Annotated in this window: 359 protein-coding genes, 6 pseudogenes and 3 riboswitches (1 of these 368 running past the window's edge); of the genes and pseudogenes, 155 read left to right on the forward strand and 210 right to left on the reverse strand. The window is 73.7% G+C overall.

Features of this window, described 5'->3' with window-relative positions; genetic code table 11:
- Together ACI1MP_RS34235 and hemA are read right to left on the reverse strand one after the other, a co-directional pair.
- A protein-coding gene (locus ACI1MP_RS34235) for a type I polyketide synthase (protein ID WP_404870391.1) crosses the window boundary here: on the reverse strand, positions 1-14,028 show its 5' portion. Its footprint begins 195 nt before the window's first position; only the first 14,028 of its 14,223 coding nucleotides appear in the window; its start codon is at positions 14,026-14,028; its stop codon lies beyond the left edge, outside the window.
- A gap of 251 nt (positions 14,029-14,279) precedes the next feature.
- The gene (gene hemA, locus ACI1MP_RS34240; protein ID WP_404870392.1) at positions 14,280-15,524 is read right to left on the reverse strand and encodes a 5-aminolevulinate synthase; all 1,245 of its coding nucleotides are present in this window, start codon (positions 15,522-15,524) and stop codon (positions 14,280-14,282) included.
- A gap of 211 nt (positions 15,525-15,735) precedes the next feature.
- Between hemA and ACI1MP_RS34245 the strand changes: the two genes are divergently transcribed.
- From ACI1MP_RS34245 to ACI1MP_RS34255, 3 genes are all read left to right on the forward strand, one after another.
- Entirely contained in the window at positions 15,736-17,280 is a 1,545-nt protein-coding gene (locus ACI1MP_RS34245) for a class I adenylate-forming enzyme family protein (RefSeq protein WP_380333411.1), read from the forward strand.
- 5 nt (positions 17,281-17,285) lie between these two features.
- Positions 17,286-18,845, forward strand: a complete 1,560-nt coding sequence (locus ACI1MP_RS34250; protein ID WP_404870393.1) for a long-chain-fatty-acid--CoA ligase — start codon at positions 17,286-17,288, stop codon at positions 18,843-18,845.
- A 631-nt stretch (positions 18,846-19,476) separates the two neighbouring features.
- The gene (locus ACI1MP_RS34255) at positions 19,477-20,550 is read left to right on the forward strand and encodes a helix-turn-helix transcriptional regulator (RefSeq protein WP_404870394.1); all 1,074 of its coding nucleotides are present in this window, start codon (positions 19,477-19,479) and stop codon (positions 20,548-20,550) included.
- Here ACI1MP_RS34255 and ACI1MP_RS34260 read toward each other — a convergent pair.
- A complete protein-coding gene (locus ACI1MP_RS34260; protein ID WP_404870395.1) occupies positions 20,541-21,506 on the reverse strand; it encodes an SDR family oxidoreductase in 966 nt (321 codons plus the stop codon). The genes ACI1MP_RS34255 and ACI1MP_RS34260 overlap by 10 nt on opposite strands.
- 199 nt (positions 21,507-21,705) lie before the next feature.
- Here ACI1MP_RS34260 and ACI1MP_RS34265 point away from each other — a divergent pair, with 199 nt between their 5' ends.
- On the forward strand, positions 21,706-21,978 hold the full coding sequence (locus ACI1MP_RS34265) for a hypothetical protein (RefSeq protein WP_380333407.1): 273 nt from the start codon (positions 21,706-21,708) through the stop codon (positions 21,976-21,978).
- A gap of 3 nt (positions 21,979-21,981) precedes the next feature.
- Here the strand turns inward: ACI1MP_RS34265 and ACI1MP_RS34270 are convergent, their stop codons facing one another.
- From ACI1MP_RS34270 to ACI1MP_RS34330, 13 genes are all read right to left on the reverse strand, one after another.
- On the reverse strand, positions 21,982-22,245 hold the full coding sequence (locus ACI1MP_RS34270) for a hypothetical protein (protein ID WP_380333406.1): 264 nt from the start codon (positions 22,243-22,245) through the stop codon (positions 21,982-21,984).
- A 139-nt stretch (positions 22,246-22,384) separates the two neighbouring features.
- Positions 22,385-22,894, reverse strand: a complete 510-nt coding sequence (locus ACI1MP_RS34275) for an MOSC domain-containing protein (RefSeq protein WP_404870396.1) — start codon at positions 22,892-22,894, stop codon at positions 22,385-22,387.
- Complete coding sequence (locus ACI1MP_RS34280) at positions 22,895-23,140, reverse strand: acyl carrier protein (protein WP_043907635.1); 246 nt, start codon at positions 23,138-23,140, stop codon at positions 22,895-22,897.
- Entirely contained in the window at positions 23,133-24,173 is a 1,041-nt protein-coding gene (locus ACI1MP_RS34285) for an NAD(P)H-dependent flavin oxidoreductase (protein WP_404870397.1), read from the reverse strand. The genes ACI1MP_RS34280 and ACI1MP_RS34285 overlap by 8 nt, the downstream gene beginning before the upstream one ends.
- The gene (locus ACI1MP_RS34290) at positions 24,170-25,024 is read right to left on the reverse strand and encodes a hypothetical protein (protein WP_380333401.1); all 855 of its coding nucleotides are present in this window, start codon (positions 25,022-25,024) and stop codon (positions 24,170-24,172) included. Before ACI1MP_RS34290 ends, ACI1MP_RS34285 begins: the two co-directional genes overlap by 4 nt.
- Positions 25,025-25,087: 63 nt before the next feature.
- On the reverse strand, positions 25,088-25,951 hold the full coding sequence (locus tag ACI1MP_RS34295; RefSeq protein WP_404870398.1) for a diiron oxygenase: 864 nt from the start codon (positions 25,949-25,951) through the stop codon (positions 25,088-25,090).
- Positions 25,948-26,886: an inositol monophosphatase family protein gene (locus ACI1MP_RS34300; RefSeq protein ID WP_232733991.1), complete on the reverse strand. Its 939-nt coding sequence runs from the start codon at positions 26,884-26,886 to the stop codon at positions 25,948-25,950. The genes ACI1MP_RS34295 and ACI1MP_RS34300 overlap by 4 nt, the downstream gene beginning before the upstream one ends.
- Positions 26,886-27,257 carry an aminotransferase class III-fold pyridoxal phosphate-dependent enzyme gene (locus ACI1MP_RS34305; protein WP_404870399.1) on the reverse strand — a complete coding sequence of 124 codons (372 nt, stop codon included), beginning with the start codon at positions 27,255-27,257 and terminating at the stop codon, positions 26,886-26,888. Before ACI1MP_RS34305 ends, ACI1MP_RS34300 begins: the two co-directional genes overlap by 1 nt.
- The gene (locus ACI1MP_RS34310) at positions 27,170-28,090 is read right to left on the reverse strand and encodes an aspartate aminotransferase family protein (protein ID WP_404870400.1); all 921 of its coding nucleotides are present in this window, start codon (positions 28,088-28,090) and stop codon (positions 27,170-27,172) included. The genes ACI1MP_RS34305 and ACI1MP_RS34310 overlap by 88 nt, the downstream gene beginning before the upstream one ends.
- 139 nt (positions 28,091-28,229) lie before the next feature.
- Positions 28,230-28,754, reverse strand: a complete 525-nt coding sequence (locus tag ACI1MP_RS34315) for an intradiol ring-cleavage dioxygenase (protein WP_043907638.1) — start codon at positions 28,752-28,754, stop codon at positions 28,230-28,232.
- A 146-nt stretch (positions 28,755-28,900) separates the two neighbouring features.
- A complete protein-coding gene (locus ACI1MP_RS34320; protein WP_404870401.1) occupies positions 28,901-29,911 on the reverse strand; it encodes a phosphotransferase family protein in 1,011 nt (336 codons plus the stop codon).
- A gap of 104 nt (positions 29,912-30,015) precedes the next feature.
- Positions 30,016-30,933: an ROK family protein gene (locus ACI1MP_RS34325; protein ID WP_404870402.1), complete on the reverse strand. Its 918-nt coding sequence runs from the start codon at positions 30,931-30,933 to the stop codon at positions 30,016-30,018.
- Entirely contained in the window at positions 30,930-32,033 is a 1,104-nt protein-coding gene (locus ACI1MP_RS34330; protein WP_404870403.1) for a zinc-binding dehydrogenase, read from the reverse strand. The genes ACI1MP_RS34325 and ACI1MP_RS34330 overlap by 4 nt, the downstream gene beginning before the upstream one ends.
- A gap of 975 nt (positions 32,034-33,008) precedes the next feature.
- Here ACI1MP_RS34330 and ACI1MP_RS34335 point away from each other — a divergent pair.
- Positions 33,009-34,046, forward strand: a complete 1,038-nt coding sequence (locus tag ACI1MP_RS34335) for a hypothetical protein (RefSeq protein ID WP_404870404.1) — start codon at positions 33,009-33,011, stop codon at positions 34,044-34,046.
- Between the two features lie 197 nt (positions 34,047-34,243).
- Here the strand turns inward: ACI1MP_RS34335 and ACI1MP_RS34340 are convergent, their stop codons facing one another.
- The 6 genes from ACI1MP_RS34340 to ACI1MP_RS34365 all read right to left on the reverse strand — a co-directional run bounded on the left by ACI1MP_RS34340 (position 34,244) and on the right by ACI1MP_RS34365 (position 40,434).
- Positions 34,244-34,606 (reverse strand): nuclear transport factor 2 family protein, encoded by a 363-nt coding sequence (locus tag ACI1MP_RS34340; RefSeq protein WP_100586614.1) that lies wholly within the window; start codon positions 34,604-34,606, stop codon positions 34,244-34,246.
- Positions 34,603-36,141, reverse strand: coding sequence for a class I adenylate-forming enzyme family protein (locus tag ACI1MP_RS34345; protein ID WP_404870405.1), 1,539 nt, complete (start codon positions 36,139-36,141; stop codon positions 34,603-34,605). The genes ACI1MP_RS34340 and ACI1MP_RS34345 overlap by 4 nt, the downstream gene beginning before the upstream one ends.
- 153 nt (positions 36,142-36,294) lie before the next feature.
- Positions 36,295-37,023: a PIG-L deacetylase family protein gene (locus ACI1MP_RS34350; RefSeq protein ID WP_189277650.1), complete on the reverse strand. Its 729-nt coding sequence runs from the start codon at positions 37,021-37,023 to the stop codon at positions 36,295-36,297.
- A gap of 27 nt (positions 37,024-37,050) precedes the next feature.
- Positions 37,051-38,478: an MFS transporter gene (locus ACI1MP_RS34355; protein WP_189277652.1), complete on the reverse strand. Its 1,428-nt coding sequence runs from the start codon at positions 38,476-38,478 to the stop codon at positions 37,051-37,053.
- A 240-nt stretch (positions 38,479-38,718) separates the two neighbouring features.
- Complete coding sequence (locus ACI1MP_RS34360) at positions 38,719-39,111, reverse strand: DUF3224 domain-containing protein (protein WP_363474000.1); 393 nt, start codon at positions 39,109-39,111, stop codon at positions 38,719-38,721.
- Between the two features lie 132 nt (positions 39,112-39,243).
- The gene (locus tag ACI1MP_RS34365; protein WP_380333392.1) at positions 39,244-40,434 is read right to left on the reverse strand and encodes a cytochrome P450; all 1,191 of its coding nucleotides are present in this window, start codon (positions 40,432-40,434) and stop codon (positions 39,244-39,246) included.
- Positions 40,435-40,578: 144 nt separating this feature from the next.
- Here ACI1MP_RS34365 and ACI1MP_RS34370 point away from each other — a divergent pair, with 144 nt between their 5' ends.
- Positions 40,579-40,989, forward strand: coding sequence for a DUF3224 domain-containing protein (locus tag ACI1MP_RS34370; RefSeq protein WP_404870406.1), 411 nt, complete (start codon positions 40,579-40,581; stop codon positions 40,987-40,989).
- A 71-nt stretch (positions 40,990-41,060) separates the two neighbouring features.
- On the opposite strand, the gene ACI1MP_RS34375 is transcribed toward ACI1MP_RS34370, so the two are convergent.
- The 11 genes from ACI1MP_RS34375 to ACI1MP_RS34425 all read right to left on the reverse strand — a co-directional run bounded on the left by ACI1MP_RS34375 (position 41,061) and on the right by ACI1MP_RS34425 (position 85,816).
- Complete coding sequence (locus ACI1MP_RS34375) at positions 41,061-41,861, reverse strand: 4'-phosphopantetheinyl transferase family protein (protein ID WP_404870407.1); 801 nt, start codon at positions 41,859-41,861, stop codon at positions 41,061-41,063.
- Positions 41,862-41,864: 3 nt separating this feature from the next.
- A complete protein-coding gene (locus ACI1MP_RS34380) occupies positions 41,865-42,620 on the reverse strand; it encodes a thioesterase II family protein (RefSeq protein WP_404870408.1) in 756 nt (251 codons plus the stop codon).
- Positions 42,621-42,667: 47 nt separating this feature from the next.
- Complete coding sequence (locus ACI1MP_RS34385) at positions 42,668-43,924, reverse strand: hydroxymethylglutaryl-CoA synthase family protein (protein WP_404870409.1); 1,257 nt, start codon at positions 43,922-43,924, stop codon at positions 42,668-42,670.
- Entirely contained in the window at positions 43,921-44,184 is a 264-nt protein-coding gene (locus ACI1MP_RS34390; RefSeq protein WP_100586606.1) for an acyl carrier protein, read from the reverse strand. The genes ACI1MP_RS34385 and ACI1MP_RS34390 overlap by 4 nt, the downstream gene beginning before the upstream one ends.
- Positions 44,181-45,167 carry an LnmK family bifunctional acyltransferase/decarboxylase gene (locus tag ACI1MP_RS34395; RefSeq protein WP_404870410.1) on the reverse strand — a complete coding sequence of 329 codons (987 nt, stop codon included), beginning with the start codon at positions 45,165-45,167 and terminating at the stop codon, positions 44,181-44,183. The genes ACI1MP_RS34390 and ACI1MP_RS34395 overlap by 4 nt, the downstream gene beginning before the upstream one ends.
- Positions 45,168-45,181: 14 nt before the next feature.
- Entirely contained in the window at positions 45,182-66,874 is a 21,693-nt protein-coding gene (locus tag ACI1MP_RS34400; RefSeq protein WP_404870411.1) for an SDR family NAD(P)-dependent oxidoreductase, read from the reverse strand.
- Positions 66,871-79,992, reverse strand: coding sequence for an amino acid adenylation domain-containing protein (locus ACI1MP_RS34405; RefSeq protein ID WP_404870412.1), 13,122 nt, complete (start codon positions 79,990-79,992; stop codon positions 66,871-66,873). Before ACI1MP_RS34405 ends, ACI1MP_RS34400 begins: the two co-directional genes overlap by 4 nt.
- 247 nt (positions 79,993-80,239) lie before the next feature.
- Positions 80,240-81,112, reverse strand: a complete 873-nt coding sequence (locus ACI1MP_RS34410; protein ID WP_380333385.1) for a DUF6039 family protein — start codon at positions 81,110-81,112, stop codon at positions 80,240-80,242.
- Positions 81,113-81,183: 71 nt separating this feature from the next.
- Entirely contained in the window at positions 81,184-83,472 is a 2,289-nt protein-coding gene (fabD, locus tag ACI1MP_RS34415; RefSeq protein ID WP_404870413.1) for an ACP S-malonyltransferase, read from the reverse strand.
- The gene (locus ACI1MP_RS34420; protein WP_387992162.1) at positions 83,469-84,302 is read right to left on the reverse strand and encodes an enoyl-CoA hydratase-related protein; all 834 of its coding nucleotides are present in this window, start codon (positions 84,300-84,302) and stop codon (positions 83,469-83,471) included. Before ACI1MP_RS34420 ends, fabD begins: the two co-directional genes overlap by 4 nt.
- A gap of 164 nt (positions 84,303-84,466) precedes the next feature.
- Positions 84,467-85,816, reverse strand: a complete 1,350-nt coding sequence (locus tag ACI1MP_RS34425) for an alpha/beta fold hydrolase (protein WP_380333382.1) — start codon at positions 85,814-85,816, stop codon at positions 84,467-84,469.
- A gap of 189 nt (positions 85,817-86,005) precedes the next feature.
- Here ACI1MP_RS34425 and ACI1MP_RS34430 point away from each other — a divergent pair, with 189 nt between their 5' ends.
- The 5 genes from ACI1MP_RS34430 to ACI1MP_RS34450 all read left to right on the forward strand — a co-directional run bounded on the left by ACI1MP_RS34430 (position 86,006) and on the right by ACI1MP_RS34450 (position 90,492).
- Positions 86,006-87,205 carry a cytochrome P450 gene (locus tag ACI1MP_RS34430; protein WP_380333381.1) on the forward strand — a complete coding sequence of 400 codons (1,200 nt, stop codon included), beginning with the start codon at positions 86,006-86,008 and terminating at the stop codon, positions 87,203-87,205.
- 7 nt (positions 87,206-87,212) lie between these two features.
- Positions 87,213-87,443, forward strand: coding sequence for a ferredoxin (locus ACI1MP_RS34435; protein WP_380333380.1), 231 nt, complete (start codon positions 87,213-87,215; stop codon positions 87,441-87,443).
- 414 nt (positions 87,444-87,857) lie between these two features.
- Positions 87,858-88,538 (forward strand): Crp/Fnr family transcriptional regulator, encoded by a 681-nt coding sequence (locus tag ACI1MP_RS34440; RefSeq protein WP_404870414.1) that lies wholly within the window; start codon positions 87,858-87,860, stop codon positions 88,536-88,538.
- 95 nt (positions 88,539-88,633) lie between these two features.
- Positions 88,634-88,909, forward strand: coding sequence for a phosphopantetheine-binding protein (locus ACI1MP_RS34445; RefSeq protein ID WP_380333378.1), 276 nt, complete (start codon positions 88,634-88,636; stop codon positions 88,907-88,909).
- Entirely contained in the window at positions 88,906-90,492 is a 1,587-nt protein-coding gene (locus tag ACI1MP_RS34450; protein ID WP_404870415.1) for an AMP-binding protein, read from the forward strand. Before ACI1MP_RS34445 ends, ACI1MP_RS34450 begins: the two co-directional genes overlap by 4 nt.
- Positions 90,493-90,595: 103 nt before the next feature.
- Here ACI1MP_RS34450 and ACI1MP_RS34455 read toward each other — a convergent pair whose 3' ends face one another.
- The 4 genes from ACI1MP_RS34455 to ACI1MP_RS34470 are packed head-to-tail and all read right to left on the reverse strand — an operon-like array spanning position 90,596 to position 95,530.
- Positions 90,596-92,227, reverse strand: coding sequence for an ABC transporter ATP-binding protein (locus ACI1MP_RS34455; protein ID WP_404870416.1), 1,632 nt, complete (start codon positions 92,225-92,227; stop codon positions 90,596-90,598).
- On the reverse strand, positions 92,224-93,084 hold the full coding sequence (locus ACI1MP_RS34460; protein WP_380333375.1) for an ABC transporter permease: 861 nt from the start codon (positions 93,082-93,084) through the stop codon (positions 92,224-92,226). The genes ACI1MP_RS34455 and ACI1MP_RS34460 overlap by 4 nt, the downstream gene beginning before the upstream one ends.
- Positions 93,081-94,016 (reverse strand): ABC transporter permease, encoded by a 936-nt coding sequence (locus ACI1MP_RS34465; RefSeq protein ID WP_404870417.1) that lies wholly within the window; start codon positions 94,014-94,016, stop codon positions 93,081-93,083. Before ACI1MP_RS34465 ends, ACI1MP_RS34460 begins: the two co-directional genes overlap by 4 nt.
- Before the next feature lie 35 nt (positions 94,017-94,051).
- A complete protein-coding gene (locus ACI1MP_RS34470; protein ID WP_404870418.1) occupies positions 94,052-95,530 on the reverse strand; it encodes an ABC transporter substrate-binding protein in 1,479 nt (492 codons plus the stop codon).
- 330 nt (positions 95,531-95,860) lie between these two features.
- Between ACI1MP_RS34470 and ACI1MP_RS34475 the strand changes: the two genes are divergently transcribed.
- A complete protein-coding gene (locus ACI1MP_RS34475; RefSeq protein WP_189271895.1) occupies positions 95,861-96,775 on the forward strand; it encodes a DUF6039 family protein in 915 nt (304 codons plus the stop codon).
- Positions 96,776-96,859: 84 nt separating this feature from the next.
- Here the strand turns inward: ACI1MP_RS34475 and ACI1MP_RS34480 are convergent, their stop codons facing one another.
- The 4 genes from ACI1MP_RS34480 to ACI1MP_RS34495 all read right to left on the reverse strand — a co-directional run bounded on the left by ACI1MP_RS34480 (position 96,860) and on the right by ACI1MP_RS34495 (position 101,574).
- Positions 96,860-97,522: a Type 1 glutamine amidotransferase-like domain-containing protein gene (locus ACI1MP_RS34480; protein ID WP_380333372.1), complete on the reverse strand. Its 663-nt coding sequence runs from the start codon at positions 97,520-97,522 to the stop codon at positions 96,860-96,862.
- Positions 97,523-97,711: 189 nt separating this feature from the next.
- Complete coding sequence (locus ACI1MP_RS34485) at positions 97,712-99,241, reverse strand: M1 family metallopeptidase (protein WP_380333371.1); 1,530 nt, start codon at positions 99,239-99,241, stop codon at positions 97,712-97,714.
- Positions 99,242-99,448: 207 nt separating this feature from the next.
- Entirely contained in the window at positions 99,449-100,108 is a 660-nt protein-coding gene (locus tag ACI1MP_RS34490; RefSeq protein ID WP_380333370.1) for an SDR family NAD(P)-dependent oxidoreductase, read from the reverse strand.
- Positions 100,109-100,422: 314 nt separating this feature from the next.
- Positions 100,423-101,574, reverse strand: a complete 1,152-nt coding sequence (locus ACI1MP_RS34495) for a hypothetical protein (RefSeq protein WP_380333369.1) — start codon at positions 101,572-101,574, stop codon at positions 100,423-100,425.
- A gap of 113 nt (positions 101,575-101,687) precedes the next feature.
- Here ACI1MP_RS34495 and ACI1MP_RS34500 point away from each other — a divergent pair, with 113 nt between their 5' ends.
- Positions 101,688-102,254, forward strand: a complete 567-nt coding sequence (locus ACI1MP_RS34500) for a hypothetical protein (RefSeq protein WP_380333368.1) — start codon at positions 101,688-101,690, stop codon at positions 102,252-102,254.
- A 3-nt stretch (positions 102,255-102,257) separates the two neighbouring features.
- Here ACI1MP_RS34500 and ACI1MP_RS34505 read toward each other — a convergent pair whose 3' ends face one another.
- From ACI1MP_RS34505 to ACI1MP_RS34550, 10 genes are all read right to left on the reverse strand, one after another.
- Complete coding sequence (locus ACI1MP_RS34505; protein ID WP_380333367.1) at positions 102,258-103,454, reverse strand: GyrI-like domain-containing protein; 1,197 nt, start codon at positions 103,452-103,454, stop codon at positions 102,258-102,260.
- An 85-nt stretch (positions 103,455-103,539) separates the two neighbouring features.
- Positions 103,540-104,571 (reverse strand): SDR family oxidoreductase, encoded by a 1,032-nt coding sequence (locus ACI1MP_RS34510; protein WP_404870419.1) that lies wholly within the window; start codon positions 104,569-104,571, stop codon positions 103,540-103,542.
- Between the two features lie 33 nt (positions 104,572-104,604).
- On the reverse strand, positions 104,605-105,852 hold the full coding sequence (locus tag ACI1MP_RS34515; RefSeq protein WP_380333365.1) for a beta-ketoacyl-[acyl-carrier-protein] synthase family protein: 1,248 nt from the start codon (positions 105,850-105,852) through the stop codon (positions 104,605-104,607).
- The gene (locus ACI1MP_RS34520; RefSeq protein WP_083462020.1) at positions 105,849-106,103 is read right to left on the reverse strand and encodes an acyl carrier protein; all 255 of its coding nucleotides are present in this window, start codon (positions 106,101-106,103) and stop codon (positions 105,849-105,851) included. The genes ACI1MP_RS34515 and ACI1MP_RS34520 overlap by 4 nt, the downstream gene beginning before the upstream one ends.
- A gap of 49 nt (positions 106,104-106,152) precedes the next feature.
- On the reverse strand, positions 106,153-107,403 hold the full coding sequence (locus tag ACI1MP_RS34525; protein ID WP_404870420.1) for an aspartate aminotransferase family protein: 1,251 nt from the start codon (positions 107,401-107,403) through the stop codon (positions 106,153-106,155).
- Complete coding sequence (locus ACI1MP_RS34530; protein ID WP_404870421.1) at positions 107,400-107,855, reverse strand: type II toxin-antitoxin system RatA family toxin; 456 nt, start codon at positions 107,853-107,855, stop codon at positions 107,400-107,402. The genes ACI1MP_RS34525 and ACI1MP_RS34530 overlap by 4 nt, the downstream gene beginning before the upstream one ends.
- Complete coding sequence (locus ACI1MP_RS34535; RefSeq protein ID WP_387992222.1) at positions 107,842-109,029, reverse strand: GNAT family N-acetyltransferase; 1,188 nt, start codon at positions 109,027-109,029, stop codon at positions 107,842-107,844. The genes ACI1MP_RS34530 and ACI1MP_RS34535 overlap by 14 nt, the downstream gene beginning before the upstream one ends.
- Positions 109,030-109,033: 4 nt before the next feature.
- A complete protein-coding gene (locus tag ACI1MP_RS34540; RefSeq protein WP_404870422.1) occupies positions 109,034-110,164 on the reverse strand; it encodes an acyl-CoA dehydrogenase in 1,131 nt (376 codons plus the stop codon).
- Positions 110,165-110,213: 49 nt separating this feature from the next.
- Positions 110,214-111,521 (reverse strand): cytochrome P450, encoded by a 1,308-nt coding sequence (locus ACI1MP_RS34545; RefSeq protein WP_404870423.1) that lies wholly within the window; start codon positions 111,519-111,521, stop codon positions 110,214-110,216.
- A 172-nt stretch (positions 111,522-111,693) separates the two neighbouring features.
- Complete coding sequence (locus ACI1MP_RS34550) at positions 111,694-114,069, reverse strand: glycoside hydrolase family 65 protein (RefSeq protein ID WP_380333426.1); 2,376 nt, start codon at positions 114,067-114,069, stop codon at positions 111,694-111,696.
- A 190-nt stretch (positions 114,070-114,259) separates the two neighbouring features.
- Here ACI1MP_RS34550 and ACI1MP_RS34555 point away from each other — a divergent pair, with 190 nt between their 5' ends.
- Positions 114,260-115,303: a zinc-dependent alcohol dehydrogenase family protein gene (locus tag ACI1MP_RS34555; protein WP_380333359.1), complete on the forward strand. Its 1,044-nt coding sequence runs from the start codon at positions 114,260-114,262 to the stop codon at positions 115,301-115,303.
- Between the two features lie 30 nt (positions 115,304-115,333).
- On the opposite strand, the gene ACI1MP_RS34560 is transcribed toward ACI1MP_RS34555, so the two are convergent.
- Positions 115,334-116,749 carry an MBL fold metallo-hydrolase RNA specificity domain-containing protein gene (locus ACI1MP_RS34560; RefSeq protein WP_380333358.1) on the reverse strand — a complete coding sequence of 472 codons (1,416 nt, stop codon included), beginning with the start codon at positions 116,747-116,749 and terminating at the stop codon, positions 115,334-115,336.
- A 169-nt stretch (positions 116,750-116,918) separates the two neighbouring features.
- Positions 116,919-117,473 carry a hypothetical protein gene (locus ACI1MP_RS34565; RefSeq protein WP_380333357.1) on the reverse strand — a complete coding sequence of 185 codons (555 nt, stop codon included), beginning with the start codon at positions 117,471-117,473 and terminating at the stop codon, positions 116,919-116,921.
- Between the two features lie 184 nt (positions 117,474-117,657).
- Here ACI1MP_RS34565 and ACI1MP_RS34570 point away from each other — a divergent pair, with 184 nt between their 5' ends.
- Positions 117,658-118,680, forward strand: coding sequence for a zinc-dependent alcohol dehydrogenase family protein (locus ACI1MP_RS34570; RefSeq protein ID WP_404870424.1), 1,023 nt, complete (start codon positions 117,658-117,660; stop codon positions 118,678-118,680).
- 24 nt (positions 118,681-118,704) lie between these two features.
- Here the strand turns inward: ACI1MP_RS34570 and ACI1MP_RS34575 are convergent, their stop codons facing one another.
- Positions 118,705-119,685, reverse strand: a complete 981-nt coding sequence (locus ACI1MP_RS34575) for a LuxR C-terminal-related transcriptional regulator (RefSeq protein ID WP_404870425.1) — start codon at positions 119,683-119,685, stop codon at positions 118,705-118,707.
- A gap of 344 nt (positions 119,686-120,029) precedes the next feature.
- Between ACI1MP_RS34575 and ACI1MP_RS34580 the strand changes: the two genes are divergently transcribed.
- From ACI1MP_RS34580 to ACI1MP_RS34610, 7 genes are all read left to right on the forward strand, one after another.
- Positions 120,030-120,326 (forward strand): hypothetical protein, encoded by a 297-nt coding sequence (locus ACI1MP_RS34580; RefSeq protein ID WP_404870426.1) that lies wholly within the window; start codon positions 120,030-120,032, stop codon positions 120,324-120,326.
- Positions 120,327-120,490: 164 nt separating this feature from the next.
- Entirely contained in the window at positions 120,491-122,050 is a 1,560-nt protein-coding gene (locus ACI1MP_RS34585; RefSeq protein WP_404870427.1) for a hypothetical protein, read from the forward strand.
- 176 nt (positions 122,051-122,226) lie between these two features.
- On the forward strand, positions 122,227-122,583 hold the full coding sequence (locus ACI1MP_RS34590; protein WP_404870428.1) for a YciI family protein: 357 nt from the start codon (positions 122,227-122,229) through the stop codon (positions 122,581-122,583).
- Positions 122,584-122,977: 394 nt separating this feature from the next.
- A complete protein-coding gene (locus ACI1MP_RS34595; RefSeq protein WP_380333351.1) occupies positions 122,978-123,160 on the forward strand; it encodes a hypothetical protein in 183 nt (60 codons plus the stop codon).
- A 48-nt stretch (positions 123,161-123,208) separates the two neighbouring features.
- Positions 123,209-123,895 carry a hypothetical protein gene (locus ACI1MP_RS34600; protein WP_404870429.1) on the forward strand — a complete coding sequence of 229 codons (687 nt, stop codon included), beginning with the start codon at positions 123,209-123,211 and terminating at the stop codon, positions 123,893-123,895.
- Positions 123,892-124,803: a DUF6895 family protein gene (locus tag ACI1MP_RS34605; RefSeq protein ID WP_404870430.1), complete on the forward strand. Its 912-nt coding sequence runs from the start codon at positions 123,892-123,894 to the stop codon at positions 124,801-124,803. Before ACI1MP_RS34600 ends, ACI1MP_RS34605 begins: the two co-directional genes overlap by 4 nt.
- A gap of 14 nt (positions 124,804-124,817) precedes the next feature.
- A complete protein-coding gene (locus ACI1MP_RS34610) occupies positions 124,818-125,801 on the forward strand; it encodes a serine hydrolase domain-containing protein (RefSeq protein WP_380333349.1) in 984 nt (327 codons plus the stop codon).
- A gap of 57 nt (positions 125,802-125,858) precedes the next feature.
- Here ACI1MP_RS34610 and ACI1MP_RS34615 read toward each other — a convergent pair whose 3' ends face one another.
- Positions 125,859-129,827: a hypothetical protein gene (locus ACI1MP_RS34615; RefSeq protein ID WP_404870431.1), complete on the reverse strand. Its 3,969-nt coding sequence runs from the start codon at positions 129,825-129,827 to the stop codon at positions 125,859-125,861.
- 443 nt (positions 129,828-130,270) lie between these two features.
- Between ACI1MP_RS34615 and ACI1MP_RS34620 the strand changes: the two genes are divergently transcribed.
- On the forward strand, positions 130,271-131,509 hold the full coding sequence (locus ACI1MP_RS34620) for a peptidase S8 (protein ID WP_380333345.1): 1,239 nt from the start codon (positions 130,271-130,273) through the stop codon (positions 131,507-131,509).
- Positions 131,510-131,622: 113 nt separating this feature from the next.
- Here ACI1MP_RS34620 and ACI1MP_RS34625 read toward each other — a convergent pair whose 3' ends face one another.
- On the reverse strand, positions 131,623-132,057 hold the full coding sequence (locus ACI1MP_RS34625) for a RidA family protein (protein ID WP_387992276.1): 435 nt from the start codon (positions 132,055-132,057) through the stop codon (positions 131,623-131,625).
- A 138-nt stretch (positions 132,058-132,195) separates the two neighbouring features.
- Here ACI1MP_RS34625 and ACI1MP_RS34630 point away from each other — a divergent pair, with 138 nt between their 5' ends.
- From ACI1MP_RS34630 to ACI1MP_RS34740, 23 genes are all read left to right on the forward strand, one after another.
- Positions 132,196-133,002 (forward strand): fumarylacetoacetate hydrolase family protein, encoded by an 807-nt coding sequence (locus tag ACI1MP_RS34630; RefSeq protein ID WP_404870432.1) that lies wholly within the window; start codon positions 132,196-132,198, stop codon positions 133,000-133,002.
- Between the two features lie 104 nt (positions 133,003-133,106).
- A complete protein-coding gene (locus ACI1MP_RS34635; protein ID WP_380333342.1) occupies positions 133,107-133,610 on the forward strand; it encodes a cupin domain-containing protein in 504 nt (167 codons plus the stop codon).
- On the forward strand, positions 133,610-134,536 hold the full coding sequence (locus ACI1MP_RS34640; RefSeq protein ID WP_387992284.1) for an acyl-CoA thioesterase: 927 nt from the start codon (positions 133,610-133,612) through the stop codon (positions 134,534-134,536). Before ACI1MP_RS34635 ends, ACI1MP_RS34640 begins: the two co-directional genes overlap by 1 nt.
- Positions 134,533-136,206, forward strand: coding sequence for an AMP-binding protein (locus ACI1MP_RS34645; RefSeq protein ID WP_404870433.1), 1,674 nt, complete (start codon positions 134,533-134,535; stop codon positions 136,204-136,206). Before ACI1MP_RS34640 ends, ACI1MP_RS34645 begins: the two co-directional genes overlap by 4 nt.
- A complete protein-coding gene (locus ACI1MP_RS34650; RefSeq protein WP_404870434.1) occupies positions 136,203-138,578 on the forward strand; it encodes a bifunctional salicylyl-CoA 5-hydroxylase/oxidoreductase in 2,376 nt (791 codons plus the stop codon). The genes ACI1MP_RS34645 and ACI1MP_RS34650 overlap by 4 nt, the downstream gene beginning before the upstream one ends.
- 46 nt (positions 138,579-138,624) lie before the next feature.
- Positions 138,625-139,476: a PaaX family transcriptional regulator C-terminal domain-containing protein gene (locus ACI1MP_RS34655; RefSeq protein ID WP_380333338.1), complete on the forward strand. Its 852-nt coding sequence runs from the start codon at positions 138,625-138,627 to the stop codon at positions 139,474-139,476.
- A 381-nt stretch (positions 139,477-139,857) separates the two neighbouring features.
- Positions 139,858-141,288 (forward strand): DUF2252 domain-containing protein, encoded by a 1,431-nt coding sequence (locus ACI1MP_RS34660; RefSeq protein ID WP_380333337.1) that lies wholly within the window; start codon positions 139,858-139,860, stop codon positions 141,286-141,288.
- A 203-nt stretch (positions 141,289-141,491) separates the two neighbouring features.
- Positions 141,492-142,295, forward strand: a complete 804-nt coding sequence (locus ACI1MP_RS34665; protein WP_380333336.1) for a hypothetical protein — start codon at positions 141,492-141,494, stop codon at positions 142,293-142,295.
- 148 nt (positions 142,296-142,443) lie between these two features.
- On the forward strand, positions 142,444-143,781 hold the full coding sequence (locus ACI1MP_RS34670; protein ID WP_380333335.1) for a hypothetical protein: 1,338 nt from the start codon (positions 142,444-142,446) through the stop codon (positions 143,779-143,781).
- A gap of 32 nt (positions 143,782-143,813) precedes the next feature.
- The gene (locus tag ACI1MP_RS34675) at positions 143,814-144,218 is read left to right on the forward strand and encodes a hypothetical protein (RefSeq protein ID WP_100586561.1); all 405 of its coding nucleotides are present in this window, start codon (positions 143,814-143,816) and stop codon (positions 144,216-144,218) included.
- Positions 144,219-144,249: 31 nt separating this feature from the next.
- Positions 144,250-144,498, forward strand: coding sequence for a hypothetical protein (locus ACI1MP_RS34680; RefSeq protein ID WP_404870435.1), 249 nt, complete (start codon positions 144,250-144,252; stop codon positions 144,496-144,498).
- A gap of 30 nt (positions 144,499-144,528) precedes the next feature.
- Positions 144,529-144,768, forward strand: a complete 240-nt coding sequence (locus ACI1MP_RS34685; RefSeq protein WP_380333333.1) for a hypothetical protein — start codon at positions 144,529-144,531, stop codon at positions 144,766-144,768.
- A complete protein-coding gene (locus ACI1MP_RS34690) occupies positions 144,765-148,241 on the forward strand; it encodes a hypothetical protein (protein ID WP_404870436.1) in 3,477 nt (1,158 codons plus the stop codon). The genes ACI1MP_RS34685 and ACI1MP_RS34690 overlap by 4 nt, the downstream gene beginning before the upstream one ends.
- A gap of 19 nt (positions 148,242-148,260) precedes the next feature.
- Positions 148,261-148,758 (forward strand): hypothetical protein, encoded by a 498-nt coding sequence (locus ACI1MP_RS34695; RefSeq protein WP_404870437.1) that lies wholly within the window; start codon positions 148,261-148,263, stop codon positions 148,756-148,758.
- Entirely contained in the window at positions 148,755-149,183 is a 429-nt protein-coding gene (locus ACI1MP_RS34700) for a hypothetical protein (RefSeq protein ID WP_380333330.1), read from the forward strand. The genes ACI1MP_RS34695 and ACI1MP_RS34700 overlap by 4 nt, the downstream gene beginning before the upstream one ends.
- Positions 149,174-151,057 carry a hypothetical protein gene (locus ACI1MP_RS34705; RefSeq protein ID WP_404870438.1) on the forward strand — a complete coding sequence of 628 codons (1,884 nt, stop codon included), beginning with the start codon at positions 149,174-149,176 and terminating at the stop codon, positions 151,055-151,057. The genes ACI1MP_RS34700 and ACI1MP_RS34705 overlap by 10 nt, the downstream gene beginning before the upstream one ends.
- Entirely contained in the window at positions 151,057-151,434 is a 378-nt protein-coding gene (locus ACI1MP_RS34710; RefSeq protein WP_380333328.1) for a hypothetical protein, read from the forward strand. The genes ACI1MP_RS34705 and ACI1MP_RS34710 overlap by 1 nt, the downstream gene beginning before the upstream one ends.
- 1 nt (position 151,435) lies before the next feature.
- A complete protein-coding gene (locus tag ACI1MP_RS34715; protein ID WP_404870439.1) occupies positions 151,436-152,044 on the forward strand; it encodes a hypothetical protein in 609 nt (202 codons plus the stop codon).
- Positions 152,037-153,404: a baseplate J/gp47 family protein gene (locus ACI1MP_RS34720; RefSeq protein WP_404870440.1), complete on the forward strand. Its 1,368-nt coding sequence runs from the start codon at positions 152,037-152,039 to the stop codon at positions 153,402-153,404. The genes ACI1MP_RS34715 and ACI1MP_RS34720 overlap by 8 nt, the downstream gene beginning before the upstream one ends.
- Positions 153,401-157,456 (forward strand): LamG-like jellyroll fold domain-containing protein, encoded by a 4,056-nt coding sequence (locus tag ACI1MP_RS34725; RefSeq protein WP_404870441.1) that lies wholly within the window; start codon positions 153,401-153,403, stop codon positions 157,454-157,456. The genes ACI1MP_RS34720 and ACI1MP_RS34725 overlap by 4 nt, the downstream gene beginning before the upstream one ends.
- The gene (locus ACI1MP_RS34730; RefSeq protein ID WP_380333324.1) at positions 157,453-158,043 is read left to right on the forward strand and encodes a hypothetical protein; all 591 of its coding nucleotides are present in this window, start codon (positions 157,453-157,455) and stop codon (positions 158,041-158,043) included. Before ACI1MP_RS34725 ends, ACI1MP_RS34730 begins: the two co-directional genes overlap by 4 nt.
- Before the next feature lie 101 nt (positions 158,044-158,144).
- Positions 158,145-160,055, forward strand: a complete 1,911-nt coding sequence (locus ACI1MP_RS34735) for a hypothetical protein (RefSeq protein ID WP_404870442.1) — start codon at positions 158,145-158,147, stop codon at positions 160,053-160,055.
- 72 nt (positions 160,056-160,127) lie between these two features.
- On the forward strand, positions 160,128-161,789 hold the full coding sequence (locus ACI1MP_RS34740; protein WP_404870443.1) for a hypothetical protein: 1,662 nt from the start codon (positions 160,128-160,130) through the stop codon (positions 161,787-161,789).
- A 16-nt stretch (positions 161,790-161,805) separates the two neighbouring features.
- On the opposite strand, the gene ACI1MP_RS34745 is transcribed toward ACI1MP_RS34740, so the two are convergent.
- The 8 genes from ACI1MP_RS34745 to ACI1MP_RS34780 form a co-directional block, all read right to left on the reverse strand.
- Positions 161,806-163,614 carry a hypothetical protein gene (locus ACI1MP_RS34745; protein ID WP_404870444.1) on the reverse strand — a complete coding sequence of 603 codons (1,809 nt, stop codon included), beginning with the start codon at positions 163,612-163,614 and terminating at the stop codon, positions 161,806-161,808.
- Positions 163,611-167,141 (reverse strand): DUF5682 family protein, encoded by a 3,531-nt coding sequence (locus ACI1MP_RS34750; protein ID WP_404870874.1) that lies wholly within the window; start codon positions 167,139-167,141, stop codon positions 163,611-163,613. The genes ACI1MP_RS34745 and ACI1MP_RS34750 overlap by 4 nt, the downstream gene beginning before the upstream one ends.
- A gap of 263 nt (positions 167,142-167,404) precedes the next feature.
- On the reverse strand, positions 167,405-168,562 hold the full coding sequence (locus ACI1MP_RS34755) for an AAA family ATPase (protein ID WP_380333320.1): 1,158 nt from the start codon (positions 168,560-168,562) through the stop codon (positions 167,405-167,407).
- Positions 168,559-173,595 carry a hypothetical protein gene (locus tag ACI1MP_RS34760; RefSeq protein WP_404870445.1) on the reverse strand — a complete coding sequence of 1,679 codons (5,037 nt, stop codon included), beginning with the start codon at positions 173,593-173,595 and terminating at the stop codon, positions 168,559-168,561. Before ACI1MP_RS34760 ends, ACI1MP_RS34755 begins: the two co-directional genes overlap by 4 nt.
- Positions 173,592-174,446, reverse strand: a complete 855-nt coding sequence (locus tag ACI1MP_RS34765; protein ID WP_404870446.1) for a DUF4132 domain-containing protein — start codon at positions 174,444-174,446, stop codon at positions 173,592-173,594. The genes ACI1MP_RS34760 and ACI1MP_RS34765 overlap by 4 nt, the downstream gene beginning before the upstream one ends.
- Positions 174,447-174,589: 143 nt before the next feature.
- Positions 174,590-175,228, reverse strand: coding sequence for a DUF4232 domain-containing protein (locus ACI1MP_RS34770; RefSeq protein ID WP_404870447.1), 639 nt, complete (start codon positions 175,226-175,228; stop codon positions 174,590-174,592).
- Between the two features lie 723 nt (positions 175,229-175,951).
- Positions 175,952-176,605: a response regulator gene (locus tag ACI1MP_RS34775; RefSeq protein ID WP_404870448.1), complete on the reverse strand. Its 654-nt coding sequence runs from the start codon at positions 176,603-176,605 to the stop codon at positions 175,952-175,954.
- Positions 176,602-177,819: a sensor histidine kinase gene (locus tag ACI1MP_RS34780; protein ID WP_404870449.1), complete on the reverse strand. Its 1,218-nt coding sequence runs from the start codon at positions 177,817-177,819 to the stop codon at positions 176,602-176,604. The genes ACI1MP_RS34775 and ACI1MP_RS34780 overlap by 4 nt, the downstream gene beginning before the upstream one ends.
- 134 nt (positions 177,820-177,953) lie before the next feature.
- Here ACI1MP_RS34780 and ACI1MP_RS34785 point away from each other — a divergent pair, with 134 nt between their 5' ends.
- From ACI1MP_RS34785 to ACI1MP_RS34810, 6 genes are all read left to right on the forward strand, one after another.
- A complete protein-coding gene (locus ACI1MP_RS34785) occupies positions 177,954-178,865 on the forward strand; it encodes an ABC transporter ATP-binding protein (protein WP_387992368.1) in 912 nt (303 codons plus the stop codon).
- Positions 178,862-179,698 (forward strand): ABC transporter permease, encoded by an 837-nt coding sequence (locus tag ACI1MP_RS34790; RefSeq protein ID WP_404870450.1) that lies wholly within the window; start codon positions 178,862-178,864, stop codon positions 179,696-179,698. The genes ACI1MP_RS34785 and ACI1MP_RS34790 overlap by 4 nt, the downstream gene beginning before the upstream one ends.
- A gap of 34 nt (positions 179,699-179,732) precedes the next feature.
- Positions 179,733-180,935 carry an alpha/beta hydrolase family protein gene (locus ACI1MP_RS34795; protein ID WP_404870451.1) on the forward strand — a complete coding sequence of 401 codons (1,203 nt, stop codon included), beginning with the start codon at positions 179,733-179,735 and terminating at the stop codon, positions 180,933-180,935.
- Positions 180,936-181,130: 195 nt separating this feature from the next.
- The gene (locus ACI1MP_RS34800; RefSeq protein WP_404870452.1) at positions 181,131-183,332 is read left to right on the forward strand and encodes an MMPL family transporter; all 2,202 of its coding nucleotides are present in this window, start codon (positions 181,131-181,133) and stop codon (positions 183,330-183,332) included.
- A gap of 141 nt (positions 183,333-183,473) precedes the next feature.
- Positions 183,474-184,700, forward strand: coding sequence for a sensor histidine kinase (locus ACI1MP_RS34805; protein ID WP_380333310.1), 1,227 nt, complete (start codon positions 183,474-183,476; stop codon positions 184,698-184,700).
- Positions 184,697-185,371, forward strand: a complete 675-nt coding sequence (locus ACI1MP_RS34810) for a response regulator (RefSeq protein WP_380333309.1) — start codon at positions 184,697-184,699, stop codon at positions 185,369-185,371. The genes ACI1MP_RS34805 and ACI1MP_RS34810 overlap by 4 nt, the downstream gene beginning before the upstream one ends.
- Positions 185,372-185,381: 10 nt before the next feature.
- On the opposite strand, the gene ACI1MP_RS34815 is transcribed toward ACI1MP_RS34810, so the two are convergent.
- The gene (locus ACI1MP_RS34815; RefSeq protein WP_404870453.1) at positions 185,382-187,175 is read right to left on the reverse strand and encodes a glycoside hydrolase family 3 protein; all 1,794 of its coding nucleotides are present in this window, start codon (positions 187,173-187,175) and stop codon (positions 185,382-185,384) included.
- Positions 187,175-187,924 carry a tyrosine-protein phosphatase gene (locus ACI1MP_RS34820; protein WP_404870454.1) on the reverse strand — a complete coding sequence of 250 codons (750 nt, stop codon included), beginning with the start codon at positions 187,922-187,924 and terminating at the stop codon, positions 187,175-187,177. Before ACI1MP_RS34820 ends, ACI1MP_RS34815 begins: the two co-directional genes overlap by 1 nt.
- A gap of 233 nt (positions 187,925-188,157) precedes the next feature.
- Between ACI1MP_RS34820 and ACI1MP_RS34825 the strand changes: the two genes are divergently transcribed.
- Positions 188,158-188,955, forward strand: coding sequence for a GntR family transcriptional regulator (locus ACI1MP_RS34825; protein ID WP_404870455.1), 798 nt, complete (start codon positions 188,158-188,160; stop codon positions 188,953-188,955).
- Here ACI1MP_RS34825 and ACI1MP_RS34830 read toward each other — a convergent pair.
- On the reverse strand, positions 188,928-189,545 hold the full coding sequence (locus ACI1MP_RS34830) for a TetR family transcriptional regulator (protein WP_404870456.1): 618 nt from the start codon (positions 189,543-189,545) through the stop codon (positions 188,928-188,930). The genes ACI1MP_RS34825 and ACI1MP_RS34830 overlap by 28 nt on opposite strands.
- 256 nt (positions 189,546-189,801) lie before the next feature.
- On the opposite strand from ACI1MP_RS34830, the gene ACI1MP_RS34835 reads away from it, so the two are divergent.
- From ACI1MP_RS34835 to ACI1MP_RS34855, 5 genes are read left to right on the forward strand one after another with little or no spacing between them, the layout of a single operon-like run.
- A complete protein-coding gene (locus tag ACI1MP_RS34835; RefSeq protein ID WP_380333304.1) occupies positions 189,802-191,349 on the forward strand; it encodes an ABC transporter substrate-binding protein in 1,548 nt (515 codons plus the stop codon).
- Positions 191,346-192,305, forward strand: coding sequence for an ABC transporter permease (locus ACI1MP_RS34840; RefSeq protein ID WP_100586529.1), 960 nt, complete (start codon positions 191,346-191,348; stop codon positions 192,303-192,305). The genes ACI1MP_RS34835 and ACI1MP_RS34840 overlap by 4 nt, the downstream gene beginning before the upstream one ends.
- The gene (locus tag ACI1MP_RS34845; protein ID WP_100586528.1) at positions 192,292-193,152 is read left to right on the forward strand and encodes an ABC transporter permease; all 861 of its coding nucleotides are present in this window, start codon (positions 192,292-192,294) and stop codon (positions 193,150-193,152) included. The genes ACI1MP_RS34840 and ACI1MP_RS34845 overlap by 14 nt, the downstream gene beginning before the upstream one ends.
- Positions 193,149-194,171, forward strand: coding sequence for an ABC transporter ATP-binding protein (locus ACI1MP_RS34850; RefSeq protein WP_404870457.1), 1,023 nt, complete (start codon positions 193,149-193,151; stop codon positions 194,169-194,171). Before ACI1MP_RS34845 ends, ACI1MP_RS34850 begins: the two co-directional genes overlap by 4 nt.
- Entirely contained in the window at positions 194,168-195,202 is a 1,035-nt protein-coding gene (locus ACI1MP_RS34855) for an ABC transporter ATP-binding protein (RefSeq protein ID WP_404870458.1), read from the forward strand. The genes ACI1MP_RS34850 and ACI1MP_RS34855 overlap by 4 nt, the downstream gene beginning before the upstream one ends.
- A 21-nt stretch (positions 195,203-195,223) precedes the next feature.
- Here ACI1MP_RS34855 and ACI1MP_RS34860 read toward each other — a convergent pair whose 3' ends face one another.
- The 6 genes from ACI1MP_RS34860 to ACI1MP_RS34885 form a co-directional block, all read right to left on the reverse strand.
- Positions 195,224-195,703: a DUF2231 domain-containing protein gene (locus ACI1MP_RS34860; protein WP_380333301.1), complete on the reverse strand. Its 480-nt coding sequence runs from the start codon at positions 195,701-195,703 to the stop codon at positions 195,224-195,226.
- 143 nt (positions 195,704-195,846) lie between these two features.
- The gene (locus ACI1MP_RS34865) at positions 195,847-196,626 is read right to left on the reverse strand and encodes an ABC transporter ATP-binding protein (protein WP_404870459.1); all 780 of its coding nucleotides are present in this window, start codon (positions 196,624-196,626) and stop codon (positions 195,847-195,849) included.
- On the reverse strand, positions 196,623-197,678 hold the full coding sequence (locus tag ACI1MP_RS34870) for a FecCD family ABC transporter permease (RefSeq protein WP_404870460.1): 1,056 nt from the start codon (positions 197,676-197,678) through the stop codon (positions 196,623-196,625). The genes ACI1MP_RS34865 and ACI1MP_RS34870 overlap by 4 nt, the downstream gene beginning before the upstream one ends.
- Entirely contained in the window at positions 197,679-198,746 is a 1,068-nt protein-coding gene (locus ACI1MP_RS34875) for an ABC transporter substrate-binding protein (RefSeq protein WP_404870461.1), read from the reverse strand. It abuts the gene before it with no gap.
- A gap of 1,074 nt (positions 198,747-199,820) precedes the next feature.
- Positions 199,821-200,039, reverse strand: a complete 219-nt coding sequence (locus ACI1MP_RS34880; RefSeq protein WP_100586523.1) for a heavy-metal-associated domain-containing protein — start codon at positions 200,037-200,039, stop codon at positions 199,821-199,823.
- Between the two features lie 221 nt (positions 200,040-200,260).
- Positions 200,261-200,875 (reverse strand): hypothetical protein, encoded by a 615-nt coding sequence (locus ACI1MP_RS34885; protein WP_380333297.1) that lies wholly within the window; start codon positions 200,873-200,875, stop codon positions 200,261-200,263.
- 312 nt (positions 200,876-201,187) lie between these two features.
- Here ACI1MP_RS34885 and ACI1MP_RS34890 point away from each other — a divergent pair, with 312 nt between their 5' ends.
- Positions 201,188-201,799 carry a DUF4937 domain-containing protein gene (locus ACI1MP_RS34890; protein WP_404870462.1) on the forward strand — a complete coding sequence of 204 codons (612 nt, stop codon included), beginning with the start codon at positions 201,188-201,190 and terminating at the stop codon, positions 201,797-201,799.
- Positions 201,800-202,198: 399 nt separating this feature from the next.
- Positions 202,199-204,022, forward strand: coding sequence for an alpha/beta fold hydrolase (locus ACI1MP_RS34895; protein ID WP_404870463.1), 1,824 nt, complete (start codon positions 202,199-202,201; stop codon positions 204,020-204,022).
- An 88-nt stretch (positions 204,023-204,110) separates the two neighbouring features.
- On the opposite strand, the gene ACI1MP_RS34900 is transcribed toward ACI1MP_RS34895, so the two are convergent.
- From ACI1MP_RS34900 to ACI1MP_RS34930, 7 genes and pseudogenes are all read right to left on the reverse strand, one after another.
- Positions 204,111-204,656, reverse strand: coding sequence for a hypothetical protein (locus ACI1MP_RS34900; RefSeq protein ID WP_404870464.1), 546 nt, complete (start codon positions 204,654-204,656; stop codon positions 204,111-204,113).
- A gap of 436 nt (positions 204,657-205,092) precedes the next feature.
- Positions 205,093-205,179: pseudogene (locus tag ACI1MP_RS34905) on the reverse strand (DUF5710 domain-containing protein); the annotation flags it as partial.
- Positions 205,180-205,283: 104 nt separating this feature from the next.
- Positions 205,284-205,934: a hypothetical protein gene (locus ACI1MP_RS34910; protein WP_404870465.1), complete on the reverse strand. Its 651-nt coding sequence runs from the start codon at positions 205,932-205,934 to the stop codon at positions 205,284-205,286.
- Between the two features lie 104 nt (positions 205,935-206,038).
- Complete coding sequence (locus ACI1MP_RS34915) at positions 206,039-206,662, reverse strand: sigma-70 family RNA polymerase sigma factor (protein ID WP_100586515.1); 624 nt, start codon at positions 206,660-206,662, stop codon at positions 206,039-206,041.
- Between the two features lie 143 nt (positions 206,663-206,805).
- Positions 206,806-207,552 carry a hypothetical protein gene (locus ACI1MP_RS34920; RefSeq protein ID WP_404870466.1) on the reverse strand — a complete coding sequence of 249 codons (747 nt, stop codon included), beginning with the start codon at positions 207,550-207,552 and terminating at the stop codon, positions 206,806-206,808.
- A gap of 135 nt (positions 207,553-207,687) precedes the next feature.
- Positions 207,688-209,136 carry an ATP-binding protein gene (locus tag ACI1MP_RS34925; RefSeq protein ID WP_404870467.1) on the reverse strand — a complete coding sequence of 483 codons (1,449 nt, stop codon included), beginning with the start codon at positions 209,134-209,136 and terminating at the stop codon, positions 207,688-207,690.
- Positions 209,129-209,806 carry a response regulator transcription factor gene (locus ACI1MP_RS34930; RefSeq protein WP_380333290.1) on the reverse strand — a complete coding sequence of 226 codons (678 nt, stop codon included), beginning with the start codon at positions 209,804-209,806 and terminating at the stop codon, positions 209,129-209,131. Before ACI1MP_RS34930 ends, ACI1MP_RS34925 begins: the two co-directional genes overlap by 8 nt.
- A gap of 202 nt (positions 209,807-210,008) precedes the next feature.
- Between ACI1MP_RS34930 and ACI1MP_RS34935 the strand changes: the two genes are divergently transcribed.
- Entirely contained in the window at positions 210,009-210,779 is a 771-nt protein-coding gene (locus tag ACI1MP_RS34935; protein WP_387992811.1) for a hypothetical protein, read from the forward strand.
- 62 nt (positions 210,780-210,841) lie between these two features.
- Here ACI1MP_RS34935 and ACI1MP_RS34940 read toward each other — a convergent pair whose 3' ends face one another.
- Positions 210,842-211,363, reverse strand: coding sequence for a cysteine/serine endopeptidase inhibitor (locus ACI1MP_RS34940; protein WP_404870468.1), 522 nt, complete (start codon positions 211,361-211,363; stop codon positions 210,842-210,844).
- A 183-nt stretch (positions 211,364-211,546) separates the two neighbouring features.
- Positions 211,547-212,053, reverse strand: coding sequence for a DUF4188 domain-containing protein (locus ACI1MP_RS34945; RefSeq protein WP_404870469.1), 507 nt, complete (start codon positions 212,051-212,053; stop codon positions 211,547-211,549).
- Positions 212,054-212,145: 92 nt separating this feature from the next.
- Between ACI1MP_RS34945 and ACI1MP_RS34950 the strand changes: the two genes are divergently transcribed.
- From ACI1MP_RS34950 to ACI1MP_RS34975, 6 genes are all read left to right on the forward strand, one after another.
- Complete coding sequence (locus tag ACI1MP_RS34950; protein WP_380333287.1) at positions 212,146-212,796, forward strand: MerR family transcriptional regulator; 651 nt, start codon at positions 212,146-212,148, stop codon at positions 212,794-212,796.
- 300 nt (positions 212,797-213,096) lie between these two features.
- A complete protein-coding gene (locus ACI1MP_RS34955) occupies positions 213,097-213,300 on the forward strand; it encodes a hypothetical protein (RefSeq protein WP_404870470.1) in 204 nt (67 codons plus the stop codon).
- 46 nt (positions 213,301-213,346) lie between these two features.
- Entirely contained in the window at positions 213,347-213,994 is a 648-nt protein-coding gene (locus ACI1MP_RS34960) for a restriction endonuclease (RefSeq protein ID WP_404870471.1), read from the forward strand.
- Positions 213,995-214,286: 292 nt separating this feature from the next.
- Positions 214,287-214,571, forward strand: coding sequence for a hypothetical protein (locus ACI1MP_RS34965; RefSeq protein ID WP_380333285.1), 285 nt, complete (start codon positions 214,287-214,289; stop codon positions 214,569-214,571).
- A 47-nt stretch (positions 214,572-214,618) separates the two neighbouring features.
- The gene (locus tag ACI1MP_RS34970) at positions 214,619-216,181 is read left to right on the forward strand and encodes a serine/threonine-protein kinase (RefSeq protein WP_404870472.1); all 1,563 of its coding nucleotides are present in this window, start codon (positions 214,619-214,621) and stop codon (positions 216,179-216,181) included.
- 182 nt (positions 216,182-216,363) lie between these two features.
- Positions 216,364-220,065: an RNA-binding domain-containing protein gene (locus tag ACI1MP_RS34975; protein WP_404870473.1), complete on the forward strand. Its 3,702-nt coding sequence runs from the start codon at positions 216,364-216,366 to the stop codon at positions 220,063-220,065.
- 107 nt (positions 220,066-220,172) lie between these two features.
- On the opposite strand, the gene ACI1MP_RS34980 is transcribed toward ACI1MP_RS34975, so the two are convergent.
- Complete coding sequence (locus ACI1MP_RS34980; RefSeq protein WP_404870474.1) at positions 220,173-221,414, reverse strand: benzoate/H(+) symporter BenE family transporter; 1,242 nt, start codon at positions 221,412-221,414, stop codon at positions 220,173-220,175.
- Between the two features lie 1,026 nt (positions 221,415-222,440).
- Here ACI1MP_RS34980 and ACI1MP_RS34985 point away from each other — a divergent pair.
- Positions 222,441-223,634, forward strand: coding sequence for a GDSL-type esterase/lipase family protein (locus ACI1MP_RS34985; protein ID WP_404870475.1), 1,194 nt, complete (start codon positions 222,441-222,443; stop codon positions 223,632-223,634).
- Positions 223,635-223,641: 7 nt separating this feature from the next.
- Here ACI1MP_RS34985 and ACI1MP_RS34990 read toward each other — a convergent pair whose 3' ends face one another.
- From ACI1MP_RS34990 to ACI1MP_RS35000, 3 genes are all read right to left on the reverse strand, one after another.
- Positions 223,642-224,259, reverse strand: coding sequence for a glyoxalase (locus ACI1MP_RS34990; protein ID WP_404870476.1), 618 nt, complete (start codon positions 224,257-224,259; stop codon positions 223,642-223,644).
- A 96-nt stretch (positions 224,260-224,355) separates the two neighbouring features.
- A complete protein-coding gene (locus ACI1MP_RS34995; RefSeq protein WP_380333279.1) occupies positions 224,356-225,039 on the reverse strand; it encodes a response regulator in 684 nt (227 codons plus the stop codon).
- Positions 225,036-226,268, reverse strand: coding sequence for a sensor histidine kinase (locus tag ACI1MP_RS35000; protein ID WP_380333278.1), 1,233 nt, complete (start codon positions 226,266-226,268; stop codon positions 225,036-225,038). The genes ACI1MP_RS34995 and ACI1MP_RS35000 overlap by 4 nt, the downstream gene beginning before the upstream one ends.
- 292 nt (positions 226,269-226,560) lie before the next feature.
- On the opposite strand from ACI1MP_RS35000, the gene ACI1MP_RS35005 reads away from it, so the two are divergent.
- Positions 226,561-228,762 (forward strand): MMPL family transporter, encoded by a 2,202-nt coding sequence (locus ACI1MP_RS35005; protein WP_380333277.1) that lies wholly within the window; start codon positions 226,561-226,563, stop codon positions 228,760-228,762.
- 12 nt (positions 228,763-228,774) lie between these two features.
- Positions 228,775-229,395, forward strand: coding sequence for a hypothetical protein (locus ACI1MP_RS35010; protein ID WP_380333276.1), 621 nt, complete (start codon positions 228,775-228,777; stop codon positions 229,393-229,395).
- 54 nt (positions 229,396-229,449) lie between these two features.
- Here the strand turns inward: ACI1MP_RS35010 and ACI1MP_RS35015 are convergent, their stop codons facing one another.
- The 4 genes from ACI1MP_RS35015 to ACI1MP_RS35030 all read right to left on the reverse strand — a co-directional run bounded on the left by ACI1MP_RS35015 (position 229,450) and on the right by ACI1MP_RS35030 (position 231,260).
- On the reverse strand, positions 229,450-229,833 hold the full coding sequence (locus tag ACI1MP_RS35015) for a VOC family protein (protein ID WP_363474220.1): 384 nt from the start codon (positions 229,831-229,833) through the stop codon (positions 229,450-229,452).
- Between the two features lie 90 nt (positions 229,834-229,923).
- Positions 229,924-230,448 (reverse strand): ricin-type beta-trefoil lectin domain protein, encoded by a 525-nt coding sequence (locus ACI1MP_RS35020; protein WP_404870477.1) that lies wholly within the window; start codon positions 230,446-230,448, stop codon positions 229,924-229,926.
- A gap of 174 nt (positions 230,449-230,622) precedes the next feature.
- A complete protein-coding gene (locus ACI1MP_RS35025) occupies positions 230,623-231,027 on the reverse strand; it encodes an SsgA family sporulation/cell division regulator (RefSeq protein WP_380333273.1) in 405 nt (134 codons plus the stop codon).
- A 95-nt stretch (positions 231,028-231,122) separates the two neighbouring features.
- Positions 231,123-231,260 (reverse strand): hypothetical protein, encoded by a 138-nt coding sequence (locus ACI1MP_RS35030; RefSeq protein WP_404870478.1) that lies wholly within the window; start codon positions 231,258-231,260, stop codon positions 231,123-231,125.
- Positions 231,261-231,357: 97 nt separating this feature from the next.
- Here ACI1MP_RS35030 and ACI1MP_RS35035 point away from each other — a divergent pair, with 97 nt between their 5' ends.
- A complete protein-coding gene (locus tag ACI1MP_RS35035; RefSeq protein ID WP_100586493.1) occupies positions 231,358-232,410 on the forward strand; it encodes an aldo/keto reductase in 1,053 nt (350 codons plus the stop codon).
- A 55-nt stretch (positions 232,411-232,465) separates the two neighbouring features.
- Here the strand turns inward: ACI1MP_RS35035 and ACI1MP_RS35040 are convergent, their stop codons facing one another.
- From ACI1MP_RS35040 to ACI1MP_RS35060, 5 genes are all read right to left on the reverse strand, one after another.
- Complete coding sequence (locus ACI1MP_RS35040; protein WP_404870479.1) at positions 232,466-233,197, reverse strand: TIGR03619 family F420-dependent LLM class oxidoreductase; 732 nt, start codon at positions 233,195-233,197, stop codon at positions 232,466-232,468.
- A 293-nt stretch (positions 233,198-233,490) separates the two neighbouring features.
- Positions 233,491-233,868: a hypothetical protein gene (locus tag ACI1MP_RS35045; protein ID WP_380333271.1), complete on the reverse strand. Its 378-nt coding sequence runs from the start codon at positions 233,866-233,868 to the stop codon at positions 233,491-233,493.
- Positions 233,865-235,571, reverse strand: a complete 1,707-nt coding sequence (gene ctaD / locus ACI1MP_RS35050; protein ID WP_404870875.1) for a cytochrome c oxidase subunit I — start codon at positions 235,569-235,571, stop codon at positions 233,865-233,867. Before ctaD ends, ACI1MP_RS35045 begins: the two co-directional genes overlap by 4 nt.
- Before the next feature lie 155 nt (positions 235,572-235,726).
- A complete protein-coding gene (locus ACI1MP_RS35055; protein WP_404870480.1) occupies positions 235,727-236,827 on the reverse strand; it encodes a hypothetical protein in 1,101 nt (366 codons plus the stop codon).
- Positions 236,828-237,591: 764 nt separating this feature from the next.
- Positions 237,592-238,713: a PucR family transcriptional regulator gene (locus ACI1MP_RS35060; RefSeq protein WP_380333269.1), complete on the reverse strand. Its 1,122-nt coding sequence runs from the start codon at positions 238,711-238,713 to the stop codon at positions 237,592-237,594.
- Between the two features lie 145 nt (positions 238,714-238,858).
- On the opposite strand from ACI1MP_RS35060, the gene ACI1MP_RS35065 reads away from it, so the two are divergent.
- The 6 genes from ACI1MP_RS35065 (at position 238,859) to ACI1MP_RS35090 (ending at position 243,165) form a co-directional block, all read left to right on the forward strand.
- Positions 238,859-239,536: a phosphatase PAP2 family protein gene (locus ACI1MP_RS35065; protein WP_380333268.1), complete on the forward strand. Its 678-nt coding sequence runs from the start codon at positions 238,859-238,861 to the stop codon at positions 239,534-239,536.
- 55 nt (positions 239,537-239,591) lie between these two features.
- Positions 239,592-240,677, forward strand: a complete 1,086-nt coding sequence (locus ACI1MP_RS35070) for an S-(hydroxymethyl)mycothiol dehydrogenase (RefSeq protein ID WP_404870481.1) — start codon at positions 239,592-239,594, stop codon at positions 240,675-240,677.
- Positions 240,677-241,306: an MBL fold metallo-hydrolase gene (locus tag ACI1MP_RS35075; RefSeq protein ID WP_100586485.1), complete on the forward strand. Its 630-nt coding sequence runs from the start codon at positions 240,677-240,679 to the stop codon at positions 241,304-241,306. Before ACI1MP_RS35070 ends, ACI1MP_RS35075 begins: the two co-directional genes overlap by 1 nt.
- Before the next feature lie 142 nt (positions 241,307-241,448).
- Positions 241,449-242,009, forward strand: a complete 561-nt coding sequence (locus ACI1MP_RS35080) for an RICIN domain-containing protein (protein ID WP_404870482.1) — start codon at positions 241,449-241,451, stop codon at positions 242,007-242,009.
- Positions 242,010-242,032: 23 nt separating this feature from the next.
- Positions 242,033-242,587 carry an RICIN domain-containing protein gene (locus ACI1MP_RS35085; protein WP_404870483.1) on the forward strand — a complete coding sequence of 185 codons (555 nt, stop codon included), beginning with the start codon at positions 242,033-242,035 and terminating at the stop codon, positions 242,585-242,587.
- 23 nt (positions 242,588-242,610) lie between these two features.
- Positions 242,611-243,165 carry an RICIN domain-containing protein gene (locus ACI1MP_RS35090; protein ID WP_387992517.1) on the forward strand — a complete coding sequence of 185 codons (555 nt, stop codon included), beginning with the start codon at positions 242,611-242,613 and terminating at the stop codon, positions 243,163-243,165.
- Between the two features lie 15 nt (positions 243,166-243,180).
- Here ACI1MP_RS35090 and ACI1MP_RS35095 read toward each other — a convergent pair whose 3' ends face one another.
- The 11 genes from ACI1MP_RS35095 to ACI1MP_RS35145 all read right to left on the reverse strand — a co-directional run bounded on the left by ACI1MP_RS35095 (position 243,181) and on the right by ACI1MP_RS35145 (position 251,602).
- Positions 243,181-243,816, reverse strand: coding sequence for an AAA family ATPase (locus tag ACI1MP_RS35095; protein ID WP_404870484.1), 636 nt, complete (start codon positions 243,814-243,816; stop codon positions 243,181-243,183).
- Between the two features lie 83 nt (positions 243,817-243,899).
- Complete coding sequence (locus tag ACI1MP_RS35100) at positions 243,900-244,097, reverse strand: ferredoxin (RefSeq protein ID WP_043909247.1); 198 nt, start codon at positions 244,095-244,097, stop codon at positions 243,900-243,902.
- Between the two features lie 47 nt (positions 244,098-244,144).
- The gene (locus ACI1MP_RS35105) at positions 244,145-245,344 is read right to left on the reverse strand and encodes a cytochrome P450 (protein WP_404870485.1); all 1,200 of its coding nucleotides are present in this window, start codon (positions 245,342-245,344) and stop codon (positions 244,145-244,147) included.
- 283 nt (positions 245,345-245,627) lie between these two features.
- Positions 245,628-246,002, reverse strand: a complete 375-nt coding sequence (gene crcB, locus ACI1MP_RS35110) for a fluoride efflux transporter CrcB (protein WP_380333263.1) — start codon at positions 246,000-246,002, stop codon at positions 245,628-245,630.
- Positions 245,999-246,349, reverse strand: coding sequence for a DUF190 domain-containing protein (locus tag ACI1MP_RS35115; RefSeq protein ID WP_043907753.1), 351 nt, complete (start codon positions 246,347-246,349; stop codon positions 245,999-246,001). The genes crcB (ACI1MP_RS35110) and ACI1MP_RS35115 overlap by 4 nt, the downstream gene beginning before the upstream one ends.
- On the reverse strand, positions 246,346-246,825 hold the full coding sequence (crcB, locus tag ACI1MP_RS35120; protein WP_404870486.1) for a fluoride efflux transporter CrcB: 480 nt from the start codon (positions 246,823-246,825) through the stop codon (positions 246,346-246,348). Before crcB (ACI1MP_RS35120) ends, ACI1MP_RS35115 begins: the two co-directional genes overlap by 4 nt.
- Before the next feature lie 186 nt (positions 246,826-247,011).
- On the reverse strand, positions 247,012-248,697 hold the full coding sequence (locus ACI1MP_RS35125; protein ID WP_404870487.1) for a SulP family inorganic anion transporter: 1,686 nt from the start codon (positions 248,695-248,697) through the stop codon (positions 247,012-247,014).
- A gap of 62 nt (positions 248,698-248,759) precedes the next feature.
- Positions 248,760-248,963: a hypothetical protein gene (locus ACI1MP_RS35130; RefSeq protein ID WP_380333261.1), complete on the reverse strand. Its 204-nt coding sequence runs from the start codon at positions 248,961-248,963 to the stop codon at positions 248,760-248,762.
- 162 nt (positions 248,964-249,125) lie between these two features.
- The gene (locus ACI1MP_RS35135) at positions 249,126-249,497 is read right to left on the reverse strand and encodes an ArsR/SmtB family transcription factor (protein WP_380333260.1); all 372 of its coding nucleotides are present in this window, start codon (positions 249,495-249,497) and stop codon (positions 249,126-249,128) included.
- 108 nt (positions 249,498-249,605) lie between these two features.
- A complete protein-coding gene (locus ACI1MP_RS35140) occupies positions 249,606-249,959 on the reverse strand; it encodes a zinc ribbon domain-containing protein YjdM (RefSeq protein WP_189272000.1) in 354 nt (117 codons plus the stop codon).
- Between the two features lie 47 nt (positions 249,960-250,006).
- A complete protein-coding gene (locus ACI1MP_RS35145) occupies positions 250,007-251,602 on the reverse strand; it encodes a M4 family metallopeptidase (protein ID WP_380333259.1) in 1,596 nt (531 codons plus the stop codon).
- Between the two features lie 200 nt (positions 251,603-251,802).
- Here ACI1MP_RS35145 and ACI1MP_RS35150 point away from each other — a divergent pair, with 200 nt between their 5' ends.
- Together ACI1MP_RS35150 and ACI1MP_RS35155 are read left to right on the forward strand one after the other, a co-directional pair.
- Entirely contained in the window at positions 251,803-252,324 is a 522-nt protein-coding gene (locus ACI1MP_RS35150; RefSeq protein WP_380333258.1) for a pyridoxamine 5'-phosphate oxidase family protein, read from the forward strand.
- Positions 252,321-252,929 (forward strand): CBS domain-containing protein, encoded by a 609-nt coding sequence (locus ACI1MP_RS35155; RefSeq protein WP_232733981.1) that lies wholly within the window; start codon positions 252,321-252,323, stop codon positions 252,927-252,929. The genes ACI1MP_RS35150 and ACI1MP_RS35155 overlap by 4 nt, the downstream gene beginning before the upstream one ends.
- A 7-nt stretch (positions 252,930-252,936) precedes the next feature.
- On the opposite strand, the pseudogene ACI1MP_RS35160 reads toward ACI1MP_RS35155, so the two are convergent.
- Both ACI1MP_RS35160 and ACI1MP_RS35165 read right to left on the reverse strand, forming a co-directional pair.
- Positions 252,937-253,857, reverse strand: a pseudogene (locus tag ACI1MP_RS35160) (vWA domain-containing protein); the annotation flags it as partial.
- A 744-nt stretch (positions 253,858-254,601) separates the two neighbouring features.
- Positions 254,602-255,132 (reverse strand): annotated as a pseudogene (locus tag ACI1MP_RS35165) (TerD family protein); the annotation flags it as partial.
- Positions 255,133-255,239: 107 nt separating this feature from the next.
- Here ACI1MP_RS35165 and ACI1MP_RS35170 point away from each other — a divergent pair.
- From ACI1MP_RS35170 to ACI1MP_RS35180, 3 genes are all read left to right on the forward strand, one after another.
- The gene (locus ACI1MP_RS35170) at positions 255,240-255,974 is read left to right on the forward strand and encodes a DedA family protein (protein WP_404870488.1); all 735 of its coding nucleotides are present in this window, start codon (positions 255,240-255,242) and stop codon (positions 255,972-255,974) included.
- A gap of 133 nt (positions 255,975-256,107) precedes the next feature.
- A complete protein-coding gene (locus tag ACI1MP_RS35175) occupies positions 256,108-256,878 on the forward strand; it encodes a sigma 54 modulation/S30EA ribosomal C-terminal domain-containing protein (protein WP_404870489.1) in 771 nt (256 codons plus the stop codon).
- Between the two features lie 474 nt (positions 256,879-257,352).
- A complete protein-coding gene (locus tag ACI1MP_RS35180) occupies positions 257,353-259,548 on the forward strand; it encodes a M4 family metallopeptidase (protein ID WP_404870876.1) in 2,196 nt (731 codons plus the stop codon).
- Between the two features lie 51 nt (positions 259,549-259,599).
- Here the strand turns inward: ACI1MP_RS35180 and ACI1MP_RS35185 are convergent, their stop codons facing one another.
- The 3 genes from ACI1MP_RS35185 to ACI1MP_RS35195 form a co-directional block, all read right to left on the reverse strand.
- Entirely contained in the window at positions 259,600-260,466 is an 867-nt protein-coding gene (locus ACI1MP_RS35185; RefSeq protein ID WP_404870490.1) for a DMT family transporter, read from the reverse strand.
- 84 nt (positions 260,467-260,550) lie between these two features.
- Positions 260,551-262,224: an AMP-binding protein gene (locus tag ACI1MP_RS35190; protein ID WP_404870491.1), complete on the reverse strand. Its 1,674-nt coding sequence runs from the start codon at positions 262,222-262,224 to the stop codon at positions 260,551-260,553.
- A gap of 67 nt (positions 262,225-262,291) precedes the next feature.
- Complete coding sequence (locus ACI1MP_RS35195) at positions 262,292-262,633, reverse strand: ferrous iron transport protein A (RefSeq protein WP_404870492.1); 342 nt, start codon at positions 262,631-262,633, stop codon at positions 262,292-262,294.
- Between the two features lie 140 nt (positions 262,634-262,773).
- Here ACI1MP_RS35195 and ACI1MP_RS35200 point away from each other — a divergent pair, with 140 nt between their 5' ends.
- On the forward strand, positions 262,774-266,298 hold the full coding sequence (locus ACI1MP_RS35200) for a right-handed parallel beta-helix repeat-containing protein (RefSeq protein WP_404870493.1): 3,525 nt from the start codon (positions 262,774-262,776) through the stop codon (positions 266,296-266,298).
- On the forward strand, positions 266,295-271,199 hold the full coding sequence (locus tag ACI1MP_RS35205; RefSeq protein WP_404870494.1) for a CHAT domain-containing protein: 4,905 nt from the start codon (positions 266,295-266,297) through the stop codon (positions 271,197-271,199). The genes ACI1MP_RS35200 and ACI1MP_RS35205 overlap by 4 nt, the downstream gene beginning before the upstream one ends.
- Before the next feature lie 10 nt (positions 271,200-271,209).
- Here ACI1MP_RS35205 and ACI1MP_RS35210 read toward each other — a convergent pair whose 3' ends face one another.
- The 7 genes from ACI1MP_RS35210 to ACI1MP_RS35240 all read right to left on the reverse strand — a co-directional run bounded on the left by ACI1MP_RS35210 (position 271,210) and on the right by ACI1MP_RS35240 (position 276,529).
- A complete protein-coding gene (locus tag ACI1MP_RS35210) occupies positions 271,210-271,413 on the reverse strand; it encodes a hypothetical protein (protein WP_380333252.1) in 204 nt (67 codons plus the stop codon).
- Complete coding sequence (locus ACI1MP_RS35215; protein WP_404870495.1) at positions 271,361-272,083, reverse strand: DUF6338 family protein; 723 nt, start codon at positions 272,081-272,083, stop codon at positions 271,361-271,363. Before ACI1MP_RS35215 ends, ACI1MP_RS35210 begins: the two co-directional genes overlap by 53 nt.
- Positions 272,084-272,173: 90 nt before the next feature.
- A complete protein-coding gene (locus ACI1MP_RS35220) occupies positions 272,174-272,560 on the reverse strand; it encodes a hypothetical protein (protein WP_380333250.1) in 387 nt (128 codons plus the stop codon).
- 15 nt (positions 272,561-272,575) lie between these two features.
- Positions 272,576-273,373: a hypothetical protein gene (locus ACI1MP_RS35225; RefSeq protein WP_404870496.1), complete on the reverse strand. Its 798-nt coding sequence runs from the start codon at positions 273,371-273,373 to the stop codon at positions 272,576-272,578.
- 217 nt (positions 273,374-273,590) lie between these two features.
- The gene (locus tag ACI1MP_RS35230) at positions 273,591-274,472 is read right to left on the reverse strand and encodes an alpha/beta fold hydrolase (RefSeq protein ID WP_380333248.1); all 882 of its coding nucleotides are present in this window, start codon (positions 274,470-274,472) and stop codon (positions 273,591-273,593) included.
- Positions 274,473-274,706: 234 nt separating this feature from the next.
- Positions 274,707-275,711: an NADP-dependent oxidoreductase gene (locus tag ACI1MP_RS35235; RefSeq protein WP_189278693.1), complete on the reverse strand. Its 1,005-nt coding sequence runs from the start codon at positions 275,709-275,711 to the stop codon at positions 274,707-274,709.
- Between the two features lie 131 nt (positions 275,712-275,842).
- A complete protein-coding gene (locus ACI1MP_RS35240; RefSeq protein ID WP_033824401.1) occupies positions 275,843-276,529 on the reverse strand; it encodes an SDR family oxidoreductase in 687 nt (228 codons plus the stop codon).
- A 111-nt stretch (positions 276,530-276,640) separates the two neighbouring features.
- Here ACI1MP_RS35240 and ACI1MP_RS35245 point away from each other — a divergent pair, with 111 nt between their 5' ends.
- Both ACI1MP_RS35245 and ACI1MP_RS35250 read left to right on the forward strand, forming a co-directional pair.
- Positions 276,641-277,201 carry a TetR/AcrR family transcriptional regulator gene (locus ACI1MP_RS35245; RefSeq protein ID WP_033824400.1) on the forward strand — a complete coding sequence of 187 codons (561 nt, stop codon included), beginning with the start codon at positions 276,641-276,643 and terminating at the stop codon, positions 277,199-277,201.
- A 41-nt stretch (positions 277,202-277,242) separates the two neighbouring features.
- A complete protein-coding gene (locus ACI1MP_RS35250) occupies positions 277,243-278,457 on the forward strand; it encodes an IS630 family transposase (RefSeq protein ID WP_404870497.1) in 1,215 nt (404 codons plus the stop codon).
- A 177-nt stretch (positions 278,458-278,634) separates the two neighbouring features.
- On the opposite strand, the gene ACI1MP_RS35255 is transcribed toward ACI1MP_RS35250, so the two are convergent.
- The gene (locus tag ACI1MP_RS35255; RefSeq protein ID WP_380333247.1) at positions 278,635-279,456 is read right to left on the reverse strand and encodes a hypothetical protein; all 822 of its coding nucleotides are present in this window, start codon (positions 279,454-279,456) and stop codon (positions 278,635-278,637) included.
- A 437-nt stretch (positions 279,457-279,893) separates the two neighbouring features.
- On the opposite strand from ACI1MP_RS35255, the gene ACI1MP_RS35260 reads away from it, so the two are divergent.
- On the forward strand, positions 279,894-280,481 hold the full coding sequence (locus tag ACI1MP_RS35260; RefSeq protein ID WP_380333246.1) for a histidine phosphatase family protein: 588 nt from the start codon (positions 279,894-279,896) through the stop codon (positions 280,479-280,481).
- Between the two features lie 43 nt (positions 280,482-280,524).
- The gene (locus ACI1MP_RS35265) at positions 280,525-281,049 is read left to right on the forward strand and encodes an AAA family ATPase (protein ID WP_404870498.1); all 525 of its coding nucleotides are present in this window, start codon (positions 280,525-280,527) and stop codon (positions 281,047-281,049) included.
- 12 nt (positions 281,050-281,061) lie between these two features.
- On the opposite strand, the gene ACI1MP_RS35270 is transcribed toward ACI1MP_RS35265, so the two are convergent.
- Positions 281,062-282,423, reverse strand: a complete 1,362-nt coding sequence (locus ACI1MP_RS35270) for an FAD-dependent oxidoreductase (RefSeq protein ID WP_404870499.1) — start codon at positions 282,421-282,423, stop codon at positions 281,062-281,064.
- A gap of 223 nt (positions 282,424-282,646) precedes the next feature.
- Between ACI1MP_RS35270 and ACI1MP_RS35275 the strand changes: the two genes are divergently transcribed.
- The gene (locus tag ACI1MP_RS35275) at positions 282,647-283,948 is read left to right on the forward strand and encodes a ricin-type beta-trefoil lectin domain protein (protein ID WP_404870500.1); all 1,302 of its coding nucleotides are present in this window, start codon (positions 282,647-282,649) and stop codon (positions 283,946-283,948) included.
- Between the two features lie 134 nt (positions 283,949-284,082).
- On the opposite strand, the pseudogene ACI1MP_RS35280 reads toward ACI1MP_RS35275, so the two are convergent.
- The 6 genes and pseudogenes from ACI1MP_RS35280 to ACI1MP_RS35305 form a co-directional block, all read right to left on the reverse strand.
- Positions 284,083-284,364, reverse strand: a pseudogene (locus ACI1MP_RS35280) (MFS transporter); the annotation flags it as partial.
- 101 nt (positions 284,365-284,465) lie between these two features.
- The gene (locus ACI1MP_RS35285; RefSeq protein WP_380333242.1) at positions 284,466-285,065 is read right to left on the reverse strand and encodes an endonuclease; all 600 of its coding nucleotides are present in this window, start codon (positions 285,063-285,065) and stop codon (positions 284,466-284,468) included.
- Positions 285,062-285,931 (reverse strand): Rieske 2Fe-2S domain-containing protein, encoded by an 870-nt coding sequence (locus ACI1MP_RS35290; RefSeq protein WP_380333241.1) that lies wholly within the window; start codon positions 285,929-285,931, stop codon positions 285,062-285,064. Before ACI1MP_RS35290 ends, ACI1MP_RS35285 begins: the two co-directional genes overlap by 4 nt.
- Before the next feature lie 49 nt (positions 285,932-285,980).
- On the reverse strand, positions 285,981-286,406 hold the full coding sequence (locus ACI1MP_RS35295; RefSeq protein ID WP_380333240.1) for an SRPBCC family protein: 426 nt from the start codon (positions 286,404-286,406) through the stop codon (positions 285,981-285,983).
- Positions 286,403-286,903 carry an ATP-binding protein gene (locus ACI1MP_RS35300; protein WP_404870501.1) on the reverse strand — a complete coding sequence of 167 codons (501 nt, stop codon included), beginning with the start codon at positions 286,901-286,903 and terminating at the stop codon, positions 286,403-286,405. The genes ACI1MP_RS35295 and ACI1MP_RS35300 overlap by 4 nt, the downstream gene beginning before the upstream one ends.
- 144 nt (positions 286,904-287,047) lie before the next feature.
- Positions 287,048-288,013: a SigB/SigF/SigG family RNA polymerase sigma factor gene (locus ACI1MP_RS35305; RefSeq protein WP_404870877.1), complete on the reverse strand. Its 966-nt coding sequence runs from the start codon at positions 288,011-288,013 to the stop codon at positions 287,048-287,050.
- Positions 288,014-288,378: 365 nt separating this feature from the next.
- Here ACI1MP_RS35305 and ACI1MP_RS35310 point away from each other — a divergent pair, with 365 nt between their 5' ends.
- A complete protein-coding gene (locus ACI1MP_RS35310; RefSeq protein ID WP_152644836.1) occupies positions 288,379-288,615 on the forward strand; it encodes a hypothetical protein in 237 nt (78 codons plus the stop codon).
- Between the two features lie 29 nt (positions 288,616-288,644).
- Here ACI1MP_RS35310 and ACI1MP_RS35315 read toward each other — a convergent pair whose 3' ends face one another.
- On the reverse strand, positions 288,645-289,550 hold the full coding sequence (locus ACI1MP_RS35315; protein WP_404870502.1) for an alpha/beta fold hydrolase: 906 nt from the start codon (positions 289,548-289,550) through the stop codon (positions 288,645-288,647).
- A 60-nt stretch (positions 289,551-289,610) separates the two neighbouring features.
- Between ACI1MP_RS35315 and ACI1MP_RS35320 the strand changes: the two genes are divergently transcribed.
- From ACI1MP_RS35320 to ACI1MP_RS35335, 4 genes are all read left to right on the forward strand, one after another.
- Entirely contained in the window at positions 289,611-290,207 is a 597-nt protein-coding gene (locus ACI1MP_RS35320; protein ID WP_404870503.1) for a TetR/AcrR family transcriptional regulator, read from the forward strand.
- Between the two features lie 124 nt (positions 290,208-290,331).
- On the forward strand, positions 290,332-290,667 hold the full coding sequence (locus ACI1MP_RS35325) for a hypothetical protein (protein ID WP_404870504.1): 336 nt from the start codon (positions 290,332-290,334) through the stop codon (positions 290,665-290,667).
- A gap of 185 nt (positions 290,668-290,852) precedes the next feature.
- Complete coding sequence (locus ACI1MP_RS35330; protein WP_404870505.1) at positions 290,853-291,245, forward strand: hypothetical protein; 393 nt, start codon at positions 290,853-290,855, stop codon at positions 291,243-291,245.
- 129 nt (positions 291,246-291,374) lie between these two features.
- Positions 291,375-291,584 (forward strand): CsbD family protein, encoded by a 210-nt coding sequence (locus ACI1MP_RS35335; RefSeq protein ID WP_043907793.1) that lies wholly within the window; start codon positions 291,375-291,377, stop codon positions 291,582-291,584.
- A gap of 64 nt (positions 291,585-291,648) precedes the next feature.
- On the opposite strand, the gene ACI1MP_RS35340 is transcribed toward ACI1MP_RS35335, so the two are convergent.
- Positions 291,649-292,401: an MBL fold metallo-hydrolase gene (locus tag ACI1MP_RS35340; RefSeq protein ID WP_404870506.1), complete on the reverse strand. Its 753-nt coding sequence runs from the start codon at positions 292,399-292,401 to the stop codon at positions 291,649-291,651.
- 117 nt (positions 292,402-292,518) lie between these two features.
- A complete protein-coding gene (locus tag ACI1MP_RS35345) occupies positions 292,519-293,493 on the reverse strand; it encodes a GlxA family transcriptional regulator (RefSeq protein WP_404870507.1) in 975 nt (324 codons plus the stop codon).
- Between the two features lie 366 nt (positions 293,494-293,859).
- On the opposite strand from ACI1MP_RS35345, the gene ACI1MP_RS35350 reads away from it, so the two are divergent.
- Positions 293,860-294,015, forward strand: coding sequence for a hypothetical protein (locus tag ACI1MP_RS35350; protein ID WP_380333230.1), 156 nt, complete (start codon positions 293,860-293,862; stop codon positions 294,013-294,015).
- 473 nt (positions 294,016-294,488) lie between these two features.
- Here ACI1MP_RS35350 and ACI1MP_RS35355 read toward each other — a convergent pair whose 3' ends face one another.
- Positions 294,489-295,646 carry an AI-2E family transporter gene (locus ACI1MP_RS35355; protein WP_404870508.1) on the reverse strand — a complete coding sequence of 386 codons (1,158 nt, stop codon included), beginning with the start codon at positions 295,644-295,646 and terminating at the stop codon, positions 294,489-294,491.
- Positions 295,647-296,111: 465 nt separating this feature from the next.
- On the opposite strand from ACI1MP_RS35355, the gene ACI1MP_RS35360 reads away from it, so the two are divergent.
- The gene (locus ACI1MP_RS35360) at positions 296,112-296,339 is read left to right on the forward strand and encodes a DUF6213 family protein (protein ID WP_152644837.1); all 228 of its coding nucleotides are present in this window, start codon (positions 296,112-296,114) and stop codon (positions 296,337-296,339) included.
- Positions 296,340-296,470: 131 nt separating this feature from the next.
- On the opposite strand, the gene ACI1MP_RS35365 is transcribed toward ACI1MP_RS35360, so the two are convergent.
- Positions 296,471-296,884, reverse strand: a complete 414-nt coding sequence (locus ACI1MP_RS35365; protein ID WP_404870509.1) for a DUF3788 family protein — start codon at positions 296,882-296,884, stop codon at positions 296,471-296,473.
- A 279-nt stretch (positions 296,885-297,163) separates the two neighbouring features.
- Here ACI1MP_RS35365 and ACI1MP_RS35370 point away from each other — a divergent pair, with 279 nt between their 5' ends.
- Together ACI1MP_RS35370 and ACI1MP_RS35375 are read left to right on the forward strand one after the other, a co-directional pair.
- On the forward strand, positions 297,164-297,739 hold the full coding sequence (locus ACI1MP_RS35370) for a hemerythrin domain-containing protein (RefSeq protein WP_380333226.1): 576 nt from the start codon (positions 297,164-297,166) through the stop codon (positions 297,737-297,739).
- A 53-nt stretch (positions 297,740-297,792) separates the two neighbouring features.
- Complete coding sequence (locus tag ACI1MP_RS35375; RefSeq protein ID WP_404870510.1) at positions 297,793-298,359, forward strand: type 1 glutamine amidotransferase domain-containing protein; 567 nt, start codon at positions 297,793-297,795, stop codon at positions 298,357-298,359.
- A gap of 45 nt (positions 298,360-298,404) precedes the next feature.
- Here the strand turns inward: ACI1MP_RS35375 and ACI1MP_RS35380 are convergent, their stop codons facing one another.
- Positions 298,405-299,076, reverse strand: coding sequence for a TetR/AcrR family transcriptional regulator (locus ACI1MP_RS35380; protein ID WP_404870511.1), 672 nt, complete (start codon positions 299,074-299,076; stop codon positions 298,405-298,407).
- A gap of 200 nt (positions 299,077-299,276) precedes the next feature.
- Between ACI1MP_RS35380 and ACI1MP_RS35385 the strand changes: the two are divergent.
- Positions 299,277-299,588, forward strand: a pseudogene (locus tag ACI1MP_RS35385) (alpha/beta fold hydrolase); the annotation flags it as partial.
- Positions 299,589-299,610: 22 nt separating this feature from the next.
- Complete coding sequence (locus ACI1MP_RS35390; RefSeq protein WP_404870512.1) at positions 299,611-300,078, forward strand: alpha/beta fold hydrolase; 468 nt, start codon at positions 299,611-299,613, stop codon at positions 300,076-300,078.
- Positions 300,079-300,165: 87 nt separating this feature from the next.
- Here ACI1MP_RS35390 and ACI1MP_RS35395 read toward each other — a convergent pair whose 3' ends face one another.
- The 3 genes from ACI1MP_RS35395 to ACI1MP_RS35405 form a co-directional block, all read right to left on the reverse strand.
- Positions 300,166-301,131, reverse strand: coding sequence for a TIGR03557 family F420-dependent LLM class oxidoreductase (locus ACI1MP_RS35395; protein WP_404870513.1), 966 nt, complete (start codon positions 301,129-301,131; stop codon positions 300,166-300,168).
- A gap of 153 nt (positions 301,132-301,284) precedes the next feature.
- Positions 301,285-302,310 carry a hypothetical protein gene (locus ACI1MP_RS35400; protein ID WP_404870514.1) on the reverse strand — a complete coding sequence of 342 codons (1,026 nt, stop codon included), beginning with the start codon at positions 302,308-302,310 and terminating at the stop codon, positions 301,285-301,287.
- 159 nt (positions 302,311-302,469) lie between these two features.
- On the reverse strand, positions 302,470-302,703 hold the full coding sequence (locus ACI1MP_RS35405) for a DUF6296 family protein (protein ID WP_043907810.1): 234 nt from the start codon (positions 302,701-302,703) through the stop codon (positions 302,470-302,472).
- Positions 302,704-303,397: 694 nt separating this feature from the next.
- On the opposite strand from ACI1MP_RS35405, the gene ACI1MP_RS35410 reads away from it, so the two are divergent.
- Positions 303,398-303,526 (forward strand): hypothetical protein, encoded by a 129-nt coding sequence (locus tag ACI1MP_RS35410; protein ID WP_404870515.1) that lies wholly within the window; start codon positions 303,398-303,400, stop codon positions 303,524-303,526.
- Between the two features lie 179 nt (positions 303,527-303,705).
- Here the strand turns inward: ACI1MP_RS35410 and ACI1MP_RS35415 are convergent, their stop codons facing one another.
- Both ACI1MP_RS35415 and ACI1MP_RS35420 read right to left on the reverse strand, forming a co-directional pair.
- Positions 303,706-305,190: a SulP family inorganic anion transporter gene (locus tag ACI1MP_RS35415; RefSeq protein WP_404870516.1), complete on the reverse strand. Its 1,485-nt coding sequence runs from the start codon at positions 305,188-305,190 to the stop codon at positions 303,706-303,708.
- 246 nt (positions 305,191-305,436) lie between these two features.
- The gene (locus ACI1MP_RS35420; RefSeq protein ID WP_380333217.1) at positions 305,437-305,889 is read right to left on the reverse strand and encodes a hypothetical protein; all 453 of its coding nucleotides are present in this window, start codon (positions 305,887-305,889) and stop codon (positions 305,437-305,439) included.
- Positions 305,890-306,301: 412 nt separating this feature from the next.
- Here ACI1MP_RS35420 and rox point away from each other — a divergent pair, with 412 nt between their 5' ends.
- Both rox and ACI1MP_RS35430 read left to right on the forward strand, forming a co-directional pair.
- Positions 306,302-307,738: a rifampin monooxygenase gene (rox, locus tag ACI1MP_RS35425; RefSeq protein WP_404870517.1), complete on the forward strand. Its 1,437-nt coding sequence runs from the start codon at positions 306,302-306,304 to the stop codon at positions 307,736-307,738.
- A gap of 489 nt (positions 307,739-308,227) precedes the next feature.
- Complete coding sequence (locus ACI1MP_RS35430; protein WP_404870518.1) at positions 308,228-309,793, forward strand: alpha/beta hydrolase; 1,566 nt, start codon at positions 308,228-308,230, stop codon at positions 309,791-309,793.
- Here ACI1MP_RS35430 and ACI1MP_RS35435 read toward each other — a convergent pair.
- The 8 genes from ACI1MP_RS35435 to ACI1MP_RS35470 all read right to left on the reverse strand — a co-directional run bounded on the left by ACI1MP_RS35435 (position 309,790) and on the right by ACI1MP_RS35470 (position 318,384).
- Complete coding sequence (locus tag ACI1MP_RS35435; RefSeq protein ID WP_404870519.1) at positions 309,790-310,971, reverse strand: alpha/beta hydrolase family protein; 1,182 nt, start codon at positions 310,969-310,971, stop codon at positions 309,790-309,792. The two genes, ACI1MP_RS35430 and ACI1MP_RS35435, sit on opposite strands and share 4 nt — an antisense overlap.
- Before the next feature lie 194 nt (positions 310,972-311,165).
- Positions 311,166-311,891 (reverse strand): WXG100 family type VII secretion target, encoded by a 726-nt coding sequence (locus ACI1MP_RS35440; protein WP_100586436.1) that lies wholly within the window; start codon positions 311,889-311,891, stop codon positions 311,166-311,168.
- A 119-nt stretch (positions 311,892-312,010) separates the two neighbouring features.
- Positions 312,011-313,180, reverse strand: a complete 1,170-nt coding sequence (alr, locus tag ACI1MP_RS35445) for an alanine racemase (protein WP_380343233.1) — start codon at positions 313,178-313,180, stop codon at positions 312,011-312,013.
- 60 nt (positions 313,181-313,240) lie between these two features.
- Positions 313,241-314,476 carry an MFS transporter gene (locus tag ACI1MP_RS35450; RefSeq protein ID WP_380343230.1) on the reverse strand — a complete coding sequence of 412 codons (1,236 nt, stop codon included), beginning with the start codon at positions 314,474-314,476 and terminating at the stop codon, positions 313,241-313,243.
- Positions 314,477-314,511: 35 nt separating this feature from the next.
- Entirely contained in the window at positions 314,512-315,282 is a 771-nt protein-coding gene (locus tag ACI1MP_RS35455) for a thioesterase II family protein (protein ID WP_380343227.1), read from the reverse strand.
- A gap of 10 nt (positions 315,283-315,292) precedes the next feature.
- The gene (locus ACI1MP_RS35460; protein ID WP_404870520.1) at positions 315,293-317,023 is read right to left on the reverse strand and encodes a non-ribosomal peptide synthetase; all 1,731 of its coding nucleotides are present in this window, start codon (positions 317,021-317,023) and stop codon (positions 315,293-315,295) included.
- A gap of 1 nt (position 317,024) precedes the next feature.
- A complete protein-coding gene (locus tag ACI1MP_RS35465) occupies positions 317,025-318,062 on the reverse strand; it encodes a TauD/TfdA family dioxygenase (RefSeq protein WP_380343221.1) in 1,038 nt (345 codons plus the stop codon).
- Between the two features lie 103 nt (positions 318,063-318,165).
- The gene (locus ACI1MP_RS35470) at positions 318,166-318,384 is read right to left on the reverse strand and encodes an MbtH family protein (protein ID WP_404870878.1); all 219 of its coding nucleotides are present in this window, start codon (positions 318,382-318,384) and stop codon (positions 318,166-318,168) included.
- Positions 318,385-318,734: 350 nt separating this feature from the next.
- On the opposite strand from ACI1MP_RS35470, the gene ACI1MP_RS35475 reads away from it, so the two are divergent.
- Complete coding sequence (locus ACI1MP_RS35475) at positions 318,735-331,124, forward strand: amino acid adenylation domain-containing protein (protein WP_404870521.1); 12,390 nt, start codon at positions 318,735-318,737, stop codon at positions 331,122-331,124.
- Positions 331,125-331,241: 117 nt separating this feature from the next.
- On the opposite strand, the gene ACI1MP_RS35480 is transcribed toward ACI1MP_RS35475, so the two are convergent.
- Complete coding sequence (locus tag ACI1MP_RS35480; RefSeq protein ID WP_404870522.1) at positions 331,242-332,897, reverse strand: FAD-binding oxidoreductase; 1,656 nt, start codon at positions 332,895-332,897, stop codon at positions 331,242-331,244.
- Positions 332,898-333,079: 182 nt separating this feature from the next.
- Here ACI1MP_RS35480 and ACI1MP_RS35485 point away from each other — a divergent pair, with 182 nt between their 5' ends.
- Entirely contained in the window at positions 333,080-333,757 is a 678-nt protein-coding gene (locus ACI1MP_RS35485; RefSeq protein WP_404870523.1) for a YoaK family protein, read from the forward strand.
- Here the strand turns inward: ACI1MP_RS35485 and ACI1MP_RS35490 are convergent.
- Positions 333,717-334,598, reverse strand: coding sequence for a class I SAM-dependent methyltransferase (locus ACI1MP_RS35490; protein WP_404870524.1), 882 nt, complete (start codon positions 334,596-334,598; stop codon positions 333,717-333,719). The two genes, ACI1MP_RS35485 and ACI1MP_RS35490, sit on opposite strands and share 41 nt — an antisense overlap.
- A gap of 260 nt (positions 334,599-334,858) precedes the next feature.
- On the opposite strand from ACI1MP_RS35490, the gene ACI1MP_RS35495 reads away from it, so the two are divergent.
- Positions 334,859-335,140: a hypothetical protein gene (locus tag ACI1MP_RS35495; protein ID WP_404870525.1), complete on the forward strand. Its 282-nt coding sequence runs from the start codon at positions 334,859-334,861 to the stop codon at positions 335,138-335,140.
- 239 nt (positions 335,141-335,379) lie between these two features.
- Positions 335,380-336,021: a carbonic anhydrase gene (locus ACI1MP_RS35500; protein WP_043907821.1), complete on the forward strand. Its 642-nt coding sequence runs from the start codon at positions 335,380-335,382 to the stop codon at positions 336,019-336,021.
- Positions 336,022-336,076: 55 nt separating this feature from the next.
- On the opposite strand, the gene ACI1MP_RS35505 is transcribed toward ACI1MP_RS35500, so the two are convergent.
- The 7 genes from ACI1MP_RS35505 to ACI1MP_RS35535 all read right to left on the reverse strand — a co-directional run bounded on the left by ACI1MP_RS35505 (position 336,077) and on the right by ACI1MP_RS35535 (position 343,272).
- Positions 336,077-336,535: a Pycsar system effector family protein gene (locus ACI1MP_RS35505; RefSeq protein WP_404870526.1), complete on the reverse strand. Its 459-nt coding sequence runs from the start codon at positions 336,533-336,535 to the stop codon at positions 336,077-336,079.
- A gap of 104 nt (positions 336,536-336,639) precedes the next feature.
- Entirely contained in the window at positions 336,640-337,641 is a 1,002-nt protein-coding gene (locus tag ACI1MP_RS35510; protein WP_404870527.1) for a hypothetical protein, read from the reverse strand.
- On the reverse strand, positions 337,631-339,844 hold the full coding sequence (locus ACI1MP_RS35515; protein WP_404870528.1) for a hypothetical protein: 2,214 nt from the start codon (positions 339,842-339,844) through the stop codon (positions 337,631-337,633). The genes ACI1MP_RS35510 and ACI1MP_RS35515 overlap by 11 nt, the downstream gene beginning before the upstream one ends.
- Complete coding sequence (locus tag ACI1MP_RS35520; protein ID WP_404870529.1) at positions 339,841-340,890, reverse strand: hypothetical protein; 1,050 nt, start codon at positions 340,888-340,890, stop codon at positions 339,841-339,843. The genes ACI1MP_RS35515 and ACI1MP_RS35520 overlap by 4 nt, the downstream gene beginning before the upstream one ends.
- A 101-nt stretch (positions 340,891-340,991) precedes the next feature.
- Complete coding sequence (locus tag ACI1MP_RS35525) at positions 340,992-341,678, reverse strand: Crp/Fnr family transcriptional regulator (protein ID WP_404870530.1); 687 nt, start codon at positions 341,676-341,678, stop codon at positions 340,992-340,994.
- A gap of 101 nt (positions 341,679-341,779) precedes the next feature.
- Positions 341,780-342,052 carry a hypothetical protein gene (locus ACI1MP_RS35530; protein ID WP_404870531.1) on the reverse strand — a complete coding sequence of 91 codons (273 nt, stop codon included), beginning with the start codon at positions 342,050-342,052 and terminating at the stop codon, positions 341,780-341,782.
- Positions 342,053-342,183: 131 nt separating this feature from the next.
- Complete coding sequence (locus ACI1MP_RS35535; RefSeq protein ID WP_404870532.1) at positions 342,184-343,272, reverse strand: DUF5937 family protein; 1,089 nt, start codon at positions 343,270-343,272, stop codon at positions 342,184-342,186.
- A gap of 101 nt (positions 343,273-343,373) precedes the next feature.
- On the opposite strand from ACI1MP_RS35535, the gene ACI1MP_RS35540 reads away from it, so the two are divergent.
- Entirely contained in the window at positions 343,374-343,619 is a 246-nt protein-coding gene (locus tag ACI1MP_RS35540) for a hypothetical protein (protein WP_404870533.1), read from the forward strand.
- 95 nt (positions 343,620-343,714) lie between these two features.
- Here the strand turns inward: ACI1MP_RS35540 and ACI1MP_RS35545 are convergent, their stop codons facing one another.
- Entirely contained in the window at positions 343,715-345,001 is a 1,287-nt protein-coding gene (locus ACI1MP_RS35545) for an amidohydrolase (protein WP_404870534.1), read from the reverse strand.
- A 194-nt stretch (positions 345,002-345,195) separates the two neighbouring features.
- Between ACI1MP_RS35545 and ACI1MP_RS35550 the strand changes: the two genes are divergently transcribed.
- Positions 345,196-345,369 carry a thiazolylpeptide-type bacteriocin gene (locus ACI1MP_RS35550; RefSeq protein WP_073810233.1) on the forward strand — a complete coding sequence of 58 codons (174 nt, stop codon included), beginning with the start codon at positions 345,196-345,198 and terminating at the stop codon, positions 345,367-345,369.
- Between the two features lie 87 nt (positions 345,370-345,456).
- On the opposite strand, the gene ACI1MP_RS35555 is transcribed toward ACI1MP_RS35550, so the two are convergent.
- The 10 genes from ACI1MP_RS35555 to ACI1MP_RS35600 form a co-directional block, all read right to left on the reverse strand.
- A complete protein-coding gene (locus ACI1MP_RS35555; protein WP_404870535.1) occupies positions 345,457-347,487 on the reverse strand; it encodes a TOMM precursor leader peptide-binding protein in 2,031 nt (676 codons plus the stop codon).
- A gap of 93 nt (positions 347,488-347,580) precedes the next feature.
- Positions 347,581-348,330, reverse strand: a complete 750-nt coding sequence (locus tag ACI1MP_RS35560) for an ABC transporter permease (RefSeq protein ID WP_380343189.1) — start codon at positions 348,328-348,330, stop codon at positions 347,581-347,583.
- A gap of 125 nt (positions 348,331-348,455) precedes the next feature.
- The gene (locus ACI1MP_RS35565) at positions 348,456-349,382 is read right to left on the reverse strand and encodes an ABC transporter ATP-binding protein (protein WP_404870536.1); all 927 of its coding nucleotides are present in this window, start codon (positions 349,380-349,382) and stop codon (positions 348,456-348,458) included.
- An 82-nt stretch (positions 349,383-349,464) separates the two neighbouring features.
- Positions 349,465-350,673, reverse strand: a complete 1,209-nt coding sequence (locus ACI1MP_RS35570; RefSeq protein ID WP_404870537.1) for a peptidase M50 — start codon at positions 350,671-350,673, stop codon at positions 349,465-349,467.
- Positions 350,670-351,725 carry a lantibiotic dehydratase C-terminal domain-containing protein gene (locus tag ACI1MP_RS35575; protein WP_404870538.1) on the reverse strand — a complete coding sequence of 352 codons (1,056 nt, stop codon included), beginning with the start codon at positions 351,723-351,725 and terminating at the stop codon, positions 350,670-350,672. The genes ACI1MP_RS35570 and ACI1MP_RS35575 overlap by 4 nt, the downstream gene beginning before the upstream one ends.
- Positions 351,722-354,448, reverse strand: coding sequence for a lantibiotic dehydratase (locus ACI1MP_RS35580; RefSeq protein WP_404870879.1), 2,727 nt, complete (start codon positions 354,446-354,448; stop codon positions 351,722-351,724). Before ACI1MP_RS35580 ends, ACI1MP_RS35575 begins: the two co-directional genes overlap by 4 nt.
- A gap of 83 nt (positions 354,449-354,531) precedes the next feature.
- Positions 354,532-356,142: a nitroreductase family protein gene (locus ACI1MP_RS35585; protein WP_404870539.1), complete on the reverse strand. Its 1,611-nt coding sequence runs from the start codon at positions 356,140-356,142 to the stop codon at positions 354,532-354,534.
- Positions 356,143-356,202: 60 nt separating this feature from the next.
- Entirely contained in the window at positions 356,203-358,161 is a 1,959-nt protein-coding gene (locus tag ACI1MP_RS35590; protein ID WP_380343174.1) for a TOMM precursor leader peptide-binding protein, read from the reverse strand.
- A complete protein-coding gene (locus ACI1MP_RS35595; protein WP_380343171.1) occupies positions 358,154-360,367 on the reverse strand; it encodes a TOMM precursor leader peptide-binding protein in 2,214 nt (737 codons plus the stop codon). The genes ACI1MP_RS35590 and ACI1MP_RS35595 overlap by 8 nt, the downstream gene beginning before the upstream one ends.
- A gap of 60 nt (positions 360,368-360,427) precedes the next feature.
- Positions 360,428-361,471 (reverse strand): BTAD domain-containing putative transcriptional regulator, encoded by a 1,044-nt coding sequence (locus ACI1MP_RS35600; RefSeq protein WP_404870540.1) that lies wholly within the window; start codon positions 361,469-361,471, stop codon positions 360,428-360,430.
- 1,252 nt (positions 361,472-362,723) lie between these two features.
- Here ACI1MP_RS35600 and ACI1MP_RS35605 point away from each other — a divergent pair.
- From ACI1MP_RS35605 to ACI1MP_RS35625, 5 genes are all read left to right on the forward strand, one after another.
- Positions 362,724-363,773, forward strand: a complete 1,050-nt coding sequence (locus tag ACI1MP_RS35605) for a PxKF domain-containing protein (protein ID WP_380343165.1) — start codon at positions 362,724-362,726, stop codon at positions 363,771-363,773.
- Between the two features lie 168 nt (positions 363,774-363,941).
- Positions 363,942-365,114, forward strand: coding sequence for an alpha/beta hydrolase family protein (locus ACI1MP_RS35610; protein ID WP_380343163.1), 1,173 nt, complete (start codon positions 363,942-363,944; stop codon positions 365,112-365,114).
- Between the two features lie 228 nt (positions 365,115-365,342).
- The gene (locus ACI1MP_RS35615) at positions 365,343-366,839 is read left to right on the forward strand and encodes a Dyp-type peroxidase (RefSeq protein WP_404870541.1); all 1,497 of its coding nucleotides are present in this window, start codon (positions 365,343-365,345) and stop codon (positions 366,837-366,839) included.
- A 26-nt stretch (positions 366,840-366,865) separates the two neighbouring features.
- Positions 366,866-368,959: a flavin monoamine oxidase family protein gene (locus tag ACI1MP_RS35620; protein WP_404870542.1), complete on the forward strand. Its 2,094-nt coding sequence runs from the start codon at positions 366,866-366,868 to the stop codon at positions 368,957-368,959.
- Positions 368,956-370,806 (forward strand): alpha-keto acid decarboxylase family protein, encoded by a 1,851-nt coding sequence (locus tag ACI1MP_RS35625; RefSeq protein ID WP_380343156.1) that lies wholly within the window; start codon positions 368,956-368,958, stop codon positions 370,804-370,806. Before ACI1MP_RS35620 ends, ACI1MP_RS35625 begins: the two co-directional genes overlap by 4 nt.
- Before the next feature lie 57 nt (positions 370,807-370,863).
- On the opposite strand, the gene ACI1MP_RS35630 is transcribed toward ACI1MP_RS35625, so the two are convergent.
- A complete protein-coding gene (locus ACI1MP_RS35630) occupies positions 370,864-372,096 on the reverse strand; it encodes a C40 family peptidase (protein WP_404870543.1) in 1,233 nt (410 codons plus the stop codon).
- A 448-nt stretch (positions 372,097-372,544) separates the two neighbouring features.
- Entirely contained in the window at positions 372,545-373,309 is a 765-nt protein-coding gene (locus ACI1MP_RS35635) for a hypothetical protein (RefSeq protein ID WP_404870544.1), read from the reverse strand.
- Positions 373,310-373,325: 16 nt separating this feature from the next.
- Here ACI1MP_RS35635 and ACI1MP_RS35640 point away from each other — a divergent pair, with 16 nt between their 5' ends.
- Genes ACI1MP_RS35640 through ACI1MP_RS35650 form a run of 3 tightly spaced genes read left to right on the forward strand, consistent with a single transcriptional unit; the run spans position 373,326 to position 374,349 of the window.
- Complete coding sequence (locus ACI1MP_RS35640) at positions 373,326-373,829, forward strand: phosphohydrolase (protein WP_404870545.1); 504 nt, start codon at positions 373,326-373,328, stop codon at positions 373,827-373,829.
- A 59-nt stretch (positions 373,830-373,888) separates the two neighbouring features.
- Entirely contained in the window at positions 373,889-374,062 is a 174-nt protein-coding gene (locus ACI1MP_RS35645; protein ID WP_232734355.1) for a hypothetical protein, read from the forward strand.
- Entirely contained in the window at positions 374,059-374,349 is a 291-nt protein-coding gene (locus ACI1MP_RS35650; RefSeq protein WP_229847972.1) for a dsRBD fold-containing protein, read from the forward strand. The genes ACI1MP_RS35645 and ACI1MP_RS35650 overlap by 4 nt, the downstream gene beginning before the upstream one ends.
- A gap of 238 nt (positions 374,350-374,587) precedes the next feature.
- Here the strand turns inward: ACI1MP_RS35650 and ACI1MP_RS35655 are convergent, their stop codons facing one another.
- Entirely contained in the window at positions 374,588-374,866 is a 279-nt protein-coding gene (locus tag ACI1MP_RS35655; protein WP_100589889.1) for a hypothetical protein, read from the reverse strand.
- A gap of 591 nt (positions 374,867-375,457) precedes the next feature.
- Between ACI1MP_RS35655 and ACI1MP_RS35660 the strand changes: the two genes are divergently transcribed.
- On the forward strand, positions 375,458-377,338 hold the full coding sequence (locus ACI1MP_RS35660) for a M1 family aminopeptidase (protein WP_404870546.1): 1,881 nt from the start codon (positions 375,458-375,460) through the stop codon (positions 377,336-377,338).
- A 104-nt stretch (positions 377,339-377,442) separates the two neighbouring features.
- Here ACI1MP_RS35660 and ACI1MP_RS35665 read toward each other — a convergent pair whose 3' ends face one another.
- Positions 377,443-378,003 carry a dihydrofolate reductase family protein gene (locus tag ACI1MP_RS35665; protein ID WP_404870547.1) on the reverse strand — a complete coding sequence of 187 codons (561 nt, stop codon included), beginning with the start codon at positions 378,001-378,003 and terminating at the stop codon, positions 377,443-377,445.
- Positions 378,004-378,270: 267 nt separating this feature from the next.
- Here ACI1MP_RS35665 and ACI1MP_RS35670 point away from each other — a divergent pair, with 267 nt between their 5' ends.
- Positions 378,271-379,398, forward strand: a complete 1,128-nt coding sequence (locus ACI1MP_RS35670; protein WP_404870548.1) for a serine hydrolase domain-containing protein — start codon at positions 378,271-378,273, stop codon at positions 379,396-379,398.
- Here ACI1MP_RS35670 and ACI1MP_RS35675 read toward each other — a convergent pair.
- The 3 genes from ACI1MP_RS35675 to ACI1MP_RS35685 all read right to left on the reverse strand — a co-directional run bounded on the left by ACI1MP_RS35675 (position 379,380) and on the right by ACI1MP_RS35685 (position 382,604).
- Complete coding sequence (locus ACI1MP_RS35675; protein WP_404870549.1) at positions 379,380-379,685, reverse strand: DUF2087 domain-containing protein; 306 nt, start codon at positions 379,683-379,685, stop codon at positions 379,380-379,382. The two genes, ACI1MP_RS35670 and ACI1MP_RS35675, sit on opposite strands and share 19 nt — an antisense overlap.
- A 166-nt stretch (positions 379,686-379,851) precedes the next feature.
- A complete protein-coding gene (locus ACI1MP_RS35680) occupies positions 379,852-381,240 on the reverse strand; it encodes an NRAMP family divalent metal transporter (protein WP_404870550.1) in 1,389 nt (462 codons plus the stop codon).
- On the reverse strand, positions 381,237-382,604 hold the full coding sequence (locus ACI1MP_RS35685; RefSeq protein WP_380338349.1) for a magnesium transporter MgtE N-terminal domain-containing protein: 1,368 nt from the start codon (positions 382,602-382,604) through the stop codon (positions 381,237-381,239). Before ACI1MP_RS35685 ends, ACI1MP_RS35680 begins: the two co-directional genes overlap by 4 nt.
- A 596-nt stretch (positions 382,605-383,200) precedes the next feature.
- Positions 383,201-383,372, reverse strand: a riboswitch (M-box (ykoK) riboswitch).
- Positions 383,373-383,627: 255 nt separating this feature from the next.
- Between ACI1MP_RS35685 and ACI1MP_RS35690 the strand changes: the two genes are divergently transcribed.
- Positions 383,628-384,971, forward strand: coding sequence for an acyltransferase (locus ACI1MP_RS35690; protein ID WP_404870551.1), 1,344 nt, complete (start codon positions 383,628-383,630; stop codon positions 384,969-384,971).
- Between the two features lie 7 nt (positions 384,972-384,978).
- On the opposite strand, the gene ACI1MP_RS35695 is transcribed toward ACI1MP_RS35690, so the two are convergent.
- The gene (locus tag ACI1MP_RS35695) at positions 384,979-385,863 is read right to left on the reverse strand and encodes a GNAT family N-acetyltransferase (protein ID WP_380338355.1); all 885 of its coding nucleotides are present in this window, start codon (positions 385,861-385,863) and stop codon (positions 384,979-384,981) included.
- Between the two features lie 379 nt (positions 385,864-386,242).
- Between ACI1MP_RS35695 and ACI1MP_RS35700 the strand changes: the two genes are divergently transcribed.
- The 3 genes from ACI1MP_RS35700 (at position 386,243) to ACI1MP_RS35710 (ending at position 389,905) form a co-directional block, all read left to right on the forward strand.
- Positions 386,243-387,625, forward strand: a complete 1,383-nt coding sequence (locus tag ACI1MP_RS35700) for a glutamine synthetase family protein (protein ID WP_404870552.1) — start codon at positions 386,243-386,245, stop codon at positions 387,623-387,625.
- Positions 387,626-387,755: 130 nt separating this feature from the next.
- Positions 387,756-389,132, forward strand: coding sequence for an aldehyde dehydrogenase family protein (locus tag ACI1MP_RS35705; protein WP_404870553.1), 1,377 nt, complete (start codon positions 387,756-387,758; stop codon positions 389,130-389,132).
- Positions 389,129-389,905, forward strand: a complete 777-nt coding sequence (locus tag ACI1MP_RS35710) for a 3-oxoacyl-ACP reductase (protein ID WP_404870554.1) — start codon at positions 389,129-389,131, stop codon at positions 389,903-389,905. The genes ACI1MP_RS35705 and ACI1MP_RS35710 overlap by 4 nt, the downstream gene beginning before the upstream one ends.
- Before the next feature lie 101 nt (positions 389,906-390,006).
- On the opposite strand, the gene ACI1MP_RS35715 is transcribed toward ACI1MP_RS35710, so the two are convergent.
- Together ACI1MP_RS35715 and ACI1MP_RS35720 are read right to left on the reverse strand one after the other, a co-directional pair.
- Positions 390,007-390,375, reverse strand: a complete 369-nt coding sequence (locus tag ACI1MP_RS35715; RefSeq protein ID WP_404870555.1) for a hypothetical protein — start codon at positions 390,373-390,375, stop codon at positions 390,007-390,009.
- A 218-nt stretch (positions 390,376-390,593) separates the two neighbouring features.
- Positions 390,594-393,713, reverse strand: a complete 3,120-nt coding sequence (locus tag ACI1MP_RS35720; protein ID WP_404870556.1) for a SpoIIE family protein phosphatase — start codon at positions 393,711-393,713, stop codon at positions 390,594-390,596.
- A gap of 135 nt (positions 393,714-393,848) precedes the next feature.
- On the opposite strand from ACI1MP_RS35720, the gene ACI1MP_RS35725 reads away from it, so the two are divergent.
- Together ACI1MP_RS35725 and ACI1MP_RS35730 are read left to right on the forward strand one after the other, a co-directional pair.
- The gene (locus ACI1MP_RS35725) at positions 393,849-394,796 is read left to right on the forward strand and encodes a pseudouridine synthase (RefSeq protein ID WP_404870557.1); all 948 of its coding nucleotides are present in this window, start codon (positions 393,849-393,851) and stop codon (positions 394,794-394,796) included.
- Positions 394,797-394,923: 127 nt separating this feature from the next.
- Positions 394,924-395,850: a diiron oxygenase gene (locus tag ACI1MP_RS35730; RefSeq protein WP_404870558.1), complete on the forward strand. Its 927-nt coding sequence runs from the start codon at positions 394,924-394,926 to the stop codon at positions 395,848-395,850.
- A gap of 128 nt (positions 395,851-395,978) precedes the next feature.
- On the opposite strand, the gene ACI1MP_RS35735 is transcribed toward ACI1MP_RS35730, so the two are convergent.
- Positions 395,979-397,205, reverse strand: a complete 1,227-nt coding sequence (locus ACI1MP_RS35735; protein ID WP_404870559.1) for a transglycosylase family protein — start codon at positions 397,203-397,205, stop codon at positions 395,979-395,981.
- A gap of 3 nt (positions 397,206-397,208) precedes the next feature.
- A riboswitch (cyclic di-AMP (ydaO/yuaA leader) is annotated at positions 397,209-397,377 on the reverse strand.
- Between the two features lie 525 nt (positions 397,378-397,902).
- Here ACI1MP_RS35735 and ACI1MP_RS35740 point away from each other — a divergent pair.
- Together ACI1MP_RS35740 and ACI1MP_RS35745 are read left to right on the forward strand one after the other, a co-directional pair.
- Positions 397,903-399,156 (forward strand): MFS transporter, encoded by a 1,254-nt coding sequence (locus ACI1MP_RS35740; protein WP_404870560.1) that lies wholly within the window; start codon positions 397,903-397,905, stop codon positions 399,154-399,156.
- A gap of 97 nt (positions 399,157-399,253) precedes the next feature.
- Positions 399,254-400,618 carry an MFS transporter gene (locus ACI1MP_RS35745; protein WP_404870561.1) on the forward strand — a complete coding sequence of 455 codons (1,365 nt, stop codon included), beginning with the start codon at positions 399,254-399,256 and terminating at the stop codon, positions 400,616-400,618.
- A 70-nt stretch (positions 400,619-400,688) separates the two neighbouring features.
- Here ACI1MP_RS35745 and ACI1MP_RS35750 read toward each other — a convergent pair whose 3' ends face one another.
- From ACI1MP_RS35750 to ACI1MP_RS35760, 3 genes are all read right to left on the reverse strand, one after another.
- Positions 400,689-401,411 carry a hypothetical protein gene (locus tag ACI1MP_RS35750; RefSeq protein WP_404870562.1) on the reverse strand — a complete coding sequence of 241 codons (723 nt, stop codon included), beginning with the start codon at positions 401,409-401,411 and terminating at the stop codon, positions 400,689-400,691.
- Positions 401,412-401,440: 29 nt separating this feature from the next.
- The gene (locus ACI1MP_RS35755; protein ID WP_404870563.1) at positions 401,441-402,139 is read right to left on the reverse strand and encodes a tyrosine-protein phosphatase; all 699 of its coding nucleotides are present in this window, start codon (positions 402,137-402,139) and stop codon (positions 401,441-401,443) included.
- 133 nt (positions 402,140-402,272) lie between these two features.
- The gene (locus ACI1MP_RS35760) at positions 402,273-403,721 is read right to left on the reverse strand and encodes a glycine hydroxymethyltransferase (RefSeq protein WP_404870564.1); all 1,449 of its coding nucleotides are present in this window, start codon (positions 403,719-403,721) and stop codon (positions 402,273-402,275) included.
- 30 nt (positions 403,722-403,751) lie between these two features.
- Positions 403,752-403,859: riboswitch (ZMP/ZTP riboswitch) on the reverse strand.
- A 79-nt stretch (positions 403,860-403,938) separates the two neighbouring features.
- On the opposite strand from ACI1MP_RS35760, the gene ACI1MP_RS35765 reads away from it, so the two are divergent.
- The 4 genes from ACI1MP_RS35765 (at position 403,939) to ACI1MP_RS35780 (ending at position 405,470) form a co-directional block, all read left to right on the forward strand.
- Positions 403,939-404,109 (forward strand): DUF664 domain-containing protein, encoded by a 171-nt coding sequence (locus ACI1MP_RS35765; RefSeq protein ID WP_404870565.1) that lies wholly within the window; start codon positions 403,939-403,941, stop codon positions 404,107-404,109.
- Positions 404,110-404,194: 85 nt separating this feature from the next.
- Positions 404,195-404,686: a F0F1 ATP synthase subunit B gene (gene atpF, locus ACI1MP_RS35770; RefSeq protein WP_404870566.1), complete on the forward strand. Its 492-nt coding sequence runs from the start codon at positions 404,195-404,197 to the stop codon at positions 404,684-404,686.
- A 276-nt stretch (positions 404,687-404,962) separates the two neighbouring features.
- The gene (locus tag ACI1MP_RS35775; RefSeq protein WP_404870567.1) at positions 404,963-405,190 is read left to right on the forward strand and encodes a hypothetical protein; all 228 of its coding nucleotides are present in this window, start codon (positions 404,963-404,965) and stop codon (positions 405,188-405,190) included.
- A gap of 133 nt (positions 405,191-405,323) precedes the next feature.
- The gene (locus ACI1MP_RS35780) at positions 405,324-405,470 is read left to right on the forward strand and encodes a hypothetical protein (protein WP_404870568.1); all 147 of its coding nucleotides are present in this window, start codon (positions 405,324-405,326) and stop codon (positions 405,468-405,470) included.
- 57 nt (positions 405,471-405,527) lie between these two features.
- Here ACI1MP_RS35780 and ACI1MP_RS35785 read toward each other — a convergent pair whose 3' ends face one another.
- The 6 genes from ACI1MP_RS35785 to ACI1MP_RS35810 form a co-directional block, all read right to left on the reverse strand.
- A complete protein-coding gene (locus ACI1MP_RS35785) occupies positions 405,528-405,746 on the reverse strand; it encodes a hypothetical protein (RefSeq protein WP_404870569.1) in 219 nt (72 codons plus the stop codon).
- Positions 405,747-405,918: 172 nt separating this feature from the next.
- Complete coding sequence (locus tag ACI1MP_RS35790; RefSeq protein WP_404870570.1) at positions 405,919-407,004, reverse strand: FUSC family protein; 1,086 nt, start codon at positions 407,002-407,004, stop codon at positions 405,919-405,921.
- Positions 407,005-407,239: 235 nt separating this feature from the next.
- Positions 407,240-407,425: a hypothetical protein gene (locus ACI1MP_RS35795; RefSeq protein ID WP_380338401.1), complete on the reverse strand. Its 186-nt coding sequence runs from the start codon at positions 407,423-407,425 to the stop codon at positions 407,240-407,242.
- Positions 407,426-407,691: 266 nt separating this feature from the next.
- Entirely contained in the window at positions 407,692-407,979 is a 288-nt protein-coding gene (locus tag ACI1MP_RS35800) for a hypothetical protein (protein WP_404870571.1), read from the reverse strand.
- A gap of 197 nt (positions 407,980-408,176) precedes the next feature.
- Positions 408,177-408,839, reverse strand: coding sequence for a hypothetical protein (locus ACI1MP_RS35805; RefSeq protein WP_404870572.1), 663 nt, complete (start codon positions 408,837-408,839; stop codon positions 408,177-408,179).
- Between the two features lie 50 nt (positions 408,840-408,889).
- The gene (locus tag ACI1MP_RS35810) at positions 408,890-409,069 is read right to left on the reverse strand and encodes a hypothetical protein (protein ID WP_380338403.1); all 180 of its coding nucleotides are present in this window, start codon (positions 409,067-409,069) and stop codon (positions 408,890-408,892) included.
- A 300-nt stretch (positions 409,070-409,369) separates the two neighbouring features.
- On the opposite strand from ACI1MP_RS35810, the gene ACI1MP_RS35815 reads away from it, so the two are divergent.
- From ACI1MP_RS35815 to ACI1MP_RS35835, 5 genes are all read left to right on the forward strand, one after another.
- Complete coding sequence (locus tag ACI1MP_RS35815) at positions 409,370-409,609, forward strand: HNH endonuclease (RefSeq protein WP_380338584.1); 240 nt, start codon at positions 409,370-409,372, stop codon at positions 409,607-409,609.
- Entirely contained in the window at positions 409,606-409,956 is a 351-nt protein-coding gene (locus ACI1MP_RS35820) for a hypothetical protein (RefSeq protein ID WP_404870573.1), read from the forward strand. Before ACI1MP_RS35815 ends, ACI1MP_RS35820 begins: the two co-directional genes overlap by 4 nt.
- 22 nt (positions 409,957-409,978) lie before the next feature.
- Complete coding sequence (locus ACI1MP_RS35825) at positions 409,979-410,218, forward strand: hypothetical protein (RefSeq protein ID WP_404870574.1); 240 nt, start codon at positions 409,979-409,981, stop codon at positions 410,216-410,218.
- Between the two features lie 516 nt (positions 410,219-410,734).
- Entirely contained in the window at positions 410,735-411,091 is a 357-nt protein-coding gene (locus tag ACI1MP_RS35830) for a hypothetical protein (protein WP_100589915.1), read from the forward strand.
- Positions 411,092-411,209: 118 nt separating this feature from the next.
- Positions 411,210-412,583 (forward strand): hypothetical protein, encoded by a 1,374-nt coding sequence (locus ACI1MP_RS35835; RefSeq protein WP_404870575.1) that lies wholly within the window; start codon positions 411,210-411,212, stop codon positions 412,581-412,583.
- Positions 412,584-412,730: 147 nt separating this feature from the next.
- Here ACI1MP_RS35835 and ACI1MP_RS35840 read toward each other — a convergent pair whose 3' ends face one another.
- Positions 412,731-413,540 carry a TetR/AcrR family transcriptional regulator C-terminal domain-containing protein gene (locus ACI1MP_RS35840; protein ID WP_404870576.1) on the reverse strand — a complete coding sequence of 270 codons (810 nt, stop codon included), beginning with the start codon at positions 413,538-413,540 and terminating at the stop codon, positions 412,731-412,733.
- 282 nt (positions 413,541-413,822) lie between these two features.
- On the opposite strand from ACI1MP_RS35840, the gene ACI1MP_RS35845 reads away from it, so the two are divergent.
- Positions 413,823-415,349, forward strand: coding sequence for an MFS transporter (locus ACI1MP_RS35845; protein ID WP_380338419.1), 1,527 nt, complete (start codon positions 413,823-413,825; stop codon positions 415,347-415,349).
- A gap of 149 nt (positions 415,350-415,498) precedes the next feature.
- Here ACI1MP_RS35845 and ACI1MP_RS35850 read toward each other — a convergent pair whose 3' ends face one another.
- The 3 genes from ACI1MP_RS35850 to ACI1MP_RS35860 all read right to left on the reverse strand — a co-directional run bounded on the left by ACI1MP_RS35850 (position 415,499) and on the right by ACI1MP_RS35860 (position 419,525).
- Positions 415,499-417,127 (reverse strand): cellulose binding domain-containing protein, encoded by a 1,629-nt coding sequence (locus tag ACI1MP_RS35850; RefSeq protein WP_404870577.1) that lies wholly within the window; start codon positions 417,125-417,127, stop codon positions 415,499-415,501.
- Between the two features lie 450 nt (positions 417,128-417,577).
- Positions 417,578-418,510, reverse strand: coding sequence for a lytic polysaccharide monooxygenase (locus ACI1MP_RS35855; protein WP_363483116.1), 933 nt, complete (start codon positions 418,508-418,510; stop codon positions 417,578-417,580).
- 496 nt (positions 418,511-419,006) lie between these two features.
- On the reverse strand, positions 419,007-419,525 hold the full coding sequence (locus ACI1MP_RS35860) for a protein phosphatase (protein WP_404870578.1): 519 nt from the start codon (positions 419,523-419,525) through the stop codon (positions 419,007-419,009).
- 229 nt (positions 419,526-419,754) lie between these two features.
- Here ACI1MP_RS35860 and ACI1MP_RS35865 point away from each other — a divergent pair, with 229 nt between their 5' ends.
- Complete coding sequence (locus ACI1MP_RS35865; RefSeq protein WP_404870579.1) at positions 419,755-421,185, forward strand: lamin tail domain-containing protein; 1,431 nt, start codon at positions 419,755-419,757, stop codon at positions 421,183-421,185.
- Between the two features lie 94 nt (positions 421,186-421,279).
- Here the strand turns inward: ACI1MP_RS35865 and ACI1MP_RS35870 are convergent, their stop codons facing one another.
- Positions 421,280-422,059, reverse strand: coding sequence for a hypothetical protein (locus ACI1MP_RS35870; RefSeq protein ID WP_404870580.1), 780 nt, complete (start codon positions 422,057-422,059; stop codon positions 421,280-421,282).
- Between the two features lie 94 nt (positions 422,060-422,153).
- The gene (locus ACI1MP_RS35875) at positions 422,154-423,119 is read right to left on the reverse strand and encodes a hypothetical protein (RefSeq protein ID WP_404870581.1); all 966 of its coding nucleotides are present in this window, start codon (positions 423,117-423,119) and stop codon (positions 422,154-422,156) included.
- Positions 423,120-423,363: 244 nt separating this feature from the next.
- On the opposite strand from ACI1MP_RS35875, the gene ACI1MP_RS35880 reads away from it, so the two are divergent.
- Genes ACI1MP_RS35880 through ACI1MP_RS35890 form a run of 3 tightly spaced genes read left to right on the forward strand, consistent with a single transcriptional unit; the run spans position 423,364 to position 425,938 of the window.
- Positions 423,364-424,248, forward strand: a complete 885-nt coding sequence (locus ACI1MP_RS35880) for a hypothetical protein (RefSeq protein ID WP_404870582.1) — start codon at positions 423,364-423,366, stop codon at positions 424,246-424,248.
- 45 nt (positions 424,249-424,293) lie between these two features.
- A complete protein-coding gene (locus ACI1MP_RS35885; RefSeq protein ID WP_404870583.1) occupies positions 424,294-424,698 on the forward strand; it encodes a carboxymuconolactone decarboxylase family protein in 405 nt (134 codons plus the stop codon).
- Positions 424,676-425,938, forward strand: a complete 1,263-nt coding sequence (locus tag ACI1MP_RS35890) for an MFS transporter (RefSeq protein WP_404870584.1) — start codon at positions 424,676-424,678, stop codon at positions 425,936-425,938. Before ACI1MP_RS35885 ends, ACI1MP_RS35890 begins: the two co-directional genes overlap by 23 nt.
- Positions 425,939-426,007: 69 nt before the next feature.
- On the opposite strand, the gene ACI1MP_RS35895 is transcribed toward ACI1MP_RS35890, so the two are convergent.
- The 3 genes from ACI1MP_RS35895 to ACI1MP_RS35905 form a co-directional block, all read right to left on the reverse strand.
- Complete coding sequence (locus tag ACI1MP_RS35895) at positions 426,008-426,622, reverse strand: hypothetical protein (protein WP_404870585.1); 615 nt, start codon at positions 426,620-426,622, stop codon at positions 426,008-426,010.
- 131 nt (positions 426,623-426,753) lie between these two features.
- Positions 426,754-428,133, reverse strand: a complete 1,380-nt coding sequence (gdhA, locus tag ACI1MP_RS35900; protein WP_404870586.1) for an NADP-specific glutamate dehydrogenase — start codon at positions 428,131-428,133, stop codon at positions 426,754-426,756.
- Between the two features lie 506 nt (positions 428,134-428,639).
- Complete coding sequence (locus ACI1MP_RS35905; RefSeq protein ID WP_404870587.1) at positions 428,640-430,346, reverse strand: glycoside hydrolase family 13 protein; 1,707 nt, start codon at positions 430,344-430,346, stop codon at positions 428,640-428,642.
- Between the two features lie 306 nt (positions 430,347-430,652).
- On the opposite strand from ACI1MP_RS35905, the gene ACI1MP_RS35910 reads away from it, so the two are divergent.
- Positions 430,653-431,156 (forward strand): PadR family transcriptional regulator, encoded by a 504-nt coding sequence (locus tag ACI1MP_RS35910; RefSeq protein ID WP_100588354.1) that lies wholly within the window; start codon positions 430,653-430,655, stop codon positions 431,154-431,156.
- Here the strand turns inward: ACI1MP_RS35910 and ACI1MP_RS35915 are convergent.
- A complete protein-coding gene (locus ACI1MP_RS35915) occupies positions 431,149-431,913 on the reverse strand; it encodes a TetR/AcrR family transcriptional regulator (RefSeq protein ID WP_404870588.1) in 765 nt (254 codons plus the stop codon). The two genes, ACI1MP_RS35910 and ACI1MP_RS35915, sit on opposite strands and share 8 nt — an antisense overlap.
- A 97-nt stretch (positions 431,914-432,010) precedes the next feature.
- Entirely contained in the window at positions 432,011-433,546 is a 1,536-nt protein-coding gene (locus ACI1MP_RS35920) for an MFS transporter (RefSeq protein WP_404870589.1), read from the reverse strand.
- A gap of 178 nt (positions 433,547-433,724) precedes the next feature.
- On the opposite strand from ACI1MP_RS35920, the gene ACI1MP_RS35925 reads away from it, so the two are divergent.
- Positions 433,725-434,087, forward strand: a complete 363-nt coding sequence (locus ACI1MP_RS35925) for a hypothetical protein (protein ID WP_404870590.1) — start codon at positions 433,725-433,727, stop codon at positions 434,085-434,087.
- On the opposite strand, the gene ACI1MP_RS35930 is transcribed toward ACI1MP_RS35925, so the two are convergent.
- Positions 434,035-434,562, reverse strand: a complete 528-nt coding sequence (locus ACI1MP_RS35930; protein WP_380338467.1) for an RICIN domain-containing protein — start codon at positions 434,560-434,562, stop codon at positions 434,035-434,037. The two genes, ACI1MP_RS35925 and ACI1MP_RS35930, sit on opposite strands and share 53 nt — an antisense overlap.
- A gap of 195 nt (positions 434,563-434,757) precedes the next feature.
- Between ACI1MP_RS35930 and ACI1MP_RS35935 the strand changes: the two genes are divergently transcribed.
- Complete coding sequence (locus ACI1MP_RS35935) at positions 434,758-436,233, forward strand: helix-turn-helix domain-containing protein (protein WP_404870591.1); 1,476 nt, start codon at positions 434,758-434,760, stop codon at positions 436,231-436,233.
- A gap of 6 nt (positions 436,234-436,239) precedes the next feature.
- Here ACI1MP_RS35935 and ACI1MP_RS35940 read toward each other — a convergent pair whose 3' ends face one another.
- Entirely contained in the window at positions 436,240-439,743 is a 3,504-nt protein-coding gene (locus tag ACI1MP_RS35940) for a hypothetical protein (protein WP_404870592.1), read from the reverse strand.
- A 126-nt stretch (positions 439,744-439,869) separates the two neighbouring features.
- Here ACI1MP_RS35940 and ACI1MP_RS35945 point away from each other — a divergent pair, with 126 nt between their 5' ends.
- From ACI1MP_RS35945 to ACI1MP_RS35955, 3 genes are all read left to right on the forward strand, one after another.
- On the forward strand, positions 439,870-440,121 hold the full coding sequence (locus ACI1MP_RS35945; RefSeq protein ID WP_380338476.1) for a hypothetical protein: 252 nt from the start codon (positions 439,870-439,872) through the stop codon (positions 440,119-440,121).
- Positions 440,122-440,359: 238 nt separating this feature from the next.
- Positions 440,360-441,478, forward strand: coding sequence for a hypothetical protein (locus ACI1MP_RS35950; RefSeq protein WP_404870593.1), 1,119 nt, complete (start codon positions 440,360-440,362; stop codon positions 441,476-441,478).
- Between the two features lie 115 nt (positions 441,479-441,593).
- Positions 441,594-441,914: a DUF6191 domain-containing protein gene (locus ACI1MP_RS35955; RefSeq protein ID WP_404870594.1), complete on the forward strand. Its 321-nt coding sequence runs from the start codon at positions 441,594-441,596 to the stop codon at positions 441,912-441,914.
- Positions 441,915-442,095: 181 nt separating this feature from the next.
- Here the strand turns inward: ACI1MP_RS35955 and ACI1MP_RS35960 are convergent, their stop codons facing one another.
- From ACI1MP_RS35960 to ACI1MP_RS35970, 3 genes and pseudogenes are all read right to left on the reverse strand, one after another.
- Positions 442,096-442,221 (reverse strand): hypothetical protein, encoded by a 126-nt coding sequence (locus ACI1MP_RS35960; protein WP_404870889.1) that lies wholly within the window; start codon positions 442,219-442,221, stop codon positions 442,096-442,098.
- A gap of 130 nt (positions 442,222-442,351) precedes the next feature.
- Positions 442,352-443,521 (reverse strand): annotated as a pseudogene (locus ACI1MP_RS35965) (cytochrome P450); the annotation flags it as partial.
- Between the two features lie 2 nt (positions 443,522-443,523).
- Positions 443,524-444,036, reverse strand: coding sequence for a DUF1453 domain-containing protein (locus ACI1MP_RS35970; protein WP_404870595.1), 513 nt, complete (start codon positions 444,034-444,036; stop codon positions 443,524-443,526).
- An 88-nt stretch (positions 444,037-444,124) separates the two neighbouring features.
- Here ACI1MP_RS35970 and ACI1MP_RS35975 point away from each other — a divergent pair, with 88 nt between their 5' ends.
- On the forward strand, positions 444,125-444,745 hold the full coding sequence (locus tag ACI1MP_RS35975; protein ID WP_100588365.1) for a TetR/AcrR family transcriptional regulator: 621 nt from the start codon (positions 444,125-444,127) through the stop codon (positions 444,743-444,745).
- Between the two features lie 449 nt (positions 444,746-445,194).
- Here ACI1MP_RS35975 and ACI1MP_RS35980 read toward each other — a convergent pair whose 3' ends face one another.
- Complete coding sequence (locus ACI1MP_RS35980; protein ID WP_404870596.1) at positions 445,195-445,959, reverse strand: transglutaminase domain-containing protein; 765 nt, start codon at positions 445,957-445,959, stop codon at positions 445,195-445,197.
- Positions 445,960-446,143: 184 nt separating this feature from the next.
- Between ACI1MP_RS35980 and ACI1MP_RS35985 the strand changes: the two genes are divergently transcribed.
- Positions 446,144-447,001 (forward strand): CHAD domain-containing protein, encoded by an 858-nt coding sequence (locus ACI1MP_RS35985; protein ID WP_380338494.1) that lies wholly within the window; start codon positions 446,144-446,146, stop codon positions 446,999-447,001.
- A 7-nt stretch (positions 447,002-447,008) separates the two neighbouring features.
- Here ACI1MP_RS35985 and ACI1MP_RS35990 read toward each other — a convergent pair whose 3' ends face one another.
- The gene (locus ACI1MP_RS35990) at positions 447,009-447,815 is read right to left on the reverse strand and encodes an NAD-dependent epimerase/dehydratase family protein (protein WP_404870597.1); all 807 of its coding nucleotides are present in this window, start codon (positions 447,813-447,815) and stop codon (positions 447,009-447,011) included.
- A gap of 167 nt (positions 447,816-447,982) precedes the next feature.
- Here ACI1MP_RS35990 and ACI1MP_RS35995 point away from each other — a divergent pair, with 167 nt between their 5' ends.
- Positions 447,983-448,915: a hypothetical protein gene (locus ACI1MP_RS35995; protein ID WP_404870598.1), complete on the forward strand. Its 933-nt coding sequence runs from the start codon at positions 447,983-447,985 to the stop codon at positions 448,913-448,915.
- A gap of 5 nt (positions 448,916-448,920) precedes the next feature.
- Here ACI1MP_RS35995 and ACI1MP_RS36000 read toward each other — a convergent pair whose 3' ends face one another.
- Positions 448,921-449,685: a uracil-DNA glycosylase gene (locus ACI1MP_RS36000; RefSeq protein ID WP_380338503.1), complete on the reverse strand. Its 765-nt coding sequence runs from the start codon at positions 449,683-449,685 to the stop codon at positions 448,921-448,923.
- 145 nt (positions 449,686-449,830) lie between these two features.
- Between ACI1MP_RS36000 and ACI1MP_RS36005 the strand changes: the two genes are divergently transcribed.
- Together ACI1MP_RS36005 and ACI1MP_RS36010 are read left to right on the forward strand one after the other, a co-directional pair.
- The gene (locus ACI1MP_RS36005; RefSeq protein ID WP_380338506.1) at positions 449,831-450,835 is read left to right on the forward strand and encodes a slipin family protein; all 1,005 of its coding nucleotides are present in this window, start codon (positions 449,831-449,833) and stop codon (positions 450,833-450,835) included.
- Between the two features lie 121 nt (positions 450,836-450,956).
- A complete protein-coding gene (locus tag ACI1MP_RS36010; protein WP_100588371.1) occupies positions 450,957-451,376 on the forward strand; it encodes a CBS domain-containing protein in 420 nt (139 codons plus the stop codon).
- An 88-nt stretch (positions 451,377-451,464) separates the two neighbouring features.
- Here ACI1MP_RS36010 and ACI1MP_RS36015 read toward each other — a convergent pair whose 3' ends face one another.
- Together ACI1MP_RS36015 and ACI1MP_RS36020 are read right to left on the reverse strand one after the other, a co-directional pair.
- Positions 451,465-452,358: an SGNH/GDSL hydrolase family protein gene (locus ACI1MP_RS36015; RefSeq protein ID WP_404870599.1), complete on the reverse strand. Its 894-nt coding sequence runs from the start codon at positions 452,356-452,358 to the stop codon at positions 451,465-451,467.
- A gap of 126 nt (positions 452,359-452,484) precedes the next feature.
- The gene (locus tag ACI1MP_RS36020; RefSeq protein WP_380338513.1) at positions 452,485-452,946 is read right to left on the reverse strand and encodes a PaaI family thioesterase; all 462 of its coding nucleotides are present in this window, start codon (positions 452,944-452,946) and stop codon (positions 452,485-452,487) included.
- A gap of 116 nt (positions 452,947-453,062) precedes the next feature.
- Between ACI1MP_RS36020 and ACI1MP_RS36025 the strand changes: the two genes are divergently transcribed.
- Both ACI1MP_RS36025 and ACI1MP_RS36030 read left to right on the forward strand, forming a co-directional pair.
- A complete protein-coding gene (locus tag ACI1MP_RS36025) occupies positions 453,063-454,157 on the forward strand; it encodes a PP2C family protein-serine/threonine phosphatase (RefSeq protein ID WP_380338516.1) in 1,095 nt (364 codons plus the stop codon).
- Between the two features lie 170 nt (positions 454,158-454,327).
- The gene (locus tag ACI1MP_RS36030; protein ID WP_404870600.1) at positions 454,328-457,201 is read left to right on the forward strand and encodes an FAD-binding and (Fe-S)-binding domain-containing protein; all 2,874 of its coding nucleotides are present in this window, start codon (positions 454,328-454,330) and stop codon (positions 457,199-457,201) included.
- A gap of 10 nt (positions 457,202-457,211) precedes the next feature.
- On the opposite strand, the gene ACI1MP_RS36035 is transcribed toward ACI1MP_RS36030, so the two are convergent.
- Entirely contained in the window at positions 457,212-457,655 is a 444-nt protein-coding gene (locus ACI1MP_RS36035) for a hypothetical protein (protein ID WP_404870601.1), read from the reverse strand.
- 70 nt (positions 457,656-457,725) lie between these two features.
- Positions 457,726-458,724: a Gfo/Idh/MocA family protein gene (locus ACI1MP_RS36040; RefSeq protein WP_404870602.1), complete on the reverse strand. Its 999-nt coding sequence runs from the start codon at positions 458,722-458,724 to the stop codon at positions 457,726-457,728.
- 103 nt (positions 458,725-458,827) lie between these two features.
- Here ACI1MP_RS36040 and ACI1MP_RS36045 point away from each other — a divergent pair, with 103 nt between their 5' ends.
- Positions 458,828-459,196 carry a hypothetical protein gene (locus tag ACI1MP_RS36045; protein ID WP_404870603.1) on the forward strand — a complete coding sequence of 123 codons (369 nt, stop codon included), beginning with the start codon at positions 458,828-458,830 and terminating at the stop codon, positions 459,194-459,196.
- A gap of 25 nt (positions 459,197-459,221) precedes the next feature.
- Here ACI1MP_RS36045 and ACI1MP_RS36050 read toward each other — a convergent pair whose 3' ends face one another.
- A complete protein-coding gene (locus tag ACI1MP_RS36050) occupies positions 459,222-460,049 on the reverse strand; it encodes a hypothetical protein (protein ID WP_404870604.1) in 828 nt (275 codons plus the stop codon).
- A 233-nt stretch (positions 460,050-460,282) separates the two neighbouring features.
- Positions 460,283-461,281, reverse strand: a complete 999-nt coding sequence (locus ACI1MP_RS36055; RefSeq protein WP_380338534.1) for a glycosyltransferase family 2 protein — start codon at positions 461,279-461,281, stop codon at positions 460,283-460,285.
- Positions 461,282-461,373 lie beyond the last annotated feature (92 nt).

Consider the following 461,373-nt stretch of genomic DNA (forward strand, 5'->3'; position numbering starts at 1 on the left):
GAGCGCGGCCAGCCGGTCCAGCTCGGCCAGCAGCGGCGAGGGCGGTTCGGGCGCGGCGGACAGCTCCGCGTCCAGGTACGCGGCGAGCGCCTCGGGTGTCGGGTGGTCGAAGACGGCCGTCGGCGGGACGGCCAGCCCGGTCGCCTCGCACAGCGCGTTCCTGAACCGCACCGCGAGCATCGAGTCGAAGCCGACCTCGGCGAAGGCGCGTTCCGGGCGCACCGGGCCGGTCCCGGGATGACCGAGGACCGCGGCCGCGTGCCGGACGACCAGGTCGAGCACCGCCTGACGGCGGGCCCGCCGGTCCAGCGGGGCCAGCCGGGCGGCCAGCCGTACGGCGGGGGTCTCGTCGTCGTCGACCGCGGCCGCCGGGACCTCCTCGGCCGGCCCCGCCGTGGTGGCGGCGGCCGTCCGGCCCGGGGTGGCCAGCCAGTACCGGTCGCGCTGGAAGGAGTACGTCGGCAGCAGGACGGGCGCCGGGCCGCCCGGCCCGGGGGTCCCCGTCCAGGGCGACCAGTCCGTCGGACCGGCGCCGGCCGCCCACGCCTCGGTCAGCGAGGCCAGCAGCCGGTCCCGGCCGCCGTCGCCGCGCCGCAGCGTGCCGACCGCCGACACCTCCCGCCCGGCCTCCGCGGCCACCGCCTCGATCCCGGCGAGCAGCACCGGGTGCGGGCTGACCTCGACGAGCAGGGTGTGGCCCGCGTCCAGCAGGGTGCGGGTCGCTCCGGCGAAGTCGACCGGTTCGCGCAGGTTGCGGTACCAGTAGGCGGCGTCGAGCGACTCTCCGGCGACGGGTTCACCGGTCACCGTCGAGTAGAGCGGGACGGCCGAGGCACGGGGGCGGATCCCGACGAGGGCTTCGCGCAGTTCGTCCTCGATCTCGGCGACCTGGGCCGAGTGGGCCGCGTAGTCCACCGGGATCGCCCTGGCCCGGACGCCTTCCCGCTCGCAGGCCGTGAGCAGGGCGGCCAGCTCCTGGGGCTCGCCGGCGACGACCACGGCCTCGGGGCCGTTCACGGCGGCCACGCAGGCGCGTCCGCCGGCGGGCAGCAGGCCCGCGGTCCGCTCGGCGGAGGCGGCGACCGACACCATGCCGCCGCGGCCCGCCAGCCTCAGCAGCGCCCGGCTGCGCAGCGCCACCACGCGGGCCGCGTCGTCGAGCGACAGCGCTCCGGCGACGCAGGCGGCGGCGATCTCGCCCTGGCTGTGCCCGACGACCGCGTCCGGGGTGACCCCGGTGTCGCGCCAGTGCGCGGCCAGCGCGACCATCACGGCGAAGAGCACCGGCTGGACGACGTCCACGCGGTCGAGCGTCGGTGCGCCGGGCGCGCCGCGCAGCACCTCGGTCAGGGACCAGTCGGTGTGCGGGGCGAGCGCCCGTTCACAGTCGGCGACGGCGGCGGCGAACGGCGCGGAGGCGTCGAGCGCCGCCGCGGCCATGCCGGCCCACTGCGAGCCCTGGCCGGGGAAGACGAAGACCGTGCGGCCGCCGCGCGCCCGGTCCTGCACGGCGTCGGGGGCGGGCTCCCCCGCCGCGAGGGCGTCCAGCCAGCCGAGCAGCGCGGCGCGGTCGCGGCCGGTGGCGGCCGCCCGGAAGGGCAGGGCGGGGCGGGTGGTGGCGAGCGCCCGGGCGGCCGCGGCGGCGCCCGCGCCGGGGTCGGCCCGCAGGTGCTCGCCCAGTCGGCGCGCCTGGCGGCGCAGGGCGGCGGGGGTCATGGCGGAGAGCAGCCAGGGAACGGTGGTCCCGGGCTCCTCGGCCGGCGGGCGGTGGTCGGCGGCGGGCGCCTCCTCCAGGATGGCGTGGGCGTTGGTGCCGCTCATGCCGAACGCGGAGACGCCGGCCCGCCGCGGCCGGCCCCCGTCAGAGGCCTCCCAGGGGCGGGCGTCCGCGAGCAGCCGGACCGCGCCGGCCGACCAGTCCACCCGGCTGGAGGCCTGCTGGGCGTGCAGGGTGCCGGGGAGCACGCCGTTCCGCAGGGCGAGCACCGTCTTGATGACCCCGGCGACGCCGGCGGCGGCCTGGGTGTGCCCGATGTTGGACTTCAGCGACCCGAGCCACAGCGGGCGGTCGGCGGGCCGGTCCTGGCCGTAGGTGGCCAGCAGGGCCTGCGCCTCGATGGGGTCGCCGAGCACGGTTCCGGTGCCGTGCGCCTCGACCAGGTCGACCTCGGCGCCGGAGAGTCCCGCCGTGGCCAGCGCGGCCCGGATCACCCGCTGCTGCGCGGGGCCGCTCGGGGCGGTGAGGCCGTTGCTGGCGCCGTCCTGGTTCACCGCGGTGCTCCGTACCAGGGCGAGGACCGGGTGCCCGAGGCGGCGCGCGTCGGAGAGGCGTTCCACGAGCAGGACGCCCACCCCTTCGCCCCACCCCGTGCCGTTCGCCCCTTCGGCGAAGGAGCGGCAGCGGCCGTCGGGCGACAGGCCCTGCTGGCGGCTGAACTCGACGAAGACGTCCGGGCTCGCCATCACCGCGGCACCGCCGACCAGGGCGAACGAGCAGTCGCCGGCGCGCAGTGCCTGGCCGGCCAGGTGCAGGGCCACCAGCGAGGACGAGCAGGCCGTCTCCACGGTCACGGCGGGGCCGCCGAGGCCGAGGGTGTAGGCGACCCGGCCGGAGGCGACGCTGGTGACCGTGCCGCTGAGCAGGTGCCCCTCCACCTCGTCGGACGGGTTCTGCGGACCGGTGCCGTAGCCCTGGGCGGCGACGCCGACGTAGACGCCGCCCTCGCTGCCGCGTACCGACGCGGGGTCGAGTCCGGCCCGCTCCAGGGCCTCCCAGCTGGTTTCGAGCAGCAGCCGCTGCTGCGGGTCCATGGCCAGGGCCTCGCGCGGGGAGATGCCGAAGAACTCCGCGTCGAACTCGGCCGCCCCGTCCAGGAATCCGCCGCCGGTGGTGTAGAAGGTGCCCGGGTGCAGCGGGTCCGGGTCGTAGAGGTCCGCCAGCGGCCAGCCGCGGTCGGCGGGCAGCGCGGCGACCGCGTCCACTCCGTCGGCCACCAGCCGCCACAGGTCCTCGGGCGAGCGGACGCCGCCCGGGAACCGGCAGGCCATCGAGACGATCGCCAGGGGTTCGTCGGCCGCCGCGGGCCCGGCCGTGCCGGTGGTGCCGGTCGTGTCGTCGGCGTCCGGTTCCGTGCCGCCCAGCCCGGCGAACAGGTGCGCGGCGAGGGCGGCCGCCGTCGGGTGGTCGAAGACGGAGGTGAGCGCGAGCGGCAGGGCGGTGGCCGCGACCAGCCGGTTGCGGAGTTCGACGGCGGTGAGCGAGTCGAAGCCCGCCTCGCGGAACGGGCGGTCGGCGGCGAGGCCGACGGCCGACTCATGGCCCAGTACGGCGGCCGCCTCGCTCCGGACCAGCTCCGTCAGCAGTCTGCGGCCCTCGGGCTCGGACAGCCGGCGCAGCCGGTGCGACCACGACGGGTCGCCGCCGGTGCCGGGCCCGGATTCGGCGGGGGTGTCCGTGGCCGCGGGGCCGCCGTCCACCGCCCGGAGCTCGGCGGCGGCGGGCAGGTCGCGCAGCAGCGCGCTCTCCCGGACCGAGCCGAAGGTGGGCGCGAAGCGGCTCCAGTCCAGCTCGGCGACGACCGGTTCGCCCTCGTCCAGGGTCAGTGCCAGGCCGAGCGCGGAGAGCGCCGCGGCGGGGTCCATCGGCACCAGCCCGTGGCGGCGCAGGCCGTCGCCGACGGCGCCCTCGGCCATGCCAGCGCCGGCCCAGGGGCCCCAGGCCACCGAGGTCGCCGGCAGGCCCCGGCCGCGCCGCGCCGCGGCGAGGCCGTCCAGGTAGGCGTTGGCCGCCGCGTACGCGCCCTGGCCGCCGCTGCCCCAGGTGCCCGAGATCGAGGAGAACAGCACGAAGGCGTCCAGCGGGTGGCCTTCGAACAGGGCGTCGAGGTGGGCCGCGCCGCGCGTCTTGGCGGCCGTCCGCAGGGCCAGTTCCTCCGGCGTGCAGTCCATCAGCGCGGTGTCCGAGGTGAGTCCCGCGGTGTGCACCACGGCCCGCACGGTGTCGCCCTCGGCGTGCAGCCGTTCCAGGACCCGTTCCAGCGCGGTGCGGTCGGCGACGTCGCAGGCCAGCAGGGTGCTCCGGGCGCCGAGCGCCGCCAGGGCGTCGGTCAGCGCTTCGGCCCCCGGGGCCTCGGGGCCCCGCCGGCCGAGCAGGACCAGGTGGTCCGCGCCGCGCTCCGCGAGCCAGCGCGCCACCTGGGCGCCGAGGCCGCCGGTGCCGCCGGTGACCAGGACGGTGCCGCGCGGCGTCCACGGGGCGGGCGCGGGTGCCGCGGGCTCCGGCGCGGGGACGAGCCGGCGGCCCAGCGGCACCGGCGTGCGCACCGCCACCTGGTCCTCGCCGTCCGGTCCGGCCAGCACCGCGCACAGCCCGTCCAGCGCGGGCCCGTCCAGCAGCTCCGGCAGGTCGACCAGGCCGCCCCAGCGCAGCGGGTGCTCCAGGGCCGCCACCCGGCCCAGGCCCCACACCTGGGCCTGCTCGGGGCGGACCTCCTCGGTGCCGTGGGCCGCCACCGCGCCGCGGGTGGCGCACCACAGGGGTGCGTCGATGCCGCTCTCGCCCAGGGCCTGGAGCAGCAGCAGGGTCCCGGTCAGGCCGGCGTCCAGCGTCCGCAGGCCCGGGTGGGGCCCCTCGGCCAGGGCGAGCAGCGACAGGACGCCCTCCAGGTCGCCGAACTCCGGCAGCAGCAGGGCCAGTTCGGCGCGTTCGACGGCGGCTCCGACCCGGGTAACCACCACGTCGGCGCCGTGTCCGGCGAGGGCCTGCTCGCAAGCGAGCGCGGTGTCCTCGGCGCCGGGTCCGTCCGGGACGACCAGCAGCCAGCGGCCGGAGAGGCGGGGCTCCGCGGGCGCGGCGAGCGGCTCCCACGCGATGCGGTAGCGGTGCGGGCCGGCGGGGGCCGCGGTCCCCCGGCGGGCGCGCCAGGAGACGGGGGCCGGGTCCGACGCGGCGTCCGGCCAGAAGCGCCGGTGCTGGAAGGCGTAGGTGGGCAGGTCGACCCGCCGCACGTCGGCGCCGCTCCAGCCCGCCGACCAGTCCACCGCCACGCCGCGCAGGTGCAGCGAGGCGAGTGCGGTGCGGACCGCGTCCGACTCGCCGCGGTCACCGCGCAGCAGCGGCACCGCGCCGGGGCCGCCGGAGGCGGGTGCGGGGCCGTCGGGAGCGGAGTCGGAGTCGGAGTCGGGTTCGGGGAGGCAGGCGTGGAGCATGCCGGACAGCACGCCGCCCGGTCCGAGTTCGAGGTAGGTCGTCGCGCCCTCTGCCCGCAGTCGGCGGGCCCCTTCCAGGAAGCGCACGGTGCCCCGGGCGTGCCGCACCCAGTGGTCGGGGGAGCGGAGTTCCGCGGCCGTGGCCGTGCGCCCGGTCAGGTTGGAGACGATCTCGATGCCGGGCGCGTGGTAGGTCAGCGACTCGGCCACGTCCCGGAAGGCATCGAGCATCCCGTCCATCCGGGCGGAGTGGAAGGCGTGGCTCACGCTCAGGCGCCGGGTGCGCCGGCCGCGCGAACGGAACGTCTCGGCCAGGCGCCGCACCGCGTCCTCGTCGCCGGACAGGACCACGGAGTCGGGCCCGTTGACGGCGGCGATGTCCACCGCGTCCCGGTCCTCGTCCACCAGGGCCCGGCGCACTTCCTCCTCGCCGGCCTCCACCGCCACCATCGCCCCGCCCTCGGGCAGTTCGTCCATCAGCCGGCCCCGGGCCGTCACCAGCGCGCAGGCGTCGGGCAGGTCCAGCACGCCCGCCGCGTGGGCGGCGGCGAGTTCGCCGACGGAGTGCCCCAGCAGCAGGTCGGGCCGCACGCCCCAGTGCCGTACGAGCCGGAACAGCGCCGTCTCCAGGGCGAACAGCGCGGGCTGGGTGTACCGGGTGCGGTCGAGCAGCTCCGCGTCGGGGGTTCCGGGCTCGGCGAACAGGAGGTCCCGCAGGCTCAGGTCGAGGTGCGGGTCCAGGCCGGTCAGCACCTCGTCGAGGGCGTCGGCGAACACCGGGTCCTCGCGGTAGAGCTCGGCACCGGCGCCGGCCCGCTGGCTGCCCTGTCCCGGGAAGAGGAAGGCGGTCCGGCCGGCGCGCACCGCGCCGCCGGTGAGCAGTCGGCCCGCCGTCGTGCCGCGCGCGAGGGCGTTGAGCGAGCGCCGGACGGACGCCCGGTCCCGTCCCAGGACGGCGGCCCGGTGTTCGAGCGGGGCCCGTCCGGTGGCGAGCGAGTAGGCGACGTCCACCAGTTCGACGTCCGGGTCGGCGTCGAGCCGGCCCACCAGTCGGCCGGCCTGGGCCCGCAGGGCTTCCGGCGTCCTGGCCGAGAGCAGCAGCGGCACAGGCGGGCCGGTGCGGCGGGCGGTGGGGGTGGCGGTGTCCGCGGCGAGGGCCATCGTGGCGGTGGCGGGGACGGCGGCGGTTCCCGCGGTGGGCACGGCCGGGGTGTCGGTCCGGTCGAGGGCGGGCACGACCGCGATGGCGGGCGCCTGCTCGACGATCACGTGCGCGTTGGTGCCGCTGATGCCGAACGACGACACACCCGCCCGACGCGGGCTCCCGGTCTCCGGCCACGGGGTGTGCGCGGTGAGCAGGCGGATGCCGCCGTCGGACCAGTCGACGTGCGGGTTCGGCGTCCCGGCGTGCAGGGTTCCGGGCAGTTCGCCGTGGCGGATGGCCAGCACCATCTTCATCACTCCGGCCACCCCGGCCGCCGCCTGGGTGTGCCCGATGTTCGACTTCACCGAGCCGAGCCACAGCGGACGGTCCGCCGGGCGCTCCGGTCCGTGGACGGCCTGGAGCGCCTGCGCCTCGATCGGGTCGCCGAGCCTCGTGCCGGTGCCGTGGGCCTCGATCGCGTCGATCTGGTCGGCGCGCAGCGCGGCGTCGGCCAGGGCGGCGCGGATGACCTGCTGCTGGGACGGGCCGTTGGGGGCGGCGAGCCCGTTGCTGGCACCGTCCTGGTTCACGGCGGTGCCGCTGATCAGCGCGAGCACCGGGTGGCCGTGGCGCAGGGCGTCGCTGTGGCGCTCCAGCAGCAGCACTCCGGCGCCCTCGCCCCAGCCCGTGCCGTCCGCCTCCGCCGAGAACGCCTTGCACCGTCCGTCGGCGGCGAGCCCGCGCTGACGGCTGAACTGCACGAACAGCCGCGGGGTGCTCATCACCGTCACCCCGCCCGCGAGGGCCTGCTCGCAGTCGCCGCGCCGCAGTGCCTGCACGGCCAGGTGCAGCGCCACCAGCGACGAGGAGCACGCGGTGTCGACGGTGAGCGAGGGCCCCTGGAGGCCGAGGACGTAGGACAGCCGCCCCGACAGCACGCTGGCCGTGTTCCCGGTCAGCAGATGACCCTCGGACACTCCCTCGGCGCCCTCCAGCAGCGCGGAGTAGTCCTGGCCGTTGGTGCCGATGTAGACGCCGACCGGCCGGTCCTTCAGCGCGGTCGGATCCTGCCCGGCGCCCTCGACCGCCTCCCAGGCGGTCTCCAGCAGCAGCCGCTGCTGCGGGTCCATGGCGAGGGCCTCGCGCGGCGAGATGCCGAAGAACTCGGCGTCGAAGTCGGCCGCGTCGTGCAGGAAGCCGCCCTGCCGGGTGTACGTGGTGCCGGGCCGCTCGGGGTCCGGGTCGTACAGTCCCTCGGTGTCCCAGCCCCGGTTCGACGGCCAGTCCCCGACGGCGTCGGTGCCCTCGGCGAGCAGCTGCCAGAAGTCCTCGGGCCGGGCGACCCCGCCGGGGAAGCGGCAGCCCATGCCGACGATCGCGATCGGCTCGTTGCCGACGGGGTCGGCGGACTCCACGGCGCCGCTCGCCGCGTCCGGCAGGTCCGGATCCAGGTCCAGCTCCGCGAGCAGCCGGCCGGCCAGTGCCGACGGGGTGGGGTGGTCGAAGAGGACGGTGGCGGGCAGGGCCAGCCCGGTGACGGCGGCGAGCCGGTTGCGCAGCTCCACCGCCATCAGGGAGTCGAAGCCGAGTGCGGAGAACGCCTTTCCGGGCTGGACCGTGTCGACGTCGGGGTGGCGCAGGACCGTCGCCGCGTGGGTGCGCACCAGGTCGGTGAGGGTCCCGACCCGGTCCTCGTGGCGCGGCAGTACGGCGATCCGCTGCCGCAGGGTGTCGGCGGCGCCGTCGCCCTCCCGGGCCGCCGAGGGTGCGGCGGTGTCCGGGGCGGGCCGCGCGGCGGCCGGGTCCGGCATCCCGTCGAGCAGGGCGGCGGAGCGCAGGCCGATGCCCGCGGTGAAGCGCTTCCAGTCGACGTCGGCGACCACGACCAGCGCGTCGTCCGCCTCCAGTGCCCGGCCGATCGCGGTGACGGCCGTCTCGGGCTCCATCACCGGCAGGCCGAAGTCCCGCAGTCGGCCGGCGACCTCGTCCGCCAGCATGCCCGGCCCGGCCCAGGCGCCCCAGGCCACGGACGTGCCGGGCAGCCCGGCGGCCCGGCGAGCGGCGACGAGCGCGTCGACGGCCGCATTGGCGGCCGCGTAGTTCCCCTGCCCGGCGTTGCCCACGACGCCCATCACGGACGAGAACACCACGAAGGCCGACAGGTCGAGGCCCGCGGTGGCCTCGTGCAGGTTCCGGGCGGCGGTCAGCTTGGCGCGCAGCACCACGGCGAGCCGCGCGGGGTCCAGCGCGTCGAGCACACCGTCGTCGAGGACGCCCGCCGCGTGGATGACGGCGGACAGCGGGTACCGCGCCGGGATGTCGGCGACCAGCGCCGCCAGGGCGGCCGGGTCGGCGACGTCGCACGCCGCAAAGGCGACTTCGGTGCCCAGCGCCGTCAGTTCCGCCCGCAGCTCGTCCGTACCGGGGGCGTCGGCGCCGCGCCGGCTGACCAGCAACAGCCGCTCCGCGCCCTGGCCCGCGAGCCAGCGCGCCGTGTGCGAGCCGACGCCGCCGGTGCCACCGGTGACGAGGACCGTGCCCCGCCACCGGACGGCCGGGCCGCCTGCGCGGTCCTTCGGCGACCCGGCCGGCGCGGGCCGGAGCCGGCGTCCGTGGACCCCGGTGGAGCGCACCGCCACCTGTTCCTCGTCGGCCGAGGCTCCCGCGAGCACCGCGCACAGGCGGCGGGCGGCCCGTGCGTCCAGCACCTCGGGCAGGTCGACCAGACCGCCCCGGCGGTGCGGGTGCTCCAGGGCCAGCGTCCGGCCCAGGGCGGCGGAGGCGGCCTGACCGACGTGTCCGGGCCGCTCCGCCCCGCCCAGGACCGCCGTTCCCTTCGTCAGCATCCAGAGCCGGGCCTGGATGCCCGCGTCCTCCAGTGCCTGGGCCAGCGCGAGGGTCAGCGCCGGACCACCGGGCAGGTCGGGGTGTTCGGGGTGGGGACGCTCCTCCCAGGACAGCAGGGACAGCACGCCGGCGATCGGCTGCTCCCCGGCGGTCTCCGTGAGCAGGGCGGCCAGCTGTTCGCGGGTCGCGCCCGGATCGGCGACGACGCACGGGAGGAGGTCGGCCCCGGCCTCGCCGAGGGCGTCCAGGACGGCCGCCGCGTCGCCGCCCTCGGGACGCAGGGCGAGCCAGCGGCCGGGGAGGCCGTCCGCCGGCGTGACCGACAGGGGCGCCCAGGCGACGTGGTAGCGCCAGGATTCCGCCTTCCGTTCACGGGTCCTGACGGAGCGCCAGGTCGCCAGCGCGGGCAGGACTTCGTCCAGGGCGGCACGGCCGACCCCGAGGATCTCGGCGAGCCGGGCGGGGTCCTGCAGTTCCAGGTCGTCCCAGCGGTCCTCGGCGGGGGCGGCCGGGACGGCGGCGGGGGCCGTCAGCCAGTAGCGGGTGCGCTGGAAGGCGTACGTCGGCAGCTCGACCCGCCGAGCGCCCGGGAACGCCCCCGACCAGTCCACCCTCAGCCCGCGCTCCCAGCCACGGCCGACCGCACGCAGCACCTGCGCCGGGCCGCCCTCACCGCGGCGCAACGTCCCCAGCACCGCCGCGTCCACGCCCGCGGCCTCCACCGACTCCCCCACCGCCACCGACAGCACCGGGTGCGGGCTGGACTCGATGAAGATGCGGTGCCCGGCCGCGAGGAGCGCGCGGGTGGCCTGCTCGAACTCGACGGTCTCCCGCAGGTTCCGGTACCAGTACTCGGCGTCCAGGGCCTTCGTGTCCAGCAGGCCACCCGTGACGCTCGAATAGAACGGCACAGAACCGGACAGCGGCACGATGCCGTCCAGGTCGGCGAGCAGGCGCTCGCGGACTTCTTCCACGTGCGCGGAGTGCGACGCGTAGTCGACCTCGATCAGACGCGCCCGCACCCCCTCCCCGACCAACGCGTCAACGAACTCCGCCACCGCGTCCGCGTCACCCGACACCACCGTCGACGACGGACCGTTCACCGCCGCCACCGACAACCGGCCCGCGATGCGATCCCGCACCACGTCCACCGGCAACGGCACCGACGCCATACCGCCACGACCCGCCAGCGCCCCCACCGCTCGGGAACGCAGCGCCACCACCCGCGCCCCGTCCTCCAGACTCAGACCACCCGCCACACACGCCGCGGCAACCTCGCCCTGCGAGTGGCCCACCACAGCGTCGACCGCCACACCGAACGAGCGCCACACCTCGGCCAGCGACACCATCACGGCCCACAGCACCGGCTGCACCACGTCGACCCGCGCCAGCAGCGCCTCCGAACCCAGCGCCTCCACCAACGACCAGTCGGTGTACGGCGCGAGCGCCCGCTCGCACTCCGCCATCCGCGCCGCGAACACCTCCGACCCGGACAGCAACTCCGTGGCCATCCCGACCCACTGCGAACCCTGGCCCGGGAACACCAGCGCCACCCGACCGGAAACCAGCCCACCACCGGACACCGCGGCACCCTGCGCCAGCGCCTGCACGCCGTCGAGCAGTTCGCTCCGGTCTCCGCCCACGACCACCGCACGGTGCTCGAAGGACGCACGACCCACCGCCAGCGAATGACCCACGTCCGCCACGTCGAGCCCGGGCTCCGCCGCCACCCGCGCCGCCAGCGCCTCCGCCTGCCCGCGCAGTGCCTCGGCGCTGCGCGCCGACACCGGCCACACCACCGTCCCGGGACGCGGAGTGCTCTCCACCGCCTCGGGCGGCACGGACTCCAGGATCATGTGGGCGTTGGTCCCGCTGATGCCGAAGGCGGACACGCCCACCCGACGCGGACGACCCGCGTCGTCCCACTCCCGGGCCTCCGTCAGCAACCGGCCCGCGCCCGCCGACCAGTCCACCTCGGGCGTCGGGCCGTCCACGTGCAGCGTCCTGGGCATCACTCCGTGCCGCATCGCCAGCACCGACTTGATGACGCCCGCCACACCCGCCGCGGCTTGCGCGTGGCCGATGTTCGACTTCAGCGAGCCGATCCACACCGGACGGTCCGCAGGCCGGTCCTGCCCGTACGTCGCCAGCAGCGCCTGCGCCTCGATCGGGTCGCCCAACCGCGTCCCCGTACCGTGCGCCTCCACCACGTCCACCTCGGACGCCGTCAGACCCGCGTCCGCCAACGCCGCCCGGATCACCCGCTGCTGCGACGGACCGTTCGGCGCCGTCAGACCGTTGCTCGCACCGTCCTGGTTCACCGCCGAACCGCGCACCACCGCCAGCACCGGGTGCCCGTTGCGCCGCGCGTCCGACAACCGCTCCAGCAGCAGCATGCCCACGCCCTCGGCCAGGCCGAAGCCGTCGGCGGCCGCCGCGAACGCCTTGCAGCGGCCGTCCGGGGCCAGCCCGCCCTGCCGGCTGAACTCCACGAGCATGCCGACCGTGGACATCACGGTCGCGCCGCCGGCCAGGGCCAGCGAGCACTCGCCGGACCGCAGCGCCCGGACCGCGAGGTGCAGGGCCACCAGCGAGGACGAGCAGGCCGTGTCCACGGTCACCGCCGCCCCCTCCAGACCGAGGGTGTAGGCCAGGCGGCCCGACGCGACGCTCCCGGTGTTGCCGGTCAGCAGGTGGCCGCCTTCGTCGGCGCCCTGTTCCAGGGAGGGGCCGTAGTCCATGGTCATCGCGCCCACGTAGACGCCCGTCGGGGTCCGCCGCAGGGTGGACGGGTCGATCCCGGCCCGTTCCAACGCCTCCCAGGTGGTCTCCAGCAGCAGCCGCTGCTGCGGGTCCATCGCGGCCGCCTCGCGCGGCGATATCCCGAAGAACTCGGCGTCGAACTCGGCCGCGCCGGCGAGCGAGCCCGCCTCCCGCTGGTAGTACCGGCCCGGCGTGCCGGGTGCGGGGTCGTAGCGTCCGGCGGTGTCCCAGCCGCGGTCGTCGGGCAGCGCGGAGACGGCGTCGACGCCCGCCGACACCAGCTCCCAGAGTTCGTCGGGACTGCCGACCCCGCCGGGGTAGCGGCAGCCCATGCCGACGATCACCACGGGGTCGTCGTCCGCGGCCCGCCGCACCGGCCGGTCCGCGCCCGGGCTCCCGTCGGGCCGGTCGCCGCCGATCCGGGCGGAGAGGTACGCGGCGAGGGTCGCCGGGGTCGGGCAGTCGAAGACGGCCGTCGCCGGGATGCGCAGCGCCGTCGCCGCGCTCAGCCGGTTGCGCAGCTCCACGGCGGTGACGGAGTCGAATCCCAGGTCGAGGAAGGCCAGGTCGGCGGGGACCGGTTCGGACCGCCCGGTCACCGCGGCGATCTCCTCGTCCACCAGCCGGGCCAGCGCGGCGAGCCGTTCCGAGGCACCCAGGGCGGCCAGCTCCGCGCGGAGCGCGCTGCCCGCGGCCGGGATGCCGCCCGCCCCGTCCGCGTCCGCCGGGCCGGGCTCCGCGAGCGCCGCCAGGACGGCCGCCGGCAGTTCCGGCATCCGGGCGTGCTGCCCGGCGGACGGCTCCCGCTCCGGGGCGGCGCCGCACACGTACAGGTCGCCGAGCGAGGCCAGGAACCGGCCCCGGCCGCCCTGGTCCCGGCGCAGCGTTCCGAGGACGGCGGCCTGCGCGCCGTGTTCCTCCGCGCAGTCCGTGAGGGCGGAAGTCAGCACGGTGTGCGGGCTGACCTCCAGCAGGACGCCGTACCCGTCCCGCAGCAGGGCGTCGGCCGCCTGGTGGAACCTGACCGTGTTGCGCAGGTTGCGGCACCAGTAGTCGGCGTCCAGGACCGGGGCGTCCAGTCGTCCGCCGGTCAGTCCGGAGTAGTAGGGCAGCCGCGGGGTGCGGGGCCGGATCGGTGCGAGATCGGCGCGCATCCGGGGGACGATCGCGTCGATGTGGGGCGAGTGGGCGGCCAGGCCCACCGCGATCCGCCGGGCGTGCACCGCGTCCGCGGCCAGCTCGGCGAGGAGTTCGGCCGCGGCGTCGCGGTCGCCGGAGACGATCACGGACCGCGGGCCGTTGTGCGCCGCGACGACGAGGCGGCCGTCCCAGCGGCGCAGCCGCGGCTCGATCTCGTCGGCCGGGGCCATGACGGAGACCATGTCGCCCTGCCCGGCCAGGGTCGCCTGGGCCTGGCTCCACAGGGCGACCACCCGCGCGGAGTCGTCCAGGGACAGCGCGCCGCTGACCGCGGCGGCGGTGACCTCGCCGACGCTGTGCCCGAGCACGGCGGCCGGTTCCACGCCGTGGGAGCGCCACAGCTCGGCGAGCGACACCGTGACGGCGAACAGCAGGGGCTGCACCACGTCGGCCCGGTCCCCGGCGGGCGCGCCCGGCGCGTCCGGGTCGCGGAGCACGTCGATCGGCGACCAGTCGACGAACGGTTCCAGGGCCTGCGCGCACGCGTCCATCCGGTCGCGGAACACCGCGGAGGTGTCCAGCAGGTCCACCGCCATCCGGGGCCACTGGGCGCCCTGTCCGGGAAACACGAAGGCGACCCGGCGGTCCGCGCCGGCGGTGCCCTCCACCAGGCCGGGCATGCTCCGGCCGTCGGCGAGCGCGTCCAGCCGCCGCAGGAACCCGTCCCGGTCGTCGGCCACCAGTGCCGCCCGCCGGCTCCCCTCGGAGGCGGTGCGCGCGAGGGTGAGCGCGATGTCCTGGGGGCTCCAGTCGTCACGACCGGCCAGGTACCCGTGCAGGCCGCGTGCGCCGGCCGCCAGCGACTCCCTGCCGCTGCCGGCCAGTGTCCACAGCAGCGGTGCTTCCGTACCGTCGGGGTGCGCCATCGTGTCTTCGGACTCCTTCACGGCGAGCGGGACCACCGGTCGCCGAACCGTGGCGGGCGCCCGCACTCGCGGGTCGCGCGCCGACCGGGACGCCTTCGTCAGGCCCGGTGTGAACCGCCACCGGACCCGCGACGTCGATCTTTCCTACGCCGCATAGCGGCCCGATAGCGCAGGCCGCGACACGACGCGGGCAGGGGGGAGCGGGTGGGGCGCGGAACGGCGGGAGAGCCGCACGCACCCCGTGGAGCGGGTCAGCCGTCCGTGCGGCCGGACTGCTGCGGGTCCCGGGTGCGCGGCACCCCCAGCTCCCGCCAGATCCCGTCCAGTGCCGCGACGAACGCCTCGACCTGCGCGGGCTGGTGGACGGCGCCGGGCGCGCTCCGGAGGATCTCCTGTCCCGCGCGCACGCTCGGCGCGTTGATCGCCTGCACGTAGATGCCGTGGCGTTCCAGCAGCAGGGCGGAGATCCGCCGGGCGAGCGCGTCGTCCCCGACGAAGATCGAGACGATGTGGGAGCCGTCGGAGACGAACGGGATGCCGTGCTCCGTGAGCAGCCGGTGCGCCAGCCGCGCGTTCGCGTGGAGCCGGTCGCGCTCCTCGTCCGAACCGCGCAGGTGCCGGACCGCGGCGAGCGCGCCCGCCACCACCGCCGGCGGCAGGGCGGTGGTGAAGATGAAGGAGCGGGACAGGCCGCGCACCGCGTCGACCAGTTCGGCGGGACCGGCGATGTACCCGCCGGTGGTGCCGAATCCCTTGGCGAGCGTTCCCATGATGACGGTGAACTGGTCCGCGATGCCCAGGCTCGCGGCGATGCCGGCGCCCTCCGGCCCGTACATCCCGACCGCGTGGACCTCGTCGAGGAAGGTCATCGCACCGTACTTCCGGGCGATCCGGGCGATCTCGGCGAGCGGGGCGACGTCACCCGCCATCGAGTAGACCGACTCCATGACGATCATCTTCGGCCGGTCGGGATCGGCGGCGGATATCAGCTCTTCCAGGTGCGCCGTGTCGTTGTGCCGGAAAATGTGCTTCTCGGCGCCGCTGTGGCGGAGTCCGTCGATGATCGAGGCGTGGTTCATCTCGTCGGAGAAGACGACGCAGTCCCCCGGTCGGCCGGCGAGGACCGTGAGGGCTCCGTCATTGGCGGTGTACCCGGAGGTGAAGAGAAGGGCGTCCTCCTTGCCGTGCAGATCCGCCAGTTCGTTCTCCAGCAGCACGTGGTAGTGGTTGGTCCCCCCGATGTTCCTGGAGCCGCCCGAGCCCGCGCCGTACTCGTCGAGGGCTTCGCGGGTCGCCGCCAGGACCAGCGGGTGCTGACCCATTCCCAGGTAGTCGTTGCTGCACCACACGCTGATCTCGGAGGTGACCCCGTCCCGCAGGCTCCGGGCCGCCGGAAATTTCCCGGCGAGCCGGCCGATCTCCAGGAACTCCCGTTTCGCCTTCGGCGATCCGCCTTCCGCCATGCGCAGCGAGAAGAGCTCCAGGTATTGGTTCATGACGACCCTTTTCTCCGAAGGCTGCACCGATGCGGGGCCCGGACCGGCGGAGGAAATTGTCTCAGAGCGAAATATCACTTCGATGGCGCGGACTGCGACAATTGAGAACCGGCCGCGCATCCGCTTTCCCGATTCACGCCCCATGGCGGACCCGCATTGCGTGTTGTAGGGTGTGCGGAAATTCCTCGGACCGGCACCACTGGAGTTTCCCATGCCGTCGGACGAAACGTACGTCAGCCAAATCCTTGAGGTAATCTCCGCGGAACCGGAGAAAGTGGTCCTGTCCTGGCGCGACCGGACGCTCACCGCGGCGGAGCTGACCGCCCTGGTCCGGTCGGCCGCACAGGCCCTGCACCAGCAGGCCGGCGGGAGCGGCGTCGACGCCGTGGTCGCCGTCCTGACCGTCACCAACACCGCCCCGACGCTGGTCCTGCGGTACGCCGCGAACCTGGTCGGGGCCACGGTGGTCCACCTGCACACCACCAACGCGGTCGACCCGGCGGACCACCTGGCCGCCGGCGCCAAGCTCAAGATCCTCCGGGACACCGGTGCGACGCACCTGGCCGTCGACGCGGAGAACCTCGCGACCGCCCGCGAACTGCGCGAGCGGCTGGGCGCCCCGCTCACCCTCGTCGCCCTCGGCGACCTCGGCCCCGACGTCCTGGACCTGACGGCCGGGGACCCGGACGCGCTGGACCTGTCCGGCCTCGGGATCGCACCCGACCGGCCCGCGGTGGTGACCTACACGAGCGGGACGACCGGCGAACCGAAGGGCATCGCCTTCGACTTCCGGGCCCGCAACGGCTTCATCTCCGCCGGGCTCCAGATGCGCTGGCGGTCCGTCTACCTGGCCTGCCTCCCGCTCAGCCACTCCAGCGGCGCCACGGCCGACGACTCGCTCGCGTCCGGCGGCTCGGTGGTCCTGCGGGACGGCTTCGACCCGGGCGACGTGCTGCATTCCATCGCGCGGCACGGAGTCACCCGGATGCTGCTCTCCCCTCCCCAGCTGTACCTGCTGATGGACCACCCGAAGGTGGGCTCGACCGACCTGTCCAGCCTCCAAATGGTCACCTACCTGGGCTCCCCCGCGTCCCCCGAGCGACTGGCCGAGGCGGTCAAGGTCTTCGGCGACGTGCTGCTCCAGGTGTACGCGACCAGCGAGGCGGGCTTCGTCAGCATGCTCTCGCCCGCCGAGCACCTCGACGCCCGGCTGCGGGCCACGGTCGGCCGCCCGATGCCCGACTGGGTCCGGATCACCGATCCGGACGACCACCGCGACCTGCCGCCCGGCGAGACCGGCGAGGTCGTCGTCCGGTCGCCCTTCACGATGAGCGCGTACGTGGCCGAGCCCGAACTCACCGCCCGGACCGTACGGGACGGCTGGGTGCACACCGGCGACCTCGGCTTCGTCGACGGCGACGGCTACCTCCACCTGCGCGGCCGGATCGGCGAGGTGATCAAGACCAACGGCATCAAGATCCATCCGGTGACGGTGGAGAACGCCCTGCTGGCCCATCCGGACGTGCTGCAGGCCGCGGCGTTCTGCGTCCGGGACCGGGACCGGATCGAGTACCTGCACGCCGCCGTGGTGCTGCGCGACGCAGGCACGGCCGACCCCGACGAACTGGCGGAACACGTCCGGGCCACCGTCTCGCCCAAGCACGTCCCCGCGCGGATCCGCGTCCGCTCCGCGCTGCCCCTCACCGGGGTCGGCAAACCGGACAAGGCGCGGCTGGCCGCGGAAGCGAGCGGGTGAGCCCCGTGACCCTCTCCGTGGCGGCCGTCCTCGCCGAGTCCGCGCTGCGCCGGCCGGAGCACCCGGCGATCGTGTCCGGCACCCGAAGGATCACCTACCGCGAGCTGTGGGACGGGGCGCGGAGGTACGCGGCGGTGCTGCGCGCGCGGGGCATCGGCCCCGACGACAAGGTGGCGCTGCTGCTGCCCAACACCCCGCACTTCCCGCTGGCCTACTTCGGCGTGCTCGCGCTCGGCGCGGTCGCGGTCCCGGTCCACGCCCTGCTCCGGGCGGAGGAGATCGCGTACGTCCTGCGGGACTCCGGGGCGGCGGCGCTGATCTGCGCCGCCCCGCTGCTGGCCGAGGGCGGCAAGGCGGCGGAGACGGTCGGCACACCCCTGCTCACCGTCATGGAGGAAGCGGACGGGGGCGCCCCCGCCCGGCGGCTGGACGTGCTCGCGGCGCGGAGCACCCCGATCGACCGCCAGGTGCCGCGCGACCCCGGGGACATCGCGCTGGTCCTCTACACCTCCGGCACCACCGGCCGACCCAAGGGCGCCCAGCTCACGCACCTCAACGTGGTGATGAACGTCGACACGACCATGCTGTCGCCGTTCGACTTCACCGCGGACGACGTCCTGCTCGGCTGCCTGCCCCTGTTCCACACCTTCGGCCAGATCTGCGGCATGAACACCTGCTTCCGGGCGGGGGCGACCCTGGTGCTGATGCCGCGGTTCGACGGACCGGGCGCGCTGGAGCTCATGGTGCGGGAGGGCTGCACCCTGTTCATGGGGGTCCCGACGATGTACACGGCGCTCCTCGACGCGGCCCGCGCCGACCCGCGCAGGCCCGCGCTCGACCGCGCGTTCTCCGGCGGCGCCGCGCTGCCGGTGGCGGTCCTGGACGCGTTCCAGGAGGCGTTCGGCTGCCCCGTCCTCGAAGGGTACGGGCTGACCGAGGCGTCCCCGGTGGTGACCTACAACCAGAAGGCGTGGCCGCTCAAGCCCGGCACGGTGGGCCGGCCGATCTGGGGCGTCGAAGTGGAGATCGCCCGGGCCGAGGTGGCGGACCGGATCGAGCTGCTGCCCGCCGGCGAGACGGGGGAGGTCGTCTTCCGGGGGCACAACGTGATGGCCGGCTACCTGAACCGGCCGGAGGCGACCGCCGAGGCCGTCGTGGACGGCTGGTTCCGCTCGGGCGACCTCGGCGTCAAGGACGACGAGGGCTACCTCTCCATCGTCGACCGCAAGAAGGACGTGGTGCTGCGAGGCGGCTACAACGTCTACCCGCGCGAGGTGGAGGACGTCCTGGCCCACCACCCGGCGATCGCCCAGGCGGCCGTCATCGGGCTCCCCCACCCCGTCCACGGCGAGGAGGTCTGCGCGGTGGTGCGGGCCCACCCCGGCACCACGCCGGGACCGGCCCTCGGCGCCGAGATCGTCGCCTGGTGCAGGGAGCGGATGGCGCCGTACAAGTACCCGCGCCAGGTGGAGTTCGTCGACGCCTTCCCCCTGGGCGCCAGTGGCAAGGTGCTCAAACGGGAGCTGGTCGCCCTGCTGAGCGCCGCGGACCGGCCTGATCGCTGACCACCGGGGCGATCTGTCGACCGTCCGGGACGGCAGATGGGCGGGCGGGACGGGTGGACGCCCCGGCCGAGGCGGCCGCGCCACTTCCCGTGCGCGGAAGCAGTCACCGTGCGGAACCCGTCCCGGAAGCCGGGGTCCCGGTCGACCCACCGGGACGGGTTTCCGCAGGTGACGGTGGCATCGAGCCGGACGGCCGCACACCGGGTCGCGTCGGCCTGCCGGCCCGGTGACCCCGACGCAGCCGCGCCGCACGAGACCGCACTCCGCCCGCCTCCGGGGGCCGGCACCGACCGGCCACCCGAAGAGAACGGCAGGTCGCAGCAGCCTCGACCTCGACCGACTCGGCTGCGGTCAAGGACAAGTCGGCGCAGGCTTCCGCCCTCCGGCGACTCCCGGCTGTACGCGGTCGCGCCGTTCCCGGGTGCGGTGGCCTGTGCCCGGCGATGCCCCGGGACCTCGTCACGTACCCGGCCGCCGCACCCGAAGTCCGGGCTCGCGCTCCGCCGCCCCGACCTCGACCTCGGCGGGCACCTGGCCGACCCCGCTGCTGCCCGGCGAACAGGGACGGGCACCGCCGTGCGGTCCTGCCCCGCGCGACTGCCGAGCCCGCGGATCGGGGATGCTGGTGTGCATGCGTGCCGCCCGCCTGATCCGCATGGCCCTCCTGCTGCAGTCCACCCCCGGTCTGACCGCCGCCGAGCTGGCCCGGGAGCTGGAGGTGTCCGAACGGACCGTCATCCGCGACGTCCAGGCGCTCCAGGAGGCCGGGGTCCCGGTCCGGTCGGAACGCGGCCGGACCGGCGGCTACCGGCTCGCTCCCGGCCACCGCACCCGCCTGACCACGCTGCACCCCACCGAGGCCGAGACCCTCTACCTGTCCGGCCTGCCCTCCGCGTTGCGCGACCTCGGGCTCTCCGACGCGGCCGGCACCGCCCGGCTGAAGCTCTCCGCCACCCTGCTGCCCTCGCTGCGGGCGGCCGCCGAGTCCTCGGCCCGGCGCTTCCACCTGGACGCGCCGGCCTGGTTCCGCGAGCCGTCCACCCCCGAGCTGCTGCCGGAGCTGGCCCGCGCCCTCTGGGCCGACCGCGCGGTCGAGTTCGCCTACGCCCGCCCCGGCCGCGAGCCCGGGGCGGCCCGCCGGGTGGAACCGTACGGGCTGGTCCTGAAGGCGGGCGTCTGGTACCTGGTGGGCCGGATCCCCGATGCCGCGACCGCCGCCTTCCGCACCTGGCGCGCCGACCGGATCACCGCACTGCACACGCCCGTTGACGACGCGTTCACCCGCGAGACGTCCTTCGACCTGGCGGCGTACTGGCAGGAGCACAGCGCCCGGTTCGCCCTCTCGCTGCTGCGTGCCACCGTCACGGTCCGGCTCACCCCGGCGGGCGCGCACCGCCTGCCCGAGGTCACCGACCGGGCGGCGGCCGGACGGGCGCTGGCCGCCGCACCGCCCCCGGACCCCGCCGGCCGCGTCACCCTCGAACTGGCCGTGGAGTCCGAGGAGATCGCGTTCGCCGAACTGGCCTCGCTCGGCGCGGAGGCCGAGGTGCTGGCCCCACCCGCGCTCCGCGCCCGCCTCGCCCGGCACGCCCGGGCCTTCGCCGCGCTCTACTGCGACGAAGACGCGGGCGCCGGGACCGCCGGGGACGTCGCCGCCGTCCCGGACCGGGTCCCGGACGGCGGCTCCGCCGAGTGTCAGCGGTAGTCGTCCGCCGAGACCGAATCGCCCCGCTCGCCCACTGCCTCGAAGTACGCCCAGGCGTCCGGCCTGCTGCCGTCCACGTCCGTGACGCCGTAGACCCGGGCGAGTTCGGCGCTGGACGTCGACTTCCGGTTCCACCGCTCGGCCCGCCGCGGGTCCGCGGCCAGCGCGGCCACCCCGCGGGCGAGGTACTGCGGCGATTCCGCGATGGCGAAGGCCGGCTCGACCGTGATGACGTCCCGCCAGTTCTCCTCCGCCACGCCGAAGTGCGTCAGCATCTGCTCGGAGCGCAGGAAGCCCGGTGTCACGCACACCGCCGCACCGCCGTACTCCGCCAGCTCCTCACCCAGCCCGAAGGCCATCCGGATCGGCGCGTTCTTCGCCAGGTCGTAGTAGAGGTTCTCCCGGTACCGGCGATTGGTCACCGCCGTGCCGTCGGTGACCTCCACCAGCAGCGGTGCGGCCGAGCGCACCAGCAGCGGCAGGCCGAGCGCCGCCGTGATCACGTGCGAGCGCACGCCCAGTTCCAGCATCCGCAGCCCGTCGGCGAGCGGCGTCTCCCAGCTCTTCTTCCCGAAGATCGACTCGGCCGTCAGGCGCTCGCCGCCCCACAGGTCGTTGACCAGGACGTCGAGCTGCCCCTGCTCCTCCTCGATCCGCCCGAACAGCGCCCGCACCTGTCCCTCGTCCAGATGGTCGGTGGGAACCGCGATCCCCACCCCGCCGGCCGCCGTCACCAACTCCCCCGTCTCCTCGATCGTCTCGCTCGCCCGGCCCACCTCGCTCATCCGCTTGCGAGTCGTCCGTCCGGTCACGTAGACCGTCGCCCCCGCCCTGCCCAACTCCACCGCCAGCGCCCGTCCCGCACCCCGGGTCGCCCCCGCCACCAGGACGATCCGGCCCGCCAGCGGGCGGACGGGGAGGCTGTCGCGGGACGGGACATCGTTCGTGTTCTCCATGCCTTCAACGATCGCCGCCAAAGGTGACAGATGCCGTCACCTTTTAATCCTGCACAACTTGCCCGCGACATCGACACCACCAAAGTGGGGCCGGGCTGGATGCCGCGACGGCCGCCGGTGCTGTGACCGCCCGGGTTCCGCCTCTGCTCCGTGCCGGTGAACGCCTGCGCTGTCGGTCGGCGGTGCCAGGGTGGGCGGCATGGACGAGCATGACGAGCAGCTGCTGCGCGGCCGGGTGTACGGCGCCGAGCACGACGATCCGGGCCCGCGCCCGGGCCGCGACTACCGGGAGCTGGTCGGCGGCCCGCTCGACGGCCTGCTGCTGGACGTCACCGGCTGGACGGGCGACGAACTCGGCTGCGGGGCCGCGCTGGTCACCGAGCTCGGCCACTACGGCGGCGGGGGTCGCACGCACTACGAGCCCCGCCCCGCCGACCCGCTCCGGTGGGACTGGGCGGGCGACACGCCCTGACCGTCACAGCTCGCGCAGTGCCCACGCGCACTCCGGGCACCGCTGCGCGGCGAACTCGGGCGGACACCAGGGCTGTCCGGGGGCGGTGCGCCGGTAGTGGGCGTGCTCCATCGGCACGGTGTCCCGGCCGCACAACGTCATCGGCAGCGGGTCCTCGGGCACGTCCGGGTCGGATCCCGCGGCGTGCACCGCCACCACGGCGGGCTCCGCGACGCCCGGGCCGGCCTCCCCGCCGGGCCGGACCTCGAACAGCACGATGATCGCCATGGTGTCGAGCGTTGCCCTGTTCGCAGTAGGCGGCCACCGGGGAGACCCGTCCGGTCAAGAGGAATGACACCCGGTCACATCGGGTCTGCGGCCCGGTCGCCTGCGCACGCCCCACCGACCGGCCCTTCCTGACGAGGCGTCAGCTCCCGGTGCCGATGCCCGGCGCTGCCGGGCGGATCGGGTCGCCGGTGCGGAGGAGGCCGCCTTCGAGGATCCGGGCGCGCAGGCCGCCGCGGTGGACGAGGCCGCGCAGGACGCCGGGGCTGGTGAGCTGTTCGAGCCGGGCGCAGGGCTCGCTGAGTGCGATGCCGAGCAGGCGCACCCGGTCTCCGACGGTGAACTCCAGGCCCACGAGTTCGGTCAGCGGAACGCCTCGGCAGACCACGTTCCGGCGCGCCTCGGAGTGGGTGAGGTGGATCCGGTGCTCGCGTTCCAGCGCCGTAAGGGCGTCGATGTCGAGGAGGGAGATCTCGCAGCCGCGGGAGGCCCGGCCGGGGGCCCGGCCGCGTGGTGCGTCGCCCGCGCGGTCCTGGAAGTAGCGGTCGCCCTCCAGGCCGCGGCCGGTGACGGCGACGGCCTCCCGCACCTCGACGAGGGGCGCGCCGTGGGCCGGCGCGAGGTGGAGCGAGACCGCCGTGCCCTGCCACATTCAGCGACTCCCCTCTCCCGCGAGGAAGTTCTCCTCGATGGCGTGCAGCGTGCGGAACTGGTCGGCGCTCAGTTCGGTGACGCTCAGTTCACGGCCGACGAGGTCCTCCAGGAACAGGATGAACTCCATGAAGGCGAGCGAGTCGACGATCCGGTTCTCGATCAGGTCGAGGTCGGCGGGGATCTCGCCGAGCGCCGGGTTGCGGGCGCGCAGCCAGTCGACCACCGGCTTGAGGGAGTCATTCACCGTGGCACTCTCCTTCGTGACGGTCCGGCTCGGGGCGGGTGCGGCGCTGCGCGCGGCGGTACTCGGTGCGGATGCGCTCCACCAGGACCTCGGCGGGTTCGACGGCGGTGATCCGTTCGCAGGTGTCGCCGCAGTACATCGCCATGTCCTCGATCCGGCCCTCGGTGCGGACGGACGGCACGGCGGCGCTGTACCGCGGGACGGGCAGCCGCCGGCCGTCCGGGCCGGCGGCGGTGGCGATGAACCGGGCGGACAGCCGGGGGCCGGGCCCGGTCAGGGCGTTGCGCAGGACCCGGTGGGGCCGGTTCGGCCAGCCGATGTCGAAGACCGTCGTCACCACGGTGTCCGCGGCCCCGGCCGCGACGATCCGGCGTTTGAACACCGGGTGCGCCTCGGATTCCCGGGCCGCGGCGAAGACGCTGCCGGCCATCGCCCCGTCGGCGCCCTCGGCGACGGCCCGGGCGAGGTCGGCGCCGGTGGCGATGCCGCCCGCGACGGCGAGGACGGCACCCGGGTGGTCCCGGCGGACGGCCCGCAGCAGTGGCAGGGCGGGCAGGGTGCCGAGGAGGTGCCCGCCCGCCTCGACGCCCTGGAGCACGACGACGTCGGCCCCCTGTTCGAGGGCCCGGCCGGCGGCGTACGCGGTGCCGACCTGGACCACCACCGGCAGCCCGGCCCGGCCGGCCGCCGCCGGCAGGTCCGGTGCGGGCAGCCCGTAGAACGTCACGAACGCCCGCTCCGGCAGGACGCCGACAGCCGCGTCGAGTTGGGCCCGGCACCGGTCCGGGGACAGCACCTCGGGCACCAGGTTGATCCCGAACGGCCGGTCCGTCCGCGCGGCGGTGTCGGCGATCAGTCGGCGGATCCGTTCGGGGGGTTCCTTGTACAGGCCGAGGACGCCGCCGGCGCCCGCCCGGGAGACGGCGGCGCACAGCTCGGGCCCGGCGACGCCGCCCATGCCGGCCTGGAGCAGCGGGACGGTCACCCCGAGGCGCCGCTCCAGCCGGGTCGGGCGCGGCGCCGGCCCGGTCACCGAGGCGCTCCGGCCGCGACCACCGCGTCCCGGGCGGCGCCGAGGTCCCCGTCGAAGCAGAGGTCCAGGACGTGCAGCCAGCGTTCCAGGCCGAAGGCGACGCATCCGGTGAAGGCGGGCCTGCCGTCGTACCGGATCAGGCAGCGTTCCCCGAAGAAGTTGCGGTGGTTGTTGAGCGAGGCCACCGCGGTGCCGTCCGGGGCGAGGAACTCCTCCTTGACCGGCGCGAGGACCTGGAGCACGGCGCGCGGGCTGTCGCGCCGGAAGAAGGGGTCACTGGCCGGGGCGCGGTGCAGTTCGACGCCGAGGCGGTCGGCGAAGGCTGCCACCGCCGTCCGGTAGTGGTCCAGGTGCGCGCGGACGGCGTCCTGGCTGCCGAGGCAGACGATCTCGCGCATGGTGAACCCCCAGAGCCGGCGCAGGCCGTCGTGGTGGTCCTCGTTGCGGTAGCAGTGGGCGACGGTGGTCACCAGGGCCGGGTCCCGGCCGAGCGAGCGGTCGGCGAGGTGCAGGAACGCCCCGTAGCAGGCGGCCGACGGCAGCAGGTGGGTGGCGTCGGAGAGGTCGTGGGCGGGGACCGGGTCGGCTTCGGCCTTGGCGCTGTCCTGGTCGAGCCGGTCGGGCCGGATCCGGCTGACCGTGCTGCCGAGGTGCGGGAAGTTCTGGAAGTAGTCCAGTTTCCGGAGTTCGGCGGCGGGCAGCAGGGGCGGCAGCGTCATCGGCTCGGCGCCGCGGGCGGTCGCCCAGCCCGTGAGGACGTCGTCGAGCGCGTGCAGCAGGCCGGTGGCGGGCCCGCCGAGCGTGGCAAGGCCGTCCTGGACGGACCAGGCGGCACGGTCGGTGTGGGACATAGTCCTCCTCCGGACGGCGGTCGAAGGTGTGCGGGTGGAGCGAGGGGCCGGCGCGGAGCCGGTTCATGCCTCCGGGACGCCGATCCGCCGGAGGAAGTCCCTGGACTTGCGGAGCACTCGCTGGTGCTCGGCCCGGCGCGCCGGGTGGTCCAGCAGGCGCTTGCGGAAGGCGAGTCCGTCCGGGATCCCGGCGTCCCGGTAGACGGCCGGGTTGTAGAGGGAGCCGATGCTCGCGGACAGGTAGCCCGCCAGGTACTGGCCGATGGCCCGGCGGTCGTCCTCGTCCGGTCCGGTCTCCAGCAGCCGCTGCCAGAGCAGTTGGACCAGCCGGGCCCCGAAGGCGATGTGCCGGCTCTCGTCCTGGTGGTGGATCCGGTTCAGCTGCCGGATGGTCGGGGGCAGCCGTTCGTCCGCGGCCAGCCGCACGTTGTAGTGGTCGACGATCTGCTCGAACAGCAGGATGCGGGCGAAGACCAGGAAGTTCTCCCGCACCGGGTCGTCGGCGGGGACGGACAGCTTCAGCCGCTTCTCCGGGTGGATCCGGCCGCCGTACTTGAGGCAGAACGTCGCGAAGAACCACATGTGCTCGCTCTCCTCACCGATGAAGTGGTGGAAGAACTCGGACGGGATCTCGAAGCCGGGGGTGTGGATCCGCCGCATCACCTCGATGAGCAGTTCCCTGATGCCGTGGACGTTGAGGCTGTAGAAGTTGATGCTCTCCCCGCGGCCCAGTGCCAGCAGTTGGTCCGGGGTGAGCCGTTCGGCGTACTCCGTGCCGTGGACGGACAGCAGCTCGGGCGAGAACCAGGGCTCGTCCTCGGGGAGTTCGGCCGGCCAGTCGAAGGTGGTGTACGGGTTGTAGTAGTCGCTGCTGGCCCGGGCCGAGAGCCGCTCCAGGAGCTGCCGGAATTCGGTGTCGTCCGTCATGCCCGCTGCCCGGGGGTCCGCCAGGCGATGCCGTCCAGCAGCTTCCGGTGGAGCTCGGGTGTGGACGCCGCCACGCAGGACCGCTGGTTGGCGACGTCCAGTTCGGTGAGCGCGGTGTCGCCGAGCGGCTGCCCGTACGCGTCGGTGATGACGAGGCCGGCCTGCTCGGCCAGCAGCACCGCGGCAGCGATGTCGTACGGGAACAGGTGCAGCACCCGCCCGTTGCCGACCCGTCGGAACTCGCCGAGCAGCGCGGGGTCGTCGCGCAGCAGCCGGTTGCCGATGTCGACGTACGCGTCGAGCTGACCGGTGATCAGGCGCGAGATGGACCAGGTGGCGCTGTTGAAGACGAACACGCCGCCGGTGTTGGCCGAGAGGTCGATGAGGTGCCCGTAGGCCTCGGTCATCAGCCGGGCGGGGTGGCCGTTGAACTCCAGCGACCAGAACATCCGGGAGAGGTCGGTGGTCCGGGTCGGCGCGGGCACGGGGTGGTCGTACCCGTGCGCCACCACCCCGGGGACGCCGCGTTCGGCGTACAGGTGGGCGCCGGTCTTCCACTCCATCAGCAGGGCGTGCTCGACGTCCGCGATCCGGGGGCGGTCGCCGAGCCGGGCGACCGCGACGGACACGGTGGCGGACTCCAGGCCGGCCACGGCGGGCCGGGTGCCGTCGATGGGGTCGACCACCAGGAGGTGTTCGGGGTCGCGGCCGTGGGTGCGCAGTCCGCGGTCCTCGGAGAACACGGCGACCGGCAGGTCGTGCTCGACGACGTACTTCCAGACGGCCCGTTCGGCGACGTCGTCGATGCCGAACTGGGCGTCGCCGCCCGGCGAGTGGCCGCGGACGCCGCGGTTCTCGGACCGGGCCCGGCCGGCGGTGATCTCGTCGCGGACCAGCCGGGCGAGACCGAGCAGGTAGTCCAGCATGTCGGTCATCAGGTCGCCTCCGCGGCGAAGAGGGTCTCCAGCCGGTCGCAGAGGAGGTCGGCCTCCTCGGTGGTGATGATCAGCGGCGGCCGGATCTTCAGGACGTTCCCGCGCCCGTAGCGGGAGGTGCGCAGGATCAGGCCGTGGTCCATGCCGCGGTGGGCGAGGTGCAGGGTCAGCGGGGTGTCCGGCCGGCCGTCCCGGTCGACCAGCTCCAGGCCGATCATCAGCCCGAGTCCGCGGACGTCGCCGATCCGGGGGTACCGCGTCGCCAGGTCGCGCAGCCGCTCCATCAGGTGGGCGCCGACGGTCCGGACGTGCGCCAGGAACTCCGGGCGGGAGACGATCTCCAGGGTCTTGTCCGCGGCGGCGGCCAGCACGTTGCCGCCGTAGGTGAGTGGTACTCGCCGTCCAGGCCCGCGAGTTCCTCGCTGGTGAGGATCGCGGCGACCTGCGCGCCGGAGCCGCCCAGGCCCTTGGCGGTGGTGATGATGTCCGGCCGCACGCCGAAGTGGTCGGCGGCGAACATGTGGCCGGTGCGGCCGATGCCGGTCTGCACCTCGTCGAAGACCAGGACGATGCCGCGTTCGTCGCAGATCCGGCGGAGCGCCGCGAGGTAGCCGTCCGGCGGCACGATGTTGCCGCCCGAGCCGGACACCGGCTCCACGACGATGCAGGCCACACTGCCCGACGAGGCGTGGTCGATGAAGTCGTTGATCCGCTCCGCGCACAGCAGGCCGCAGCTGTCGGGGCTCTGCCGGTAGAAGCAGCGCAGGCAGTACGGGTCCGGGACGTGCGTGATGCCGGCGACCAGCGTCGGGAACGGCGCCCGGCCGAAGGCCTCGCCGGACATCGCGGTGGTCAGCACGGTCTGGCCGTGGTGACTGCGGAAGAGCGTGATCACCTCCCGCCGTCCGGTGCGCACCTGGGCCATCTTCACGGTGCCCTCGTTGGCGGTCGCGCCGCCCGAGACCTTCAGGCGGACCCGGGTGAGGTTCGGCGGCGACACCGCGACCAGCCGGCGCACCAGCCGGTCCACCGGCTCGGTCCGGAACGTCGAGGTGGCGTGGACCAGCAGGTCGGCCTGTTCGCGCATGGCCTTGACGATCTCGGGGTGCCCGTAGCCGAGGCTGAGGTTGAACGTCCCCGAGGCGCAGTCGATGTACGCCCTGCCGTCGGCGTCGTAGAGGTGGATGCCCTCGCCGTGCCGCATCTTGTACTCGCTGACCTGCTAGTAGATCAGGTCCTCGATCTTCCGTGCGTCTTCCACAATTCCTCCCGAGGCCGGGCCGGCGCTTCCCGAAAAGAATTCGCCGACCCTTTTTCGACGACCGACAGCGCCCCGGAACCGATCAGGAGGGCAGAATGAAGGTGAAACTCGCCAGCCACCCCTCCGGGGTTTCCTGTACGTCCATCAGGCATTCGGGGCGGAAATACTTGTCCAGCCGGTTCCGGCGCTCGCCGGGGAAGTACAGCATGGTGGTCAGGACGCCCCCGCCGGGCGGCTGCACCTTCACGTGCAGGTGCCGCGTCCGGCCCGGGTACTCGGCCGGCAGGACGGTCTCCAGCCGCCAGTTCCCCTCCTCGTCGGCGAACTGGTGCCCGCGGAGGGTGAACCCCTCCTCGTCGTACACGCCCTCGTCGCCGACCTGCCAGAAGTCCAGCAGGGCACCCCCGATCGGCTTGCCGTCCGGGTCCACGACCCGGCCCGACAGCACCATGGGGGTCCCGGTCGGGACGTCGGAGCGGAAGCTCGTCTTGAACGGTGTGGCCGGCTTGTAGTACGGGCCCTCGGTCTGCGCCGGGGTCGGCGGGATGCCGTTGCACTTGACGTCGGGAGTGATGATCAGGACATCGTTCTCGGGATTTTCCCCCACCGTTCCCTGCCTTCCATCGGGTCGTTTCGCAGCGACCGCCGAAGAAGCCGAAAGAAAATTCTGCCGAAATTCGGCGCACCGAATTCCTGTCCGCTCAGAATGTCTCTCGCGGGACGGCCGTGTCAATAATGCGAACGGGCCGGGAATCAGCGCGGAACAGAGCGGCCGAGGACGTTCTCCGCGGCCGCGCGGCGCAGCACGACGGCGCGGACCCGGTCGAACACCCGGCGGTCCGGCGGGTCGGTCAGGATGTCGGCCAGGGCGAACAGGTCCAGGGCCCGGCTGGTGCGCCGCCAGTCGTCGGGCAGCAGCCCGCCGCCGTCCCGGAAGCCGTCCAGGAACGCCCGGGAGTAGTCCGGCGGGTACTCGCCCTCGAAGCGCAGCATGTTGCCGACGTCCATCAGCGGCGGGCCGCTGAAGGCGAGTTCCCAGTCGAGGACGGCGGCGACCTCCCAGCGCCCGTCGCGGCCCGGTCCGACCAGCAGGTTCTGGGGATTGAAGTCGTTGTGGACGAGCCGGTGGTCGGCGGCGGCGCGGGCGCAGAGCGGCGCGGCCCGTTCGGCCAGCCGGCTGAGCGTCCGGGCGTCCGACGCGCTGAGCCGGCCCTCCGACGGGGGGCGTCGCTCCGCGACCGCCAGGCAGTGGTCCACGAAGGCCCGCAGGTCGCTCCGACCGTCCGGCGGCTGCGGAACCAGCGACGCCTCCTCGAAGCGGCCGGGCCCGGGCAGTTCCCATTCGGAGACCCGGGCCAGGGCCGCGCCGACCGCCCGGCCCAGGTCCGCGGCGGCCGGTCCGGAGGCGTCCGCCAGCGCCTCGGCCAGCGGAACACCCCGGATGTAGCGGTAGAGCAGGGACGGACACCCCGTGGCCACGCCGTCCGGGTCGGCGGCCACCAGCTCGGGCAGGGGAAGCCGGCCGGACAGGCGCCGCAGCAGCGCGGCCTCGACCTCGCACGTGTTGCGCCGGACCCCGCTCTCCCCGCCGGGCCGGAAGCGGCGCAGCACGTAGCGCCCGTCCGCCTCCGTCACCAGCAGGATCAGCTCGTTGTTGCACCCGCCGAGAAGCCGCCTGGCGCATTGGACGCGCTCCCCGGGCAGGGCCTCGCCGTGCAGCCAGGCGCGCGTGCCGACGTCGAGCTCGATGGGGTCGGGCGTCACCACTCCGTCATCCTTCCTGCCGTCCGCGTGCTTTCGGGCGCGCCACACCGGGGGCCTGCTGCGCCCGGGTCCCGGCCGAACGCGGACCGCCTCCCGCCGTGCGGTCAGCGGGTGTCGTGCTGCGCCTCGGCCCGGAACGCCAGGACGAGGCCGCCGGCCGGACCGGCCATCGCACCGAGCTCCGCCGGCACGACGAAGTCGTCGGCGGCCTGTTCGGGCAGCCCCGGGTATCCGCCGAGCTGCTTGAGCAGTTCCGCCCGCACCGCGGGAAGCAGCCCGGGGAGCACCGACATGCCGCCGCCGATCACGATCCGCTCGGGGGCGGTGCAGTAGACGATGCTGCGCAGCCCCTCGGCCAGGTAGCCGGCTTCGAGCTCGACCGCCCGGTGCAGCTCGTCCCCGGTCAGCTGCTCCGCGGGCCTCCCCCACCGGTCCGCGACGGCGGTGCCGCCGGCCATGCCCTCCAGGCAGCCGCCGTGGAAGGGGCAGTTGCCCGGGAAGTCGTCGCCCGGCCGCCGGCTCACCGCCACGTGCCCCATCTCGGTGTGGACCAGTCCCCTGACGGGCCGTCCGCCGACGATCGCACCGCCGCCGATGCCGGTCCCGACGGTGAGGTACACGTAGGTGTCGAGCCCCCGCGCGGCACCCCACCGTCCCTCGCCGAGGGCTGCGCCGTTGACGTCCGTGTCGATGCCGATCGGTACCTTCAACTCCCTTGCCAGCGAGCCGAGTACATCGACGTCGACCCAGCCCGGTTTGGGCGTGTCGGTGGTGAACCCGTACGTCGGGAGGTTCGGGCGCAGCTCCAGCGGGCCGAACGAGGCGACGCCGATCGCGGCCAGCGGTCCGTGCCGCTGCGTCGCCCGGCCGAAGAAGTCGACGACGCGGGCCAGGGTCTCGCCGGGCGCCCCGGTGGGGAACCGGGCCTGCGCCACCACCGCGGAGGGCGAGGTCCCCACCAGGCAGACGACTTTGGTGCCGCCCGACTCGACCGAGCCGTACAGTGCCCGACCCGGGCTCATGCGGCCGCCTCCGGCCAGCCGTCCGGGCCCGCCGGGGCGGAGTCGGACCGGATGACGACCTTCATCGCGCCGTACCCGGCGCCGTGGCCCGCGCCGTCGGCGCCCGCGGAGAGCAGCGCGAACGCGTCCTGGTAGCGGTCGAGCGGGAACTCGTGGGTGACCAGCGGCTCCAGCGGCAGGTCGCCGATCAGGTCGACCGCGATCGGGAAGGTGTCCGCCCGGTAGTCGCCGGCCCCGATCAGGCTGACGCCGTGGCTGGTCAGGTACAGCGGGCTGATCCGGGGCCGGTAGCCGTCGTCGAAGCCCATGGCGACGACCCGGCCGCCGTCGGCCACCAGTTGCAGTGCGGGCTCGACGGCGACCCCGGTGGTGTCGAACACGACGTCGGGGCGGCGTCCGTCCCCGGCCTTGACCACCGCTTCGAGCGGGTTCGGCCCGCCGGCGTCCACGGTCCGGTCGACCAGCGATCCGGCGACGGCCAGCCGGTACGGGTCCGACTCCGCGATCACCACCCGGCGGGCGCGGCGCGCGGCGACCAGGGCGGTGAGGAGGCCGATCGGCCCGGAGCCCAGCACGGCCACGGTGTCGCCGTAGCCCACGTCCGCGGCGAGCACGTTGTTCAGGACGCAGGCCAGCGGCTCCACCAGCACGGCCCGCCGGAACGCGAGGGCGCCCGGCAGCCGCTCGGTGAACCGTTCCGGCAGCACCACGTGGTCGGCGTACGTGCCGTCGCGGTCGACACCGACCTCGGTGCCCCGCTTGTTCCGGCAGTGGTTGGTCGCACCCCGCCGGCAGGGCGGGCAACTGCCGCAGTACAGCGTCAGATTGACCACGACCCGGTCGCCGGGGCGGACGGACGCCACGTCCGCTCCGACCGCCTCCACCACGCCGACCGACTCGTGCCCGAGGACCACGCCGGGCCTGGCCGGGAAGCGGCCCAGCAGGATCTTGCGGTCCGTGCCGCAGATCCCCGTCCCCACGACCCTCACCACGACGTCGTCGCGTCCGGACACCTCCGGACGCGGATGGTCCCGCAACTCGACGGGATGTGAACCGGGACCGGAATGGAAGCCGGAACCGAGATATACCAGAGCTCGCACGGCGTCTCCTTGGGGGCCGATGGGCCTACCGCTACCAGGTGCCTGTCACCGATCTGGCTTGCAAGGCGTTCACTGTAGCCTGCACCGTCCTCCCCCGAACCGTCCGTATTTCGGTCATCGTCGGACACCCCCGACCCTTCCAGGGGCGTACGCCCGGCGTGATTCCCGGATCGCGCGCCGGGCGGCAATCGGCCCGATCGACCCGGTCGAAAGGGACGGCGCAGCACAGCTCCCCGTTCCAGGACCGCCCGGCGTCGGCCGCGCTCACCCGCTGGTCCGGGGCCTGCCCCGCCCCGCGGCCGACGCCGGGCGGGAGCGGCGGCCACGGGTGGGGCCACTGGGATTTCGGCGGGGCACCGGGGTGGCGAGAAATCCGCTCCGGCGCCGTCCGGTCGGAATCCGGAATCATTTCCCCGGCGACTGCTGCTGTCGGCGGTGGAATTGTGCATCGCGGTGTCCGCGAGTCCACTGAAGGGGAAGGGGAACAACGACGGTGACTGCGTGAATCCACCTCATTCCGAAGGGAATGTTGCCGCCGTCATACGACGTCTCCCGGAATGCGGACCGGAGGCACGCGGGGCGGCCCGGACGGCGGGACGTCCGTCGCCGGAAGCCCGTGCCGTCCACCACGCCCGTCCGCCGCACTGTGCGCCTCGTGGCCGGTCGCGGCCGCCGTCGCGGGGGCGCTCTCCGTCGACGCGGCGTTCGGCCCGGCCGGCACCGCTCGCCGGCCCGCGACGGACGGCCGCCGGCCCGCGAGCTGCAACCCTGCACCCGGTAACCCGGTCGGCGGGCTTCGAGGGGGCCGACACGCCAGATGATGACTAACGGTAGTTCATCGCACACCGAACGTGAACATATCGTGCGCGCATGAGACAACTACACCCCACCGTGCGTGCTGCGTGCGCCGTTGCCCTGAGTTCCGGCCTGGTCCTCGCCGCCCCCGCAGCCTGTACCGCTCGGGCCCTCCCGTCCGTGGTGCGAGCCCCCGACGGGACGCTGTTCCTCACCTTCACCGGCACCCCCCAGTCCGTCACGGTGCCCGACGACGTGTGCCAGGTGGAGGTGACCGCCTTCGGCGGCGCCGGCGGCGACGCGGTCTACGGGTCGCCCGGCGGCCTGGGCGGCGAGGTCCTCGCAACGCTGGACGTCCACAGCGGGCAGGTACTGACCGTGAACGTCGCCGGCGCCGGAAGCGGCGGCAGCCTCACCGACGGCAGCCCGCCGCACGGCGGATACGGCGGCGGCGGGCAGGGCGGCGCCTACAACGACACCCCGGCGCCCGGCAACGGCGCCACCGCGGCCGGCGGCGGCGGGGCGACGACCGTGGCCCTCGACGGCGGCACGGTCGTCGTCGCGGGCGGCGGAGGCGGCGGAGCCGGCAGCTTCACCGACAGCGGCACCGGCCGCGGCGGCGACGGCGGTCAGAACGGCGAGCCCGGCGAGACACCCCCCACCCCGGGGGCCGGCCACGGCGGCGCATCGGGCGGCGACGGCGGCAGCGGCGGGGCCGGCGGCACCCCGGCGTTCGCCGGGGACCAACCGGGCGTGGCCGGCGGCCCCGCGAACGGCATGGTCGGCGGAGACGGCGCGCTCAACGTCGGCGACCCCCACATGGGCACTGGCGGTGGCGGCGGAGGCGGCGCCCACGGCGGCGGCGCGGGCGGCTCCTCCACCGCCGGCACACTCGACGGCGGCGGCGGAGGCGGCGGCTCCAGCCTCGGCCCCGCCGGGGCCCAGTTCACCACCGGCGTTCGCAGCGGGGACGGCGAGGTCCAGCTCCAATGGATGCCTTGCGGCCCCAGCCCCAGCCCGACGCCGAGCCCCACCACTCCCCAGCCCAGCCCCACCGGCGAAGTCCCCACCACCCCCGAACCGACCGGCCACCCGACAGCCCCCGCCCTCCCCGACACCGGAGCCCCCGCCACCGGTGCCCTGGCCGCGATCGCCGCCCTGACCGCCGCCACCGGCGCCGCACTGCTCCGCCTCGGCCGAGCCCGCCGCAGACACTGAGCCCGGCTTCCCCTCCGGACACCCTGCACCTGCAGTCGGACCCGGAGCTGGAGAGGCTGATCCGGGAGAAGAAGATCGACTACCGGAACTGATCCGTGCCCGCCCGTCCGTGCCCGGACGGTCCGGCACCGGGGTCGGCGCCCGCTTCGAGAACGGGGCCGGAGCGGCGAGCCGCTCCGGCCCCGGGTGGGTGCGGGTCAGGCCCACCAGTCGCGGGCGCCGCCCTCGTCGGCGCCGCACTGGCGCCAGATCTTGCCGTCGCGCAGCACGTAGACGCCGAAGGTCACGACCGTCTCGCCGCGGACGATCATGGTTCCGCGCATCATGGTGGTGTCGTCGGTCTGGATGTACTCGTTCATGTCCACGTACTTGAGGTCGAGTTCCCAGTACTTGGCGAGCAGCGCGCGGATCTCGGTGCGGCCGGTGACGGTGCCGGTGAAGCGGATCCACTGGGCTTCGGGGTGGTAGAGCTCGACCAGGCCGTCGAGGTCGCGCTCGGCGGTGCACCGGACCATTTCCGCGAAGACGGGGTGCAGGGTGATTTCGGACTCGGTGCTCATGACAGTGCTCCTCCGGTGTTGTCGGTGACGTCCGCAGCGGACGGTGCGGCGGTGGCCGCGAACCAGGTCTGGATCTCGCGTTTGACGACCTTTCCGAGCGCGTTGCGCGGCAGCGCGTCGGCCAGCAGCACCGTCCCGGGGATCTCGTGGGCGGCGAGCCGGGCGGCCGCGTGGGCGGCGAGGGCGGCGAGCAGGCGGGCCGGGTCGTCGGCGGCGTCGGCCATGGGCACCACTGCGGCGGCCACTCCGGTCGGCGTGCCGACGACGGCCACGTCGGCGACCGCCTCGTGCTCGAAGACGGCCGACTCGACCTGCAGGGTCGACACCAGTCCGTCGGGGGTGTCGACGGCGTCGGACTCGCGGTCGAACAGGTACAGCTCGCCGTCCTCGTCGACGTGCCCGAGGTCGCCGGTGTCGCACCAGCCGCCGGCCGGGACGCCGTCGCTCTCGGGGCCTTCGTCGACCCGGACCCGGGGCGGTGCGCCCTCGGAGCGCAACCAGATCCGGCCCACCTCGCCGGTGGGCAGTTCGGCGCCGCGCGCGTCGGTGATCAGTACGTGGGTGCCGGGGGCAGGCCGGCCGACCGACATCGGGCGCTTCGGGTCGAAGGTCCCGATGGTGACGGCGGGTTTGGCCTGGCTCGCCGAGTAGGCGCCGACGACCTTGGCCCGCGGCATCACGTCGAGCAGGGCGGCGGCCAGCGCCGGGTGCAGGAACGCGGAGGCGGTGGCGACGGTGGTCACCGAGGTCAGGTCGTGGCGGCGGTGCACGCCGTCGCGGACCATCAGCACGGCGAGGTGCGGGGTCATCATGATGGTGCTCGCCGCGTGGCGTTCGATCAGCGCCGCCATGCGTTCGGCGTCGCCGGGCGGGGCGAGGGCGAGCGTCGTCGGCGTCGCGTTGAGCACCATGGAGACGGTGGTCGCGCTGGCGGTGATGCCGAGGCCGACGGAGGCCACCATGGGCGCGGGCTCGTCGTGGGCCATCACGGACGGGGGTCCGCCGGCCGTCGCCAGGTTCTGGTGCGACACGACGACTGCGCGGGCCAGGCCGGTGGTGCCCGAGGAGTACACGATCTCGGCGTCGTCGTCCGGCCGGTGGGCCAGGTCCACGGGCTCGTCGCCGGCCACGGTCAGCTCGTCGAGCGGGCGGATCCAGTCGACGGCCCCGGTCGCGGGCGGGGGGATCCGGCCGTGCACGATGCCGGCCATCCCGCACTGGCGGGCGCGCCGTTCCAGTTCGGCGACCGGGATGTCGGCGGGCAGGTGGACGACGGTGCCGCCGGCCTTGAGGACGCCGAGGTAGGCGACCGCGTAGTCGGACCAGTCCAGGTCGCCGAAGAAGATGCCGATGCGGGTGCCCCGCGGGGTGCCGGCGGCGAGCAGGCCGCGGGCCAGGGCCTCGGACTGCCGGTCCCAGTCCCCGTAGAGCAGGTCCGGGCGGCCGTCGATGATGAGCGCGGTGCGCCGGGGGTGGAGCGCGGCGTGCGAGCGCAGTTGGGTGGTCAGGTAGGAGAACGTCCGTTCATTGGCCATCGGGGGTTCCTCACGGTGGGTGTCGCAGCAGCCGGAGACGGTTTCCGTTCGGGGCACGCGTGACCGTCCGCCCGACCCGGACCGGCGCGGCCACGACGTGGCGTGGCGTGCACGGGTCCGGGACGGCGGCGGGGCACCTCGTGCCGGTCGCCCTCAGACGATCTGGAAGGCGACGCAGCTGCGACCCCCGAAGCAGGGAGCCGCGGAGGCGAGGAGGTGGTTGAGGATGAACCGCGCGCGCTCGGCCGGCGGGTCCTCGCTCAGTGCCTCCAGGTACCGGTGGTGGGCCGCGAGCGAACGGACGGCGCGCTCGCGGGCCTCGTCGTCGACGGCCACCGCGTGGGTGGGCCGCGGGGATCCCGCGATCGCCACGCGCTTCGGCCGCCAGGGCTCCAACCCCTCGTCGGACAGCTCCGGGTGGATCCAGCGGTTGCCCGCGTCGGCGATCGCGTCCAGGGCCGCCCGGCCGACCGCACCGTGGTCGGGGCTGTTCCACGCACCCGACGCCCAGGTGTCGTGGTGGTTGAAGGTGATCACCAGGTCGGGTCGGTGGCGGCGGATGCCACGGGCGAGATCACGGCGCAGGTCCGGGCCGTAGACGATCGTCCCGTCGCGGTGGCCGTCGAGGAACTCGACCTCGTGGACGCCGAGTTCCACGGCCGCCTTGCGTTGTTCCGCCTCGCGCAGCGGCCCGCACTCGGCCGGCGCGAGGTCGGCTATGCCGGCCTCGCCGCGGGTGACGAGCAGGTAGGACACCTCGCGCCCCTGGGCGGTCCACTGGGCCACCGCGGGTCCGGCTCCGAACTCGATGTCGTCCGGGTGGGCGACGATCGCGAGCGCACGGGTCCAGTCGTCGGGGAATTCCTGCAATGAGTCGGCCATGAGCCCTTCCAGGTGAGACGGGGGCGGTCAGGCCGTGTCGGCCTGCCGGGGAATGCGGATGATCAGGGTGGCGATCAGCAGTGCGACGGCCATGACGCCGGCGCAGGAGAGGAACGCGACGGTGTAGCCGTGCGTGGCCTCCAGGCCGCCGGCCGCCTGCGTCACCGTGGTCAGCACGGCGAGCCCGACGGAGCCGCCGACCAGGATCGAGGTCTGGAACAGCCCGGACACGGCGCCCGCGTCGGCGGGCGGGATCCCGGTGGTGGCCGCCGTGGTCGCCGGCATCATGGTCAGGCCCAGGCCGATGCCGGACAGGATCGTCGGGCCCAGCACCGTGCTGACGAAGGTGCCCGAGTCGGCGGCGAGGCCGAGCCACCCCATGCCGAGGCCGAGGCTGAGCAGGCCGAGCGTGAGCATCTGCTTCATCCCGACCTTGCCGATCGTCTTCATGCAGATCTGGGCGAAGACGAGCAGCGTGCCGATCAGCGGCAGGTAGGCGAGGCCGGTCTGCAGGGCGTTGAACCCGAGGATCTTCTGCAGGTACAGGGTGACGAAGAAGAAGTAGCTCATCTGCGTCACGCCGAACAGCATCATGATGAGCAGCGCGGCGTTGGTGTTGCGCAGCTTGAAGATGCGCAGCGGGACGACGGGGTGGACCTGCTTGCGCTCGACGACGCCGAAGACGACCAGCAGGGCGGCGGCGATGACGAGGAAGCCGCCGCGCATCGGCGAGGTCCAGGAGTCCTCGGTGTCGAGGAACGCGAAGACGGTCAGCAGCATCGCCGCGGTGACCGTCACCGCGCCGGCCACGTCGAGGCTGGGCCGTTCCTCGGCGCGGCTCTCCTTGATGGTCCGGCCGCCGAGCACGACGACCAGGAGGCCGATCGGGACGGCGATGAAGAAGCTGATCTCCCAGCCCGGGCCGGAGGTCAGCAGACCGCCGATGAGCAGGCCGAACAGTGCGCCGGCGGCGCTGGCGCTGCCCCACAGGGCGAGTGCCCGCTGCCGCGAGGGGCCCTCCGCGAAGGAGGTGATGATCAGTGCGAGCACGACGGGGGCGGTCAGTGCGCCGCCCGCGCCCTGCACGGCCCGCGCGATCACCATCACCGTCGGGTCGGGGCTCAACCCGCAGACGACGGACGCCAGCGAGAACAGCGTGACGCCGACGACGAGGATCCGGCGCCGGCCGAACACGTCGCCGATCCGGCCGCCGAGCAGCAGCAGACCGCCGTAGAGCAGGCCGTAGGCGTTGACCACCCATGGCAGGCCGGAGTCGGTGAAGCCGAGGTCGCGCTGGATGTACGGCAGCGCGACGTTGGCGATGGTCTGGTCGACCTGGATGAGCAGCTCGGCCGTCAGCAGGGTGACGAGGATCAGCTTCGCCACGAGTGAGTCGGAGCCCGACGCGGGGTTTTCCTCGGAGGCCGACTGCTTGTCGGCAGACCCGATGGACATGGATCTCCTGATCGTTGTGCGCACCGCCGCTCCGGCGAACCCGGACGAGCCAAGGCTAGGGAGGGCGGGCGGGACGGGATGCTCACTTCAGCGCATCCCAGGGCAACTGATCGGAGACTTCCAACGGAAGGGGGCGCGGGACCACGGCGCTTCGTGCCATGGCCCCGCGCCCCCTTTGGACGCGCCTGGGCACGTCGGGGTACCGCAAAGCCCTCGGTGCCGCGTCGGCACCGAAGAGGACTAGAGGGTGTAGTCGACCGTGTACTCGGCCGTGGTGGCGTCCACCGACTTCACCGAGCCGGTGCCGGAGAGGCCGGCCAGCCCGTCCGTCGCGGAGCCCTCGACGATCGTCCAGGTCTCGGCGGCGGCGCTGGTGAAGGTGCCCTCGATCCGGGCGACGAAAGTCCCCTTGCGGTCTCCGATGGTGCCCTCGAAGCGCTGCAGGCCGACGTAGGTCGCGGATCCGTCGGCGCCGTAGACCATGAGGTACTCGAGGATGCCCTGGCCGTCGAAGTCCCCGGTGAAGACGTTCTCGACCGACGCGCGGGTCAGCGTGGCCGAGCCCTCCTCCTTGTGGTACGGGTTCTCGTTCCACGACTTGGTCGTGTACGTCCCAGTTGCTCGGGTGGCCATGGTGCGGTGTTCCTCTCGATCCAGACGATCGGCCGCAAAACCGTGCCAACGGCCGAATATGACGCCGAGTCAGGATAGCGTCCGCCCGGCCCTGGCATGCTCACTATTGAGCAACGAATCAAGGACGCTGGGTCACCACTCGACGGGCAGCGACCGCGGGGCGCGGATGATCATGTCCGACTTCCACTGCACCTCGCCGCCGATCCGCAGCTCCGGCATCCCCGCCAGCAGGGCCTTCATCGCCTCCTGCAGCTCCACCCGGGCCAGGTACGCGCCGAGGCAGTGGTGGGCGCCCTGGCCGAACACCATGTGGCGGTTGTCCTCGCGGTCGAGGACCAGCTCGCCCGGGTTCTCGAACGCGAGCCGGTCGCGGTTGACGGCGCTGGTGTCTACGATCACCGGCTCGCCCGCGCGCACCAGCAGGTCGCCCACCTGGATGTCCTCGGTGGCGTAGCGCGGGGAGATCCCGTTCGCGGCGAACGGGACGAAGCGCAGCAGCTCCTCCACCGCCGACGGGACCAGCTCGGGGTCCTCGCACAGCCGCGTCCACAGCTCGCGCCGGCTCTGCAGCAGGTAGACGAAGTTGGAGATCTCGCTCGCCGTGGTCTCGAACCCGCCGATCAGGGTCGCTATGCAGAGCTGGATGAGCTCGGGCTCGCTGAGGCGGTCGTGGGCGTCGCGGGCCTCGATCAGGGCGCCCATCAGGTCGTCCTGCGGGGCCTGCCGGCGCTCCCGGACGAGGTCCGTGAAGTACTGGTGCAGGTCCATGAAGCTCTTCATGCACTCTTCGTCGGTCATCTCGTTGGTCGACAGCGCCGCGTCGCACCAGGTCCGCAGCTGCGCGCGGTCGGCCTCCGGCACGCCGAGCAGCTGGCAGATCACCGTGATCGGGATGGGCAGCGCGTAGGAGTTCACCAGCTCGGCGCGCGGGCCGGCCGCCTTCATCTCCGCGACGAGCTTCGCGGCCACCTCGCCGATCCAGGCCCGGATCGACTCGACGCGGCGCGGCGTGAACGCCTTGCCCACCAGCGTCCGCACCCGCGTGTGGTCCGGCGCGTCCATGGTGAGGATGCTCTCCGGCACCGGCCGCGGCGTCATCCGGGGCTCGTCTCGCTGGAGCGCCATCGCCCGGGAGAACCGGCGATCGGTCAGCACGATCCGCGCGTCGGAGTAGCGCGTGACCAGCCAGGCGGGCTCGCCGAACGGCAGTTGGACGCGGATCGGCTCCCCGTCGTCCAGCAGCTTGTCGTACGCGGCGGAGAGCTCGATGCCCACACCGCCGGCGAAGGGGTAGGAAACCGGTTCCTGCTGTTCGGTGCTCATGTCGATGCCCACTTTCACCCTTGTCCGGGAAGCAGCCTTGCCCGCGCCGACCGGCGTGACGAGCTGTCAGGGTATGGGCCCGGGTGGCGGGTTCATGCTCAATCCGGAGCATCGGGGCCGGAAATCCGTCTGGATACTGCCCCCATGACACAGGCAGAGGTTCGCATTCAGGCTGTTTTCACCGTCGACCGCTGGGACGCGGTCGACGACGAACCCGTCGACGGCGGTCCGGTCACCGGCCGGGCCGAGCTGGCCAAGACCTACACCGAGGGTGACGTGAAGGGCACCGCCGACGGCCACATGGTGACCACCCAGGGCCCCGGCGGGGCCGCCTACGCGGCGCAGGAGCGCGTGGTGGGAACCATGGCCGGACGCACCGGGACGTTCGTGCTGGAGCACCGGGCGACCCAGGTTCCCGGGAGCGAGCCGGTGACCTGGGCGGGCATCGTCCCCGGCTCCGGCACCGGCGAGCTGGCGGGCGTCGGCGGGGAGGGGACGCTCGGCCACGGCACGCTCGACCTGATGGTGCGGTTCCCGGCCGACCGGGCCGGCTGAGCCCGGCGGGCCCCGGACGGGCCCCGGACCCCCGGAAGTCGGGGGCCCGGGGCCCGTTCCGCAGCGGCCGTTCAGTCGCAGCGGAGCCTGCGCGCGGGGCCCCGGCGCCAGGGGAAACCGTGGTGCAGCAGGACCGCCTGCTCCCCCGCCGGGCCGTCCGGTTGCACCGCCACCGCCACCAGGACGTCCGGCCCCGCCTCGAAGCCCAGGAACCGCCAGCGGTCGGCCAGGTCGTCCTCGGGCGGGCGGAAGTCGACCACCCGGCCCGCGTCGTCCAGGGTGAAGGCGAACGAGTCCAGCGGTTGGGCGAGGCCGATCCCCCGCGCCTTGAGGTACGCCTCCTTCAGCGTCCACAGCCGCAGCGCCATCCTCGCGCGCCGCGGGCCCTCCTCCAGCGTCCGCAGCCGGTGCCGCTCCTCCGGGGCGAACGCCGCCGCGAGCACCTCGGTGTCCCGGGGGCGTCCGGTGGCCCGGGTGAGCCGCTCCACGTCGACGCCCACCCGGCCGCGGCGGGTCACCGCGAGCACGCAGAACCCGTCCGTGTGCGAGAGGTTGAAGTCCAGGTGCGGCCCGCCGCGGGGCAGGCCGCCCCGGGGCGGGAGCAGGTGCGGGCGGCCCAGCGGGGAGCGGGCGAGCGCCAGTTCCGCCTCGGGGATCCCGGTCTCCAGGGCCAGGCCCCGCCGGACCAGGGCGCGGGCGACCCGGTGCCGGCGGCGGTCCTCGGCGAACAGCAGCCGCTCCTCCGCCGCCCGCTCGCCGCGGTCGGACCAGTGGAGCGCGAGCGCGTCGGCGAGCGGCGGCGGCAGCGCCTCGTCCGGGCAGAGCCAGACCGTGACGGGGAGCCGCTCCGGCCCGGGCCGCGAGGCGTCCACCGGTCAGCGTCCGGCGTGGGCCGGGGCCAGGCAGCCCCGCAGGGCGGCGAGGAACTCCTCGGAGTCCTTCAGGTAGAAGTGGTCCCCCGGGAAGACCCGCAGCCGGAAGTGACCGCTCGTCACCTCCCGCCACTCGCCGACCTCCTGGGGCGTCGCGAGCGGATCGCGGTCGCCGGTGAAGGCGTAGACGGGGCAGGTCAGCGCCGGGCCGCCGGCCTTCGGCAGGTACGTCTCGTTCAGCTCGAAGTCGGCCCGGAGGAACGGCAGGAAGAACCTGACCATCTCCCGCTGCCGGACGATCTCCGGCGGCGTGCCGCCCAGCCTGACCATCTCCGCGAGGAAGGCGTCGTCGCCCAGCTGCGACACCGGCGGGCGCCGGTCGGGCGCGTGCGGGGCCCGGCGGCCGGAGACCACCAGCGCCTCCGGTCCCGGCTCCCCCCGAAGGCGCAGGGCCCGGGCCGCTTCGTAGGCGATCACGGAGCCCAGGCTGTGCCCGAAGAACGCGTACGGCGCGTCCAGGTGGGGGCGCAGGCCCTCGACCAGGTCCGCGATCAGGGGTTCCATCCGGGTGTGGGCGGTCTCGCGGATGCGGGACTCCCGACCCGGGAGGACCACCGACACCACTTCCACGTCCTGCGCCACCTGCTCGCGCCACGGCCGGAAGAAGGCGCTGCCTCCGCCGGCGTGGGCGAAGCAGAACAGTCGCAGCCGTGGGTCCGGCCCACTCCGCTGTGCAGGGCTGATCCAGGGGCCGGACATCGTCTCCCTCTCTCCGTTCTCGTCCTGTCGTTCGGCGCCGGTCGCGTTCAGCGCCACTCGTACTGCCGGTGGTAGTCCTTCACCCCGGTGAAGGCGAGCATCTCCTTGCGGCCGCCCGCGCGGCGGGCGACGGCCTCCCAGCGCCCGCTGTCGATCGTCCGGTTCTGCACCGGCACCAGGCACTTCAGGTTCTCCTCCAGCAGCTCCGTGTACTCGGAGAACGCCAGGTCGGCGCGGTTCTCCAGGTGGGCGGCGATGCCCATGGCGGAGACCGTCGCGGCCGACTGCTCGTCCACCGTCCCGCTGAAGAACTCGGACGAGCAGCCCGACCCGTACGAGAAGATCCCGACCCGGCCGGCCCCGGTGACCGCCCCGGAGTCCAGCAGGCTGGCGAGCGCCAGGTAGACGGAGCCGGAGCAGAGGTTGCCGACCGTCGAGGGGTAGCGCAGCGAGGGGGTGACCCGGCGGGCGAAGTCCGCCTGGAGGTCCGCGGCCGGGCGGCCGGACTCCCGCATCAGCTTGCGGTGGGCGGCCTTCACCAGCCCGGCGAACGGGGTGTGCATCACCAGGTGGTCGAAGGTGGTGGAGACGTCGGCCCCTTCGACCCGGCTGGCGTAGTCCGCGAAGCTGTTGCTCAGGCAGTCGAGGTAGGCGAACAGCGAGCGGTCGACGTCGGCGATGTCGAACCGCGGCGAGGGCCGGGCCGAGTCGAGCGTCTCGTAGCTGTAGTTGCCGAAGGCGCCGAGGTCCATGGCCATGACCCGGGGGTCGTCGCTCAGCAGGACGGCGGCGGCCCCGTGCCCGGCGGCCGGCTCCGAGTACTCGGCCGCCTCGTCGACAACGGCCACGTCCGTCGCGATGACCAGGGCCTTGGCGCCCGGGGAGACGCCGGAGGCCAGGTAGCCGACGGCGGTCTGCACGGCGGCCGTCGCGCCGAAGCAGGCCTGCTTGACCTCGATCATCCGGCAGTTGCGGCTCAGGCCGAGGTACTTGTGCACGTAGGAGGAGACGGACTTGCTGTAGTCCACCCCGGACTCGGTGGAGGTCACCAGGATCTCGATCCGGGCGCGCTCCTGCGGGCTGAGGGCGTCGACGACGGGCCGGGCCGCGTTCACCGCGTTGGTGACCGGGTCCTCGAAGGGCAGCCCGATCGAACGCCGGGTCATCATCAGGTTCTCGATCCGGGAGGGGTCGAGGCCCCGCCCCCGGAACAGCTCGGGCACCGTGATGGCGGCGAGCCCGCACCACACGTTCAGAGCCTCGATCCCGTAGCCGGTCCGCCGGCTCCGCTCGGGCCCGGTCACCGCTGCTGCTCGCGACAGAGCAGGTCGACCATGGCCTCGATGTCGGGGACGTCGCTGAACTCGGACATCGGCGTGCTGATGCCGGTCCGTTCGATCAGCAGCCCGATGATCTCCACCCGGTCCACCGAGTCGGCCCCCAGATCCTTCAAGTGGCGCTTGCCGCCGATGAGTTCCTCACTGACGCCGGGGAGGATGCTGCGCACGACCTCCCGGACGAGCCGTTCTGTCGCGGCCCGCTGCGGATGTGGGGCGAGAGTCACTGCGATTCCTTCCGAGAGGGTCCGGTGGTGGTGCCGGCGGTCAGGGTGCGGGTGGTGCTGACGGCGATGACCCGGCCGGTGTCCCGGTCTCGGATCACCACGTCGGTGAGCTCGTCGCCCGGGTCGCCGCTCCGGCGCCGCGACGACGCGGTCAGGGTCAGCACGGTGTCCACGTCCGCGTTGCCCAGGTAGCAGATCTGCTGGTCCACGGCCGCGCGGCCGAGGAACCCGGCGTCCGTTCCGCCCCGCTCGCGCCACAGCGCCAGCAGCGCCTCGTCGACCATCGCGAAGTAGGACGCGAAGTACAGCAGTCCCACCCCGTTGACGTCGCGGACGACGTCGACCGGGTGCTCCACGGTCACCGTCCCGGGCACCGCCCGGTAGGCCGGATCGGCCGGATCGTGGAACGTCAGGTCGCGGCGGGCGCCCTGGTAGACCGCCCGCGGGGAGAACTGCTCGGGCAGCGACGGCAGTGCCTCGTGCCGGAAACCCGGCGGGGAGGACTTCACCAGGCCCTGGTTGCTGCCCGGGGTGCCGCGGGCCACCCAGCGGTTGAAGTTCTCCACGTACAGGCAGTCCTCGCGCGGGGCGAGGTGGAACTCCGCCGGGTCCAGCGGGCGTTCGGCGTCCCGGCCGCCGCTCCGGCTCACCCGGTGCAGGGTGAGCACGGATTCACTGCCCTGGTCGTAGCAGCCGGAAACCACGTCGAGCCGGTCCCCGAAGCCGAGCAGGCGCGGGTGGAAGGAACGGCTGCCGCGCACCCGGAAGTAGTAGAACGCCAGATAGGTGGGGTTGCCGGCGCCGTCGCTGGCGGTGAACACGTCCGTGCCGCCCAGCTCGCTGACCGTCTCCCAGGTGAAGTCGCCGAGCAGGCCCGGGAACAGGGAGCTCGGCCCGCACATCCCCGGCCGCACGGTGACGGTCCGGCGGACCTCCGGCAGCGCCTCGGCCGGCCGCCGGGGGCGGGTGATCGGTGTCGTCATCGGTGCAGTGCTCCTCATCGGGACGGGCCGGTCGCGGCGGCGGGGGTGTGCTGCGCGACGAAGGTCGTCAGGAGTTCGTTGACCTCCTTCGCACTGGTCAGGCTCGGGAAGTGACCCGCGTCGGCGAGCTCGTGGTAGTGCGAGTCGGGGATCAGGCCGTGCAGCAGGTGCGCCGTCTTCAGCGGGATGACGGTGTCGTGACGGCCCTGGAGGATCTGCGTCGGCACCGCGAGGTCCCCGAGGCGGCCCAGCAGGTCGGGCTCGGCGGCGAACACGTCCAGGTACCGCAGCCCGGTGAGCGGATCCATGCTCTCGCAGCGCAGCAGCACCTCCTCGTGCCGGGCGCGCTCGGCCGCGAACCGGGCCGAGCCGCTGCGCCGCTCGACGTTGTCGAAGTCCTCCTGGACGACGACGGCGAGCCGGTTGACCTCCTCCGAGCGGTTGCCCAGCTTGTACGAACTGCCGATCAGCGTCAGCGAGGCGGTCGTGCCGGGGTGCCGCAGGGCGAAGGTCTGGGCGACCAGTCCGCCGAACGAGGCGCCGGCGACGTGGACCTGCTCCCGGACGCCCAGTTCGTCGAGCACCCTCCGGGCCAGGTCGGCGAGGCCCGCGTAGCTGAGGTCGTCCGCCAGCGTGGTGGCGCCGACCCCGGGGTGGTGCACGACGATCACCCGGTGACGATCGGTCAGTTCGGCGAACTGCGGGCCGAACAGGCCCGCCCCGATGTTGAACGGCAGCATCATCAGCAGGACGGGGCCCTCGCCGGCGCTCCACACCTCGACCTCCCCGCCGGGCAGGCGCAGCAGGCTGTGCTCGATGTCCGGGGCGAATCCCCGCAGCACCGCCAGGGTCTCGTTGCGCGCCTCGTGGCCCTCGACCAGGGCCTCCCGGATGTCCCCGGGCACGTGCTCCGCGGGGTGGTAGTGGGCCAGCGCCGCATTGCCCGGGGCCTCGGCGTCCGGCGCCGCGAGCAGCAGGTCGCGGACGGCGCCCGGCCGGGCGAACAGCCCGGTCAGGCGGTCCGCGATGTCGTCGGCGGCCGCGTCGTCGAGACCGACCGGGACGGCGAGCCGGATCAGGCCCGCGTCCTGCGGGTCGGCGCTCAGGTGCGCGGCGGCCCGGATGCCGGTGTGCTGGTAGATCCAGGCCAGCGCGGCCGGGACGGGGTGCTCGACGCCCCGCAGCTGCGGCATCCGCGCCGTGTCGAGGAGGACGCAGTGGGTGGCGGTGCCCGGCACGACGGGCACGCCCGCGTCGGTGAGCCGCCGGTGCAGCGCGGCCACCCGGTGGACCCGCTCGCGGACGGACCGGACGGCCCACTCGCGGTCGCCCAGCGCCGCGGCGGCCAGCGCCCGGCCGGACCGGCCGACGCCCGGGCCGCGCAGGTTGACCCGCTCCCGCAGGTGGTGGGCGACCTCCGGGTCGTCGGTGGCGACGATCCCTCCGGTGTCGGTCCCGAAGTCCTTGCTCAGGCTCACGGTCGCGGCGTCGGCGAGCGCGAGGATCTCCTGCACCACGTCGAACGGGTCCCGGCCCAGGTGCTCCGGCTCCGCCTCGGCGATCACCACGGCGTTGTCCAGCGCACGGGTGGCGTCGAGGACCAGCCGTACGCCGTGACGGTCGGCCAGTTCCCGGACGGCGGTGAGGTTGGCGAGCGAGATCGCGGCCCCGCCCTGCGCGTTGGTGGAGACCTCGACGCAGCAGAACGCGATCCGGCCAGCGTGCTCGGCGAACCGGGCCGCCAGGTGCGCCAGGTCGAGGTCGCCCCGGAACGCCCCGCTCGGCGCGGTGCGCACCGCGACTGGCTCGAAGCCGTTGTCCAGCAGGCTGAAGTACCAGGTCGGGAAGACCGAGTTGTGCAGCACCACCGGTCCGCGGGTGGGCCACGACCGGCACAGGGCCGCCTCGGCGTCCCGCCCGGAAGGCGTCGGCAGCACACAGGAGAACGGCAGCAGGTCGATGCCCGCCAGGGTCTGACCGGGCGCCAGGAGGGCCGCGCGGGAGCGCAGTTGCCCGGTGCGCACGGTGGTCAGCGCCGGGGACTGCTCGGCCCAGGAGTCGGTGATCAGGTCGTACTCCACCTCGTCCGCCGGGATGTGCAGCGGGTTCCAGCCGTGCGCGGCGAGCAACCGCTCGCGCCGCGCGGCGGCCTCGTCGGCGGGGGCCGGGCGCTCCGGGACGACCGGCGCGGGTGCGGCGACGACAGGGACGGGCACGGACGCGGCCGGCGTGGGCGCGGGCGGGACGGGCGCGGGCGCGGACGCCGCCGGCGTGGGCGCGGGCGGGACGGGGGCCCCGTCCGGCCGGGGCGCGTCGACGGTCGGGTCCGCGATCATCAGGATCAGCCGGGAGACGTCGGTGCGGGCGGAGTCCGCCGGCTGGCACAGGTAGAGCGGGAGGTTGGTGGTGCGGAACTTGTTCTTGAAGCGGAAGTTGCCGTCGCCGGTGAAGATGCCCCGGGACCGCAGTTCCGCCAGGGCGGCCTCCACCTCGGGAGCGGCGTTCGGCGACTCGCAGATCTTGGCGCCGAAGCTGCCGCCGAAGCTGAAGACGGTGCTGCCCTCCGCCGCGGTCCGCTCGATGATCGCGACCACGGCGTAGTCCAGCCCGCCCAGCGGGGCGTCCTGCGGGTAGAACTCCAGGTCGAGCAGGTAGCCGGGCTCCGAGGGGATCTTCGTCACGATCACCGCGTTGACCATGCGGTCGTCGACGTAGGTGAGGAACATCCGGTGGCGCGGCTGAAGCAGGCCCCGCCCGATCTCGTCGCGGACCGTGAAGACGTAGGGGTTGACCATCTCCTTGCCCTGGCCCCACTGGTCGATCATCTCGGTGATCGCCCGGTCGGTGTCCGGGTCGGAACCCACCCGGTACTCCACCGTGCGGCAGGCCCCGGCCTTCTCGAACTTGCCGATGATGTAGCGCAGCCGCGCCATCCGGCCGCCGGCCAACGAGAACTCCGTGATGTCGTCGAGCCGTTGCAGCGCCCCGAACGGCGTCGCGGTGAACCGGACGCCGGCCTCCTGCTCCAGTCGGATCAGCGAGACGATGTTCGGGTCGATGCCGTGCGCGCGGCCGTACTCCACGTACTCCGCCGCCAGCGCGGGCATCTGCTCGGTCGGCCCGACGTAGCTCCAGGTCAGCATCGCGTCGCCGCGCCGGGAGAAGTTGAAGTACGCGGTGCGGGCGGCGCCGAGGAAGATCAGCGGGGCGATGTCCCGACCGGGCAGGCCGCCCTCGCGGCCGTACCGGTGCTCCAGGTCCGCGACGACCGCGGCGATCTCCGGCCGGTCGGCCAGCCCGGTCTTCTCGACCACCAGCGCACCGCCCCGGTACGCGCTCCGCGCCGCACCGTCCGCGGCCGCCGGCGACGGATCGGCCGTCCGGCCCGCACCGTCGCGCAGCAGCCGGGCCGCGTCCGAACCGTGCGAGCCGCCGAGCGCGACGGCCAGCTCGGCGACCGTCGGGTGGTCGAAGAGCAGCGTCTTGCGCAGCGCCCCGAACTGCTTCTCCAGCGCCGCCACGGACTTGAGCATGTCGAAGGACGTGAAGCCGTTGTCGGTGAAGGTGAGCTGCCGGTCCACCGGTCGGCCCAGCGCCTCGACCAGCGCGCCGAGCAGCAGCTCCTCCAGGTCGCCCGCGGCCGGGGCCGCCGCCCCCGGGCCCACGCTCGGAACGGCGGGCGCGGCGGGAGCGACGGGCGCAGCCGGAGCTGCGGCCACGGGCGGAGCGACGGGCGCGACGGGCGCGGTCGGGGTGGGGCCGCAGAGCGGGGCCACGAAGCCGGACAGCTTGGCGACCGTGTCGAAGTCGTACAGCTCCGCGGCCTTCAGATCGAGCGAGTAGGTGGTGTTGAGCAGCCGCGCGAGGTCCATCCGGTAGATGGAGTCGAGCCCCAGCTCGGCGAACGGGACGTCATCGCCGATGTCGGCGGCCGCGGTGCCGAGGATCGTCGCCAACTGGTCGCGCAGCAGCGTGGCGATGGCGTCGGCCCCCGGGGCGACGGCCGGGGCCGGCGACTCGGCGACGGCCCCGGCAGCGACGGGGGCAGGCGCGGGCGGCCTGGGCGCGGACACCGCCGGGGCGCTCTGCGCGGTCCGCGCGGTCGGCAGGATGAGCTTCACCTTCGGCCCCCGCCCGGCCGGCTCGGGGCCGGTCGGGCCGGTCGGGCGCTCGGCGGGGATCGACAGCACGGGGGTCTCCTTGTGGGTGTTCCGGGGCGGCTCTTCGCCGCGGGTCGCCCGGCCGGTGTCGCCGGGCCGGTGGTGCGCGGTCCGCCGCGGTTCGGCGGTGGCGCGGCCGAGGGAGTCGACCCAGTGCCGGGTGCGGGCGAACGGCGCGGACGGAAGGGACAGTCGGCCGGGGACGGGGCCGTCGGACGGCCACGACACGGCGGCGCCCTCGCACCACAGCTCCATGAGCCGGGTCGTCCCCTCGTCGCCCCGCGCCGCGGGGACGCCGCGCCGCGCGGTTCCGGCGACCACCCCGGCCGGCTGCCCGCCCGCGGCGAAGTCGGCCAGTGCGCGGGCGAGTTCGTCCCGGTCGTGCACGGACACGGCGCACCGGTGCGGGCGTTCGGCGCGACCGGTCTGCAGGGTGTGGGCCACCCGCGCGAGGTCCGCCTCCGGGTGGGCCAGCAGGTGGCGGGAGAGTCGACCCGCGTAGTCGGCCAGGTCCTCCGGGCTGCCCGCGGACAGCGGCACGACCACCGCCCGGCGGTCGTCGGCCGGGTGCTCGCCGGGTTCGTACGCCTCCAGCACGACATGGGCGTTGGAGCCGCCGAACCCGAACGAGCTGACGCCAGCGCGCCACACCGGCCGGCCGTCGGCGGTCCGGGCCGGCTCCCACGGCCGCAGCCGGTCGTTGATCCGGAACGGGGTGTCCGCCAGCCGCAGGTACGGGTTCGGCTCGGTGAAGTGCAGGTTCGCCGGGAGCATCCGGTGCCGCATGCACAGCAGGACCTTCAGCAGGCCAGCGACTCCGGCCGCGGTCTCCGTGTGGCCGATCGCGGACTTCACCGCGCCGAGCGCGATCCGCCCGTCGCCCGGCAGCAACTCGCCCCGCTCCGCGTGGAGTTGGGTGAACGCCTTCTTCAGTCCCTCGATCTCGACCGGATCCCCGAGCCGGGTGCCGGTGCCGTGCGTCTCGATGTAGCCGATGGTGTCCGGGGCCACGCCGGCCGACCGGACGGCCTCCGCGACCACGCGGGCCTGCGCCTCGGGGTTGGGCGCCGTCAGCGAGGTGGAGCGCCCGCCGTGGTTCACCGCGCTCCCGCGGATCACCGCATGGATCTGGTCCCCGTCGGCGAGGGCGCGGTCGAGGGGCTTGAGCACGACCGCGCCCACGCCCTCGCCCCGCACGTACCCGTCGGCCGCCGCGTCGAAGGTCTTGCACCGGCCGTCCTCGCTCAACATCCCCGACCCGGCGAACGACCGCAGCAGCCCCGGGGAGAGGATCGCGTTGACGCCGCCGGCGACGGCCAGTTCGCACTCGCCCTCGCGCAGGGACCGCACGGCCCGGTGCAGCGCCACCAGCGAGCTGGAGCAGGCCGTGTCGACTGCCTCGCTCGGCCCGTGCAGGTCCAGCAGGTGGGACACCCGGTTGGGGAGCACGGAGTGCGCGATCCCGGTGGCGGCGTGCGCCTCGGACGCCACGCCGCGCTCCTTTAGCAGGTCGTCGTAGTCGTGCGTGGCGACCCCGGCGAAGATGCCGGTCCGGGAGCCGGCCAGGCCGCTCGGCCGGTACCCGGCATCCTCGATCGACCGCCAGACGGCCTGGAGGAACAGGCGCTGCTGCGGGTCCATCAGCGCCGCCTCGTTCGGCGAGATGCCGAACAGGCGCGCGTCGAACGCGCTCACCGCGTCCAGGAAGCCGCCGCGCATGCCCCGGGCCACTGGGTCGGCGAGCAGCGCCGCCCGGTCCTGGTCGTCCGGCACCGGCCGGACCAGGTCGTCGCCGGCCACCAGGTGCGCCCAGAAGGCGTCCACGTCCGCCGACCCGGGGAACACCCCGGCCATGCCGATGACGGCGACGGGACCGTCGGCAGCCGCGGGCTCCGACTCCGACTCCGGCTCCGGCTCCGGCTCGACCGTCGTTGCGGCCACCGGAACCACGACCGGCTCGGGCTCCGGCTCGGGCTCGGGCTCGGGCTCCGGCTCCGACTCGGGCTCGGGCTGCGGCTGCGGAGCGGGCTCCGGCGACGCCTGCCCGGCCGACAGTTCGGCGCGGTGGTGCTCGACCAGGTAGTCGGTGAACGAGGCGATGTCCGGGCACTCGAACAGCACCGTGGGCAGCAGGTCGAGCCCGAACTGCTCGTTGACCTTGTTCACCAGCTCGGTGAGCGTGATCGAGTCGAAGCCCAGTTCCAGCAGCTCCGCGCGGGGGTCCACGTCCGACTCGTCCACCAGCAGGAACTCGGCCGCCATCAGCCGCACCCGGCGCTCGGTCGACTCCCGGACCTCCGGGTCGCCCGCGACCGGCGCCGGCGCCGCGGCGACGGCCACCGGGGCGGGCGCGGCGGTGGCGGCCTCGGGCTGTCCGGTCGACAGGCCCTCGACCACCGCGCAGCACGGCTCGCCGGCGGCGAGTGCGCGGACGAAGGCGGCGAGTGCGGCCTCCGTGCTCAGCGGCACCATGTCCCACTTGCGGGCGAACAGTTCGCGGGTGGCGTCGTCGACCGTCATCCCGCCGTCCTCCCAGAGCGGCCAGCAGACGGCCAGCGTGGTGCCGGACCGGTCCCCCGCCGTGACGAGACGGGCCCGCCGGGCGGCGAAGGCGTCGAGGAAGGCGTTGGCGTAGGCGTAGTCGGCCTGTCCGGGGTTGCCCGCCTCGGCGGACATCGAGGAGAACAGCACGAAGAAGTCCAGCGGCTGGTCGACCGTCGCCCGGTCGAGGTGCACGGTGCCGGCGACCTTCGGCCCCAGCACGGCCGCCACCTCCTCCGGGGTCTTGCGCACCGCGCGGGCGTCGCGGCTGACGCCCGCGGAGTGGATGACGCCGTGCAGCGGGCCGAACTCGGCCGTGAGGCCGGCCACCAGCGCCGAGGTCTCCTCGGGGTCGCGCAGGTCGGCGCGCCGGTACACCACTCGGGTCCTGGTCCCGGACAGCTCCTCGACGAGCCGGTCGTCGACGGCCGATCGGCCCGCGAGGACGACGGTGGCGGCCCGGTCGAGGCCAGCGAAGAAGCGCGCGAAGTGGAGGCCGATGGCTCCCGCCCCGCCGGTGATCAGGTAGGTGCCGCCGTCACGCAGGGCGAACCCGCCGGTCCCGGCGGCCTGCGGTTCGAACGGCCGCAGCTCCTTGACCCGCCGCACCCCGTCGCGGTGGTCGACGTCCTGGGCGCCCGCCCGGGCGTTCAGCAGTTCCTCGACGATCCGGTCGGCGTGCTCGGGGCCGGGCCGGCCGCCGGGCAGAGCGAGCCGCACCCCGCGGAACCGGCTGTGCTCCAGGGCGAGGGTGCGCAGCGTCCCGCCGACGGCGCAGTCGAGCGGGTCGACGTCCTCGGGCGTGCCGGTGTGGGCGTACAGCACCGTCAGGCGCGGCTGTTCGGGCCGCCGCAGCACCGCGACGCTCGACCAGAGCACCGCGGGCAGGGCGGTATCGGCGGCGTCCGGGCCCGGCAGCGGCCGGGGGGCGGCCAGGTGCACGATCGCGTCGGGCACCGGGCCGCGCGCCGCGAGGTCCGCGACGAGCTGCTCGTACGAGCTCGGGTCGGCGGTGCGCAGCAGGTATCCGCCGTCCTCGGTGCGGGCGAAGCCCTCGCCCTCGGCGACCGTCACGGCGGTGGCGCCCAGTGCGGCGAGTCGCTCGACCAGCGCCTGCCGGGCGGCGCCGTCCTCGGCGTGCACCAGGACGGTGCGCGGCATGGACGGGTCGGCGGCGAGCGGGGCCGGCTCCCAGACCGGGCGCAGGTACCTGGTCCGGGTCGGGGCGGTCGCGCGGACGGCGGGCGCCGCCGACCCGCCGGTCACGGCGGCGGCCGTCGGGGCCTCGTCGACGGGCCGGTCCGCCGACCGGGGGGCGATCTCCAGGCCGTCGAGGGCCGCGAGGACCCGGCCGTCGCCGTCCGTCAGCCGGATGTCGAAGCGCCGGTGGCCGTTGCGGCGGCCCTCCGGCGTCACCTCGCTCACCCGGGCCCAGCAGTCCATGGGCAGGGCGCCGTGGGCGCGCAGCTCCGCGATGCCGACCGGCAGGTAGCCGGACTCCTCCTCGCAGAGCACCGAGACGACCTGCAGCGCGCCGTCGAGCAGCGTGGGCGGCAGCACGAACCGGAGCGTGCTCTGGCGGGTCTGCTGGGCACTCGCGAGCCGGGCCAGGGCCTCGCCGTCGCCGATCCACAGTTCGGCCACCACTCGCAGCGGGCGGCCGTAGCTCAGGCCGCCGCGGGAGAACGCCTCGTAGAAGTCCTTGGCGGACCGCCGCTCCCCGCACCGGCGGCGCACGGCCGCCAGGTCCAGGGCCGGGTCGGCCGTGGCCTGCGGGTCGTTCGCCAGCACGCCCCGGGCGGCCGTGCGGAAGCCGTCCGCCGCGGGCACGGAGAGCTGGAACGCGGTCGCCCCGGTCTCCTGCTGCGGGGTGAGCGCCACCCGGACCCGGTCCACGCCCGCGTCGAGATCGACCGGGGAGAGCCACCGGATCCCGGTCATCCGCAGCGGGAAGTCGTCCACGCCGGGCATCGCCCCGCGCGCCACCTCCAGCAGGCCGACACCGGGGACGCAGCGGGCTCCGTCGATCCGGTGGTGCCGCGCGATGTCGATCGCCGGGTGGGTGACCGGCCGCTCGACCACGGTCGGCTGGTCACTGTCCACCGTTGCCTCCTGTCGTGGGTGCTCCGCCTGCTGGGTGTGCTCGGGCCGCGGCGCGGGCCCGGTGGGCTCGGCCTTGTCGACGGGCCCGGTGGGCTCCGCCTCGTCGACGGCCCCGGTGGGCTCGGCCTCGCCGCCGGGCCCGGCCTCCGTCTGCGGTTCCGGTGGGCCCGCCGGCCGGGCCGCCTCGGTGATCCAGTGCCGCCGACGCTCGAACGGGTAGGTGGGGAACGCCGCCTTGCGCGCCCCGTCGGCGGCGCCGAACGCGTGCCAGTCGACGGGCACGCCGCGCACCCAGTCCCGCGCGGGGTCCTCCGAGGGGCCGTCGGACGTCGCGCCCTTGGCCGCCGTCCCGCTGACGAACCCGCCGTCGGCGAGGTCGCCGGTCGCGAACCGCCGCAGCCCTGCGGCGATCGCGGCGTGGTCGGCGCCCGTCACGGCGAGCCGTTCGGGCAGCTCGCGGCGGCCCGTCCGGCTGGTCGAGGCCAGGTCGCGCAGCGGGGCGGCCAGGCCGGCCGGGCTCTCCAGGAAGTCCGCGACCTGCTCGGCGTGGGTGCGCAGCGCGTCCCGGCTCAGCGCCGACAGCAGGAACACCTGCTGCTCCGCCGCACCAACCGCAGTCGCACCGTCGGCGCCGTCCGGGCCGGACGGGACGTACTCCTCCAGGATCATGTGGACGTTCGCTCCTCCTGCTCCGAACGAGCTGATTCCCGCGCGGAGCGGCCAGGTCCGCTCGCCCGTGCCGAGGTCGGCGACCGGCCGCTCCCAGGGCGTCGCGGTGCGCTGCGGCCGGAACGGCGAACCCTCGAAGCGGATCTTCGGGTTGACCGTGTCCAGATTGATCGTCGGCGCGAGGGTGCGGTGCTTGAACTGGAGCAGCACCTTGGCGAGTGCGGCGATGCCGGCCGCACCCTCCAGGTGGCCGATGTTGGACTTGACCGATCCGACGGCGCAGAAGTCCGGGTCCGTCACGCCGAGCGAGCGGAACGCGCGGGTGAGGCCCGCCACCTCGATCGGGTCGCCCAGCGCCGTCCCCGTCCCGTGCGCCTCGACGTAGGACACCGTCCGCGGGTGGACGCCGGACCGGCGCAGCGTCTCCTCGATGAGCTGCGCCTGGGCGTTGGGGTTGGGCACGGTGTAGCCGCTGACCTTGCCCCCGGCGTTGCTCAGGCTGCCCTTGACGACGGCCCAGATGGTGTCGCCGTCGGCCTCGGCCTGCTCGACCGGCTTCAGCAGCACCGCCCCGACGCCTTCGCCCGGCACGAAGCCGTCCGCGTCGGCGTCGAAGACCCGGCAGCCGTCGCCGGTCGCCAGCATGTTCCGGGCGGCGAGCGCGGCGAAGTGCGCGGGGTGGAGGATCAGGTTGACCCCGCCGGCGATCGCCTGCCGGCACTCGCCGCGGCGCAGGCTCTCGCACGCCAGGTGGACCGCAGTGAGCGCGGACGAGCAGGCGCTGTCCACCGCGAAGCTCGGCCCCTGGAGGTCGAAGGTGTACGACACCCGGTTGGCCATCGACCAGAACGCGGAGTGCCCGGTCGCGTAGCGGCCCTCCGGCCAGTCCGCGGCGGCGGCGAGGAGTCCGTACTCGCCGTACATCACGCCCGCGAAGACACCGGTACTCGGCTGCCTGGTCCGCTCGCCGAGGTGGCCGGTGGTCTCCAGCAGCTCCCAGCAGGTCTCCAGGAACAGCCGCTCCTGGGGGTCGATGTCGTTGGCCTCCCGCGGCAGGATGCCGAAGAGCGGCGCGTCGAAGGCGTCGACGTCGTCGAGGAAGCCGCCCCAGCGGTTGTACGTCCGGTGCTTGACGCCCTTGCGCTCGTCGAAGTGGGGTCGCCAGTCCCAGCGCTTCTCCGGGATCTCGGTGATGCAGCTGCGGCCCTGCGACAGGTTGGCCCAGAAGGTGTCCAGGTCGGGCGAGGCCGGGAACCGGCCGGCGACCCCGATGATCGCGATGTCGCCGGAGCGGGCCGGCGCGACCGGCACGGCGGGGGGCTCCACGGCGGCGGGTTCGGGGGCGGCGGGCTCGGAGACCTGGAGCGGCTCCGGCTCCGGCTCGGGCTCTCGCTCAAGCACAGGCTCCGGCTCGGGCTCTTGCTCAAGCACAGGCTCCGGCTCGAACGCAGGCTCCGGGGCAGCTCCCACCGGGATGCGGTCGCCGTACTCCGCCAGGAGGTGCGCGGCGAGCTGATCGATTGTCATGTGCTCGAACAGCAACGTCGCGGGCAGATCGCCCAGGTCCTGCTCGAACCGGTCGATGATGTTCAGACTCACCAACGAGTCGACCCCGAAGTTCTCGAACGTCGCCGACGGCTCCAGACCCGCCACCGGCGTCTTCAACACCTCCGAGAACACCCCCGCCACATACCCCCGCACCGCCGCCGCCACGTCGCCCCCCGCAGCAGCAGGAGCCGCCTCGGGCTTCGCGACCACGATCAGGGACTGGGCCGACTCGCCCGCCGCCGCTCCCGGGACACCGTGCGTGCGCACCGTTGCGAGGTCCGCGGATTCGGCGGTCCGCGCCCACTGCTCCGGGCTCAGCAGCGGCGAGTGCGGCAGTCGGCGCTCGCCGTCCTCGTACATCCACCAGCCGGTGGTGAGGCCGAAGGTGAGGGTGAGGAAGTCGGAGAACCGGGTGATCTCGTTGACCAGGGCGATCCCGCCGGGACGCAGCAGCGTGCCGATGTTCGCCATCGTCCGCTCGATGTCGGGGGTGGCGTGCAGGACGTGCGTGCCGAACACGACGTCGAAGTCGGCGGCCTCGAAGCCCTGGGCGAGCGGGTCCTTGGAGATGTCCAGGGTCCGGAACGACATGAAGGGGTGTGCGCGCTCGAACTCCCGCTCGCCGTGCCGCAGGAACGCCGGGGAGATGTCCGTGTAGACGTAGTGGACGCCGTCGCCGCCGAGTTCGCCGCAGGCGGGGAGCACGGTCGCGGAACTCGATCCCGTGCCCGCGCCGATCTCCAGCACCCGTGCCGGGCGGCCGGTCCGTTCGTACGCCCGGCGGGCGGCGGCGGCGACCTCCTCGGCCAGCGTCCGGTTGAAGTGGTCGGCGATGGGCTGGCCCTTGTAGATCGGTTCGACGAGCGCGACCGAGCCCTTGGGGAACAGCACGTCCATGGGGTTGCGCCGCCCCGCGAGGACCTCGGGGAGGGCCTCGCAGCAGCGCCCGACCAGGTGGACGTGCCCGGCCATCTCCGGGTGGCGCAGGGCCAGTTCGGCACCTGCGCCGTCCGGGCCGGGTCGGCCGGCCTCGGCCGTGAACTCGACGGTCGCGCCGTGCATCCGGACGGCGCCGTCGGCGCGGGCGATGTCGAGCACGGCGTCCAGCAGCCTCCGGTGCCGTTCCACCACGCCGATCCGCGCCGCCAGTTCGGCGACCGGTACCCGGGTGCCGGCGGCGGGTCGGCCCGCCATCCGGTGCAGCACGGTGCGCAGCAGGTCGCGGCTGTACGCCTCGACCTCGGCGAACGCCTCCCGCGCGCGGTTCAGGACGGCGGGATCGGCGCCGGCCGGCCGGGGGGCCGGGGCCTCTACGGGCAGTGGCCGGACCGCGGGGGCCGTCGGGGCCGCGGCGCCGGCGGGCGCGAGCAGCCCGGTCAGCCGTTCGCCGTGCTCCGCCACGAGGTGGGCGGCGAGCTGATCGATCGTCATGTGCTCGAACAGCAACGTCGCGGGCAGATCGCCCAGGTCCTGCTCGAACCGGTCGATGATGTTCAGACTCACCAACGAGTCGACCCCGAAGTTCTCGAACGTCGCCGACGGCTCCAGACCCGCCACCGGCGTCTTCAACACCTCCGAGAACACCCCCGCCACATACCCCCGCACCGCCGCCACCGCGACGCCCCCCGCAGCAGCAGGAGCGGCCGACGGGGCCTCGGACGCGGCGGGCTGCACGGCCTCGGTCCGGGTCCGGCTCGCGTCGCCGGTCACGTGGATGCCCATGGCGGGCAGTGCGACGCGGTCGGCCTTCATCGCCAGGGTCTGCGGCAGCCGCGCGCCGATGACCCGGCGCAGCACCGCCATGCCTTCGGCGGGCTCGATCGAACCGATGCCCAGCTTCGCGAACGCCTCGCGCATCCGCTGGTTGGCGACGGCGCCGACGCTCCCCCAGAAGCCCCAGTTGACGACCGAGACGGGGTACGGGCGCTGCCGGTCCAGCCACTGGACGTAGGCGTCCTCGAAGGTGCTCGCGGCGGCGTAGTTGGCCTGCCCGCCCGCCTCGACGAAGGAGACGGCCGAGGAGAAGACCAGCATGAAGTCCAGCGGCCGGTCGCCGAGGACCCGGGCGAAGGCGGTGATCCCGGCGACCTTGGGGGCGAGGCCCGCGGTGAACGCGGCCTCGTCCATGTTGGCGATCGTGCGGTCCTGGAGGTCCAGGGCGGCGTGGATCGCGCCATGGACGGCGCCGAACTCCGCCACGGCCCGGGCCGTGGCGCGCCGCAGGGCGGCCTCGTCGGCGACGTCCGCCTGCAGGTACAGGGCCCGGCCGCCGAGCGCGGCGATCTCCGCGGCCTTGGCCTCGTGGTCCGGCCCCTGCGGGCTGCGGCCGAGCCAGACCAGCCGGGCCTGCGCGATCCGGGCCAGCAGGCGGCTGAGCGCGAAGCCGATGCCGCCCGCGCCGCCCGCGATCACGTACACGCCCTGCTGCCGGAACGGCGCGGCGCCCTCGGGCGCGGGCAGTCGCACCGGGTCGAAGGTGCGTTCCAGCCGCCGGTCGCCGCGCAGCAGCACCAGCGGTTCCGTGCCGGGCTCCGCCGCGATCCGGTCGGCGGTCCGGGCCGGGTCGCGGCGGCCGGCGCCGACGTCGACGCAGGAGACCCGCCAGCGCGGGCACTCGGACGCGACCGCCCGGGCGATGCCGAGCAGTCCGGCGGCGTGCGGCACGATCGGGTCGTCCGCGTCGGCCGGGACGGCGCCCGCGGTGACGATCCGCAGTTCCAGCCGGTCCCGGGTGCGTCCGGCCGCGATGAGGCGCTTGACCAGCCGGAACAGGGCGAGCGCGGTGCCGTCCCGCTCGGGGTCGACGCCGGGCGTCCCGGTCCGGGCGACGAAGTGGATCGCGTCCAGCGGGGCGTCGAGCGGGGCGAGGTCGGCCTCGCCCGCGTCGGGGAGCGCCACGGTGACGGCGGCGCCGGTGCGGGCCGCAAGGGCGTCGGCGAGGTCCGCCGCGTCGGCGGTGTGCACCACGGCGGCGCGCCGCCCCGGGGCCTCGACGGCGGCCCGGCCGGCCGGGGCCGCCTCGCGCCAGACCGGGCGGTACGTCATCTCGTCGGCCGGGTTGTTCCGGGCCCGCAGCGAGAGTCCTTCGTAGCGCACGCACACCCGCCCCGAGGCGTCGGCGAGCCGCACCCGGTAGCGCTGCCGGCCGGCCCGTTCGACGTGGGCCCAGACGGGCACGGCGCCGGGCGTCAGGACGGTGACGGTGTCGACGGCGAACGGCACGAGGATCGCGTCGTTGCCGGCCTCCAGCGCGGCGACCAGCTGCTGGGCGCCGTCGAGCAGGGACGGGTCGAGCAGGAAGCCGGGCCGCGCCGGGGCCTCGGTGAAGCGGCCCAGCGCCTCGTTCCCGTTGAAGGAGATCCTCGCCAGGACGCGGAAGGAGGTGCCGTACTCGATCCCGGCGGAGCGGAAGTCCTGGTAGAAGCGTTCGGCGGGCACCTCGCCCGGGCAGCGCCCGGCGATCGCGGCCAGGTCGAGGACCTCGTCCCGGTCCGCCCCGGCCGGAACGGACAGGCCGCCGCGGACGTACGGCTCCGGCGAGTCGCCGGCGCCGATCTGGAACCCGTGTCCGTCCTCGGTCGCGGTGATCCGGACCTTGAGGTCCGCGGCCGCCGCCGGGTCGACCAGTCGCAGCCAGCGCACACCGGTCAGTTCGAGCGGCCCCGAAAGTCCGCAGGCCCGCGCCGACGCGGCCGCCAGATCGAGGCTCGCGGCGCCCGGGAGGACCGGCCCGCCGCCCACCCGGTGGTGGTCCAGCAGCCAGTGGTCCGCCGGGACGCCGACCTCGAACAGCGCGCCCGCGCCGGTTCCGGGGCTGCCGACGGGCGCGCCGACGAACGGGTGCCGGTCGTCGGCCGGGGCCTGCGGCAGCTCGACCCAGTGCCGGTCGTCGGCGAACGGGTAGGCGGGCAGCGGCACCCGGCGGGCGCCGCTGCCTTCGAACAGCCCGGACCAGTCGGGGTCCTGCCCGGAGACGTAGGCCCGGGCCAGGCGTTCCAGCTCCGACCGGCGCCCGGACCCGCCCGGGGCCTGCTCCGCACCGGCCGCGCCGCCCCGGAAGCAGCCGGCGGGCAGGCCGCCGCCCGCGGCCTCGGCCAGCCGCTGCCCCAGTGCGGCGAGGTCGTCGGCGACGAAGGCGATCCGGACCGGCCAGTGGCTGCGGCCGACCGCGAGGGTGAACGCGACATCCCGCAGCGACAGGTCGCCGGTGAGCGCCGCGGACAGCCGGGCCAGGGCCCGGCCCAGCGCCGCCTCGTCGCGGGCCGACACCACGACCAGGTGGTCGCCGTCCGGCTGCTGCGGCGGCGCCGGAAGGCGGGGCGCCTCGGCGATCACCGCGTGCGCGTTGGTGCCGCTGAAGCCGAAGCTGCTGACGGTCGCCATCCGCACGCCCTGCGCGCCCGGCTGCCAGGGCCGACGCTCGGGCACCACGAAGAAGGGGCTGCTCTCCAGCCCCGTCTTGGGGTTGGGGGCGTCGAAGGCCGGCGCGGGCGGGAGCTCGCCGTGGCGCAGCGCGAGCAGGACCTTGAGCAGCCCGGCGACGCCCGCGGCCATGGTGGTGTGGCCGATGTTGGCCTTGACCGTGCCGAGGGCGCAGTAGCCGACCCGGTCGGTGGTGCGCCGGAAGACCTCGGTCAGCGCCTTGACCTCGATGGGGTCGCCGAGCGGGGTGCCGGTGCCGTGGGCCTCGACGTAGCCGATGTCCTCGGCGGTCACTCCGGCGCGTTCGTGCACCTCGGCGATCAGCGCGGCCTGCGACCGGGCGCTGGGCGCGGTGATGCCGTTGGTCCGGCCGTCGCCGTTGATGCCGGTCGCCCGGATGACGCCGTGGATGTGGTCGCCGTCGGCGATCGCCCGGTCGAGGCGCTTGAGGACGACGCAGCCGACGCCCTCGCCCAGCACCGTTCCGTCGGCCGCCGCGTCGAAGGGCAGGCACTGCCCGAGCGGCGAGAGCATGCCGACCTTGCTGGCGCGGATGTGCAGTTGCGGGGTCACCATCAGGGCCACGCCGCCGGCCACCGCCATCGAGCACTCGCCGCGCCGGATGCTCTCGGCGGCGAGGTGGACGGCCACCAGCGAGGAGGAGCAGGCGGTGTCGACGGCCATGGTGGGCCCGACGAGGTTCAGCAGGTAGCCGATCCGCGCGGGCATGATCGAGCTGGTCGTCCCGAGGAACGCGTGTCCGCTGTCCGCCTGCCCGGCCTCGGCGAGCAGCAGGCTGTAGTCGCCGGGCGCACAGCCGACGAACACGCCGCAGCGGGTGCGTTCCGCGGAGTGGACGGCGTGGCCGGCGTCGTCCAGCGCCGCCCAGGCCTGCTGGAGGAACAGCCGCTGCTGCGGGTCCATCACCTCGGCCTCGAGCGGCGAGATGTTGAACAGCGCGGCGTCGAAGCGGTCGACGTCGGGCAGCATCGCCGCGGCCTTGGTGTAGGTCCGGCCGGGAACCCGCCGGTCGGGGTCGTAGACCGGGTCGACGGCCCAGCGCCCGCGCGGGACTTCGGCGAAGCTGTGGCGGCCGGCCACGATGTTCGCCCAGAACTCGTCGAGGTTCTCGGCGCCGGGGAAGCGGCCCGACATGCCGATGACGGCGATGTCGTCGCGCGACGGCGACGGCGCCGGTTCCTCGGCGGGGGCGGGCGCCGGAGCGGTCCGGTCCGCGGTGAGGAGGTGCTCGGCCAGGCGCGGCACCGTCGGGTGGTCGAAGAGCGCGACCGGGTCGACGGTCAGCCCGAAGCGTTCGCCCAGCCGCTGGGTCATCCGGACCGCGCCGACCGACTCCAGGCCCATCTCGTGGAAGCTCTGCCGGGCGTCGATCTCGTGGCGCTCCAGGTAGAGCTCGGCGCAGAGGGCGTCCTCGACGGCCCGCACCACCTCGTCGCGGTCGAGTCCGGGGAGCGGAGCCGGCCGCGGCTCGACGACGGGCGCGGCGGCAGGCACGACGGCGTCCGCCGGGCGGGCGGGCGCCGGAACGGTCGTTCGCTGCTGCTCCTGCTGCCACTCGCCCAGCCAGTACCGCTGCTCGTTGAACGGCTGCACGGGCAGCGGGACCCGCCGGGGCCGGCGGGCCGCCGCGGTGTCGTGGCAGGCCTCCCACGGCAGGTCGGCGCCGGCGGCCCAGTTCCGGGCCACCTCGTGCAGGTCGCCCGCGCGGTGGAGCTCGACCAGCCGGTCGGGCGCGGGGGCCGGGTGGTCGGTGCGCCGTTCCCCGTCGCCGGTGAAGCGGTTCCGGCCGGCGTCGTGGCCGTCGAGGTGGTCGGCCAGCTCGCGCCGCAGCCCGTCCAGGCCGGTGGCCACGACGGCGAGCCGCACCGGCAGCGCCACCCGGCCGGTCTGGAGGGTGAAGGCGACGTCCGCGGCCGGGGGCAGTCCCCGCGTACCGCCGGCACGCGGGGCGAGGTTCGCGGCGAGGTCGACGATCGTGGCGTCGCCCGTGAAGGGGGTTGCCGCGGCGGGCAGCCGGTCCCCGAGGCTCCGGGTCAGCCCGGCCAGGCCGACGCGGTCCACGCCGAGGTCGACCAGGGTCTCCCGCGGGTCGATCGCGCTGTCCGGGACTCCGAGGATCCGGGCCACCTCCGCGGTGACCAGGGCGGTCGCCCCGCTGTCGGCGCCGCTGTCCGGCGCGCCCTCCAGGTGGCTCAGGTGCCGGCGCAGGGTGGCCCGCAGGGTCTCCTCGTCCCGCGCGGAGAACACGAAGACCTGCGGCCGCTCGCCGCCCGGCCCGGGGGCGTCAGCGGGCGGTGCGCTCTCCAGCAGCAGGTGGGCGTTGGCGCCGCCCGCGCCGAACGCGGAGACGCCGGCCCGCAGCACGTCGCAGCCCGGGGCGGGCGTCCACGGCGCGGCCGTCCGCTGGACGTGGAAGGGGGTGTCGGAGAAGTCGATGTGCGGGTTGAGCCGCTCGGCGTGGAGCGAGGGCGCCAGCCGGCGGTGCTTCATCTGCAGCAGCACCTTGGTGACGGCGGCGATGCCGGCGGCGCTCTCCAGGTGGCCGATGGCGGACTTCACCGAGCCGACCGCGCAGCTGCCGGGGGCAAGTCCGGCGTCGGCGAAGGCGCTGCGCAGCCCCTCGATCTCGATCGGGTCGCCCAGGCTGGTGCCGGTGCCGTGCGCCTCGATGCAGCCGATGGTCGCCGGGTCGAGGCCCGAGCCGTCCACGGCGTCCCGGATCAGCGCGGCCTGCGCGGCGGGGCTGGGGACGGTGAAGCCGCTGGTGCGGCCGGAGTGGTTGAGCGAGGACCCGCGGATGACGGCGTACACGAAGTCGCCGTCGGCGAGGGCCCGGGACAGCGGCTTGAGGACCACGGCGCCGACGCCCTCGCCGGGCACGTATCCGGTGCCGTCCGCGCCGAAGCTGCGGCAGCGGCCGTCCTCGGAGAGGAACCGGCCCTCGGCGAGCTGGAGGTACTTCTGCGGATGCACGGCGACGTTGACGCCGCCCGCCACGGCGGCGGCGCACTCGCCGCGGCGCAGGCTCTCGACGGCCAGGTGGATCGCCGTCAGCGAGGAGGAGCAGGCCGTGTCGACGGCCATGCTCGGGCCCTTGAAGTCGAGGCAGTACGAGACCCGGTTGGCCACCGAGCAGTGCAGCGCGGTCGGGTTCACGCCGCTGCGCGGGTCGGTGAGCAGCTGGTAGTGGCTCCACATGACGCCGGCGAAGACGCCGACCCTGCCGCCGGCCAGCGTGTCCGGCCGGTAGCCGGCGTCCTCGACGGCCCGCCAGCTGGTGGTGAGGAACAGCCGCTCCTGGGGGTCCATCCGCTCGGCCTCCCGGCGGGAGATCCCGAAGAAGGCCGCGTCGAAGCGGTCGACGCCGTCCAGGAAGCCGCCCCAGCGGCTGTAGGTGCGGCCCGCCTCGCCCTTCTCCTCGGCGAAGAACGCCTCGTGGTCCCAGCGGTCGGCGGGTACCTCGGTGACGCAGTCGCGGCCCTCGGCGAGGTTGCGCCAGAACGCGTCGAGGTCCTCGGCGCCGGGGTAGCGCCCGGCCACGCCGATGATCGCCACGGGTTCGTCGGCGGGCTGCGGGCGGCCGGCCTCGCGGGTCGGTGCGGACGCGGGGGCCGGCGCCCGGAACAGTGCGGCGACCCGGCCGGGTTCGCCGTACGGCAGCACCAGCCTGGCGTCCCCGCCGGCGAGCGCGCCCAGCAGGGCGTCCAGGCCGAGTTCGGTGGGGAGCGGGTGGAGGCCGGTGTCGGCGGCGGCGCGGCGCAGCGCGTCGTCCGCGACCTGCATCCCGCCGTCGGCCCAGTACGGCCAGCCCAGTGCGACGGTGACGCCCGGGCGGTCGCGGCGCGCGGAGCGCCGTTCGGCGAAGTGCTCCAGGTGGGCGTTGGCGTAGGCGTAGTCGCTCTGCCCGGGGTTGGGCAGAGTCGCCGACACCGAGGAGAACAGGGCGAAGAAGTCCAGTTCGTCCTGTGCGGTGGCGGCGTCGAGGTTGCGCGTTCCGCGGACCTTCGCGGCGAGCACCTCGGCGACGTCCGTCCCGTCCTTGCGGAAGAACATGCCGTCCCGGACGGTGCCGGCGCAGTGGAACACCCCGTCGATCCGGCCGAACCGGGCCCGGGCGGCGGCGGTCACCGCGGCGGCGTCCGCCGGGCGGGCGATGTCGCCGGGCAGGTACTCGACCTCGGCGCCCAGGGCGCGCCAGTCGCGGATCCGTTCGGCGAGGGCGGCGCTCGGCGCGCTGCGGCCGGTGAGCACCAGGCGCGCGCGGAGGTCCCGGGCCAGGCGGCCGGCGAGCAGGACGCCGAGGCCGCCGGCCCCGCCGGTGATCAGGTAGACGCCGCGCTCGCGCAGCGGGGCGGGCGCCGGGCCGGCGGCGGGCAACAGGCGCTGCTCGTGGCGGACGGCCTCCCGGACGGCCCCGCGGTGGCGGACCTCGGACTCGTCGGAGCGCGTCCGGGCCTCGGCCAGCACGATCTCCGCGAGCCGGTCCGCGCCGAGGTGGCGGTCGTACCCCACGGCCCGGCAGCGCAGCGCGGCCGCCTCGGCGGTGACGGTCCGGGCGAAGGCCGCGATCGCGGCCTCCTCCGGGCGGGCCGTCCCGTCCGGGGCGGCCTCGTGCAGGAGGAGCAGGGCGACGGGTTCGGTGGGGCGGGTGCCGATGACGGCGGTGGCCAGCGCCGAGCATTCGCGGTGGGCGGTCGGGACGGCGTCCCGGTCGTCGTCGGCGGCCGGCCCGGCGAACCGGACGTACCCGGCCGGCGCTTCACCGGTGGCCGTCAACTCGGCGCACAGCAGGTCGAGTTGGCCCCGCTCGGCCGGGTCGAGGCGGTAGTGCCCGGCGGACACCCGGGCGAAGCGGTCGGCCCGCTCGACGCGCACCGTGCGGCGGCCGCCGGCGAGCCGTCCGACCTCGGCGGCGAGCGCGGCGTCCGCGCCGATCAGGACCAGGGCGCCCCGGCCGCCGTCCGCGGCCGCGGCGGGCGCGGCGGACCAGACGGGGCGGTAACAGTGCAGCGCGGGGGCCTCGGCCGGGAGGGTCTGCTGCGCCGGCCCGGCGGCGGCCGGGGTCGGGCGGCCGGCCGGGGGGTGGCTCCGGTCCAGGTGCGCGGCGAGGGAGTCGATGTCGGAGAACTCGAAGAGCAGCGTCGGGTAGAGCGGCGAGCCGACCAGGTCCTCCAGCTCCCGGCTCATCTCCAGCATGTGCCCGGAGTCCAGGCCCAGGTCGTAGAACCCGGACCCGGTGGCGACGTCCTCGGGCCGCCGGCCGAGCCGGGCCGCGACCATGGCGCGCAGGTGGTCGGCGGTGGCCCGGCCGTCCGTCGGCTCCTCGACGGCGGCCGGCGCCGGGGCGGCGGCCTCGGGCTCGGCGGTGCCGGCGGTGTCGGCCAGCAGTCGGCCGATCAGTTCGGGGTGCCGGATGCGCTTGCAGGTGAGCTTGGTGAACTCGGCCAGCAGCCGGCCGTCGGCGTCGCGGATCGTGTAGCTGTTGTGCATCACGTCGCCGCTGGCCGCCAGGGTCTCCGGCTGCGGGACGTGGGCGTGGACGGCGCCGCGGATCGGCCGCGGGGCGCGGAAGCGCTCGATGAAGACCGGGATGAACGGGTCGTCGTCGCCGATCGGGACCTGGGTGAAGGCGGCGATGGTCGAGCAGTCCATCTTCGCGGGGTGCAGCAGGAAGGCCTCGTCCAGCGCGGCGGACTCCGCGTCCAGGGCCAGCTCGGCGAGGAGTTCCCCGGCGCCGTGGTGGAGCTGCCCGAAGCAGCGCATGGCGTCCCCGTGGACGATCCGCTCGGCGCGGGCCCGGGCGTACATGTCGTCCATGTCGGTGGTCCGGGCGGCGGAGCGCCGCAGCGCGTCGAGGTCGACGGCGGGCGGCTCGGGCACGTCCCGGAAGGCCAGTTCGGCCTGGAAGTTGCGCCGGTACGGGGAGATCGGGTCGCCGTCCCGCCGCCACCGGCTCTCGGCGGTGACCAGGCGCAGGCCGTCGGCCGGCGGCGAGACCACCACCCGGATCTCGCGGTCGTGGCCCTCGGTGGTCGCGACGGCCTCGTGGAAGAGCACGTTGCGCAGTTCGGCGCGCGCGACGTCGAATCCCTGGGACTGCAGGATGCGCAGCACGATGTCGAGGAAGGTGACCCCGGGCATCACGGACACGCCGTGCACCCGGTGGTTCTGCATGACGAAGTCGGAGTGCTGGAGGACGAGGCGACACTCCACCTCGGGGTCCTGGCCGGGCGTGGGGCTCAACGCTGCTTTCCTTCCAGGGAGTTCGCCGGTGCGAACGAGCGGTCGGCGGACGCCGGACGGGCGAAGTCGACCGCCAGCAGGGACGTGGTGAGGGAGGGCCGCGGCGCGGGCGCCCCGGCGGACGCGGCGGGTTCCGGGTCCAGCCAGAGGCGGCGGCGGCGGAAGACCGGCGCGGGCAGCGCGGGCCGGACGGCTCCGGCGGGACGCTCGTCCGGGGCGAGGGACCCGGCGATCACGTGGGCGTTGGTGCCGCCCAGGCCGAAAGCGCTGACCGCCGCGTACCGGGGCCGGCCGGGCTCGCCGGTCCAGGTCCGGACCGTCCGGTTCGGGAAGAACGGCGAGGCGGCGAAGTCGAACCGCGGGTTGGGGCGTTCGCAGAACAGCGTGGGCGGGATCACGCCCTCGCGCAGGGCCAGGACGGTCTTCAGGAACCCGGCCATGCCCGCGGCGCTCAGCAGGTGGCCGACGTTGGACTTGACCGAGCCGACGGCGCAGTAGCCGGTCCGGTCGCCGTCCGGCCGGAAGGCGTCGGTCAGGGCCCGCAGCTCGATCGGGTCGCCGATCATCGTGCCGGTGCCGTGGGCCTCGATCATTCCGACGGACTCCGCGCTCAGGCCGCTGTCGGCCAGCGCCCGCCGGATGACCTTGGCCTGCGCCACCGGGTTCGGCGTGGTGAGGCCCATCGTGCGCCCGTCGTTGTTGACGGCGACCGCCTCGATCACCGCGTGGACCCGGTCGCCGTCGCGCAGGGCCTGCTCCAGCGGCTTGAGCAGCACCGTCCCGCAGCCCTCGCCCGGGACGAACCCGTCGGCCCGCTCGTCGAAGGTCGCGCAGCGGCCGGTGCGGGACAGCGCGCGGGCAGCGCTGAAGTCGAGGTACGGCTCCTCGTCGAGCAGGACGTCCACCCCGCCCACCACGGCCAGTTCGGACTCGCCCGCGAGCAGGCTGCGGCAGGCCGCCTGCAGGGCGACCAGGGACGAGGAGCACGCGGTGTCGACGACCAGGTTGGGTCCGTGGAAGTCGAAGCGGTGCGCGACCCGGGCCGCGATGAAGTTCTGGTCGCTGCCCATGCCCACGCCGCCGGGGCGGGAGCGGGCCCGGCGCCCGTACCCGGTCAGCCGGGCGCCGGCGAAGACGCCCACGTCCCGTCCGGCCAGTTCCTCCTCGCGGTAGCCGGCGTCGGCCAGGCAGGTGGCGGCGGACTCCAGGAAGAGCCGGATGGTCGGGTCGAGGCAGGTGGCCTCGTCCTCCGTCATCCCGAACCACTCCGGGTCGAAGTCCTCGATCCCGTCGACGAACCCGCCCCACTTGCTGATGCTGCGGCCGGGGGCGTACTCGGGGCGGTACAGCCGCCGGACGTCCCAGCGGGAGGCCGGGACCTCCGTGACGGAGCACTCCCCGGCGACCAGGTTGCGCCAGAACGCCTCGGCGTCGGGGGCGCCCGGGAACCGGCAGGCCAGGCCGATCACGGCGACCCGTCCGCTCCCCGGCCGGCCGGACGGCGGCGCCGGCTGCGCGGCGACGGCGCTCTGCGGCGCCGCGGCTTCCGGCTCCTCGCGCGGTCCGATCCCCAGGGCGTCGAGGTGCGCGGCGAGCCGCTCCAGCGTCGGGTGTTCGAGCAGGGCCGTGGGCTCCACGGGGCTGCCGGCGCGTTCCTCGATGCGGAAGACGAGCTCGCCGAGCATCACCGATTCGACGCCGAGGTCGCCGAAGAAGGCGGTCGGGTCGAGGTCGACGGCCGGGATGGCCAGCGCGTCGGAGAACAGGGGGGCCAGCCATTCCAGCGCGCGGACGGTCGGCTCGGGCACGGTCGGCTCCACAGGTGGTAGGGGGGAGGCGCCCGCGGGGGGTTCCTCGGCGGGGTGCGGGGCGGGGTGCGAAGCGGGGTGCGAAGCGGGGTGCGGGGCGGGGTGCGGGGCGGTGGGCCGGGGCTTGCCCAGCAGCGTGTCGGGGGCGACGGGGACGCCGTCCAGCGGCGGGCAGACCACGACGCGCGCCACCTCGGACGGCAGGGCCACGATCCGCTCCAGCAGCCGCAGGCCCTCCGCCTCCCCCAGCGATCCGACGCCGGCCACCGCGCAGCCCTCGGGCTGGGCCGCGCCCATTCCGGTCTCGTGCCAGGTCGGCCAGTCGACCGAGCGGAAGCGGCGCTCGCCGGCCGCCGCCCGGTGGTCGGCGAACTGGTCGAGGAAGGCGTTCGCGGCGGCGTAGTCCGACACCCCGCGGGCGAGCGCCGGAACCATCGCGGACAGCGAGGAGAACAGCACGAAGAAGTCGAGGTCGTCGGCCGAGCAGAGCCGGGCCAGCGTCTCCAGGCCGGTGGCCTTGGGCTCCAGCACCGCTTCGATGTCGGCGACGGACTTGCCCGCGAAGGACGGCCGGCCCAGCGGGCCGCGGCCCGCGCAGTGCACGACGCCGCCGAGCGGGCCGAGCCCGCAACGGACCTCCGCCAGGAAGGCCGCGGTCCGGTCCTCCCGGCCGAGCTCGCCCGTGTGCACCAGCACCCGCGCGCCCACGGACTCCAGTTCGGCGACGAGCGCGGCCGTCTCCGCCTCCGGGGAGCCCGGGTCGAGGGCCGGCCACTCGGTGCGCGGCGGGAGGGGGCGCCGGCCGGTCAGGGCGAGCAGGCGGGCGCCGCGGCGGACCAGCAGCCGGGCGACGGCGGCGCCGATGCCCCGGGTGCCGCCGGTGACCAGGTAGGCCCGGCCGGGGTCGAGCCGCAGCGGGCGGTCCGGGCCGCCGGGCAGCGCGGTGAGCTCGCGCCGGTGCCGCCTCGCGCCGCGCAGGCAGACCTCGGTGAGGCCGTCCGCGGCGAGCAGCTCGGCGTGAATCCGCCGGGCGGCGGCCACCGGGTCGCCGCCCGCGCCCTGGATGTCGGCGACGGTGGCCGCGACCCGGGGGTGCTCGGCCGCCAGCATCCGCACGAACCCGGCGAGGCGGGCGCCGGACCACGCCGGCACCGCCCCGGGCAGCCCGTACAGGCCCTCCGTGACCTGCAGGACCCTCAAATCCCGGGCGCGGAGCAGGCGGACCAGGCGCTGGAGCAGCCGCAGCCGGTCGGTCCACCGCCCGGTCCCCTCGCCGGCCGCCACGTCGCAGAGGTCGACCAGGCCGACGATGTCCTCGTGACGGGCCACCAGGTCGGCCGCGATGCGGTCCGCCGCGGCCTCGTCGACGAGCGCCTCGGCCCCGGCTGCCGCGTCCGCTCCCTGGCGCACCAGCAGCAGCCGGTCGGCGCCGAGCCGTGCGGCGAGCGCGTCCGCCAGCGCCGCGGTCCGGTCGGTGAAGACGCAGACGACGCGGCCGGTCACCGGGCCGGGCTCGGGGGCCGCGGCGGTCGGCGTCCACACCGGGGTGTAGAGCGCCACGCCGTCCGCCGGGGAGATCGCGGACGGTTCGGGCACCGGCTGCCGCGTCGCGGACGGTTCGGACGCCGGTACGAGGTCCGGCCGCCACGTCGCGGACGGTTCGGACGCCGGCACGGGCTCCGGCTGCCGCGTCGCGGTGGGCGCGGCGGCCTCCGGCAGCCAGTGGCGTTCCCCGGCGAACGGGTAGGAGGGCAGCGACACCAGGCGTCCCGCGCCCGGCCCGTCCCGGTGGACGACGGCGTCGCCGGCCACCCAGCGGGCGGCCAGGCGGCGCAGCGCCTCGGCGCGCGGCAGGTCCGGGTCGGGGGCGACGGGCGTCCCGGTGCGGAGGGCGTCCCCCGGGGTGCGGCCGTGCAGCACCTCCGGGTCGCGGTGGCCGGCCGCGAACCGGTCCAGCGCGGCGAGCAGTTCACCGGTGTCGGCGACGACGACCGCGAGCCGCTCGCGCAGGGCCTCCCGGCCGACCAGGAGCGTGTGGGCGACGTCCGCGAGGGCGGGCGGCGGCGCTCCGCCGCCGTGGCGGAGCCGGTCGGCCAGACGTCCGGCCACCGCCCGCAGCCGCTCCTCGTTGAAGGCCGACAGCACGATCAGCTCCGGGCCCGGTCCGGGCTTCTCCGACGGATGCGCCGCGGCCCCGGCCGGAACGTACTCCTCCACCACCACGTGGGCGTTCGAGCCGCCGGCGCCGAAGGAGCTGACGCCCGCGCGCCGGGGCAGCACCGTCCCGTCGGCCGCGACCGGGGCGGCCCACGGCTCCAGCTCCTGCACCACCCGGAACGGCGACTGCGCCCAGTCCACGGCGGGGTTGAGCTCCCGGGAGTGCAGCGAGGGGACCAGTCGGCGGTGGCGCAGCTGGAGCACCACCTTGGTCAGTCCGGCGAGGCCGGCCGCGGCCTCCGGGTGCCCGATGTTCGACTTCACCGATCCCACGGCGCAGGACCCGGGCGCCAGGTCGGCCCCGGCGAACGCCCGGGCCAGGCCGTTGATCTCGATGGGATCGCCGAGCGAGGTCCCGGTGCCGTGCGCCTCCAGGTAGCCCACCCCGGCCGGGTCCACGCCCGCCTCGTCCAGCGCGGCGCGCACCAACGCGCCCTGCGCCACCGGGTTGGGCACCATGTAGCCGTTGGTGCGGCCGCCGTGGTTGACGGCGGTGCCGCGGATCACGGCGTGGATCCGGTCCCCGTCGGCGACGGCGGCGCTCAGCGGCTTGATCAGCAGCGCGCCGACGCCCTCCGCGGGGGCGAAGCCGTCACCGCCCGCCCCGAAGCTGCGGCAGCGGTGGTCGCTGGAGGTCATCCTCAGCCGCGCCTGCTGGCGGAACTTGTGCGGGTGCAGCGACAGGTTCACCCCGCCCACCAGGGCCGCCGCGCACTCGCCGCGGCGCAGGCTCTGCACGGCCAGGTGCAGCGCGGTGAGCGAGGACGAGCACATGGTGTCCACCGCCATGCTCGGCCCGTGCACGTCGAGGAAGTAGGAGACCCGGTTGGCGATGCCCGCGACGGCCGATCCGCTGTCGGCCGGTTCGCCGGACAACGAGCTCTCGACGCCGAAGAACGGGTACTCGTTGTACATCGTCCCGACGAAGACCCCGACGCCCGCGCCGTGCCGCTCCCGCAGCCGGGCCCGGGTGTAGCCGGCGTCCTCCAGCGTCTCCCAGGCGGTCTCCAGGAACAGCCGCTCCTGCGGGTCCATCAGCCGCGCGTCGCGGGGGGTGATGCCGAACAGCAGCGGGTCGAAGCGGTCGACGCCCGCCAGGAAGCCGCCCCGCATGAGGTCGGCCCCGCCGGACACGGCGGGCCGGTCGGCGGGCAGCGCGGTCACGCTGTCGCGGCCCTGTTCGAGGTTGCGCCAGAACTGGTCCAGGTCCGCGGCCTGCGGGTAGCGGCCGGCGATGCCCACGACGGCGATCGGCTCGGCGGCGAGTTGCTCAGCAGCGGGCTTCTCGGCAACGGGCTTCTCAGTAACGGACACCGGCCCGGCGGCGCCGCCGTGCCACGGTCCGTCGTGCAGGCGCAGCAGGTGCGCGGCGACGCCCGCGAGGTCGGGGTACTCGTAGAACACGGTCTGCGACACCGGGCCGACGGCGGCCCGGAGTTCGGTGTTGAGCCGGGAGACCAGCATCGAGGTCAGCCCGTAGTTCTCCAGCGGGACCTTCGGGTGCAGCCGTTCCACCGGGATCCCGCTGACCTCGGCGTACAGCCCGGCCAGGTACCGCTCTGCGCTCTCCTGCGCCGCCGGGGACACCGCGTCGGCGACGGCCGTGCCGAGCACCGGGGCGGCGTCGTCGAGCAGGCGCCGGTCGTCGAGCACGTGCCGGTCGCCGGCGAAGGCGTGCACGGGCAGCGTGACGCGTCGGCCCGGCGCGGGCCACAGCCGCGCCCAGTCCACCGGGTGGCCCCGCAGCCACAGGTCCACGGCGTGCGACGCGGGCCGGTCGGTCGGGGCGGGTCCGGCGGCCGGGTCCGCGACGGCCGTGGACAGGCCGGGGTGCGACCGGCCGGCCAGGAAGGCGTTCAGACCGGCGACCATCCCGGCCACCGTGCCCGCGGTCAGCGCCAGCCGGTGCGACAGGTGCACCCTCCCGGTCTGCAGGGTCCAGGCGACCCGGTCGGGCTCCACGGTGTCGGCGTGGGCGGCGAGGTGGGCGCCCAGCCGCTGTGCGGCAGTCCCGAGCTGCTCGGCGCCGTCGGCGGAGAGCAGCAGCACCCGCCCGGGGTCGAACCCGCCGTCCGCGCGGCCCGCCGTCGCCGTCGCGGGTGCCGGGGCCGGCCGGTCGCCGGGCGCGGAACGCAGCACCACGTGTCCGTAGGAGCCGGTCGCGCCGAGGGCGTTGACCAGGGCCGTGACCCGCCCGTCCGCCGCCGGGGTCCAGGGCCGGGAGCGCTCGACGACCTCGACCGGCAGGGTCTGCCAGTCCACCAGGCCGTTGCGCTGCCGGGCGGTGCGGGCCGGGGCGATCCGGCCGTGCCGCATCTGCAGCAGCACCTTGATCACCTGGGACAGGCCGGAGGCCGCCTCCAGGTGCCCGATGTTCGGTTTCACGGTGCCCACCGGGAGCCGCGGGGCGTCGCCGGGTCGGGCGAACACCTCGCCCAGGGCTTCGAGTTCGGCGGCGTCCGCGATTCCGGCGCCGGCCGCCGCGCACTCCACGTAGTCGATGTCGTCGGGAGTGACGCCCGCCCCGGCCAGCGCCCGGGCCAGCGAGTCGACCAGGCTCTCGGCCCGCGGCGCGCCGTACCTGGGCGCGCGCCCGGCGTGGGCGATGCGGGTCTCCTCGACGGTTCCGTGGACGAGGTCGCCCGCCTCGGCGGCGGCCCCCGCCGGGCGCAGCAGCAGCGCGCCGACGCCCTCGCCCGGGTACCAGCCCGAGCCGGCCGCGGAGAAGGCCTCCGGCGTGCCGTCCAGCGCCACCAGCTCCAGGCCTTCGAGCAGGCCCCAGTGGTAGGGGTGGGCGAGGAGGTTGACGGCGCCGACGACGGCCGCGCCGCACTCGCCCCGGCGCAGGCTCTGCACCGCGAGGTGCAGGGCCGTCAGCGAGGACGAGCAGGAGGTGTCGACGGCCAGGCTCGGGCCGCCGAAGTCGAAGAAGTGCGAGACCCGGTTGGCGATGTCGGACGCGGTGGCCGGGGTGCGGGCCGGGCCGCCGGCCGCCCAGTGGTCGGCGCCCTGCTGGCGGTGGTCCTGCCACATGGTGCCGATGAAGACGCCGACCCGTCCGGCGGACAGCCGCAGCGACTCCGCGGTGTGCCCGGCGTCCTCCAGGCACTGCCACACGGTCTGCAGCATCAGCCGCGCCTGCGGGTCGACCGTCCGCGCCTCCTCGGGGGAGATCCGGAACAGCAGGCTCTCGAAACGGTCCACGTCCCGGAGGAAGCCGCCCACGGGGGCGGAGTCCGCGGGCGCGATGTCGCGGCGGGCGGAGGGGGGCGGCCCGACCGAGGTCGCGCCCGCCTCCAGGTTGTCCCAGAAGGCGTCCAGGTCGTCCGCACCGGGGAAGCGGCCCGCCATGCCGATCACGGCCGTCGGCTCCGCCGTTCCCGCCGCGTCGGCGGCGGGCGGGACGGGGCGGGTCGCCGGGGCGGGCCGGGCGCCGAACACCGGGCCGACGCCGTCCGCGGTGGCCGCGGGGTGCGCGGCGGCGCCGCCGAGGAACGCCTGGAGGAAGACGTGGCCCTCGTCGAGGCCGAACCGGGCGGCGAGGTCGTCGAAGGCGAGTGCGCCGATCGGGCAGAGCCCGACGCCGGCCGCCGCCTGTCCCATCATCAGCAGCTGGCCGATGCTGCCGGCCTCCAGGGTGAGGTAGCGCAGGCTCTGCTCGCCGTACATCGGCTCGATGCCGGGGCGGCGGCCCACCAGGTAGATGCCGAACCGCGAACGGTCGAACACCTCCCGGTTGTAGACGAAGTGGGCGCTGCGCCCGGCCCGCTGGACCGGGTCGATCCGGCGCAGGGCGTGCTCGACGGGGTCGTGGTAGTAGAGCCCCTCGGCGATCCCGTCGACCGCGTCGGCGGCCAGGTGGAGGTAGGTCTGGACGGCGTAGGTGTCGCCCGCCGACGGGTGCAGCCGGCGGACGCCCGCGGCGGTGGGGATCTCCCGGAGCAGGCTGAGCAGGCGGCAGAAGGACTCGTACGGGACCGGCGCGTCGAGGAAGTCGCGCCGGGTGGCGCGCCAGGCGAGGAGTTCCTCGTCGAAGCCGACCGGGGTGAGCGGCAGGGCCGGCTCGTCCGGCCGGGCCGGGCGCAGGTTCCAGTGGCCGGCCTTGAACCGGGCCCGGTCCTCGGGGGAGAAGAAGTCCACCGCGCCCGGGCCCCGGCCCTCCGCCCCGGCCGGCTCGACGGTCTCCGGTGCGGTCGGTGCAGCGGTCTCCGGTGCGGTCGGTGCGGTCGGCTCGGTCGGTGCGGTCGGCATCCGCTCGACGACCGGCGTCGTCCCGGCCGCGGCCGGGTCGCCGGTGAGCTCACGGTGCGCCCAGCGGGTGATCGCCTCGATCTTGGGCTCGTCGAGCAGCACCGACACCGGTATGCGCCGGCGGTACCGGCGCTGCAACGCGCCGGACACCTGCACCATGGTGAACGAGGTCGCGCCCTGGTCCCACAGGTCGGCCGCGGCGTCCACCTGCGGCAGGCCCAGGGTGGACGCGAAGAGGCCGGCGATCTCCTCCCGCAGTTCCTCGTACGACGGCCCGTCGGCGGCCGCGGCCGGCTCCTCGGCCGTCCGCCCGTGCGGCTCGGACTGCTGTGGCTGCTCGGGCTGCTCGGGCTGCTCGGGCTGTTCCGGTCGCGCGGGCACCGGCCAGGGCAGCGCATTGCGGTCCAGCTTGCCGTTCGCGGTGGACGGGAAGGTCCCGAGGAAGCCGAAGAAGTTGGGCACCATGTACTCGGGCAGGGCGGCCGCCGCGTGCGCCCGCAGCTCGCGCGCGGTGGGCGCGGCGCCGCCGGCCGGGACGAGGTAGGCCACCAGGACGCGCTCGCCGGCGTCCCCGCGGGCGAGGACCACGACGTCCTTGACGCCCGGGTGGAGCCGCAGCCGGTGCTCGATCTCGCCCAGTTCGACGCGGAATCCGCGGATCTTCACCTGGCCGTCCGACCGCCCGTGGAAGCAGAGGTTGCCGTCGGGGAAGTACGACGCCCGGTCGCCGGTGTGGTACAGCCGCTCCGCGGGGTCGTCGTGCAGCGGGTCGGGGATGAACCGCTGGCTGGTGAGTTCCGGCTGGTTGACGTATCCGAGGGCGAGGCACTCGCCGCCGATGTAGAGGTCGCCCTCGACGCCGACCGGGCACGGCCGCCGGTTCTCGTCGAGCACGTGGTAGCGGCAGTTGTCGATGGGCTTGCCGTAGGGGATGCTGCGCCACTCCGGGTCGATCTCGCCGATCCGGAACCAGTTCGACCACACGGTCGCCTCGGTCGCCCCGCCGAGGCTGATCAGGTCCGCCGCCGGGAAGACGGCGCGCACCTCGTCGGGCAGCGACAGCGGGGTGTAGTCGCCGCTGAGGAAGACCAGCCGCAGGTCGCGGGTGCCCGGTGCGCCCCGGTGCTCGGCGAGCAGCGGGCCGATCTGGGCGAGCGTGGTCGGCGCGGAGTTCCAGAACGTGACGGGTTCGGTGAGCAGGACGTCCAGCAGCAGGGCCGGGTCGCGCTGCTGTTCCGCGTCGGCGATGTAGAGCCCGGCGCCGTACCCGAGCAGTCCAAAGACGTCGAACACGGACAGGTCGAAGCCGAGCGAGGTGACGCACAGCCCGAGGTCGGAGGCGTCGAAGGCGAAGGTGCGCCGGCACCAGTTCAGCAGGTTGAGCACCGGCCGGTGCGCGACCGCCACGCCCTTGGGACGCCCGGTGCTGCCCGAGGTGAAGATGATGTACGCGGTGTTGTACGGCTCGGCGGTGGGCTCGGGGTCGGCGTCCGGGTCGAGGTCGGACGGCGGCAGCCGGTCCGCGCGGATCTCCGCGACCCCGTCCGGCACGGCCCACCCGACGCGGTCCGAGGTGGTGACGACGGTGGCGCAGTCCGCCTCCTCCAGGATCACGGCCGCCCGGTCGCCGGGCAGGTGCGGCTCGATCGGGAGGTACACGCCGCCGGCCTTGAGCACCCCGAGCACCGCCGCGATCATCAGCGGTCCGCGGGGGACGCTGACCGCCACCACGGTCTCCGGCCCGGTGCCGGCGGCGAGGAGCTCCCGCGCGAGGCGGTTGGCCCGCCGGTTGAGCTCGCGGTACGTCATGGTGCCGCCGCGCCACCGCAGGGCGACGGCGTCCGGGGCCAGCCGGACCTGCTCCTCGAACGCGGTGTGGACGAGCCGGTCGCCGTCGAAGGGGTGGGCGGTGTCGTTCCACTCGTGCAGGATCCGGTGCAGTTCGGCGGCGCTCGGGCCCTGCGCGGCCGGGGCCGGCTCCGGGGCGCCCGCGTCCCACGGGTCGTCGCTGTCGACCAGGCGGGTCACCGCCCGGCCGTAGGCCGCGAAGAGCTCCGCGAGGGTGTCCCCGTCGAAGTCCGCCGCCACCGCGTCCCAGCAGTACCGCAGGGTCCCGTCGTCGTCCGCGGTCGTGATGCAGTCCAGGGACACGTCCGGGGTGCAGCTGCGCCACTCGCCCTGCCGTACGGTGGCGGGCAGCGGACGGTCGGTCAGGTCGAGGACCGAGGTGTAGACGACCCGGTGGCCGGTCGCCCCGGTCGCGGCCGTCCGGCGGCGCAGTTCGGCGAGCCCGCTGGTCGGCACCGGCGCGTCCTGTTCGAGGGCCCGGTGGTAGGTGCGGGCGCGCTCGGTGAAGGACAGTCCGCGCGGTGCCCGAGACACCCAGCTGAGCGCGGTGAACTCGCCGGGCCGGTACCTGCCGTCCGGGCCGTCCCAGCGCACCACCGGGACGGCGAAGTCCTCCTCGTGACGGAGCGACAGGGTGTCCAGGAAGGCGGTGAGCAGCACGGCGTCCGGGGTCAGTCCGTGCCGGGCGGCGCGGGCGGCGAGGGTGTCCCGGCCGGGCAGGCTCCCCGCCAGCCGGATCCGGCGGGCGGGGCCGGCGCCGGGGGTGCGGCCCCCGATCGGCGGCCCGGGCGGGAGCTCGGCCAGCGCGTCGCGCCAGTGCGCCCGCCAGGCGTCCCGTTCCGGCGCCGCGGCGCGGTCCCGGACCTCCCGGGCGTGCTCGGCGTGCGGCGCGCCGGTCCGCGGGGTCTCCCGGGGCCGGGCGTAGAGCCGCATGAGTTCGCGGCCGACGGCGTGGATGCTGTGCGCGTCGGCGAGGGTGAGGTCGACGCAGAGGTGGACGGTGTCGCGCTCCTCCCCCTCGGTGACGCGGAGGTCGAACTGCGGCCAGCGGCCGAGCGGGAAGGGGTTCGCCGTCATCGCCTCGCGGACCCGCTCGGCGGAGTCGTGCCCGGTGACCGGGATCGCCCACTCCTCGGGGACCTCCGGCCGGACGGCGATCCGGCCGTCCACGGTGACCGCGGAGCGCAGCACCTCGTACGCGTTCATCAGCCGCACCAGCGCCGTTTCGAGGCGCACCAGGTCGACGGGGCCGGCCGTCTCGAAGGACAGGTACACCTGGCCGGAGCTCCACTCCCGGGGCTCGGCGGCGGCGCGGGAGACGAAGTAGGCCTGCTGGAGTTCGTTGAGCGGGCGGTGCTCGGGCTCCGCCCGGGAGCCGGCGAGCACCCGCAGGCCGTTGTGGAGCGAGGCGAACGCCGCGTCGGGGACGCCGGGTTCGAACATCGCGTCGGCGACGTCCCAGCGCAGTTCCAGGCCGCCGTCCCGCTCCCACATCTGGTGGTCGAGCCAGACCCCGCTGGTCTGGCTGGTGGCGTGCACCAGGTCGTCCGCGAAGCCCCGGCCGCGGGCGGCGGCCGCGGCGTCGAGCATGCTGGTGAACACCACGGGCGAGGCCTCGGCCGCGCCGCCGCGGGCCCGCGACGCGCGCAGCGCGGTGACCCCGCACACCGCGGAGTGCTCCAGCGCCTTCCACAGCTCCTGGTGGGTGAGCCGCGCCGCCTCCTCGAAGGTCCGGTCGTGCGGCAGCACGGCCTCGACCGCGACGGTTCCGGTGAACGGTCCGACGACCTGGTCGGCCGCCGCCGGCAGCAGGGCCCGCCGGCTGGTGGTGACGGTCAGCGAGAACGGCCGGTGGGCGCCGTGGCGGGCCAGGACCTCGGTGAACAGGGTCAGGACCAGTGCGGTGGCCGTGACGCCGAGGGCGGCGGCGCGCTCCCGGACGGCCCGCCACTCCTCGGCGGCCAGCCGGGCGCTGCGGGTGGTGCGGCGCAGGCACGGCAGTTCCTCGGGGCGGGTCGCGACGGTGTCCCGGACCGGGCCGGGAGCCCCGGGGAGCTCGGCCAGCCGGTGCACCCAGTGGTCGAGGCTGCGCCGGTGGCCGGGGGTGTCGGTGCGCGCCGCGAGCGCGACCAGGCAGTCCCGGGCGGTGAGCTCGGGCGTGGCCGGGGTGCGGGCCGGGTCGTCGTACAGGGCCTTCCACTGCGCGGTGAGCAGGTCGAGGCCGGCGCCGTCGGTCACCAGGGCGTCGATCCCGAGGTGCACCCGGGCGCGGCCGTCGGCCCGGCGGGTCACCTCGACCGCGAACAGCGGCCATTCGCCGGCCTCGAAGCGGCGGTGGGACATCCGGGCCCGGGTGCGGGCGGCGCGCGCCTCGAAGTCCCGGTCCGGATGGCCGGCGACGGGCTCGGACACCGGCATGCTCCACTGCGGCGGCTGCGCCTGGATGCGCTGCCGGCCGTCGGGGGTGACGACGGCCCGCAGCATGTCGTGGTGGGCGACCAGCCGCTCCCAGGCGTTCCGCAGCCGCTCGGCGTCGAGGCCGCCCACCTCGAACTCGCGGTAGAGGTGGCAGCCGACGGCGTCCTCGGTGAGGGCCGGCTCCTTCGCGGTGAGGTACGCCTCCTGGAGCGGGGTGAGCGGAAACGACTCGAACGCGCGCTCCGGGTCCGCCACCACGGCGCCGACGGCCGCGCCGTCGACCGGGGCCCGGTCCGCCGCCAGTTCGGCGGCCTGCCGCCCGAAGTCGGCGAGGCTGTGCGCGTCCGCCAGCAGGGTGAGCGGCACGTCGATGCCGAACTCGCTCTGCGTGGCGATCCACAGCCGCGCCGCGGTCATCGAGTCGAGACCGACCGTGCGCAGCTCCGTGTCCGGGGCCACCGGGGCCTCGCCGGGCCGCAGTTCGGTGAGCAGGCGCGCGAGGGCCCTGCTGATGTCCGCTGCCAGCGTGTCGATTCCCGTGCGCTGCCGGGGATCGGGACCGGATGCGACCGCCATGTGCCGTGCTCCCCAGTTCGATGCCAGATGGTGTCCGACGTTCTCCGACATGCGGAAGCCTAGAAAGACAAAACCCGCACTTCAGCTCAGAAGTGAGCAAAGTGCGGGCTGCCCGGGAGTCGACTCCCTCGGACCGGACCGATCTTGATGCCCTGTCAGCGGCGGCCGGGCCGATCTTGATGCCCCGTCAGCGACGGGCCGGGCCGGGCCTGATGCTCCGTCGGCGGAGGACTGGCCGACGCGGGTCTCAGATCGAGGCGGCGAGCGGGGCGAAGGAGACGTCGCCCATGCTGCCCTCGACGAAGATCCGGTTCCAGGTGCCGCCGCCCTTCTCGGGCGCGATGATCTCGTCGAGGTAGATGGCCCGCACGTCGTCGTGCATGCGCATGTGCATGTCGATGAGGTCGTAGTACGCGGTCTCCGACTTCAGGTGGATCAGCCAGTGCGTACGGTCGGCGGGGCCGAACGCCTCCTCGTAGAGGAAGGAGGAGGCGATGCCCGGCAGCCGGGTGTTGATCGACTCGGTGATCCGGCGGGCGAACATCCGGGCCTCGGCGCGGAAGGCGTACTTGGGCTGGGCCACCCGGTGGATGATCAGTCCGGCGTTCGAGGAGTTCACGGTCTGCTCGGCGGTGATGCCGGTCTGGTGCTGCGCGGGCGCCACCAGCAGGTCCGGGGTGGCCTCGGCGATCGGTGTGCCGTCCGGCAGCACCGCGTCCGTGCCGTACATCCCCCAGCCCTGCGGAATGAGCGCCGTCTCGTCGAACGACGCGTCGAGGAACATCTCCTGCCAGCCCGTCCCCGCGGCGGGACCCTCGTCCCCGTCGAGCAGGGCCGTGACGGCGCGGTACCCGCCCAGCGACCGCAGGTGGATCATCCAGTGCAGGCGGTCGCGCCGGCCGAACTTCTCGTCGAAGACGAACACCGTCGCGTCGCCGGCGTACTTGGTGTTCACGTACTCCGCCTGCAGCAGCGCGATCCGGCGGCCCTCGTCGCGGTGCGCCAGCTTGAGCTGGGCGGAGCGCTTCACCACCGCACCGGAGTTGGTCGAGTGCAGGAGCAGGTCCGCACCCACCGCGGTCTGCTGCCGGGCGAGGAACGGGTTCGGGTCGAGCGTCATCTGTACTCCTCGGGGTGGTTCTCGGACGGTTCTTCGGTGGTTGCCCAGCCGGGCGCGGTGCCCGCCAGGGCCTAGCGGGCCGCGGGAGCGGGGAGGCGCCGGCCCAGGACGTCGGCGGCGCCGGTCATCAAGGTGTCGGCGATCAGGTCGACGTGCCGGGCGCGCCAGTCCTCCAGTGCCGTCCCCCGGACGACGTGGTTGAACGCGCCGATCGCCGGGCCGCACTGGATCTGGAAGTTCACCCGCTGGGCCGGATCGCCGTCCAGCGCCCAGCTGACGGTGCGGGCGAAGTACCAGCGGAAGACCAGCGCCATCAGGTGCTTGGGCGACCGCTCGGCCTTCTCGACCTCCGCCGTCCGGCCCTTCGCGAGGTGGTGGGCGCGGGTCTCCTGCCACGCCTCGGCGAACGGGCGCTTGAAGTAGGTCTCCTCCACCAGCCGCCGGGTCGCCTCGTCGACGGACTCCCAGCCGTCGTACTGCCGGTACAGCTGGTACAGCTTGTTGCCGCGGGCCGCGAACATGGTGGACTTCCGCACCACCTGGACCCTGGCGCCCAGCTCGAACATGTCGCCGGCGGGCGCGTACGCGGTGTCCTGCACGTCGAGCCCGGCGAGGATGTCCTTGACCGTGTCGGACGTCCCGGCCTCCGGGGAGCACTGGTTGACGCTGCCGGTGAGCACGAAGTCCGCGCCGAGGACGAACGCGGCGGCCACTGCCTCGGGTGCGCCGATGCCGCCCGCCGCACCGATCCTGATGCGGCGTCGGAAGCCGTGGCGGGCCATCGCCGCGTCGCGGTGGCGCATCATCGCGGGCAGCAGCGTCAGCGCCACGCCCGCGTCGGTGTGGCCGCCCGAGTCGGCCTCCACGCAGATGTCCTCGCTCACGGGGGCCTCGGCGGCGATGCGCCCCTCCTCGGCCGTGAGCAGCCCCTCCCCGACCAGGCGGTCGACGATCGCCGCGGGCGCCGGACCCATGAAGGCGGCCGCGACCTCGGGCCGGGAGACCTTGGCGAGCACCCGGTGCGGGACCACCGCCCCGCCCCGGGCGTCGCGGTGCGCGCCGGCGAAGCGGAAGCGGACGACGGCGGGGGTCAGCTGGGTGAAGCCCGCGGCCTCGACGGTGCGGACCCCGTGGCGCAGGTACAGGGCGACCACGCTGTTCTCGTACGAGGGGTCGTCGACGGAGTGCAGCAGGTTCATCCCGTAGGACCCGTCCACCCCCAGGGCCTCCTGGATGCGGAGCAGTTCCTTCTCCACCCGGTCGAGGCCGAGGCCGCCTGCGCCGAAGAATCCCATCAGGCCCCGCTGTCCGAGCCGGATCACCAGGTCGGACGAGGCGATGCCGCGGAACATCGCCCCGGCGAGGTACGCCAGGCGCAGGCCGTACTCGCGCCGGAACTCCGGGCAACCCAGGTCCTCGGCCCGGAGCGCGGCTCCGGTCTGCGCCGGGGCCGTCGCGGCGGGCGCGGTCGCGGCGGGCGCGGTCGCGGCGGCCCCGGCCGTCCGGTCCTCCCCTGCCGCCGCGGCCCGCCGGGCCGACTGCCAGAGCCCGCTGAGGACCCGGCCCGGGCCGATCTCCTCGACCGTCCCGACACCGTGGTCGAGCAGGTGGCGGGTGATCTCGTGCCAGCGGACCGGGTGGTCGATCTGACGCCCGAGCAACTCGGCGACCTGGCCCGGCCCGTAGGGCGCGGCGGTGACGTTGGACAGCACGGGCACCCGGGGGTCCGCGAAGGTGAACCCGCGCAGGAACCCGGCGAACTCCGCCGCCGCCTCCGCCATGTACCGCGAGTGGAAGGCGGCGCTGACCTTCAGCGGGACGCTGCGCACGCCGTCGTGGCGCGACAGTTCGCGCGACACCTCGCGCAGCACCTCGGTCGGTCCCGACAGCACGAGCTGCGAGGCGGAGTTGACGTTCGCCAGGTCGACCAGCCCGCGGTCCGCACCGGCCATCAGCTCCGGCAGCCGCTCGGCGGGCACGCCCAGCACGGCCAGCATGCCGCCCCCGTCGGCCCGGCCCATCAGGGCGCCGCGGCGGTGCACCAGCCGGACCCCGGTGGCGAAGTCGAAGCAGCCCGCGGCGAACAGCGCGTCGTACTCGCCGAGGCTGTGCCCGGCCAGGAATCTCGGCGCGGGGAGTTCCGGGGCCCGGGCCAGCCAGGACAGCGCGTTCACCACGAACAGGGCGGGCTGCGCGAACTCGGTCCGGGTGAGCTCCGCGCCGCCCGTGCGGCACAGCTCCTCGATCGAGTAGCCGAGGACGGCGTCCGCCTGCGCCGTCAGCTCGGGGAAGCGCGCGAAGAGGTCCGCGCCCATCCCCGCGCGCTGCGACCCCTGTCCCGGGAAGACCAGTGCCGTCATCGGTGCTGACTCCTGCCTGCTTGGGCGGAGGTCTCCCACGGGAGCCCCCGGTTGGTGGTGAGGCTCTCGATCCGCTGCCGGGCCACCGGCGAGGCCATCACCCGGGTGAACTCGCGCAGCGCGAACTCCTCGGTCTGTTCGGTGGTGAACCACATGGACCGGACGTACCGCTTGAGCTCGGCCACGGTGACCGGGTCGATCCGGGTCAGCCGGACCAGCAGGCGCCGCAGCGCCTCGTCCGGACGGTCGGTCAACTCGTCTACGAGTCCCCACCGTTCGGCCTCGGCGGCGGTCATCGGCAGGGTGCCGAGCGCCATCGTGTACGCCTTCTGCAGGCCGGTGCGCCGGATCACGAAGGGCAGCACGCAGCACGGCAGCAGACCCCACAGCGCCTCCGGCAGGGCGAAGCTGCCGCGCTCGGTGGCGAGGACGAAGTCGCTCGCGGCGGCCAGGCCGACGCCGCCGCCGGCCACCCGGCCGTCCACGCAGGAGATCACGACCACCGGGGCGGTGGTGAACCTGCGCATCAGCGCGATGAACGCCTCCCCGCCGGCCGCCTCGCCCGTCGGCCCGCCCGCCGCCGCCTCGCCGAAGTCGAGGCCGGTGCAGAAGACCCCGCCCGATCCCTCCAGCACCATCGCCACGCAGGTCGGGTCCGCCTCCGCCTCGTCGAGCGCGTGCCCGAGCTCGGCCAGGACGGTGCCGTCGATGCTGTTCTGCCGGTCGGGGCGGGCCAGGGTGACGCGCAGCACGGCGGACTCGCGGGTCACCCGCAGGGCCAGGTACGGGCGGCCCGGCGGGGGGCCGGCGGGCGGGGTGGCGGTGTCCACGGGTCCTCCTGTCGTGGGGACGGGTGCGAACGCTGCCGCCGACGGCACCGGAGCCGTTCCCGGTCACACCTTGGCGGCGCGGGCCCGGCGTCGCCGCTCACAATTGAGCAGGTGGCGGGCGGTTCGGGCGCTCGGCCGGCGGCCGTACGGCCGGTGCCGGACGGTCAGTCCGCGCGGGGTCCGGCCCGGTCGAGGAACTCGGTGAGCAGCGCGGCGAGTTCGTGCGGCCGGTCGTGGAGCGCGTGGTGCGTCGCCCCCGCCAGGCGCACGTGCCGCCCGGCGGGGAACCGGCCGATGTCCCGGGCGAGCCGGTCCGGCGCGGCGATCCGGTCGAGCTCCCCGGTGACGGCCAGCACGGGGACGGTCACCCGCTCGGCGTGCGCGAGCGGGTCCCGGGACCAGAAGTCGAGCAGCTGCCGGGCGTACGCGAGGAGGGTGGGTCCGTCGGCGAAGGGGCGGCGCAGGTCCTCGGCGAGGTCCTCGGCCGGCAGGGCCAGGACCTGTTCCGCCCAGCGGCCCGGGTCGGGTTCGGCGGTGAAGTCCGGCCGCTCGCCGAGTTCGCCGCCCAGCATCCGCCGCATCACGTCGGCCAGGACCGGCCGGGCGGTGACGGCGCGGCACATCGCCTCCAGGTTCCGCTCGTAGGCCGTGTCGGGGTCGTCCGGCCGGTCCAGCAGTCGGAACGAGCCGTTGAGCAGGACCATCGAGCGCACCGCGCCGGGGTCGCGCCGGTGGAACTCCAGGGCCACCTTCGGCCCGGTGCACCAGGCGAGCAGGTGGCAGTCGGACACGCCCTCGGCGCTGAGCACCGCCCTCAGGTCGGCCACCTGGTCGGCCAGGCGCAGCGGGCGCTCGCGCGGCCCGCACCCGCGCGGCGACCAGGAGATCACCCGGTGGCGGCGGGCCAGCAGGGCGGTCAGCCGGTGCCACGGCCCGAGCCCCATGCCCAGGGCGTTGAGGACGACGACCGGCGGCCGGTGCGGGTCCGGCTCCCCCGCGACCCGGTAGGCGAGGACGCCGCCCAGCACGCCGACCCGCCGCGGCGGCGCCTGCGCGCACCGCTCGGCCTCCTCGCGGAGCCTGCGGTCGGCCTCGTCCCGGCTCCGGCGCACGGCGTCGACCAGGGCGGCGCCGTCGTGGCGGGCGTCCGCCCCGAGCTCGTCCGCGCGGGTGCGCCCGGCGCCGGCGGCGCGGTGCTCCGCCAGCCGGTCGACGGCGGTGAGTTCGGCCTCGTCGTCGACCGTGCGCACGGTCAGCCGGTAGCCGGCGCCGATGCGGACGGCCAGTGCGTCCGGGTCCGGTGCGCACCGCGCGAGGGTCGTCCGGCGCAGGCGCAGCGGCTGGTGGTCGAAGTACTCGGCGCAGCGGGCCCGCACCTCGGCGGCCGTGTCGTGCACCGCGTCGAGCAGCGCGAGGAGTCGTTCGGTGGCGTCCAACGCGGTCCGTTCCCGGGGGTTGTCGGTGGGCGAGCAGTTCGCGGCCGCCTCAGCCTCCGGTACATCCCGGTACGTCACCGCTCAGAATTGAGCGGCGGTCCGGGCCGTCCGCGCGGTGTGCTGGTCCGCAGCCCGAGGGGCTCGACCCGGAACGTGCCCTTCCCCAAGCGGAATGTTCACGCGCTACCTTTGGGCATGCTCATGGCAACCAGCCTCACGGGGCAGCGGCACCCGTGTCGCAGGCAGGAGTGAAGGAGTACCCACGGCATGACGAATTCCGACCGGGTCCACACCTACCCCTTCGAGGGCCGGGTAAGCGGATTGGACATCCACCCGAAGTTCACCGAGCTCCGCGAGACGGAGCCGCTCGCCAGGGTGAAGCTTCCGTACGGCGGCGAAGGCTGGCTGGTCACCCGTCACGAGGACGTGAAGACCGCCAACTCCGACCCGCGCTTCAGCCGGGCCTCGATCGGCGAGGACACTCCCCGCACCACGCCGTTGGCCCGCCGCGGCGACGCCATCCTGAGCCTCGACCCCCCGGAGCACACCCGCCTGCGCCGCCTGGTGTCCAAGGCGTTCACCGCGCGGCGGATCGGTCGGATGCAGTCCTGGCTGGAGGAGGTCGTCGCCGGCCTGCTGGACGACATGGCGCGCAAGGGCCCGCCGTGCGACCTCACCAAGGACCTGGCCGAGCCGTTCACCATCACGGTGATCTGCCGCCTGCTGGGCGTGCCGTACGAGGACCGCGAGAAGTTCCAGCACTGGTCCGCGGTGATCATGTCCACCACGGCGTACACCCGGGAGGAGGCCGTCGAGGCCGACGCCTCGATCCGCGGCTACCTCGCGCAGCTCGTGGCGGCGCGCCGCACCGAACCGCACGACGACCTGCTCGGCGTCCTGGTGGCTGCCCGCGACGAGGACGACCGGCTCTCCGAGGACGAGCTGATCACCTTCGGGGTCACCCTGCTGGTGGCCGGCCACGAGACCTCCGCCCACCAGCTGGGCAACATGGTCTACGCCCTGCTCACCCACCCGGACCAGCTGGCGCTGCTCCGCGAGCGGCCGGAGCTGCTCCCCCGCGCGGTGGAGGAGCTCCTGCGCTACGTCCCCCTGGGCAACGGCATCGGCAACGCCCGGGTCGCCACCGAGGACGTCGAGCTGAGCGGCGGCACGGTGCGGGCCGGCGAGGGCGTGCTGGCCGCCGCGGTCAACGCCAACCGCGACCCCCGGGTGTTCGCCGACCCGGACCGGCTGGACATCACCCGGGAGAAGAACCCCCACCTGGCCTTCGGCCACGGAGCCCACTTCTGCCTCGGGGCCCAACTCGCACGCATGGAGCTGCAAGTGGCGATCGGATCACTGCTCGAACGGTTCCCGGACGTGCGCCTCGCCGTCCCGGCCGAGGACGTCGTGTGGAAGTCGGGCGGGCTGTTCCGCGGCCCCCAGCAGCTGCCGATCGCGTGGTGAGCCGGCGATGACCGACACCACCCGCTGGCGGCTGGAGGCCGACCACCACAGCTGCGCCGGCACCGGCATCTGCGCCGGCATCGCCCCCGACCACTTCCAGGTGGTCGACGGCCGGACCGTCCTGTCGGCCGAGGAGACCCGCCCGGACGAGACGCTGCGCGACGCGGTCGAGTCCTGCCCGATGGAAGCCCTGCGCATCCTCGACGCCGACAGCGGCGAGGTCGTCGCCCCCAGCTGACCGCCGCCCGAGACCTCCCCAGCATTTCCGGGCCCCGGAATCGCCGAAATGGCAAGTCCGGGGCCCGAAAATGCTGCCCTCGCGCGCCTTCTGCCGCCCCGGAGAACTTTCCACAGCGGCAACAGAGTTATGCGGCTGACGTTCTGCTGACACAAAGACCCATTGCTCACTACACAGCAGGTCGCGCCTGGCGTAGGCTCGCCCCACGATCAGCCGCAAGGGGGGGTACGGCGGCATGTGCCCTGCGCCGGCGCATGCTTTCTGCCGTTGTCGAAAACCAGACGGGAGCACAGGGGAAGCACGGCCGGAAGATTCGGCGGCACACTCCCCGCGCAACCTCCTTCGCTCGGCGTCCGCCCCTTCCCCCTGCCACCCCCACGCGCCGAAATCACGCCAGGAGGATGAACAGTGAGCATGACGTATGCCGTCCCGACGTCCGGCGGCTTCACCGGCAGACTGCGAAATATCCTCACGACCGGTTCACTGATCGGCACGCGCATCGTGCTGGAGAAGAACGACTACGCATACAGCTGCGGCGACACCGACCAGAACATCTACTTCCTGGAGAGCGGGCGCCTCAAAACCGTCATGTTCTCGCGCAGCGGGAAAGAGTGTCTGCTGCGCATATGTTGTCCGGGCGAAATGTTCGGCGAGCAGAGCGGCTGCGGCATAGCCCGCGAGGAGTCGACCATCGCGATGCAGGACAGCGTCATCCTTCGCGTGCCGTACTCGAGATTCCTCAGCACCATTACCGAGGAGGGTTTGGTCGGCGATCTCGTCGCCTATCTCTCGCACCGGCTGTTCGAACAGCAGCAGGCCATCACCAATCTGGTGACGGTCGACAGCGAACAACGCCTCGGCACGATCCTCCTCGACCTCGCCGACAAATTCGGAAAGGGCGATCCGCACCACCCGCGCATCGAACAGCGCATCACGCACGAGGAGTTGGCGAGAATGGTCGGCACGACCCGGTCCCGGGTCGGGCTCTTCCTCAAGACCTTTCGATGTAACGGCCTCATCGACATCTCGCAGACATCCCGCCTGATCATCAACCGGCAGCGCCTCACCGAGTACCTCAACGCCCGGCACGCCTGACCGCCGACCGCGCCCCGTCCGGGCGGCCGGACCGCCCCGACGGCACGCACCTCGGCTCTGTCAACCCAATTTCACGTCAACAGGAGCCCAACGCCATGTGGGACGCACGTTTCGAGTCGGTCATCCGAGGCCATCTTCCGCACCTGCGACCAGAGCTTTCGCTGGAGCCCGATCTGCTGCTCGCGGCCCACGGCCTCGACTCCATGGGAACGATCGGGCTGATCACCGCACTGGAATCCGAGTACGCCCTCACCCTGCCCGACGAGGCCGTCACACCGGCCAACTTCGTCACCGCCCGGACGGTCTGGGACACGCTCCGGCCCCTCCTCCCCGCGACCGGCCCGGAAGCGGCCGCCGGCGGGACCGCGTGAGTGCCCCGCGGCAGGAGGGCGTCAAGCCCCTGCACGCGTGGTTCCTGGACGGCCTGGCCGTCAACCCGGACGGCCCCGCCCTGCGCCTGAACGGCCGGTCCTGGACGTACACGGAACTCCACCGCGCGGCGTGCGACTGGGCCGGAGCGCTGATCGCGGGCTGCGGCGGACGCCCGCGGCGGGTCGGCGTACTGGCTTCCAAGACCGAGGAGGCCTATCTGGGCTTCCTGGCCGCCCTCTACGCGGGGGCCACCGCGGTGCCGCTCGGCCCGGAGTACCCGGTCGAACGGAACCGGGCCGTCGTCGCGGCGGCCGGCCTGGACGCGATCGTGGTCGACCCCGCCGGTGCGGCCCAGGTCGCCGAACTCGCCTCCGCCGCCCCCGTCCGGGTCTGCCTCACCGGCTCCGCCGAGGTCGCCGCCGCCCTGCGGGGGTCCGCCGCGCTCGACGGCGCCGCCGTCGTCACCCCGGACGGGAGCACACCCGCCGAACCGGTGAACGACGGCGTGGACCGGCTCGCGTACATCCTGTTCACGTCCGGCTCCACCGGCCTGCCCAAGGGCGTGCCGATCCGGCACGGCAACATCGGCGCCTTCCTCACGGCCGTGCTGCCCCGCTACGAGATCGGGCCGCGGGACGTGTTCAGCCAGGTGTACGAGCTGACCTTCGACCTGTCGATGTTCGAGGTCTGGGCGGCCTGGGCGTCCGGGGCCTGCCTGACCGTCCTCAACCGCGTCCAGGCCCTGGCGCCGGAACGGGTCGCCGTCCGCCAGGGCATCACCTTCTGGACGTCCACCCCCAGCCTGGCGGCCGCCGTGCAGAGCCGCGGCGTGCTGCCCGCCGGGGCGCTGCCCGGCCTGCGGTACACCATGTTCTGCGGCGAGCCGCTGCCCGTGGAGACCGCCCGCCACTGGTCGTCGCTCGCACCGAACGCGGTGATCGACAACCTGTACGGCCCGACCGAGCTGGCCGTCGCCTGCACCGGCCACCGCCTGGACCCGGCCGACGCCGCCGGACCGGACCGGGCGGTGCCCATCGGGCGGCCGTTCCCCGGGGTCCGCCACCTGCTGCTGGAGGACGGCGAGGTGTCCGGAACGATCGGCGAGCTCTGCGTCGCCGGCCCCCAGCGCTTCGACGGCTACCTCGACCCGGCCAACGACGCCGGACGGTTCGTCGACCTCGACGGCGAACGCTGGTACCGCACCGGGGACCGGGTGCGGCAGGACGGCGACGGCCTGGTGCACCTGGGCCGGACGGACGGCCAGGTCAAGGTGCGCGGCTACCGGATCGAGGTCGGCGAGGTCGAGCGGGCCGTCCGCCGGGCGGTGCCCGGGCTGGACGCGGCGGTCTTCGCCGTCCCCGGCCCCGGCGGCGAGGTGCTGGCGGGGTTCGTGATCGGCCGGGCCGAGCTCGACGCCGCCGCCGTCCTGAAGCAGCTGGCCGAGCTCCTGCCGCCCTACATGCTGCCCGGGCAGCTGTGGCCGCTCGCCGCCGCTCCGCTCAACCCGAACGGCAAGATCGACCGGATGGCGCTGCGGGAGGAGGCGGTCCGCCAGCTGGCCGACCCGCACCGGCCGGCCTGACCGGACGGCTCCGGCAAGCACGACGAGGAAGGCCCGCCGGATTCGGCGGGCCTTCCTCGTCGTGCTTCGGGCGGGCGTTCCGGGCCCGGCGCCGGCGTTCCGCTCAGTCGGCCGCGGCGACCTCGGCCTGCGCGGGCCCCTCCGTCAGGTCGCGCAGCGAGGTCATCGCCCCCACCACCGACCGGGTCCAGGCGTGCCGGGGCGCGCCCAGCACCTGGGCGACCGCGCCCTCCTCGCAGACGCCGCCGCCGTCCAGCACCAGCACCCGGTCGGCGCTCCTGGCGACCACGCCCAGGTCGTGGGTGATCAGCACGACCCCGAGCCCGAGCTGTCGCCGCAGGCTCTCCAGCAGCTCCAGGATCTCGGCCTGGATGCCGACGTCGAGGCTCGCGGTGACCTCGTCGCAGAGCAGCACCTCGGGCGCCGCCGCGAGCGCCCGGGCGATCGCGACCCGCTGCCGCTGGCCGCCGGACATCTCCCCGGGCAGCCGCCCCGCCCACTCCGCGGGCAGCCCGACCAGTCCGAGCAGCCGCACCGTCTCGGCCGCGGCGGCCGCCCGGTCCAGGCCGCGCAGCACCCGGGCCGACCTCGCGATGGCCTCCCCCACCCGGCGGCGCGGGTTCAGCGAGCCCACCGCGTCCTGCGGCACCAGCTGCACGCTGCGGCGCTGGGCCGGCGTGCGGCGGCGCAGGTCGGGCGGCATCGGATCGCCGTGCAGCAGGATCTCGCCGCCGTCCGGCCGGTGGTGGCCGCTGACGCAGCGGACCAGCGTCGTCTTGCCGATGCCGGAGGCGCCGAGCAGCGCGACGCACTCGCCGCGGCCGACCCGGAACGACACTCCGGACATCGTCGGGACGTCCCGTCCCGTGCCGCGGCCGTGCCCGGCCCGCAGGCCGCGCACCTCCAGCAGGGCCCGGTCGTCGCCGGGGTCCGCGGGGGCCTCCGGTCCGGGCGGCGGCTCCGGTGCGGGCGTCCGTCGGCCGGCCTCGGCGATGTCGGGGACGGCCAGGACCAGCGCCCGGGTGTAGGGGTCGGCCGGGCGCGACAGCGTCCGCAGGGTGGGGCCCTGTTCGACGAGGCGGCCGGCCCGCAGGACGACCAGCCGGTCGCAGAGCCGGGCCGCGGCCGGGAGGTCGTGGGTGATGAAGACCAGGGTGAGGCCGCGTTCGCGGGCCGGCCGGTCGATCTCGTCGAGCACCAGGCGCCGGGTGAGCACGTCGAGGCCGGTGGTGGGCTCGTCGAGCACGGCCACCGCCGGCTCTCCGGCGAGCGCCCGGGCGAGGGCGAGCCGCTGCTGCTGGCCGCCCGACAGCTGGTGGGGGAAGCGGCGCCGGAACTCGGCGTCACCGGGCAGCCCCACGGCCTCCAGCCGCCGTCGGACGCCGTCCGCGGAGCGGTCCGGGGCGAGTTCGGCGATCTGCCCGCCGACCCTGAGGGTGGGCGTCAGCGCCGAGGCCGGGTCCTGGGCGAGGTAGGTCAGGGTCCGCCGGCGGACCGCCCGCAGCCGGGAGCCCTTCAGCGCCAGCATGTCGTGGCCGTCGACGCGCACCGATCCGGAGCGCACCGCCAGCCCGGGGCGCAGCGCTCCGAGCAGGGCGAGCGCCAGGGTCGTCTTGCCGGAGCCGGACTCCCCCACGATGCCGAGCGACTCGCCGCGTTCCACGGTCAGCGTGAGGTCCTCGACGACGGCCCGGCCCGAGCGGTCCACGACGGTGAGTTCTGCGATGTCGATCACGACGCGCCCTTCGCGGCAAGCCGGTCGAGCAGCAGGTTCGCCGCGACCGTGAGGACGGAGATGCCCAGCGCCGGAACGGCGACCCCCCAGGGCACCAGGGTGACCCCCTCCATGTTCTCGCTCACCATCGCCGCCCAGCTGGGGGTGCCGGGGCCGAAGCCGAGGAAGTCCGCCGACGCCGTGAGCGCGATGGCGACCGCGAGCCGGGTGCCGGCGTCGGCGAGGACGGGCTGGAGGATGTTCGGCACGATCTCCCGGACGACCACGGACAGCGGCCCGTCGCCGAGCGCCACGGCCTGGTCGACGTATCCGGTGCGCACCACCCTGGTCGTCGCGGCCCGGGAGATGCGGGAGACGAACGGCACCCCGGTCGCCGCGACGGCCAGCAGCAGCGTCCCGGCGCTGTAGCCCAGGCCGTGCAGCAGCGCCAGCAGGACGACGATCGGCGGGAGCGCGAGCAGCAGCGAGTCCAGCCAGGTCATCACGGCCGCGACCCGTCCCCCCAGGTAGCCGGCCAGCACGCCGAGCAGCGTGCCGACCACGGTGGTCAGGACCGTCGCCACCAGCGGGACGACCACCAGCGGGCGCCCGCCGGCCAGGAACCGGTCCCAGACGTCCCGGCCGATGGCGTCCGTGCCGAGCGGCAGGCCGGGCCCCGGCGGCGAGTAGGGGCCGCCGACGATCCGGCCGGCGTCGCCCGGCACCAGCCAGGGTCCCGCCACGGCCAGCAGCAGCACGGCCAGGGCCGGCAGCCAGAGCAGGCCGGTCAGGACGCGGCGGAGCGGGCCCGGGCCCGGCGGCCTCGGAACGGACGGCCGTACCGCGGCGGCGGGGGCCTCGGTCGCGGTGTCGGTCATCGCGCCACGCTCCCGTGCGGATCGGCCACCAGGTCCAGCAGGTCGGCCAGCAGCAGGCTGACCACCACCGCGCCGGAGAGCAGCAGTCCGATGCCCTCCAGCACCGCCGTGTCGTGGTTGACCACGGCGCTCACCAGCGGGGCGGACAGCCCCGGGTAGTTGAAGACCCGCTCCACCACGGCCGTGCCGCCGACCAGCGCACCGGTCAGCCAGGCGAAGGCCTGCAGGCACGGGCCGATCGTGGTCGGCAGCAGGTGCCGGAACACCACCCGGCGCTCCGGGAGTCCCGCCAGCCGGGCGCTCTCCACGTGCGGCGACCGACCGGCTTCGACGACGGACGCCCGCACCATCCGGCTCGCCCAGGCCGCGGAGAACAGCGACAGCGCCGCGACCGGCAGGACCAGCGCGGCCGGGTCGTCCAGCGGCGATCCGCCGAGCGGCACCAGCGACACCGCGGGCAGCACGCCCAGCGCCGAGGCGAACACCAGGACCAGCACGCTCGCGGTCACGAACTGCGGGATCGAGACCAGGGCCACCGCGCCCGCCGACAGCAGCCGGTCCAGCGCGCTGCCGGGCCGCAGGCCGGCCAGGACGCCCACCGAGGTGGCGACCACCACCGTCACCAGCACCGACAGCACCACCAGCAGCAGCGTGTCGAGCAGCGGGTCGGTGACCAGCTCGCCGACGGGCCGGTGGCTGACGGTGCTGGTGCCGAGGTCGCCGTCCAGGGCGGAGCCCACCCAGTCCAGGTACCGGAGCACCAGCGGCCGGTCCAGGCCCAGTTCGGCGCGCATCCGCGCGATCTGCCCGGCGTCCGCCCCGCCGCCCAGCGAGGCGGCGGCGGCGTCGCCGGGCAGCACCTCCGCGGCCAGGAACAGCAGGGCGGAGGCCGTGAACAGGGTGCCGACCGCGCCCGCCAGCCTGCGTGCCATCAGCCTCGGAAGCCGGAGCGGGGCGCGGCCGCCGCTCACGAGGACGCCTTGGCCCAGGTGAAGACAGGGATGGACTGGCTGAACACCACGTCCTGCACGCCGGCCACCGACGCGTCCACCACTTCCTGGAAGCCCCACAGCAGGTCGCCGCCGTGCTCGTACAGGTCGCGCTGGATCTCGACGAAGCGCTGCTCGCGCGCCTTGTCGTCGACGGTCGCCTGAGCTTCGTCCAGCCGCTTCCAGTGCTCGTCCGCGAGACCGGTGACGTTGAAGAAGGCGTCGCGGTTGGTGAGCGCCGACAGGTGCACCGCGGCCGGCCGGTTGGTGTAGTAGAAGGTCTGGAAGGGGATCGACGACAGGCCCTTCAGATCGGCGTAGTAGGTGTCGGCGGGCACCACGTCGACCGTCAACTTGACTCCGGCCTCGTCGAGTTGCTGCCCCAGCAGGCGGGCCGCGCCGGTGAAGCCGGCCACCGTGTCCGCCGCGTGGAGGGTCAGCTTCGAGACGCCCGCCTCGGCGAACAGCCGCTTCGCCTCCGCGACGTCGCGCCGCCGCTCCGCCAGGCCCGCGTAGCCCGGCAGGCCCTTGCCGACCACGTCGTCGCCGGTGACGCCCATCCCGTCGAGCATGTTTGCCGCCAGCGCCCCGCGGTCGGCGGCGAGCCGGACGGCCCGGCGGACCCGCGGGTCGTCGAACGGCGCGATCCGCTCGTTCATCGCGAAGGACAGCGCGTTTGAGTTGGCGACGCCGCCGCGGTGCAGTTCGATCGCCCGGTTGTCGCGCTCCGCCTTGGCCGCGGTGGCGGTGATGCCCATCGCGTAGTCGATCTGCCCGCTCTTGAGCGCGCTCATCCGGGTGGCCGCGTCGGCGATGGAGACGAGCTCCAGCGTCCCGAACGCGGGCCGGCCGCCCCAGTAGCCCTCGTAGGCGGTCATCCGGACGTTCTTGCCGTCCTGCGCGGCGAGCCGGTACGGACCCGAGCCGATGCCCTTGGAGAAGTCGGTCGTCCCCTCGGGGAACACCGGCGAGAAGACCACCAGCACCGACTCCCGGAAGTCGCCGCGGGGGCGGCGCATCGGGACGGTGAGCGTGGTGGCGTCGAGCACCTTGATGCGGTCCACGTCCACGTCGGCGTAGACGGTCGCCCGCTTCGAGGGCGGGACGGCGAGGGTGCGCAGGCTGTACGCGACGTCCTGGGCGGTCACCGGGCGGCCGTCGTGGAAGGTCGCCCGCTTGCGGATCCGGATCGTCCACTCGGTGGCGTCCCGGTTGGCCTCGACGGACTCCGCCAGGCCCAGCTCGTACGCCCCGCCCTTCAGGTACATCAGCGAGTCGTACAGGTGGTAGAGGATCACGTAGCTGGCGCCGAACCCGGCGGTCCGCGGGTCGATGCTCACGGAACCCGAGGCGTCCGCGGCGCCCACCCGCAGCCGGTCGGTCGAAATGCCCTTGCCCGCAGCGGACTTGGCGCTGTCCTCGGCGCCGCAGCCGGTCAGCGCCGCAAGGCCGCTCAACGCGACTCCGGTCACGGCTCCCAGCTGAAGGACACCGCGTCGGCCGAGACTGTTACTCGTGGGCATCGCGTTCTTCTCCACATGGTCGATCGGCGTGGGGCAGGCAGAACCCACTTGGCGATGACCGAGATTGCTCGAAACTCCTCGACCGGTCTGCTCAAATCTGATCACCGCGCGCGGGCGGCCGGGCGGAACATGTGCACATCGAGCGCCCCCTTCCGTGGGGCACACCTGCACCTGAGCGAACGCGAGGGACCCGGTGCGACAGCGACCCGGCCGCGGCCGGAGGCCGACCGTCCCCGGAGGGCTCTCGCCGAAGGAGACTCCGCCATGCCCCAGACCTCGGCCTCGGACCGGCCCGGGACCAGCCGCCTCTTCACCCCCGCCATGGCCGCCCTCCCGGACACCGGCCACGAGCTGCTGCACTCCGGCAACGCCGGGCTGATCATCCACCGCGTCGGCCAGCTCCGGCACGAGTTCCGCAACGAGGGCCGCGCGTTCGCCAGCGACCTGGTGTCCGCCCTCAACAAGCCCGTGGCGGACGTCGCCAGCGTGCTCGTCTACGAGGAGATCCTCGGCCGGGTGGACCGCCTGCACTGGATGATCCACATGCGGATGCCCAACGACTACAGCCGCTTCCTGCACGTCGCCGACCACGACAAGTCCTTCAAGGAGGTCACCGAGACCGACCGCCTCGCGGACCGCGACGGCGGCAACTGGGAGCGCATGTACGTCGAGGGCTCGTTCCAGGAGCGCGTCTACGTCCCCCAGCACGGCCTGTCCCACGACGGCCAGGACGACCACGCCCCGGCCACCTTCGTCCCGCCGGCCATGCACCAGACCGGCCTGCCCGCCGACCGCCTGCGGCACTCCGCCGACACCGGACTGACCATCATCCGCACCGCCCAGACCAAGTTCGAATTCCGCAACGAGGCCCGCGAGTTCGCCTTCGAGTGGGCCCGCCACGTCAACCGCGCCCTCGCCGGCGACGTCACCGCGTACCTCTTCGAGGAGACCTTCGGCCAGCAGGACCGCATCCACTGGATGCTCCACCTCGACAGCCTGGACAGCTACCAGCGCCTGCTCGAACTGAAGCACAAGGACGCCGCTTTCCAGAAGATGCTCACCACCGAGTTCGTCCCGGCGCGCAAGGGCGGCGGCACCTGGGAGCGCACCTTCGTCGACGCCGGCATCCACGACACCGTCCTCACCCCCCTCCACAGCGGCACGCCCATCGGCTTCTGACCCCGCATCCGCCACCCGTGCGCCGCAGCCCACCCGGGGTGCGGCGCACGGCAGGATCGGGGGCGGAGGGTTCTCCGCGGCCGTTCAGAAGTGTCGCCAGTGGCCCTCGGAGACGATCTCGACGACTCCGTCGGCGACCTTGACGGCGGTCTCGTCGTCGATGGCGTAGGCCGGGTTCGGCAGGGCGGCGGCCCAGCGTTCGGCGTCGGCCATCGAGTTCTCCGGCAGGGCCGGGTGGTCCAGGTGCGGGAAGAGGGAGAAGTCGACGAGGCCCAGGGTCTCGTCGGTGCCGGTGGGCGGCGTCCATTCGACGAAGTCCGGCCCGATGCGGGGCGTCATCACCATGCTGCCGGCGCTCAGCCCGACCCAGACCTTGTCGTGCAGGGAGGGGAGCAGCTCCGCCAGGCCGGACCGGCGCATCCAGTGGCACAGGTACAGCGCGTCACCGCCGTTCGCGAGCAGGACGTCGGCCTGCTGGACCCAGGGCAGCCAGCGCTCCGCGCCGATGCTGGGCAGGGCGGTGAGCTCCAGGACGCCCATGGACCTCCAGCCGAGCTCGCACATCGGGGTGGTGGACCGCCCGGTGATGAAGCGCCAGGCCCCGGCCGGGCTCCCCATCGGGTGTCCGTAGCCGGCGGTGGGGATGCACAGGGCGTCGGCCTCCTCGACGGGCTTGCCCAGGAGGTCGACCAGGGCCTGCCGGATGCTGGGGTTCTTCACTCCGGCGGAGGTGAGGAGCAGTTTCACGATGCCTCCGGCGCAGGGGCGGCAGCCCCTGCGGACGAGGTGCTGGAGCCCGCCGCGGCGGCGGGCGACCGGGGATCGGTCCGGGTCACCAGCAGTGTGGCACGCGGGAGTTGACGGTTCGTGCGGCGTGCCGGGCGGTCGGCGGCCCCCGCCGTGCGCGGGGGCCGCCGGTGCTTCACCGCGGGCCGGTCACTTCCGGTTCGCGTGGACGGAGGCGGCGTCCTGGATCTTCTTCCAGGACTTCGGTTCCGCCGGCGGCTGCCCGGCGCCGCGGTCCGCGGCCGCAGCGGCGGCCGCCGTCGCCGTGCCGCCGTTCGGGACCGGGCCGACGGGCGGCTTGGCGGGGGTGAACAGCCAGGTGTTCAGCAGGTCGCCGAGGCTCCGGCCGGAGATCCGCTCCGCGTACGCCTGGAACTCCGGGATGGTGGCGTTGCCGTAGCGGCGCTCGGTGGGCCAGCCCTTCAGGATCCGGAAGAACGTGTCGTCCCCGACGGTGTTGCGGAGCGCCTGGATGGCGACCGCGCCGCGGTGGTAGACCGCGATGTCGAACTGGTTCTCGTCGCCCGGGTCGCCGGGCTTGACGGTCCAGAACGGGTCGTCGGCCGGGTGCGAGGCGTAGATGTAGTCGGCCAGTTCCTGCGCGGTGCCCTCGTTCTCGTGCTCGGACCAGAGGAACTGCGCGTACTGGGCGAAGCCCTCGTTCAGCCAGATGTCGCTCCAGCGGGAGAGCGAGACGCTGTCGCCGTACCACTGGTGGGCCAACTCGTGGACGACGACCGCGGTGTTGGACCCCCGGGCGAACATTCCCTGTCCGTAGAAGACCCGGGTCTGGGTCTCCAGGGCGCCGCCGGCCTGGAGGTTGGGGACGAAGCCGCCGACCGAGCTGAACGGGTACTCGCCGAAGTAGCCGCTCAGCCAGTCCACCAGCTCGCCGGTGCGCTCCACGCTCGCCCGGGCCGCGGCCGCGTTGTCCCCGAGGTCCTTGCTGTAGGCGTTGTAGACCGGCACCCCCTTGGCGGTGACGTCCCGGGTGACGTCGAACTTCCCGATCGCGAGAGCGGCCAGGTAGGTGGCCTGCGGCTTGTTCTCGCGCCAGCTGAAGCGGGTCCAGCCCGCCTGCGAGCTGGTGCCGGTCAGCACCCCGTTGCTGACCACCTGGGTGCCGTTCGGCACCAGCACCGAGACGTCGAAGGTCGCCTTGTCGCTCGGGTGGTCGTTGCTCGGGAACCACCAGCCGGCCGACACGGGCTCGCCGGCCACCACCGCGCCGTCCGGGGTGCGGCGCCAGGCGCTGTAGCCGCCGTACTTCTCGACGGTCGACGGCACGTCCTTGTAGCGGACCACCACGGTGGCCTGGGATCCCTTGGTCAGCGGCCGGGCCGGGGTGATCTCCAACTCCTGGTCGCCGCTGGTGGCGAAGGTCGCGGGCCGCCCGTTGACCAGGACCTCGGAGACCTTCAGCGCGAAGTCGAGGTTGAACCGGGAGAGGTCCTGGGTGGTCGTGGCCAGGATGGTGGCGGTGCCCTCCAGTTCGTCGGTGGCGGGCTGGTACTTCAGCCGGATGTCGTAGTGCGAGACGTCGTACCCGCCGTTGCCGAGCGTGGGGTAGTACGGGTCCCCCACGCCGTCCGCCCCCGGCTGGAAGCCGGAAGCCGAGGCGGGGACGGCCAGGAGCAGGCTCAGGGCACTGACAGCAGAAACGATCAACCTCTTGCGCACGTGGTCCTCCAGGGATCACCGGAACGATCGGGTCGGATCGATCCCTGTCCCGGCAACCCCTCGCCCACTCCCCGGTCCTGGGAACTTCATGAGAAAAATACGCCCGCACGACGATCGCACGGACCCGCCGGATCGATTATCGGACTATTCGTCAGATATGGCCTCTGCAAAGGGAGTTGACCTCTCGACCCAACCGCGCGAATGGCGTCAGCCGCTGTGCACGACCTCGTGCTCCCACGCGTCGCGCGGCTGCGTGTGCAGCCGCCAGTAGTGCTCGGCGATGACGTCGGGGTCGAAGGCCGTGCCCGGCGCGACGGGGCCGGCCACGGTGACGCTCGCCGCGTGGACGCCCGAGGCGCCGTACGTCCGGTCCAGCAGGGTCACGAGGGTGCGGACGCCGGCCTTGCCGAGGGACAGGCTGACGTACTCCGGCTTCGGCTCGGGCATTCCGCCGGTCACCAGGACGGTGCCCCGCCCGCGCGCCGCCATCCCGGGGGCGACGTGGGCGGCGGCGGTCAGCGCGCCCACCACGTTGACCGCCCAGGCATCCAGGTGCTCCCGGACGGACAGCTCCCCGATGGCGTCCGGTCGGACGAGCGCCGCGTTGTGGACCAGGACGTCCGGCGGCCCCAACTCCTGCGCCACGCCGTCCAGGGCGGCCCGCAGGGAAGTCTCGTCGGTGCTGTCCGCCGTGCGGCCCACGACGGCCGCGCCGCCCGTGGCAGCCTTCCGGACGGCTTCGACGGCGGCCTTCACCGTGCCGTCGCTGCGGGCGACGAGCCCGACCGGCAGCCCTTCCCGTGCGAACCGGCGGGCCACCGCCTGCCCGATTCCCGGTCCGGCTCCGATGATCACTGCTCCCGGCATGCTGCCCCTCCTCGATCCCCTGCCCGTGCCGCACCGGCCGCACCGCCCGTGAACACCGGTACGGCACACGGAGGTCGGCGCACCCGGGCGACAACGCCCTGCCACCCCATGCCCGTTCCGGCCACCGTCGTCGACGCGGCCCAGCGGCGTCAACGACGGTGGCCACACGGGTATTCCTCCGTCGCACCGGGCATCACCGGCGCCGATCGACGCGACGGCCTCGCCGGCTCCGGTCCGGGGTGCCGGGTGCGGTCCGGGGACCCTGGCTCGGTGGATCGTCGAGGGCGGGCCCGCCGGATCGCGGTGGCGTCCGGTCAGGAGTGCAGGGCGATGTCCGTGTTCTTCGTCCACTGCTCGGGCGGCAGCGGCTGGGCGTTCGACTTCAGCACGGCCTCGGCGCGGGCCGCGTGGAACGCCTCGACCGGGCTTCCCTGCTTCGCCCACACCTGGGCGCCGCACCAGCGGCCGATGAGCCGGAACTGCTCCAGCGCCTCCGCGTGCATCCCGGCCCTGCCCAGGTAGTGGGCCAGCAGGTGCCGGAGGCCCGCGACGTGGTCGTCGTCGGGCCGGACCGAGGCGAGCGCCCGGGCGACGGCTGCCAGTCGCGCGGTCGCGGCGCCGCCGACCGGGAGTCCGGCGCCGCGTCCTTCCAGCTCGGACAGCGCGTGCAGGTAGATGCCCGCGAGCGGGCTGTGCGGCGGGGCGCCGTCCATCGCCTTCTCGGCGAACCGCATCATCTGCCCGTTGGTGCCGTACCACTTGGCGCACCAGTACTGCATGCCCTGCCAGTGGCCCTCGTAGTGGTGCGGGGCACGGGCGACCAGGCCCTCCCACAGCGGCCGGAACCGGTCGGGCTTGTACTGGGCGCCGCGCGCCGCCGTCACCATGACCACCCACGGCGCCGGGTTCTCCGGGTCCAGCAGCGCGGCCCGCTGGGCGGCCTCGATCGCCGCGGGCAGCAGGGCGCGGAAGCGGGCCATGTTCTCGGCCGGCACCTCGTTGGCGAACCCGCCGCCCCGGATCGCCCAGGCCTGGTGCACCATCAGGTCGGCCTCCAGGGCCGCCGCGTCGCAGTTGTCCGGGTCGGCCTCCCGCCAGGCCTTCAGCCACCCGCCGTCCCGGCGGGCGATCTCGCGCAGCAGCTCGAAGCGCGACCAGCGCTCGTCCCAGTCGGTGCCGGGCGCCGCGACGTGCGTCGCGGCGGCCCGCCAGTCGCCCTCCCACGCGGCGTCCGCGACGGCCTGCGACTGCCGGCAGTCCCGTTCCGAGGACGGCGGGCCCAACCGGCTCGGGTCGAGCGACGCGAGCGGGACGAGCCCGTACGCCGCGGCGTCGAACGACTCCGGCACCCGGAAGGCGGGCGTGGACTTGCGCTTGGCCGAGGAGACGGCGGTGCGGTTGCTCTGGAAGTTGCGGATCAGAACGATGATCAGAATGGGGATCGTCAGGACCAGGAGATGTGTCACGGGTCGTGATCATCTCGGCTGGCCGGGCGGATGGCAACGCCGATTCCGACGACGCCGGACCGACCCGCGCAGCGTCCCGGCCCGTTGTCGGTCCGGGTTCCTACGATCGCCGCATGCCCGATGCCTTCACCGTTCTCCGGACCCACGACACCTGCCGCGCGCTGCGCAAGGAAGGCCGGGTCGGCGAGCGGCCGCCGGTCGCCTTCGGCGGCGTGCACACCTCGCTGCCGGCCTGGTCGGGGGCCCGCCCCGGCGACGAGGTGTACGCGGTGCACGTGAACCGGTGCGAGGTCTTCGTGGTGAGCCGGCTGCGGGTGCTCGACACCGAGCGGAACGACTGCTGCGGCACCGCCCCCGCGACGTGGCGGGACCCCGCCTTCCCCGGCCACCGGGACTGGTGGATGCTCGGCACGGGCGGCTGCGGCGCGACGCCGGTCCACGTCGACGCCACACCCGTCACCTTCGACACCCGCATACCCGGCGAGGTGCTCCACCGACTCGCCTGGCGCAACCGCCGGGGTCGGACCCGCGGCCTGAAGTACCTGGTGGACGGCCGCCTCGAACACTCCGTCAGCCTCCAGGGCTTCTACCGCCCGACCCCCGGGTCCGCCGACGAACTGGCCGCCGTCGTGGACGCCGCCGCCCCTCACGACGTCCGGCCCGCCGGCCGGTTGGGCTGACCGTCAGCCCGCCGGTTCGGGCTCGACCGGCTGGCGGACGACGGTCCTGAGCTTCTCGGGGGCGGTCCGGCGGGGGTCGCCGAGGTAGATCTCGTGGTGCTTGGCGGCGGGCCGCAGGCCGTTGGCGGGGAGGTACTCGTGGTGGAGCCGGTGCAGGGCGGGCGCTTCGTCGTCGTAGGAGCCGATGTGCAGCAGTTGGGCGCTGGGGCCCTCGTGCAGGGCGAGGCGGCGGACCTGGGCGATGGTGGGGTGCTTCTTCTTGGCCAGGGCGGTCCGCCGGGCCTGCTCGATCATCTCCTCGGTGATCCACGGGGGGAGGCTGATCAGCATGGTCCAGTTCCAGGTGTCCTTGGCGCGGCTGCTGAAGGCCTCGGGGTCGTCGGCCCACCACAGGCCTTCCAGGGGGCCGACCACGAAGTCCCCGTCCTCGGTGTGCTTGGTCGCGAACTTGAGGGTGTACGCGACCGAGTAGAGCGCTTCGACCGCGGCCTTGTGGGCGGGCGCGGTGTTCGGGTTGCCGGTGCCGTCGACGGCGAGGAACTGCTGCGGGGGGACGTCCACGACGGCCCAGGCGGTGTTCCTGGGCGCGTAGAACTCCTTCAGGGCCTTCTTGATGTCGTACGGCGCCACGGTCGGTTCTCCTCCGGGTCGGCGGGCGCCGCTCAGCGATGCCCGGTAGCGGTCCAACCACGCCTGTTCGGCGCGCAGTTGACCGAGTGAGTAGTCGAAGATCGCGTGCACGAAGCCGGGCGCGGGCGGCCCGGCGGCCTCGGCCCGGGCCACCTGTTCGATCCGTTCGGCGAGTGCCCGGGCGCGCCGCTCCAGGGCGTCGAGCAGCCGGTCGTGGTCGACGGCGGGCTGGTTGGCGAGGCCGACCAGGACGCGCGGGTAGAGCGGGTGGAGTTCGGCGATGGCCTGCTCGGCGCCGGTCGCGCAGGCCAGTCGCCCTTCGGCGGTCGCGCCGAACACCTTGCGGCGCTTGTCGCCCGCGGCGGCCGATCCGGCGAGCTGTTCGATCAGGCCGCGTTCCCGGAGCTTCGTCAGCAGGTAGTAGATGGAGCTGAATCCGACCTCCGTCCACTCGCGCATTCCGCGGTCGGCGATCACCGCTTCCAGCTCGTAGCCGTGCCGGGGCTGCTCGACCAGGAGGCCGAGCAGGGTCAGTTCGGCGGCGGTCAGGCCTGGGTCTGTGCCTCTCATGCCGCATATCCTAGCGCTAGAATATCGGCGCGACAGCACGCGGAGATCACGACCGCCCGTGCCCGGCAACGGGCATGACGAGGCGTCAGCGCTTGAGCAGTGTCCAGGGTTCGGGTCGGGCGAGGGCCAGCCGGGGGCGGCGTTCGGCCCAGTGGTGGACGGAGGCGGCCATGGCCGCGGCGGGGTCGGTGACCTTCCAGGTGGGGTCGAAGGGGCGGCGCATGCTGGTGTAGCTCTGGAACATCGCGAGGAGTTTCACCGCCTGGCTCTGGATCGGCGAGAGCCACTGGTCGGCCAGCGGCAGGAAGAAGCGGTTCCAGCTGTCCACGGACACCAGCGGGGGCCGTTCGATCGGGGCGACGCGGTGCGCGGTGCGGAAGCGGTTGAGCGTTCCGCAGACGACGTCGAGGAGTTCGTCGAGGGAGAGGCTGTCGGGGCCGGCGGCGATCACCTCGGTGCGGGGCCGGTCGGGCGGGGCGGCGAGGACGGCGGCGACCATCGCGGCGGCGACTTCGTCGACGGGGCTGATCTCGGCGTGGCCGGCGGGGTCGCCGACCACCACGGCGGCGGTGCCGGAGACCAGCGCCTGGAGGAGGGTGTAGGGGCCGGAGAAACGGGCGATCTCGCCGGTACCGCGGCGGCCGACCACCAGCGGCGGGCGGATCAGGGTCAGCGGGCCGGGGTGGGCCTGACGGGCGATCGCCTCGCAGGTGGCCTTGGACCACTCGTAGCCGTTGCGGTAGCCCTCGAACTCGGTGCCGCGCAGGTCCTCGGGGTTGCGGACGCCGCCGACGTACGCGGTGGAGACCTGGACGAGGTGGGTGTCGCGGTCGGCGAGGGCGAGGACGGCCCGCAGCGGTTCGAGGTTGGCGGTGACGGCCTCGTCGCGTCCGAGGGTCCAGCGGGTGCTGGCCGCGGCGTGCACGATGACGTCCCAGTGGCCGGCCAGTTCGGCGGGCGGCGGTTCGCCGCCCATCCGCCACCGCACCACCGCCTCGTCGCGCCGTGCCACCGGGACCAGGTCGAGGGGCCGGCCGTGCGCGGTGGCGGCGGCGCGCAGCCGGTGCGCGAACTCGGTGCCGACCACTCCGGTCGCCCCGGTGAGAAGGACTCGCATGTTTGGCTCCGCTGATCGGGCTGTCGATGGGGGTCAGGGCGGGGGCGCGAGCACCAGGCAGGCGTTCTGGCCGCCGAATCCGAAGGAGTTGGAGAGCACGGGGGCGGGCGCGACCTTGCGCGGCGCGCCGTGCACCAGGTCCACCCAGTGGGCCTCGGGGCTGCTGCCCAGGTTGGCGATCGGCGGGACGGTGCCGCGGGCCGCGCAGACCAGGGCGAGTGCGGCCTCCAGCGCGCCGGCGGCGCCGATCAGGTGGCCGGTGACGCCCTTGACGGCGGTGACGGGGGGCGACTGGCCGTCGAAGCAGCGGTCGACGGCCCGGGCCTCGGCGCGGTCGCCGGGCACCGTGGAGGTGCCGTGGGCGCTGATGTGGCCGATGTCGGCGACGGACAGTCCGGCGTCGGCGACGGCCCGCCGCATGCATCGGCCGGCCACTTCGCCGGCCTCGTGCGGCGCGGCGATGTGGAAGGCGTCGCAGGTCTCGGCCCAGCCGGCGATCTCGCCGTGGACGACGGCGCCGCGGGCGCGGGCCTCGTCCAGGCGTTCGAGCACCAGGACGGCGGCCCCCTCCCCCATCACGAAGCCGTCCCGGTCGGCGTCGAAGGGGCGGCTGGCCAGCGCCGGGGCGTCGTTGCGGGTGGACAGCGCCCGCATCCGGGCGAACGCGCCCATCACCACGGTGCTGACCGCGGAGTCGACGCCGCCGGCCACCGCGACGTCCAGTTCGCCGTGCCGGATCCGGCGGGCGGCCTCGGCGAGCGCGGTGCTGCCGCTGGCGCAGGCGCTGGAGTAGGTGGTGCAGACGCCCTGGAAGCCGTGGCGCAGCGCGATCCGGCAGGCGGGCGAGTTGCTCATGGTGCGGGGGACGGTGTGCACGGGCAGGTCGCGGGGCCGGGTGGCGTAGCCGGTGGTGGCGTCCTCCATGCTGGTGAGGCCGCCGATGCCGGTGCCGATCTGCACGCCGATCCGGTCGGGCGACCGGTCGGCGGGCAGCCGGGCGTCGGCGAGCGCGTCGGCGGCGGCGCAGAGCAGCAGTTGGGCGGGGCGGTCGATCTGGCGGGCCTCGCGGGGGCTGAGGTAGGCCGTGACGTCGAACGGCGGCACCAGGCAGGCGAAGTGGACGGGCAGGTCGGCCTCGACCAGGCGGTCGAGCCGGGTGGCGGCGGAGCGGCCGGCCAGCAGTGCGGTGTACACCTCTTCGAGGGTGTTGCCGGCCGGGGACTTGACGCCGATCCCGGTGACGGCGACCCGGTGTCCGCCCGAGGGGTGACGGGCGCTCATACGGGGCTGTCCATCCGGGTGCGCAGCAGGTCGATGGCGTGGCCGACGTCGCGGGCGGCGATCAGGTCGTCGGGGTCGATGCGCAGTTGCAGGGCCCGTTCCAGCCGGGCGCCGATCTCCATGAGTTCCAGGCTGTCGATGCCGTACTCCTCCAACAGGCTGGTGCGGTCCTGCAGTTCGGCCGGGTCGGTGCCGAGGACGTCGGAGATGACCGTCCTGACCGTGACGGCCAGTTCTTCGCGTGTGGGCAACTGCTCCCGTTCCTTCCGCCGCGGTGTGCGGCCTCGGCGCCGGCCGTGGTCAGCCGGCGGTGGTCCCCCGCAGGGTTCGTCCGGTCGTCGTGAGTGCGGCGTCGAGCAGGGCGGCGGCCTCGGCGAGGTCGGCGGCCGTGCTGATCAGCGGCGGCAGCAGCCGGACGGTGGTGGGGCGGCTCAGGCACGGGGACACCAGCAGTCCGGTGCCGGCCAGTTCGATCAGGGTGGCGCCGGCGGCGTACGGCGAGACGCAGTCGATGCCGCGCAGCAGTCCGCGGCCGCGGACGGCCTGCACCACGTCGGGGTGCCGGGCCCGCAGCCCGTCCAGCACGGCGTCCAGCTGCGCGGACAACTCGCGGCCGTGGTCGGCGAGTTGTTCGACGGCGGCGAGTGCGGCGGGGACGGCGGCGCAGCTCAGCGGGTGGCCGCCGAAGGTCGCCGAGTGCAGGAACGGGTCGGCGGCCAGCGGGTGGTACATCCGCTCGGTGCACAGCAGCGCGGAGAGCGGGACGACGCCGCCGCCGAGCGGTTTGCCGAGCAGGACGCCGTCGACGGGCAGGCGGTCGGCGAGGGCGACGGAGCGTTCGCCGCAGCGGCGCAGTCCGCACTGGATCTCGTCGGCGATCACCAGGGTTCCGTGCCGGGCGGCGTCCTCGCACCACTGGCGCAGGGTCTCGGTGGGCAGCGGCAGCGCGCCGTTCTCGCCCTGCACGGGTTCGAGGACGAGGGCGGCGACCTCGCCGCCGGCCACCTCGCGTCCGACGGCGTGCGGGTCGTCGGGGTCGACGTGCAGGACGTCCACGGCGCAGCCGAGCAGGCCGGTGCGGTAGAGCGGGCTGTGGGTGAGGGCGAGGGCGCCGAGCGACTTGCCGTGGAAGCCGCCGCGCACCGCCAGGACCCGGCCGCGGCCGGTGGCGAGCCGGGCGAGTTTGACGGCGACCTCGACCACGTCCGCGCCGTTCAGGCCGAAGTAGACCTTCGGGAGCGCGTCGCCGAGGTAGCCGCTCAGGGCGGCGGCGGCTTCGGCGGCGACGGGGTTGGCGAGGCTGCGGGTGGCGGTCGGCATGGCGTCGAGCTGTGCGCGGACGGCGGCGGTCACGGCGGGGTGGCGGTGGCCGAGCAGGGTGACGGCGTAGGAGCCGAAGTCGAGCGCGGTGCGGCCGTCGGAGAGCGTCACCCGGCAGCCCTCGGCGGCCACTTCGACGGCGCCGCGCCCGGCGAAGCCGCCGGACAGCGCGAGTTTCGGGGAGAAGTGGCGGCGCAGCAGGTCGAAGACCGGGGTGGTGACGGTGGTCATCGGGCGGCTCCTCGGAGCACCAGCCGCTGTTCGAGCGCGGCGAGCATCTGGGCGGCGCTCTCCCGCAGGGCGTCCGCGGCGACGGGGTTGAGCATGTCGGCGAGCAGCGGGATGCCGATGTCGAAGTCGACGTGCAGGGCGACGGTGCTGCCGCCGCCGGGTGCGGCGGTGACCGCCCAGTGGCCGACGAACGCGCCGAGGTCGCCGTCGAGTTGCTCGAAGTCGAAGCGGCGGGCGGCGTGGTCGACGATCTCGGTCTCGGTCCAGCGCAGGACGGAGCCCTTGAGCCGGACGGACCAGGCGGTGGTGCGGTGCCGCTCGTCGGGCTGGTCGAGGATCTCGACGGAGTCGACGCTCTCCATGCAGTCGGGGTAGCCGAGCACGTCCACCACCACCGGCCAGGCGTCCTCGGGCGCCACGGCGATGGGCAACTCCACGTCAACGCGCGGCATGTGACGACCTCTTTTCGCGGTGGTTCGGTGCGCGGTGGTGCGGGCCGAGCGCGTCGGCGCGGGCGGCGGCCAGGGCGGCCGGGAGGAGGCGGCGGAGCACGGCGCGGGGCAGGGTGCGCAGGTGGGTCATGGCGTGCCACTGCTCGACGAGTGCGCAGCCCAGCTCCACCTTGGGTTCGTAGGCGGTCTGGGCGAAGCGGATGTGCCGGCAGCCGGCGGCCATCGCCAGCCGGACGGCCGCGTAGTGCAGGTTGTGGTAGATCGCGGCGTCGTGGTTGAGGCGGTAGTCGAGGCCGATCCGGGCGCCGGTGGCGCCGGTGCCGGCGAACAGGCAGAGCAGGAAGCCGACGGCGCGTTCGCCTTCGAGGCAGACCACCAGGCGGCTGCTCGGGTCGTCGGCGCCGGCGAGGGCGGTGAGGAAGGCGTGGTCGAGCACGTCGAGGGTCTGGTCGGCGCGGTCCATCACCTGCCGGTAGAGGCCGAGCAGTTGGGGCAGCAGGTGGGTGTAGTCGGCGAGGACTTCGATGCGCAGGTCGGGGTGGGCGCGGAAGCGGCGGATCTTGGCCCGGGCGTTGCGCCGCGGCTTGGCGGGGAGGGCGGTCAGGTAGTCGTCGAAGGTGCGGGCGGTCAGGGCGAGTTCGGTGTCGGGCAGGCCGGGGGCGAGGAAGAAGCCGGCGGCGGTGAGCGGTGCGCGCAGCGGGCCGAGGTCGGGGGCGGCGAAGTCCTTGAACACCACGGTGCCCAGGCGTTCGCGGCGTGCGAAGTCGAGCACCGCGTCGACCAGCACCCGGCCGGCCGGGGCGTCGAGCGGTCGGTCGGTCAGCAGGTGGCCCTGGCCGAGCAGGTGGCCGCAGAACAGCATCGGCACCCGCAGCAGTCGGGGCGCGAGGCGGCGCAGCGGGGCGAGCAGGCGGCGTTCGTGGGGGCCGACGATCCGGTCGAGCATCAGGTCGCGGAACAGGCAGAGTGGCAGGACGGCCACCACGTCGTCCTCCTGGCGGAGGGTCAGGTAGGCGTAGCCCGCAGGCCCGACCCGGCCGCGTTCGAGTGCGGTGAACACGCCGCGGGACCACATCGGGTCGTCCGCGGGGGTGAGTCGCTCCCAGGCTCCGGGCGGCAACTCGTCGATGCTGCGCAGTACTTCGGCCCGGTAGCCGTCGTCCGCCGGTGCCATCGGCTCAGCCGATCCGCAGCGCGCGGCCGTCCAGGAACTCCCGCAGCGGGCGGGCCATCCTGGTGCGGGCCGGTGGGTGGAAGGTCAGGCCGACGGCGGCGGAGGCGAGGTAGGAGCCGTCGGGCGAGCCGATGAAGGCCATGCCGCCGAGCGCCGCGAGGCAGGCCCGGGTGGTGCGGGCGATGGCGTCCTGCGCGGCGTACCGGGCGGTCAGCGCCTGGACCAGCAGGGCCTCGTCCCAGTCCTCGTCGGCCATGGCCCGGGCGACGGCCTCGACGGCGAGCATCGCGGCCTCGACGGGCACGAGGTAGGGCGTCGGGTCGTCCTCGCCGCCGCCCTGGCGGTGCAGGACGCGTTCGACCAGGGCGCTCGCCATGCCGAGGTAGCCGGCGGTCAGCAGCACTTCGAACCAGAGGAAGCCCGCCACGTTGAGCGCGTCGGGCACGGCGTCGGCGGTGACCTCGGTCGCCACCACCATGCTCGGGTCCAACTCGACGTCGGTGAGCCGGACTTCGTCGCTCTCGGCGCCGGCCAGGATGGGCGTGCCCCAGAACGGGCGGACGGTGACGCCGGGGCTGGCGGCGGGGATCAGCGCGACGGCCAGCCGTTCGACGCCGTCCGGGCCGGTGAGGGCGACGGAGGCGGTCAGCAGGTCCATCGAGCGGGACAGGCTGCACGGCATCTTGCTGCCGTTCAGCACGATCCGGTCGCCGCGCCGCTCGGCGGTGATGTGCGGGGTGAGGATGTTCTGGCCGGGCCGGCCCTCGGCGAAGCCGGACGCCACCAGCATCCGCTCCTTGGCGATGGCCTCCAGCAGCAGCCCTTCCAGGCCGTTGCCGTACTTGGCGGCCTCGACCAGGCCCGCGATGGAGAAGTGGTGCATGGTGGTGGCCACCGCGAGGGAGGGGCAGCGGGCGCCGACGGCGCGCTGCACCCGGACGGCCTGCAGGGCGCTCGCGCCCGCGCCGCAGTGGGCGGCGGGCACCAGCAGCCCGGGGCCGCCGGCGATCTTGAACTCCTCGATCGCCGGGCTGGGCGTCTGTTCCAGCGCCGCCAGCGGGTGGCGGGCGAGTGCCTGGTCCAACCCGGGCATGAGCGCCTCGAGTTCGGCGCGTTCGCGGTGCAGGAAGTTCACGGGCACGTCCTTCGGGGAGGGGCGGTACGGCGCGTTCGGCGGGCGGCCGTCAGCCGGTCGCCGCCAGCGGCAGCGCGTCGAACGAGCGCAGGCAGGCCGAGGCGCGCCGCACCGGCGGCCCGGCCTGGGCGAGCCGGGGGAAACGGGTGAGCAGCCGGCCCAGCAGCGCCGCGCCTTCGAGCCTGGCCAGTGCCGCGCCGAAGCAGTAGTGCGGGCCGGCGCCGAAGCTCAGCACGTGGCGCTCGGGTCGGCGGACCAGGAACGCGTCCGGGTCCGGGTAGCGCCGCGGGTCGCGGTTGGCGGCGCCGAGCACGGTGGTGACGCTGCCTCCGGCGGGGACGGTGACGCCACCGACCTCGGTCGGCCGGGTGGCGAGCCGTTCGGTCATCAGCACCGGCCCGTCCCAGCGCAGCGACTCCTCGACCGCGCCGGGCAGCAGGCCGGGGTCGGCGCGGAGCTGCGCCGCCTGCTCGGGGTGGGTGAGCAGGGCGTGCACCGAGAGACCGAGCAGTCCGGCGGTGGTCTCGAACCCGGCGACGAAGACCAGTACCAGGGTGTCCGCCAACTCCTGCTCGGTGAGCGGGTGTTCGGCGTTCACGGCGGCTTCGGCGGTTCCGGCGGTTCCGGCTCTTTCGGCGGCGGCCTGGGCGAGCAGCGCGGTGGCGAGGTCCTCGGCCGGTCGGGCGCGCCGCTCGTCCAGCAGGCGGGCGAAGTACTCGCGCAGCGCCGTCACCGCCCGGTCGGCGAGCCGCCAGTCCTCGTCGGAGCGCACCGGTTCCAGCAGGCGCGCGGCGTCGCGTCCGAGCCGGTGGAAGTGCTCCTGATCGGCGGGCGGCACTCCGATCAGTCCGCCCACCACGGCGACCGGCAGCGGATAGCCGACCAGGTCCTGGAAGTCCGCGGCGCCGCCGTCGGAGGTCGCGTCGGCGAAGCGGTCCAGCAGTTCGTCGACGGTCTTCTCCACCGCCGTCGCCAGCGCGCCCATCCGCCGGGGGCCGAACGCCCGCACCAGCGGGCCGCGCAGCCGTTCGTGGGCGGGGCCGTTGGTGCCGAGCAGCGAGGTGTAGAAGTAGTCCGCCGCCGGGTGGGCCAGCCACTCGGGGCGCTCCCGCTCCAGCCACTGCCGGTCGGGCACCGCGAAGGCCGGGCTCGACAGGGCGGCCTGGCAGTCGGCGAACCCCGTCAGGAAGCGGGTGTCCAACTCCTCGTGGTGGAGCACCGGCGCGAGGCGGCGCAGTTCGGCGAGCGGGGCGTACGGGTTCTCGCGGGCCTCGGGCGCGAAGACCGACAGCAGGATTCCGCCCGCATTCGTCGTCCGGTCGCCCGTCTGCGTCTGCTCAGCCGCGGAAGCGTTCATGCGCTCGCCCACCTTCGCCCGCCCGGACGCGGGCAGGCCTGTCGAATCGACTCGTGAATTCCATGCCGTTCGGACAGAGAGTACCGGAAAGGGAATCCCGGAAATAGCCGCGCGGAATTGAAGTGGCCATCCTGCGATAGGAATTACTACCCGTCAGATCATTCGCGGAAAGTCACAGGGCGAATTTGTGGCTCTCCCCCGGCCGCAGCGCGACGGCGGTGCTGCGCACCCCGACCCGCACCGGCCGCTCGGCGTCGGCGCCCAGGGCGACGGTGACGCTGTGCCGGTCGACGCGGATCCGCACGTCCCGGTGGCCGCGGTAGCGCACGTCCAGGTCGAGGCTGCCGAGCGCCCACGGCAGCTGCGGGTCCAGCCACAGCGCGTCCTCGCGCAACTCCAGCCCGGTGTAGCAGCGTTGCAGCAGGTCGGCGGCGCCGGCCATCGCCCCGAGGTGGACGCCCTCCCGGGTGGTGCCGCCCTGGGCGTCCACCAGGTCGGCGGTGAGCGCGTCGCGGAAGTGCCGCCAGGAGGCCCGGCGGTCGCAGCGGGTCAGCACCCAGGCGTGCACCACGGAGCTGAGCGTCGAGCCGTGCACGGTGCGGTCGAGGTAGTAGGAGACGGTGCGGCGCATCAGCTCGTACCCCGCGGGGTGGCCGAGGCGGCGCAGCAGGTCGCGCACCTCACCGGCGGAGAACAGGTACCAGAGCATCAGCACGTCGGCCTGCTTGGACGCCCGGTACCGGTTGACGGTGTCGCCCTCGGCCTCCAGGATCCGGTCGAGGCGGCGCAGGTCCGGGTAGCGCCGGCGGTAGGTCTCCCAGTCGAGTTCGGCGAGCCGCCGGTAGCCGTCGAACTGGCTGATCACCCCGTCGTGGAACGGCACGTGCAGACGACGGCCGATCTCCTGCCAGCGCTCCGGCTCCGCGGCGTCCAGCGCGAGGCGCTCGGTCAGTTCGCCGCGCCGGCGCTCGGGCAGGACGCGCAGCGCGTCCCGGGCGCGGGCCAGCACCCAGGAGGCGAGCACGTTGGTGTAGGCGTTGTCGTCCAGCCCGGGCTCCTTCGCCCACGGGTAGGCGTCGTGGTACTCGTCCGGTCCGAGGACGCCGCGGATCGACCAGCGGTCGCGGCCCGGGTCGTGGGTGGCGGCCGAGGCCCAGTAGCGGGCGATCTCCAGCAGGGGTTCGGCTCCGGTCTCGGCGAGGAAGTCGAGGTCGCCGGTGGCCCGGTAGTACTCCCAGATGTTGTAGGCGACCGCCGAGCCGATGTGCCGCTGCAGATGGGTGTGGTCGGGCAGCCAGCGACCGGACAGCGGGTTGAGGTGGACCTGCGGCGACTGCTCCTGCCCGTCGCTCCCGCTCTGCCACGGATAGCTCGCGCCGCGCCGGCCCTCGGCCCGGGCGGCCCGCCGGGCGGCGTCGAGCCGACGCCGGCGGTAGCGCAGCACCGCGCGGGCGAGTTCGGGGAGGCGCAGGTTCAGCACCCGCAGCACGAACAGCTCGTCCCAGAAGACGTGGCCGCGGTACGCCTCGCCGTGCAGGCCGCGGGCGGGGATGCCGACGTCGAGGTCGGCGGAGTGCTCGGAGCAGGTCTGCAGCAGGTGGAACAGGTCGAGGTGCAGCGGGCCGAGGCCGGGGAGGTCGGTGTCGATCCTCAGGCGCTCCCACAACTGCTCCCAGCGCAGCGCGTGTTCGGCCAGCAGTCGGTCGAAGTCCGCCGCCTCGGCGGCGAGTTGCCGGGCGGCCTCCAGCGGGTCGCCGGTGGCCGGGTCGTGCGAGGTGTGGACGGCGACCACCTTGTCGACGGTGACGGGCCGGCCCGGGGTGACGTCCAGCGCCAGGGTCTGCGTCACCAGGCCCGGGCGGGCCCGCGCCCGGACCTCGGCCTCGACGGGCCGGCCGCCGGCCCGCACCCGGTGCCGGGCGGCGAACGCGATGCGCCGGCCGGGACCGGTCGCCACCTCCAGCCACAACTCGCCGTCCGGGCACGCCTCCTGGCGCAGCGGGGTGAGGTGGCGGTCGGCCAGGCCGGCGTACCGGGGCACGCCCGCGTTGGTGACGGTGCCGTCGAGGGCGGATCGGACTTCGAGCCGGCCGGACCAGTTCTCGGCGGTGAGCACGGTCTCCAGCGCGGCGAGGTGCGGGCTCGCCTGGCTGGCGATCCGGCGCTGGACCAGCCGGGTGCGCCGACCGACGCCGTCCACGCACACCGCCCGGCGGGTCAACACGCCTTGCCGCAGGTCGAGTTCGAGTTCCTGCTCGACGGGCGGCCCGGTGAACCACTCGGCGCCCTCGCAGCGGAAGGTGACGGGCAGCCAGTTCGGGCAGTTCACCAGGTCCTCGTGGGTGAACACCCGCCCGCCGACCTCGGAGTCGGCGCGGTCGTAGCAGCCCGCCAGGTAGGTGCCGGGGTAGTGCTCGCCGCCCGCCGCCGCCTCGGGGGCCGCGCCCCGGGTGACCAGGTAGCCGTTGCCGACGGCGCACAGCGCCTCCCGCAGCCCTTCCTCGGCGGGCGCGTACCCGGTGTAGCGCAGCCGCCACGGATCGGGCATCGGACAGCCGTGGGCGGCGTCGGACGGCCGGTGGGGAGGGTCGGGTTCCACGGCTCACCTCCGTTCGCGCGCCGGGGCCCGTCCTCCAGTGTGCCCACCGACCGGCCGCCGCTGCCGCGCCGGGCGGCGGGGCGGGCGGACACCGGGGAGGCTGGTGGACGGAGCCGATACCGCGCAGGGAGTGAGAGCGATGAAGGCGCTGACCTACCACGGGCCCGGCCGCCGCACCTGGGACGAGGTCCCCGATCCGGTGGTCCGCGACCCCGAGGACGCGGTGGTCCGGGTGGACGCCGTCACCATCTGCGGCACCGACCTGCACATCCTGGGGGGCGACGTGCCCGAGGTCGCCGAGGGCCGGGTGCTCGGACACGAGGCGGTCGGCACGGTCGTCGAGACCGGCAGCGCGGTGCGCACGATCGCCGTGGGCGACCGGGTGCTGGTCTCGTGCATCTCCGCCTGCGGCCGCTGCGGGTACTGCCGGCGCGGCGTGTACGGCCAGTGCACGGGCGGCGGCGGGTGGATCCTCGGGCACTTGGTCGACGGCGCCCAGGCCGAGTACGTGCGCACCCCGTTCGCCGACAACTCGCTGCACAGGCTGCCGGACGGCGTCGACGACGAGACGGCGCTGATGTTCGCCGACATCCTGCCGACCGCGTACGAGGTCGGCGTGCTGAACGGCCGGGTGGGCCCCGGCGACACCGTCGCGATCGTCGGCGCCGGCCCGATCGGGCTGGCCGCGATCGCCACCGCCCGGCTGTACAGCCCGCGCCGGATCGTCGCCGTCGACCTGGCGGCGAGCCGACTGGCCGCGGCCGAACGGGCCGGCGCGGACGAGGTGCTGCACGCCGGCGACGGCGCGGAGCAGGCGGTGCGCGCACTCTCCCCCGACAGGCTCGGCGTGGACGTGGCGATCGAGGCGGTCGGCATCCCCGGCACCTTCGAGCTGTGCACCCGGCTGGTGCGTCCGGGCGGCCGGGTGGCCAACGTCGGGGTGCACGGCAGGCCCGCCGCGCTGCACCTGGAGGAGCTGTGGATCAGGAACGTCACCGTCACCACGGGCCTGGTCGACACCCGCACCACCCCGCTGCTGCTGGACCTGCTCGCGGCCGGCCGACTGGCGGCGGGCGGACTGGTCACGCACCGCTTCACCCTGGACCAGATGCCGGAGGCGTACGACGTCTTCGCCGACGCGGCGGGCACCGGCGCGCTCAAGGTCGCCCTGTTCCGGACCTGACCCGCGGCCCGCCCCGCCGAGGACCGGGTTTCAGCGCACCAGCACCCGTTCGCCCGAGCGCGGCACCACGGCCGTCCAACCGAGTTCGAAGTCGATCCGGTCGCGCAGCGCCTGCGCGCCCTCGGGTTCGCCGTGCACCAGGTAGGTCGCGGACGGCGCGGGGGCCGGGCGCAGCCAGTCGACGATCTCGGCGGCGTCCGCGTGCGCCGAGAACGCGGGGACGTTGACGACCTCCGCCCGGACGGGCACGTAGCCGCCGTACATCTTCAGCACCCGGGCCCCGTCGACCAGGTCGCGGGCGCGGGTGCCCGCGGCGGCGTAGCCGACCACGACCACGGTGTTGCGGGGGTCGGGCAGCAGCCGGTGCAGGTGGTGCACGACGCGCCCGCCGGTGGCCATGCCGGACGCGGACACCAGGATCGACGGCAGGTGCGACTGCTCCAGCTGCCGCGACTCCGCCGGCGAGCGGACCGGCCGGAACGGCTCCGGGCTGATCGCGGCCTCACCGCGGGCGAGCACCTCGGGCCGCAGCTCGGGGGCCCGGTCGGCGAACGCCTCCAGGTAGATCCGCAGCGTGGCGAGCGCCATCGGGCTGTCCACGTGCACGGGGGCGCTGCTCGGCAGCCGCCCGGTGCGGCGGAGTTCGGCCAGCTGGTGCAGCACCACTTCGGTGCGGTCGACGGCGAAGGACGGGATGACGACGGTGCCGCCGCGGGCCAGCGTCCGGTCGAGGGCGTTGGCGAAGTGCGCGCGGGCGGTGGTCTCCTCGTGCCGCCGGTTGCCGTAGGTGGACTCCATCAGCAGCACGTCGGCGCCGGTGAACGGGTCGGGCGGGTTCAGCAGCGGGTGGACGGGGCGGCCGAGGTCGCCGCTGGCCGCGAGGGTGTGGCCGTCCTCCAGGGTGAGGTGCACCCAGGACGAGCCGAGGATGTGCCCGGCGGGGTGCAGGCGCAGCACCGTCCGGTCGGCGATCTCGATCTCCGCGTGGTGCGCGACGGGGTCGAACAGCGCCAGCGTCCGCTCCACGTCCTCCTCGGTGTACAGCGGCAGCGCGGGCCGGTGCTTGGACCAGCCGTGCCGGTTGGCGTGGTCGGCGTCCTCCTGCAGCAGGTGGGCGCTGTCCCGCAGGATCAGCTCGGCGATCCGGGCCGTGTACGGGGTGGTGAAGACCGGCCCCCGGAACCCGTCCGCGACCAGCCTGGGCAGGTAGCCGCAGTGGTCCAGGTGCGCATGCGTGAGCACCACGCAGTGCACGTCCGCCGGATCGAGCGGCAGCGACCGCCGGTTGCGCCGCCGCAGCTCGGCCAGCCCCTGGAACAGCCCGCAGTCGATCATGACCCGGGCATGGTCGGTCTCCACCAGGAACTTGCTCCCGGTGACGGTACCGACCCCGCCCAGAAACGTGAGCAACCCCGGCCTCGGCATCGGGGCGGGCTGATTCTCCATGACGGCCTCCCAGAGCTCCGCCTCCCAGCATCCGCCCACCCCACCCCACGAGCACGGCCGACCGAAGACACTGCCACCCGCCCCGGACCACCCCGACAGTCGACGCCACCACCACGCATGCCCGAGCGGATCGGCTCGGCTCGGCCGACACCACCGCCCCACCGGGAGGTCAGCTCGGCTGGCGCCGCGTCCACTGCGGCTCGATCTGCTGCCACTCCGCGTCCCAGCCCGCGTAGCGGCGGCGGTTCAGGAGGTGCAGGGTGCCCTTCCAGGTGAGCATGCTGAGCAGCGGGACGGCGGTGACGGTGAGCAGGGCGGCGGTCGCCGCGACCGCGATCGCCTCGCCGGTGCCGGCCGGTTGCGGGACGACCCGGCTGCGGTCGTCCACCCAGATCTGCACCGGGGTGCCGGCCCGCTGCCCGGAGGGGACGACCGCGCTCGCCAGGTGGTCGGCGCCGTCGGACTTCCAGGCGACGGCGGCGCGGGTCGTGGTGATGCCGACCGCGGTCGGGACGTCCGCGACGAGTTGTGCCGTCACCGGGTGCCGGTCGGTGCTCTCCTCCCGGACGACCCGGGCCTGGTCCTGGTGGACCGCGAGGCCGACGGCGATCGCCGCGGGGACTCCGCCGATCGCCACCACCAGCAGCGTTCGCGCCGCCCACCATTGCAGGCGGTCACTGCTCCGCCTCAGTGGGTTCTTCCGTTGCTGCGGATGCGCATGCATGCCGCCCGCCTCCTCGCCACACGTCCCGGCCCTGTTCTCCCCCAGCTTTTCGGGGACGGCGGTGCCGCCGCATGGTCCGGTCGGCCCTATTCGGCCCGACAACCGGCCCGGGTCGCCGGGCCGACTCGTCCCCTCCGCGAGGTCGGAGCACGCTGAAGGGAGGATCCGACAGTCGGGAGGACGCATGCGTACCGTGCGGGACGGCGCCTGGGTGGTGGCCCGCCCGGGGCCGGTGGACGCCGGGCCCGGGCCGCTGGTGTGGGAGCGGCGGCCGCCGCCCGTCCCCGGCGAGACGGAGATCCTGGTCGAGGTGGAGGCGTGCGGGGTGTGCCGGACGGACCTCCATCTCGCCGAGGGGGACCTGCCGCCGCGGGTGCCGCGCTGCACGCCCGGCCACGAGGTGGTGGGCCGGGTGACGTCGGCGGGTGCGGGGGTGCGGGAGTTCGCGGTCGGCGACCGGGCGGGGGTGGCCTGGCTGGCCGGGGTGTGCGGGCGCTGCCGGTACTGCCGCAGCGGACGGGAGAACCTGTGCCCGGGGTCGACGTACACCGGCTGGGACCGGCACGGCGGCTACGCGGGGTTCGTCACGGCCGACGCCCGTTTCGCCTACCGCCTGCCGGAGGGCCCGCCCGCCGAGGAGCTCGCGCCGCTGCTGTGCGCGGGGATCATCGGCCACCGCGCCCTGGCCCGGGCCGAATTGCCGCCGGGCGGCCTCCTCGGCATCTACGGTTTCGGCGCGTCCGCCCACCTGACGGCCCAGCTGGCGCTGGCCCGGGGCGCCCGGCTGGCGGTGTTCACGCGCGGCGCGGCGGCGCGCGAGCTGGCCCGGGAGCTGGGCGCGGGCTTCGCCGGCGACTCCTACGACCCGCCGCCCGAGCCGCTGGACGCCGCGATCCTGTTCGCCCCGGTCGGCGAGCTGGTGCCCGTCGCCCTGGCGGCGCTGGACCGCGGCGGCACGCTCTCGGTCGCCGGCATCCACCTCACCGACATCCCCGTCCTGAACTACCAGCAGCACCTGTTCCAGGAGCGCACCTTGCGCAGCGTCACCGCCAACACCCGCACCGACGGCCACGCGTTCCTCGCCGAGGCGGCGCACGTCCGTCCGACGGTCCGGGTCAACCGCTACCCGATGCACCGCGCCGACGCCGCCCTCGCGGACCTCGCCGCGGACCGGGTCACCGGCGTCGCCGTCCTGCTGGCGGAGTGAACCGCCACTGCACGCTTCCGCCGCTCAGAGCCAGCCGCGGTGGGCGGCCCGCACCCCGGCCTGGAAGCGGCTGTCGGCGTCCAACCGGGCCATCAGGTCGGCCATCTGGCGTTTGACGGTGCGGCCGGAGACGCCCAGCTTGCGGCCTGCCGCCTCGTCGGTGTGGCCGGCGGCGGCCAGCTCCAGCAGGGTGCGCTCGGCCGAGGTGAGGCCCTGCCCGTCCACCGCGACGGATGAGCCGAACGGGGTTGCCGTGGACCAGAGTTGGTCGAACAGTGCGCAGGCGACGGACAGCATGCCGGGGCTGTCCAGCTCCAGCGCGCCCTGCCGCGGGTCGGCCGGGTCGAGCGGGACGATGACGACCCGGCGGTCGACGATCACCAGCGGCGTCGGCACGATCGGGACGGTGCGCATCTCGCCGCCGAGGTCCGTCAGCCAGCGCGCGTGGGCCAGCGTGTCGGGGTCGTTGCGGAAGCTCTCCCGGCAGATCGCCTTGATGCCGACGCCCCGGCGCAGCGCCTGTTCGTTGAGCTGCGCGGAGGCCGCCCGCGCGTCGGGCCGGTCCGCGCCGCCCGGGTTGAGCGACAGGCACTCCGTCACGGCGTTCGCGGCGAGCTCCTCCAGGCGGCCCCGGACGGCGTCGATCCCGTCGAGTCGGACCGCCGGCTCCGCGCGGTGCTGGCGCTGCACCTCGTGCTCGGCCGCGAGTGCGGCGATCGCCGCCCGGGTCGCCTCGATCTGCCGCTGCCGGGCGGCGGCCTCGTCCTCGGCGGCGGCCAGCAGCGCCGACAGGCCGACCGCCGGGCTGACCGGCCACAGCGTCCCGTCCGCGGCGGCGGAGGGTCTGATCAGTGCCAGGTCCGCCAACTCGTCGAGCGCGGAGCGTATCTGCCGGTCCGTCATCCCGGTGTCGTGGGCCAGCATGGCCACGCTGCGCGCCGGATCGGTGAGGACCGCCTGGTAGGGACGCTCGGCCAGGCCGGAGAGACCGAGTAACTCAAGCATTCTGCCGCCCCCCGCGGTAGGTGCTCAAACAATTGTCGGACCAGTGTGCCCAGCGGGTAAAGCCCCGGGCAAGACTGCTCCATGCCTGTCCCGTTGGGGTCAGGCCCGTTGGGGCCAGGCGCGGACCGCTGACAGCGCGGCGCCGGTTCGGCAGGCTGATGCATGTCGGAAGCGCCGCCCCGGGGATCCGGGGCCGGGAGCCGCGATCGTCCGACCTCCGTCCACCGCACCCACGAATGGAGTCCGTCCATGTCCAGCGTCGCCCAGCTGTCCCTCGCCACCGTCGGTCCGCTCGCGCTCCGCGCCGGTTCCGGCGACTCCGACAACGGGTTCGGTTGGGGCTGATGACCGACAAGCCGATCCTGCGCGACAAGCCGATCCTGCACCTGACGCTGGCTCGACTCGTCGGCCCGTCGGCCGTGGTGGTCGCTCCCCAGTGGCTGACCGGCCACCTGTGGCGCCAGGCCCTGGCGGACGACCGCCTGGAGCACGTGCGGGTGCGGGTCGCACCCGGTCGGATCGGCGTGGCTCTGTTCCTCCTCGCCGCCGAGGAGACCGCCGCCCGCAGGAGCGCACGATCCATCTGCGCGCGGGCACTCGACACCTCGGACGAGCTGCGCGACTGGCGCCTCGCCGAGTAGCGACGGGCCTGCGCGCCCGCCTGCCGCGCCCGCCCCTTCCTTTCTTACGGCCCGCGTTCCGCGAGGCCGCTGTTCCGCGCATGCCCCGCCCGGGTCCCGGCCCGGCGGTGTGGCCGCGCTGCCCCCACGAGTCCTTCGAAGAAACGGAAGAGAGCTCTCTCGTCATGATCAGGTTGCTCCGACGCCTCCTCAGCCTGCTCGCCGTCACCGCCGTGACCGCCGGCCTGCTGATCACCGTCTCCGGGCCCGCCCAGGCCGCGTTCGTCTCCGACCTCGGCGGCCCGATCAGCCGCTCCGAGGTGATCGAACGGGCCCAGTACTGGGTCGACAACCAGCCCGGCCCGTACAACCAAGGGGGCTACTCGCCCGGCCCCGGCGGTGACCGGAACTACCGCCGCGACTGCTCCGGCTACGTCGACATGGCGTGGCACCTCAACAGCGACGACTCGACCAGGACCCTGTCGCAGCTGTCCACCTCGATCAACCGCCAGGACCTGTTGCCGGGCGACATCCTCCTCGACACCACGAACCACGTCATCATCTTCAACGCCTGGGCGAGCGACCACATCCACTTCAGCTACTACTCCTTCGGCACCGACCCGGTGAAGAAGGTGACGAACGCCTCCATCAACGACGGGACGATCGACGGCTGGCCCAACGACAACTACCGGGCCCGCCGCTACAACAAGATCGTCGACAGCCCGGTGACCAACTACGAGCGTCAGCTGATCGGCCGGCCCCACCTCGGCATGAACGCCAACCAGACGCTGGAGTTCATCGACAACGACGGCAACGGCGGGGTGCGGACCAAGTACCAGGTGAACCCGAACAGCACCTGGTCGAACTGGACCGCCATCCCGAACGCGGCGAACGTGACGGGCACCCCGGTGCTGGGCCGCGGCACCAACGGCGCCCAGGAGATCTTCGCCCGCACCACGGACGGCAGCGTCGTGTCCAGGTGGCAGGTGAAGCCGAACAGCACCTGGTCCGGCTGGTTCAACCACGGCGGCAACGTCGCCTCCGAACTCGCGGTCGCCGCCAACGAGGACGGCCGCCAGCAGATCTTCGGCCGCACCCCCGACGGCCGGATCACCACCAGCTGGCAGGACACGCCGAACGGCACCTGGCACGACTGGCTGACCTTCGACGGCGCCGACTTCGTCGGCAACCCCGCCGTGGCCTACGGCGCCAACGGCAGCCTCGAGGTGTACGCCCGCACCACGAACGGGCACATCATGTCCCGGTGGCAGGTGAAGCCGAACAGCACCTTCACCACGAGCTGGTTCGACCACGGCGGCAACGTCGCCTCCGACCCGGTGATCGGGATCGGCCAGAACGGCTCCCAGGAGATCTTCGCCCGCACCGCCGACGGCCGGATCACCACCAGCTGGCAGGTCGCACCGAACAGCACCTGGTCGAACTGGGCGACCTTCGCCGGCGACGGCTTCGTCGGCGACCCCACCGTCGTGCTCTGCCGCAACGGCAACCTGGAGATGTTCGCCCGCAAGGCCGACGGCACCGTGTGGAACCTCCACCAGGTGGCGCCGAACAGCACCTGGACCACCTCCTGGAGCTCGCTCGGCGGCGCACTGGCGACGAACCCGGTGGCGGGCGAGAGCCAGGACGGCAGGCTGGAGGTCTTCGGCAAGACCGCCTCCGGCACCGTCACCCACGCCTTCCAGAGCCGTATCGCCTCTGCCTTCGGCACCTTCCGGGACCTGTAGCCGCGCAGCGCCGCCCACCCGGTGCCGCCACATCGGATTGACGCATCGTCAGGACAAGCACGGCCAGAACGGCGAAGATCCCGGCGGCCGCGAACCCGGTGACGTGCAGCGCGCCGGTGAAGGCACCAACGGGTCGGGGGCCCCGGCCGGGGCCCGCGAGCGACGAGGAGTGCGAGATGAAGTTCCTGATCGGCCTGCACATCGACCCGGCGGTGCTGGACGCGCTGACGGACGAGGAGAAGGCCGGGCTCGGCACCGGCCACGGCCGGTTCACCCAGGCGCTGAAGGACTCCGGCGAGCTGATCCTCACGCAGGCGCTGGTGGACCCGTCGCAGTCTGTGGTGGTGTCGGTGCGGGACGGGCAGCCGGTGGTGACGGACGGTCCGTTCCTGGCGGCGAAGGAGTTCCTGGGCGGCTTCTACCTGGTGGACTGCGAGAACAAGGAGCGGGCGGTCGAGCTGGCGGCGCAGATCCCGGACGCCGCGATTCCCGGCCTGGGCGTGGAGGTGCGTCAGGTGCTGTTCTCCGAGTGACACTTGGCGACCGGACAGCACCTGACTTCGAGGGCCTGCTGCGCGCACTCGCGCCGCAGGCCCTCGGCACGCCGGCCCGCCGGCCGTGACGGGCCTGTCGGCGCCGATGCTGCTGACCCACGCCCGCCGGGACGCGCGGGCGACGGCGAGCCGCGCCGAGCGCGAGCAGCGTCACCTGGAATCCCGGGCGGCAGAGGGGCGACCGCTCCCCCGACCACCCGCCCGGCGACCACCCTCCCGATTGCCGCGACCATGACACGCCATCATGCCCCGGACATGCCACTTCCGGGCAGCCGGAACTCCACATGCGTCGTTCCAGGAGCCCGCCTAGCGTGGGGAGAGGACATCGTCGATCCGACGATGACGTCCGTCCTTCCCCAAGGAGGCGTATCCGATGCTTGCCCAGATCGTGCTTGCTCCGCATCGCACCACGGCGCCCGAACTCGGCACCGTCAAGGCGCTGATGACCGAGGACGAGTCGCCGGTCAGCGACGCGCCGCTGTACCGCCCCGAGGCCATCGGCCTGCTGCTGCTCGCCCTGTTGCTCTCCCCGAAGGGTCCCAAGGAGAAGAAGTAGCACCGACCCGGCATCAGATCGGAATCATCGGAAGAAAGTGGTCCACCTATGCCGTTCGCCGAATCGCCCCAGCGGGAGTTCGCTGCCGCGACCGAGTGGGCGGCAGGCCGCACCCTCGACGCCCTCACCGGCGCCGAGGGCGCGGCTCCTCCCACCCCCGCTCCCGCTCCCGCCGCGCCGGAGCCGCAGGCCCTGCTGGCCGGCGTCCGCGTGCTGGGCCCGGACGTCTTCGCTCCGGCCCTGCTCACCGGTGCCCCGACCCCGCCGGAGACCACCGAGATCGTCGCCGAGGCGTTCCGGGTCTTCCCCTCCGACGAGTCCGGGATCCACACCTGGCGCGACCGGGCCACCGCCGAGCTCCTCACCCGGGCCGGCTACCCCGTGTCGGCCCCCACCCCGCCCCCGCCGCCCGACCCCGGCGAGGACGGCTGGCAGCGCTGGTCGGTGCGGATGGCGCAGCTCTCCTGCCTGGCCCTGCCGACCCTGGACGGCCCGGTGCACCAACGCGCCCGGGAACACCCGCTCGCGCTCGCCCGCGGCGCCGCCCGCGCCGTGCTGCGGCGCGACCACCGCACCTCCGCCCGACTGGTCCGCTGGCTGGCCTGGCTGCACCGCACCGGCACCCCGTCCGCGCTGGAACTCCCGCCGCTGCTGCGCCAGTTGGCGCTGACCGGCGACGGCACCGCGCGCAGCGCCCTCGACCTCACCGTCGCCGCACACCTGGCCGCCGGATGAACCCGGCCGCGCTCGGGGACGCCCACCGGTTGGCCACCCGCGCGCTGGAGTGGCTGCACACCGCGCACGAGCAGGGCCACGGCGCCCTGCCGCCCGACGGGGGCGCCGACCTCTCGGACCCCGACAACGCGTACAAGCCGATCGGCGAATGCGCCCTGGCCGCCTCCCTGGTGCTGCGCGAGACCGTCTCCGGCCCCACCGAACGCGAACGCGCCCGGGTGCTGCTGGACTTCGGCTGGCAGCAGCTGCGCCAGGGCGAGCTGCTGTACGAACGGCAGTTCCGGCACATGCTGCTCAGCGACCCGCTGGAGACGTACCTGCACTTCCACCGCTCCGGCTACCGGCACCCGGCGCTGGACGAACTGCTGTCCGGCCTCGACGGGCTGCGCGCCACGCACGCCGTGGAGACGATGCCGAACCGGCGCCTGGCCATCGCCAACGCCCGGCACGTGATCGGGCTGGGGAGCCGCCCCGACTGGGACGCGCTCGCCGCGGCGACCTGGCTGGGCGCCCGCCCCGAACCCTGGGCGATCGACTGGACGACCGGCTACAGCGTCACCCACACCGTCTTCCACCTCACCGACTGGGGTGCGCTGCCCGAACGGCTGCCCGCGCCGCTGCGCGAGTACCTGGCCGCCTGGCTGCCGGTGTGGGCCGACATCTGGCGGGAGACCGGGCAGTGGGACCTGCTCGGCGAACTGCTGATCGTGGACGCCTGCCTGCCCGAGCCGGTCTGCGATCCGCAGAACTGGGAGCAACTGGTCGCCGCCCAGCGCGCGGACGGTCTGCTGCCGCGCGACCTGGACCCGGTCGACGAGGACCCCGAGCGGGCGTTCAAGGACAACGAGCACACCGCCGTGGTCGGCGTCCTGGCCGGCACCCTCACTCTCGCCCGCGCGCTCCGGTGAGCCCGGTGAACCCGGTGAGTCAGGTGCGCCCGGTGGATCCGCAGCTCGCCACCCTGACCCGCACCGTGCCGCGCGGCGCGGCCGTCGCCCTCGCCGTCGTCTCCCCCGACGGCGAGCGGCTGCTCTGCCACGGCCGCACCGACGGCAGCTCCGGCGAGCCCGTGACGCCGGACACCGGCTTCGAACTCGGCTCGGTGAGCAAGACGTTCACCGCCCTGCTGCTCGCCGAACTGGCCGCCCGCGGCGAGGTCCGCCACCGGGACACCGTCACCGTCGCGGACGTGCCGCTCACCTTTCTCCACCTGGCCACCCACACCTCCGGACTCCCCCGCCTGCCGCCCGGCCTGCGGCGCTCGGCGCTGCCCGCCTGGTTCACCAACCCGTACGCGGCGTACTCCGTCGCCGAGTTGGACCGCGCGATGGGCCGGACCCGGCTGCGCAATCCGCCCGGTGACCGGGTGCACTACTCCAACTACGGCGTGGGCCTGCTCGGCCGGACGCTCGCCGAACGGGCCGGCACCTCGTACCCGGCGCTGCTCACCTCCCGGATCAGCGGCCCGCTCGGACTCACCGGCACCGACTGCGAACCCGGCGCCGCCGTCGGGCACTTCCGGCAACGCCCCCTGCCGCCCTGGCAGATCCCCGCCCTGCCGGGCGCCGGCGCCGTCCGCTCCACCGCCCGCGACCTGCTGCGCTACCTCACCGTCCACCTCGACCCGGCCGCCGCCCCCACCGCCGCCCTGACCGCCGCGCTGCGCGACGTCCAGCGGCCCCGCCTGGTCAAACCCCGTTCCACGGACCGGATCTGCCTGGTCTGGAACCTGCGCCCGACCCCCGACGGCGACGTCCTCTTCCACTCCGGCGGCACCCGCGGCTGCACCTCCTTCATCGCCTTCTGTCCCCAACGCGGCACCGCCCTGGCCGCGTTGACCAACGCGGGCCCCCGGCTGGACGGCCGCTTCATCCAGACCGGCTACCGGATCTTCCGGGGCCTGTGACGCCCACGGGCCGCCGACGCTGGGTGCGTCGGCGGCCCGTGGGGTGCTGTCGGTCGGTCAGGCGGTGAACCAGCCGGTCAGGTCGGCGGTGACGTTCACCGTCCCGGTGGAGTTGTAGAACACCACCCAACCGTCGACCACCGGGACCAGGACCTGGTGCGAAACCGTCTGGCCCGGCGTCCAGTTGAGGCTGGAGGTGCCGGGGCGGTCGGCGCCGTGCGGATAGGCGGTCAGGTAGCCGGTGTCGGTCGGGTCGGTGACCGTGACGTTCAGCAGCACGGCGGTCGCCCCGTACGGGACGCCGCCGACGCCGCCGACCTGGACGCCGACGATGCCGCCCGCGCCGACGGTGCCCTGCCGGGCGCCGGTCCCGTCGCGGGTGTCGAGCAGCCGCTGCGGGGTGGCCGGGGAGAACGTGCTGGTGCCGGTCGCCGAGTAGTAGCCGGCGACGTCGGCGATCAGGTCGACGGTGCCGGCGCTGTTGCGCAGGTCGACCTTGCCGTTCACCACGGGGACGGTCACCAGGTTGGCGACGGTCCGACCGGCGGTGAAGTTGAGGTTCGACGTGGCGGGCAGCGGCTGCCCGTCGGCGTGGGCGGTGATCCAGCCGGTCGCCGTCGGCGACGCGGCCGTCAGGTTCATCACCACGGCGGTGACGCCGTCCGCCGGGACGCCCTTGACGCCCGCCACCTGCAGGCTGACGCTCTGGCCCGCGCCGACCCGGGCCTTGGGGGCGCCGGTGCCGTCACGGGTGTCCAGGAAGCGGGCCGGGGTGATCGGCGTGAGGGCCGAGCCCTGGTCGGCGGCGTCCGTGTAGTAGCCGGCGAGGTCGGCGACCAGGTCGACCGTGCCGGTGTCGTTGCGCAGGTCGACCTTGCCGTCGACGACCGGCACCGTCAGCTGGTTGGCCGTGGTGCGGTGGGCGGCGAAGCTCAGGCTCGGCAGGCCGGGCGCGGGCCGACCCGCGGTGAGGTGTCCGTCCTCGCTCGGGTCGACCGCGGTCACGTTCAGCACCACGGAGGTGACGCCGGCGGCCGGGACGCCGTGGGCGCCCGTCACCTGCACACTCACCGTCGAGCCTGCGCCGACCTTGGCCTTGGGAGCGCCGGTGCCGTCGCGGGTGTCCAGCAGACGGACCGCGTCGAGCGGCACGAAGCGGGACTTGGCGGGGTCGTCGGCCGCGGTGACCTCGAACGCGTTCGGGACGTAGCCCGGCGAGGGCTGGCCCTGGGTATAGCCCATGCCGTCGCGCACCAGGTCGTACTTGCCCGGTGCCAGGCCGTTGGTGCTGACCAGGACGTGCAACTCGGTGCCGTCGGCGTTCGCCGACTGCGGCAAGACCGGATTCCGGCTGCTCGTGGAGCTGTTCTCCAGGTTGATCCGGCTGCCCACCGTCAGGCCGGTGCCCCGGATCACGGCCGGCACCAGGGTGCCGGCTCGGCCGGTCGCCGGGGCGACCGACTCCGGCGTGCCGTAGTCGGGCCTCGAGTTCCCGGCCAGGCCCTGGAGGGTGTACTCGACCGGGGTGGGCGACTTGTCCGGGGTGACCATCAGCAGCGCCCGGCCGTCGGTGGAGCTCCAGTTCGTGCAGGCGCCGCCGAACTGCCCGTAGCTCTGGAAGCACTGGTAGCTGTTGTAGGAGTCGGTCCACTCGTTCGGGCCGGAGATCGCCAGCCACGGCGGCGAGAAGGGCCCAGCGGTGCTGGTGGTGCCCGCGACGGTGACGCCCTGGCCGGCCTTCAGGTCGACCACGCCGCAGTACGCGGTGTCGGTCTCGGTGAGGACGCCGCTGTGCTGCGGGAAGCCGTTCGCCGACAGTACGTTGCCGTTGCACTCGGCGGCCCAGCCGTCCGCCCCGCCGACCTTCCAGGCGTCGACGTTCGCGTGGATCGCCTTGCCCTGGTAGCCGGACGCGACCACGAGAGCGACGTACGAGGTCGAACCGGTCATCTTGCAGGAGACGCCCCACTGCCGGCACTGGACGTTGCCGTCGGCGTCCACGGCCATCAGCAGCGTGCCCGCCTCGTAGCGGTTGCCGGTGGTGCGGCTGCTCAGCCAGAACTTGTCGCTCGCCGCGCCGTTGACCCGAACGCAGCGGGCGTCCAGCGCCGAGGTGAAGTCGAACTGGGTGGACGGGCCGCCGACCGCGGTGGAGGAGCGGGTGGTGCACGGCGCGCTCGGCGAGATGTCGCGTCGCACCAGCTTGTAGGTGTCCGTCCGACCGCCGACCAGCACCGCGGTGTAGGCCGCGCCCGTCGTGAACTTGCAGGTGGTGGTGGAGCTGCCGAGGGTCGAGCAGACGGCGGCGCCGGTGCCGTCGACGATGTAGACGGCCGCGTTCACCTGGTTCAGGTTGTTCGCGTAGTCCAGCATCTCGGCGGGCGAGTGCTGGGCGGCCGGGATGCTCAGGCAGCGCTGCGGGTCGGTCGGGCTCAGCGAGACCTCGGCGCCCCAGGAGCCGCCGTAACCGGACTGCGGCCAGGCGGTGCAGCCCGCGTCGCTGTCGGTGCGGTGGATCACCACCCCGTAGGGCCGGCCGGGGTTGGCGGTGAGCACGGCCCGGAACGGGGCGGTGCCGGTGAGCTTGCAGACCGCGTACGAGTAGCTCTCGTTGTTGCACTGCTTGACGCCATTGGCGTCGTCGACCTCGACGGTGGCCGTGGCCCCGTCGGTGGGCGGCCGGTTGAGCAGGTACAGGCCCTTGCCGGAAGCGGTCGGCAGGGTCAGGCAGCGGGCCTGCCCGGCCGAGTCGAGCGTGCCGGTGACGGCGCCGGAGGCGAAGCCGTCGTCGGCACCGTCGGTGCAGCCGCGGGTCTCGGTCGCCGAGTGCAGCGCCATCCCGAAGGCGCCCACGTCACCGGCGTCGCCGTCGAGCACCCAGGTGTGGTCGCCGGCGGTCAGCGTGCAGTCGCCGCTCTGGCAGCTGTCCTGGGTGCCGTCGGTCCGGAACAGCCGGCTGCGGAGGTACGTCCCGGAGCTGTTCGCCCAGCTGTACAGGTAGCGGCCGTCGGCGGGCACCCGCAGGGTTCGGCAGCGCGTGGTGGAGGTCAGGTCGGGGGCCTCACCGTAGGCCTGCGGCTGGACGATCGCGCAGCCCTCGGGCCGGGACAGCCGGGCGGCGGCGAAGGTGTAGTCGAGCGCATGGCCGAAGACCTCCTGGACCGTCACCCGGTAGGGCGCGGCCCCGGTCAGCGCGCAGTCCAGGCCGCTGCTCGAACTGCCGGTGGTGTAGGAGTCGCAGATCCGCTTGCCGGCGCCGTCGTAGACGGTCCAGGTGGCCTGGTAGTTCGGCCCGTAGGTGCGCAGGACGTCGCCCGGGGCGAGGTCGGTGGTGAAGCAGTCGCCGACCGCGCCGGTGCCCAGCGAGCCGCTGAACGACTTGGCCGTGCCCAGCTTGCTGTCGTCGCCGGCCACCGTCCGGCACGCGCCGGTGGACAGCAGCGGCAGGTAGGCGATGGAGAGCGAGTTGGCCGAGTAGGAGTTGGTCAGCTTCAGGCTGTACGTGCCGGCCTGCCCGGTCGCGCAACGGAACGCGCCGGGGCCGTAGGAGATCACGCGCTCGCAGGCGACGGTCGAGCCGTCGGGCGCGGTGAGCGTCGTGGTCAGGTTGTACTGCTGGGTCGCGAGCACCTGGAACAGGACCAGGTCGTGATCCTGCGTCAGGTTCAGCGTCGGGCTCACGCTGCCGGACCCGCTCATCGTGCAGGTGACGGGCGCCTGCGGGTCGAGCACCGCCGGGCAGGCCCCGGCCGGGTCGGACTCCTGCAGCGCCTTCGCGGCGGCCTGGTGCTCGGCCTGCGGGTCCACCTTCGGCGCGGCCTGCGGCGCGGCCTTCGCCGCCTGCGGGGCGGCCGCGGCGGGCGTCTGCGGCGCTTCGGCCGCGGGCTTGGTCGCGGCGCCGGACGGGTCGGCGGCCGCCGCGAAGGCTGCGCCGGACTGTGCGATCAGCGAGGTGGCCAGCAGCGCACCGGCCGCGAACACCCCCACCGAACGCACGTTTCTGCCGAAGAACGGCAGCACTCTCATCAAACCCCCCATGGTTCGACTGCCCAACACCGGTGCTGATCACCGGAGTTCGAGCAGGCGGATTCTAGCGGGGCGTACACACATCATCGCCACAACTTTTCGGACACTGTTTCGGACAGCCGGGTCGGGGCCTCGACGTGCGGTGCGGGACCTGTGTCCCGGATGAGAAACACAGGCGTCCTTTACCTCCGCGGTTCTGTGTATGGAGGAACCGTCACCCGGGACCCCCGAGCGGTAAAGGGAAGGTCCAATCTCCTTGCCGCTCATTGCAGTTGACGGGACACCATCACTAGCGTCGGTGACGGCTCAACCGTGCGATCACCCCCGGTGCAGGAGCCCCGGCGCCCCCAGTCATGCCGCCGCTCCTGCCTGCCCCGCCGCGTGTTCGGCCCGTCCGCCGCCGGCGGCCCCTCCGTTGTGCTCCGACCCCTGGAGGCAGTTCCTTGCGTACCCCCACCGCGCCCACCCTCATCAGTGCCGCCGCGCTCGCCCTCACCGCGTTCACCGGCCTGGCCGCGGCCTCGCCGGCCGACGCCCGGTCCGCACCCACCACGTACAGCAAGGGCGGGGTGTCCTGGGTGCGGGCGTGCGACACGCTCGCCGAGGGCGACACCATGGGCTGCCACGCGCTGAAGGTCACCAACGCGACCCAGCACGTCCACGCCCTCGGCGTCACGCCGAACGCGACCCCGTCGGGCTACGGCCCGTCGGACCTGACGAGTGCGTACAACCTGCCGGCGAACGGTGGCGCGGGCGCCACCATCGCGATCGTCGACGCGTACGACGACCCGAACGCCGAGGCCGACATGGCGGTCTACCGCGCACAGTACGGCCTGCCGGCCTGCACCACCGCGAACGGCTGCTTCAAGAAGGTCAACCAGACCGGCGGCTCCTCGCTGCCGAGCCCCAACTCCGGCTGGGCGGGCGAGATCTCGCTCGACCTGGACATGGTCTCGGCGGTCGCGCCGAACGCGCACGTCATCCTGGTCGAGGCGACCAGCGCGACCATGGCCAACCTCGGCAAGTCGGTGAACGAGGCGGTCGCGCTGGGCGCCAAGTACGTGTCCAACAGCTACGGCGGCGGCGAGTCCTCGTCCGACACCTCGTACGACAGCTCGTACTTCAACCACCCGGGCGTGGCCATCACGGTCTCCTCCGGCGACAGCGCGTACGGCGCGCAGTACCCGGCCGCCTCGAAGTACGTCACCGCGGTCGGCGGCACCTCGCTGAGCCGCAACTCCAGCACCCGCGGCTGGGGCGAGTCGGTCTGGTACACCAACTCCACCGAGGGCACCGGCTCCGGCTGCTCGGCCTACGACGCCAAGCCGACCTGGCAGAAGGACACCGGCTGCGCCAAGCGGACCGTGGCCGACGTCTCGGCGGTCGCCGACCCGGCCACCGGCGTCGCCGTCTACCAGACGTACGGCGGCAGCGGCTGGGCGGTGTACGGCGGCACCAGCGCCTCCTCGCCGATCATCGCGAGCGTGTACGCGCTGGCGGGGACGCCGTCCACCGGCTCCTACCCGTCCTCGTTCCCGTACGCGCACACCGGCTCCCTGTACGACGTCACCACCGGCTCCAACGGCAGCTGCTCGCCGAGCTACCTGTGCACCGCCACCACCGGCTACGACGGCCCGACCGGGCTGGGCACCCCGCACGGCACGGCGGCCTTCGCCGGCTGACGACGCTCCACCCGCGACCCGCCGAAGGGCGGTGGCGCGCAGGGACTCCCCTCCTCTGCGCGCCGCCGCCCTTCGGCGTTGCCGTGTCCCGAAGATCGATCGACCGTGACGGATCAGGACGACGCCGGGCGGACCAGCCGCTCGTCCGGGATCACCGCGACGCCGAGGATCTCGATCATCGCCTCGGGCTGCCACAGCGCGGTGGTGCCGATGCCGGCCATCGCCGGGTAGACCGGGCCGGCGAGCTCGCGCCAGACCTCGCCGATCTGCTTGCCGTGCGCCTGGTAGTCGGGGATGTCGGTGAGGTAGAGGGTGATGCTGACCAGGTCCTGCGGACGGCCTCCCGCCTCGGCGAGGGTGGCGAGGACGTTGCCGAAGGCCTGCCGGAACTGTTCGACGATGCCGCCGGGGACGATCCGCATGTTCCGGTCGAGGGCGGTCTGGCCACCGAGGTGCAGGGTGTTGCCGCAGAGCGTGCCGTGCGAGTAGCCGCGCGGTTCGGGCAGCGACGCGGGGTTGACCGGAACGGGGGCCGAGTAGCTCGCCATGGAGGACTCCTGCGGGTCGGGTGCCGTCGGTGCGTCACCGTAGCAGCTATTGACAGTTCTGTGACGATCGCAGAACCATTGAAACAACGCGCCCGGCACCGGGTGGCGGACAGCGGTGCCGAAGTGGAGGTATCTCCCATGCGTCTCGCAACGGTCGGCCGCCCGGACGGCGGCACCACCGCCGCCGTCCGGCACGGGGACGCCTGGCACGCGCTGCCGGCCCCCGACCTGTCGGCGTTCCTCCGCGCCGGCGCCCCGGTGCGGGCCGGGGCGGAGGTCCCCGGCGCCGTCCCGATGCTGCCGCTGCCCACGCCCGCCAAGGTGCTCTGCTGCGGGCTGAACTACACCGAGCACATCCGCGAGATGGGGCGTGAACTCCCGGCCCACCCCACGCTGTTCGCGAAGTTCGCCGACACCCTGACCGGCCCGGCGGACGACCTGGTGCTGCCGCGCGGCCTGCAGCTCGACTGGGAGGCGGAGCTCGCGGTGGTGGTCGGCGCGCCGCTGCACCGCGCCGACCGGGCGACGGCGCTGGCCGGGATCGCCGGCTACACGGTGGCGAACGACGTCTCGGTGCGGGACTGGCAGAACCGGACGACGCAGTGGTTGCAGGGCAAGGCCTGGGACGGGTCCTGCCCGGTCGGCCCGGAAGTGGTCACCCCGGACGAGGTGGACCCGGCGGCCGGGCTGGAGGTGGTCTGCCGGGTCAACGGCGAGGAGGTGCAGCGCGCCGGCACCGGGACGCTGGTCTTCGACGCCGCCGACCTGCTGGCCTACGTCTCCTCGTTCACCCTGCTGCGCCCGGGCGACCTGGTGCTGACCGGGACGCCCGGCGGCGTCGGCGCGGCCCGCGACCCGCAGCGCTTCCTGGCCGACGGCGACGTGCTGGAGACGTCGATCGAAGGCATCGGCACGCTGCGCAACACGGTGCGCCTCACCGGTTGACCGCCGCGCCCGGCGAGCCGCACCGCCGCCGGGCACGGCAGAGCCGACGATCCGTCAGAGCGAACCCTCTCGAACCGACCCCCAGCCACGACGAGGAGCTTCCCATGGACCCCACCCCCGGCAACTCCCCCGACTACAGCTCGTACCTGCTCGACGGCGACAACTCGATGTACGCCACCGGGAGCGGCCTGGTGGTCCCGGTGGTGACCAGGGCGGGCGACGAGCCCGGGGACACCGGGCAGTCGGCCGGCGCCACCCGGATCTCCGGCATCAGCATCCAGCACACCCCGGCCACCCGGCTGTGGTTCGGCAAGGTCGGCAACGAGCCGGGCTACCGGTCGGTGCCGCACCACCACGGCGAGGCGGAGACCGGCGGCTACGTGCTGTCCGGCCGGGGCCGGATCTACTTCGGCGCGAAGTTCGCCGACTACGTCGACCTGGCGGAGGGCGACTGGGTGTTCGTCCCGCCGTTCATGCCGCACGTGGAGTGCAACGTCGACCGCAACCGCCCGCTGACCTGGATGACCACCCGCACCCCGGAGAACATCGTGGTCAACCTGCCCGAGGTGCCGGACGCGGAGCTGCCCGACTGGCTGGACCGGCCCTGATGGCCGACACCACCTCGGAGTTCTTCGGCGCGGCCGTCGCCCTGGAGCCCGTCGCGCCCGAGCACTTCGACCTCGCGTTCACCGCCGTCACCCAGCCCTGCCCGTGGCCCAAGGCGTACGGCGGCGACCTGGTCGCGCAGGCGGCGGCCGCGGCCATGCGGTCGGTCGAGGACGGCAAGGTGCTGCACTCGATGCACTCCTACTTCATGCGGCCCGCCGAGATCGGCGAACCGGTGCGCCACGAGGTGGAGCTGCTGCGCGACGGCCGCGGCTACGCGACCCGGCAGGTGCGCGCCTACCAGCGCGGCAAGGCGCTGTACGTGTGCCTGGCCAACTTCGCGGCGGGCGAGCCCGGCGGCAGCTTCGCCGCCGCGCTGCCCGACTGGGCCGCCGACGGCCTGCCCGGTCCCGAGGAACTGCCGGGCTCCGCAGCGTACTTGGCGGAGCGCTCGGGCGGGACGATGACCGGGGCGTCCAAGGAGTACTGGTCGGCGGGCCGCAGCTTCGACCTGCGGCACGTGCCCGGCCCGGTGTACCTGTCGGTGGACGGCGGGCGGGCGCCGCACCAGGCGGTCTGGGTGCGGCCGTTCGACGCGCTGCGGCCGGTGGAGGGGTTGAGCGAGGCGCAGCGGGACGCGGCGGCGCTGGCGTACGTCTGCGACTACACGGTGCTGGAGCCGGTGCTGCGGGTGCTGGGCCTGGCGTGGGCCCGGCCGGGGCTGGTGACGGCGAGTCTGGACCATGCGATGTGGTTCCACCGTCCGCCGCGCCCGGGGGTGTTGGACGGGTGGCTGCTGTACGCGCAGCAGGCGGTGGCGGCGGAGTCGGGCCGGGGCCTCGGCGAGGGGCGGTTCTTCACGCCCGACGGGGTCCATCTGGCGACGGTGGTCCAGGAGGGCATGATCCGGGCGGGGGACGGCAGATGACGGAGTCCGGCTTCCGTGACACCTTCGCGCGCGACCACCTGCCGCCGGTCGGGCAGTGGCCGGTGCTGGAGTTCACCACCGAGCTGCTGCAGTATCCCGAACGCCTGAACGCCGCAGTGGAGTTGCTGGACCGCCAGGTGGCGGAGTTCGGCCCGGACCGACCCGCGCTGCGCACGCCGGGCGGGGAGGTGTGGACGTACGGCGAGTTGCAGGCGCGGTCGGCGCAGGTCGCGCAGGTGCTGACCGAGGACCTGGGGCTGGTGCCGGGCAACCGGGTGCTGCTGCGTTCGCCGAACAATCCGTGGGCGGTGGCGGCCTGGCTGGGCGTGCTGCGGGCCGGCGGGATCGCGGTGGCGACCATGGCGGCGTTGCGGGCGCGGGAGTTGGGGCCGATCGTGGCGAAGACCCGGCCGGCGGTGGCGCTGGTCGACCACCGCTTCTTGGACGAGGTGCGGGGCCTGGCCGGGCTGCGCGGTCTGCCCGGCCTCGCGGTGGTGGCGGTCGGCGGCGACGCGGCGGACGACCTGGTGCGGCGGGCGGCCGGGAAGGCCGGCCGGTTCGCGGCGGTGGACACGGCGGCGGACGACGTCGCGCTGTTCGGGCCGACCTCGGGGACCACCGGCGTCCCGAAGGTCACCGTGCACTTCCACCGCGATCTGCTGTCGATCGACAACACCTTCGGCCGGTGCACGCTGCGGCTGCGGCCGGACGACCTGGTGGCGTGCACGGCGCCGCTGGCGTTCACCTTCGGGCTGGGGATGCTGGTGGTGTTCCCGCTGCGGGCGGGGGCGTGCGCGTTCCTGACCGAGTCGGCGACGCCGGCGGAGCTGGCCGCGCTGGTCGCGGAGCACGGGGTGACGGTGCTGGCGACGGCGCCGACCGCGTACCGGCAGATCGTCAAGTCCGGTCTGGCGCAGCGGCTTTCGGGATTGCGGGTCGCGGTGAGCGCGGGTGAGCACATTCCCCAGGAGGTGTGGGAGCGGCTTCGCGCGGAGACCGGTCTGCGGGTGGTGGACGGCATCGGGGCGACGGAGCTGCTGCACATCTTCGTCTCGGCGGCCGGGGACGGGATCCGCCCCGGTGCGACGGGCCGGCCGGTGCCGGGGTTCCGGGCCGCGGTGCTGGGCCCGGACGGCGAGGAGCTCGGCCCGGGCGTGGAGGGCCGGCTGGCGGTGATCGGCCCGGTCGGCTGCCGCTATCTGGACGACGAGCGGCAGGCGGACTACGTCGTCAACGGCTGGAACGTCACCGGGGACACCTTCGTCCGCGACGAGGACGGCTACTTCTGGTACCGGGCGCGCAGCGACAACATGATCGTCTCGTCCGGCTACAACATCGCGGGCCCGGAGGTGGAGGCCGCCGTGGACACCCACCCGGACGTGCTGGAGTCGGCGGTGGTGGCCGCGCCCGATGCCGAACGCGGCTCGGTGGTCTGCGCGTTCGTGGTGCTGCGGGCGGGCGTGGCGGCGGACGCGGCGACCGCCCGGAGCATCCAGGACCACGTGAAGCAGCAGCTCGCGCCGTACAAGTACCCGCGCGAGGTGCGGTTCGTCGAGGCACTGCCGCGCAATCCGAGCGGCAAGCTCCAGCATTTCCGGCTCCGTCGGCTCGTCGAGGACTCGGCGGCGGGCACGGCGGGCGACAGTACGGCAGTGGAGGGCACGGCATGAGGATCGCGGTGGTCGGCGGCGGGCCCGGTGGGCTGTACTTCGCCTCGCTGATGAAGCAGTTGGACCCGGCGCACCGGGTGACGGTGTGGGAGCGCAACGCCCCCGAGGACACCTTCGGCTTCGGCGTGGTGTTCTCCGACGAGACGCTGACGGGCATCGCGGGCGCGGACGAGGCGGTGCACGCCGCGATGGAGCGCGGTTTCGCCCGCTGGACCGACATCGACGTCGACTTCCGCGGCCACCGGTTCACCGTCGGCGGGCAGGGTTTCGCCGCGATGGGCCGGCAGGAGCTGCTGGGGATCCTCCAGCAGCGGGCGGCGGAGCTCGGCGTGCGGGTCCACTACCGCACTCCGGCGCCGGGCGTCGAGGAGCTGCGGGCCGGGCACGACCTGGTGCTGGCCGCGGACGGGGTGCACTCCGCGGTGCGGGCCGAGCGCGCCGAGGTGTTCCGCCCGTCGCTGGACCGCCGGCGCAACAAGTACATCTGGCTGGGCACCGACCTGGTCTTCGAGGCGTTCCAGTTCTTCGTCAAGCAGACGCAGTGGGGCACCATGCAGATCCACGGCTACCCGTACTCGGAGGCGGGTTCGACGTTCATCGTGGAGATGCACGAGGAGGTGTGGCGGCGGGCCGGTTTCGACCGCACCGACGGGCGGGAGTTCGGGCCGGGCGAGTCGGACACGTACGCGGTCTCCCGGATCGCCGAGATCTTCGCCGAGGAGCTGAAGGGCCATCAGGTCCTGTCCAACCGCTCGCGCTGGCTGAACTTCACCACCGTCCGCAACGAGCGCTGGTACGACGGCGAGGTGGTGCTGCTGGGCGACGCCGCGCACACCGCGCACTTCTCGATCGGCTCCGGCACCAAGCTCGCCATGGAGGACGCCCTGGCGCTGGCGGCCTGCCTGCACGAGCAGCCGTCCGTGCCCGAGGCGCTGGCCGCGTACCAGGCGGAGCGCAAGCCGGTGGTGGAGTCGACGCAGCGGGCCGCGCAGGCCTCGCTGGAGTGGTTCGAGAACATCGGCATGTACGCCGACCAGGAGCCGGCCCAGTTCGTCTTCAACCTGCTGACCCGCTCGCGCCGGATCACCTTCGAGAACCTGAAGGAGCGGGACGCGGAGTTCGCGGCCCTGGTGGAGGGCGAGTTCGCCGCGCGGCAGGGGACGGCGGCGGCGGCCCCGGCGATGTTCCAGCCGGTGCGGATCGGCGCACTGGAACTGAACAATCGGATCATCGTCTCGCCGATGGACATGTACTCCGCGACGGACGGCGTGCCCGGCGACTTCCACCTGGTGCACCTGGGCTCCAAGGCGCTCGGCGGCGCGGGCCTGGTGATGACCGAGATGGTCTGCGTCTCCCCCGAGGGCCGGATCACCCCGGGCTGCGCGGGCCTGTGGGACGACGGGCAGCGCGCGGCCTGGCGGCGTGTCACCTCCTTCGTCCACGAGCGCAGTTCGGCGAAGATCGGCCTGCAGCTCGGCCACTCCGGCCGCAAGGGCTCGACCAGGCTGATGTGGGAGGGCATCGACGAGCCGCTGCCGGACGGCAACTGGGAGGTGATCGGCCCGTCCGCGCTGCCGTACGGGCCGGGCTGCCACGTGCCGCGCGAGGCGACCCGGGCCGACCTGGACCGGGTGGTCGCCGACTTCGAGGCCGCCGCCCGGCGCGGGGTGGACGCGGGCTTCGACCTGATCGAGGTGCACGCCGCGCACGGCTACCTGCTCTCCTCCTTCCTCTCCCCCGTCGCCAACCGCCGCACCGACGAGTACGGCGGGAGCCTGCAGCGGCGGCTGCGCTTCCCGCTGGAGGTGTTCGACGCGGTCCGGCGGGCCGTGCCGGAGCGGATCCCGGTGACGGTGCGCATCTCGGCGACCGACTGGCTGCCGGACGGCACCACCGCGGAGGACGCGGTGGAGATCGCCCAGGCCTTCGTCGAGCACGGCGCGGCGGCGATCGACGTCTCCTCCGGGCAGGTCGCCAAGGACGAGCGGCCGGCCTACGGGCGCTCCTACCAGACGCCGTTCGCCGACCGGATCCGCCACCGGGTGGCCGCCCCGGCCGGGGTGCAGGTGATCGCGGTGGGCGCGATCTCCTCCTGGGACGACGTCAACTCGATCCTGCTGGCCGGGCGCGCCGACCTGTGCGCGCTGGGCCGCACCCAGCTGTACGACCCGCAGTGGACGCTGCACGCGGCCGCCGAACAGGACTACCGGGGCGCGGGCGCCGAGTGGCCGGTGCAGTGGCGGGCCGGTCGCCGCCGGCCGCCCACCTCGCGCACCGACCGGATCCCGCCGCGGCTGTCGCTGCTGCGCGACGGCGCTCCCGGGACGGTGCACCTGCGGTGGACGCCGGGCCGGATCGAGGTGTCCGCATGACCACCGCGGTCCGATCATCGGTTCGGCGTCCGCCATACTCGGTGGGATGAGCGAGACGATGGAGGCCCGGCCCGCCGCGGCGCGCCGTTCCCGGACCGTGCTGGTGACCTTCCTCGGCGCCGTCGTCCGCAAGCTGGGCAACTGGATGCCGATCGCCGGCACCGTCGAGCTGCTCACCCAGGCCGGCCTGGACGCCTCCAGCGTCCGCACCGCGGTGTTCCGCCTCAAGCAGCGCGGCTGGCTGGAGGCGCAGACCCGCTCCGGGGTGCGCGGCTACGCGCTGACGCCCGCCGCGCTGGAGGCGCTGGCCGCCGGCGACGAGGTGATCTGGCACGCCCGGCAGCCCGCCGACCTCGCCGACGGCTGGTGCCTCGTCAACTTCTCGGTGCCGGAGTCCGCCCGGGCCAAGCGCCACCAGCTGACCGCGCACCTGGCCGCGCTCGGCTTCGGCAACATCGGCGCGGCGGTGTGGATCGCCCCCGCGCGGATGCTCCCCGCCGCCGTCCGGGCCATCGCCGAACTCGACCTGACCGACCAGTGCGCCGTCTTCACCGGCGACCACGTCGGCGGGCAGGACCTCGCCGGAATGGTCCGCAAGGGCTGGGACCTGGCCGAGATCGACCGCCGCTACCGGGAGTTCCTCACCGACCGCACGGCCGAGGCCGACCTGCTGGCCACCGCCGCGTTCGTGGACGGCCGGGACGCCTTCGTCGGCTACCTGTCGGTGGTCGACGACTGGCGCAAGCTCCCGTTCCGCGACCCCGGCCTGCCCCCGCAGGTCCTGCCGCCGGACTGGTCCGGCCCTGCCGCCCTCCACCTCTTCGAACGCCTGGTCGCCGCCCTGGAGGGCCGCGCCCTGGCGCACGCCGCGCCCTACTGGTCCGTCAGGGGGCGCTGAGCCGCCGCGGTGGGCGCGGGCAGCGGCCGGACGGGCGGGTGGCCCGGGTGGCACGCAATGTCCGAACCGCCCGCCGGCGGCGCTCGGCACGGTGAGTCACCGCCCGGCCGCCCGCCGAACGGTTGCGGAACCGCGCGAGCGCCGGCCGGCTCGCCCCGTCCGGGCCCGACTCGCGCGGACCGGGCGGCCCGTCGCCCTCGGTGCCCTCGGCGGCGCGCTGTCGGTCGCGTCCCCTTCGTCGCGGGCCGCCGAGCACCGGGCGCGACCGACACAGCCGCACCGCTCCGACAGGCCGGATCCGGCCGGTGCCGAGATGATCGGGGGTGGGCGCCCGCCGGGCGCCGAGAACCGGCGGCCGCAAGAACCGCGAGGAGGCCTCTGATGGCACAGGAGTCGACCACGGCGATCCGGGCCGTGCCGGGCGCGACGCCCGAGGAGCGGGCGGCGCTCGGACGGGCGGCCCGGCGCCGTGCCCCGCGTTCGAGCCACGCGGAGTTCCGGCCCGGGAAGAACCGTCCGGACCCGCTGAAGATCCTTCAGGCGCAGTCGGCGACCCGAGTGCCCGAGCTGGTGCCGATCCGGTACGGCCGGATGACGGAGTCGCCGTTCCGGTTCTACCGGGGCGCCGCCGCGATCATGGCCTCGGACCTGGCCGGCTCGCCCGACTCCGGCATCCGGGCCCAGCTGTGCGGTGACGCCCACCTGCTGAACTTCCGGCTGCTGGCCTCGCCGGAGCGTCAACTGCTGTTCGACATCAACGACTTCGACGAGACGCTGCCCGGCCCCTGGGAGTGGGACGTCAAGCGGCTGGCGGCCAGCCTGGTGATCGCCGGACGCGCCAACGACTTCGACGACGGAGTGCGGGCCGGCATCGTACGGGCGACCGTCCGCGCCTACCGCGAGTCGATGATCCGCTTCGCCGGCATGCGCAACCTCGACGTCTGGTACAGCCGGATGGACGCCGACCAGCTCCGGACGCTGGCCACCGAACACCTCCGGAAGCGCGGCCGGAAGGCGCTGGACCGCAGCATGGCGAAGGCGCGTACCCGCGACAGCCTCCAGGTCTTCGACAAGCTCACCCGGGTGATCGACGGCGAGGTGCGGATCGCCCCCGACCCGCCGCTGCTGGTGCCCATCGACGAACTGCTGCCGGAGATCGAACGCGCCGCGCTGGAGCGGGAGTTCCACGGCATGATCGAACGCTACGGCCGCACCCTCGCGTCCGACCGGCGCACCCTGCTGGCCGACTACCGGCTGGTCGACGTGGCCCGCAAGGTGGTCGGCGTCGGCAGTGTCGGCACCCGCTGCTGGATCTTCCTGCTGCTCGGCCGCGACGGCCGCGACCCGCTGTTCCTCCAGGCCAAGGAGGCCGACCAGTCCGTCCTGGCCGCCCACCTCGGCTCCGGCGAGTACGACAACCAGGGCGAACGGGTGGTCTCCGGCCAGCGGCTGATGCAGGCCGCCAGCGACATCTTCCTGGGCTGGGAACGGGCGCTGGGCATCGACGGCAAGCGCCGCGACTTCTACGTCCGCCAACTGCGCGACTGGAAGGGCATCGTGGTCGCCGAGGACCTGCTGCCGGCCGGCATGAAGGCGTTCGGCGAGATCTGCGGCTTCACCCTGGCCCGCGCCCACGCCCGCTCCGGCGACCGGATCGCCATCGCCGCCTACCTGGGCAACGGCGACGCGTTCGACCGCGCCCTGGTGCCGTTCGCCGAGGCGTACGCCGACCGGAACGAACGCGACCACCGGGCACTGGTCGACGCCGTCCGGGCCGGTCGGCTGCCCGCCCAGGAGCTGCCGGAGCATTAGCGCCCGGACCGGACGCCGGGCCCGGAGCCACTGACCGTCAGGGCTGTTCGGTCGAAAAGGGGCGGCGTAGGGTGGCCGTGAACCGAGCGTCCGGTCCGAAGCGACACCCCTCGTGCGCTTCGTGACGGACGGTCCGCGCGATTCACCATGCACAGTGCGCGACGCACGCGGGATTTGGCATGAACACATTCTGCGATCAGCTGATGATCCGATATCTGGATCCGGCCCGGATCCAGGACCTGCTGGTACCCGCCGACGACCCCGACAAGAACCGGCTGCGCTCGCTGCTGGCGTCCGTGTACGAGCCCAGCACCCTGGAAGTGCGGGTCCTGGAGGCCCCCCGCGTCCTGACGACGCAGTTCCAGGTTCCGCTCGACGACCCGCTGACGGTACGGGCGAACTGGGAGAAGCTGCTGCCCGACACCGCCCAGGCGCGGGCCGTCCTGGAGGTCCCTCGCACCGGCCCGCCGCTCTGGATCGACGTCGCGCTGGACACCCGGGTCACCGCCCAGGTCGCGCTGACCAGTGGCGCGCTGGACGCCCTCGCCTCCGAGGACCTCACCGGGCTCTCCCAGCAGGAGTTCGCCGCCCGGTTCGCCTTCCTCGACCTCGCCGACCTGATGCGCCGTGCCCACGTGGCCGACTACCAGGAACTCCAGGCGGAGTTCCCCCGGCTGTACCGGCTGCACTACGCGCAGCCCCCGCCGTTCGACCCCGCCGCGCCCGGCCGTGGCTTCCGACTGCGCATCTCGGCGCTGGTCTTCCCCGACCTGACCGACCTCGCCGGTGCGCTGCGCCGCCTGGTGCAGAGCCGGCAGGCGCTGGACGAGTCCCGCCCGCACCCCGACGAGTACGACGGCGGGGCGGTGCTGGCCGCCGGCGCATGGCTGGCGATCTTCCCCCGGGCGGCGACGTTTCCGAACCCCGAACCCGCCGGCCTGGAGCAGCAGGTGACCGACCTGCTGGCCACGGACGGCTTCGTAGCCGCATTCGAGACCACGACCTGAGCGAGAGGGCGCCCCTGACACCTGAAGAGCCGAAAGCTGCAGACCACCTTCGAAGCCCGTCAGCCGGGACCGCCCCGGGCGAGTCGTCGTCCGGCACCGGATCGGCCCGGACCGACGTGCCGTCACCGCATCACGTAGGGAGCGGTCGATGCCGGTCAAATACATCACGGTCAACCCCCGCAGCGAACTGTTCGCACCGGCGGTGCGGGCGTTCGGCAACATCGCCATCGTCGGCCGGGCCGGATTCGGTACGCCGACCACGGACCCGGTGCGGTTCACCTCGCCGGTCTCGGCCGCGGAGAAGCTCAAGTCCCTCGGCGGGACCACCTTGACGGCGCAGGCGACCAAGGGAGACAAAAAGGCCACCGTGGCAGCGAAGGTTCCGGCACCGGTGCTGGTGCGGTTCACCGACGCCACGCAGGCCGGCCACGTCCAGTCGGAGGTCCACACGGTGACCGCCGTGAGCACGCCGTCCACGGGGGCCGCTGCCACTTTCGATCTCACCCTGGACAGCGAGCTGAGCGCCGCTTACAGCGTCGGAACGAAAGTCACCCAGGAGAGCGACAGCGACCTGGCGACGGCGATCCGCACGGCGTTCGCGCAGACCCCGCCCCCGACCGTGGTCTGGGGCGTCCCGCTGGCGCCGGACTCCCCCAAGTGGGAGGACGGCCTGACCGAGGTCGACAAGCTCGACGTCCAGATCGTGCTGCTCGCCCGCACCCCGCTCGCCTCGAACAGCTCGGACAACACGGACGCCCTCACGAAGCTGAAGAACCACGTGACGGCCGATCTCGGCGACGGCAAGGAGCGGATCGGCGTGGCCATGCTCGATCAGGGCGTGACCACCGACGAGCTGGCCACCCTCGTCGTCCCGCCGCTCATCGACGAGCGGATGGTGCTGATCGCCCACAAGTCTCCGGACGACGTCGCCGCGGCACTGGCCGGCGTCATCGCCGGCTGCGAGCCGCACATCTCGCTGCTGCTCAAGCCGATCAGCGTCGCGATGCCCGACGTGTTCTCGGACAACGAGATCGACGCCTTCAACCAGGTCGGGGTCAACTGGATCACCAAGCCGGTGCTGCTGCCGGGCCAGGCCCTGTACCTCGGCGAGGGCTACACCTCGGACTGGAGCCACGACAAGAAGTACGTCGACATCGTCCGCGTCCTCGACGACATCAACTTCCGGATCAAGGCCGCCCTGATCCCGGCGCTCGGCAACGTGCGCCTGTCCCGGGTCGGGCTCCGCACCGTCGAGACGGTCGTGCAGGCGGTGCTGTCGCCGCTGGTGGCGCGGCAGGTCATCGACGGATTCGGCGTGGTCATCCCGCTGCTGACACTGCTGGACAAGGACACGGCGGACCTCATCCCCGTCGAGGCGGAGGAGATCAGCACCGCCCGGGCGAACCGGTCCGTCGACATGAGCGTCGAGGTGGTCTACGCGGGAGCGATCCACCGGCTGACGATCGACCTCGTGCTCAAGGGCTGAGCGAGCAGGAACACCAGAAGGAGTGAGACACCATGCCCGACGCCCTGAAATGGGACACCCGGCTGACGGTGATGCTGAACGGCGTCGCGGTGACGCCGATCGACTCGTTCAACCCGACCTTCAACGTGCCCGTCCAGCCGCTGCATTCGCTGGAGGCGGACAACGTCGCGCACATCGTCCAGCCGCAGGCGTTCACCTTCACCATGGCGGTCAAGGCGATCGGCACGGCGGTGGCGACCCTCACCACGATGGCGCTGAACAGCACCGCGTTCACCATCGCCGTGCAGGAGGCCAAGGGGAACGACTGGACCTTCAACAGCATCGCCTTCAACGACTGCTACATCACCTCGGTCGCCACCACCATCGTGATCGACGGCGTGCCCACCACCACGTTCAACTGCGTCTGCCTGCAAGCCGTTCCGGCCCTGCCGGGCTGACCGGCCGTCAGTCGCACGGAAGGAGGATCCCATGTCGGACGGGTACCAGAACGCCGTGCCCGAACCGGACGGCGGGCAGGCCGCCGCGCCGCCCGGAGCGATCGAGGCGGCCGGAGCGGCCGGAGCGGCCGGAGCAGCCGGACCGGACGAGGCGACCGGGGGCGCCGACATCCACTACGTCTTCCCGATCCACGTGGTACTGGCCGGCGGCACCGGCCGGACGACCGGAGCAGTCGCGGCCGACACCGTCTACGACGCCCTCTACCGGGCGCTGAGTTGAGCCCTCCGGGGACGAAGGAGAGCCGAGCGCATGCCCCGGATCGAGTGGGAGTTCCCGATCACCGTGACGGTCGTCGGCACGCCGTCGCCGGACCGGCTGGCCGAGCTCGGCCGGGCGGTCGAGGAGGCGCTCGCCGCCCGGCTCCGCCAGGCCGGGGAGCTGCTGGCGGCGAACCGGGTGAACCGCCCGCCGTGCGAGCCGGCGCAGCCGGAGCCCGAGGAGCAGCCCGAACTGGCGGGCCGGCTGCCGCAGTGGGAGCAGGAGTCATGAGCGGCGCCGAGCTGCGGCGGGTCCGGGTCCACCCCCCGGAGGCGGTGGTCTTCGACGCCGGTCCGGCGCAGCTGCCCCCGGACGTGGCGCGGGAGGTGGAGCAGGTCCTGCTGGAGGCGGTCGGCCGGGCACTGGCCGGCGCGGACCTGCCGGCCGCCGCAGCCCCCGCACCGCCCGCGCCGCCCGCGCCGATGGCCGGCCCGCCGGCCGGCGGCGGCCCGCTGCTGGCGTTCTCGCTGTCGGAGTCGGCGGCGGACCAGGGCACGGAGACCGCCGCTCCCCCGCCGCCGCCCGACCGGCTGCCGCGGCGGGAGCGGACCGCCGACCGGGCCGGGTCCGGTGCGAAGCGCCGGACGTCGGCGGGTGCGGTGCGCGGGCCCACCCGGCTGCGGTTCCGGGTGCGGGTGGACCACGAGATGGACCAGGACGACCTGCTGCGCGAGTTCGTCCGCCAGTACTACCGGATCACGGACCCGCAGGAGGTGGAACGGCGGCTGGCCTGGTGGCACTGGACGGACAAGCGCGGGCGGTCCGTCACCAAGCAGGACGCCGACCGCCGCTACCTCGACCTGACCGTCACCGACGCCACCGAGACCGAGACGGCGCTGCTGCCCGAGGCCGAGCGGGAGCGGATCGAGGCGGAGACGGAGGAGCGGCTCCGGCAGGCGATGGGCCTGCCGCCGGGCACGAAGGCCGGCACCGGCCCGGAGGCGGCGGCCCGTCGGCGCGGGGTGCAGGCGGATGTCGTCGAGGAGCATCTGCGCCGGGAAGTCGCGGACCTGCCCGAGGACGTCCGGCGGGCCCTCCTGGTGGACGCCCGGCCGCTGTCCGTGCCGGACCTCACCGCGGCCGTGCGGCTGGGGCGCAGGCTCGCCGCGATGACGCCGGAGCAGCGCGCCGCCTACCTGGACGCCGTCACCGCCGAGCCGGGGAGCTGGGCGGAGCTGGACGCCTCGGTCGACCGGTTCCTGGCGGACGAGCACGCCCGCGCGGCCGAGACCGCCCGGACCGAGGCGGCGGCGGCCTCGCTGTTCGGCCGGGAGGAGCTCTACCTGCTGTGGCGGACCTCGAAGAACCTCGACGAACAGCAGGCCCTCGGCATGGCCGAGCACCCCTCGCCGCCCTCCGACGAGCAGATGGAGGCCCACCGGCGCCTCGCCGAGGCGCTCACCCGGTCCGGCCTCTCCGAGGAGGCGTTCGAGGCCTCGGTGAACGCCTATCTGAGGCAGTTCCGCGCCGAGGCGGTGCGGATCGCGCTCGACGTCCTCGCCCACATCGACCACCAGCTCCAGGAGGAGCGGCGCAGGCTGCGCACCCCCGGGTACGTCGAGGCGATGGTCGCCGCGATCGCGCGGACGTCCGCCCCCGGCGAGTACGCCCGGGCCGTCCATCTGGAGGGCGAGGTCGAATACAACCCTGCCCTCGGCGATTACGTCTCGAAGGAGGGCCTGAACCGGATCGAGGCCGCCGAGTTGCGCGCCCGGGCCGACCGGGAGACCGCGATCGCCGCCGAACACGACCTGCTGGTCGACCCCGAGCGGCTGGGCCGGGGCACCGACCGCGCGAAGCTCTCCCACCTCGACGCGGACGCCGCCCGGGCCTACCTGCTGGAGGTCGCGGACCGGCGGCAGGCCGACGGGGAGACCGTCCGGCAGGAGCTGGCGCAGGATCCCGAACGCGTCTTCAGCCAGCCGGGCCTCGTGGAAGCGACGAAGCGCAGCCTGGGCGTCAAGGACGGGACGGTCTACGCCTGGATCGTCGACGACCACATCGAGGCCATCGCCAGATTCCACGTGTTCACCGAGGCCGCCGTCGTCGCCATCACGCTGCTGCTCGCGGCACTGGTGCCGGTCGGCGGCTGGGTCGCCGCCGCCGCCGTGCTGGCGAACCTCGCGATCACCACCGCCCAGGCGGTACGGGCGATCGAGGAGTACCAGGAGGCGTCCGCCGAGTACGACCTGAGGTTCATCGCGAACGAGCCCTCGCTGCTCTGGGTCGCCCTCGCCGTGGCCTCGGTGGCCCTGGAGCTCCACGTGTCCGCGGTCGCCCTGCTGAAGCGGGGGGCGAACGCCAAGGGCCTGTTCTCGCTCCGGAACGAGTTGCACGAGTTCGGCGAGGCGACGGACGCCGCGACGGCGACGGCCCGCTACCGGGACCTGCTCACGAAGATCGACGAGGTCGAGGGCCTGGAGCCGAGGCTCGCGGAGGTGCTGACGGCGCGGGCCGCGGCGGAGCAGGGCCTCAAGCGCGTCCTGGGCGAGTTCGCCGGCCGGCTCCACGGCGGTTTCCTGGTCGACCCGACCGGGCCGATGGAGGCGATGTACTACTTCGCCAAGGGGCGCAGGGCCTCCGTCGAAGCCCTGCGCGGCGAGGCGCGGATCGCCGAACTCCTCGGTGACATCACGCGGTTGAGCCCGACGGAGCAGGAGGCGATCACCACCGCGTACGCCCGGGTGAAGGAGATCGTCCGGATCGCCGAGGAGCGCGGCATCGACGACGCCGTGGCGATGCGGTACGTCGACCGGCTCGCCGCGGAGCGGTCGGCGGCGGTGTTCGAGGAGATCGTGGCCGAGCTGCGCGCCTGGCGCCCGCCGACCCCGGAGCAGCTCCGGGCCGGGAAGGCGCTGGCCGAGGCGAGCGAGCGCCTGCGGGCGCTGTACGCGGAACGGGACGCGTTGCTGCGGGAGCTGCGGGCCGGACCGAAGACCCCGGCGGGGGCTCGGGACGACGCCCGGATCGAGCAGATCAGGGCGGAACTCGACAAACTCTCCGGCGAGTTCGTGACGCGCCCGGGCGGCGTGCGGGAGCGGGACGCCGGGACGGGCGAGATCGCCGGGGCGCACCGCGCGATGGCGGAGGCCGAGGAGGTCGTGATCGCCCTCCGGGTGGATCCGCTGGTCCGGATGCGGCAGGTCTTCAACGCGTCCCTGGAGCGGGCCGAGGTCGTCGCCTCGGGCGAGGTCGATCAGGTCGGCACGCTGGGCGTCTCCTCCGGCCGGCTGGAGGTGGACCACGTCGTCTCGCTGAGCCGGATCACCCGGATGGAGGGCTTCGAGCTGCTGACCGCCGCCGAGCAGAACAGCCTCGCCGTCCGACGGAAGAACCTCCGCCTGATGGACGCGTCCGCCAACGCGTCCAAGGGCGAGCACACCTTCGCGACCTGGCCGAACGCCCGGTACTACTACCCCGATGCCGCGGACCTCGCGAGGTCGCAGGCCCTGGAGGCGGAGCTGATCGAGGAGATGCAGACCTGGATCCGGACCAGGGTCAAGAACCGCCGGCCGGTCGCCGGGCCCCAGCTGCGAGCCCCGACAGACGTGGACGCGCCGCCGGCCGGGCGGACCCGGATCCATCCGGAGCCCGCGCAGACCCGGATCCATCCGGAGGCGGAGCCGCTGCCGGACGAGCCCGTCGAGGCCCCGGCCCAGCAGCCGCCGCTGCGCCGCCGCGCCGTACCGAAACCGGAGAGGTAGGCCCGTCATGCTGTCCGGCTTGAACGTCCCCGTGCTGATCGGCCCGGTGCCGCTGCTGACGGTCACCAGCCTGACCGTCGACGAGGGCTACCAGGTGGCCCGGATCGCCGGCAGCCGGCTGGCGCAGCTGGTCTCCCCGACCACCAGGACCATCACGGTCGAGGCGGTGCTGGTCGGCCGGACCAGGCTGCTGCTGAAGAAGGGCCTGGAGGCGCTGGCGCTCACCTCGCGGGCCCTGGCACCGGCCACCGCGCCGCGGATGAACCTGGCCGGGCTCCCGGTGGTGTGCGGGATGACGATCAGCCTCGACATGCAGATCACCGGCCTGCGGTTCACCCAGTCCAACCAGAAGCGCGACGCGATCGACGCCAACATCACCCTGGAGCAGGTCCCGCGGTCCAGCCTGTCCGCGCTGATCGGCGAGGCCGCCGACCTGCTGCTCGCGGCCGGCATCGCGGCCGTGCCCACCGTCAGCGACATGGTTCCCGTCCGCCGCCAGCTGGGAGGCAAGCTGTGACCACGTCCGCCGTTCCGACCGTCCCGGCCCTGGAGTTCGACCGGCTGCCGGTGGAGCCCGACGAGGGCCTTCCGCAGGCGTTCAGCTGCCCGGTCGGCGCCACCGTCTACGACTTCGGCCTGTACGCCGAGCTGGCCGCGCCCGATTCCGACCCGCCGGAGACGCTGTACGACCTGGCGGCCCCCGCCCCGGCGCCCACGGCGGTGGCGCCGCCGGGCCACCTGGTGCTCCGGGTGGTCCGCCAGGGGGCGGCCGGGCCGCGCACGGTGTTCCTGCGCAAGCTCGTCGTCGAACCCGAACTCGTCCACACCGCAGGACAGTTGGCGATCCGCCTGTTGACCGCGAAGGTGGCCCGGGGCAACCTCAACGGGCCCGGCCACTACGGCACCGAGATCGTGATCGGGGTGGCGCAGCGATGGGCGTGATCCTCTGGTACCGGGTGGCGTTCCCGACGCTGGGCCTCACGGTGTCCAACGACGCCACGTCGGCGGGCATCCTCAGCGACGCGGCGATCACCGTGGACCACGCGCTCAGCCAGGCCGGCGGCTTCACCGTCGAGCTGGCCACCCTGCCGTTGGCCGCCCACCGGGCGCTGTCGGGCGCGCTGGACGAAAAGCGCGGCGAGGCGGGCGGCGGCGTCCCGACAGTGATCACGCTCGGGTACCTGGACGCGCCGGGCTCCCGGCAGGCCGTGCTGCGGGGCCGGGTGACCGGGATCGGCGTCTCGCCCCGGTTCCCGCCGCTGGGCGTCTGCCTGACCGGCGACGAGGAGGCCGCGCACCGGCTGCTCACGGCCACCGGCACGGCCGACGGGGACGGGCTCGTGCACTACCACTCCGTGCAGACCACGCCGGCCGCCGCCGCCAAGGCCATCGTCGAACGCGGCGGCGGCACCCTCGCGACCGGCGCCTCCCCGGCCGGGGATCCGCAGGACTTCAACCTGGACGGCCCCAACGACTTCGAGCTGCTGTCGGACCTGGCCCGGGACTGCGGGGCGGAGTTCCTGGTGCAGGACGGCACCGTGCAGTTCGGCACGGCCGTCACCCACCCGCCGAGCGGGCCGGGCCCGTCCGTCCCGGCCGACCCGTCGGCCGCGCTGTCGGCGCTGGCCGGCGAGGACGCGCTGATCGCGCCCGCGACCGGAACGGTCGCCCGGCTGGCGTCGTTCCGGCCGGTCCGGGCCGCCACCGCCGCCACGCTGCGGGTCGCGGGCGACCTGCCCGACGACGTCTCGGTGGCGGCGTTCGACTTCACCGTGCTGGGCACGCCGGAGCTGCGGACCGGCCAGCTGGTCGCGGCGGGCGTGGCCGGGTTCGAGAACCCGCTGCGGGGCTACCGGATCATCGAGCTGACCCACTCCTCCTCCCGCGAGGGCTACGTCTGCACCGGCCGGGCGGCCTCCTTCACCGCCGCACCGGGCGGCATCGGCCTCGGCACCGGCGGCGGGGGCGACGGCGCGAACCGGCGGAACACCGAGGCGGCCCGCCGGGGCAGCCCGACCGCGGTCGTCGAGGCGATCTCGCAGCGCATCCGCGACGCCCGCGCCGTCTCGCCGTCGGTCGACGTCGGCGAGGTCTCCGCCGCCGAGCCCGACCGGCGGGTCGCCGATCTCCGGTACGGGCAGGGCGCGGGCCCGCCGGCGGCCGCGCCGAGCGTGGATCTCGCCGTGGCCTCCGGCGGTCCGGTGCTGCACGGCAAGCCGCTGGCGGCACCGTTCGCCTGGTACAACACCGGCCTGAGCGTCCCCGTGTACCCGGGCATGCGCGCGCTGCTGCACGGCGTCCGCGGTTCCCGGGCCGACACGGTGGTCGGCGGGTTCCTGTGGAGCAACGAGCCGTCGATGGCCCGCCCGGCCGCGAAGGCCGGCGACTGGTGGCTGTGCCTGCCCACCGAGGTCTCGCCCGGCCCGGACCCGCGCCCGATCGGCAAGGGCGCCAACGACCTCACCGCGGCGGACGGCCGCCGGGTGATCGAGGCGGCCGGGCTGAAGGTGGTGGTCGGCGCCGCCGCCTGCTCCGCCGTCGGGGACCGGCCCGCCGAGGGCGACGCCGAGGAGTTCCAGCTCTCGCACGCCTCCGGAACGGCGCTGCGGATCGGCCCGGGCGGCGACGTCGACCTCACCGCCGCGGCCGGCGCGGAGGTGACGGTGACGGCCGGCCAGACCTCCGTCACAGTCTCCGCCGACCAGGTGCAGGTTGCCGTCGGGCAGTCCCGACTCAGCGTGACCGCGGAACAGGCGAGCGTCAGCGCCGGCGGAGTCGGCCTGACGCTGAAGCAAGGGAAGGTGGCGATCGGCTGATGTCATTCGTCCTGGTCGAAGGAGCAGTCATCACCTGTGCGCACGGCGGTTCGTGCCGACTGCCCGGGCCGGGCAGCACCGCGCTCACCGTGAGCAAGGCGGGCGTCCTGCTGGCCGGCGCGGAGGCGGGGTTCGCCTTCGGGAGCGCCGCCGCCCCCGTCCCGGGCATGGTCACACCCTGCCCCGCCGCCCTCCCGAACGGGCAGCCGCAGCCCTGCGTCACCACGCCCACCCGGCCGGCGGGCCTCACCACGAAGCTCACCGTCGCCGGGCAGCCGGCGCTGCTCGACGCCGCGACCGGCGACACCGTGAGCGGCACCGGAAAGGGCGCCTGGACGATCACGGACCCGGGCCAGCAGATCCTGGAGGCGAGCTGACATGACGTTCCCCGGCGACCCGACCGCCCCGGTCGACCCGGGCATCCTCGCCGACCCGGCCGTCCTCGCCGACCCGGGCGTGCTGACCGACCCCGCCGTGCTCGCCGCCCGCTACCCCGGCCTGCCGGGTGCGACGCCGACGGACGGCTCCGGCGCGCCCAGCCTCGGCCACGGCCTCGCCCTCGACGACGGCGATCTGGTCACCGACCCGGCGACCGGCGGCCCCGCCGAGAACGCGGGCCCCGACGCCCTCGTCCAGGCGCTGCTGCTGGCCGTCGACACCCAGCTCGGCAGCGACCGGCTCAACACCGGCTTCGGCTTCGACCGGCTTGCCCTCGGCCGCTACGCGCTCGACCTCCCGGCCCGCAAGGAGTACCTGCGGATGGAACTCGTCCGCTGCCTGGGCGCCGACCGCCGGGTCGCCGACGTCCGGGAGGTGTTCTTCGAGGACGACCCGCGCTTCCTCGAACTGCGGCCCGACCTCGACCCGGCGGCCTTCCAGCAGATCGTCGAGACGGCCCGGGCGAGCCGCCGGTACACCGTCCACGCGATCCTCGACACCATCGCCGGCTCCACGCTGACCCTCACCTCAGGGGGACGCCTTGACTGACCAGACCCCTCCCACCCGACCGGTCGGCCCCGACCCGCCCGCCGACGACGGCTACGGCGTGACCGCGGACGGCTTCGTCCTCAAGGGCATCGACCGGATCGTCGCCGACCAGCAGGCCCGCGCCCGCGCCATGTTCGGCAGCGACGTCGACCTGAGCTCCGGCTCGGCACTGCGCAAGGTGCTCGACGCCGCCGCCGTCCACGTCCACGAACTCTGGCGGGCGCTGGAGAACCAGTACTACGCCAACTTCGTCACCACCGCGCAGGGCGAGGCGCTCACCCTGCTCGGCCTCGACCTCGGCCGGCCCCGGCGGCAGCTGTGGGCCACCGGCGAAGTCGTCCTGGCCGTGCAGGACCAGGGCCCGGACCGCGCCGTCGTCGTCCCCCAGGGTGCCGCCGTCCGCACCGTCCCCGTCGCCGGGAAGCCCCTCGTCGAGCTGCGCACCACCGCCTCCGCCACCCTCGACGCCGCCTCCCCCACCGCGACGGTCGGCGTCCGCGCGGTGGAGCGCGGGCCCGGCGGCAACCCGCCCGACGGGGCGGACCTCGAACTGGAGCCGCACTGGGCCGAGGTCCACCTCGCTCTCGGCCCCGCCACCGTCACCGTCACCGCGCAGGGGCCGATCACCGGCGGCGAACTGGACGAGCCCGACGACGCCCACCGCGCCCGGCTGCTCGGCGTGCCCCGGACGGTGTGGACCCAGGACGCGGTGCTCAGCGAGCTCCTCGACATCCCCGGGGTGCGCGACGCCGCCCTGTTCGACCCGCTCGGCGGCATCGACACGTCGAACGCCGCCTTCAACACCTACGCGTTCGGGCAGCACCAGTTCACCGCCGGACGGCAGACCGGCTCCCCGTACTTCTTCGACATCGTCGTCGCCGTCGAACCGGGCTGGCCCTGGCTCCCCGAGGACGGCGACGTCCCGGCCGTCCGCCCCGCCGTGGTCGACGTGGTCCGCCAGTGGCGGCCGGTCTCGATCTTCCCCGACCTCAGGCCCGCCAACCAGGTCGACGTCGGCCTGCGCGCCACCCTGGTGGTCGAGCCCGGCCACGACGCCGACGCCATCCGCGGCGAGATCCTGGACGCCGTCCACACCGCCGTCGGGCGGCTGCGCCTGGGCCGCGGCCTGCTCCACTCCGACCTGGTGCTCACCGCCCGGGCGGTCGCCGGGGTCGCCGACGTGCAGAACCTGCGCCTGCGCCGCGGCGCCCCCGTCTTCGGCGAGGTCGGCCACGGCGGCGCGGTCTACGGCGACGCCCGGGAGCTGTCCGTGGGCGAGAACCTCGCCCTGGCCGCCGACGAGATCGCCGCCTTCGACCTCGACAGCCCGCTGATCGACCTCCAGGTGGTGAACTCATGACCGCCGACTTCCTGGACGTGATGGCCGGCGGCCTCACGCCCGCCTACGCCCGGGGCCTGGAGCGCCTCGCCCTGCCCCTCATTGCCGGCGCCGACGGCGTCCTGACACCGCAGTACGACGGCCTCTCCGCCTACCGGGCCCGCTGGGGCCGCGACCCGGACGCCCCGCGCCACCTGCTCGCCCCCGCGCACACCTCCGCCGAACCGCTGACCGTCCGCGTCACCTTCACCCGCACCACCGGCCCCGGCGCGACGGCGGAGAGCGCCGACGTCACCTTCCCCGCCGGCTGGCCCGCCGGCGACCAGCTGGCCGTCGAACTCCCCGGCGCCGCAGCCGAGTTCGGCCCCGGCCTGCGGATCACCGGTCTCGCCCCGCAGCCGCCGGCGCCGACCGGCCCGGACGACTGGCAGCTGACCGCGCTGCTCGGCACCCTCGCCCGGCTGCTGTGGACGATCGGCCGCGACTACCAGGACCTCGACCGCCGCAGCGCCGACGTCGCCCGCCAGCGCTTCGCCCAGCACGCCCGCGGCGCCGGACTCGACCTGCTCGGCCAGGACCTCGGCGCGCCCCGCTTCCCACCGCAGCGGCACGAGCCGGACGAGCACACCCTCGCGCTCCTCCACCTCGACGAACCCGCCCCCGTCGACGCGAGCGGGCACCTGGACCCGGCCCACAGCACCGTCACCGGCAGCGCCCGGCCCGACCGGGCCGGGCGGTTCGGGCCCGCCTTCGGCTTCGAACCGCCCGGCGGCGCCATCACCGTCGCCGACCTGCCCGACCTCACCGCCGACTTCACCGCCGAAGCCGTCGTCCGCCCCGACCGGACCGCCGCCGACCCCGGCACCGTGCTGGCCCGCCGCGATCCGCCCAACGCGTCCGCCCCGCCCACCGGTTGGACGCTCACCCTCGGCAAGTGGCGCGGCATCGACCACAACCTGCGCTTCACCGTCTCCGACGGCGCCGCCGAAACCGATCTCTTCGCCGACCTCGACCTGGCCGACGGCCGCTTCCACCACCTCGCCGCCACCCTGCGCCGCACCGGCCCTGGAGCCGACGCCAGGCTGTACCTCGACGGCGCCGAGGTGGACCGGGCCCTGATCAAGAAGCTCGGACCGCTCACCTCCGGGCAGCCCCTGGTGATCGGCGCCGCCCACCAGCCCTCCGGGGGCGTCCCGGCCGACGTGCCCTACCTCGGGCTGGTCGAGGAAGTCCGGATCTCCGACCTCGCCCGCACCTCGTTCGCCCCCGTCACCGGCGAGAGCGACGAGCAGTACCGCGACCGGCTCGCCATCTTCCAGAGCTGGCTGCTCCCCACCCCCGACAACCTCCAGAACGCCCTCAACCGGCTCGCGGGCGACGGCTCCGACCTGCTGGTGGTCGACGAGACCACCGCCCGGATCGCCTCCGGCTCCGCCGTGCTGCGGGTGCTGCCGCCCCGGCTCACCCCCGGCCGGCGGATCGCCGCCGACGGCGACCCGCTGCCCACCGAGGAGCAGGCCGTCGGCACCGCCGCGGACGAACCCGACTTCGACCAGCTGTGGATCTCGCCCCACGGGGACGCGCCCGGTCTCGGCTTCGACGGGAACGACGACAACCGGCTGATGCAGCTCACCACTCGGCAGGCACTGGACGCCCTGCTCGCCCGGCTGCCCGAGGCGCCTGGCGACGAGCTGACCGTGCTGCACGCCTACGAACCGGCCGGCCCCGGCCTGCACGCCGTCGGCCGGGCCCTGAGCCTGCACCACAGCACCGTTCCGACCGCCGAACTCGGTGTGCACGCGCACGCCGCCGGCTTCGGCTGGGTCTCCTGCGGGCCGGACGACCGGATCCACGCCTCCCAGCCGCCCGGCGACGCCTTCGCGATCTCCGTCACCGCCGGATTGCCCCTGGTCCAGGAAGGGAAGGCCGCGCTCGCCCTCGACCCGCCGGTGTCGGCGGTGACCGGCGCGGTCGTCCGCTGGTCCGTCACCCGGGACGGCCCCGGCGACGCCGAGGTCTCGCCCGGCAGTCCGGCCGACACCGCCACCCTGAAAGCGCACACGGCGGGCGACGTCACCGTGGGCGTCGAGGTCACCCGGGCCGGGCACACCCGCAGCGGCCGCCTGCCGCTGCGGATCGGCCTGCCCGAGGGCCTGCTGACCGCCGGGACCATCGGGCGGGACGGCCGGATCGGCGCGACCGAGGCCGAGGCGGCCGGCACCGTCACGGAGGACTTCGACCCCGCGTACCTGCAGGTGCGCACCGACGACCTCGGCGCCGCGCCCGCCCCCGTCGACTACGGCTCCGACCCGGACAACCGGCGGATGCAGCCCGCCGCCGGAGCCGCCCTGGACCGGCTGCTGGCCGGCCTCGGCCGAACCGAACCGCTCACCGTCGTCAGCGCCTACCTTCCGACCGATCCCGGACTGGCCGGCCAGGGCCGGGTCCTGGTGCTGCGCGACGACAGGCCGTTCACGGGCGGCCTGCCGCTCCCGCTTTCCCCGGCCGCGCTGGCCGCACGCGCGTTCGCCGCCGGCTTCGACCACATCACCGTGCAGGCCCCCGCCACCAACAGTGAGCGCGGCTCCGTCCGGCTCGCGGTGGCGGCGGGCGAGCAGCTCACGGTGACGCCGAGCCCACCCACGGCCGAACTGACCACGGAGACCGGGATCACCGTTTCCGTCGGCCCCCGCGCCGCACCGGTCGCCGCCTGCTTCCGGCCCGACGGCGGCCGGGTCTTCCTGGCCGACCGGGGCAGTCACCGGGTCGTCGCGTACGACCTGTCCGCGCCGCCCGGGGCACCACCCGGCGCACCGCCCCGACCCGCCGCAGCCGCCTTCGCCGCAGCCGTCTTCACCGGACCGCTGCCCGTCTCGTTGGCCTTCGTCGGCGGCCGACTGTTCGTCGCCCACGAGCGCGGCCGGGTGGTCGCCCTCGACCCCGGCACCCTCGCAGCCACGCCACTGGCGACCCCGGACGCGGTGGCCCTCGGCACCGACGGCACCCGGCTCTACCTGACCGCGACCGACGGCACCCTGCGCGCCTACGACCCGCAGTCCGGCACCCAGCTCCTCGACCTGCCGCTGCCCGGTCCGCCCAGCGCCGTCGTCCCCGTCGGCCCGCTGCTGGCCGTGCTCCTGGACGGCCCCCGGTTCTGCCTGGTCGACCGCCAGGCCGGAACGCTGCACGGCGATCCCGTCACCGCCCCCGGCGCCGCCCGGGTGCTGTGCGCGGCGTCCGGCCCCACCGACGGCAGGCTGTACGTCGGCGTGGACACCGGCGCCACCGGGGCGGGCCGCGGCGCGCTCCAGGTCTACCCGCCGGGTGCGGCCGTGCCCGACACGATCCTGACCGCCTTCCCGCCGGGGACGGCCCCGGTGGCGATCTGCCCGGCCACCGACCAGCGCCACCTGTACGTGGCGACGGCCGGCCTCCGCGGGACGGGCGGACGGGTGCACATCCTCGACACCGCCGACGACACGTGGCTGCCACTGCCGTTCGCGGCCGGCGACGACTGCCGCGCCCTGGCCGCCTCCCCCGCCGCCGCCCCCTTCCCGCCGTGCCTGCTCGCCGCACCCGGGGCCAGCGGTACCTTGCTCCTCGCCGACCAGCGGCCGCTCGGCCAAGACCCGGCGCAGCCGCCGCAGTTGACCTCCCGGCAGACCCTCGGCCCGGACGCCGACGTACGGGTGGCCTGGTCCGCGCTGCCGTTCGGCCCGGGCCGGGCCGAACCCGTCGCCTTCGACGCCCCGGTCACGGCGGTCACCGGCCTCGCCCCCGGTCTGGTCCGGGTCCGCGCCGACTGCCTGCGGGGCCCCGTCCTGCCCTACCAGTGCGAGGTCCGGCCCAAGGACCCGCAGGCGGTGATCGGCAAGGGCCAGTACGACCTGGTGCTGAACGTCCTCAACTGGTTCCAGCCGATCGGCGTGGAGTTCCTGACCGGCGACCTGCGCGCGCACGTCCACGAACTCGCCGGGGCCGACGCGCACCTGCTGCCCGCGTTCACCTTCCCGACCTACCACACCTACGACCAACTGCCGTTCCACCGGCCGGAGAGGGACGATCCGCCATGATCAACGAGTACCATCCCCTGTTCACGCACCAGGACTGGATCGACAACGAGGACCGGGTCCAGGCCGGCGGCGAGAAGGGCCTCAACATCCGCTTCCACAACCTGGAGGCCGAGTTCCGCACGATCGCCGACGACCACCTCAACCCGGTGATCGACAAAATCGCCGGGAAGCAGACCGTCCTCAGCCTCGTCCCGGTGCTGGCGCCCAACACTTCCCCGCCCGCCGCCTGGGTCCTCAACAACGACTTCGCGCAGAAACCGGACACGGCCGCGGAGGCGCACGGCATCATGAGCGTCGTGCTCCCCGACGGGGCCGCCATCGTGTCGATGACGGTCTTCGGCTCCGTCCGGCCCGCCGACCCCACCAAACCGGTGCCGCTGCCGGGCGTCCACCTGCGGAGCAACGACATGGCCTCGACGGGCGCGGTACCGATCATCGACTTCAAGGCCTTCGGGGAACCCGCCCAACCGGTGACACAGACGACCGTCAAGAACTCCGCGAACAAGTACTTCGTCGAGGCCGATGCCACCAGTGGCGGCAACACGGGCGCCGTCACGCTGAACTGCATCCAGATCGTCTGCCAGTGAACGGACCCGGCCGAGCCGAGGAGGTGTGATCGATGCCCGTCAAGCCACCTGCGTCACAGTCCGGAGCGAGCACGTTCGATCCGGGTCAGGAATCTCCGGCGTTGAAGTACGGCGTGTGGGGCGACTCCGACGTCGGCGCGGGCGTGATCGGCGCCAGCGACACACCGATGACCGACACCACACACGTGCACCCGGCGGGAGTCGTCGGCATCAACAAAGCCACCCAGGGCGTCGGCGTGGAAGGCTTCTGCGCCCAGGGCACCGGCGTCCTCGGCGTCGGCGGCGCCGACCAACCCGGCGTCGCCGGGAGGGCGGACACCGGCCCGGGCGTCACCGGCGTCAGCGCGCAGGGAGTCGGCGTCACCGGGTTGAGCGGCGGAGCGGCCCCCGGTGTCACCGGGCAGAGCGGCGGAGCGGCCCCCGGCGTTTCGGGACGGTCGGACAGCGGTCCGGGTGCGGCCGGCGAGAGCGGCAGCGGGCCCGGACTGCAGGGGACGAGCACCTCGGGGACCGGGGTGCTGGGCCGCGCCACCGACGGCGCCGGCGTCTCGGGAACGGCCTCCGGCGGGCCGGGCGTGCAGGGCACGAGCGCCCGGGGTGTCGGGGTGCTCGGCCAGGGCGCGGGCAGCTCGGCCGGGGTGGCGGGTCAGGGAGTGAGCGGTCCGGGCGTCTCGGGCACCAGTACGCAGAGCGTGGGGGTGTTCGGCCAGGGCGCGGGCAGCTCGGCCGGGGTGGCGGGCCTGGCGTCGGCCGGCCCCGGCGTGCAGGGGACGAGCACGACCGGCCCGGGCGTGTCCGGCCAGGCGACGGGCACAGCCACCGGCGTGGCGGGCCAGGCGACGGACGGTCCGGGCACCGCGGGCACCAGCACGACCGGCCCGGGCGCACAGGGCGCGAGCGAGCAGGGCCCGGGGGTGCTGGGGAGCAGCGCGCACGGGGCCGGAGTCGAGGGTTCCGGCACGGACGGTCCGGGCGTGTCCGGACGCAGCGCTGGTAGCGCCGGGCTGGTCGGAGTCAGCTCACAGGGAGTCGGCGTGCTCGGCCAGGCGTCGGGGACGTCGGCCGGGGTGTCCGGCCAGGCGGACGCCGGCCCGGGCGTGTCCGGGGCGAGCGGCCAGGGTCCGGGTCTGTCGGGGACGAGCGCGCACGGCGCTGGCGTGAGCGGCCAGAGCGGCGGCACGGCGCCCGGTGTCTCCGGGACGAGCGCAGGCGGTGTCGGTGTGAGCGGTACGGGCGGGCCGGGCGCGGTCGGGGTCACCGGGACGGGCGGTGCCGGCGAACCGGGTGTCTTCGGCCGTAGCGGCGACCGCGCAGGGGTGTTTGGTATGAGCTCCAACGGTCCGGGAGTGAGCGGAGCCAGCGACACCGGCGCGGGTGTACACGGCTCCGCGTCCGACGGCACCGGGGTGAACGGCGACAGCGAATTTCAGGTCGGGATCGTCGCCGCCGGAGGCACGACCGGACTGACGGCCACCGGAGGCCATCTCGGCGCGGACATCACCGGCGGCCTCCGGGTGAACGGGGTGATGGTCGCGGCCGGCAGCGCCCAGTTCGTGATCGACCATCCGCTCCTCCCCGCCGAGAACACCCTCGCCCACGCCTTCGTCGCCTCGCCGGAGCGGAAGAACGTCTACGACGGGGTGGTGGCCCTCGACGGCTCGGGAGCCGCGACCGTCACCCTCCCCGACTGGTTCGACGCCTTGAACCAGCACTTCCGCTACCAACTCACCCCCATCGGAGCACCCGCCCCCGGCCTGCACGTCAGCGCCGAGATCTCCGGCAACAGCTTCTCCCTTGCCGGCGGTCCACCTGCCGGACGGGTCAGCTGGCAGGTCACCGGCGTCCGCCTCGACAGCTGGGCACAGGCCAACCCCCTCACCCCGGTGGCCGCCAAACCTCCGGACCAGCAGGACTTCTTCCTCCACCCCACCGTCTTCGACCAGCCCACCGAACGCGGGATCGGCGTCCCGCCCGTCCCCGCCCGGCAGGACGACCTCCCCGAGGAGGCGTGAACGATGCCCATCAAGCCACCTGAGTCACAGTCCGGAGCGAGCACCTTCGACCCCGGTCAGGAATTTCCGGCGTTGAAGTACGGCGTGTGGGGCGACTCCGACGTCGGCGCGGGCGTGATCGGCGCCAGCGACACACCGATGACCGACACCACACACGTACGCCCGGCGGGAGTCGTCGGCATCAACAAAGCCGCCCAGGGCGTCGGCGTGGAGGGCTTCTGCGACCAGGGCACCGGCGTCCTCGGAATCGGCGGCGCCGACCAACCCGGCGTCTCCGGGAGAGCGGCCACCGGCCCGGGTGTCACCGGCGTCAGCGCCCAAGGGGCCGGCGTCACCGGGGAAGCCGACTCCGGCCCGGGCGTCCTCGGTCGCAGCGCCCACGGCGTCGGCGTCACCGGACGGGCCACCGGAACCTCCGCCGGCGTCACCGGGGAGTCCGATGCGGGCCCGGGCATGTCCGGCACCAGCACGCAGGGGGTCGGCGTGTCCGGACAGGGTGGCGGGACCTCCGCCGGCGTCACCGGACAGGCCGACTCCGGCCCCGGCGTCATCGGTACCAGCGCCCACGGCGCCGGCGTGGCGGGTGCGGGGACGGCCGGACCGGGGGTGTCGGGCACGAGCACGAGCAGTCCCGGCGTGACGGGTTCGAGCACCAGCGGTCCGGGCGTGGTGGGAGCGAGTGCGCCGGGGCCGGGCGTCACGGGCAGCAGTACCGGCGGAATCGGGGTCTCCGGCACCAGCACACCCGGCCCCGGAGTGTCCGGCAGCAGCACCGGCGGGCCGGGCGTCCTCGGCAACAGCACCGGCGGACCCGGCGTCTCCGGCACCAGCACCGCAGCGCCGGGCGTCTCCGGCACCAGCACGCCCGGGCCGGGAGTTTCCGGCAGCAGCACCACCGGAATCGGTGTCTCCGGCACCTCGGAGTCCGGGACTGCGGTGAACGCAACCAGCACCAGCGGTGAAGCACTCAGCGCGACGACCGACACGAGCACCGCAGTGGCGATCTACAGCCACGAAGGCGTCGCCGTCGCGGCCTTCTGCGGGCACCCGGAACCCGAGCAGGGCGGCGTCGGCTTCGGCGACGCGCCCAACAGGGGCCCGGCCGTTCGAGGCCACAGCTGGTTCGGGGCGGGCGTCCAAGGTCTCAGTGAGTTCGGTGCGGGAGTGAACGCCTGGGGCTCGACCGGTCTGACCGCCAGCGGCAAGACCCTCGGCGCGGACATCAGCAACGGCCTGCGCGTCAACGGCGTGATCGTCTCGGCCGGCAGCGCCCGCTTCGTCATCGACCACCCGCTCGACCCCGCCGAAAACACCCTCACCCACGCCTTCGTCGCCTCACCCGAACAGAAGAACGTCTACGACGGCGTCGTCACCCTCGACGACACCGGAATGGCGACCGTCACCCTCCCCGACTGGTTCGACGCCCTGAACCAGCACTTCCGCTACCAACTCACCCCGATCGGCGCCCCCGCCCCCGGCCTGTACGTCAGCGCCCGGATCTCCGGCAACACCTTCTCCGTCGCGGGAGGCCCACCCGGCGGAGAGGTCAGTTGGCAGGTCACCGGCGTCCGCCTCGACAAGTGGGCACGGGCCAACCCCCTCACCCCGGTCGCCGCCAAATCCGCAGAACACCGGGGCCGTTTCCTCCACCCCACCGTCTTCGACCAGCCCGCCGAACGCGGGATCGGCGTCCCGCCCGCCCCCGTCCGGCACGACGCGCCGAAGGAGAGGTGAACGAGGCCCGCCCCCGTCACGCGGCCCCTGTCGGCCAAGCGGCCGCGCAGAGCGCGGTGGCCACCTCCTCCTGGTAGCGGGCCGCGGCGAGCCAGGCCGTGGCGAAGGCGAGGTGGTCGGTGGTGTGCAGGCGGCCGAAGACGTCGCGTTCCTGGTCCGCCGCGGCCATGTGGACGGCGGTGAGCAGCTGGGCGGCAGTGGCGAGGCCCGCCGACCGCAGTCGGCGCGCTTCGACGGCGGCCCGGTCGGCGCGTCCGGTCAGGGCCCGGCGGCCGCCGGTGACGGCCTGTTCGAGGGGGCGGGTCAGGAGGTGGAAGGGCGGCTGCGGGGCGAACGCGGCGGCCGACGGCAGCGTTTCGGGCCGGTCCGGCGGCAGGTCGGCGTGCTGGAGGCGTTCCAGGCCCAGGTTGATCCGGTCGCGGTACTCGGGCGGCAGGTTGAGGACCGGGCCGGGCCCCGGGGCCGGGGCGGCGGCCAGCAGGCGCAGGCGCGGGTGGGTGGCGCGCTCCAGTCGGCCGACCACGCGCAGCGGCAGGCCGGGCACGGAGGCGAGGGCCGCCAGGTTGGCGGCGAACGCGAGCCGCGGGTGGTCCTGGGCGGGCAGCAGCGCCACCGTAGACCCCACGCACTCGGCGAGCAGCTGCGGGGCGGTCGACCCGGGAACGGTCCCGGGCCCGAGCACGGTGACGTCGAGGAACAGCAGGTCCGATCCGGCGGGACGCTGTTCGTGGGGGATCCGCCCGGCCGCCAGCGCCCGTTCGACCTGGGCGGGCACCGGCTCCGCCCAGAGCCGGGCGACGGGTTCCTCGTCCCAGCCCGCCCCGGCGGCGCGCACGGCCCGGACCTTCGCGCCCGCGCCGAGTCGCCCGGAGTCGGTCCGGGTGGCGCCCTGGACGGCGAGTCCGGCCCGGGCGAGGTCGCGGTGCGACAGCGTCGCATCACCGAGCCGGACCGGTCGTCCGGCCGCGGCCCCGGCGAGTTGCGCGGCCTCCGTCGGATCGGCGTGCGGGGTGACGTCGGAGACGGTGGCGAGCTTCCCGTCGCCGTCCACCACCCAGACCGTGACGCCCGCGTGGGTCGCCGACACCACCGGTTCGGCGAACAGCCCGTACAGCCGGAGCGAGCCGACCTCCCGGTACGTCTGCCGCGCTGCCGCGCGGACCTGGCGAGGCGTCAACATCGTGGTGGTGTCGAGCAGTTCGCGATGGGCGGCGGCCAGGTCGGCGAGCCGGTGGTCGGGTTCGGCGGCCCGGGCGGCGCGCAGCCGGGTGACCACCGTGGCGGCCAGCGCGGCCGGCCGGTGCAGGCCGAGCAGCCGGGCCTGGTGGGCGGTCCGCAGCAGTTCGGCCTGCTGGACGCTGCCCGCGCCGCTGATGCCGGCGGCCAGCGCGTCGGCCGCGACCCGGCGCAGGCGGTCGACGGCCTCGGCCTCGGCGGGGGTGAGTGGCTCCTCGACCGAGGCCTCGTCAACTGCGGTGCCGGGTACGGGTTCTGCGGGCGTCTGCCGGTCGGCCGGCGTCCGCTCGTCGGCGGGCGCGGCCAGCGGGGCGGCCGTGACGGCGGCGGCGCGGTGCAGACAGCCGGGGGCGAGCAGGCAGCCGCAGCGGACGTCGTCGGCCGTCCGGACGGTGCCGCCGGGGGCGTGCAGGACCAGCACCGTCTCGTCGTCGATCCGCACGCTCCAGTCGTCGCCCGTCCGGACGACCGGGCGGTCGGCGAGCTTGGCCGCCGCGCCGTCGAGCCGTTTCTGGAGGCGCGCCGACAGGGCCGACACCACCTCCGCGACGACCTCGGCGGCGACGGTGGGCCATCGGGTGTCTGTCATCGGATCTTCTCCCCCACCCAGCGGGCCAGTTCCAGCGGGCTGAGCGCCGCCACCGGCATGCCCGCGGCGACGAGTTGTTCGGCGACGGCCTTGGAGTACCGGGGTTTCCCGGTGTCGTCGAGCGCGGCGCAGCCCAGCAGGTGGCAGCCGGCGCCGACCAGCGCCCGGGTCTCGGTCAGCAGCCCGCCGAGCGGGTAGCCCTCCTCGAAGTCGCTGACCACCGCGATCAGCGTGCGGGACGGCACGGTGACCAGGTCGCGGGCGTACCGCAGGCCGGCCGCGATGTGCGTCCCGCCGCCGACCCGGACCTCCAGGAGCAGCCCCAGCGGGTCGTCCACCCGTCCGCTCAGGTCGACGACGTGGGTCGAGAAGGCCACGAAGTGCGCGGTCAGGGACGGGACTCCGGCCAGGATCGACGCGGTCAGCGCCGCCCAGACGGTGGAGGCCTCCATCGATCCGGACACGTCCACGACCAGGATCAGCCGCCAGTCGTTGGCCTGGCCGGCCCTGGTCCGGAAGACCGGCCGTTCGGGCACGATCACGGTGCCGCCGTCCGCGCCGGGCCGGGCGGTGGCGAGGTTGGCCCGGATCGTGCGGTCGAGGTCGAGCGGGCCGGCCCGGCGGCGGCTCGGCCGGGGCAGGGTGAGGCCGGTCAGGGCCGGGCGCAGGGTGGTCGCGAGCTCGCGCGACAGTTCGTCCACCAGTCGCCGGACCAGCGGGCGCAGCGCGGCGAGGCGCGCCTCGGGCAGGCCGCCCGCGTGCTGGAGCACCGTGCGCAGCAGGTCGACCGAGGGGCGGACGGCCTCCGGGGCGAGTGCCTCCAGGACGTCGGTGCGGCCGTGCGCCGCCGCGGCGGCGAGGACCTCCTCGCGGATGCCCGGCCCGAACAGCGCCACCAGTTCCTCGGACCACTCCCGGACGCCCGGGAACGGGGCCTCCCGGCCGCCGCGCGGGTCGCCGGTCGGACCGGGGGCGGAGCCCTCGCCCCGGCCCGTGCCGTAGAGCTCGTCGAGCGCGGCGGCGAGTCGCGCGGACCGCCCGGTGGGGCCGGGGCCGCTGCCCCGGCGGCCGAGCACCAGCCGCCAGCGGTCGGCGGGCGGGAGAGCGGCCCCGGGGGCCGGTGCTGCCGGCTCGTCCGGTGCCTGCGCGGCGTCGGGCGCGAGCGCCGCTTCGTCGGCGACGGGCAACAGCCCGCCCGCCTCCAGGATGTGACGTGCCGTCAGATCAGCCCTGGCCCAGGTGGCGAGGGTGGCCGGGTCGAGCTCGGTCGGCAGGGTGTCGACGTGCGTGCCGAGACGTTCCTCGACGACGGCGAGCAGCCGGTCCCGGGCGGCCGGGCTGAGTGTGTCGAAACCGCCGCGGAGTGCGGGCAGCCGGTCCAGGAAGGCCTCGTCGGGGAGCTCGGTGACGCGTGCCAGCAGGGGTTCGAGCGCGGCCGGGGCGGCGGTGAGCAGCCCCTCGGCCGCGGTGAGCAGGCCGCGCAGGGACCGGCCGAGCGCGACCCGGCTGTCCGGGGCGGTGGCGGCGTCCACCCAGGAGGCGACCCGGCCGCCGAACTCGGCGGGCTCCTGGTGGCCGAGCAGCGCCCGGGTCGCGCCGGCCGCGCCGCGGATCAGCGGCGAGCCGTCGTCGGCCAGCCGGCGCAGCGCGTGGCCGAGCCTGATGCCGCCGTCGGCGTCGGCCCGGCGGGCGAACTCCACCAGTGCGCGGGCGTCCGCGGCGTCGTCGGAGCCCGCCAGGCCGTCGAGGCCCCGGACGGCGGCGACGGTGAGCAGCTCGGCGGCCGCGGCGGCCGGACCGAGCAGCGGCGCGGCCGCGTCGGGCCCGGCCAGGTGGCCGGCGGCGAGCCGGTCCAACAGCGCAAGGCCGTCGAGGAGTTCGGGGAGGGACGCCACCGCCGTTACCTCGTCGGCGAGTTGGTCCAGCCGGGCGGCGCTCAGTCCCGGCAGGGCGCACCCGGCGGCGGCGGCGAGACCGTCGATGATCTGCCGGGCGGTCGAACCGCCCGCCTCCCGTTCCCGACGCAGCCGTTCCCGCAGCGTCCCGTCCGCGGCCTGGGCGGGCGTCACCCCGCGCATCCCCGCGACGGTCAGCATCGCGGCGACGGCCGGCGTCCACTGCACCCGCCAACGCGAGCCGACGGCGTCGGTGCCGCCCGCGCCCGTCACGGCGACCGGTTCGCCGTACGGCACGCCGCACACCTCCAGGCGACGCAGCAGCAGATCACGACGTGCGTCCAGGCCCGAACGGTGCGGGTCCAGCCGGAGCTCGCGCGGCGACGGTTCGGCCGCGTGGGGCAGACCGAGCTCCGCGAGCAGGGCCTCCACGGCGGGACCGAGACCGGTACGGGGCGCGGCCGGGGTCGGCCGACCGGTACGCGTCCCGACCAGCACCTCCTCCAGCGCCCGCGCCACAGCCCGCCCCCGCCCGAGCGGCTCCCCCTGCGCCAACACCGTCTGCACCGCCTCGATCAACTCCCCCCGCCCCGCCGCCGGCAGCCCCCGCAACCGCCCCAGATCCCCGGCCACCCGCACCACCTCCCGCCCATCGGCAGGCCCGGCCGGATGCCCCTGCCCACGCAACGCCGCACAGATCCGCACAGCGGTCCGGGTCAACTCCGCAGCCAGCCGCCCCGGATCCCCACCGGCGGCCAACACGGTGTGCTGCCACTCCGGGTCACGAATCCCGGCGGGGTAGCCGGAACGGGCGTCGAGCAGCGGGTACGTGTAGGGAACGAGGGAGATGACGTACGGATCAGGGCCGGCGGGTGACGCGATTGCCGTTGCCGGGACGGGTGTTGACGGCAGGTCGGTCGCAGCGTGCTGCGGCAGGTCGGCGACCGTCGTCGGCGGGGCGCCTGGCGTCCGGTCGTCGGTGAGCAGGGCCGGTGCGTGGAAGGCGCCGATGACTGCGGTGACCCGGCGGCCGTTCACCGATTCCGCGTGGATGCGGGCGCGCATCCACGACTCGCGGTGGAGGTCGAGCGGGTCGACGGTGTGGGCGTCCTGGCGGAGGGCCCAGCCGACCAGGAGGGCGGCGCGGCGGACTTCTTCCGGGGTGGAGCCGGGGGCGGGGGCTTCGACCAGGCGGTCCCACAGGTCCTCGTCGGGGCGGCCGGTGAGGCGGCGGCGGAGGGCGTCGGCGAGGCCTTGCGGGGCGGAGCCGGTGTCGCGGGTCCCGGTGGCGCGGTGGGCCAGTGGCAGGTCGCAGGCCACGACCGGCACGCCGTGGCGGGCCGCCCAGCGCAGGGCGGTCAGTTCCGGCGAGAAGTCCGCGAACGGGTAGAACGCCGGGCCGGAGCCCTCCTCGGCGGTGGCGGCGGCAAGCGCCACCGGCGCCTCGGTGCGCTCGTCGGCGAGGAGGCCGAGCCACGGCTGGAACTCCTCGGGCAGCTCGACGAGCAGCACGTCCGGCCGCGCCGCGTCGAGCAGGGCGGGCAGCACGGCCGCGATCGACGGCGCATGGTGGCGAACGCCGATCAGGTACGGCCCGGGGCCGTCCACGCCGGAACCGGCGAGCCGGGCCAGGGCCCCGGCCGGGGAAGCCCCCGACTCGGCGCCGGCGGACCGACGGTCACCGTCGGCCGCACCCGTCGATTCGAGGCGATCCACGCCGGAGCGGACGAGCTCCGTCCGGGCGTGGGCCGGGGTCGCCCCGGTCTCGGCGCCAACAGCCGTGGCCGACGTGGCATCGCCGCGGACGTCGGTGAAGTCCAGCCCGAGGCTGTCCGGCGCCCAGTGGGCGGGCTCGGCCGGGGGCGTCCCGGTCTCGGTGTCGGTGGTCACTGTGGTCAGTCCCCCAGGGCCGGGCGGAGGTCCCAGAGGGTGCGCCAGGTGGTGGAGCCCTGTTCGGCGCGGCGGCGGACCGGGCCGTCCCAGTAGCCGAGGAGGCGGGCGGTGTCGGCGGGGTCGTCCTTGCGGACGACGCCGACGAGTTGGCCGGGGAGGCGGGTGAGGGTGTCGCCGCCGTCGAGGTAGGCGGCGGTGACGCCGAGGGCGGTGGCGACGGAGACGGCTTCGGCGGTGCTCATGACGGTGGAGGGGCGTTCGACGTCCCAGCCTTCGACGGAGCGGCCGGTGCGCAGGTCGCGGAAGGCGGTGACCAGGGCTTCCAGCACGGCGTCATCGACCGCGTAGGGTGCGCCCGCGCGGGCGACGGCGGCGGTGGACTGGCGTCGGACGAGGTCGATCTCGGCGTCGAGGTCGCCGATCGGGCCGACGGTCTCGAAGTTGAAGCGGCGCTTCAGCGCGGCGGACATCTCGGAGACGCCCTTGTCCCGCAGGTTGGCGGTGGCGATCAGGGTGAACCCGGGTGCGGCGTGGAGTTGGGCGTCGGGGCTGCCGGCGAGTTCGGGGACGGCGATCCGGCGCTCGGAGAGCAGCGAGACCAGGGCGTCCTGGACCTCGGGGAGGCAGCGGGTGACTTCCTCGACGCGGGCGACGGCGCCGGCGGTCATCGCGGTGAGGACGGGCGAGGGCACCAGGGCTTCCCGACTGGGGCCCTTGGCGAGCAGGAGGGCGTAGTTCCAGCCGTACTTGAGCTGGTCCTCGGTGGTGCCGGCGGTGCCCTGCACGGTGAGTGCGCTGGTGCCGCAGACGGCGGCGGCGAGGAGTTCGGAGAGCATCGACTTGGCGGTGCCGGGCTCGCCGACCAGCAGCAGGCCGCGTTCGCCGGCCAGCGTGACGACGCAGCGTTCGACCAGGGCGCGGTCGCCGACGAACTTCGGTTCGACGGCCAGGCCCTTGCGGCCGTGCTTGAGCTTCTCGCCGCCGCTGCCGAGGACGAAGGTGACCACGGCGCGCGGGGTGAGCCGCCAGCCGGGCGGGCGCGGGCCGGTGTCGTACGCGGCGAGGAACTCCAGTTCGGCGGCGTACTTGTCCTCGGGAAGGACGATCTGCCGGTCGGGCGCGGTGCTCATGGTGTGGTCCTCGATCGGATGCGTGCTCATCGGCGGCCTCGCCGGCGGGTGTTGGTGGTGAGCTGTTCGTAGCCGGGGCGGTCGCCGTCGGCGATCCGCTGCCAGGCGCGGGCGAACAGCTCGGGCGCCGGGAGGTGCGGCAGGATCGCCCGCGCGGACGGGATGGCGTACAGGCCGGCCTTCCAGACCTCGACCGGCAGGCCGGGCGACTTGGCCTCCTGCCAGCCGCCGGGCAGGAACAGGCTGCGTCCGGCCCGGGACCGCTTGGCCTCCAGCACCAGTTCGCCAGCCGCCAGTTCGGCGCGGGCGCGCTTGAGGCGGGCGGGCTTCCAGCCGGTCCAGCGGGCGGTGTTGCGGTCGGTCGGGTCGGGCAGGGCGAGCAGTTGCAGGTAGAGGGCGGCGGCGTCCTCGCCGAGGCCGAGGGCCCGGGCGGCCTCGGCGACCAGGGCGGGGGCGCTGCGCTGCGGGTCCTGCGGCCAGCCGGCCGGTTCGTCGGCGGCGGAGCCGTGCGCGGTCAGCCGGGTCAGGTCGTCGCCGAGGAGCGCCCGCAGCGCGGTCAGTCCGTTCTGCGCGTCGGGGGACGCGGCCAGGCCGGTGAGCAGGTCGAACAGCGGGTCGTCGGGGCCGCCGAGCACGGCCGGCCGCAGGTACGCGCTCTCGCCGTAGCGGCCGGGGGCCAGCACGATCGCCTCGCCGCAGGCCACCGACTCCGTGCTGCCCGCGTCGTTCTGCTCCGGCAGCCCGAAGTGGCTGCGCAGCACCGCCGGGAGCGACTGGTCGCGGACGGCGGAGTACCGCCCGAGGTCGAGCAGCAGGCCCGGGTCGGCGATGCGCGCGCGGAGCGCGGTGAGCGCCTCGGGCAGTGCCGGGCGCAGCTCGGACCCGTACGGCAGGCGGTGGGCCAGCCAGCGGAGCGCGTCGATCGCCCCGGCGAGCTTCCGGGCGTCGGCGAGTGCGGCCGGGTCGTCGGGGAGCAGGTCGACGCCGTAGTCGGTCTGTCGTACCCGCTGGGTGGTGGTTCCGGTGAGCCAGCCGGTGGTCGCCGGGTTGAGGACCTGCTCGATCGCCAGGACGGTCGTCCCGTTGACGGCGGTCTGGTCGTCCTCGGGGAGGGTGCGCAGGCGTCCGCGGCGTTCGATCCAGCGGGCCGCGGCGGCGTCCGACGCCAGGCCGGTGTGCCAGAGCTGCGCCGGGTCGGCGGGGAGCAGGGCGGCCGTGAGCGCGTCCCGGTCGGTGCGGTCGACGGCGCGCAGCCACTCCGTGGCGACCTTGACCTGGGCGGCCTTCAGCTCGTACCGGGCGAGTTGCTCGGCCGTGGGGAAGTCGCTCGACCAGGAGAACACCCCGGGCGGCGTGGCGAGCAGCAGGATGGCGCGGGCCCGGCCGATTCCGGTGGTCGCGTCGAACTCGGCCGCCTGCTCGGGCTGCCAGGCGATCGGGCCGTGCTGGGCGAGTTGGGCGGTGAAGCGGGCGATCCAGTCGGCCGTCAGGTCGTCGTGCACCCGCCGTTCTTCGCTGATGGTGAAGTCGGCGACGGGTCCGAACCGGCCGGACGGGTCGTGGTCGATCGCCTCCCAGTGGAGGCGGAGGCCGTAGCTCCTGCAGGCCAGCACCACGACGGTGCGGTCGCCGTCGCGCAGCACCTGGCCGACCCGGGCCGCGCGGGCCTCGGACGGGTTCTGCGAGCTGTCGTGGTTCTCGACGAGGGTGACCTGACGGAGCGTCGGGCCGCGGTCGGCGAGCCAGCCGCTGGTCAGTTCGGTGAGCATCAGGGCCAGCGCGGACCGGGCCGGTTCCGCGGTGGCGGGGGCGGCGGCGGCCAGCGCGATCGGGGCGGTGCGGCCGAGCAGGTGGAGCCAGCCGTAGTAGCTGCCGCCGGAGTGGCCGCCGCCCGGCAGTTCGAGCTTGGCCGGGTCGACCGTCCAGCCGGCGGGCCGGTCCTGCGGCGGTGCGGCGAGCAGGCCGGTGACGGCGCGCAGGTGGGTGAGCACGTGCCGCTGCTCGCCGCTGCGGTTCCAGCTCTGGCCGAAGCCGTCCAGGTAGCCGAAGACGTCCTGGAGTGCCTCGTGCAGGACGCCGTCCCGGCCGTGCTCGGGCCAGGGGGAGACGACGGGTGCGGCCGGGGCGGCCGGGGTCTCGGCCTCGGGCTGCGGGATCGGCGCGAACCGGGCGGCGCGGGCCGCGGTGTCGGTGGCGACCCGGGCGAGTCCGGCGACGCCGGCGACCAGCAGCGGGTCGGTGAGGCCGGGCAGCACCTCGGCGACGGCCGCGACCGGGACGATCTGGCGGCGCGCGACCTGCCGGACGGTGCCCTGGATCAGCAGCAGTTCGGGGCGGGTCGGCGGCTCCAGGTCCGCGGGGTCCACCGGCCAGGCGGCGTCGAGGAGTTCGGCGGCCTGCCGGTCCGTCGTCCCGCGCAGCAGTTTCGAGCCGGCCTCGTCACGGGGGCGCAGCGCGTGCCAGTGGTCGAGCGGCGGCACCAGGGCCGTGCCGGCGGCGTACAGCTGGCCGGGGTGCGAGGTGGTGACGTCGGCGAGCTGGTCGGCGGTGCGGCCGGAGCCGTCGACCGGGACGAGCACGATGCTGCGTTCGGCGGCGGTCAGGGCGAGGGCGGCGCCGCCGGGCAGGTCGAGCCGGCCGACCGGCCAGTGCCCGGACGTCGGCAGGGCGACGCGGCGGCCGTCGACGCCGTGGAAGGTCGCCCGGTCGGGGCCGGTGCGCAGCCAGCCGCCGAGCAGGGCGCCGTCGGTGCCGAGCGGGGTGCGTTCCAGGCCGGGCTGGAGCGGGAGCAGCCGGGACTGCAGCGGCCGGAGGGTGCCGGTCGCGTCGCCGTCGCTGCTGAACAGCGGCGGCACGGAGGCCCGGCCGTGGCTGCCGGTCAGGGGGTCGTACTCGACCAGGGCGCCGCGGCGGTACGCCCAGTGGCCGACGCCGTCACCGATGACGGGGCGTTCGGCGGGCAGCACCGTGTCGCCGGCGTGCAGGACCCGGCCGCCGGTGGCGCGGCCGCCGCCGGGCAGCGGCAGCGACGTCCAGCTGATGTTGTGGGGGCCGTAGTAGCCGACGTCCACGGGTTCGCCGGTCGGCGTGAACACCTGGTCGGGGCAGCCGGACCAGTAGGCGCGGATGCCGCTGTCCTCCCGCCAGGCGACCAGCAGTTCGCCGTCGACGTAGCGCAGGCGGGGGCTGTGCCAGCGGGACAGGTCGGCGGGGCAGCGCAGGTCGTGTTCCAGCAGGATGCCGTCCGGGCCGACCACGACGGCCCTGTTCTTGCGGGCCAGGATCAGGGCCGGCCAGGCGTCCTCGATCTGCAGGTCGCTGCGGTTGACCCGGCCGGGGACGTTGCCGGTCCCCTCGTCCTCGTAGCCGAGGCGGCGCAGTCCCTCCTCCAGGGCCGGCCAGCCGAGTTCGTCGAGGATGCCGGCCCGGAGGGTGCGGCCGAGCAGGGCGGCGACGTCGAGTCCGGCGATCCGGGCGGCGGCGGCCGGGTTGACGTCGATGACGGCGGAGCGCACGGGGCCGAGCGCGGACAGCAGGTTCAGCGCGCCGGCCAGGCCGGTCGCGGACCGCAGTTCGTCGGCCTGCGCGTCGGCCCATTCGACGAACAGGGCCTGCAGCACCGGGTACTGGAGGGTGAGCGGGCCGATCCTGCTGCTGCCGCGCGGCCCCCAGGCAGCGGGGACGGCGCTGCGCAGTGCGTCGCGGAAGCGCGGGTCGGCCGCCACGGCCGCCAGGTCGCGGCGGCCGGGGCCGCCGTGCTCCAGCCAGGGGACGAGGCTGACGGACACGGTGTCCGGCGGGTCGGCGACCGGGACGTGTTCGGCGAGCAGCAGGTCGAGCAGGTTGAGCGCCGTCGGATGGTTCGGGACGAGCTCGACGGGGACGCCCTCGGTGCGCAGCCGCTCGGCCATCCGGCCGGCCAGTTCGAGGGTGGCCGCGCAGGCGGGGCGGGAGCGCCAGCCCCGGTCGAGGTGGTCGGTCCAGCGCCGGAGCCAGCGGGCGGCGGGCTCCGTGCCGGTGGCCCGCGGGTCCGTCAGGAGCTGTTCGGCGCCGGACTCCTGGAGCAGCGTCAGCCAGTCGGCGTCGGTGCCGGCGTCGTCCTTCGCGCCGGTCGGGGTCGGCAGGATCTCCAGTAGCCGGGCCCGGACCGCGGCGTCCCGGCGGGCCAGGTCGATCAGCGCGCCGCGCCAGGACTTCCACACCGCGGCGGGGGTCCGGCCGACGGCGGGCGAGGACAGCAGTTCGCCGATCAGCAGCTGCTCCTGTTCCCGCTGGTCGAGCCCGGCGGCCCGGATCAGCTGCCGGGCGTCCTCCGCGATGCCCGCGTACGGGGCCATGCCCGCCGCGGAGCGCTCCGCGCACAGCTGGCGGAAGCGCTGCCAGGCGGTGCGGGCGTCGAGCCGCCCGGCGAGGTCCTTCACGTACTGGCGCAGCGCCTTGACGGTCAGTGCGCCGCCGAGCGCGAACTCCAGGAAGACGGCGCGCAGCCGTTCCTCGTCGATGGTCAGGCTGTGGGTGCGCTCGGCCTCCCGGGCCTTGCCGAAGTACGTCGCGGCGTACGTCTGGTTGCCCTGCTCCAGGAAGAGCCGGCCGACCTGTTCGCAGTAGGTGGGCAGGAAGTGCGGGACGGCGCGGCCGAGGCGGACGGCCAGTTCGTCGAAGCCGTCCTTGGCGTTGCCGGGCTTGGACTTGATCTGCCGGGCGAGGCGTTCCATCTCCTTGACCACGGCCAGCGCGTGGTGCCCGTTGGCCGGGTCGTGGACCAGCGCCCAGGCGGGGAAGCCGAGCGCCTCCTGCCGGACCTGGCCGACCTCGACGGGTTCGGCGGCGGGCGCCAGGCCCAGGAACTCCACGGCGAGGTCCTCGGCCGGGCCGAGGGCGGCGGGCACCAGGCGGACGACGGTGCGGCCGTCCAGCCCGGGGTGCCGGTAGCTGCGGGCGGTCAGCGTGTCGACGGTGCTGTCGCGGTCGTCGGCGGTGCCGACCCGGCCGACCGTCAGGACGGCGCCCGCGTCGAGCAGGTCTTCGTGGTACTGCGCGTCGGTGCGGGTGCTGTCCGTCATGCCGACTCCTCCCCTTCGATGGTGCGGCCGGCGTACAGCGCGGCGGCCATCCGCATGCCTTCGGACCAGGCCACCGGCCCCACTTCGGAAAGCGGCACCGGCCGGCCGTCGGCGCCGGTCCAGTGCAGCGAGCCGGTCTCGCACTCGTCGTACTCGTAGTAGTCGCCCACCCACAGGCGGGCCTCCGTCGGGCGGCCGTCGTCGACCAGCGGCACCACCGCGTACCCGCCGCGCACGCGGTGGCCGAGCCGCGCGCAGCGGCCGACCAGTTCGCGCAGCTCCTTGTACCGGCCGCCGGCGTAGGTGTCGACCTGAGTGGCCGTCGGGTCCAGGTCGGCGGGCCGCTGCCAGACCTCGCGGTGCAGCTGCTGGAGCTGCTGGGCGACGTCCAGCTCGACGGCGAACTCCCGCAGCTCGTCCAGGTCTTCGAGCAGCACGGGGTGCGGTATCCGGATCTCGGCGTCGGTCAGGCGGACGGTGTCGCCGTCCAGGTCGACCACGCCGATGCCGCGCTCCGGGTCGGCGTCCCGCAGGAACCCCGCGACGGAGCCGTCGGCGCCCGTCACCACCAGGTCGCGCAGCACCGACCGCCAGGTCTCGTCGGCCCACACCGCGCCGATCACCGCCGCGGGCACCGGGAGCGAGCGGACCATCCACCGCTCCACCGTCGCCACGCACTGCCGCTCGTGCGCGTCCAGCCACTCCGCGAGCCGACGCAACTGCACGACGGCCGGGTCGTCCTTGAGCTTCGCCGGCACCGTCTTCAACCGCCGGCCGGCCGCGTTCCGACACGCGACCTTCCCGTCCGGTTCCAGGGCGACCTCATAGTCGCCCGCTGTCAGCCATGCCACGTCAGAGCCCTCCCGGCCGCCGTTCCTGAGCTGGGAAGAAACGTAACCGGCAGCACCGACAGCTGATCGTCCGCCCCCGCCCGGAGACGGCACCAGGCCCTGACCTCCCGCCGCACGCGGGGAGCTCGGGGCCTGGCGTCACATCAGCGCTTGGCGCTCACCGGGCGGACGTACGTACCGGGGTGGGTGGCACCACTCTGGTCCTGCGGGTTGGCGCCGCTCCACTGCACGGTCAACTGCGAGGTGTCGTCCGGCGGCGTCAGCACGATCTTCTGCACCTTGAACTCGACCGCGCCGCCACCTGCGAACGGCAAGTAGTCGATGGCGACGTACGCCTTGCCCCCGGGCTGCAGCGTGACCTGCTCGGCCTGCGCGCCCTGAAAACGCGGCAGGTTCCACGTCCCCCTGTCACCCACCAGATCCACCCCCGGATACCCCTTCATCGTGCAGACCGCCCCCGACTTGTTGGTCAGCTCGATCTCCTCCGCGCCCGGCGCATCCGGCGACTGCGCACCGCTCCCGCCCGCGACCGCGGCCTTCAGATCGGCAGCCGTGCACTTGCGACCCCCCGGGACGGCACCCGCCTGAGTGGATGTCGCCTTGCCACTCGCCGGCGCGCTTGCCTGGCCGGCGGCCGGAGAGTTCGCCGGAACGGCCTGCGGACTGCTCGCAGCGGGCGTCTTGGCCCCACCGGCCTCGGCGGCATCCGAGCCGCAAGCGGTCACACCGAGGCCCAGCACGGCCACCAGACCGGCAGCAACGGACAGTTGACGGTTACGCATGATGGTTCTCGCTCATGGTTCTGCGGCCCCGCGAACGGGACCGGTGCGGTTCGTCGTACGGCCGAGTGCCCGGCCGGGCCGCATCCTCGCCGAACCCGATCAACATTCGATGAACGCCCCGGGGGGCCCGGCCCGACACGCAGCCCACGCCGAAGGCATCACCTCTCCCCCGGCCGAAGCGCAGCACTTCAACACGGGCCGACCAAAGCCAACTCGCGAGCGGTGACGACCAGTTGAACCCAACCACTCGCGCAAGACATCACCCCCGCCGAAGCGCAACGCTTGACCCCCAGCGCAGACCCACCAACCCCAACTAGCAAGCCGCAACGACCAGCTGAACCCGACCCCTCGGGCAAAACATCACCCCCGCCGAAGCGCAGCGCTTGACCCTCAACGCAGACCCACCAACCCCAACTCGCACACCGCAACGACCAGCTGAACCCAGCCCTCTCCTCAAGCCCGGCAAGACGTCACCGCCCGGCCGAAACGCGCCGCCCGGCCCCCAGCGCTGGCCCACCAGCCCCGACTCGTATGCCGCGATGACCAGTTGAACCCGACCCCCTCGCACCAAACCCGGCAAACATCACCCCCGCCGAAGCGCAGCGCTTGAGCCTCAGCGCGAGCCCACCAACCCCAACTCGTACGTGGCAATGACCAGTTGCACCCCACCCCTCGCATCAAGCCCAGCAAAACGCCACCGCCCGGCCGAAGCGCAGCGCTTGTTCAGCGCAGACCCACCAACCCCGACTCGTACGCCGTAATGACCAGTTGCACCCGGTCCCTCGCGTCGAGCTTCGTGAGCAGTCGGGAGATGTAGGTCTTGGCGGTGGCGGTGGTGAGGTGGAGTTCGGTGGCGATCTCGGTGTTGGAGCGGCCCAGGCCGACCAGGGTGAGGATTTCGCGTTCGCGGGTGGTGAGGGTGTCGAGGGTGGCCGGGGTCGCCGCGATTGGGGCCGGTTGGCGGGCGAAGTGGGCGATCAGACGGCGGGTGACGGTGGGGGCGATCAGGGCGTTGCCGGCGGCCACGACGCGGATCGCGGCGAGGATGTCGTCGAGTTCCATGTCCTTGACGAGGAATCCGGATGCGCCGGCCTGGAGTGCGCCGTAGACGTGTTCGTCCTGGTCGAAGGTGGTGAGGACGAGTACCTGTGGGGCGTCGGGGGCGGCGGTGATGAGCCGGGTGGCTTCGATGCCGTCCATGCCGGGCATGCGGATGTCCATCACGACGATGTCGGGCCGCAGTTCGGCGGCGAGTCGGACGGCGTCGGTGCCGGTGCCGGCCTCGCCGACGACGGTGAGGTCGGGGGCGTCGGTGATGATCATGTCGAGGGAGGCGCGGACCAGCGGCTGGTCGTCGACGAGCAGGACGCGGATCATCGGGCGGGCTCCAGGGGTGCGGGGAGAGCAGGAAGGGCGGGAAGGGCGGGGACGGGGAGTCTCGCGGCCACCCGGTAGCCGCCGCCCGGTTGCGGGCCCGCGGCGAACTCGCCGTGCAGCAGCGCGGTCCGTTCGCGCATGCCGACCAGACCGTAGCCGAGCCCGGACGAACTTCCGCCCCCAGGGCCGGAGTTGACCACGCTGACGGCGAGTTCGTCCGGGTGGAAGTCGATCGAGACCCGGCAGGCGCGGGTCTTGGCGTGCCGCACCACGTTGGTCACCGCCTCCTGGACGATCCGGTACGCGGACAGTTCGATCTCGGGCGGCAGCGGGCGGCGCGGGCCGGACCATTCCAGGTCGACCCGGACGCCGGCCGCGGTGGTGGTCGCGGCCAACCGGGCCAGGTCGTCCAACCCGGGTGCGGGGGAAACCTGTTCGGCGGCGTCGTCGGGTTCGGCGTCGCGCAGGGCGCCGAGCAGGCGGCGCAGTCCGGCCAGGGTTTCGCGGCCGGCGGTCTCGACCTCCCCGAGTGCGGCGCGGGCCCGCTCCGGCTGGGTGTCGAAGACCCGGCGGGCGGCGCCGGCCTGCATCGCCACGATGCCGATGTTGTGCGCGACCATGTCGTGCAACTCGCGGGCGATGCGCAGGCGTTCGGAGGTGATGGCCTGTTCGGTGGCCTGCGCGCGCAGCGTCTCGGCGTGGGTGTGGCTCTGGTGGACGGCGTGCCCGATCAGCCAGGCGATGGCGGTGGCGAGCGCGCCGGTGAGGGTGGTGCTGCCGTGGTCGTCCATGTGGAGCAGCACGCGCAGGCCGGAGTAGCCGAGCAGGGTGCCGAGGGCGAGCGCACCGGCGATGACCGAGGTGCGGGTGGGCTGGGTGGCCGCGAGGTAGCAGATCGCCACGTCGACGACGAGGTACTGGAGCAGCGGGATGTCGGTGACGGCCATCGCCATCACCGACGCGATGGTGCCGAACAGCAGCAGGCAGAGCGCGGTCAGCGGGCGGCGCTTGCGGCGGCCGGCGGCGAGCACGGCCAGCACGGCGAGCACTTCGTCGACCTGGTTGCCGAAGCTCAGGGTGAGGACGGAGATGCCGTCCCGGGTGTGCATCTGCTCGAAGACGGTGTACGCGGTGACGGCGAACCAGAGCAGCACCATCCAGGTGCCGGGCGCCACGCGGGAGAGGACCTTGGGCGGCACCCGGGTGAGATTCATGCCCCGAGCGTAGCGATCATGCTCGGGGCGGCACAGTCGTCCCGGGATGACATCCCGGAGTTGATCGTCCGTCACCCGGATTGTCCGCCGTCGCCGAATGTGCGCGGGTGGCGGCGCCCGGCAGCGTTGTCCCCGTGATCGAAGTCAACCGTCTCACCAAGCGCTACGGCCGCGTCACTGCCGTCAACGACCTGTCCTTCACGGTCCGTTCGGGCCATGTCACCGGCTTTCTCGGCCCGAACGGTGCGGGCAAGAGCACCACCCTGCGGATGATCCTCGGGCTGCACGCCCCGACCTCCGGTTCGGCGACCGTGGCCGGCCGCGACTGTCGCGGCCTGCGGCGGGCGCTGCGGCAGGTGGGGGCGCTGCTCGACGCCGGGGACGTGCACGGCGGCCGGACGGCCCGTGACCAGTTGCGCTTCCTGGCCCGCAGCAATGCGATCCCGGCCGGCCGGGTGGACGAAGTGCTGGGCGAGGTCGGCCTGTTGACGGCCGCGGACCGCCGGATCGGCGGGTTCTCGCTGGGCATGCGGCAGCGGCTGGGCATCGCGGGGGCGCTGCTGGGCGACCCGCCGGTGCTGATCTTCGACGAGCCGTTGAACGGCCTCGACCCGGAGGGCGTGCTGTTCGTCCGGAACCTGTTCCGGCGACTGGCCGCCGAGGGCCGGACGGTGTTCGTCAGCAGCCACCTGATGACGGAGATGGAGCACACCGCGGACCGGCTGATCGTGGTCGGACGCGGCGAGTTGCTCGCGGACGAGACGGTGGCGGAGTTCGCGGCCCGCGGCTCGCAGCAGACCGTCCAGGTCCGCACGACCGACCCGGCGGAGCTGGTGACCGCGCTGACCGCCGGGGGCGCGCGGGTCGCGCAGGCGCCGGACGGCCTGTTGACGGTGACCGGCCTGGACGCGACGGCGATCGCCCGGACCGCCCTCGACCACCGCCTGCTGATCCACGAACTGGTGCCCCGCACGGGCTCGTTGGAGCAGGCCTTCATGGAACTGACCGGCAGCAGCGTCGAGTACGCGGCAGGAGCACGAGCATGAGCACCCTTCAACCCGCCGTCCAACCGGCCGCGCCGCCGGCCCGGTTCACCGACCTGCTGGCCGCGGAGTGGATCAAGCTGCGCTCGCTGCGGTCGATCCGCTGGTTCCTGCTGGTCGCCACACTGACCATCGTCGGCCTGAACGCCAACGGCGCGCGCGTCTCGCGTGCCGAGTTCGGCTCCTGGACGGCCCAACAGCAGTCCTATTACGCCCAGTTCGGCGCGCTGCACGACGCGTTCACCCGGCCGTGCGCATCGCTGGTGGTGCTGATGACGGCTGCGCTGGGCGCGATCGCGATCCTGAGCGAACAGACCACCGGCCTGCTGCGGACCAGCTTCGCCGCGGTGCCGGCCCGCCGGGAGCTGCTGGCGGCCAAGTTGGCGGTGGTGACCGCGGTGGCCACCGGGTTCGGCGTGCTGGTGGCGTCCGTCTCGTTCTGGCTGGACGAGGCGATGCTGGCCGGCAAGTACGGCGGCGTGTCGATCGCCGATCCGGGCGCGCTGCGGCTGCTGGTCGCCTCCGCGCTGCTCGCGCCGGTGGGTGCGCTGGTCGGTCTGGCGCTGGGCGCGGTGATCCGGCACAGCGTCACGACGATGGTCGCGCTGTTCGCGCTGCTCTTCATGATCCCGATGTTCGTCCGCGAGAACACGCACTTCGGCGCGGTGGTCGCGCACGCCCAACCGTTCAACGCCTGGGCCCGGCTGGGGCTGGTCGGGGAGATCACCGGCCAGCCCTACCCGTCCTCGATCGGCGGGGCCTGGGCGGTCTACCTGGTGTGGGCGGCGCTCGCGGCGCTGCTGATGATGGTCGCCGTGCCGAGCCGCGACCAGTGAACCTCCCCTGTCCGTCCGTACTCCCGGAGATCCGATGACCGAGTTGACCCGCCGCCGCCTGCTGGGCACCGCCCTGGCCCTCGGCGCCGTCGCACCGTTCGCCGCTGCACCGTTCGCCGCCGCGCTGCCCGCCCGGGCCGACACCGGCGTGCCGGGGCGGCTCACCCTGCCCGCCCCCACCGGCCCGTTCCCGGTCGGCACGGTGGCCCTGCACCTGATCGACACGTCCCGCCCGAACCCGATGCCCGGCATGAACCCGCACCGCGAGCTGATGGCGAGCGTCTGGTACCCGGCCCGGGCCGCCGAGGAGCTGCCGCTCGCCCCGTGGCTGCCCGACGGCCCCATGCGGGAGCTCCTGGCCGCCACCGGCTTCCCGCTCGATTCGGCGCTGGTCCCGCTCACCGCCGCCCGTGTCGACGCGCCCGTGCACCGCACCGGTCACCGGCTGCCCGTCGTGGTGTACTCGCACGGCTCGGGCAGCCACCGGGGCGACCACACCGTGATGGTCCAGGAGCTCGCCAGTCACGGCTACGTGGTGGTCACGGTCGACCATCTCGGCAACTGTTTCAGCGAACTGCCGGACGGCCGGGTACTCACCCCGGCGGACGCCCGGGGCCCGATGTACGCCCTGGACTACACGGTGGACCTGCGCTTCGTCCTGGACTGCGTCGAGCAGCTCGCCGCCGGCCGCAACCCGGACGCCGAGGGCCGTCCGCTCCCGGACGGGCTGGGCACGGCCCTCGACACCTCGCGGATCGGCATGTCCGGCTGGTCGAAGGGCGGCACGGCCACCGCCTGCACCATGCTGGCCGACCGCCGGGTGCGGGCCGGCCTGGCGCTGGACGGGCCGATGCAGCCCGGCTTCGGTCACCCCAGCGTCACCGCCGACCTGGACCGGCCGTTCATGATGATGACCGCCGACTTCCCGCGCGCGACGGACCCGTACGTCGCCGAGTTCTGGTCCCACCTGCGCGGCTGGCGCCTGGAGGTCCGCGCGGCGGGCGCCGTCCACCCGTCGTACGGCGACAACGTCACGCTGATCCCGCAGGCGGGCCGCCTGCTCGGCCTCACCGAGGAGCAGATCGCCCGCATGGTCGGCACCATCGACCCGGCCCGTGCCCTGCTGATCCAGCAGGCCTACCCGCTCGCCTTCTTCGACCTCCACCTGCGCCACCGCCGGGGCTCCCTGCTCGACGGCCCCTCGCCCCGCTTCCCCGAGGTGGTGTACCTGCCCTGACCTCCAGGATGAGCGGACCCGCCCGGAACTACTGCGGATGCAGTACACGACTGCCTGCACAGCGACGACGACGCAGGTGGGGGCGGTGACGAAGGATGGGTCATGCTGCGGGCGGCCCGCGCCGGAACCGGTGCGCGGGGCCGCCCTCGGCGTGTTCCGCGACCGTGCACCGAACCCGAAGGAGGCCGCTCCCCCGTGGCCACGTTCCTGTACCGCCTGGGCCGATGGGCCTTCGACCGGCGCAAGCTGGTGACCCTGCTCTGGGTCGCCGTGCTGGCCGTCGGCGGAGTGCTCGCGGCCAAGGCGCCCGCCGCGCCCGCCGACGGCTTCGCGATACCCGGCACGGAGGCGCAGAAGGCCTTCGACCTGATGAACGAGCGCTTCCCCGGCGGCCACGCGGACGGCGCCCAGGCCCGCATCGTGTTCGTCGCCCCGGACGGTCAGAAGATCACCGCGGAGCCGAGCCGGCAGGCCGTGCAGAAGACGGTCGGCGAGCTGGCGCACGCCGCCGAGGTCACCGGCGCGGTCGACCCGTTCCAGGCGCACACCGTCTCCCAGGACGGCACCACCGCGTACGCCACCGTCACCTACTCGGCCAAGGCCGGCGAGCTGTCCGAGGAGGCCACCGCCGCCCTGGAGCAGGCCGCGCAGCACGGCCGGGACGCCGGGCTGAAGGTCGAGATGGGCGGCACCGCGCTGGCCAGCCACGGCGAGGCGGGCGGCAGCAGCGAGGCGATCGGCATGGCGCTGTCCGCCGTCGTGCTGGTGATCACCTTCGGTTCGCTGGTCGCGGCGGGGCTGCCGCTGCTGACGGCCGTGGTCGGCGTCGGCCTCGGCATGGCGCTGATCACGGCGCTGGGCAGCACGCTGGGCCTGTCCGCCACCACCGGCACGCTGGCGATGATGCTGGGCCTGGCGGTCGGCATCGACTACGCACTGTTCATCATCTCCCGCTACCGCGCCGAGCTCGCCGAGGGCCGCGCCCCGCGCGAGGCGGCCGGGCGGGCCGTCGGCACGGCGGGTTCGGCCGTGGTGTTCGCCGGTCTGACCGTGGTGATCGCACTGGCCGGCCTGTCCGTGGTCGGCATCCCGATCCTGTCCAAGATGGGCCTGGCCGCCGCCGGTACGGTCGTGATCGCCGTGCTGGTGGCGCTGACCCTGGTGCCCGCGCTGCTCGGCTTCATCGGCCGCAAGGTGCTGCCCCGCAAGGAGCGCAAGGCCGCTGCGGGCAGCACCCGCCGGGCGAGCGGCGACAACGGCGGCGCCCGCTGGGCCCGGTTCGTGCTGCGCCGTCCGCTGCTGGTGCTGATCGGCGGCGTGATCGGCCTCGGCGTGATCGCCGCCCCGGCGCTTGACCTGCGGCTCGGCCTGCCCGGCGACGAGGCGAAGTCGACCTCGACCACCGAGCGCCGCGCCTACGACCTGCTGTCCCAGGGCTTCGGCCCGGGTTTCAACGGCCCGCTGACCCTCGTGGTGGACGCCAAGGGCGCACCCGACCCGAAGGCCGCCGCCGAGCAGGTCGCCAAGAACGTCTCCGGCCTGCCCGGGGTGGTCGCGGTCACCCCGCCGGTCTTCAACCCGGCCGGGGACACCGCCCTGGTCAACGCGATTCCGGCGACCGGTCCGGCCGAGTCGGAGACCAAGGACCTGGTGCAGGCGATCCGCGACGACGCGGCCGGGCTGAAGTCCGCCACCGGCGCGAGTGTGCTGGTCACCGGTACCACGGCGATGAACATCGACGTGTCGCAGAAGCTCTCCGACGCGCTGGTGCCGTACCTCGCGGTGGTGGTCGGCCTCGCGATCGTCCTGCTGCTGCTGGTGTTCCGCTCGGTGCTGGTGCCGGTGAAGGCCGCGGTCGGCTTCCTGTTCTCGGTCGCCGCCGCGCTGGGCGCCGTCGTCGCGGTGTTCCAGTGGGGCTGGCTGGCCGACCTGATCGGCGTCGACCAGACCGGTCCGGTGATGAGCATGATGCCGATCTTCATGGTCGGCGTGGTGTTCGGCCTGGCCATGGACTACGAGGTGTTCCTGGTCACCCGGATCCGCGAGGGCTTCGTGCACGGCGAGAGCGCCTCCGAGGCGATCGTCACCGGGTTCCGGCACAACGCCCGGGTGGTCACCGCTGCCGCCCTGATCATGGTCTCGGTGTTCGCCGGCTTCATCGGCATGAGCGAGCCGATGATCAAGATGATGGGCCTGGGCCTCGCGGCGGCCGTCGCGCTCGACGCCTTCGTGGTCCGGATGGCACTGGTCCCGGCCGTGCTCGCGCTGCTCGGCCGCCGCGCCTGGTGGCTGCCGCGCGGCCTCGACCGGATCCTCCCGGACGTCGACGTCGAGGGCGCCAAGTTGCAGTCCGCGGCCGACGAGTCCGTCGAGGACCGGAAGCCCGTCACCGTCTGACCGGCACCGGAGCGCTCCGGACTCGGACCGTTGTTCGAGTCCGGAGCGTTACCGTTGCACAGCGGGGCCGCCCCACCCAGGCGGTCCCGCCGCCACATCCCCGCTTCGAGAACCAAGGCCCCCGGCCGGAGAACACCCGTGATGACCGATCTGTGGCACCGCGTGCGCCGCGACCACCCCCGGCTGCTGGACGCGGCGGGCGTCGTCGCCCTGCTGGCGATCGTCACCCAGGGCGTCTTCCCGGACCAGCACGGCGTCGTTCCCGGCCTGCTCACCCTGCTGCTCGCCGCGGCCTCCACGGCCGCCGTCTTCTTCCATCGCCACCATCCGCGGGCGGTGGTCGCCGTCACGCTGGTGTGCACGGTGGCGCTCACCGCGACGGGTCTACGGCTCACCGCCGCGCTGGCCTGGCCGCTGCTGACGGCGCTCTACTGCCTGGCCGTCCGCACCGACCGCACCACCTCGTTCCGCGCCTCGATCGCCTCGGCCGTGCTGCTCACCGCGATGACGCTGGTCTTCGGCCCGGACGGCTCGATCGGCGAGCGGATGAGCGTCCTCGCCTGGGCCCTGCTGCCGGGCGCGCTCGGCGACTCGGTCCGCAACCGCCGCGCCCAGCTCGCTGCGATCGAGCGGCGCGCCGAGCGCGCCGAGCGCACCCGCGAGGAGGAGGCCCGCCGCCGGGTCGCCGACGAACGGATCCGGATCGCCCGCGACCTGCACGACGTGGTCGCCCACCACATCGCCCTCGCCAACGCCCAGGCCGGCATCGCCGTCCACCTGATGGACCGGCACCCCGACCGGGCCCGCGAGGTGCTCAGCCATCTCACCGACGCGACCGGCGCGGCCCTCCAGGAGCTGCGCGCCACCGTCGGCCTGCTGCGCCGGGCCGAGGAGCCCGCCCCGCTGGAGCCCGCGCCCGGCCTCGACCGGCTGCCGGACCTGATCAACGCCTTCGAGCAGGCCGGGCTGCCGGTGCGGCTCACCGTCGCGGGCGAGCAGCGCCCGCTCTCCCCCGGCGTCGACCTGACGGCCTTCCGGATCGTCCAGGAGTCGCTGACCAACGTCGCCAAGCACGCCCGCGGCGCCGACGCCGAGGTCACTCTCGCCTACACCGGCAGCCGGCTCGCGCTGTCCGTCGCCAACGGTCGGGCGGCCGGACGGCCGGCGCCGGCCGCGCTCCGGCAGGACGGCCCGGGCGGCTTCGGCCTGATCGGCATGCGCGAGCGGGCCGTCGCGGTGGGCGGCCGGCTCAGCGCGGACCGCCGGCCGGACGGCGGCTTCCAGGTCACCGCCGACCTGCCGCTGCGCACCGGCAGCCGCGACACCCCCGCCTTCGCCGGCCAGGAAGAAAAGGACCTCCACCGATGACCATCCGTGTGCTGCTCGCCGACGACCAGGCCCTGCTGCGCGGCGCCTTCCGCATGCTGATCGACGCCGAGGACGACATGGAGGTGGTCGGCGAGGCCTCCAACGGCCGGCAGGCGGTCGAGTTCGCCCGCTCCACCCGGCCCGACCTGGTCCTGATGGACATCCGGATGCCCGGCGGCGACGGTCTCGCCGCGACCACCGCGATCTGCGGCGACGAGGAACTGTCCGGCACCCGGGTGCTGATCCTGACCACCTTCGAGATCGACGAGTACATCGCCCAGGCCCTGCGCGCGGGCGCCGACGGCTTCCTCGGCAAGGGCGCGGCGCCCGCCGAGCTCCTCGCCGCGATCCGCACGGTGGCGGCGGGCGACGCCCTGCTCTCGCCCGCCGCCGCCCGCGCGATGATCGACCGCTTCCGTGCCCAGCCGGGCCCGGCCGCCGAGCCCGCGGCCGACCGGCTGGCCGTGCTCACCGCCCGCGAGCGCGAGGTGATGGCGCTGGCCGCGACCGGCCTGAGCAACGAGGAGATCGCCGAACGGATCTTCGTCAGCCCGCTGACCGTCCGCACCCACGTGCACCGGGCGATGTCCAAGCTGGACGTCCGCGACCGCGCCCAGCTCGTCGCGCTCGCCTACCAGTGCGGCCTGGTCCCGCCGGGCCGGCCCGCCTGACTGATCCCGTTCACGGCCGGGTCGCGTGCGGGTGGCCGCAGCGGAACAGCGGGTCGGCGGTGTCGAACGGCACGTCCTCGCGGGCGGCTTCGACGGCCGCCATCGACGAGGGCAGGTCGAACGGCAGGACGCCCGGCATCCCGGCCCGGCCGAGGGCAGCGTCCAGCAGCACGTCGTCCTCCGCGCCGAAGTCGCCGATCAGCAGCGCGGCCCGCTCGGCGAGCGGGGTGAGCACCGCGGGCCGGTCCAGGTGCACGGCGAACGCGGTGGGCACGGTGTCCGCCAGGACGCGCAACCGCTGCGCCTCGTCCGCGGGGAAGTCCAGCGAGCCGCTGTGGAAGTAGCGTTCGAGCATGCCTTCGCGCTGCTCGTACGGCGCCTGGAGCCGGACCACGGCGGCGTCGGCGTCCTCGGGCCGTGCCACGACGGCGCCGTAGCGGGCGGCCACGGCCGGGTCGATGCCCTCGACGTACAGCCGCCGTCCGGCCACCGGCTGCCCGGCGATCTGCACCAGCGCGCGCCGCTGGACGGCGCGGCCCAGCTCGCGGCCCTCGCCTCCGACCAGGGCCGCGGCGGCGTCGGGGTCGACGTACGGGTCGTCGAACAGGCCGAGGCGGAACTTGTCGCGCAGGATGCGGCGCGCGGAGGCGTCGATGCGCTCCTCGGCCACCGCGCCGGAGCGGACGGCGGCAAGGACCAGCTCGGGGTCGGTCTCGCCGCCGAGCTGGTCGGCGCCGGCGTCGATGGTCAGCACCACCTGTTCGGCGACGGTCAGGTCCTCCACGCCCCAGTGGCGCGGCGGGAAGGTCGTGACGCCGGGGATCTCGGTGCCGGTGATCGCGTTGAAGTCGGTGCAGATCACGCCGTCGAAGCCGTACTTCTCGCGCAGCAGGCCGGTGATGACGTCCCGGTTGAAGTTGGCGCCGACCTCGGCGAGGCCGCTGCCGGAGGGGATCGCGTAGGCGGGCATGATCTGCGCGGTGCCGGCCTCGAAGGCCGCCTCGAACGGGATCAGGTGCTGCTCGAACGCGCCGCCGGGGTAGACCAGTCGGCGACCGGCGGCGAAGTGCGAGTCCTCGCCGCGGTACTGCGGGCCGCCGCCCGGGAAGTGCTTGGTCATGCAGGCGACGCTGCCCCGGCCGAGGGCGTCGCCCTGCAGGCCGCGGATGTAGGCGGCGATCATCCGGGCGGCGCGCTGCGGGTCCTCGCCGAAGGTGCCGCTGATCCGGGCCCAGCGCGGCTCGGTGGCGAGGTCGGCCATCGGGTGGATGGCGACCCGGATGCCGACGGCGCACAGCTCGCGGCCGATCAGCCGGGCGTACTCCTCGACCAGTGCCTCGTCGTCGGTGGCGGCCAGGCCGATCGGCTCAGGTCCGGCGCTGAAGCCGCCGCCGGCGTGCGCGGTGGCGGGGTTGGAGGCGAAGCCGTGCCGGGGGTCGGAGGACAGCGTGACGGGGATGCCGAGCCGGCCGGCCGCGGCGAGGTCCTGGACGTGGTTGTTCCACTCGGCCATCGCGCGGGGGTCGGGCACGGCCATCATCGCGAAGTGGGTGACGCCGCGGGCGGCGATCAGCTCGGCCCCGGTGGGCAGCGGGACCGGCATCCGCGGGTCGGAGCGGGTCACCATCCGGCCGTGGCACATCAGGGCGGCCTTCTCGGGGAGCGTCATCCGGCCGAGCAGGTCCTCGACGCGGTCCTCGACGGGCAGCCGCGGGTCCTCGTAGGGCTCCATGGTGCCGTTGTGGTTGAGGTCGCGGAACGGCGTGCCGTCGGTGTGGCGCAGGTACGCGGTCGTGGTCGGCATCAGCGCACCGCCCCGGCGGTGGCGGGCGCGGCCTTGGCGAGGAACGCGTCGAGGGTCTCGGGGGCGACGCCGAGCTCCAGCAGGAAGCCGCGGGCGCCGCCGTGCCGGGCGTGGACGGTGTCGAGGAAGGCGGCCATCGCCCCGGCGGGGGCCTCCAGCAGCGGGGCGGGCACCTTGAGCGCGCCGCGTTCGACGTCGTTGAGGGCCTCGCGGTGGCGTTCGGCGAGTCCGGCCCAGATCTGCTCCAGCGCGTCTCCGGTGCGGGCGTAGTCCTCGACGATGCGGTCGGCGGGCACGCCGAGCAGGTCCAGCAGCAGGGCGGTGACGAAGCCGGTGCGGTCCTTGCCGGCGGCGCAGTGCAGCAGCACGCCGCCGGGGCGGGTGGCGGCCAGCACGGCGGCGGCGACGCCGGCGGGCGCGCCCTCGGCCATCAGCACGTAGAACGCGCCGAGGTCGGCGGCGGTGGTCACGGTGGCCATCCGCGCCTCGAGTTCGGGCGAGGCGGGATCGATCGAGGCCTCGACGACGTCGATGCCGGCGGCGGTGACGGCGGCCCAGTCCTCGGGGGTGCGCTCGGCGTCGCCGCGCAGGTCGACGACGGTGCGGATGCCGGCGGTGCGCAGCTGCTCGACGGTGGCGGCGTCGGCGGCGGGGAACGGCTGGGCGGAGCGGTGCAGCACGCCGGCGCGCAGCAGGGCGGCCTCGGGGTCGGTCTGGGCCGCCGGGTCGCGGAAGTTGACCAGGGACATGCGGGGTCCTCTCGGAGGTGCAGCAGCGGTATGCGCACTGCGAAGGGGGGTGTGCGGCCGGACACCGGGACGGTCCGGGCGGGGATGCCGGGGGTGCGGGGAAGGTCGCACGCTCGATCACGACATCTAGACGTCTAGATGTCTACCTCGTGCAGCGGCTCCGTGGCAAGCGACGGCCGGGTGAACGTCCGGCGACGACCGCCGCCGGGTCCGCGCTCCGTAGGATCTTCGGCATGGCAGCAGACCGAAGCGGCACGCCGCTGTACCGCACGCTCGCGCGCCGGCTCCAGGAGCGGATCGACTCCGGGACGTACCCGGCGGGCGCCCGGCTGCCCAGCGAGCCGGAGTTGAGCGCCGAGTTCGGGGTGAACCGGCTGACGGTCCGCCAGGCCGTGGCGGAGCTGGAGCGGGCGGCGGCGGTGGAGATCCGCCGCGGTGTGGGCACGTTCGTGCGCGGGCCGGCCCTGCGGGTGTCGATCGACGTGGATCCGCGCAGCCAGCGCGTCGACCTCGGCAGCACGAACCTCGCACTGCCGGGGGACGGCGAACAGCCGGGCGCCGCCGGGGAGTTCGTGGTGGCGGCACCGCCGGTGACGGGTTCGGCGGAGGACCTGGAGGCGGCGCGGCAGCTGGGCCGGCCGCTCGCGGAGCTGTCCCGGGTGGACACCGTGACCAGGCTGGGCGGCCGGGCGGGCGCGGTGAGCAGCTACTGGGTGCCGTTCGGTCCGCTGCCGGCCGAGCTGGTGCGCCCGGGCCGGTCCGGCAACCTGGTGCCGGAGCTGGCCCGCGCCGGCGGCGTCCAACTGGAGTACGACTGGCGGGCGTTCGGCGCGATCGGCGCCGACCTGGCGGACGCCGAGCTGCTCGGCGTCCCGGTCGGCACGCCGCTGCTGGTGCGCGAGGGCGTCAGCTGCACGCCGGACGGCGCGGCGGCGCTGTACGTGCGGCGGCGGATCGACGGCGGCAGCGCCCGTTTCGTGCTGCACTACCGCGAGCGCCGGACTCACCGGCCCGGCGGCGGCATCACCTGACGGAAGGCGTCCCACCACGGGTCCATCGGGCCTTCCTCCTCCACCCCGTCGACGACGTGCCGGCGGGTCATCGCGCCGAGCACCGCGCCGAGGGCGTGCGGCCGCAGGTCCCGGGCGGGGTCGGCGCCGAGCCGGGCGGCGGCGATCCCGATGGTGCGTTGGACGAGCCGGTCGATCAGCTGCACGGCGTGGTCGTGCACGGTGCGGATGCCCATGAACCGTCGGCGCAGGGCGCGTCGGCGCGCGGTGTGCTCGGTGGGTTCCTCCAGCGTGCCGTCGGTGCGCGCGACCGCGTGCAGGAACGCGTCCCAGAGGTCGAGTCCGGCGGGCGCGGCGGCGAACTCGTCGAGGATGGCCTCGCCGAAGTCCGTGCCGAACAGCAGGGCCTCCTTGCTGGCGTAGTACCGGAAGAACGTGCGGTGGGCGACGTCCGCGCGGCGGCAGATCTGGTCGACGGTGGTCCGCTCGAAGCCCTGTTCCTCGTACAGGTCGAGCCCGGCGGCGCGGATCGCCTGGCGGGTGCGCGCCTTCTTGCGGTCGCGCAGTCCGGTCTCCGCCGTGGCGCCGACTGCATCCCCCTGCGGCTGCATGCGTCTCCTGCTCCTGGTCGCCGCCCGGTGTTCGCCGCCGGGCGTCCTGGTTGTCGTCGGGTGTACAGAACCACGCGTGGCAGGGGCCGCTCAAGGCAGGTTCCGAACCGTCGTCAACTGGCCATGCGGAATTTGCACTTCTGCCTTTTGGCAGTACTGCCACTTCTGAAGGGTGGTTGTCGCGGCGCTGCGGCACCGCCCCGCCGGCCCCACGACCGGCGACCCCCTTCCCCTTTCGAGGAACCCGAGGAACCCCATGAAGCGGCACAGGCAGGCTCTTTCGGCGGCGGCCCTCGCCACCGTCGTCGCGCTCGGCGCGAGCGCGTGCTCGGCGTCCGACGACGCCGTGGCGGGCGGCGCGGCCCAGGGCGGCGACGGGCCGGCGGTGGACGGCGGCACCCTCAAGGTCGGCCTGGACCGACCGTTCACCCGGCTCGACCCGGCGGACGGCACGCTGACCCAGATGCCCGTGATGATCCTGGCGAACGCGCTGTACGACCCGCTGATGGTCAACGACGACAACGGCGCCGTGAAGCCGTACCTGGCCAAGTCGTTCGCCCCCAACGGCGACGCCACCGTCTGGACCCTGCAGCTGCGCGAGGGCGTGACGTTCAGCGACGGCAAGCCGCTGGACGGCCAGGCCGTGGTCGACCACGTGAAGCGGCTGGCGAAGCCGGAGACCAAGTGCGCCTGCGCGGTGGACGCCGGGACCATCGGCGCGATGGCGGTGAACGGCCCCACCGAGGTCGCCTTCACCCTCAAGTCGCCGAACGCGGCCTTCCCTTCGCTGTTCACCCGCTCACTCGGCTACGTCTCCGAGGCCCCGGTCGGCGACGCCCCGGCGATCGGCTCCGGCCCGTACACGGTGGAGAGCGTGCAGCCCGGCGTCTCGGTGACCGTCACCCGCAACCCCGCCTACTGGGGCGCCCGGGCGCACGCCGACAAGGTGGTCTACCGGGTGCTGCCGGACTCCGACAGCCGCTACCAGTCGCTGCGTTCCGGCGACGCGGACGTGGCCTGGGTCGAGACGCCCGCGCAGCTCAGGCAGGCCGCCGGGGACGGACTGCGCACCGCCACCGGCCCCAGCTCCACCTCGACCATCCTGTTCAACACCAAGGCCGCGCCGTTCGACGACCCGCGGGTGCGGCAGGCCGTCCAGTACGCGATCGACCGCGACAGCGTGGAGAAGATCGCCTACCTGGGGCAGGGCAGGGTCTCCGACGGCCCGATCGGCTCCGCCTCCGCGTACCGCGCCGCGAGCACCCACCCGGCCCGGGACGTCGCCAAGGCCCGCGCCCTGCTCGCCGAGGCCGGCCACCCCGACCTGTCGTTCGAGTTCCTGGCCGACAGCCGCCCCGAGGGCCAGCAGCGCGCCACCGTGATCCAGCAGCTGCTCGGCGAGGCCGGCATCAGGATGACCATCAAGCCGCTGGACCCGGCCGGCACCGCGACCGCCCTGACCCAGCGCCAGTTCCAGGTGATGGACTTCATCACCAGCATGTTCGGCGACACCGACACCGCGCTGAACAGCCTGTTCCAGTCCGACGCGCCGTACAACTTCACCGGATACCGCAACCCGGCGGTCGACCGGGCGATCGCCGACGGCCGGGCCGCCCTGGACCCGGCGAAGCGCGCCGCCGCCTACAACGAGGCGTCGAAGGCGATCGTCGCGGACGCCCCGATGCTGTTCCTGACCGAGAACCAGGCCGGTTTCGCCGCCTCCGCGAAGGTCGGCGGCCTGCCCGACCTGTCGAAGCGCACCGTCGTGAACCTCTCCCCGGCCACCCTGTGGGTGAAGCGGTGACGTCCCCCCTCCTCGGCTTCGCCGCGCGGGCCGGACGGGCCGCAGCCGTCCTGCTGCTGGTCGCCGTCACCGCGCTCGCGCTGCCCCACCTGATGCCGGGCTCGCCCGCCGTCGCCGCGCTCGGCGTCACCGCGACGCCGGAGCAGATCACCGCCTTCGAGGCCGGGCTCGGCCTGGACCGCAACGTGCTGGCCGCCACCGCCGACTGGATCGGCGCGGCGCTGCACGGCGACCTCGGGCATTCGCTCGCCAACGGCGCGGCCGTCACCACCGAGCTCGCGAACCGCATCCCCGTCACGCTCGAACTGTTCGTCGCCGCCCAGCTGGTGGCGCTCGCCATCGCGGTGCCGGTCGCGCTGGTGTCGGCCTGGCGGCCGGGCGGCGCGGTCGACCGGATCGCCACCGCCGGGGCGTTCGGCTGGCTGGCGGTGCCCGGCTTCGTGCTCGGCCTGCTGCTGATCTGGCTCACCGCCGTGCAGCTGCGGATCCTGCCCGCCACCGGCTGGACGCCGTTCACCGAGGACCCGGTGGAGAACCTGCGCCACCTGGTGCTGCCCGCGCTCACCCTGGGCCTGCCGGAGGCCGCCGTGTTCACCCGCACCCTGCGCGGGCAGCTGCTGGACACCCTCGACCGGACCCACATCGCCGCCGCCCGCAGCCGCGGCATGGGCACCGTGCGACTGCTGCTGCGCCGCGCCCTGCGGCCCTCCTCGCTGCCGCTGGTCACCCTGATCGGGATCGGGATCGGCACCTCGCTGGGCGGCTCGGTCCTGGTGGAGTCGCTGTTCGCGGTGCCGGGGGTCGGCACGCTCGCCGCCGGCGCCATCAACGGCCGCGACTTCCCCGTCATCCAGGCGGTGATGGTGGTCTGCGCCGTCGGCGTGGTGCTCGCCACGCTCACCGTGGACCTGCTGTACCGCACGCTCGACCCGAGGATCGCCCATGGCCACCGTTGAGATCGCCGCCGCCCGCCCGGCCCGCACCGCCCGCCGCCGCCCGCCGGCCGCGGTGCTGGCCGCGGCCGGCTGGCTGGCCGTCGTGCTGCTCGCGGCGCTGCTGCTGCCGCTGCTGCCCGGCTTCGACCCGCTGCACGGCGACTTCTCCGCACCGTCCGCGCCGCCCGGGCCCGGGCACTGGCTGGGCACCGACGCCGGCGGGCGGGACGTGCTGCAGCGCACCGTCGCCGGGGCCCGTGCCTCGTTCGCCGTCGCCGGGCTGACCGTCGCGGTCGGCCTGCTCGGCGGCGGCGTGCTGGGCCTGGCCGCGGGCTGGTTCCGGGGCCCGGTCGACAAGGCCATCGGGTTCGCCACCGACCTGCTGATGTCCGTGCCGACGCTGATCCTGGTGATGATCGCGGTCTCGCTGCGCGGGCCGAGCCTGGCCGTGATCGGCTCCCTGATCGGCCTGTTCACCGTCCCCGCGTTCACCCGGGTGGTGCGCGCCGTGGTGCTCTCGCTCGCCGAGCGCGGCTTCGTGCAGGCCGCCCGGATGATCGGCACCGCGCCGCTGCGGATCCTGCGCCGCGAGGTGGTGCCGCACGTCGCGCCCGCCGCGCTGACGTTCGCGTTCACCGCGACCACCGTCGCCATCGTCGCCGAGGGCTCGCTCAGCTTCCTCGGCTTCGGCCTGCGCCCGCCGCAGCCGTCCTGGGGCGGGATCATCGCCGAGGGCCGCACCACGCTGGGCAGCGCGCCGTGGATCTCGCTGGCCCCGGCCGCCGTTCTGTGCCTGACCGTCCTCGCCCTCAACTACCTCGGCGAGCACCTGCGTTCGCCCTCCCGGAAGGCAACGGTGAACCGATGACCACCCCGGTCCTGGACGTCCGCTCGCTCGACACGGTGATCCACGCGCCCGACGGCCGGCGGCTGCACATCCTGCACGACGTCAGCCTGCACATCGACGCCGGGGAGTGCCTCGGCGTGGTCGGCGAGTCCGGCTCCGGCAAGTCCGTGCTCGCCCGGACGGTGCTCGGCGTGCACGCCCGCACCACCCGCGCCGAGTCCACCGGACAGGTGCTGCTGAACGGCGAGGACCTGCTCGCCGCCGCCCCCGCCCGCCGCGCCGGCCTGCTCGGCACCGGAATCGCCATGGTCCACCAGGACCCGATGACCTCGCTCAACCCGGTGGTGCGGATCGCCGACCAGGTCACCGAGTCCCTCACCAACCGCCGCCGGCTGCCGCGCCGGGAACGCCTGCGCACCGCCGCCGAGTTGCTCGCCGCCGTCGACGTCCCCGACCCCGTGCGCCGGGCCCGCGCCTACCCGCACGAACTCTCCGGCGGCCTGCGCCAGCGGGTCGGCATCGCCGCCGCGCTGGCCGGCGACCCCGTGCTGCTGCTCGCCGACGAACCCACCACCGCCCTGGACGTCACCGTCCAGCGCACCGTGCTCGACCTGCTGGACCGCCACCGCGCCACCCGCGGCCTGGCCACCCTGCTGATCACCCACGACATCGGCCTGCTGTACGGGCGGGCCCGCCGGATCGCCGTCATGTACGGCGGCCGGGTGGTCGAGAGCGGCCCCACCGAGCAGGTCACCGAACGCCCCGCCCACCCCTACACGGCCGCGCTGCTGCGCTCGGTGCCCCGCGTCACCGGCCCGCTGCGCCGGGTGCTGCCGGCCATTCCCGGCTCCCCGCCCGACCTGTCCCGTCCCCTCACGGGCTGCCCGTTCGCGCCGCGCTGCGACCGCGCCGAATCCGTCTGCGCCACCGTCGCCCCGCCCGTCCACCGGGCCGGGCCCGCGCACACGGCGTCCTGCCACTTCCCCCTCACCGCCGAGGCGCCCCGGCCCTCGCAGACCTCCCTGGAGCGCACCCCGTGAGCGCCACGCCCGCCGACCCCGCCCCCGCCCCCGCCGTCCTGCGGGCGACCGGCCTGGAGGTCGTCCACCGCACCCGCTCCGGCCCGCTGCACGCCGTCAGCGGCGTCGACCTGACCCTGCACGAGCGACGCACCCTGGCCCTGGTCGGCGAGTCCGGCTCCGGGAAGAGCAGCATCGCCAAGGCCCTGCTGCGGCTGCCCGCACCCACGGCCGGCACCGTCACCCTCGACGACACCGACCTGTCCGGCCTGACCTCACGTCAACTGCGCGCACTCCGACCCCGGTTGCAGATGGTGTTCCAGGACCCGCTGTCCTCGCTCAACCCGCGCCGCACCGTCCGCGACCTGGTCGCCGAACCGCTCGACGCCCACCCCGGCCTGCTCCGCGGGCGCGACCGACTCGCCGTCGTCGACGAGCAGTTGACGGCCGTCGGGCTCCCCCCGGAACTGTTCGGCGACCGCCGGCCCGAGCAACTCTCCGGCGGGCAGGCCCAGCGGGTGGCCGTCGCCCGTGCGCTGGCCGCCGAGCCGCGGGTGCTGATCGCCGACGAGGCGGTGTCCGCACTCGACGTCTCCGCCCAGGCCACCGTGCTCAACCTGCTGCGCCGGCTCACCGAGGAGCGCGGCCTGGCGAGCCTGTTCATCACCCACGACCTGGGCGTGGTCCGGGCCGTCAGCGACGACATCGCGGTGCTCCAGCTCGGCCGGCTGTGCGAACGCGGGCCCACCGAGGCGGTGTTGGCCGCCCCCGCGCACCCCTACACGGCCGCACTGCTGGCCGCGGTGCCCGAACCGGGCCGCCCGCTGGGCGACACCGGCCTGCTGCCCGCCGACCCGCCGTCGCCGCTCGACCCGCCGTCGGGCTGCCGGTTCCGCACCCGCTGCCCGCTGGCCGACGACCGCTGCGCGGCCGAGACGCCCGCCGCCCGCCCCGTCGGCCCGGGCCGCACCGTCGCCTGCCACCGGCCGCTGCTGCCCGTCCTCGACCGAGCCCGCTTCGGCTCAGCACCCGCGCCGGCTCGGCGCCCGTGACAGCTCAGTGCCCGTGACAGCTCAGTGCCCGTCGCCGCTGCTGTGGGTGAGGGCGTCCTGCCAGGCGGCCTTCGCGCCGGAGTCGCCGATCCGGTAGACGTCGACGACCGCGCCGACGGCCACCACGGCGCACAGCACGGTGGCGCCGATCCGCACCGCGCCGGAGATCCGGCGGGTGCTCGCCCTGCGGGTGAACCACCAGACGAGGACGGCCAGCAGGAACAGCCCCGCCGCCCACGGCAGCAGCCCGTCGCCGAGCTCGGTGTGCTCGCGCACCAGCGCGGTGCGCTCCACCTTCTGCTCCAGCCACTCGCCCGCGTCGGTGGTCAGCGGCACGGACACCAGCGTGACGAACGCCAGCAGCGGCAGCAGCAGTCCGGCCCGGCGGGCGACCGTCGGGCTGAGCGCGCACACGATCAGCGCCAGGGCCGTCAGCGGGACGAACACCACCACGAGGTGGACCAGGAGTATGTGCGCGGGCAGACCGTCGATCGTGCTCACCGAGAAAAGCTCCTTCCGACCGGCAGGCCCGGCAGCCTCCCGGAGCGGGAGGCTGCCGGGCGCGCACCATGGTGGCAGCCGAACTTCTCAATTGCCCATGAACTGCCAAACATTCGGGCGGCGGCTGCGGGCCGGTCGCGCGGTCAGGCGGCCGGCGGCGTCCGGTGGTCGAAGGCGATCAGCGGGTCCCCGGTGAGCGGGTGCGCGGTGACGGCGGCCCGGACGCCGAACACCTCGGCGAGCAGGTCCGCGGTGAGCACCTCCCGGGGCGGACCGGAGGCGACCAGCGTGCCGCCCGCCAGCACGTGCAGCCGGTCGCAGACCGACGCGGCGGCGTTCAGGTCGTGCAGCGCGACCAGCGTGGTGGCGCGCTGCGCCCGCAGCAGGGCCAGCAGCTCCACCTGGTGGCGGATGTCGAGGTGGTTCGTGGGCTCGTCCAGCACCAGCACCTCGGGTTGCTGGGCGAGCGCCCGGGCCAGCAGGACGCGTTGGCGTTCGCCGCCGGACAGTTCGGCGAAGCGGCGCTCGGCGTGCCCGCCCATGCCCACCCGGTCGAGCGCGCGGGCGGTCTGCGCCCGGTCCTCGGCGCTGTCGGCGGCGAACGCCCGCTGGTGCGGGAGCCGCCCCAGACCGACCATCTGACGGACCGTCAACTCAAAGGCCTCGCCCCGCTCCTGGGGCAGAGCGGCCAGCTGACGGGCAGCCTCGGCCCGGGACAGGGCCGTCAGGTCGCGGCCGTCGAGCAGCACCCGTCCGGCCCGCGGCGCGAGATGGCGGTAGACGGCGCGCAGCAGCGTGGACTTGCCGCTGCCGTTCGGCCCGATCAGCCCCGCGATCTCGCCGGACTCGGCGACCAGGTGAACACCCGCCACCACGTCCCGGCCGGCCAGTGCGACGTGCAGATCGTCCAGGGCGAGTCTCACCGGTTGCCCTCCAGTCGTCGGTCGAGCAGGAACAGCAGGACGGGCGCGCCGAGCAGCGCGGTGACCACGCCGATCGGCAACTCCTGGGCGTCGAGCGCGGTACGGGCGACGGTGTCGACGGCGGTCAGCAGCACGGCCCCGGTGAGCGCCGACAGCGGCAGCAGTCGGCGGTGGTCGCCGCCCACCAGCAGCCGGCACAGGTGCGGCACCAGCAGGCCGACGAAGCCGACGGCACCGGAGACGGCGACCAGCACACCCGTCAACAGGCTGGTGACCACGAAGAGTTCGCGCCGCAACCGGTCAGGGTCGACGCCGAGACCGGCGGCGGTCTCGTCCCCCAGCACCAGCGCGTTCAGGGCCCGGGCGCGGGCCTGGAGCGCGACCCCGGCCAGCGCCACCGCGACCGCCGGGACGGCGAGTTGACCCCAGGTGGCCCCGCCGAGACTGCCCATCAGCCAGAACAGCACACCGCGGGTCCGCTGCTCGTCCCCGCCCTGGAGCACCAGGTAGCTGCACAGCCCGCCGAGGAACTGCCCGACGGCGATCCCCGACAGCACCAGCCGCAGCGGCGAGAAGCCACCACCGCGCCGCGCGACCAGCCACACCAGCGCGAACGAACCGAGCGCACCGCCGAACGCCGCGGCGGAGACCCCGAGTCCGAGCGCGCCGCCGGCACCGACCCCCAGCACGATCGCGCCGAGCGCACCGAGCGAGGCCCCGGAGGAGATCCCCAACAGATACGGATCGGCCAGCGGGTTGCGCACCAGAGCCTGCACCGCCGTCCCGACCAACCCGAGACCGGCCCCCACCAGGGCGGCCAGCAGAGCCCGCGGGACGCGCAGCTGCCAGACGATCAGGTCGTGCGTGCTCGGCGCGTCCTGAGTGTTCGTCACATGTCGGACGACGACGGTCCACACCTCGCGGGCGGGCACGTCCACACTGCCGAGCGAGACGGCGACGGTGAGGGCCACCACCAGCGCGACCAGCAGCCCGAACGTCAGAACGCCCGCCCCGACGGTGCGGGTTCGGCGGACCGGAGCAAGGGCGGCCATCTACTGACCGTCCTTGACCAGATCGGGGTGGAGCGCGCGGGCGATCTGCTGCACGGTGTCGGCGTTGCGGACACCGGCGACGGTCGTCACCTCGGACCCGATCCGCAGCAGGTGCCCCTGCCGGACGGCGGTCAGCTCCCTGGTGACCGGGTTGGTGCGCAGGAACTGCTCGGCCTCGTCGAAGGCCCGGCGGTCGGCGTCCTCGCTGCCGCGATGGCGGACCCCCAACTGGATCCAGTCGGGATTCCTGGCCACCACGTCCTCCCAGCCGACGGCCTCGAAGTCGGCGTCGCAGTCCGCGAAGACGTTGCGCGCCCCCGCCAGCGTGATGACCGCGTGCGCGATCTGCCGGTTGCAGACGGCCGTCGGCTGCTTGGTCCCCGCGTCGTAGTCGAAGAAGAAATAACCGGGCCGCCGCTCGCCCTGGAGCCGGCCGAGCGCGGTGGCGACCTTGTTGAGCGTGCCGTCCATGGCCGCGACCAGCCGGTCCGCCTCGGGCAGGGTGCCGGTGACGGCGCCGAGCCGCTTGATGTCCTGCTCCACCTCGGCGAGATCCGTCTTGGCGCTCTTCGGGCACGCCGTCGACAGCAGGTAGATGTGCTTGATCCCGGCAGCCGCGAACTCCTGCTCACTGGGCGGCCCGCCCGTCCCGCCCACGGCCCCCGTCGAGGCGAAACTGTCGATGTACAGATCGGCGCCGGACCCGAGCAGCTTCTCCTTCGCCGGCACCGCGCTCCCGAGGACCGGTATTCTCGCCCCCTGCTCGGCAACCCCCGCAGGCAGATACCCGGCCCCGGGCGGAAACCCGGTCCCGATCACCCGGTCGCCGACCCCCAGCTCCAAGAGCATCTCCAGCGCAGCGGCATTGCTCGTGACGATCCTGCCGGGCGCCGCACCGAAGGTCGTCGACCGCCCCTGGCAGTCCACCACCTTGACCGGAAACGCGGCCGCCCGGGAGGCCGTGACACCGGCCGACTTCTCGCCGCCGGTACCGGCCGTACTGCCGGCGCAGCCCGAGGCCAGCAGGGCCGCGGTGGCGGCCAATCCGCAGAGGACGCGGGTTCGCATGGGGTTCACTCCTGACGTGGTGGTGGGGTGTGGGGTCTCACCTGCCGCCCTTTCGCGCGGGCGGGCCGGTGAGTGCGAGCGGGAGCCGTCGACGACGGCCGGGGGTGGCGAGCGCGACCGCCTCCCGGGCACCGCCCGCCCCCGGCCCGGGAGTTCCGCGGCAACCACCCCGGCGGGGCCGGGTCGGTCGCCGGCCGACGGCACCACGTCCGCGCCCGGGCGCGGCAGGCTGACGGCCCGTCGGCCAGCGGGACGGATGCCACTGCGGACAGCGGCCGAACGGCCGTCACCCTCCACGGGCACAGCCGCCCGACCCTCCGCACCGACCTTCGCCTCGTACAGCGCGACGTTCCCAGCCGGAGCGACGACCCGATCCGCCCGAACCTCGCGGCCTTCGGGGGTGACCCGACCCTCGGAAGCCACGCAGGCGCCGAAGCCCGTCGCCGGTGAGCGGCACCACGTCCACGCCGAGGCCACGCGGCCATCCGACGGCCCACCGGCGACCGAAGTCGCGTGAACGACAGCCGGACAGTCCTCGGCCTCCGCCGGCACCGCCGTCCGGCTTCCCGGCACGTCGCACAGCGCGGCACCCTCGACCGGGGCGACAACGGCAAGCGCGGCCGTGCAGTGGGCCCCGCCCGCGCGGGCGGGGCCGGTCCGGCCGCTGCTGAGCGGCACCACGCCCGCACCCAGGTGCCGCAGCCACCTGACGGAGCCGGCCGTGTCATCGCCGGCAAGGGCGGCAGGGGCGGCAGCCAGACCGTCGGGCAGCGCGGTGGTCCGGCCCACCTGACCCGCCCGGCTTTCGGCGGCGACCCATTCCCCGGAGCCCAGGGTCGCGGCCAAGTACCTCTCACCCGCCCGGCCGGTCCGCGCGAGTACCTGCCGCAGGCTCTCCTGCTCCTCGAACTCGCCGGCCCACACGCCGAGTTCGACACCATCGCCGGTCGCGGCGAAGCCAGCCGAGATCGGTGGTGGCCCCGGGGCCGGTCGGGTTGCGGTCACGAATCAGCTGTCGTGTCCGACCGGGCCCGGGTTCCCGCCGTCCGTCGTCGGCGTCGCGGATGGTGGCGGTCAGATCCGTCCGGCGAAGGTGAATCCGGCTCGGTCCACGGCTGCGCGGACTTCGTTCTCGTCGGCCGCGCCGGTGATGGTGACCCGTCCGGCCCTGGCGTCCGCCAGGACGTCGGTGACCCCGGGGAGGGCGGCGAGTCCGGCGCTGACGGTCCGTTCGCAGTGGCCGCAGCTCATTCCCTCGACGGCGAAAACGGTGGTGACGGTGGTGCTGGACATGCGTACTCCCATCGGTGTGATCGGCAATGCGGATCCACGACAGCGCACTCCGACCGCCCGAGGCACCGGGACACGCGGCCCGATGCCCCCTTCGGGTGGACCCGGGAACCGTTCACGCCGCGCGGTCGACGAGTCCGCGCGACGCGGAGCGTCCGTCGGGGGCTGCGGGAGGGTTTGTGATTGGGCGTCAGATCGAACCGACCATTGACCACGTTCGCGGTTCACCACCGAAGCCGCTTCGACCAGTCACCCCGAGGACGGTAATCGCGGCTGTCACCGGCCTGCTTCGATCCACGGGGGACAACCTCCCGATGGTGCGGATACTGTCCCGTCACCGTCGCCAGCAGGAACTCCAGGAAGCCGCCCTCGAATACGTCCCACTCCTGCATCGAGTCGAGCCTGGCGGCCACCGGCCACCGGTCCGGGTCCGGGCCTCGCATCAGCCAGAAGAACTGGGCGGCGCTGTAGTTGTTGCCCCACTTCAGCAGCCCGCCCTCGGCCGGGAACATCGGATACGGGCACTCGTCGTAGTCCCCGTCCAGATAGGCCTGGGCCAGGGAGGCGCAGTACCCGTAGGGGTCCGTCGTGTAGTAGAGGAATCCCTCGAAGCCGAGCGGCTGCCCGATCGCGGGAGTGGGCGCTGTCGATGGTGCGTAGATGTGCAGCTCGCCTCTGATGCTGACCATCCCGTACCGGTCGATGAACGCCCGATAGTCCACAGGCAGTTGAAATCCGAGCACCCCGGGCCCGAGCTCCCACGGGACCGGGACCACTCCGCCCGCAGGCGGCGGCCCGATCACCGTGCCGAGCCGGTCCAACAACTCCTCGATGCCCACGCCCACTCCCGTCAGTCACCCCTCTCGCCGCAAGCTATCCGGTTCCGGTGACACCGGATGCGGTGCGCCGTGCGGGGGACCCACTTTCACGCCCGGCCGGCCCGACGACCGCACCACCACGCCAGAAACCTCCACCCGCGGACCACCATGCTCGATCGGCGACGGCCGGTCGGGCGCGGCTCCACCTCGGGCCGTACGTCGATGGTCCCAATTGGCTTTGTCTGTAGGCCGATTGACGTCGGTCCGGGTCTGCGGTCGATCATGTGTTGCGTCGGTTCGTCAGGCGCGGGACGGCTGGAAGGCAGGCTGCACATGTGGGGCAAGTGGATTGGCTGCGAGGTTCCGGTGGCCGCGCGAGGGCGATTCTCCGCGACTCAGGAGGCCTGGTCGACGATCAGTGACCAGCCGGGCCTGGTCGGACAGTTGGGCGGCTGGGATCCGGCCACCGGCCGTGCACATCTGCTCGGGTTGTGGACCGACGAAGCCGCCTACCGTCGCTTCATGCGCGAGCGGCACGACACCGTGGCCGCCGGCAACCAGCAGCGCGCCGGCTACACCTCGATCGACATCGCCACCGGTGGGACCGTCCTCGCAATGGCGGGGGACGTCGCCGACCTGCCGCACGCGCTCGAACGCGCCGCGCTCCTGCGGGTCGCCGACTGCCGCACGCTGCCCGGCCGCGATGAGCACTTCCTCGAAGTCCAGCGCGAGGTGTGGGCGCCGGGCATGGCAGCGGCCGGGGGCATGTTGGCCGGGGTCGTCGTCCAACTCGAAGCGCACCGCTACCTGGTCACGACATGGACCGCGGGACCATCGGCGTCGCGAGGGGTCACCGGGGATGCGTACGACGCGTCCGGCCAGCCGGCCGGCCGAAGGCACAGTGGCGCCCGGCGGTGTTCCCGTCGAAGTCGCCCAGCTCCGTGAGGGTGAACGACGCCGCGCCCCAGTGCGCGGTCGGGTCGAACTCGACATCGTCGTCCTCGACATCCCAGCAGTCCGGGAGCGTGGTCGACTCGACTGCGTGGACGGACCGGGCCGGATAGCTCCTCGCCGGTTCGGGTGCGGCTGTCTCGACCGCTCGTACAGGGTCCGCGGGAATCACGCGGCACACCCGGGGGCTGGACGTGTCCAGCTTCCGGTACTCCTCGTATTGCACGTCCGGATCGAGGTAGAAGAAGCGAGGCGATCGCCGCGGAGAGCGATCAACCCACTCGATCGGGTACGACTGGCCTCGGTTCCGTTTCGACGCGTTCGCCCTGGTCCATGATCCGCCTGCACGGTGCCCGCTCGGGCGCATCGGCCTTCCTGGAAAGGGCAGTTCGTATGACTATCGAAAATGGAGACCCGATTCCGGCGGTCACCGGGGCGACGCTCGCCGACATCGCCGAGAACGGCATCTGGCGCGGTGCCAGTCTCGACATCAATCCGGCGGTGCTCGCCGTCGCCCAGGCCCTCCTCGCTGCTCTCCAAGGCACCGCGCCCACCGCGGAACTCCCCGAGGAACTGCGCGAGACGGTGGTCGCCGTCCGCCGGCAGGCCGCGGCCGCGATCCAACGCGTCCCCGTGGCCGACGACGTCAGCCTCTCCGTGTTCACGATCAAGCAGAACACCGCGGAGCCGCGCCCGGTGGTGATCGTTCCGGCCGGCTGGAACCCCTTCGGCTGGCTGCCGTTCATGGTCGGGTACCTCTCGCTGGCGGCGCGCGGCTACCACGTGCTGGCGTACACGCCGCGGGGCATGGGCCAGCCGGGGATCTACTACTCCTCCGACGGGTTCATCGAGGTCGCGGGCCCGGACGACCGGTTGGACGGGTCGAAGATGATCGACCACGCGCAGAAGCTGTTCGCGCCGAACAAGGTCGGCCTCATGGGGTTGTCCTACGGCTCCGGGATCAGCCAGCTGGTCGCCGCCCACGACGACCGGGTCGCCGCCGTGGCCGCCCTCAGCACCTGGGGCAACCTCGCCACCAGCCTCTACGACAACGGCACTCGGCACCTGGAGGCCGTCAAGCTGCTGATCGGCTTCACCGGGGCCGGGAAGGACGAGGAGGCGCAGAAGGCGAAGTTCACCGAGGACACCTGGCGCATCCTCCAGAACTTCCTGAACGGGCGGGAGATGGAGGAGGTGGTCGCCTGGGGCACCCGGCGCTCCCCCGAGACCTACGTCCACCTCACCAACGCCCGGAACGTCCCGACGTTCTACTCCAACACCTGGCACGAGAGCCTGTTCCCCGCCGCCGAGGCGATCGCCACCTTCGAGCAGCTCACCGTCCCCAAGCACCTGAACCTTTGGATCGGCGATCACGGCGCCCCGGAGGGCTTCGGCATCACCGGCTTCCCGAGCGTCGGCATGCCCCTCGACGAACAGCTGCGCCCGATGGCCGAGGCCTACGCCTGGCTGGACCACCACCTGCTCGGCAAGCCCACCGAGGTACCGACCTGGCCGGTGGTCAACAGCCAGGTCATGTTCACCTACGAGACCAAGGGGACCATCGGCGGCGGCCGGAAGATCACCAAGCCGGCGCGCCGCGAACCGCTCCGCTCCTGGTCCGAGGCCACCACCAGCACCGAGGCCTGGTACCTGAGCGGCACCAACGGCAACGGTGACGGCGCCCTGTCCGACAAGCCCTCCACCGACTGGACCAGGCCCTTCACCGCCGGTCACCTCACCACCGCCATCGCCATGGACGAGATCATGGGTACCGGTCAGAAGGAGTGGTCCGGCAGCCCGAAGCCCTACGACCCGGCCGGCTTCGACCGCGGCCGACTCCTGGTGTGGTCCACCGAAGAACTGGCCGACGGCCGCCGTATCCGCGGCGCCGCCACCGTCCGCCTGGGCCTTCGTGTCGAGGAGGGCGACGCCGCGACCCTGGTCGCCTACCTCTTCGACGTGGCCCCGGACGGCAGCGCCCGGATCATCACCCACGAGCCCTTCACCGCCACCGGCCTGACCCCCGGCGCCGACCGGACCGTCCACTGGGCGCTCCAGCCCACCGCCTACGACCTCGCCGACCGCCACCGCCTCGCCCTGGTCGTCAACAGCCGCGACCCGCTCTACTCCTTCGCCAACGAGGAGGACGGCGCCGACGTCATCACCGTCACCTCCCTGGCCAAGGAAGAGGCCCTCCTCGAACTCCCCCTCGGCTGACCGGACCACCGGGCACGAAACGGGCGGGGCGGACAGCCGTCCACCCGCCCGTTCGCACACCGGGCCCCGGCTCGCCGTCCACGGGTTCTCAGTGTCCGCCCGACCCCTGCGGCAGCGGAGTCGCGGGGCCCGTCAGGGACTCGGCGAAGGCGGTCAGCGCAGCGAAGTCCTCCTCGCGCAGCCCCTTGAGCGGGCTCACGTAGTGCAGCAGCGCCGGCCCCGGGTGGTGCGCGGCCACGAACGCCTCGTCCTCGGGGCCCAACTCGTCGTCCACCCAGGCGAACGGGCGCCCGGCGGCGTGGTCGATCAAGGTCTGCGTCTTCCAGTGCACGCCGTCCGGCCTCTCCTGGAACAGCACCTCCGTGAAGTCGACGTAGGGCAGTTCCGGCAGGCCCACCACCGGTGCGATCCACTCGTTGGCGCCGGCCATCCACGTGGTGGCCCACCAGAGTTCGTAGTCCAGCGCCGACAGCCCCGCGCCGTGCCTCGGGTCGAGCCGGACGCGCCACGGCTCCGGCTCGTGCGGCACCTCGACCACCGTGAACCCGTCCAGCGGCTGGTCGAACAGCGGAGCGGCGTACGGGTTCAGCGGGCCGTCGACGTCCAGGTACAGCAGCGGCAGCAGCGGCTTCACGGTGACTCCCCCGGTCGTTCCCTCGGTCGTTCCCTCGGTCCGGACAGTATCGCCCGACGATCAGGTGATCGGAGCGGAACCGGCTACTCGCCCCGACGCGCCCCGGTCCGGCCTTCGCATGCGAACTGGCGGGGTACTCCGCCGGCCTCCGCCCGCAGGGTGTCCCGGGCGAGGTCGGCGCGGGTGGCGGCGTCCGGCGGCGGGGCGAGGGTGATTCCGGCGTCGGTGATGCGTGGATCATCCGGCGGAGCCGGTCCCAGTCCTGCGGGGCGACGCACGAGCGGACGTTGGTGAACCAGCAGCTGCTGGGCACCAGGTCCACGAACAGGCCGCTGCCGAGGGAGCGGTCCTCGCCCGGGAGCAGCCGGGGGACGTCCGCCCGGGCGGCCCAGCGCTCCAGACCCGCGATGCCGGGCCGCGCCGAGTACCACCGTCGGGCCGCCGGGTCCCATCGCGCTCCGGCGGCCTTGGCCTCGTCCTTCTCGGCGAACGGAACGTCCCGCCAGATCCGCTCAACTGCCATCCCTGGGCTCCTCGTTGTCGACACCGCAAGCGGGCGCGACCACCCTGGGACGTGGCCCGTCGACGGGCCGGGCAGTTGATCGAAGGTGTCCGTCCGATCGCCGGTCAGGATCGGAGCACGCGCGACAACTCGCCGACCGGCGCCAGCACGTGTCCGCCGCCGCCTGCGCACCACCACACGGCCGCGCCCGCCCGCTCCGAGCCGTGGACGCCGAGGTCGTGTCGGGGGCACACCGGCCAGACCTGCCACGTCCGTTCGAGCAGGCTCTCCTGGATCAGGATCGCCAGGCCGGTCAGCGCCGTGACCGGGTCCTCGCACCCGCTCGGCAGGATCCGGCCGCCCCGATCGAGCCGCTCGCCGTCGGCGAGACGGACACCGGCCCCCGCCGGGAAGCCGATCTCCAGAAGCTCGATCTCCGGCTCGCCCTCGATCCCCCGCGTGGGCAGGTCGCGGGCCACGATCCGCAGCGCGGCCCGCAACGTCTCCAGCCGCTCGGGCACGAGGTCGAATCCGGGCTCGAACCCCACCTCGTCCAGCATCCGCCGCGCCAGCGCCGCCATCTCCGGCGGCGACACCTCGGCCGGATTCCGCTCGACGACCTCCAGAACGGCATCGGCACGCGGAAACCAGTCCAGCAGCGCGCAGGCGAGCGCGACGACCTGCCGCGGGTCGAGGTCGTCCGCGCGCAAGCCGAGATGGACCCCTCGCTTCAACTGCTCGACATCCGCCCCGTACTCGCCCACCGCGTCACTCACCGGCCCAGTATCCCGACGCGACGCGGCTCGTGCGTCACGATTTCCAGCAGGACGTCGGGGGGCACCGGGCGGATCGGTCCGGCGCCCCCGTTCCGGATCTCCGGTCAGGCCGCGCAGCCGAGCGGTGGGCGGTCGGCGTGTTCGGCGTCGGCGAGTTTGCGGATGAGGACGGCGCGGGCGCGGTTGACCCGGGAGCGGATGGTGCCGATCGGGCAGCCGGTGAGTTCGGCGACCTCCTCGTAGGGGAGGCCGAGCAGGGCGGTCAGGACGAAGGCGTCGCGGCGTTCGGCGGGCAGGGCGTCGAGGAGTTCGCCGAGGGCGATGCCCTCGTCGAAGCCGGGCAGGTGGTGGGGCTGGACCTGTTCGGCGGCGCTCTGCCAGTCGTCGGTGTCGAAGAGTCGGGGTCGGCGGGCCGCGAAGCGGTAGCGGTCGACGACGGTCCGGCGGGCGATGGACAGCAGCCAGGTGCGGGCCGAGGAGCGGCCTTCGAAGCTGGGCAGGCTGCGCAGCGCCCGCAGGTAGGTGTCCTGGGTGAGGTCGTCGGCGGCCTGGGGTTCGCCGCTGAGGTGGGTGACGAAGCGTCGGACGTCGGGGCGGGTGGCGCGGACGAACCGTTCCACGGCGGCCGGGTCGCCGCCGCGGGCGGCCAGCGCCCAGGCGGTGACGGTGGGGTCGTCGGCACGTGTCCGTCCGGTGACGGAACGTGACGCGGTCAGGGCGGGAGTCATCTCCGGGTGTCCTTGCTCGGAAGACGGATGCGGCCGGGTCGGTCCGCGAGGCCGGCCGGGGGCGCACGCCGACGGGCACCGTCCGCCCGGCGGGCGTGCGGTGGTGACGGTGGGCGGGGCAGCTCCCCGGGTGTGACGGGCCGTCAGGCGACGGCGGTCAGCACCGGCGGTCCTCGAGTGGCGAGCGAGTGGACGAGCAGCCGCGACCGGGGCCGGCGGGCCTCGGCGCGGGGCCGGCGCCGCCGCAGCGGCGGGCGGACGGGTCGGACGAGGCCGAGCAGCAGCAGGACGGGGGCGAACAGGCGGGCCGCGACGGTCCGGGCCAGCCCGTGGACGGCGCGTTCGCCGGCCGCCAGCCAGAGGCCGAGCAGCAGCGCGGCCAGCAGGTGGGCGACGAGCATGCCGACACCGTTGTGCTGCCCGTCGGTCATCGCCATGGCGTGGTGCGCCATGCCGGGCATCGCGGCCGGGTCGGCGAGCCCGGCGGCCGTTCCGTCGGGGATCGTCCCGGGGTCGAGGCCGGCGGCCTCGATCAGTCGGGCGGCCTGTTCGTCGGTGAGCGGCCCGGCGTTGCACAGCAGTAGGTGCGCCCAGCGGGCGGCGAGGCCGTCGGGGACGGCCGCGGCGGCTTCCGGCGCGGCCCGGCCGAGCGAGAACAGGGTGTGCAGGGCGGCCTGGACGCCGACGGTCAGCGCGGTGACCAGCAGCGGGCCGCGTTCCCGGCGCGCCGTCAACCATCCGAGCACGGCCGTGCCGCCGAGCGCGGCGGCCAACACCGGAGCGGCCACCGGCCGGCCGGACATCAGCACGTGCGCCACGGCGGCGAGCAGCACGCAGCCGACCGCGAACACCGCGGCCCGACCTGCCCGTACCACTCGTCCTGCGTCCATGACAGGCCCATCGTCGCACCCCTCACACCCGCCGAACGCCGGCCTCCCCCACCCTCGCGAACATGACGAGCGTCACACCGCCCGGCCGGGAACCGGACCCCCTCGCCCGACGACAACCGGTACGGGCGTGTTGCGTCAGCGGCCGTCCGGCGACGGGGCGGTGCCGGGCAGTCGGGTGCGGAAGGTGGCGCCGGCGGCGGTGGCCTCGATGCGCAGGGTGCCGCCGTGCAGGGTGGCGATGTCGCGGGCGATCGCCAGGCCGAGGCCGGCGCCGCCGTCGTCGCGGCTGCGGGCGTCGTCGAGGCGGGTGAAGCGTTCGAAGACGCGGTCGCGGTCGGCCGGCGGGATGCCGGGGCCGTCGTCGGTGACGTCCACGACGGCTTCGCCGGTGGCGGGGTCGGTCCGCAGGCGGACGGAGACGCCGGTCCGGGCGTGCCGTTGCGCGTTGTCGAGGAGGTTGGTGAGCAGGCGGCCGAGCCACAGCGGGTTGCCGTCCACCGCGCCGGCGCCGTCGGGGGCGTCGAGGTCGACCGGGTGCGGTTGCGGGCCGCGGCCGGCGACGGTGTCGCGGAGGAGTTCGGCGAGGTCGACGGGCTGGACGGGGCCGGGTCCGCCGGTGGTGTCGAGGCGGGCCAGCAGCAGCAGGTCGGCGGCGAGGGACTGGAGCCGGTCGGTGTCCTGGAGTGCACCGGCCACCATCGCGGCGCGGACGTCGGGGTCGGGGTGGGTGTGGGCCACCTCCAGCTGGGTACGCAGGACGGCCAGCGGGCTGCGCAGTTCGTGCGAGGCGTCGGCGATGAAGCGGCGCTGCCGGGTGCCGGCCGCTTCCAGGCGGTCGAGCATGGCGTTCATGGTGTGGGCGAGGTCGGCGATCTCGTCGTCGCTGCCGGGCTCGGGGACGCGGCGTTCCAGGCCGCCCTCGCCGATCGCGGCGACTTCGGCGCGGATCGCTTCGACGGGCCGCAGGGCCCGGCCGGTGCCCCGCCAGGTGAGCAGGCCGACGGTGGCGACCAGGACGACGCTGAGCACGGCGAGTGCGGCGGTGGTGAGGTCCTCGGCGGTGTCGGCGGTGTGCAGGGAGGCTCCGACCCGGACGGTGACGGGGCCGGTGGGCGGGTCGGCGGTGACGGTGGTGACGCGCTGGCGGTGTTCCAGTCCGAGGGCGCGGAGGTCGAAGCTGCCGGGCCCGTCGCCGGCGACGGTGCCGGGCAGCGCGGGGCGGCCGGCCAGGTTGGGGCTGGCGGCGAGGACCCGGCCGCCGGCATCGGTGACCTGGACGAAGTCGGTGCCCTGGCCGAGCGTCACCTGCTCGGGCAGCCGGCCGTCCTCGGCGAGCCGGGCGACGGCCCGGGCCTGTTCGCGGGCCTCGGCCTCGACGGTGTGCTCCAGGTTGACCCGCAGCACCAGCAGCACCGCGGCGGAGGCGACGGCCATGACGACGGCAACGCCGACGCAGGCCGCGAGCGTGGTGCGGGTGCGGACGGTGCGCGGCGCCAGCCGGGCCGCCGCGGTGGCCGCCCGGCGCGGGAGCGCGGCCCGGCGCGGGAGGGCCGCCCGGCGCGGGAGCGCGTTCCGGTCAGCCACCGTCGGCCGCCAGCCGGTAGCCTGCGCCGCGCACGGTCTGCACGGCGGCACGGCCGAACGGGGCGTCGATCTTCCGGCGCAGCGCGCTGATGTGCACCTCGACGGTGTTGGGGTCGCTGTCCGGCCCGCTGTCCCAGACCTGTTCGAGGATCTCCCGTTTGGAGACGGCTTCGCCGGGCCGCCGGGCGAGGTGGTCGAGCACGGCGAACTCGCGGGGCGTCAGGGCGACGGCGGTGCCGGCCCGGGTGCAGGTGCGGGCGGCGGAGTCGACGACCAGGTCGCCGAGGACGGTGCGCTGCGGGGCGCGGCTGCCGATCCGGCGGGCGAGGGCGCGCAGCCGGGCGACCAGGACCACGAAGGAGAACGGTTTGGACAGGTAGTCGTCGGCGCCGGTGTCGAGGGCCTCGGCCTCGTCCCACTCGCCGTCCTTGGCGGTGAGCATCAGGATCCCGGCGTCGCTGCCGGCGGCCCGCAGCCGCGAGCAGACCCGGTAGCCGTTGAGGCCGGGCAGCATGATGTCGAGGATGATCACGTCGTAGCAGTGCTCGGTCGCCCGGGCCAGGCCGGTCAGGCCGTCGTGGACGACGTCGACGTCGAACCCCTCGGCCTCCAGGCCGAGTTCGACCGCCCGGGCGAGCCGCTGTTCGTCCTCCACCACCAGTACGCGCATGCCCCCAGCCTCGCAGGTCCGCCGATCCGGAAGCTGAAGGGGTCTTCAGGTCTTCAGCATCCCTTCAGCTCGGCCCGGCCATGCTGCTGAGCGGCCATGCTGCCGGGGCCGTGCTGCGGACCGGCCCGGCCACCGACGCGACCGCGCGCGGCCCGACCGCGCCACCGAGAGGAGTGCCGCCGCTGTGGGCGCCACGACGACGATGACCGGGACCGACGCGCCGGGCGGGCTGCGCTCTGCGCCGCTGTGGAGCAAGGTGCCGCAGGTGACGGCCGGTTTCTGGGTGGTGAAGGTGCTGACCACCGGGATGGGCGAGACCACCTCCGACTACCTGGCGCGCACGCTCGGGCCGATCCCGGCGGTGGCGGGCGCGACGGTGCTGCTCGCGGCGGCGCTGTTCGCGCAGGCGCGGGCGGGCCGCTACCGGCCGGCCGTGTACTGGGCGGCGGTGGTGATGGTCAGCGTGTTCGGCACCATGGCCGCCGATGTGGCGCACGTGGCGCTGGGCGTCCCGTACGCGGTCTCGGCCGGGGCGTTCACGGTGGCGCTGGCCGCGGTGTTCTGGCTCTGGCGCCGCACCGAGGGGACGCTCGCGGTGGAGTCGGTGCGCGGCGGGCGGCGGGAGGTCTTCTACTGGGCGGCGGTGCTGGCGACGTTCGCCCTGGGCACGGCCGTCGGCGACCTGACGGCGGCCACCCTCGGCTGGGGCTACCTGCCGTCCGGTCTGCTGTTCGCCGCGCTGATCGCGGTCCCCGCGCTCGGCCACCGGCTGCTGCGGCTGCCGTCGGTCCTGGCGTTCTGGTGGGCGTACGTGCTGACCCGGCCGCTCGGCGCGTGCTTCGCCGACTGGGCCGGGGTGAGCCGGGAGCGCGGCGGCCTGGATCTGGGCACCGGCCCGGTGAGCCTGGTGCTGGCCGTGGTGATCGTGCTGGCGGTCCTCGCCCTGGCGGCCGGCGAGCGCAGGCGCCGCTGACGGCTCGTCACACCGTGCCGCCCGGTGCCCGCACGCTGCCGTGCGGGCACCGGGCGGTCGATCTAGAAGCCGCTGAGCGGGGCGTCCAGCGGGGTGGCCGCGCCGCCGACGGAGCCGGTGACCGGGGCGCTCAGGGCGACGGTCTGCCCGTTGAGCGCGGTCTTCACGAACTGCCAGCTGATGCCGTTGATGACGCCCTGGCTGAGCGGGGCGAGCTGGGCGAAGGCGGGCTGGCTGAGGTCGAGGTGGGTGGAGGCGCAGGACGGGCACTGGTCCTTGACCGGCAGGGTGAGGGTCTTGCCCTTGTAGGTCACCTTCACCGAAATGCCCTTGCAGAGCGGGTCGTTGTTCGGGTTGGCGGTGGTCCACCAGCTGGCGGGGACGGCCACCAGCAGCTGGGTGCCGGCGTTGATCTGGGTGCCGCAGGCGCCGTAGCCGGTGTCGTTGAAGTAGGTGGCCATACCGGTCATCGGCTGGTTGATCGGTATCGCGGCACTGGCGGAGCCGGCGCTCAGCGCGAGCAGGGCGGCCGCGGCGAGCGGGACGCCCGCCAACATCCTCAGGTTCCTACGGGTGGCACGCATGGTTCCTCCGCTTCTCGGCGCTCGGCGTGGCAGCGACAACTCGCCGAACTCCGACGGGAGTTCGGCGATCGCCCGGCCACCGGGAGGCACCGAACCTACGGAAGCAACCGTTCGTGGTCCACACTTCCGACATGTTGTCATGGACACGAGTCGGTAAACTTTGCGACCCGCCGACGAGAGTGCCTAACCTTCGGCCGACTCCTCCGCCCCGTGCGCGAGACGCTGCCGGGCGGTCGCGCCGCGGCGCTCGATCGGCAGGGTGCCGGTGGCGGCGCCGAGGCCGTACGGGGGCATGTCGCCGTAGATCGACTCGTACGAGCCGGGCGGGACGATGTACGTCTCGTGCCAAATGCCCACGTGCTGACGGGACTTGCGCTCGAAGCGGTTGATCACCGCCCAGGCCTTGCGGTGCAGCTTCTGCGGCGCGGAGGCGTAGGCGAGCAGCTTCTCCTCGGACTCCCAGTACTGGACCACGTAGTAGGTGCGCGGCGAGCCGCTGAGCAGTTGGTAGCCGAGCAGGCCGCTCTCCGGGTCGCGGGAGAGTTCGCGCAGCATCCGCGGCATCGCGAGGAAGACCGGGAACCAGTGGTGCGGCGCCCAGAAGTGGTTGATCCGCATGCCGATCAGGAAGAGGACGACCTTCCCTTCGGCGGCTGCGGTGGTGCGGCCCGGTATCGGCTTGGCGAACACGACGACCCCCTTTCGTCGGGCCGTCCATGATTGGATAGCCCCACTCATCAATGGCTTGGATAGTGGCACTCACCGATGGAGGGCACAAGGGGATGCGCCTGGCGGATCTCAGCGAACACAGCGGCGTCTCCCTCGCCACGATCAAGTACTACCTGCGCGAGGGGCTGCTCCCGCCGGGCCGTCGGATCAACGCCACCCAGGCCGAGTACGACGAGTCGCACCTGCGCCGGCTGCGGCTGGTGCGGGCGATGATCCAGATCGGCCGGATCCCGGTGGCCACCGTCCGGGAGGTGCTCGCCCACGTCGACGACGACTCCCTCGGCCTCACCTTCCGCCTGGGCGCGGCCCTCTGGGCCCTGCCCCACCCCACCGAGCCGTCCGCCGACGCCGAGGACGACCCGTCGACCACCGCCGCCCACACCCTCGTCGCCGACCTCCTCGCCCGCCTCGGCTGGCGCACCACCTGCGAGGTCGGCGACCTCAACCCCGCCCACCGCGCCCTGGTGGCCGCCCTCGCCACCCTCGACCGCCTCGGCTACCCCCTGGACACCGACGACCTGCTCCCCTACGCCCGCACCATGGAACAGGCCGCCGCCTACGACCTCGACCGGATGGAAGTCCTCCCCACCCCCCGCGAACAGGCCGAATACGCCGTAGCCGGCGCCGTCCTCTTCGAACCCGTCCTCCTCAACCTCCGCCGCCTCGCCCAGGCCGAGGAATCCGGCCGCCGCTACGGGCTGTAGCCGCGACAGCCGGGCCGGATTCCGCCAATCTGCCGCGAGGCCTTCGACGTTGGACCCGCGCGGGCATCGTCCCAGCTCGTGGGCGATGGCCGTGATCCGGCGCCGCCCGCCCGACCGTCGCGCACCGGGCCGGGGCCGAGGATCCGCCCGGGAAGGGGCGGCGTACGCCCCCGGCGCGCGTGTCCTGTTCATGACCTTCGGGCACTTCGAGTGCGGACAACCGCCCACCCGAGGCCCTCCGCCGCTGCTACACCAGCGGTCAGGCCGGCGCAGCGGGCGCCCACGAACGGAAGGACCACCGTGACGAGCAGCGGCGACCGGATCTGGGTACGCGGGCACTTCCGGCGCAGGGCCGGTTCCGGTTCCGGCGGCGCGAAGCGGTGGGGGGCGGGAGCGGTGCTGGGGATCGGGGCGGTCCTGCTCTTCCTGAACAACACCGTCGACGACACCAAGTCGCCGCAGCCCGCGCCGACCGCGCCCACCGCCGCCCCGGCCGGCCGTTGACGGCCGGGCCCGACCGTCCGTCCGCTGCGGCGAACCGGGGTCGGCGATGAGTGACGACGCCGTCAAGGTCGTGCTGTGGATCCTCGCCCTGGGCGCTGCCGTGGTGGTGCTGAAGGCGGCCTGGGCGTGGGCCGCCGCACACCTGCTGTTCCTGGGCATTGGCCTCGGCGGGATCGCCCTGCTGGTCGCGGTCGCCGTCGCCGTCGCCGTCACCACGGGCCTCGTCGGCCGGGTGGGTCCGTACGCCGGCCCGGGCCACGCGGTGGTGGCCGCGGAGTGGTCGGCCGGCTACACCCTCGACGACTTCGCGGGGTCCTCGCCGACCGGCTTCGAGGAGATGTGCCGGGCCCTGCTCGATCGGGACGGCTTCTCCGGCGCGCTGCGGGTCGGCGGCGCCGGCGACCTCGGGGCCGATGTGATCGCGCACGACGAGGACGGCCGGAAGGTGGTCGCCCAGTGCAAGCGCTACAGCCGGCCGGTCGGCAGCCGCGAGGTGCAGACCTTCAATGGCACCGCCTGGCCGGTCCACCGGGCGGAGGTGGCCGTCATGGTGGGCCTGTCCGGATTCACCGGCCCGGCCCGCGCGTTCGCGCGGCAGCAGGGCATCCACCTGGTCGACGAGGCCGCGCTGGAGCGTTGGGGCGCCGGGGAGCACCTGTACGAGGTGCTCGGCATCGCGGCCGCCGCCGCGTGAATGCCGGCGGATGCCCGCGCCGTCCAGGACGATGCGCTCTCCGCCGGGCAGAGGCGGGTCCGGCGTCCCGAGGGCGAGGGCGTCCGCGAGCAGCGGGAAGGCGTCCGGGGTGGAGCCGTCTAGGCCGTCGGCGACGAGGGCCCCGAGCAGGCGTTCGACCGGGCCGGCGGCTGCGGTGGCGGTGGCCGATCACCAGCGGCGGCACGCCCGGGTGAGCACGGATGATTGGGCACCGCCGGGTCGGGCAGGCGCGGAGGTGGATCGGGCCGACGGCGGGAAGGGAGTCGGGACCATGGACGAGGCACCGCAGGGCGGTGCGGGCGGCGTGCCCGTGCCGGAGCGGGACCGTGGGGAGCAGCGCGCGGCGGGTGGTGGCGAGGAGCGGGTGGAGCAGCGTGAGGAGTACCGCGTCGACGGGCGGCCGCCGACCGTGACGCACGCCGGTGGGGCCGTGCCCATCGACACGCTGCGCAGGCAGCCCCGCGAGGCCCATCGCGCGGAGGGCCGTCCGCCGACCGTGACGCACGACTGGTCGGACGAGGAGGAGGCGCCCGCGCACCGCCGGCGGCGGAAGTAGCAGGTCCGGTGCGGGGGCTGTCCGCGCCTGCCCCTACGATGACCGCCATGATGACAGGGGGCCCGGGTGCCCAACTCGTGGACGGCCGTTTCGAGTTGCTGGGGCGGCTGGGCGGCGGCGGCATGGGCCTGGTGTGGCGGGCCCGGGACACCGTGCTGGAGCGCGAGGTCGCGCTGAAGGAGGTCCGGCCGCCGGACCCGGCGATGCTCGCCGCCGACCCGGCGGCGGCGTTCGAGCTGCGCGAGCGGGTGCTGCGCGAGGCCCGGGCGCTGGCCCGGCTCCAGCATCCGCACGTGGTGACCATCCACCACATCGTCGACACGCCCGAACTCCCGCACCCTTGGCTGGTGATGGAGCTGGTGGCAGGCGGGTCGCTGCAGGACCGGCTGGCCCGCGGCCCGCTCTCCCCGCCGGAGGCGGCCCGGATCGGCCGCGGCGTCCTCTCCGCCCTGCGGGCCGCGCACGCCGCCGGCATCCAGCACCGGGACGTCAAGCCCGCCAACGTCCTGCTGCGTGCCGACGGCACTCCGGTGCTCACCGACTTCGGCATCGCCGCGCTCAGCGAGTCCACCAGCCTGACGGCGACCGGCGCGCTGATCGGCTCGCCCGAGTTCATCGCCCCCGAGCGGATCCGCGGCCACGAGGGCGACCCGTCCTCCGACCTGTGGTCGCTCGGCATGACGCTGTACGTCGCTGTCGAGGGCCACCACCCGCTGCGCCGCGCCACCAGCATCGCCACCCTGGCCGCCGTCCTCGACGAGCCGCTCCCGCCGCCGCGGCACTCCGGCCCGCTCGGCGCCACCCTCGTCGCGCTGCTCTCCCGCGACCCGGCCGACCGCCCCGGCCCCGACCAGCTGGACCGCCTGTTCGCGGCCGCCGAGCAGAACGTCGACGGCACCCTCGGCGGCGGGACGTTCGCGCCGACCCGACTGAACTCCCCCGTGCCCTGGACCGCCACCGAACTGAACGCCACCACCGCGCAGTTGACCGCCCGTCGGCGACGCCGGGGCCCGCTGCTGGCCTCGGCGGTGGCCGTCGTCGCGGCAGTCGGCCTGCTCGGCTGGTCGCTCAACGGCGGCGGACTGCACCTCCCCGGCCCCGACCGCGCCGCCGACTCCGCCCCGCAGACCCTCCCCGACGCCGGGGCCGGGGCCGACGGCGTCACCGCCACCGACCTGCTCACCCCCGACGGGGCCCGCGGCCTGGTCGAGGCGATCGGCTCCGCCACCGGCGGCGCGACCGTCACCCAGCTGGTGATCCGCTCGGAGTTCGCCACCGCCCGGGTGGTGACCAAGGACAACCCCAAGCACTACGACGACCTCACCTACCGCGCCGGCCGGATCACCAGCAAGCCCGGCGGCACCCTCGCCGCCAAGGAGAAGCCGGTGGACCTCGGCCGGGTCGACTGGACCCTGATCCCGGCCGGCCTGGCCAAGGCCCGGACCGAGCTGGGGGTCTCCGCCCCCAAGTCCCCCTACCTGATCGTGGACTACGGCTGGTTCGCCGACGAGATCACCCTGCGCTACTACCTCTCCGACGACTACGGTGGCGGCGGCTACCTCAGCACCGGCGCCACCGGCAAGGTCCTCAAGATCGCCAAGTCCGGCTGACGCCGCCGCACAACACCGCTGTGCTTGCACGGCTCGCCTGCCCTGGCTCTCCGGGTACCGGACGAGGCGTCAGAAGTGCGAAGCTGAACGCGAGTTGTCCGGGTAGAATCCCGCAACCCCGTTTGCGGGGTTCTGGGACACATGCGCGTTCCTAATCAGGCACCACAAGGGGCGGGGATTCGATGACTCCGGACGAACTTCAAGTGCTCTTCCGGCGGGCCGAGGGCGAGAGCCACGACTACAAGACCACGCTGCACGATACGTCCACTCACAAGGGCAAGGCCGATCTCGTCACCGATGTGATCAGTATGGCCAACACGCCCAGGGACGAGGACGCGCACATCGTCTTCGGCGTCAAGGACCGGGGCAACGGGCAAATCGACCTTCTCGGTGTGGGCAGCGTCCCCGACGACGCCGACTGGCAGCAGCTGCTGGCTTCCGCCATCGAGCCGACGCCCCGTTTCAGCCTGGAGCCCGTTCAGCTCGAGGGGACGTTGTACGCGGTTCTGACCATTCCACCTGACCGTCGCGGCCCTTTCCATGTCCGTCGCGAGTGGCGCAGCAGGCTCAACGAGCACATGGGCCCGGCAACGCTCGTGCATGGTGTCACGTACTACCGCAGGGGCAGTAGCAACGCCGTGGCAAGTGGCGAAGCGCTTCGGTGGATCGTCCAGTGGATGAACGGCGGCAGCCCTGAGCCTCTTCGCGGTGGCGACGCGCCCTTTGAAGATGCGTGGGAACGACTCATCGAACGTGTCCAGCACTTCAGCGATGCCCGCCGCTTCGTTCTCATCGCTCCCCGCATCGACGCATCCGGACTTGCGACGCTGCGAGGTCTGGCCGCACCTCCGTGGTCCGCGGTCATCGACCTCGATCCGCGCAGTGAGCAGGGCGGCCTGATGGGGGAACTCGAGAAGGAGGTATCCCTCGTCAGGAGCCTCTACCGGGTTCTGCCCTCGGACGAGACGATGGCCCTGGGCGGGCGAAACGCACTGCAGTGGATCTTTGCCAAAGACCTGGCCAAAGGCAGCGAGCCTCCGGCGCTCGTCTCCTTCCGTCACTGGTCGAGCCGGTACGGCCGAGACCTGAGCCGCCACCTCGCACAGCTGGCCGCGTCGCTGCACCCCGCACCCGTGACCTGTCTGATCCTCGGGTACGACACCTCTGAGATCCAGACCCTGCACTCGCTGCTCAACAACATGCTGGAGAACAGCGGCGATGCCCTGGACGTCGTGATCGCTACGGACGAGGCCTTCGCGTACGAGCAGGTGGCCGGCACGTTCGAGGCCGAAGTCATTCCCATCTCCCTGCAGCAGCTCTGTGCCGGTCTCGCCCGTCTGGAGCCGGAAACGAGCTCCTCCGGCGGGCCGCAACGCACCCTTCCCAGCCTTTCAGGGGCTCCCGTGGTGCTCGACCCTGCCGACGCCCCCTGGATCGAGGAAGAGATGGAGGTCCTCTATCTGGACCCTCCGAGCGAAGGGTCCGACGACGACAGGCGTGACTTCCTTCAGGGCAGCGAGATCAGCTGGTACGCGCTCAGCCGTCGGGCGGACGTCGACCGGAACAAGACCGCCAGCCTCCACACCAAGGTCGTGAGGGAGCTGGACCGCGGTGGCCGCGCAGTGCGGGTGAACCTCTATCACACATCCGGCGCGGGCGGGACGACAGTGGCTCGCCGCGTGCTGTGGGACCTCCACCACCTCTACCCCTGCGTCGTCCTGCTCGGCAATCCATCCGCACAGCATGTCGGCAACAAGTGGGCGGAGGATAATGCCGAACGCATCATGCGACTGGGAAACGTGACCCAGCGACGCGTCCTCGTGCTCGCCGAGAGCGGCCGGGTCCCTGAGCGCCTGTTGAACGACCTCTACGACTCGCTCCGGAACCGTCAGGCCAGTGCGGTCGTTCTTCAGGTGCTGCGGCGCGCCACATCCGTGATTGACGACCAGCGTGTCGTGCAGTTGCCCAGCTTTCTGCTCGACCAGGAAGCCGATCGGTTCCTGGAGGAGTACACCCGGGCCCGCCCCGACCGATCCTCCGAACTGGGCGTGGTTCGGCACAGCGGAAACCAGCGTGAGCGGGTCCCCTTTCACTTCGGCCTCGCCGCGTACGGCCGGGACTTCCTCGGGCTGGACCGGTACGTGACGGCCCGGCTCGATGGACTGGAGCCTGCTCAGCGCGAGGTTCTGCAGCACATTGCGCTGGCTCATCACTACGGGCAGAAGGGTATGCCTGCCCAACTCTTCGCAGAAACGCTCCAAGTCCCGGCCAACAGGTCGGTCTCCCTGAAGTCGCTACTGCCCGACCAGGCACTGGACCTGCTGGTGCAGGAGGAGCCGGGCGTGTGGCGGATGGCGCACGCGCTGTTCGCGGAAGAGGTGCTCGGCCAGTTGCTGGGCGCCGGGTTGCAGACCAAGAGCCAGTGGAAGGCGGGGCTCACCGATGCGGCGATCGGTTTCGCCCAGCTGTGCCGCGGCAGCGCCGGGGTGGTGGGAGACACTGAACTCGACCTCATCGAGCGGATCTTCATCTACCGGGAAAGCAGCGAGCTACTGGGCACGGAGCAGGCCGCCTCCCGGTCCTTCTCGCAGCTGATCGAGGACATCAGCCTGCCCAATTCGGCGGTTCGGCTGCTGGAACAACTGACACTGCTCTTCCCGTCGGAGTCCCATCTTCACGCCCATCTGGCCCGCTACCAGGCAGTCCGGATGCACGATCTCCCACGGGCGAAGAGCAGCATCGACCGCGCTCTGGAGCTCTCCGCCAGCGACTCCGTCGTCCACCACATGAAGGGCATGATCCACCGCCAGGAGGTCTATGACCTGATGGATCGAAAGACTCCCCTGGAACCGGTGGTTCGATCTGCCGAGGTCGCGAGCGAAGCATTCAGCACCTCCCGCGATCTGCGCAAGGACAACGAGCACGGCTACATAAGCGAGGTGCAGATGTTGCTGCGCCTCGCCGAATACGCACGCCAGCGGTTCGACGGCCAAAATCGACCGGCGTTCACCTACACCGGCGAGCCTCTTGTCGACACCGCTCTCGAGCGGTCCGAGGACCTGCTCGCGCAGGTGGCGCAGTTGCGGACGACTGAGCAGCCGAGCAAGTTCGCGGTCAGGTGCCGGGCACAGCTGGATGAGCTGTACGGCAAACACGAGGAGGCCGTGCAGCACTATCGGAGCCTCCTGGGACGGGCCGATGTCGATGTCCCTTCCGTGCGCCGTAGTCTGGTCTGGCTCTATCTGAAGAAGGCGGCAGGCCAGTGGCATGGCCTGAAGCCCAAGGACATGCGGACCGTTGAGACGCTGCTGCGCGAGAATCTCCGGGAGCGGGCGGGCGACGACCGGACCATGCGGCTTTGGATCAGAGCCGCCCGCCATGTGCCCGTCCCGCCGTCGGTCGACGAACTCGTCGGACAGTTCTCGACATGGCACCTGGACAATCCTTCGCTCGAGTCGAGCTACTACCTCTACGTGCTCCACGTCCTCAAGTACTTCGAGTCCTCGTCACCTGTGGCCCGCAGTGAGGCGGAACACTATATGGAGGAGTGCAGGAGGCGCGCCCAGTACCGCACCGATCGCACCAGGAGCTTCGAATGGCTCGGATCGGGCACGGGCATCAGCGGACTTGTCCATCAGTCACGCCTGGGCGAATGGGACAGCAGCCGTGACTTCTTCAAGAATGCGGCTCTGCTCTCCCGCGTCGAAGGCCGTGTGGGCCAGTACGTGGGCCCGACGAAGGGCTGGATCGATGTCGACGGCCTGCCGGTCTTCTACGTACCCGGTCGTCCCGGCCACCAGCGCCGTTCAGCGCATCAGCGCGTCAGCTGTGTCGTGGGCTTCTCCTACGAGGGGCTGAGGGCCTGGGAGGTTCGCGACCTCTGATGAGGCCGAAGGGCAGGGCAGTTGCCCGATCCTGCGGCTTCGCACCCAACCGGTAGATCTGCCGAGAGCCCCGCTGCCGCCCGCAGCGGGGCTCTTCGCGCCCTGTCTCAACGAGGCCGACTCGGGTGCGTCCGGCGGCGGGTGAGGATCGCATGGGTGGCGAGGCCGAACAGCAGGCCCCAGAAGGCGGAGCCGATGCCGAACAGGGTGGTGCCGGAGGCGGCGGCGAGCAGGGTCACCACGGCGGCGTCGCGGCCGGGTTCGGGGGCGAGGGCGGCGGCGAGACTGTTCTGCAGGGAGGCGAGCAGGGCGACGCCGGCGATCACCGCGACCAACTCCTTGGGCAGGCCGGTGAACAGGCCGACCAGCACGCCGCCGAAGCTGCCGACGAGGACGTACAGCGCGCCCGAGGACATGCCCGCGATGTAGCGGCGGCGCGGATCGGGATGGGCCTCCGGGCCGGAGCAGATCGCGGCGGTGATGGCGGCCAGGTTGACGCCGGGCGAGCCGAACGGGGCGAGCAGGACGGAGGCCGCGCCGGTGGCGCCGATCAGCAGCCGGTCGTCGGGCCGGTAGCCGAAGGCCCGCATCACGCCGAGCCCCGGCGCGTTCTGCGAGGCGAGAGTGACGATGGTGAGCGGCAGCGCCAGACCGACCAGCGCCGACCAGGAGAACGCGGGAACAGTGAGCACCGGCACGGTCGGACCGCCGACGCCGGGGTGCAGCCGCAGCCCGACCGTCGTCGCGGCGAGCACCCCGCCCACGACCAGGGCGATCACCACGGCGTAGCGCGGCGCGAGGCGCTTGGCGAGCAGGAACACCGCGAAGCTCCCGACCACCAGCACGGGTGCACCGTGCACGGCGCCGAAGATGCCGGTGCCGAACGAGAACAGGATGCCGGCCAGCATGGCATGGACGATCCCTTCGGGAACGGCGGCGATCAGTCGGCCGAACCACCCGGTGACACCGAACAGCGTGACGGCGACGGCGCTGACCAGGTACGCCCCGACGGCCTCCCGGTACGGGTAGTGGCCGAGGCTGGTGACCAGCAGCGCCGCACCGGGCGTGGACCAGGCGGTGACCACGGGCGTACGGGTCCACCAGCTCAACCCGAACCCCGTCACCCCACTGCCGATCGCCACCGCCCAGATCCAGGACGCGGTGTGCCCGGCATCCAACCGCCCGGCAGCGGCCGCCGCGAGCACCACCACCAGCGGCCCGGAGAACGACACCGCAACACACACCAGCCCGGCCAGCAACGCAGGCCCGGACACATCCCGCCACAGCCTCCGGCGCGACGGGTCCTCCGCCCCAGGGATAGCCGGTCGGACCGTCAGATCGTCTGTCATCCGGGCAGTATCCCGAGGCTCCGGACGCGAGATGACGCCGGGTCAGCCAACCGGCCCCACCGGCGACCACCACTGCTCACCCCCGCGGCAACGCAGGCTTCGGCACTTGACCGCCGACACCACCGGTCGGACTGTCAGCCCGCCTGCCACCCAGCAGGTGTCCCCGAACTCCCGAGCCGGGATGACGCCAACCCAGCCCCACCTGCCCGCACCTAGCCCACCAACCCCGGGCCCGCGCCACCAAGGCACCAGGTCGACCCGAGCCACCTCACCCTGCCACCATCCACCCTTCGCAGCAGCACCACCGCCCGGCTGCTCGCCCCGACAGGCCCGCCCGGCCCGCCACCACCGAGGCCAGAGCCACGCCCCGAAACCTTCGCCGTTCGCGCTCACCCACTGCGCAGGCCGGTGCCGACGCCGCCTCACCCAACCATCCGCCCAGCAGCACCCGGCTCCTCCCCCTTCCACTCGGCCCACCAGCCCGCCCGGCCCCCGCCATCGCCGCGCCCGACCCAAGCCGCGAAAGCGCCACCGGCCGCTCCACGCCGCAAGCCGACCCCACCTCGCCATCGGCCGCTCCACGCCGCGCAAGCCGACCCCGAACCGACCCGGGCCCAGGCCGCGAAGGCACCACCGGCCGCTTCCCGCCGCAGGCCGACCGCGCCCAGCCATCGCCCCGTCCTCACAGCGGCGCCACCACCTGGCCCCCGCCCTCCGCCGGGCCCGCCCGAGCCCAGGCCCGAAGGCGCGGCAGGCCGCTCCACGCCGCGCAAGCCAACCCGCCCCTTTCCGCCACCGCCGGGCACACCCAAGCCACCAACCCCTGAACCCCGAACACAGGCCGCTTCACGCCGCAACGACCGCTCCCGCAGCAGCGCCACCGCCCAACTGCCCGCCTCGCGTCCCGACCCCGGGCTCCCAGCCCACTCCCACCCCCGCCATCAAGCAAATATCCATCACTACACACCAGCTTGCCTAAGTTACTTAGGGAACTGCATGATGAGCATAGGCAAACGAGGAGAGGCCATGGCAGCCGAAACTGAACCGACGAGCTCCGCGCAGGACTTGATCACCACCCCCGTCACCGCGCAGCTGCTGCGCGGTCACCTCGAACTGGAGGGGACGGCGCACGGGCTGTTGCCGCACCGGCTGCCGGCTGCGGCTCGGCGGCAGGTGCCGGATCGGCAGCTGGCCGTCGCGGAGGCGCAGCCGTCGGGGGTGCGGGTGGTGTTCCGGACGGCGGCGACGCGGATCGAGTTGGACGCGTTGCCGACCAGGCGGGCCTACCGCGGGTTTCCGCCGCCTGCCGACGGGGTGTACGACCTGCTGGTGGACGGGCGGTTGACGGCGCAGGCGACGGTGGCGGGCGGCAACCTGCGGACCGTGACGGATCTGGTGACGCAGGAGGCCGAGTTGACCGAGGGGCCGGTCGGCACCGCCCGGTTCGACGGGCTGCCGGGGCGGGCCAAGGACGTGGAGATCTGGCTGCCGCACACCGAGGTGACCGAGTTGGTCGCGCTGCGCACCGACGCGCCGGTGGAGCCGCTGCCGGAGCGCGGGCGCCCGGTCTGGCTGCATCACGGCAGTTCGATCAGCCACGGCTCCAACGCCGCCCACCCGACCGGGACTTGGCCGGCCGTCGCGGCGGCGCGCGGCGGCGCGGAGCTGGTCAATCTGGGTTTCGGCGGCGGCGCGCTGCTCGACCCGTTCACCGCCCGCACGATCCGTGACGCCCGGGCGGACCTGATCAGTGTGAAGATCGGCATCAACCTGGTGAACAGCGACGCGATGCGGCTGCGCGCGTTCGGGCCGGCGGTGCACGGTTTCCTGGACACCGTGCGCGAGGGCCATCCGCACACGCCGCTGCTGGTGGTCTCCCCCGTCCTGTGCCCGCTGCACGAGGACACCCCGGGCCCGCTGATGCCGGACTTCTCGAACGGCGAGCTGCGGTTCAGGGCCACCGGCGACCCGGCCGAGCGCGCCGCCGGCCGGCTGACGCTGACCGTGATCCGGGACGAGCTGGCCCGGATCGTCGGGCTGCGGGCCATGGCCGACCCGTACCTGCACTACCTGGACGGCCGCGAGCTGTACGGCGAGCGCGAGTACGCCGAACTCCCGCTGCCGGACGGGCTCCACCCGGACGCGGCCGCCCACCGCCGGATCGGCGAGCACTTCGCCCGGCTCGCCTTCGGCCCGAACGCACCGTTCGGCAAGGGCTGACGGCGCGTCAGGCCGCTGCGGCCCATTCGAAGCCGTCGAGGTCGGTGAACGCCGCCGTGCCGACGGCGTTCACGGTGAGCCGGTGCGAGCCGCTGCCGTCGGGGGCGACGCCGAGGTCCTTGGCGAGGGCGCGGCGGCGGTAGAGGGCGAGCTTGACGGGGCCGTCCCCGGCGTCGAACTCGGCGTAGGTGCGACCGAAGCTCTTGGCGACGGTGAGGCCGTGTTCGACGTAGAAGCGCTTGGTGGCGGCGAAGTCGGCGACGCCGAGCAGCAGCACGAAGTCGTCGATGCGGCGGGTGGCGGGGCCGGTGTCCTTCTTGGCGGAGGTGGCGAGCTTCCAGATCGCGCCGTCGGGGGCCTGGACGACGCCGCCGTAGCCCCACAGCGACTTGGCGGCGGGCTTGATCACGGTCGCGCCGGCGGCCGTGGCGGAGGCGACGAAGCTGTCGACGTCGGCGGGCCGGGGCACGGTGAGGGCGAGGGTGAAGCCGCGGAAGCCGCTGGTCGGCTCCGTCGCGGGGCGCAGGCGCAGCCGGGTGTCGTCGAGGTCGAACGCGTCCGCGTAGAAGCAGGCGGCGGCCTCGGGGTCGGCCACGTCGAGGGTCAGGGTGTCGATGATTGCCATGCCTCGACGGTAGGCGCGGCGGCCCGCCGGGGGCTTCTCGATTCCTGACCGTTCGAACGCCGCGCCCGCGCGGGTCTCAGGTCCGGCTGGGCGTGATCAGGTCCGGCTGGGCGTGATCAGGCCCGATTCGTAGGCGGCGATGACGGCCTGCGCGCGGTCGCGGACGTCGAGCTTGGCGAACAGGCCGGTGATGTGGTTCTTCACCGTGGACGGGCTGATCTGCATGGCGTCGGCGATGGCGGTGTTGTCGAGGCCGGTGGCCATCAGCCGCCAGACTTCGCGTTCGCGCGGGGTGAGGTCGGTGGCGGCGGGGACGTCGGCGGTCGTCGGGGCGGGGCGCGGGGCCCGGACGTGGGTGGCGATCAGGCGGGTGAGCAGGCGGGGCGCGACCACGGCGTCGCCGGCGTGCACGGTGCGGATGCCGGCGGCGAGTTCCTCCGGGGAGACGTCCTTGGGCAGGAAGCCGTGGGCGCCGGCCCGCAGCGCGGAGACCACGTACTCGTCCAGGTCGAAGGTGGAGAGGGCGAGCACCCGGCAGTCGGGGAGGGTGCGGGCGAGTTGTTCGGTGGCGGCGACGCCGTCGAGGACGGGCATCCGCAGGTCCATCACCACCACGTCGGGGCGCAGGCGGTGGGCGAGGTCGACGGCCTGTTCGCCGTTCTCGGCCTCGCCGATCACCTCGAAGGACGGGTTCGGGGCGAGGATCAGCGTCAGTCCGCGGCGGACCAGGGGCTGGTCGTCGACGACCAGGACGCGGATCGCGGGGGCGGCGGCGTTCATGCGGACACCTCTCCGTGCTGGAGCTCGGCCTCGGCCGTCTCGTCGGCGGTCAGGGGGAGTTCGGCGAGCACGGCGAAACCGCCGTCGGGGTGCGGGCCGCAGCTCAGGGCGCCGCCGTGCAGGGAGACGCGTTCGCGCATGCCGATCAGGCCGTGGCCGCCGCTCTCCCCCGCGCTGCCGCCGCCCGTACCGCTGCCGCCGCCCGTACCGCCGCCGGCGCCGTCGTCGCGGACCGACACCAGGACGGCGTCCTGGCGGTACGTCAGGCGGACGGTGGCGCGGGCGGCGGGGCCGGCGTACTTGCGGGCGTTGGTCAGCGCCTCCTGGACGATCCGGTAGACCGTCAGGCCGAGGGTGGGCGGCAGCGGGCGCGGGGCGCCGTGGACGGCCAGTTCGGTGGGCAGGCCGGCCAACCGGGAGTCGTCGACCAGCCGGGCCAGGTCGTCGGCGCCGGGCTGCGGGGCCGGCGGGACGGCGTCCGGTTCGTCGCCGGCCCGCAGCACGTCCAGCAGTTGGCGCATCTCGCGCAGCGCGAGCCGGCCGGAGGACTCCAGGGTGACCAGGGCGTCCCGGACCACCTCGGGGTCGGCGAGGTTGGCGCGGGCGCCGCCGGCCATCAGCTGCATGGTGGTGATGTGGTGGGCCACGATGTCGTGCAACTCCCGGGCGATGCGCCGCCGTTCGTCGGCGACCGCGCGGTCCGCCAGCAGTCGGCGGTTGGCGGCCACCTCGCGCTGCCAGCGGGCGACCACCAGGGCCGCGCCCGCCACCAGCAGCGCGGAGGCCGGCGCGGCGACCACGGCGTCCCAGGCGGGGACCCGGAAGTGGCTCTGGGTCACCACCGTCAGCGCCGAGGTGACGGCGACGGCCGCGGCGGTCACCCGGATCCGGCTCTGCCGGGCGAGGCTGAACAGCGCCACCATCAGGACCGCGCCGAAGTGGATGGCGACCGGCCCGGCCAGGTTGACGCCCACCTGGAGCACCAGGACGGCGGCGTACGTCGGCAGCGGGTGGGTGCGTCGGAACAGCAGCGGCAGCCCGGAGAGCAGGGCGAGCAGGAAGCCGGGCACGTTGGAGCCGCCGGTGACCGCCGTGGACAGCAGGTAGCCGATCAGGTCCAGCAGGCCGGCGCCGACGGCCACCAGTGCGTCGTTCCGGCTCCACGGCAGGCCGTCCGGCCGGCGGCGCAGCTGCCCGCCCGTGTCCCTGTCTCCCCGGTGCCCGCGCATGTCCCGTCTCCCCGTCGCCGGGTCGCCCCCGGGTCGCTGATCAGCAGTGATGCGGCCATTCTCGCACCGCGCCGACGGGCTGGTCGTGGCCCCCCGGGGCCATCGGGCACTGGGAGCAGGGTCCTGGGTCCGGGCGGGCGGCGGGAGCCGGGCCCCCGGTGCGGATCGTCCGCCGCCCCGACGCCCCGGGCCCCTGCCGCCTGATGAGCTGTGAACAGGCCGGGAAGTCCCGGCATCGGCACCGACGTTCATGTCCACCGGGGACGTGCGCGTCCATCAGCGGGAGGGTTTCGTGATCCGCGCACTGACCGGATTCGCCACCAGGAACGCCTGGAAGGTCATCGCCCTGTGGGCGGTCGTCGGGATCGGGCTGACGTTCCTCAGTCCGATGCTGTTCTCCCGGGTCGTCCAGTCGCAGACCGGGGACTTCCTGCCCCGCAGCTACGACTCGGCGGCCGCGCTGCGGATCGCCGAGGACCACTTCGGCCTCGACCCGGACGCCACCGTCGTCACCGTGCTGGTCGCCCGCACCGACGGCCGGGCGCTCACCGACGGCGACCAGCAGCGGATCGAGGCCGGGGCGGCCCGGCTCGGCGAGCGGCGCGTCGCCATGCCGAGGCTGCCCGACGAGCCGTCCTTCCTGCTGCCCGACCACTCGCAGACCCCGCGGGTCGCCCCGGCGATGCTCGCCCCCGACCGCAGCTTCGAGCTGCTCGCCGTCGCCATGACCGGCGACACCGGCGACCAGGGCGTGCAGAAGGTCTACAAGGCCTTCCGGGACAGCGCCCGCGCCGAGTTCGCCGGGGCCGGGATGCGCACCGGGTTCACCGGCGGCCTCGCCGACGCCAGTGACAGCGCGGACGCGAACCGGACGGCCGCGGCCGTCGGCGGTGCGCTGCTCATGGGCCTGATCGTGCTGCTCAACGTGCTGGTGTTCCGCAGCGTGCTGGCGGCGGTGCTGCCGCTGCTCGCCGTCGCGATCATCGGCGGCGCGGCCGCCGGGGCGGTGGCCGGGATGGCGGCGCTGACCGGGCTGAAGCTGGCCCCGTCGACCCAGAGCCTGATCTCGGTGGTGCTGCTCGGCATCGGCGTCGACTACCTGCTGTTCCTGCTGTTCCGGTTCCGCGAGCAGCTGCGGGCCCGGCCCGACCAGCCCGCCCGGGAGGCCGCCGCCGAGGTCTCGGGCCGGGTCGGCACCGCGATCACCTCCGCCGCGCTGACCATCGTCGCGGCGTTCGCCACCCTGGGCGTGGCGAGCTTCGGCCAGTTCCGCTCGCTCGGCCCGGCCGTCGCGGTCGCCGTACTGGTCATGCTGCTCGGCAGCCTCACCCTGATGCCCGCGCTGCTCGCGGCCTGCGGCCGGGGAATGTTCTGGCCGTCCCGCGCCCTGCGCCGGCAGCCGCGGGAGGGCGTCGCGGGCCGGTACGGCGAGCTGGTCGCCCGGCGGCCGGTGGCCCTGCTGATGACGGCCGTCGTGCTGCTCGGGGTGCTGACCGCCGGCGTCGCGGGCATCCGGATGAACTACGGCCAGGGCGGCGGCACTTCCGACACCCCGGCGGCCGCCACCGCGGCGGAGATCGCCCGGGCGCTGCCGGCGGGCGTCTCCGACCCGACCACGGTGTACCTCACGGCGAAGGACGGCGGGGCCGTCAAGGTCGAGCAGTTCGACGCGCTCGCCCGCGAGTTGGGACGGGTGGACGGCATCGGCCAGGTCGGCCGGCCCGCGCTGAGCCCCGACGGCCGGGCCGCCCGGATCGACCTGTACCCGACCGCCGACGCGCAGAGCAAGCAGGCCCGTGACCTGGTCGCCGGCCCCGTCCGGGCCGCCGTCGCCGCGCACACCCCCGCCGGGACGAGCGCCCATGTCGGCGGCACGGCGGCGATCTTCGCGGACATCTCCACCGCCGTCGACCACGACCTGGCGCTGGTCTTCCCGGTCGCGGCCGGACTGATCGCCCTGATCCTGCTGCTGCTCCTGCGCAGCCTGCTGGCCCCGCTGGTGCTGATGCTCGCGGTCGGCGCGGGCTTCGCGGCCACCCTGGGCGCGGCGACGCTGGTCTTCCAGCACCTGCGGAACGGACCCGGCGTCGACTTCACCCTGCCGCTGGTGCTGTTCCTGTTCGTGGTGGCGCTCGGCACCGACTACAACATCCTGATCACCGACCGGATCCGCGAGGAGATGCACCGCCCCGGCCCGGCCCGCGCCGCCGTGGCCCGCGCCGTCCGCCACACCACCCCGACCATCGCCACTGCCGGCCTGGTGCTGGCCGGTTCCTTCGCCACCCTGGCCGCGACGCCCGGCACCGAACAGACCGCCTTCGCCCTCACGCTCGGCATCCTGCTCTCCGCCGGCGTCCTCTCGCTGGCCCTGGTCCCGGCCGTCGCCGCCCTCCTCGGCCGCGCGCTCTGGTGGCCGCTGCGCACCACGGACGCGCCGCGGGGGAACCGGTCGGATGCACCGCACGTCCCATCGGCGGTCCGTCAACACCTCTGAGAGGACAACGAGTTGAACCGCCGTACCGCCGTCGCCCTGCCCCTCGCCGCGGGAGCGTTCGCCCTGCTCACCGCCTGCGGCTCCGCCACCACCGGCACGCCCGCCGTCGCGGTCGCGGCCCCGCCCTCCGCGTCCGCGCCCTCGGCCGACACCACGCCGTCGATCGCCGTCGCGGTGACCGACACGGCCTCGGCCCTCGGCGAGCAGGGGCGCGGCGAGTTCGGCGACACCTACGGGAGCCTGTCGGTCGACGCCCACCACGTGGTGCTGTACGCCACCGACCCGGCCCGCGCCAGGAGCATGGTCGAGGCCGCGCACCGGGCCCACCCGGACACCGCCGGGGTGGACGTCGAGATCCGGGCCTGCCAGTACACCGCGAGGGACCAGTCCCGGGCCTCCGCCCAGGTGTTCGCCGCCCAGCAGCGGAAGCCGTTCTCCTTCCCGGTCTTCGCGTCCGGGTCCTCCCCGGACGGCACCGGCATCGTGGTCACCACCTCCGAGGAGGGCGCGAAGTCGCAGGCCTTCGTGCGGGAGGTCCAGCAGGCGGCCGGTTCCGTGCCCGTCCGGGTGAACGCCGGCAGCCAGGCCTCCGCCGCCGATCCGACCGCGCTGGCGCCGGTGGCGTCCGGCTGACCGTGCGGAAGCCCCTCGGAGCGGGTCGCTCCGAGGGGCTTCCGCACGCCCGGGTCAGGCGCTCGGCGCGGCCCGTTCGGCGGTGCTGCGCAGCACGCAGAACTCGTTGCCCTCGGGGTCGGCGAGAACGGCCCAGCCGGTGCCGTCGGGGTTGCGCCGGTCGGCGACGAAGGCGGCGCCGAGGGCCAGCAGCCGCTCGACCTCCCCGTCGCGCGGGGTCTCGGGGCGCAGGCACAGGTGGACCCGGTTCTTGACCGTCTTCGGCTCGGGCACCTGGTTGAAGTACAGCACCAGCCCGCCGCCCAGCTCGACCTGCGTCTCCCCGTCCCCCGGCTTCGCCGCCGGGTCGACCGGGCGCCCGGTCACCTCGCCCCAGAACCGGGCCAGTTCGTACGCGTCGGCGCAGTCGATCGCCACGTTCTGCACTACCGAGACCATGCGGGCGAGTCTCCCCGAATCCCCGGCCGGACGCCAACCCGGCGAGGCGGGCGGACCGCCCGGCCGGGCCGGTGTCACCGGGACGGGCCGTCAGACGGTGTCCTTGACCTTGATCTGGCCGCTGTCGATGACGAAGTCCTGGTTCCCGAATCCCGGGCTGAGGCACTGCCAGATCTTCGCCCGGTCGCCGTTGTTGCGGGCACCGCCCACGTCCAGGCACATCTCCCGGCCGGACCCGATGGTGTCCTTCACCTTGATCTGCCCCCGGTCGACCACGAAGTCCTGGTTCCCGAAACCGGGGCTGAGGCACTGCCAGATCTTCAGCCGGTCGCCGTTGTTGCGGGCACCGCCCACGTCCAGGCACATCTCCCGGCCGGACCCGATGGTGTCCTTCACCTTGATCTGCCCCCGGTCGACCACGAAGTCCTGGTTCCCGAATCCCGGGCTCAGACACTGCCAGATCTTCGCCCAGTCCCCGTTGTTGCGGGAACCGCCCACATCCAGACACATGGTGCTGCCGCCCGCGCGCGGCGAGCCGACGGCGGTCGCGGGCGCGGCCAGGGCGAGCAGGCCGGCGACGGCCAGGGCCGTGAACGCGGTGGTGGAACGGGACATGACGTACCTCCGTGGGTGCACCGACGAATGCGGGGAGGCGCGGTCGCCGCGCCTGCCCGGTGTCGGCAAGGCTGGCAGCGGACGGCCGTGACACGCCCGGGTACGAACCAGCAGCCATCCGATGGAGTGTCATCCGGTTTGAAATCCGTTCGGCGTCACATCGTTGACACTCCGTCAGTTGCACAGCCGGGCGAGTTCGGCGTCGAGATCCGCGCCCGCCGGCTCCGCGCCGGACGGGACCAGGGCGAAGGAGTCGCGCAGGAACCCGGCGACGGCCTCGTCGGGGATCCGGACGACGGCCCGGCCGGTGCGCCCGCACAGGGTGACGTGCACGGTGGCGCCGGGGCCGGGGGCGACGGCGACGTCACCCCCACCGGTGGGGGTGCGGCGTCCTTCGTCGAGCAGCGCCCGGGCGAACCACCACTCGACGGGATCGTCGTCGGGGTGCAGGGGCGGGAAGAACAGGCTGACGGCGTACGGGTCGGTGGAGTCGTACCGCAGCCGGGCTTCGATGGCGGTCTCCGGGTAGGGGCTGAGCGGCAGGGTGACGCGGGTGGTCCGGGCAGCGGTCACGGCCATGCGGGGCGGGCTCCTTCAACGCTCGGCGACGCTTCGTCGGTGGTCGCCGACGGCTACCCCGCCCCGCCCGCCCCACCGCTTCGCACCCCGAATCTTCACAACCCCGGGCCCGCCGGCTGCTGCTCCAGGTAGTCCTCGTACACCGCGACCTTGTACCGGACGATGTCCAACGAACGCTGCAGTTCGGCGAGTCGGCCCAGCACCCGGGCCTCGTGGGCGGGCGGGGTTTCCATCGGATCAGCACAGGAGAGTTGATCTAGAGCCCACTCCAGCTCCTACAGTGGCCGTCGGCGCGCCGCACAACCGACAGCGGGACAAAGGGGATTGACCATGCGTTACCGGACTCTGGGCGGCACCGGCATCGAGGTGAGCGCACACTGCCTCGGCACCATGATGCTGGGGTCGGTCGGCAACCCGGACCACCAGGAGGGCATCCGGCTGGTGCACGCGGCGCTCGACCACGGGATCAACTTCGTCGACACCGCCGACATGTACTCGGCGGGCGAGTCGGAGGAGATCGTCGGCAAGGCGCTGCAGGGGCGGCGCGAGGACGTGGTGCTGGCCACCAAGGTGCACTTCCCGATGGGCCCGGGGCCGAACCGGGGCGGCAACTCGCGGCGGTGGATCGTGCAGGCGGTGGAGGACAGCCTGCGGCGGCTGCGCACCGACTGGATCGACCTGTACCAGGTGCACCGGCCGGACGGGCGGACGGACGTCGAGGAGACGCTGTCGGCGCTGGGCGACCTGGTCCGGCAGGGCAAGATCCGGGCGTTCGGGTGCTCGACCTTCCCCGCGGAGGAGATCGTCGAGTCGCACTGGGTGGCGGAGCGCCGGGCGCTGCCGCGGTTCCGCACCGAGCAGCCGCCGTACTCGATCCTGGCCCGCGGCATCGAGTCCTCGGTGCTGCCGGTGGCGCGGCGCTACGGCATGGGGGTGCTGACCTGGAGTCCGTTGGCGTCGGGGTTCCTGACCGGCCGTTACCGCAAGGGCGGGACGATCGACCTGTCCTCGGGGCGGGCGGCGCTGCACCCGCACCGCTTCGACCCGACCCTGCCGGTGAACGTCCGCAAGCTCGAAGCGGTGGAGCAACTGATCGAACTGGCCGACGAGTTGGGCTGCACGCTGCCGGAACTCGCGGTGGCGTTCCCGCTGGCGCACCCGGCGGTCACCTCGGTGATCATCGGCCCGCGCACCGTGGAGCAGCTGACCGGCCTGCTGAAGGGCGCCTCACTGGTGCTCGACGACGCGGCGCTGGACCGGATCGACGCGATCGTCCCGCCGGGCACCAACGTGTACCACCCGGACGGCGTCTGGACCTCCCCCGGGCTCGCCCCGTCCGCGCTGCGCCGTCCGGCCGCCGAGCGCGCGGCGTCCGACGGCTGAGGAGCACCCGTTCGTGCGACGGGGCGTCGGGTCCGCCCCGTCGCACGGTCGGCGCTCAGCGCGGCAGGTCGGCGTGCCGCTGCAGGAAGGCCTCGACGTCGGCCGGGTCCTCCAGCGGCAGGGGGTAGACCAGCAGTCGGTCCACGCCCAGGTCGGCGTAGCGCCGCGCGTCGTCGGGGCTGGTCTCCACCGGGTCGATCTGCATGAAGTTGATCTCCAACCGGCCCAGGTGCGCGGGCCGGGGCACCTCGGCCTCGGCCTTGCGCAGCCCGTCGAGGTGGCGGGCCAGGTCCTGCGGGCCGCGGCCGTTGCCGATCCAGCCGTGCCCCTTGGCCACGGCCCGGCGGTAGGCGGCCGGGCTGTGGCCGCCGATCATGATGCGCGGGCCGTCGGGCCGCACGGGGCGCGGGTGCGCGTCGACCCGGGCGAAGTCCGCGTACCGGCCGTGGAACTCCGGTTCGGGCGCGCTCCACAACTGGCGCATCGCGTCCAGGTATTCGTCGGTGCGCCCGCCGCGCTCGGCGACCCGCACGCCGACCGCGGCCATCTCCGGCTCCAGGTAGCCGGGCGCGACGCCGAGCAGCAGTCGGCCGCCCGAGAGCACGTCGAGGCTGGCGGCCTGCTTGGCCAGCACCACCGGGTTGCGCTGCGGCAGGATCAGGATCCCGGTGCCCAGTTCCATCCGCTCGGTCAGCGCCGCGACGAAGGACAGGTGCACCAGCGGGTCGAGGATCGGGTCGGTGGGCGCCATCGGCGAGTCCGGCACCCGCGGGCTGGGCAGCACCACGTGGTCGCCGACCTACCAGGACCGGTAGCCCCACTCCTCGGCCCGGCGGGCCAGCCGCGCCGTGTCGGCCGGCCCCAGCGTCGCCTTGGCGCTCAGCCCGTACACACCCAGTTCCATGATCCCCGCCTCCGTCGTTCCCCGGCCGGGCGCGTCCGGCCGGGCGTCCGGGCGACGGTCCGACCGGAGCCCGGGCCGGCCCCTGCCCACCCGGGTCCGATCCGGTGAGCACGATCGATCCTGCCCCACGACGTCCCGGCCTGTCCCGGGATCACCGGTGGACGCGCCGGGTGTCGTCAGTACCGGACGACCGCCAGGAGCACCGTCGTGCACACCGCGGTGGCCAGCAGCACGGCGAGCAGGCAGCGGGCGCGCAGGCGGTGGTAGCGGGCGCCGTACTGCTCGCGGAGTCGCTCGCGGTGCTCCCGGAACTGTTCGAGCCCGCGGCGGGTGGCCTGGAGCTGGGTGTGCGCGAGGTGGTTCTCCAGGTCCAGCCGCTGAGCGGCCGTCAGCCAGGGCAGCAGGTCGGCGAACTCCTGGGCCGCCCGCCGGGCCTGCCGGTTCTGGTCCTGCCAGTACAGGTAGCCCTCCAACTGCCGCAGTCCCGCGTCGGCCTCGCCGGCGGCGGTGACCGGCCGGCCGCCGCCCCGGCCGGTGGGCGTCCGCTCGGTCACCGCTGCTCGTCGCCCGTGATCACCCGGCCGCCCTGGTGCCCGGCGTCCTGGATCTCGTCGGGGACCTCGGGGTGGTGCAGGTTGAACGCCGGGGACTCGGAGCGCACCCGCGGCAGGGTGGTGAAGTTGTGCCGCGGCGGCGGGCAGGAGGTCGCCCACTCCAGCGAACGGCCCCAGCCCCAGGGGTCCTCCTCGTGGACCTTCGGCGCGTACTTGGCGGTCTTCCACACGTTGTAGAGGAACGGCAGCATCGACAGGCCGAGCAGGAACGAGCCGATGGTGGAGATCATGTTGAGGGTGGTGAAGCCGTCCGAGGCCAGGTAGTCCGCGTAGCGGCGCGGCATGCCCTCCGCGCCCAGCCAGTGCTGCACCAGGAACGTGGTGTGGAAGCCGACGAACAGCGTCCAGAAGCAGATCCTGCCGAGCCGTTCGTCCAGCATCCGGCCGGTGAACTTCGGCCACCAGAAGTGGAAGCCGGCGAACATCGCGAAGACGACGGTGCCGAACACCACGTAGTGGAAGTGCGCGATGACGAAGTAGCTGTCGGAGACGTGGAAGTCGATCGGCGGGGACGCGAGCAGCACGCCCGTCAGGCCGCCGAACAGGAAGGTGACCAGGAAGCCGAACGCCCACAGCATCGGTGTCTCGAAGCTCAGCGAGCCCTTCCACATGGTGCCGATCCAGTTGAAGAACTTCACGCCCGTCGGGATGGCGATCAGCAGCGTCATGAACGAGAAGAACGGCAGCAGCACCCGCCCGGTGACGAACATGTGGTGCGCCCACACCGTCAGGGACAGGCCGGAGATGGCGATGGTGGCGGCGATCAGGCCGGAGTAGCCGAACATCGGCTTGCGGGCGAAGACCGGGATGATCTCGGAGATGATGCCGAAGAACGGCAGCGCGATGATGTACACCTCGGGGTGGCCGAAGAACCAGAACAGGTGCTGCCACAGGATCGGGCCGCCGCTCAGCGGGTCGAAGACGTGGGCGCCGAACTTGCGGTCCACCTCCAGGGCGAGCAGCGCGGCCGCCAGCAGGGGGAACACCATGATGACCAGCACGGCGGTCAGCAGGGTGTTCCACACGAAGATCGACATCCGGAACATGGTCATGCCCGGGGCGCGCATGCAGATGATCGTGGTGATGAAGTTGACCGAGCCGAGGATGGTTCCGAAGCCGGAGAACACCAGGCCCATGATCCACAGGTCGCCGCCGATGCCCGGTGAGTGAATGGCGTCCGACAGCGGCGAGTAGGCGAACCAGCCGAAGTCCGCCGCGCCGTTGGGCGTCAGGAAGCCGGCCACCGCGATCAGCGAGCCGAACAGGTACAGCCAGTAGGCGAACATGTTCAGCCGGGGGAACGCCACGTCCGGCGCGCCGATCTGCAAGGGCATGATCCAGTTCGCGAAACCCGAGAACAGCGGTGTCGCGAACACCAGCAGCATGATCGTCCCGTGCATGGTGAACAGCTGGTTGAACTGCTCGTTCGAGACGATCTGCGTGCCCGGCCGGGCCAGCTCGGCGCGCATGATCAGCGCCATCACCCCACCGATCAGGAAGAACGCGAACGACGTGCCCAGGTACAGGCTGCCGATCGTCTTGTGATCAGTCGTGGTGATCCAGCGGACGAGCACACTCCCGGGCCGGCGCGCTGCCCCCCGCGAGTCGGGCTCCGCCGCGGGCGGCGGGGTGCGGTCGGTCATGACGGTCATGGCGGCTCCCTTGCAAAAGCTGACCCGCCATCTCTATCAGTAATCCCCTGACTCCGTACGGTTACGAAACGGCTCGCGGTCACATCCGACCCCGCCTCCGAGGACCCGGAGGCGGGGCGCGCGGGGGTGCGCGGGATGACGGAGCGTCAGAACGCGGAGGTGTACGCCGTCAGGAACGACGCGGTCACGGGCGACCCGCCGGGGCTGAAGCAGATCGGGTACAGCTCGACGGCACCGGCGCTGCGGGCCCACGGCAGGGTGAGCTGGCACCAGCCGGCGCCGCCGCCGAACGCCGTGACCTGGGCGTGGTCGGCCGGAACGGCGACGCCGGGCAGGGTGACGGTGGAGGGGACGCCGACGGCCAGCGTGTTGCTCCCGGCCACCGAGTTGAAGTTGGTGCCGGACGGCACCGAGCCGTTGTACCAGAGGTAGCCGAAGGACTGCGGCGGGACCGCAGGGCCGTGCACGGCCCGCTCGGCGGAGTAGCTGAGCGTCCATTCGGTGTCGTAGGGCACGTTGGACGCGTCGAAGCAGAGGACCACGACGTTCTGCCCGCCGCCGGACGGCACCCATTCGGCCACCTTGCAGCGGGCGCCCTGCGTCGGGTCGACGGCGGTGACCTCGACGTTGCCGACGTTGGGGGCGGAGCCGACGCCGGGCAGCCGGACCGTCCAGAGGCCGGTGGACCCGTGGCTGGAGACGTTGCCGCCCCCGGCGGAGTTGTACTGGTCGATCGGCGCGCCGCTCGCGGCGGAGTCCAGGTAGGCGTAGTCACCCGGCACGGGGCCCCCGCTGCTGCTGGTGTACAGCACGGTGAACGGCGAGTTGTCGGGTGCGCCACCGCGCCGGTAGCAGGCCACCCTCACGTCGATGCCACTGCCGACGGCCCCCCAACCGGCCAGCTGGCACCAGGTGCCGCTGCGGTTGACGGCCGTGACGTGCGCGACGCCGCCGGGGCCCGCGATCAGCGGGAAGTGCACCACGTAGCTGCCGGGACCGGTCCGGTCGACGGTGACGGGGTTGCTCGCCGGGGAGGCCCAACTGCCCCACTGGCGCGACGGATCAGGAACGTAGCCGGTCGGCGGCGTCGGGTTGTCGACGAACGCGAAACCCCAGCGGTCGGGAACCGCGGCCCGCGCGGGGCCGGCGGTCGGCACGGCAGCCACGAGCAGCGCGGCCAGCAGGGCCAGCACCAGCAGCGCGGCCCGGACGGGACGGGCGGACGGTCGGTCGGATCCGGTGTGCATGGGCGGTCAACCCCCAGGGCAGTGAGGACAGGCACGGCGGCGCACCCCTTCCGGGGCGCCCGGGACAGGGCACGGCGGCCCCTGACACGACAGACCGTGCGCGGAGAACACGCGACGCGGGCACGGCAGTCCGGTGGCCACACATGCTAGGCGGGACCCCGATCGACACCCACCCTCCTGGCACGAACCCGTACCTCCGGCCACCCCCGGCGGGCGTTCGGACGACAGCCGGTCCGTCGACCGACGGAGCGTCGGCTACCGGTCCTGGCGTAGGCGCGGCCGACACCCGGGGCGGCTGAGCCGTCCCCGTTCCCATGGGGCCGGAGCCACCGGACGTCCCACCGGCCCCGGCCGGCCGGGTGTTCGCCGGGAGGGATCCGCCGCCTTCTCCGAAGGGGGCCGTCGGGGCCGTGACCCCCGTCTGCCCCGCTCGCCCCGTCCGAAAAAGGCGGCGCCCTTCCCCCCGTCTCCCCCCTCGGGCGCCGACCACCCCCACCCCCCGGATCCGGGGCGCCGACACCCAGGGCCTGCGGAACGAATCCCCCGATTCCCGCCGACCCGGCTGCGCCGGTCTCCCGGCGACAGGAAGATCGTGACAGCTCGGGGCCGGTCCGCACATTGCCAGGATCCGGCAATCTTGTCGGCCCCTTGACGCGCGATCCATGCACCGCCCTGACGGGGCCGCGGGCGGGCGAGCAACCACTCAGGGGCGCGTGCCCCGCCAGGCCGGGAGGCGCCCCCACGCACCCCTGTTCTCCGACCCCTCACAGCGCCTGTCGCGGCCAGCCCAGCAGGCGGGCGCCCATCGCGGCCGTTTCCAGGGTGTAGCGGTGGAGCGCGTCCGCCGGGTCGTAGCCGGTGAGGGCTTTGATGCGTTCTGCGCGGTAGCCGAGGGTGCGGACGCTGACGCCGAGGCGGCGGGCGGCTTCGGCGTTGACGTAGCCGGCTTCGGCCTGGACCGCGATGGTGTCGAGGAGGGGGCCGGCCCCGCCGCGGGCGGCGGCGAGGGGGCCCAGGACGGTGCGGACCAGGTCCGCCATCGCGGCGCGGTCGCGCATCAGGACCGGGAAGACCAGGAGTTCCTCGGCCTTCAGCAGTTCGGCGGGCAGGTCGAGGCGCTCCGCGAAGTCGAGCGCGTCGAGGGCTTCTTCGTAGCTGCGCACGACGCCGCCGGCCCCCGAGTGGCGGCGGCCGGTGGCGACCCGCCGGGCGGGCGGGTAGCCGGGGCCGGGGCGGAGTGCGAGTCGGGCGAAGGCGTCGAGGACGGCCTGTTCGCTCTCGGGGGCGACGCACACGAGTCGGCCGTCCTTGGTGGCGAGCAGCACGTCGCGTTCGCCGAAACGCCCGGTCAGTTCCCGTTCCACGCGACGCACCACGGGGTCGACGTGGCCGTAGGGCCGTTCGGTGACGGCGACGGCGACGGCGTGGGTGCGGGCGAGACGCAGGCCGAAGCGTTCGGCGCGTTCGGCGAGGGTGCCGAGGTCGCTGCGGCCGTACAGCAGGTCGTCGATGAATTCGCGGCGGGCGGCTTCCTCCTGACGGACGGCCAGCCGTTGGGCCCGTTCATGGCCTTCGCCGAGGGCGGCGAGCGCGGTCTCGGCGGCGATCAGCAGTGCTTCGCCGACCTGGCGCAGTTCGTTGACGGTGCCGGCGCCGGCGATCCCGGGGAGGGTGGTCCAGGCACGGCGGCCGGCGCCCATGCACCGGGCGACGACGTCGCGCAGGCCCTGCCCGTTCTCGGCGCAGCGTTCGCCGAGGGCGCGCAGGGATTCGACCTCGGCCCGGCTCAGGCGTCGCCCGGAGCGGGAGACTTCGGCGAGCAGCCCGACGTACCGGTCGCCGAGTTCCCCGACCACGGTCTGCTCGGGCACCGTCTGCTCGGCCATCTTGACGCCCTTTCACCTGCCGTTCGAAATCGCCGCATCCTAGCGGCCGGCGGGCCGGTGTCGGCGTCCGGTGTTGTTCGGGCCCGTACGATGGCGGGTGCGGCGCATGACGGTGCGTCGCCGTGATCTCGGGAGGTTCTCCGCCATGACGGCTGGCTCGACGGGCCCCAGGTGGGCGCTGATCGGCTGTTGGGCGGCGTTCGGGGTGGTGGCGCTGGCGCTGGCCGCGCGGGGGTGGGCGGCGTTCGGGTTCGAACAGGCCGTGCTGGACTGGTGCGTGGCGCATCGGCCGGACGTCGCGGTGACGGCGGCGACGGTGGTGACGGCCTGCGGGTCGGCGCCGTTGCCGTACCTGATGGCGTTGGCGGCCGGGGCGCTCGCGGTGCGGCGGGTGCGGGGGCCGGTGGCGGTGGTGCTGTTCGCGCCGACGGTGTGGCTGTTGCTGGGTCAGGGGCTGCGTCAGCTGCTGATGCACGGCTTCGGCCGGCCCCGGCCGCCGCTGGCGGCGCGGGCGGTGCACGCCTCGGGGTTCTCCTTCCCGTCGGGGCACGCGTTCACGGCGGCGGCCGGGGCGGGGCTGCTGGCGTTGGCGGTGGCGCTGGCCCGTCCGGGTGCGGCGCGCCTCGCCGCGGTGTGCGCGGTGGTGTTCGCGGCGGCGGTCGGTGCGAGCCGGGTGTACTTGGGGGTGCATTGGGCACTGGATGTGCTGGGCGGCTGGCTGCTGGCCGCAGGGTGGCTGGCGCTGGGTACGCTGCTGGTGTGTCAGGGCCGGGACAGTGGCGCTGTACTGCTGGAACGTCGACCCGGCGGGCGCCGGGATTGACCGGCAGGGGCGCGTCCGCGCCACGAATTGCCGTATATCAAGAAGGGTTTTCGGGATGGCTCAGGTTGTGCGGGGTGTGATCGCTCGGGCGAAGGGCGCGCCGGTGGAGGTGGTGCCGATCGTGGTGCCCGATCCGGGTCCGGGCGAGGCGGTGGTGAAGGTGCAGGCGTGCGGCGTGTGCCACACCGACCTGCACTACCGGGAAGGCGGGATCAACGACGAGTTCCCGTTCCTGCTGGGCCACGAGGCCGCGGGTGTGGTGGAGGCCGTCGGCGAGGGCGTCGACAATGTCGTCCCCGGTGACTTCGTGATCCTCAACTGGCGTGCGGTGTGCGGCCGTTGCCGCTCGTGTCGGCGGGGCCGGCCGCAGTACTGCTTCGCCACCCACAACGCGAAGCAGCAGATGACCCTGGAGGACGGCACCGAGCTGTCGCCGGCCCTGGGCATCGGCGCGTTCGCCGAGAAGACCCTGGTCGCGGCGGGCCAGTGCACCAAGGTGGACCCGGCGGCCGCACCGGCCGCGGCGGGCCTGCTGGGCTGCGGTGTGATGGCGGGCCTGGGTGCGGCGATCAACACCGGCCAGGTGGGCCGCGGCGACAGCGTCGCGGTGATCGGCTGCGGCGGCGTCGGCAACGCCGCGGTGATGGGCGCCCGGCTGGCGGGCGCGTCGCGGATCATCGCGGTGGACGTGGACGAGCGCAAGCTGGTCACCGCCCGCGGCCTGGGCGCCACCCACACCGTGAACTCGCGGGAGACCGACGCCGTCGAGGCGATCCGGGAGCTGACCGGCGGCAACGGCGCGGACGTGGTGATCGACGCGGTCGGCCGCCCGGAGACGTACAAGCAGGCGTTCTACGCCCGCGACCTGGCGGGCACCGTGGTGCTGGTCGGCGTGCCGACGCCGGAGATGACCCTCGAACTGCCGCTGCTGGACGTGTTCGGCCGCGGTGGCGCGCTCAAGTCGTCCTGGTACGGCGACTGCCTGCCGGAGCGGGACTTCCCGATGCTGATCGACCTGTACCTGCAGGGCCGGCTCGACCTGGACGCGTTCGTCAGCGAGACCATCGCGCTGGACGGCGTCGAGGAGGCGTTCGCCCGGATGCACCGCGGCGAGGTGCTGCGCTCGGTGGTGGTCCTCTGATGGCGGCCCGGATCGAACACCTGGTCACCGCGGGCGAGTTCAGCCTGGACGGCGGCACCTGGCAGGTCGACAACAACGTGTGGCTGGTCGGCGACGACCACGAGGTGGTGGTGATCGACGCCGCGCACGACGCGGACGCGATCGCCGCGGCGGTGGCCGGGCGCACGCTGGTGGCGATCGTCTCCACCCACGCGCACAACGACCACATCGACGCCGCGCCGGAGCTGGCCGCCCGCACGGGCGCGCCGATCCTGCTGCACCCCGACGACCAGGTGCTGTGGCAGCAGACCCACCCGGACCGGAAGCCCGATGGCGCGCTCGCCGACGGTCAGCAACTGACCGTCGCCGGCACCACGCTGACGGTGCTGCACACGCCGGGCCACAGCCCGGGCGCGGTCAGCCTGTACGCGCCGGAGCTCGGCACCGTGTTCACCGGCGACACCCTGTTCGCCGGCGGGCCGGGTGCCACCGGGCGGTCGTTCTCCGACTTCCCGACCATCGTCGACTCGATCCGCGAGCGCCTGCTGACGCTCCCGGCCGAGACGGTGGTGCGCACCGGCCACGGCGACTCGACGACCGTCGGCGCGGAGGCCCCGCACCTGGCCGAGTGGATCGCCCGCGGCCACTGACCGGCTGTCAACCCTCCGCCGCCCCCGACCTCCGGTCCGGGGCGGCGGACCCGTTTCGGGTGTTCATCATCTGTCCAACGGCTCTTCGTACCGTCCCCTCACCTGGCCGGCGACGCGAGGGCGTCGCCCGCAGGACAGGAGCATGGGGGGAAAGACAGTGAAGAAGAGACTCGTCGGCGCCTTGGTGGCCGGCGCCGCACTGGCCGCCACCGTCACCGCGGCCGCGCCCGCCGGCGCCGTGGTGGAGCAGGGCTGGGCGCACATCCGGAACGTGGGCACCGGCCAGTACCTGGACGACTACGCCCACAACACCAGCCAGGGCGCGCCGGTGTACGCCTACGCGCAGACCGGCCAGTCCAACCAGTGGTGGTGGGTGGCCAACAACACCAACAGCACGGTCACCTTCTCCTCCTACGAGACGCAGCAGTACAGCAGCGTCGGCAAGTGGTGGTACCGCAACCTCGTCCGCGACGGCGGCAACCGCGGTGTCCTCGGCCCGCAGCAGCTCTGGACGGGCGGCGTCGGCTTCGGCGGTCTGCCGGGCGAGGAGCTCTGGTACTACGCGGCCGGCGACGCCGGGACGTACATCCACTCCGCCGCCTGGAACGGCGACTGCCTGACCGCCCACGCCTGGGGCCAGGTGACGGTCGAGGGCTGCCGCACCGGCGACCACGACCAGCAGTGGAACGTCCAGTACAGCTGACCCGCCGGAAGGGAAGTCCCACCGTGAAGAACATCCGAAGGATCCTCACCGCCGCCGGCGTGTCCCTGTCCGTCCTGACGGGCGTGTTCGCCGTGGAGGCACCCGCCCGGGCCGCCGTGCCCCAGGGCTGGGCACACCTCCGGAACGTCGGCACCGGCCAGTACCTGGACGACTACGCCCACAACACCAACCAGGGCGCGCCGGTGTACACGTACGCGCAGACCGGCCAGTCCAACCAGTGGTGGTGGGTGGACAACAACGACAACAACACGGTCTCGTTCTCCTCCTACGAGACCCAGCAGGGCAACGGCCTCACCGGCTGGTGGTACCGCAACCTCACCCGCGACAGCGGCAACCGCGGCGTCCTCGGCCCGCAGCAGCGCTGGCAGCACGACACCCGCTTCGGTGAACTGCCCGGCGAGCAGCTCTGGTACTACGCGGGCGGCGACGCCGGGACGTACATCCACTCCGCCGCCTGGAACGGCGACTGCCTGACCGCCCACGCCTGGGGCCAGGTGACGGTCGAGGGCTGCCGCACCGGCGACCACGACCAGCAGTGGCTGATCTCCTACAACTGACCCGCCGGAAGGAACGTCCCACCGTGAAGAACATCCGAAGGATCCTCACCGCCGCCGGCGTGTCCCTGTCCGTCCTGACGGGCGTGTTCGCCGTGGAGGCACCCGCCCGGGCCGCCGTGCCCCGGGGCTGGGTGCACGTCCTGAACATGGGCACCGGCCAGTACCTGGACGACTACGCCCACAACATCGACCAGGGCGCGCCGGTGTACACCTACGCGCAGACCGGGCAGTCCAACCAGTGGTGGTACGTCACCATGACCTCCGCCAACCAGGTCGTCCTCTCCTCCTGGGAGACGGAGAAGTGCACCGACGGCTGGTGCACCACCAAGAGCTACCGGAACCTGCGCCGCAGCTTCAACAACACCGGCGAGCTGTCCGAGTACAACCCCTGGTACGACCCGTACGACAACACCGCGTCCAGGTCGCGCTGGTGGTACGCGGCCGGCGACGTCGGGACGTACATCCACTCCGCCGACGGCGACCAGGGCTGCCTGACCTCCCACGCCGGGAGCCAGGTGACGATCGAGGGCTGCCGCACCGGCGACCGCAACCAGCAGTGGACCGTCATCTACGCCTGACGGCCCCGCGATCCGTCAGCCCTTCGCCGCCCCCGGCGTCCCGTCCGGGGCGGCGAAGCGGACGGCCGCCAGCCGTTCCCGCGAGGTCGTGTCGGCGAGCAGCACGGACGTCGCGCCGGGGAACGCCGCCAGGCCCTGGTGGTCGACGGCCGTCACCAGGGCGGCCAGGCCGCGCACGTGGCGGCGGAAGGTGCCCGGGGCGGCGGTGCGGGCGCGGGCGTGCTGACCGGCCAGCGCCTGGTCGGGGTGGACGGCGAGCAGCACCACGTGCAGTTCCCGCCCGTACCGGCGGGCCCAGTGCGCGAGGGTGCGGCGCAGCCAGCGGCGGCTGCCGCAGTCGTGCACCAGCAGCGGCCCGGGGCCGCGCAGCGCGGCGCGGATGCGCAGCAGGTGCAGGGTCCGCACCACGGGCCGGTAGACGGGGTACGGGAGCCGGGCGGGCATCGCGGCCTGCGCGGCCAGGCGGCTGGTGCGCGGGTCGAGGACGGGGGCGTGGGCGTCCCAGCGGTGCAGCAGGGTGCTCTTGCCGCTGCCGGGCAGCCCGGCCACCACCACGGCGGCGTAGGGCCCGTAACGGACGGTCAGCGGCGGGCCGGGCCGGCCGCGCAGGTCGGTGACGCCGTGCGGGGCGAGTTCGCCGGCGGCTTCCACGGTGTGCTCCCCTTCGCTGTGACGACGGCCGTCCCGCCGTGGGCCACGGCGGGACGGTTCGGCAGCATAGCGGGGTGTCCGGGTCAGCTGTCGGTGACCCTGATGGCGCCGGCGGGGCAGGACGCGACGGCGTCCTCGACGGCGGAGCGCAGCTCGGCGGGCGGGCGGGCGTCGAGCAGCAGCACGACGCCGTCCTCCTCGCGCTGGTCGAACACCTCGGGGGCGTTGCGGACGCACTGCCCGGCGCCGCAGCAGCGGTCCTGGTCGACGGTGACGGTCACGGTTCCTTCTTTCGCGAGGTCGCCCGGGCGGGTCGGCGGGGCGGCGGTCACCAGGCGACCTGGAGCTCGTGGACACCGTAGATCAGCATGTCGTTCCGGAACGGGACGTCCTCGAACGGCACGGCGAGCCGCAGTTCGGGGAGTCGGCGCAGCAGGGTCTCCAGGGCGATCTCCAGCTCCAGCCGGGCGAGCGGCTGGCCGAGGCACTGGTGGACGCCGAAGCCGAAGGCGAGGTGGTGGCGGGTGTCGCGGGTGAGGTCGAGGGTGTCGGCGCCGGGGTAGCGGTCGTCGTCCCAGTTGGCGGTGTTGACCTGGAGGATGACGCCCTCACCGGCCCGGATCGTGGTGCCGCCGATCTCGGCGTCCTCGACGGCGACCCGGACCAGGCCGTTCTGCACGATGCTGAGGTAGCGCAGGAGTTCCTCGACCGCGGCGGGCGTGGCCTCGGGGTGGGCCCGCAGGTGGGCGAGCTGCTCGGGGTTGCGCAGCAGGGCGAGGATCGACAGCGCCGTCATGTTGGCGGTGGTCTCGTGCCCGGCTATCAGCAGCAGCCGGCCCATCGCGCCGATGTCCTCGATCTCCAGTTCGCCGCGGGCGACCAGGCGGCTGAGGATGCCGTCGTCGGGGTTGTCGCGCTTGGACGCGGTCAGCGCGTCGATGTACTCGGTGAGCCGGGTGTTGGCGTCGACGACCTCCTCGGTGGTGGAGCCGCGGTGCAGCAGGGTGCGGCTGCACTCCTGGAAGAAGTCGTGGTCCTGGTAGGGGACGCCAAGCAGCAGGCAGATCACCAGGGACGGCAGCGGCAGCGCGAACTCGTTGACCAGGTCGGCCTGGTGGCGTCCGTCGATCATCCGGTCGATCAGTTCGTCGGTGATCCGCTGGATCTCGGGGCGCAGCGAGGCGGTGCGGCGCATGGTGAAGTCGCCGGTGAGCATGCGGCGCAGCCGGCCGTGCTCGGGGTCGTCCAGCCGGATGAAGGTGGGCTTGACGGTGAGGAGCTGGCGGGAGGCCTCGGTGAGGAAGGGGAAGCCCGGGTTGTCGGGGTCGGAGCTGAACCGGTTGTCGGCGAGGACGGCGCGGACGTCCTCGTGCCGGGTGATCAGCCAGCACGAGGCGCCGTCGTACAGGCCGACCCGGCTGATCGGCTCGTCGTGCCGGGCCTGCTCGTAGGCGGGCGGCGGCGCGAACGGGCAGGTCCCGCGCGGGGCGGGGTGGCTGGTGGGAGAGGTTTGCGCGGCGGTGGCCATCTGGTGGTCCCTTCCCGGAGCTCGGCCGGCGGAGGCGTCGGCGGGCGAACCTTGCGACTGCGCGGCCCGGGCTGTTGAGTGCCTCGGGCAACTAACTCACGGTCACGCTAACTCGCGGTCCGTGGCCACGGGAAGGTGATCCTGGCCGGATCGTGAATTCTGTCCGGATTCCGGCGACGCGCATGCGTTCGCCCCCGAACCGGGAACCCCGCCCACCAGCCGCGTCCAGGTCCGTCACGGCCGACGGCTCATCCTTGCGGCCGATCGAGAACGGGCCACGGCCTCACACCCACAGCGCCTGGGCGATCGCCCACCCGGTGAACGCCGAGCCCAGCCCGGCCACCACGCTGCCCGCCGCGTTCACCCCCGCGTAGAACCGGGCCCCGCTCTCGGCCAGCCGCAGCGTCTCCCAGGAGAACGTCGAGTACGTGGTCAGCGCCCCGCAGAAGCCGGTGCCGAGCAGCAGTTGGAGCTGCGAGGAGGCCGCGCCGGCGGCGACCGCGCCGGTCAGCAGGCCGAGCACCAGGGAGCCGGACACGTTGACGGCGAACGTTCCCCACGGGAAGACCGTGTCGTGCCGGGCCTGCACCACCCGGTCGGTCAGGTAGCGCAGCGGCGCGCCGACCGCCGCGCCGACGATCACCAGCAACCAGTTCACTCCGCCTCCCCGGGGGCGTCGGCGGGACGGAGCACCTCGCACGCGTCGAGCGTCACCAGGCACCGGTCGAGCAGGTCGTCCAGTTGCGGCAGGAACGCCCGGATCCGCTCCTCGCGGTCCACCACCACGACCGCCACCGGCAGGTCGTCGCCGACCGACAGCAGCCGGGAGGTGTGCACCAGCGCGGACGCGCCGAAGCCCTCGATGCCGCGGAACACGCTGGCGCCGGCCAGCCGGGCGGCGTGCGCGCGGTGCACGATCTCCGCGTACAGCGGGCGGTGGTGCCAGTGCTGGTCCTCGCCGGCCAGCACCGTCATCCGCAGCGCCCGTTCGGTCCGTGCGGTCATCGCGTCCTCCGTCCGATCACCAGGCGGGCGGCGGCCGCGCCGGCCCAGACCGCGACCAGCGCGGCGAGCAGGGTGGCGGCCAGGTAGCCCAGGGCCGCCGGGGCGCGGCCGGCCAGCATCAGGCGCTGGACGTCGACCGCGTAGGTGGAGAAGGTGGTGAACCCGCCGAGCACGCCGGTGCCGAAGAACGGCCGCACCAGCCGGTGCGCACGCCAGGCCTCGGTGAGCACCGTCAGGAACGCCCCGATCACCGCGCAGCCCGCCACGTTGATCACCAGCGTCGCCCAGGGGAAGCCGTCCGCCGCCGTCGGCCATCCGAGCGCGATCGCGTACCGGGCGCAGGCGCCGAGCACTCCGCCGACGGCCACCACGCCGATCACGGACGCCAGTTCACGGTCCGGCCCGCGACGGCGCGCCGGGCGCGCCCCGGTCTCGGATTCGACGGCGCCGGCCGTCGTCGACTGGGAACTCTCCACGGGCACCACGTCTCCCACTCGCACGGCGCCCGAAGGATCCGGGCGCGTCCTGTACAAGTAGGGACCGTTGGCGGCGACTCGCCGCGGTTCAGGTCCGGCGGGCCCCACCGCCGTCGCGCCCCCTCGGAAGGTGGCACTTGCGCCACTCTACCGGCCGGGCGGGCCGCCCCCGGCAGCAGGGACGGCTCAGCGTGTCCCGACGGCGGGCGCCGGGACGGTCGGCAGGGTGTCGCGGGCGTACGCCAGGGCTTCCGGTGTGGTGGCGAACAGTCGCCCCTGAGCCTGGAGTTCGTCGAGTATGCCGAGTGCGTCCAGGGGCCGGCGGTGTTCGGGGTGCAGCCCGGAGAGCAGGACCCGGATACCGCGGCGGTGCAGGTCGGCGAGGGCCTCGCCGAGGACGGTCGCGCCGCTGGCGTCGATCGCGGTGACGCGCGACATCCGCAGGATCACCACCTCGGCGTGGTCGGCGGCGGTCAGTTCGAGCCGCAGGCGGTGCGCGGCGGCGAACAGCAGCGGGCCGTGCAGCCGGTAGGCGGCGATCCGGCCGCCCGCGTGGTCCTGCTCGGACACCGGCAGGCGCTCCAGCCGGGCGGCCCGGGCGACGGCGCGGAGCGCGAGCGCGCCGGCCAGCAGCAGGCCGACCGCGACGGCGGTGACCAGGTCGAAGGCGAGGGTGGCGGCGGCGGTCGCCGCCAGCACGGCGGCCTCGCCGCGCCCGGTGCGGGCCAGCGCGCGCAGCGCCCCGGCCTGCACCATGCGCACGGCGGTGGCGATCAGCACGCCGGCCAGCGCGGCCAGCGGGATGTCGGCGACCAGCGGCGCGGCGGCGAACACCACCACGGCCAGCACGGCGGCGTGCACCAGCGCGGCCAGTCGGGAGACCGCGCCGCTGCGCACGTTGACGGCGGTGCGGGCGATCGCGCCGGTCGCGGCGACGCCGCCGAACAGCGGGGCGACCAGGTTGGCCAGGCCCTGGCCGAACAACTCCCGGTCGCTGTCATGCCGTTCGCCGCCCCGGCGGGGGTCGTTCGCGGTCATCGCGTCGGCGGCGGTCGCCGACATCAGCGACTCCAGCGCGCCGAGCGCGGCGACCGCCAGCGCGGACGGCAGCAGCGCGGGCACCGCGGACAGGTCGAGGAAGCCCAGCGAGGGGCTGGGCAGTCCGGACGGCAGGTGGCCGATGACGGCGACCGGCAGGTCGACCGCCTTGGCGAGCACGGTGGCGGCGACCACGGCGATCAGCGAGAACGGCACTCCGGGCCGCAGCCGTCCGCCGATCAGCATCAGCGCGGCGACGCCCGCCGCGAGCAGCACCGCCGCCCAGTGCGGGGAGGACGCGAACGCGGAGACGGCGCGGGCGGCTACCACCGCCGGGTTCTCGCCGTCCGGTTTGGCCACGCCGAGCGCGCCGGGCACCTGCTGGAGGCCGATCACGCCGGCGATGCCGACCGTGAAGCCCTCGATCACCGGCACCGGCACGTACGCCATCCACCGGCCGGCCCCGGCGAGCGCCAGCAGCAGGCCGGCGAGCAGGCCGACGGTCAGCACCCCGCCGGTGCCGTAGCGGGCGACGATCGGCACCAGCACCACGGTCATCGCACCGGTCGGGCCGGTGACCTGGAGGCCGGAGCCGCCGAACACGGCGGCGATCGCGCCCGCGACCACGGCGGTGGCCAGGCCCGCCGCCGCGCCCGCCCCGGAGGAGACGCCGAAGCCCAGGGCGAGCGGCAGCGCCACGATGGCCACCGTCAGTCCGGCGAGCAGGTCCCGCCGCGGGTCCCGCCGCATGGTGGCCAGGGTCCGGCGGTCGGGCAGCACCGCCCGCAGCCGCCGGCCGATCGCACCCGCGCCGTTCACGCCGCCCCGCCGCATCGGATCGTGGCGAGCGGATCATGGACCTCCGCCTGGGCGTGGCACTGCGACGCGGGCACGGTTCAGCTCTCTTTCTGGGGTTCCGGCTCTGTTCCGGACCGGGACGGGACGGCGATGCCGTGCTGCTCCGCGATCCGCAGCAGCCCGGCGATCCGGCCCGCGTGGGCCTGCGCGCCCTGGTCGTCCTCGGCGTCCCGCGCCTCGCGCAACGCCCGTCGGGCGAGGGCGAGTTGCTCGCGGAGCTCCTGCTCGAACACCTCGGTCACGTCGGCCCCTCTCCAGTGTCGGCGCGCAGGTGGCCGGGCAGGACGGACCGGCCGGGCACCCGATCAGAATGTATCGACTTGAAGAATTTCGCAAGTCGCAATGTCTGCATGTCCTGGGCGCAGCGAGGCCCTCGCGGGCGGGGCAGGGGAAGTGACGGAGCGTCAGGCGTTGTTGTCGGCGGCCCGCAGGTCGGCGAGCAGGCCGGCCTGGTCGGTGATCAGCGAGCCGAGGATGGAGCGGGCGACCCGCAGCAGGTCGGCGACCTCGCCGCTGGCCAGCGTGTACACCACGGTGGAGCCCTCGCGGCGGGCGTGCACCAGCTTGGCCCGGCGCAGCACGGCCAGCTGTTGGGACAGGTTGGCCGGCTCCACGCCGACCTCGGGCAGCATCTCGGCGACGGCGTGGTCGCGGGTGCTGAGCAGCTCCAGCACCCGGATCCGCACCGGGTGCCCGAGCGTTTTGAAGAACTCCGCCTTCAGCTGGTACAGCGGGACGCTGGCCACCGGTGGCGACTGCGGGTTCTCGGCGTTCACGTGGTCGTCACCGTCTCGTTCAAGGCCCGAAAGGGCACGGGGGCGTCGCGCCGACCCTAACAACCGCTCGTGCCCCCCGGCACGAGCCGGGGGGCACGAAGGGCGGTGTCAGGCCTTCTTGACCACGCTGGACTTGAGCTGCATGGCGCCGAAGCCGTCGATCCGGCAGTCGATGTCGTGGCCGTCGACGCCGTCGACCAGCCGGATGTTGCGCACCTTGGTGCCGGCCTTGATGCCGGAGGCGTTGCCCTTGACCTTCAGGGCCTTGATCACGGTGACGGTGTCGCCGTCGGCCAGCACGTTGCCGACGGCGTCCCGGATCTCCCGCTCCCCCGCCGGCTGCGCCGCGTTCTCCTCCGCGGGCGCCCACTCGTGGCCGCACTCGGGGCAGACCATCAGGGCGTCCATCTCGTAGGTGTACTGGCCGGCGCAGCTGGGGCAGGGGGGAAGGTTGTCGCTCATCGGGCCAGGATAGCGGCCGATCGGCCGCTATCCGGACGCCTGTCCGATCAGTTGACGCTGACCGCGCTCCACGCGGCGGCGACCGTCGCGTACTCGGCCGAGCCGGCGCCGTACAGGTCGCGGGCGGCGTTCAGGGTGGCGGTGCGGGCGCCGGCGTAGTTGGTGGTGGAGGTCATGTAGACGGTCAGCGCCCGGTACCAGATGGCGGCGACCTTCTGGTTGCCGACGCCGGTGACGGTGGAGTTGTTGCAGGTCGGGCTGTTGTAGGTGTAGCCGTTGACGGTCTTGCTGCCGCTGCCCTCGCTGGCCAGGTAGAACCAGTGGTTGGCGACGCCGGAGGAGTAGTGCACGTCCAGCTTGGCGACCGACTTGCTCCAGCAGTCGGCGGAGCGGCCGTCCAGCGAGGGCTTGTCGAAGCGGCGCAGCCACGGCGGGGTGGACTGGTCGCTGAACAGGTAGTCGGGGGTGTCGACGGCGTTGTTGGCGTACCACTCGACCATGGTGCCGAAGATGTCGCTGGTGGCCTCGTTGAGGCCGCCGGACTCGCCGCTGTAGCGCAGGTTGGCGGTGGCGCTGGTGACACCGTGGGTCATCTCGTGGCCCATGGTGTCGAGGTCGACCTGCTCGGGGTCGGTGGTGCCGTCGCCGTCGCCGGTCATCATGCAGAAGCAGCTGTCGACCCACTGGGCGTTGTCCCAGTTGGTGCCGACGTGGACGAACACGGTGGCGCCGCGGCCGTCGTTCTTGATGCCCTTGCGGCCGAAGGTGTTGAGGTAGTAGTCGTACGTCCAGGCGGTGTTGGCGTGGGCGTCGACGGCGGCGGTGGTCCGGTCGGTGGAGAACTTCCGGCCGTCGCCCCACACGTTGTCGGCGTCGGTGACCAGGTTGCCGGAGGTGGCCTTGACGCTGCTGGAGCCGAGGTTCCTGGCGTCCCGGGTGGAGTGGCCGCGCACCGGGTCGATCAGCGCGTAGCTGCCGTCGGCCTGCTGGGTGGTGTCGATCCGGACGTCGCCGGTGTACTCGGAGTGGCCGGTGCCGGCGACGGACTGCTCGGAGTCCCAACTCTCGATCGCCTCACCGGTGGTGGCGTCGGTGACGACGACCCGGCCGGTCGGCTGGCCCTGCTTGCCCTCGCCGCTGACGGTGGTCTGCCAGGCGAGGCGGGCACCGCCGTCGGCGGCCCAGACGACCAGTTCGGGGGTGGCGGTGGCGCCGGATATGCCCTGGGCCTGGCCCAGCGCGGCGGCGGCGCCGTGCTGCGGGGAGACGGACGGCACCACGGACTTCACCGCCGGGTTGTGGCCCTTGGCGCGGGAGGAGTCGGCGAGCTTGCCACGGGCGTCCTGGTGCACCACCAGGTCGCCGCCGACCACCGGCAGGCCCTGGTAGGTGCGGTCGAAGCGGACGTGCTGCGCGCCGTTCGCGTCGATGATCACGTCCTTGACCTTCAGGCCCTGGCCGGCGCCGAAGCCGAACAGCTCGGCGTGGTGCGCGACGTTCGCCTCCGCGCGGGCGATCGCCGCGTCGCGGCCCGGGGCGGCGGAGGCGGTGTCGACCTGGACGGCGGCGACGAGCAGGGCGGCGCTCGCGGCGAGGGCGCCGGCGGTGAGGGTGCGGCGGCGTGCGGAGGAGGAGGGGCTCACTCGTGACTCCAGTCGGGTAGCTGGGGGCTGGCCGACTGACAGCCTGTCGGTGAACACGCAAACAGTTCTATGAACAGTAAATGAAAGTAATCGGTTCGTATCCCAGCACCCTCACCCCCGCCGTTCGGGGGGCCGCTCGACCGGTACGGGAACGACCAACGGCCCTCCCGCCGCGCGGGCGCGACGCGCAGGATCGGAGCATGACCCTCGACCCCTCCCCCTCCCCCGACGGCATCTCCCTCGACCCCGGCCAGTGCCTGCGCCTGATGGCCCGTCACTCGGTGGGCCGGCTCGTCTACACCCGGCACGCCCTGCCCGCCGTGCTGCCCGTCCGCTACCGCCTGGTGGACGGCGGAAGCGTGCAGGTCGACCAGCCCGACGAGGAACTGCTGCGCGCCGTGACCGGCACCGTGGTCGCCTTCCAGGCCGACCAGGTCGACCCGACCGACGGCAGCGGCTGGACGGTCACCGTGCTCGGCCACGCCGACGCCGTGCACCCGGCCGCGGCGACGGGGCCGCCCTCGGTGTCCGTGCGGATCCGCCCGGAATGGGTGTCCGGGCTGAGACTCCTGCCGCCCCGGCCCGCCGACCGGCCCCGCCGACCGGGACCTCCGGCCCTCGCGCCCGACACTGCCCGCCCCGCAGAGTGGGAACGTCGGCACCCGACCGGCACCGACCGAGGAGGCGAAGGGCGATGCGGCACTGCACCGTCGGAGCGATGATGACCCGTCACGTGGTCACCGTCAGCCCCGGTACGGGCTTCCGCGAGATCGTCGCCCTGCTCGCCGAGTACGACATCACCGCCGTGCCGGTGGTCGACACCGACCACCGGCCGCTCGGCGTGGTCTCCGAGGCGGACCTGCTGCGCACCCAACTCGCCCAGTACGACCCGGCGTCCATGCTGCCCGCGCCCGTGCACCTGCGCGGCACCGGCACCACCGCCGCCGACCTGATGACCTCCCCCGCGGTGTGCACCACCCCCGACTCGACGGTGGTCGCCGCCGCCCGCCTGATGACCCGTCGGCGGGTCAAACGCCTGCCCGTGGTCTCGCCCGCCGACGGCCGCCTGATCGGCACCGTCAGCCGCGGCGACCTGCTGCGGGTCTTCCTCCGCGAGGACCGGGCGATCCGACGCGAGATCGTCGAGGAGGTCCTCACCACCGTCGAAGGCGCCAGCCCCGCGCTGATCGCCGTCGACGTCGTCCAGGGCGAGGTCACCCTCAGCGGCACCACCGCCCCGCACTGCCCCGCCCGCACCCTGCGCGAACTCTGCGCCGCCGTCGACGGCGTGGTGTCGGTCACCGACCGCACCACGCACGCCGCCTGACGTTCCGTCAGCTCAGGATCCCGACGCGGCGGGCGGCCGCGATCCACTGCGGGAACTCCGACAGCAGCCGGTCGTACAGCTCCGGGTCCGGCAGCGTGCTGATGTCGTCCACCGCGAAGAAGCCGACGTTGTCGACCCGGCGGCCCGGCAGCTGGTCGAAGTACTCCAGCACGCCGTAGTTGGAGTGCCCCAGGCCGACGAACTGCCAGAAGATCGGCTCCTCGACGGCCGCCCGCAACTGCGCCTCGATCTCCGAGTTGCGGTAGACGCCGCCGTCGGAGAAGAACAGCACCAGGGTGGGCAGCGGCGACGGGTGCGCGTGCACGAACGCGCGCACCTCGGCGATCACCTTCTGCTCCTCGTTCTGGATGCCGACCGCCTTCATGTCCACCCGCCCGTCCGGCAGCGGCGGCCGCACCCGGCGACGCCCGAAGAGGCTCATGTTCGCCTCGCCCGGCCGCACGTGCAGCCGCAGCCACTCCGGCAGCCCCGGCAGGCTCAGGTCCGGCAGCCGGGCGGGCTTGGTGGCGAACGTCCACGCCTGCATCGTGCCGTCGTCGTCCAACTGCGCGGCCACGGCGGCCATCCGCTCCACCACGTCCGCGACCACGCCCCGGCCGTACAGCCCCGCCATCGACCCCGACGCGTCCAGCACCAGCAGGATCCGCGCCACCACCCCCTGCGCGCCGTGCTTGCGCAGGCTGACGGCGACCTGCTGCTTGCGCAACGAGAGGCGCTTGCGCATGTCGACGGGGAGGTGTTCCTCGGCAGCGGCGGCGAAGTCCGGCGCGTGCGCGGGCCGCGGCGGGACGGCCGGGGACGCCGACGGGTGCGGGGACGACAGCTGCTGGGTGACCGTCGGCGGCGGCACTTCGACCGGCCCCGGCACCGGCGCGGGCACGACGGACCGGGACTCGGGCCGCGGGTCCGCCGGGCGCAGCCTGAGCTCACGGGTGGCGTCCGGCCCGAGCCCCGCCACCGGCAACGGCCCGGGCTCGTGCCCGGGCTCCGGCACCGGCTCGGGAACGGGCTGCGCCGCCGGGCGCAGCCCGCGGGCGGGCTGCGGGACGGTCGCAGGCTCGGGCCGGGGCTCCGGCAGCGACGCCGGGCGCAGCCTCAACTCGCGAGTGGCGTCCGGCCCGGGCCCGAACTCGGGCGCCGACTCCAACTCGGTGACGGGCAACGCCTCTTCCGCCGCACGCCGCGCGGGCTCCGGCACGGCGGCGTGCCCGCTGGTCGGCCCAGCCTCTCCCGCCGGGTGCCGCACCCCGAACCCGCCGGTGACGTCCGCTGTCGGCTCCGCCGCCGCACGCCGCGCGGGCTCCGGCACGGCGGCGTGCCCGCTCTCCGATGCCGGGCCGGCCTCTTCCGCCGGCACCCCGGACCCGCCGGCGACATCCGCCGTCGGCGCCGGCGCGGGCTCCGGCACCGAACCGTGCCCGCTCTCCGACTCGGACTCGGCCGCTTCCACCGGGTGCCGCACCGCGAGCCCGCCCGTGGCGTCCGCCGCCGGCTCGGGTGCCGACTCCGCGGTGGGCACGGGCACTGCCGCCGCACGCGGCTCGGGCACGGGCTCCGACGCCGGCTCCGCATCCAGCGCAGGCACCTGCCCGTCGGCCACGTCCGCGTCCGCATCCCCCTCCGCCGGCAGCTCGAAGCCGTACGCGGCGGCCACGCCGTTCAGGCCGTTGGCCCAGCCCTGGGCGACAGCGCGGAACTTCCACTGGCCGCCCCGGCGGTAGAGCTCGCCGCCGATGAGCGCGGTCTCCCGGCCGGCCTCGATGACGAAGCGGGCGAGCGGCAGGCCGGTGCGGGCGTCGGAGATCAGCAGGGTCAGATCGGGGACCCGACCGAAGGTGCCGTCGTCGCCGATGGCGGCGAGCAGCAGGACGCGCTGGACGGCGGCGTCGCGGACGTCGAGCGCCGCGAGGTCGGCCTCGATCCGTTCGACGGGGGCGTCGGCGCCGCCGGTGCGGCCGCGGTGCAGGACCGCGCCGGAGCGGTGGGTGGGTCGGTGACGCCGGATCAGGTCGCTCGCGTCGCGGGCCTGTCCGTCGGCGGTGAGCAGCAGGGCGGCCGCGCTGAGGTCGGGGACGCCGGGTGCGGGTGTCCAGGTGAGGTCGGCGTGCACGGCGGGCACGTCGATCGGGAGGTTGCTGCCTTTGGCCAGGGATCTCGCGGTCACCGCCACAGTCTCGCCCATCGGGGGCGTGCGACGCGCCCCCCGGGAGGCAGGTTCTGCGGGCGGCGGCGGGCCCGGCGCTACGGTGGGGGCCGGACCGTGGGCGAGCCGGGAGCGAGGTGGTCCTGGTGCACGCGGTCACCGACTGGCTGCGCGGGCTCTCCGGGCCGGTGGTGTACGCGGTGGTGGGGGCCCTGGTGTTCGCCGAGGACGCGTTGTTCTTCGGGTTCGTGCTGCCGGGCGAGACGGCCGCGGTGCTGGGCGGGCTGCTGGCGCACCAGGGCAAGGTGTCGCTGGGCTGGATGGTGCTGGTGGTGGTGTCCGCGGCGGTCCTCGGCGATTCGACGGGGTACGAGGTGGGGCGCCGGTTGGGTCCGGCGGTGCTGCGCACGAAGACGCTGCGCAAGCACGCGGACCGGGTCGAGGGGGCGCAGGACCTGATCCGCCGTCGGGGTCCGGTCGCGGTGCTGCTGGGACGGTTCGTGGCGTTCTTCCGGGCGTTGATGCCGGCGCTGGCGGGGGTGTCGCGGATGCCGTACCCCCGGTTCCTGCTGTTCAACGCGATCGGCGGGGTGCTCTGGGGGGTGGGGTTCACGCTGCTCGGCTATTTCGCGGGTTCGGCGTACTCCCGGGTGGAGGGCACGGTGGGGCGTTCGCTGGCGGTCGCGGTGGCGGCGGTGGTGGTCGTGGCCCTGGTGGTGTGGCGGGTGCGCGCGCACCGCCGCGAGGCCCGCCGTGAGAGCCGTGAAAGCCGTGCCGACACCCGCGCCGACCGCCCTGACGACCGCCCTGACGGCCCCGGCGAGAGCAGTGACGAGGACAGTGACGAGGGCCGCGACGGCCGGGGGCCGAAGCAGGACTGACGGTCCGTCGGGCGCACGGTGGCCGACCGTCCCGCTCCCGGCAGGGCCCGTCGGCTCCCGGAGGTGGACCGTTCGGCCCTCTGCGCGGCCGGGGCGAGGGAGCAGGCTGGAGTCATCGGGAAAGGAGTTTCTGATGAACCGTCTGCAGACCCGTAGTGTCGCCGAGGTGCTGGTGGAGACCCGCGGCGAGGTTTCGGCCGGCGCCCCCGACTATGCGCGGGTGAAGATCGCGGCCGTGCTGGACCGGTTGGACGAGCCGGTGCTCGGAGTCCGGGTGCGGCTGGTGCAGGAGCCCAACCACGCGATGGCCCGGCCCTCGCGCGCCCAGGCCACCGTGGACGTCAACGGGCGTCCGGTGCGGGCGCACGTCGCGGCGGCCACCATGCGCGAGGCGGTCGACCTGCTCCAGGACCGGCTGGTGTCGCGGATCGCCCGGCTGCGCCACCACCGCCGCCCGACCCGTACGCCGCTCGGCTGGGCGGACGGCCTGGACCCGGAGCACCGCCCGCAGCGCCACCACCGTGCGCCGGAGGAGCGTCGGCTGGTGCGGCACCGCAGCTACAGTGCGGCGCGGCTGGGCCCGCTGGACGCGGTGTTCGAACTGGAGGCGATGGACTACGACTTCCAGTTGTTCACGGACGCCGGGAGCGGTTGCGACAGCCTGGTCTACCGGGGCGCGGCGGGCGGCTACCGGCTGGCCTCGACCGGCCCGCTGCCGACGCCGGTGCCGGGCCTGGTGACCAGCCGGCTGACGGTGCCGTGCCTGACGGGCGACCAGGCGCGGGCCCGACTGGACCTGAGCGGCCTGCCGTTCGTGTTCTACACCGATGCCGCGACCGGCCGCGGCAACGTCATGTACCACCGTTACGACGGGCACTACGGGCTGATCACGCCCGCCGCGTAGCGGTCGAGCCTTCGGCAGGCGTGGGGGTCTGTCCGGAGGCGGGAAGAGCTCCCGGCGGGTGTGGGGCCCGTCCGGGAGCGCGGGAAGAGGAGTCGGGGACGGTGTGGGGCCGTCCCCGGCTCCCGCTTTTTTGGCTCATTACCTGCTCACTGACGGCCGATTGCCTCGACATTACGTCGACAACGAAGTATTTCGGCCAACTTCTTGCCGCATGGGTGACGCGTCCCCAACAAAGCTGGCACTGTACCGTCCCATCGCCGCACAGGCCCTTGCAGACGCACGTGCACCACGACGATGCGGCGACCCGTCGGACACCGTCCGACCCGTTCGAACCACCAGCTCTACCGGGCGGCTCCATCCCTGCCCTCCCGGCTGACTCCGGCCGTACCCACGCGGCCGTCGCAGAAGGAGTTCCGTGTGACTCGATCCTCCCGAAAGACCGTCACCGCGACCGCGCTGATCGCCGGCGCCGCGATGATCGCGGCCGCCCTGACGTCCGGTGTCGCCGCCGCCGACACCACCGAGCAGGCCCCGGCCGAGGTCCAGGCCGTCGCGGGCGCGCTGCCGGTGCAGCTGTCGGCGGACCAGCGCGGCGAGCTGCTGGCCGTGGCGGACGCGGCCAAGGCGGAGACCGCGAGGTCGCTGGGCCTGGGATCGGAGGAGGCGCTGATCGCCAAGTCCGTGACGAAGGACGCGGACGGCAGCGTGCACACCCGCTACGAGCGCACCTACGCCGGGCTGCCGGTCCTCGGCGGCGACCTGGTGGTCCACACCGCCCCGGACGGCTCCACCTCGGGCGTCACCAAGGCCACCGAGGCGGACATCGCGGTCGACACCACCGCCAAGGAGAGCGCCGACTCCGCGCGGACCTTCGCACTGGGCAGCGCCGAGGGCGCGCAGGTCGAGGAGCCGGCGGCCGACAACGCCCGCAAGGTGGTCTGGGCGGCGTCCGGCACCCCCACGCTGGCCTGGGAGACGGTCGTCACCGGCACGCAGGAGGACGGCACGCCGTCCGAGCTTCACGTCATCACCGACGCGAACACCGGCAAGAAGCTCTTCGAGTACCAGGGCATCGAGACCGGCATCGGCAACAGCCAGTACTCCGGCCAGGTCACCATCGGCACCACGGCGGCGGGCAGCGGCTTCGCGATGACCGACAACACCCGCGGCGGCCACAGCACCTACGACCTGAACGGCACCAGCGGCACCCGCACGCTGGTCACCAACCCGACGGACACCTGGGGCGACGGCACCGTCGCCAACCGGCAGACCGCCGCCGTGGACGCCGCCTACGGCGCCCAACTCACCTGGGACTACTACAAGAACGTCCACGGCCGCAACGGCATCAAGGACGACGGCGTCGGCGCCTACACCCGGGTCCACTACGGCAAGAACTACGTCAACGCGTTCTGGTCCGACAGCTGCTTCTGCATGACCTACGGCGACGGCGCGGGCAACACCCACCCGCTGACCTCGATCGACGTCGGCGCCCACGAGATGACCCACGGCGTCACCTCCGCCACCGCGAACCTGATCTACAGCGGCGAGTCCGGCGGCCTGAACGAGGCCACCTCGGACATCATGGCGTCCGCCATCGAGTTCTGGGCCGGCAACCCCCAGGACAAGGGCGACTACCTGGTCGGCGAGAAGATCGACATCTACGGCACCGGCGCCCCGCTGCGCTACATGGACAAGCCCTCCAAGGACGGCCGCTCCCGGGACGCCTGGTCCGCCGACCTCGGATCGATCGACGTCCACTACTCCTCCGGCCCGGCCAACCACTGGTTCTACCTGGCCTCCGAGGGCAGCGGCGCCAAGACCGTCAACGGCGTGAACTACGACTCCCCGACCTCCGACGGCCTGTCGGTGACCGGGATCGGCCGGGACGCCGCCGCCAAGATCTGGTACCGGGCGCTCACCACGTACATGACGTCCTCCACCAACTACGCCGCGGCCCGCGTCGCCACCCTCAAGGCCGCCGCCGACCTGTACGGGCAGACCAGCACGACCTACATGAACGCCGCCAACGCCTGGGCCGCCATCAACGTCGGTCCGCGCGTCGTCGACGGCATCATGCTGGACTCCGTCGCCTCCCAGGTCACCGCGGTCGACGTGCCCGCCGAACTCCAGCTCCACGCCATCAACTTCAACCCCGGTCAGCTCACCTTCCACGCGACCGGTCTCCCCGACGGCCTGAAGCTCCACCCGGTCACCGGCCGCATCACCGGCACCCCGACCACGCCGGGCACCTACACGGTCACCGTCGACGCCAAGGCCTCCCACCACAGCAACAGCGTCACGACGTTCACCTGGAAGGTCGCCAGGGCCGTCGTCGAGAACACCACCCGGACGCCGATCCCGGACGCCGGCGCCGCGGTCTTCTCGGACATCGTCGTCGACCGGCTCGCCGGCCAGGCGCCGAGCGACCTCAAGGTGGCCGTGGACATCAAGCACACCTGGCGCGGTGACCTGGTCATCGACCTGGTCGGCCCGAACGGCACGGTGTACTCGCTGAAGAAGAGCAACGTCGGCGACTCGGCCGACAACGTCTTCGAGACCTACACGGTGGACGCCTCCGCCCAGCCCGCCAACGGCACCTGGCGGCTGAAGGTCCAGGACATGTACCGGGGCGACAGCGGCTACGTCGACGGCTGGAAGCTCGTCTTCTGATCCGTCCCTGCTCCGACCGTCCCTGCGCCGAGGTCGTCCGCTCCCGGAAGCTCACTTCCGGGAGCGGACGACCTCCTGGATGTGCGGGACGGCCCGCACCAGGGTCAGCACGCCGCCGATCACCGCGGCCAGCCCGAGCAGTTCGGGCAGCAGCCACCAGCCGGTGCGCACCGTCTCGTCGAACAGCGCCACGCCGAGCAGCAGGCTGACCCCGGCGTCGCCGATGGTGAGGGCGGGCTGCGAGACGGCCAGCGACCCGGCCTGCAGCGCGTTCTCCAGCAGCAGGACGGCGGCGATCCCGGTGAGCGCGAAGCCGTAGGTCTGCCAGACCGAGAAGAACGCGCCGGGGCCGTGGTCGGCGAAGGTGCCGGTGGCGGACTTCAGCAGCGCGGCGGTCAGCGCGTTGCCGACGGCCGCCGCGCTGCCCAGCGCGCCGGCCCGGACCACCGGGGTGCGCCAGTGCCGGGCGGCGAGCACGGCGGCCGCCATCATGCCGAGGCAGCCCGCCAGCACGGGCACCCAGCGGCTCATCGGGGCCTGGTCGGTGCCCCCGGTGGGCGCGGCACCGGCGAGGAACACGACGAGGCCGCCGACCACGGCGCCCACCCCGGCCCAGCCGGCCCGGGGCAGTCGGCGGTGCAGCAGCGGGGCGGCGATCAGCAGCGCGAACGGCAGTTCCAGCACGAACACCGGCTGCACCAGGGCGAGCGCCCCGAAGCTCAGCGCCAGCGCCTGGAACAGGGCCGCCCCGGTCACCCCGGCGATGCCGATCAGCCAGGCCGGGTCGTGCGCCAGGGTGAGCACGAACCGCAGGCCGCCGCCGCGGCCGAGCTTGGCGGCCGCCTTGCGCTGGAACGCGGTGCCGGCGGCGTTGGAGGCGGCGCTGAGCACGGCGAACAGGACGGCGAGTGCGGGCACGCCCCCATGCTCTCCCGTCCCGGTGGCGCAGCCGTGCTTCCCCCGCCCCGATTGCGCCGGACGGGCAGGTCTTCCGACGGCCCGTCAGTCGCCCAGCAGCCGGGCGGCCTGTTCGCGCATCTCGACCTTGCGGATCTTGCCGGTGACGGTCATCGGGAACTCGTCGACCACGTGCACGTAGCGCGGGATCTTGAAGTGGGCGAGCCGGCCGGTGCAGTACTCGCGGACCGCTTCGGCGGTGAGCGGGCGGGCGCCCTCGCGCATCCGCACCCAGGCCATCAGCTCCTCGCCGTACCGGGCGTCGGGGACGCCGATCACCTGGACGTCGAGCACGTCGGGGTGGGTGTACAGGAACTCCTCGATCTCCCGGGGGTAGAGGTTCTCGCCGCCGCGGATCACCATGTCCTTGCTGCGGCCGGTGATGCTCAGGTAGCCGTCCTCGTCCATCACGGCGAGGTCGCCGGTGTGCATCCAGCCGTCGGGGTCGATCACCTCCGCGGTCCGCTCCGGCTCGCCCCAGTAGCCGAGCATCACCGAGTAGCCGCGGGTGCACAGTTCGCCGGTGTCGCCGCGCGGCACGGTGCCGCCGGTGGCCGGGTCCACCACCTTGACCTCCAGGTGCGGTCCGACCCGGCCGACGGTGGAGACCCGGCGCTCGATCGAGTCGTCGGCGCGGGTCTGGGTGGAGACCGGGGAGGTCTCGGTCATGCCGTAGCAGATGGACACCTCGGTCATGCCCATCCGGCCGATGACGTCCTTCATCACCTCGATCGGGCAGGGCGCGCCGGCCATGATGCCGGTGCGCAGGCTGCTCAGGTCGTAGCCGTCGAAGTCCGGGTCGGCGAGCTCGGCGATGAACATGGTGGGCACGCCGTACAGCGAGGTGCAGGACTCGGCGGCGACCGCGGCCAGCGTCGCGGGGGCGTCGAACGCGGGCGCGGGGATCACCATGCAGGCGCCGTGCGAGGTGGCGGCGAGGTTGCCCATCACCATGCCGAAGCAGTGGTAGAACGGCACCGGGAGGCAGATCCGGTCCTGCTCGGTGTAGCCGCACAACTCCCCTACGAAGTAACCGTTGTTGAGGATGTTGCGGTGCGAGAGGGTGGCGCCCTTGGGGAAGCCGGTGGTGCCGGAGGTGTACTGGACGTTGATCGGGTCGTCGGCGGACAGCTCCTCCCCGATCCCGGCCAGCACCGCCGGATCGCCCTGCCGGCCGGTCAGCAGCAGCTCGTCCCAGTCCGGGCCGTCCAGCAGCACCACGTCCGTCAGCGCGGCGCAGCGCGGCCGGACTTCGTCGACCATGGCCGCGTAGTCGGAGCTCTTGAACTGCCGGGCGGCGACCAGCAGGCGTACGCCCGCCTGGTTGAGGACGTACTCCAACTCGTGCGAGCGGTATGCGGGGTTGACGGTGACCAGGATCGCGCCGAGCTTGGCGGTGGCGTACTGGGTGAGCGTCCACTCGGCGCGGTTGGGCGCCCAGATGCCGACCCGGTCGCCGCGGCCGACGCCCTTGGCGCGCAGCCCGAGCGCCACCGCGTCGACGTCGGCGGCGAACCGGGCGTACGTCCAACGGCGGCCGGTGGCGCACTCGACCAGCGCCTCGCGCTCCGGGAAGGCCCGGACGGCCCGGACCAGGTTCGCTCCGACGGTGTCGCCGAGCAGCGGGGTGCCGGTCGGTCCTGAGGAGTGGCTCGGCTGGCTCGGGGCGTGCGACACGGGGCCTCCTGGGCGCGGTGGTGCAGATCGACGAGTACCCATGCTGGCCACCGGAGGGCCCGTTGACCAGTCTCCAAGTGGGGGTGGTGCGCGCCCGCTCGACGGCGAATCAGTCCTCCGGGCGCAGGTACCGCTCCCAGATCAGCGCCTTGCGGTACGGGCCGTCCCCGTCGGCGTCGTACTGCGGCGCGTCGAAGCGCACCCAGTACACCGACTCGCAGTCCCGGGCCCGGGGGTGATCGACGGGCTCGGGCGCGGCCAGGTCGTCGACCGTGCCCTGGAACTCGACCTGCCAGGGCCCGTCCCACTCCGTGGAGCGGACGACGGTGACCCGGGCGCCGGGGAGGAGTACGCGGGCGGGCCGGCGCCGGCCGAGCGGGCGGTCCGTGAGCTGTTCGAAGGCTGTCCGGTCCCGGGGCTGCTCCGGGTCGAGGGGTGGGTCGTTGGCCATGGCGATCATCCTGCTGGCCGGGCACTCGCCGGGCCACCGGTTTTCGCCCGCTCGGGCGGAATCACCAAATCGGCGTCCCGCGGCGGGAGTTCGCTGATTTGATGGCACGAAGGGACAGTCGGGGGTTCACGGGGGGTTCGATGACTCGGGAGAGTGCGCAGGTGCGGCTGCGGCCGTCGCCGCAGTACCGGCGGCGGCGGGCGGCCGTCGCGCTGTTCGCGGCCGGCGCGTTCGTCGGCTGCGGGCTGCCGGTGCTCACGGGCGTGGCGACGCAGCCGCTGCCGATACTGGTCGACGGCGTGACGGCCGTGGTGTGGGCGGTGGTGCTGGTCCGGCAGGCACTTCACGCCCTGGCGCCCACCACGGTGGTGGTCGACCCCGAGTTCCTCGAACTCCGCGGCGGCCTGCGGAAGGTCCGGCTGCCCTGGGACGCGGTCGACGGCGTGTGCGTGCTCCCGATGCGCGGCTTCGTGGCCGCCTACGAGGCCCCGTACTTCCGGGGCTCGCTGCTGGTGCGGACCTCGCTGGTCGAACCGGCCGGGCTGGAGGCGAGCGGCTCGCCGCGCTGGTCGGCGCCGTGGCACGGGATCCTGCTCGACCTGGCGCCGCTGGCGGTGCCGGCGGAGCGCCTCGACGAAGTGTTCGTCCCGCGGCTGTCGGACCGGTGGGGCGGGACGACCCGGCTGCCGGACGGCCCCGGCGCGGCCTCGGTGTTCGCGGCGGGCGCGCTGCTGACCTGGTCGGGCCGGGTCATGCTGCGGCTGGCCCAGCTGGTGCTGCTGCTGGTGGTCGCGGGCTCCGTCCTCATCATGACCGCGCTCGACGACTACTCCCCCTTCCAACCGTTCCTGGTGGTCCTCACCCTGGCGGTGTTCGGCGCGATCGGCACCCGGCGGCTGATCCTGCGGCTGTCCCGGCCCTGCGAGTTGCGGGTGGAGAACCGGGGCGTCGTGGTGACCGTCGGCGGCTACGAGCGGGCCGTGCCGTGGTCCGAGATCGCCTCGCTGGAGATCGGGCAGCACACCGTCCCCCGCGCCGGGCAGCGGATCCCGGTGCGGGCGGTGCTCGCCCGGCTCAACCCGGGGGCGAGCCCGCCGGCGAAGCTGCCGCACTGGTCCTTCCGCGCCGACGGGCAGGCCGTGCAGCTCCTGCCGCTGACCTCGCCGGTGCTCGCCCAGATGAACGGACTCGCGGTCTTCCCCGCCCAGTTGGCGAACGCGCTCGCGCCGTACCACGCGAACCTCCTCCCCGGGCACACCGTCCGGGCCGAGTCCGTCGCGGGCGCGGCCGTCACCGTCCGGATCGGCCAGGGCCGCGGCTCGGCGCACCGGAGCATCGGCGCCGCACTGCACGCCACGTCGGACGACCGGCCGCGGCGGCTGCTGATCGAACCCGGCCGGTACCGGGAGGCGGGGCCGCTGGTGCTGTCCGGCACCGTCGAACTGGCCAAGGCCCACGGCGCGGGCGAGGTGGTGATCGAGACCCCCGAGGATTCCGCCCTGGAGTGCGCGGGCCAGGTCACGCTCGACTCCCTGACGCTGGAGGGCCGCGGGCCCACCGCCGTCGCCGTCACCGGCCACCTGGAACTGCGCCACTGCCGGATCGACGGCCCGGCGGAGTACGCGCTGCTCGCCTCGCAGGGTGCCGAACTCGTCCTGCGGGACAGCGAGATCATCGCCGGCCGGACCGAACTCGTCGGCGCCACCGGCACCTTGGAGCGCACCGCGTTCCGCTCCGCCCGGGGCCACGCACTGGTGCTGAAGGACCGCGCGAAAGCCACCGTCACCGAGTGCACGGTGACGGACAGCCGGGGCCGCGGCATCGACGTCACCGCCGCGTCGACCGCGGAGATCCGCAGCTGCGAGTTCCGGGGCACCGGCGACACCGCCGTCGCCGCGGGCGACCACACCGCGGTGCAGATCCTCGCCTCCCGGATCGACGAGGTGCACGCCACCGGCATCTCCTACGACCACCAGGCGCAGGGCACCGTCCAGGCCACCAACGTCAACGGCGCCACCACCGGGCTGTACGTGGCCCGCGGCGCCGACCCCAAGGTCCGCGACTGCCAGTTCGCGGGCTGCCGGGACACCGGGGTGCTCGTCGAGGACCAGGGACGCGGGCGACTGGAGAAGTGCCGGATCGACCGGGCCGGCCGTCTGGGCATCGGCGTCGCCTCCGGCGGCGTCCCCACGGTCGACGACTGCTTCATCACCTTCGGCGCCACCGGCGTCCAGGTGCACAAGGCGCGCGGCACCTTCGCCCGGTTGGAGATCCGCGACCACTCCAACAGCGGCGTCCAGATCCAGGAGGGCTCGGCGGTGGAACTCACCGGGCTGCGCCTGGAGCGCTGCAAGAACGGCGTGTTCGGACACGGCACCGGCGTGACCGTCCAGCTGAAAGGCGCCGTCATCAGCAAGGCGACCGCCTCCGGGCTGGTGCTGCAGGACAGCGCACGCGTCACCGCCGAACAGATCACCATCGAACAGCCCGGCCTGTTCGGCCTGAACTGCCGCGACGACACCCGGCTGACCGCCCAGGGCTGCACCATCGCGAAACCGGGCGAGGCCGGGCTGCTGACCCTCGGCAACACCACCGTGGACATCAACACCCTGGAGATCACCGGCGCCCGGGGCAAGGGCGTCCAGGCGAGCGAGAACAGCCAGTTGCTCCTCACCAGGGTCCGGGTGCACGGCGCCGGGAGCGACGGCATCAGCCTGGGCGAGCATGTCTACGGCCGCCTGGAGGACTGTGAGATCACCGGCTGCACCGGCGAGGCCGTGGTCCCCAACGAACGGGTGGTGCTGGAGAACGTCCGCACCGGCGACACCCCGGAGGACATCCTGCAGCCCGAGGCCGGCCCGATCGCCGAACTCCAGCGCATGATCGGCCTCGCCGAGGCCAAGCGGCAGGTCGACGTCCAGATCGACCTGCTCCGGCTGTCCCGCTGGCGCACCGACGCCGACCTCCCCCCGCCGCCGCGGGCCCACCACCTGGTCTTCTCCGGCCCGCCCGGCACCGGAAAGACCACCGTGGCCCGGCTGTACGGCCAGATCCTGGCCGGACTCGGCGCGTTGAAGAAGGGCCACCTGGTGGAGGTCGCCCGCGGCGACCTGGTCGGCGAGTACCTCGGACACACCGCGCAGAAGACCCGCCAGGCCTTCGACCGCGCCTCCGGGGGCGTGCTGTTCATCGACGAGGCGTACAGCCTGGCGCGACGCTTCGGCTCGAACAGCGACTTCGGCCAGGAAGCCATCGACGTCCTCACCAAACTGATGGAGGACCACCGGGACGACGTCGTGGTCATCGCCGCCGGCTACACCGAGGAGATGCGGGCCTTCCTCGACTCCAACCCCGGCCTGCGCTCCCGCTTCTCCCGCATCCTCGAGTTCGAGCCGTACGACCCCGACGAACTCGCCGAGATCGTCGCCCGCGAAGCCGACCGCCACGCCTACCGCCTCGCCCCCGAGGTGACGGACCTCCTCGTCGAACGCTTCACCCGTCGCGAACTGCGCGGCGACCCCGCCAACGCCCGCGACGCCCGCACCCTGCTGGAGGAGATGGTCGAACACCAGGCCTCCCGACTGGCCGGCGGCGACACCCCCAGCCGGGAGGACCTGGTGGTGCTGCTGGCGGACGACCTTCCCGAGGAGAGCACCTGGCTGTGAACGCCGACGAAGCCTTCGACCTGCTCGCCGCCCGCCTCGACCAGGTGGCGACCGACCCCGACCTCATGTCGTGGTTCGGCACCGCCGAGGCCCACGCGGCCACCGCCGTCCTCCGGGCCGCCGGGGTGCCGCCCGGCTCGGACGTCCCGCCGGAGCACGCCCTCGCCCTCGGCTTCAGCGACCTGCTCGGCTTCTGGGCCGACGACCAGCGCGACCCGTCCCTCCTCGGCGAGACACTGCTCTGCCTGCAACTGGCCCGCCGCCACTTCCCGGAACGGGTCGCGCCGGAGTTCGCGGAGGTGCTCGCGGTGATCGACGGGGAGAGCCCGCCGACCGGGCCGGGCGTCGAGCGGGCGCACGCCGCCGGGATCGCGCTGGTCCTGGCGTACCAGCGCTGGCGGCACCCCGGCGCGCCCGCCGCGGCCGTCCCCCTGCTGCGCCACGCGGCGGTCGAATGCCCGCCGGACACGCCGCTGCGGGGCGCCGTCCTCTCCGCACTCGGCGTGGCCCTGCTGAACGACCACTTCGACCGCACCGACCTGTCCTCGCTCGCCGAAGCCGTCCAGGCCTGCCGCGCCGCCGTCGCCGCCGTGCCGGGCGCACCCGGCGAACAGGCCCGCCGCCACGCCAACCTGGGCACCGCCCTGCGCTTCTGGTCCGACGCCGGCCTCGCCGACGGCGCCATCCGCGAGGCCGTCTCCGAGATCCGCACCGCACTGCGCCTCTGCCCGCCGGACGATCCCCAACTCGCCGCCTGCCGCGTCGAACTGGGAGTGGCCCTCACCCAGTCCGCCGTCTTCTTCGGCGACCGCACCGCCCTGCCGGAAGCCGCCGCCGTGCTCCGCGAGGCGCTCCGCACCGCCGACCCCACCGCCGCCGACCTCACGGACCGCGCCGGCCACCCGGAACGGCTCTGCTATCTGGGCCTGGTGCTGATCACCCAGGCCGGGCAGGCGGCCGGGGCCACGGCGGAGACCGGATCGCCGGCCGCGGCGGAGTCGGAGCGTGCGGCCGCGCTGCGGGCCGAAGGCGTGGCGCTGTGCCGGCAGGCCGCCGAGACCGCGCCCACCGACGCCACCCGGCGGCAGTACCTGTGCAACCTGGGTCTCATCCTGCTCAGGTCCGCGGCCGTGGACGACGCCGGGGCCACGTCGCTCGCGCTGACCGCGGCGTACGAGGCGGCCGAGCTCTCGCCGGTCGGAAGTGCACTGTTCGCCGACACCCGGGGGCTGCTCGCCCTCGCCCTGACCAGGCGCTACCTGACGGACGGGCAGCCGGCGGACCTCGCGGCGGCCGTCGCCCGGGCCACCGAGGCCTTCGAGGCCACCCCGGCGTCGATGCCGTCGCGCCGGGTCGAGCAGGGGAACACCCTGGCGAACCTGCTGGGTCTGCGGGCCGAGGCGGCCGGCAGCGACGATCCGTCGACCGAACCGCTCGCGCTGCTGCGGGGGCTCGTCGGGGAGTTGCCCGGGCCCTCGGTCGAACGGGCGCAGGCGCTGCGGTACTTGGCCGACTGCCTGCTCGAATCCGCGGTGCGGGACGATCGGGAGGAGCGGGCGGCCGAAGCGGTGGCACGCTACCGGGAGTGTCTCGAACTGCCGTCCCCCGGGCCGGGGTTCGAGGCGGAGGTGCGGTTCTCCCTGGGCACGGCCCGGGCCCGGCGGGTCGCGCCGGGCGACCGGGACGCCTGGCAGCGGTCCGTCGCGTCGATGACCGGGGCGATCGCCCTGCTGCCGGTCGGCGACCCGCGGCGGATCGAGCTGGAGTTCCGGCTCGGCACCCGCTGGGTGCAGCACGCGGAGGACACCCGCGACCCGGCCGCCCGCCTGGAGGGCGCCCGGGTGCTGGGCGCGGTCGTGGCGGCCGACCAGGAGTGCACCGCCGCCGACCGGGTGCTCCACCGGACGACGTTGGGTGCGGCCGTGCTGGGCCTCGCCGAGCACGGCGGCATGGAGGAACTGGTGGCCGGGGCGGCGGGCCCGCTCGAACAGGCCCTGGAGCTGGTCCCGACCGGCGACCCGCGGCGGCCACACCTGGCCGTCCTGTCCGCCGGGGTGTTCTCCTCGGTCGCCTGGATGCGCTCGGACATCGCCGCCCTCGACCGGGCCTCCGACCTGCTCGCCGAGGCCCTGGCCGTGCCGGACGGCGACGATGCGGACCTGGACTCCACCGACCGGGCGGAATTCCTGGCGGCGCTCGGCCGCAACCTCCGGCTGCGTTACCACCTCACCGGCGACCCGACACACCTGGAGCACGCCGTCGAGCACCTCCGCGAGGCCGTCGCCCTGACCGCGCCGGAACCCGACCCGGCCGCCCTCAGCGGGCTCGCCACCTGCCTCGCCAACCTGCACGGCTACCGGCCGGACCCGCGGCTGCGCGCCGAGGCGATGGCGTACTGCCGCACCGCGCTGGACCGGCTGCCCGCGGACGACCCGGAGCGCGCCTCGATCCAGGCCGACCTCGGCTACCTCGAATGGTCGGTGGCCGTCGAGTCCGGCGAGGCCGAGCGCCTCGACGGCGCCCTCGGCACGCTGAGGGCCGCCGTCGACGTCGCGCCGGACGGCCACGACAACCGCGGCCTGGCCCTCACCAACCTCGGCGTCGCCCTGCTCGACCGGGCGGGCCGGACCGGCGACCGCGCCTGGGAGCTCCAGGCCGTGGCCGTGTTCCGGGCCGCGCTGGAGCACACCGGGCCGTCCTCGGCGCAGCGCCCGGTGGTGCTGAACAACCTCGCCATGGCGCTGTTCGACCTGTCGGTGACGACCGGGGAGTCCGCGCTGCGCGAGCAGGCGTTCGCGCTGCTGAAGGAGGCCGCGGAGCGGCGTCCGGGGATGTCCCTGGCCCGGGAGCGGGCCGCGCTCAACCTGGCCGTGCTGCGGTTCGCGCAGGCCCGCTCGACGAAGGACCTGCCTGCCACCGCCGAGGCGTTCCGACGGTTCGACGTGCTGCTCGAGGAGCTGGGCTCCTCGCATCCGCTGCGCCCGCTCGCGCTGGCCCGGCTCGCCGACGCCGCTCTCGGCCTCGCGGACCTGCTCCCCGAGCGCGCCGCCCGGACGGCCCTGCGGCGGGCGGCCGCCGCTGCCCGCGAGGCCCTCGCCGACGACGCGGCGAACACCGCGCCGATCTCCGCGCTGGCCCGGCGGGCGCTGGCGCAGGCGCAGGTGCGGCGGGCCAAGAGCGGCGAACGGGTCGACCTGGCCGAGGCGATCCGGCTGATCCGGCGCACGGCCGAGGACCGGGCGTTCCCGCCGCACACCCGTCTCCAGGCGGCGCGGACGTGGGGCAGCATCGCCGCGGACGCCGGCCTGCCCGCCGAGGCCCTGAACGGTTTCAAGCACGCGGTCGCCCTGCTTCCCGGCGTGGCGCCCCGCCATCTGGCCCGGCTCGACCAGGAGGACCGGCTGGCGTCCTCCTGGGGGGTGGCCGGCGCGGCGGCGACGCTGGCGATCCTGGCCGGCGACCCCGCCGGGGCGCTGACGCTGCTCGAACAGGGGCGGTGCGTGCTGCTGGCGCAGGGCCTGGAGTACCAGGGCGACCTGTCCCGGCTGCGCGAGCTCGACCCGGCCCGCGCCGCGGAGTTCGAGGCGATCCGGGACCGGCTGAGCCGCGAGCACCCCCTCGCGTCGGCGGAGGCGTCCGACACGTTCTTCGCCCAGGGCGCGGCGGGAGCGGATGCGGCCGCCCTGCGGGACGCCGAGGAACGCCACGCCATGTCCCGCCGCTGGGACCGACTCCTGGAAGAGATCCGCACGTTGCCCGACCTGGAGGACTTCCTGCGCCCGCCGACCGTCCATCAGCTGCTCTCGGTGGCGGAGCACGGCCCCGTGGTGGTGGTCAACGTCAGCGACTACGGCGCGCACGCCCTGCTCCTGGTCGCTCCCGACGGCGGCCCGCCGCGCATCGAGGTGGTGGAGTTGCCGGACCTCACGCCCCTGCACATCACGCTGGCCATTCAGGCCTTCACCGAGGAGTCGATCGACGCCGCGTACGGGGACCGGGGTGTGAACCGGGCCACGCACATGATGAAGACGCAACGCACCGCCCTGGGGTGGCTGTGGGAGGCCGTGGCCGCGCCCGTCCTGGACCGGCTCGGCCTGCGCGGGACCCCGCTGGACGGGGAGCCGTGGCCGCGGCTGTGGTGGTGCCCGACCGGCCGGCTGGCGTTCCTGCCGCTGCACGCCGCGGGCAAGGGCCAGGGCATTCCCGGCACCTGGGCGATGGACCGGGTGGTGTCCTCGTACACGCCGACGCTGCGGTCGCTGCTGCGGGCCCGCCGCAGGCCTGCCGACGCCGGTCCGCCCCGTCGTCGCCCCGCTCCGCTGGTGGTCTCGCTCGCGCAGACGCCGGGCGGCCCGCCGCTGCCGGGCGCCGGACCCGAGGCCGCGCTGGTGGCCGAGCTCTTCCCCGACGGTCTGCGGCTGGACGGCGAGCAGGCCACCGTGGAACGGGTGCGCCGGGCGCTGAACCGGCACTCCTGGGTGCATTTCAGCTGTCACGGCGTCAGCGACCCGGCCAGCCCGTCGAACAGCGGACTGGTCCTCCACGACGGCCGGCTCAGCGCCCTCGACCTGTCCGCACGCCGCCCGGTCGACGCCGAACTCGCCTTCCTCTCCGCGTGCTCGACCTCCCAGGGCGGTCTCGACCTGCCGGACGAGGCGGTGCACCTGGCGCCGTCCTTCCAGCTGGCCGGCTTCGCCCACGTCGTCGGCACGCTCTGGAGCGTCTCCGACAAGATCGCCCGCCACGTCACCGGCGAGTTCTACACCGCGCTGTCGGAGGACGCCGCCGAGGGCCTGCCGTTCGACCCGTCACTCGCCCTGCACCACGCCGTCCGATCACTGCGTGAACGCCTGCTGCCCGCACCGCACTTGTGGGCCGCGCACGTCCACATCGGGCCGTGAGCCCCGGTCCTCAGGACTCCGGTCCGCCGTTCTCCGGCTTCTCGCTCTGCGCCGTGCCCGAGGCGCCCTCGGGGCCCTGGTCGGGTTCGGCCGCTCCGTCGCCGATCCGGAAGATCCGCCGGTCGCGGAACTCGTCGATCAGGCTCTCCGGTGACGCGCCGTCACCGCTCCCGCGCTTCTTCGGGTCGTTCCGACCGCTCCGTGCCGCTGCCATCCTGCTGCTCCCTCCGTGTCACCGGCACCGGTGCCGGCGTCCGTCCTGTCTCCGGCGGCGCCAGCAGTTCCAGCACCTCGATCTCGCTGCCCTTGACGTACACCCCGGTGGTGCCGGGCACCCGGCCGAGGAACGTCCCGTCGCGATCCAGCCGCCACTGCGACTCCAGGTAGATGTCCTGCGGCTGCGGGAACGCGGACACCGCCGACCTCGATCCGAGCCAACCGCCCACCCACAGCCCGCCCTTGAGCCGGATCCGGACGAAACAGGGGTCGCGGTCGGCGAACAGGAAGTCCCAGGCCGTCGGCGTCGGCTCGTAGTGCGCCCGCTCGCGCCGCCGCCGCACGGACGCCGCCGCCCACGCCGCACCGGCCGGCACCACCACGACCAGCAGCAGCACCGCCAGCCCGGCCTGCCGCGGGTGCCGAAGCACCGCAGCGAGCGGCCCGCCGTCGCCCTCGCCCAGCAGCCGCACCACCCAGGGGCCCGCGACCACCGCGTACACCGCGTCCAACAGCCCGCTGATCGCGAGCGCCCGCAGCGCACGGTTCTGCGGCTCCTGCTCGGAGGCCTGCGGCCCGCGCAGCCGGTCCGAGACGGCCTGGTAGAAGATCCCGGGCAGCATCAGCGCCACCAGGATGGCCAACTGCTCGACCGTACTCGGAAGCACCGCGCCACCCCTCCCGACCTCTGCCGCAGCACCTCACCCTAGCCGAGTCCGCCGACAGCCCGCCCGCGGTTCAACCGAGTTGACGGTCCGTCATGATCGCTTCCGGCGGAGCGGCATGCCGCCGAGCGGGCTGTTGACCACCAGCGCCACCGACCCCTCGGCCAGCCACGCGTGCCCGGGGTGGTAATCGATGTGCCAGTGCCCGCCGTCGTCGGCGGACGCCATGTCCCGCAGCCCCTCCGCCAGCAGCTCCCGGCCGTCCGCATCACCGAGGACCACCGGCAGCCGTCGCCCGGCATCGACGCGGATCACCACCCCGGGACCGCCCGTCCCGATCACCTCGACCCCCGTCAACTCGCCTTCCTCGACGGTGAGATGCCCCTCCCCTGCGTCCAAGGCCACCGCCAGGGCGGTCAGTTCCTCGGCCGTCCCCTTGACGTCGACCTCGCCGTACCCGGAGTACCAGGACAGTTTCACGTCCCCGCTCCCCCGTCAGGCCAGGATCCCACGCGTGACGGCGCTGGTCAGCGGTGTGAGCCGGGCCGACAGCTTGTCGAAGTCGACGGTGCGGCCGTCGGACCACTGCGCCATGCCGACCAGCATGCCGTGGTCGGCGACCGCGAACCCCTGCACCCGCGGGCTGTCGGCCGGGAGTCGACGCAGTCCGGAGCCGTCGGGCGGGAGCTGGACGGCGACCTGGTACGACTCGACGTGCTCGGCCAGCACGTTCACCAGGCGGACACCGTCCATCGGGTCCTTCATGGTGAACAGCGCCAGGTTGTACTGGTTGCCGTCGGCGTCCTTGTACAGCGCCACGTCGACCCCGAGACAGCCGTGCCCCTGGATGATCAACCCGGCCAGGGACGGCCCCACGAGGTCGGAGCCCGTGCAGTCGGGATTCGCCGCCTTCGCCACCAGCGTGTACCCCTGCACCTTCTCCGGAAAGACCGTCAGCGGGATCGCGCCACTCGGCGCCCCGGCCGCCGCCTCTGCCGGTGCCGCCGACGCCGCCGACGCCGTCACGGACGGAGCGGGCGCGGCCGTGACGGCCGGCTCCCGGTCCGAGGGCCGCGTCAGGTACGCCACCCCGCCCACCGCCGCCAGCAGCACGGCGGCCGCCGGCAGTACCAGCCAACGCCCCGGCCGCCGCCGCGCCGCCGGCGGCTGTTGCTGCCGCCCGGCACGTTCGGCGGCACGTTCGGCGGCACTGGGTTCGTGCACGGCGTTGCTCTTCTCGAATTCCCTGACGAACTCTTCCCACAGGTCGTCACCGGGCTCTTTCGTGGTCACAGCCCCCCAGACCTTAGTGGTCTGCGTCGTAAGTCCTTCGAGGGTTGACTTCGAGACTGGGCATCGGCGTTCTCGTGGTGGGTGGCCGACATGTGGTACCGAGGGAGTTCTCGGGGGTGGTGGCACTGCAGGTGGGCGGGAGGGTGTCTGATCGGAGGCTGGCTCGCCTCGTCGCGGGTGCGCTCAGCGTGGGACTGCGGGGGTGTGGCATCGGCGGTCAGGCGTCGGGGCGTGCCTCGAGGAATGCGAGGGCGCGCACCACGAACGCGTCGTGGAACTGGAAGATCCCGCCGTGTCCGGCGTCCGGGTAGAGGGGGACGAGTTCGCCCCGGGGCAGTCGTGCGGCGAGGTCGAGGGTGTTCTCGCTCGGCACCATCCGGTCGCTCTCGCCGTTGGCCACCAGGACCGGCTGGTGGATGCGGGACATGTCGGCCGGCGCCTGCAGGCCCCATCGGTGGATGGCCTTGAGCTGGGAGAGATAGGAGATGGGGGAGATCGCCTTGTCCCGGTGTTGCGTTCGCTCCTTCAGCCGGGCCAGGAACTCCTTGCCGGCCCGGCGTCCGTTCGCGGTACGGGTGAAGAAGAGGTACTGCTTCGGATCTTGGAGGGTGAGCAGTGCTCGGAGAGTGTCGAGGTGGGAGATCCGGGTCACGTTCTTAATACCCTTGCCACCGGCGGGTCCTGTGCCCGCGAGGATCAGCCTGCGAACGAGTTGCGGTTCGTTCTGTGCGATCACCTGGGCGACCATCCCGCCCATCGAGAAGCCGAGGATGTCCACCTGGTCGAGCTCGAGTGCCCGGATGAAGGTGACGGCGTCGTCGGCCATTTTCTCGATGGTCTTGGGTGTCGAACCGGTGGACGCGCCGACGCCCCTGCTGTCGAACGTGATCACCCGGTGCCTGGCGGCGATGCCGTCGACGACACGGGGATCCCAGTTGTCGAGTACCGCGGCAAGATGGGTGAGGAAGATCACCGGGATGCCGGACCGGGGGCCGAGGTCGCGGTAGGCGAAGGTCACTTGGTCGGCGGTGACGGTGCGGGTCGGTGCGTCCCGGTAGGACATCACCGTGCCGCCGCTACCTTCATGTGTGTCGTTCATGGGTGTGCCCTTCGGTCTCGGATCTACCGCGGCCTCGCTCCGGCCGCTTCGTCCTCGCGGGTGTGCGCAGGACGGCTTCCCGGTCTTCCGACTGCGGGCGCGGGGCCGGCGGCCGGATGAGTGGGAGGGGCGCGCGGTGCACCTCTGGTCGATTCCTGTGGTGGCGGAGAGGGGGGATCCACTCGTCTGCCGAGGCCGGCCGGTCAGGTGGAGGCGGGGACCGGCCGGCAGACCTCACTCCATCGCGATGACGACTTTGCCGGCCTTCGCGCGGCCCTTCTCGGCGTACTCCATGGCGTCGCGGGTCCGGTCGAAGGGGAAGACCCGGTCGACGACGGGGTGGATCTGCCCGGCGTCGACGAGCCGGGTGAGTTCGCGCAGCTGGCCGCCGTCGGCCTTCATGAACAGGAACGAGTAGGTGACGCCGTGGCGCTTGGCACGGCGCCGGGTCCTGAAGCTCAGCGCGTTCATCGCCTGCCGCAGGAGCGGGTTTGCGCCGAGCTCGCGGGCGAAGTCCGCGTCGGGCGGCCCGGCGATGCTGATGACCTTCCCGCCAGGCTTAAGGACCCGCAGCGACTTCTCCAGGGTCTCGCCGCCGAGGGTGTCCAGGACGACGTCGTAGCCGTCCAGGAGCTGCTCGAAGTCCTGGGCGCGGTAGTCGATGACCACGTCCGCGCCGAGTTCCTTGACCAGGTCGGCGTTGGCCGCGCTCGCGGTGGTGGCCACATGTGCGCCCAGGTGCCTGGCCAGCTGGAGGGCGATGGTGCCCACTCCGCCGGAGCCCGCGTGGATCAGGACTTTCTGGCCCGGCCGGACGTGCGCCTTCTCTACCAGCGCCTGCCAGGAGGTGAGGGCGACCAGCGGGAGGGAGGCGGCCTGCACCATGGTGAGGACGGCGGGTTTGGGGGCCAGGTCGTCCTGGTGGACGGCGATGAGTTCGGCGAAGGTGCCGATGCGATCCTTGTCGGGCCGGGCGTAGACCTCGTCGCCCACCGCGAAGCGGGTGACCGACGAGCCGACCCGGACCACCACTCCGGCGAGGTCGTTGCCCAGGACGAGCGGAAGGCGGTACGGCAGGATCCTCTTGAAGGCGCCGTCGCGGATCTTGAAGTCCAGCGGGTTGACGCTCGCCGCGTGGATCTCGACCAGGACATCCTCGGGACCCGGCTGCGGATCGGGCAGCTCGGCGGCGTGCACCGCCGACTGGTCGCCGTACTTCTCGATCAGGTAGGTCTTCATCTCTCCGTCTCCGTGTCCCGTCCGTACCCGAACGCGATCTCCGCTCGCTTCCGGGCCTGCCCCGGTACAAGCCACTTTCTGCTAGTCACTGCTGGTTCACGGCGCCCCACGCCGATGCGGCGGAGTGCTTCTCACGCCGCGTTCGGCGACGTGGCCAGGCTCTGCTTGACGTACCGGGTGGTCTCGTCGGCGAGGACCTCGGGCAGGCCCGCCTCCACGGCGGACAGGGCCTGGGTGGCGACCTCGGCGGGGTTTGCCTTCTGGTCGGCGGGAACGCCGGCGGCCATGTCGGTGTCCATGTACCCGACGTGCAGCGCCGTCACCGTGATGCCGCGGGGCGCCAGTTCCTCTCGGACCGCGCCGGTCAGCGCCCATGCCGCCGCCTTCGCCGCAGCGTATGCGCCGAGGCCGGCCGGGTGCAGCCAGGACAGGACCGACAGCACGTTGAGCACGCCGCCGCCGCCGTTGGACTCGATGACCGGGGCGAAAGCCCGCGTCACGGCGAGAGGGCCGAAGAAGTTCACCTCCATTTCCAAGCGCACCGCGTCCGGGCTGCCCGCGATCAGCGGCGTTCCGGTGGAGATGCCCGCGTTGTTGACCAGCAGCGTCGCGTCGGCGGCGATGCGGGCCGCCGCCCGGATCGACTCCGCGTCGGTAACGTCCAGCCGCAGCGGGACGACGCCCGGAAGGTCCACCGTCTCGGGGCGGCGGGCCGCCGCGTACACCTTGGCCCCGCGCTCCACGAGCTGGGCGGCAAGATGCCGCCCGAGCCCCCGGTTGGCGCCAGTGACCACCGCGACCGCGTTCTTCAGTTCCATGAGCACTCCCGACGTAGTGGGCGGCAGCTGATCGCCACGATAGATTTCATCCAACATCTAAACTGGAGTCTAGAATAGATTCGACTCGACATCCAACTGAGAGGGTGACCGATGGGCCGCGTATCGCAGGCACAGGCACGGGACAACCGCCGACGGGTCGTGGAGACCGCCTCCCGGCTCTTTCGGGAACAGGGCACCCACGTCAGCGTCGCCGACCTCATGAAGGCCTCCGGCCTGACCCACGGCGGCTTCTACAAGCAGTTCACCTCCAAGGAGGCACTCGTCGACGAAGCCACCGCCCACGCCTTCGCCGAACTCGCCCGCCACCACAAGGACGGCCTCGACCAGTACGCCGGACAGCGCGACGCCGCCCAGCGGGCGCTGATCGACGCCTACCTCTCCACCGAGCACCGCGACAGCGCCGCGGACGGCTGCCCCGCCGCCGCACTCGCCGGCGACATGGCCCGCGACGGCGCAGACGGCGAGGCCCGCCGCGTCTACACCCAGGGAGTCGGCGACTTCGCCGACTGGCTCGCCACCGAGGACCAGGACGGCATCACCCGGCTCTGCACCATGCTCGGCGCACTCATCCTGTCCCGCGCCACCAAGGGCTCCCCACTCTCCGAGAAGATCCTCACCACCGCACGCGAGGCACTGACGGCCACCAACTGACCAAAGACGCGGTACAGGGCGGCACCGCGCAGGAAGGGCGCGTGCCGTCGACCTACCGTCATCCACTTCTCGCGATCGGCCTGCCTGCCTTGCCCGTTCCCTCGGCCTGCCCGATAACCCTGACCGCCTCCGAGCGGGAGCGGTTGAAGAAAATGGCCTACGGCCACAGGACCGAGCACCGGATCCGGCAGCGCGCCCACGTCGTGCTGCACGCGGCCCGGGGCCGGTCCAACGCCCGCATCGCCCGTGAGACCGGGCTGCACCTGGACACCGTCCGTACGTGGCGCGGCCGCTTCGCCGCATCTCGACTGCCCGCCCTCGGCGACCTCAAGCGGTCCGGCCGTCCCGCCTCCTTCACGCCGCTGCAGGCTGCCCAGGTCAAGGCCCTCGCCTGCCAGTTGCCCGCCGAGAGCGGCACACCGCTCGCACGCTGGTCGGCCCCGGAACTGGCGCGCAAGGCGGTCGCCCGGGCCATCGTCGGCACAATCTCCGCCTCCACCGTTCGGCGCTTTCTCAAGCAGGACGCGCTCAAGCCCTGGCAGTACCAGTCCTGGATCTTCATCACCGACCCCGCCTTCCGCCCCAAGGCCGAGCGCCTCCTTGACCTGTACGCCCGCACCTGGCAGGGCGAGGCGCTCAGTGCGGACGAGTACGTGATCAGTGCCGACGAGAAAACCTCAGTCCAGGCCCGCTGCCGCTGTCACCCCACCCTGGCCCCCGGGCAGGCCAGGACGATGCGGGTGAACCACACCTACGGCCGCGGCGGGGCCCTGGCCTATCTCGCCGCCTACGACGTCCACCACGCGAAGATCTTCGGCCGCTGCGAGCCAACCACTGGCATCTCCCCCTTCATGGCCCTGGTCAACCAGGTCATGAGCCAGGAGCCGTACGCTAGCGCGAAGCGCGTGTTCTGGGTCGTGGACAACGGCTCCTCCCACCGCGGCCGAAAAGCCGCCGACCGGCTGGCATCGGCCCACCCGACCGCCGTGCTCGTCCACACCCCCGTCCACGCCTCCTGGTTGAACCAGGTAGAGATCTTCTTCTCCGTCGTCCAACGCAAGGTCGTCTCACCCAGCGACTTCACCGACCTGAAGCAGGTCTCGGACCGGCTCCGAGCATTCGAAGACCGCTACAACGCCACGGCACAGCCGTTCCAGTGGAAGTTCACCACCTCCGACCTGAACGATTTACTGGCCAGGCTCGACCGACATGCCGCCGATCACCCAGAAGAATCCTCCACAGCCCTCACAACCTGACCAACCCCGAAGGAATTGCGACGCCGACCACTTAGTGATCACCACCGTCATTGGGAAGTCGGTTCCCCCACCGCCGGACCGCTCCTCCATTGACGCGTATCCGCCAGGCCCGGAACGGGACTTGAGCACCGGATCCGGCATTCGGGAATCCGCGCCGGCCCGAATCGCGGAACACCGTCACGCGGCCGTCCGGCACAGCTGCGCGAACGAACTCATCGGCGCCCGCCAGTCCGCCACGTCCACCGGCTCGATCCGCCATCGCAGTACCGTCCCGCCCGTCCCGTCGGGTTCGAGGGTCACCGGGTGGACCCGGCCGAGTTCCCGTTCGCCGTGATGGGTCATCGAGTGGTCGGCCGGGTCCCAGTCGATGCCGAGCATCCGGCAGCCGGCGACCTCGATCGCGCCGGCCAGCAGGGGGTGGTTCGCCGCGGCGCGCTGGAAGAGGTGGCAGTCGGTGTGCTTGTCGACCGTGACCGCGACGCCCTTTCGGCGCAGGCCGCCCCGCCATGTCCCGATCTCGGCCGCGAGCGCCTCGGCCTCGGCCGCCGGAAGGTCGGGCCGGCCCCAGGGGGCGCCCTCGTACGGCGCCGTCCGCTGTCCGCCGAACTGTGCGTGGGCGTCGTCCGCGTGGATCCCCCAGTAGCTGACATCGGCGAGACCGTCGGCCGGTTCGCCCGCCGGTCCGATCCAGGCGTCGAGCGCGACGCCGTCGCCGACGACCGTGCCGCACCGGTCGACCGGGAGTTCGCCGAGCGGGACCGGGGCGTCGCCCTCCCCCGTCCACGGCACGCCGAGGTCGACCTCCAGCAGCGAGATCACCGGTTCCTCGGTGTACCAGGACAGCGCCGTCCGGGCCCGAACCCGCAACTCCCCACCCCCCGCGGCCCGGACGGCCGCCGCCTCGCACTCGCCGTCCCACAGGTGCCCGCCCCCGGCGGCCGCCGCCGCCCCGGCGCGTTCGGACAGTGGCGCGCCGAGCTCCGGCCACCGGTCGATCACGACGCCATGCCGAGCACGAGCACCCCGGACGGCACCGTGACGAACCCCAGGTCAACGCATTCCTCACTCACGCGCCCCATTGTCCCGGCAGCCGCCCTGACACCCTCCCCCAGAGCCGGCCCGCACGGCGGGGACCGCACGGACCGACCGGGTGCGGCGGGTCAGCAGCTCGGCCACTGGGCCCGCCGCTGCCGACCAGCGGCGACCCGATCCATGCCCTCTCGTTCGCCCTTGATGACACCGCCCTGTACGCGAGCGGCCAGCACATCCCGTTCCAGCGCTTCGACATCGGCCCCGCCACGGCAGCCGTCCAGGTCTGCGCCCGTGCCGGCGGCGGTCTCACCGCCGAGCAGTGGCGCCGCTTCCTGCCCGGCATCCCCTATCGGAAGACCTGCCCCTGACCTTGCCGCGCATCTCATCGGCTAGTCTGCACGGCCATGGGTGAGCTGATAGTGATCAGGCACGGCCAGACCGAGTGGAGCCTGTCGGGGCGTCATGCCGGCCGCACCGACGTCCCGTTGACGGCGGTCGGCGAGGCGTCGGCGCGGGCGCTCGCGCCACGACTCGCCGCCCGCGGGTTGGTCGCCGTCGTCAGCAGCCCGCTGAGTCGCGCCGTTCGGACGGCCGAGCTGGCGGGTCTGACGGGCGTCGTCCTCGACCCCGACCTCCTCGAATGGGACTACGGCGGCTACGAGGGCCTGACGGCGGATCAGATCGAGCGGACCCGGCCGGGCTGGGACCTGTGGCGGGACGGTGTCGTCCCCGGCGACGCGCCGTACCCGGGCGAGCAGCTCCAGCAGGTGGCCGACCGCACGGACGCGGCGCTGGAGCGGATCCGTCCGCTGCTGGCCGAGGGCGACGTCGCCGTCGTCGCACACGGCCACCTGGCCCGCATTCTCACCGTCCGCTGGCTCGGCCTCGACCCGTCCGCCGCCGGCCTCCTCGGCCACCCCGACCCCGGCACTCTCGCCGTCCTGGCGGTCGAACACGGCCGCCCGGTCCTCTCCGCCTGGAACGTCCCGTAGAAATCGATGGCCGCGCGGGCGGGTCGGCGGCACCATCGTGGACGTGCCCACACTGTTCCTGATGGTCGGCCTCCCGGGGGCCGGCAAGACCACCATGGCCCGTCAACTCGCCGAGCAGCAGCGCGCGTTGCGGCTGACACCGGACGAATGGCTGCTCCCGCTGTTCGACCGGGCCGAGCCGGGCGACAGGCGCGACGTCCTGGAGGGGCGGATGCTCCGGCTCGCGCTGGACGCGGTCCGGGTCGGCGCCGATGTGGTGGTGGACTTCGGCTGCTGGTCGCGGAACGAGCGGTCCGCGATCCGCTGGCTGGTGGCGGCCGAAGGCGCGCAGTGCCGTCTCGTGCACCTGCCGGTGGACGCCGCCACCCAGCGCGCCCGGATCGCCCACCGCTGGGCGACCCGCCCCGACCGGACCTACCCGATGACCGAGGCCCAAGTCCGCGACGGCCGCGACCGGTTCGAGGAACCGGACCTCGCCGAACTCTCCGACGGGCCCGTCCCCGCGGTGCCCCCGGGCCACTCCGACTGGCGCGCCTGGGCCGCCGACCGCTGGCCGTCGTTCACCTGACAGTGCCGCCGGTCAGGTGCCGGTCGGCGTCCGGGGCCAGTTGCGCAGCATCGCTGCGATGATCCGGGGCCGGGCCAGTCCGGCCGGGGAGCCGGTGAGGCTGACGGCGTTCCAGACGGCGGTCGCGACCTCGGCGTCGGTGGCTGCGGCCCGCATCGTGGCCCGGAAGGATTTGGCCAGCAGGGCGGCGAGGGCTGGGCGGGTGCCCGGGACCTGGGGCATGGACCTGTCGGCCAGGGCGGCGAACAGCCAGGAGAGTTGCAGGGACTTCGCGGCGGACCGGTAGAAGCGCCGGGGGAGATCACGGGTGCCGCCGGCGAGGCATCCGCGCAGCGCGGCGGCTTCGAGCGCGGCGACGGTCATGCCGGCGCCGTAGATCGGGTTGAGGCTGCAGATCGCGTCGCCGATGGAGATCAGGCCGTCGGGCAGGCGGCGGAGCCGGTGGAAGTCCCGGCGCAGCGAGTGGGGGTAGGCGAACGAGGCGACGTCGGTGACCGGCTCGGCGTGCCGGAGGGCCTCCCACGCGGCTTCGGTCGCCAACTCCTGGGCGAAGCGCAGGAATTCGTCCGGCGCGGTCGGCGGGTGGTCCTGGCTGCCGAATCCGTACAGGGAGAGCACCCAGATGTCGTTCTCCTGCGCGGTGAGGACCAGGCCGCGCGGACGGGCGGGGGTCGCGCCGACGAGCAGCGCCTTGCCCTGGCCGATCGCGCCCGGAGGGAGGCGGTAGCGGCGGCTCGCGTACGCCACGTCGACGCGCATCCGCTGTTCAACGGGCTTGTCGTAGCCCAGGGTTCTCAGCCAGGTCGCGCCCCGGCCGGCCCGGCCCATGGCGTCCACGACGAGGTCGGCGTCGAGGTCCTCGGCGGTGTCGGGCGCGCCCGGCCGCGCCACCCGGGCGCCCGTCACCCGGGTGCGGTCGGGCGTGGTGAGCGGGGCGATCGCCTCCCGGCCGTCCAGCAGGGTGACGTTGGATGCCGCGCAGACCTTGGCCCGCAGGCGGTCCTCCAGGAAGGGCCGGCTGGTCTGGAGCACCGTGCCCACCGGCACGTTGCACAGCAGGGAGCCGAAGAACACGATGTCGACCTCGCTCAGTGCGGTGGCGAGGGTGGCGCCGTCGGCGGCGAGTTCGTCGGCGAAGCCCGGGAAGAACTCCTCCAGGACGGTCGCGCCGCGGACCGTCAGCGAGTGCACGTGCGCCCCCTGCGGAGCGCCGCGCCGGGTGGTGCCGTCGCCCGTGAGGGTGTCGCGTTCGACGAGGGTGACCCGGTCGAAGGCCTCGGCGAGGGCGCGGGCGGCGCACAGGCCGCTGATGCCGGCGCCCAGCACCAGGGCGTGGCCGGTGCCGGTCTCCGTACCGCGACGTGCCAGGTTCACCGTGGGATCCGATCCGTGAGGAGGTCGCAGGGGCCCCGTGCCCGCCACACGGCCCCCTCACACCTGGCGACCGATGATGTGCGCCCGGTGATCGAATTCCGCCCCACTCGGCGCATCTCTGAACCACTTCCTTGACATTGCCATGCCGAGGACGTGTTCGTACCATCAGGCCTACCGGCGTCGATCCGCCGTCAACGAGCGCTAGCAGGAAGCGGGTTCGTCCATGACTGCTGCACCGCCCACCCTCCGTCGGCCCTTCGTCGGCCTCGCACTCCTCGCGGCCGCCGCGCTGTTCGGCGCCGCCCCGAGCGCCACCCCGGCCGCCGCACAGCAGGCCGCCACCCGACAGGCCGCCGCGCAGCAGGCCCCCGTCCGGCCCGCGGCGGCCGCGCAGAGCTGGGGCGACGACTTCGACGGCCCGGCGGGGGCGGCCGTCGATCCCGCCAAGTGGACGGTGGAGACCGGCGGTTCGGGCAACGGCAACCACGAGCTCCAGTACTACACGGCGGGCGCGGCGAACGCCGCGCTGGACGGGCAGGGGCACCTGGTGATCACCGCCCGGCGGAACACCGATGCGGGGCTGGGCTGTTGGTACGGGACCTGCCAGTACACCTCGGCGCGGCTGAACACCGCCCGCACCTTCGCGCAGGCGTACGGGCACTTCGAGTCGCGGATCAAGATCCCGCGCGGGCAGGGGATCTGGCCGGCGTTCTGGATGCTCGGCAACGACATCGGCACGGTGAACTGGCCGAACAGCGGCGAGATCGACGTGATGGAGAACATCGGGCGGGAGCCGGGCACGGTGCACGGCACCATTCACGGGCCGGGATACTCGGGCGCGGGCGGCATCGGCGCGCCGTACTCGCTGCCGGCCGGGCAGGCGTTCGCGGACGACTTCCACGTCTTCGCCGTCGACTGGAGCCCGTCCGCCCTCACCTGGTCGGTGGACGGCCGCGCCTACCAGACCCGCACCCCGGCCGACCTGGGCGGCAACCGCTGGGTGTTCGACCACCCGTTCTTCGTGATCCTCAACCTGGCCGTCGGCGGCGACTGGCCCGGCAGCCCCGACGGGTCGTCGACGTTCCCGCAGACCATGGTGGTCGACTACGTCCACGCCACCACGTCGGGCACCGGCCCGCTGCCGTACACCGGCCGGATCACCGGCCCGGGCGGCATGTGCGTGGACGTGGCGGGGGCCTCCAACGCCGACCGCACCCCGATCCAGTTGCACAACTGCACCGGCAACGCCGCCCAGCAGTGGACGGTCGGCCTCGACGGCACCGTCCGCGCGCTCGGCAAGTGCCTGGACGTGGACGCGGCCTCGCACAGCGACGGCGCGGTGATCCAGCTGTACACCTGCAACGGCACCGGCGCCCAGCAGTGGTCGTACGGCGCCGGCCACGACCTGGTGAACACCGGCTCCGGCAAGTGCCTGGACTCCCCGAACGGCTCCTCCGCCGACGGCACCCGGCTCCAGCTGTGGACCTGCAACGGCACGCCCGCCCAGCGGTGGACCCTGGGCTGACGCGCCGTCAGTCGGTGACCGGCCCGAGCAGGGTGACCGTGACGGTGAGCCGGCCGGTGGTGTTGATCTTCGCGTTGTCGAAGGTCTGATCGGTGACGGAGAGCTGCACCAGCTGTCGGCTGTCCCAGGCTGCGGCGCTCCGCCCCCAACCGGTCGGTGAGCCGGCCGAAGAACAGCGCCCCGCAGCAGGCGCCGGCCACGTACAGCGCGGCGGTGCTGATCGCGATGCCGCTGCCGGGCTCGGCGAGCCGGGCGGCCAGGTTGCCGACGACGGTGACTTCCAGGCCGTCCAGGATCCAGACGGTGCCGAGGCCGATCAGGATCCGCCAGTGCCAGGGCGACCACGGCAGCCGGTCGAGTCTGCCGGGGACGGCGGTCTCCACGGCCACGGCCGACTGGCGTTGCAGTGCGGACATCTCGGCCTCCGTCGAACGCTCCCCCGCGCCCGGCCGTTCCGGACGCACCGTCAGCGCGGGTGCCCGGTACGGGAAGTGCCGCACGCCTGGCCGTCGGCCGATCAGCTCAACGCGGAGCGGACGAGCGCGGCGGAAAGGCGGGCCAGGTCGTCACCGGGGACGAGGGCGGCGAGCGCGTCGGGGCTGTGGGGCAGGCCGAGTCCGGCGGCGGCGGTCAGCGCGCGGCGGTCGAAGAACGGGCGCAGTTCGGGCCATACCAGCTGCGCCTCGCGGCGGAAGACGTCCGCGCCGACCGGGCCGATCCGGGGCACTTCGCGGAGCAGCCGACCGATCGCGGCCGGGTCGCGGCCGGCCTCCTCGCGCAGCCGCCGCAGGTCGCCGCGCCAGCGCCGCCGGACGAGTTCGGCGCCCTCGCCGAGCGCGGTGGCGGTGCTCTCGTCGTAGCGGACGTAGTGGGCGCGGCCGAGCAGGTCCACCCGGTGCTGCCAGGTGGAGTCGGCCATCGCGCGCGGGGTGCGCAGCTCGGCGGCGAACAGTTCGCGGGCGGCGGCGACGGCGGTGTCGGCACGGATCCGGATCGCGCACAGCTGGGTGAGGACCAGCAGTCGGTACAGCGGCGCGGGGGTGTCGCGCAGCCGGATGCCGGCCTGTTCGGCGTAGGTGGTGCCGTGGCGGTCGAGCAGGTCGGCGACGGCGGTCACGGGTCGAGGGGCGGCCGGGCCTCCAGGTGGTCGCCGAGGATGCGGGTGTCGAAGCGGGGCTGCGGGGCGGTGGCGGGGCCCTGCACGGGGTGGCCGTCGCTGAGCCGGAACCGGGACCGGTGCACGGGGCACTGCACGCAGCCGTCGATCAGTTCGCCCGCGGCGAGCGAGCCGGCCATGTGGGTGCAGCGGTCGGCGAGGACGGTCCAGCTGTCGTCGGAGCCGTGCACCACGACCACGGCGACCTCGCCGAGCCGGCGGCGCACCGGGACCCCGGCGGGGAAGTCGTCGGTCTCGCCGAGCGGGTGCCAGTCGGGCGGCGCGAGCCGGAACTCGGCCTCGGCGTGGGCGGCGCCGGCGGCCTGCCGGAAGGCCAGGTGTCCGCCGAGCGCGGCGGTGAGGCCGATGGCGGTGGTGCCGCTCAGTCCGAGCAGCCGACCGCGCAGCGGGTGGCCGTGGCGGCGGGCGCGCAGCGAGCACAGGTGCAGCAGGGCGCCGGTGACGGCGCTCGCGGCGTGCACCAGTCCGGTGCGGCGCTGGGCGGGCGGCAGCCGGGACCAGTCGACCCAGCCGGACCACAGCACGGGCGGCAGGCTGATCAGCCCGGCGGCGGTCAGTCGGCGGGCGGCCCGGTCGTCACCGCCGGTGACGTCGAGCAGTCCGGCGGCCAGCCAGCAGCCGATCGGGGTCTGGACGAGCGCCGGGTGCAGCGGGTGGCCGAGCGGGACGCCGTGCAGGACGTCGCGGGCACGGCCGAGCGGCAGGGCCTGGATGAAGTCGGCGAGGCGCTCGGCGACCGGGTCGAGGAACGTCCAGTGCCCGGGGACGTCCAGCCAGTCGGCGGGGCCTGAGTGCAGTTGTTCCATGTGGGGGCGGCTGTCCGTTGCGGCCTGCCTCAAACCCGGGGGCGGGGCCTCAGTCGACGCCGCGCTCCTCGACGAAGGACTTGAACCGTTCCAGGTCGCCGCGCACCCGCCGGTCGATCACGCCCATGGTGTCGGCGGCGTGGTGGGCCACTCCCTGCGGGTCGTAGTCCATCGCGAGGCGCACCTCGCAGCGATCGTCGTCGAGCCGGGCGAAACTGACCACGCCCTTCTGCCGGACGTCGCCGCCGACGGCCTGCCAGGCGATCCGCTGCTCGGGCTGCCGGTCGACGATCTCGGCGTCGAACTCGCGCGGGACGCCGGAGAAGCTGGTGCGCCAGTGGCTGTGCCGCTCGTCGATCCTGGTCACCTGTTCGACGCCGTCCATGAAGCGGGGGAAGTCCTCTACCTGCGTCCACTGGTCGTACGCGGTGCTCAGCGGGACGTCCACCTCGACGGTCTCCTGGATCATGCTCATGGGCTCTCTCCTCCGTCTCTCGTCGCATCGCCCCCGGCCGGGCGTCTGACCGGTTCGGGGTGGGTCAAACCCGTACGGTCCGCCGGCGGGCGGAGCGTCTCCAGCCACACCCGTTTGCCGCCGCCGGGAACGGGCTCGCTGCCCCAGACCGCGGCGAGCCGGTCGACCACCCGCAGCCCGTGGCCGCCGGGCCGGGCGGGGGCGCACCGTGCGCGCAGCACCGGCATCCGGTCGTCGCCGTCACACACCGCGACCCGCAACAGCGGTCCGCACCTGGTCAGTTCCAGCGCGTACGGGCCGACCGCGTGCTGGCAGGCGTTGGTGACGAGTTCGCCGGTCATCAGCAGGACGTCCTCGGCGGCGGCCTTCCCGTCGGCGTCCCGCGCGGGCAGCCAGCCCCACGCCAGCAGGGCCCGGCGGGTGAACTCGCGGCTGCGGGCGACTGCCCCGGACGCCGCGTCCAGCGGCAGGCGGCGGCGCTCGGTGCGGCCCGCCACGGGCCGGTCCCGCCCTCGCTGCCCGCCCGGCCCTTTCGCACCGACGGCAGGTCGCGGGTCCACGGTACGAACACCTCCTGCCGACCGATGCGGCTCTCCGCCCGAGGGCGGCTCGGTCCGCGCGGCTACCCGGTCCGGCGAGGCTCAATCACTCGCGGTGTCCGTCAGGACCCCCGTCCCGCCCTCGATCTGTTCGCGCAGCCCGGTCAGGGTGGCGGCGAGGATCCGCGAGACGTGCATCTGCGAGACGCCGATCTCGTGGGCGATCTCGCTCTGGGTGAGTCCGCCCCAGAACCGCAGCAGCAGCACGGTGCGCTCCCGCTCGGGCAGCCTGCTGAGGAACGGCCGTGCGGCGACGCGCAGTTCGGCGAGTTCGAGTTCCGGGTCGCAGCAGCCGAGCCGGTTGATCAGGGCGCTGCCGGTGTCGTCGGAGTCGTCGTCGCGCAGCGAGTCCAGCGAGTCGCAGCGGCACAGCCGTCCGGCGTCCAGCCCCTCGGCCGCCTCGGCCTCGGTGACGTGCAGCTCCTCGGCGAGTTCGGCGGTGTCGGGCAGCCGACCGAGATCCTGTTCGAGCCGGTCGGAGGCGCGGGCGGCGGCCAGGTAGCGCTCCTGCACGCTGCGCGGGACCCGCAGCGGCCACGAGGTGTCCCGGAAGAACCGCTTGATCTCGCCGGAGATGGTCGGGATCGCGTAGGTGACGAACTCGACGCCGCGGTCCGGGTCGAACCCGTCGACGGCCTTGATCAGGCCGATCGTGCCGACCTGCAGGATGTCGTCGAGCTCCTCGGGGCGGTGCCGGAACCGGGCGGCGACGAACCGCACCAGCGGCATGTTGAGTTCGATCACGGTGCCGCGCACATAGCTGTACTTCGGTTCCTCGCGCGGCAGTTCGGCCAGCCGCCGGAACAGCGCGTCGCTGAGCCCCCGGGCCTCGAACTTGCCCATGGCGCGCATCTCGCGCCGGGTCGGCCGGTGCATCGGGTCGATGTCGCGCACCGGGTCGGCGCCCGGGCCGGTGGCGGCGCGGCCGCTCGTGGCGCGGCGCTGGTGACGGTCGTCGTGCGGCCGGGCGGCGGCGCGGCGGTGCGCCGACGGCTGGCGGCTGATCATGGTGGTCACGGGGAGTCATCTCCCGGGGACGGCGAGGGACCCGCTGCGCCGCCCCGGCGGGCGGCCCGCCGCGCGTCGAACGGCCGGCGAGCATGCGGGTCGGGCACACCGGGCGGTGCGCTCGGTGCGACGCCCCACTCGTACCCGATCGACTGCCGTTGAACCGGATTGAGCCCGATTCGTCCGGATCGATCCGGGTATGCGCGACGTGACCCGCCCGGCGACGGAAGGAGAGCGATCATGCCCGCCGGATCGAGCCCCCAGCGGGAGCGCCAGCCCGAGCACGAGGCTCGGCGGCGCGACGTCGAGGGCCGTTCGAAGATGAACAAGCACCAGCTCGAGAACGCCCTGGGGCGGTGAGCACGATGACCATGCCGATCCCCGTCGACCCCGACGTCCGGCCGCCCGAACCGCCGGATAGCCCCCCGCGCCCCACCGACCCGCCCGGCCCGTTCGGCCCCTCGCCGCTGCCGCCGGACCCGGACCCGCCGCTCTCCCCGCCCGTCCCGACCGAGCCGCAGCCGCCGAGCCCGACCCCGCCCGGCCCGGAGCCCACACCCGAGCCCGAGCCCCAGCCGGCCGCTCCCCCGCCGGGCGGGTAGCCGCCGGCCCGCCCTGACGTCACGTCACTTCACTTCACCGCGCGTTCCCCCTTCGTGGCGGCGAAGAACTCCAGCAACCGGGCGTTGACCAGCTCCGGACGCTCCAGGGTGAGGCCGTGCCCCGCGCCCGGAACGATCTCGGCCCGCACCGACGGGATCAGGGCCTCGACCCGGGCCAGCACCCGGCCCGGGCGCAGCAGGGCGCTGCGGGAGCCGATCAGGACCAGCACGGGGAGGGCGATGCGGCGCAGTTCCTCGTCGGTGAACGGGGGCGCGGCGGGGCGGCTCGCCGGCTTCCAGGTGCGCATGGCGAGCATCATCGGCTTGAGCATCTCGGGCGGGGCGACGAGGGCGGGGTTGGCGAGCAGCCGGGCAACGGCGGGGCGCAGCCGGCGGGGGGCGAGCATGCCGAACAGGCCCGCGACCATGTGGAAGTAGAACCGGGCGGGGACCTTCTCGATGCCGCCCGGGTCCAACGGCGTGACGGTGGCGAGCCGTTGAGGCTGCCGGATCGCCTGGTTGAGCGCCAGCCAGCCGCCGTACGAGACGCCGACCAGGTGCACGCGCTCCAGGTCGAGTCCGGCCAGTACCTGGCCGAGCCATTCGGCGTTCTCGGCCGGCCCGGCGGCGACGGCGCGCTGCACGCTGCGGCCGGGGTCGTCGAGGGTGGAGATCGCGTACACGGGGTGGTGGGCGCCGAGCGCGGCGATCTGCGGGTACCAGTTGGCGGGGTGGCCGGCGTGTCCGTGCAGCAGCACGACGGGGTCGCCCGCGCCGGTCCCCCCGTAGTGGTGGACGTGGACGGTGCCGTAGGAGGTCTCGACGTCGAGGGCGCGGTGCGGGGCGGGCCACAGCTCCATGGCCCGGTCGTAGGCGTCGAGGAACGCGGTGCGGGCTTCCTCGCCGGCGAAGTGTCCGACGCTGGTCCTGGTCATGATCCCCTCCTGAACGCTTGGTGGTATGTTTGTACCACAAAAACGTTCGAAGGGATCGGGATGCCGAAGCTGGTCGACCACGAGGAACGGCGGGCCCTGATCATCGACGCCCTGCTGCGCGACGCCGCGCGGACGGGCCTGCACGCCGTCACCATGCGCTCCGTCGCCCAGGAGGCGGGCGTCTCCGTCCGCCTGGTGCAGTACTACTTCGACACCAAGGAGCAGCTCCTCCTCGCCGCCCTCACCCGTCTCGGCGTCCGGATGGGCGAGCGCGTCCGCGACCGCGTCCGGGCCGCCACCGCCGGGTCGGCCGCGCCGCCGTCCCCCCGCGAGATCGTCGAGGCGGTGCTCGTGGAGGCCGTCCCCACCGACGAGGAGAGCCGCACCTTCCACCTCGTCTACACCGCGTACGCCGTCCTCTCGGTCACCGACCCGGCGCTCGCCGGCCAGTCCTTCCTGGCCGCCCCCGACGAGATGGAGGCCTTCCTGGTCGACCGGCTCACGGCCGCCACCGTCACCGAACCCCACCTCGAAGCGGTCGCCCTGCTCGCCCTCTCCGCCGGCCTCGGCCTGAGCGTCCTGCTCGGCCAGCGCACCCCCGAGGCCGCCACCGCCGTCCTCCACCACCACCTGGGCCGCCTGTTCCGCGCCCCCTGATCCCACTCCCTCCGGATGGCCCCCACCGGGGTGCTGCCCCACGCGCCGCCTGGTTCTGTCGAACCAGGTCGGGGGCCCCTACATCCAGGAGCACGCAGTGATATCGACGTGGAGATTTCTGGCCGTGGCCGGCGCGACGGTGGCGGCCTGCACCGCCCCGCTCACCACCACGACCGCGGCGGCCGCCCCCTCGGCGACCCGCATCGTGACGAACATGTACTTCGGGAACACCGCCGTGACCGAGAACGGCGGCTACATGCTCTCCCAGGTGCACTGCCCCCGCGGAACGGTCGTCACCGGCGGTGGATTCCGGATCGAGGGCTTCGGCTTCCTGGTCGAGAACTCGACGCCCTTCAACGCCGTCGACGGCGGCCCCGCGGTCGGCTGGTCGGCCGACGGCTTCGAGCCCCCCGGAAACGGCCGGACCACGCTGACCGCCGTCGTGATGTGCGCGAGCTGACCCGCCCGGCCAGGCCGCCGTCCGCGTCGCAACCGTCGCCGAGACGGCCGGGGTGCCGCTGTCCACGCACTGCGCGCCGCACCTCCACGCGCCCGCCGCTGCGGACCGATCGCTGATTGGGCGGCCCGCCGCTGGGCAGACGCAGCACGACACGGAGCAACGGAGCAAGCGAAAGGACGTGGACCATGCTGCTGCTCGGACTCCTCCTGTTCGCCGCGTCCGGCGCGTTCGCCGGACTGCTGATCGCCGACAACCTCGGCGGCGGACCCGAGACGGGCGTCACGGTGCTCGGCCACCACATCGGCGACATCAGCACCCTCGGCGCGTTCCTCGCCGGAATCGCCCTGACGCTGCTGGCCGCCGCCGGCATCGCCCTGGTGACCGCCGGCCTGCGCCGACACCGCCGCCGTCGCGCCGCCCACCGGGTCGCGGCGAACGAGCCCGAGGTCGTCGACCGCGCCGCCGACCCGACGGTCGGCCCGAGCGGCACCGGCACCGTCGACCCCACCGGCACCGTCGACCCCACCGCCACCGCGCAGCGGCCGCCCGGCGGTCCGCGCCACCGCTTCACACACTGAATCCACGAACCCGCGAACCCGCGAACCCTCGGACTCCCGGACTCCCGGACTCCCGAACTCCCGAACTCCCGGACACGAATCCACGAACCCACGAACCCGCCGCCTGACAGCGCGAGAAGGGACACCCCAATGAGTGACGCCTCCGACCGGATCAAGCACCGCACCGAGGAAGCCGTCGGCGCCGCGAAGGAGAAGGCCGGCGCAGCCACCGGCAACGAGCGGCTGGAGCAGGAGGGCCGCGGCGACCAGGCCGAGGCCCAGGCCAAACAGACCGCCGACAAGGCGAAGGACGCGATCAAGGAGGGTGTCGACAGGGTCAAGGGCGCCTTCAAGCGCTGACCCGCGGACCGTCGCCCGCCCGCCCCCGACCACCGGTCGGGGGCGGGCGGGCGTGAGCGGCTTCTCACTCCTCGGAGCGACCGGCCTCGGCCCCGGCCCCGGCCCCGCGTCGCGCGAGGCGGCGGTGCTCCCGCTCGGCCCAGCGCCGCACCCGGGCGGGATCCAGCGGGGTGCCGTGGCCGACGTGCAGGCGGGCCGGGTCGAGGTCGAGCATCGAGCGGAGGCTGACGAGGTTCTGCCGGGGATCGTCGTGGAAGGGCGGGTTGGCGGGCCGGCCGGGGATCAGCCCCATGAAGGAGCCGGCGATCAGGTCACCGGCGACGAGGTCGCCGCTGTCGGTGAGGACGGAGACCGATCCGGCGGTGTGGCCGGGCGTCGGCATGATCCGCGCCTCGACCCCGAACTCCGCCAGGCTCGTCACGCCGCGGACGAGCACCTCGGGTTCGAACGGCTCGGCCCGAACGTGGAGCTTCCGGTTGCGGGCCATCAGGCGTCCCATCGGACCGGTGGGCCGGTACGGCTCGCGGACGCGGCCGGAGCGGTACGGCCCGAGGTCGGCGACGTGGCCGGCCACGGGCGCGCCGGTGAGCCGGTGCAGTTCGGCGGCGGAGCCGAAGTGGTCGATGTGGCCGTGGGTGATGACGATCAGCGCGAGGTCGGCGGGGTCCACGCCGCGGGCGGCGAGCCCGTCGTGGATCTTCCGGCCGCTGCCGGGGGTTCCGGCGTCGACCAGGACGGGCCTGCGGCCGAGCAGCAGGTAGGCATTGATGTTGTGCCGGCCCATGACCGGGATCGGGACGACCTTCGTGCGGGACATGCGTCTCCTCCGAGGGAGTTCGGGGTACGGGTCGATGCCGCGTGCGGGCACGGCCGGGCACGGCCACCGGGTGCGCGCGAGCACGGACTGCCGGTGGACGGCGGGGCTGACAGAACGTCAGAAGCGGCGGCGGTATTCGGCCGGGGTGGTTCCGAGCCTGCGCCGGAACACGCGGTGCAGGGTCTCCACGGAGCCGAGGCCACTGGCGGCGGCGACCTCGGGCAGGCTGAAGTCGCTGTCCTCCAGCAGCCGCCGGGCGGCCTCCAGCCGGGCCGCCTCCACATAGGCGCCGGGCGTCATGGCGGTGCGCCGGTGGAACAGCCGGGTGAAGTGACGCGTGCTCACGTGGAGGCGGGCCGCCAGGGCTTCGAGGGACAGGTCCTCGGTGAGGTGCTCGGCGATCCACCGGCGCAGCTCGTCGACCCGGTCGTCCGAAGCGGTCCGGACCGAGAGCGGCACGCTGAACTGGCTCTGTCCGCCGGAGCGTTTGACGTACATCACCATCGTCCGGGCGGTCATCAGCGCGAGGTCCTGGCCGTGGTCCTCGGCGACCATGGCCAGCGCCATGTCCATCCCCGAGGTGATGCCGGCGCAGGTCCACAGCCGTCCGTCCCGGATGAAGATCGGGTCGGGGTCGACCCGGACACCGGGGTACTCGGCGGCCAGCCGGTCCGCGGTCAGCCAGTGCGTCGTGGCGGGCCGGCCCTCCAACAGCCCGGCGGCAGCCAGCAGGTGCGCCCCGGCACAGATCGACCCGGTCCGCCCGGCCCGTGGCGCGGCACCACGCAGCCACTCGGTGACGTCGTGGTCGATCACGGGCCGCACCTCGCCGTCGACGAGCTCGATCGCGCCCGACACCAGCAGGGTGTCGACCGGATCGGCCACCTCGTCGAACGCCAGGTCCGCCATCAGCCGGACCCCGCTGGAGGTGGTCACCGGCCCGCCGTCCACCGTCGCGACCCGCACCAGGTACCCCGGCCGGTCGCCGCCCCCGACCCGCGAGGCGACCGAGAACACCTCGGCCGGCCCGGTGACGTCGAGCACTTCGATGCCGGGGAACGCGACGATCACGACACGGTGCGGTGCAGGCATGCCTCGATCCTTCCGCCCGGGCAGGCATGGCCGCAATGACCAGGCTCTGTCAGATCGGGCCATGCCCGCGCCTCGCGGGTGAGCGGCGTGACGGCGGCCCCACCGAGGATCAGCCCGGGCCGCCGTGGCGCCGATGGCGACGTTCAGCAACCGGAGCCGGACCGGGCCGGCGGTCGGTGCGGGCAGCCCCGGCCGTTCTCGGGCATCGTCCTGCGACCCCCTTCCGCGCTCGGGTCCGTTCGCGGTGCCGGGCCCGGAAACGGCTTCGGCGCAACAGTGAGTGTGCGGGCGGGCGTTGGGGGTAGACGGGCCGAAACGCCGGGGCAGCTCCGGCGGGACCCGGGACCGTCCTGAGGAGGAAACGCCATGGCAGCGGACGCCGCGGCCGCGCTGTTCGACGTGGACGGCGCCCTGGTGAACACCCCGTACCCGCACACCCTCGCCCGGTGGAAGGCACTGCGGCAGTTCGGCCACCAGGTGCTGGACCCCGTGCCCGCCCGCACCGGGGCCGGTGTCCGGTGAGCGCCGCGAGGGGCCCGGCTGCCTCGGCGCGGCGGGCCGCGTACCGACTCCGTGCGATGGCCTGGACGGCGCTGTGCGCTCTCTGCGGGAACCCGGAGACGGGCGCGCCGCTGCGCCGACCCGCACCCGGCACCGCGGGCACCGCGGGCGGCGCGGGCGCCACCGGGACGGGCGGAGGCGGGTCCGGGGCGGCATGACGCGTGGCGGTGAGCACGGCGGACGGCACGGCTCACACGCCCGGGGAGCCCCAACTGCCGTCCGAACTACGGGTCGACGTCGAACGCGCGACCGCGCGGGCCGCCCCGATGGTTCACTCGCCGGGCGCATGCGTGGGCCGGTGGTTCACTAGCCGGGCGCAGGTGTGGGCCGGTGGTTCACTAGCCGGACGCAAGTGTGGGCCGACTTCGCGCGCCTGGCTCTCGTCCGACCCGTTTCTGCGCGCCCGGCGCGCGCGACCGCATGTCGCGCGCCCCTCAGCCGCCGCCCGACCCGCCCCCCGGTGCGTGCAGCTCGCGGAACACCGCCCACCCGACCGACAGCACCGGCACCGCGACCGCCGCGCCGACGATCCCGCCGAGGGTGCCGCCGATGGCGACCGCCAGGGCGATCGCGACGGGGTGCAGGCGCACTGCCCAGCCCATCACCAGCGGGTGCAGGACGTGGCCCTCCAACTGTCCGACCACCACGATCAGGACGAGCACCACCAGCGCGGTCACCGGCCCCCGGGTGGCGAGCGCGACCAGCGAGGCCACGGCCAGGGCGATCGGTGAGCCGATCAGCGGGATCAGCGCCGCCACGAACTCCAGGAAGGCCAGCGGCACGGCGAGCGGCACACCGAGCACGGCCAGCGCGACGCCGACCACGACGGCGTTGGTGCCCGCGACCAGGAACAGGCCGCGGGTGTAGCCGGCGAAGGTGCGCCACGCGGCCTGGCCGGCCCGCTGCCACACGGAGCCGGCGCGGGTGGGCAGCAGGGACGTCCCCCAGCTCCACATCCGCTCCCCCGAGTGCGCGAAGAACACCGCGCAGAACAGCGCCAGCGCACCGGCGGCCGCCGCCTCCACCACCCAGCCCGCGCCGGTCACGGCCGTGGACAGTACGGTCTGCCGGTGGGTGCTGATCAGCTGGCCGAGCCGCTGCCGCAGGTCGCCGAGGGTGCCGGCCCGGGCGTGGAACGGCGGGCCCTCCAGCCAGCGCTCCAGCTGGTCCAACCCGCCGCGCACCTGCCCGCCGAGCTGCCCGGACTGCGACCTGACCACCGCCGCGAGCAGTGCCGCCAGCCCGGCGAGCACCACCAGCGCACCCAGCACGGTGAGCAGCACCGCGAGCGCACGCGGCATCCGACGGGCCAGCAGGTCGACGGCCGGGCGCAGCACCGCGGTGACGACCAGCGCGACGAACACCGCCACCACCGGCAGCAGCAGTCGGCTGACGATCAGGTACCCGGCGTACCCGGCGACCGCGACGGCGAGCAGCCGCCACGCCCGTCCGGCCACCCGTTCCAGCCCGGTCCGCCGGACGGGCACGCCGGTGCCGCGCGCGAGCGCCGCCCGCCGCCGCGGCCCGGCCGGCCGACTGCCGAGCGGCGCGCGAACCCGGTCGTCCCGCCGTCCGTCCGTGCGTTCGGACATCAGCGCCTCACCTCCCGCTGCCGCGCCTGCCCGACCCGCCCCGCGCCTTGCCGGGCCCGCCCGCGCACGGCAGGACTCCCCGGGCCTCCCGCCCGCCCCGTCACCCACCGCCCGGGGCCGTACCGGCTCGGACGGCACAGGCCGACCCCGTCCCCCGAGCCCGCCCGGGCCGCACCCCGCCGTCCTCCGTGCCTGTCGGCGCCCATCCCGGTTCCACCTCCTCCCGGCCCACTCTCCTGTGTCGTTCTCCCGACGGCACTCGCAACTCGGGCGTGGCCCATGAACGCACAACCGCCTGCTTCCGGCCGCGACGCCACTCGCTGCGTCCCCGGATCGGCCCACAACCGCCTCTCCGCCCGCCGCCCCCGGGCGGTCCGGACCGGAGGTCGTTTCCGCCGTCCGCTCCCGGGCAGACGTCCGAATGAGCAGAGAAGCAGAAACGCCAGGCAGAAGGAGGTGGACACCATGGGAAGACTCAGCGTTCCGGTGATCTGCGGGCTCTCCGGTGATCTGGCCATTCCCGCCCAGCAGGTGGTCGAGCTGCTGCGGGCGCTGCCCAAGGAGTGGCAGGAGTGGGCGGACCGCGACGACAACAGGCTCGACCCGGTGACCACCGCGGTGCTCGCCGACCTGGTTCGCCAGCTCGCCGACCAGATCGACCTGGCCTGCATCGAGATCGCCAGCACGGCCTGAACCGCCGAACCGCCGAACCGCCGCACCACCGCACCGGCGGTCGACCGGGCTCCGCACATCGCCCCGTCCCGGCCGGTGCGGCATGCCGACGTGGCACACCCGTGCTACAGGCACAACGGGTGTCGGTCGGACTACCGGAGGTTGATGCGCGCTTTCAGGACCGGTCTCAGGCGGTCGACGTCCGCCCGGGTCCTGACGGTGAACGCGACGGGGAGGAGCTTGCCGCGAAGGGGCTCGTCCCGGATCTTCCGCGCCAGGTCCGGGGTGAGGCCCGGCAGCGTGGCGACGGCGCCACGGAGGCGCTCGGCGAACAGGAAGTTGCAGGTCGTGGCGTTGCCGTCGACCGCGATCCAGGCGACGGTCCGTGCCCGATCGGCAGCCTTGACCAGCCATCCGCCGTCGCGGAACCACCGCCATGGCGCCTCGACCCCGGCCTCCGCCAGCTCCCGCATCAACGCGTCCCAGCCCTCGACCGCCGGGCCCAGCGCATCGGCGACCAGGTCGGGGGGCGGCTCGACCTCGGGGTCCACGAACGGATTCGCCACGCTGCGAGGCCAGCCCTGGTCGGGACGGTCCGAGGGCGGGGCACGCGGACGCCGGGCGCCCGGTGACGCGAGAAGGGCCGACACCGGCGTCGCACCAGAAGCGGAAAGCGCTTACCGACCTTGCCCCGGGCCACCGCGGGGACGGCTGTGCCGCTCGTCGGCGGCGGGGAATCGGAAACCGCTTTCCGCAGGCCGCCGGAGCAGCCCGGTTTCCGGTTCACGGAGTCGGGCAAGCGCGCCGGGGAGGGGGTGGGACCGCGGACGAAGAGGTGCGTGACGATGGCGACCGAACAGGGGCTGGACCTGTTGGAACAGCTGACGACCGACCATGAGGTGCTGCGAGTGCGCTTCAGCGAACTGGCGGGTCTGCCACTGGGCGATCCGCGTCGGGACCGGCTGGCGTCCCTCACCGCCGACACGCTGGTGCGGCACCTGGCGGCGGAGGACGAGTACCTGTACCCGCTCGCCCGTGACGGTCGCCCGCCCCACGACGACGCGGTGGCCCACGGCCTGCAGACGCACACGGCGCTGTACGGGTTGGTGCGCGAGCTGGAGACGACGGCGGCCGGCTCGACCGAGTTCGACCGGCTGCTGGCCCGGCTGATCGAGGAGGCGACGGGACACTTCGGGCTGGAGGAGGCCCAACTGTTCCCGACCGTCCGCGCGAGCGCCGCCCCGCCCCGGCTGACGGTGCTGGGCGAGCAGGCCCGCGAGACCGAACGCACCGCCTCGCCCCACCCCGGCCCCGCCGGACCGCACGAGACCCTGCCTCCGGACGACCTCGTCGCACCCGAACTGACCTGGCACGAACGCATGCACCGCCGCTTCCGCTTCGGCGACACCCGCGAGAGCTGACGCCGGAGCCTCCGGGGTGGGGGGACCCTGAGGGCCGGGAGCGGAGGGTCGGGATGAACGAGCTGAACGGCGTCACCGTCGCTTTCCTGGCGGCGCCCAAGGGGACGGAGCAGGTCGAGCTGACCTCGCCCTGGCAGACGGTCGTGGACCACGGCGGGACACCGCGGCTGGTGTCGACGAAGCCGGGGCGGATCCGGGCGTTCCACCATCTGGAGCGGGCGGACGCGTTCACGGTGGACGCGGTCGCCGCGGACACCTCGGCCGCCGACTTCGACGCGCTGGTGCTGCCGGGAGGCGTGGCGAATCCGGACTTCCTGCGCATCGACCGGCACGCCGTGGACTTCGTCGGCGGGTTCTTCGCGCGCGGCAAGCCCGTCGCGGTGATCTGCCACGGGCCGTGGACGCTGATCGAGGCCGGTGCGGTGGTCGGTCGCACCCTGACGTCCTGGCCGAGCCTGCGCACCGATCTGCTGAACGCCGGCGCGAACTGGGTGGACCGGGAAGTGGTGATCTGCGTGGACGGCCCCAACACGCTGGTGTCCAGCCGCAGGCCGGCCGACCTGCCGGCGTTCGAGCGCGCCCTGGTGGACGCCTTCGCGGGCCGCCCGGCCGAGGCCTGAGCCGCCACCCGGGGGCGCTCAGGCCTCGGACGGGCGGCCCGCTGCTCAGCCGAGCACGCCCGCCAGTGCCCGCACGAGCACGTCCTCGAACGGGTCGCCCGGCGCAGCGGCCGGACCCCCGGGGGTGAAGAGTGCGGCGATCCGCGGGTGCCCGCCGTCCTCGGCGAGGCGGCGCAGGTAGGCAGTGCGGTGCGCGGCATCCTCGTCGGCGGCGGACGCCTCGTTCTGCGCGAACAGTGCGGTGAGGCCGCCGAGCAGGGCGAACGCCTCGACCTTGCGGGCGGGCGCGGCGGGGTGGTCGGCGAGCACGGTGAGGACGTGTTCGAGCAGGTCGGCGCCGTGCGGGCCGAGCGTGGGGCGGCCGATGACCCGGGCGGGCAGCCAGGGGTGGCGTCGCATGATCTGTCGGGCCTGGCGGGCGACGGTGAGCAGGTCGGCCGGCCAGTCGCCGCTGGGCGCGGGGAGGTCGTACTCGGCGGCGACGCTGTCGGTCATCAGGTCGAGCAGCTCGTCGCGGGTGGCGACGTACCGGTAGAGCGAGGCGGCGCCGGTGCCCAGTGCGGTGGCGACGCGGCGCATCGAGACCGCGTCGAGGCCTTCGCGGTCGGCGAGTTCGACGGCGGCCGCAGTGATCTCGGCCCGGCTGCGTTCGGCCGGGCGCCCGGCCCTGGCCTGTTCGGGCCGGAGCCAGATCGGGCCGTCCTGCCGCTGCGTCACATGCGCCTCCGGAGTGGGTGTGGCGACCAGCCTATCCATCGCGTACGGTGTTCGCGAACGCCGTACGCATTCTCTGCGCGCGGTGCGGCCCGAGCTCGCGGAGGACCCGGATGACGACCACGCGCTTCACGCACAACGGCGAGGTGCCGCTCGCCTACGAAGACCTCGGCGGGGCGGGCGGCGAGCCGCTGCTGCTGGTGATGGGACTCGGCACCTCCCGGTTCTGGTGGCCGGACGGGCTGGTGCGCGAACTGGTCGCGCGCGGCTTCCACGTGGCCGCCTACGACCAGCGCGACGCCGGCGAGTCGGGCCGGGTCACCGCCCCGCCGGCCGGACACCCCGTCTCCGCACTGCTGCGCCGCACCGCACCCGCGTACCGGGCCGAGGACCTGGCGGACGACGCCGTCGCCGTGCTGGACGCACTGGGCTGGCCGTGCGCCCACCTGTTCGGCCACTCGCTGGGCGGACTGGTCGCCCAGCGAGTGGCGATCCGCCACCCGGAACGGGTGAGCACCCTCACCTCGTCCCTCGGCGATGCCCAGCGACGCCGGTCCGCTCGACGCCCTGCGCCACGTCCGCCCGGGGCCGGTGCTGCGGATGGGTCGCCTGCACTTCCCGGACACCCCCGAGGGCAACCTCGCACTCGCGGTGGCGATCGCCCGCATCCTCGCCGCCCCCGAACGCGCCGTCGGGCCCGAGGACGTCTGGGAGTTCGTCGACCGGGAGGCCGCGCACGACGTCGCGAGCTTCCGCGACGCCCAGGCGCAGAGCCGACAGATCGGCGCCAAGTGGTCCGGCGGCCCCCTGGCCCGGATCGCCGCACCCACCCTCGCCCTGCACGCCGAACGCGACCCGCTGATCCGCCCGTCCGCCGCCCGGGCCCTGGCCGCCGCCGCCCCGAACGCCCGCCTGCGCGTCATGCCGGGCGCGGGCCACCTGCTCACCCGCGAGCACTGGGCACCGTACGCGGACCAGCTTCACGCTCACGCCATGGGAAGCTGACGCATCGTCAATCACCGTTCGCATCAGACTCGTTGTGGAACCCGCAGAAGCCCTGGTGCGACGCGAGTCCGCCGCTCCGAGACTCCGTCAGATCTCGCGGAGCGCGGGCAGCAGCTCGCGCTCCGCCCAGTCCAGGTAGGCGGGTTGGCTCTCGCCGCCGATCTGGATCAACGCCACCTCGTCGAACCCGGCCGCCGCGAACGGGCGGACGGCGGCGACGAAGTCCTCGGTCCGGCCGCCGCAGGGGATGACCGCGGCGACGTCCTCGGGGCGGACGAACCGGCCGGCGGCGGCGAACGCGGCGGTGCCGGGGAGCTCGGCGTTGACCTTCCAGCCGCCGCCGAACCAGCGGAACTGCTGGTGGGCGCGGGCGACGGCGGCGTCGCGGTCACGGTCGAAGCAGATCGGGACCTGGCCGACGGCGGGCTTTCCGGCACCGCCGTGCTCGGCGAAACCGGTCAGCAGGGACCGCTGCGGTTCGACGGCGATCACCAGGTCGGCGAGGCGGCCGGCGAGCGCGCAGGAGGCCGGGCCGGAGACGGCGACGCCGATCGGCGGGGGCGGGTCGGGCAGGTCCCAGATCTTCGCGCGGTCCACCCGGAAGTGCTGCCCGTGGTGGGTGACGTATCCGCCGCCGAACAGCGCCCGGATGATCTCCATCGCCTCCGCCAGCATCTCCTGCCGCACCGCAGGAGCGGGCCAACCCCGGCCCACCACATGCTCGTTGAGGTTCTCGCCGCTGCCCAGGCCGAGCCGGAACCGGCCGCCGGAGAGCTGCTGCAGGGTCGCGGCCTGCTGCGCCACCACCACCGGGTGGTAGCGGAAGGTCGGGCAGGTGACGTACGTCATCAGCGGCAGCGCGTCGGTGGCCCTGGCGGCCGCGCCGAGCACCACCCAGGCGTTCGGGGCGTGGCCCTGTTCGTCCAGCCACGGGAAGTAGTGGTCGGAGGTCACCGAGAAGTCGAACCCGGCCCGCTCCGCGCGCACCACGTCCTCGACCAGATCGGTCGGCCGGCGCTGCTCCGTCATCATCGTGTATCCGATTCGCACCATGCTTGCGCGTGTGCCCGCACCGCGGTGGTTCGCACCCGGATCCGCCCGTTTTCCCGCCGTTCGCAGCTTGCGCGTGTGCCCGCACCGCGGTGGTTCGCACCCGGATCCGCCCGTTTTCCCGCCGTTCGCAGCAGCCCTCGGGCGGCACGGGCGTCAGCGCCGGTGGTTCCAGTCCGGTTCGAACAGGCGGACGCCGCTGATCGTCCGGTCGCCGGCCCGGACGGGCAGCACGTACAGGTGGGCGTCCTGCGGGCCGAACTCGTCCTCGCTGTCGTACAGCAGGCCGAGGTCGCGTTCGCCGGCGTGGCGGGTCAGGTCGGCCTCGACCTCGGTGAGCGGGCGGCCGACCAGCGGGATGCCGGCGAAGTGCAGCTGCGGGCCGGTGCGCCCCGCCACCGTCACCGCCCCCAGGACGGGGAATCCGGCCCTGCGGCACCGGTATTCGGCGGTCACCCCGAGGTCCGCGTAGTGCTCCTCCGCGAGCGACCACCGAACAGGCCCGGGCGGCTCCGTCTGGTGCGGCCAGGCCCGGTAGGGCCGGTTCGTCCAGTGCGGGTGCCCGCGGCGCAGCGTCGGCGTGGCGGCGCCGAGGGCCCGCGACACCTGCTCGGGGCTCATCCCGAAGCGCAACAGCCCGACGCTCGCGCCGGGCGTCCAGTTCCACCGCGGCCGCTGCAGCTCGGCGGCGACCGGCCAGGCACCCGGGTTCGCGGGCCGGTCCACCAGGTCGCGCCAGCGCCGAACGGGTTCGGCCGCGTACGGATCCGCAGCGAGTTCGGGTGCGACCAGCAGCACCTCGGAGAGTTGGGCCTCGCCGCGCTGCGGATATCCGTGCGGTCCCGGCCCCCAGGCCTGGGCGGCACCCATCGACAGGCCCCAGGCCGCGACCTCCGGGTCGCCGACCGGGTTGGTCCGCACCGCGACGCCCTCGCGCGCGGCGAGCCGACGGACCTCCGCGCCGACCTGCGAGGGCACCCGGCCGACCAGGTCGACCTCGCCGAGCCGCACCAACGGGCCGGAGATCGCGTCCACGGCGACGCCGACCAGCCGAAAACCCAGGTCGTAGATGACGCTCACGCCGGCCGCGTCATGGAACTTCCACCACGGCGCGCGCATCTCGTCCACCGCGCCGACCGGACCGGGCGCGCCGATCGCCTCCTGGACCTCGTCACCGGTCATCCCGAACCGCAACGGCCCGACCCCGACCAACGGATCCACCGCCCACCGGCCCCGCTCCGCGTCCGGCCTCCACCACCGCCCGTACACCCCGCCACCCCCGTCGCCACCCGAACCACCGGCTGTCACCGTACTCACCGGCGGCCGGTTCCTGAGGGGCCGTCAACCGCCGAGCGGGTACGCGTAGCCGCAGGGATGGCACAGCCCGTCCGGGTACGGCTCCAGGAAGCGGGCCACCGAGCCGTGCACGACGACCCGCAGGCCACCCTCGCCCAGATACACGGCCAACCCCTCGGGCGTGATCTCGTCCGTGCGGTACACCACCACGGTGATCTGCGGGGCATGCGAACCGGGACGGCCGGGAACCGCGACACGGTAACCGTGCGGGCTGTCCATCGCTCCACCTCGGCGCCTGCTGATCCGGGGGCCGCGACCACATCCCCGTCTGGCCCCGTACTCGGCGCATACCCCTGCGGTGTTCCGCCCAACCACCCGCCGCCGAAGCCCGACGACACGCCGGGGTCCGGTCCGGGCCAACCGTCACCGGCCTTCGCGCGAACTCCCTTGTCCTCGATCGCTGTTCAGCACTTCGACGGCGCGGAGATCCGCGATCGCGGGTTGCCGGTCGGGCGGAGGCGATATCGAGGTCGATCACGACTTCCTCGCCCTCCCGGCGGCCGCGATCGAGATCGCGAGGCCGACAAAGGCCAACTCGGCTGCCCGGTCCCGCTGTACTGCTCGTTGGTCTCGGTGGCACGCCCGCCCACCTCGTCACGCTCCCACGCCTTCACCGCGGCCTCGGCCTCGGCCCTGGGCAGCCGCGCCGCCACCCGGCCGATCTGGGCGGCGTTATGTTCTCCGATCGCCGCCGACACCGTGGAGTCGTCCCGATACCGCGCGTACCGCTCGTGCCCCGTCACGGATGCGAGGCGGCCCGGACCGTCGACCCGGCTCAGCTCCACCAGCAGGATCCACCCATCGGACCCGGCCGAGCAGAAGCCTGCGGCCAACCGGAACGGCACCGGGGTCTGCACGCAGTTCGTCGGATATGCGTCCCACGACTTCACCGTGCACCACGCAGGCCGCCCACATGGGCGCCGAGCTCGCCGAGACCGGCGCAGGCGACACGGTGCGGATCGCCGTCGGCGGTGCCTCGATCCTGGTGCTCGGCGCCGAAATCCTGATGGCCCTGCGCCGCCGCCGAGGCGCGCACAGCTGATTCGCGCGAACCCGACCGACGCCCGCGCCCGGGGCGGTGGTCATCGCACTGATGAAGGAGGCACGCTCCCCTCTCGACAGGCCGGCAGAAAAAGTCCCGAGCGCCGAGCCGGGAACCGGCACCGCCGCCGGCCGGGTTCCCGGCCAACGGCGGTGCCGGACAACTGAATCGATGCCCCGTCAGGTCGACTTGACCAGCTCGTGCTCCGGCGTCACGGTGACGGCGACACCTCGTCGGCGGTGCTGGTCGGCCCAGGCGGTGAGGGCCTGGCGGCAGGCGGTGTCGAGGTGGGTGAGGGCGGACAGGTCGAGCTCCACGGGGCCGGTCGGGGTGACGTCCTCCAAGCGGTCGACCAGGGTGGGGAGTTTGACGAAGGTGGCGTTCCCGTGCACCCGGACGACCGTGCCGGCGGCGGACTGTTCGACGTGCAGGCGGATGTGGGTGACGTCCCAGGCGGTCTTGGCGAGCGCGGCGACCAGTCCGATGGCCACGCCCTCCAGCAGGTTGGTGGTGACGATGCCGATCGCGGTGGCGAGCAGCACGAGCGCTTCGGAGCGGTCGGAGCGCCACAGCCGCCACCGGGCCCGCGGCGCGACGAGCTTGCCGCCCGCGTGCACCAGCAGACCGGCGAGCGCGGCCAGCGGCACCAGGTCCAGCAGCCCGGGCAGCACCAGTGCGAACAGCAGCAGCCAGACGCCGTGCAGGATCCGCGCGGCCTTGGTGCGGGCGCCCGCCTGGACGTTGGCGGCGCTGCGGACGATCACCGCGGTCATCGGCAGCGCGCCGAGCGCTCCGGCCACCGCGTTGCCGACGCCCTGGGCGAGCAGTTCCCGGTTGTAGGCGGTGCGCGGCCCGGCGTGCATGTGGTCGACGGCGGACGCGCTGAACAGGCTCTCGGCGGACGCGATCAGCGCGAACGCCAGTACGGTGCCCCACACTTCGGGCCGCAGCAGCAGTGCGAGTTGCTCGACGCCGGGCGGCTGCAGGGTGTCCAGCAGGCCGTCGACCCGGACGGTTGCCACCGGCAGGTCCAGCAGTCGGACGGCGGCCGCGGCGAGCACCACGGCGACCAGCGGGCCGGGCAGCAGCGCGAGTCGTCGCGGCACGTACTTCCACAGGACCAGCACCGCGACCACCCCCGCACCGACGGCGAGCGATGCGCCACCGGCCGCCGTGTCGACCGCGCGGACGGCGGCGGCGGGGATTCCGACCAGGTTGGAAAGCGCTTCCCCGCCGGCCTTCCGGTCCAGCAGCACGTAGGACTGCGAGGCGATCAGCACGATGCCGATACCGGTGAGCATCCCCTCCACCACGGCGGCGGAGACGGCCCGGAACCAGCGCCCCAGGCGCAGCACCGCGAGCAGCACCTGCACCAGGCCGGCGGTCAGCACCACCATGCCGAGCGCGGGCAGCCCGTAGGCGGTGACGGCGGAGTGGACCAGCACGGTCAGTCCGGCGGCGGGCCCGCTGACCTGCAGGCTGCTGCCGGGCAGCGCGCCGGCCACCAGGCCGCCCACGATGCCGGTGACCAGGCCGAGTTCGGCGGGCGCACCGGAGGCGACGGAGACGCCGACGCAGAGCGGGACGGCGACGAGGAAGACGGTGATGGAGGCGGGCAGGTCGGTGCGCAGCGCGGCGCGCACCCGGGCGGAGTTCCAGGGCATGGCGGGTCCTCGGGTGTAGCAGTGACGGGGACTTCCGGTGGCGCGGGGGCACGTCCCGCCCGGCGGGCACGCCGACGGACGGCCGGGCGAGGGCGGGCGCGGGCCTGGGCAGGCGCGGGCGTGAGGGCAGGGCAGACGCGGGCGTGGGGGCAGGGCGGCGGGCGGCGCGACGCGGGGTGGCGCGGTGCGGCCCGGCGGGATGCGGGTCGGTGACGGAGTGTCAGGTCCGGGCGCGGCGGCTCCGGCTCAGCAGCGGAACACCTGGAGTTCGGCGGGCCCGGCCGGGCGGGCGGCCGGTGCGGGTCGGCCGGCGGTATCGGGCGGGGTGCGCGGGGCCGTCGGGCCGTCCGCGCGCACTGCCGAGCGAGCCGCTGACCGGGTCGCCGTCCCGGCCGTCCGGACGTCGCGGCGAAGGGGTGCGGTGGGAGCGGTGGAGCCGCGTCCGCGGTCGGCGCCCTCCGGCTCCTCCTCCGCCGCGCCGCCCGTACTGCCGATCGTCGGGGCGACCGCCGGGGCGACCGCTAGGGCGACGCTCTCGACGGCCCCGCCGGCGACGGGGCCGACGGCGAGGGCGGGCCGGGGGGTCGCCCCGGGGCCGTCCGCGAACCGGTCGGCCGTCAGGCCGGGGATCAGTGCCGCGATCAGGGTCGCGACGAGGGTGGCGAGCAGCAGCCACTTCGGCAGCACGGCTCTGCGCATCCCCGCCCTCCCCGGCTCGCGTCCGAACCCGGCTCCCCACCGTCGGACTTGATGTGCCGTCATCGTATCCGCACAGTCACCGTGAGTGTGCGGCTGCGGGCGGTCCGCCGGGATCTCGGCCACGGTTTTGTCCGGTTCCCGGCCGCGCACACGCCGCGCACACGCCGCATTCGGGGCGGCGCGCCGTCGCGCTGCCGTGCCGTCGCCCCGAGGTGCCGGAACACCGGGCCGGAACAGCAACGGCAGGGCGGTCGGGCCGCTCCTGCCACTCTCAAGCTATAGCGCGACGGGGGGCTTGTGGCAAGGCCCCCCGGGTGTCGCAGAATGTCCGACCGAGGGCGGGGAAGCGCAGGAAGCGAAGTACGCGCCGGATCTGACGGAAAATCACTTGCTGGGCGATTTCGGAGGATTGATGATCGACGTGCTGGTGGTCGGCGGCGGGCCGACCGGGCTGATGCTGGCGTGCGAGCTGCGGCTGCACGGGGTGGAGGTGGTGGTCCTTGAGCGGTTGACGGCGCCGACCGGGGAGTCCCGTGGGCAGGGTCTGCACGCGCGCAGTGTGGAGGTGATGGATCAGCGTGGTCTGTTGGAGCGTTTCCGGGCGGTGAGTTCGGAGTACCGGGTCGGCGGATTGTTCGGCGGCGTGCTGGCGGACTGGCCGGAGGGCATGGACACCGCCCATCCGTACGGCCTGGCGACGCCGCAGCCGGTGACGGAGCGGTTGCTGGAGGAGCGCGCCGAGGAGTTGGGCGTGAATCTGCAGCGCGGCCGCGAAGTGGTGGGTCTGACGCAGGACGAGGAGGGCGTCGAGGTCGAACTGGCGGACGGCTCGCGCTTGCGGGCGCGCTGGCTGGTGGGCTGCGACGGCGGGCGCAGCACGGTGCGCCGGCTGGCGGGTGTGGCGTTCCCGGGCGAGCCGGCGACGGTGGAGACCCTGCTGGGGCAGATGTCGGCAGCGGAGGATCCGGAGCGGATCGCCGAGGTGGTGGCGCGGGTGCGGCGCACCCAGGTGCGGTTCGGCCTGCAGCCGGAGGGCGACGGGCAGTACCGGGTGGTGGTGCCGGCCGACGGCGTGTCGGAGGATCGGGCGGCGCCGACGCTGGAGGAGTTCCGGCGGCAGCTGCGCGCGGTGGCGGGCACCGACTTCGGCGTGCACTCGCCGCGTTGGCTGTCCCGGTTCGGCGATGCGACGCGGCAGGCGGAGCGGTACCGGGTGGGCCGGGTGCTGCTCGCGGGCGACGCTGCGCACATCCATCCGCCGACCGGCGGCCAGGGCCTCAACCTGGGCGTGCAGGACGCGTTCAACCTGGGGTGGAAGCTCGCCGCGGAGGTCAACGGCTGGGCCCCGACCGATCTGCTGGACAGCTACCACGCGGAGCGCCACCCGGTGGGCGCGTCGGTGCTGGACAACACCCGGGCCCAAATCACCCTGATCGGCACCGAACCGGGCCCGACGGCGCTGCGCGCGCTGCTCACCCGCCTGATGGACGTCCCCGAGGTGAACCGGCACATCACCGGCATCATCACGGCGCTGGACATCCGCTACGACTTCGGCGAGGGCCCGGAGCAACTCGGCCGCCACCAGCGGGACGTGGCCCTCGCCGACGGCCGCCTCTACGACCGGATGCACACCGGCCGGGGCCTCCTGCTGGACCGGACGGGCCGGCTCTCGGCCGACGGCTGGTCCGACCGCGTCGACCTCCTGGTGGACCCCTGCCCCGAGTTGCCCGCCCCGGCGGTCCTGCTGCGTCCGGACGGCCACGTGGCCTGGCTCGGCGAGAGTCAGGCGGAGTTGGCCACCGCCCTGACCCGCTGGTTCGGCGCCCCGCAGCCGCCCGGCCTGCTCTGACGTGTCGTCACCACCCGGCCCTCCCAGGAGGGACCCGGACCCGCGAGACTCCCGGATGGCCTGCTCGAAGGACGCCAACGCCCCACTGGCCCGGCGCCTCCGGGCCCAGGAGAAGCAGCTCGGCGGCAACGCCGGGGCCCGATACGAGCAGGCCTCGCTGCCGGCGCCTGGCCAGTGCTCTGACCGACAACGCTCGCCGGGTTGGCGGTGACGGAGCCTGAACCGGTTGGGTGTCGGCCGACATCCGATCAGCAGCGAGCACCTGGCGGTCACCGGAGCGCGGCCGACGACGATCGGTAGGCCGTTCGTCCGGAAACCACCTCCACCTGGCGGTACGCCGCGTGTCGGTCCCGGCCGGGGTGGTCCTGAAGTAGCAGACGCGTAGGGGCAATTCGGCGGGGGAGCCCGGTACCGGTGGTGGACGCGCCCGGCCGCCACGGCGCCTACGGTCGCCCCGACGGCCCGCCCAGGCACTCGAGGGGAAACACCGTGATCCGCGCCGCCAAGCCGGCCGCCGCTCTTGCGGCGCTGGCCCTGACCGTCCTCACCGCGTCCGCCGTACCGGCGGCCGGTGTCACCGCGCCCCCGCCCGCGGCGGCGGCCACCGCCGATCCGCTCGCCGCGCTGCGTGGCCAACAGCCGCGCTGGCACCCCTGCACGACCAGCCCGGAGGACACCGCCGGCGCCGAGCTCGACGCCGCCGGCGCCGGCTGCACCGAGCTCACCGTCCCCCTCGACTACCGTCGCCCCGACGGGCCGACCACCGGGGTCGCCCTCGCCCGGCTGCCCGCCACCGACCAGGCCCGCCGCCTGGGCACCCTGTTCTACAACCCCGGCGGCCCCGGCGTCCCCGCCCGCGACCTCGCCCTCACCCTGCGCCGGGCCGCGCCCGGCCTGGCCGCCCGCTACGACATCGTCGGCATGGACCCGCGCTTCGTCGGCGCCAGCACCCCCCTCGACTGCGGCTGGCCCACGGCCGGCCCCGGCTCGGCCGGCCCCGACCGGCTGACCTTCGACCGGTCCGCCGAGGTCGCCAAGGGCCTCGCGGCCCGCTGCGCGCCGTTCCGCGAGCTGCTGCCGCACATCTCCACCCGCAACACCGCCCGGGACATGGACCTGGTGCGCGCCGTCCTCGGCGAGAAGACGATCGCTTACCTCGGCTCCTCCTACGGCAGTTACCTCGGCGAGGTCTACCTCCAGCTGTTCCCCGGGCGCGTGGGGCGGGCGGTCTTCGACGCGGCCATGGACCCGGACCGCTTCGGCCCCGACCTGACCGCCACCCAGGGTCCCGCGATGGCGGCCGCGCTCACCGCGTGGGCCGCCTGGGCGGCCCGCCACGACGACCGCCACCACCTGGGCTCGACCACCGCCGAGGTGCTGGCCGCGGTCGAGCGGGTGCGCCTGGCCGCCGGGCGCGCGCCGCTGGCGGTCGGCACCCACCGGGTCGACGCCCGGGCCCTGCCGCAGGTGCTGTGGACGGTGGCGGCCGGGGACGACGACGCCGCCCACGAGGAGTTCTCCGCGCTGGTGCGCGTCCTGGCCGACGCCGCCGAGGGCCGTCCGGCGGAGCCGACCGCACTGCTGGAAGCGGTGCTGAGCGGCCTGACGGCCCCCGACGCGGGCGGCTACGCCGCCGTGCAGACCGCGATCATGTGCGCCGACCGCGCCGCCTCACGCGATCCGCTCGCCTACTACCGCGACATCCAGGCCCACCGCGCCGACGAGCCGCTGTTCGGCCCGCTCACCCGCAACCTCACGCCGTGCACCTTCTGGCCGGCGGAGCCCGCCGAACCGCCCACCCTGGTGCGCAACGCCGTGCCGGTCCTGCTGGTCGGCGCCGACGGCGACCCGGCCGCCACCTACCCCGGCCAGCTCTCCGCCCACCGCGCGCTGACCGGCTCCCGCCTGGTGACCCTGCGCGGCGCCTTCCGGCACACCGTCTACGCGGGCCTGTTCGCGCCGCGCGACGCCTGCGTGGACACCGCCGTCGACCGCTACCTCCTGGACGGTGTTCTCCCCGTTCAGGACACCGACTGCCCGGCCGCCCGGCCCTAGTGCTGGAAGAGCACTTCCGGATTGTTCGGCGAGGGGCCGTCCAGCAGCGGACTGGGGATCCCCTTCAGCGTCCGGTCGAAGAACGCCGTCACGTACTCGCGGGTGATCTCCACCCCGCGTTCCGGGGAGAGGGGCGGCGTCGGGAACCCGGCCTGCTCGTGAAGCAGGTCCAGGTCGCTGAAGCTGAAGTGGTCGGCGCCGGCGACCGTCAGCCACTTCTTGTAGCCGCCGAGGGCGGCCCAGGGGTGCTCCCAATCGGTGTTGGCGGTCGTACCCAGCATGAGGAACGGCCGGTTGATCCGGCCGGGCGTCGGGTCCGGGTGGAAGGAGCCGTCCATGTTCACTCCGGCCCGTACTCGTGGGTCGGCGATCATCGTGGCGGCGGCCGCCGCTCCGCCGAGGGAGTGTCCGGCCGTGCCGATCTCGTGCTTGTCGATGAGGTGTGCCAGGGGCCACGCGGTATTGCCGTGCGTCAACTGGTCGATCACGAAGGACTCGTCCAGCGCACGGCCGGCGGCGACGGAGTCGAAGTCGAGCGTCGCCGGGGCGTCGCAGATCGCGCACGGCGGCGTCTGGCCGTTCGCCAGCGTCTCGCCGCTGTCCTCGTAGGTGTGGCCGACGAGCGCGACGACGTAGCCGTGACTGGCCAGGTCGGTCGCGAGCGAGGTGAGCACCATGCGCGGGTCCTCGTACGCGGGTGAGAGGACCACCAGGGGATACTTGCCGCGTTGCGGCCGCGCGCCGTCGAAGGCGTGAGTGGTGACGCCGGAAAGGGTCTGCGGGGTGACGCCGGAGCTCGCCGGCAGATTCTGCCGCTGGACGATTCCGGCCGCCTCGGCGAGGGTCATGTAAGGGGCCGGAGTGCCCGTCCCGGGGACGGCCGGGTAGACCATCGTGACGGTCAGTTGGCGGGGGCCGGACGACGGCACCCACGGGTCGGGACGGCTCGCGTCGGTGAGGTGGATGACGTCCTCGCCGGCGGCGTAGGGGCCGGTCGGCGCGGGGAGCGCGCCCTGGAAGGACCGCTGCGGCGCCGCGGCAGCTGTGACGGCGGTCGCGTGCACCGTGGACGGCGGGGGCGTGGCGGCGATTCCGGTGCCGGTCGCGGCCACTGATACGGCGAGACCCAGGATGGCGACAGCGCCGACACGGCGCCTGCGGTTCGAGGTGGTGTTCATGGGCACGATCCTGCCCGGCCCCGCCCTGACGCTCGATCATGCAGGCTTCCGTCTTGAGGGTGGTACTGGCTACACCCTGAGGTCCCCGCCGGCGCGAGGTTCCCTTCGCCGGGATCGTCGAGCGCCGCCTTCGACGGTCCCCTCGACTCGCCGCGGCGTCCGGTCCGACGCGCAGGCGCGAACCGACACCCTGCTCATTCGAAGCTCACGCCTGCGAGCTTCGACTGGAACATCTGCGCGTGCCCGGCCACCGCGTCCGCCTGCTCGTGCATCATCCGCGCGTGCTCCTCCAGCGCGTCGGGGTCGATCCGGAAGCCGGAGCCTCCCCCGCCGCCGCCCGACACCCCGAGCGCGGACTCCGCCGCCTGGAACACCAGCCCCTGCACCGCGTTCGCCACCGTGTCCACCAGCGGACCGATCGCGGCCTCCACCACCTGCGCGATGATGTACTGCTCCAACTGCTGTTCCAGGTAGTTGATCAGGCGCTTCGCGGCCTCCTCGATCAGGATCACCGCCGCCTCCGCCGCACCCAGCGTCGCCACCGCCGCGGCCTGGTCGGCAATGAACGCCGCCGCCAGCACGACGAGTTCACCGATCGTCTCGACCTTCATCGCCACGATCACGTCCGCCGCGATGTCCAGCGCGTCCGCCACCACATGGCACGCCTGCACGAGCTCGTTCAGGTGGCTCTCGGACAGCGCCGCCCACTTGGCGAGCAACGCCTCGTACGACGCACCCTCGTACGCCTGCCCCAACTGCTGCACCGTGGACGTCGACTGCTGGTGCACCGACTCCACGTTCTGCGCGAACTCCCGCACGTGCGCGCCGAACTCGCGCACCTTGTCCTCGTTCACCGTCGGCCAGTTGATGCCGATGAACGAGAGGAACTCCACCACTTCACCCGGCAGTTCGATCGCCACAGCTGACACCTTCCCCCGATGGAACGCGAACGCCGTTGTGACCGTAGTCCAGAATCGGACCCGGGAGGACAGGAACGGGGATTCCCGCAGACGACCGCGCTCCCCCGCGCCCGGGCGGTTCAGCCGGTCAGGGGCCGGGCGCCGACCGCCGGCACGGTCTGCCGGTTGACGTGCGGGCGATCGAAGTAGGTGGCGACCTCGCAGGGGGTGGTGCTCAGGGCGAGCGCCCATTCGTGGATGGTGGGGTCGCCGTCCGACTCGCTGCCGATGAGGACCACCTCCTCCCCCTCCTCCACTTTCTCGTCGCCGCAGTTGACGATCATCTGGTCCATGCAGATGCGTCCGACGACGGGGTAGCGCCGACCGCGGATGGAGACCGTGAGGCGTCCGCTGAGGGCGCGCGGGATTCCGTCGGCGTAGCCGACCGGGATCAGGGCCAGGTTGAGCGCGCTCGGCGCGATCCAGTCGTGTTCGTAGGAGACGCCCTGCCCGGCTTCGACCCGCTTGGTCAGCGCGACGTGGCTGGTGACCCGCATGGCGGGCCGGAGGTCGAAGCGGTGGCGCTCGGCGTACGGCAGCAGGCCGTAGAGGGCCGAGCCGGTCCGGATCATGTCGAGGTGAAGGTCGGGCCTGGTGAGCGCCGACAGTGATCCGGCGAGGTGGCGTCGGACGTCGAGGCCGGTGTCGACGGCCTGCCGCCAGGCGTCGTCGAGCAGCCTCGCCTGGTCGTCCAGCGTGTGGTGGCCCGGGACTTCGCCGTGGGAGAGGTGCGACCAGACCGAGACCACCTCGATCAGGCCCTGGCTCTGGGCGGCCTTGGCCGCGTCCAGCAGGGCTGCCGAGTGCTGGAGCGCCGCCCCGCCGCGGGCGAGTCCGGTGTCGACCTCCAGGTGGACCCTGGCCGGGCGTCCGGCGCTCCGTCCGGCGTCGACCGCGAAGGCCAGGGTGCGGGCGGACTGCACCGAGACGTCCACGTCGGCCGCCGCGGCCAGGCGCATGCTCTCCGCCGAGGTGTGCAGCCAGGCGAGGATCGGGGCGTCGAGGCCGGCCCGGCGCAGTTCGAGTGCTTCGGCCGTGGTGCACACGCCGAGCCAGGTCGCCCCGGCGTCGAGCGCCGCGCGGGCGACGTCGATCGCGCCGTGCCCGTAGGCGTCGGCCTTGACGACGGCCATCACGGCGGTCGCGGGCCGGCCGACGGCCTGTCGGACGACGCGCGTGTTGTGCGCGACGGCCGACAGGTCCACCAGCACGTCGAGGTAGCGGCGCGGAACGATCGACCGAGCCTCCATAGCCAAATCCATTCGTCACGGTCGGCGGACTGCTGTTCTCCCTTCGCCGCCTCGCGGTGCTCAGGCGGACTCGGCCGCAACCAGCGCCGGTCGGGCCGCTTCGCGCAGCAGGAGGGTGGTGGCCACGCTGCACACTCCGGTCAGCGCGATCGCGACGCCGACCGGCACGAACTCGGCGCACACGCCGAACAGCAGGGGGCCGACGCCCTGGATGCTCATGGTGGTGGTGTTCAGCAACGCGAAGCCCTGGCCCTGGAGTTCGGCGGGAACGGCTTCCAGGAAGCGCCGCTGCAGGCCGAGCAGGTAGGCGGAGCCGGTGCCGGTGACGACGTAGGCGGCGGCGACCGCCGGATAGGGCAGGTCCAGGGCGAGCGTGAGCGAGGGGGTGCCCATCACCAGCAGCAGCGGCAGGACCAGCCGTTCCCGGGTGGCGGGCGCGAACGCCCGGCCGATGACGACGTCGCCGATCAGCATGCCGACCGAGGTGGCGGCCAGCAGGACGCCGGTCTGCTGGGGGCCGAACCCGCGGTGCGCGCTGTACGGGATGAGCAGGCTGCCCGCCGCGGCCAGGTAGGCGGCGGGCAGGCACTGCACCATGATCAGCTTGAGTACGCCGGGGCTGGCGACCAGCGCCGCGTTGCCCCGCAGGGTCCGGCGCACGATCGACCCGCCGCCCGTCGCCGGCGCGCTCGGGCGGGGCGCCCGGGCGGGCGACAGGAACAGCCGGCTGATCGCCGCGGCGACCAGGTGCGCCCCGGCGGTGACCAGCATCGTGCGCTCCACCCCCAGCCAGACCACCAGCGTCCCGCCGGCGGCCATGCCCACCATCTGCGCGGAGACCGCGACGATGTAGGACAGCGAGCGCCCGAGGACGTAGGTGTCGCCGGTGAGGGCTTCCGCGAGGACCCTGGCCGTGGCCCCGGTGGTGACCGGGGTCAGACAGGCCACGCCGGCGACCAGGACCAGGCTGGCGGCGACCGGGAGGTGCCCGAACGCGAGCAGCAGCCCGACCGCGCACTGGAGGGCGTAGCCGGTGCTGATGAGGGTGCGCGGGGTGAGCCGGTCCGCCAGCGCGGCGAGGAACAGGCCGCCGGCCGCCTGCGGCAGGAAGTTGATGGTCATCGTCACCGCGGTGAGCAGCGGCGAGCCGGTCCGGTCGTACACCAGCACCGCGAGCGCCACGGCCCGCAGGGTGTCGGACATGACGCCGAGCAGCCGGCCGGCGAAGACGGCACGGAACTGGGCGACGGCGAAGACCTGGCGGTAAGTGGCCTTCACGGCGAACTGATCGGTCATGGGCTGGGTACTCCCGGAGCCTTCCTGGGGCGTTCCTACGGATTGATGGCGCTGATCCGGATGGGCAGGGTCCGCCACACCTCAGGGGTGTAGAAGTGCCCGCCGGGCAGCTGGTCGTGCCGGTAGGAGCCGAGGGCCAGCTCCTTCCACTGGGCGGGCGCGTCGGCCTCGATCACCACGTCGTCGACGCCGGCGAGGAACTGCACCGGCATGGTGACGCCCGGGGCGCCGTTGTGGTGGAAGGTGTCGCGCACGGCGATGTCGGCGCGCATGATCTCCACCGCCATCTCCAGCAGGTCCGGGTCGCCGAGGACGTGTTCGGCGACCAGCCCGTGGGTGCGCATCCAGGTCATCAGGTCCTCGTCGGTGTCCTGGCGGGCCGGGAACATGTCGCGCGAGGTGAGGCCGCGGGCCGGGGCGTTGCACGAGGACACCACCAGGGCGTCGGGGACGGAGCTGCCCCGGGCCTCCAGCCGGGTGGCGACGTCGAAGGCCATCCAGCCGCCCATGCTGTGGCCGAACAGGACGTAGGGACGGTCGCCGACGGCGGAGACGACGGTGCGGGTGGCGTCCTCGGCGAGCTCGTCCCAGGTGGTGGCGAAGTCCTCCATGAAGCGGCCGTCGCGGCCGGGGTAGCAGACCAGCGCGAGGTCCACGTCCGGTGCGACGACCTCGGCCCACGGGTGGTAGGGCCCGGTGCCGCCGCCGCAGAAGCCCAGGCAGACCAGCGTGGTGGCGGCGTCGTCGAGCTGTTTCGGGCGGATCACGGCGGTGTTCTGCCGGGCCGGCCCCAGGCGGTCGGTCATGTGTTCTCCTCTAATGCTCGGCCGTCGCGGCCGCGCCGACGTGGGTGGCCCGGACGAACTCCGCGAAGTCCCGCAGCTTCGGCCGCCGGTAGACGTCGCGGATGGACAGGGCCGTGCCGAGCTCCTTCTTGACCCGGGCCACGACCCGGATCGCCATCAGCGAGTGGGCGCCGAGGGCGAAGAAGTCGTCGTCGGCGAACACCCGGTCCCGGCCGAGGACGTCCGCCCACACGTCGGCGACCAGTTCCTCGTACTTGCCTTCCGGCTGCCGCCCGTCGGTCCGGTCGGCGTCGGGGTCGGGGAGCCCGGCGAGGTCGATCTTGCCGTTGACGGTCAGCGGGAACGCAGCGATCGGGACGAGGCGGGCGGGGACCAGGTGGGCCGGCAGCCGTGCTGCCAGGTGCGCGCGCAGCTCGTCGAGGTCGACGTCGCCGACGCAGTACGCGACCAGGTCGTCGGCGCGGGCGACCACGACGGCGGCGCAGCCTTCGCGGTGGGCGGCGACGGCGGCCTCGATCTCGCCGGGTTCGATCCGGAAGCCGCGTACCTTGACCTGGCGGTCGGCCCGGCCGACGTACTCCAGTGCGCCGTCGGCCCGCCACCGGACTTCGTCACCGGTGCGGTACATCCGGCCTCCGTCGCCGGCGAACGGGTCGGCGACGAAGCGTTCGGCGGTCAGGCCGGGGCGGTTGACGTAGCCGCGGGCGACGGCGGGGCCGGCGAGGTAGAGCTCGCCGGTGACGCCCACCGGGACCTTCGCCAGGCGGTCGTCGAGCACGTGGGCCTCGACGTCGGGCAGCGGCGGGCCGATGTGCGGCTCGTCGCCCTCGATCGGGGCGGTGGTGGAGTCGACGGTGCACTCGGTCGGCCCGTAGAGGTTGTACGCCTCGACGCGGCCCTGCCGCCCGGCCTCGGCCAGTCGCCGCCACAGCGCGGGGGAGACCGGCTCGCCGCCGAGGAACAGGCGCAGCGACGGGCTGGTGATCCCGGGCTCCATGGCCTCCCAGTGGGACGGGGTGGCGTCGACGTCGGTGATCCCGTGCTCGGCCAGTGCGGCGCCGAAGCGGGCGGGGTCCCGCCGCTCCTCCTCGTCGAGGACGACGACGGTGTCGCCGCGGCAGATCCGTGCCCACTGTTGGACGGAGGCGTCGAAGGACGCGCTGGCGTTCCAGCCGACCACGCGGTGCTCGTCGGGGTAGGCGCCGACGGCTTCGAGCCAGTGCAGCAGGGAGGCCACGCCGCCCCGGGTCGCGACGACGCCCTTGGGCACGCCGGTGGAGCCGGAGGTGTAGATGACGTAGGCGGCGTCGGCGGGGGTCACGGCGACCGGCGCGGTGGCGGGGCCGGCGGCGGTGGGGGCGATCACCTCGACGTCGGCGAGCCGGGTCGGGCGGTCGTCGGCCGCGACGACCAGCCGCGGGCCGCAGTCGCGGATCATGAAGGCGATCCGCTCGTCGGGGTAGCGCGGGTCGAGCGGCACGTAGGCCGCGCCCGCGCTCCATGCGGCGAGCAGGGCGGTGACCAGGTCGACGCCGCGGTCCAGGCAGACGCCGACGTGGTCGCCGCGGCGTACGCCGCGCTCGCGCAGGGCGCCGGCCAGGGCGGCGACGCGGTCGGCGAGCAGGGCGAAGGTGAGGCCGGCGCCGCGGGAGCGGACGGCGGGGCGGTCCGGCGTGGCGGCGGCGGCCCGCAGGAACCGGGCCAGCGGGTCGTGGCCGGTGGCGTGCTGACGGTCGGTCATCTCAGACGAACCTCGCCTCGGCGTCGACGGTGGGCAGGCAGTCCCGGACGGAGACCGGGTCGCCCATGGCGACGACGATCCGGCGCTCGCCGCGGAACGGCTCCCGGCCGTGTGCGGTGAGGATGTTGTCGACCACCATCACGTCGCCGGACTGCCAGGAGCGCCGGACGGTGGCGGCGGCGTAGGCGGCGTTGAGGGCGGCGAGGTCGTCCTTGGTGAGCGGTTCGCCGTCGCCGAAGGACGTCTCGAAGGGGAGTCCGTCGGGGCCGAACTCGTCGACCAGGGATTCGCGGATCTCCTCGTCCAGGGACCACGAGTTCCAGAACGCCAGGTGGTTGAACCAGACTTCGTCACCGGTGTGCGGGTGCGTGATGACGCCGGCCCGGATCTGACTGGTGCTCAGGTCGTCGCCGCTCCAGCGGGCGGCGATCAGGTTCTCGGTGCAGTAGGCCTCCACCTGTTCGGCGCGGTCGGCGGCGAAGGCCGTGCGCCAGTCCAGCGAGACCAGGTCGGAGTAGTTGCGCCGCAGCGCCCACCCGGTGGCGCGCATCCGGCGCACCAGGTGGTCGGGCAGCTCGCGCAGGACCGCCCGGCAGTCGGCGACCGGGGTGGCGCCGCCCTCCGCCGGGGCGGTGAGGCAGCAGAAGACCAGCGTTCCCGGGAAGTCCAGGGTGTAGCTGTTCTCGTTGTGCATGCGGATGGGCTGGGCCGGCGGCAGGTCGGTGGAGGAGAACACGTCGTCACCGTAGCTGTGCCGCGGTGTGGCCTTCTCCCGGTACGGGGTGCGCTGCGGGACGAGGAGGTCGCGGACGGCGCCGAAGTCCTGCACGTCACGCACCGGCAGGCCGCGCAGGTACAGCGACCCGTGGGTGCGGGTGGCGGCGCGGAGGTCGTCGTCGACCGAGCGCAGCCACTCCAGCGCGTCGGCGAGTGCGGGCAGCTCCGGGGTGACCACCAGCGGCGGGGCCCCCGCTTCGAGCTGGATGTCGAGCCTGCTGTCGAACTGGCTCGCGACTCCTTGATCGGTGGCATTCGTCATCTGACGCCGAACCTCTTCCGGAATGTGTAAGTCGCGTAACGGGAGCATGAAATCGCCGGTGGACGTGTTGCGCACGGCGATTATCGATCCGACTGGCCGCGAATTACCGGCCGTCGCCGCGCAGCGCCTCGATCAGCGATTTCGGACGCAGGTCGGTCCAGTTCCGCTCGATATGTTCGAGGCATTCCTCCCGCGCTTCCGGCCCGTGAACCGGGGCCCAGCCAGCGGGAACGTCGATGAATGCGGGCCACAGCGAATGCTGCCCCTCGGAATTGGTCAGCACGAGGTATTGGCCTTCTGCATTGTCGAAGGGATTCGTCAACCTACCCACCCCCATAGCGGTATGTTGCTTTTCGAGCATCACCCTAACCACAGGTTCGAGAGCCTGGCAACCGCCTTCCGGGCGCGGCGGCGGCTCCGCGCCGAGGTTGACCGGATGCGCTTGGTCGGGCGCGAATCGGGTGTTGACGACCTTGAATTCAGCACCTAGCTTGAAGTGGTCATGGCATCCGGAGCCTGCCTGTGGCGTGCCCACCGGCGCCCGGGCCGGACCACTTACTTCTGACGGATGACAGCCGCCGACCCCACGCCCCGGTGACACCGGTCATGCGTGCCCGGAGTCGGCGCGCCGTGCCCTGTGCCGCTACTTCGGGGGAAGGACGGAAAAGGCGTATGCCCAGGTTGCCGAGGCTTCCGCACGCACCGCAGGACACCAGGGGGGCCGACGGATCGCATCCGTCCTCCGGGGAGGGAACCGCCACCCGCGCACTGGCCCCCGAACTGCTCGCCGCCGCCCGCCTGTTGGCGGCCGACCACGACACCGACCTGTTCTCCGTGCTGACGGCCGCCTTCGCGGCGGTGCTGGCCCGGTACGACGGCCCCGAGCTGATCGAGCTCGGTGGCGCGCCCGGCGAGCTGCTGGCGATCACGCCCGGCCCCGAGGACACCTTCGCCGACCTCCTCCGCACCGTCCGCCCGACTGGGCGCCGGCAGGTCGACGAGGAGCGCCACCTGGCCGCCGACGCGGTGTTCCGGCCGGCGTCCGCCGAGCCGTCGAAGCACCAACTGGTGGTCGAGGTACGGGAGTTCGCCGAACAGGTCCACCTTGACGTGGCCTTCGACGCCGACACGTTCGACCACGCGACCGTCGAGCGCCTGCTCGGACACCTGACGACCCTGCTCGCCGCCTGCGTCGCCGACCCGGGCCTGCGCCCGCGCACCGAGGCCCCACTGCTCACGGCCGCGGAGCAGCAGCGGATGCTGGTCGACTGGAACGACACCCCGACCGGGTTCGACCACGACCGCACCCTGCACGCGTGCGTCGCCGAACGGGTCGCGGCCGATCCCGACGGGGTGCTGCTGATCCACCGCGGCACGGCCTGGAGCGCCGGCCGGGTCGACCGGGCCGCCAACCGGCTCGCCCACCGGCTGCGGGCGCTCGGCGTCGGCCGGGGCGGCCGGGTCGCGCTGTGCCTGGACCGGGGACCGGACCTGATGGTGGCGATCCTGGGCATCCTCAAGGCGGGCGCCGCGTACGTCCCGATGGACGCCGACTACCCCGTCGAACGCCTGGCGTACATGATGGGCGCCGCCGACTGCCACGCCCTGGTCACCGAGGCGCCGCTGGTGCCGCGGCTGCCGCACACCGACGTCCCGGTGGTGCTGATGGACCGGGACGCCGCGGAGCTGGAGCAGCTGCCGGACCACTCCCCCGAGGACGTCGCCGGCCCGGACGACCTCTGCTACATCATCTTCACCTCCGGCTCCACCGGCCGGCCCAAGGGCATCGCCATCCGGCACCGGGGCGTCGTCAACAACCTGCCCGACATCAGCGCCACCGCCGGGGTCGGCTCTGCGGACCGGGTGATCGCGCTGTCCTCGCCGAGCTTCGACATGTCGGTCTACGAGCTGCTGGGCCTCGCCGTGGCCGGCGGCTCGGTGGTCTTCCCCGACCCGGGCCGCGCCAAGGACCCGGCGCACTGGCACGACCTGGTGCAGGAGCACGGCGTGACGGTGTGGAACTCCGCGCCCGCGCTGCTGGAGCTCTACGTCGAGCACGTGCGCGCGCTCGGCGGCCGGACCGGCATCCGCACCGTGATCCTGGGCGGCGACTGGAGCCTGCCGGACCTCCCCGAGCGGCTGGAGGCCCTCTCCCCCGGCATCCGGGTGCACGTCTTCGGCGGGTTCGCCGAGGTGTCCATCTCCTCCACCTGGTTCCTGGCGGGCAAGCCGCTGCCGGGGTGGTCGAGCATCCCGTTCGGACGGCCGATGGCCGGCCAGCGGCTGTACGTGCTGGACGCGGCGAAGCAGCCGGTCCCGGTCGGCGTGGTGGGCGAGATCCACATGGCGGGCCTCGGCGTCGCCGAGGGGTACTACGGCAACCCGGAACTGACGGCGACGAAGTTCTTCGAGTGGTCGCACGGCCCGGTGCGCTCGGAGCGGCTGTACGCCACCGGCGACCTGGCCAGGTTCCACCCCGACGGGCTGGTGGAGCTGGTCGGACGGATCGACCACCAAGTCAAGATCCGCGGCGTGCGGGTCGAGCTCGGCGAGATCGAGTCCGTGCTGCGCGAGGACCCGTCGGTGGCCCTCGCGGTGGCCCTCGCCCGCAAGGACGCCACCGGCGACCAGCGGCTGGTGGGTTACGTGGTCGCGCGGGCCGGCGTCGAGATCGATCCGGTGGCGCTGCGGCGGCGGATCCGCACCTGGCTGCCCGAGCAGATGGTGCCGTCCGCGATCGTGGTCCTGGACGAGCTGCCGATCAGCCCGAACGGGAAGGTCGACCGCAAGGCGCTGCCGGCGCCCGCGTACACGGCCGCGGGCGGCCGGGAGCCGAGGAACGCCGCCGAGCGGGAGCTGTGCGCGCTCTTCGCCGAGCTGCTCGGCGTGGAGCGGGTGGGCATCGACGACAGTTTCTTCGACCTCGGCGGCAACTCCCTGCACGGCATCCGGCTGGTGCGGCGGCTGCGGGCCCGGTACGACGCGGACCTGTCGATCAGGACCCTGTTCGACGCGCCCACCGTCGCGGAGCTGGCCGCCCGGGTCGGCGGGCAGGCCGGCCGGCGGCGCGCGCCGCTGACCCCGCTGGAGCGCCCCGACCCGCTGCCGCTGTCCCCGGCGCAGCAGCGGCTGTGGTTCGTCGAGCAGCTCAACGGGCCGTCGGCGCTGTACAACATCCCGTTCGGCTTCCGGATCACCGGCCCGGTCGACACGGAGGCGCTGATCGGGGCGCTGCGCGACGTGGTGGAGCGGCACGAGGCCCTGCGCACCGTGTTCGTGGCCGACAGCGGGGTGCCGGAGCAGCGGATCGTGCCCACTCCGGCTGCCGAGGACCTGGTCCGGCAGATGCGCCTGCCGGCCGCCGAGTTGGACGCGGCCGTCCGGTTCGCGGCCCGGCAGGAGTTCGACCTGGCCACCCAGATCCCGTTCCGGGCCTGGCTGTTCGAGGCGGGGCCGGAGCTTCGACAGCTGCTGGTGGTGGTCCACCACATCGCGGGCGACGGCTGGTCGATGCGGCCGCTCGCCGACGACCTGACGGCCGCCTACGCCGCCAGGTGCGCGGGCCGGGCGCCCGAGTGGGCGCCGCTGCCGGTCCAGTACGCCGACTACACGCTGTGGCAGCGCGACCGGCTCGGCGCGGTGGACGCGCCGGGCACCCCCCTGAACCGCCAAGTGCGTTATTGGCAGGAGCAGTTGGCCGACCTCCCGGAGCGGGTCGGCTTCCCCGCCGACCGGCCGCGTCCGGCCGTCGCCTCGCAGGACAGCGCGACGCTGCCGCTGACCGTCCCCGCCGAGCTGCACGAGCGGCTGACGGAGCTGGGCCGCCGCACCGGCACCACCTTGTTCATGGTGCTGCACGCGAGCCTGGCGGTGCTGCTCACCCGCGCCGGCGCGGGCGCCGACCTGGCGGTGGGCACGATGGCGGCCGGCCGCACCGAGGACGAACTCGACGACCTGGTCGGCTTCTTCGTCAACACCCTGATCGTCCGCACCAGCACCGCGGACGACCCGCGCTTCGCCGACCTGCTGGCCCGGGTGCGGGAGACCTGCATCGGCGCCGACGAGCACCAGGACCTGCCGTTCGACCGGCTGGTGGAGGCGCTCAACCCGGTGCGCTCGACCGCGCACCACCCGCTGTACCAGGTCAGTCTGACGCTCCAGAACACGCCGGATGCGCGGATAGAGGTGGCGGGCGCGGAGGTCTCCGCGGAGATCCTGTCCACCGGGAAGCTGCTGACCGACGTGCACTTCGACGTCACCGAGTCGTGGACCGACGACGGCCGGCCGGGCGGGATCGGCCTGGTGGCGCACTACGCCCTGGACCTGTTCGAGGCGGAGTCGGTCCGCTCCCTGTTGGAGGGCTGGGTCGCGGTCCTGGCGCAGGCCGCCGCCGACCCGGCGACCCGGGTCGGCGAGTTCCCCGCGCCCGGCGTGCGGGAGCCGGCGCGCATCGGTCCGGGTGCCGGCCCGGGCGCCGGCGCTCTCGTGCCGGAGCCGCAGGACGCCCCCGCAGCCGACGGCCGGGCCCCGCGCGACGGCCGGGAGGCGCTGCTGTGCCGGCTGTTCGGGGAGGTGCTGGGCGTCGACCGGGTGTCGATCGACGACAACTTCTTCGCGTTGGGCGGCCATTCGCTGCTCGCCACCCGGCTGCTGAGCCGGATCCGCGCCGCCACCGGCGCCGGGGTGCGGGTGCGCCAGCTGTTCGAGGCGCCGACCGTCGCCGAACTCGCCCGGCGGCTGCGCGACAGCGCCCCGCCGCGCGAGCCGCTGACCCCGCAGGTCCGCCCGGAGCGCGTCCCGCTGTCGTACGCGCAGCGCCGCCTGTGGTTCCAGGACCGCCTGCAGGGCCCGTCGGCGACGTACAACATGCCGCTCGCGCTGCGGCTCGACGGGCGGCTCGACAGCGCCGCGCTGGAGGGCGCGCTCGGCGACCTGGTGCGCCGTCACGAGTCGCTGCGGACCGTCTACCCGGACGTCGAGGGCACTCCGGAGCAGCGCATCGTCCCGGCCGGGGAGGCGTTCGTCGAGCTCGACCGCCGCCGGGTGGACGCCGCGGACCTGGCGGGCGAGCTGCTGGCGGTCTCCACCCACACCTTCGACCTGGCCCGCGATCTCCCGTTGCGCGCCTGGCTGTTCGAGGTGGCGCCGGAGCGGCACGTGCTGCTGGTGATCGTCCACCACATCGCCGGCGACGGCTGGTCGCTGGTGCCGCTGGCCCAGGACCTGATGGCGGCGTACGCGGCGCGGCACTCGGGCGGCGAACCGGGCTGGGCCCCGCTGCCCGTGCAGTACGCGGACTACACGCTGTGGCAGTTGGCGACGCTGGGGGCCGGTGACGACCCGGCGAGTGTGATGTCCCGGCAGGTCGACTACTGGACGGAGCACCTGGCGGGGCTGCCGGACGTGGTGTCGTACCCGACCGACCGGCCGCGGCCCGCGGTGGCCTCGTACCGGGGCTCGATGGAGACCTTCGAGCTGCCCGCCGAGCTGCACCGGGAGCTGGTCGCGCTGGCACAGGGCTCGGGCGCGACGCTGTTCATGGTGGTGCAGGCCGCGATGGCGGCGTTGCTGACCAGGACGGGCGCGGGCACGGACACCGCGGTCGGCGCGCCGATCGCGGGCCGGCTCGACAACGGCCTGGACGACCTGGTCGGGTTCTTCGTCAACACCCTGGTGATCAGGACCGACACCAGCGGCGACCCGACCTTCGCGGAGCTGCTGCGGCGGGTCAGGGAGACCTGCCTGGTGGCGTACGAGCACCAGGACGTGCCGTTCGACCACCTGGTGGAGCGGGTCAACCCGCGCCGCTCGGCCGCCCACCACCCGCTGTTCCAGATCATCCTGGCGGTGCAGAACAACAAGGCCCCCGACTTCGCCCTGGCGGACCTGGACGTCGCCTACGACGCGCCGCCGACCGGCCGCACCCAGTTCGACCTGCACGTCGACCTGTTCGAGCGGTTCGACGAGGACGGCCGGCCGGCCGGTGTGACCTGCAACATCGACTACGCCACCGACCTGTACGACGCGGCGAGCGTGGTCCGGCTGTTCGAACGCTGGCAGCGGATGCTGGCCGGGGCGGCGGCCGCGCCGGAGACCCGGCTCAGCCGCCTGCCACTGCTCGCCGCCGCCGAGCGCGCCGAGCTGCTGGTCGGGCGCAACGACACCGCCCACCCGGTGCTCGACGCCCCGCTGACCGAGCTGTTCGCCGCGCAGGTCCGCAGGGCCCCGGACGCGGTCGCGCTGGTCTCCCAGGACGGGGAGTGGACGTACCGGCAGCTGGACGAGCGGGCCGACCGGGTAGCGAACTGGCTGCTCGCCCGGGGCACCCGGCCGGAGGACCCGGTCGCCGTCGCCCTGCCCCGCTCGCCGGAGCTGCTCGCCGTCCTCATCGGCATCCTCAAGGCGGGGGCCGCCTACCTCCCGGTCGACCTCGGCTATCCGGACGCCCGCATCGACTACGTGCTGGCCGACGCGCGCCCGGTGTGCGTCGTCACCGGCGCCGACGCGGTCGAGCGGCTCGCCGCGCTGGCGCCCGGCGCCCAGGTCGCCGACCTGGACTCGGTGCTGGACGGCCCCGCCGGCGGCGCCGCGCTGCCCGTCGTGCGGCCGGACCAGCTGGCCTACCTGATGTACACCTCCGGTTCCACCGGCCGTCCCAAGGGCATCGCGACGACCCACCGCAACGTCGCCGAGCTGGTGCAGGACCCGGTGTGGGGCAGCGCGCACAGCCGGGTGCTGGCGCACTCCCCGCACGTGTTCGACGCCTCCACGTACGAGCTGTGGGTACCGCTGTGCTCGGGCGGCACGGTGGTGCTCGCTCCGCCCGGCGCGGCCGACCCGGCCGTGCTGACGGGGTGCATCGAGGAGTACGGCGTGACGGCGGCGTGGATGACCGCGGCGCTGTTCACGGTGGTCGCCGCGGAGTACCCGCAGCGGCTGCGCACCCTGACCGAGATCTGGTCGGGCGGCGACGTGGTGCCGGCCTCGGCGGTGGCCCTGGTCCGGGCGGCGGCACCCGGGGTCCGGATCGTCGACGGCTACGGGCCGACCGAGACCACCACGTTCGTCCTGCACTTCCCGATCGACGCGGACGCCGACCTCGGCGCCGGCGTCCCGGTCGGCCGGCCGCTGGCCAACACCCGGGTCTACGTCCTGGACGGGGCGCTGGAGCCGGTGGCCGACGGCGTCGCGGGCGAGCTGTACGTCGCGGGCGCGGGCCAGGCCCGCGGCTACCTGGGGCGGGCCGCGCTGACCGCCGAGCGCTTCGTCGCGGACCCGTTCGGGCCGCCCGGGTCGCGGATGTACCGGACCGGGGACGTGGTCCGCTGGTCCGCGCGGGGACAGCTGGAGTTCGTCGGCCGCGCCGACAACCAGGTGAAGCTCCGCGGCCACCGGATCGAACCCGGCGAGGTCGAGGCGGTGCTTCGGGAGGACCCGGCGGTACTGGCCGCCACCGTGGTGGTGCGCGAGGACGTCCCGGGCGACCGCCGCCTGGTCGGCTACGTGGTGCCGATGCCGGACGCGGACACCGACCCCGGCGACTTCGTGGCCGACTGGGAGGCGACCTACGAGACCCTGTACGGGGACGAGGACGAGGTCGGGTTCGGCGCGGACTTCTCCGGCTGGAACAGCTCCTACACCGGCGGACCGATCCCGCTCGGGGAGATGCACGAGTGGCAGGCCGCCACGGTCGGCCGGATCCTCGCGCTGGAGCCGGGCAACGTCCTGGAGATCGGCGTCGGCACCGGCCTGCTGCTCAGCGAGCTGCTGCCGCACGTGGAGTCCTACTGGGCCACCGACTTCTCCGCCTCGGTGATCGACCGGCTGACCCGTCAGCTGCGCGACACCGAGTGGGCCGGGCGCACCCACCTGTCCACCCGCGGCGCGGACGACTTCGAGGGCCTGCCCGCCGGTCACTTCGACACCGTCGTGATCAACTCCGTGATCCAGTACTTCCCGTCCGGCGACTACCTGGCGCGGGTGCTGGAGGGCGCGCTGGCGCTGCTGCGGCCCGGCGGGCGGATCTTCGTCGGCGACGTGCGCAACCGGATGTCGCTGCGCGCGTTCCACGTCGCGCTCCAGGCCGGACGCTTCGGTGCGGACGCCGAGGCGGCGCGGGTGCTGGAGGCGGCCGACGCGGCGCTGCGGCTGGAGCGGGAACTCGTCGTCGATCCCGGGTTCTTCACGGCGCTGACCGGGCGCGCGGACGTCGGCGGGGTCGACGTCCGGCTGAAGCGGGGCCTGGGCCGCAACGAGATGTCCCTGCACCGCTACGACGTGACGCTGCACAAGGCGCCCGTCCCCGCGCAGGCGGTGGCGCGGCTGCCCGAGGTGGCGTGGCCGGGCGGTGGCCTGGCGGCGGTCGAGGAGATCGCCGCGGCACACGTCGGCGGCGTCCGGATCCGCGGCCTGCTCAACGAGCGGACCGCGGCGGAGTGGCACGCCCTGAGGGCGTTGGAGGACGCCGCGCCCGGGGCCCGGCTCGCGGACCTCGCGGCAGCCGACACCGGGCCCGCCCTCGACCCCGAGTCGCTGCACGCCTGGGGCGACGCCCACGGCCGGACGGTGGTCACCACCTACTGCGGGGACCGCGCCGACCTGTTCGACGCGGTGGTGCTGCCGGCCGAACTGGCCGGCGCCCCGCTCGACGGGCTGTGGCAGGCCGGGTCCCGCCCGGGCGCGCTGGTCAACACGCCGACCCGGACGATGGCGGCGGGCCGGCTGATCAAGGTGCTGCGCGCCGGGCTCGCCGAGCGGCTGCCGGAGTACCTGGTGCCCTCGGTGCTGATGCTGATCGACACCATCCCGATGACCACCAACGGCAAGGTCGACCGCCAGGCGCTGCCCGCGCCCACGTACACCGGCGACGGCTCGGGGCGCAGCCCGCGCGACGACCGCGAGGCGCTGCTGTGCGACCTGTTCACGGAGGTGCTGGGCGTCGACCGGGTCACCATCGACGACAGCTTCTTCGACCTGGGCGGCCACTCGCTGCTCGCCACCCGGCTGGTCAGCCGGGTCCGCACCGCGCTGGGCGTGGAGCTTCCGGTCCGGACGCTGTTCGAGGCGCCGAGCGTCGCCGAGCTGGCGCAGCGCCTGACCGGCGGGACGCGGGCCAGGCCGGCGCTGGAACGGTCGGTGCGGCAGGCGGCCCTGCCGCTGTCGCACGCGCAGCAGCGGATCTGGTTCGAGCACAGCCTGGAAGGCCCGTCGCCGACCTACAACATGCCGTTCGCGTTCCGGCTGACCGGCGACCTGGACCCGGCGGCGCTGCGCGCGGCGGTGGACGACCTGGTGGCGCGGCACGAGCCGCTGCGCACGGTCTTCCCGGTGCTGGACGGCGTTCCCGAGCAGCGTGTGCGGCCGGCCGCCGAGGCCGCGGCGCCGTTCACCGAGGAGACGGTGCCGGCCGCGCAGTCCGCGGCCCGGCTCGCCGCGGCGGCCCGGCACGCCTTCGACCTGGCGGCCGAGATCCCGATCAGGACGTGGCTCTTCCGGACCGGTCCGGACGAGCACGTGCTGCTGATCCTGATCCACCACATCGCCGCCGACGGCTGGTCGATGGGCCCGCTGGCCCGCGACCTGGTGACGGCGTACACGGCCCGGCGCTCCGGCGGCGCGCCGGCCTGGGACGCGCTGCCGGTCGAGTACGCCGACTACACGCTGTGGCAGCGGCAGTTGCTGGGCGATCCCTCCGACCCGCACAGCGAGTACACCCGGCAGCTGGAGTACTGGGCGGAGCAGCTCGCGGAACTCCCGGACGGGGTGGGCTTCCCCACCGACCGGCCGCGGCACGCGGCGACCTCGCAGCTGGGCGCGACCACCTGGCTGGAGGTGCCCGCCCGGGTGCACCGGGGGCTGGCGGAGCTGGCCCGCAGTCAGGGCGCGACGACGTTCATGGTGCTGCAGGCGGCGATGGCGGCGCTGCTCACCCGGTACGGCGCGGGCACCGACATCGCGATCGGCACCGGCATCGCGGGCCGCACGGACGAGGCCCTGGAGGAGCTGGTCGGGTTCTTCGTCAACACCCTGGTGATGCGGACCGACACCTCCGGCGACCCGCGGTTCGTCGACCTGGTCGCACAGGCGCGGGAGACCGGCATCGCCGCGTACGAGCACCAGGACCTGCCGTTCCACCGGGTGGTGGAGCGCCTGAATCCGGAGCGCTCGGCGTCGGGGCACCCGCTGTTCCAGGTGGCGTTCTTCCTGCAGAACAGCCCGGTGGAGCGGTTCACGCTGCCCGGGATGGAGCTGGAGGTGCAGGAGGCGCCCACCGGGAACTCGGTGTTCGACCTGTTCTTCAGCGTCTCCGAGCGGCCGGACCGGGGCGGCCTGGACGTCATGGTCCAGTACCGCACCGAGCTGTTCGACGCGGCGACCGTGGAGGGGATCACCTCTCGCTGGACGGCCGTGCTCGACTTCGTCCTGGCCCACCCCGAGGCCGCCCTGTCGAAGATCGACATCGTCTCGCCGGACGAGCGGGCCGAGCTGCTCGGCAGGCGCAACGCCACGGAGGCGGTGTACCCGGAGCAGACCGTCGCCTCGATGATCGAGGAGTTCGCCCGGACGACGCCCGACGCCCCGGCGGTCGAGGACGAGTCCACCGTCCTGACGCACCGTCAACTCAACGCCCGGGCCAACCGGTTGGCGCGCCTGCTGGCCGGGCGCGGGATCCGGCCGGAGGACCGGGTCGGCGTCCACCTGGCCCGCACGCCGGACCTGGTCGTGGCGCTGACGGCGCTGCTGAAGCTCGGCGCCACCTACCTGCCGCTCGACCCGGCGTACCCGGACGACCGGCTGGCGTACCTGCTCGACGACGCCCGGCCCCGGCTCTGCCTGACCGCCGGACGGCCCGCGCGGGTGCTCGACGGCGTGCAGAGCATCGCGCTGGACGACGACCGGACGGCGGCGGCGCTGGCCGCACAGTCGGACCTGGACCTGGACACGGCGCCGTGCCACCCCGGGCAGAGCGCGTACGTCATCTACACGTCGGGCTCCACCGGCCGCCCCAAGGGCGTCCTGGTGCCGCACCGCGCCCTGCATAAGCTCGCGCAGGAGTACCGCGCCCTCATGCCGCGCGAGCGGCGGGTCGCCCAGTTCGCCGCCGCCGGTTTCGACGTCTCCCTCCAGGAGATGTGCACGGCGCTGGCATCCGGCGCGACCGTGGTGCTCTGCCCCGACGACGTGCGGCGCGACCCGCAGGCGCTGGCCGCCTGGATCGGCCGCCGGTCCGTCACCGAGCTGCACCTGCCGAACATCGCACTGCAGGCGCTGGTCGACGCGCTGCCCGGGACCGAGGACGATCTGGCCCCGCTGACGCACATCGTCCAGGCCGGCGAGGCGATGGCGTGCTCGGCGTCGCTGCGCCGCGCGCTGGCCCGCAACCGCGCCCTGACCGTGCACAACGAGTACGGGCCGACCGAGACCGGCATCGTCGTCGTCGCGTGGCGCGGGCGGGAGCTGCCGCCGTCGTCCCCCGAGGTGCCGATCGGTCGGCCGATGGCGAACGTGCGCGTGTACGTGCTGGACCAGTGGCTGGGCCCGGTGGTCGACGGCGTGGTCGGCGAGCTGTACCTGGCGGGCGACACGGTGGCCAACGGCTACCTGGGGCAGCCCGGGCTGAGCGCGTCCCGGTTCGTCGCCGATCCGTACGGGCCGCCCGGGTCCCGGATGTACCGCACCGGCGACCTGGTGCGCTGGAACGCCGCCGCCGAGCTGGAGTTCCTGGGCCGGGTGGACGACCAGGTGAAGATCCGCGGGTTCCGGATCGAGCCGGGCGAGGTCGAGGCGGCGCTGCGCGAGGAGCCGGGGGTGGCCGCGGCCGCGGTGACCGTCCGTGAGGACGAGCCGGGCAACCGCCGGTTGGTCGGCTACGTCGTCCCGCCGCCGGGCGGGGCGATCGACACGGTCGCGCTGCGGCGGTCGCTGGAGCGGCGGCTGCCGGCGCACCTGGTGCCGTCGGCGCTGGTGGAGATCCCGGCGGTCCCGGTCACCCGGAACGGGAAGCTCGACCGGCGCGCGCTGCCGGCCCCGGGCCGCCCGGCCGGCCGCGGCCGCGCCCCCCGCGACGAGCGCGAGCGGGCCCTGTGCGCGGTGTTCGCCGAGGTGCTGGGGATCGAGGAGGCGACCATCGACGACAGCTTCTTCGAACTCGGCGGCCACTCGCTGCTGGCGACCCGCCTGACCGGCCGGATCCGGTCGGCGCTCGGCATCGACGTGCCGGTGCGGGTGCTGTTCGAGATGCCCACCGTGGCGGGCATCACCGCCCACCTCGACGGCGCCACCAGCCACGACGCCTACGCCCCGGTGCTGTCCCTGCGCGCGGAGGGCGAGGCCGCCCCGCTGTTCTGCGTCCACCCGCTGGGCGGCCTCGGCTGGCCGTACGCCGGTCTGCTGCCGCACCTCGACCGGGCGGCCCCGGTGTTCGCGCTCCAGGCGGAGGGGGTCGCCACCACCCCGGCCAGGTACACCGCCCTGGAGCACATGGCCGAGGTCTACGCGGAGCGGATCGTCCGCGCCCGCAGCGGCCCGGTCCACCTCCTCGGCTGGTCCTTCGGCGGAAAACTGGCCCACGCCACGGCCGTTCGGCTGGAGTCGCTCGGCGTGGAGGTGTCGTCGCTGACCATCATCGACGCGAGCCCGAACCCGGCCGGGCACCGCGAGGAGAGCGTGTACCTCGACATCCTCGGCATGCTCGGCCTCGACCGCGACGAGATCGACGACTCGATGCTGGAGTTCGAGGGCTTCATCGCCGCCCTGCGCTCCCACGCCGCGCCGCTGGCCGAACTGACCCGTGAGCAGGTGGGCAACCTCGCCGAGATCATGGCGGGCCACCTGGCACTGGCCGACCGGCACAGCGTCGGGGTCTTCCACGGCCGCACCACCCTGGTCGCGTCCAGCCTCACGCTGGCGGTCGGCACGGTCGGCGCCGAGGACTGGGCGCCGTACCTCGCCCGGCAACCCCGCTACCGGGTGGTCGACTTCGAGCACCTGCACCTGATGACGCCCGAAGCCCTCGGGGTCATCGGTCCGCTGGTGAACGCCACGCTCACCGACCAGGCCTGACCCCAGGCCCTCGGACCGCCGCCGGCCGCCGTCCACCACGGCGGCCGGCGGCGGTCCGGGCGGTTCGGGGGTGCCGCCATGTCGTCGGCCCGCGCTCCGGCACAACGTCGGTTCAGGTCAGCGCGGCAGTTCGATCGAGAGGGCGTGCCGGAACACGTCGCGCGGGTCCCAGCGGGCCTTGACGCGTTGCAGGCGCGGGTAGTTGTCCTTGTAGTAGAGGGTGTGCCAGGGGACGCCGGAGGTGTTCCAGGCCGGGTCGGCGAGGTCGACGTCCGGGTAGTTGATGTAGGAGCCGTCGCTGACCTCGCCGGGGACGGGCACCCCGCCGGTGTCCCGGTGGACGTCGCGGTACAGCTCGCGCACCCAGGCCAGGTTGGCGGCGTCGTCCTGCTCCGCGGCCCAGATGCTGTGGTAGACCGCCTTCATCACCACGTCGCGCTGGGCCACCGCGGTCGCCCCGGGATCCACCGCGCGGACCTGGCCGCCGTAGCCGACGATCAGCATGCCGCAGGCGGCGTTTCCGGTGCTGTTCGTCAAGTGGCGGTGGATCGTGGTGAGTTGGGCGTCGGTGAAGGAGCGCTTCAGGTAGCCGGCCTTGCCCTTGTAGCGGCGGGTGACGAGGTTGCCGGACTCGCCGTTGCCCGGCCAGGTCAGCACGTACAGCCAGGGCGCGGTGGCGCTGCCGCCGTCGGGGTCGAGGCCGGTCCCGGTGTTCACGTGGGTGACGAACTCGTTGACCAGGTCGGCCGCGTGGGGGACGCCGGCGTCGATCTGCACCACCATCGAGAACGTTCCGGCGTCCTGGTGGGCGAGTTGGAGGATCGCGTAGAGGGCGTCGTAGGGCGAGCCCGGGTCGCTGTGAGTCTCGTGCCAGGTGCAGAAGTTGCGGATCAGGGTGGTGACGGCCTGCTCGGTGGTCTTCGCCGGGTCCCAGGTCCACTCCACCACGGCTTCGAGGATCTCGGCCGGGGCGGGCGGCAGCAGGCGGCGCGGGTCGGGGGCGGCCGCCCGGGCCTCCGCGTCGGCCCGGGGCGAGCGCAGCCAGTACCGGGTGACCACGCCGAAGTTGCCGCCGCCACCGCCGGTGTGCGCCCACCACAGGTCCCGGTGGGGGTCGTCCGGCTCGCGGGTGGCGACCACCGCGCGGGCGGTGCCGTCCCGGTCGACGACCACCACCTCGACGCCGTACAGGTGGTCGACCACCGAACCGTACCGCCGGGAGAGCGGGCCGTACCCGCCGCCGACCAGGTGGCCGCCCGCACCGACCTCGGGGCAGCCGCCGGCCGGGATGGTCACGCCCCAGCCCTTGAACAGCGTCCGGTAGACCCGGCCCAGGGTGGCGCCGGGCTGCACCTCGAACGCGCGCCGCGACGGGTCGTAGCCCACCGCGTCCAGCTGCGACAGGTCCAGCAGGAGGCGGATCTCCGGGTCGGCGGTGAAGTCCTCGAAGCAGTGGCCGCCGCTGCGCACCCCGATCCGCCGCCCGTCGCGGACGGCGTCCTGCACGGCCTGCACCACCTGCGCGGTGCTGCCCACCACCCGCACCTCGTCCGGGCGCCCGACGAACCGGTGGTTGTCGCCCCTGAGCAGGCTCTCGTACCGCGGGTCCCCCGGCCGCACCCCCGCCGGCCCGAACGTCTCCGGGTCCCGGCCCGTGGGCGGGCCCGCCGCGACGGCGCTCCCCGGGCTGCCCGCTGCCGCCAGGCCGACCGCTGCGGCGGCCAGCAGGCCCCGACGGTTCAGCCGCACTCCGGACACGTCCTGCTGATCCATCGTCATTCCCGTTTGCCGAGGGCCGGTTCCGCCGATCCTCCCCAGGATGCCTGCCGACGCCGCCCGCGCCCAGGGTTCGGCCGGACGTGTCGGCGGGTCCCGTCCCCGTGCGGCGGCGCTCTGGCAGGCTGCTGACCGCCCGTCAGTCCGCCCGTCCGTCCGTCCGTCCGTCCGGAGGAGCCGTGTCCACGTCCGCCGCCACCCCGCCGCCCCGGCCGATCGGCGCGACCACCGAGGACGGCGACCCGCTGGCCCTCGCGCTGTTCGGGCTCACGGCGGTCAGCGGCCTGATCGACGCCGTCAGCTACCTCGGGCTGTCCCACGTGTTCGCCGCCAACATGACCGGCAACGTGGTGGTCATCGGCTTCGCGCTGGCCGGCGCGCCCGGGTTCTCCGTCCTCGGCTCCCTCACCTCGCTCGCCGCGTTCCTGCTCGGCGCGGCCCTCGCCGGACGCCTCACCCTCGGCCGGCTGCGGCCCGCGCTCGCCGCCGAGACGCTGCTGCACCTCGCGGCCGCCGCCGCGGCCTTCGCCTTCGGCACGGGCGGCGCCCTCCAGTACGGCGTGATCGCGCTGCTCGCCCTCGCCATGGGCCTGCGCAACGCCACCGTCCGCAGCCTCGGCGTCCCCGACCTCACCACCACCGTCCTGACCATGACCCTGACCGGCCTCGCCGCCGACACCCGCCTGGCCGGCCGGCACTCCCCGCACCAGCGCCGCCGCGTCCTCGCCGCCCTCACCATGACCGCCGGCACCGTCCCGGGCGCCCTGCTGGTCCTGCACCACCACCTCCCCTGGGCGCTCGTCCTGGCCGCCGTCCTCACCGCCGCGACGGCCGTCCTCTACCGGGACCGCGCCTGACGCCGAACCGGTCCGCGCGCCGGATCACCGCCTCGGTGCTCGGCAACCGGACGGCGAAGAGGCCCGACGGGGACGCCCCGCGGAGCAGCCGGCGCAGGTCGGCCTCGAAGGCGGGCAGGCGCGGGCCGAACAGGTGCGGGGCGGAGGAGGAGAGGGAGAGCACGGCGGCGACGGCGTCGTCCTCGGTGCGTTCCAGGACGGCCCCGCCGGGGACGATCAGGCGTTCGGGGCCCGCGAAACCGGCCCGGGCGAAGATCTCGGACTCGCCGCCGGGCGTTCCGTGCGGCAGCAGGCCGCGCCCGGCGCGTCGGACGGGGCCCAGGTAGGCGCGGACCAGGGCGTCGACGGCGTCCTGCGGCAGCGGCGGGTGCGGGAGGCCGGAGGTGGTTCGCGGTTCGGCCTTCCAGTCGGCGAGGTGGACGGCCGCGCCGCCCGGGCGGAGCAGGTCGTGGACGGTGGCGGCGACCTGCTCGCGGTCCATCCAGTGGAACGAGTTGCCGAACGTGGCGACGGTGAACGTGCCCAGCCCGAACGGCAGTTGCTCGGCGCGGGCGTTCACCCAGCGGGCCCGACCGGCCAGTCCGGCGCGCCCGGCGGCCCGGGCCGCCTCGGCGAGCATCCCGACGTCCGGGTCCACGCCGACCACTTCGCGGAACAGCTCGGCCAGGCCGAGCGCGAGCGTCCCTGGGCCGCAGCCGAGGTCCAACAGCCTTCCGGCGCCGTCGAGTTGCAGGGCCCGGGCGAGTGCCTGCGCCAGCCCGGGGGCGTACGGGAGCCGCCCGCGCGCACAGTGCTCGGCCGCGCCGGCGAACAGCGTCTCGTCCCACTCCCAGCCGTCCACCGTGCCTGCCCTCCGCGCCTCGTCCGGCGACGCCCGCTTCTCGCTCCGCGACGCCGCCGGCCGCCCGTCCCGCGACGCCGCCGCCCGTTCACCACACCGGCGCAACCGGACATTACCGCCCGCCGGGCCGGAATCCAGCCACCCTCTCGTCCGAATTGGTCCATACCATTGACGCGATCAATTCAACCCGGGCAGGATCGGCCCGCCCCCACAAGGGCCTCCGCACACCCCAAACGGCCCCCACACTCCAAGGAGCCCCCATGCCCGTTCGCCGCGCCGCCAAGGCCGCATCCGCCCTCGCCCTCGGCGGCGCCCTGACGCTCGGACTGGCGGGCACCGCCTTCGCCGCGCCGATCGCCGACCTGAGCGGCATGGGCTGCCCGGACTCCTACACCAACTACTACGGCAACGGCGGCTTCGTGCAGACCCTGTCGTACACGTACACCGGCGGCAACGGCTACCGCTACGGCCACTACAACGTGGTGTTCCGCAACAACTTCGGCGACACCTACGAGGGCACCCGCGACTACCGCTGCTACTGAGCGGCGCCCGACCCCGGCCGGGAGTCAACGGCGCCGCGGCGGCAATCGGCGGTATCGACGGGGTCGGCGGTGTCCGCACCAATGGCGCATTCGGTGCATAATTATCGCCTTCGACACACCGATATCCGAACGATTCCGCCCGGTCTCCACCGATTCGCCCCGGTTTCCGAACGACTCGAAAGAGTCCAGGAGGTGGCCCGGACGAGCCTCCCGATAGGCAGGGGACGTAGTCTGCGGGCATGACAGACGCCGCGCACCTCACTCCCACCGAAGCCTTCGAGATGCTGCTGGCGGGCAACGGCAGGTTCGTCGCCGGCGGCCCCGAGCACCCGAACCAGGATGCCGCCCGCCGCGCCCAGACCGCACCGGCGCAGGCCCCGTTCGCGGTGATGTTCGGTTGTTCCGACTCCCGACTCGCCGCCGAGATCATCTTCGACCAGGGCCTCGGCGACCTGTTCGTGGTCCGCACCGCCGGCCACGTGCTCGGCCCGGAGGTGCTCGGCAGCATCGAGTACGGCGTGAGCCTGCTGGGCACCCCGCTGGTCGTGGTCCTCGGCCACGACTCCTGCGGCGCGGTCGCCGCCACCCGCGAGGCGGTCGCCGCCGGCGCCACCGGCGAGGGCTTCGTCCGCGACGTGATCGAGCGGGTCACCCCGAGCGTGCTCGCCGCGAACGCCGCCGGCCACACCGACAACTCCCACTTCATCAACGAGCACATAAGGCACACCGTGGCCCTCCTCATGGAGCGCTCGCGCATCCTCTCCGACGCGGTCGCCGCCGGCCGCACCGCCGTCGTCGGCCTCTCCTACCGCCTGGTCGACGGCACCGCCCACCTGGTCACCACCCGCGGCCTCGACCTCCCCACCCCTGCCGCCGCCTGACCACCCCACCCATCCCACCCGCAGCCCCGGCCACCCCGGCCGGGGCTGTGGCATGTCAGACCGGCCGTAGCACCGCGCCGAACTGCACCAGCGCAAGCAGCAGCAGCGTCGTCCCCGCCTCGATCCATCGGTACTTCGAGCGGATGATCGCACTCGTTCCGATCAGCGAGGCCAGCAGCGCCTGCCCCGGGTCGCGCCCGGACGCCTCGAACTCGCCGCCCAGCCGCTCGGCCCCGCCCTCCGCAGTGATGTGCTCGAAGTAGCCGGGTGCCCCCGACGGCCTGGGCCGCCCCCGACGGCGGCGCGGCACGATCGCCGCGACGAAGCACGCCACCGCCAGCAACGCGCTCATCGCCGTCGTCCACCACAGCAGATGCACGGGCCACGATGCGCCACCACCCCGGCTCAGCGGGAGGAACGCCCCGAACGCCGCGCCCGTGAAGCCCAGCAGCACCGCGGCCTTCGCATCGGCCCGGCTGATCTCGGCACTGTTCGCGACCGCCAACCGCTCCATCGCCGCCACCGCCCGCGCGCTGCGCCCCGTCGGCCCCCGGTCTCCCGTCTCCCGCCGCCTGCGCAGCGCGACCGAAGTCGTCCGGTGCCGAACCGGTAACCGCGTCACCGGCGCACTCCGTTCAGCCGGTCGCCGACCACTCGACCGTTCGCGCCGTTCGGCCCGCCCGCAGCCCGGTCGTCGCCGGGCCACGGCGTCTGCGCCCCGGGGGCCGCGGCCTGCGGGCCGGACGGCGGTGTCGGGCCGGGGACGCGGCGGCCGAGCGCCGACAGCCGGTCGCGCAGCAGCAGGGAGAGCTCCGCCTGTTCCTGCTTCGTCAATTTGCCGAGCAGACCCGCCAGTTCGTCCTGCCAGGTGGTCTCCCCGCGAATCAGCTCGGCGTGCGCGACCGCCCAGTCCAGCACCTGGCTGACCTGCTCCGGGTGCCGCACCAGCCAGAGCGCGGCGAGCGATACGGGGCCTTCCTGGACAGCCTGCTTGCAGAACTCGTACTCCTCCCGGGTGTCGGTCCACGGGTACGGCGCACCGCCCTCCACCGGTTCGCCGAGCCGCAGTTCCTCGGCGTTCTCGTGGGTGAGGACGTCCGCGACGCGGTAGACCAGGCCGTGGTCGGGCAGGCGACGGGGTGCGCCGAGGTACCGGAGCAGGACATCGGCGGTGATCCGCTTTCCGACGGCGGCGTACTCGTTGCCGATCATCGCCAGGCACCGTTCGAGTTCCGTGCGGACCGGATGCCAGCCGTGCAGGGTGCCGCTGCGCACCACCTGGGCGGCGTCGTCCACCCACCACAGCACCCGGACGTCGGTCGACGCGGTGCCGCGCCCGGTCGGCAGGGCGACCGTGCGGGTGCCGCCGCGCTGGTCGAGCCCGACGTGGAACGCCTGGTCGTAGTCGCGCAGGCGCAGCCGTGCGGCCGGGAACCTGTTGAGGATCGGGCCTTCCGGACCCCAGGTGCCCTGCTCGGCCCCGGCCCGGTGGTAGCCGCCGCTGCGGTCGCGCAGCACCAGCGCCCGGTTGCGCGGCGCGGACCAGCGGTGGCGCAGGACCTCCCACCACACGGCCTGCGGGGCACGGACGTACAGGGGCGGGTCGCTCTCAGTGGACATCGGATCCTCCGTGCGAGGGTTCGGGGTTGCGGCCGTCGGCCGTCGGGTGGCTGCCTCGCCGCCAGTTCTCCAGGGCGTGCCGCGCGATGTGACGGCCTGCCAGGTCGCCGTCGTAGCGGTCGATCTCGACGAACAGGGCGAGGACGCCGTGCCGCATGTCCTGGGCGAGGGCGGAGAGCAGGGTCTCCACGGCCGGGCGGAGCCAGTCGGCCCAGGCGGCGGTGTGGCACCACCCGAGCACGGTGCCGCACATGGTGCCGAAGTGACGGTCCTCGTCGAGGAGTCGGCGCACCAGGCCTAGAACCGCCTCGGCGTGTTCGGTGCGGGTGGTCAGCTGCTCCGCGAACCAACCAGCATCCCGGCGCATCAGCTCGGGGAAGATCTGCAGGGCGAGTTCCGCGTCGCTGTCGGACTCCCGCGCCCAGCCGGCGACGGCGCGGAACACCGAATCCTGGTTGCCGCCGGTGAACAGCCGGGACAGCGCCCGGCGCACTTCGACGGCCACGCCGGCCTCCTTGCCGTCCTGGCCCCGGTGGCAACGGTTGAGCATGGCGAGAGCGACGTCCGGCCGGGCCAGACCGAAGTCCGTCCCGCAGGCGTACGCGGTGGTCCAGCGAAGGTACGCTCCGGCCTGGTGACTCCACTGGTTGAGGCGGTGCTTGACCTCGGTGGCGAGCACCGGGTCCTGCGCGGCGATGCCGAGCGCGTAGGCGGCGGCCGTTCGGCTCTTCGCCCGTTCGGAAGCCGCCAGCTCCTGGATGTGCTGCAGTGCCCGGCGGCCGCCGCCCCAGCCGGCGGCCAGACCCATCACCCGGCCGACCCGCTCGGCCTGGTCGCCGTCCCGTCCTCGGGTGGTGTCCATCCACTCGGTGAGCAGCCCCGACGACCCGTTGTACTGTCGCCACAGGTGGCGCAGCACGGTCTCGCCCTGGCGGTGCCGGGTGAAGTGCACCGGTTCGACGGTGTAGTTGAACCTGGAGGTGTTGCGGATCTCCGGCGGTCGGCATTCGGCACGGACGATCCGGAGCAGTTCCTCGAGCGGCCGGCGCAGCACGAACGTCGGGTTGGGCCGGGTGGCGCGGTCCGCCGTGTCGTCGCTGCCGGTCAGGACGGCGTCGAGTCGCCCGTCGGCCAAGGCGAGGAGCTCTGCCGCCTCCTCCTGGACGATGCGGTGGTCGAGTCCTTCGAAAACGCTGATGGCCAACAGGAAGGCCAGGCCGTCGGGGTCGTCGCGGAGCCGGTCGAGCAGTTCGGGCACTTCGCCCTCGGCCAGGTAGCTGAGCCGCTCGCGCAGCGCTTCGGGGTCGGGCCGGTCGTCCTCGCTTCCGGCCAATTCGGCTACCAGTTCGGCCACTTGGGAAGGCGTCAGGTCGTCGGCCAGCAGCTCGTCGAGCACCTCTCCGAGTGCGCCCGTCAGCCGTTCTCGACGCTCGCCGGACGGGACGGTCGCCTTGAGGCGGGCCTCGAAGACCGCGCGGGGTTCGGGTGGGGTGCAGCGGACCGGTTCGACGTGCAGGTCACGGGTGAGGCTGCGGACCATGACAGGCTCGTCGGGCAGGACGATCACCATGCGCGCGTCGGCGGCCTTGAGTTTGTCGCGCAGGTTCGCCAACACGCCGGGACCGAGCGGGCGGTGGGACATCAGGCCGTTCACCAGGTAGCCGCGCGCTCCACCGCGGGCGGGCTTCCAGGAGGAGAGGTCCACCCCGTTGTCCAGGGCCCGCAGGTCCAGGCTCTTGCCGCTGTGCCGGTACAGCAGGTTGAGCGCGGCCGTCCGGCGGCCGCTACCGGGTTCACCGGCCAGGAACAGGACCCCGGTGCCGAGTTCGGCCAACGCCCTGGGGAACCATTCGGGTTCGGCGAATCCGAACCGCGCGTCGAGGGTCTCCTGGGCCGGAATGGGCCCTTCGTGCGCCTCGACCCTGCGGGTCCCGGGGCCGCCGCCGGCAGCACCGTTGTTCTCCACCCGCTGGCCGCCGTGCACGGCACCGGTGTTGATGTTGCCGTTCGGGGCGTAGATGACGAACGGCTGCTGCCCGCCCGGGAGTTCCTCGGCGAAGCGGTCGAAGTCGTCGTAGCCCTCGCGGTCCTCGTGGTCGTCGCCCCCGGTCTCGCCATCCGTGTCGCCGTCCGGGATTGGACCGGCCGTCAGTTCGAGCGGCCTGCCGCCGTCACGGGCCTCTTCGACGCCGGGCCCGCTCACCGGCGCTTCTCCCGCTTGTTGCCGCGCACGGTGTCGCCCTGGTTGCCGGTCACGGTGCCGGCCCTGTTCCCGCCGACGTAGTCACCGGCGATGTCGAGGCGGTCGCCGCCGACGTAGTCCCCTTCGAACCTGTCGCCGCCGACCCAGTCGCCACCGACGCTGTCCCGGCCGCTGTTGGTGACGCTCTGACCGCCGTGCACGGTACCGGTGTTGATGATGCCCCGGTCGGCCTGCTGGGTGATGCGGGTCCGCGCGACCCGGCTCTTCACTCGCCCGGTGTCCGGCTCGCCCTCCGTCGGCTCGGCACGTCCCCGCACGTTCTCGTGTTCGTCGACGACCCGGTCGCCCAGGATGCGGCGGTCGTAGAGGTTGCCGGAGGGCGTCGGCACGTACAGCCAGGCCCGCTGGTCGAACTTCTTGCCCTCGACGGTGGCGGGGACCTCGATGAAGTGGTCGGGGTGACGGCCGGTGTAGCCGGAGGCGACGGCGTCCTGGTAGCAGCGGTCGGAGAGGATCGCGGCGACGTGGGTGATGCTCTCGCTGGATGCGGCGAGCACGGCCTTGACGGGGCGGGAGTCGAGCAGCCGGTGGGTGTCGTTGCGCGGGGTCCCGTTGCCGTCGAACTCGTCGCCGGTGTCGGGCAGCGGGCCGATGTGCAGGCTGACCCGCAGCCGGGTGTGGACAGCGCCCGCCGAGTACACGTTGAACTTGGCCAGTTCGTCCTGCAGGGTGTGCAGCCAGGGGTGGATCAGGAACGGCATCCAGGTCGGGTCGAAGCCGAAGATGTAGCCGTCGCCGGTGGAGGCGGGGAACCGCCGGTCGGCCCAGACGTGGGCCAGGTCGGCGCGTTCGAAGGAGCGCTCCAGCAGTTCCGGCACGGCCCGGCTGATCACCCCGTGCTCGATCGCAGGATGTCCGGTGAAGTCCTTGGCGTCGACGGCCACCAGCCCCCGGTAGGGCGGCAATTGGCGACTTCGGGTGTACGGCAGGGCGCTGGCCTGCGGAAGGGGTCGGCCGGTCGGGCGCATCGGGTCGTACTGGGTCATGACGGCACCTCGGAATCTCCTTGTGCGGACGAAGCGCCTCCAGCTTTCCGAGTTCGCGCGGCGCGGTGTGCCCGCTCGGTGCAGAAGGACGGTGACGGACGTCACAGCGCCGAGCGGGGAGCGGCACGGCGCAGGGCGGGCAGATCGGTGAGCAGGATGCGCTTCCTCGCGCATTGCACGCCGAACGGGCCGAGGTCGCCGAGACCGGCGCTGACGGTGTTCCGGGAGACGCCGAGATGTTGAGCCAACTCTTCGCGAGTGAGGGCGAGTTCGACGGCAGAACCGGGCGGCGCGGCGGACAGGTCGGCGAGGGTGAGCAGGGCGGCGGCGAGGCGAGGCAGTATGTCGCCGCCGGCCCGGGCGAGGTCGGATTCGCGCAGGCGGGCGAGCGCGTAGCGGACCAGGACGGGGTACAGATCCTGATCGGCGACGACACGCAGAAAGGCCGGCTTTGCGAGCACGGCCACGGTGCAGTCGGTGATGGACAGCACGTTCGCCGAGCGGGTACCGCCGTCCAGGACGGCCACTTCGCCGAGCAGTTCACCCGGGCCGCGGAACGCCAACAGGGTGAGCTCGCCGCTGCGTTCGAGCCGGAGCACCTTCGCCACGCCGCCGAGCAGCGCCAGCACGTGCTGTCCGGGCTCGCCCTGCCTGAGCAGCGTGGAGCCGATGGAGTGGCGGCGCACCAGTGCACCGCCGAGCATCGCCGCCCAGGCGGGTTCGCCCATCAGCTGACGGAGCGTCCGGCCCTGGGTGTCGGACGGGGGTGGTGCGGCGGCCTCGGTCACGGGAAGACCCTACGGCCGGACGTGCACGCGGCGTGGGTATTTGGACACGGTCCGTACCGAAGGGACCGCGGGAGGCCCCAGCCCGACCGGGTCAGGCCCGATCAGTCGCGGCCGGAGCCGAGGAGCCGGGTGATGGCGGCGGCGAGGACGACGACGCCGGCCAGGGCGAGGGTGCCGCCGAGGCGGGACTCGGTGGGCGGGTCGGTGAGGAGGTCGGCGGCGGTGTCGGCGCAGGCGGGCTCTTCGGTGAGGGCGGCGAGCAGGACCTGACGGTCAATGAGGCGGTCGGGGTCGGACAGGGTCATCGGGTTCTCCGGCCTCCGAGCGGGACGGTTGCGGCCGGTGGCGGGGGCGACGGTCCCGGCGTTCGTCACGGTGCCTCCCCGTCACCCGCTCCGGCCTCCATCCGAGCACAACGGCCCACCAGCCGCTGCCGGTTGACCCGGATCACGGGAACGCCCGACGGGCGCCGCAGCGGTCCGCGTTCCGACCGGATTCGGCCGGGTCAGCGCAGCACGGACTCCAGGAAGTCGCCGCCGATCCGCGCGACGACCGGAAGGTCGAGCTGGTGGAGGACGTAGCGGCCCCGTCGCCGGGTGACGACCAACCCGGCCTTCCGCAGTACAGCCAGGTGTCGGGAGGCCTCCGGGGCGGTGATGCCGGACGCGTCGGCCAGCTCGTTGGTCGAGTACGCGCCGCGCGCGAGGTGGCGGCACAGGCTGATCCGCACCGGGTGGGTGAGCGCCTCCAGCCGCAGCACGATCGTCTCGGTCGAATCGGTGTGGTCGAGGCCGTGGCCGGCGGCGGGGTACTGGATCACCGGCTGCCAGCCCGGCGCGTACAGGGTGAACAGGTGCGGCCGGCCGAAGACGCTCGGCAGCAGGGTGACGGCGGTGTCCGCCCGGGTGCGGCCCTGCACGAGCTTGTCGACGACGATGCGGGTGCCGTGCTCGTCCTCTGCCAGGCTCAGCGCCGGGGACGCCGCCGTGAGCGACGCCGCCAGGCCCTTGCGCCGCAGCAGTTCGGTCTTGTCCCGGGCGTCGGCGGCGAGCCCGTCGCGAACCCGCTGCCAGGTGTCGGCGAAGAACGCCCGGTCGCAGTCCTCCAGCAGGCGTCGGATCCAGGCGCGGGCGGCGGTGGGGTCGGCGAGCATCCGTTCCACGAACGCCGCCTGGCGCGGGCCGCGGGCGGCGGCGAGGTCGAGTGCGCGCCGCCGGGACCACTCGTCGACCAGGGGCGACGGCAGGCCCCTGGAGTAGAAGCTGGTGCTGCAGGAGATCTCCAGCGCCGCGCCGACGAACTTCTCGTCGTCCATCCGGTCGAGGTCGTCGAGCTCCTCGGCGAGGGTCTCCCGGGGGTGCGGCGGCAGCAGGAAGTCGGAGCGCGTCGACTGCCACATGAACTCGGCCTCCAGCAGCCGGTCGGCGAGGTCCGGCGCGAGGGCGGCGGTGGTCGCCGTCGTCCACGCGTGCAGTCCGGTGTGGTGGTCGGGCTCGGCCAGCGCGTGCAAGGCGTTGCCGAGTTCGGCCAGCGGCGAGGGGCGGAAGACGATGCGCTCGTGCGCCAGGCCGGTGATGTCGATGGTCACGCTCACCTGTCCATGGTGCCGCGTCGGGAGGAGAAACCCCTCGGGTCGTTTGACGGGAGCCGTCAAACGACGGGACTGCCGGGCGGCCCGTGGCCCAGGGTGGGCGGGTGAACGCACTGCACCAGCACCTGCTCGACAGCGCCCGCGCCGCCCACCACGGCGAACCGGCCCCGCCCCTGCCCGGCACCCACGACCTCGCGACGCTGCGCGCGGCCCTCACCCATCACCGCGAGACCCGCCACCGAGACACCCACCACCGGGACACCCACCGCCGGGACACCCACCACTACGAGCCCCGCCGCCCGGCCGCAGGCCTCCGCCGCCGTCTGCGCGACTGGTTCGGCCGCCCGTAGCGACCCACCGTTCCCGACGCTCCGCCCTGGCGCTCCGCCCTGGCGCTCCGCCCTGGCGCTGGGACGGCCGTGGACACCGACGCCCCGTCGACCGGCTACGGCCTGCCGAGGCTCGCAAGCGCAGCCGCGTGCAGGGCGGCGATGCCGGTGCGCAGGGTGGCGCCGACCTGGGGGCGGAACTCGGGTGAGTGGTTGGCGGGCAGGGCGGCGAGTTTCCGGGCGGCGTCGGGGCCGGGGGCGGCGGCCCACTGCTCGGGGCCGACCATGCCGAGCATCCAGTACGCGGTGCGGATGCCGGGCACGCCGTGCAGGCTCTCGCCGGCGGGGCCGAACAGTGGGAAGTCCTCGGTGGCGAGCGCGGGCGGCCACTCGGCGACCCGGGCGGGGCCGAACAACTTCCGGTGCGCGGTGCGCAGTTGTTCGGCGAGGGCCGGGTCGGGGGTGTTGACGCCGGAGCGGGAGAGCTCCTCGAACTCGGGTTCCCGAGGGCAGCCGGAGGCGGCGGCCTCGCCGCGGACGATCCGCCGCACGGCGGTGCAGGCCCGCTCCAGGGATTCCTCGGCGAAGCCGCGCACCGTCACCGCCAGCACCGCCCGGTCGGGGATCACGTTGCCCTGGCCGGCCGCCTCCAGGGAGCCGACGGTGACCACCAACTGCTCGGCGGGCGAGGTCTCCTGGGCGACGATCGACTGGAGCCGCAGGACGACGGCGGCGGCCGCCACCACGGGGTCCAGGGCCAGGTGGGGTGCGCCGGCGTGCCCGCCGCGGCCGTGGATCACCACGCGCAGGGTGCGGCTGCCGGCCGTCACCGGGCCCCGGCCGTGGGCGACCATTCCGGCGGGCAGCGGCGCGGTGTGCTGGGCGAGCACCACCGAGGGCGGCTCGAAGCGCCGGTACAGGCCGTCCGCCAGCATGGCCCGCGCACCCGACAGGGTCTCCTCGGCGGGCTGGCCGACCACCAGCACGGTGCCGCGCCAGGCGTCCCGGTCGTCCGCGAGTGCGGCGGCGGCCCCGGCGGCGCAGGCGAGGTGGACGTCGTGGCCGCAGGCGTGCATCACCGGCACCTCCCGGCCGTCGGGGGTGCGGCCGGTGGCGGTGCTGGCGTACGGCAGGCCGGTTCGTTCGGCGACCGGCAGCGCGTCGAGTTCGGCGCGCAGCATGACCACCGGTCCGGGGCCGTTGCGCAGCACGGCGGCGACGCCGTGGCCGCCGATGCCGCGGGTCACCTGGTACCCGACCTCGGCCAGCCGTTCGGCGAAGCGGGCGGCGGTGCGCTCCTCGGCACCGGACAGTTCGGGGTGCCGGTGCAGGTCGAGGTAGAGCTCGGCGGCCCGGGCGAGGCCGGCGTCGGAGGGGGCAGCGTCGGGCGGGGCAGCGGTCATCGGGGCGGCGCTCCTGGGGCGTGGCGACGGGTGGTCAGTGACTTGTCAGTGGGGTTCGCCGGGTGCTGCCAGCGGCTCTCGGTAGAACTGACGTGTGCGCGACGGCGATTCGCGAGAAGCGCCGCCGGCTCCTTCCGTCCACGGTCCGGCTGTGACGGCCGGGCCGCCCCCCCTGCACCGAAAGGAGAAGTGCCATGGCTGACACTTCGCTCGCGTCGCTGGCCCAGGAGATCCTGAACCTCGAGTCGGAGACCTTCGAGATCAGCGACTACTCGGACACCTCCGAGGTCATGCTGGGCTCCTCGACCTCCTGCTCCAGCACCAGCACCTGCTCCAGCACCACCAGCACCACCTCCTGCACCGCCTGAGCCTGCGGCGCAGTCGTCCGGTGGCCCTCCGCCCTCACGGGCGGGGGGCCATCGGCCGTTTCCGAACAGCCAGGGCCTCGGCGGCGCCTACGGGAACGGGTGCGGGACGAGCCGCAGTTCGTCCTCGGCGAGGTCGGTGGCGCGCAGCCCGCCGCGGCGCAACGCGGTGCGCAGGCGGGGCAGTTGGAGGGCGCGCTGGCGGGTCCAGCCGAAGTCGATGGGGAGCAGTCCGGGCACCAGGGTGCTGACGGTGTGCAGGCCGAGGCGGCGTTGTTCGGGTGAGGTCTGGTCGACCACGATGACGTCGTGCCCGGCGTCGGTGAACCGGTCGCGGCAGAACAGCAGGTCGTCGAGCAGGTCGGTGCCGCGCGGGCAGGTCTCGGCCCAGTCGGCGTACAGCTCGGCGGCGGGCCGGGCGGGAGCGGTGGGTTCGAGGTAGCTGCGGGCGTGGTGGGCCATCTGCGGCAGGCCGAACAGCGCTGCGTGGTCGGGCAGGCGGCGCACCAGGTCGAAGTCCGCGGCCATCGCGACGAGTTCGGCGGGTCGCTCGTGGACCTGGCCGGGCAGGTGCGGAATGTAGGTGAGGATCTCGGAGACCGCGGATTCGACGGTGTCCTCGGGGTCGAACCCGGCGGAGGCGGCGAACGCGAGGGTGCCGGGGCCGCCGTCGCGGCGGACGGCGAGGGCGGTGACGACGGGGACGGCGAGGTCGATCCGGTTGTCGAAGGCGTGCACGTCGTAGCCGAGCAGGGCGGCCCGGTCGAGCATCGCGCGCAGCGCGGGACCGGTGCTGGCGGTGAGGTCGATCTCGGGCAGTCGGGCGTTGCCGTACCAGCCGATCAGGAAGGCGTCCCGTTCGATCAGTTCGAGCAGGCCGTACAGGATTGCCTCTTCGAGGCAGCTGCCGATGGCGCAGCCGTTGGAGCATTCGAAGACGAAGTTGTCGGCGGCGACGCCGGCGCTGTAGTAGCAGAGCCGGGCAGGCACCAGGACGGACTTCTGGTCGCGCAGGGACCAGCCCTGGACCCAGGGGATCGGCCGGTCGGGGTCGAACGGGCCGAGCATCGGGTCGTCGCGGTAGGTGCGTTCGCTGTACAGGCCGCATTCGCGGGGGTCGAGTGCGGCGGCCCCCAGGTTGCGGTAACTGTCCGTCAGGAGGGGCGTGTTGGAGCGGCGGTGGGTGCCGGCGTAGCGTTCCAGGCCTTCCAGGAAGGCGAGCGAGCGGCTGGCCCGGAAGGAATTGGCCTGGCCGCTCCAGGTGACGTCGGTGAGTCCGGCGTATCCGCGCATGAAGACGGAGCCGGCGACGGGGGCGGTGGTCGGCGAGACCACGTCGGTCCAGGTGCCGGCGCCGAGCACGCCGCAGACCGGGTTGGCGAGCGCCGCCTCGGGCAGGTCGTACCCGTCGGCGGGGCGCAGCCGGCGGCGGTCGGGGGCGGGCTTGGGGCGGGAGACCAGTGGCAGCACGGGCTGTTCGGCGCCCGGCACCCCGCCACGGACTGCGCCGTCGCCGACCACACCGTCACGGTCCTCCCCATCACCGACCACGCCGCCACGGTCCTCCCCGCCACCGACCACGCCGTCACGGTCCTCCCCGCCACCGACCACGCCGTCACGGTCCGCGCAGGACGGGCAGAGCGGTTCGGCGAGCAGCGGGAAGGTCTGCACCCGCAGTGTCTCCAGGTCGAGCCGGGAGACCTGGGGCAGTGCGGTCGGGGCGGCGTCGGCGGTGAGCAGGTGCAGTGCCCAGACGGCGTCCACGGCGTGGTCGGGCAGCGGGGGCAGGCCGGGGCCGGTCAGGGTGCTGGTGCGACCGGTCTCCAGGGCTTCGCGTTCGGTGCGGCTGCGCAGGCGCTGCCAGCGCATGGCCAGGCAGGTGCCGCACGCGCCGCCGGGGTCGCCGCCCCAGGGGCCGATCAGGACGGTCTGCGCGGTGAGGTGGACGGTGGCGCGGGCGCGACGGCGGGCGGCGTCGGCGGGTTCGGGGCGCAGCAGGTCGGTGCCGCCGAGGACGGCGACCGCGGGCGCGGGGTGCCCGTCGCCGGCGGCGCGTTCGGCGAGTCGACGCTCCATCCGGTCCCTGGCGGCTTCGAACGAGGCCTCGGCGGGGGTGGTCATCTGGTGCCTCCGGGGAGACCCCGGCCGGGCGGGCCGGGGGGTGGGATCGGTCTGCCCGCGCGGCGGGTCAGCGAGTTCTGGCCTGACGGTTCGTCAGTTGCGGTTGCTCCAACGGAAGGTCCTGGCGGCGATCAGCGCGAAAGCCAGGGTGAAGCCGGTGAGGGCGGCGCAGTCGAGGAACGGCAGGGCGATGCCGCCGCGGCCGCCGACGGCGTCGGTGACGCCTTCGTCGAAGTAGCGCAGCGGCAGGGCCCGGGAGAGGCCCTGGAGCCAGCCCGGCATCAGGTCGATGGGGTAGAACGCGCCGGACAGGAACGCCATCGGGACCATCACGCAGTTGGCGATCGCGGCGACCGCCTCGGGGGTGTTGGCGAGGGTGCCGACGACCAGGCCGAGCGCGGCGAAGGCGGTGATGCCGAAGACCAGCACGGGCAGCGCGAGCGGCCAGGAGCCGGACAGGTGCAGGCCGAAGGCGGCGAGTGCGACGGCGGTGAACAGCACGGCCTGGACCAGGCCGGTGCCGAGGGCGACGGCGTAGCGGGCGCCGAGCACGGTGGGCAGCGGGGTGGGGGTGCGCCAGATCAGGCGCAGCAGGTCGTCGCGACGCCAGTGCATCAGGGTGAAGGCGACGCCGAACAGGGCGGCGTTGCCGATGCCCCAGGAGAGCACGCCGGGCGCGATGTAGTTGATGTAGGACAGGCCGCCGTCCACCGCCTGGCCCTGGAAGATCATCCCGAAGACGATCAGGAAGACCAGCGGGAACGCGAAGGTGAAGATCACCGAGGTGCGGTCGCGCAGGTAGGCGAGGTAGCTGGCCCTGGTCACGGCGGTGTAGGCGTTCACGGTCGGTGCTCCGTTGCGATCGGTTCGAGGTGGGCGGTCACGACCGGCACTGCTCCGTCGCGGCCGGTCCGGGGCGGGCGGTCACGACCGGCACTGCTCCGTCGTGGCCGGGTCGGGGTGGGCGGTCACGACCGGCACTGCTCCGTCGTGGTCAGTGCGAGGTAGGCGTCCTCCAGGGTCGCCGTGCGGGTGGTGATCTCCTCCAGGTCGACCAGGTCGCCGAGGGCGAGGAGCACCTGGTTGGCGGTGTGGGTGGAGATCACGAGTTCGCCGCCCTCGATGCCGGCGCTCTCGACGCCGGGCAGGTCGCGGACGTCCTCGACGCCGAGCCGGTAGGCGGGGACGCGCAGTGTGGTGGGCGCGGAGAGCGACTTGATCAGGTGGCGGGGGCTGTCGACGGCGAGCACGGCGCCGCGGGCGACGATCGCCACCCGGTCGCAGAGCGCCTCCGCCTCGTCGAGGTGGTGAGTGGTGTGGATGATGGTGCGGCCGTCGCCCTTGAGGGCGCGCAGCACCTCCCAGAGCGAACGGCGGGCGGCCGGGTCGAGGGCGGCGGTCGGCTCGTCCAGGAAGATCAGTTCGGGTTCGTGGATCAGTGCGGTGGCGAGCGCCAGGCGTTGGCGCTGGCCGCCGGAGAGCTGGTCGATGCGGCGGTCGGCCTGGTCCCCGAGGTCGACCAGATCGAGGGCGCGGAGCGCGGCGGGCCGCTCCAGGCGGTAGAGCGCGGCGACGGTCTCCAGGTGCTCCCGGGCGGTGAGCCGGGTGAAGAACGCCGAGCTCTGGGTCTGGATGCCGAGGCGGCGCAGCAGTGCGGTGTTGCGCGGCCAGGGGCTTTCGCCGAGCACGCTGACGGTGCCGGAGTCGGGGGTGCGCAGTCCTTCGACGATCTCCACCAGGGTGGTCTTGCCGGCGCCGTTGGGGCCGAGGATGCCGAAGAACTCGCCCCGTTCGACCGTCAGGGACACTCCGTCGAGTGCCTGGACCGTGCCGTAGCGCTTGCGGACGCCGTCCAGCGCCACTGCTGCGTCGGGGCGGCCGTCACCTGTGCTCATCTGTGTTCTCTCCTTGCCGACATCACGCGACCTCACGTCACCCGCCTTGCTGCACCGCACAGTTGGTCCGGTCATGGTCCGCTCATTCGCGTCTCCCGCGCAGCAACCGCAGCGCGCCGCCCGCCGCCCACAGCAGCAGCGCGGCCACCACCGCGAGGGCCGGCAGCCAGCCCGCGAGCGGGCCGAACCAGGCCGCCAGCAGGGCGCTCGCCGCTGCCAGCAGGGCGGCGGCCAGCACCGCGCAGCCGAGCGCGTAGCCGCCGTGGACCAGGCGCAGCCGGGCCGGGTAGCGGCGCAGTTCGGCGCCGTCGCGGCGGATCGCGGCGCGGACCGCCACGGCGGCGAACGTGCGGCTCTCGGTCGCCAGTTGAAGGGTGTCCAGGGCGTAGCCGAGCGCCTTGTAGCCGTCCAGCGGGGGCAGCGGCAGCAGGTTGCCGAGGGCGACGGCGGTGCCGAGCAGCAGCAGTCCGCCGAGGAACGGCCGGGCCTGGGCGTGTGCGGGCAGCAGCGCCCAGGCGGGGTAGAACGGCAGCAGGAAGGCCAGGTTGGCGACCGCGCCGGCGGCGGCGGTGGCGATCTGCTCGCGGCGGCGGGCGAAGAACCGGACGTCCTCCACCTCGCAGTACAGGTACGTCATCGGCAGCCGCCAGCGCAGCCCGATCTCGCCGATCCGTCCGCCGTAGGCACGGCCGACCAGGCCGTGGGCGAGTTCGTGCAGGGCGAGGCTGGTCCACAGCAGGGTGCCGACGGCGAACAGCGCGACGGGGTTGTCGCTGAGCCGCCGGGTCTCGTCGATCAGGGTGGGCAGCTGGACGGCGACGGCGATCAGCAGTGCCGCGACCAGGGCCAGCAGCGGTGCCAGGACGGCGCGGCGGCGGGCGAATCCGGTGACGCGGTGCAGGGTGTCGAGCAGTTGGGGCGCGTCGGCGACCAGCTTGGCCCGGCCGCTCAGCAGGCCGGAACGGGGCCGCTCGGCGGCCTTCGGCGGCACCGGGACGGGGGCGTCGACGAGCAGTCCGCGGGTGTACAGCAGGCCCATCATCTGCTGCCACTGCGGCTCGCCGAGCCGGGCCCGGAACCGCTGCGCGTACTCCTCGCCGACCTGGGCGAGGGTCCGGGTGCCGTCGAGCCGGGCGATGATGAAGTGTTCCTTCGGCCCGATCTCCAACTGCCGCCCGCCGACCGGGTCGTGCAGCAGGTGGACGACGGCGGTGCCGCGGCGCAGCGGCCGGGCGATCCGCAGTTCGGGGCGGATCGCCGGCCGCAGCTCCAGCAGGCGACGGCTGCTCACGGCGCCGCCGCGGGCTGCGGCTCGCGCAGGGCACGGGCCAGGATGTACGACAGGAACGCCTCGTCGCGGACGGTCACCGACAGCCGGTTGTTGGTCATGTGCGCGTACGGGAACAGCAGCATCGGCAGCGCCTCGGCGGGGTCGGTGACGGTCAGGTCGCGGGTGCCGTCCCAGGAGCGGAAGACCAGTTCGCCGCGGCGCGCCAACTCGGCGGCCTTCTCACGCAGTTCGAGGCAGTGCTCGGCCCAGCCGCGGAGCACGGCGGGCAGCCGCTCGGGCGCCCGGTCGACGATCGCCGCGCGGATCGCCCGGAACCTGGCCGGCAGGGTGTCGCCCATGCTGGCGTAGGCCCGGTCGTAGCCCTGCTGCGCGGTGTAGTTGGTGCCGGCGAACGAGCGGTTCCAGAACGCGTGGTAGCGGTCGAGGAAGGCCAGCAGGTCGTCCTCCTCGGGGAGGAAGCACGCCGTCATGGTCATCATCAGCTGGGTGGCCAGGCCCAGCACCACGGTGCGCAGGTGCAGGTTCATGGTGCGGGTGGCTTCGATCACCAGGTCGCTGGAGTGCTGGAAGTGCCACTCGGCGAGGTCGATCCCGGCGGGGCCGCCGTACTTGCCGTACTCGGGCTCGTACTCCTCGCGGCTGAAGGTGTTGTTCTCCCGCAGCCTCATCCTCCCGTCCGGGCCGACCAGTTCGGCCCGCTCGTCGGGCGTGAACTCCAGCTCGAACATGGTGTTGTAGAGCTCCGCGAAGAAGCTGTCCGCCACCTGGTAGAGCGCGGGGCGGCGGCGCAGGAACTCGGCGACGGCGGTCTCGGCGCGCTCGCGGACCTGCTCGGCGGCCTCGGGGCGGGCGGGGCGCAACCGCAGGCGCAGGTGCGGGCCCTCCACCCAGTAGTTGATGAAGAAGTACCCGGCGAGCAGGCCCTCGTCGGCGAGTTCGGCCACCAGCGGGCGCACGCACTGCAGCAGCAGCGGCCGCGGGCTGGCGGCGTAGAAGACGTGCAGCGCGAGCCAGTCCCCCGGGGTGTCCGGGGACGACGACAGGTCGGTCATTGGTTCGGCTCTCCTCGCCGGGTCTCGATCACACCGTTCTGCTCCACCGAAGGCTCCGGCTGAACCAACGGCAGTATTTCCAGGGCCAGTTCGGCGACGTGGCGCCCGTGCGCGGAGCGGACGTGCAGCGCGTCCTCGCCGGGCAGCATCTCCTCCAGCACCAGCCGCCCGGCGCCGCCGGACAGCAGGGCGTCCAGCGCGGTCAGCGACAGCGGGCTGGCGAAGTCCACGTACTGGGGTTTGGCGACCCCGAGGGGGACGCCGGGCCCCTCGGGGTACGCCCGGGCGAACACCCGGTCGGGCAGGGAGTGCCGGCGACGCCAGCGCTGCCATTCCAGGTATCGCTCCGACTCGGTTGCTCCCGGCGGGAGTTGCGGCAGTGCCGCGGCGGTGGCGGTCCAGTTGCGCCGGTGCAGCACCAGGCTGCCCAGGCGGACCCGGGGGCAGCGGGCGACGCCGGTCGCCGAGGCGGCGGGCACGCCGCGCCACAGCTCGGGCGTCACCCGCGAGGTCGGTGAGAACAGCAGCAGGCTGCGCGGGATCTCGGGCAGCACCATCGGCACCAGGTAGCCGAGGTAGACCGGGACCACCTCGACGCCGAGCCGCCGCGAGCGCAGCACCAGGCGGTCGGCGGCCGGGTCGTGCTCGACGTACAGGTCGTCCAGGTGGATCTGCGCGTCCTCGGGCGCGGTGCTGGTCTCGCCCGGGCACACCAACTCGTAGTCGGTGAGCCGCGCGTGCAGGTTCAGGTTGGTGGTGGCCGCACCCGCGGTGACCTCCGCCAGCACCGCGCCCTCGGGCGCCACCTGGCGCAGCGTGCCGCGCAGCCCGGCCGGCAGGGCGACGCGGTCGTCGTCGAAGCAGTGCGTGAACCGGGTGAACGGGAAGCACAGCCCGCCGTACGAGTGGTTGAGCACCACCAGCGGCTCGCCGTCCTGCGCGGACAGCTGGACGAAGTGGCTGTGCGGCGCGAACTCGCCGACGCCCGTGCCGAGTTCGGCGGCGACGGCGGCCAGGTCGGCGTCCGTGAGCGCCAGTTCCTCCGCGTCGTCCGGCAGCTGCTCCGCCAAGTGGCGCATCCGGCGGGCCAGTTCGGCACGGGCCCGGTCGAGCGCGGTGATCTGCGGCTGGCCCAGCCAGTTCTCCTCCGGCGGGTAGCCGCGGTGCTCGGCGTCGCCCGACTTGGCGGCGGTGAACTGCAGGTACTGGTTGAAGATGTCCTCGTGGAAGTCGTGCACCAGTTGCAGCAGGTCGTCGCTGCGGCCGCCCCGGCCGTGCCGAGCCAGGAAGAAGCCCTTCAGGGTGAGGCGTTGGGCCAGGCCCAGGTCGAACACCGGGAGGATCCTGGTGAGTTCGGCCAGCGGCTCGGCGGCCAGCCGCGCCCACGGCCGCGGGTCGGCCGTCACCTGGCCGGCGGCGACGTCCTCGTACAGCAGGGTCTGCGGGACACTCGCCCGCTCCTCCCCCAACTCGGCCTGGACAGCAGCCAGTTCGGAGCGGATCTCGACCAGCAGCGCCCGCCGGGTCGGAACGTCGGCCGCCGGGTAGCGCTCCAGCGCGGCGATCGGCCCGGCCAGCCGGTCGGCGACCGCGGTCGCCCACGGGCGCTCCAGCGAGCGCAGCGCCCGCTGGAAGGACCTCAGCGGGTCGCCGGTGTGCACATCGGTGGCCAGCAGCGGCAGTTGCAGGATGCCGACGTCCAACAGCGCGGCCAGGTACCGCTCGGCGTCGCCCGCGTCGGCGGCGCCGCCGTCCGGGCCGGGCTGCGCGGCGAGTTCGGCCGCCAGCTCGCCGAACCGGATCCGCGGGCGCTGCCGGAACAGCTCCAGCAGGCGCTCCAGTACGCCGCTCAGGCGCAGGAAGAACAGCCGGTCGCGGGCCGCGTCGAAGCTCACCGCCGCACCGGCGTCGCCCGCCGTCACCGAGCGCCGCACGTAGCGCACTCGGTCCTCGGTCAGCTCCATGCCGGAGGCGGGGGCCACCGGCAGGTCGGCGCGGCGCCCCGGGTCGGCGGCGACCAGTTCGGCGAGCCGGGCCAGCACCACCACGTTCAGCCGCGGGTGGCTGCGACGCCCGTCGCCCAGCAGCAGCTCGGTGCCGTCCGCGGGCTCCGCTCCGACGCCCGGCTCGCCGAACGTCCCGACGGCGACCGGTGTGAAGGTGCTGAACGGGCTGGTCTTGCACGCCGTCCGGTACAGGTACGACAGCAGCGAGCGTTCCATCTTGCGGGTCCGCTTGTCCGGCGCGGCGCTCGGTGCGCCGATGCCCTCCAGGCGGGCCTCCAGCGGCGGCGAGGCCAGCAGCAGGCCGAGCCGCAGTTCGTCCAGGCTCGCCAGGCGGCGCAACTCGGCCCGGGTGCGGACGAGTTCGCGCTCGAAGACCGGGCCGCCGGCGTCCCGCAGCTCGGCCAGGCGCTGCCGGGCGGGCAGCCACTGGGCGAGCAACTCGGCGGTGTCCTGGTCGAGTTCGGCGACCAGCGCGAGCGCCTCGGCGGGCCGCTCGGGCATCCGGTTGTTGAACACCCTGCGGCGCAGGTCCAGCACCCGGCGGCGGCCGTCGGCGTCCGGCGCGAGCTTGACGAGCGCCGACAGCGGCTCGCTCAGCCGGGCGCCGAGGTCGGCCAGCCGCTCCTCCTCGGCCACCAACTCCTCGGCCCAGCCGAAGACTTCGGCCGAGCGCAGGCCGTGCACGGCCTCGACGGGCAACCCGCCGGCGCGCAGCATGAAGCGGGGCCCGAGGCCGAGTGCCCGGCCGGCAGGTGCGGCGCTTCCCGCGGTCACAGTGGTGGTCAACGTTCCTCCGCCGGTCAGGCGATCGCGTGGTCGAAGTCGGCCGGGCTGCGGTGCTCCTGACCGATCATCATGATCAGCAGCGGCAGTTCCTCGCCGTCCACGAGGCCCAGGTGCTCGGTGTAGGAGACGGAGTCGAAGCCGAGCGCCACTCCGCAGGCCAGCCCGGCCGCCGGGGCGACCGTGTACAGCGCCTGCGAGGTCGCGCCGACGGCGGCGTTCACCAGGCGCAGGCCGCGGTCACCGGCGGCGTCCAGCACGGCCGGGGTGGGGGCGCTGACCAGGATCAGCGCACCGGCCTGCTCCAGGTTGTAGTTGTCCAGGAAGTAGTTCCGCTGCAGGAACCCGCCCTGCGGGCCCGCCTCGACCGGCGTCAGCGTGCGGCCGCCCGGCTGGTACGCGTACGCGCCGGCCGGCACGCCCGCGACATGGTTGACGAACACGTGCAGCCGCGTCAACGAGCCGTTCACCGGCCCTTCCTGACAGTTGGTAAGTGTTCCGGCGGAGGCGGCCGCGGCGAGCGCGGTGGACAGCTGCTCGGCGGACATCGGCGGGTTGCCGGTGAACCGTCCGAAGCTGCTGCGCCGGGCCCGCAGCGCCTCCCGGACGCCGAGCGCGGCCTCCTGCGGTGCGGGCAGCCGGATCGGCTCGCCGACCGGCCCGGCCGGCGCGGACGCCGCCCGGAGCCGCGCCCAGGCCTCGTCCAGCGCCGCGTCCAGCACCCCTTCGGCGGGCCGCTCGGCCGCGCCGTCGAGGGTGGCCCGGTGGATCCGCCGGACGGTCTCGAACTCGATGACGGTCCGCGACCGTTCCTGCTCGGCGGCCCGGACGACGGCCCCGGTCGGCTCGGCCGACAGCGGCTCGGCGGCCGCGCCCGCCCAGCGCAGCGGGACGACGGCGAACACGCCCTCCTCCTCGGCGCGCAGGCCGAGCAGCCGGCCGATCCGCTCCTCGTCGAACCAGAGCGCGGCGTCCAGCCGCAGGCCCTGCGCACCGGCCCAGATCCGCCAGGTCTCCAGCAGCGCGCCCAGGTCCATGGTGACCACGTGGTAGGCGAAGCTGTTGTACTTGAAGGCGTTCTGCCAGAACTTGACGGTCAGCACCAGGAATTGGTCGCACTCCTCGGCGCGGCCGCCGAGCGCGGCCCGCACGTCGGGCGTGACGTCGCCGGTCAGCAGCCGCCGCATCGAGTGGTGCGGGGTGGAGTAGTGGTGCACACCGGGGGTCAGCGGCCCGCTCGGCCCGCTGACCCAGTGGATGCCGATCGGGTAGAGGCCGCCGCCGGAGGCGGTGCCGCGGGAGAAGTTGGCGTGCGGGTAGCGGGGCAGCGTGCCGAGGTCCGAGTTGGCCTGCACGCCGAGCCGACGGCCCGTCAGGCCGTAGGAGTCGCGCAGCATGCCGCCGAGCAGCGGCAGCGTGAAGCCCCCCGCGCCGCGCGGCCCGAACAGACCGCGCCCGACGGCGGCGGCGGGGCCGGGCGGGCAGTCCGGCAGCGGGAAGTGCGGCGCGGCAGGGAAGTACTTGTCCTTGCGCGGGCGGTCGGCCCAGTCGGGCACGAAGTCGGCGGGCTCCATCGGGACCCGGCCCCGCCACAGCACCGCGGACGCGTACGCGCGGGCGTAGCCCATGATCGTTCCTCTCTCGTGCGCCTGCTGCCCCCGCTGTCGGGGGAGCGGGCCGGGCGGGGCTCAGGGGAAGGGGTGCGGTGCGGGGTTGAGCTGGTCGGCCCGCAGGTCGTGCGGGCGCAGTCCGGCTTCGCGGGGCGCGGTCCGCAGCCGGGGCATGGTCAGGGCGCGCTGGCGCTGCCAGCCGAAGTCGATCGGCAGCAGCCCCGGCACCAGCACGGAGGCGGTGTGCAGGCCGGACGCGCGCTGCTCGGGCATGGTCTGGTCGACCACCACCACGTCGAACCCGGCCGCGGCAACCGCGTCGACGCACCGCCGCAGGTCCGTGCGGAGGTCCTCGGACGGGGCGATCGAGCCGTCCGCGAGCCTGCCGACGGGCGCCGGCCCGGGCCCGTCCTGACGCTTCAGCAGGAAGTCGGCGTACTGCGCCATTTCGGGCAGCCCGTACACCAACGGGTGGTCGTGCAGCACCCGCACCCGGTCGAAGTCCTCGGCCATCGCCCGCAGTCGGCGCTCCTCACGGGCCGTGCGGCTGCGCAGGTTGACGGCGTCGGTGGCGATCTCGCACAGGCCGGCCCAGAGCGCGGCCTCCGGGTCGAGGCTCGCGCCCGCGCCGAAGCAGAGCCGGCCGGGGCCGCCGTCGAGGCGTTCGGCGACGGCGGTCACCACCGGGACGGGGAAGGTGATCCGGGTGTCGAAGAACCGGGCGCGGTAGCCGTACATCTCCAGCCGATCGACCATCGCCCTGGTCTGCGGGCGGCTGCTGCTGCGACCGTCGAGTTCGGGCAGCGCCAGCTGTCCGTACCAGGCGATCAGGAAGGCGTCCCGTTCGACGGCCTCCATCAGGCCGTAGTAGATCGCCTCCTCCAGGCTGCCGCCGGACGCGCAGCCGTTGGAACTCTCCTGGACGAAGCGGTGGGTGAGCCCGCCGGGCGCGTGGTAGTACGCCAGGATCTCCGGGACCAGCAGCGGCCGTTCGTCCCGCAGCGACCAGCCCCACACCCACGGGATCGGGGTGCTCGGCGAGAACGGGCGGACGCCGGTGACCCGGTGGAACTCCTCGGTGTACAGGCCGCAGACCCGGGGGTCGAGCGCCTGCTCGCCGAGCTCGTCCAGGGCGGCGACCACGGTGGTGCGCTTGCCGCGCGCCCGCATCCCGGCGAACCGCTCCAGCCCTTCCAGCAGGCCGACCTCGGTGCTGGCCCGGTAGCCGGCCGTGTGGCCGCCCCAGAAGCACTCCCGCAGGTAGTCGCCGGAGCGCATGGTGAAGCAGCCCACCGTGGACGAGGTGGAGGCGGACACCAGGTCCGGCACCACCGACGGCCCGAGCATGCCCGCCACCGGGTTGACGAACGCGGGCAGGGACAGCCCGTACTCCTCCACCGGCCGCAGCCGGAAGTCGTCCACCGCCCTCTTGGGACGGCTCGCCAGTTCGATCCGGGCCGCCTCCGCGCTGTCCTCGACGCGGTGCTCGCAGCGCGGGCACTCGGCGTCCGTGAGCAACGGGAAACCGCTTACCCGCAGCGTCTCCAGGTCCAGCAGGTGCACCACCGGCAGCCCGTCGCGCACCCGCGGACCGCCCTCGGCGCGGGCCGCCAGCAGCGCGGCCAGCGCGTCGGTCAGGAACGGCACCGCGAACGGCGGACGACCCGCCGCCCGGGTGCCGGACCCGAGCTCCAGCGCGTCGCGCAGTTGCCCGGAGCGCACCGCCTGCCAGCGCCGCGCCAGGCAGCGCTGGCACGGCGAGGCCTTCCCGCCCACGACCGGCGGGCTGTCCGGCCCGACGGTGGCGTGGTGCCCGTAGAGGTGCACCGGCACCGGCCATCCATCGCCCCGCTCCGGCTCCTCACCCACCGTCAGCTCGTCCCGCACGCCGAGCAGCGACAGCTCCGCCGGCCCGACCCCACGGTCCGTCAACTCGGCTGCCAGCGCCGCGAGGAACTCGTCCCAGGGGCCGGCGTACGCCACCCCCACGGGAGCCGCGGCGGTGCCGGGCGGACGGTCCAGGACGTCCTCAGACATCCGAAGTCCCGTCCGTGAGCAGCACCTTGACCACCTCGATCCGCCCGGCCCGCAGGTCGGCCGGGCCGCACGGGGCGAGCAGGACGTCACGGCCGGCGGCGCGCAGCCGCTCCAGCGTCTGCGGCCACTCCAGGAACCCGCCGAGCTCCGTCTCGGCCGCTCCGGCGGACGTCAGCACGGCCGGGTCCAGTTCGCCGATCAGCGGGTCGCCGGCGTCGCTGCCGCCCTGCGCCCCGGCGGCCGGGTCGCGGTCCAGCTGCACCGCGGTGAGCAGGTCGCGGACGGCCTCCAATACGGCGTCGCGCAGGCCGAGGCCGCTGCCGAGCGTCCAGCGGTACCGGCCGGCGGCCTCGTCCGCGGCCCGGGCCAGCACCACCGGCAGCGGCCCGTCGGCGCCGCCGAGGCGCAGCAGTTCCAGCGCCAGGCCGTGGTTCTGCGCCGAGCGGCCCAGGAAGGTGAGCTGTGCATCCTGCCCGAGGATCTCCAACGGCAGCTCCCGCACGTCCAGTCGACCGCGCAGGGCGCGGCGCAGCGCGTCGTAGCCGAGGGCGGTGCGCAGGCCGCGCGCGGTGGCTTCGGCGATCGTGCCGCCGGCGCCGGTGCCGGCGGAGGTGGCTTCGAAGGCGCGGTCGCGGTTGTGCGGGCCGAAGGTGCGCAGCGCCGCGACGGGGACGAGGGTCCGCTCGCCGCTCTGCAGCGAGGCGGCGGGGCTCCAGCCGTGGACGGTGCCGGCCGGGACGCCGCTGGCGGTGCTCAGCAACTCCGGTCGCACGCGCGGGAGTTCGGTGCCGTCGGCGGCCGTCACGGGTGGCACGGCGTGCTCGACGTAGACCTCCGCGGCCCGGTACAGGGCGCGCAACCGGGCTCCCGCGACGTGGTGGACGTCGCCGGCGGAGACGGTGCGCTGCACGCCGGGGGCGAGGTTCAGGGTGACGGTGCCGGCCTTCAGCGGGGTCTGCCGCCAGTTGTCGTCGGCGTACCGGGCGAACACGCCGGCGTGCGGGCCCACCAGGACGGCGCGGGCGTCGAGTTCGGCGAGCGCTGCCTCGGACGCGCCGTCCTCGGTGGAGAAGTCCTCCTCGCGTCCGGCCCCGGCGAGGTCGAGGCCGTCGAGGTCGGGGCCCACCAGGTCGGTGCCGTCGTGGGTGGTGCAGCGGGCGCAGCGCGGGTGCGGGTGCAGCGGCTCGGCGACCACGTCGAGGGAGTCGAGGTCCTGGAGCAGCAGGCGGCCGTCGGTCTCGGCGGGCAGGGCGCCGGTGGTGATCCGGAAGACCTCGTAGCCGAGCAGGTTGCCGAGCATCGCGGCGAGCGGGCCGTGCGGGCGGCGGCTGCCGGTGCTCAGCGGGGCGAGCGGGGCGAGGCCGCTCCACAGTTCGGCGGCGTCGCCGGCCGGGGCGCCGGTGCCGAGGCGCAGTGCGGCGCACATCCAGCAGCCGGTGCGGTCGGCGGACATCAGCGGGCCGATGACGGCGCTGCCGCCGATGGTCCACGCGGGCAGCAGCAGGCGGCCGTCGGGGAGGCCGGCCTCCAGCAGGCGGACGACCTGCCGGGCGCCGTCCGGTCCGGTCACCAGTACCACGTCGTAGCCGTCGAGTTCGGCCCATCCACGGTCGGTTCCGCCGGGGGCGAGGGTGGCGACGGTGGCGGGGCAGCCGGCCTTGGCGAGGGCGGCGGTCTCGGTCTCGATCTCGGCGAAGCCGGCGAGTTCGGTCAGCTCGGGGAGCACGCCGACGGTCGCGCAGCCGTTGCGGACCAGGCTGAGGACGGCCCAGCGGGCGAGTTCGTCGGTGCCGAGGACGGCGACCCGGGTCTCCCGGAAACGGTGGAAGCGCTCCTCGGCGTCGCCCACGTAGTGGTCGACGTACTCGATCTGCGGGCCGAACCGGGTGACGGCCTCGGGGGTGAGCGGCGAGGGGCCGTCGGGGGCGGGGCCGGCGTCGCGGGCGAAGCCGCGGGTGTAGAGGGTGCGCACCAGCTCGGCGAACATGGTGCGGTGGTGCTCGCCGAAGCCCTGGCTGATCTCGGCGACGGTGTGACGGCCGTTCAGGTGCGGCACGATCAGCGAGGCGAAGCGGTAGGCGTCCTTGGCGGTGACGCCGAACCCGCCGTGGGCGTTGTGGAACAGCACCCCCTCGGGGGTCTGGGTGTACAGCACGTCGCGCCGGATCCGTGGACGGCTGTCGGCGATCTCCTCGAACGGGGGCATGTCCCTCACACCTCAGTGGTACGCGAACGGAGCGGCTCGGGGCCGCACGGACGGAAGCGGTCAGGCGCAGGATGCGGGCGGCGCCGGGTCCTGCTCCCCCGGGGCGCGGGCCCAACTGCCCGCCGCGGCACGGGTGAAGGCCCGCAGCAGCTCGTGCACGTGGTAGTGGCCGCCGGGGCCTTCGGCCAGCAGCCCGGCCTGCACCAGACCGGCCAGGACGACGTCCCCGGTGGTGGAGTCGGCCGTCCCGTCCGGCGCGCCGGCCGGTTCGGCATCGGGCCGGACGGCGACGGCGGCTGCCCGGCGGGTCAGCTCCCGGACGGCCGGCGCGGCGTCGGGCGTCAGCGGTTCGCCGCGCAGCACGGCGAGTTCGAGGCGCCGCAGGGCGGGGCCCGGTTCGACGCCGAGTTCGTCGCTCAGGTGGTCGCGGACCCGCCGGTACTCGGCGAGTGCGTCGGCGCGTCGGCCGGTGCGGTGCAGGGCCTCGATCAGCTGCTCCCAGAACCGCTCGTGGGCGGGGTGCGACCGGGCCAACGACCATAATTCGGCGAGTACTTCGCGACATCGCCCGAGGGCGAGCTCGATGTCGTAGGCCCGCTCGACGGTCCGCAGCCACTCCTCGGAGAGCCGCGGCACCTCCTCGCGGTGCAGCACGTCGGAGTGCACGTTGCCCAGCACCGGCGGCTGCCAGAGCGCCAACGCGGCGCGCAGCAGGGCGAGTTCGGCCGCCGGTTCGGCGGCCCTGTCGGCTCGGGCGAGCAGGTCGCGGAACTCCAGCAGGTCGAGGGTGCGGGTGTCGACGGTCATCCGGTAGCCGCCCGGCAGCGCCTCGATGGTGCTGCCGGAGATGCCGTACTTGGCGAACAGCCGCCGCAGCCGCAGCACGCACGAGTGCAGGGCCGCCTTGGCGGTCGCCGGGATCTCCTCGCCCCAGATCGCCCGCTGCAGCGACTCCACCGGCACGACCGCGTTCGGCCTGGTCAGCAGCGCCGCCAACAACGAGGCGGGCTTGGAGGGTTGGAGGACCGCCGTCTCCCGGCGGTCAGCGATCGCCAGCAGGCCGAGGACGGTGAATCTGGCGCCGCCGCCGACTTCCGCTGCCATGCTCACCCCGCTCCCCTTCCGACGCTCTCGATCCGACGATCCCGACCGCCGCAGGGCATGCCGAAGACACCCCTACCGACGAACGATCGACATCGCGCCACACCGCCCCCGGGCAGCATGGTCCGTACCTGTCCTGCGCATTCGCCCGAGCCGCTACCGCCCAGTACGACAAGGCCAGACCGTATGAGCTGACGTTGAGTCACGTCAATGGTCGCGAACGGCATTTCAGCGAATTTCCGCAAACACTTGCATGACGCCCGGGAGGCCGACTCCGACCGCACGCACATCGGCAAAGGCCAAGGCCACAGCGCTTCGCGGCCCACCAGTGCGCATACTGACCGTTTGCCCGGACGTCACCTTTCCCCCCACCGCACCGGCCATCGGCACGCCTGCCCGAAGGGTGGCAAGCGTAAGCAATGCGGAAGCAGTGGAAGCATCAACTCCAACGAAAATTAATGACACTCACAGCAATGGCCGGCCCCCACCGCGGCGGCGCGGCACTCGTCCGATTCGGCATCCGGCATCGTCCTTCCGCACAGGGGGCAACGGGCACGACCACCGGCCGCCACGACCCCGCGCACGGCCGAGCCGCCCGCCTGATCGATCCACGCCCACCGGTGACCATCCATGATTGCGCACCGTCAACAACTGCGCCAGACTGGTGCGCCCTCGATCGAGTCCACCGCCGCTCGGCCGCGCGCCCGACACCCTCCCCGGAAGCGCGCACCCTGACGCGGCGTCAATTCCCGTAACTCACAGCTACGGTCAGCGCCATGACCGCCGCACTGCGTCGCACTGTGTCGCGCTGCCGCGGCGGCAGCCGTGCTGCTCGCCCTGCCACCGGCCGCCGCTCCGCGCCGCCGGCTCACCCGACAGTACGTCGCGCCGCTCTTCGACCTCCACCTGAAGGGCGTCCCCCGGCCAATCCTCGACGGCCCGACCCCCAGAACCCCGAGATCCCCTTCCGCCCCTGACCGGCACCGCCACCGCGAGACCGCCGCCCCTTCCCACCCGGCGACCGCCCACCCTCGCCGGGAACAACAACTCACCATCGTTCAAAGCAAGTTGAGCGAGGACGTGCCGCGATTGTGCGCCGGGTACATGACACGTCAGTGCCGTCGCGCGCCCTGGTGCGACGCGCCCCGGTCGGCCAGGCTTCTCGAGGGCTCCCCTGCATCCCAACCCCCACAGCCCCCACGGCGTCCGACGGGCAGATCCCCGGTCGGTGCGCCGAGCAGAGAGGTGGAGTCACATGGCAGTCCCCCACGGACGGGCCGGATCACCGGGCCGTCTTCGACGGCTGCGGCACCGTGCGGCGATCGTCCCGGCGGCCGGCGCGCTCGGCGCGCTCACCGTGCTCGTCCCGGTGATCGAGACCGCCACCAACGCCGTCACCGGCGCCATCCCCGTCGGGACCGGCCCCGGGAGCGTGTCGATCGCCCCGGACGGTGCGCACGCCTATGTGACGAACCAGTACGACAACACGGTCTCGGTGATCGACACGACGACCTCCACCGTCACCGGCACCGTCCCGGTCGGCGGCACCCCCGTCGGCGTGCTGGCCGACCCGGCCGGCGGCGTCGCGTACGTGGCCAACAGCCACGACGGCACCCTGTCGGTGATCGACACCGCCACCGACTCGGTCACCCGCACGGTCGCCACCGGGAGCAGCCCGTACAGCCTGGCCGTCGCCCCCGTCGCGCCCACGGTGACCGGGGTGCGCTCCGGCCACGGGCCCGATGCGGGCGGCAACACCGTCACGATCGTCGGCACCCACCTGGCCGGCGCCCGGGCCGTCCTGTTCGGCAGTACGCCGGCCACCGGGGTCACCGTCGTCAACGACGGCACCCTCAGGGCGACCGTTCCCGCGGGCGCCGGCGGCACCGTCGACGTCAGGGTGACCACCCCGGCCGGCACCAGCGCCGCCTCCGTCGCCGGCCGGTACACCTACGCGTACCCGTTCAGCGGCTTCCGGCCGCCGGTCGCCAACTCGCCCGCTGTGAACCGGATGCACGCCGGGCGGGCGGTCCCGATGAAGTTCGCCCTGGGCGGCGACTTCGGCCCGAACGTCATCGCCCGCGACTACCCGGTCGCGCAGCACGTCGACTGCACCACCGGCGCGCCGCTCGACCCGCCCGCGCCCACCACCACCGCCGGGGACGGCGCGCTGTCGTACGACCTGGCCGACGGCGGCTACCACTACGTCTGGAAGACCGACCGGGCCTACGCCGGCACCTGCCAGGTGTTCACCCTCGGCCTGAACGACGGCACCCTGCACACCGCCCTGTTCCAGTTCAGCTGACACGAAGACGCCCCGCCCCCGGGACGGAGAGCGCCCGGGGGCGGGCGTCGCTCGTGCCACCGGGTGGATCCCTAGGGAGCGCGGCCCGCACGCCGCCGCCTTCTCCGTGGGTTCCCCTACATCTCCGACCGGACGTGAACTTCCTTACAGCCACCTACCGTTCGAGGCATGATTCGACTTCGTCGCACTGCCGCGGCGGCACTGCTGCTCGCGCTGCCGCTGTCCGTCGCCGCCACCGCCGTGCCCGCGTGGGCCGCCCCGGCGCCGGCCGCCGCCACCGTCCGGGCGAGCGTCCAGCTCGAACTCCCGCGCCCGACCGGGCCGTTCGCGGTCGGCCGGGAGATCATCCACCTGGTCGACCAGAACCGGACCGACCCGTGGGTGCCATCCGCCGGGCCGCGTCAGCTGATGGTGTCGATGTACTACCCGGCCAGGCCGGGCACGGGCAGTCCGGCGCCCTACATGACGCCCGAGGCCGCGCGGCTCATGCTCGATCTGAAGCTGCCGGGCAACACCGTCCCGACCGAGGCGGTCTCGGGCGCCCGGACCTGGTCCAGGACCGACGCGGCCCCGCAGCACGGCCGCTTCCCGCTGGTCGTCCTGTCCCCCGGCTTCACCATGCCCCGCACCGAACTGACCGCCCTCGCCGAGGACTTGACCAGCCGCGGGTACGTCGTCGCGCTGGTCGACCACACCTACGAGAACGCCGGCACGACCTTCCCCGACGGGCACACCACCACCTGTGCCGCCTGCGACATCCCGCCCAGTGAGCAGCAGCGGGTGGCCCTGAACGAGAGCCGCGCGAAGGACGTCTCCTTCGTCCTCGACCGGCTCACCGACCGCCCGCATCCGGCCTGGCGCTACGCCCGCCTGATCGACCGCGACCGGATCGGCATGGCCGGGCACTCCCTGGGCGGCGCGGCGGCCGTCCCGACCATGCTGGCCGACCCGCGGGTGCGGGCCGGCGCGAACCTGGACGGCACCATGAACGTCCCCGTCCCCGCCGGCGGGCTCGGCGGCCGGCCGTTCCTGATGATCGGCCACCCGCTGGCCCCCGGCCAGGAGGACCCCACCTGGACGGAGACCTGGGCACACCTCGACGGCTGGAAGCGCTGGCTCACCGTCGCCGGCTCCAACCACGGCACGTTCACCGACAACCCGGTGTTCTTCGAGGCGCTCGGCATGCCCCAGCCGCCCGGCACCACCGTCGCAGCGGCCCGCGGCGTCCAGCTGACCCGCCAGTACGTCGCGGCGTTCTTCGACCTCCAGCTGAAGGGCGTTTCCCGGCCGATCCTCGACGGCCCGACCCCGCAGAACCCCGAGATCACCTTCCACCCGTAACCCGTGCTGCCACCGAGGCCGCCGGCTCCCCGCCGGCGGCCTCGCACGCGCTCGGGCCGCCCCTCGCCGCCTTTGGTTCGATGACACACCGTCAGTGCGCCGGACGGGTCCTGAAGGGCTTCGGAAGGCCGATGCCCGGTTGGCAGGCCGCTCGGCCGGAAAGCTACGTTGAGTGTCCGGCCGACCGCATCATGTGATCAGCGCTGCCTGCACCCGAGGAGCCCGAGCGTGACCACCACCTCCGCCCGCCCCAGCACCGTCCCCGCCATCGAGCAGCTGCCGCAGCCGATGCTGCGCACGAGCACCGACATCCAGGGCAACATCCTGGCGGCGTTCAACAAGGACTTCATGGACTTCCGGTACCTGCACTTCCCGGACGCCGCGAAGGGCCGTGGCTGGCTCTCCGCGATCCTCAACACCGTCGCGACGACCAGCGAGACCGAGGACTTCAACGAGCAGTTCTCGGTGGCCCGCCGGGCCTTCGGCCGCGACCCCGGCATCACCGTCGTCCGCTGCGGGGTCTCGCTCACCTTCGAGGGTCTGACGACCGTCGCCAAGAACCCCGCCCAGGTCCGGTCGGACCTGGAGAAGCCGTTCCCGTCGTTCGTCGCGGGCGCCGCCGCCCGGGCCGCCGACCTCGGGGACACCGGCGACAGCGACCCCAAGCAGTGGCTGTTCGGCGCCGGGACCGGCGACCAGGTGGTGCACGCGGTCCTGATCGTCGCCGCGGACACCGACGAACTGCTGCAGGAGAAGCTGAAGAACCTCGACGCGGTCGAGGCCGCCAACCAGGTCGTCCGCGTCCACGTGGACGAGGGCCGCACCCTGACGGGCGCGCTGAAGGGCCACGAGCACTTCGGCTACAAGGACGGCATCTCCCAGCCCGGCGTGAAGGACTTCCACCAGGAGAACCCGGACCAGCCCGGCTTCCGCGACGTCCACCCCGGCACCGAGCTGATCGAGGCCGGCGAGTTCGTCTTCGGCCACAAGAGCGAGGCGGGCGACCGGACGGCCCCGCAGTGGATGGCGAACGGCTCGCTCCAGGTGGTGCGCCGGCTGCGCCAGGACGTCGCGGGCTGGAACGCGGCCGTGGTGGAAGGCGCCACGAAGTTCACCGGGACGATGGACCCGACCCGCCTCGGCGGCTGCCTGGTCGGCCGGTTCAAGGACGGCACGCCGCTCGCCCCGCCGAACGGCACCGTGACCGGTGTCGGCAGCGACCGAAACGACTTCGACTACAGCAACGACCCGGCGGGCGAGCACACCCCGTGGGTCGCGCACATCCGCCGCACCCACCCGCGGGTCTTCGCCGGCATCGGCGACGGCCACCCGAAGAGCCACCGGCTGATGCGCCGGGGCATCCCGTACGGCGTGCAGTTCCCGGGCGGCGCGAACGACGACGGCGTGGACCGCGGGCTGATGTTCGTCTGTTACGGCACCTCGCTGGAGGAGCAGTTCGAGCTGGTCCAGCGGTTCTGGGCCAACAGCGACACGTTCCCGCCCGGGAAGCCGAACGGCCCCACGCCCGCCCCGAACGGCTTCGACAAGGTCATCGGCCTCGCCGGCGAGGCCTCGATCGGGCTCGCGGACGGCACCCACGGCACCGTCGACATGCCGCGTTTCGTCCGCACCACGGGCGCGCTCTACGCCTTCACCCCCTCGATCAGCACGCTGCGGCTGCTGGCCGGGGGCCAGGACCTCCCCAACACGCCCGTCGGCTCCTGACCGACCCGCCCGCCGAGGAGGCACCCATGAAGAGCCCGGACACCGACAGCGCCCGGCACGTCTCCCAGCAGCTGGCGCGCGAGCTGCTGCTGATCGGCCCGGACGACGAGGACCTGAAGCTGCGGTACCTCGACGTCCTGATCAAGGACGGCATCCCGCCGAACGGCGCCCGCAAGGACGTGCTGATCATCGGCGCGGGCATCGCGGGCCTGGTCGCCGGCAAGCTGCTCAAGGACGCCGGACACCACGTCACCATCCTGGAGGCCAACGCCAGCCGGGTGGGCGGCCGGATCAAGACCTTCCACGCCGACGACGGCGCGGGCGAGGGCGACGGCCCGTTCCACGACCCGAAGCAGTACGCGGAGGCCGGGGCGATGCGGCTGCCCAGCTTCCACCCGCTCACCCTCGCCCTGGTCGACAGCCTCGGCCTGAAGCGGCGGCTGTTCTTCAACGTCGACATCGACCCCGACACCGGCAACCAGAACGCGCCCGTCCCGCCGGTGGTCTACGAGTCCTTCGACGGCACGGTCTGGAAGTACGGCGCCGACAGCCCCGAGTTCCGCGAACCGGTCAAGCGCAACAACTCCTGGATCCGCACCAACCGGATCCAGACCCGCCGCAGGGAGTACGTCGACGACCCGACCGCCATCAACGAGGGCTTCCACCTCACCGGCGAGGAGGCGCGGATCACCACCTCCTCGATGATCAACCAGGCGCTGGACCCGGTCCGCGACTACTACTCGGACCTCAAGGACGGCCAGCGCGTGAACAAGCCGTTCGCCGAGTGGCTGGACGGCTGGGCCCGGGTGATCCGCGACTTCGACGGCTTCTCGATGGGCCGTTTCCTGCGCGAGTACGCGGGTTTCAGCGACGAGGCCGTCGAGGCGATCGGCACCATCGAGAACATGACCTCCCGGCTGCACCTGGCCTTCTTCCACTCCTTCCTGGGCCGCAGCGACATCAACCCGAACGCCACCTACTGGGAGATCGAGGGCGGCACCCGGATGCTGCCCGAGACCCTCGCCGAGCAGCTCCAGGACGAGCTCCGGATGGGCCGGCGGATGATCCGCATGGAGTACTGGGACCCGCGCCGGGACGGCCAGGGAGCCCGGGACGTCGGCCCGGTCGGGGCGCAGGTCGCCGTACACACCGTCCCCGAGGACCAGCCGGATGCCGAACCCACCGTCTGGAAGGGCGACTTGGCGATCGTCACCGTGCCGTTCTCCGCGCTGACCTTCGTCCAGGTGACGCCGCCGTTCTCCTACAAGAAGCGCCGGGCGATCATCGAGACCCACTACGACCAGGCCACCAAGGTGCTGCTGGAGTTCTCCCGCCGCTGGTGGGAGTTCACCGAGGCGGACTGGCAGGCCGAACTCGACTCCATCGCACCGGGCCTGTACGAGTACTACCAGCGGGCGGGCGAGGACGACGCCGAGGCGGCCGTGGCCGCCGCCCACAACGGCCACCGACCGCCGCGCAACCTTCCGGAGACGCTGCTCGGCGCCCACCGCAGCGTGGACGAACGCCGGATCAGCGAAGGCCAGTTGGAGGTCTACCGGCACACCCCGCTGCTGCGGGCGAGCGTCCGCCCCGCCACCGACTGCTTCGGCGGCGGCTCCACCACCGACAACCCGAACCGCTTCATGTACTACCCCTCCCACCCGGTGGCCGACGGCGACGGCGGCGGCGTGGTGCTCGCCAGCTACAGCTGGTCGGACGACGCGGCGCGCTGGGACTCCATGGAGGACGACGAGCGGTACGTGTACGCGCTGCGCAACCTCCAGTCGGTGCACGGCCGGCGGATCGAGGTGTTCTACACCGGCTACGGGAAGACCCAGAGCTGGCTGCGCGACCCGTACGCCTTCGGTGAGGCCGCGGTCTACACCCCGCACCAGATGACCAGCTTCCACCTCGACGCGGTCAAGTCGGAAGGCCCGGTGCACTTCGCCGGCGAGCACGTCTCGCTCAAGCACGCCTGGATCGAGGGCGCGGTGGAGACCGCCGTCCGGGCGGCCCTCGCCGTGCACGAGGCGGCCGCCCCGCCGGCCGCGACGAAACGACAGCTCCGACCCGAAGCACAGCTCCGCCAGGAGAACCAGCAGGAGGCACTGCACCGATGAGCAGCAACACCGAATGGACCGTGGGCCGCTACCTGGCCACCAGGCTCGAACAGCTGGGCATCCGCTACCTGTTCGGCGTGCCGGGCGACCTGCTCGGCCCGTTCCTGACGATCATGCAGGAAACCACCTCGGTGCGCTGGGTCGGCACCCCCACCGAGATGGGCGCCGGCTACGCCGCGGACGGCTACGCCCGGGTGCGGCTCGCCGACGCCGCCCCCGACCAGCCCGAACAGGGCGTCGCGGCCGTCGCGGTGACGTACGGGGTGGGCGCGTTCAGCCTGCTCAACACCATCGGCGGCGCATACGTCGAGGACGTGCCGCTGATCGCGATCAACGGCGCGCCGTCCTACGAGCAGTGGCTCAACTTCCAGGCGGTGGGCCTGCTCACCTCGCACATGAGCCCGCGCCGGGAGGCCAACCTGGAGGTCTACCGGCAGGTCACGGTGGACGCGCAGGTGCTCTCCAACCCCGGGCTGGCGCCCTCGCAGATCGACAGCGCCATCACCGCCTGCCTGACCGAGCGCAAGCCCGTCTACCTGGAGATCATGGACGACCTCTGGCACGCGCCCTGCGAGCCGCCGCAGGGTCAGCTGCGGGCGCACGAGCGGCCGTTCACCAAGCGCAACCAGGACATCCTGACGAAGGCCGTCGCGGCGGCGGTGGAGCTGATCACGAAGTTCAAGACGCCGATCGTCTGGGCCGGCGAGGAACTGATGCACCAGCGGCTGGAGGACGAGCTGCTGGAGTTCGTCGAGGCCACGAAGATGCAGTTCTGCACCACGGTCGGCGCGAAGTCCGTGGTCTCCGAGCGGCACCCGTTGTTCGCCGGCGTCTACAACGGCAAGGCGAGCCTCCCGGAGATCCGCGACACCTTCAAGAACGCGGGCTGCCGGATCGGCCTGGGAACGTGGTCCACCTCCAAGAACCTCAACGGCGAGCAGTCCATCGGCGACGACTGGATCGTGGCGGCCCGCGGCGGCGTAAGCGTCGGCGCCATGTACTTCCCCGATGTCCAACTCCGGTTCTTCGTGCCTGCGTTGAAGACCGCCCTGGCGGGGAGGACGTTCCCCGACGACCACTTCGCGCTGGCCCACAAGGCGGGCCTGGACGTCCCCGCCACCACCGCCGAGTTCCTGCGCTCGCTGAGCGCCAAGCACCACAAGAAGACCGAGCTGACCTACGACGGCTTCTTCGAACGCATGAATTACTTCCTGGAGAACGAGGCCACCGGCGGCGACCCCGAGGCCCCCTCCCCGTTCACCGTGGTCTCCGACGCGGGGTTCGCGCTGCTCGGCTCGATGAACCTGCGGATGAACGAGCGGGCCGGCTTCCTGGCCCAGAACAGCTGGCTGTCCATCGGTTACTCCGTCGGCGCGGCCACCGGCGTGGCCCTCGGCCGGCAGCAGCCGCTCAAGCGCCCGATGGTCTTCGTCGGCGACGGCTCGTTCCAGGAGATCTGCCAGGAACTGTCCACCCAGGTCCGGAACCACCTGCGGCCGGTGGTCTTCGTCCTCGACAACGAGGGCTTCTACGGCATCGAGCAGATGCTGGTCAGCCCCTGCTACTACCAGGGCAAGCCGTCCGACGGCGCCGACTTCTACAACGTGCTGCACCCGTGGCACTACGAGAAGCTGGCGCAGGTCTTCGGAAGCGAGAAGGACCAGATGCACGGCTTCAAGCTCAGCACCTACGCCGAACTCGACGCCCTCCTCACCGACCTCGCCGACCCCACCAACCAGCTCAACCACGCCCCGATCCTGGCCCGCGTCCGCCTCAGCCGACACGACTACCCGAGGGCCCTCCAGTACAAGATCGACGACAACTGCCCGCCTCCGCCGTCCTCGTAGCCTCCCGCAACAACGCAACCGGCCCCCGTCCTCGACGGGGGCCGGCCGCGTTCCGCGCTAGCAGTTGGGGATGGTCGCTCCGTTGTTGTCCTTGGCCGTGTCGTTGCCCCACCGCGACAGGTAGAACGCCGACACCCACTGACCCTTCGGGCCGACGTCCGGGTCGGTCTTCAACCACCAGTGGTTGAAGCTGCCGCCGCTCGACACCTCACGGCCCCACGCCTTGCAGTACACGTAGTTGGTGCCCTGGTACAGCGTCCCCGTGGGGCCGCCACTGGTCGAGGTCGCGGAGGCGTACACCGGCACGTCGGCGAAGGTGTCCACCCAGTACTTGCCGGTCGGGGCCGGGGTGCCGCCGCCGCCCGCGCAGTCCGGGACGACGGTGCCGTTGTTGTCCTTGGCCACGTCGTTGCCCCACCCGGACAGGTAGAACGCCGACACCCACTGGCTGCTCGAGCCGACGTCCGGGTCGGTCTTCAACCACCAGTGGTTGAAGCTGCCACCGCTCGACACCTCGCGCCCCCACGCCTTGCAGTACACGTAGTTGGTGCCCTGGTACAGCGTCCCCGTGCTGCTGGTGGAGGTCGGGGAGGCGAACACCGGCGCGTTGGCGAAGGTGTTCACCCAGTACTGCCCGCCACCCGCCGGCGGCGGGTTCGGCGCCGGGGTGGTGTTGCCCGAGCCGTACAGCCGGATGGCGCCGTAGTAGTCGCCGTGCGAGGACAGCGCCGCCACCTGGACGTACCCGCCGGAGTACGGGGCCTCGACGATCCAGCCCTGCCCCAGGTACATCGCCACGTGGTGGATGGTGGAGGCCGTGTTCCCGAAGTACACCAGGTCGCCGGGAAGCAGCGGCGCCGTCCCGTCCGCCCGGTAGTACCTGGCCACCGCCCGGGACGTCGGCCACTGCGTCCGCGTGGTGCCGTTGATGACGTCCGCACCGACCGCCAGCGAGTAGGCGTAGCGGACCATCCCGGAGCAGTCCAGGCCGCGGACGTTGCAGTCGTTGGGCGCGCCGTTGGAGGAGTCGCAGATCCCGTACGTCGGCCCCGGCTGCGAACCGTGGCCGCCGCCCCAGGAGTACGGAGTCCCGATCAGCCCGCAGGCGGACCGCACGGCGGCGGTCGCCTGCGATGCCGCACCGGTGGACAGCACCCCACAAGCGGGTGCAGCCTGTGCCGCCCCGGCCCCGGCGAAGAACACTCCGACCGACACCAGCAACGACAGCAGAGCCGCCCACCGGAGCGGGGCGACCAGCCACCGCGACAGAAGGTTTACGCGCGTAGTCATAGCCGCGGATCCTTCCGGCGGCCTGACATCCCATCAATGGGGATTTCACACAGGGGAATTGACTGCGCATTGGCGGTCGACCACATTGCGCAAACCCGGTAGGGACACGGGCGTCTCGTCAAGGTTATCAACGATCTGCCAACATGCGTGCGAAAACCGGAAACTGACGAATCGTCATGCACCGGAGAAGATCGGCAAAGGCTTCGCCGCAGGCCGGCTGCCCGGAGCCGGTCCGAGCCGACCGGAGTTGGCCGGACAACTCTTCATCCGGGCTTCGCGAGGAGTTCCGTCGGGCGTTCTTGAATCCGCGGCATCGGGCCTGCCATCCTGACGCGCGCCATTCGCCAAGCCCTCCCACCCTCAGGAGAGTGCCTCCATGCGGAACCCCTCCGCACACCGACGGCTGCACCTGTTGCTGCTCGCCGTCGTCACCCTGCTCGTGCCGCTCCTACCGACCCCGGCCGCCGCCGCGGGCAGCTCGATCGGCATGGCCGCCACCAGCTACGTCCAGGGCCGGACTTCGGCCGTGCCGGTGACGTACAGCACCGGTCAGCCCTCCGCCACCAACTGGGTGGGCATCTACCCCACCGACCCCGCGAAGGGCCCCGGCAGCGGGACGGCCTCGCTGGCCTGGGCCTACGCGCCGAACAGCAGCGGAACGATCACCCTGGCCGCGGGCTCCCTGCAGCCCGGCAGCTACCTCACGTACCTGCTCGCCAACGACGGCTACGCCCCGCTGGCCGCGCCGGTGCTGTTCACCGTGAAGGTAGCGGGCCCGGGTGGAGCGGTCGGTCGCCGGATCCCAGAAGGTGGGCAGGATCCGGCCGCCCGCGCCCGGCTCCAGCGGGTCGAGGACCTCGCGCAACAGCGCCCCCTCGTCCAGCCACAGGTCGTGAAAGGCGTCCGGATCCTGCTTGCCGTACTCGAAGCGGACCGAAGCCGGACGAAGGAAATCCCCCGCCGACACCCGCTGCACCGGGCGGCCGAGCAGCCGCAGCGGCTCCACGAGCGCGTCCGCCAGTTCCCCGGGCCGGGCGGCGGCCGCACCGTCGACCGCCACCCGCAGGCGGCGGTCCGAGTCGCCGGGCAACTGGTGGATCCGCTTCGCGAGCAGGTCGACCAGGCGCTCCGGGGAGATCGGGGTCACCCGCACCGGACGATCACTTCCTTCCGTCGAACGGACTATATTTTCCGACACCTGATCGTCGCTCATCCCGGGGGGACTCACCGTGCGTTCGCCGACCCTCGCCGAAGTGGACGCCCTCGCCGCCCGTGCACACGCCGGACAGCACGACCGGATCGGCGTTCCCTACATCGAACACGTCCGTGCGGTGGCGGCGGGCGTCGCCGCGTTCGGCACCGGCCTGCAGATGGCCGCGCTGCTGCACGACGTGCTGGAGGACACCTCGACCCGCGCCGACGACCTGCTCGCCGCCGGCATCCCCGCCGCCGTGGTCGCGACCGTCCGCCGGGTCACCCGGGAACCCGGGACGGACTACCGGACGATGCTGCTCGACATCGTCACCGACCACGCCGCCACGCTCGTCAAGATCGCCGACAACGCCCACAACTCCCGCGCCGACCGGTCCGCCCGGCTGGCCGAGGCCGACCGCGACCGGCTCGCCGCGCGCTACCGCGATGCCCGCGTCGTCCTGTGGCCCGCCGTCGCCGAAGCCGACCTGCGGACCGTGCTGGCCGCCGTCAACCCCGCGTTGCTGGCCGAACTCGACTGAAACGTTCGGCAGGAGCAGGCTGGAGGGAGTAGTGGGGGCCCGACAGCGAGGAGCCCAGGATGTCCGAGATGAACGACAGGCTCAACGACAAGGCGCAGCGCGACGAGGACGACATCCGCGCCGCAGACCCCCTGGAAGGCATCACCTCCGACCAGAACATGCGTGCCTGGGAGGAACCGCCGGCGGAGGGCGAGCGGCTCGCCGAGCCGCCTCAGCAGGAGGAGCAGCGGTGAGCGCCCGAGCCGCGGTGCCTGAACCGCACACCACCGACTGGTCCGTACGCCTGCGGCTGGTCGAGGTCGGCGACCTCACCCAGGCGCACGCCGTCCTCGACACCGGTGTCAACCTGATCGAGGTCGACGCCGAGGCCCACCGCAGCGCCCAGGACCCCGCCGACCCGGCGATCGGCGACGAACTCGCCGTCGGCCGTGCCCTGGCCGCTCTTGGGCAGCAGCTGATCCACCGCGGCTCCACCGCCGCCGAAGCCGTCGAATCCGCGCGCCGTCGCGACACACCGTGATCACCGATCGGCGCACCGGCACCCCGTGTGCCGGTGCGCCGGTGTGTTCGGGCGTCCGCGTCGCGACGGGCCGGGTGACCGTGGCAGCCCGTAGCTGCGCGTGACCGTGTGCAGCCGCGTGCAGGGTCTGCGCAGCTGCGTGCGGGGTCGGGCAGGGCGAAGCCGAACGGGAAGAACCGGACAGCCCGGAACCCGGGTCGCGCAGTCGGCTGTGTGCCGCGACCCGGGTTCGAACGAGTCAGGACTGCGGGGCGGTCGCGCCGCCGCCCGTCTTCACTGCCTCCACCATGTGCTGATGCACCTCGCGAGCCGCCGCCTCGTCGGCCGCAGTCACCGGGCTGCCCTCCACGGTGAACCAGTCGAGTGCCCCGCTGTACTGCACCGTCAGTCGCGCCTCGCCCTCGATCCACATGGTGTGCACCGTGAGATCGCCGGTGATGACGCCGATCTCCACGGTCTTCACTCCACCGTGGCCGGACAGAATGCCCTGCGTGGTCCAGGTTGCCCAGGTGTTCACAAACCCGCTCCCATCCGCCGCCCTCAGGCCGCTCGGTCCCGACCCCACAGGTACCCAACCCGTGGCGACCGTCTTCCACTGTCACCCGGAAGGCCGAAAACCGCCCCCCGAGCGGGTGCGCCGCCAACGGCACAGGGTCGGGGGCAGGGCCTCGACCGCCCGGAGACCGGACGTGGCACCGCCTTCCGCCCCCGAGGCACGCCGACGCGCCGCACCACACCCGCAACGCCCCGCGCCGCCGGAAGTCCTCTCCTGCGCCGCCGAACTGCGCTTCCCGGGCGACACTGTTCCCGGAGGGCCCGTCGCCCGCGTCACCGAAGCGATCGACGAACTCGGCCCGGCCCCGCGCGGCGCCCGCGGCAGGAGTCCCCGGCGCCCGCGCGGGCGCAGTCGGTTTCCTACCCTTTTCGGGGCGCCGACCCTTGGCGCTTCGGTGGGATTTTGCCCAATTGAGGAGCATTCCACGGAGGTTGATGGCGGGTGGGGCGCCGTAACGATCTATGGCATGCACCTATCAATTCTGAGAGTTTGCTGGCAATCTGCCCCTCGGCCCAGGGCCCCCACAGACCCTGGCGACCGAGAGGAGCACCGATGAGCGACAGACTCCGCGTCCTCGCCACCCGCGCCGCCGCGCTGCTGAGCACCACCGTGCTCGTTGCCGCCGGCACCGCGACCCTGACCGCCGCCACCGCCCAGGCCTCACAGGGCAACGGTGGTACGGCGGCCGCGAGTTGCACAGCGACCCAGGTGGTGGCGAACGGCGGATTCGAGTCCGGCACCACGCCGTGGACTTCGTCCAGCGGCGTGGTCACCAGCGGGGGAGGCCAGAGCGCCCACGGCGGAACGTTCTTCGCCTGGCTGAACGGCTACGGGTCGGCCCACACCGACTCGCTGGCCCAGACCGTCACCCTGCCCGCAGGCTGCACCAGTGCCAGCCTCAGCTTCTGGCTGCACGTGGACACGGCCGAGACCAGCAAGACCACGGCGTACGACAAACTCACTGCCAAGATCGGTACCACCACGCTCGCCACCTACTCCAACCTGGATGCGGCGGCCGGCTATGCGAAGAAGACCTTTGACGTGTCCACCTACGCCGGGCAGACCGTCAGCATCTCGTTCAGCGGCGTCGAGGACTCCGGACTGCAGACCAGCTTCGTACTGGACGACGTGGCGCTCGACGTCTCGGGCGGCGGCACCACTCCGCCGCCCACTGACGCCACCCGCACTCCCGCGCCCACCGGGTACACCGTCAACCTGACCAGTGACGCCAGTGGCGCCAACTGGTCCGGTCATCAGAGCATCGGCTTCACCAACCCCTCAGCAACCCCGCTGACCGAGGTGTACCTGCGGCTGTGGGACAACTACCACGGCAGCTGCCCCACGACGCCGATCACCGTCAGCAACCTGACCGGCGGCACCGCCGCTGCGCTCACCGTCGGCTGCACCGCGCTCAAGGTCACCCTGCCCGCGCCGCTAGCCCAGGGTGCAAGCGGCAGCGTCGGCTTCGACCTGTCCATCGCCGTCCCCTCCGGCGCGGACCGGTTCGGACGCGACGGATCGTTCAACTTCATCGGCAACGCCCTGCCCGTGCTCGCCGTCCGTGACGCGGCCGGCTGGCACCTCGACCCGTACACCAACAACGGCGAGTCGTTCTACACGCTGGCGTCGGACTACACGGTCGCCCTCGACCACCCGAGCAGCCTGCTCGTGCCCGCGACCGGCACCTCGGTGGACACCCCCGGCAGCAGCGGACGGACCGTCACCACCGCCACTGCCAAGAACGTCCGCGAATTCGCCTGGGCGGCCGGTCCGTTCACCAAGATCTCCGGCACCTCGCCGGGCGGCGTCGCCGTCAACGTGTACTCCGTCAGCGGCATCAGCTCCTCCAGTGCGCAGTCCATGCTGACCACCGCCAAGTCCGCCGTCGACTCGCACGCCGCACGCTTCGGCGCCTACCCCTACGGCGAACTGGACGCGGTGATCGACAACAACTTCTGGTTCGGCGGCATGGAGTACCCCGGCTTCGTGCTCGACCTGGTCTCCACCACCGCCCTCACCCACGAGATCGGCCACCAGTGGTGGTACGGCATCGTCGGCGACGACGAGTACAACAGCCCCTGGCTGGACGAGGCGTTCACCGACTACGCCACCGACCTCGCCCTCGGAAGCTCCGGCACCAACTGCTGGAGCAGCGTCTCCTGGGCGTCCTCCGCCGAGAAGATCACCAACTCGATGGCCTACTGGGACGCCAACTCCTCCCGGTACTCGACGGTCATCTACGGCTACGGCAAGTGCGCCCTGCACGACCTGCGTCGCACCATCGGTGACACCGCGATGACCACGCTGCTGCACGACTACGCGGCAGCACACTGGTACGGGGTGTCCACCACCGCCGAGTTCAAGGCCGCCGCGCAGGCCGCGACGACCGTGGACCTGACGTCCTTCTGGAGCCAGCACCGTATCGAAGGCTGAGCACCCGCCGTCGGCCCCGCCCGCCCGGCCCGGACCTCCACCGGGCGGGCGGGGTCGGCGTGCCCCGTTTCCGGAACAGGCACCTGGTCGTGGAGCGCCGCGTGTCAGTGGCGCCGGTATTTGAGCATGGTGACACCGCTGTCGAAGGTGTGGCTTTCGGCGAGGACCAGGTCGGTTCGGGTGTCGGACGGCGGGAACAGTGGTCGGCCGCGACCCAGGACCACCGGGTGGACGTACAGGCTGTATTCGTCGATCAGGTCGAGCCGCCGCATCTCGGCGGCGAGGACGGCGCCGCCGACCGCGAGGTCGGATGCGGAGGCGGCTTTGAGGGCGGTGATCGCCTGAGGGTCGACGGTGCGGGCGATCGTGGTGTTCCAGTCGGCGTGGGTGAGCGTGCGGGAGAAGACGGTCTTCGGCATGTCACGCCAGATGCGGGAGAACTCGACCATGGGCGGGGTGGCGGCCGGATCCTGGTCGGCGGTCGGCCAGTAGTCCGCCATCAACTGGTAGGTGACGCGGCCGTCGAGGAAGCCGCTCATTGCTGCCAGCCGGTGATTGAAGTGCTCGTGCAACTGGTCGTCGACCAACTGCCAGCCGAGATCGCCGCCCGGGCCCTCGAAACAGCCGTCGAGTGACACGGACATCATCAGGACGAGCTGGGACACCACTGCCTCCCGGGACGTGTGCGATCAATGTGGTGTTCGCCAACATACCCGGGTGATCGGGCGACGTAATCGGCATCGATGCTCGCGAAAGCGGAAATCTCCTGTTGGTGGATGTCGGGGTCAACCGATCGGCTGATGGGCCATCAACTGATCGGTGAGGAACGGATAGCCGAATGTCTTGAGAAGGCGTCGCGGCGGCCGGGCACACTCCGGACAACACGGAAACAGAAGGCGCGGAGGTCGCGCCGGAGTTGGAAGGAGATCACCATGCGTGAACTGCAGAGCATGCTGGAGCGCCGGGTCGCGGACGGCACGGTGGCGGGCGCTGTGGCGCTGGTGGAGCGCGGAGGGGCGACGGAGGTCGCGACGGCGGGCGATCTGAGCAGGGAGTCCCTGGTCCGGATCGCGTCGATCGGGAAGCCGATGACGGCCGCCGCGGTGCTGCAACTGGTCGACGACGGCGTCTTCGGTATGGACGACCCGGTCGAGGACTGGCTGCCGGAGCTCGCCGATCGGCAGGTGGTGCGAACACCGCAGTCCCCGGTCACCGACACCGTGCCGGCCGAGCGCCCGATCACGGTGCGGGATCTTCTCGAGTCCCGGGCGGGGTACGGCTTTCCGGCGGACTTCTCCCTGCCGGCGGTGGCCCCGTTGACGGACGAGCTGCTCCAGGGTCCGCCCCAGCCCCAGAAGGTGGTGCCACCGGACGAGTGGCTGGCGATGCTGGCCCACATCCCGATGCTCCATCAGCCGGGCGCGGCGTGGCTGTACAACATCTGCTCGGACCTCCAGGGTGTGCTGGTGTCGCGGGCGACCGGACAGCCGCTCGACGAGGCGCTGGCAGAGCGGCTGTTCGAACCGCTGGGGATGGTGGACACGGGCTTCTCCGCACCATCGGGCGAGGCCGGCCGGCTCGGTCCGCTGTACCGGCCGAACCCGGACGGGACGCTGGCCGTGACGGACCCGCCGGGCGGCCAGTGGAGCACACGGCCGGCGTTCCCGTCGGGGGCCGGTGGCCTGGTGTCGAGCCTGGACGACGTCCTCGCGTTCCAGCGGATGCTGGTGTCCGGCGGCCGGGCCAAGGACGGGAGGCACGTCCTGTCCGAGGGCGCGGTCTGGCAGATGACCACCAACTACCTGACGGAGCGGCAGCGTGCGGACAGCGAGCTGTTCCTGGAGGGCCAGGGGTGGGGCTACGGCGGATCGGTGGACGTGGAGCGGCGCGAGCCGTGGAACGTGCCCGGCCGGTACGGCTGGGTGGGCGGCACCGGAACGACGGCCCACCTGGTTCCGATGACCGGGCTGGTGACGATCCTGCTCACCCAGCGGGCGATGACCAACCCCTCCCCGCCGCCGCTGATGCGGGAGTTCTGGCGCTACGCGGCGGGCGGCTGAGCATCCGGGCCGGCGGGAGCTCCGACCCGGCGGTAGCTGGACCCGTCGCGGGTGCGGGTCAGCAACTGAGCCTCGATCAGATAGCGGCGAAGCATGGAGGTGTCGGTATGGACGGTGAGTAGCGCCTCATTGACCTCGCGCTCACTGTACGAACGGTCGGGCTCGAACAGGGACTGCGCGAGATGGTCGAGCAGGGCGGTGCGACGGGCCGGCTTGCGCGGAATGGACGTCAGACGGCCATCGGTGAAGAAGGCGGCAAGGGCGGTCGGCGTTTCATTGGCGGACATGGACGCCAAGCCTCGCAGGGCGATCGCCGGGCGGACAACCGGATTTCGGCGCGGGACGCCGGCCACGGGCCGACGTCCCCGGCAGAGGAGGGTATGCATGCGCAGGACGAACGGATGGCGCGCTGTGCTCCGGCAATTGCTGCGGCGGTGCGGGCGGGGTGCAGGATCAGGCCAGGCCGAACCAGCCGAGCACGGTCTGCACCAGCAGGACGGTGGACATCAGCGCCACACCGGCCACCACTGTGGTCGCGGCGATCCGGTACCGGCGGCTGTTCGCGGCATCGCCGAGCAGCGAGCGGCGGTTGGTGAGCACCAGCAGGTACACCAGCACGATCGGGCTGATCAGTCCCTGGAGCACCTGGGTGCCGATCAGCAGCTGGATGACGTCCACGGGCGTCAGGGCCACGACGGCGCCGAGGGCGATCTGTGCGGTGAACACGCCGAGGAACAACGGTGCGTCGCGGAACCGCCGGGAGACCGAGCGCTCCACTCCGGCGGCCTCGCCGATCGCGTAGCTGGCGGACAGCGGAACCACGGCGCCGGCCAGGGCGGACGCGCCCAGCAGGCCGAAGGCGAACAAGAGTTCCGCGCCTGGGCCTGCCACCGGCTCCAGCGCCCGGGCGGCCTCGGCCGCGGACTGCAGCGGACCGGTCCCGCCGATCGCCGAGGCGGTGGCCACGATGATGGTCAGGCTGATGATGCAGGCGAACACTGCCCCCAGAACGGCGTCCGCCCTGATCAGCTTGTAGTCCTCGGGCTTCGCTCCGCGGTCCACCACTCCGGCCGCGGCATAGAACTGCATGTACGGGCTGACGGTGGTTCCGATCAGGGCCACCGCGAGGAGGATGAAGTCGCTGGACGGCTGGAGATGCGGAACGACCAGGTTCTTGCCGACCTCGCCCCAGTGCGGGTGGCCGAGGATCATCGCGATCGGGTAGGCGAAGAACGCCAGCGACATCACCAGGAAGATCCGCTCGGCCCAGCGGTAGGAGCCGAACAGCACCAGCGCCCACAGCAACGCGGCGGCCGGCGGGACGACCACCCACTTCGGCACGCCGAGCAGCTCGAAGGCGGCGCCGATCCCGGCGAACTCACTGACCACCAGTCCGGTGTTCGCCAACAGGAGACAACCGACCGCCAGGGCAGTCAGCCGGAGGCTGAACTGCTCGCGGATCAGGGCACCGAGGCCTTTGCCGGTGTACGCCCCGAGGCGGACGGCCATCTCCTGGACCATCACCAGCGCGATGGTGACCAGCACCATGAAGAACAGCGTGCCGTAGGTGAATTGGGATCCGGCCGAGGCGTAGGTGGCGATGCCCGCGGCGTCGTTGCCCGCGTTTGCGGCGACCAGGCCCGGCCCGGCGATCATCGCCAGAGCGGCGAGCCGGCGCAGCCCGCGCCGGCGACCCGGTGGCGGTGTCGGCGCGGCCGTCGGCCCGGAGAGTCCCGTGGTGACGCCCGCTTCGGCCGGCGCGAGGCCGGCCGGGGCCGAAGTGGCCTGCAGAGCGGCGGAGCCGACGGCGTCGGCGGCGATGGGGTCGATGTGGGCGTTCACTGGCGGAACCTCCGGAGGTGCAGGCGCCCGCGTTCGGGCAGCAGGGCGTCGATGATGTCGTCGGCGAGAATGCGGCCCAGCGGCCGTCCGTCCTCGCCGACCACCACGAGGGAGGACTTGCGGGCGGCCATCAGCCGGTCGGCGGCCTCGGCGAGCCGGGTGTCCGGGGTGAGCGTCACCGGCGGGCCGAACTGGGCCAGCCAGTCCGCCAGATCGGCGATCCGGGTGGAGTCCTCGGCCACCGCCAGCTCGAACAGCGGGAGGTCGGCGATCAGCCGTCCGTCGGCGTCGAGCACCGCCACGGCGTCGATCTCGGCGCGATGCTCGGCCTGGGCGGCCAGTTCGGCCCGGACTTCGGAGACGGTCTGCTCCATCCGGACGGTGACCAGACGGGTCGTCATGGCTCCACCGGCGGTGCCCTCCCGGTGGGAGAGGAGGCCTCGGAGCTCGGCGGCCTCCTCGCTGGGCATCCGCTCCAGCAGGGTCTCCCGCTCGCTGGGCGCGAGATCGCGCAGTGCGTCGGCGGCCTCGTCGGGCTCCATCGCGTCGACCAGCCGTGCGGCGTCCTCCGGGTGGGCCTCGCGCAGCAGGTTCTCGAGCTCGGCGGGCACCATCTCCTCCAGGGCGTCCGCGGCGTGTTCCGGCTCCAGCCAGTCCAGGAGCTGGTGGCGTTCGCTGCGACCGAGGTCCTCCAGGATGTCGGCCAGATCGGCCGGGCGGAGTCGGTGCAGCGCGGATCGCGAGGCCCGCAGCCGGACTTCCGCCGGGCCGTCGGTGGCCTGCTCGCCGAACGGAGCGACGGACTGCCAGTCCAGGACGCGCTCGGGTGTCGGCCGGGCCTGCCAGCGGCGGGGGCCGAGCCGGCGCAGCAGCGTCGGCAGGGAGACGTCCACTCCGACCAGGACGACCCGACCCACCAGCGGGGCCAGGTACAGGTCGGCGGCCCGAGTCACCTGGACGCCGTCCACGTCGACGAGTTGGTGGTCCAACACATCGCGGGCCAACAGCACCTCCCCGGGGCGGCGCTGGAAGTCCCGCAGGTCGACCCGGGAGGCGCTCAGGCGGACCTGTCCGGCTGCGAGCCGTCCGATCGCGTCGGCCGGCAGGAAGGCCCGGCGACGTCCGATGCGCAGGATCAGACCCGTCATCGGCGGGTACGGCTCGGGGCCGTACAACCGGGCGACGACGTCGGCGAGTCGGCCCACCTCGGCACCCGCCTGATTGGTGACAGGTGCTCCGATCAGGCCTGCCAGCGAGACGAGGGAGGAGCGCACGGCACGGCCGGCGATGGTGCGGTGGCCCAGGTTGGTCCGGCGGTCGCGGATTCTGGAGGTGGTTGAACTGAAGAGTGTGTTGGTGGCCATGGCGAACACCCCTCTGTCCCGGCGAGGCGGGACCGACGGGCGGTTGGAGGCAGCTCCTCGTGGACTCCGGCCGACTTCCGCGACCGGCTCGCTCCGACGGCCCGGACCGGTTTCGGCAGGACCAGGCGCGCAGCGGCCGACCCGGTCGAGACCGACCCGGCCCGGCGGAAACGGTCCGGGCCGGGCCCGAGGGCCGATCCGGTGGCCCGGGCGCAGGCGGTCCCACCGCGTGGCGTCGACGGCGAAGGGCCGTCGATCGCCCATGGCATGACGGAAGGAAGCCGTGGCAGGGCACCGCGATGCCCGCCGGACCGCACCGGGCCGGACTGCTGTCAGGTGCGGCCGTGGAGGCGGGCAGACCGTAGGGCAGCGACAGCCGGACCCACGGTAGGTCGGGCGATCGACGGCGCTTGGCCGAGCGAGATCACGGAGTCAGTGAAGGAGGAACTGCCTCGAACCGCAGAACAACGGCGAGGACGAATCGGGAAGGGGCTGATCGTGCCCCGGACTACTGCAGTCCATCTCTCGCCTCCTCCCGATTTGGCCGACGAGTTCCACTCGTGGGCGCGCGGCAGGCGACCGGGCCACGAGAGCCCGGCGCACCCCTACTCGTCAGAGCTTTGGCACTCCACGGCGTGTCCCCGGTCAGGGGAAGCCACTTGGGGTCACCCCTTGGGCCGGGGAGACCTGTCCTGATCCGGAGCGTCTCTCGACGGGTGGGATCAGTGGCCTGTGTCCGTGAAGACGCCTCACCGAACGAGGTGTCTGTCCTTACCCGACCAGGATAGGGCCACGGCAACCCCGCTCACCGCACCCTTGACCAGGGTTTGACCCCGACCTGGTCGGGACCTGGGGAAACGACCGGCACCGGACACCCAGGTCGGACGCGGGACCGGAGACGCAGACGGGGATGGCCGAGGCGGCCCGACGGTGAGGCTCGTGGCTGAACCGCAATGCGCCGGACGGGGCGGGTGTGATCGGCGAACGGAGATGATGACCGACAACGGGGAGAGGGGGAGAGACGTGAAGGGAACGTCGGTGCGCAGCGGGTACGTCGACCTGCTGCGGGCAACGGCGATCGTGCTGGTGGTGGTCGGGCACTGGCTGATCACCGCACTGGAACGGGGGCCCGACGGGGCGTTGGCGGCACCCGAGTTGATGGCTGCCGTGCCGTGGACCCAGTGGCTGACGCTGGTCTTCCAGATCATGCCGGTGTTCTTCCTGGCCGGTGGCTACGCGGCAGCCGGCTCCTGGAGCGCCTGCCACGCCGAGGGCGGCACGGCCGCCGGTTGGATCCGTGGGCGGGCCCTGCGATTGCTGCTGCCCACCGGCGCGTACCTGGTGCCGGCGCTGGGCGGCCTGCTGATCGCCGCGGCCTTCGGCGCCGATCCGGCACTGCTGGGGATGATCGGCTGGGCGCTGGCCATGCAGTTCTGGTTCCTGCCGGTCTATTTGACGCTCAGTGCGCTGACACCGTGGCTGTACGTGGCGTGCCGGCGCTGGGGTCTTCGCTCCGTGGCGATGACGGCCGTTGCGGCCGTCGGCGTCGACCTGGTGGTTCTCGGTGCAGGCACGGACTGGGCAGGGCAGCTGGGGCGGCTGAACTACCTGCTCGTGTGGGCGGTCGCGTATCAACTCGGCTTCGCCTGGAAGGGCGGCGGGCCGACGACCCGCCCGTGGTTCGGGGCCGTTCTGGTTGTGGGCGGCGCGGCGGGCTACGCGGCGCTGGTGAGGTTCGGACCGTTCCCCGTCAGCCTGGTGCTGGTCACCGGTGAGGAGGTGTCCAACACCGATCCGCCCTCGTTGGCGATGCTGGCATGGCTGTTCGCCCAGTGCGGCCTGTGCCTGTTGCTGGCACCGCTCGCGGAGCGGGTGCTGCGGTCGGCAAGTCGAATGCGTTTCGTCGATTCTCTCGGCCGGATCAGCATGACGCTCTACCTGTGGCACATGGTGCCGGTCCTCGCTGCGGGCGCCGCCTTCTACCTGACCGACCTGGCTCCCGAGCCGACGGTGGGCTCGGGAGCCTGGTGGGCCTGGCGGCCCGCCTGGATCCTGGTGCTGGCCGCACTGTTCTGCCTCCTGCTGGCGGTCCTGCGGCCCGTGGACGGACTGCTGATACGCCTGGCCGGCAGGGCTCGACCACGAGCCGAGATCAGCGGGGCCTGGCGGCCCCTTCTCCTGGTCGCCGGTCTGGCCGTCACCGTCTGGGCACTGGCGCAGTGGGCTGTGCAGGGTCTCGCCCGGGGTGGATCGCCGGACTGGCCGACGGTGCTGGCCTTCGTCGCCGGGTCGACACTGGTCGTCTCCGCCGGCACCCGGTGGGCGGCTGCGGAGACGGCGGAGGTCGCCGTGCGGCAGCCGGGTTGACCGGACGTCAGGACGGGAGCGGGAGGCGGAACTCGATGGAGCGGTGCGTGGTGCGGTAGCCGAGGGCCCGGTTCACGGTGATCATGCCGACGTTGTGGTCGGCGGTGTCGGTGAGGAGACCGGTGATTCCGGGCTGTTCGGCGCGGGCCCAGCGAATGGTCTCGGCCTTCATGGCCCGGGCGAGACCCCGGCGGCGGTGGGCGGGCAGCACGCCGGTGCCGTAGTGCTGGGCGTCGCCCGAGCGGTCGGCCGGAAGGACGAGCTCGGTGAAGCCGACGACGGTGTCGGTGGCCTCCTCCACCACGGCCACGGTGTGCAGGAGTTCACCCCGGTCGGCGACTGCCTTCGCGACGGCGAGGACGCGGGCCTCGTCCCAGAGGATCAGACCGAAGACGGCGTCACCCATCGGCATGTCGTCCATGGCGGTGCGCGACACCGTGAAGGTGGCCAGCCACTCGTCCGGGCAGCTGCCGACCCAGGAGATCAGCCGGTAGCCGGGGTGGAGCGGAGCCTCGTCGGCGGCCGACGGGGCGGTGGGACCGGTCAGGTCGAGCCGGGCGTAGTCGAGGATCAGCGCCCGTTCGAAACCCCGCGCGGTGAGGAAAGCGTCGCCCGGGGAGTCCTCGACCGCCTGGGCGAGCATCGATCCGCGGCCGTCCTCGGCTGCCGCCGCAGCGGCCGCGGACAGCAGCGCCGAGCCGACACCGCGCCGACGTTCGGCGGGGTGGACGTTCAGCGTCAGAGCGGACAGATGGGCCTGGCCGGGCGAGGTGAACAGCGAAAGGACGGCGGATCCGAGCGGAGTGCCGTCGGGCGTGGACGCCAGCCAGGTGAGTCGGCGGGAGAGCGCCGCCGGGACGGCGTCGGTGAGGGCGGTCAGACGGAATGTCACGGGTGGTGAACTCCAATGGGAAGGAACGGCAGGGTGATGAGCATGCACGCGGCACCGAAGCAGGTGGCCCCGCCCGGCGCAAGCGATTTCCGGTCCGCTGCCGGATGTCGACCACGCCGCGACACTGCCGACGCGTGGCTGCTGGTGCCGGGTTGCGGCCGAGGTGAGGGAGGGAGTGGAGAGGTCGATCGGAAAGCTGATGATGCGTCATATTGCTTGGAAGGATGATGTTCTGACGATGAATCAGTTTTCCGCGACACGCGCGCGGCCACTGGTGCGGGCAGGTCCGGGGCGGGATCATCAGGGCCGTGGTGGTCGGCGTCCCGGCAGCCGCGCAGGGCTGCCGGGACGCGCCCGGGCGGCGGAAGTGGAGGGGCGGATGACCGACGTGCGACTCACGGTGGAGCGCCTGCGCAGCCTGGTGGCCGAAGGCGCCGTGGAGACCGTGGTGCTGGCCGCCACCGACATGCAGGGGCGGCTGCAGGGCAAGCGGCTGGCGGCGCAGTACTTCCTGGACGAGGTGCTGGCCGGCGGTGCCGAGGGCTGCGGCTACCTGCTGGCGGTGGACGTGGAGATGAACACCGTGGACGGCTACACGGTCTCCTCCTGGGAGACCGGCTACGGCGACCTGGTGTTCCGTCCCGACCTGACGACCCTGCGAATGGTTCCCTGGCACCCCGCCACGGCGATGGTGCAGTGCGACCTGGCCCACCAGGACGGCAGCCCCGTCGCGGTGTCTCCCCGCCAGGTGCTGCGCCGTCAGCTGGACCGGCTCGCGGGGTACGGCTGGCGGGCCTACGTGGGCACCGAGCTGGAGTTCATGGTGTTCCGCGACAGCTACGAGCAGGCCTGGGAGAAGCACTACCAGGGCCTCACGCCCGTCAACCAGTACAACGTGGACTATTCGATCCTCGGCACCGGGCGGGTCGAGCCGCTGCTGCGCAGGCTGCGCACCGGGATGGCGGGCGCCGGGCTCGCGGTGGAGTCGGCGAAGGGCGAGTGCAACCTCGGACAGCACGAGATCGTGTTCCGCTACACCGACGCGCTGACCTGCTGCGACGACCACGCCGTGTACAAGACCGGAGCGAAGGAGATCGCCGCGCAGGAGGGCGTCAGCCTCACCTTCATGGCCAAGTACGACCAGCGGGAGGGCAACTCCTGCCACATCCACCTGAGTCTGCGCGACCAGCAGGACCGCCCGGTGTTCCCCCGGCGCGGAGCGGGGGAGACCGAGAACGGGCAGCCCGGCGGGCTCTCCCCGACGATGGAGCACTTCCTGGCGGGGCAACTCGCCTGCCTCGGCGAACTCGCGCTGCTGCTCGCCCCGACCGTCAACTCCTACAAGCGCTACGTGGCGGGCAGCTTCGCCCCGACCGCGATCGCCTGGGGCCGCGACAACCGGTCGTGCGCGCTGCGCGTGGTCGGGCACGGGGGGTCGCTGCGGTTCGAGAACCGGGTACCCGGCGGGGACGTCAACCCGTACCTGGCCGTGGCCGCACTGATCGCCGCCGGGCTGCACGGCGTGGAGCGCCAACTGCCGCTGGAGCCGGAGTTCACCGGCAACGCCTACGCCTCGGACGCCCCGAGAGTGCCCGCCACCCTGCGGGAGGCGATCGAGCGGTTCGACCGCAGCGAGGTCGCCACCGCGGCGTTCGGCAAGGACGTGGTCCGGCACTACGCCCACGCGGGACGGGTGGAACTCGCCGCCTACGACGCCGCGGTCACCGACTGGGAGCGCCGTCGCGGCTTCGAACGGCTGTAGCGCGGACACCCGGCGCCGCCCCGGCAGCGCCACCACCGGACGCCGCGACACGAACAGCGCAGGGCAGGCGCCCACGCCGATTCCGCAGCGCGGGCACCGCCACGCGGACCCCACAGCAGAGGAGAGCGCCGTGACCGACCAGCCCGATCCGTACCAGGTGGTCAACCCCGCCACCGAGGAAGTGATCACCACCGTCGAGCTGGCCGGCACCGGGGCCACCGACGCCGCGATCGCCCGCGCCAAGGCCGCGTTCGAGAGCTGGCGGGCCGTCAGCCCGGGCGACCGGGCCCGACTGCTGCGCCGGTTCGCCGCCGAAGTGGACGCCGACCGCGAGCACCTGGCCGCACTGGAGGTCGCGAACGCGGGCCACACCATCGGCAACGCGCGGTGGGAGGCAGGGAACGCGCGCGACGTCATCGAGTACTACGCCGGCGCGCCCGAGCGGCTGTTCGGCCGCCAGATCCCGGTCGCAGGCGGCCTCGACGTCACCTTCCACGAACCGCTCGGCGTGGTCGGCGTGATCGTCCCGTGGAACTTCCCGCTGCCGATCGCCGCCTGGGCGCTCGCACCCGCCCTCGCCGCAGGCAACACGGTGATCGTCAAACCCGCCGAACTCACCCCGCTGACGGCGCTGCGTCTCGCCGAACTCGCCCTGCGCGCAGGGCTGCCGGAGGGGGTGCTGCAGGTCCTGCCCGGCCGCGGGCCCGTGGTCGGCGGGCGCTTCGTCACCCACCCCGACGTCCGCAAGGTGGTGTTCACCGGCTCCACCGCCGTCGGAAAGTCCGTGATGGCCGGCTGCGCCGCCCAGGTCAAACCCGTGACGCTGGAACTCGGCGGCAAGAGCGCGAACATCGTGTTCGCCGACGCCGACCTGGAGAAGGCTGCGGCCACCGCCCCGTACGCGGTGTTCGACAACGCCGGGCAGGACTGCTGCGCCCGCTCCCGGATCCTGGTCGAGGCGAGCGTGTACGAGGCGTTCATGGCCAGGCTGGAGAGCGCGGTGCGCGCGGTGCGGGTCGGCGACCCGGGCGACGAGAAGACCGAGATGGGCCCGCTGATCTCGGCCGCGCACCGACAGCGGGTCGCCTCGTACGTCGACGGCGACACCGAGGTGGCGTTCTGCGGCAGCGCACCCGAGGGCCCCGGGTTCTGGTACCCGCCGACGGTGCTCGCGCCGATCGAGCCCGAGCACCGGGCGTTCACCGAGGAGGTGTTCGGGCCGGTGGTCGCGGTGGTGCCGTTCCGCGGCGAGAGCGACGCGGTGCGGATCGCCAACGCCACCGAGTACGGCCTGTCCGGCTCGATCTGGACCCGCGACGTGGGCCGGGCGCTGCGCGTCGCCCGCGCCGTCGAGGCGGGCAACCTGTCCGTCAACTCGCACTCCTCGGTGCGGTACTGGACGCCGTTCGGCGGTTTCAAACAGTCCGGTCTGGGCCGCGAACTCGGCCCCGACGCACTGCACGCCTTCACCGAGACCAAGAACGTCTTCATCGCGACGGAGGAATGATCCCCATGACCAATCGACTCGCCGGCCGGGTGGCCGTCGTCACCGGCGCGGGCAGCGGCATCGGCCTGGCCACCGTGCGCCGCTTCGCCGCCGAGGGGGCGAAGGTGGTGTGCGCCGACATCGACGAGGAGACCGGCGCCAAGGCCGCCAAGGAGGTCGACGGCCTGTTCGTACGCACCGACGTGAGCGACGAGGAGCAGGTCCGCAGGCTGTTCGACACCGCCGTCGAGCGGTACGGCAGCCTGGACGTGGCGTTCAACAACGCCGGCATCTCGCCACCCGACGACGACTCGATCCTGGTCACCGGGCTGGAGGCGTGGAAGCGCGTCCAGGACGTCAACCTGACCTCCGTCTACCTGTGCTGCAAGTACGCGATCGGGCACATGCGACGGCAGGGCAAGGGCTCGATCATCAACACCGCGTCCTTCGTGGCGGTGATGGGCGCGGCGACCTCGCAGATCTCCTACAGCGCCTCCAAGGGCGGCGTGCTGTCGATGAGCCGCGAGCTGGGCGTCGAGTTCGCCCGCGAGGGGATCCGGGTCAACGCCCTGTGCCCCGGGCCGGTCAACACCCCGTTGCTGCAGGAGCTGTTCGCCAAGGACCCGGAACGGGCCGCCCGCCGGCTGGTGCACATCCCGCTCGGCCGGTTCGCCGAACCCGAGGAGATCGCCGCCGCGGTCGCCTTCCTGGCCAGCGACGACTCCTCCTTCATGACCGCCAACACCTTCCTGGTGGACGGCGGCATCTCCGGCGCCTACGTCACCCCGCTCTAGCCGTCGCCGGGTCGAACAGGACGGCCGGGCGGGTCGCGAGGACACCGCCCGGCCGTGCTGCCGTTGGTCGGCCCGTCCCGATGGGGCGGAACCGGCACGGTTCACTCCGCGGAGAAGGCGTCCCCGTCGACCGCGAGCGCGCTGCCGCCGCGGGAACCGGCGTCGCCCTCGACAGCCAGCGCGTCGCCGCCCGTGGCCCAGGCGTCGCCACCGAGCGCGGCGGCGCTGCCGTCCAGCGCGACCGCGTCGCCGTCGACGGCCAGCGCGTTGCCGTGCACGGCCCAGGCGTCGCCTTCGACCGCCACTGCGTCGCCGTCGATCGCCACCGAGTCGCCGCCGAAGGCGATCGCCCCGTGCGGGTGCTCGTGGTGGTGCCCGTGCTCGTGCGCGGCTGCGGTGCCCGCGGCGCCGAACAGGGCGAGCCCGGTGAGGAAGGTGGCGGTGGTGAGCTTGGCAATGCTGGAACGCATCAATTCCTCCATGGTTGGCGCCGAACACGACCGATCGCGACCGATCCTGGGGGAGGTCCGACCCGCGACGCGCGCCTTCGGTCGTGTCGTCACCCGCCCGGGGCAACGCGACTGCCGTGACGGGTGATCGAGGTACCGCCGGATGCCCTACCTGGTCCCGGCACTGTCGATTTGCGCGTCGGGCACGGGAGTTGAGGGGGTGCGGTATGACGATCGGATCAGCGGGCTGGGAGTTCCATCTCGAACCAGACCACCTTGCCGTCCCGGGTCGCCCGGCTGCCCCAGCGGTGCGCCAACTCGTTGATCAGCTGCATGCCCCGGCCGCCCTCGTCATGCGGAGTCGACGGCCGCAGCCGCGGCTCCCGGCTGTCCGCGTCCGACACCTCCACCGTCAGCAGCGTCCCCCGGAACACGCGTAGCTGCAGCGGTGAACCGGCGTGCATCAGGGCGTTGGTCAGCAGTTCCCCGGTCAGCAGCACCACCGGCTCCACCAGCGAGGTCAGACCCCAGCCCGTCAGCGTCCGGCGGGTGAAGTCCCGGGCGTGCCGCAGCAGCGCCGGGTCGCCGGACAGCGGCAGCGTCGCCAGCCGGTCATCGCCGACCGGGCCCGCATGCGCCATGATCACCGCCACGTCGTCCTGTCCCATCGTCGCCCCGAGCGCGTCCAGCACCACGTCGCAGCCCCGCTCCAGCGTGCCCTGACGGTGCGTCACCGTCTCACGCAGCAACTCCAGGCCCTCGTCCAGGTCCTGGCCGCGCCGCTCCACCAAGCCGTCCGTGTACAGCACCAGCAGCCCGTCCTCGCGCAGCGGGAACCGGATCGACTCGAACGGCACCCCGCCCACGCCCAACGGCGCCCCCGGCGGCGGCTGCACCAGCCTCGCCTGCCCGTCGTGCTCGGACACCACCGGCGGCAGATGCCCCGCCGACGCCAGGATGCACTCCTCGTCCACCGGGTCGAACACCGCGCACACGCACGTCGCGAACTGGCCCTCGCCGAGCTGCGCCGTCGCATCGTCCAGCCGGCGCAGCACCCGCGCCGGATCCAGGTCCAGCGTCACCAGGGTGCGCGCCACCGTCCGCAGCTGGCCCATGGTCGCGGCGGCCCGGATGCCGTGGCCCATCACGTCGCCGACGATCAGCGCCACCCGGCCGCCGGTCAACGGCACCACGTCGAACCAGTCGCCGCCGATCTCGTCGCCCACCGTCGAGGGCAGATAGCGGTGCGCGATCTCCAACCCCGGCGTGCGGTGCACGTCCTGCGGCAGCAGGCTGCGCTGCAGGGTCAGCGCGGTGTCCCGCTCGCGCCGGTACAACCGGGCGTTGTCGATGCACACCGCAGCCCGGGCCGCCAGCTCCTCGCCGAGCGCCAGGTCCGCCGCCGTGAACGCCTCCGGATTGGCCATCCGCGCGAACTCCACCCCGCCCAGCACCTGCCCGCGCGCCAGCAGCGGAACCATCAGGTACGAGTGCAGGCCCGCGTCCAGACTGGGCTGGACCCGCTCCGGATAGGTGACGATCCGCCGCAGCGCGAACTCGTCCACGTGCGGGACCAGGACCGACCGGCCGGTGCGCATCGCGTGCGCGTACAGGTGCGCGGAATGCGAGGCCTCGCCGATCTCGTCCGCCGCGCCCACCAACTTGGCGCGGCTGCCCTCGCCGTCGTCGGTGCGCTCGCCGACCGCCACCGCCCGCAGCAGCACCGAACCCGACTCGGGCACCGGCTCCGGGTCCTCGTCCGCCATCACGGCTTCGCGGATGTCGACCGTGACGAAGTCCGCGAACCGGGGGATCACCACGTCCACCAGCTCCTGCGCGGTCAGATGCAGGTCGAGCGTGGTGCCGATCCGGGTGGACGCCTCGTTCAGCAGGGCCAGCCGCTGCTGGGCGGTCTCGGCGGCCTCCAGCGCGCGCTGGCGCTGCTCGGCGGCGTCCCGCTCCCGGGTGTACAGCAGCGCGTTGTCGATCGACACCGCGGCCCGCCCCGACAGCTCGGCCGCCAGCGCCACGTCCGACTCGTCGTACCGGGGCGCGCTGTGCGAACGCAGGAACGTCGCGGTGCCGATCGCCGAACCGCGAGCGATCAGCGGCACCACCATGAACGACCGCACCCCCTGCTCCCGGATCGCGGCAGTGCGTGTCGGATCGTCGGCGAACCACTTCATGGCCGGGTCGTCGGTGTCCGGCACCAGCACCGACCGGCCGTGGGCCAGTGCCCACGCGAACGGGCTGCCCGGGTGATAGCGCTGCACCGCACCGACCGCACCGACCACACCGACCGGGCCGATCGACCACATCCCACTGCCGGGCACGGTGTGGAACGCCAGCCGGCGCAGCACCGCCGACCCGTCGGACCGGTCCGGCAGCCCGACGGCCTCGCCGCGGATCAAGGACTCCAGCACCTCCACCACCACGGTGTCGGCCAGCCGCGGCGTCGCCGTCTCGGCCAGCTCACGAGCGGTGGTGGCCAGGTCCAGGGTGGTGCCGATCCGGGCGGACGCGTCGTTCAGCAGCGCCAGCCGCTGCTGGGCGGCCTCGGCGGCGATCTCCGCCTCGAAGCGGTCGGTGATGTCCACGACCGTCACGCAGACGCCGAGCACCTTGCCGTCCGGCTGGTCCAGCCGGAAACACGCCACCGACCAGGCGTGCTCGCGATCCGGGTCGGCCGGCGTCCAGCCGTGCGTGCGGGCGTCCAGCACGGACTCGCCGCTGGCCAGCACCCGGGCCATCATCGCCTCGACCTGCTGCCCGTCGATGCTCGGCAGCACCTCGGTCAGCCGCCGCCCGATGCTCTTCCGGTGCGGCACCCCGTTGAACCGGGCCAGCGCGTCGTTCAACCGGACGAACCGCAATTCGGTGTCGAACACCGCCATGCCGACGGGGGACTGGGTGAAGAAACCGTCCAGAATGGCCAGGTCGGAGGCCAGCTTGCGCACCGAAGTGACGTCGGAGGCCACCGCCAGCACCATCGGGGCACCGTCCGGGCCGACGATCGGATAGGTCCGGAACTCCAGCCGCACCAGGTGCCCGTCCTGGTGTCGGACCGGAAAGACCCCCGAGAACGGCTTCCCGCTGAGGATCCGGGAGAACAGCTCCAGCACCTCCGGGCGCCGGTCCGCCCCCACCAACAGGTCCGCGGCGCGCACGCCCACCGCCTGGTCGGCGGGAAAGCCGAGCAGCGTCTCCGCGTCCGGACTCCAGTGCAGGATCCGGCCGTCGGCCGCGACCAGCGCCGTCGCCACCGGGATGGCCAGCAGGCCGTCCGGCAGTTGCGCGCCGCCCTCCGCGAAGGAAGAGGTGGGGCGGGTCCGCTGATTGCCCTGCTTGTCGGTGTCCATCTGGCCACCTGCCGTTCCGGGGGCGGGTACCGCCCTGCCATCGTCGCACGCCGGGCCGCCCGCGCCCAGACGGGTGTGCGCCCGCTATCGTGGGTCGGATGTGCACCCGTCGGACCGACCCCCGGACGGCGCCCGATGGCGCGTAGGCCCCCCGCCCCCGTGAGCCCGCTGCCCCAGCGCGGCGGCATCGACCCCGTCCACGTACGCCTGCCGCTCGACGGTGCGTGGCCGACCGTCCGGGCCTACCTGGAGGAGCGCTACGGCACCGCCGCGGGCCCCGGGCGGATCGCGGTGATGCTCGACGCCGGAGAATTCGTCGGCCCCGACGGACCGGTCACCGCCGGCGAGCCCTACCGGCCCGGCGGCCACGTCTGGTTCCACCGGGAGCCCGGGCCGCCCGAACCCGTGGTGCCGTTCCCGGTGGAGGTGCTGTACCGCGACGAGCGGATCGTGGTCGCGGACAAGCCGCACTACCTGGCCACCACACCGCGCGGCCGCCACGCCACCGAGACCGCGCTCGCCAGGCTGCGCCGCGACCTCGACCTGCCCCGGCTCAGCCCCGCGCACCGCCTGGACCGCCTCACCGCGGGCGTGGTGCTGTTCGTCGCCGACCCCGCCCGCCGGGGCGCCTACCAGGGACTGTTCGAACGGCGGGAGGCCGTCAAGACGTACGAGGCGATAGCCGCGCACGACCCGGCGGTGACCCTGCCGACCACGGTGCGCAACCGGCTGGTCAAGGACCACGGCCGACTGGACGCCTACGAAGTCCCGGGCGAGCCCAACGCGGAGAGCCGGGTCGAGCTGCTGGAGGCCCGCGACGGCCTCGGCCGCTACCGGCTCGCCCCGCGCACCGGCCGGACCCACCAGCTGCGGGTGCACATGAACGGGCTGGGCCTGCCGATCCTCGGCGACCCGATCTACCCCGCGCTGCTGCCCGAACAGGACTCGGAGGACTACCGGCGCCCGCTCCAACTGCTGGCGCGCTCGCTGGAGTTCACCGACCCCGTGGACGGCACGCCGCGGCGCTTCGTCAGCGGACGGGTGCTGGCGGCATGGGCGGATCCGGTCGGCTGGCGAGGCTGACAGACCCTCGGGCCGACGGTCTGCGCCTCCTTGTGCGCGGTGTATTGACGGACAGTCTAATAACTTCTACCTTCGCGGCAGTGGCACCATCCCACCCTCGACTCCGCCCCACCGCGAAGGAGCCGGCATGCCGCCCCAGCCCGCCGTCACCCCCGGCGCCCCCGACCGCGAGCGCACCGCCCCCGACCGGGAACGCACCGCCGAACGCCTGCTCGCCTCCTCCGCGAAGCTCTCGTTCAACCCGCTCAAGGACGTCGACTGGGACGCCGACCCCGTCCCCGGCGCCTACTACTGCCCGCCCCGCCACCTCTCCCTCTACGGCACCGACCTGTGGGAGCGGATGACCGAGGGCGAGCGCATCGAACTCTCCAAGCACGAGGTCGCCTCGATCGCCAGCGTCGGCATCTGGTTCGAGGAGATCCTCATGCAGATGCTGCTGCGGCACGCCTTCGACCGGGACCCCACCAGCAACCACGTCCAGTACGCGCTCACCGAGATCGCCGACGAATGCCGGCACTCGATCATGTTCGCCCGCATGATCGAAAAGATGGGCGCCCCCGCGTACGGCGCCGGATTCGTCGCCCACAACCTCGGCCGGCTGTTCAAGGCGATCTCCACCCACAGCCAGACCTTCGGCGGCACCATGTACGTCGAAGAGATCCTGGACGCGTTCCAACGCGAAATGATGAACGACGACACGCTCCAGCCGCTCACCCGGCAGGTCTCCCGGATCCACGTCATCGAGGAGGCCCGACACATCAGCTACGCCCGCGAGGAACTCGTGCGCAAGCGGCTCGGGTTCCTGCAGCGCCGGTGGGAGCAGCTGTTCCTCGGAGTGGTCATCTACTTCGCCACCACCGCGCTGATCCACCCCCGGGTCTACGCCGCCGTCGGCCTCGACCCGAAGGTCGGCAAGGCCGTCGCCCGGGCCAACCCCCACTGGCGCAGCACCAAGATCGAGATGGCCCGGAAGGTGATCGGGGTTCTGGACCGCGCCGGACTGGTCGGCGCCGCCAACCGCTGGCTGCTGCGCGCCGCCGGAGTGATCGCCTGAGCGGGGAGTGGGAGAGCGCCGGGGACGGGGCGACGGCCTCGCCGGGAACTCCGTCGAGGGAGCACCGCGGCGGCCTGCACCGCGCCGGGCCGCCGCCCCGAAGCGACGGTGGCCCGGCCTGGCAGTCCTCAGCCCAGGTTCAGCACCTGGCCCGGCTGGATCAGGTCCGGGTTCTCGCCCAGCACCTGCTTGTTGGCGTTGTAGAGCTCGGTCCAGCCGCCGTCCAGCTCGTGGGTGCGGGCGATCTTCGCCAGCGTGTCACCCGGGCCGACGGTGTACGGCTGGGCGGCCGGGGTGCCGGCCGCCGGGGTGTCGGTGGCCGGCGGGCTGCTGGTGGGCGACGTGGACGTGCTCGGCTGCAGCGCGCCGGCCGCCTGGCTCGGGTCGGTGTTCGGAGCGGTCGGCGAGGTGGTCGGTGCGGGCGACTGGTTGCCGCCGGTTCCGTTTCCGCCTCCGGTCTCGCCCTGGCCCTGGTCCTGACCCTGCCCCTGGCCGTTGCCTGCGCCGTTGTTGCTGTTGCCGTTCTCCGTCCCGTTCCCGTGCCCGTTTCCGTTGCCATTCTGGCCGTCGGAGGGCGTGGTGGGGTTCGGGGTGGGGTTCGGGCTCGGGGCGGTGCTCGGGTCGGTCGGCGGTGCCGGGACGACCGGGGTGGCCGGAGCGGTCGGGGCCTGCGCGTCCGGGGTGGTGGTCGGGGACGGTGCAGCGGTCGGCGGCTGCGGGTGCGTCAGCTGCATGTAGCGCTCGTACAGGCTCTGGTGGCTGGTCCAGAACCAGCCGCCGTTCTTCTGGTACCAGTACACGTGGGACACCGGGTCGTAGCCGGGCAGGCCGGAGAAGACCGGGGCGGCGTTCGGGGCGGCGACGGTGCCGTCCGAGGCGGTGTTGGCAGCTGCCGCGCCGCGGGCACCGCGCAGCGCACCCGACTCGTCCGCCGAGTCGTTGGTGTCCACCACGCCGGGAGCGCTGGCCACGCGCAGGTCCGACGAGTCGGCGCACGAGGCCCACGGCTGCGGGCCCTCGGTGGCCAGGATGCGTTCGGCGACCACGATCTGCTGGCTGCGGGTGGCGCCGTTGGGCAGCTCGGCGTACTGGGTGCCGCCGTAGTCGACCCAGCGCTGGGCGGTGATCTGGAGACCGCCGTACATGCCGTCGCCCGAGTCGAGACTCCAGTTGCCGCCGCTCTCGCAGTCGGCGACCCGGTCCCAGACCGCGCTGGGCGCGGCCTGTGCACCCGTCGCGGTGAGCAGTGGCAGTGCGATGCCGACACCGACGACGCCGGCCGCGGCGATGGCCCGCTCGGCGGCTTTCTCCGCCTGGCTCTGCTTACGGTGACGCCCGGAACCCGTGAAGAGCATGCTCGATCCTCTCCGCACGCCTGCGAGGTGAGCTGTCGGGTTCGGACCCGGAGGGAGGCCCGGCCGCCGTCTGCCGGTCGGAGCCGGTTCGGGCGACTTCACCCCTAGCCGTGGGGGACGGCGACGTACCTGGTTCCCCCGTCCCCGCCCAGGGTTGTGGTGATCGACCCGGCAACGCGGCGGGCAGGGTTCGGCGTTGCCGCGTGCGGGGCCCGGCGGTGCGGGCCGGACCGAGCCTATTCACTCGAACGGAGCAATCACAAGCTCATCGCGCCGGCATCACGGGCGAGTCACGCAGGTCTGGCCGGGTTCGGACGCGGAGCGCCCGGGCGCGGGCGGGGAGGCGTGGCGGCCGTGCGTGGGCGACCGGTTGGCGGGAGTTCGGAGGAGGGGGAGCGGTCTGATCGGGTGGTCGGGGGGTGGGTGGTCGGGGGGTGGGTGATCGGGCAGTCGGGGGTGGGGCGATCGGATGCGAAAGTCTGACCGATCGGTGGGATTGGGAATCGGGTGGAGGGGAAGGCGGGCGTCCGGGCTCCGGTCCCATGAATTTGACTGAACGTCAACTCGCCTGAGAAGCATGGGCAGTTGAGGTGAACCAGAGCATTGCCGACCTTGCGGATAAATCGCGCGACAGCCCGTTCGGGGGCTCCCTACCATCACGGTGATCGCTGTTCCCCGACCCGCTGTGGAGGTGCCCGTGGCTGCGCTGATTCCCGAAGTGCTCCGGGTGGAGCGCCAGTTCGCCCGTCTGTTCGTCGCTCAGTCGCTGTCCGTACTGGGGGACAGGGTGTCGTTCGTGGCGCTGCCGTTCGCAGTGCTGTCGATCGGCGGGTCAGCTGCCGATGTCGGCCTGGTGGCGGCGGCGGGCTTGCTGCCGATGCTGGTGTTCACACTGGCCGGCGGCGTGTGGGCGGACCGGATACCGAGACAGCGGATCATGCTGGTCTCCGATCTGGTGCGGTGCGCGGTCCAGACGGCTGTCGCGGTGCTGCTGCTCACCGGGACGGCCCGGGTCGGGGTGCTGGCGGCGCTGATGGTGGTGTTCGGCGTGGCGGACGCTTTCTTCCTGCCTGCCTCCACGGGGCTGCTGCCGCTGCTGGTGCCCAGTGAACGGCTGGGCGAGGCCAATGCGCTGCGCGGGTTCGTCCACTCGGCGGGGCTGGTGGTCGGCCCGGTGCTGGCCGGTGCGCTGGTTGCCGTCGCCGGCCCCGGCGGCGCACTGCTGGCGGACGCAGCGAGCTTCGCCGCCAGCGCCGCAGTGCTGGCGAGGCTCGGCACGGTGGGCGGGAGGGCCGTCACGGAGCGGGCCGAGCGCCTCGGGTTCCTGGCCGAACTCCGGGTCGGCTGGCAGCAGGTGCGCCAGCGGTCCTGGGTGTGGTCGAGCATGCTCGTGATCGCGGTCTACCACGTGGTGGTGCTGCCCTCGGTGTTCGTGCTCGGTCCGGTGCTGGCGGATCGCGAGTGGGGCGGGGCCGGCGCCTGGGCCGTGGTGGTCACCGCCTTCGGCCTCGGTGCGATCGTCGGCGACGTCTGTGCCTACCGCCTCAAACCGGCCCGTCCGATGGCGGTGGCGGCCGTCGCGATGGTGGTTGCCTCCTGTCAGGCGCTGATCATCGGATCCGGCGCTCCGGTCGTGGTGATCGCTCTGCTGGAGGCGTGCACCGGAGTCGGCGTCTCCCTGTTCTTCGTGCTGTGGGAGACGTCACTCCAGGTGCACATACCCGAGCAGATGCTGTCCCGGGTCAGCTCCTACGACCAGCTGACCGCGGAGGCGCTGATGCCGCTCGGCCTGGTGCTCGCAGGCCCGCTCTCCGACGGGATCGGCGTGCACCGGGCGCTGTTCGGCATGACCGCTCTGGCACTGCCGGCCGGCCTCGTCCTGCTCGCCCTGCCGGCGGTTCGGGGACTGCCTGCACGGCCGGCGACCATCCCTGCATCCACTAATCCATAAAAGATTGGAATATGATCGCCGATGTGCCCCCGCTCGATCGACGCCCGCGGAGCACCGCTCCACGCACCACGTCCCACGTACCACCCGGGAGTCCCCCATGTCCGTCCAGGCCCAGCCCCCACTGCCGCCCCCGGCAACCACGCCGAACGCCGCGGCGCGCACCACCCCGGCCGGCCAGCCCGGGGGCCGGCCGATCCGACTCGGGCTGCGCGCCAACATTGCACAGTTCGGCCTGCTGGTGGCGGTCAACGCCCTGGTCGGTGGCATGCTCGGCCAGGAACGGACAGTCCTGCCGCTGCTCGCGGATCAGGTCTTCCACCTGTCCGCCTACACGGGTGCGCTGACGTACATCCTGGCGTTCGGCGCGACCAAGGCGGTCACCAACTTCTTCGCCGGCACGCTCTCCGACCGGTACGGGCGCAGGCCGGTGTTGATCGCGGGCTGGCTGATCGCCCTGCCGATTCCGGCGATGCTGGCCTGGGGTCCGACCTGGGGGTGGATCGTCGCGGCGAACGTGCTGCTCGGCGTCAACCAGGGCCTCACCTGGTCCACCACCGTGATCATGAAGATCGACCTGGTCGGTCCGGCCCGGCGCGGCCTGGCGATGGGCCTCAATGAAGCGGCGGGCTACCTCGCGGTGGCCGTGACCGCGACCGGCACCGGCGCCATCGCCGCCCACTGGGGCCTGCGCCCGCAGCCCTTCCTGCTCGGCGCGGCCTACGTCGCGCTCGGCCTGGGCCTGACGGTCGCCGCCGTCCGGGAGACCCGCGAGTACGCCCGTGCAGAGGCCGCCGCCCACCCGGCCCCGGTCGCCGCCATGCCAGCGGTCACGACCCAGGCGTGCCCCGGCGGTGACCAGACGGCGGTGCTCAGCACCGCCCGAATAGCCCGCACCACCAGCCTCGGCGACCGGGCGCTGTCCAGCGCCAGCTGGGCCGGCATGGTCAACAACCTCAACGACGCGCTCGCCTGGGGCATCTTCCCGCTGCTGTACGCCGCGCACGGTCTGGAGCTCGGCCGGATCGGCATCCTGGCCGCGCTCTACCCGGCGGTGTGGGGCGCGGGGCAGATGCTCACCGGCTGGTGGTCCGACCGGATCGGCCGCAAGCACCTGATCACCGCGGGCATGCTGCTGCAGGCCGTCGCCCTCAGCCTGGTCGCGGCCGGGACCAGCTTCCCGATGTGGGCCGCGGCCCAGGCCCTGCTGGGCGCGGGCACGGCCCTGGTCTACCCGACGCTGCTGGCCGTCATCGGAGACGTCGCCCACCCCGCGTGGCGGGCGCGCGCCGTCGGCGTCTACCGGCTCTGGCGCGACGGCGGCTTCGCGGTCGGTGCGCTGATGGCCGGCATCCTCGCCGACGCGTACGGCGTGACCACCGCGATCTGGGCGGTCGCCGCGTTGACCGCGGTGGCCGGTGTCATCGTGGCGGTGCGCATGTACGAGACCCATCCGCGCCGCTGACCGGTCGTCAGCAGCGGACGGCCTCCTCGGCGGCGCGGGAACGAACATTCCGGGGAGGCCTGCGAAATAGTCACTCGAGGAAGACCGACACAATGCCCAGCACCGCCGCGAGGCCCGGCAGCACGGCGAACCAGACGAAGCCAAGGCGCAACGGAAGGCTGAGACCGTTGCGGACCGGCTCTCCGGCGCGTCGGAACCGGTCGGTGCGGCGGATGTTCAGCAGCGCGAGTCCGACGCCGGGGGCGAGGGAGAGCAGCCACAGTCCGAACAGGAACCTGGCGCTGTCGCCCACCGCACGGTCGGTGCCGAACTCGACGCAGCGGCCGGTCGGAAGGCAACTCACCTCCAGCTCGGTGCCGAGCGCGTACGGGGCGGACCTGTTCGGGAGCTGCCGGTAGCCGCCCGCCGGGTCGGCGGTGCGCGGCTCGCCGTGGCCGGAGCAGCTGTAGGTCTCGTTGCGCCCGCTGCGGCCGTTCGAGTCGCAGTGGTCCACCGTCATCCGCAGATGAGGGGTGCCGCGCCAGCCCGCCTGGTAGGTGAAGTCGGTGGCCCCGCCATAGGCGAAGCCGAAACCGAGGAAACCGATGAACAGGAGGACAGCGACCGTGAGCGCCGCCCCGCAGCCGGCCGAGAGACGAGAGTTGCCGGACCTGAGGTACCTCTCGTCCGGATCGGGCCGCCGGTCGGTTCCGTCGGGCCCGGCCGCGTCGGGCGGTTCGTCAGGCTTGTCGGGGCCTGCCGGGCGGCCAGGTCTGGTGGCGTCCATGGTTGATCCCCCGTCGGGTTCGTGCATGGTCGGCACCATAGCGCCGGAGCAGATCCCTACGGGCTGACAGCGGCGTGGAACTGGGAGCGCAGGGCGGCGAGTTCGGACGTCCGAGCGCCGTGGGCGCGCAGGTGCTCGTCCAGTGCGCCGTGCTGGGAGCGGACGGAGAGCAGGGCACGCCGCAGATGGACGGCCGCGACCGGGCGAGTGGCGTGACCGGGTGCGCCGGGGGCGGGAACGGTGAGCCCGAGCGCCGTGTTGGAACGCAGGAAGTCGGCGAGGACCTCCGGCTCCGCTGCCCCCAGCAACGACTGGATCAGCGCGACCACCACCCCGGTGCGGTCCTTGCCGGACGCGCAGTGCACCAGGACGGCCCGGCGGTCGGCGGCCAGCAGGGCCCGGACCGCCGCGACGGCCGGGCGTCCGGCGAGCTCCGCCATCAACGGGTACAGCTCGGCCTGCTCCTCGGGCCAGCGCTGCTCCGCGAAGACCGGAACGTGCAGGTAGCGGATGCCGGAGTCGCCGAGGAAGTCCGGGCGGGCGATGGTCTCCGGGGTGCTGCGAAGGTCGAGGACAGTGCGCACGCCGAGGTCGAGCAGCGCCCGGGCACCGTCGGGCGTCAGCCGGTCCAGCGCCCCGGAGCGGTACAGCACTCCATGGGGAAGTGTCCCGAGCCCGCCTGCGTCCCGGAAGTTGCGCACCCCGGGGACGGTGGGCCCGTCCATTCCCGCTGCCGTCGGTTCGTCCGCGATCATGGCGGCCATCCTAGGTGGTGGGAATGCCCGGCCCCGTCCGCGCGACCAGGGTCGTGCCGGTCGGCATTGTTCGGGCCCGCGGCCGGGGAGGCCGCGAGCCCGGAGCCGGGGTCGCAGGGGGAGGGAGGGGCGGTCAGGCGGGGGTGATGCCGGGGTAGAGCGGGTGCTCCGACAACAGGTCGACGGCACGCTTGGCGACCGCGTCGCGGACGCCGGCGTCGAGCAGGTACTGCGCCTTGGAGGAGCCGGCGGCGGAGGTCGCGGACAGTACGGTGTGGATCAGGTCCGCCACCTCGTCGAGCTCGGCGGCGCCCAGACCGCGGGTGGTGAGGGCGGGGGTGCCGAGCCGGATGCCGGAGGTGTACCAGGCGCCGTTCGGGTCCTGCGGGACGGCGTTGCGGTTGGTGACGATGCCCGAGTCCAACAGCGCCGCCTCCGCCTGGCGGCCCGTCAGGCGGTAGGAGGAGACGTCCGCCAGCACCAAGTGGTTGTCGGTGCCGTCGGTCACCAGCCGGGCGCCGCGCTTCAGCAGGCCCTCGGCCAGCGCGTGCGCGTTGTCCACCACCTGGTGGGCGTACACCTGGAACTCGGGACGCCGGGCCTCCGCGAACGCGACGGCCTTCGCGGCCATCACGTGCGACAGCGGACCGCCGAGCACCAGCGGGCAGCCCCGGTCGACGTGCTCGGCCAGCTCCGAGGTGCACAGCACCATGCCGCCGCGCGGGCCGCGCAGCGACTTGTGCGTGGTGGTGGTGACGATCTGCGCGTGCGCGACCGGGTCGAAGTCGCCGGTCAGCACCTTGCCCGCGACCAGGCCCGCGAAGTGCGCCATGTCGACCATCAGGGTCGCGCCGACCTCGTCCGCGATCTCCCGCATCCGGCGGAAGTTCACCAGCCGCGGGTACGCGGAGTATCCGGCGACCAGGATCAGCGGCTTGAACTCGAGCGCGATCCGCCGGACTTCGTCGTAGTCGACCAGTCCGGTGACGGGGTCCGTCCCGTAGCTGCGCTGGTCGAACATCTTGCCGGAGATGTTCGGTCGGAAGCCGTGCGTCAGGTGACCGCCCGCGTCCAGCGACATGCCGAGCATCCGCTGGTTGCCCAGCTCGCGGCGGAGCTCCGCCCAGTCCTGCTCGCTCAGGTCGTTGACGTTGCGCACCCCCGCCCGCCGGAGCGCCGGGCTCTCCACCCGCTGCGAGAGCACCGCCCAGAACGCCACCAGGTTGGCGTCGATCCCGGAGTGCGGCTGCACGTACGCGTGCTCGGCGCCGAACAGCTCCCGGGCGTGCTCGGCGGCCAGCGACTCCACCGTGTCGACGTTCCGGCAGCCCGCGTAGAAGCGGCGGCCCGGGGTGCCCTCCGCGTACTTGTCGCTCAGCCAGTTGCCCATCGCCAACAGCACGGCGGGCGAGGCGTAGTTCTCGCTGGCGATCAGCTTCAGCGAGGCGCGCTGGTCCTCGATCTCCGCGCCGATCGCCGCGGCGATCCGCGGTTCGACGGCGCGCACCACGTCCAGGGCGCTGCGGAAGGCGGTGTCGGCGGCAGGGCTGCCGAAGGTGTGCGGGGTCAGGGACTCGGCCAAGGCGGTCTCCTCGTACGGAACGGCGACGATTCGGACGGCCCAGGCGCTCGGCTACAGCACGTCGGAACCCGCAGGTTCCGTGCGGAGCCGCTCCCCGATGGTGAAATCCATCCCAGCGCGCCAGTCACGGCTCACCGCGATGCTACCAACCGCCCGAACCAGGTCCGGGCGCACCCCGCTCGGCCCCCGCTCCGGACAAGCAACTGCTGGAGGAACAGTGGCGCGCCGACCTCGCGGTGGCGGGCGCGTCACGGGCACCACGCTGACCGCGCACGGCGAGCAACTGTCGCTGCGGATGACGTTCCTGCACGTCACGACCGAGCACGCCCAGCACAACGAGCACGCGGACCTGCGGCGTGAGCCCATCGACGGGTTCACCGGCGCCTGACCGGCATCGAAGTGCCGTGCGGGGCAAGGCGAATGGGGTACCCCTGATCGAACGGTCAGTCAGATGACCGGATAGCATACTGAGTATGGGACCTCTCGAACCGAATGTGCCCGAGCTGATCCTCGGCCTGATTATCTTCTTCCTGCTGTTCGCGATGCTCGGCAAGGTCGTGCTGCCGCGCATCGAACGGACTCTTGCCGAACGCCACGACAAGACCGATGGCGGCCTGGTCCGGGCCGAGGCCGCCCGGGCCGAGGCCGAACGGATACGCGACGAGTTCCAGGCCGAGCTGTCCGCAGCCCGGCACGAGGCCGCCGCGATCCGGCAGACCGCCGCCGAGGAGGGCGCGGCCCTGGTCGCCGCCCTGCGCGCCGAGGGTCTCCAGCAGCGTGAGCGGCTGGTGGCCGAGGCGCAGGTCCAGCTGGCGGCCGACAAGGTGCTCGCCGAGGCCGAACTGCGCGAGGACGTCATCAAGGTGGCGACCGAGCTGGCCTCCCGGGTGGTCGGCGAGCCGCTGGCCGACCTGTCCTCGACCCGCGCCATCGCGGAGGAGTACCGCAACCGCGCCACCGTCTGACGTCCTGTCACTCGACAGCCGCAGACCCGGACGGGCCGTCCGCCCCCAGAAGTCCTGGGAGCGGACGGCCCGTTCGGCGTTCCGAGCGGCGCGACCGGACGCGCCTCAGGAGGCCGTGCCGCTCAGGCGCACGGGCCGTCGTCGGCCCACATGCCCCACTGTCCGCTACTGGCAGGGTTCTCGTTCAGAGTCCACCACTTTGCGTGCTCGGGGTGGTCGCCCCGCTGGGCCGAGGCGCGTTCGGTCGCGGCGGCACTGGCGAGGAAGGGAGATCCCGTGCTGCTCCGGGACTTCATCGCCCGCTCGATCACCGAAAACGACGACTTCGAAGCCGCGAACCTGAACTACTGGGCTCACTGGCTGGGGCCCGATTCACGTCCTCAGACCAGCGATGACCTCATGGCCGAGCAGGAACACCCCGCGTGGGACGCCTCCTCGCTGCTGCGACAGTTCGCCGTCCGGCTGGACCGCACGGGCGAGTACACCGATCTGTACGTCCATTAGATCTGGGCACTCATGCCCACCCGCCGGGGCCTGGCCGACGCAGACATCCCCCACATCAGCCGACGAGAACGCCGAGAGCCTCGAAGTCGTCGTCGCCCACAACGCGGACAAGTTGGAGTGCCTCATTCAGGCCGTGGAGTACCGCGAGCAGGGCTACCAGAACGTCCAGCCGTGGATCGACAGCAGCCTCGGCAGCCTCAAAGCCGAGTCGGTGAGCACCCTCGCCGAGGCCGCACTGACCATGACGTCCTTGGACTGGCAGAAGGTCTACCTCGGCTGACGGCTCCCACTCCATCCGACGGAGGTGGGGTGCTCCGCATCGGGGCCTCACGCTCCGTCACGACGAGAGGGCGGGGCCTGGCGTCACCCGGTACTGCTCAAGCTCTTCCGGGGGCGGGAGCGGGACGGTGATGGACAGTTCGACGGCGGCGATCTGCCGGACGAGGTAGCCCGATCGGCCGGCGGCGGCTCCGACCCAGGCTCCGGCGGTGTTCTTGGGCGTCCAGACTCCGCCGCGTTTCTCCACGGTGCCGACCTGTTCGCCCAGGCCGCGCACCACCCGGTAGTGGCCTCGGCGGCCTTCGTAGTCGAGTTCGAAGAGCCGGGGGTTCCACCGGCCGTCGGGCAGCAGGTTGGCGGGGTGGACGGCCAGGGGTGTGTCCTTCCGTCCGGGCGGGTCGAGGTGGGGCCTGGCGTCGGCGGCCGAGTTGGCTCGGAGCGCAGTCAGATCAGACTGATCGTGGCGACGACGTGGCGGTGCGCTTGGCGAGCAGGCTCGCGAGCATGATGACGATCAGACCGGTCCCCACCCCGCACAACGTCCACAGCACCCGGTAGCCCTCCGCGGCATAATCGGAGGGCTGCGGAAGGTCCACAAGGACGAGCACCCCCGCGGCGATTGCCGCAGAGTAGAGCGCGTAGTTGTAAAAGCGAATCGCCGCCCCGTGCATCAGCAGGACAAGCGCGACCACTTCGAGTCCACGCTCGACCGCGAACAGTCTGAGTCCGTGTTCACTGGCCGGCACCAGCAGCAACAGCGCAGCCGCGACCGCACCGATCAGCGTGCCAGCGAGGCGCTGCGCAGCTACGAGCGTGCTCTGACCCAGGCTCGGCTTCATCGCGACCATGGCTGCGATCGGCATCCAATAGCCGTGCGACAGGTTCAGTCCGAACGCAAGCGCGACGGTGCCGCCGATGGCCATGGCGCGGATCACCGCGAACATGACCATCGGCCCGGTCAGCTTCTTCCGCGAGGTATCGCCGGGGAGCTCTGCGACCGGCTGGGGCCGGTCCTCGCGTCCGCGGATCAGCCACGCAAGGAACGTCACCGCGATCCACAGCGCCGAGCCCCCAGCCCAGGCGAGCACCTGGGCCCAGGTGTAACTGGTGATGCGGGCATGCTGATGGAAGCTGGATGCGAGCCCGATGGTGACAATGAACCAGAGGTTGAGAAGCAGAGCTGCGACGAATCTGTGCACCCCGAACGCGGCCGCCAGGCCGGCCACCAGCGTGACCATGAAAGCCGCAAGCACCAGCCAGCCCCAGGCGTCTGCCCCGATGCCGAACCCCAACGCGGTCACCCCAGCGCCGATCAGCGCAAAGACGGCGATGTGGGACGCGCGGTGCCCGTAGCCGCCTCCCGGGTCGGCCAGCCCCGCGAAGAGCAGGCCGAACAGCGCGCTGAAAAGGTACTGCTCATGCCCGATCGCCCAGAAGACGAGCAGTGGCACCAGCGCGGCGTCCAGGAACATCACCGCGCGCGGCCAGTTGATCCCCGCGGGGCTGAGCTTGAACACGTTCGAGAGCCAGCTCATGATCTTCCTCCAATGAACGGGCCCGATCAACGCCTCACGACCTGTGCACCATGAGCCTCGGCGACCCGGACCGTGATCAACAAGCAAAGCGTGACGACCAGACACACCCCGCCCCCACCGGGGCGGGGGCGGGGGCGGGGTCTGGTGTCAGCGGTGTGCAGGCCCGGACGGTGCGGCCGCGTGTGGTTTCGTCTTGAAGCCACAATCGATGACCAGGCCGCACGGCCCTGCAGGCTCAGCCGTTGGTGTGCTCGTACGCCTCAAGCCAGCTGATACGCGGACCGACGAGGCCGACGGCAACCGAGCCCGCCTGCAACCCGGCCGACGACGACGGCTCGTCATGAGCCACCGCAGCAGTCGGTACGGCGGCGACCACCGCTGCCGCCAGGGCCACGGTCGCGGCAATCTTGGAGAGGTTCATTCGAAGGTTCATCTCAGGGACTCCGATCGTTTCTGGACGTAAGCCGGCCGGACCGGGTGGACGCGTGCCGCCCGGGGAGGCACGGAGAACATTTGCATGCGATGTGATGTCAATTCCTGATGTCGCAATTCGGTTGGGGCAAGCGGGTGCGCTTTCTCCCTCGTCCAGGTGACTCCGGCTTCGCCCGTTCCGGCCGCTTTCCCTCAGCGGCGGGCTCGGGCACTTTGCCGCCGAAGCCGTCCACGGGACGGGGGCGATGTCTGGTGTCAGCGGTGGGTGGTGCGCAGGTGGCGTCGGCGTTTCTCGTCCACGCAGCCCTTGCCGGGGCTCGGGATCGTCCAGCCGCAGGTGCACACGGCCTTGGAGTACGTGCGGCGGGCGCAGCCGTCGGTCAGCGGCTTGTTGTGGCTGGTGTGCTTGTGGGCGGGCAGTCGGTGTCGTCGGCATGGTGGTCGGTGCGGGGCCTGGCGTCCTTCGGCGGCCTGCTTCAGCGGGGCCCACTCGGCTTCCTGGGAGGCCCACTCGTCCTCGGTGAGGCCGTCGCCGACGCACACGGGTTCGGTGTGGTGGAACCAGGTCTCCCAGTCCTGCTCGACCGGACATCCGGCGTGGCCTGGGCGGCTTCGGAGGTGTCGGCTTCGACGGGCACCACGTGCACGGTGATGACGTCCACCGCCACGATGTACTTGGGATGCTGCTCTCCTGTCTGCTCGGGGCGGGCCTGGTGCCGACCGGGGGCGGGGCCTGGTGTCTACGCGGCCTGGGCGGTGGCCGGCAGTGAGGCGTTGAGGGCTCGGAGTACGGCTTCGGCCATGGCGGGGGTGAGGTGCGAGCACGTGATCTCGACGCTGCCGAACCGGGCGCGGTGGACGTTGACGACGGCGTGGGGCGATGCCCAGGACGTTCCGGGGCCCTGGCTCCAGCGCAGGGTGCGGGTGGTGTCCTCGTCGTGGCGGCGGCTCGCGGTGCTGGACGGCTGGCTGGCGGTGAGCGGCACGGTCTTCAACCTGCGGGCGACGGCGGTGACTTCGTGCACGTCGGTGAGGTGCTGGTGCTGCCTGCGGCTCATCTCGGCGACCGCCGCGTTCAGGGTGGGCAGCAGCAGCCGCTGGACGTCGACGGCGACCTTGGCCCGGGTGACGGTGATGTCCCCGGCGTCCAGGCCGTGGCGGTCGTAGTAGGTGCCGTCGGGGAGAGCGACGTTCACCAACCACCGGTCGCGGCGCAGACGTTCCTGCTGAATCAGGACGCACGCCCCGTCCTCGGCGCGGACCAGCTCGACGCACGGGTGCCGGCCCGGTATCCGCCGGGGTTCGACGGTCCATTCGTCGGCACCGAGGGCGTGGGCGAGCCCCTCGGCGAGCGCCAGCAGTTCGGCGCGGAGCGGGGCGAGTTCGTCTCGGAAGGTGGGCACTGGTGTTTCCTGCGGCGGTGCGGGGGTGGGGCCTGGTGTGGCAGCGGACGTTACGCAGCGAGCAACTGCGGTGCGCGGACGTCGGGTTCGTGGCCGTCGCTGTACCCGGACTCGCGGTCGTTGCTCTCGAAGATATCCAGGGCGTCGGCTTCGGCGGCCTCAGGGCTGTCGGCGTCCAGCTGGTAGAGGTAGGTCTCGGTGTTGTCGATGCGGACGGTGTAGCGGGGCACTGCGGTCTCCTGTGGGTGGCGCGGGGCGGGGGCTGGGGCCCGGCCGGCGTCGGGGTGTTCCGTTGTGGAGGCGGTTCGCGCGCGGGCGCGCACGCGATGCGGCGGCACTCCGGCCGGCCTCCCGGCGCGCCCCCGCCAGGGCAACGCTCCCCGATCGGTCCTCTCTCCCCGGTTGTGGTCGAGCGCCTGGCAGGGCGCCGCGCTCAAGGAGGCTTCCGTGTCCGCGAGTTCACGCCGTAGCACCCCCTTCCCCCGCACTGGGCCCGCCTTCGCCGCGCGGTGACGAACCGCGACGGCTGGATGTGCCGGCACGTCCGATACGACACCGGCGAGATCTGCGCCGAGCCCGCCCGCCACTGCGACCACATCGTCCCCGCCTCCGAAGGCGGCAGCGACGACCCCTCCAATCTCCGCGTGCCGTGCGACTGGCATGTGCTCCGCAAGGACGCCGCCGACGCCGACCGCGCCCGCCAGAGGACTGCCGCGAGCCGCTGGAAGCCTGCCCGAACCTGCCGACCGCATCTCAGGGAGGTCCGTTGAAGGTCGATCCGGCTCTGAAGGATCCACAGGCGGTTCGGGTCGCGCTCATCGAGTTGCACGAAACCGAACTCGACCTCGAACCGGGCGACTTGGTGGCGATCGACATCGCCGCGGCCATGCTCGCCCGCGCTGCCCAGCTCGACGCCGTGGTCAAGCGCGAAGGCCGGATGATCCCCGGCGGCAACCGCGCCGGGATGATGGTCCTGCAGTCCGGGATTGCGCAGGCCCGGACGAACCGGTCAAGCGCGGCCGGCCACCTCGCCAAGATCCGCGGTGAGGGCGAGGGCCTCAAGCGCGGCCACAACGTCCGCGACGCCGTCGATGCCCGCTGGGGCAACCGCGCCTGACGAACCCCCACCATGAGCCACCATGGCATGGCAGCTCTTGAACTTGCCGCGCAAATCGAACGTCGTCAAAACTTCGAGCAGCTGCCCACCACGGCGGCTTTCATCGCGCGATCCGGAGGTAGACATGGCGGACGAGCAGACGAACGACGAAGGCACGGCACCCAAGAAGGACGGCTTCGCCAATGGCGAGGTAATCAGCATTGAGGGTGAGGAGCACGTCGTCGTCAGGGAAGACGAAATCACGGGCGTCATCGAGCGCTGACAGGTGATCAATGGCTCCAGCCTCCCGGAAGGAGGTTGGAGCCATTGCTCGTTCCGGCGAGAGCGTCCCAGGCCCGCTGTCCACCCTCCGCATGCCGATCTCGAAGGGGCCCGCCGTGGCACGCCGCAGGACCCGGGCCGTCGGCCCATCGGACGAGGCCCTGCGCATCGCCCGCACGATCGTCTACTGCGAAGCCTGCCTGGACGCCGAAGTCCCGCACGTCGTCGCGCACGAACTGTGGGCCCACGACATGAAGTTGCCCTTCGCGGCCGGCACACACATCTCGGTGGAGGCGGCCAGGCTGCTGGAGGAGCGCGCGCACCGCGAGACAGGCGGGATGCGAGAACCCGCCGTAGGCGCGGACGGACACCGAAGCCGAGCCAGTCGCCGCTTCACACCCCTGGCTCACCTGCACGGGTGGTTTGACATCTGGTGCCGCGAATGTCGAGGAAGGCACTCATAGCCTGAGCCCCGTACGTCGAACGACAGCACATGCGGCACTTCCGAGGAGCGTAGATGCCCAACTTCCAGCTCGGTGAAGTCCCCACCGGCTTCGTGTTCAACGAAAGCGACGGCCTCATCCACTACAGGTACGGACTTCTCCTGCCTATCCCTCAGCCCAACCAGACCGGCGTATGGGGCGACGCCTACTTCAGCCTCGGCTCCAGCTGGGTCGATGTGCGGCTGAAGGTGCAGTTCCACAACGGCACGACCTGGCTCCCCGCCAAGGACTGGGACGTCAGTCAGGGTGGCGCCCGCGTCACCGAGAAGCTCCCCAAGGGGATCCAGAAGATTCACGTCGGGCGTGTGAAGAAGAGCAGCAGCGACGTGGTGGACGACAACCCGGTCGGGTGGCTCATCGAATACGTCTGACGGATCCGGGCTCACCATGCCGCGCCCCGGACTGGCCTCGCGCCGGACCGGGGCGCGTCGCGTTGTCCCACCCTCGGCGCAGGACCAGGGCTGTGTGCCTGAGTTGAGAAGGGCAGCCGTGATCATCTATGGGCCCGTCCGCACGATCGCGGACACCGTCCCGCATCTGCATCGCACGCTGGCAGGCGAGTTGCTGCGCTGGTCAGCCCGCGCGTTCCGGCCGGACTGGGAGTACACGCCGGAGCAGTGCCGCACCCTGGCGCGCTGGTACGAGTTGCGAGACGACGCCGTGCCTGAGGACCCGAACGACCCGGAGACGTGGGGCCGGGCATTCCGCCAGGAGTCCGGCACCCTGCGCCGCCTCAAGGGCTGGGGCAAGGATCCGGCGATGGTCTCGGTCTACGCGGTACGCGGCGGGGTCCGCGAATCCGCGGCGGCCTCCCGCGTCCTGTCGATCGCCTTCTACCGACTGGTGCGGGAGCTGGAGACCGGCCGCGTGATCGGCGGCCCCGGCTACCGCCCCGGGGCCTCGCTCGGCTCCCTGTGGGCCGACTTCAACAAGGCGACGGGCAGGCGGACCGGCTCCGGGCTGTCAACGCCGCTGCCAGTGGACACCCGCAACTCCTTCCCCGTCGCCAACCTCAAGCGTGAGGCCCAGCGGGCCGAGAACGCGTTCCGCGCCGAGGTCACCGACCGCGTCGAGAAGCACGAGCGCGAGCGCGCCGGCTGGGGCTCGGCCGCTCTGGACGACGCCGAGCTGGTCGTCCGGGAGAAGGAGTTCCTGGACTCCGTGCGCACCGGCAGCGCGGGGGCGGGCGGGATGCTCGCCCAGGACGGCGGCCGGGACATGATCCACATCGCCCTGCAGAACGACCCCGGAGCGATCGGCTACTACCGCAAGACCGACGCGAGCCGCTGCTACTTCTGCGCGCTCATGGCCGCCGGAGGCGCGGTCTACAAGCCGAAACGCACCGCCGCGTTCGGCACCAACCCCCACTGCCGCTGCCAGGCCGTGCCGACCTTCTCCCGCCACTACCAGCTTTCCTCCGAGAACGGGAAGTTCGCCCGGATGTGGCGGGACTTCGGGGGCGGGTCGCTGGCCGACTGGCGCAGCTACTACTCCGGTGGAAGGCCTTCTGTCCGGTGGCATCCATCACCGCCACGGCGTCCGGCGGGCCGTTGTCCTCCGGTATCAGGTACGGCGCGGAGGCGTATCAGTTGGAGCCGAGCGTGTCGGCGGTGGCGGCCTTCGCGGGCCCGGACGCGGTGGCGGCGGCCACGCCGACCGGCCAGCAGGCCGAACACGGACAGCGCGACCGCGAGGGCGCGGCGCGGCCGACAGCGACGGCGCGTCGGGGCGTCGACGGCAGGAGGGTGTGGGGGAGTGCGCGTTCCATCGAAGGCCTCTCCCGGAGGCGGCGAGGACGGCGGCCCGGGGCGCGAAGTGGGGGCGCGCGGCCGGGTCAACGGTCGGGTACCGAGCCGAGGTTGACGTGACTTGCCGCTGGTGTAGACCTGTGCTGAATCGCCGTCAACCCTTGCTGACTCCCGCTGCTCGGCCCTTGAAGCCCGACGCCGAACTGCTCTGATGCTCGATACAGCCGTCAGCCGTCAGCCGTCAGCCGTCAGTCGTCAGCCGTCAGCCGCCCGCGCCGGCCGCTCCGTCCGTCTGGCCGTGCCAGGCCCGGTCGTCGGACGCCGGGCCGGGGCGGTCGGGTGCGGCCGCCGGCATCGGCGTCGGCGCGTTCGCCGGGAGGAAGGACTCCAGGCCGCGCAGGAACACCTCGATCTTGAAGGCGTACCGCTGGTCGCCGTCGCCCTCCATCATGGCGTCCGCCATGCGCTGCAGGGTCGGGAAGCGCTCGGCCGGCAGGTCGTGCAGGTAGCCGCGCAACTGGTCGAAGTAGGCGCCGAGATCGGTGCCCCGGGCCAGTCGCTCGTTGTACACCCAGGCCTCGTACGCATCGGTGTCGATGATCTGGCCCAGGGCGTCCAGCGCCCAGGCCGCCACCTGCGGGGGCAGGCCGACCTGGAGCAGCAGGTCGAGCAGGAACTCGGTGATCCGCAACTGGCTCTCGCCCACCGGGATGCTGCCCAGCGACACCAGCGCCACGTCCCGATGGGCCGTCAGCACCCGCTGCGCCTCGAAGCAGATCTCGGTGATCTGCTCCTTCCAGCGCTCGGGCTCCGGCCGGAGCGGCAGGCGGATCTCCGCCGTGACCTGCTCCAGCATCAGGTCGAACAGCTCCTCCTTGTTGGAGACGTGCGCGTACAGCGAGGCCGGGCCGGTGCCGAGCTCCTGCGCGACCCGGCGCATCGTCACCCCGGCCAGGCCCTCGGCGTCCAGCACGCGGATCGCCGTGTCGACGATCAGCGAGCGGCTGAGCGGCTGGCGCGGGTCGGCCTTGCGTGGCTTGTGCCACGGGATCGCGGGCATCTGCGCGGGCATCGGGCCACCTGCTTTCGCTGAACGTTCTACCGTCGATCATCGTACTCGGGGCGAACGCCGTTCGACCGGTGGGCGAAGCATCCGGTTCGGGGACGGGTTCCAGGGGGCTCAAGTGCTGGTCAAGGCACTCGGGGACGAGTCCGGGTCGGTCTCCGGGAGAAGTCGGGGTAAATCCGTTTGACGGGAACGCCGCTCGGCTCGTAGAACAGTGTTCGTTAGAAGAAACACCGTTCACTGCGCGGCCCCAGTCCACCGCGCCCTGGCATTCAGCAGGAGTATGCAATGACCGACGCGGTCGGACTTTCACCTTCGGCGACACCGCCCTCCGCGGGCGGGGCCGAACCCTACCGTTGGCGCTGGGTCGCGCTGTTCGTCATCCTCGCCGCCGAGGTGATGGACCTGCTCGACTCCCTGGTGACGAACATCGCCGCCCCCGCGATCCGGCAGGACATCGGCGGTGGCGAGTCAACGATCCAGTGGCTCGGCGCCGGCTACACGCTGGCGATGGCGATCGGCCTGATCACCGGCGGCCGGCTCGGCGACATCTTCGGTCGTCGCCGGATGTTCATGCTCGGCGCGGCCGGGTTCACGCTCGGCTCGCTCGCTTGCGGCGTGGCCCAGGAGCCCTGGCAGCTGATCGCCGCCCGGATCGCCCAGGGCCTGCTCGGCGCGGTGATGCTCCCTCAGGGCCTCGGCATCATGAAGGAGATCTTCTCGCCGAAGGAGCAGGGCGCGGCCTTCGGCATGTTCGGTCCGGTGATGGGCCTGTCCACGGTCGGCGGCCCGATCCTGGCCGGCTGGCTGATCGACGCCGACTTCGCCGGCACCGGCTGGCGGATGATCTTCCTGATCAACATCCCGCTGGGCCTGTTCGCCTTCATAGGCGGCCGGGTCTTCCTCCCGGCGCAGGCGGAGGGCCGGACGGTCCGGCTCGACCTGGTCGGCGCGCTGCTCGCGGCCGTCGGCGCGGCCACCGTGATCTACCCGCTGGTGCAGGGCCGTGAGCACGACTGGCCGCTGTGGGCGTTCGCGCTGCTGGCGGTCGGCGTGGCGGTGTTCGGTGTGTTCGGGTGGTACGAGTCGCGGCGCAAGGCCGTCGGAGCGGATCCGCTGGTCGAGCCGAGCCTGTTCGCCAAGCGCGGCTTCAGCGGCGGCATGGTGCTCGGTCTGATCTTCTTCACCGCCATGACGGGCTTCTGGCTGACGTTCAGCCTCTACACCCAGCTGGGCCTGCACTACAGCCCGCTGAAGTCCGGCCTGGCGGGAGTGCCCGCCTCGGTCGGCATGGTGATCGCGTTCGTCGCCTCCCAGGCGCTGCAGCGCTTCGGCCGCAAGGTGATGCACGCAGGGTTGCTGGTGATGCTGGCCGGCGTGCTCGGCCTGATGTACACGCTGCACAGCCAGGGCGCGGGCGTCACCCCGTGGCAGACGGTGCCCGCGCTGCTGGTCACCGGACTGGGCATGGGCCTGGTGATGGCCCCGTTCTTCGGCATGGTGCTGGCCTCGGTGGACGCGCACGAGACCGGCTCCGCCTCGGGCACGCTGACGGCCGTTCAGCAACTGGGCGGCGCGCTCGGCAGCGCCATCCTCGGCACGGTGTTCTTCGAGCGGCTGAAGACGGCCGACTTTGCCGGCGCCGAGCAGCTCACCCTCTGGTCCGAGATCGCGATGCTGGTCGCGGTGTTCGCCGCCATATTCCTGCTCCCCAAGCACGCCCGCCCCGAGGACGGCGAGGGCGCGCCCGAGGGGAGCGCCGACGCCGCGGCCACGGTCGACGTCCGCAAGGAGGGGGAGCACCAGCCGGTGTGACGCCACGTCAATGACCGGCCGGTCGGCCGCCCTCGGGCACCAGGTGCCAGGGCGACCGACCGGCCGGCCACTCGAATCAACCCGACTCGGCCGACGACGCGCGCCGACCGTCAGCCTCAGCCGCCGCCGACGTGCGCCGACCGTCAGCCTCAGCCGTTGTACGCGGCGAACATCTTCGAGAACTGGTAGGGGGTCTGCGGAATGTTGGTGCACTTGGGCAGTGAGCCGGTGCAGGCGTTGGCGTCCCGGGTCATCTCCCAGAAGGCCAGTTCGCCGAGGTGGTTCTGCTGGGCGAAGGTGAGCAGCTGCTGGGCGTCGGAGATACCGAACACCTCGGAGGCGGTGTCGTTCTGGCCGAGCATCGGGGTGACACCGACCATGGCGTAGGCCTGAGCGTCCGTCAGGTTGGTCCAGACGGAGCGGATCTGCGCCTGGGTGGACTGCGCGGACTGGATCGCGTAGGCGCCCATCTTGCCGGCGGGGCTCGGGGCGGCCCAGTCGCCGAAGTCCATCGCCATGACGTTGACCAGGTCCACGGCCAGGCCGGCGTTCTTCGCGGACTGCAGGATGTAGACGCCGTCGGCGGTGAGGCCGCTGGGCAGCACCGGCAGGGTCAGGCTGACCTTCAGGTCGCGGCCCTTGGCGCGCTGCGCGGCCTGCACCTGGGCCAGCGCGGCGGAGCGGCGGTCGACGGAGGCGTGGTCGGTGACGGCGGTGCCCTCGATGTCGAAGTCGACGCGGTCCAGCGCGTAGACGTCCACCACCTTCTGGTACTGCGCGGCGAGCGAGGCCACGGTGGTGCAGGACTGCGCGAGTTCGGTGCCGTTGGCGCCACCGAACGACGGGCGGACGTCGCCGCCGGCGGCCCGGATGGCGTCCATGTCGGCCTTGTCCCAGCCGGTGGTGGCGTCGTACGCGCCGAACCAGCTGGCGGTGCAGGTCTGGCTGCCGTTGATGATGAAGGCCAGCGAGAACTCCTTGAGTCCGCTGGCGGCGGCGAGCGCGGGCAGGCTGGGCGTCGGGTAGGCGCCGAGGTCGACGTAGGGCGCGGCGGTGCCGGGCGTGGTGCCGGTCCCGGCGGTGGCGGTCGCGGCGGCGGAGGCGGCGGACTCGTTGCCGGCGGCGTCGAAGGCGCTGACGGTGAAGGTGTGGCTGCTGCCTTGGAGCAGGCCGCGGACGGTCGCGCTGGTGCCGGTGACGGTGGCGACGACGGCGCTGCCCTCGCGCACGTGGTAGCCGGCCACGCCGACGTTGTCGGTGGAGGCGTTCCAGCCGAGGGTGATGCTGCCGGGCCCGGCGGCGGTGCTGTGCAGGTTGCCGGGCACGGTCGGCGCGGCGTTGTCGGCGGGCGCGCCGGCGCACGGCTGGTTGTTGATGGTGCAGTTGGCGGGCGCGGTCTGGGTGGCGCCGCTGGTGACACCGAAGCCGACGGCGGGGGCGCTGGCCCCGGGGGCGAGCGGCGAGGCCCAGGCCGGCGAGGTCACCGTGTAGTGGGTGCCGGTGGAGGTGCTGGTGGAGGTGAGGGTGCCGTTCCACAGGCTGGAGACGGTCTCGCCGGTCGGCAGGTCGAAGGAGAGCGACCAGTTGTTGACGGTCGTGTTGGTGTGGTTGGTGACGGTGTAGCTGGCCTGGAAGCCGTTCGACCAGCTCTGGGTCACGGCGTAGTCGGCGACCAGTCCGGAGGCTCCGGCGGCGTTGGCCGTGCCTGCCGCGGTGGCGGCCAGCGGCGCGACGAGCAGGGCCGCGGTGGCGGCGAGAGACAGGGTGACGCGCCTCATGGGCGGGTTCTCCTCGACGGTGTGGGGGAGTGGGGTGGTGCGCTGGTGCTGGGGGCGGACTCAAGATGGTCCAGACCAATTGGGGCCGTCAAGGTGGAAACCTGCGGCTTTGCCCAGAATTGACGGTTCATCAAGGTGCTGGCGCGGCAGGTTGCTTCGGCCGAAAGGTGCCGGGCCGGACGGCGGCAGGCGGCGGCGGGTCGCTTCGGGGCGGTCCCGGCTGATCGGGGCTGCCGCGCGGGAAGGCCATCGCGCGGAGGGTCGCGGCGGCGGAAGGCCGGGGCGGGAGAAGGCCGGAGCGGGAGAAGGCCATGGCGGCGGTGGGTCGCGCGGCGGCAGAGCGAGGGGGTGGAAGGTCGTGGTGACGGAAGGCGCGGCCCCCGAACTGTGGGGGATGGGGCCGCGCCACCCGCCCGACCCGTGTGGGTCAGGCGTTCATGGGCCGTCAGGTCAGGCGGTGACGGCGGTGTTGCGCATCCGGCGGGCCAGGAGGACGCCCGACGCGGTGGCGGCCAGCAGACCGGCGCCGGCGACGCCGAGCAGCAGGTTGTCGCTGCCGGACGCGTGGACGGACGCGGCGGTGTTGGTCGAGGTGGTGCCGGCCGCCGCCTCCTGGGCGGTCAGCGCGTCGCCGCCGTGGCCCGCGTGGGAGACGGAGGAGTACGCGGCGCCGGCGCTGATCTGCGCCTCGGTGGGCGCGGACGGGGTCTGGGCGGCGAGCGCGCCGGCCGCGGCGGTGGTGCCCGAGCCGAAGTCGACGTCGGAGCAGCCGAAGAACGCCTCCGGGCTGTCCGTGCGCTGCCACACCATGTAGACGATCTGGCGGCCGGTGCGCTGCGGCAGGTTGGCGGCGACGTTGTAGTAGCCGTTGTCCGAGGTGCGCGGGCTGGCGAAGGTGGCGATCGGGTTCGCCAGGTCCAGGTTCGACCACTTCAGCGGCTGGGTCGGGTTGTAGCTGCTGTTGGTGATGTACAGCGTCATGACGCCCTGGTGGGGCGCGGTGACGCGGAAGTTGAAGGTCTTCGCGCCGGCCGTCACCGGGGTGGCGGCCCAGTCGGTGCGGGCCCAGTCCAGGGCGCGGTACTTGTCGCGGTTCGCGGAGCAGAGGTGGCCGTCGGGGATGATCTGCCGGGCCTGCCCGTTGGCGTTGGCGATGTTGACCTCGTTCCAGTCGTACAGCGGCTGGGTGCCGCTGTCCGCGACGAGGTCCTTGCAGACCTGGGACTTGGGGGTCTCGGGGCCCTCCGCGTAGCAGGAGGCGATACGGCTGGCGGGGCCGAACATGGCGCCGTGGGCTCCGGCGGTGCCGGCGGCGAAGGTGGTGGCGACCAGGGCGCCCGCGCCCACCGCGGACGCGGTGAGCAGACGACGGGACCAGGACATGGTTCTCCTCGGAAAGGTGCCGGGTCGATGGTGGGGGAAAAGGGGCAGGCGCATGCCCGCCCGACGCCCACGGGAGCGACCCGGGGGCGGCGCGGTGTGGACCCGGCACACCGCGATCGGACCGAAGGCTACGATTGGCCTATACCAATTGACAAGTGTCTGCCAGTTTCGACCGGAGCCCCGGTGGCGGCATTCGGCCACCCGCAACGTCCTTGGCACGTTCCCGACCTGGCGTTGTGTCAGAAGCCGCCGACCACGCTCTCGGCGATAAGCACCAGCGGAATCGGCCTCCCACCAGCCCCGCAACCTACCGTCGCCGTACCCGCCCGGCTACGCCAGCCCGCTCGCGCGGCTACCTCCGCCTGTCCGCCAGGGGTGTGCGACGACTCCGACGGATAAGAAGGTCATAAGCCGCCGATAACCATGGGGCAAGCTGCCGGAGCCCGGCCGACAGCCCGTCAGCAGTGACCCGCCGACGCCGCGTCAGCCTTCGAGGTCAGCCTTCGAGCGCCGTCAGCGAGCCGAGCAGCCGCGCCGTGTCGAGTCCGGTCTCCAGGTACGCGACGAACAGTTCGTTGTTCAAGGCCCATGGCGAACGCCGGGCCCGTACTCGGCGGATCGCCTCGGCGGGGTGCGCGCCCAGTTCGACCAGCGCCTGCGCCACCACCAGCCCGGACCGGTCGTAGCCGGAGCGGCAGCGCACCAGCACCCTGCGCCCGGCCGCCACCGCATCCGCCGTGTGCGTGGCAGCGTCCTGGACGGCGGCCAACTGCCCGGCGTCCAGCGGGCCGTCCGACACCTCGGCGACGAAGTGCTCGACGCCGGGCGCGGGGCCGTGGCCGGGGGCGGTGAACAGGCTGACCACCAGCTCGAATTCGCCGTCGACCCGGACCGGGTGGCGTTGCCCGGCCGGGTCGCGCCAGTGGTGGCCGCCCATCCAGAGCCCGGGCGCCACCTCGTTCCACGGCGTCTCCGGCTCCGGCGTGCCGTGGTCGCCCCTTCGGCGGGTCTTCATGTCACTGCCTCCTCGCCCGACAACCCGGAGACTCCGGCGACGGGTTCCCGAAGCGCGGCTCCCGAAGCGCCGGTCCCGAAGTGCCGGGCCCGGGACAGGACTTCCGGAGCCGGTGAGGGGTGGGTTCGCCGGGCGTTCATGAGGGGAACAGGTGGTGGTGGGGCTTCGTTGGGGTGGGGTCGGGAGGTTGGTCGGCGCCGTGTCCACACCGATCCGAGGGACGGAAACCGTGACCGAACCGCGCGCCCCCAGGTGGCGTCGTCGCCTCTCCCTGCTGCTGGCCGCCGTTGCTCTGCCGGCCGTCGGCACGGGAGTGCTGACCGCCTTGCCCGCCGCCGCTGCGCCGGCCGACGACATCCGCCTCAACGAGGTGGTGACGACCGGGTCGGTGAACGACTCGATCGAGCTGTACAACAAGGGCACGTCGACGATCGACGTGTCCGGGTGGATCCTCAAGGACGACAACGACAGCAGCAAGTACAAGATCGCGTCCGGCACCAGCCTGGCCCCGGGCGGCTTCAAGGCCTTCGACGTGCACGGCAGCTTCGGCCTGGGCTCCGCGGACAGCGCCCGGCTGTACCTGGCCGATGGTGTCACCCTGGTCGATTCGTTCAGCTGGACCTCGCACTCCAACCTGTCCTGGTCGCGCTGCGCCGACGGCACCGGCGGCTGGACCCAGGCCGCCACCCTGACGCTCGGCGCCGCCAACAACTGCGGCTCCAGCGGCGGCGGTTCCACGACCCCGGTGGCCTGGCCCGGCGGTTCGACGGTCGCCACCGCGGACGCCGCCAACGTGTTCGGCACCGACCTGTCCGGCCTGTACCAGGAGGGCGGGGTGATGTGGGGCGCGCAGAACTCCGGCAAGCTGTGGCGGCTGGTCCCGAACGGCTCCGGCGGTTGGACGCCCGACACCGCCAACGGCTGGGGCTCCGGCAAGGCGCTGCGCTTCCCGGGCGGCACCGGCACCCCCGACGACGAGGGCGTGACCCTGACCGGCGCCGGTTCGGCCGGCGGCGTGTACGTCTCCAGCGAGCGCAACGCCGACGCCTCGTCCACCAGCCGGCTGTCCGTGCTGCGCTACGACGTGTCCGGCACCGGCAGCACGCTGAGCGCCACCCGGGAGTGGAACCTCACCGCCGACCTGCCCGCCACCGGCGCCAACCTCGGCCTGGAGGGCATCACCTGGGTGCCCGACAGCTACCTGACCGGCGCCGGGTTCAAGGACGCCGCCACCGGCGCCGCCTACGACCCGAGCCGCTACGCCGCGCACACCGGCGGCGTGTTCTTCGTCGGCGTCGAGGGCTCCGGCACCGTCTACGGCTACGTGCTGCTGGAGGCCGGCGGGTTCACCAAGGTCGCCACCGTCGGCAGCGGGATGGCAGGCGTGATGGAACTCCAGTGGGAGCCGCAGGCCAACCGGCTCTGGGTGGTCTGTGACGACACCTGCTCCGGCCAGCACCGGACCTTCCAGGTGAACGCGAGCGGCGCGTTCGCCGTCACCGCCGTCTACAACCGCCCGTCCGGCATGCCGAACATCAACAACGAGGGCTTCACGCCGGCCGGCGCCGACGAGTGCGTGGGCGGCAGCAAGCCGGTCTACTGGTCGGACGACAGCAACACCGGCAGTCACGCCCTGCGCAAGGGCAGCATCAGCTGCTGACGAGGCGTCAACGGCACAGTGCCACCCGGCCCCGGGCTCCGGCAGGAGTCCGGGGCCGGTCGGGCGTCAGGCGCGTCAGAGGTCGTCGGGCGCGTCAGAGGTCGTCCGGCGGCGGGGTTTCGGCGGCCGGGCCGAACTCGGCCAGGCCGGCGGTGGACCGGAGCCGGTAGCCGTCGGCCTCGCAGGTCAGGGTGAGTTCGGAGAGCCGGCCGTCGGCGTCGAGCAGCAGATCGGTCTCGCAGTCGGGTATTCGGTGCCGCGCCAGCCGTTCGCGGGCGGTGGCGTCGAACGCGTCGGCGACCGCCGTCAGCGGCAGCCGTCCGACCAGGTGGAAGCCCGTGCCGCCACGCATCGTCCGGATCCTGGTCCTACCCCGGAAGGCTGCCGGGTCGCTCTGCAGCAGCGCCCGCGCCATCGCCCGGTGATCGGCGAACAGCGGCTCCGGGGAGCGCGGCGACCGCACCCACGCCCGGTCGGAGACGCGGGTGTACGTGAAGTCCCGGGTCACCGTCAGATAGGCCTGCTGCTCAGCCCCTTGCTCCCTTGACACCAGGCCGAGCGCGCCGGTCTGCAGGCCGTCCGTCACGTTGACCACGCCCTGCCGCCGGGCGGTGCGCGTGTCGTCCGTGAACTGGACGGTGAGTACCGCGGAGAAGGGCTGCGGCGGGGCCTCGATCGCCGCCCGGAGCTGGGCCAACTCCTGGGCGGGGTCGGCCGGTTCGAGCGCGGACGCGGTGGCCGGGCCCGGTGCGGCCGACCGGCCGGACGGCGCGGGCGGCGGCTTCGGCGCCGGGGCACTCCCCGAACATCCCGTCAGCGCGGCCGCCAGCACCACCGCGACCGCTCCACCCTGGCGAGTCCGTGCGGATCCCACTCCCACCCCTACCCCTCGCTTGATCGATTTCCGCCACGTTGTCGCAGGTCACGGGCGGAGCGCAAGGGGTTTCGAGTTGCGAACGGGAGTCGGATCAGATGGTGAAGCCGGCGTGCACGTGGTCGTGGTGGGTCGGGTCGCTGAAGAACTGGTTCGCCGTCCTCCCGCCTGCCAGCAGGCGCGGGCCGCCGACGTTGTACGAGCCGGCGGCCGCGGCGGCGCGCATGAAGGAGTCGACCAGGTCGGTCGGGGTGGCCGGGTCCACCACCGGATGGCCGTCGATCTGCCAGGTGTCGAAGGCCTTCCCCAGCGGGTGGTCGCTCGGCCGGTCGGTGCCGAACACCATGAGCGGATGTCCGGACCGCACCACGCTGACCTGGAAGCTGTACGGTCCGGCCAGCGTCAGCATCGCGTTCAGCGCCGAGTCGTGGACCTGACCGCTGCGGAGGTCCGCGACGGCGGCCGGCGGCAGCACGATCCGGGGCTGGGCGAGCACCCGGGTCGCCGGGTCGGGGAGGGTGGCCGCCGCCGGACCGGGGTCCGCGGGGTGCAGGGCGGTGACGTTCCAGCGGGGATCGGCCTGCGAAAGCCGCACGTCCACCGTGGTGCCCGCGGACTGCGGGGCGCCGTCCGGCCCGGCCAGCCACTGGCGGCACACCACCAGGACGCTCGCCGAGTCGCTCAGCAGCCCGCCGTACTGGGCGTAGACGACCTCCACCGCGGCCTGCGGGGCGTCCGCCAGCAGCGTCCCGCCCTGCGCGGCCAGCTCGGCCGGGAGCCCGAGCGCCGCCACCCGCTGCCCGGCCGCCGCCGCGCCCTGGCCGCCCGGCGGCCAGCTGCCGATCGCCTCCACCACCTGCACCGCGCGGAGTTTGACGTCCGGCTGGAGCTCGCCCGGCCCAGGCTGCCAGGCGGACGGGGCGGGGAACGCGGAGCCGGTCGGCGACGGGGAGGGCGAGGAGAAGTTCCGGGCGACCGGGTGGGACGCGGAACAGGCCGTCAGGGCGCAGCCGAGCCCGCCCAGCAGGGCGGCCCGGCGGGGGAGACCAGGTGTGCTCATCCGCCCACTATCGGCGGAGGCGTGGCGGGGCGGTGAGTTGACCCGCCGTCAGGTCGGCAGATGGTCGAGGCGTGCGATGCGAGGCGCTCGCCGGCGGTGATCGGTGCGGGTGGCCCGGGCTGCCGTGGAACGTGTCGCGAGTGGGTGGCCGCGAAGCCTTCCCATATACCCCCTGGGGGTATATCTTTGCGGTCGTTGAAGGGGAACGAAGCCCGAGAACGCAGGACCGAACCAGGGAGATGTCATGAACGACCACGCCGCCCACAGCCACGCCGCCCACACCGCACCCGGCCACACCGCCCACCAGCACGGCGGCGCCCAGGCCGGAGGCCTGTCGGTCTCCGAGAGCGGATACACCCTCGAACTCGACGCGACGATCCTCGGCGCCGGCCCGCAGGCGATCACCTTCCGGGTGACCGGCCCCGACGGGCGGCCGGTGACCGAGTTCGTGCCCGAGCACGAGAAGGAGCTGCACTTCATCGCCGTACGGCGGGACACCTCTGGGTTCCAGCACGTGCACCCGGTGCGGGACGACAAGGGGGTCTGGACCACCGAGCTGACCCTGACGCCGGGCGACTGGCGGTTCTTCACCGACATCCACCCGGCCGCCCACACCGGAACCCTGACCTTGGGCACCGACGTCGCGGTGGCCGGCGCCTACGACCCGCTCCCGCTCCCGGAGGCCACCGGGGTCGCCCGGATCGGCGACTACGCGGTCACCCTGGACGGCGAGCTGCTGGCCGGCGAGGCGAGCGAACTGACCCTCACCGTCAACCGCGACGGAAACCCCGTGACCGACCTGGAGCCCTACCTGGCCGCCTTCGGACACCTGGTGGCGCTGCGCGTCGGCGACCTCGGCTACCTGCACGTGCACCCGGAGGGCGCCCCCGGCGACGGCGTCACCGCGCCCGGCCCCGGGATCTCGTTCATGGCCGTCGCCCCGTCGGCCGGCACGTACCGCCTGTACCTGGACTTCCAGCACGAGGGCACCGTGCGGACCGCCGAGTTCACGGTGCGCACGACCGCGAAGGCGACCGCCGCCGCGCCGGAGCACGCGGACCACGCGCAGCACGGCCACCACGCGCACCACGAGGACCACAGCCACCACGCGCACCACGGCCACCACTGAAAGCGCGCGCACACCTCCGCCCGCTCGCAGGAAAGGAGTACAGGAATGCCCCGCCTCTCCGCCCTCACGCCCGACACGGCGGTCGGCGTCTCCCGCGACCTCCTCGCCGATCTGGTCTCCCGGCACGGCAGCATCGGCGACATGGTCGCCACGATGGCCCACTCACCGGCCGTCCTGGGCGGATACCTCCAGCTCAGCCAGGCCATGGGCCGCGCCGAACTCGACCGCCGGATCAGCGAACGCATCTCCGTCGCCCTCCAGGTGCAGCAAGGGTGCCGGCTCTGTCTCGACGCCCACGTCGACGCCGCCCGCACGCTCGGAGTGGACGAGGACGAGATCGAGCGGGCCCGCGCCTGTTGTATTCGCGGGGCACGGCCGCCACCCGCGGGGGCCGTGCCCGGCCGCATGGACCCGGAAGGAACCCGTCATGCGACTGTTCGCCATCCGTGACTACCGCCACCTGTTCGCCGCCCAGGTCATCGCCCTGTTCGGCACCGGACTGACCACGGTGGCCCTCGGCCTCCTCGCCTACGACCTCGCCGGACCCCGCGCCGGCACGGTCCTCGGCACCGCCCTGACCATCAAGATGGTCATGTACGTGGTCATCGCGCCGCTGGCCGCCGCGTACATCGACCGGCTCCCCAGACGAGCCCTGCTCGTCGCGCTCGACGTGATCCGCGGCTCGGTCGTCCTCCTGTTGCCGCTGGTCAGCGAGATCTGGCAGGTGTACGTCCTGATCGGGCTGCTCCAGGCCGGCTCCGCGGCGTTCACCCCGACCTTTCAGGCCGTCATCCCCGACATCGTCACCGACGACTCCGCCTACACGCGGGCGCTGTCCGCCTCCCAGGTCGCCTCCACCATGGAGAGCCTGATCAGCCCGGTGCTGGCCGGCGTCGCGCTGGCGTTCCTGAGCTTCGACCGGCTGTTCCTCGGCACCTCCGTCGGGTTCCTGCTCTCCGCGCTGCTCGTCCTGTCGACCCGCGTCCCGAATGCTCGCCCGAGCGGTCACACCAAGGCCTGGGACAAGGCGGCGGCAGGCATCAGGACCTTCCTCACCACCCCGCGGCTGCGCGGCATCATGGCGCTGAACCTGACGGTCGCCGCCGCCGGCTCGATCGTCGTGGTGAACACCGTCAACTACGTCCGTGACGAACTCGGCGGCTCGCAGTCGGACGTCGCCTGGATGCTCGCCGCCTCCGGCACCGGAACGCTGCTGGCCGCGCTCCTGCTCCCGCGCTTCCTCGACCGGATCGCCGCCCGCACCGTCATGATCACCGGCGCCGCCGTCCTGGTGGCCGCGACCGCCGCCGCAGCGACCGTCGCCGCGGCCGGCCTCGCCGGCTGGACCGGCACCGCGGTCATCTGGACCGCGACCGGGGTCGGCATGGCGCTGATCATCACCCCGACCGGCAAGGTCCTGCGCGCCTCCGTCGGACGCAACGCGATCCCCGAGGTGTTCGCGGCCCAGTTCTCGCTGTCGCACCTGGCCTGGCTGATCACCTACCCGATCGCAGGCCGGCTCGGCACGATCGCCGGCTTCCCGCTCACCTGGACCGTCCTGGCGGCCCTCGCCGCAGCAGGAGCCGGCGGCGCCCTCGCCCTGTGGCCGCGCCACGACGTGCAGGAGACCACGAGCACGCCGGTGGCAGTCGCCCGGACCACGCCGAAGAACCTGGTCAAGGCCGCGTGACGAGCGGCCGCACCGACGAGAGAGGCCCGGACCGCACCCGCGGTCCGGGCCCCTCTCGTCGACGGGGCGTCAGGTGAACACGTAGACGAGAGACCCGGCGAGGACGAGCAGCAAGGCGGCGACGGCCGCGGTCCCCGGGCGGGACAGGGGACCGGGCAAGCGGTGCGGGGCGACGGCCCCGACCACCTGGCGGGCAGCGAGCGACAGCCCGAGGACGGTCACGGCCGCTCCGGCGAGCGTGAGGAACAGCGCCAAGGCGTGCCGGCCGACGGTGAGCCGATTGCACTCGCCGTCCGGGGTGCAGCGGACCCGGAGCACCGTCCCGTCGGCGTACACCTCGGGAGCGCCGGCGAATCGCCACGTTCCGGCGGTGACGCCGGAGCCGCCGGGCCGGCCGGTGCCGATGCAGTCGATGGTCCGACCGCGGTCGTGGTGGACGGTGCGACAGCGTGAGACGGTCATCGACAGCTCGGGGCTGTGGTGCTGCGCCCGCAGTTCGGTCAGGAAGAGCAGTCCGACGAGCAGAAAAGCCGCACCGATCACCGACAGGAACAGCAGGAGCGCGACGGAGACCCGGATCGGCGGTTTCCGCCCGATCCGGCGGTCGGCGCTGCGGGGCGGGGTCGCCCGGTACTTGGTCCGATCCGGGCGGTGGTTCGATCTCCTGCGCGGCTTCCTGGACATGACGAGCCTGGCCTTCCCCCGGATCCGGTCGTGCGGCGCACAACCTACTCCCGGTGCCGCGTCCGCAGACAGGGGGCACGCAGACGGGCCCGGACCGCCGCCGCGGTCCGGGCCCGTTCGATGGCAGGGCGTCAGATCAGGCCCTGGGCCAGCATCGCGTCGGCGACCAGTTCGAAGCCGGCGATGTTCGCGCCGACCACGTAGTTGCCGGGGCTGCCGTACTTCTCCGCCGTGGTGAAGCAGGAGTCGTGGATGTGCTTCATGATCTCGCCGAGTCGGTTCTCGGTGTGCTCGAAGGTCCACGAGTCGCGGGAGGCGTTCTGCTGCATCTCCAGCGCGGAGGTGGCGACACCGCCCGCGTTGGCGGCCTTGCCGGGCGCGAAGGCCACGCCGGCCTCCTGGAAGACCCGCACCGCCTCCGGGGTGGTGGGCATGTTGGCGCCCTCGGCGACGGCCTTCACGCCGCCGCGGACCAGCGCCAGCGCGTCCGCCTCGTGCAGCTCGTTCTGGGTGGCGCAGGGCAGCGCCACGTCGCACGGGACGCTCCAGACGCCGGCGCCCGCCACGTACTTGACGTGCGAGCCGCGCGCCTCGGCGTAGTCGGAGACCCGGCCGCGGCGGGTCTCCTTGATCTCCTTGAGCAGGGTCAGGTCGATGCCCTTCTCGTCGACCACGTAGCCGGTCGAGTCGGAGCAGGTGAGCACCGTCGCGCCCAGCTGCTGGGCCTTCTCGATCGCGTAGATCGCCACGTTGCCGGAGCCGGAGACCACCACGCGCTGCCCGTCCAGGCTCTCGCCGCGGGTGCGAAGCATCTCCTCGGTGAACATCACGCAGCCGTAGCCGGTGGCCTCGGTGCGGGCCTGCGCGCCGCCCCAGCCCAGACCCTTGCCGGTGAGGACACCGGATTCGTAGCGGTTGGTGATGCGCTTGTACTGGCCGAACAGGTAGCCGATCTCGCGGCCACCGACACCGATGTCACCGGCCGGGACGTCGGTGTACTCGCCGAGGTGGCGGTGCAGCTCGGTCATGAAGGACTGGCAGAAACGCATGATCTCGGCGTCCGAACGGCCCTTGGGGTCGAAGTCGGAGCCGCCCTTGCCGCCGCCGATCGGCATGCCGGTGAGGGCGTTCTTGAAGATCTGCTCGAAGCCGAGGAACTTGACGATTCCGAGGTTGACGGAGGGGTGGAACCGCAGTCCGCCCTTGTACGGGCCAAGGGCGCTGGAGAACTCCACCCGGAAACCCCGGTTGACGTGGATGTCGCCCCTGTCGTCGGACCACGGCACGCGGAAGATCAGCTGCCGCTCGGGCTCGCAGACCCGCTCGATGATCCGTGCGTCGACGAGTTCGGGACGCTGCAGCAGGACCGGGCCGAGCGTTTCGAGGACCTCGCGGACCGCCTGGTGGAACTCGTTCTCGCCCTGGTTCCGCCGCAGGACTTCCTGGTACAGCGGCTCGATCAGGCGGGCGCCGGCGTCGGTGGACGCGGCGGAGCTGTGGGTGGCCGGCATCAAGGCACAACCTTCCGTGAATCGGATGGTGCACGAGGGCGCCCCGTCCCGGGGACCGCCCTTGGTCCTCCTCGCCGTTGAGGATCGCCGCCGGCACGCCTGACACGCGCCGTGCGACGGGGTGGGACCTGTGGTCCACACCATTGTCCCAGTGCTGACCAGTATTCATCGACAGCGTGTCCAGCATGTGAACACCCGATCAGGTGATTTTGGCCGCTCGGCGGGCCCCGAGGGCCGAACTCAACGAATTGTGTGGGTTCGGTGACGGCCCGGTGCGCGGATTCGGCGCAACAGGACGCGAACGTGTCGGTCGGCGAGGCGTGACGGAGACAGCGCCACCCCAACCGGGCAGAACGAGGCAGCCGTCCAGGGCGCCGAGGTTGCAGCCGAAGCAGCCGCCGGGGCCGTTCACCGATCAGCTCCCCACCGATGGCGTGGCCCGCCGAGTTCCTTCCCCTTCGTGTGCGTTCGGGGCAGGGGCCCGGCGGGCCGGGGGCGAGGTGGTGTCACATGCGGGGCTGGATCCACCAGGCGGTGGTGGCCGGGGGGAGGACGCCGGGCGGGCAGGGGGCGGAGGAGAGGAGGGGAGTGCCGGTGACGGGGGCGGGGGCGGGGGTGGTGCCGAAGTTGGTGGCGACCAGGAGGCCGTCGCCGCGGGTGAAGGCGAGGACGTTGGGCGGGGTCTCCAGCCAGCGGAGGGTGCCTTCGCCGAGTTGGGGGAGCAGGCGGCGCAGGTGGAGGGCCTCGCGGTACAGGTGGTAGGGGGAGGTGTGGTCGGTGAGGGCGCGCTCCGCGGTGTGGTCGGCGAAGGACGGGGGCTGCGGCAGCCAGCTGGGGGCGGAGTCGTCGGGGCTGAAGCCGAACGGGGCCTCGGTGCCGGACCAGGGCAGCGGGACGCGGCAGCCGTCGCGGATGCCCTTGCGGCTGCCGGTGCGGAAGAAGATCGGGTCGGTGATGACGTCGTCGGGCAGGTCGTCGACCTCCGGCAGGCCGAGCTCCTCGCCCTGGTACAGGTAGGCCGCGCCGGGCAACGCCAGCATCAACAGCGCTGCGGCGCGCGCCCGTTCGGGGCTGCCGAAGCGGGTGGTGGTGCGGACCTGGTCGTGGTTGTTGAGCACCCAGGTGACGGTGGACCCGGTGGCGGTGATGTCGCGCACGGCCGCGTCGATCACCTGGTGGAAGTGCTCGCTGTCCCACGGCGCGTGCAGCAGGTGGAAGAAGAACGCCTGGTGGAGTTCGTCGGCCCGGACGTACTTGGCCTGTTCGGCGGGCGTCGGAACGGACGCCTCGCCGACCAGCAACCGCTGCCGGCCGTCGAGTTGGGTGTACTCCTCGCAGATCGCCCGCCAGACCCGCCAGATGTCGTGCACCTCGGGCTGGTTCCAGGCCAGTGGGTTGACCGAGTCGCGGGTGCGTTCGTCGGCCTCCGGGTCGGGGGAGTCGGGGAGTTCGGGGTGCTTGAAGAGGCCGGCGGCGACGTCGATGCGGAAGCCGTCCACGCCGCGGTCGAGCCAGAACCGCAGGACCTTCTCGAACTCGGCGGGGACTTCGGGGTTGCGCCAGTTCAGGTCGGGCTGCTCGGGGGTGAACATGTGCAGGTACCACTGGCCGGCGGTGCCGTCGGGTTCGGTGATCCGGCTCCACGCGGGGCCGCCGAACATCGCCCGCCAGTTGTTGGGCGGGAGTTCGCCGTCGGTGCCGCGGCCGTCCGCGAAGTGGAAGCGGGCCCGCTCGGTGCTGCCGGGGGCGGCGAGCAACGCGTCCTGGAACCACGGGTGTTCGGTGGAGCAGTGGTTGGGCACGGTGTCCAGCACCAGGCGCAGGCCGAGCTTGCGGCAGTCCTCGACCAGCAGGTCGAAGTCCTCCAGGGTGCCGAACATCGGGTCGACGCCCTTGTAGTCCGCCACGTCGTAGCCGTGGTCGTGCTGCGGCGACGGGTAGAACGGGTTCAGCCAGACCCCGTCCACGCCGAGGCGCTTGAGGTACGGCAGCCGGGCCCGCACGCCCGGCAGGTCGCCGATGCCGTCGCCGTTGGAGTCCTGGAAGCTGCGCACGTACACCTGGTAGATCACCGCGTCGCGCCACCACAGGGCGTCGGGCGCGCCCGACGCCGGTTGCTCGGCCGGGAGTTCGCGCTCCGCGGGGGCGGCGGCGGACGGGCCGGGGACCTGGGCGGGGCGTGGCGGGTCGCCGGGGACGACGGACGTGATCATGCGTCACCTTCACGGGAGCGCGCGAGGGAGGTCGCGCTGGCAGGTGTGGGAACCGGCTGACAGGCCGTCAGTTCCTCAGGAATACCTGCATGTTAGGTATAGGCCAAAGTGTGTGTCCAGGAGACTGCCGGGACGGTTGTCACTTCCTGCGCCTCAGGGTGCCACCATCTGGACCGATCCCGCTGGGGTTTCGGACGAATAACCGGGCGCGCATCGGGGTAGGGCAACGCCCAGGAGCGCCGCCGGGCGCACAGCCGATCCGGTTCGACCGCCCGGCGCACCCCCCGAAGTTCAAGGAGGCACCGCGTGCGGCTACCCCTGCTCGCACTGCTCGCCATGGGCCCCGCGCACGGCTACCAGCTCCGCCGGGCCCTGGAGAGCACTTTCGGTCCGGCCTGCCCGCGCACCAACGACGGGCAGGTCTACATCACCCTGGGCCGGTTGGAGAAGTCCGGTCTGATCGAGGGTCGGGCCGTCGCCCAGGACGGCCGCCCCGCCAAGCGGGTGTTCGCGCTCACCGACGCCGGGCGGCGCGAGCTCGTCGACTGGTTCGCCCGGCCGTCCGAAGGCGCCAAGGTCCGCGAGGAGTTCTTCCTGAAGCTCGTGCTCGCCCCGCAGACCCGGCTCGCCGACCGGCGCACCCTGATCGACCTTCAGCGCTCGCACTGCCTGGCCACCCTGCGGGGCCTGCGCGCCAGCGCCGACCAGAACCGCGAACACGATCTGTCCCGGCTGCTGATCGAGGGCGCGGTGCTGCAACTGAAGGCCGAACTCGACTGGTTGGAGCGCTGCCAGCAGGAGTTCACGTAGCGGCGCCCGCGAGCCCGGTGGCCATGCCGGCCAGCATCCAGTCCAGGGCGCGGTGGAAGTGCCGTTCGCGCAGCAGCTGTTCGGAGTCCGCGGGACGTTCCGTCAGCGCGCCGGACTCGGCGATCGACGGAACCTGCAGCACCGCCTCGGTGATCTCCGCGATCAGGCCCTCCTCGGTGGTGCCGGCCGCTTTCGCCTTCTCGTTCCAGTTGACCTCGTTGGCGGTGAAGCCGTAGGCGTACTGGAAGATCGCCGACAGGGCCGACATCGCGTCGTCCTCGGGCAGCGGCGAACTGCGCGCCACCTCCAGGGCCCGGGCCGAGAACCGGACCGAGTTCGGGCCGATGTTCAGATAGTCGTTGTACATCCGCACCGCCCACGGGTGCGCCAGCATCGCCGCCCGCCAGGTGACCGCCAGCGCCCGCAGGCCGTCCTGCCAGTCCAGGCCGTCACCGGGGCGCGGGAGCTCCATCTCGCCCGACACCACGTCCAGCGCCAGCTCCAGCAGGTCGTCCTTGTCGGTGACGTACCAGTACAGCGACATCGGCGTGACGTCGAGCCGGGTCGCCAGCGCGCGCATCGAGAACTTCGCCTCGCCCTGCTCGTCCAGCAGCCGCACCGCCGCCGCCACGATCACCTCGCGGTCCAGCCCGCCCGCACCGCCGGCGCCCGTCGCGCGAGGGGCCCGGCGGCCCCGGGACGGCGGCGGGGTGAGCCAGACGCTCTTCTTGACCTGTGAGGCGCGCTTGACGGCCACGCTGCTCCTTCGCGTTCGGGGGGACGGGGCCCGATGGTGGCTCCCACGGTACGCGCCCGGGCCCGCGCGAGGTGCGCGGGCCCGGGGTCGGTCGGTGCTACGAAGCCGCAGGTGAGGGTGCCGGCTCGGGGGCCTGGGCGGGGGCGGCGGGCTGCTGCGCGCGGTGCAGCAGGGCCGCCGAGACCAGGCCGCCGAGCAGGACGGCGGCGGCGCCGATCAGTTGACTGGACGTCAGCCCGTCGGCGAACGCCGTCCGGACCGCCGCGGCGACGCCCGCGTCGGGCGCGGCGGCCAGCGCCTCCGGCAGCGACTTCGCTGCCGAGGCAGGCACTCCGTCGGGCAGACCCGCCGCGAAGCGCGAGCCGAGCACCGCGCCCAGCACGGCCACGCCGAGGCCGCCGCCGAACTCGGTGGCGGTGCCCTGCACGCCCGCTCCGGCACCCGCCCGCTCCGGCGGGATCGCCCCCATCAGGGCCGAGGCCATCGCCGGGCTGGCCACCGCGATGCCGGTACCCATCAGCAGCAGGCCCGCCAGCAGGCCGCCGTACCCGTGCGCGGAGCCCGTCACGGCGATCAGCGCGAGGCCGCCGGACAGCAGCGCCATGCCGCCGGCGACCGCCCCCGCGAAGCCGAGCTTCGGCAGCAGCCGGGCGCCGACGCCCGTCAGGTTGAGCAGCACGATCATCAGGGCCAGCGGGGTCATCCGCAGGCCGGCCTCCAACGGGCGGTAGCCGAGCACGAGTTGCAGGTACTGGGTGAGCAGGAACAGCGAGCCCGCCATGCCGAAGGCGACCAGGACGCCGCCCGCGGCCGCGCCGTTGAACTGGCGGTTGCGGAAGAAGCTCATGTCCAGCATCGGCGTCGGGGTGTGCCGTTCCCAGGCCGCGAAGCCGGCCAGCGCGGCCAGGCCGACCGCCGCGGACAGCAGCACCTTGCCCGAGCCCCAGCCGTCCGCCGGGCCCGAGATGATCGCGTACACCACGCCGACCATGCCGACGGTGGACAGCGCCGCGCCCGGGATGTCGGGCCGGCGGCCGGCCGGGTCGCGGCTCTCCGGCAGCAGGCGGGTCACCGCGACCAGGCCGATCAGCGCCACCGGGAGGTTGATCAGGAAGATCGAGCCCCACCAGAAGTGCGCCAGCAGCACGCCGCCGAGCAGCGGGCCGCCCGCGAAGCCCAGCGAGCTGACGGCCCCCCAGATGCCGATCGCCCTGGGCACCTCCGCCCCCTGGAAGACCTGCATCACCACGGCGAGCGTGGTGGTCATCAGCAGGGCGCCGCCGATGCCCATGCCGGCCCGGGCGGCGATCAGCTGACCGGTGGACTGGGCGAAGGCGGCCGCGGCGGAACCGGCGCCGAACAGGGCCAGCCCGGCCAGCAGGGCGCGCTTGCGCCCGTACCGGTCGGCGAGGCTGCCGGCCGTCAGCAGCAGGCCGGACTGCACCAGCGAGTAGGCGTTGATCATCCACTGGATGTCGGCCGTGCGCGCGCCCAACTCCTCGGTCAGCGACGGGATCGCGACGTTCAGCACGGTGTTGTCGAGCAGCACCACCAGGGTGGCCAGGCACACCACCGCCAGGATCACCCAGCGGCGCGGGTGCGGGGCGGTGGCAGGGACGGACGTTGATGACAAGAGGACCCCCGGGAGCAGGCACGGACGAAGGCGCCCGGTGGTGGCCGGGCATGTGTTGTACACCGTAGAGGAAGTCTTCTACGGTGTACAACACATATTCGCGACGTCGCTCAGGAGGGTTGACGGCTAACGCTATTAGCCTTAGCTTCGAAGGGTCGATTCGACGGAAGGAGCAGAGGTGAACCGCGAATTGATGCCGACTCACCGGCCTGTGCCCGGGCTCGGGGCCGTGCTCGGGTGGGCGGCACTGGCCCTGTTCACGGCCGCGTTCGCGATCTTCGAGGCCGTGGCCCACGGCTGGTGGACCGCACTGGCGGGCGCCGCGCTGCTGGCCGCCCCGGGCCTGGTCGGCCGGGTCGGCCCGCGGGCCGACCGGGCGGCGCACCGCGCACTGCCGCCGGTCGTCGTGCTGATCGCCTACAGCCTCTCGCCGCTGGAGCTGCCGTGGATCTTCACCGCCGCCCTCGGCTGGCTCACCGCAGTCGCGATCAGTTCGTGTGCCAGCGCTGGTCGGCGGCGTCGTTGCAGTACCACTGGATGATCGGGGTGCGGAGCGCGGCGCTGCCGCCCGACACGCTGACGCACAGGCCCGAGTTCACGTTCCTGAACCGCAGGTTCGTGCCGTCGGTCATGTAGTTGTCGATGTAGAAGGTCTGGTTCGCGCCGCCGTGGCACCCCCACTGGCCGAGCTGGGCGCCCGCCGCGGTGGTCCAGCCCGGGGCCTCCAGGCACAGGCCCCACTTGTTGACGATCTCGTAGGCGCCGCCGCCCGTGTTCTCGAACGTCCACTGCTGGTCGTTGTTGCCGTTGCAGTCCCACTGGAACACCGGGGTGCCGTTGCCGTTGCCGCCGCCGTCCACCGCCAGGCACCTGTTGGTGGCGTTGCTCTTCAGGTTCCCCTGGAAGTCGCTGGCGGCCGAGGCGGAACCGGTCGAGGTCAGCGAGAGCGCGACGGTCAGCGCCCCCGCGACGCCGGCGGCGGTGAACAGACGGCCGAGGCCGGTCCTGCGGGTCATGGATCCTCCCGAGTGGTGCAGTGCGGTGCGATGCCCGGCCAACCTAGGGCCGCCCGCCGTCCGGCCCGGTGCGGAACTGCCCGGTGAGCAGACCCGGACGGTGTCGAACTGCACACCGAGCGCGTTGATCTTCCGCTCGTGGCGCGGATAGCCTGGGAGACGAATCGACTTCGGATGTCCCTCGGGGGGAGCGACATGCGCGACACACCCCTGCCGGACGGCCGAACCCTCCAACGCCTGCGCCGGGCCGACGACGTCCTGGACCTCCAGGCCGCCGGCCGCCGCGGCGGAACCGCCGCCGTCCTGCGCCGACTCGCCGCCCGCACCCGCGCCGCCGTGCTGCTGCTCCACCCCACCGGCGCCGACGCCTGCCCGCCGCCGACCCCCGTCGGCGTCGCCGAACGGGCGCTGGCCCGCAGCGCCGTCGGCGAAGCCCGCACCCGCGCCGCCGGCTCCGCCGCCATCGGCCGCTCCACCCTGACCTGCCTGGTCGTCACCCTGCCCGGCCGGCCCGGCACCCGCCCGCCCGTCCTCGCCGTCGTCGCCCCCAGGCCCGCCCCGCCCGACCTGCCGGTGCTGCTCGCCGACGCCGCCACCGTCCTCAGCCTCACCTGGGACGCCGAACAGGGCCGCCGCCAGGCCCACCGCGCACGGCTCGCCGACACCGGCGCCCGCGAAGCCGTCCTGCACCTGCTGATGGTCGGTCAGGTCGCCGTCGCCCGCCGCCTCGCCCGCACCCTGCACGGCGAACTGCCCGACACCGTACGGATGTACGCCGTCGAAGGGCCCGCCGCCGCCCGCCGGGAAGCCGCCGACCGGTCCGCCACCGGCACCGCCTGGGTCGGCCGTGAACCCGGCGCCGCCGGCCGCACCCTCGTCCTGGAACCCGCCGTCGACAGCCGCCCGCTCGCGGCCTGGCTGCACCACCCCGCCGTCGCCGACACCTGCCACGTCGGCATCAGCGACCCCCTGCCGCTGCGCGACACCGCCACCGCGCACCGCCAGGCCCTGCACGCCCTCACCGCCGCCCGTCGGCACCCCGAACGCCGCGCCGCCCACGCCCGGCCCGGCGACCTCGCTCCCGTCCTCGGCCCGGCCGGCGCCGCATGGGCCACCGCCACCCTCGCCCCCCTGCACGCCCACCGCGCCGCCCGGCCCCAGGACCCCGACGGCCCCGCCCTGCTCGCCACCGCCGCCGCCTGGCTCCACCACCCCGCCGACGCCGCCGTGCGCCTCGGCATCCACCGCAACACCCTGGCCGCCCGCCTCACCCACCTGCACCGCCTCCTCGGCCTCGACCCGCACCGCCTCGCCGACCGGGCGACCCTCGCACTCGCTCTGGGAATTCGTTCCGACGGATCGTCAACATCGGTTCCTGACAACGGGATCGATGCGCTGCTGGGCCAACCTCAGGTCGCCGACTGGGCCCGCGGCCGGCTCCGCCCGCTGCGCGCCGCCGACGCCCCGCCCGCCCTGGCCCACACCCTCGCCCGCTGGCTGGGCCACGACACCCGGATCGGCCCCACCGCACAGGAGTTGGCGCTGTCGCCGTCGGCCGTTCGCAAACGCCTCGGCCGGATCGAGAGCCTGCTCGACTGCGCCCTGCTGCGCCCGCCGACTGCCGTCCACGAGCTGTGGCTCGCGCACCGCGCCCTGGAACTGCTGCGCTGAGACCGCTCAGCGGCCGTCCGGTTCGAGCGCCGGTCCGAGCCAGGCCAGCATCTGCCGCAGCCGGAGCCGGCTCTGCCCGCCCAGCCCGGGACGGTCGATCATCTCGCGCAGCCAGGACGCCGCCTCCGGGCCGGCGTCGGCGGTCAGCAGGTCGTTCAGCAGCTCCAACTCCTGGTCGCTCGGCAGCCAGAGCACGTCGAGGGCGTGGCGCCAGCACTCGAGTGCGGCCGCGCGCAGGCCGTAGGACGCCAGGGCCCGGGCGAGAGCCCTGATGTGTGTGACGGAGAGATCCGTCCGGCCCTTGATGGTGGCGACCATCGTGGGGACGTAGTCCAGCCCCTCGGTCTCGACCAGGGCACCGAGTGCGCAGGCGACCTGCTCGCCGGTCGCCGACGCGGCCGAGAGAAGCCGGTGGGCGAGCATCGCCAGCAGCGGGGCGTGGGGGCCCGCCTCGGAGCCGATCGCCAGCAGCACTCCCGCCAGCCAGGCCGCGTCGTGGTCCGGCTGCTCCGCGAGGGCCTGTTCCACCACCCGGCCGAACTCGGCGGGGCGGGCCTTGAGCAGGACGCCGGCGGCCTCCTTGTAGTACGACTCGCCCCAGAGCGGGGTCCGCAGCGCGAGGGTGGCCATGACGGCGGCCTCGGCGCTCGCGCCCGCATCGAGCAACTCGCGTGCGCACTGGGCGCGTTCGGCCGGAGTGAGCGCGCTGCCCCGGTCGAGGAGCGCCATGACGGCGGGAGCGGCGGCGCTGCCCTCGGCGGCCAGCCAGGCAGCCACCACCAGCGAGGAGTCCGCGGTGGGCCGGTCCGGCGCGGAGAGGACCTGCCGGGCCCACTCGACGGCCAGTCGGGTCTCGCCGGCCTCGGCGGCCGCCCGGGTGAGCCAGGCGGCGAGGTACGGCGGCCTGCCGGTGGCCGGGGTGGCGCTCTTCAGCGCGTCGAGAACGACCTCGGGCCGCTCCTTGCCGTGCACCCGCACCCAGATGTCCGCCGCGTTCTTCAGGTGGCGGGCCGTGCCCCGGCCGGTGCGCAGCGTCTGCTCGGCGATGCGGGCGGCCGCGGCGGGCTCCCCGGACTCCTCCAGCGTCCGCATCAACGCATCGCGGCCGACGTTGTCCGTGGCCGGCCGGAGGAGCACCGCCGCCGCCAGTTCGTCGGCGCACTCCCCCTGCGACGCCTTGAGCCATGCCCGGGCCGCCCGTTGCAGGTCGCCCGAGCGGGCCGAGCGGTCGGCGAGGACCTCCCGGGCGAGTTGCTGCACCTGGTCCGGCCTGCCGAGCACCTCCAGGGTCTCGGCGGCGATCGCCGTCTCCCAGGTGTCGGCCCGGAGCCCTTCCCGGATCGAGCGGGTGCGCGCCAGGACCGCCTGCTGCGCGGTGGCGCCGAGGCCGAGCGAGATCCGGGCCGCGGCAGGCAGTTCGTCGTCGCTGTCGGGCAGGATGTCGGCGAGCAGCGCCTCCGCCTCGGACGGCGCGCACACCCGGCTCAACGCATCGAGCGCGCCGAGCCGTTGGGTCACCGAGAGGATCCTGCTCGCCGCCAGGGCGCGCAGCCGGTCGGCGGTCCCCGGCCGGTCCGCCAGCGCGGACAGCGTGGCGAACGGCTCGCGCAGGTCCGGCCCCTCCAAGGTGTTGCGGACGCTGTCCTGGAGCCGTTGCAGGATCTCCGACCACTTCTGCTCGCCCACCGCGACACCCTCGGCGACCAGCAGGCCGGCCAGGTTCACGGGGTCCCCGCTGTCGCTGGTCCGGCGCAGCAGGTGATCGACGATCAGGTCGGCGTCGCAGTCAGGCCGCTGCGCCCACAGGCAGAAGGTGAACAGCGCCAAGGTGTGCTCGGCCTCGCCCATGCCTTTCGCCGCCCAGCCGTCCAACTCGGGGAAATCGGGCGGAATCTGCTCGGCGTAGGACCGGGCGGCCAGGAACTCGGCGAACGAGTGGTGCAGGAAGCGCAGGTCGTCGCCCTGCGGGACGAGCAGGCCGGTGCCGAGCAGCAGGTGCCGGAGTTCCGCCTCCCAGCGCCCGGTCAGCGTCAGTCCGGCCGGTCGGTGGTCGTGGACCCACCGACCGGCCGCCGCCGTCAGCGACCCGTCGCTCTCGATCCGGTGCCGGGCCAGCGACTCGACCAGCTGCTGACGGACCTGGCCGACCCAGCCGGCGAGTTCGTCGTCCCGTCGCTCCCGGCCCGCGCTGCGACTCATCAGGTGGTCGTGGAACAGCTGGTAGAGACTCAACCGGTTGGCCGGCAGCGGTCGGTGGGGATCGACAGTGGCGCTGACCGCCGCGATGGTCGCCAGCAGCGGGTTCTGCACCAGCTCGCTCAGCCGGCCGTCCTCGGTCTCCTGGAGGAAGCGCGCCGCCGCGGCCTCCGTCTCCTCCGGGCCGTTGCCCTGGGCGCGGAACCACTGGGTGGCGAAGTTGCGCAGCTCCGCCCGGCTGAACGGTTCCATCCGGTACGAGCTGAACGCGGCGCCGCGCAGCGGGGTGAGTTCGATCTCCGGCAGCGGGCGGCTGGTCACCAGGAAGCGGTACGCCCCGTCGGACCGGGCGTGCTGGGCGATCACCCGGATGAGCTGGGCCCGGGCCTGCCGGTCGGTGATCTCGTCGAGCCCGTCGACCATCACCAGCCACTGGGCGCCCTGGACCCGGCCGGTGAACAGCCCGGGATCGGCCTCGGCCACCAGGCTGTGCCCCATGCTGTCCCGGGCCGCGTGGCACAGTGCGGCGCTCCACGACCCGGAGTGCTCGACCAGGGCGCGGGCGGCGATCCGCAGCGGCACCAGCGGCTCGGTGGCCGGCGCGGCCAGGCTGCTCTCCTGCCGGAGCCAGACCTGGGCCAGCAGCCAGGTGACGTGGTTGGTCAGGGTGGACTTGCCAGAGCCGGGCTCGCCCGTGACGAGGAGATGCCCGGGCCGTTCGAAGATCTCGCTCAGCGGCAGCACGGTGTCCCGGTCCGCCGAGGAGGCGTGCGCGTGCGAGCTCTCCGGGCCGGACGCGGGCGTGCCGTGCACGTCGGGACCGCCGCTCTCGCGGGACGGCGGCAGCGCCGCCCGCATCTGCTGCCGCACGTAGATCGCGGACAGCGGCGGCTCCTTGACGTCGAGCACGTCGTACGGGAGGCGGTCGGCCGAACGGGACTGCGCCTCCAGCAGGTTGCGCAGCGCGAGTGCGGGCAGCGGGAGTTCGGCCCAGGACGTCAGACGCGGACGGGTGGACTGCTGATCGGCGGCGGTGGCGCGGTCCCGGGCGTCCTTCGCGCGGGTCCAGATCGGGACGACCTCGGCCGGATCCCGGCCGAGCGCCGTGGCGAGGGCCTTGGTGAATTCGAGCGTGAGCAGGCGGGAGGCGTTGTGGACGCCGTACACCGCCGCCTTTCCGGCGAAGCCGGTCCGGATGAAGGCGTTCGGGGTGCCGTAGCCGGCGCTCACCAGCGCCTGCCGGAACCAGGAGGCCAGCTCCAGCAGCTCCGGAAAGTGCTCCTGCTCGTCCTTGGGCGGACGGCCCGCCGGCATGTGCTCCCCACTCGGTCGTCGGCCCCGGATTTCCCCGAGTTTCCGTAGCCTAGTGGGAAATTGACGCCCCGCAAGAGCCTGGAACCCGGCCGTCCGGCCACCGACTCACGAGCGGGGAGACCGACCATGGGAGTGTTCGACACCGGTGATCCGGTGGTGCTGACCGTGCTGGGCGCGGCGAGTACGGCCGCGGCCGTCGCGCGGGCCTGGATTCGCCACCGCACCGCGATCCGACTCGAACAGGAACGCACCCGGCGGGTGCTGGGCGCGTTGGCCGGCACCACCCGCCAGGGCCGGGCCGAGGTGGTGCGGGCCTGCGCGGAACTGGAGGAGAAGGCCGCCGGGGCGGGCAACTCCCGCAGCCCGGGCGGGCGTTGAACCGGGAGGGGGTAGGGGTGGGGGCGGGGGTAGGGGAACCGGCACCGGCAAGGGCAGCGGCGTCGGGGACGGGCGGTCGGCGGCCGGTGCCGAGGCCGGTTCGGCGGTCAATTGGCGGAGTCGGCAGGCGGCCTGCCGGGTGGCGTGCCTAGCGTGGCGTGTCGGGGGCATTCAGCGCACGTTCACGGGCCGAGGCCGCCGGCTGTGCAGGCCGGGCCCGCTCCTCAGGAGGCAGTACATGAGACTTCGGGCATGTTCGAGCGCGTTGGCGATCGCCGCGCTGACCATCGGCCTGACCGCCGCCGCGTCCCCCGACCAGGCCTTCCGCTCGCGGCCGTTCCTGGACCGGCTGCACACCGTGACACCCGTCGCGTCCACCGTGCCGGACAACGGCGACGTGAACCCGTACGGCACGTTCACGATCGAGGACAGCGTCGGGAACCTGCACCGGGGCGACGTCCTGGTCAGCAACTTCAACAACTCCGCCAACCTGCAGGGCACCGGCACCACCCTGGTGCAGATCGACCCGGACGGCACCAGGACGACGTTCGCCACCATCGACCCCGCTCACCTGCCCGGCTCCTGCCCCGGGGGCGTCGGCCTCACCACGGCGCTGACGGTGCTGCCCGGCGGCTGGGTGGTGGTCGGCAGCCTGCCCACCGCCGACGGCAGCGCCGCCACCGCGCAGGCCGGCTGCCTGCTGGTGCTCGACCGGTTCGGCACGGTCCGCGAGACGATCGCCGGGGACGGCATCAACGGGCCGTGGGACATGACCGCCGTCAGCCGAGGCAGGCACAGCGAACTGTTCGTCACCAACGTGCTCAACGGCACCGTCGCCGCGAACGGCGCGGAGGTCGACCGGGGCACCGTCCTGCGGATCACCCTGGAGGACCGGGGCGACCAGCCGCCGCAGCGGGTCGCCACCACCGAGATCGGCTCCGGCTTCGCCGAGCGGACCGACCCCGCCGCACTGGTGATCGGCCCGACCGGCGTCGGCCTCGGCTGCGACGACACGCTCTACGTGGCCGACACGGTCGGCAACCGGATCACCGCCATCCCGCGCGCGCTCACCCGCACCGGCAGCGCCGGCACCGGCCGGGTCGTCACCTCCGGCGGCAGACTCAACGGCCCGCTGGGACTGGCCGTCACATCCAGGGGTGACCTGCTGACGGTCAACAGCCAGGACGGCTTCATCGTCGAGACCACCCCCGGCGGGCGGCAGGTCGCGGCGAAGCAGATCAACAACGAGGGCTCACCGGCCGGCGCGGGCGCACTCTTCGGCCTCGCCCTGGACCTCGACCACGACGCGGTCTACTTCGTCAACGACGCCGACAACGCGCTCGACCTGCTGCACTGAGCAGACGTCGGCCACCGGCTTCCCCGGCGCGCGGACCTGGAACGTGTTCCGCGGCCGCGCGCTGCTTCGGGCCTACCGGGGAACTGCCGTGGCGTGGACGGGCGTTGAGCCCCACATGGTGGCAGTGGTGGCGATGACGGGCAGCCTGGTGTTCCCGGCGGCGCTGGTGCTGCTGGGCTTCGCGGCCTCGGCGGCGCGGCGGGCGACGGCACGGTGGGCGACGGCGCGATGGGCCGGGCGGACGGAGACCGGACGCGGGGTCGGGGCGCAGGCGGGGGAGGAGCTGCACGCGCTGCTGTACGCAGGCAAGCGGGTGCAGCTGGAGCAGCGGCGGATCGAGCTGGTGCTGCGCGACGACGAGCACGACGGCGCGCCCCCGCGCACCGGGATCGACCTCGCGGCGGGCACAGCGCGGATCCGGCGCCCCGGGAACTGACGGACGGCCCGGCGGTCGCCGAGGTGCGGGGACGGCTGCTTGGGCGGCGGTCAGGTCGGACGTCAGGGCGCGGCACCGTCTCGCGGCGGGCGCGGCGGGCGCGGCGGGCGCGGCGGGCACGGCGGGCACGGCGGTCGCCGAGGTGCGGGGACGGCCGCCTGGGCGACGGTCAGGTCGGACGTCAGGGCGCGGCGACCCGCAGGTGCAGGCGGCGCGGGCGCAGCACCGTGGCCGGCGGGACGGGGGGCAGGCCGGTGTCCGGCTCCGGGACGAGCCGATGGCGGGAGAGCAGCGTGGCTGGCGCCAACACCCACTCGGTGCGGGCGAACAGGTCGCCGACGGACCTGCGGGTGCCCCGCTCCGGCCGCCCGGCAGTCCAGGTCGAACCGGGCCGGCGCCAGGTACGCGGCCGGATGCCGGGACACCGCCCCCGGGGAGACCATCAGCGTGGTGCCCGCCGGGAAGGTCCGGCCCGCCGGCACGGCGGGCGCGGTGGTTGCCCGGGTGAACAGCCGGCCCGGCGGGTGCAGGCGCAGGGTATCCGAGACCACCCGGTCGACGGAACCCGGCTTCGGTAGGTCCGCCCAGCCCAGGGCGCGCCCGTCCGGCAGCGCATTCGCGAGCTCGGTCCGCACCTGCTCGGCCGCCGCCGGACGCCGGGGCAGCCGCCACCACGCCCAGGTGAGGGCGGCTGCGACGGTCTCGGGACCGGCCGCGACAGGGTGATCACCTGGTCGTGCACCTCGGCGTCGCCGAGCCGGACCCCGTCGTCGTCGCGGGCGGCGAGCAGCGCGGCCAGCAGGTCGGGCGAAGCGGAGGTGGGCGGCGACCAATTCGTTCGTGGTGTCGTCCAGTTGGGCCAGCGTCCGGTGGTAGCGACGGTTCCCCGGCAGCGGCAGCGGCAGCGGCAGGCGGCGGACCGGCGCGGGCAGGATCATCTGCCGGAACAGTCCGTTCAGCGTGGTGTCGAAGGCCTGCTGAACGTCGCGCGCCGCGTCCGCGTCGATCGTCGTGGAGCAGAGCGTCCGGCCAAGGGTTCGCAGGGCGATGCCGTAGAAGGTGGGGAACGCGTCGATCACACGGTAGAGCCTCCAGTCGCCCGTGGCGGATGTGATCTCGGCCTGCATGGCCGCGCGTGCCCGGCCAACTGCGGGCGGCAGAGGGAGGATTGGGCCAGCCTGCGCTGGTGCCGGCGGTCGCGGTAGGGGCAGGTGGCCAGGCCGTTGCCCGCCGCGTCCCGAGCCCGTCCGCAGAACACCCCGCCCTTGTCGAACAGCCGGTGATCGGCCAGCACCTGGTTCGACAGGTCCGGACGGCACGGCACCTGAGTGGTCGTCGGTCCCCATCCGCACTGCCACCAGATCGCCGTGCACATGCAGCGAGGACAGGTATCCGGCCGACCCGCGCGCAGCAGCCGGTGCCTGTGCCCGAGCAGCGGCAGGGCGTGCGGCGCGACAGCAGCGGTGCGGATCGGAGGCTGCGGCGACGTCGGTATCCCTCCACGGTAGGCAGCGCGGGTCGGCGACGGGCCGCGACGCGCGGGCGGAACTCGGGGCGTGCGTTCTTGGAGCCGCTGGTGGGGAGCTGAGTTGACGCCTCGTCAGCATTGTTAGCGGCGGGAGCGACCGGAGCCGAGCAGCGGGGACAGGCCGCGGCGCTCCGGTGCGAACGGGACGCCGGAGGCGAGACCGCGCCACCCGACCACCAGGGCCTCGCCCAGGAAGCCGACGCCGATGGACAGTTGGGTCGGGCGGGCATCGGCGGGCAGCCCGGCGTGCTCGGCGAGGAACGAGAACGCGACCATCAGCGCCAGTGAGAGCGCGGCCGCCAGGAACGTCCATCCGGTGTACCGCTGCCAGAGCACGCCGCCGCGCGGCTCGACCCGGACGGTGGCGCCGCGCAGGGCGCCCGTCGCGACACCGAGAGCGGCGCCCGCCGCGATCCAGACGTAGTCGCCCGGGCTCAGGTCGTGGTGCAGGTCGTGACGCTGCCAGAGCGCCCACACGCCGAGCGCCGTGAGGACCACCGGCGGCCCGAACAGGTCCCGGGCGTTGAGCGGTTCGCCGCGCAGCCGCCGCACCACCACCACGACGATCACCGCTGCGACCAGGGCTGCGCCCATCCATCCGTGCATTGTGCTGCTCCCCCTGAGGTTTTTTGGCTCGACTGTGCCAAAAAAGAATTTAGCCCGCCCGTGCTATAACGGCAACATGCCGAAGATCGTGGATCCTGTGGAACGTCGCCAGGCCGTCGCCGACGCGGTGCTGCGCGTTGCGGCCAGGGAAGGGCTCGAACACGCCTCGCTGCGCAACGTCGCCGACGAGGCCGGGCTGGCGATCGGTTCGGTGCGGCACTACTTCGCCGGCAGCTCCGAGCTGATGATCTTTGCGATGGGGGAGCTGGCCCGCCGCATCGAAGCCCGGATCCGCACCCACGCGGCTGCCCTGCTCGACCCCGCCGCGACCGGCGACCGGCGCGAACGAACGCTGCAACTCCTCGCCGAGACGCTTCCGTTGGACGCCGAGCGCCGCGAGGAGGCCGGCGTCTGGCTGTCCTTCGTCACCGCCGCCCGCACCCGCCCCGAACTGCGCAGCCGCCTCGCGAAGATGCAGGCCGGCCTCGACGAACTCGTCCACCGCGTCCTGCTGGAGACCGACCGGGCCGGCGCCCTCACCCCCGGCCTCGACCTCACCGTCGAAACCCGCCGCCTCTCCGCCCTCCTCGACGGCCTCACCCTCCAGGCCGTCCAACACCCCCTCCTGGTCGGTCCGGACGAGCTGTGTGCGGTGCTGCGGCACCATCTCGACAGCTTGGCGGTAGCGCGAGACTGACTGTGGGGGCTGTGTGTCGCGCTCCGCCGCCGTCTCGACAGCTGGTTGTAGCGCGAGATTGGCCGTGGCGGGGCGGGCGACGACAAGGGACAGGGGTGGCTGGCGGAGGCCGGCCCGGGTGGGCTCTGCGTGCGGGTGCTGCGCCGTCAGCTCGACGGTCTGACTGTGCTGCGGCATTGATCTGCGGCGGGGAGCCAGCGGGCGTGGTGAGGTGGGTGGGGATGGGTTTGGTGGGCGCCGGAGGTTGGCCCGGCGAGTTCTGTGTCGTGCTGCGCCGGCACCTTGATGGCCCGGCTACGCAGCGGTCTTGACCCGTGGTGCGGTGGGGTGGGCGTGATGAGTGGGCGGATGGCGGAGGCCGGCCCGGGCGGGCGGTGTGTCGTGCTGTGCCGCTACCTCGACAGCTTGGCTGTGCCGCGACCCTGATCGGGGTGGCGTGCTGGGGAGGGTCAGAGGCCGGCGGCGCGGTGGGAGAGGACGGGTTCGGCGAGGAGGCGGGCGGCCGGGCAGAGGGTCTGGCCGTGGCGGGCGAAGAGGGTGTCGCGGGAGTCGAAGTGGCCGAGGTCGGCGCGGATGTGGGCGGACAGGTCGCAGGGGCCGGCGGTGGTGGGGCAGGTGGAGCGGGTGGCGTCCCAGTCGATCGCGGTGCGGGAGAGTGCCTCGAAGAGGGTCTCCGGGCCGGAGTTGGTGAAGGGCGTGCCCGTGCCGGCGGTCGGGGTGTCGGCGAACAGGTCGGAGATGGGCAGCCAGGGGTCGTCCGGGGTGCGTCCGGGGAGGTGGAACTCCGGCCAGGCGAGCACCACTTGGGCCGGGACCAAGGAGCGCAGGCGGGGGAAGCGCGGATACCAGAAGGCGCCATCCACGACCAGGCCGCGCACCCGGGTCGGGACGCCCCAACTGCGGGCCACCGCCTCCAGCGCGGCCATGCGCTGACTGCACGAGCCCCGGCCGGTGCGCAGCACTTCCGAGACCGGTCGGGCCTCGTCGATCGAGTACACCGGGCGGACCTCGGTGGCGATCCAGTGGTGCGCCCGGCGCAGCGCCTCGACCGCCGTGGCGGTGGACGGGGGCGCTCCGAGGGCGTCGACGGCGGCGCGGACCCGGGGGTGGGTCAGGTCGAGGATCCGGGTCGGCGCGGTGCTCCCGGCGGCCGTCGCAGGGACGGCCACGCTCCGGCGCCCGTGCCCGCGCGGCATCAGCAGTGTGCTCGTCATGGCTGTCTCCGTCCGTCCCGCCCGGTGTCCAGAGATAGCCTGCCAGGTAATTTGAACACGTTCAATGCTGGATGGCCGAGCGCCTGCCCAGGACTTGACGCTCCGTCGGCCCGCCCGGCGCGGCGCTCCGCCCGAACCCGCCGCCACCGGCCTACCCTGAACAGCACGGAAGGACGTGGCGAACGTGGCACACCGGATCGACGGCAGCGCGGGGGACGTCCTCACCGCACGCCTGCGCGAGCAGACCGCGCGGCTCGTCGCCCTCGAACCCGACGTCCGCGCCGACCGCCCCGACGCCGTACACCAGATGCGCATCGCCGCCCGCCGACTGCGCAGCGCCCTGCGCACCCACCGCCGCCACCTGGCCGGCGACCACACGGGGCTGGAGGACGAGCTGCGCCGGCTCGGCCGGAGTCTCGGCCGTGCCCGCGACGCCGAAGTGCTCGGCGAACGCCTGCTCACCCAGGCCCGCGAGCTCCCCGGCGGCGGCGACCGCGAACGCGTCCTCGCCGAACTCGCCACCTGGAACAGCCGGGAGACCCGCGAGGCCCGAACCGCCGCCCTGGCCGCACTCGACAGCCAACGCTTCCGCGACCTGCTGACCGCCCTCACCGCGCTCGCCGAGAATCCCCCGCTCAGCGCCCGCGCGACCAAGCCCGCCGGCCCGGAACTCACCCGACTCCTGCGTGACGAACACCGCCGCACCGCCGAACGCCTCGCCACCGCCGAACACACCCCCGAGGGCCCGGCCCGCGAACACGCCCTGCACGACGCCCGCAAAGCCGCGAAACGCGCCCGCTACGCCGGCGAGACCGCCGGCCGTCCCGCCCGCGGCTTCACCCGCCGGATGCGCGCCCTGCAGGACGTCCTCGGCCGGCACCAGGACGCGATCGTCGCCCGCGAGGCCGTCCGCGGGCTGTCGGACGGCGGGTTCGGGTACGGCGTGCTGTTCGGGCGGCAGGTGGGAGAGGCGGCGTTCGCACGGGAGTTGCTGCCGGGCGCGTGGGAGCGGGCGGCGCGCCGCCCGAAGCGGATTCGCTGACTCGCCGTCAGGGCCTGAGGTGGCGGAGGGTGAACTCGGGCAGGGCGTAGGGGCCGGCCTGCGGAGAGCCCGGGGCGGCCGGGTGTTCGGCGCCGGGGACGGTCGCGGCGTAGGCCTCGGCGTTGTCCACGGGGAGGTAGTCGATCACCGCCGGGTCGGGAAGCTGCCAGAAACGGCGGGAGTTGGCGGAGACGGCGTACGCCGTGGCGAAACGGACAGTGGGCGGGGCGGCCAGGGAGGCGAGCAGGAACCCGATCGCGTCGCGCGGGCTGAGCCAGGTCGCCAGATAGCGGGGCTCGGTCGGGGCCGGCTCGAAGCTGCCGATGCGCAGGCAGATGACCGACAGCCCGAACTTGTCGGCGTAGAGCCGCCCGAGAGCCTCGACGGCCGCCTTGCTCACGCCGTACAAACCGTCGGGCCGCACCGGATCCTGCGGGTCGGTGAGGTGCTCGACCGGGTGGAAGCCCGTCACCCGGTTGCTGCTGGCCAGCACCACCCGGTCGATGCCGCCGCGCCGCGCCGCCTCCAGCACGTTGTGGGTCCCGAGCACGTTCACGTCGAGCAGTTCCGGAAGCGGCGCCTCGTCCGGCACCCCGCCCAGGTGGAGCACCCGATCGGCCCCGGCGAGAGCCGACTCCACGGCGGCCGCGTCACGCAGGTCGACGACGTGCGCCTCCTCGTTGTCGGCCTCCGGGCGCAGCGGCACCCGGTCGACCAGGATCAGCCGAGACGCTTCGTCCCGAAGCGCCTTGCGCACCACGGATCCGATGTTCCCCGCCGCACCCGTCAGCGCCACCGTGCCCAGCTGCATCATGCCTCCCCGGAGTAGCTCGTCCTCCGCATTCTGGTCACGGGGGCTCCGGCCGATCAAGTGGCGAGCGCCCCTGTCGTCGCGCCCACCTGCCTACGGCCCGTACGGTCGCTTGATCATGTTCCACGGGCGTGGTTCAGTGCACGGCAATACGTCGACGGGGGCGGGCGATGGTGCGCGGTTGGGGGCGGGTGGCCGGGTGGGCGGCGGTGGTGGGCAGTGTGGGGGCGGCCGGGCACGGGGCGGCGGTGGCGTTGGTGCCGTCGTGGCAGCGGGCCGGGGATGTCGAGCGGGTGCTGCCCGTGCTGGTCGCTGTGGTGTGCGCGGTCGGCTGGCTGGTGGCGGCGGTGGTCGATCGGCGGCGTGCCGAGGTGCGCAAGGAAGTGCGGCGTCCGTCCTGGGTGTTGGCCGGGTTGGTCGGGGTGGGCATGGTGCTCGCTTCCGTCGCGGCGCTGGCGCAGGCGAACGGGCCGGACGAGGCCGAAGGGCGGCAGTTGCGGCGGATCGTGCAGGCCGACGGGGCGGAGCGGAAGCTGGCGATCGTCGCGGTGCGTTCCGAGTCGGAGGCGCTCGGGCGGGTGAACCGCCGTCAGGTCTACCGCACCACCGTCGAGTTGGAGGTGCCGTACCAGAGCGGCCGGCGGATCGTCACCATCCCGGTGGAGACCCGTGGCAGGCCGGCCGCCGGTGAGTTGATCGGCGTCCGATTTGCGCCGGCCGCACCGGAGTTGGGCGTCCACGTCGATCGCGGGATGACGGTGGACGGGCTCGGGCTGGTGTGGATCCTGGTCCTCGGGGGGTTCGGCCTGCTCTTCACACCGATCATCCTGGTCGACCACCGGGAGGACGTGCATGCCTGGCGCCGCTACCGCCCCGGCGTGCACCTGCCCGCGTTCGCGCTGCTGATCGCCGGAGTCGGCGCCGCCGGCTACGTGGGGCTGGCCCTGCCGTCGCCGTGGCTCGGCTGGCCGTTGGCCGTGTTCGCCGCCGCCACGCCCTGGCTGTGTCTGGCGCTCGCGATCCGGCCCGAGGCCTTGCGTGGCGTGTTCGACCGGGTGGTGCGCGGGCTCGGACGTCTGCTGATTAATCGTCAGGGGCGCTGAGATTCTCAACCCGACGGGTCGTCAGGAGGGTCGGTCGGGTTCAGGCCTGCCGTGGCGGCGGCGGTGCGGAGGAGGTCGTCCACCATGGCGGGGGTGAGTCGACCGGTGTAGGTGTTGCGCGGGCTGACGTGGAAGCAGCCGTACAGGTGCAGGGCGGGGCCGCCGTCGGTGGCAGGGAGGGCGGCGTGCGCGCCGTGGCCGAACCTCGGCCGTGGGCGGGGGATCTGCCAGCCCGCTGCGCCGAGGGCCGGGAGGACCGCCTGCCAGGCGAAGCCGCCGAGGGCGACCACGGCGCGCACGGTCGGGCGCAGGTACTCGAACTCCCGGACGATCCAGGGGCGGCAGGTCTCGCGCTCCGCGTTGGTCGGCCTGTTCTCCGGTGGGGCGCAGCGGACCGGGTCGGTGATCCGCACGCCGAACAGTTCGAGGCCGTCGTTCCGCCAGGTGGAGTGCGGCCGGGAGGCCAGACCGAGCCGGTGCAGCGAGGCGTACAGCAGATCGCCGGACGGGTCGCCGGTGAAGATCCGGCCGGTGCGGTTCCCGCCGTGCGCGGCGGGGGCGAGTCCGACCAGCACCAGGCGGGCGTCGGCCGGCCCGAAACCGGGGATCGGGCGCGCCCAGTAGTCCTGGCCCTGGAACGCCCGGCGCTTCACCCGGGCCGCTTCCTCCCGCCACGCGACCAGCCGCGGACAGGCCCGGCAGCCGACCACCAAGTCGTCCAGCTCGGCCAGTCCGTGGACCCGTTCGACCAGCGCGGAGGGCAGTTCCATGGGCTCGATCCTACGGGCGCGCACCGGTCGGACGGCGGAGCGGCGATTCGCAATCGGAAAGCGCTTTCCGAGTCGCGTCGCCGCTGCCGCTGCGGAGTAGCGTGGAAGTACGAGTCTGCCTGCCGTACGGGTCGAGGTGACGGCGATGATCGTGGTCGACGTGGTGATTGCGCTGGTGCTGCTGCTGGCGCTGCTCGCCGGGCTGAGCGTGCGCATGGTTCAGCAGTACCAGCTCGGGGTGGTGTTCCGGTTCGGCCGGGTGCTGGACGAGATACGGACGCCGGGGCTGGTGCGGATCGTGCCGATCGCCGACCGGCTGCGCCGGGTGAACGTGCAGATCGTCACGATGCCGGTGCCCGCGCAGGAAGGCATCACCCGGGACAACGTGACCGTCCGGGTCGATGCGGTGGTGTACTTCAAGGTGGTCGACCCGGTGAAGGCGATCATCAACGTGCAGGACTACAACTTCGCGATGTCGCAGGTCGCGCAGACCTCGCTGCGGTCGATCATCGGCAAGAGCGAACTGGACGACCTGCTGGCCAACCGCGAGCCGATCAACCAGGGCCTGGAGCTGATGCTGGACAGCCCCGCACTGGGTTGGGGCGTCCAGATCGACCGGGTCGAGATCAAGGACGTGGCGCTGCCCGAGTCGATGAAGCGCTCGATGGCCCGGCAGGCCGAGGCGGACCGGGAGCGGCGGGCCCGGATCATCACCGCCGACGGCGAGTTCCAGGCGTCCGCGCGCCTGTCGGAGGCCGCGAAGGTGATGTCCGCGACCCCGGCGGCGCTGCAACTGCGGCTGCTGCAGACCGTGGTGGAGGTCGCCGCGGAGAAGAACTCCACCCTGGTGCTGCCGTTCCCGGTGGAGCTGCTGCGCTTCCTGGAGAGCTCCACCGAGCGCAACGCCGCGCAGGCCGTCGAGGCCACCGAGGTCGCGGCGCAGCTCGCCGAGACCGAGGAGGACGTCGAGCCGGCGCCGGACGTCGAGCAGCTGGAGCTGCCACAGGTCGCTCCGGTCGCCGAAGTCGGGCCGCCGGAGCGCCCGTTGGGCGTGACACCGCGCCATGCCGCGCCACGGGAGGTCCCGTCGCGGGGCGTGACGCCGCCGGGCGCCGCTCCGCCGGACGCGGCTCCGCGGCACGCGGCGTGACCGGCCGGGCGGGGCGGGTGGCCGCGCGGCGGGCGGGTGCGGCCAGCGGTGGCGGGCGGTCCGCCGACAGGGCCAGCATGGAAGACGGCCAGTGGACACAACCAGCTCGGGAGGTCCGGCCATGACCACCGCGAAAGAGATCATGCACCCGGGAGCGCAGTGCGTCACCGGCGAACAGACCCTCGCCGACGCCGCCCGGATCATGCGCGAACGCGACGTCGGCGCGCTGCCGATCTGCGACGAGAACATGAAACTGCTGGGCATCGTCACCGACCGGGACATCGTGCTCAGGTGCGTCGCCGACGGACGCGACCCCAGCGGCGTCAAGTGCCTCGAACTCGCCCTCGGCCGCCCGATGGTGATCGAGGAGGACGAGGACGCGAGCCTGGTGCTGGAGGTGATGGAGGACCACCGGGTGCGTCGGCTGCCGGTGATCAACCATCCCGACCACCAGCTCGTCGGCATGATCAGCGAGGCCGACATCGCCCGGCACCTGCCGCAGGAGCGGCTGGCGGAGTTCGTCACCGCCATCACCCGCTGAGCCCTCGGAGCTCCACGGTTCGGCAGTCCGCCGCACCCCGGTTCCCGGCCGGAGTCGGGACGCGGTGCGGCGGCGAGGTGACGGTGCGTCAGTGCAGGTACTGCTTGGGCAGCTTGGCGAGGAACGCGTCCGCGATCACCTGGTAGCCCGCGTCGTTGGCGTGGATGTCGCCGCGCGCCATGTTGGTCCACTGCATGACCCGGGCCACGTTCAGCGGCACCCGCTGACCGCCCAGCGGAACCAGCGGCGCGAAGGAGTTCGTGTCGAACGCCCGCGCCACGTCGGCGGTCGGGACGCGGTGACGGGCGTCCACCGTCTCGATCACCGAGTTCAGCGTGTTCGCCAGCGGCACCGACGCGGTGGCCATCGCCTTGCCCCGGTCGCCCGTCATCCAGGCGGCCAGGAACGGGTCGTACAGGTTCATGCCGACGATCCGGGTGTGCGGGCCGGCCGCGGCCTGCAACTCGCCGAGGATCCGGTCCAGCCCGGTGCGGACCTGCTCGATGCCGTTCAGCGCGCACGGCAGGTCCAGCGAGCCGCCCGCCGCGCAGCGCTGCACGTCGTTGGCGCCGATGTCGATGGTGACCAGCACCTCGTCCTTCCAGTGCGCCTTCAAGTAGGCGACCGCCGCCTCCAGTTGGGAGCCGCCGAAGGAGTGCGGGTACGGGCAGCCGCCGTTCGCCATGGTGCCGGTGGTCTCGCCCGGGCAGCCCAGGTCGGTGAACTCGAACGGCCGGCGGTCGTCCGCCGCCCGCTCGCCCAGTGTCCGCGCCAGGTCCTGGGCGTAGCCGCGCCCGACGATGTGGCCACCGGTCGGCGTGGACTGGTAGCCGGCCGCCAGCGAGTCGCCGACCGCCAGGTAGTACGCGCCGGCGTGCTGCCCGCCCGGCGCCGCCGAAGCCGGAACGGCCGCCGCGCCGGCGAGCGTCAGAGCGGCGAGCGCGGTCGCAACGAGCGTGCGGCGGCGGGGGATCGGGCGCATGGAGCCTCCAGGGCGAATGATCGCGATCAGACGGATCAGAGGAGGCTACTGCCCGGTAAGCCCTCGGGAACAGAGGTGTGCACGCACCTCGTCGGCCGGTTCCGGCGGGGCCGGCGGGCGTGGCGCTCAGCCCGGGAAGGCGTAGACGGTGGTGGCGTGCGCGACCGGGTCGTCCGGGGCGTCCGGCGTGGCGAGGGTGATCTCCGCGAACGCGATGCGCCGGCCCAGCTTGGTCAGCCGCGCCGTCACCAGCAGATCGGTGTCGCGGGCCGCGCGCTGGAAGGTGATCGACTGCTGGACGGTGGTCATCGGCGCGAAGCCGCCCAGCGCGGAGGACACCGCGACGACCGTCGCCGTGTCGGCGGCCGCCATCATCGCCTGCCCGGACAGGCCGCCGCCGTCCCGGGCCAGCTGGTCCGACCAGGGCAGCCGCAGCACCGCGTGCCGCTCCCCGGCCTCCACCACCGTCAGCCCCAGCGCCTGCACCCACGGCGCGAAGCGGTCGGCGAGGATCAGGTCGCCCTCGGCGGGCGACAGGCCCTTCGCGGGAGCGGCGCCGGCGGGTACGGCGTTCGGGGAGGTCGTCATGGCGTGATCGTAGAGGCCGCCCGTGACGCACGGCCATACCCCGGGCGCGGAGCGTCCACCGGGTCGTGGACGGGCCCTGCGCGAGGCATGGTGGTGGGGTGGGAGTGCGGCGGAGTATGGCGGAACTGCGGAGCGAGTGGCGCACCGAACACCTGATGGTGCTGCTGCCGCTCGGCCTGATCGTGCTGATCTCCGTCACAGACATCCTGCTCTCCCCGGACATCCACCTCGGCCCGCTCCTGGTGGTCGCCCCCGCGATCACCGCGTCGTTCGCGGGCGCCCGCCTGACCGCCCTGGTCGGCGCCCTCGCGCTGGTCGCGCAGATCCTCATCGCCCAGCTCCACGGCGGCCTGTTCACCCCCAACCACCAGGCCCAGATCGGCGCGCTCGCGCTGGTCACCGTCCTCATCGTCGCCTTCTGCCGGGTCCGCGAACGCCACGGGCGCGAACTCACCCAGGTACGCACCGTCTCCGACGCCGTCCAGGGCGTCCTGATGCGCCCGCTGCCCGAACACGCCGGCCCGCTGCGGATTGCCACCCGCTACCTCGCCGCCGACGACGAAGCGAACGTCGGCGGTGATCTGTACGCGGCCGTACGCACCGGATCCGCCACCCGGCTGCTGATCGGCGACGTCCGCGGCAAGGGCCTGGCCGCCGTCGGCGACGCCGCCGCGCTGCTCGGCGCGTTCCGCGAACTCGCCCACCGGCACGAGGACCCGGCCCGCCTGGCCGACGCCCTGGAGGCCTCCTACCAGCGCCACCTCGCCGAGATCGCCGACGCCGGCCAGGACATCCGGGAGAACTTCGCCACCGCGCTGGTGCTCGACCTGCCCGACGACCACCCCGTGATCCGGCTCGCGGACTGCGGACACCCGCCGCCCCTGCTGCTCACCCCCGGCGGCGGCGCCCACCTGCTTCCGCTGCCCCGCTCCGGACCCCCGCTGGGCATGGGCGACCTCGCCCCCGTCGAGCGCCGCACCGAGGAGTTCGCCTTCCCGCCCGGCAGCACCCTGCTGCTCTACACCGACGGCGTCACCGAGGCCCGCGACCGCGACGCCGTCTTCTACCCCCTGCCCGCCCGCGCCGCCCAGCTCACCCCCGCCGCCTCGCCCCGGGACTTCCTCGACCGCCTCCGTCGCGACCTGCTCGCCCACGTCGGCGGCCGGCTGCCGGACGACGCGGCGCTGGTCGCCGTCGCCCGGGAGGCCTGACGCGCGCAACCCGGGCCGGCCGCACTCGCGCCGACGGGGCGCGTCCGACAGGCGGCCGTGGGCGGATCCTCCCCGACCCGCCGGTCGCGCGCTCGGACGGTACGTCGCCCCGACCCGCCGTTCGCCGCTCGCGCCGGACGCCGGACACCCCGGCTGGAATGATCGGGGCCATGGCCTCAGATCTCGCCCGCGCCCTCGCCGCCGCCGTCCGCGGCGAGGTCCGCTTCGACCCGGCCGAGCGCGCCGTGTACGGGCAGGACGCGTCCAACTACCGGCAGGTGCCGCGCGGGGTGGTGAAACCGGCCGACACCGACGACGTGCGGGCGGCGCTGGCCGTCTGCCGGGAGCACGGGGCGCCGGTGGTGGCGCGCGGGTCGGGGACCAGCATCGGCGGACAGGCGATCGGGCCCGGCGCGGTGGTGCTGGACTTCCGGCGGCACCTCGGCAAGGTCCTGGCGGTCGACCCGGACGCCCGCACCGCGCGGGTCGAACCCGGCACCGTCCTCGACGAACTCCAGCGCGCCGCCCGGCCGTTCGGGCTGCGGTTCGGACCGGACCCGTCCACCCACAGCCGGTGCACACTCGGCGGAATGATCGGCAACGACGCCTGCGGCTCGCACTCCCTCGCCTGGGGCCGCACCTCCGACAACCTGCACAGCCTGGACCTGCTGCTCGCCGACGGCGCCGAACTGACCGCCACCGGCCCGCTGTCGCCCGCCGAACGGGCCGCCCTCGCCGCCGCCCCCGGCCGACTCGGCCGCCTGCACCGGGAGTTGCAGGCCCTCGCCGCCGACCACCTGGCACTGCTGCGCCGCGCCATGCCGACCCTGCCGCGGCGCGGCTCGGGCTACCCGCTGGACGCGCTGCTCCCGGAACGCGGCCACGACCTGGTGCGGGCGGTCACCGGCACCGAGGGGACGTGCGCCCTGCTGCTCGGCGCCACCGTCCGACTGGTGCCCGAACCGCCGTTCCGCGCACTGGTGGTGGCGGGCTACCCGGACGAGACGGCCGCCGCCGACGCGGTGCCCGCGCTGCTCCCGCTCGGCCCGCTGACCTGCGAGGGGATGGCCGCCGACCTGATCGCCGCACTGCTCGCGGCCGGGCCCCGCCCACCCGTGCTCGACCGGCTGCCCGACGGCGCGTGCTGGCTGTTCCTGGAGACCGGCGGCAGCACCGCCGCCGAGGCCGTCGACCGGGCCCGTCAACTCGCCGACGCGGTACGGCGGGAGCGCACCGCGACGGTCGCCCTGGTCGCCGACCCGGCCGAGCAGCGCGCGCTGTGGTCGATCCGGGAGGCCGGCGCTGGCATCGTCACCCGCCTGCCCCCGGGCCCGGCCGGCACACCCGGCGGCGCGGCCTGGCCCGGCTGGGAGGACTCGGCCGTCCCGGTCGAGCAACTCGGCTCGTACCTGCGGCAGTTGAGGACCCTGCTGAAGCGGCACGGCCTGCGCGGGGTGCCGTACGGGCACTTCGGCGAGGGGTGCGTGCACCTGCGCCTCGACTTCCCGGTGCGCGAACGGCCCCAGGCGATGCGGGAGTTCCTCGTCGAGGCGGCGGATCTGGTGGTGGCGCACGGCGGTTCGCTCTCCGGCGAGCACGGCGACGGGCAGGCCCGGGCCGAACTGCTGCCCCGGATGTACCCGCCGGAGGTGATCGACCTGTTCGCCCGGTACAAGCGGATCTGGGACCCGGACGGCCTGCTCAACCCCGGCCTGCTGGTCGACCCGCGCCCGCTGGACGCCGATCTGCGCTTCCCCGGGCGGGAGTTGCCGCTCACCCTGGCCTATCCGCAGGACGCCGGCAGCCTGCTGAACGCGGTGCACCGCTGCGTGGGCGTCGGCAAGTGCGTGGACACCGCCGGCGGGGTGATGTGCCCGAGCTACATGGTGACCGAGGAGGAACGGCACTCCACCCGCGGCCGGGCCCGGCTGCTGGGCGAGATGCTGCGCGGCGAACTCGTCACCGACGGCTGGCGCTCGCCGGAAGTCCGCGAGGCGCTCGACCTCTGCCTGGGCTGCAAGGGCTGCGCGAGCGACTGCCCGGTCCAGGTCGACATGGCCACCTACCGGTCCGAATTCCTGTACCACCACTACCGGTTCAGGCCCCGGCCGGCCGCCCACTACTCGTTCGGCCTGCTGCCGCTGTGGCTCCGGCTGGCCCATCTCGCGCCCCGCGCCGCGAACGCCGCCCTGCGCGGCCGGATCAGCGGGACCCTGCTCAAACGCCTCGGCGGCATCGACGCCCGGCGCGCCCTCCCCGCCCTCCCGGAGCGCCGCTTCTCCGCCTGGTTCCGCGAGCACCGTGCCGCCCACCCCGCCGACCCGGCCGCCCCCGCGGTGCTGCTGTGGCCCGACTCGATGTCCGAACTCCTCGACCCCGCACCGGCGGTGGCGGCCGTCCAGGTCCTGGAACGGCTCGGCTTCAGGGTGCAGCTCCCGACCGGGCCCGTGTGCTGCGGGCTCACCCTGATCGCGAGCGGCCAACTCGGCCTGGCCCGGCGGGTGATCCGGCGCACCCTGCGCCACCTGCCACCCGAGCTGCCGGTGGTCGGCCTGGAGCCGTCCTGCACCGCCACGCTCCGCGGCGACTGGCCGAAGCTCCTCGACGGCCCGCTCGAACTCCCCACCCGGGTACGTACGTTGGCCGAGTTCCTGGACGAACGCGAAGTCCCCCTGCCGCGGCTCGCCGGAGCGGCGATGACCCAGGTGCACTGCCACCAGCACGCCGTCCTCGGCACCGCCGCCGACCAACGCCTCACCGCCCGCCTCGGCCTGGAAAACCGCCAACTCGACGCCGGCTGCTGCGGACTGGCCGGCGCCTTCGGCTTCGAGCGCGGCCACTACGAGGTGTCGATCGCCGCCGCCGAACGCGCCCTGCTCCCCGCCGTCCGCGCCGCCGCCCCGGACACCCTGCTGCTCGCGGACGGCCTCAGCTGCCGCACCCAGCTCACCCAACTGGAGCCGTCCGCCCGACCGTTGCACCTCGCCGAAGTCCTGCTCAGCGCGTTCGAGCAGGCCGAGGGGCCCGACCGCGCGCCCGGGTAGGTCGAGGCGGTCAGCGGAGCACGGAGGCCGCATCGTCGCTCGGGGCCCGGTAGACCGTCACGATCGAGGCGACAGCGTCGATTTCGAGCGGTCCGGCGATCCGCAGCCAGACCAGCCCTGGCAGGTCCTCGGTGCGGTCGAGCCGACCCACCGCCTCGGCCGGCCAGGGCAGCGGCAGCTCCGGCAGGTGGGTGAGGGAGATTCCGTCGATGCACGAGGGCGCCGGATCGGGTTGCCAAGGGCGGACCGAGCGAAGACCCGCCAGCGAGATCACCACATCGGGCGTCGACGGCCCCTCGCGCAGCCACACGTCCAGCGTGCTGGCCTTGCCGTCCTCGTGGGACTCGTCCAGCGAGACGCGCTCGATGAAGTGGTCGAGGCAGGACTGCAGCGCCAGGGCCGCGTTCGTGCAGCGGTTCCGGTGGGCGTCGATCCTCGCGTGCTGGTCGGTCACGGCACGAGACTACGTGGCACGACCGACCGAATGGCGCCGCAGGGGACCCGCGAGGCCTCGGCCGGCGCGCTCACTCGCCCGGGTAGCGCACGCCGATTCGTTCCCGTGCCGCGTCCAGGGTGCGCATGACGGCGAGGGTGCCGTCGAGCGGGACGAGGGGGGATTCGGTGGCGCCGGTGCGCAGGCAGTGCATCACTTCGGCGGCTTCCAGGCCGTAGCCGTGGCCGTCGGCGGGCGGGGCGTGGAAGGTCTCGGGGGCGCTGCCGTCGCGGTGGAGGGTGAATCCGGTCGGGTGGAAGAAGTCGCGCTCGATCTCGATGTGGCCCAAGTTGCCTTGAACGGAGGCGCGTTGGGCGCACTGGGTGTCGAGCGAGCAGGAGAGCTGGGAGGTCGCGCCGTTGCGGTGGCCGAGCAGGAGGGCGGTGTGCGCGTCCACGCCGTGGTCGGTGAGGCGGGCGCGGGCCTGAATGCTCTCCGGCTCGCCGAGCAGCAGGTGGGCGAAGGCGACCGGGTAGACGCCGAGGTCCAGCAGGGCGCCGCCGCCGGCCGCCGGGTCCCACAGGCGGTGGTGCGGGTCGGTGGGGGCGGCAAAGCCGAACTCGGCCTGGACGGAACGCACTTCGCCGATCGCGCCGTCGGCGATCAGCTCGGTGATCCGGCGGACGGACGGGTCGAGGTAGGTCCACATCGCTTCCATCAGGAAGACCTCGCGCTTGCGGGCCAGCGCCACCAGCTCGGCGCTCTGCCCGGCGTTCAGCGTGAACGGCTTCTCGCACAGCACCGCCTTCCCCGCCTCCAGCAGCAGCTTCGCCGCGGCGAAGTGCGCCGCGTGCGGGGTGGCCACGTACACCACGTCGACCTCGGGGTCGGCCGCGAGCTCCTGCCAACTCCCGTACGCCCTTCCGATGTTGTGGCGCTCGGCGAACGCCCGGGCGGACTCCTCCCGGCGGGACGCCACCGCGAAGGCCTGCGCGCCGGGCACGGCGGCCAGGTCCTCGACGAAGGAGCGGGCGATGCCGCCGGTGGCGAGAATGCCCCAGCGGATCGGGCGGTCGATGATCGGCGGCACGGGAGTCCTTCGCAACGGCGCGACGTACGGGCCCGCCCAGCCTATCCACCCGCGCACCGGAATTCGGTGGGGACGGCGGACCGGCGACGGCTACCTTGGCGGCATGGAATCCGAACACCCCCTGCTCCGGGACGTCTTCCCGGAGCTCGTGGACGAGTTGGCGGCCCTGCTGGAGGCCGAGGGCGAGCCGGAACTGGCCTCCGGTGCAAGCGAGTTGCGCCTGGTCGCACAGTGCGACTGCGGCGACGACTTCTGCCAGAGCCTCCGCACCGCCCCGCACTCGGCGGGCCGGCCGTACGGCCCGGGCCACCGCTGCCTTCCGCTGCCCGCGACGAGTGGCACGGTCGTCCTGGACGTGGTGGACGACCGCATCATGTACGTCGAGCTGATCGACCGCCCGCCCCTGCGGGACGCGCGACGTCGGGAGACCGCGGAGACCGCGGAGACCGGCCAGGGCGGCGCCGCGCACTGACCGGTCTCGGCAACTCGCCGTGAAATCAGGCGGTTTCGATCGCCTTGGCGGTCTGCCGGGGAATGGTGGCTGCGGCCGGCTGCGGCTCGGCGGGAGCGCTGTCGGAACCGGCAGCGGGCGGCTCGGCGGCGGTGGGCGGCTCGGGCGTGGCGGGGTTGGCGGGCGCGGGGGCCCCGGTGGGCGACGTCGGGGCGGTGGGCTGGATCTTGTCGTCGCGTTCGTCGTCGCCCGCCCCGTCGCGGGTGGTGAGGACGGTGTCGAAGATCTCGCGGAGCTTGTCGGTGGCCTGCTTGGAGAAGAGGCCGCAGAGGCCGGCGATCCCGGCGAAGCCGTACGGGTTGGTGGCGGTGCCGTCGGTGCCGTTGGCGAACAGGCCGCCGCGCAGCAGGAAGTAGACCAGCAGCGCGAGCGCTCCGCCGATCGCCGTGCGCAGCAGGTACCAGGGCAGCCAGCTGGGCAGCAGCTGGCGGTTGCCCGCGTAGGTGGCGAAGGACGTCGCGGCGTGCACGAAGCTGCCGAGTCCGCTGGCCGCCAGGACGGCGATCAGCATCGCGGTGTTGGAGGTCAGGTGCCACGGGCCGAGGCCGAAGACCGTCCACAGCTCCGGGGCGCCGGCCGGGGCGCGTTCGGCGGTCAGCGTGGTGAGCGGAGTCCAGACGCTGATCAGCGCGGCCACGCAGATGAACGCCTCGGCCAGCAGCATCAGGCCGAGCAGCAGGACCGCCCAGCCGGCCATCTGCTGCTGGGGCGGGAGCGGGGCGACCTGCCCCGGCGTGGGGCCGCCGTCGCCGGCGAACGGGTCCGGGGCGGGGCTCGGAGCAGGGTCGGCCGTCGGGGAGACAGGGGGAGTCATCGAGGAGTTCGCCTTCCGGTCCGGTGGTGCACGGCAGACGGTGCACGGAGGTGGCGCGGCAGAGCCGGTCGCGGGGAGGGACTCTACCGTCCGGACGGGCCCGACAGTTCGTCAGGACCCCCGGGCGGAACGCGAGATGACACCCACCCGTGGCGCGGACGGCCCGATGCCGCCGGCCTCTACCGGAGCGTGTACCCGCCACGGAGCGCGGGGAAGCGTCGGCCGGCGGGGTGTCAGCGGCGCACGCCCGACAGGCGGGAGAACTTGGCGACCTCGAAGGTGGTGTACGAATTCGACGCCAGCAGGGAGAACTTGATGCCCTCGCGACCGTCGGGGCGCCGGTAGCCCTCCGGGAGGAAGCGCTTGTAGTGCTCGGCGGCACGCTGGAAGAACTGCGGGCGCTCGGCGCGGGTCAGCGTTCCCGGCAGGTCGTAGACGAACAGGTAGTGGCGGACCATTCGGGTGAACAGGTGCGTCCGCACCTCGGGGTTGACCGGCGGGGCCTCGGCGGGCTGTGCGTCCAACAGCTCGAAGGTGCTCTCGTAGCGGTCGAACAGGTCGAAGTGGCTCGCGCCCTCGCTGCCCTCCGGGTGCAGGGTGTGGCGGCGGCGGATGGTGACGCACTCGCGGTCCAGCACCGCGATCCGGGAGGCGGACAGCAGCGAGCGGTGCACCGCCGGGACCTCCTCGTAGAACCCGTCCGGGAAGGTCGGGACGGCGCCGTTGCGCACCAGCCGGTCCCAGATCAGCGGCGGCGCGCCGAACAGTTCCGGGTGCTCGTTCAGGGTGAACACCTCCGGCCCGGCGGCGGCCAGCAGCTCGGCTGCGTTGCCCGGCCACACCTTGCCCCGGTACTCGCGGTTGTGGCCGAACAGCAGCAGGTCGACCTCGCCGGTCTCGGCGAGCCGGGCCGCCATCGCCTCGAACGCGTCCGCCGGCAGCAGGTGATCGGAGTCCAGGAACAGCAGGTAGTCGCCGCGCGCGTGCGTCGCGCCGGCCATCCGGGTCTGCCCGATGCCGGGCTCCGTGTCCAGCCGCAGCACCCGTACCCGGGCGTCGCGCAGCTCGTACGCCTCCACCAGCCGCTCCTCCGGGCAGTGCGGGGAGGGCGTCCGGACCACGATGATCTCGAACTCGCGGAACGACTGTCCGAGCAGGGAGTCGAGACACTCCTTCAGTTGTTCCTGCTCGTCGTAGGCGGGGAGCACGACGGTGATCAGTGGTGGGGCCATGGGCGGGAGGCTAGGGGCGGGGACAGCCTCAGGCAAAGGTCGGAAGCCGCTCGAAAGTGGCCATTCCGGACAGTAGAGGCGGGAAGTTCGCT

The organism is Kitasatospora griseola (genome assembly GCF_044999035.1).
GTDB classification, from domain to species: domain Bacteria; phylum Actinomycetota; class Actinomycetes; order Streptomycetales; family Streptomycetaceae; genus Kitasatospora; species Kitasatospora griseola.

What these genes read in the sequence shown, in the direction of transcription:
- hemA (WP_404870392.1), bottom strand. Translation starts at nt 15,524, where the DNA reads ATGAACCAATACCTGGAGCTCTTCTCGCTGCGCATGGCGGAAGGCGGA.
- ACI1MP_RS34245 (WP_380333411.1), top strand. Translation starts at nt 15,736, where the DNA reads ATGCCGTCGGACGAAACGTACGTCAGCCAAATCCTTGAGGTAATCTCC.
- ACI1MP_RS34255 (WP_404870394.1), top strand. Translation starts at nt 19,477, where the DNA reads ATGCGTGCCGCCCGCCTGATCCGCATGGCCCTCCTGCTGCAGTCCACC.
- ACI1MP_RS34260 (WP_404870395.1), bottom strand. Translation starts at nt 21,506, where the DNA reads ATGGAGAACACGAACGATGTCCCGTCCCGCGACAGCCTCCCCGTCCGC.
- ACI1MP_RS34265 (WP_380333407.1), top strand. Translation starts at nt 21,706, where the DNA reads ATGGACGAGCATGACGAGCAGCTGCTGCGCGGCCGGGTGTACGGCGCC.
- ACI1MP_RS34270 (WP_380333406.1), bottom strand. Translation starts at nt 22,245, where the DNA reads ATGGCGATCATCGTGCTGTTCGAGGTCCGGCCCGGCGGGGAGGCCGGC.
- ACI1MP_RS34275 (WP_404870396.1), bottom strand. Translation starts at nt 22,894, where the DNA reads ATGTGGCAGGGCACGGCGGTCTCGCTCCACCTCGCGCCGGCCCACGGC.
- ACI1MP_RS34290 (WP_380333401.1), bottom strand. Translation starts at nt 25,024, where the DNA reads ATGTCCCACACCGACCGTGCCGCCTGGTCCGTCCAGGACGGCCTTGCC.
- ACI1MP_RS34295 (WP_404870398.1), bottom strand. Translation starts at nt 25,951, where the DNA reads ATGACGGACGACACCGAATTCCGGCAGCTCCTGGAGCGGCTCTCGGCC.
- ACI1MP_RS34300 (WP_232733991.1), bottom strand. Translation starts at nt 26,886, where the DNA reads ATGACCGACATGCTGGACTACCTGCTCGGTCTCGCCCGGCTGGTCCGC.
- ACI1MP_RS34310 (WP_404870400.1), bottom strand. Translation starts at nt 28,090, where the DNA reads ATGCGGCACGGCGAGGGCATCCACCTCTACGACGCCGACGGCAGGGCG.
- ACI1MP_RS34325 (WP_404870402.1), bottom strand. Translation starts at nt 30,933, where the DNA reads ATGAGCCCGGGTCGGGCACTGTACGGCTCGGTCGAGTCGGGCGGCACC.
- ACI1MP_RS34340 (WP_100586614.1), bottom strand. Translation starts at nt 34,606, where the DNA reads ATGAGCACCGAGTCCGAAATCACCCTGCACCCCGTCTTCGCGGAAATG.
- ACI1MP_RS34345 (WP_404870405.1), bottom strand. Translation starts at nt 36,141, where the DNA reads ATGGCCAATGAACGGACGTTCTCCTACCTGACCACCCAACTGCGCTCG.
- ACI1MP_RS34350 (WP_189277650.1), bottom strand. Translation starts at nt 37,023, where the DNA reads ATGGCCGACTCATTGCAGGAATTCCCCGACGACTGGACCCGTGCGCTC.
- ACI1MP_RS34355 (WP_189277652.1), bottom strand. Translation starts at nt 38,478, where the DNA reads ATGTCCATCGGGTCTGCCGACAAGCAGTCGGCCTCCGAGGAAAACCCC.
- ACI1MP_RS34360 (WP_363474000.1), bottom strand. Translation starts at nt 39,111, where the DNA reads ATGGCCACCCGAGCAACTGGGACGTACACGACCAAGTCGTGGAACGAG.
- ACI1MP_RS34365 (WP_380333392.1), bottom strand. Translation starts at nt 40,434, where the DNA reads ATGAGCACCGAACAGCAGGAACCGGTTTCCTACCCCTTCGCCGGCGGT.
- ACI1MP_RS34370 (WP_404870406.1), top strand. Translation starts at nt 40,579, where the DNA reads ATGACACAGGCAGAGGTTCGCATTCAGGCTGTTTTCACCGTCGACCGC.
- ACI1MP_RS34380 (WP_404870408.1), bottom strand. Translation starts at nt 42,620, where the DNA reads ATGTCCGGCCCCTGGATCAGCCCTGCACAGCGGAGTGGGCCGGACCCA.
- ACI1MP_RS34395 (WP_404870410.1), bottom strand. Translation starts at nt 45,167, where the DNA reads ATGACGACACCGATCACCCGCCCCCGGCGGCCGGCCGAGGCGCTGCCG.
- ACI1MP_RS34405 (WP_404870412.1), bottom strand. Translation starts at nt 79,992, where the DNA reads ATGGCGGTCGCATCCGGTCCCGATCCCCGGCAGCGCACGGGAATCGAC.
- ACI1MP_RS34410 (WP_380333385.1), bottom strand. Translation starts at nt 81,112, where the DNA reads ATGACGCTCGACCCGAACCCGTTCCTCGCCCGGCAGCAGACCGCGGTG.
- fabD (WP_404870413.1), bottom strand. Translation starts at nt 83,472, where the DNA reads ATGACGGCACTGGTCTTCCCGGGACAGGGGTCGCAGCGCGCGGGGATG.
- ACI1MP_RS34430 (WP_380333381.1), top strand. Translation starts at nt 86,006, where the DNA reads ATGACGAATTCCGACCGGGTCCACACCTACCCCTTCGAGGGCCGGGTA.
- ACI1MP_RS34435 (WP_380333380.1), top strand. Translation starts at nt 87,213, where the DNA reads ATGACCGACACCACCCGCTGGCGGCTGGAGGCCGACCACCACAGCTGC.
- ACI1MP_RS34440 (WP_404870414.1), top strand. Translation starts at nt 87,858, where the DNA reads ATGACGTATGCCGTCCCGACGTCCGGCGGCTTCACCGGCAGACTGCGA.
- ACI1MP_RS34445 (WP_380333378.1), top strand. Translation starts at nt 88,634, where the DNA reads ATGTGGGACGCACGTTTCGAGTCGGTCATCCGAGGCCATCTTCCGCAC.
- ACI1MP_RS34460 (WP_380333375.1), bottom strand. Translation starts at nt 93,084, where the DNA reads ATGACCGACACCGCGACCGAGGCCCCCGCCGCCGCGGTACGGCCGTCC.
- ACI1MP_RS34465 (WP_404870417.1), bottom strand. Translation starts at nt 94,016, where the DNA reads ATGGCACGCAGGCTGGCGGGCGCGGTCGGCACCCTGTTCACGGCCTCC.
- ACI1MP_RS34475 (WP_189271895.1), top strand. Translation starts at nt 95,861, where the DNA reads ATGCCCCAGACCTCGGCCTCGGACCGGCCCGGGACCAGCCGCCTCTTC.
- ACI1MP_RS34490 (WP_380333370.1), bottom strand. Translation starts at nt 100,108, where the DNA reads ATGCCGGGAGCAGTGATCATCGGAGCCGGACCGGGAATCGGGCAGGCG.
- ACI1MP_RS34500 (WP_380333368.1), top strand. Translation starts at nt 101,688, where the DNA reads ATGCCCGATGCCTTCACCGTTCTCCGGACCCACGACACCTGCCGCGCG.
- ACI1MP_RS34505 (WP_380333367.1), bottom strand. Translation starts at nt 103,454, where the DNA reads ATGAGAGGCACAGACCCAGGCCTGACCGCCGCCGAACTGACCCTGCTC.
- ACI1MP_RS34510 (WP_404870419.1), bottom strand. Translation starts at nt 104,571, where the DNA reads ATGCGAGTCCTTCTCACCGGGGCGACCGGAGTGGTCGGCACCGAGTTC.
- ACI1MP_RS34515 (WP_380333365.1), bottom strand. Translation starts at nt 105,852, where the DNA reads ATGAGCGCCCGTCACCCCTCGGGCGGACACCGGGTCGCCGTCACCGGG.
- ACI1MP_RS34525 (WP_404870420.1), bottom strand. Translation starts at nt 107,403, where the DNA reads ATGACCACCGTCACCACCCCGGTCTTCGACCTGCTGCGCCGCCACTTC.
- ACI1MP_RS34530 (WP_404870421.1), bottom strand. Translation starts at nt 107,855, where the DNA reads ATGCCGCGCGTTGACGTGGAGTTGCCCATCGCCGTGGCGCCCGAGGAC.
- ACI1MP_RS34535 (WP_387992222.1), bottom strand. Translation starts at nt 109,029, where the DNA reads ATGGCACCGGCGGACGACGGCTACCGGGCCGAAGTACTGCGCAGCATC.
- ACI1MP_RS34545 (WP_404870423.1), bottom strand. Translation starts at nt 111,521, where the DNA reads ATGAACGCTTCCGCGGCTGAGCAGACGCAGACGGGCGACCGGACGACG.
- ACI1MP_RS34550 (WP_380333426.1), bottom strand. Translation starts at nt 114,069, where the DNA reads ATGCCCGATCCGTGGCGGCTGCGCTACACCGGGTACGCGCCCGCCGAG.
- ACI1MP_RS34555 (WP_380333359.1), top strand. Translation starts at nt 114,260, where the DNA reads ATGAAGGCGCTGACCTACCACGGGCCCGGCCGCCGCACCTGGGACGAG.
- ACI1MP_RS34560 (WP_380333358.1), bottom strand. Translation starts at nt 116,749, where the DNA reads ATGGAGAATCAGCCCGCCCCGATGCCGAGGCCGGGGTTGCTCACGTTT.
- ACI1MP_RS34565 (WP_380333357.1), bottom strand. Translation starts at nt 117,473, where the DNA reads ATGCATGCGCATCCGCAGCAACGGAAGAACCCACTGAGGCGGAGCAGT.
- ACI1MP_RS34570 (WP_404870424.1), top strand. Translation starts at nt 117,658, where the DNA reads ATGCGTACCGTGCGGGACGGCGCCTGGGTGGTGGCCCGCCCGGGGCCG.
- ACI1MP_RS34575 (WP_404870425.1), bottom strand. Translation starts at nt 119,685, where the DNA reads ATGCTTGAGTTACTCGGTCTCTCCGGCCTGGCCGAGCGTCCCTACCAG.
- ACI1MP_RS34580 (WP_404870426.1), top strand. Translation starts at nt 120,030, where the DNA reads ATGACCGACAAGCCGATCCTGCGCGACAAGCCGATCCTGCACCTGACG.
- ACI1MP_RS34585 (WP_404870427.1), top strand. Translation starts at nt 120,491, where the DNA reads ATGATCAGGTTGCTCCGACGCCTCCTCAGCCTGCTCGCCGTCACCGCC.
- ACI1MP_RS34590 (WP_404870428.1), top strand. Translation starts at nt 122,227, where the DNA reads ATGAAGTTCCTGATCGGCCTGCACATCGACCCGGCGGTGCTGGACGCG.
- ACI1MP_RS34595 (WP_380333351.1), top strand. Translation starts at nt 122,978, where the DNA reads ATGCTTGCCCAGATCGTGCTTGCTCCGCATCGCACCACGGCGCCCGAA.
- ACI1MP_RS34600 (WP_404870429.1), top strand. Translation starts at nt 123,209, where the DNA reads ATGCCGTTCGCCGAATCGCCCCAGCGGGAGTTCGCTGCCGCGACCGAG.
- ACI1MP_RS34605 (WP_404870430.1), top strand. Translation starts at nt 123,892, where the DNA reads ATGAACCCGGCCGCGCTCGGGGACGCCCACCGGTTGGCCACCCGCGCG.
- ACI1MP_RS34615 (WP_404870431.1), bottom strand. Translation starts at nt 129,827, where the DNA reads ATGAGAGTGCTGCCGTTCTTCGGCAGAAACGTGCGTTCGGTGGGGGTG.
- ACI1MP_RS34625 (WP_387992276.1), bottom strand. Translation starts at nt 132,057, where the DNA reads ATGGCGAGCTACTCGGCCCCCGTTCCGGTCAACCCCGCGTCGCTGCCC.
- ACI1MP_RS34630 (WP_404870432.1), top strand. Translation starts at nt 132,196, where the DNA reads ATGCGTCTCGCAACGGTCGGCCGCCCGGACGGCGGCACCACCGCCGCC.
- ACI1MP_RS34635 (WP_380333342.1), top strand. Translation starts at nt 133,107, where the DNA reads ATGGACCCCACCCCCGGCAACTCCCCCGACTACAGCTCGTACCTGCTC.
- ACI1MP_RS34640 (WP_387992284.1), top strand. Translation starts at nt 133,610, where the DNA reads ATGGCCGACACCACCTCGGAGTTCTTCGGCGCGGCCGTCGCCCTGGAG.
- ACI1MP_RS34645 (WP_404870433.1), top strand. Translation starts at nt 134,533, where the DNA reads ATGACGGAGTCCGGCTTCCGTGACACCTTCGCGCGCGACCACCTGCCG.
- ACI1MP_RS34650 (WP_404870434.1), top strand. Translation starts at nt 136,203, where the DNA reads ATGAGGATCGCGGTGGTCGGCGGCGGGCCCGGTGGGCTGTACTTCGCC.
- ACI1MP_RS34655 (WP_380333338.1), top strand. Translation starts at nt 138,625, where the DNA reads ATGAGCGAGACGATGGAGGCCCGGCCCGCCGCGGCGCGCCGTTCCCGG.
- ACI1MP_RS34660 (WP_380333337.1), top strand. Translation starts at nt 139,858, where the DNA reads ATGGCACAGGAGTCGACCACGGCGATCCGGGCCGTGCCGGGCGCGACG.
- ACI1MP_RS34665 (WP_380333336.1), top strand. Translation starts at nt 141,492, where the DNA reads ATGATCCGATATCTGGATCCGGCCCGGATCCAGGACCTGCTGGTACCC.
- ACI1MP_RS34670 (WP_380333335.1), top strand. Translation starts at nt 142,444, where the DNA reads ATGCCGGTCAAATACATCACGGTCAACCCCCGCAGCGAACTGTTCGCA.
- ACI1MP_RS34675 (WP_100586561.1), top strand. Translation starts at nt 143,814, where the DNA reads ATGCCCGACGCCCTGAAATGGGACACCCGGCTGACGGTGATGCTGAAC.
- ACI1MP_RS34680 (WP_404870435.1), top strand. Translation starts at nt 144,250, where the DNA reads ATGTCGGACGGGTACCAGAACGCCGTGCCCGAACCGGACGGCGGGCAG.
- ACI1MP_RS34685 (WP_380333333.1), top strand. Translation starts at nt 144,529, where the DNA reads ATGCCCCGGATCGAGTGGGAGTTCCCGATCACCGTGACGGTCGTCGGC.
- ACI1MP_RS34690 (WP_404870436.1), top strand. Translation starts at nt 144,765, where the DNA reads ATGAGCGGCGCCGAGCTGCGGCGGGTCCGGGTCCACCCCCCGGAGGCG.
- ACI1MP_RS34705 (WP_404870438.1), top strand. Translation starts at nt 149,174, where the DNA reads ATGGGCGTGATCCTCTGGTACCGGGTGGCGTTCCCGACGCTGGGCCTC.
- ACI1MP_RS34710 (WP_380333328.1), top strand. Translation starts at nt 151,057, where the DNA reads ATGTCATTCGTCCTGGTCGAAGGAGCAGTCATCACCTGTGCGCACGGC.
- ACI1MP_RS34715 (WP_404870439.1), top strand. Translation starts at nt 151,436, where the DNA reads ATGACGTTCCCCGGCGACCCGACCGCCCCGGTCGACCCGGGCATCCTC.
- ACI1MP_RS34725 (WP_404870441.1), top strand. Translation starts at nt 153,401, where the DNA reads ATGACCGCCGACTTCCTGGACGTGATGGCCGGCGGCCTCACGCCCGCC.
- ACI1MP_RS34730 (WP_380333324.1), top strand. Translation starts at nt 157,453, where the DNA reads ATGATCAACGAGTACCATCCCCTGTTCACGCACCAGGACTGGATCGAC.
- ACI1MP_RS34745 (WP_404870444.1), bottom strand. Translation starts at nt 163,614, where the DNA reads ATGACAGACACCCGATGGCCCACCGTCGCCGCCGAGGTCGTCGCGGAG.
- ACI1MP_RS34755 (WP_380333320.1), bottom strand. Translation starts at nt 168,562, where the DNA reads ATGAGCACGCATCCGATCGAGGACCACACCATGAGCACCGCGCCCGAC.
- ACI1MP_RS34760 (WP_404870445.1), bottom strand. Translation starts at nt 173,595, where the DNA reads ATGACGGACAGCACCCGCACCGACGCGCAGTACCACGAAGACCTGCTC.
- ACI1MP_RS34770 (WP_404870447.1), bottom strand. Translation starts at nt 175,228, where the DNA reads ATGCGTAACCGTCAACTGTCCGTTGCTGCCGGTCTGGTGGCCGTGCTG.
- ACI1MP_RS34775 (WP_404870448.1), bottom strand. Translation starts at nt 176,605, where the DNA reads ATGATCCGCGTCCTGCTCGTCGACGACCAGCCGCTGGTCCGCGCCTCC.
- ACI1MP_RS34780 (WP_404870449.1), bottom strand. Translation starts at nt 177,819, where the DNA reads ATGAATCTCACCCGGGTGCCGCCCAAGGTCCTCTCCCGCGTGGCGCCC.
- ACI1MP_RS34790 (WP_404870450.1), top strand. Translation starts at nt 178,862, where the DNA reads ATGAGCACCCTTCAACCCGCCGTCCAACCGGCCGCGCCGCCGGCCCGG.
- ACI1MP_RS34795 (WP_404870451.1), top strand. Translation starts at nt 179,733, where the DNA reads ATGACCGAGTTGACCCGCCGCCGCCTGCTGGGCACCGCCCTGGCCCTC.
- ACI1MP_RS34805 (WP_380333310.1), top strand. Translation starts at nt 183,474, where the DNA reads ATGACCGATCTGTGGCACCGCGTGCGCCGCGACCACCCCCGGCTGCTG.
- ACI1MP_RS34810 (WP_380333309.1), top strand. Translation starts at nt 184,697, where the DNA reads ATGACCATCCGTGTGCTGCTCGCCGACGACCAGGCCCTGCTGCGCGGC.
- ACI1MP_RS34815 (WP_404870453.1), bottom strand. Translation starts at nt 187,175, where the DNA reads ATGCCGACCACGACCGCGTACCTGCGCCACACCGACGGCACGCCGTTC.
- ACI1MP_RS34820 (WP_404870454.1), bottom strand. Translation starts at nt 187,924, where the DNA reads ATGTCCCTGGTCAACTTCCGCGACCCGGCGGCCCAGACCGACCCCGAG.
- ACI1MP_RS34825 (WP_404870455.1), top strand. Translation starts at nt 188,158, where the DNA reads ATGGCAGCAGACCGAAGCGGCACGCCGCTGTACCGCACGCTCGCGCGC.
- ACI1MP_RS34830 (WP_404870456.1), bottom strand. Translation starts at nt 189,545, where the DNA reads ATGCAGCCGCAGGGGGATGCAGTCGGCGCCACGGCGGAGACCGGACTG.
- ACI1MP_RS34835 (WP_380333304.1), top strand. Translation starts at nt 189,802, where the DNA reads ATGAAGCGGCACAGGCAGGCTCTTTCGGCGGCGGCCCTCGCCACCGTC.
- ACI1MP_RS34845 (WP_100586528.1), top strand. Translation starts at nt 192,292, where the DNA reads ATGGCCACCGTTGAGATCGCCGCCGCCCGCCCGGCCCGCACCGCCCGC.
- ACI1MP_RS34850 (WP_404870457.1), top strand. Translation starts at nt 193,149, where the DNA reads ATGACCACCCCGGTCCTGGACGTCCGCTCGCTCGACACGGTGATCCAC.
- ACI1MP_RS34870 (WP_404870460.1), bottom strand. Translation starts at nt 197,678, where the DNA reads ATGGCCGCCCTTGCTCCGGTCCGCCGAACCCGCACCGTCGGGGCGGGC.
- ACI1MP_RS34875 (WP_404870461.1), bottom strand. Translation starts at nt 198,746, where the DNA reads ATGCGAACCCGCGTCCTCTGCGGATTGGCCGCCACCGCGGCCCTGCTG.
- ACI1MP_RS34880 (WP_100586523.1), bottom strand. Translation starts at nt 200,039, where the DNA reads ATGTCCAGCACCACCGTCACCACCGTTTTCGCCGTCGAGGGAATGAGC.
- ACI1MP_RS34890 (WP_404870462.1), top strand. Translation starts at nt 201,188, where the DNA reads ATGTGGGGCAAGTGGATTGGCTGCGAGGTTCCGGTGGCCGCGCGAGGG.
- ACI1MP_RS34895 (WP_404870463.1), top strand. Translation starts at nt 202,199, where the DNA reads ATGACTATCGAAAATGGAGACCCGATTCCGGCGGTCACCGGGGCGACG.
- ACI1MP_RS34915 (WP_100586515.1), bottom strand. Translation starts at nt 206,662, where the DNA reads ATGACTCCCGCCCTGACCGCGTCACGTTCCGTCACCGGACGGACACGT.
- ACI1MP_RS34920 (WP_404870466.1), bottom strand. Translation starts at nt 207,552, where the DNA reads ATGGACGCAGGACGAGTGGTACGGGCAGGTCGGGCCGCGGTGTTCGCG.
- ACI1MP_RS34930 (WP_380333290.1), bottom strand. Translation starts at nt 209,806, where the DNA reads ATGCGCGTACTGGTGGTGGAGGACGAACAGCGGCTCGCCCGGGCGGTC.
- ACI1MP_RS34935 (WP_387992811.1), top strand. Translation starts at nt 210,009, where the DNA reads ATGACCGGGACCGACGCGCCGGGCGGGCTGCGCTCTGCGCCGCTGTGG.
- ACI1MP_RS34940 (WP_404870468.1), bottom strand. Translation starts at nt 211,363, where the DNA reads ATGCGTGCCACCCGTAGGAACCTGAGGATGTTGGCGGGCGTCCCGCTC.
- ACI1MP_RS34950 (WP_380333287.1), top strand. Translation starts at nt 212,146, where the DNA reads ATGCGCCTGGCGGATCTCAGCGAACACAGCGGCGTCTCCCTCGCCACG.
- ACI1MP_RS34960 (WP_404870471.1), top strand. Translation starts at nt 213,347, where the DNA reads ATGAGTGACGACGCCGTCAAGGTCGTGCTGTGGATCCTCGCCCTGGGC.
- ACI1MP_RS34965 (WP_380333285.1), top strand. Translation starts at nt 214,287, where the DNA reads ATGGACGAGGCACCGCAGGGCGGTGCGGGCGGCGTGCCCGTGCCGGAG.
- ACI1MP_RS34970 (WP_404870472.1), top strand. Translation starts at nt 214,619, where the DNA reads ATGATGACAGGGGGCCCGGGTGCCCAACTCGTGGACGGCCGTTTCGAG.
- ACI1MP_RS34975 (WP_404870473.1), top strand. Translation starts at nt 216,364, where the DNA reads ATGACTCCGGACGAACTTCAAGTGCTCTTCCGGCGGGCCGAGGGCGAG.
- ACI1MP_RS34980 (WP_404870474.1), bottom strand. Translation starts at nt 221,414, where the DNA reads ATGACAGACGATCTGACGGTCCGACCGGCTATCCCTGGGGCGGAGGAC.
- ACI1MP_RS34985 (WP_404870475.1), top strand. Translation starts at nt 222,441, where the DNA reads ATGGCAGCCGAAACTGAACCGACGAGCTCCGCGCAGGACTTGATCACC.
- ACI1MP_RS34990 (WP_404870476.1), bottom strand. Translation starts at nt 224,259, where the DNA reads ATGGCAATCATCGACACCCTGACCCTCGACGTGGCCGACCCCGAGGCC.
- ACI1MP_RS34995 (WP_380333279.1), bottom strand. Translation starts at nt 225,039, where the DNA reads ATGAACGCCGCCGCCCCCGCGATCCGCGTCCTGGTCGTCGACGACCAG.
- ACI1MP_RS35000 (WP_380333278.1), bottom strand. Translation starts at nt 226,268, where the DNA reads ATGCGCGGGCACCGGGGAGACAGGGACACGGGCGGGCAGCTGCGCCGC.
- ACI1MP_RS35015 (WP_363474220.1), bottom strand. Translation starts at nt 229,833, where the DNA reads ATGGTCTCGGTAGTGCAGAACGTGGCGATCGACTGCGCCGACGCGTAC.
- ACI1MP_RS35020 (WP_404870477.1), bottom strand. Translation starts at nt 230,448, where the DNA reads ATGTCCCGTTCCACCACCGCGTTCACGGCCCTGGCCGTCGCCGGCCTG.
- ACI1MP_RS35025 (WP_380333273.1), bottom strand. Translation starts at nt 231,027, where the DNA reads ATGGCCGTGACCGCTGCCCGGACCACCCGCGTCACCCTGCCGCTCAGC.
- ACI1MP_RS35030 (WP_404870478.1), bottom strand. Translation starts at nt 231,260, where the DNA reads ATGGAAACCCCGCCCGCCCACGAGGCCCGGGTGCTGGGCCGACTCGCC.
- ACI1MP_RS35035 (WP_100586493.1), top strand. Translation starts at nt 231,358, where the DNA reads ATGCGTTACCGGACTCTGGGCGGCACCGGCATCGAGGTGAGCGCACAC.
- ctaD (WP_404870875.1), bottom strand. Translation starts at nt 235,571, where the DNA reads ATGACCGACCGCACCCCGCCGCCCGCGGCGGAGCCCGACTCGCGGGGG.
- ACI1MP_RS35055 (WP_404870480.1), bottom strand. Translation starts at nt 236,827, where the DNA reads ATGCACACCGGATCCGACCGACCGTCCGCCCGTCCCGTCCGGGCCGCG.
- ACI1MP_RS35060 (WP_380333269.1), bottom strand. Translation starts at nt 238,713, where the DNA reads ATGGCCGAGCAGACGGTGCCCGAGCAGACCGTGGTCGGGGAACTCGGC.
- ACI1MP_RS35065 (WP_380333268.1), top strand. Translation starts at nt 238,859, where the DNA reads ATGACGGCTGGCTCGACGGGCCCCAGGTGGGCGCTGATCGGCTGTTGG.
- ACI1MP_RS35070 (WP_404870481.1), top strand. Translation starts at nt 239,592, where the DNA reads ATGGCTCAGGTTGTGCGGGGTGTGATCGCTCGGGCGAAGGGCGCGCCG.
- ACI1MP_RS35075 (WP_100586485.1), top strand. Translation starts at nt 240,677, where the DNA reads ATGGCGGCCCGGATCGAACACCTGGTCACCGCGGGCGAGTTCAGCCTG.
- ACI1MP_RS35080 (WP_404870482.1), top strand. Translation starts at nt 241,449, where the DNA reads ATGGGGGGAAAGACAGTGAAGAAGAGACTCGTCGGCGCCTTGGTGGCC.
- ACI1MP_RS35105 (WP_404870485.1), bottom strand. Translation starts at nt 245,344, where the DNA reads ATGGCCACCGCCGCGCAAACCTCTCCCACCAGCCACCCCGCCCCGCGC.
- ACI1MP_RS35115 (WP_043907753.1), bottom strand. Translation starts at nt 246,349, where the DNA reads ATGACCGCACGGACCGAACGGGCGCTGCGGATGACGGTGCTGGCCGGC.
- ACI1MP_RS35125 (WP_404870487.1), bottom strand. Translation starts at nt 248,697, where the DNA reads ATGCGGCGGGGCGGCGTGAACGGCGCGGGTGCGATCGGCCGGCGGCTG.
- ACI1MP_RS35140 (WP_189272000.1), bottom strand. Translation starts at nt 249,959, where the DNA reads ATGAGCGACAACCTTCCCCCCTGCCCCAGCTGCGCCGGCCAGTACACC.
- ACI1MP_RS35150 (WP_380333258.1), top strand. Translation starts at nt 251,803, where the DNA reads ATGACCCTCGACCCCTCCCCCTCCCCCGACGGCATCTCCCTCGACCCC.
- ACI1MP_RS35155 (WP_232733981.1), top strand. Translation starts at nt 252,321, where the DNA reads ATGATGACCCGTCACGTGGTCACCGTCAGCCCCGGTACGGGCTTCCGC.
- ACI1MP_RS35175 (WP_404870489.1), top strand. Translation starts at nt 256,108, where the DNA reads ATGAACCGTCTGCAGACCCGTAGTGTCGCCGAGGTGCTGGTGGAGACC.
- ACI1MP_RS35180 (WP_404870876.1), top strand. Translation starts at nt 257,353, where the DNA reads ATGATCGCGGCCGCCCTGACGTCCGGTGTCGCCGCCGCCGACACCACC.
- ACI1MP_RS35190 (WP_404870491.1), bottom strand. Translation starts at nt 262,224, where the DNA reads ATGGGTACTCGTCGATCTGCACCACCGCGCCCAGGAGGCCCCGTGTCG.
- ACI1MP_RS35195 (WP_404870492.1), bottom strand. Translation starts at nt 262,633, where the DNA reads ATGGCCAACGACCCACCCCTCGACCCGGAGCAGCCCCGGGACCGGACA.
- ACI1MP_RS35200 (WP_404870493.1), top strand. Translation starts at nt 262,774, where the DNA reads ATGACTCGGGAGAGTGCGCAGGTGCGGCTGCGGCCGTCGCCGCAGTAC.
- ACI1MP_RS35210 (WP_380333252.1), bottom strand. Translation starts at nt 271,413, where the DNA reads ATGGCAGCGGCACGGAGCGGTCGGAACGACCCGAAGAAGCGCGGGAGC.
- ACI1MP_RS35230 (WP_380333248.1), bottom strand. Translation starts at nt 274,472, where the DNA reads ATGAACGACACACATGAAGGTAGCGGCGGCACGGTGATGTCCTACCGG.
- ACI1MP_RS35235 (WP_189278693.1), bottom strand. Translation starts at nt 275,711, where the DNA reads ATGAAGACCTACCTGATCGAGAAGTACGGCGACCAGTCGGCGGTGCAC.
- ACI1MP_RS35240 (WP_033824401.1), bottom strand. Translation starts at nt 276,529, where the DNA reads ATGGAACTGAAGAACGCGGTCGCGGTGGTCACTGGCGCCAACCGGGGG.
- ACI1MP_RS35245 (WP_033824400.1), top strand. Translation starts at nt 276,641, where the DNA reads ATGGGCCGCGTATCGCAGGCACAGGCACGGGACAACCGCCGACGGGTC.
- ACI1MP_RS35260 (WP_380333246.1), top strand. Translation starts at nt 279,894, where the DNA reads ATGGGTGAGCTGATAGTGATCAGGCACGGCCAGACCGAGTGGAGCCTG.
- ACI1MP_RS35275 (WP_404870500.1), top strand. Translation starts at nt 282,647, where the DNA reads ATGACTGCTGCACCGCCCACCCTCCGTCGGCCCTTCGTCGGCCTCGCA.
- ACI1MP_RS35290 (WP_380333241.1), bottom strand. Translation starts at nt 285,931, where the DNA reads ATGGAACAACTGCACTCAGGCCCCGCCGACTGGCTGGACGTCCCCGGG.
- ACI1MP_RS35295 (WP_380333240.1), bottom strand. Translation starts at nt 286,406, where the DNA reads ATGAGCATGATCCAGGAGACCGTCGAGGTGGACGTCCCGCTGAGCACC.
- ACI1MP_RS35305 (WP_404870877.1), bottom strand. Translation starts at nt 288,013, where the DNA reads ATGATCAGCCGCCAGCCGTCGGCGCACCGCCGCGCCGCCGCCCGGCCG.
- ACI1MP_RS35310 (WP_152644836.1), top strand. Translation starts at nt 288,379, where the DNA reads ATGACCATGCCGATCCCCGTCGACCCCGACGTCCGGCCGCCCGAACCG.
- ACI1MP_RS35315 (WP_404870502.1), bottom strand. Translation starts at nt 289,550, where the DNA reads ATGACCAGGACCAGCGTCGGACACTTCGCCGGCGAGGAAGCCCGCACC.
- ACI1MP_RS35320 (WP_404870503.1), top strand. Translation starts at nt 289,611, where the DNA reads ATGCCGAAGCTGGTCGACCACGAGGAACGGCGGGCCCTGATCATCGAC.
- ACI1MP_RS35330 (WP_404870505.1), top strand. Translation starts at nt 290,853, where the DNA reads ATGCTGCTGCTCGGACTCCTCCTGTTCGCCGCGTCCGGCGCGTTCGCC.
- ACI1MP_RS35335 (WP_043907793.1), top strand. Translation starts at nt 291,375, where the DNA reads ATGAGTGACGCCTCCGACCGGATCAAGCACCGCACCGAGGAAGCCGTC.
- ACI1MP_RS35340 (WP_404870506.1), bottom strand. Translation starts at nt 292,401, where the DNA reads ATGTCCCGCACGAAGGTCGTCCCGATCCCGGTCATGGGCCGGCACAAC.
- ACI1MP_RS35345 (WP_404870507.1), bottom strand. Translation starts at nt 293,493, where the DNA reads ATGCCTGCACCGCACCGTGTCGTGATCGTCGCGTTCCCCGGCATCGAA.
- ACI1MP_RS35350 (WP_380333230.1), top strand. Translation starts at nt 293,860, where the DNA reads ATGGCAGCGGACGCCGCGGCCGCGCTGTTCGACGTGGACGGCGCCCTG.
- ACI1MP_RS35355 (WP_404870508.1), bottom strand. Translation starts at nt 295,646, where the DNA reads ATGTCCGAACGCACGGACGGACGGCGGGACGACCGGGTTCGCGCGCCG.
- ACI1MP_RS35360 (WP_152644837.1), top strand. Translation starts at nt 296,112, where the DNA reads ATGGGAAGACTCAGCGTTCCGGTGATCTGCGGGCTCTCCGGTGATCTG.
- ACI1MP_RS35370 (WP_380333226.1), top strand. Translation starts at nt 297,164, where the DNA reads ATGGCGACCGAACAGGGGCTGGACCTGTTGGAACAGCTGACGACCGAC.
- ACI1MP_RS35375 (WP_404870510.1), top strand. Translation starts at nt 297,793, where the DNA reads ATGAACGAGCTGAACGGCGTCACCGTCGCTTTCCTGGCGGCGCCCAAG.
- ACI1MP_RS35390 (WP_404870512.1), top strand. Translation starts at nt 299,611, where the DNA reads ATGCCCAGCGACGCCGGTCCGCTCGACGCCCTGCGCCACGTCCGCCCG.
- ACI1MP_RS35395 (WP_404870513.1), bottom strand. Translation starts at nt 301,131, where the DNA reads ATGGTGCGAATCGGATACACGATGATGACGGAGCAGCGCCGGCCGACC.
- ACI1MP_RS35400 (WP_404870514.1), bottom strand. Translation starts at nt 302,310, where the DNA reads ATGACCGGTGACGAGGTCCAGGAGGCGATCGGCGCGCCCGGTCCGGTC.
- ACI1MP_RS35405 (WP_043907810.1), bottom strand. Translation starts at nt 302,703, where the DNA reads ATGGACAGCCCGCACGGTTACCGTGTCGCGGTTCCCGGCCGTCCCGGT.
- ACI1MP_RS35410 (WP_404870515.1), top strand. Translation starts at nt 303,398, where the DNA reads ATGGGCGCCGAGCTCGCCGAGACCGGCGCAGGCGACACGGTGCGGATC.
- ACI1MP_RS35415 (WP_404870516.1), bottom strand. Translation starts at nt 305,190, where the DNA reads ATGCCCTGGAACTCCGCCCGGGTGCGCGCCGCGCTGCGCACCGACCTG.
- ACI1MP_RS35420 (WP_380333217.1), bottom strand. Translation starts at nt 305,889, where the DNA reads ATGCGCAGAGCCGTGCTGCCGAAGTGGCTGCTGCTCGCCACCCTCGTC.
- rox (WP_404870517.1), top strand. Translation starts at nt 306,302, where the DNA reads ATGATCGACGTGCTGGTGGTCGGCGGCGGGCCGACCGGGCTGATGCTG.
- ACI1MP_RS35435 (WP_404870519.1), bottom strand. Translation starts at nt 310,971, where the DNA reads ATGAACACCACCTCGAACCGCAGGCGCCGTGTCGGCGCTGTCGCCATC.
- alr (WP_380343233.1), bottom strand. Translation starts at nt 313,180, where the DNA reads ATGGAGGCTCGGTCGATCGTTCCGCGCCGCTACCTCGACGTGCTGGTG.
- ACI1MP_RS35450 (WP_380343230.1), bottom strand. Translation starts at nt 314,476, where the DNA reads ATGACCGATCAGTTCGCCGTGAAGGCCACTTACCGCCAGGTCTTCGCC.
- ACI1MP_RS35455 (WP_380343227.1), bottom strand. Translation starts at nt 315,282, where the DNA reads ATGACCGACCGCCTGGGGCCGGCCCGGCAGAACACCGCCGTGATCCGC.
- ACI1MP_RS35460 (WP_404870520.1), bottom strand. Translation starts at nt 317,023, where the DNA reads ATGACCGACCGTCAGCACGCCACCGGCCACGACCCGCTGGCCCGGTTC.
- ACI1MP_RS35465 (WP_380343221.1), bottom strand. Translation starts at nt 318,062, where the DNA reads ATGACGAATGCCACCGATCAAGGAGTCGCGAGCCAGTTCGACAGCAGG.
- ACI1MP_RS35475 (WP_404870521.1), top strand. Translation starts at nt 318,735, where the DNA reads ATGCCCAGGTTGCCGAGGCTTCCGCACGCACCGCAGGACACCAGGGGG.
- ACI1MP_RS35480 (WP_404870522.1), bottom strand. Translation starts at nt 332,897, where the DNA reads ATGGATCAGCAGGACGTGTCCGGAGTGCGGCTGAACCGTCGGGGCCTG.
- ACI1MP_RS35495 (WP_404870525.1), top strand. Translation starts at nt 334,859, where the DNA reads ATGCCCGTTCGCCGCGCCGCCAAGGCCGCATCCGCCCTCGCCCTCGGC.
- ACI1MP_RS35500 (WP_043907821.1), top strand. Translation starts at nt 335,380, where the DNA reads ATGACAGACGCCGCGCACCTCACTCCCACCGAAGCCTTCGAGATGCTG.
- ACI1MP_RS35505 (WP_404870526.1), bottom strand. Translation starts at nt 336,535, where the DNA reads ATGGAGCGGTTGGCGGTCGCGAACAGTGCCGAGATCAGCCGGGCCGAT.
- ACI1MP_RS35510 (WP_404870527.1), bottom strand. Translation starts at nt 337,641, where the DNA reads ATGTCCACTGAGAGCGACCCGCCCCTGTACGTCCGTGCCCCGCAGGCC.
- ACI1MP_RS35520 (WP_404870529.1), bottom strand. Translation starts at nt 340,890, where the DNA reads ATGACCCAGTACGACCCGATGCGCCCGACCGGCCGACCCCTTCCGCAG.
- ACI1MP_RS35545 (WP_404870534.1), bottom strand. Translation starts at nt 345,001, where the DNA reads ATGACCGCTGCCCCGCCCGACGCTGCCCCCTCCGACGCCGGCCTCGCC.
- ACI1MP_RS35550 (WP_073810233.1), top strand. Translation starts at nt 345,196, where the DNA reads ATGGCTGACACTTCGCTCGCGTCGCTGGCCCAGGAGATCCTGAACCTC.
- ACI1MP_RS35555 (WP_404870535.1), bottom strand. Translation starts at nt 347,487, where the DNA reads ATGACCACCCCCGCCGAGGCCTCGTTCGAAGCCGCCAGGGACCGGATG.
- ACI1MP_RS35565 (WP_404870536.1), bottom strand. Translation starts at nt 349,382, where the DNA reads ATGAGCACAGGTGACGGCCGCCCCGACGCAGCAGTGGCGCTGGACGGC.
- ACI1MP_RS35575 (WP_404870538.1), bottom strand. Translation starts at nt 351,725, where the DNA reads ATGACCGACCTGTCGTCGTCCCCGGACACCCCGGGGGACTGGCTCGCG.
- ACI1MP_RS35580 (WP_404870879.1), bottom strand. Translation starts at nt 354,448, where the DNA reads ATGCTGCGCGCCGGCGGGTTGCCCGTCGAGGCCGTGCACGGCCTGCGC.
- ACI1MP_RS35585 (WP_404870539.1), bottom strand. Translation starts at nt 356,142, where the DNA reads ATGGGCTACGCCCGCGCGTACGCGTCCGCGGTGCTGTGGCGGGGCCGG.
- ACI1MP_RS35590 (WP_380343174.1), bottom strand. Translation starts at nt 358,161, where the DNA reads ATGTCTGAGGACGTCCTGGACCGTCCGCCCGGCACCGCCGCGGCTCCC.
- ACI1MP_RS35595 (WP_380343171.1), bottom strand. Translation starts at nt 360,367, where the DNA reads ATGCCCCCGTTCGAGGAGATCGCCGACAGCCGTCCACGGATCCGGCGC.
- ACI1MP_RS35600 (WP_404870540.1), bottom strand. Translation starts at nt 361,471, where the DNA reads ATGGCAGCGGAAGTCGGCGGCGGCGCCAGATTCACCGTCCTCGGCCTG.
- ACI1MP_RS35605 (WP_380343165.1), top strand. Translation starts at nt 362,724, where the DNA reads ATGGCAGTCCCCCACGGACGGGCCGGATCACCGGGCCGTCTTCGACGG.
- ACI1MP_RS35610 (WP_380343163.1), top strand. Translation starts at nt 363,942, where the DNA reads ATGATTCGACTTCGTCGCACTGCCGCGGCGGCACTGCTGCTCGCGCTG.
- ACI1MP_RS35620 (WP_404870542.1), top strand. Translation starts at nt 366,866, where the DNA reads ATGAAGAGCCCGGACACCGACAGCGCCCGGCACGTCTCCCAGCAGCTG.
- ACI1MP_RS35625 (WP_380343156.1), top strand. Translation starts at nt 368,956, where the DNA reads ATGAGCAGCAACACCGAATGGACCGTGGGCCGCTACCTGGCCACCAGG.
- ACI1MP_RS35630 (WP_404870543.1), bottom strand. Translation starts at nt 372,096, where the DNA reads ATGACTACGCGCGTAAACCTTCTGTCGCGGTGGCTGGTCGCCCCGCTC.
- ACI1MP_RS35635 (WP_404870544.1), bottom strand. Translation starts at nt 373,309, where the DNA reads ATGAGCGACGATCAGGTGTCGGAAAATATAGTCCGTTCGACGGAAGGA.
- ACI1MP_RS35645 (WP_232734355.1), top strand. Translation starts at nt 373,889, where the DNA reads ATGTCCGAGATGAACGACAGGCTCAACGACAAGGCGCAGCGCGACGAG.
- ACI1MP_RS35660 (WP_404870546.1), top strand. Translation starts at nt 375,458, where the DNA reads ATGAGCGACAGACTCCGCGTCCTCGCCACCCGCGCCGCCGCGCTGCTG.
- ACI1MP_RS35670 (WP_404870548.1), top strand. Translation starts at nt 378,271, where the DNA reads ATGCGTGAACTGCAGAGCATGCTGGAGCGCCGGGTCGCGGACGGCACG.
- ACI1MP_RS35675 (WP_404870549.1), bottom strand. Translation starts at nt 379,685, where the DNA reads ATGTCCGCCAATGAAACGCCGACCGCCCTTGCCGCCTTCTTCACCGAT.
- ACI1MP_RS35685 (WP_380338349.1), bottom strand. Translation starts at nt 382,604, where the DNA reads ATGGCCACCAACACACTCTTCAGTTCAACCACCTCCAGAATCCGCGAC.
- ACI1MP_RS35700 (WP_404870552.1), top strand. Translation starts at nt 386,243, where the DNA reads ATGACCGACGTGCGACTCACGGTGGAGCGCCTGCGCAGCCTGGTGGCC.
- ACI1MP_RS35710 (WP_404870554.1), top strand. Translation starts at nt 389,129, where the DNA reads ATGATCCCCATGACCAATCGACTCGCCGGCCGGGTGGCCGTCGTCACC.
- ACI1MP_RS35715 (WP_404870555.1), bottom strand. Translation starts at nt 390,375, where the DNA reads ATGCGTTCCAGCATTGCCAAGCTCACCACCGCCACCTTCCTCACCGGG.
- ACI1MP_RS35720 (WP_404870556.1), bottom strand. Translation starts at nt 393,713, where the DNA reads ATGGACACCGACAAGCAGGGCAATCAGCGGACCCGCCCCACCTCTTCC.
- ACI1MP_RS35725 (WP_404870557.1), top strand. Translation starts at nt 393,849, where the DNA reads ATGGCGCGTAGGCCCCCCGCCCCCGTGAGCCCGCTGCCCCAGCGCGGC.
- ACI1MP_RS35730 (WP_404870558.1), top strand. Translation starts at nt 394,924, where the DNA reads ATGCCGCCCCAGCCCGCCGTCACCCCCGGCGCCCCCGACCGCGAGCGC.
- ACI1MP_RS35735 (WP_404870559.1), bottom strand. Translation starts at nt 397,205, where the DNA reads ATGCTCTTCACGGGTTCCGGGCGTCACCGTAAGCAGAGCCAGGCGGAG.
- ACI1MP_RS35745 (WP_404870561.1), top strand. Translation starts at nt 399,254, where the DNA reads ATGTCCGTCCAGGCCCAGCCCCCACTGCCGCCCCCGGCAACCACGCCG.
- ACI1MP_RS35750 (WP_404870562.1), bottom strand. Translation starts at nt 401,411, where the DNA reads ATGCACGAACCCGACGGGGGATCAACCATGGACGCCACCAGACCTGGC.
- ACI1MP_RS35755 (WP_404870563.1), bottom strand. Translation starts at nt 402,139, where the DNA reads ATGATCGCGGACGAACCGACGGCAGCGGGAATGGACGGGCCCACCGTC.
- atpF (WP_404870566.1), top strand. Translation starts at nt 404,195, where the DNA reads ATGGGACCTCTCGAACCGAATGTGCCCGAGCTGATCCTCGGCCTGATT.
- ACI1MP_RS35790 (WP_404870570.1), bottom strand. Translation starts at nt 407,004, where the DNA reads ATGAGCTGGCTCTCGAACGTGTTCAAGCTCAGCCCCGCGGGGATCAAC.
- ACI1MP_RS35795 (WP_380338401.1), bottom strand. Translation starts at nt 407,425, where the DNA reads ATGAACCTCTCCAAGATTGCCGCGACCGTGGCCCTGGCGGCAGCGGTG.
- ACI1MP_RS35815 (WP_380338584.1), top strand. Translation starts at nt 409,370, where the DNA reads ATGTGCCGGCACGTCCGATACGACACCGGCGAGATCTGCGCCGAGCCC.
- ACI1MP_RS35825 (WP_404870574.1), top strand. Translation starts at nt 409,979, where the DNA reads ATGGCATGGCAGCTCTTGAACTTGCCGCGCAAATCGAACGTCGTCAAA.
- ACI1MP_RS35830 (WP_100589915.1), top strand. Translation starts at nt 410,735, where the DNA reads ATGCCCAACTTCCAGCTCGGTGAAGTCCCCACCGGCTTCGTGTTCAAC.
- ACI1MP_RS35840 (WP_404870576.1), bottom strand. Translation starts at nt 413,540, where the DNA reads ATGCCCGCGCAGATGCCCGCGATCCCGTGGCACAAGCCACGCAAGGCC.
- ACI1MP_RS35845 (WP_380338419.1), top strand. Translation starts at nt 413,823, where the DNA reads ATGACCGACGCGGTCGGACTTTCACCTTCGGCGACACCGCCCTCCGCG.
- ACI1MP_RS35850 (WP_404870577.1), bottom strand. Translation starts at nt 417,127, where the DNA reads ATGAGGCGCGTCACCCTGTCTCTCGCCGCCACCGCGGCCCTGCTCGTC.
- ACI1MP_RS35855 (WP_363483116.1), bottom strand. Translation starts at nt 418,510, where the DNA reads ATGTCCTGGTCCCGTCGTCTGCTCACCGCGTCCGCGGTGGGCGCGGGC.
- ACI1MP_RS35860 (WP_404870578.1), bottom strand. Translation starts at nt 419,525, where the DNA reads ATGAAGACCCGCCGAAGGGGCGACCACGGCACGCCGGAGCCGGAGACG.
- ACI1MP_RS35875 (WP_404870581.1), bottom strand. Translation starts at nt 423,119, where the DNA reads ATGAGCACACCTGGTCTCCCCCGCCGGGCCGCCCTGCTGGGCGGGCTC.
- ACI1MP_RS35880 (WP_404870582.1), top strand. Translation starts at nt 423,364, where the DNA reads ATGAACGACCACGCCGCCCACAGCCACGCCGCCCACACCGCACCCGGC.
- ACI1MP_RS35885 (WP_404870583.1), top strand. Translation starts at nt 424,294, where the DNA reads ATGCCCCGCCTCTCCGCCCTCACGCCCGACACGGCGGTCGGCGTCTCC.
- ACI1MP_RS35890 (WP_404870584.1), top strand. Translation starts at nt 424,676, where the DNA reads ATGCGACTGTTCGCCATCCGTGACTACCGCCACCTGTTCGCCGCCCAG.
- ACI1MP_RS35895 (WP_404870585.1), bottom strand. Translation starts at nt 426,622, where the DNA reads ATGTCCAGGAAGCCGCGCAGGAGATCGAACCACCGCCCGGATCGGACC.
- gdhA (WP_404870586.1), bottom strand. Translation starts at nt 428,133, where the DNA reads ATGCCGGCCACCCACAGCTCCGCCGCGTCCACCGACGCCGGCGCCCGC.
- ACI1MP_RS35905 (WP_404870587.1), bottom strand. Translation starts at nt 430,346, where the DNA reads ATGATCACGTCCGTCGTCCCCGGCGACCCGCCACGCCCCGCCCAGGTC.
- ACI1MP_RS35930 (WP_380338467.1), bottom strand. Translation starts at nt 434,562, where the DNA reads ATGACCCGCAGGACCGGCCTCGGCCGTCTGTTCACCGCCGCCGGCGTC.
- ACI1MP_RS35935 (WP_404870591.1), top strand. Translation starts at nt 434,758, where the DNA reads ATGCGCGACACACCCCTGCCGGACGGCCGAACCCTCCAACGCCTGCGC.
- ACI1MP_RS35940 (WP_404870592.1), bottom strand. Translation starts at nt 439,743, where the DNA reads ATGCCGGCGGGCCGTCCGCCCAAGGACGAGCAGGAGCACTTTCCGGAG.
- ACI1MP_RS35945 (WP_380338476.1), top strand. Translation starts at nt 439,870, where the DNA reads ATGGGAGTGTTCGACACCGGTGATCCGGTGGTGCTGACCGTGCTGGGC.
- ACI1MP_RS35950 (WP_404870593.1), top strand. Translation starts at nt 440,360, where the DNA reads ATGAGACTTCGGGCATGTTCGAGCGCGTTGGCGATCGCCGCGCTGACC.
- ACI1MP_RS35955 (WP_404870594.1), top strand. Translation starts at nt 441,594, where the DNA reads ATGGTGGCAGTGGTGGCGATGACGGGCAGCCTGGTGTTCCCGGCGGCG.
- ACI1MP_RS35970 (WP_404870595.1), bottom strand. Translation starts at nt 444,036, where the DNA reads ATGGGCGCAGCCCTGGTCGCAGCGGTGATCGTCGTGGTGGTGGTGCGG.
- ACI1MP_RS35975 (WP_100588365.1), top strand. Translation starts at nt 444,125, where the DNA reads ATGCCGAAGATCGTGGATCCTGTGGAACGTCGCCAGGCCGTCGCCGAC.
- ACI1MP_RS35980 (WP_404870596.1), bottom strand. Translation starts at nt 445,959, where the DNA reads ATGACGAGCACACTGCTGATGCCGCGCGGGCACGGGCGCCGGAGCGTG.
- ACI1MP_RS35990 (WP_404870597.1), bottom strand. Translation starts at nt 447,815, where the DNA reads ATGATGCAGCTGGGCACGGTGGCGCTGACGGGTGCGGCGGGGAACATC.
- ACI1MP_RS35995 (WP_404870598.1), top strand. Translation starts at nt 447,983, where the DNA reads ATGGTGCGCGGTTGGGGGCGGGTGGCCGGGTGGGCGGCGGTGGTGGGC.
- ACI1MP_RS36000 (WP_380338503.1), bottom strand. Translation starts at nt 449,685, where the DNA reads ATGGAACTGCCCTCCGCGCTGGTCGAACGGGTCCACGGACTGGCCGAG.
- ACI1MP_RS36005 (WP_380338506.1), top strand. Translation starts at nt 449,831, where the DNA reads ATGATCGTGGTCGACGTGGTGATTGCGCTGGTGCTGCTGCTGGCGCTG.
- ACI1MP_RS36010 (WP_100588371.1), top strand. Translation starts at nt 450,957, where the DNA reads ATGACCACCGCGAAAGAGATCATGCACCCGGGAGCGCAGTGCGTCACC.
- ACI1MP_RS36015 (WP_404870599.1), bottom strand. Translation starts at nt 452,358, where the DNA reads ATGCGCCCGATCCCCCGCCGCCGCACGCTCGTTGCGACCGCGCTCGCC.
- ACI1MP_RS36020 (WP_380338513.1), bottom strand. Translation starts at nt 452,946, where the DNA reads ATGACGACCTCCCCGAACGCCGTACCCGCCGGCGCCGCTCCCGCGAAG.
- ACI1MP_RS36025 (WP_380338516.1), top strand. Translation starts at nt 453,063, where the DNA reads ATGGCGGAACTGCGGAGCGAGTGGCGCACCGAACACCTGATGGTGCTG.
- ACI1MP_RS36030 (WP_404870600.1), top strand. Translation starts at nt 454,328, where the DNA reads ATGGCCTCAGATCTCGCCCGCGCCCTCGCCGCCGCCGTCCGCGGCGAG.
- ACI1MP_RS36045 (WP_404870603.1), top strand. Translation starts at nt 458,828, where the DNA reads ATGGAATCCGAACACCCCCTGCTCCGGGACGTCTTCCCGGAGCTCGTG.
- ACI1MP_RS36050 (WP_404870604.1), bottom strand. Translation starts at nt 460,049, where the DNA reads ATGACTCCCCCTGTCTCCCCGACGGCCGACCCTGCTCCGAGCCCCGCC.
- ACI1MP_RS36055 (WP_380338534.1), bottom strand. Translation starts at nt 461,281, where the DNA reads ATGGCCCCACCACTGATCACCGTCGTGCTCCCCGCCTACGACGAGCAG.